Source organism: Micromonospora sp. NPDC005553 (assembly GCF_042871765.1).
Classification (GTDB): domain Bacteria; phylum Actinomycetota; class Actinomycetes; order Mycobacteriales; family Micromonosporaceae; genus Micromonospora.
Window position 1 is genome coordinate 156,535 of record NZ_JBIAJD010000001.1, and the last position, 457,064, is coordinate 613,598.

Genomic DNA, 457,064 nt, shown 5'->3' on the forward strand with positions numbered 1-457,064 from the left:
GGCGGCCCGGCGCTGTTCCTGGCCGGCCGGGCCTCGTTCGAGTACGAGGTCTTCAGCCGGGTGTCGTGGTCCCGACCCGGCGGGGTGCTGGCGCTGCTGACCATCGCCCCCGGCCTGCTGTACCTGCCGCCGGTGTTCGCCTCCCTCGGTGGGCTGCTGGTCCTGGTCGGCGTTGCCTACGCGGACTTCCGGCGTAGCCGCGGCAAGCCGCCGGAGGCCCCGTCACCGCCGCACTGAGCCGCCCGCCAGCTACACCAGCGCCCCGGCGTACCCCCGGACCTGCAGTCGTTCCCGGGCACCTCCGGCCAGGCGCACCTGCAGGCCGAGCGGCGCGGCGGCGCGGCGGACGTCGTCCACGTGCAGCGATCCGTGCCGGTCCACGGTGAGCACCGGCGGTTCTTCGAGGTCACCCTCCGGCGCGTGGAACGAGAGCAGGGTGACCGAGGTGGTGAGGTAGCCCGGGTACGCGGCGCGGGCGGCTGCCTCGTCCCGGTGGACCAGCACCACCAGATCGTCGAGGTGGGCGAAGTCGGCGGCGAGGGCGCCCGCCTTCCAGTGCGCCGGTTCCTCCGCCGCGCCGGTGAGATGCCGGGAGCGGTTCGCCGAGGTGATGTAGAGGTGATCCGTCCCGGTCTCGGCGAGCGCCCGCTCGAAGAAGGCGTTGGAGGGGCAGGTCAGCCCTGGTGCGATCACCTGGGTGGTCCTCATCCCCTGGTCGATCTGCGTGAAATGGTCGGGGAGCCGGTCGGCGGCCGGCCCACGGAAGCCGAACGGCCCGGCCCCGTAGAGGGCGTCCATCAGCGCCCGCACCCGACCGACCGGCAACCGCGGCGAGATCCGCGTCCAGTCGAACATCCCGGGGATCCGGCCGATCACCGTGGTGATGCTGCCGACCTGGTGGGCCGGTCGACCCTTGGCCAGGTTGACCCGGCGTACGGTGGCCGCGTCGGGGCGCGTCACGATGGCGTAGAAGTTGGCGAACGCCGCCGCGACGATCGCGCCGCCAGCAAGCGCGCGGGCCGCGACCGCGACGTCTTCGGGGCGGTCGATGTAGAGGGGCGGTGTCGGGGCGTCCATGAGTCCTCCTCGGCGGGGCCGTGAGGCAGTTCTACGTCCACTCACCCGGATGACGGCGAGGTCGGTCGCCGATCCGATAGCCGACAGGCGCTACCCGGTGCGGGCGGCGGATGCCCGGGCGGTACACAACGGCGGCCGGCATCGGCCGGATGGGGGATCCGGCGGGGGTCCTAGCACGCAACCGTTAGCCGCGCGACCTGATTGGGTACAACGGCTGCACCTCAGATCCACCACATACCTCAGGAGGCAGCGATGCGCGGCACCTCGATTCTCGGAGTCATCGTCGTGATCTGGTTGGTGATCGGCGCCATCGCCGGTGGCCAGCGCGGTTACTACAGCGGCGACGACACCAACTGCGCCGAGGCCGGCACCATCCTGGTCACCGTCGTGGCCGGGCCGTTGAACTACATCGGCGCCAACCCGAAGGTCGACTGCAAGCTGCCCGAGCCTTCCAAGTAGGCAACAGACGTAGACCGGCCCGTGCCCCCGCAGTGGGGCGCGGGCCGGTGCAGTTTTCGGCGAGGTCGCACCGGAGCACTAGCCCGACTCCTCCCCCGACCGTCGAACGGTCGACCGGTCGCGTCCCCAGGCGGCCAGCGGCTCGAGGGCGTCGTTGAGGCGCGTGCCGTCCTCGGTCAACGAGTACTCGACGCGGGGCGGCACCTCGTCGTGGGAGACGCGGCGTACGATGCCGTCCGCCTCCATCTCCCGCAGGTGGGAGGCCAGCACCTTCTCGGTGACCCCCGGAAGCAGTCGACGCAGCTCGCCGAAGCGACGTAGGGGGTGCTCGTGAAGCGCCCAGAGGATCAGCACCTTCCACTTGCCGCCGATCACCTCCATCGCGGTGTCGATACCGCAGGCGTGTCCGTCCGCGGTGCCCGGCCGGTTCACCGTCGCCATGCCCACCCCTCCGACCTGCTCGCTCACCCCCGGGTAACCACGCACTCCGAAGTGCGTACTTGATCACCTGGTGGGCGATGACCAGCCTAATCGGCATGGAACCGAACACTGTGGAGAAGCCGTCCGTCACGATGCTGGGACTCGGCGCGATGGGTACCGCACTGGCCCGCGCCTGGCTTGCCGCCGGCCACCCGCTCACCGTCTGGAACCGCACCCCGGCCCGCGCCGCCGCGCTCGCGCCCGAAGGGGCAAGGGTCGCGGACAGCGCTGCTCAGGCGGTCGCGGCGAGCACCCTGGTCGTCGTGTGCCTGCTGGACGACAGCTCGGTCGAGGAGGTGCTGGCCGGTGTGGACCTGACCGGCCGGGATCTGGTCAACCTGACCACCAGCACCCCGGCCCAGGCCCGCGCCCGCGCGGCCTGGGCACGCCGACACGGCGCGCGTTACCTGGACGGTGGCATCATGGCCGTCCCGCCGATGGTTGGCGTTCCGGAGGCCGGCGGCTACGTCTTCTACAGCGGCTCGCGAGCGCTCTTCGAACGGCACCGCACGACGCTGGGCGTCCCGGTCGGCACCACCTACGTGGGCGAGGACGCGGGCTTCGCGGCCCTGCACGACGTGGCTCTCCTCAGCGCCATGTACGGGATGTTCGCCGGGACCGCGCACGCCTTCGCCCTGATCCGTCGGGAGGACATCGACCCGACGGCGCTCGCCCCACTGCTCGCCGACTGGCTCGTCGCGATGATCCCGACGGTTCGGCAGACCGCCGACCAACTGCGCAGCGGGAACTACACCGACGGAGTCGTCTCCCCTCTCGCCATGCAGGTGGCGGGCACGCCGACCTTTCTGCGCACCGCCGAGCAGCAGGGCGTCAGCCCCGAACTGCTCCGCCCCTACTTCGACCTGATGCGCCGCCGCCTGGCGGAGGGAGGTGGTGCGGAGGACCTGACGGGCGTCATCGATCTGCTGGTGCGCTGACGGGGTGCGGTGGCTGGAGGCGGTGCTTGGTGCTTGCGGTCGGCCACCGCACACCGCCTATGGCATCCTAGGAGGCTGGTTTGCAGTCCTGCGGCGTTTGTCCACGCCGGGGCCGGGAACGGCCGATGCCTCAGTCAGCGAACGGGATCGGGAGTGTGGGCATGCAGATCGGCTACAAGCTGGCCGCAGAGGGGTACGGCCCGCAGGAGATCATCCGCCAGGCCGTCCTTGCCGAACGGGCGGGCTTCGACTTCGTCGAGATGAGCGACCACTTCCACCCGTGGCTGGACGCGCAGGGGCACTCGTCCTTCACCTGGAGCGTGCTCGGCGCCATCGCGGCCAGGACCAGCACCCTGCGCCTGGCCACCGGGGTCACCTGCCCGACCGTCCGCTACCACCCGGCGATCATCGCGCAGGCCGCAGCGACCATGGCGCTGATCTCCGACGGTCGGTTCACCCTCGGAGTGGGCGCCGGCGAGCGGCTCAACGAGCACGTGGTCGGGCAGGGCTTCCCCAGCGTTCGAGGGAGACACGAGCGACTACGCGAGGCGCTGGAGATCATCCGGCTGCTCTGGCAGGGCGGCTACCAGTCGTACGAGGGCCGGCACCTGCACCTGGAGGACGCCCGCATCTTCGATCTGCCGGACACCCTGCCCGTGATCGCGGTGGCGGCCAGCGGTGAGGTGTCGGCACGGCTCGCCGCCGAGTTGGGCGACGGCCTGTTCGCCACCGAGCCGGACGCGTCGATCGTCGAACACTACCGACGCGCCAAGGGTTCGGGCCCGCGCTACGCCGAGGTGCCACTGGCCTGGGCCACCGACGAGCAACAGGCGGTGCAGGCGGTGTTGCAGACGAGCCGATGGATGGTCACCGGTTGGAAGGTGATGAGCGAACTGCCGAACCCGGTCAACTTCGACGCGGCCAGCGCGTACGTCGAGGAGAAGCACATCCGGCAGCTCTTCGCCATCGGCCCGGACCCGGAACCCCACGTCACCAAGGTCCGGTCGTACGTCGAGGCCGGCTTCGACCACATCGTCCTGCAGAACGCCGGCCCCGACCCGGACGGCTTTCTCGACTTCTTCGCCGGCGACCTCTCCGGCCGCCTGCGCGCGATGGGTTGACGCGCCGTGACCCTGCGCGCGAGGGGTTAACGCCGTGACGACGCCGAACCCTCGGCGTCACGTGACGGAGCACCGCCCGTCCGGACGATCGTCCGGACGGGCGGTGCACTCGGGATGAACGCGCTCGGGATGGTGCGCGGGTCGACGCTCAGCGGAAGCAGTGGGCGATCGGCACCTGGCTGCCCTCGCAGTTGGTCGGTTCGTTCTCGACCACCACGCTCTCATCGTCGATCTTGACCTGGGCGTGCATGCCGAAGATGCCGCCGGGCTTCACCGTCGACGCGTTGTGGGTGACCTTGCTGGTGTAGATCGCCACCGAGCCCGCGTTGGCGTAGATGCCCCCGCCCTGGGACGCGGCGCCGACAGCCTCGTTACGGGTCACGTCACTGCCGCGGACCAGCAGGTTCGCCTTCTCGGCGTAGATGCCGGCTCCGAGGCCGTGGGTGGTGTTGCCTTCGATCACGCTGTCGTCGATCGGCGTGAGGCCCTTCACTGTCGAGACACCGCCCCCGTTGAGTGTGGACGTGTTGCCGCGGATGGTCATCGTGCGCATCACCAGCACCGCGTCGGAGTTGGCGGCACCGCCGCCGACCTGCGCGGTGTTGTTCAGCAGCTCGGTGTCGGAGACCTTCGTCCGGGCCGAGAAGCTGGCCAGCCCGCCACCCTGGACGGCGCTGTTCTGGGTGAAGGAGACGCTCTCCACGTCGGCGGCACCACGGTAGTTGCCCAGCCCGCCGCCGTAGGCGTTGGCGCTGTTGCGGTGGAACTCCGAGCGCTTCAGCGTCAGTACGCCGCCGTTGAGCAGGCCCCCGCCCTTGCCCGCGGCGCCGGAGGCGCTGTTGCCGACGAACGTGGAATCGGTGACCACCATGTTGCCGTCGTTGAAGATGCCGCCGCCACCCCCCTCGGGCGACAGCGAGGTGCTCTGCGTGACGGTGACCCGTTCCACCACGGCGGTGGCGCCGTGCACCACGTGCAGGCTGCCGCCCTCGATGGCCGATCGGCCGTTGTGCAGTTCCACGTCGCGCAGGGTCAGCTCGCCGCCATCACGGACGGTGAAGAAGCGGAACGCGGCGGCCTGGGCGGCCCGGGAGATGGTGGCGCCCGCGCCGTCGATCGTGATCGCCTGGTAGATCACCGGCAGGCCGGCGGTGTCGTCGGCCGGGTTGTGCGGCGGCGCGTCGGCGTCGCCGGGGGTTTCCGCGGCGTCGGCGGCCTCGCGGGCGTCCCGGATCCCGCCGTCGTACTGGTCGGTCTCGTGGAACGCCTCGGTGAGGGTGTAGCGGCACTTGGGCGCGAGGCGGAGTTCGCCGCCGCCCTCGGCGTTGGCCGTGACCAGCGCCGCCACCAGCTTCGCGGCGTCGCACGGCACCGACACCACTCCTCGCTTGCCGGTGCCGGGGGTGGTGGGACGGGCCCGCTCGGCGTCGGGGTCGGGCCGGTCGCCGGTGCGGCGGTCGTCGTCGGCTGCCGGGGTCAGCCGGGCCAGACCGGGGAGGGCGAGGGCGCGGTCGGCGGCGGCGGCCGCTCCGGCCGCTCCCACGACCAAGCTCCCCGCCAGCAAGCCGCTGGCTAAGAGCCATCGGGACCGCCGTCTGGGTTGAGTCGCGCGGTCTCCCTCTCGGTACGTGGACATCAACGGTGCCTACCTTCCTGCGTACGTGACGTGACCGCGCGCCGATTCGGGCGCGGGGGGCTCGACGAGTTCGCCGGCTACCAAACGTCACGATAGGTCCGCAATACGGACAGGAAGGTGTGAACGTGAATAGTGCCCTCTTTCATCTTTAAAACCGCCAGAGCGGCATCAGGCTCACCCGCCGACGTGGATGCCGGGTCGACGCAGCGGGTCCCGTTCGGTCCGACGGATGATCTCCCGCACCACCGGCGGGGTGTCCCCCCGGCCCAGGATGAGGTAGCGCGCCAGGTGCGCGATCGGGCTGCCCTCCGACCACTCGAAGTGCGCGTGCGGCCGGACCCCGGTGGCGTCCCGCAGGGCCAGCAGGATCGCGGCGATCGCGTTCGGCGCGGCCGGGCTGTCGGCCCGCAGCACCCGGAAGCCGCCCACCTCGATGCCGTGCACTCGCAACACCTGACTGAACTCCGACGGATCGACCACATCGATCTCCAGGAACAGCACGTCCGCGGCCCCGGGCACCGGATTCATCCCGCGCTGCGCCCGCTCCTTGAGCGTGTACTCCTTCACCGACCCCTTCTGCCGCTTGTTCGCGATCAGGTGCAGCTGCCCGTCGTGCGCCAGCGACTCGCTGATGAACCGACGGGCCGCCTCGTCGAACTCGATCCGCTCGGCGCGCAGCTCGGTGGTCCGGGTGACCCGGGAGACCAACGAGACCACGATGATGCCGAGGATGAACAGCGCGGAGATCGTGATGCCGTCCGGCTGTTCGATGACGTTCTCCAGCAGCGCGTACAGCAGCACCAGGGTCAGCACCGTGAAGCCGATCGCGGAACCCCGCCGGTGGTGACGGGCCGCGGAGATCGTCACCGCCACCGCCCCGGAGACCATCATGGCCAGGATCCCGGTGGCGTACGCCCCGGCCTGGGCGTTGACATCGGCGCGGAAAGCGATCGTGATGGCGACGCTGACGACGGTGTAGACGATCACCACGGGGCGTACCGCCCGCGCCCACTCCGGGGCCATGCCGTACGACGGCAGGTAGCGGGGCACGATGTTGATCAGCCCGGCCATCGCCGAGGCGCCGGCAAACCAGAGGATGAGCACGCTGCTCACGTCGTAGACGGTGCCGAACACCTCCCCCAGGTAGGCGTGCGCCAGGAACGCCAGCGCCCGCCCGTTCGCGCCGCCGCCCGGCCGGAACTCCTCCGCCGGAATGAGCGCCGTGGTCACAAAGGTCGTCGAGATCAGGTACACCGACATGATCAACGCGGCGGTGGTGAGCAGACGGCGCGTGTTGCGGATCCGGGCGGCGAGCCGGGCCTGCTTGTCCGGGCCGTCGGCCGCCACCAGAGGCATCATGCTGACCCCGGTCTCGAAACCGGACAACCCCAGCACCAGCAGCGGGAATGCCAACACGGCGGTGAGCAGCACCTGGCCCGGTCCGCCACCGGTCGCGGTCACCGCGGCCGTCCAGTTCGACACGATGCCCGGGTCCTCGACGATCCGACCCACAGCGACCACGACGATCACCGCGTTGAGCACCAGGAAGACCGCGACCAGCGGGATGGCCACCACCACCGCCTCGCGGAACCCGAGCAGGAACACCCCGCCGAGGATGAGCAGCAGCGCCACCGTCACCACGACCGGCACCACGGACCCGTGCAGGACGTCCGGCAGGTACGGGTTCTCCAGCAGGTGCACGGTGGCGTCGGCCGAGGAGAGGGTGATCGTGATGATCCAGGAGGTGGCCACGAAGCCGAGCAGCACGAGGACGAAGATCTTGCCCCGCCAGAACGGCAGCAACCGCTCCAACATCGCCACCGAACCCTGACCGTGCGGGCTCTCGTGGGCCACCCGCCGGTACATCGGCAGCATGCCGGACAGGGTGAGCACGACGATCAACAAGGTCGCCAGCGGGGAGAGCGCCCCGGCCGCCACCGCCGCGATGCCCGGCAGGTACGACAGCGTGGAGAAGTAGTCCACGCCGGTCAGGCACATCACCTGCCACCAGGCGTGCCTACGGTTCTGCCCCTCGGTCGCCTCAGGGCCGGGCGGCTGCACCTGGTGCTGGAAGAGCCACCGGCGCAGCGGGCTGGCCGGCGGCGCCGAGCGGGCCGGTGTGGCCACGCGTTCGGGCACCACGACGCCCTGCCGACCACCGCGATGTGGGCGGGCCGGATCGCGGGCCGCCCGCAGCGCCGGGTCCGGCCCGCTCGGCGCGTGTCGGCGCCCGCTCCACCGCCGTGGTTTTGCCCGGTGCTCGTCACCCATCGCCAGTCCCACCCTCACAGGTCCTGATCTGACGGTAGGCGGTGCCTCGGCGCCCGATCGGCGGAACCGGGTACCTGTTCGGCCTGCTCAGGACAGGTCCGCGACGGCGAGCAGCCGGGCCAGCGCGGGTGGGTCGGCGACGGTGACGGTGGCCGCCGGGTGCCGGGGCCGTCCCCCGGGCACCAGCGCCGCCACCGGTACGCCGAAGCGCAGGCAGATCCCGCCGGCCACGCTGCTGCCGAAGGTCGCGCCGCCGTCGGCCAGCGACAGGTGCGGGCCGATCGCCCGCCACCAGCGGTACGGTCCGCTCAGCTCGACGGCGGTGACGTTGCCCCGGTCGGTCCGCAGCCGCCACGGCCCGTACCGGATCATCAGATCCCGTTCGGTGACGGCGACCCAGGCCGTCGCCGGGCGGACCCCGAGCAGCGCCAGCACCGGGCGAAACGCTGGATCGAAGCGGAACGGGAACCGGGCCACGACGCCGGTCATCGGGCGCCGGGCCGAGCGGTGGGTTTCGACACCGGGCCACCCGGCCGCAGCGGGCCGGGCCGCGCGGGCCGGGGGCGGGCGGCGGGCCGACGCCGGGCCAGGACGGTCATGGCGCGGGCGTACCCGATCCGCGCCCGCCGACACCCCCGGATCCGCCGGCCGTCGACGCGACTCCCACCCGGCGTTCCCCCACCGCCGGCCGACCCCCCCGGGCCGGCCGACGGCGGCAGACGGTCGACACCCCCCGGGGCCGACCGGCTGTCCCCTGAGTGACCGACCCGACCTCGGGCGGCCACACGGGGTGGAACTGGTGGGACGCGCCTCCGCGCTCCGCCGCCCCCCACGGGGCGGAGCGCGGAGGCCCCCCGTCCCGGCTACTGCAGGAACGCCCCGAGGGGCGACAGCAGCAACCGGCCGAGCGCCGCGGCGTTGTCGTCCAGCCGTGTGCGCTCACACTCTCGGGCGTCCGGATCGTGCCGGCACCGCCAGATCTTCTGCGCGTTACGCCAGGCGACATCGCGGGTGTACTCGACCAGTTCCCCCTGGTACCAGTCGTCGATGTCGCCGTTGAGCATGTCGATGAGCAGCTGCCACCGCTCCAGGTAGCCCCGGCGCAGGCCGGGGATCTTGTCCGCGAAGATTTTGTTGATCTCGAGGTAGTCGTGGTGCTGGTCGCTGCCGTCGACCGGCTCCGACTCCAGGTGATCGAACGTGGTCACCAGGGCGAACGGCAGGTCGAAGTTGATGTGCGCGTTCACCCCGGCCGCCGCCGACGGCAGCGGCCGGGCATCCGGCCCCCGCATCCGCTCGAAGAGGCACGACCACGCCTTCGGGGTGCCGGGGCTGGAGTCGGTCCACAGCCGCATCGCGTCGAAGTACCGGGCGGCGAACTCGACGTCGAGCCGGGAGAGGAAGACCGGATCGACGAAGCGGTCGTCGTACAGCCCGTCCAGCACGCTGCTGGTGATTGTCAGATAGAGCCTGTTGAAGTCGGCCAGCGGACAACTGGCTTCCAACGGTGGCAACCGGACCAGCATGTCCTGAAGCTTGGTCAGATGATCGACCACGGCCGGCACGTCCGCGGGATGATCGGCGAGCAGGTCGACGATGTCCCGGTGCACGGGCCCCCAGACCGGTTCGATCATTTCTCCTCCATTGTGGTCGGCGGCATCCCCCGTGCCGTCGTCGACGCGGCCCAGCCTCTCAGCCGACACCCGGCCACCGGATCAGTAGAACGACGTATCCCGGCGCGCACAGGCGCCGGGATACGTACGCACTGTGGAGTCGGTCAGCCCCGTTGGTTGCGCAACTGGATCGCGCTGGCCTGCACGCGGGTACGGACCTGGAGCTTGTCGAAGATGTGCGACACGTGCACCCCGATGGTCCGCTCGCTGATGAACAGCCGCTGCCCGATCTCCCTGTTGGTCAACCCCTCGGCGACCAGGGCGAGCACTTCCCGCTCCCGGGCGGTGAGCGCTGCCAACTCGTCGTCGGACGCCTCGACCGGGACGCCGCGCGCACCGCTGATGCTGTCGCGCTCGTCCAGCGACACCCGGGCCCGCCCGGCCAACTCGCGGATCTCCGAGGTCAACGGCACCGCGCCCAACCCCTGCGCCACCCGGTACGCCTCCCGCAGGAGCTTGCCTGCGGTTGCCACCCGGCTGCGCCGAGCCAGCAGCGCCTCGGCCTGCCGCAGGCGCGAGTACGCCGCCGGATAGGGGTGGTTGCGTCGATCCCACTCGGCCGCCGACGCGGCCCACAGCTCCGGATCACTGCCGTCGAGGCGGCTGACCTCGGCGGCGCACAGCGCCAGGAAGCCCTCCACCACCGAACGCACCGGCCGGGCCGCACCGGCGCTCTTGCGGGCCACCCGCTCGGCCACGTCGCGCAGTCGGCGGACCGCCGTCGGGTCCACCTCCACAGTGCGGCTGGCGTGCGCCTCAGCCTCGGCGCGCAGGCCGTGCCAGACCAGCGCGGACAGGATCATCACGTCGTCGGAACGGCTCTCGGTCAGGCCGCGCTGCACCGCCTGCCGCGCCACGTCGTGCCGGCCCTCCCACATGGCCAGCCCGGAGCGCAGGGTGAGCAGCGGAATGACGTGTCGCGCCCCGCCGCCGGCGAGCAGGGTCGCCACCGCGTCGAGGTCCCGACCGGCGGCCTCGATGTCGCCGTAACCCACCGACAGCCGGCACCGGGCCAACAGCAGCTCGACGGCGTCCGCACCGGACGGTCGGTGTCGCAGGGCCGCGGCCACCACCTTCTCCGCCTCGGCCCACTGGCCCACCCGGAACAGCCCGTTGATGGCGATGGCCAGCAGCCGGGTGCCCCAGGTGCGGCCCAGGCCCAGCTCGGTCACCCGTTCGGCGCCCCGCCGGGCCACCACCACACCCTCTTCGAGGACGTTCAGCGGCCCGGTCAGCAGCTCAGCCAGGTGCAGGTACGCGCAGGCCACGTCCTCGGGCTGACCGGCACGCTCGGCGGTGTCGAGGGCGTCGCGCATGACCGCCAGCCCGGCGTCCGGGTCTTCCAGACAGGCGTCGCTGAAGCCCAACGCCGAACTGGCCAGCACCACCTCGGTGGCCGAGCCCACCACGTTCTCGGCCAACGCCAGCGCCTCGCGGGCCCGCTCACCGGCGTCGGCGTAGCGACCCAGGTGCAGCAGCAGCTCGGCCAGGCGGGCGGCGGCGCTGGCCCGGTCCCGAGGGGAGCAGTCCGCCGCCTTCAGCGCCCGCTGGTACTCCTCCTCGGCCAGCGCGGAGCGACCGGCGGCGGCCAGGTAGCGGGCGCGGCGGATGTGCAGCGCGCAGCTCGGTTCGCCACCCCGCAGCGCGGCCAGCTCCTCCAGCAGGGCCAACGCGCGGGCGTGCTCCCCACAGTGGTGGGCCGCCTCGGCGGCGTTCTCAAGCAACTCGACAGGGTCCACCGTCAGCGGGCCCGGCTCGGCGGCCAACTGCAACGCCGCCGACCAGTGCCGGTGTGCCTCGGCGTAACCGTGCAGCCGCTCGGCCTCCTGAGCGGCGGCCACCGCCGCCGGCAGGGCGCGCGCCGGCTCGCCGGCCAGCCGCCAGTGGTGCGCCAGCCGGGCCTGGTGCAACTCACCCGGCGCGCTGGTCAGCGCCTCGGCGTAGCGGCGGTGCAGGCCGGAGCGTTCGGCCGGCAGCAGCTCGTGCGCCAGCACCTCGGCCACGAGGCGGTGGCGCAGCCGGTAGCCCTCGTCCGCGCCGACCAGCAGCCGGTGCGCCACCGCGGCCCGGGCCGCGGCGATCAGCTCGTCCTCCGGCATCCGCAGCACCTCGGCCAGCAGCCAGTGCTGCACCGGCTCGACACCGGCGGCCACCGCGTGCACCACGGCGTGCGCGTGCTGGGGCAGCGCGTCGACCCGGTCGAGGAAGATCTCCCGCAGCGTCTCGGACAGCCCGTCGCGGCCGTCGCGCAGATCCCGGGCCAGTTCCTCGATGACGAACGGGTTGCCGCCGCTGCGCTGCCACACCTGCTCGGCCGCGTCGGCGCTCAGCGTCCGGCCGACCACCGCGACGGCGAGCGTCTCGGTGTCGGCCCGGCCCAGCGGCGCCAGGTCGAGCACCCGCACCGTGCGGAGCCGACGCAGCTCGGTGAGCACCCGGCGCAGTGGGTGGGCGCCCTGCAACGACTCGGCGCGCACCGCCGCCAGCACCGACAGCTGAAGATCACCCAGGCCGGCGAGCAGGTAGAGCAGGAGCTGCCGGGTGCTGCGGTCGACCCACTGAAGGTCGTCGAGGATCAGCACCAGCGGGCGGCCCTCGGCGATCAGGTGCAGGCCACGGGAGACCCGCTCCAGCAACGCGCCGGCGCCGTCCGGGCTGGCGGTCTCGTCGGCGAACATCTGCAACAGCCCCCGCACCGCCGAGGAGGTGCGGGCGGGCGAGGTGGAAACCTCGGCGTCGAACCGGCGCAGCGCCTGCAACAACGGGTGCAACGGAGAGGCGTCGCCGATGTCCAGGCAGCTGCCGGTGAGCACCACGGCGCCCCGCTCCCGCAGGCGGTCACCGATCTCGCCCAACAGCCGGGTCTTTCCCACACCGCTCTCGCCGGTCAGGAAGACCGCCGCGGTCTGCCCGTGCGCGGCCTCACCGAGCAACGCGGACCGAACCGTCTGCACCAGCTCGGCCCGGCCCACGAGTGGTGCGGTGTCCACATCGCTGGCCATGCCACGCAGCCTAATCACAGGGCCCCACACCGTTCTACGGCCGCCCACCGCTTCTGGTACTCCTCGCGTCGACTTTGCGACTAAAGGTTGCAGGTGGCCGACATACGTCGTTCGGCAGATCCCCCGTCGGCCCACTAATGCCAATCTCCGGAGGTGATCAGGCAACAGCGGGGAGAGAGGCCGGTGCGACACCCATGACCACCAGCATCATCGTCGACACGCAGCGGACCGTCACCCCGCTCTGGCCGGTACCCCAGGAGAGGCGCGTCGTCACCGTCCTCTTCGCGGACATCGTCGGATCCACGGCCCTGGTGGACCGGCTCGACCCCGAGGACGTCCGAGCGTTGCAACGGGCCTACTTCGACACCGTCGCCGGTGTGCTGCACCGCTGGCACGGGGTGGTGGAGAAGTACATCGGCGACGCCGTGATGGCGCTCTTCGGCGCCCGGCACTCCGACGGCTTCGACGCGTACCGGGCGGTGCGCGCCGGGCTCGAGATCCAGGCCGCGCTGGACCGACGGCCCATGGTCGACGGCATCAGGCTGCGCGTCCGGGTCGGTGTCGCCACGGGCGAGGTGGTGGTCGACCTGGGCGACGCCGTCACCGGCGGGCACGGCCTGGCCAGCGGGGCGGTGATCACCACAGCGGCCCGCCTGCAGGAGTACGCCGCGCCCGGCGCCGTCGCACTCTGCGCAGCCACCGCCCGCGCCACCGCCGGCCTGATCACCCAACGTCAGCTGACGCCGACGCCCGTCGCCGGCCGGGTGTCGCCGGTGCCGGTCTGGCACGCCCTCGGTCCGGTTCGCCCCGGTGCCGACCGGCACGACGGCCCGTTGATCGGTCGACGCCGCGAGCTGGCCACCATCCGCGACCAGCTGGGCTCGGCCATCCGAAACCGGACACCACGCTGGATCTCACTGGTCGGCCCCACCGGTAGTGGCCGCAGCCGGCTGCTGCACGAGCTGACCCGTGGGCTGACCACGGTGGACGGACTGCCGGTCCGCTGGTGCGTGGCGACCTGCCAGCCGTACCCCGACCAGGTGTTGGCGCCGGTCGCGCACCTGCTCCGCGGCCTCGCCGGGATTCGGCACAGCGACGGCCCGGCGGCGGTCCACGACCGGCTCGTCGCCGCCCTGACTCCGCTCTTTCCGCCGAGCCGGGTGGCCACCGCGGTTCCGGCGCTCCAGCGGATGCTGACCACCCCGGACGGCTCGGCCACCGCCCTCACCGGCGCGGCGATCTGCCGCGAGGTCCTGCTGCGGATGGCCGCCCACCAGCCGCTGATCGTGGCCGTCGACGACCTGGACCGGGCCGCGCCCGCGGTGAGCCGCTTCCTGCACGCGCTGTACGACGCGGCGACGGAGCGTGGGCTGCCGCTGGCCCTGCTCACAGTGCACCAGCCGCAGTGGACCGACACCCGGCCCGGTCCGGCCCGCCAGATGACGATCGGACCCCTGGCCACGGTGCAGTCCGGACGGCTGCTGCGCCACCTGCTCACCCGGGCCGGACAGCCGGTGGCCCTGGTCGACCAGCTGCTGCCGCTGGTGGGAGGCCGCCCCGGGCACTCGGCGGCGTACGTCACGTCGCTGGTGGACGGTGCCGATCCGGCGGCCCTCCCGCTGCCCGAGGCCGTACGCCGGGCAGTCGGCGCGGAGCTGGACCACCTCGACGGTGAGCGGCGGGCGGTGCTGATGGCCGCCGGCACCCTCGGTGGTCTGATCTCCGGGGCGGCCGTGGACCGGGCACTCGGCTGGACACCCGGCCGGTCCGCGCCCGCGCTCCGCGAGCTGGTCACCGCAGGACTGCTGCTCCCCCACCACGTCGACGGGTACGCGTTCGCCGCTCCCGCGCTGCGCCAGGTCGCCGTCGAACGGTTGCCCCGGGCCCTGCGGTCCGTCTTCCAACGCCGGACCGCCGCCGTGCCGCACCTCGACACGGTGCACCGGGACGCCGGCCCGCCCGACTCGCTCGCTGGTGCTGTCACCGGCTCGGCGGCGAGGAGCGCGGAGATCGAGCGCCTCGACACCGTTGGCGCTCGGAGCGGCCGCCTCGACGCCGTCTTCGCGGCGCTGGCCTCGGCCGGGCCGGGCGGTGCCACCGGCCCTACCGCGCTGAGGCGAGGCAGCCCCATCCCGACGATGGCCACCCGTCCCGCCGCGGCGGGCCCCGGCGCCAACCGTACGGCGGGCCCACGCCGGCTCCGAGCCGTCGCCTCGGCGGGCGACGTACCGCCGACGTCGGCCACAGCGGCGTCCGGACCTGCGCGCAGTGCGGGCGGTAACCCATTCCGGGACATCGGACGGCCCGCAGCGCCGAGCCGCCCCACGCGAGCGAGTTCGGCTGGGCACTGGACACTCGCCGACGCGGGCACTCCACCAGGGGTGGTGCGGGCAGTACTCCGCCCACCGTTGATCCGCCCACTGGACGGCCTGCCCGCCTCCGCCTGACTCCGATGATCACTTGATGCCCGGCAGCCAGACCGGCCCCATGCCGACTGGTCAGCAGGGCAGGTCAGGACGGTCGCCCGCCGAACTGCCAGTTGTGCACCTCGATGTCGGCATACCGGTCGGCCGTCAGGATGGCGCGCGCCGCGTCCGGGTTCGGCGCCCGGAGCAGCGCGGCGGTGCCGAGCCAGGTGACGCCGTCGTCGGCCAGCAGAGGTCCGTACGCGATCAGCTCGTCGGGGTCGGGCGGCACGGCCAGGTCGGCGGCCTGGCCGGCGCCGAGGCCGAGCACCAGATAACGGTTGCCGCCGGTCCGGCCGCCAGGGAAGTCCCACATGGTGCGGCCCAGCATGTTGTGCCACCGGCGCAGCAGCACGTCCCGGTACACGCCGGCCTGGTAGTTCGGCTCCTCGAAGGCGAAGGTTCGCGCGGCGGCCGGGTCGGGCACGTCGACGATGTGCACGCTGCCGGTGGCCGTGTCGCCGACGAGGGTCGGGCCACGGGCGATCATGCCCGCCGCGTACCGGTCCATGTAGGACCAGTGCTTGGGCAGCAACTCGTCGCGCAACGCCGCCGAGCCGGGCCGGTCACTGTGGTAACAGAGAAACTCCATGCCGCGCATTCTCGACAACCCGGCCCACTCGGTCGACCGGTTTGTCGCCTATGGCACGGACGCCGAGGCCAGCAGCGCCGCTGTGGGCAGCGCGAGCAGGCCGTCGGAGCCACGGTAGCGGGCGGTCAGCTCGTCGTACGCGGCACGAATGCGGGTGATCATGGCCGCCGGCTGGGTCTCCATCACCAGACCTGGCGTGCTGATGCCGTTGGCGGGGCCGCTCCACCAGGCCTCCGGGTCGGTGCGGTGCGCCCAGGTGATCGTGTCGCAGCGTACGTCGGTGAGCCCGGCCTGGTCGAGCAGGCCCGCCAACCCGTCGGGGGTACGGGGGAAGTCCCGGTCGGCGTCCACCGTCGGGGCGGCGGCGCGACGGTCGACCCCAGCGGCGTCGAAGACCTCACCCCAGAGGCTCTGCGCCTCGGGTGGGGGGTGCGGCCACACGGTGACCGCGACCCGACCAGCGGACCGGACGACCCGTCGCAGCTCGGTGATCGCGGCCAGCGGATCGCCCACGTGATTGATCACGAAGTTCGCCACGGCCGCGTCGAACGACCGGGAGGCGAACGGGAGGTGCGGCAGCGACGCGAGGCGGACTTCGTCGACGGACGGAACGCGGCCGCGCACCAACTTGACCATGCTGGGTTCGGCGTCGACGGCGACGACGCTGGCGTGGCGGGCGCACGCCAGCCTGGCCACCGTGCCGGAGCCGGTGCCCGCGTCGAGCACCCGCATCCCCGCCCCGACGTTGGCGGCGTCCAACAACGCTGGCGCGGGGTACGCGCAGAGCGCGGCGAGACTGCGGTCGAACGCTCCGGCGCGCCCGGCCCAGCGCGACCGTTCATATTCGTCGAAGGCCGTCGTCGTCATTGCCAGGCGCGCCCTTCGAGGATCTTGATGGTGGTGTCACGCTATCGAACGAGGCGTATTCGGCGGTGCCCCACGCGCTGCTGGGCCGCCGCCCGCACCTGCCGTGAGCTGGCGCAACGGCACGTCACCGCCCGGGAGTGGTAACTCACGGTCGAGCCGGGCGCTCAGCGGGCAGCCAGGAAGGCCAGCACGCGCGGCCAGACCGCCGCGGTGGCGTCCGGGGAGTACTCGGCCAGGTCCGGGTCGGTGAACAGGTGACCCACGCCCGGATAGCAGAAGACCGTCAGATCGGCACCGGCGTCGGTCATTCCCTGCCGCCACTCGTCGACCTCGTCCGGCGCGTCGTACGGGTCGGGGTCGGCGAGGTGCAGCTGCACCGGCAACCCGGGTGAGACCACGTCCGGGGCACCACCGGTGCCGTGCAGCAGGAGCAGACCGGCGGCGGCCGGGCGCTCGGCCAGCAGCGCCCCGGCAACCCCGGCGCCCATCGACAAGCCGGCGAGCACCGTCTCCGGTGGCAGGTCACGCAGCGCGGCGCGGGCCCGGTCCAGCACCACCTCCTGGCCGATCTTGTCGAGCAGCGCGAAGCCCTCCTCGACGGTGTCGGTGGCCGGGACGCCGTACAGGTCGGGGGTGCTGACCTGGTGCCCGGCGGCACGCAACCGGTCGGCGGCGGCGCGCACGGCGGGACGCAACCCGTACACGGAGTGGAACAGCACGACGTGTCGCATCCGGCCATCCTGCCGCAGTCGACAGTGCATCCGGGGTGGCCACGCGGGGTGGACGTCAGACCAGTGCCGCCAGCCTCGCGACCAGGTCCGTCGGCGGCGGCATCTCGGCGATCTCGCGGCTGACCTGCGCGGCAGCGGTCCGCAGGCGCTCGTCGGTGAGCAGCTGGGTCAGTGCCCGCGCGGTGATGTCCCGGGGGCGCAGCGCCAGGCCGGCCCCCCGGCGGGCCACCAGCTCGGCGTTGTGCCGCCGGTCCCCCGCACCCGTGGTGGCCAGCTGGGGCAGACCTGCGGCGAGGGCGCCGAAGGCGCTGCCCGCACCACCGTGGTGCACCAGCGCCGCGCTCGCCGGCAACGCCTCGTCGAGCGGGATCCAGTCGACCACCCGCACGTTGCCGGGCACCGAGCGGGCCGACCGCTCGTCGGGGCGGACCAGCACGATCTCGGCGTCCACCTCGGCGGCGGCGGCCACCACGGCGGGCATCGGCCCCCGGTCTCCGGGGCCGGTGAGGGTGCTGCGGGTGACCAGGATCCGGGGGCGCTCACCCGGCTCGCGCAGCCAGGCCGGCAGTTCCCCGCCGCCGACATAGGACATGTAGCGCATCGGCCAGCCGCCCTGCGTGGCAACGCTGGGCGGGGCCACGGCGAGGGCGGCGGCCGGCGCGGGCAGTTCGGTGAGGCCGTGGCGGCGCAGCGCCGCGCCGAGTCGGGCGACGGTGGCGCCGACCAGGTCCCGGCCGTCGAAGAGGGCGTTCTCCTGGCGGACGGCCGGCACGTCGAGCCTCGCGGCGGCCACCGCGCCGGCGACCGCGAACGGCTCGTACAGCACCAGATCCGGCTGCCACCGGGTGGCCAGCGCGACCACCGGGTCGACGAGCTGGTCGTTGAGCGCGCCGAACAACAGGCCGGCGCCCCGGGTGCCGGCGGTGCCGGCCAGCTCCGCCCGCGCGATCAGCGGGTGGCGGGGAAAGACCCGCAGCGCGATCCGGCCGAAGTCGAAACCGGGCGCGATGTCGTGCACCGGCAGACCCGCCTCGGCGGCGGCCAGCGCTCCGCCGCCGGTGGCCACCAGCACCTCGTGGCCGGCATCGCGGAGGGCGACCGCGAGCGGCACCAGGGGGAAGACGTGACCGACGAGCGGGGCGGAGACCACCAACACGCGCATGGACCCGATCCTATGTCGACCACAGCCACACCAGGGGCCCCTTGCTGCCCGTCGGCGTCACCGACGGGTAACCGACTCACCAGGCGTAGGACTGTGGGGCTTCTCCCGGCCCGGGCCAGATCCGGTCGAGTCGTTCCACCACCTCGTCGTCCAGCCGCACGGACAACGCGTCGAGGTCCAATCGCAGTTCGTCGATCGTCGTAGCGCCGACGATCGTGGTGGCGACGACCGGATTGCGCAGCAGCCAGGCCACAGCAACGGCCGCCGGCTGTGCGCCCAACTCTCGGCACAGCCCCTCGTAGGCACTGAGCTGGGCGCGGTGCGCCTCGACGCGTTGCCGGGCCGAGGGGTCGGTGGTGCGGCCCTGATCCAGTGCGTCGAGCGCGCCGGCGAGCAGACCGGCGTGCAGGGGGCTGTACGGGATCAGTCCGACGCCGAGGTGACGCAGGGCGGGGACGAGCTCCTGCTCGACGGCGCGTACGGCAAGGTTGTAGAGGCTCTGCTCGCTGGTCAGGCCGAGAAAGTGGCGTGCCGAGGCGGCGGCCTGGGCGAGCGCCACGTCCCAGCCGGCGAAGTTGCTGCTGCCGACGTAGGTGATCTTGCCCTCGCGGACGAGCTGCTCCATCGCCTGCCAGATCTCCTCCCACGGCGTGGCCCGGTCCACGTGGTGCATCTGGTACAGGTCGATGTGGTCGGTCTCCAGTCGCCGCAGGCTGGCCTCGCAGGCGCGGCGGATGTGGTAGGCGGACAACCGGCGGTCGTTCGGGCCGAGCCCCATCGGCTGGTACACCTTCGTCGCCAGGACGATGTCATCACGGTGCCCACTGCGCCGCAGCCACCGGCCGACGGTCTCCTCCGCGATGCCGTAGCCCTTTTGCATCTCCGGTGACTGTGGCCCGCCGTAGACGTCGGCGGTGTCGAAGATGTTGATGCCAGCGTCGACGGCGGCGTCCATGACCGCGAAACTGGTCGCCTCGTCCACCGTGTACCCGAAGTTCATGGTGCCGAGGCCGATCCGGCTGACCAGCAGACCTGAGCGGCCCAGGTGTCCGTACCTCATGGTGTCCACCAGCCGAGCGTAGGGCGAGGCCGGGCAATGCAGCCGGTGGGGATGGCCGGCGGCCTATCCGCCCGCAGCTTCCGACCCGGAACGTCGGTCAGTGGTCAGGCGGACGGTCGCTGGTCGACGATGCGGCGCATCTTGCCCATCGACCGTTCCACGGTGTCAGGGGCGAGGACGTCGACCGCGACGCTGACGCCGATGGTGTTCTTGACCAGTTGAACCAGCGCGCCGCCGGCCCGCTCGGCGGCGTCCACGTCGACGTCGGCCCGCCGCTCCACCCGCACCGTGAGGGTGTCCAGCCGGCCGTGCCGATCGAGGACGCACTGGAAGTGCGGCGAGAGCTGCGGGGTGCGCAGGATCAGCTCCTCGATCTGGGTGGGGAAGATGTTCACTCCACGCAGGATCATCATGTCGTCGGTGCGGCCGGTGATCTTCTCGATCCGGCGCATCGGGCGGGCGGTGCCGGGTAGCAGCCGGGTCAGGTCGCGGGTGCGGTAGCGCACCACCGGCATCGCCTCCTTGGTCAGGGAGGTCAACACCAGCTCACCCCGCTCGCCGTCGGGCAGCACCGCCCCGGTGACCGGGTCGATGATCTCCGGGTAGAAGTGGTCCTCCCAGAGGTGCAGGCCGTCCTTGGTCTCGACGCACTCGGTCGCCACGCCGGGGCCCATCACCTCGGAAAGTCCGTAGATGTCGACGGCGTGGATGTCCAACTGCTGCTCGATCTCGCGGCGCATGTCCTCGGTCCACGGCTCGGCGCCGAAGATGCCCACCCGCAGTGAGGTGGCCCGCGGGTCGATGCCCTGGCGGCGCATCTCGTCGACGATGGCCAGCAGGTAGCTGGGCGTGACCATGATGACCTCGGGTTCGAAGTCGCGGATCAGCATGACCTGACGCTCGGTCATGCCCCCGGAGACCGGGATGACGGTGCAGCCCAGTTCCTCGGCTCCGTAGTGCGCGCCCAGACCGCCGGTGAAGAGCCCGTAGCCGTACGCGACGTGCACCCGGTCGCCCGGGCGGCCGCCGGAGGCGCGGATCGAGCGGGCCATCAGTCGCGCCCAGGTGCGCAGGTCGTCGCGGGTGTAGCCGACGACTGTCGGCCGGCCGGTGGTGCCGGAGGAGGCGTGCAGGCGGGCCACCCGCTCCCGGGGTACGGCGAACATGCCGAACGGGTAGTTCTCCCGCAGCTCTGCCTTGCCCGTGAACGGGAAACGCGCCAGGTCGTCGAGATCCCGGCAGTCGTCGGGGTGCACCCCGGCCGCGTCGAACGCCCGCCGGTAGTGCGGCACGTTGTCGTACGCGTGCCGCAACGACCAGCGCAGTCGGTCGCGTTGCAGGGCGCGCAGCTCGTCGATGCTGGCGCGCTCGATCGGCTCCAGCTCCTCGGGACGAGGGGTGCGATCCTGCATCGGCTGCCTCCTTGGCGCGGCGGTCCCGGTGGGGCTGCGGGTACCGTACGCCCGCTGCCGCGCCGGCCGCCGGGCGGTCAGCGGGTGGCTGGCAGCCGGTGCAGGGCGTCGACGAGCGGCGCCAACTCGGGGGCGGCCTCCGCCTGAGCGAGCGCGTCGGTGAGCACCCGGTCGTGGGTGGGTCGGGTCTGGGCGAGCAGCTCGGAGCCGGCCGGGGTCAGCTCGGTGTAGATGCCGCGCCGGTCGTCGGCGCAGAGGATGCGGGTGAGCAGCCCCCGTTGTTCGAGGCGGGTGACCAGCCGGGTGGTGGCGCTCCCGGAGAGCGCGGCGGCCCGGGCGAGCTGGCTCATCCGCATGTGCCAGCCGTCCTGGCGGGAGAGCGCGTCGAGCACCGTGTATTCGACGACGGAGAGTTCGTGGTAGGCCTGCAGCGCCCGCTCCAGGGATGTCTCGATCAGCGCGTGCAGGGCGGCGAGGGTGCGCCAGCCCTGGGCGCGGATCTCGACCGCGTCGTCGGCGATGCCCATATTGGCCTCCTCGGTGTGATCTGAACGGGCCCCAGACTAGCACGCTTGCGCCGATATAAAGCGCGTGCAAGTATTTCGTTGTTGGCGCGTGTAGTTGCACGCGCCGCCTATCTGCCTCCACTCGATGGGAAGACCATGTCCGTACCCCAGAAGTCCCTGCCGCCCGGCCTGATCGCGCTGGCCATCGGTGCCTTCGGCATCGGTCTCACCGAGTTCGTGATCATGGGGCTGTTGCCCGAGGTGGCCGCCGACTTCGCGGTCACCGAGCCGGTGGCCGGCTGGTTGATCTCCGGCTACGCGCTCAGCGTGGCCGTCGGCGGGGTCGCCCTCACCGCGGCGGTCACCCGCCTGCCGCGCAAACCCGTGCTGCTCGGCCTGATGGTGCTCTTCATCATCGGCAACCTGCTGTCCGCCGTCGCCGGCGACTACGCCGTGATGATGGCCGGCCGGATCGTCGCCGCGCTCTGCCACGGCGCGTTCTTCGGCATCGGCGCCGTGGTCGCCGCCGGCCTGGTCGCACCGGCCCGACGGGCGGGCGCCATCGCCATGATGTTCGCCGGTCTGACCATCGCCAACGTGCTCGGCGTGCCGTTCGGCACCTTCCTCGGGCAGCACTTCGGCTGGCGGTCGACGTTCTGGGCGATCACCGCCATCGGGGTGGTCGCCCTGATCGGGCTGGCCCTGCTGATCCCGGTGGGCGACACCACCAACGCCGACCGGCCGGCCGGTGGGCTGCGCGGCGAGTTGCGCGCCTTCACCCACCCGCAGGTCTGGCTCTCCCTGGTGATCACCGTCCTGGGCTTCGGTGGGATGTTCGGCGCGTTCACCTACATCGCCTACACGCTGACCGAGGTCAGCGGCTTCGCCTCCAGCACCGTGCCGTGGCTGCTCGTCCTCTTCGGCGTGGGGCTCTTCGCGGGCAACCTGCTCGGCGGCCGGGCGGCGGACAGGTCACTGTCGCGCACGCTGGTCACCGTCCTGGCGGTGCTCACCGTGGTGCTCGTCGGCTTCGCGCTGACGGCCACGAATCCGGTGCTGACCATCGTCGCGCTGGTGCTGATGGGCGGGTTCGGCTTCGCCACGGTGCCGCCGCTGCAAATGCGGATCATGCGGTACGCCCACCAGGCGCCGACCCTGGCGTCCGGGGCGAACATCGCCGCGTTCAACCTCGGCAACGCGTTGGGCGCGTGGATCGGCGGGGTGACCATCGCCGCCGGACTCGGCTACACCTCGCCGATCTGGGCCGGCGCCGCACTCACCCTCATCGGTCTGGTCGTACTCCTCGGCGCGCTGCGGCTGGCCCGCCGCGACGAGCCGGCGGGAGCCGAGGCGGAGCTGGCGGGGACCGCCGTCTGACCCGCCTCGACGACAACGCCGGGCCGGGCGGATGCCCGGCCCGGCGTCGCTTCGATCATCGCCCTGCCATCTTCTCGCAATTGCAAAAGATGTGCAACAAGGTCTGGACAACGCGTCGGCGGCGTAACTAGCCTGATCGCCATGAGTCCTTACATCGCAGATCCCTGGGCCTGGCAGGAAAGCTGGGACCGCCAGCAGGAAGCGTTCATGCCGGACCGTGAGCACCGGTTCACCGCCATGCTCGACACCGTCGACGCGGTCCTCGACGACCGACCGCCACGCGTGCTCGACCTGGCCGGCGGCACCGGCACCATCTCGCTGCGGACCCTCGCTCGCTTCCCCGCCGCCGAGACCACAGTGGTCGACCTCGACCCGGCGCTGCTCGCCATCGCCGACGCCTCGCTTGCCGACCGTGCCACCATCGTCACGGCCGACCTCGGCACCCCCGAGTGGCGCTCCACGCTGCCGCACCAGGAGTACGACGCCGTGCTCACCGCCACCGCCCTGCACTGGCTGTCGGCAGACCGGCTCGGGCAGCTCTACGCCGAGCTACGCGACGTGCTGCGGCCGGGCGGCGTCTTCGTCAACGCCGATCACATGCCCGACGACTCAGTGCCCGAGCTGACCAAGCGGCTGATGGACCGGGCCCGGGACCGGCGCAACGCCCGGTACGCCGCCGGCTCGGTGCTGTCCTGGTCGGACTGGTGGCAGCGCGCCGGCGCAGACCCGTCGCTCGCCCCGCTGGTCGCCCAGCGACACGCCATCTACCCGACCGGGCACAGCCCAGAATGGAACCCACCGGTCTCGTGGCACCTGGCCGCGCTCACCGCGGCCGGATTCAGCGAGGTGGGCACGGTCTGGCGAGGCGGCTCGGACGCCGCCGTCGCGGCGGTGCGCTGACCCGGCCGTCGCCGGCGGTGCGCTGACGCCCTGTCGCGGCGGTGCGTTGACGCCCTGTCGCGGCGGTGCGCGGACGCTGCCGTCGCCGGCACTACGCTCAGGAGCCGTGCCAGAGCCGTTCGAGCCGCGTACCGACCCCGACGTCGACCTGCGCGTCCCCGCCGACCGCCGCGAGTTGACCGCGCGCCCCGCGACGATCCTCGCCGCCATCGCGGCCGGCGGGGCGCTCGGCGCGCTGGCCCGGGCCGGCCTGCAACACGCCGTTCCGCACCCACCGACCGGCTTCCCGTGGGCCACGTTCACCATCAACACGGCCGGGTGTCTGCTGATCGGCGTACTGATGGCGGTGCTCGGGCACCTCGACGGTGGGCCCCCGCTGGCTCGCCCGTTCCTCGGAGTCGGGGTGCTCGGCGGGTTCACCACCTTCTCCACCTACGCGGTCGACGTGCAGCAGGCGATCGTCGCGGGCGCGCCGGTCACGGCGCTGACGTACCTCGCCGCGACGGTGCTCGGTGCGCTCGTGGCGGTCGCCCTGGGCGACGCCGTCACCGCCGGGCTGCTGCGTCGGGTGACCCGATGACCGTCCTGCTCATCGCACTGGGCGCGGCGGTCGGCGCGCCGCTGCGCTACCTCACCGACCGGGCCGTGCAGTCCCGGCACGGCTCGGCGTTCCCCTGGGGCACGCTGCTCGTCAACGTGGCCGGGTCGCTGCTACTGGGCGTCCTGGTCGGGTGGCCGGTCGGCCCGGCGGTGAGCGCGTTGCTCGGCACCGGGTTCTGCGGCGCGCTGACCACCTACTCCACCTTCAGCTACGAGACGCTGCGGCTGACCAGTGGCGGTCATCGGCTCCTCGCGTTGGCCAACGTGCTTGGCAGCGTGGCGGCCGGGCTCGCTGCGGCCACCACCGGCTACGCAGTGGCCCGCGCCCTGATCGGCTGACCGCACACCAGCCGCGCCCATCCCCATCCCCCAGCAACGCCTGGACCAGGCGTTCCCCACGAACACCCCGAGGGTATATACGCGAGGTATACCCTCGGTGTAGTCTCCTCGGCATGAGCGTGCCACTGACTCTTCTCGGCCTCCTCGAACGGGAGCCCAGCCACGGTTACGACCTGAAGCGCGACTACGACGCCTTCTTCGGCCGGGGCAAGCCACTGCCGTTCGGCCAGGTCTACTCCACCCTCAGCCGACTGGCCCGCGACGGCAAGGTGGTGATCAGCGACGTCGCGCCGGGCTCCGGCCCCGACCGCAAGCGCTACATCATCACCGACGTCGGCGCGACCGAGGTCGAGCAGTGGCTGACCCAGCCGGTCGACCCGGAACCGCACCTGCAGACGGTGCTCTTCGCCAAGGTCGTGCTCGCGCTCATGCTGGACCGCCCGGCCGCCGAATACCTCGACACCCAGCGCAGCGCGCACCTGCACCGGATGCGTGAGCTGACCGAGATCAAGCGCGCCGGCAGCCTGGTCGACGCGCTGCTCGCCGACCACGGCCTCTACCACCTGGAGGCGGACCTCCGGTGGATCGAGATGACCGGCGCCCGACTGGACGCCCTACGCAAGGAGGTGCGGCCGTGAGCGTCGTCATCGAGGCACGCGACGTGACGTTCGCCTTCGGCCAGACGCCCGCCCTGCGTGGCGCCAGCGTCGCCGTGGAGGCGGGCGAGATCCTCGCCGTCATGGGCCCCAGCGGCTCGGGCAAGTCCACCCTGCTGCACTGCCTGGCCGGCATCCTGGTGCCCGACTCCGGCGAGATCCTCTTCGACGGCGCCCGGGTGCACGCCATGGCCGAGACCGAACGCAGCAGCCTGCGCCGGGACCGCTTCGGCTTCGTGTTCCAGTTCGGTCAACTCGTCCCCGAGCTGACCGCCGTGGAGAACGTCGCGCTGCCGCTGCTGCTCAGCGGCGTACACCGCAAGCAGGCGCTACCCAGGGCGGAAGCCTGGTTCGCGCGCCTCGGGCTGGGCGGCCTGGAGCAGCGGCGCTCGGGTGAGCTCTCCGGCGGGCAGGCGCAACGGGTCGCCCTGGCTCGCGGCCTGGTCGCCGAGCCGCAGGTGCTCTTCGCCGACGAGCCGACCGGCGCGCTCGACTCGCTCACCGGCGAGCAGGTGATGGACCTGCTGGTCGGTGCCGCCCGCGAGCAGGGCACCACCGTCATCCTGGTCACCCACGAGCCGAGGATCGCGGCGTACGCCGACCGCGAGGTCATGGTCCGCGACGGGCGCGTGAACGCGCCGGCCCGGATCGCCTCGTGATCCGCTTCGGGCTCCGCCTCGCCGTGGCCGGCGGCCGTGAGGCGCTCACCCGGCTCGTCGTCATCGCCGCCGCCGTCGCGATCGGCAGCGGTCTGCTGCTGACCACCCTCGCCGGGGTCAACGCGGTCAACTCCCAGCTCACCCGGTACGCCTCGATCTATCCCAACGCCTCGCCCGTCGGCGACGCCGATCCTCTGTGGTGGTCGACCCGGGAGGACTACTTCCACGGCGAGCAGATCATCCGGATCGACGTGGCGCCCAGCGGACAACGCGCGCCCACCCCGGTCGGCATCCCAACCATCCCTGGCCCCGGGGAGTACTACGCCTCGCCCGCGATGCGTGACCTGCTGGCCACTCACCCGGCCGACCACCTGGGCGAGCGTTACCCGGGGCGCGACCTCGGCACCGTCGGCCCAGCCGCGCTGACCTCCCCGGACACCCTGCTCGTCATCATGGGTGGCACGCCGGACCAGGTCGCCGCACTGCCCCTCGTCCGGCAGATCACCACCGTCGGCGACACTCCCGCGCTTCCCGAAACCACTGTGAACCTCATCCTGGGCGTGATCGCCGGAGGGCTGCTCTTTCCGGTGCTGATCTTCATCGGCACGGCCACCCGGCTCAACGCCGCCCGCCGGGAGCAGCGCTTCGCCGCGATGCGACTGGTCGGCGCGACACCCCGCCAGATCTCGATGGTCGCCGCCGTGGAGGCGGCCGCCGCCGCAGTCGCCGGCACCGCCGTCGGCTTCGGCCTGTTCTACGCGTCGCGCGGCTCGATGGCGGGCATACCGTTCACCGGCATGCCGTTCTTCCCCAGCGACATGTCGCTGGGCGTGCTGGACATCCTGCTCGTGGCGCTCGGCGTTCCGGCCGGCGCGGCGCTGGCGGCGCAGGTCTCGCTGCGCCGCGTACGGATCTCGCCGCTGGGCGTCACCCGGCGGGTCACTCCCCGCGCGCCGCGCGCGTACCGGCTGATCCCGATCCTGCTCGGTGTCGCCGTGCTGTTCTTCGCCATCGGCTTCCGGCCCGAGACGTCCGACGGCCAGGCGGCGGTGTTCCTGCCCGGCCTGCTGCTCATCATGGCCGGCCTGGTCTTCGCCGGCCCGTGGTTGACGATGGTCGGCGCCCGGGTGATGGCCCGGTACGCCAACCGCCCCGCCACCCTCATCGCCGCGCGTCGCCTCGCTGACAACCCGAAGGCCGGTTTCCGGGCGATCAGCGGCATCATGCTCGCGCTCTTCGTGACGAGCGTGGCCGTCGGGGTGATCACCACGATCGTCACCAACCGCGGCCCGGCACCGGTCGGCTCGACCGAGGCGGGACAGGTGTCGCTCTACCTTCCTGAGGATGCACCGGCGACGCCTGACTCGCTCCTCACCGAGCTGCGCTCGATCACCGGCGTGCAGTCCGCAGCTGCGGTGCGCGAGAACCCGGACTGGAAGAGCGCCAGCGAGCCCGGCCTGATCGCGTGCGCCGAGATCCCGAGCGCGTACGGCCGGTGCGCCGACGGCGCCATCGTCGCCGAGGTGGCGACGGGTCTCATCCCCTTCCGGGAGTCGGCGTCGTCCACCAGGGTCTGGCCCGCCGCGTCGGTTCCACTCGGCAGTCTCGAACAGCTGCCGGTGATGACGATCGTCGTCGACACGGACGGATCGGCAGCCGCCGTCGAACGCTCACGTACCGCCCTTGAGGCCGCCTTCCCTGCCTTTCGGGTGGCGCCGAACGTGCCCGGCGACTTCGAGTCGGAGTTCGCCAACACGCTGCGCGCCTGGGAACAACTGGCCAACGTCGTCATCATCGCCAGCCTCGCGCTCGGCGGTTGCAGCCTCGCGGTCAGCGTGATCGGCGGTCTCACCGAGCGCAGACGCCCGTTCAGCCTGCTGCGGCTCAGCGGCGCTCCGGTGCGGGTCCTGCGTCGGGTGGTGGCGTTGGAGAGCGCCGTGCCGATGCTCGCCGTCGCCGCCGTCGCCATCGGGATGGGTTTCCTCGCCGCCCACCTGTTCCTGCGGGCGCAGATGGGCTACACCCTGGTCGCGCCGCAGCCGGGCTTCTACGTGATCGTCGTCGTCGGGTTGGCCGCCTGCCTCGGCGTCATCGCCTCCACCCTGCCGCTGCTGGAACGGATCACCGGGCCGGAGACCGCCCGCAGCGAGTAGTGGTCACCCCGTCGGCCCGGTGGTGGTGAGAGCTACCACCGGGCCGAGGACGAAGACGGCAGGTGGGCCGACGCCCTCCCGGGCGGCGACAGCGCCGATCTCGTCCAACCGGGCGGGCACCGATCGCTGGTCGGGCAGCCCGGCGTCCTGCACGGCGAGCACCGGGGTCTCCGGGGCACGACCGTGCTCGATCAGCACGGTCGCGATCTTGGCGATGGTGTCGACGGCCATCAGCAGCACGACGGTGCCCCGGGCCCGGGCCAGCGCCGCCCAGTCGACGAGCGAGTCGGGGTGCCCGGGCGGCAGGTGCCCGGAAACGACTGTGACGTCGTGCGCCACGCCCCGGTGCGTCACCGGCACGCCGGCGAGGGCCGGTGCGGCGAGCGCGCTGCTCACCCCGGGCACCACGGTCACCGGCACGCCGGCCGCCACGCAGGCCTGCACCTCCTCGTGGCCGCGCCCGAAGACGTACGGGTCACCGCCCTTGAGCCGGACCACCCGGCGGCCGGCGCGGGCGTGCGACACCAGTGCCTCGTTGATCGCCTCCTGGGCCATCGACGGGCCACGGGGCACCTTCGCGGCGTCGACGACCAGCACGTCGGGGCGCAGCCCGGCGAGCAGCCCCTGCGGGGCGAGCCGGTCGACCACAACGACGTCAGCGGCGTCGAGCAGCGCCTTCCCGCGTACCGTGATCAGGTCGTCGGGCCCCGGCCCGCCGCCGACCACGGCGACCGAGCCGTGCCCGTGGTGGTCGTGCCCGTGGTCGTGATGGTGGTGGTGGTGGCCGACCGGGTCGTCGGGGTGGTCGTGCGGGCGTTGCGGACGACCCACCTTGTCCGCGAAGCCGGGCATCAACACCCGGTACGCGCAGGTGTCGCAGTTCATCCTGATGTCCCCGCCCAGCGCCTCAGCGTACCGCTCCAGGACGAGGTCGGCGAGGGCGTCACAGTCGCCGATCACCTCGGCGACGCGGACGTCCAGGTCGGGGTGGGCGGCGGCGAACTCCGCCGACTGGGCGACGATCCGGTCCGGCAGCACCCCGGCGAACAGGAAGTACGGTGCCACCACGATCCGCCGCGCGCCGAGGCGGCGCAGGCGCTCCAGCACGGCCGGCACCGACGGCTGCGCCAGGGAGATGAACCCCGGCTCCACGCCCGCGTAGCCGCGTCCCTCCCAGAGCAGCCGGGCGACCTTGGCGACCTCGGCGTTGGCGTCCGGGTCGGTGGACCCCCGCCCGATCAACGCCACCCACGTGTCGGCCCGGTCGGCACCAGCCGGCTCCGTGCCGGCCCGGTCGGCACCGGACAGCGCGGCGTCGATGCGGTCGGCACCGGACAGCACCGTGTCGGCCCGGTCGGCACCGGACAGCGCGGCGTCGATGCGCTGTTCGAGGGCTTCGTGCAGCAGCGGGTGGGGGCCGAGCGGGCGGCCGTAGCGGTAGCTCAGCCCGGGGTGGCGCTGCTGCTCCCGGGCCATCGCGGCGGGGATGTCGCCCTTGCCGTGACCGGCGCCGGTCAGCACCAGCGGCAGCGCCACCAGGGCGCGGTGCCCACGGGCGACGAGCGCGCCGACCGCGTCGGTCAGCGGCGGACGGGACAGCTCGATGAAGCCACCCTCGACGTCGCCGATGTCGCCCCGACGACGGACCCGCTCGACGAGAGCGGCGAACTGCTCGACCCCGGCCGCGCTGCGCGTACCGTGCCCGACGATGACCAACCCGGTCATGACTTCTCCTCGACGTAGAGCAGGGCGTTGAGGGCGGCGGCGGCGACCGCCGAGCCACCCTTCTCCCCCACGTTGGACACGGCGGGCAGGCCACTGGCCCGCAGCGCCGCCTTCGACTCGGCGGCCCCCACGAAGCCGACCGGCAGGCCCACCACGAGCGCCGGTGCGGCGTCCACTGTGAGCAGTTCGACAAGCGCGGTGGGCGCGCAGCCGACCACCCAGACCGCCCCGGTTCCGACCCGCTCCACTGCGATCCGGACGGCCGCCGCCGAGCGGGTGATCCCGGCCGAGCGGCCCAGCGCGGCGGCGGCCGGCTCGGCGACCGGGCAAACCAGTTCCAGGCCGGCCCGGGTGATGCCGGCGGCGACCATCGCCACGTCGGTGACCACGGGCGCCCCGGCGCGCAGCGCCGCCAGCCCCGCTTCCAGGGCGGCCTCGTCGCAGACCAGTTCGTCGACGTACGCGAGGTCGGCGCTGGCGTGCACCACCCGCTCGGTCACCGCGCGGGTCAGCGGCGGCAGGTGCGACAGGTCGACGCGCTCGCGCAGGATGCGGTACGACTCGGCCTCGATGGGGTGCACGACCCGGCTCATCGGGCTCCTTCACAGGGGTGGGGCTCGACGACGCGGATCGCGTCAGGGTCAGCGACGATGCGGATCGCGTCGACCGGGCAGATCTCCAGGCACTCCAGGCAGCCGGTGCACCGGTCGGCGCGGACCGTCAGGCCACCGGCGACCGGCCGGATCGCGTGCGTGGGGCAGGTGAGCAGACACGCGCCGCAGCCCTGGCAGGCGTCGATCGTCACGAACGCCACCGGTACCCCCGGGGTGTGACCATCCGGCCGGCGACCAGCCGCGTGTCGCTGCTGCCCACGACCACGACGCTGTACATGTCGACGATGGCTGGGTCGAGCGTGGCGAGGGTCGCGAGGTGCACCTGTTCGCCGGGGCGGCTGGCGTTGCGCACCACGCCCACCGGGGTGTCCGGTGACCGGTGCGCGGCGAGGATGCCGAGCGCCTTGCCGAGCTGCCAGTCGCGGGCCCGGCTGCGCGGGTTGTAGAAGAGCGTCACGAAGTCGCCCTCGGCGGCGGCGGTGACCCGCCGCTCGATGACGTCCCACGGGGTGTGCAGATCGGACAGGCTCACGTAGGCGTGGTCGTGGCCGAGGGGCGCGCCGAGCAGCGCCCCGGCAGCAAGGGCGGCGGTGACCCCGGGGACGCCCACCACCTCGATCCGCTCGTCGGCGTACTCCAGGGCGGGGCTGGCCATCGCGTACACCCCGGCGTCGCCGGAGCCGATCAGCGCGACCGCCCGGCCGGCGGCGGCCTCGGTGACGGCGGCGCGCGCCCGCGCCTCCTCCGCGCCCAGCCCACTGGAGAGCACCCGGGTGCCGGGGCGCAGCACGTCGCGGACCTGCTCCAGGTACTGGTCGAGGCCGACCACCACGGCGGCGCGCCGCAGCTCGGCCACCGCGCGGGGGGTGCGCAGGTCGGCGGCGCCCGGCCCGAGGCCGACGACGGCCAGCCGGCCGCGTGGCGCGTGCCGGGCCACCGCGACGGTGGCCATCGCCGTCGCGGTCTTGCCCACCAGCAGCGTCGCGTCGTCGGCCCGGCCGTCCGGGCCGAGCAGGGCCGCGGCCTCCGCCACGCTCGGCGTGCCGACCGCGGCCCGGACCACCTCGCTGGGGTGCGGCACGTCGACCGCCGCCAGCCGCGTCGCCGGCCAGGTCACCAGGGGTACGCCGAGCGCGTCGACCGTGCTGCGGATGCCCGCCTCGTCGGCCTTGATGTCGGCGGTGGCCAGGCAGCGCAGGCTCGCCGGGTCGAGGCCGGCCTCGGCCAGCACCCGGTGCAGCAGCTCCGCCACCTCGGCGGCGGGTACGCCCCGACTCGCGCCCACCCCGGCGACCAGCGACGGCGGCCGCAGCACGGCGGTCCGCTCGTCGGGCGACACGACCCGGTCGGTGACCAGCAGCCGGTACCCGTCGTCCGTCGGGTCCTCGTCAGCCGCGCGCACGTTCGGGGGCAGGGCGGGTAGCGGCCAGTCGGCGTCGGCGATCAGCCGGACCGGCTCGCCGTCCAGGATGGCCCGGGACACCGCGGCGACAGCGCCCTGCACGGGCCAGCCGAGGGTGTCCAGCCCCGGCAGGTCGACCGCGTCGGTGGCCGTGGTGATCACCGGTCGGGCGTCCAGCAGGGCGGCGACCTGCTCGGCGAGGGCGTTGGCCCCGCCGGCGTGCCCACCGAGCAGCGCCACCGCGTGCCGGGCGGCCTCGTCGACGACCACCACCGCCGGGTCGGTGCGCTTGTCGTCGAGCAGCGGCGCGACGATCCGTACCACCGCCCCGGTGGCCAGGAACGCGATGACCGCGTCACACCCGGCCCAGGCGGTCCGCAGCGCGTCGGCGACGGACTCCCCCTCGACCAGCCGGGCGTGCGGCCAGGCGGCGGTCACTGTGTCGGCGTGCCGGCGGCCGGCCGCGGTGGCCGCCACCAGGCCGATCCGGGCGGGCGGGTTCTGTTCGGTCACTGGCGCTCCCCGGTGAGGACGACCACCGGGTTGGTGGCCGCGAGGCGGATCGACCCGCCAGGCAGGTCGGCGAGGCGGGCGGCGGAGAGCTGGCTGCCCTCGACCGTGTAGCCGGCGGCGCGCAGCAGACCCACGGACGGTGCGACCCGGTCCAGTGCGGCCAGGGTGAGCACCACCCGCTCGGGTTGGCGGGCCGCCACGGCGGTGAGGACGTCGACACCGCCACCGCCCACGAAGACCGCGTCGGGCTCGGGGAGGCCGGCCAGTGCCGCCGGGGCACGTCCGCTGATCAGTCGGACGTGCACGGCGTGCGCCGCGGCGTTGGCCCGGATGGTGGCACCGGCGTCGGCGTCCTGTTCGACGGCGAGCACTGCCGCGCCGAGCAGCGCGCACTCGATGCCGACCGAGCCGCTGCCCGCCCCGATGTCCCAGATCAGCCGGCCCAGTCGGGGGCGTAGCCGGGCGACGACGAGGGCGCGCACCTCCGACTTCGTGATCATGGAGTCGCGGTGGGCGTACCGGTCCTCCGGCAGCGCCCAACCGCCGGCCGGCGCGGCGGCGGGCTGGTTGTCGGCGCGCATACCGGCCGTACCTCGATCTGGCGGGGCGGGCGCGGACCAGGCGGGCCCGGCGGGGGTTGACGTGGACCCGGCGGCCGCGGCGTCCGCGGGCGCGGCGTCGGCGGGTGCGGCGTCGGCGGGTGCGGACCCGGCCGGTACCGGGTCGGCGAGGCTGAGCAGGACGTGCGGGTCGGCCCAGGTCTCGGCGGCGGCCTGCTCAGGGGTCACCGCGCGGATCCGTTCGGCGGCGGTGCCCAGGTGCTCGGCGACCAACAGACGACGGGACCAGCCGATCAGGCCGGCGCCCAGCTCGGCCGCGCCGGCACCGGGCGCGGTGAGCACCGCGACCAGTGGCAGCGCCCGGCAGGCGTTCAACGCCGGGCGCGGTTCGCGGCCGTGCGCGGTGACCACGGCGGCGCCGTCCCAGGGCAGCCCGGCGCGGGCGAACGCGGCGGCCACACTGGACACCGCCGGCACCACCCGCAGCGGCAGCCCGGCCGCGCGCAGCCGCCGGACGATGCCGAACAGGCCGGGATCGCCGCTGGCCAGCACCACGGCCGGCACCCCGGCGTCGACGGCCTCGGCGAGGCGGCGCAGGGCGGGGGCGAGCGGCCCGAGGGCGATGGTGTCCGCGCCAGCCGGTACGGGCACCGCGGCCAGGTGCCGGGCGGCCCCGACCACCAGCCCGGCGGTGGCCAGCACCGGTGCGAGCGCGGGGTGCGGGGGTGCGCCCGCCGCGTCCAGGCCGACCACTGACACGGCGGTCACCGGGGCCGGTGGGGTCGCCGAGGCCATCCGCGTCATCGGTGCCACCGGCCGGACGACGCGACGACGTGCGCTCCGGCGAAGTCGACCATCGCCACGTCGACTGTCACCGTGGGCCCGGCGAAGCGCCGCAACACCGCCTGGACCCGCTGGCAGAGCAGGTCGCCGGCCGGGGCGAGCAGCCCGGCGGCCTCCCACAGCTCGTACGCGTGTCGCCCGGTGTTCGCCTCGGTCACGGCGGCGACGAGCGACGGGTCGCCGCCGGCCTCCGCGGTCACCGCGCCGAGCAGGGAGAGGTCCACCTTGGAGCGGGTGTAGTGGGTCATCAGGATGCCGGCCGCCAGTTTGGCGAGCTTGCCGGCCATGCCGACGAAGACCACACCGGTCATGGCGTCACCCACCGCAGCGGTCACCGCGGCCCCGGTGAAGTCGCCGACCTCGACGAAACAGACCTCGGGCAGGTCGGGCAGGAGCGTACGGGCGGCCCGCTCGGTACGCCCACCGGTGCAGAGCACCACTGTCGGCTCGCCCTGGGCGGCCATCACGTGCACGGCCTGCACGACGCTGGCCCGCCACGACGCGGTGGAGAAGGGGCGGACGATCCCGGTGGTGCCGAGGATCGAGATGCCACCGAGGATGCCGAGGCGACGGTTGGTGGTCTTGCGGGCCATGACCTCGCCGCGGGGCACGCTGATCACGACCCGGACTCCGACCTCGCTGAGGTCGACCACCTCGGCCACGGCGTCGCCGATCATCTGGCGGGGGGTGTCGTTGATCGCCGGGCCGCCGACCGCGAGCCCGAGACCGGGTTTGGTGACCGTGCCGACGCCGGCACCGCCGGCCAGCCGCAGGCCGGGCACGTCGGTCCAGTTCACCGTGGCGGTCAGCTCGGCGCCGTGGGTGACGTCCGGGTCGTCCCCGGCGTCCTTGATTACCACCGCCTCGGCCCGGACCGGTGGGGTGCCGGTCACCTCGCAGCGCTCGACCGGGAAACGCACCCGGCGTCCGGCCGGCAGCCCGATCTCCACCTCCTGCTGGCTGCTGCCGGTGACCAGCGCGGTGACCGCGGCCTTCGCCGCCGCCGTCGCGCACGCGCCGGTGGTCCAGCCGGTGCGCAGAGCGGTGGGCCGGACCTTCGCGGTACGCGGCAGATCCGGCTCGCGCAGCGGCGGCTCGGCGTACGTCATGGGGTTTCTGTTTCTCCGGCGCGGGCGCGGCGCAGCTCGGCGCGGGCGGCCGGCTCGGCCCGGCGGAAGGTGTGGAAGTGCCCGGGGTGGTAGAGGTGCGAGCGGGTGCCCTCGGCGGCGAGGGCCGGGCCGACCAGGAAGAGGGTGTGCTTCCACAGCTTGTGTTGCTTGACCGTCGCCTCCAGGGTGCCGACGGTGCAGCGCACCACCAGTTCGTCGGGCCAGGTCGCCTGGTACGCCACCACGGCCGGCGTGTCGTCGGGGTAGCCGCCGGCCAGCAGCTCGGCCTGCACCTGCCCGGAGCGGGCGGCGGAGAGGAACAGCGCCATCGTGGTGCCGTGCCGGGCGAAGTCCCGGACCCGCTCGCCGGGCGGCATCGGGGTCTTGCCGCCTTCGAGGCGGGTGAGGATGACCGACTGGGCCACCTCGGGCACTGTCAGCTCCCGTCCGATGATCGCCGCGACGGCGGTGAACGACGACACCCCGGGCACGATCTCGACGGCCAGTCCGAGCGCCCGGCACAGGTCCAGTTGCTCCTGCACCGCGCCCCACAGCGCCGGGTCTCCGGAGTGGATCCGGGCCACTGTCAGCCCCTGCTCGGCGGCGCGCTGGTAGAGCGGCAGCACACCCTCGATGGGCAGCTGCGACGAGTCGACGATCTCCGCGTCGGGGCGGGCGTGGTCGAGCACGTCGGCGTGCACCAGGCTGGCCGCCCAGATCACGATGTCCGCCTCGGAGATCACCCGGGCGGCCCGCAGGGTCAGCAGGTCCGCCGCCCCCGGGCCGGCTCCGACGAACCACACGGTGCCGTCGCTGGTCACAGCTTTCCTCCTCGGTGCTCGCGGCGGGCCGGAACCAGCAGCGTCGACAGGTACGGCAGGTCGTGCCCGGTGTCGTCGACCGGCCCGACGCCTTCGCCGGGGAGCCCCAGGTCGCGTCCGAGCACGGCGTCGGCGAGGCGACCCTGCCGGCGCAGCTCGGCGAGCAGTTCCGGGTGCCGCCGCCAGCCCTTGTAGACCACCACGGTGCCCGGCCCGGCGAGGGCGTCGGCGAAGAGCGCCAGGCCCGCGGTGGCCGGGAGCAGGGTGAGCGGTTCGCGTCCCTCACAGAGCGGGGTGCCGCTGCGCGCCGCCAGCTCCTGCATGGCGGTGACGCCGGGCACTGTCGCCACCCGCACCGCCGGGCGCAGCGCGCGGACACTCTGGGCCAGGTAACCGAAGGTGGAGTAGACGTTGGGGTCGCCGATGGTGGCGAACGCCAGCGACCGCGCGCCCGCATCGATCGCCTCGACCACCACCCGGGCGGCGTCGTCCCAGGCCGCCGCCCTGCGCGGGGTGACCCCACCCCGGTCGTCGAGCGCGAACGGCAGCCGGCGCAGCCGGTCGCTCGCGACGTGCTCCCGCACTGTCGCCTCGGCCCGCCCGGCGTCCGCACCCGGCGGCGTCGCGCCGGCGGTCGCGGTGGGCGTGACCCGGTCCGCCATCACGGGTACGAAGACCAGGTCGGCCTCGCGCAGCAGCCGCACCGCCTTGACGGTGAGCAGTTCCGGGTCGCCCGGGCCGACGCCGACCCCGGTGAGCGTGGCGCTCATCGGGCCGCCTCGACCAGTCGGCGGGCCGCGTCCGGGTGACCGGCCCAGTGGGTGTGCAGGTAGGAGGCGTGTACCCGGCCGGCCACGAAGCCGTGCGGGGTGTCGTTCCACTGCCACGCCGGCGCGTCGCCGTGCTCCGGGTCGGTGGTGGTGCGGTGGAACTCGTGGCCGCGTACCGGCTCGCCGGCGCGCGCCACCGGGGAGCCGGTGACGGCCACCGCCTCCCGGTAGCCGAGGGTGAGCCGGTCGGTCATCCGGGCGGTCAGGTCCAGCCGACCGCACATCGGTACGCCGTCCAGGGACCGCCCGAGGTAGAGCAGCCCGGCGCACTCGGCGACGATCGGCCCGTCGAAGTCGGCCAGCTCGGCGCGGAGCGCGGTGTTGTCGGCGAGCGCCTGCGCGTACGCCTCGGGGAAGCCCCCGCCGATCACCACAGCCCGGGTGCCGGTGGGCAGGGCCGGGTCGCGCAGCGGGTCGACGGTGACGACGTCCGCGCCGGCCGCGGTGAGCAGTTCGGCGGTCTCCGCGTACGAGAAGGTGAAGGCCGGGCCACCGGCGAGCGCGACCCGTGGCCGTTCGAGGCCGACCGGCCCGCCGACGGCGGCGACCGGGTCCCAGGCCGCTGTGGTCAGCGGCGGGGCGGTCCGGGCAAGGTCAAGCACGGCGTTGAGGTCCACTGTGGCCTCGACCAGCTCGGCGAGCGCGGTGACGATCGCGACGGACTCGGGTGCCCGCTCGGCGACCGGCACCAACCCGAGGTGCCGGGCCGGCGCGGCCACCTCGGCGGCGCGGGTCACCGCCCCGAGCACCGGTACGCCCACCTCGGCGAGGGCGTCACGCAGCAGCGTCTCGTGCCGGGGTGAGCCGACCCGGTTGAGGATCACCCCGCCGATCCGTACCGCCGGGTCGAACGCGGCCATGCCGAGGGTGAGCGCGGCGGCCGACCGGCCCTGCGCGGTGGTGTCCAGCACCAGCAGCACGGGTGCCTCGATCAGCCGGGCGACGTGCGCGGTGGAGGCGAAGTCGCGGCGGCCCACCGCGCCGTCGTGCAGGCCCATGACGCCCTCGACGACGGCGATGTCGGCGGGCGTGGGGACGCTCGCGCCGTGTCGCAGCAGAGGGGCGATCCGGTCGGCCCCGACGAGGAACGGGTCGAGGTTGCGCCCTGCCCGCCCGGCGGCGAGGGCGTGGTAGCCGGGGTCGATGTAGTCGGGCCCGACCTTGTGTGGGCTGACCGTCAGGCCCCGCCGGCGCAACGCGGCGAGGAGCCCGGTGGCCACCGTCGTCTTGCCGTGGCCGCTGGCCGGGGCGGCGACCACCACCCGGGGCAGCGCCCAGTGCGCGGTCACCACTCGATGCCCTTCTGGCCCTTCTGGCCGGCGTCCATCGGGTGCTTGACCTTGGTCAGCTCGGCGACCAGGTCGGCGGCGGCGACCAGGCGCGGGTCGGCGTCCCGGCCGGTGATCACGACGTGTTGGAAGCCGGGGCGGTCGGCCAGGGTGGCGACCACCTCGTCGACGTCCACCCAGCCCCACTTCATCGGGTAGGTGAACTCGTCCAACACGTACAGCCCGTAGCGCTCGGCGGCCAGGTCGCGCTGGATCTGCCGCCAGCCCTCCAGGGCGTCGGCGGCGTGGTCGGCGTCGCCGCCGCGCTGGATCCAGGACCAGCCCTCGCCCATCTTGTGCCAGGCCACCGGCGCGCCCTGGCCGGTGCGCTCGTGCACCTCGCCGAGCGCCCGGAAGGCGTTCTCCTCCCCCACCCGCCACTTGGCGCTCTTGACGAACTGGAACACCCCGACCGGAAGACCGGCCGTCCAGGCCCGCAACGCCAGCCCGAAGGCCGCCGTCGACTTCCCCTTCATCTGCCCGGTGTGGACGATCAGCAGTGGCCGGTGCCGCCGCTGCCGGGTCGTCAACCCGTCCTGCGGCACCGAACTCGGCTGTCCCTGCGGCATCAGACCGTCCCCCGTCCCGCGGCCACTCCCGTGCCCGCCTCTTCCGCGATCTTGCGGTTTCTGTTGGTCATATGCGCACTTCGCCCTTTATGCCGCGACAGGAAGTGCAAGATCGCGGGGGTGGGGGTGGGTGAGGGCTTCCAGGGGAGTTCGGGGGGCCTTCAGCTGGGTGGCCAGGCGGGCGGCCAGGTGCAGGCGGACCGGGCCTGTCTCGCAGTCGACGACCACGCACGGCGCGCCGGTGGCGGCCAGGACCGCTGCCGCCGCTGCCGCCCGGTCCAGCGGGCGGGTGCCAGCCGTGGCCCTCCCATCGGTGACGATGAGGACCAGTGGGCGGCGCTTCGGGTCGCGCAGGCGCTCCACCCGCAACAGGTCCGCGGCGGCGAGCAACCCCTCGGCCAGCGGCGTACGCCCGCCGGTCGGCAGCTCGGCCAGCCGGGTCGAGGCGGCCAGCACCGACGAGGTCGCCGGCAGCAGGGTCCGGGCGCCGGCACCCCGGAACGCGATCACAGCGACCTTGTCCCGCCGCTGGTACGCGTCGGTGAGCAGGGCGAGCACCGCGTCCTTCACAGTGGCCATCCGCTGCCGCGCGCCCATCGAGCCGCTCGCGTCCACCACGAACAGCACCAGGTTGCCCTCGCGCCCCTCACGAACCGCCTCGCGCAGGTCGTCCCGGCGCAGTCGCAGCGGACCGGTGAGCCGGCCCCGGGCCGCCTGGTGCGGCGCGGCGGCGCGGATCGTGGCCGGCAGGTGCAGCGCGCCGACCCGACCCGCCGGTACCCGGGCGCCGGTGGTGCGACCCCGCCCGGTGCGGGCCCGAGACCGTCGGCCCGGCACCCCGTCACCCAGGCCGGGCGCGGTGAGCACCCGCGCCCTCAACCCACCCCGGGGTACGGCCACCGGCTGGGACTTCCCGCCGCGGGTCGGGTCGTCGGCACCGGTCGCCGAATGCCCGCCACCGCGCGGGCGCGAGTCCCTGCCGTCGTCACCCCGATCGGCCTGCTGGTGCTGCGGCCAACCGTCGTCGTCGCTCCGGTCGCCCGGCTGGCGCTGCGGCCGGCCGCCGGCGCCGTCCGGCCCGTCGGTGCCAGCGCCATCACGCGCCGTCGGGTGCTCCGCCGAACCCGGTCCACCCTGGTCGACGCCATCGCCGCTGCGGTCGCCTCCCTGCGGTCCGCCGCCATGTGGTCCGCCGCCGTTCGGGCCACCGCCACCGGCCGGGCCGCCGCCCTGCGGGCCGCCGTCCGGGTCAGTGTCGTCTGGGCCGCGGTCTTCGGGGCCGGCGTCGTCCGGGTCGTCGGGGTGAGCGTCCTGGGCGCGCTGCAACGCCTCGTCGAGGCGCTTCTCGTCCAGCCCCGGGGTGTCGAACGGGTCGCGGCGGCGGCGGTGCGGCAGGGCCAACCGGGCCGCCACCCGGACGTCGTCGATGGTGACCCGGTCCCGGCCGTGCCAGGCGGCGTGGGCGAGGGCGGTACGGGCGGTGACGATGTCGGCCCGCATCCCGTCCACGTCGAACGCCGCGCACACCTCGGCGATCTGCCGCAACGCGGCGTCCGGCAGTCGTACCCCGGGAAGTCGGCGGCGGGCGGCAGCCACCTGGTCGGCGATCTCCGCGTCGGCGTCGGCCCAACGGGCGGCGAAGCCGACCGGGTCCGCGTCGGCGGCCAGCCGGCGGCGGACCACCTCGACCCGGATCTCCGGGTCCCGGCTGGCGCCCACCTCCACAGTGAGCCCGAACCGGTCGAGCAGCTGCGGGCGCAGCTCCCCCTCCTCCGGGTTCATCGTGCCGACCAGCAGGAACCGGGCCGCGTGGCTGACCGAGACGCCCTCCCGCTCGACGTGGCTGCGGCCCATCGCCGCCGCGTCGAGCAGCAGGTCGACGAGGTGGTCGTGCAGCAGGTTGACCTCGTCGACGTAGAGCACACCCCGGTGCGCGGCGGCGAGCAGGCCCGGCTCGAAGGCGCGTACCCCCTCGCCGATCGCCTTTTCCAGATCCAGCGCACCGACCACCCGGTCCTCGGCGGCGCCCACCGGCAGCTCGACGAGGCGGGCCGGACGGGTCTCGGCGGCGACGTCGGCCGGGTGCGGGCCGTCCGGGCAGGCCGGGTCGGGCTCGGCCGGGTCACAGCCGAAACGGCAGCCGGCGACCCGCCGCACCGGGGGCAGCAGCGCGGCGAGAGCCCGCACGGCGGTGGACTTGGCGGTCCCCTTCTCACCCCGGACCAGCACCCCACCGATCGCCGGGGAGACCGCGTTGAGCAGCAACGCCAGCCGCATGTCGGCCATGCCGAGCACCGCGCTGAACGGATAAATCGCCACTGCGCCTTCTTTCGTTCGCGACTGCGGGGCTCGCAAAACCGGCTCACTCCTCGCGCTCACCGGGCTTCCGATAGTTCGCGACTGCGGGGCTCGCAGAACCGGCTCACTCCTCGCGCTCACACCCGGTCCTCCAGGTCGCCCTCACTGGCCAGGTACGTGTCGCGCAGCCGGTCGAGGGTGGCCGGCTCCGGCTTGGCCCACAGCCCCCGGTCGGCGGCCTCCAACAGGCGTTCGGTGATGCCGCGCAACGCCCACGGGTTGGACGTCTCCAGGAACTCCCGGGTGGTCTCGTCGAAGAGGTACGCGGCGGCCAGGTGCTCGTACATCCAGTCGTCGACCACACCGGCGGTGGCGTCGTAACCGAACAGGTAGTCCACTGTGGCCGCCAGCTCGAACGCGCCCTTGTAGCCGTGCCGGCGCATCGCGGCGATCCACTTCGGGTTGACCACCCGGGCCCGGAACACCCGCCGGGTCTCCTCACCCAGCGTGCGGGTGCGCACGTCGTGCGGCATCGCCGAGTCACCCACGTACGCCTGTGGTGACGTTCCGGTGAGGTGGCGGACCATCGCCACCATCCCGCCGTGGTACTGGAAGTAGTCGTCGGAGTCGACGATGTCGTGCTCACGGGTGTCCTGGTTCTTCACCGCCACCGCGATCCGGGCGAACGAGCGCTCCATGTCGGCGCGCGCCTCCCGCCCGTCCAGGCCCCGGCCGTACGCGTAGCCGCCCCACACCGCGTACACCTCGGCCAGGTCGGCGTCGCTGCGCCAGGTCCGGGCGTCGATCAGGGGCAGCAGCCCAGCGCCGTACGCGCCGGGCTTGGAACCGAAGATCCGGGCGGTGGCCCGCCGCTCGTCGCCGTGCTCGGCGAGGTCGGCGGCGACGTGCGCCCGCAGGTAGTTCTCCTCGTCCGGCTCGTCCAGGGCGGCGACCCGCCGGACGGCGTCGTCGAGCAGCGCCACCACGTGCGGAAACGCGTCGCGGAAGAAACCGGAGATGCGCACTGTGACGTCGACGCGCGGGCGGCCCAGCTCGGCGGTCGGCACCACCTCGATGCCGGTCACCCGCCGGGACCTGTCGTCCCAGACCGGCCGGCAGCCCAGCAGCGCGAGCACCTCGGCGATGTCGTCGCCCTGGGTCCGCATCGCGCTGGTGCCCCAGACGGTCAACCCCACCGAGCGGGGGTACGCGCCGGTGTCGGCGAGGTGCCGGGCCAGCAGTGAGTCGGCGAGGGCCACCCCGACGTCCCAGGCGTTGCGGCTGGGGATGGCCTTCGGGTCGACAGAGTAGAAGTTGCGGCCGGTGGGCAGCACGTTGACCAGGCCCCGGGTGGGTGAGCCGGACGGGCCGGGCGGCACGAACCTGCCGTCCAGCGCCCCGAGGGTGTTGGTCAGCTCGTCGGTGGTCCCGTCCAGTCGGGGCACCAGCTCGGTGGCGGCGAAGTGCAGCACTGCGGCGACCTCCGGGATCGGCCGACCGGTCACCTCCGTCACCACGGCGTCGATGGTGTCAACCGCCCAGTCCAGGGTCTCCATGCCGACGACCAGCCGCCGGGCGAGGGCCTCGATCAGGTCGATCGCGTCGGCGGCGGTGACGGCCGGCCCGTCCACCACGTCGGTCAGCGCCGCGGGCAGTGCCAGTCGCTGTCCCGGCGACGCGAGCAGTTCCTGCTCGTCGAGGGAGTACGCGACGGCGAGGGCCTGTCGCAGGCCGGGCAGGGCGCGGGCGCCGCCCCAGATCTGCGGGGCGCGCAGCACCGCGAGGACCAGGTTGACCCGGGGCTCGCCGGTGGGCGCGTCAGCGAGGATGTGCAGCCCGTCGCGGATCTGCACGTCCTTGATCTCGCACAGGTACCCGTCGAGGTGCAGCACGAAGTCGTCGAAGTCGTCCGCGTCGGGCATCGCCTCGGCGTGCAGGTCGTGGTGCAGCTCGGCGGCGCGCACCAGGTCCCAGATCTGCGCCCGTACGGTGGGCACCTTGGCCGGGTCGAGGGCCTGCACCGTCACGTACTCGTCGAGCAGTTGTTCCAGTTTGGCCAGGTCGCCGTAGGTCTCGGCGCGGGCCATCGGCGGGACCAGGTGGTCGACGACCACTGCGTGCGCCCGCCGCTTGGCCTGGGTGCCCTCGCCGGGGTCGTTGACGATGAACGGGTACACCAGCGGCAGGTCGCCGAGGACCGCGTCGGGCGCACAGTCGGCGGCCAGGCCGAGGCCTTTGCCGGGCAGCCACTCCAGGGTGCCGTGCTTGCCCAGGTGCACCACGGCGTCCGCGCCGAAGCCGCCGTCCGCGACCGGCGCGGTCAGCCAGCGGTACGCGGCCAGGTAGTGGTGACTCGGCGGCAGGTCCGGGTCGTGGTAGATGGCGATCGGGTTCTCCCCGAAGCCCCGGGGCGGCTGGATCAGCAGCACCACGTTGCCGAAGCGCAGCCCGGCGAGCACGATGTCCCCGCCCTCGGTGTACAGCTCGCCCGGCGGCTCACCCCAGTGCTCCCGCATCCGCTCGCGCAGCTCGGCCGGCACCTGGTCGAACCACCGCTGGTACGTCGGCCCCGGTATCCGGGCCTCGGCCGCGGCCAACTGCTCCGGGGTGAGCCACTCCACGTCGTGACCACCGGCGGCGATCAGCGCGTGGATCAGCGCGTCACCGTCGTCGGGCGGCGGCGCGTCACCCAGGTCGTAGCCGGCCTCGGCCAACGCGGCGAACAGCCGGACCGCCGACGCCGGGGTGTCCAACCCGACGGCGTTGCCGACCCGGGAGTGCTTGGTGGGGTACGAGCTGAGCACCACGGCGATGCGCTTGTCGGCGTGCGGCACGTACCGCAGCCGGGCGTGGCGTACCGCGATCCCGGCGACCCTCGCGGCCCGCTCGGGATCGGCGGTGTAGACCGAGAGCCCGTCGGCGTCGATCTGCTTGAACGAGAACGGCACTGTGACGATCCGGCCGTCGAACTCGGGGATGGCCACCTGCATGGCGGCGTCCAACGGGGACAGGCCGGCGTCGCTGTCGGCCCACTGCGCGCGGGTGCTGGTGAGGCAGAGCGCCTGGATGACCGGCACGTCCAGGGCCGCCAGGGCGCCGACGTCCCAGGCGTCCTCGTCGCCGCCACCGGAGGCGTCGGCGGCGACCGCGCCGCCGGCCGCGAGCACCGTGACCAGCAGAGCGTCACAGCGGGCGAAGAGCCCGAGTGGTCCGGCGCCCGCTGTCAACCCGCGCAGCGAGCCGCAGAAGATCGGCAGGGGGTTGCCGCCGGCCTGGCGGACCGCGTCAGCGAGCACGTCGACGAATCCGGTGTTGCCGGCGAGGGCGTGCGCCCGGTAGAAGACGATTCCCACTGTGGGCCGATCCGGGTCGGCGGCGTGGTCGCCGTGCACGCCGTACGCCGGGGTGGGCGCGGGTGCGGCGAACCCCTGGCCGGTGAGCAGCACCGTGTCGGAGAGGAACCGGGCCAACTGTCCGAGGTTGTCCGGGCCGCCCTCCACGAGGTACGCCAGCGACTGGGTGACGACCCCGGACGGCACTGTGGAGATGGCCATCAGCTCCGCGTCGGGCAGCGCCTCACCGCCGAGCACGACAGTCGGCACGCCGGTGGCGAGCACCGCGGCGAGGCCGTCCGGCCACGCCTGCCGCCCGCCGAGCAGGCGTACGACGACGAGGGCGACCCCGTCGAGCAGGGCGGGCACCTCCTCGGCGGCGACTCGGGCCGGGTTGGCCAACCGGTAGTCGGCGCCGCTGGCGCGGGCGGCAAGCAGGTCGGTGTCGGCGGTGGACAGCAGCAGGATGCGCACGGCAGGCTCCGGAGAGTGACGCCCTGGGCCCTCACGAGGGCGACCTGGACGAAGCGGGTGGGTACGGCGTCAGCCGGTACGACGGCCCGGGCGAACGGCGCACCGACGCATGGGTCGGGGCCGGTCAGCGCCGGGCGATCAGCTCAGCGGTGCCGGTGGCCGGTGTCCGGTGTCCTTGCAATGCACTGCCTGCAGTGCGAGACGACGATAGTCGTCGATGAATGAGACGCCGTGCGTCATCGGGTCCTCCTCGGGTGTCCACGCCCTGGGGTACGTCCCGACGGCCGAAGTATCCTGGCTTCCGGATCGACGCTCTCCCCCGGCCTTCCAACCGCAGACACACGGCCGTGACTCACGAGGGGGGATCGCTCCCCGGTGACAGTGGCGGGACCGCGTCGGATTCGCACCGACTTCCTTCACTGCCGTCAGGCCGCGAATGCTGCCACACCGCCGCGCCGCCGGTCAACGCCGGCCCGGCCCCGCCAGGCCGACGGCATTCATCGAGCTTCAGCGATTGGTGCAGGCGCGACTCCGCGCGGCGTAATGCCCCAGATCAATGTGCGACATCCTTTGCTCTGCTTACCTATACGCACCGGGCACGGAGGGTGACCGGCGTCTATAGGTAAGCAGAGCAAAGGATGGCCGAACCAGCTCTCACCTGCGCCGATCATCCGGCAGGGCGGTGCCGGCCGAAACCCTCACCTAGGATCGGCGAACGCCACACCAGTGTCCGCGATCAATCTCGGAGGTCGATCACCATGGTCGCCCCGCAGTTCCACCACCTGGCGGGCCGGGTCTGGCTCTGTCCGGGCGATCCCGACCCGGAGGCGGTCCAGGCCGGCGTCGCCGTCGTCGCCGACGAACGCGGCAGTGTGATGATCGACGCCGGGCAGAGCCCCGCGCACGCCCGCGAGATCCAGGGCGCGCTGGCCGCCGCCGGGCTCCCGGAGCCGCGTTGGCTGGTCTACACCCACCATCACTGGGACCACGTGTGGGGCGCCTGCGCCTGGCCCGGCGTGGAAATCGTCGGGCACGAGACGGCCGTGTCGCTGCTGCGCGCCGAGGCCGCCCGACCGTGGAGCCACCGCTACCTGCAAGAGCAGGTACTCGCCGATCCCCGCCTGCGCCCGAGCTTCCAGGCCCGCGCACGCGCGATGCCGTCCTGGGAAGACTTCGCCATCCTGCCGCCGACCCGGACCTTCGCCGACGTGGACGAGCTGCCGGTCGGGGTTCGGCTACGCCACGTCGGGGGCGGGCACGCACCGGATTCGGCAGTGGTGCTGGTGCCCGACTCGGGGGTGATGCTGCTGGGCGACTGCTTCTACCCGCCGCCGGCGCACCTGCGCCGACCGGAGGACGGCCTCGACGTCGACCTGGTCCGACGACTGCTCGACAGCACCTACCACTGGTACGTCTCCAGCCACGCCGACCCGATGACGTTCGAGCAGGCCCGCTCAGCCGTCGAAGGCGCCTGATCCAGCCGGCAACGCCCTTCCAGCACCGAGTGCGGGCGCCTCAGGCCGGCACACCGTTCATCTTCAGAACGATGAAGCCCCGGCCACGAGCGTCCGGGCTGCGCCTCAGCGGGCGTGCCGTTCCGGGTGGGCCCGGCTCCAGGTCCGCATCCGTTCCGGGTAGCCGGTGCGCGCCGCCTCGTACAGCGGCACCGCGTGCTTGCGGGCGATGGCCCCGGCCGCACGGGGCGTTCCGGTACGGCGGCGGATCCACTCGCCGTCGTGGGCGATCGCCACCACCGTGGTGTCCGTCGCCGTGGTCTCCGGCTCCAGGTAGAACTCCACCCCGTGCCGGGTGGCCACGAACGCCTCCAGCGCCGCGAGGTCGTCGCGGGTCGCCTCCCGGTCCAGCTTCGTCGGGGTCGCCTCGGCACCCCGTGACCGGCGACTGAACCAGCTCATGACCAGCCCCTCTCCTCGACGTCCCTCCAGTGGAGCACCGATTCCTGGCAATACGCTGCACGGCGGATGGGAGCAACCTGACCCACGCCGGGTGGAACCCGCAGCGGGTGGGCGGTGTCATGAGTGTGATCCGAACGGAGGCTCCCCTGGACGACGAGACGCTCGTCACCCGCGCTCGGGCAGGTGACCTGGAGGCGTACGACCTCCTGGTCACCCGGCACACCGCGTCCGCGTACCGGACCGCGGTGCTGCTCGGCGCGGGCTCGGACTCCGAGGACGTCATCCAGGAGGCGTTTGTGAAGGCGCACCGGAAGCTGTCCCGTTACCGGGGTGACGCGTCCTTCCGGTCGTGGCTGCTCGCGATCGTCGCGAACGAGACCCGCAACCTGCACCGCTCCCGTGGCCGGCGCGACGGGCTCGTCCTGCGGGCGGCGGCAGCGGACCCGAGGTCTGAGATCGCCGAGGACGACGCGGTCGCCGCGGTCCTCGCCGGGGAGCGCCGGAGGTCGCTGGTGCAGGCGCTGCGGCAACTGCCAACACGGGACCGCGAGGTCATCGTCTGCCGGTTCTTCCTCGACCTCACCGAGGAGGAGACGGTGTCGGCTCTGGGCTGGCCCCGGGGCACAGTGAAGTCGCGTACGTCCCGGGCGCTGGCGAAGCTGCGCGGCCTGCTCGACAGTGCGGAGGTCCGGCATGGGTGACCTCGAACGGGAACTGCGCGACCTGTCCGCCTGGCTGGACACCCCTGATCCGCCCGACGTGACCGCCCGTGTCCGCGTACGACTGGGCACACCCGCGCCCCGGCGGCGGCGGTGGCGGTCGCTCGCCGCGGTGGCGTTCGTCGCCCTGCTGGTGGCGCTGTTGCCGCCGACGCGTGCCGCGATCGCCGACGCCGTCACGGGGCTGCTGCGCTTCGCCGGGGTCAGCATCGCCACCTCACCCGCCCCGGTGCTGCCCGGCGGCACCGCGTCGCCGTTGCCCGGGCAGCGGACCGTCGCCCTGGCCGAGGCCCAGCGGGCGGTGCGGTTTCCGATCCGCCTGCCGGCGAAGCTGGGCCCGCCCGAACAGGTACTGGTCGCCGACCCCGACGCCACTGGCCGGTACCGGGTGGCGACGCTGCTCTACGACGGAGGCGCGCTGCGCGTCGACGCGTTCGACGGTCACCTCGACCTGGCCTTCCACAAGGAGATCACCCCGCCGGGCGCGAACTGGGTCCAGGTGAACGGCGACTTCGCCGTCTGGGTCGACGGCCCACACGCGGTGTCCTACGTGGACCGGGCGGGTGGGATCCGCAGAGAGACCGCCCGACTTGCCGCCTCGACGCTGATCTGGCAGGACAACGACGTGAGCTACCGGCTTGAGGGGGCCCTCACCAAGGCCGAGGCGATCGAGGTCGCGCGCTCTGTGGGCTAGTGCGCGTTCGGGTCCCAGTCCGCTAGCTGCTCCATCGGCTTGGTGTCGCCGGTGGCTTCCAGGCCGTCGAGCGGGACGCGATCGTAGAAGTAGAGGACCATGTTGCTCGCTGCGCCTCGCATCGCCATGTCGCCCGGCTCGGCGTCGGCGGCGAGGTCGTCGCAGCGGACGCCGTCGGCGTCGAGGGTCAGGCGCCAGGAGCGGCCCTCGGTCGTGTGCAGGTCGATGGTCGCCGGCTCGAACGGCCAGGGGACGGTCGTCGCCGCGACGGTCGTCAGGAACTCATCGACGCCCTCGACCGCGACGTCCGTCGGCAGCGGCTGCGCCGCCCCCTGGGTGAGCTGCACGTCGTAGGTGTGGACGGCCAGTTCCTGGACCTGGTGCCGGGCCACGGCTCCGCTGGTCTCCGGGGCCTGCGAGCGGCCCCACCAGGTCCAGCAGCCGCGGTCCGGGCCGGCCTCGCGCATCGCGTCGAGCATCAGCTCGGTCGATTCGGCGAGCCAGGCGTCGAGGGCCTCGCGGTTGCGGGGCGCGGTCGGGGCGCCCTTCGGGTCCGTCCTCGTCGGGGGCTCGGCGCCCGGGCCCGCCGCGACGATGACGGCCTGGCGACGGCGGCCGTCGCCGAGGTGCTGCGCCAGTTCGCGCAGCGTCCAGTCGGGGCAGGTCGGGACCTGGACGTCAAGGTCGGGGGCGGACGCGATCGCGGCGCGGAACGCCGCCGAGCGGCCTTCGATCAGCCGCAGGACCTCGGGGAACTCCACAGTGTTCGGCACCACGGTTGTCTATCACCGCGCGCCGCCAGCGGATAGTGAATTCGTCGGCCCAGGACGTTCGGCCCCGCCGAGCACGAGGAACCTGGCGGGCCTGGGCGGTGTCGGAAGGGTGCGGCGAGTCGTCGACGCGTACCGGAAGGAGCGAGATGGTTTCCTGGGGCAGGTTGATGCTGGCATCCTCGGTGGTCCTGCTGGCGGGGTGCACGACCACGACCAGCGGGGCGGCGCCGACGGCGGGTGCGGCCACCACGGCGAGCACCGCGACCGCCTGCGCGGCGCGGGTCGAGACGGGGTCGCTGCCGGACTGGGCGGACGCCGGGTTCAGCGGGGGCGCGCGGGCTCCGCACGTCTTCGGCGCGAAGGGCGACATCGTGGCGGTGCTGTTCGCCCACCCGCTGCGGCAGGTCCGGACAGACGGGTCGAACAACAAGATCCTGTGGGTGGCCCGCGCCGCCACGACCTCCCCCGACCCGACCGCGCCGGCGACCCTGGAGATCACCGCGAGGTTGGACGGCACCGACACCCGGGTGATCCGGGAGGTTCCCGGTGGCCCCGGTCCGTCGATCATCGACCTGCCCGAGGCCGGCTGCTGGCGCCTCGACCTGCGCTGGTCCGGGCACGCCGACACGATGGACCTGGTCTACGCCCCCTGAGCCAGCACCGGGCCACCTAGGCTGCCTGACGTGCAGGAGGACGAACGGGTAGCGGCGGCGGCCCGCAACAACGCCGAGTGGTGCGACATCGTCTGCGGCAGCCAGGGGTTGGCCGGCCGTACCGACGCCGACGCCTGGTGGGTCCCCCACCCTTCGCCGCAGTGGTACCCGGACGCGGTCACCCTACGGCCGGGCGTCGACGCCGAGACCCTGCTGGCCCGGATCGACGCCGGGCCCGGCGCGTCGGTGAAGGACAGCTTCGCCGACCTCGACCTGTCCGGGTACGGGTTCCGGGTGCTCTTCGACGCGCAGTGGATCCACCGGCCACCGTCGGCACCACCTGTCGACACACCGCTGGCCCCGGTCACCACACCCGACGAGTTGGCGGCCTGGGCGGCGGCCCACGGCGGCGGGGATCTGTTCCGCCCCGCGCTCCTGGCTGACCCCCGCGTACGGGTGCTCGCCCGACACGACGACCGGGGTGTGGTCACCGGTGGAGCGGTGCTCAGCGGCGACGGCCCGTACGGCGTCTCCAACCTGTTCGCCCGCGTCGACACCTCCCGGGCCATCTGGCGCGCGGTGTGTGCCACAGTGCCCGACGCGCCGCTGGTCGGCTACGAGAGCACCCCGGAACTGGCGCCGGCGCTCTCCGCTGGTTTCACCACCACCGGCCCTCTCCGCATCTGGCTGCACGGCTAGCGCTCCGGCCACGGGCCCCGCGCACGGCCAGCTATGCTGAGCGGCATCGGCACCGATCCGGCCATCACCGGGGAGCCTCCGGAAGAACGGGCAGTTCGACCGCCCAAGTAGAACCGGACGTAGCGGCACGTCACGTCGTGAAATTGAGCGGCGCCTGCACCGTCGAGGCGCAAGCGGGGTGGTACCGCGGAGTCCTGGCCATACGCCCGGCGCTTCGTCCCCGCGTGGGCAGTGAGCTGATGCCCCCGCGAGCGGACGTGACGTGTAGGGAGAACTCGGTGCCGGACGGTCCGTCGAAGTCGCCATTCGTGCCACTGCCCACCAAGATCGACCTTGGCGGGATGGACCGTGCGCTCATCGAGTGGTGGCAGGCCAACAACGTGTTCAACCGGAGTCTGGAGCAGACGGCCGACGGCCCGCCGTGGGTGTTCTACGAGGGCCCGCCGACCGCCAACGGCACGCCGGGCACCCACCACATCGAGGCGAGGGTCTTCAAGGACCTCTTTCCCCGGTACCGGACGATGCGGGGCTTCTCGGTGCCGCGCCGTGCCGGGTGGGACTGCCACGGCCTGCCCGTCGAACTCGCGGTGGAAAAGGAACTGGGGCTCAGCGGCAAGGCCGACATCGAGAGGATGGGCGTCGCGGAGTTCAACGCCCTGTGCCGCACCTCGGTGCTGCGGCACGTCGACGAGTTCGTCCAGCTCAGCGAGCGTATGGGTTACTGGATCGACCTGGAGCATCCGTACCAGACCATGTCCCCGGAGTACGTGGACAGCGTCTGGTGGTCACTGAAGCAGATCCACGACGGCGGCCGGCTGGTGGAGGACTTCCGGGTCGCGCCGTACTGCACACGCGACGGCACGACCCTGTCCGACCACGAGGTGGCGCAGGGGTACGAGACCGTCACCGACCCTTCCGTGTACGTGCGGTTTCCGGTGCGCGGGGACGTGGCCGGCCACAGCGGCGTCGACCTGCTGATCTGGACCACCACCCCGTGGACCCTGGTGTCCAACACCGCCGTCGCCGTACACCCCGGGGTGACGTACGCCCTCGCCCGCACCGGGCAGGGCACGTTCGTCGTCGCCGAACCACTGGCCCGGCGGGTCCTCGGCGACGAGGCGGAGATCCTGGCGACCGTACCCGGTTCGGCCCTGGAGGGACTGCGGTACGAGCGGCCGTTCGACCTGGTGGACATCCCGGACGCGCACCTCGTGGTCCTCGCGGAGTACGTCACGACCGAGGACGGCACCGGCCTGGTGCACCAGGCGCCGGCATTCGGCGCGGACGACCTCGCCGTCTGCCGCGCGTACGGGTTGCCGCTGGTCAACCCGGTCGCCCCGAACGGGCGGTTCAACGACGGCATAGACCTGGTCGGTGGGGTGTTCTTCAAGGACGCCGACGCGTTGCTGATCGACCGTCTCAGGCAGTCTGGTCGGTTGTTCCGGCACGAACCGTTCGAGCACCCCTACCCGCACTGCTGGCGGTGCCACACACCGCTGATGTACTACGCGCAGCCGTCCTGGTACATCCGGACGACCGAGGTCCGCGACGAGCTGACGCGGGAGAACGAGAACACCAACTGGTTCCCGGAGCACATCAAGCACGGCCGCTACGGCGACTGGCTGAAGAACAACATCGACTGGGCGGTGTCCCGTTCCCGGTACTGGGGCACCCCGCTACCGCTGTGGCGATGCCCGGACAACCACGTGACCGCTGTCGGTTCCCGTACGGAGCTCGGCGAGCTGGCCGGCGCCGACCTGTCCGAGCTGGATCCGCACCGCCCGTACGTCGACGAGATCACCTTCGCCTGCCCGGACTGCGGCCGGACCGCCAGCCGGGTCCCGGAGGTGATCGACGCCTGGTACGACTCCGGTGCCATGCCGTTCGCGTCGTTGGGCTACCCCCACGTGCCGGGTAGCAGGGAGATCTTCGAGCGCACCTACCCGGCCCAGTACATCTGCGAGGCGATCGACCAGACGCGGGGGTGGTTCTACACGCTGATGGCGGTGGGCACGCTGGTCTTCGACCGGTCCCCGTACGAGAACGTCGTCTGCCTCGGGCACATCCTGGCCGAGGACGGCCGCAAGATGAGCAAACACCTGGGCAACATCCTGCTGCCGATCCCGTTGATGGACACCCACGGCGCTGACGCGGTGCGCTGGTTCATGGCCTGCTCCGGCTCACCGTGGTCGCCGCGCCGGATCGGGCCCGGCCCGCTCGACGAGATCGTCCGCAAGGTGTTGATGACGTACTGGAACACCGCTGCGTTCTTCTCCCTCTACGCGGCGAACTCGACGTGGGCGCCGCAACTGGCGCAGCCGATCGCCCAGCGGCCGGTGTTGGACCGGTGGATCGTCGGCGAGGTCCACGCCCTCGCGGCCGCCGTCGACGAACGGATGCAGAACTACGACACGGCGCGCGCCGGCCGGCTGCTCGCCGACTTCATCGACGACCTGTCGAACTGGTACGTGCGGCGGTCGCGGCAGCGTTTCTGGGAGGGCGACCCCGACGCCCTCGCCACCCTGTACGAGTGCATCGACATTCTCACGCGGCTACTGGCGCCCTTCGTTCCCTTCGTCACCGAGCAGGTGTGGCAGCAGGTCGTCCGGCCGGGTGCCGCGACGGCTGCGGAGTCGGTGCACCTGGCCACCTGGCCCACACCGGACACCACACTGATCAGTACGGAGTTGTCGGCCCAGGTGGCCACGGCGCGGGCGTTGGCCGAGGCGGGACGGTCCGCGCGTAAGGCGAGCAGCCTGCGGATCCGGCAGCCGTTGAGCCGGGCGCTCGTGGGGCTGCCGGCCGGCACCGTTCTCCCACAGGCGTTGCTGGACGACATCGGCGACGAGTTGAACGTCAAGGTCCTCCAGCCGCTCGACGCCCAGAGCGGGGTCATCGACGTGCGGGTCAAAGCGAACTTCCGGACCCTGGGCCGCCGGTTCGGCAACCGCACCCAGCACGTCGCGACGGCGATTGCCGCCGTTACCCCCCGCGACCTGGTCGACGGCGTCCGAGCGAACGGATCGTACCCGCTGTCGGTCGACGGTACGCAGGTCGAGGTGGGCCTGGACGACATCCTGATCACGGAGGTGCCGCGCACCGGTTGGGTCGTGGAGTCCCAGCGCGGCGCGACGATCGCGTTGGACACCGAGATCACCCCCGAACTGGCGGCCGAGGGCGTCGCACGCGACGTCGTCCGCATCATCCAGCAGGCCCGCCGTGACGCCGACTTCGAGGTCGCCGACCGGATCACGGTGTCGATCGCCGCCTCCGCGGATGTCGCGGCGGCGATCTCCGCGCATCAGTTGCTCATCGCGCACGAGACCCTCGCGCTCCAGCTGACGGTCACGGACGCGTTGTCGGAGGGGTTCTCCGGCACTGTGGGCGACGGTCAGGAGGTCGTCGTGCACGTCGTGCGGGCCTGAGTGGTGACGGGGTGGACGATCAGTGGAGACGGGTCAGGTCTTCCGGGGTCAGGCGTAGGGCTCCGGCGGCGATGTTCTGCGCCAGGTGCTCCGGGTCCGCAGTGCCGGGGATGGCGAGCACGTGAGGGCCCTGGTGCAGGGTCCAGGCGAGGCGTACCTGCTGCGGGGTGACGCCGTGGGCGCGGGCGACCGCCTCCACGGCCTCGCCCTGGGCGGTGCTCGCGCCCGCCTCCCGCCCGGTGCCGGCCAGCGCGAAGAACGGCACGTAGGCGATGCCCCGCTCACCGCAGAGCCGGACGAACGCGTCCTGCTCCCGGTAGGCGTCCACCCCGTAGTTGTTCTGCACGCAGACCACCGGCGCGATGCCCGTCACCTCGTCCAGCTGTTCCGGCCGGACGTTGGAGAGCCCAAGGTGCCGGATCAGCCCGGCAGCCCGCAACTCGGCGAGCGCGCCGAACCGGTCGGCCACCGGCACCGCACCCGGCCCTCGGCCGAGGCGCAGGTTCACCACGTCGAGCTGGTCGCGGCCGAGCCGGCGAAGGTTCTCCTCCACCTGGGCCCGCAACTGCGCCGGGGTGAACGCCTCGGTGAAGCCCGCCTCCGGGTCGTACCCGAAACCGACCTTGGTGGCGATCACCAGGTCCTCCGGGTACGGGGCGAGCGCCGCGCGGATCAGCTCGGTGGCGTAACGGGCCGGCCCGGTGCCGACACGTAGGGTGCCGCCGGGCGAGACGTAGAACGCGGCGGTGTCGATGTGGTTGACGCCCAGCTCCACGGCGCGGCGCAGCAGGGCGACGGCCCGGTCAGGGTCGGGGTTCGCGGTGATCCGCATGGAGCCGAAGCCCATCCGGCGCACTGTGCGGTCGCCCAGGGTCCAGGTGCCCGCCGCGGCGGCGGTGATCTCATCGGTTGGCATCGGGCGACCCTAACCAGCTCGGGTACGTGACGCAGTCGGCCACGCACCCGATACCGCCCGACGGCGGAGTGGGTTATTTTTCTATGGCAGACGAAACCGCGTGCGGCGGGCGCAGCACCGGCACCAGCAGCAGGGTCGGCAGCAGCAGCAACGGCACCGCCAGCAACGCGCGCAGGGTGCCGACCTCGTCGCCGACCAGCCCCAGCAACGGCGGGCCACCGAGGAACGCGGTGTAGCCGATCACCGCGACCACGCTCACCCGCACCGCCGCGTGCGCCTCGTCGTCGGCCGCCGCGCTCATTCCGACCGGGAAGCCCAGCGACGCACCCAGGCCCCACAGCGCGACGCCGATGACAGCCACCGCCCCGGAGCCCGCCAGCACCGCCAGGCCGGCGCCGACCACGGCGAGGCCGATGGTGCCGCTGAGCACCGGCACCCGACCCCACCGGTCCAGCGCGATGGTGCCGACGGTGCGTCCGACGGTCATGCCGACCACGAAGACCGCGAAGACCGCCGCGCCGGCGGCCTCGCTCAACTCCCGTCCATCGATGAACGCCACGGCCAGCCAGTCGTTGGCGGCACCCTCGGTGAACGCCGCCACCAGCACGAACAGCCCGATCAGCAGGGTGCGCGGCTCCCGCCAGGCAGCGAGCTGAGCCCGGCGGCGGGCAGCCGGGGTGGCGTCCGCCGGGTCGCCGGTGTGATCGCTGCCCACGGGCATGAACGTCCGGGCGGCGAGCGCGGTGCCGATCAACACGACAACTGCCACAGCGACGAGATGCGCGCCGACCGACACGTCGAACCGGGCCGCCCCGGCGCCCAGCGCCGCTCCGGCCACCGAGCCGAGGCTCCACCCGGCGTGGAACCGGGGCATGATCGTACGAGCCAGTCGCCGTTCCACCGCCGCGCCCTCGACGTTCATCGCCACGTCGCAGGCGCCGGAGCCGTAGCCGAGGGCGACGAGCCCCAGGGCGACGACGGCGAACGACCCGGTCATCGTGGCGCCCAGGCCCGCCACGGTCAGGCCGACCGCGACCACCCCGGTGGCGAGGGTGACGGTGCGGGCCGCGCCGAGACGCTGGGCGAGCAGGCCGGCCGTGGGCATGGCGAGCAACGCGCCGACGCTCATCGCCAGCAGCAGCAACCCGAGTCGGCCGGCGGAGAGGTCCAACGCCTCCCGGACCGCCGGAACGCGGGAGAACCAGCTACCCACGGCCAGCCCGTTGAGGGTGAAGGTGACAGCGACGCCGTTGCGGGCGAGTCGCACCGTCCGCAGGGTCGGCGACGCGGTTTCCGGGGCTAACGGTCGACTGGTGGGGGCGCTCACGAGGGTAAGTCCTCTTTCTCGGGGTGATCTCCTGGCACGATCGCACACCTGAGAGCGCTACCACCACAACCGGGCACCGCCCCTTACCGCTGCTGGACCGGCCGGGGCATGATGGGCAGGCGTTGGTCCCACCTGACGGGCCGCCGCAGGAGGCGACGATGACGACAGCGGCACACCGACCGGCCACTCTTGAGGACGTGGCCCGGGTCGCCGGGGTGTCCCGGTCCACGGCGTCGCGGGTGATCGCCGGCACGGGGTTCGCCTCGCCGGCTGCCCGGAAACAGGTCACGGCGGCCGTCGACCAGCTCGGCTACGTGCCCAACCCGGCCGCGCGGGCGCTGGTCCACGGCAGAGGCGGCGTACGCCTGGTCGTTGCCGTTCTGGGCACCAGCGCCGCGGTGCTGGACGACCCGTACGTGAACCAGGTGGTCGGCGCGGCCGCCCGGGTGTGCACGCCCGCCGGTGTCGGGGTGGCCCTGTGCTGGCTGCCGTTCGGCGACCCCCGCAGCCTCGACCAACTCGAGGGCGATCGCAGTGTGTACGGGGTGATCCTGGTCAACACCACCGAGGAGCTGCTGGCGGCGGTGCCCCGGTCGCTGCGCGGTCGGGTGGTCTCGATCGGCATCGGCTCGGCGACAGTGCCCTCGTTCGACGTCGACAACGCCGCCGGCTCCGAGGCGGTGCTGCGTCATCTGTACGCCTCGGGGCGCCGCCGGATCGCCATGGTGACCGGCCCCCGGTGGCTGCCCTGCGCGCAACGCCCCGTTCAGACGTACCGCCGGCTGATGGCCGAGGCCGGCCTACCGGAGCGGACACTGCCCGGGGACTTCCGGGCCCCGCGCGGCCGGACGGCGGCCGGCGAGGCGCTGCGCCGCTGGCCGGACATCGACGCCATCTACGCGATCAGCGACGACACCGCGCTCGGGGTGATCGCTGGCCTGCGCGACGCCGGCGCGCAGGTGCCCGACGACGTCGCGGTGGCCGGCTTCGACGACATTCCGTTGGCCGGGATGACGGCCCCGGCGCTGACCACGGCGAGTCATCCGGTCGGGCGGATCGCCGGCGCCGCAGCTACCGCTCTGTTGGAGGGGCGCCCGGCTGCCCCGGTGACCCTCTTCCCATCCGCACTGGTCGCACGAGCCAGCGCTTGAGTCGACGCCCGGTCGAGCACGCTCACGGTTAACCAGTGACGGGCCGGGTAACCGCGTCGGAGCTTCCGTCCACCGTGAGGAGCGCCGACCCGTGTCCGACTCCGCGCCGTCGCACTGGGACCCGGCACCGAGCCCCCGGGACGGCCGGTTGACCGCCCGCCGCCACCCTCCGGTGGCGCCGGGCCGCACCGGGCTGGTGCCGATGACCGGCCCCGACGGTGACCGGCTGGCCCTGGGGTACGCCCCGGAGCCGGCCACCGATGGTTCGGCGTACCGGTTGGTGCTGCTCCTGCACGGTGCGGGCGGCTCGGCGCGACAGGGGCTGGACCTGCTGTTGCCGGTCGCGAACGCGCATCATCTGCTGCTGGTCGCCCCGGACTCGTCAGCGGCCAGCTGGGACCTGATCGCCGGCGGCTTCGGGGCGGACGTGGGGCGCCTCGACGGGCTGTTGGCGACCGTCTTCGACACCTACCCGGTGACCGACGTGACAGTCGGTGGCTTCTCCGACGGCGCCTCGTACGCGCTGTCGCTGGGCTTGGCGAACGGGGATCTGGTCGACGCGGTGCTGGCCTTCTCCCCCGGTTTCGCCGCGCCACCGGTCACCCACGGTCGGCCACGGATCTTCATCTCGCACGGCGTCGACGACCGGGTGTTGCCCATCGACGTGTGCAGCCGCCGTCTCGTTCCCCACCTGCACGACCTCGGCTACGACGTGACCTACCAGGAGTTCCCCGGCGGCCACGCCATCCCCGCCCCGATCCGCGACGCCGCCACCACCTGGCTGACCGCCCATCCTTGAAGGTCGGGGAACCAGCGTTGAGCAGTGCGGACATCAGACCGGTGGGAGGCCCAGGGCTTCGTCGACGCGGGCGAGGACGGCGGCGTCGTCCTCCGGGTTGACGCCGCGCAGCAGGTCGATGGCAGTGGCCCGGACCTGACCGATGATCATCGCCAGGGGGAGGGTCTGCGTGGGGCCGAAGAGCTGCCCGGCGGCGTGCACCGCGGCCAGCGCCGACTCGTCGGCCCGACTGGCGTGCCCGTCGGCGGTCTCCTCCTGCCCGTCGAGGTCGGCGGCGAGGGCGGCACCGGCCTGACGGACCGCCTCGGCCAGTGACCGCAGGGCGACGCCCAGCTCGGGCGGAACAGGAGTGTGCAGCCGGCTGAGGGTCACCCCCGCACGGGCCAGCACGCGGACGTTGCGGACCGCGTAGTCAATCTGTCGGATCGACTCGTCCACCGAACGCAGCCGACCGATGTGCCGACGTCGACGGACGTTGAGCCGCAGCGCCTCACCGGCGGCCAGCACTCCGTCGCGCAGCCCGTCCACCCGGGCGTCCATCCCCCGCGCCTGCCTCAGCGCGGCGACCGCCGCCGGCTCGTCATGGTCGTTCAGCGCGTCGGCGATTCCGCCCAGCAGACCGGCCAGCTCGTCGAAGGTCCGCCGCACCTCGGCGACCAGCGGGGCCAGCGGATGCCGGGCGTCGACCAGCAGGCTGGCCGCGAGGGCCACCGCGCCGCCGACCAGCGCGTCGACGAAGCGGAACGGCACCAACGAGCCGTCCGGCGGTGCGACCACCACCAGGTAGAGCGCGGAGACGGCCGCCTGCACCAGCGTCACGCCGGTGGCGCCGAAGGCCACCGCCAGGAGGACTGTGAGCAGGATGACGGTGAACACCGTCCAGGTGCTGCCCGGCCCGAGCGCCTGCACCACCAGGTCCGCGACGAGCACCCCGGCGGCGACCCCGAGGATGACCTCGACGGCCCTGCGGATGCGCTGCCCCCGGGCCTGTCCGAGGACGATCAGCGCGGCGGCCGGCGCGAAGAAGGGCTGCGGGTGCCCGAGCAACCGGGTGGCCAGCAGCCAGGCCACTGTCGCCGCGACGGTTGCCTCCAACACCGGCCGCCAGCCGTGCCGCAGCCGGCCGCCGGCCGTCCGCAGGCCGCTGAACCGCACCATCGCCGAACCTCTCCACCCCGCTGGGCCACCCGCCGGACCGCCCCAACGCCAAGCCGCCAGACCGCCAGACCGTCAAGCCGTCAAGCCGTCAAGCCGTCAAGCCGTCAAGCCGTCAAGCCGTCAAGCCGTCAGCTCACCACATCCGCCACCAGCTCACGCCGGCACACCGCAGCACGCCGTTCACTCGCCCTTTGGAGCTGATGTCACAGACGAATCAGGCGCGATGTCGTAAACGATTCAGCTCCAAAGGGCCGGCCCACCGCACCTGGCGGCGGCCCACGGCATCCCGTGGCGATCGTCTCCCATCACGCGTCGGACCTGATCACCGGGCTGCTGTGCGACCCTCCCCGGTGCCAGCGCGTAGGCCCGGCCCGCCCGCACACCACCAGGCCCGCACACCATCGGGCCCGCACACCATCAGGCCTGCGCGCGGCCAGGCCCGGCGGCGTCCCGCTCGTTGACCGGCGTCGGTCGGGTCAGCTTCCGGTGAGGGCGCGCAGCAGCGTACGGACGGCGGCGCTCAGGTCGGCGCGGCTGGCGACCGTACCGGGCGGTGGGGCGCTGAGCGCGCCCGCGCCGGCCAGCCGGTCGAAGAGCAGCCCATCCACGAACGCCACGAACTGGTCGCCCTGCCGATCAGGGTCGGTGGCCCCGGCCCGGGTCAGCAGGTCCCGGGCCTGCACCCGCAGGCCGGTGCCGTGCTGCAGGATGCCGCGCAGCTCGGGCCGGTGCACCGCCTCCAGCAGGCACGCGTAGCGGGCGAGGCTCCGGCTGCGTCCGGTGCTCAACCAGCGGTCGAGCACCTCGGCGACGCCGGCGGCGAGCGCGTCGAGGTCGCCGCTGTCGAGCCGAGGCGCAGGAGTCGGGGGTGGCGGGCCGGTCGGCAGGTCGTACGCGGCCAGGTCGGCCCGGTCCCGCTCGGCGAGCCGTCCCACCACCGCCTCGATCAGCGCCTGCCGGGTCCGCAGGTACGCGGAGGTGGTGCCCGGCGGCATTCCGGCACGGCCGTCCACCGCCCGGTGGGTCAGGGCTCGCATGCCGCCGTCGGCGATCAATTCGATGGCCGCGTCGGTCAGCGTCGCGATCCGGTTCACCCGCGCCGTCATGGCACTCCTCCCTCCTGGTGGTCCGGAGGTAGTATCGCTCTTCTACAGGTGTAGAAGGAGGATCGACATGGACGACTCACACGCGGTGGTGGTCGGCGCCGGCATCGGCGGGTTGAGCGCGGCGCTCGCCCTGCACCGGCACGGATGGCGGGTCACCGTGCTGGAGCGCGCCCCCGAGATGCGCGAGGTCGGCGCCGGCCTGAGCCTGATGGCGAACGCGGTGCGCGCACTGGACGCCCTCGGCCTCGGCCCGGCCCTGCGCCGGGGCGGACACGGTGAGGCGCCCGGCGGAATGCGCGACCGGCACGGGCGGTGGTTGTCCCGGGTGGAGGCCGCGGAGATGATCAGACAGCTGGGCACCACGGCGCTGGGCGTGCACCGGGCCACGCTGCACCGCACCCTGCGCGAGGCCCTGCCGGCGTCGTCCCTGCACACCTCCGCTGTGGTGGAGCACGTCGAGTCGGGCCCGGACAGCGCCGAGGTGCGCTACCAGGGGCCTGACGGCCCCCACACGGTCACCGCCGATCTGGTGGTCGGCGCCGACGGCCTGCGCAGCCGGGTCCGCGCCCAACTCTGGCCGCAACACCCCGGCCCGGTGTACGCCGGATCGACGACGTGGCGGGCGGCCATCGCCTTCCCCGATCCGATCCCGGCCGCCATCACCTGGGGGCCGGGGGCCGAGTTCGGCATGGTGCCGATCGGCGACGGCCAGCTCTACTGGTACGGCGCACTGAACGCCCCGCCCGGTGGCCACGCTCCCGACGAGCTGGCGGCAGTGCGGGAGCACTTCGGCGACTGGCACGACCCCATCCCGGCGCTTCTCGCGGCAACCCCACCCGACGTCGTGCTGCGCAACGACATCCACCACCTGGCCGAGCCGCTGCCCTCGTACGTGCGGGGGCGGGTGGCCTTGCTCGGCGACGCGGCCCACCCGATGACACCCAACCTGGGGCAGGGCGCCGGACAGGCGATCGAGGACGCTGTAGTGCTCGGCGCGGTCTGCGCCGGCGGCGCAGGGCACGTGCCCGCCGCCCTGGCAGCGTACGACGAGCAGCGTCGACCACGCAGTCAGTCAGTTGCCCGTGCCTCCTACGTCGCTGGACGGTTCGGACAGCAGCTGCACAACCCGGTCGCCTTCGCGATGCGGACCGTCGCGTTGCGGCTCATCCCGAGCCGGCTGGCCCTGCGCAGCATGGCCCGCTACGCGGACTGGCGACCGCCGGCGGGCTGAGCCGGGCCAGCGATCCGGCCGGTGGCCAGGGCGGCGTACTCCGCCGAGGCGAGGAACTCGGTCAACACCTCCACGGTGCCCGGCGTCCACTGACGACCGTCGAGCACGTCGGCACCGGGGACGAAGAGCATCGCCGCGCCCTCGCCGAGCACCACGTCCTCCTGCCGGGCCCTGGTGGTGCCGAGGAAGTAGTGCTTCACCCGGGCCAGCTCGGGCAGCGACTGCACGGCGACCGGTTGCAGTGGACCGTCGGCCCGCAGGCCGGTCTCCTCCAACAACTCCCGCTCGGCTGTCTGCTCCGGCGTCTCCCCCGGCTCGCCGTGGCCGCCCGGCAGACCCCACACGTTCGGGTGGTGCGTCGCGTCGCCGTCGCGCAGTTGCAACAGCAGCTGCCCGTCGGGATCTACCAGCAGGACGCACGCGACAATTCTCATCCGGCCAGACTACGGCCGACGAGGAGCCGTCGTGGCCCCAAAGCTCCAGAATAGTCATTCGGGGCGTCGGCGGAACTAATCAAAGGCGACAGTGCGCCGGTACAATCGGCGACTTCGTTGTGACCGATCGCTGACTGCTGATGGTGAAATCGATCACACACACTGATCCCATGAACAGGAGAGTCAACCGCGGTAGGGCACTCCGCGTCGCGGTGTGCCTCCTTCTTCTCGCCGCGCTGAGCGGCTGCATGCAGCTCAACATGGGGTTGACCGTCAACGCCGACGACACTGTCGACGGGCAGCTCCTGCTGACGGCTCAGAAGTCCGTGCTGAGCAGTCGTAACAAGAATCTCCCGGTCGCCTTCGCGGAGTTGCGGCAGAACATCCCCGCCCTACCGGCGGGCGAGGAAACCCTTTACCAGGACGACACTTTCTACGGCTCCCAGATCAGTTACCGCAAGGCGCCGCTGGCCGGTTTCGACACCGAGAGCGTGAAACTGGTCAGGGACGGCGATCTTTACCGCTTCACGCTGCCGCTCGATCCCAAGAAATATGGTGGAAAGGTTGCCGAGCAGAATCCGCAGAACCAACAGGCGTTCCTCAAGCTCATGTCGTTCGAGATCTCGGTGACATTTCCCGGCCGGGTGATCGACAGCAATGGCTCCGTCAACGGCCGGTCGGTCAGCTGGAAGGTCGATCCCAACCAGGACAAGCCAGCCGAGCTGCGGGCCGTGGCCGAGGCGCCACCGCGACCGTCCACCTCGCCGGTTGCCGCCGGCGAGGAGGACGACGGCGGATTCCCCTGGCTGTTCGTCGTCGGCGGTGTCCTCCTCCTGCTGCTGCTCGCCGCGGTGGGCGTACTCCTGATTCGCCGCCGTCACCCCGCGGCGCCGGCGGCGCCCGGTCCGACCCCGCCGCCGGGCCCTCCCGCCGGCGCCCCGGGGCCCGGCTGATCCATCTGGTGGCCGGCTCGGCCGGTCACGCCCGGCCCCGGCCGCCCCCGAGACGACGGCGACCGGCCCCGGTGCTCCCCACAGGGGCACCGGACCTCACCACCACCACATCCCGGTCGCACCATCGCAGAAGGGGGATCGTCATGAACGATCTCTTCACCTGGGCAGCCCTGGGGACCATCGCCGGCGCGAGCGCCGCCACCCTGCTGGCCACCAACGTCATCGGCGGGCTGATCGGCCCGAGCGGCGACAAGCTCCGCAAGTGGATCGCCATCGCCATCGCGTTGCTGCTGTCCTACGTGACAGCGGCGTTCGCCGACGAGGCCGGCGGCGAGAAGTGGGTCATCGCGTTCTTCAACGCGCTGGTCATCTTCTCCGCCGCACTCGGCGTCAACCAGTTCCCGCCCGGCAATCGACAGGCGACGCCGACCCAGGTCGCGAGCGGTCGTGAGCCCCGAGTCTTCCGTTCCTGGGTCTGAGGGGTGCCGTCATGGTCTTCGGAATTCTCAGCGCAGCCGCTCACGTCGGCTTCGGCGCCCTGCTCGGCTTCCTCGCCGGTGGCCCCATCGGGCTGCTGATCGGCGCCGTCGTGGGCCTGGTGGTCGGCGCGGTCTTCGGCTGGTCGGTGGCCTCCGCCGGGGTGTACGGCTCGGACGCCCGCGGCATCTTCCTCTTCGTCGTCGACCACACCTGGAGTCTGCTCAACACTGTCGTCGGCGCGATCTACCTGACGGTGCACCTGATCTTCGGGCACTCACTGGACCGGCCCACATCACTGAACAGCGGCCGGGTCAGCGTCGTGGAGGGAGTCTCGCCCCGCTACGCCACCACCATCGGCACCGTCTGCGCCGGCTCCAGCTCCGGCATCCAGCGGCACGAGGACGTGCACATCTTCCAGGGTCGTCTGCTCGGGCCGCTCTACATCCCCCTCGTCCTGGCCAACTACGTCCTGTTCACCATCGCGCCGGTGTGGCTGCTCTACCACGACCACACCAACGCGCCGATCAACCGCTTCACCCGGTACTTCGAGATCGGCGTCTACCCGCACGTGTGGAACGAGGCCATCGCGTACCGGATCCAGGGGACGCCGCCGCGATGACCACCCACGGGCGCGGACCGATCGAGAGCGCCACCGCCGAGCTGGTCGCCTGGGTGACCAGCGCGGTGGGGGAACCGGTCCCGATCGGCCCGCCCCGCGCGTGCGACGACGCCGACGGGCTCACCCTCTGGCCCCTCGAACTGCGCCCGGCCCGGCAGACCCGCTCCAGCGGCGCGGTCCGCGAACCGTACCGGTTCACGGTCCGCCACCTGCTCTGCGTCACCGGTCCGGCCGGGTTGCCCCGGCTGGACCGGGTGCTCACCGCCGCGACCAGCGACGGCAGTTACCCGGTCGTACTGGAGGCCGGTGATCCACCGCTGTGGACGGCGTTCGGTACCGCGCCCCGACCGGCGCTGCTGATCGACGTGGCGGCGCAGGTGGACCACCCGACTCCGGCCGCGCCGCCGGTGCTGCAACCGCTGCGGTTGCGGCAACTCGACGTGCGCAGCCTCAGTGGGCGGGTCGTCGGCCCCCAGGAGCAGCCACTGGCCGCGATGCGGGTCGAGCTGCCCGCCACCGGCTCCGCCACCCGCACCGACACCGAGGGCCGGTTCCTGATCGTCGGTGTCCCGCACGACCCCGAGCACCCGAGCCCGGTCCGGCTGCGGCTGAGCGGACGCGGGCTCGTCCTCACCGCCGACGTCGACCCGGCCGAGGACGACATCGTCATCGTCTGCGCGCCACCGACCCACTGACACCCACAGGCACAGGAGGACCGATGCCCAGTTACTTCTCCCCCGGCATCTATGTCGAGGAGGTCCCCAGCGGCGCCCGACCGATCGGGCCGGCGAGCACCAGCATCGCCGCTTTCGTCGGCGTCGCCCCGGACCGCTCCGCCCACCTGGGCAAGGCGGTGCCGGTCAACAACTGGACGGAGTTCCTGCGGCTCTTCGCCGGTGGGGAGCGGGTGGAGAGCACCCCGTTGGCACGGGCGGTCTTCGGCTTCCTGGACAACGGGGGCGCCCGCTGCTGGGTGGTCAACGTCGGCGAGGGTGGCGCGATCACCGGCTCCGGGCAGCGGCGCGGGGGTCTGCAACTGCTGGAGGCCGTCGACGAGATCTCGATCATCGCCGCGCCCGGCTTCCACGACGTCGTGTCGCACGAGGCGCTGCTCAGCATGGCCGAGCGCACCCGCACCATGGTCGCGATCTGCGACCCGGCGCCGGACATCGACGACATCTCCGCGTTGACCCGGGTGGCCACGCCGTCCTCCGGCAAACCCCCCAAGCCCGCCGAGGGTACGGGCGGCGGTCCCGGCGGCGGCGCGGCCCAGCCGGGCGGCTCCGGCGGCCACGAGGGGGCCGCCTACCGGCCGCGCCAGTCCGAGTTCGGCGCCTTCTACTACCCCTGGCTGCGGGTGCGCGACCCGATCAGCGGCGAGTTGGAGCTCACCCCGCCGAGCGGGCACCTGGCCGGCATCTGGGCCCGCACCGACGCCCTACGCGGGGTGCACAAGGCACCGGCCAACGAGCCGGTGCGCGGCGCCGTCGACCTGGGCTACCTGGTCACCCGACCGGAACACGACGTGCTCAACCCCAAGGGTGTCAACGTGATCCGCTACTTCGCCGGCGAGGGCATCCGCGTCTGGGGCGCCCGTACGCTCGCCGCCGAGGCCAGCGAGTGGCGCTACCTCAACGTCCGACGCCTCAGCATCGCCATCGAGCAGGCCATCGCCAACGGCACCCGGTGGATGGTGTTCGAGCCCAACGACTTCACCCTCTGGCGTTCGATCCGGCGCGACATCGGGGCGTTCCTCACCAGGGTGTGGCGCGACGGCGCGCTGCTGGGGCGCAGCCCGGAGGAGGCGTTCTTCGTCAAGTGCGACGAGGAGACCAATCCGCCGGACGTCCGCGACGCGGGCATGGTGATCGCCCACATCGGCATCGCGGTCGTCAAGCCCGCCGAGTTCGTGGTGTTCAAGCTGAGCCAGTGGGCCGGTGGCACCGAGACCGAGACGATCGGAGGCTGACATGCCCACCACCGCCACCCCGCAACCCGGGGCCCCGGTCGACCCGTACCGGGCGTACAACTTCCGACTGCTCATCAACGGCGTCACCAACGGCCACTTCACCGAGATGACCGGGTTGGAGGTGAACATCCCCGGGCAGCCGTACCGGGAGCACGGCCTGGGTCGGATGCGGATGGTGCCCGGCCAGGCCGAGTACGAGCCGGTGACCCTGCACTTCGGCCTCACCGCCTCGCGCGAGTTGTGGGACTGGGTGAACGCCACCGCCCAGGGCACCCTCAACCGGCGCAACGTCTCCGTGGTGCTGCTCGACTCGGTCGGGACGGCCGAGGTGCTGCGCTGGAACCTGATCGACGCCTGGCCGACCCGGTGGCGCGGGGCACACCTCAACACCCTCAGCCACGAGATCGCCATCGCCTCGCTGACCCTGCGCTACGAGGGCCTGGAGCTGGAGACCGGCGGTGCCACCGCGCCGACGCCCGCGTAGCTGGCTGGCCGGCCGACTGCGCTCGGCGGCCGGAGCGGTGCAGCGCCTCGCCGGGCGGGTCGAGCCCGCCGGCCACCTTCCGCCGCCGTCGCAGACGCCCGAGGCGGCCCCACGCCGTTTCGGGGAACCGCCGCGGCACTGGCTGGACCTGGTCGCCGCCCACGCGCCCGGGCTGCTGCACGACCTGGACCTCGACCCGTCCCCGGCCGGCAACGCCGGGGCCGGGGTCCGGGACGGCGGGCAGGGCGACCCGGCCGGTCGGGTCGACGCCGACGGTGCGGACCCGGTCGCGAACGCCAGGTCCGGCGGGTCCGGCGGGCTCAGCGGGTCCGGCAGGCTCGGCAGGCTCGGCGGGTCCGGCAGGCTCGGCAGGCTCGGCGGGTCCGGCAGGCTCGACGGGCTCGGCAACGAGGGGGGTGTGGGCAGTCCCGGTGCGCGCGGGGACAACGGGCCGACCAGGTCGCGTGCCGAGGGCCGCACCGGCAGGGCGGGCCGTCCGTCGCGAGCCGGTGACCAGCCCGACGGTACGCGGACCGGGGCTGCCGGCCCGCCCGGCGACGGAACGCCCTCGTCCCACTCGAACCTGACCACCCCGCCGGCGGGATCCACCTGGCCGGACGCGTCGACCCCGCCAACCGGGCTGACCTGGCCGGCGGAACCGGGCGCGGCGGTGCCTCCGGTACGGCAGACGGCCCGGGTCGACGCCACTGCCCACGACACCACGGCCCACGATGCCGCGACCGTCGACAGCACGGCCCTCGACGCAAGCGGGCTGCCCCGGGCGGACGGACCCCGACAGCCGGCCCGTTCCATGGTCTTCGGGCCGCACCGTTCGCCGAGCGACCGCCCGCACCGGGTCGAGGCCACCCCAACCACCTCACATCCACACCGGGACGCACGGCGGTCCGGCGAGGTCGACCACCGGCGTTCCACCGGCGCGTTCCCCGCGCGGCCCACCACCGACCGGCTCCCGGATGGCCGCGACGGGTTCGGGGGCCACCCGGACGGTCAGCCCTGGCCCAGGGAGGACCGGAGCGGGCACCCGCGTGGCGATGCGCAGAACGCGGCATGGACCTCTCGAGGAGACGCAACGACTGTGCGGGGCAGCGACGGGAACGGGCCGATCCGGGGCGGGGTCGACGCACCCTGGACCGGGTGGACGGCGACGAGCGCCGGGAACCCGTCGGCCTCTGTGCGTGGTGACCTGGATCGCGTGGCGGACGGTGGACCGTGGCTGGCCCTGCCCGGTGAACCGGCGCCACCCGGACATCCGGCCGTACGGCGCGACGCACTGACGGACGCGGCCGGCGGCCGACGACCGACGGGCATCGACGGGTCGCCGTCCGGCGCGGCGGCCCGGAGCGTCGACCCGTGGCCGGCGCTGCCCGACGACTCCGCACTGTGGTCGGTTCCCGGCGCGGCGCTGGACACCGCCCAGCTGACCCGACTGGACCGGGAACAGGCGGGTGACTGATGGAACGCGTCGCCTTCCTCATCGACTCCTCCGGCGTTCGGGTGGACTGCCTGCTCAACCCGGAGACCGTGCAGGTGACCCGGCTCGCCGGCGTACGGCAGCGGGGTGCCGGCGGCGGGCAGCTCACCGGGGCCGGTCTGGCCGACGACCCACTGGTCTTCACCGGTGGTGGCCGTACCGAGCTGGTGCTCGACCTGCTCTTCGACGTGGACTTCGTGGAGGCGCAGCTGCGTCCGGCCGACGTTCGGGTGCTCACCCGTCCGCTGTGGATGTTGGCGGAGAATTCCACCGCCGAGCATGGCTGGCTGCGACCGCCGTTGGTCCGGTTGGTCTGGGGCAAGACCTGGAACGTGCCAGGTGTGATCGTCGCGGTGGCGGAACGGTTCGACGCGTTCACCGGCACCGGGTCGCCGCGGCGGTCCTGGCTGCGGCTGAAGCTGGTCCGCGCCGCCGAGACGGCCGATCAGGCCGAGGCCGGCTTCGCCGAGGAGTTGGCCGCCGCGAGCACCCCGACCGCCGCGCCGGGCAGCGCGGTGATCGCCGCCGGTGACGGCGCGGCCGAGCCGGGTCGCTCCGGTGTGCGTTTCGATCTGCTGGCCAACGACGCGCTGGGCTCGCCGCTGCGCTGGCGACTGCTGGCCGAACACAACCGGATCACCGATCCCCTGGCCGTGCCGGCCGGCACCACTCTCGCCGTGCCACCGAGCGCCGGCACCGCTCCGGTGACCGGGTTGGCGCGGGCGGTGGCGGGTGTGGTGGGCGCGGGAGCGTCGTACCTGGGCGCCTCGATCGCCGACGCGCCGTGGAACGCGCCGACTGGCCCGACCGCCGCCGCCCCGAGCGCGTCCGGCAGTCCCGGGGGTACGCCGTGACCAGCCTCGCGCCCCGGGCGTTGGTCGTCCTGCTGGACGGCGTCGAGCTGGTCGGCGCGGCTCGTCAGCGGGTCCGGTCGGTGCGGGTGGCGGCCCGGCTCAACCAGCCCACCCAGGCCGAGCTGGTGCTCGCCACCACCGCCGGGACCGGCGCATTCGACCCACCGGTACGCCCCGGCACGGCGCTCGACGTACGGCTGGCCGACCACGCGGACGCCCTGTTCACCGGTGAGGTCACCTGCGTGGAGGTGGAGTTCGCCGCCGACGGGGCGGCGGTGCTGCGGTTGCGGGCGTACGACCCGCTGCACCGGCTGCGCAAGCGGCAGGGGTTGCGGGTCTTCACCGCGGTGACCGCCGTCGAGCTGGCCCGGGAGTTGTGCGGCGCGGTGGGGCTGGCGGTGACCGCCGAGGTCGACGGCCCTCGGTTGGAGCGGCTGCTCCAGCACCGGCACAGCGACCTGGAGCTGCTGCGCGAGGTGGCCGGCCGGGCCGGGCTGCACCTGGCCGCCGACGGTGACGGCGTCCGGCTGGTCACGCTCGCCGGCTACGGGGAGCCGGTCACGTTGACGCTCGGCGCGGGGGTGCACAGCCTCCGGCTTTCCCTGAACACCGACCAGGCCAGCGGTGCCAGTGCGGCCTTGGGTTGGCACCCGCAGCGGGCCGAGGTGATCAGCCAGCAGGTCGACGAGGCGCGCTGCGGCCGACCCGCCGACGACCGCCCGGACCCGGCCGACGTGGGCGCCGACGGCGTTCGCACCGCTGTGGACCAGCCCGGCCGCAGCGACGACGAGTTGGCGGCGCTGGCCCAGGCCCGCCTCGACAGCCGCGCGGCGGCGCTGGCAACGGCCGAGGGGGTGGCCGAGGGCGACCCGGCGTTACGGCCGGGCCGCCGCGTCGACCTCGGCGGGGTGCCCGACCCGGTCGCCGGGACGTACGTGCTGACCGAAGTCGTGCACACGGTGGACGGCAACGGGCACCTGACCCGGTTCTCCACTGTGCCTCCGGCCACGCAGGCGACCCCGACCGGCGGCGCGGTGGTCACCCTCGGCAACGTCACTGACGTCGCCGACCCGGACGGGCTGGGCCGGGTCCGGTTGACCCTGCCGGCGTACGGGGATCTGGACGCCGGCTGGCTGGCCGTGCTCTGCCCCGGGGCCGGGCCGGGCAAGGGCCTGGTGGCGCTCCCCGATCCGGGCGACACGGTGCTCGTGGTGCTGCCCGGCGGCGAGCCGGCCTCGGGCATCGTGCTCGGCTCGCTGTTCGGCGCGGTCGAGCCGTACGACGCGGGCATCGACGACGGGAAGGCCCGCCGTTGGACGATGCGCACCTCCGGCGGGCAGTCGATCGTCGTCGACGACGTACGGCGCAGCCTGCGGCTGGGCACCGAGGGCGGCAGCTTCCTGGAGCTGACCCCCGACCTGGCCACCCTGCACGCGGCGTCCGACCTGGTGATCTCCGCACCCGGCCGGGCCATGGTGGTGCGCGCCCGCAGCGTGGACTTCCTGCACGCCGCCTCGACCGAGGACCCGACCACCGCGGCGGAGCAGGCCCGAACGCTTGCCCGCGCCCACCACGAAGGAGGCGGCTGATGCGCTGGATCCACCGGGACTCCGTGATCACCTGCGATCACGACGGTCGGGTCGAGAACCGACCCTCGCGGGAGTGGGTGACCGTCACCGGTGTGCCCGTGCTCGTCGACGACGACCCGGAGGGACGCAAGATAGTCGCCTGCCCGAACTACGGCCCGACCATCAAGCCGTGCACCACGACACTCACCGTACGCGTCGGTTACAGCGACTGGGTTCGCGTTGACGGGCACCGGGTGGTGCTGTCGCACCTGGAGGGGTTCACCAACGGCACACCGCCGGGGTTGGTCAAGCACACGGTGCGCGACCCGCGCCAGCAGTTCCTGGGGGCGGACCGATGAGGGCGTTCCGTTTCGTCGGCGCCGGCTTCGACGCCGGCCGCGCCGGCGGGTTGGCGCTCACCGCTGCCGGCGGCCTGGCGATGACCGAGGGCGACGAGAGCGTACGGCAGGCGCTGTTCCTGCTCCTGTCGACCACGCCGGGTGAGCGGCTGATGCGACCCGGGTACGGCTCCCGGCTGCACCGGTTGGTCTTCGCGCCCAACGACGACACGACTGCCGGTCTGGCCATTCACTACGTCCGGCAGGCCATCGCCCGGTGGGAGCCCCGGGTCGAGGTGATCGACGTGGACGCCGGGCCGGACCCGGACGACGCCTGGCGCCTGGTGATCCGGTTGGACTACCGGGTGCGGGCCAGCCTGACACCCGGGCAACTGGTCTTCTCCGTGGATCTGCTCCCCGTCGACGAGCCCGCTGAGGGAGGAGCGTCATGACGCTGCCCGTGCCGCACCTGGACGATCGCGGTTTCCTCGACCTGGTCACCGAGGCCCGGGAACGGATCCGGCAGTCCTGCCCGGCGTGGACCGACCTGTCGGCGCACGACCCCGGCATGGCGCTGGTGGAGACGTTCGCACACCTCACCGAGGTGATGATCTACCGGTTGAACCAGTTGCCGGAGAAGGCGTACGTCTCGTTTCTGAACCTGCTCGGGGTTACCCGGCACGCGCCGACGGCGGCCTGGGCGGACGTCCGGTTCACCCGTACCGGCACCGACCGCGGCGCGGTCCGGATCCCGGCCGGGCTGCGGGTCGCCGCGGCCCGGGGCGCGGACCCCCGGCCGGTCGTGTTCGTCACCACCGAGCCGACGCTGCTGCCCGCCGACGAGACGTCGGTGACGGTACGGATGCACCACTGCGAACCGGTCGAGGCGGAGCTGCTCGGGGTGGGCACCGGCCAGCCGGGGCAGGTGCTGCGCGCGACCCACGCGCCGCTGACACGCACCGCCGAGGCGCTGGACCTGCTGCTCGGGGTGGAGGTGGCGGCCGGCACCGTCGAGCTGGGCGCGGCGGCCCGCGAGCACGACGGCCGCACGTTCGAGATCTGGCAGCCGGTCGACAGCTTCGCCGGGCTCGGCCCGCAGGCCAAGGCGTACCTGGTCGACCGGTGCTCCGGCACTGTCATCTTCGCCCCGGCCCTCGACCTGCGACCCCCCGCCCTGACGACCCCGCACGGCGAGGCCACCGCCGACGCGGCCGCACCGACGAGCACCGCGCCGCCGGTGACCGTCGCGGCGGTGCCGCCGGCCGGACGGCAGATCCGGCTCTGGTACCGCGCCGGTGGCGGGCCGACCGGCAACGTGGCGGCGGGCACGCTGACCAGCCTGCGCGACCCACTGCCCGGGGTACGCGTGGACAACCCCGCGCCGGCGGCCGGCGGCCGGGAGATGGAGGCACTGGAGTCGGTGCTCCTGCGCGGCCCGTACGAGTTCTTCGCCCAGCAACGGGCGGTCACCGCCCGCGACTTCGAGGTCCTCGCGACCAGCTCCGGCGCGGTGGCGCGGGCGCGGGCGTTCACCCGCGCGGCGGTCTACAGCTTCGCCCGGCCGGGCGAGGTCGAGGTGGTGCTGGTGCCGTACGTGCCGGAGGCGGCCCGACCGGGCGGGCGGCTGCCGGTGGCGGTGCTGCGCGAGCACGAGGTGCCCGAGGCGCGCCACCGGGTCGAGGCGGACCTGGAGGAACGCCGGATGGTCGGCATCCGCTCCCGGGCCACCTGGGCACGGTTCAAGGCGGTGTCCGTGCGGGCCAGGGTGGTGGTCCGCCGCGAGGAGGACGTGGACGCGGTCCGCCGCCGCATCCATGACCGGCTGCACCAGACGTTGAGTCCGCTGCCCACAGCGCTCAACCCGACCGGCTGGCCGTTCGGCGAGCCACTGCGGGCGTCCAACGTGTACCGGCTGCTGGAGCACGCCGAGCCGGGGGTGCGCTACGTCGAGTCGGTGCGGTTCGTGGTCGACGAGGCCCCCGACGCCGACGTCCGCGCCCTCGCCGTGGACCAGTACCAGCCGCGCACCTGGTACGCCGGGCGCGGCCCGGTGCTGTTCCGCTCCAGCAACGGTGGCGCGGGTTGGGAACCGGCCGGTCGCTTCGACGACGAGACGGTGCTGCGGGTGGCCCCCGCGCCCGCGCCCGTACGGCCGGGCATCGTCGCGCGTCCCGGCTCGGTGGCCGTGGTGACGCTGCGCGCCTCGGGCGGCTCCCGGGTGCACCTGAGCACCGACCTGGGCGAGACATGGTCGCTGCTCACCGACCTGGATTCGCGGATCTCCGACGTGGCCTGGCTGGACCGCGACGGCGCGGGCGCGCTGCTGGTGGCCACCGACACCGGCCTGTACGAGGTGTCGCTGCTGCCCGGGGCGGTGCCGTTGCAGATCCTCGTCGACCCGTCCGACGCCGACCGGGGTTTCTACGCGGTCCGCACGTTCGTCTCCGAACGGGGCGCGCCGGGGGTGGCGGTGGCGGCGCAGGCCAGCTTCGGGGTGTACCTGTCGACAACCGGCGGCCGACCCGGCAGCTTCACCCACGTCGGTCTGGCCAACGTGGACAACCGGGTCCTCGCCGTGCAGTACGACGGCCCGGCCACCCTGTTGTGGTGCGGTGCGGGTGAGCCGGATCCGAAGAAACCCGGGCAGGGCTGCCACCGCACCCGGCTGTTCGAGTCGGACGTGAAGTGGCAGTCGATGCAGGCCGGGTGGATGGGCGGCACCTGCCGGGACCTCGCGTTCGTCGGTCAGCAGGCGGTGGCGGCCACGCAGAGCGGTGGGGTGCTGCGGCTGGACGCCCTGGCCGCCCAGCCGCAGTGGCAGGCGGTGTCGGTCAACTGCGGGTTGCCGTTGCGGGACCGGACCCGGTTCGTGCCGGTCGACGCCATCGCGGTGAGCGGTCCGACGGCCGGAAGCGCGGCGGCTGGCGGCACCGGCGCGGCGGCTGGCGGCACCGGCGCGGCGGAGCGGCTGATCCTGGCCGGCGGCGAACGCGGCGTGCACCGCAGCGCCGACGCCGTCACCTGGACGCCCAGCGCCAACCAGGCCACCGCCGACGTGGTGACAGTCCCCGATACCTGGCTGCTCTGCTCCGGCGAGCACGACATCGAGGTGGTGCGCCAGGATGCGACGTTCGGCGATTGAACGGCTGCTGCCCGCCGCCTACCAGCGGGCCTGCGTGCCGGGCAGCGTGCTCTGGGCGCTGCTGGACGTGATGGAGGGGCTGCACGCCCCGGACGAGGCGATCCTCGCCGAGGTGGACGCGCTCTTCGACCCGTACCGGGCGCCGGACGGGCTGGTCGTGCGGTTGACCCGCTGGGTGGCGATGGATCACGTGGTGGCCTCGCCCCGACCGGACACCCCGCTGCCGCTGCCGGTGGGTCGGCTGCGCGACCTGGTGGCCAACGCCGCCCTGCTGGCCCGCTGGCGCGGCACCCCGTACGGGATGCGCCGGGCCCTGGAGTTGGCCACCGGGATGTCGGGCTTCGCCATCGACGAGCCGCCCGAGCGGGCCTTCCACGTCGTGGTGCGGGTGCCGGTCGCCGCCGCCGGTCAGCTCGCCGTGATCACCCGCATCGTCGAGGCGGAGAAACCTGCCTCGGCCACTGTCGAGATCGTCCTGGAAGAGGAGTCGTCATGACCACCGAGTGGGCGGTCGTCGCCGCCGCCGAGCAGTTCACAGTCGACCCGCGCAACAGCGGCGAGCTGACCTTCACCGTCTCCAACCCGGGTAACGCGCCGGACACCGTGGTGTTCGACGTGGCACCCGGTGACGGCTCGCAGCGGGCCTGGTTCACCGTCGCCGAACCCCAACGCGTGGTACCCGGGCAGGGCTCGGTGTCGTTCCTGGTCAAGCTCGCCGTGCCGGCCGGCACGGCGCCCCGGCGCTACGACATGACCGGGTTCGCGTACTCGGCCAACACCGCGCCGGAGGAGAGTTCCCGCTCCAGCGGCCGGGTCACCTACGAGGTGCGGGCGGTCGCGCCGCCACGGCGTACCCCGTGGTTGTGGATCGCCGCCGCGGCGGCGCTGGTGCTGGTGGTGGTCGCCGTGGGGGTGGTGTTGCTGACCCGCGACGGCGAGCCGACCCCCGGCGAGCCGCGGGTGGTCACCGTCGAGGCGGAGAGCCTGGTGGAGGGCGCGCTGGTGGAGTCTCCGACGAAGAGCGCCGCGAAGGTGGAGGCGCAGCCCAACTGCTGCGGGGTGACCTGGTCCGGCGACAAGCAGTTGTTCTTCCAGGGGTTGGCCATCGGCGACAAGGTCACCGTGACGGTGCAGATCCCGGCTGACGGCACCTGGCGTTTCGCCACGGTACGCACCACCTCCCTCGACTACGCCAACACCGTCTTCGTCATCGACGGCCGCCAGGTCGGCGGGACGTTCCTCGGCTTCACCCCGACGGTGCGCAAGACGGAGTTCCTGGACGTCGGCACGGTCCAACTCACCAAGGGCCCGCACCAGGTCACGCTCCTGGTGGTCGGCAAGACGCAGGGCACGAACCGCTACTTCGCGGGCGTCGACGAGATCCGGTTCACCGAGGTCGTGGCGCAGGCCGTGGCGCGATGAGTGGACGGCAGAAGGCGCTGCTGGGGCTGTTCGCCGTCCTGCTGGTGGCGCTGTTCGTGGTAGCGGTCGGGGCGGGCCGGGACGACCGGGGTGATCCGAGGGCCCGGCACGGGTTCGTCGACCGGTTGGGCGCGCTGGGCGGCGAGCGTTCCGCTGTGGATCCGCTGACGGTCAGCGCCGACTGCGCCGACGAGACGGGCCGGCTGGCGTTCTCCGGCAGTTGCGTGGTGCGGGTGGCGGATCCCGGCGGGCTGCGCACCCTCGTGCTGCGCAGCGCGGCACGGTTCACTGTCGTCGCCCCGGCGCCCGGCGACGCCGACCTGACCATCCGCGACGAGGTCGAGCCGGCCGCGGACGGCACCGGCGCGGTGGCGAAGATCGCCGTCGACCAGGCCACCGAGGTGGGCCTGGCCTGCCCCGGCCTGGGCGGCTGCACTGTCGTCGTGGCCACGTCCTGAATCGACAGGGACCGAGAGGAAGGTGCCGCCGTGGGTGACCTGCGCAAGCCGTTCCTGCTGATGGCCATGCTCGCCATCGTCCTGGCGATCGGGGTGGAGCTCGGCGCTGGGCTGCTGCTCGGCGGCGCCGACGCCGGCGCGGCCCTCGCCGACAGCGCCGGCGCGCTGGACGTGGAGATCGACGACGTGTCCGGGGTCAGCGAACCGTCCGGTCGGGGCACCGGCTACCTGGCGCTGATCGACGCGGTGGCGGTCTGGAGCACCGGGCTGTTCTGCCTGGGGCTGCTGCTGCCCGAGCGCGTCCAGGGTCGGGTGCAGGGCGTCGCCAGCCTGATCTTCTCGATCATCCTGATCATCGTCGGGTTGGTCGCGCTGGTCGTCGCGTTCGTCGAGCTGATGATCATGGTGTCGCTGTTCCTGGCCGTCCCGTTCGGCACCCTGGCCTACCTGGCGCTGTGGGGTTTCTTCCCGGTCGGTGAGGCGGCGGTGCTGCTCGGGCTGGTGCTGCTGCTCAAGCTGGTGTGGGCCGGGATGCTGGTGCTGGCCCAACCGCGTTTCCTGCAGAACAAGGGCCTCGTCCTGCTGATCCTCACCACCCTGCTGTGCACCGTCGTGCTGGAGTTCCTGCACAACCTGGTGCCGGTGATCCTGGTCAGCATCGTCGACGACGTGGCGGCGCTGGTCTTCGCGATCATCGCGATCATCTGGGGCCTGGTGCTGTTGATCGGCTCCATCCCGGCGATCGTCAAGGCCATCCGGGTAACGGCCGCCCTTCCGAGCCGTTGACCTTTGCGGTATCGGCAGCGCCTGGGTGAATTGTCTGTGACCCTGACGGCGTGGACGAGACGCCGGGGCGCGACGCCGTGGAGCTGCGCGTGCACGGCATCTCCGGCGTCACCGCCGAGCGGATCCTCGACCACCCGATCGTGACCCGGGTCGCCGGGAACACGCATGCGGGCTTCTTCCGGCCCCGGCCTGGCAGCGGCACCGCCGGCGGGGCCACCGACGGGGTTGCCGTCGAGGCGTACCGCTGGGGTTCGCTGACCGCCGGCGCGGCGGTACGGACGGCCTCGATGTTGCTGCTGCTGCCCTTCATGTTGAGCAACCTGGCGATCTGGCTCCGGCCGGCGGGGCACGACAGGTGGGGGCTGCTCGGCCTGCTGTGCCGGGTGCTCGCCGGCACCCTCACGGCCACGTTCGTGCTGGCGGCGGTGGGCGTCACCCTCGACCTGGTCGGCTGGCAGTGCGTGCCGTACCCCGGGTGCCGGGCCAGCCGCCCCTACCTGGCCTGGCTGCACACCGTCCCGGCCGGGCCCCGGCTGGCCCTGCTGTCGCTCGTTCCCCTGCTGGCGCTGTGGGTCGTCTGGGCCATCGGCACCCGGTCGGCACGGGCCTTCGAGGGGTTCGGCCCGTTGGCGGCGCAACCCCGCTCCGACGACCGGGACCAGAGCCTCACCGACGCCGGTTTCTGGCAGGACGCGCACGTCACCGGTTGGCTACGGCAGGTCCATGTGGTGCTCGGCATCGGGACGCTGGACGTCGCACTGCTGGCCGGCGTCGCACCGGGCGGGATCGGTCACGTCGTGCTGTTCGTGATCGCCGTCGGCCTGCTCGGGGCGAGCGTGGTGCTCCTCGCCCTGCCCGTGCCGACCAGCCCCGTGCGGGCCCGACGGATCCTGCGACCCCTGTGGGCGACCACAGTGGTGGCGACCGTGTTGTGCCTCGGCTCGGCCACGCTGGCGGACGCGACACCGTCCGGCTCGGGCAAACTGCCCGGGTACGAGGGCGCCGCCGCCGGGGTGGTCGCCACGCAGGGTGTCCTGCTCGTCGTGCTCACCGTCGTCACGTACACCCGCCAGCGTGCCGCCCGCGGCGACGAGCGCCCCGTCCTGCGCGGGCTGGGCACCCCGGTCATGGCTGCGGCGGCGGTGAGCATCGGCGCCGCCTTCACCGCGACTCTGGTCTACCGCGTCGCCGACGCCCTCGACCACGGCGACATCCCCGACCCGATCCGGCCCAACCCGCCGATCGTCGGCCCGCTGGACCCGCCGGTGGCCTACTGGTGGGCAGCGCTCGCCGGGCTCGCCGCGCTGCTGATCGGGGCGGCGGTGACCTCCGTGACCCTCCTGCTGAGTCGGCGACGGCGACGGCGGTTGGCGGCACGGATCATCGAACGGGACTACCCCGACGTGCCGGCGGCGGACGCGCACCGGCTGCGCGTGATCCGGGAGACCATCGCCCGGTCCCGGGTCACCGAGGAGCTCGGCCCGGTGCTGCTCGCGTTCCTGTTGATCGCGTCGCTCGGGCTGACCACCGTCGCCTTCGACGTGATCGGGATCGGTCCCACCCAGCTCGCGGACCGGCTGGGCGGGGACGGCCGCGCGGCCGTCGTGCTCGCCTACGTCACCGACGCCGGTGTCTGGGTGATCAGCCTGCTGGTGATCTGCCTGCTGATCCTCGGGTTCCGCGCGTACCGGTCGGCGCAGACCCGGCGGGTGGTGGCGGTGCTGTGGGACCTGGGCACCTTCTGGCCCCGGACGGTCCACCCGTTCGCGCCGCCCTGCTACGCCGCCCGCGCCGTCCCGGAGCTGGCGAAACGGGTCACCGGGCTCACCGCGCGGGGCCCGGTGGTCATCTCCGGGCACAGCCACGGCTCGGTGCTCGCCGCCGCCACCATCCTGCACCTACCGCCGGCCGTGTTGACCCGGGTGTCGCTGTTGACCTACGGGTCACCGCTGCGGCGCACCTACGCGCGGCTCTACCCCGCGTACTTCGGACCGCGGACGCTGCACGACCTGGGTGGGCGGATCGGGTGGCGGTGGCGCAACCTGTGGCGGGACACCGACCCGATCGGCGGGCCGATCTTCCCGCCGGGCTCGCCCGGAACACTGCCGGACGTCGACGTCCGACTGCGTGATCCCCGCAGCCTGACCATCGACCCGGCGGACACCGTGCCGCCGCCGATCGAAGGACACTGGCCGTACCACACCCAGGCCGCGTACCAGGTCGCGATCCGTGAGCTGCTCGACCGGTCCGGCTGATCCGCACTCACGGCGTCAGCGCGACGAGGGCCGTCACCGCGTCCCGGTCGAGGGTCCCGTCGGCCACCCACACCAGGTACCGGCCGTGCCGGCTCCCACCGGCCGGCATCACCGCCGGACGGTCGAACGCGAACGCCACACAGACCCCCGGATACATCCCGGTCCGCACGAACCACCTGTCGTCGCGGCCGAGCCCCGAGAAGACCAGGGTGTACGCCCCGCCGCCCGACCGGGCGCCGGTCAGCGCGAGCCACGGCGCCGCGCTGCCGTTGACCGTCTCCTCCCCGACCGCGTCGGCGGTGAACACCGCCGGTTCACCGTCGGCGGCGGCCCGCCAGAAGAACCCGCCGTAGCCGGCCCCACCCGGGCGGCCGTTGGTGGCCGGACTGCCCAGCCGGATCTCCCGGTCGTCCGGGGCGACGAGGACGGACTCCACGTCGAGGCGCCAGGCGTCCGGTGTGACCACCGACGCGGCGAGCCACCTCCGCTCGGTCAGCAGCACCCCGCCGGTCCGGTCGCGCCACTGGAGATCGTGCGCGTACCGGCCCGGGGACCGTTCGACCTCACCGGTGTGCGCGATGACGCCGTGGTCGTCGCGCCAGGTGTAGCCGACGTCGCGGACGTAGGTGCGCCCGCCCCAGAGGTTGCTGCCGTCGACGTCCTGAACCGCGAGGGACGCGCCGAGGTGCCACACGTGGTCGGCGGGGAGCGCGTCGGTGACCACCGTTCCGCCGAGCGTGCGCACCGGGTGCAGGTACGGCCGGGGACCGTGTCGCGCGTCCAGCGCCGGGTCGAGCACGTACTCGGCCACCTCCGTGGCCCCGACCGTCAGCCGCACCGGCTCCCCGCTCACGGCAGCTCCCCAGGGCCGGCGACGGCGACGGAGACCGGCCGGCGATTGGCGACGGCGTGCAGGGCTGCCACCGTGTAGCCGGCGAGGATCGGCACCGCGACCGGGGTGACCAGGACGGTGAGCAGCCCGGCGAGTGTGACGACCCCGGTGAGCGCCGCCCAGCGGATGGGCGCGTCGAGGCAGGCGCGCGCGGCGGAGCGGGCTGAGGCCCGCCACCGCACGCCCCCGTTACCACCCACCTCGACGACGACCAGCCCGGCGTACCCGGCCAGGCCGGCCGCGACCAGCGCCGTCACCAGCAGCGCAGCCGGGCCGCCGGGCACCCGGCCGGTGGCCAGCGCCGCCAGGTCGGCGGCGAGCAGCGCGGTGGCGGCGAGCGCCAGCAGGCTGACCGGCACACCGGGCAGCACCGCGCGGCCGAACCGGCGCACTGTCGTGCGTGCCGAGGGCCAACTGCCGGTACGCGTCCAGTCGTGCACCGCCGCGCTGGCCGTGCCCGCCGCCGCGGCGGCGGTGAGCAGGGGGACCGCCGCGAGGGTCAGCAGGATGCCCAGCAGGGCCAGGTCCGCGGCGTCGCGGGCGACGTCGCGCCAGTCCCGCCGCCCGCCGGTGTCCACCGGTTCAGCCCTTGATGCCACTGGTGTTGATCCCCTCGACGAGCATCCGCTGGAACGCGACGAAGAACAGGAAGACCGGCAACAGCGACAGCACCGACATGGCGAACATCGGGCCGACCGCGCTCTGGCTGGTCGAGTCGATGAACAGGGTCAGCGCGACCGGGACGGTGTAGTCCTCCAGTTGGGACAGGAAGACCAGTTGGCGGAAGAAGTCGTTCCAGGTCCAGATGAACGAGAAGATCGCCGTGGTGACCAGCGCCGGGCGGCTCAGCGGCAGGATGATGTGCCGGAAGATGCCGAACGGGCCGGCGCCGTCGATGCGGGCCGCCTCGTCCAGCTCCCGGGGTACGCCCCGCATGAACTGCACCATGAGGAAGACGAAGAACGCCTCGGTGGCCAGGAACTGCGGGATGAGCAGCGGCAGGTACGGCCAGTCACCGCCGACCAGCCCCAACGTCCGGAACAGGATGTACTGCGGCACGATCAGCACGTGCTGCGGCAGCAGCAGCGTGCCGATCATGACGGCGAACCACATGCCGCGCAGCCGGAACCGCAGCCGGGCGAAGGCGTACGCGGCCAGCAGGCAGGAGAGGCCGTTGCCGACGACGGTGAGCAGGCTGACCATGGCGCTGTTGAGGAAGAACCGGCCGAAGCTGACGTCGAAGTTGGACCACCCGGCGGTGTAGTTGCCCGGGGTGAACCGTTCGGGCAGCAGCCCGACGTTGTTGACGATCTCCTCCTGCGACTTCAGCGAGGTGCCCACCATCCAGATCAGCGGGTAGAGCACCACGGCGACGATCGCCACCAGGATCAGCAGTCGCAGCACGGGCCGTCCGCCGGGGCGTCGGCGCACGTTAGGCGGCGCTGCGGTCGTCGGGGTCACCGCCACCATCACCGGTCCTCCCCGTCGGAGTAGTGCACCCAGAACCGTCCGGTGCTGAAGAAGATCGCGGTGATGACCGCGATGGCGAGCAGGAACACCCAGGCCATCGCCGAGGCGTAGCCCATGTTGAGGTCGGTGAAGCCGGTGATGTAGAGGTTCAGCGTGTACATCAGGGTGGAGTCGACCGGCCCGCCGGTGCCGTTGCTGAGCACGAACGCGGCGGTGAAGCCCTGGAAGCCGTTGATGGTCTCCAGCACCAGGTTGAAGAAGATGACCGGGGAGAGCATCGGCAGGGTGACGTTGCGGAACTGGCGGAACCGGCCGGCCCCGTCGACGGACGCGGCCTCGTACAGCTCGGTGGGCACCTGCTTGAGCCCGGCCAGGAAGATCACCATCGGTGCGCCGAACTGCCAGATGGCCAGCACCATCAGTGTTTCGAGGGCCCAGTCGGGGTCGTTGACCCACGGTTTGCCGGTGATGCCGAAGAGACTGAGCAGCGAGTTGAACGCGCCGTCGCGGTTGAACATGTTGACCCAGACGATGGCCAGCGCGACGCTGCCGCCGAGCAGGGACGGCAGGTAGAACAGCCCGCGGAACAACCCGACGCCGCGCCAGGCGCGGTTGAGCAGCAACGCCACGCCGAGCGCCGCGGCCAGCTTCAGCGGTACGGCGATCAGCGCGAAGGTCAGGGTGACCCGCACCGCGTGCCAGTACGACGGGTCGGCGGTGAACATCCGTTCGTAGTTGGCCAACCCCACCCACTCCACCTCGGAGAAGGGGGTGAGGATGTCGTAGTTGGTGAAGCTCAGGTAGAGCGACAGCAGCATGGGGATCGCCGTGACACCCATCAGGCCGATGAGCCACGGCGACAGGAAGACGTACCCCGCCAGACCTTCGCTGTGCCGGAAGCGTCCGGGCCCACGCCTGTCAGCATGGGCCCGGTCGGGTCCGGGGCCGCGTCGGGTCGGGTCGGGTGCCGTGGTCAACGCCACGAACAGCTCCTCTCCTCGCCTGTTCGGGCGGTCAGGCGATGGCGGACTTGCACGCCTCGATGAACTGGGCGGCGGCCTCGGCGGGGGTGGCCCGGCCGTACTGCGCGTTCTCGGCGGCCTTGATCAGCTCGGACTTCACCTTGCTGTGGCCCTTGATCGGCACCTGCGGTGACTTGCCGAACTTCTGGGTCAGCTCCGCCTCGACGGCGATGGACTGCTTCATGGCCGGGTCGGTGGTGTCGTCGCTGACCACCCGGCGCAGGTCCAGGTTGGACGGCAGACCACGGTCGGTGCCGAGCAGCTTGACCGCTTCGACGTCGTTGTTCAGGAAATTGATCACGTCGACGGCGACGTCCTTGTTCTTGCTGCCCTTGAACACCGACCAGTACATCGAGGCACGGGCCCACTGCGCGCTCGGGTCACCGGGGTAGGCGATCACGCCCAGTTCGTCCTTGGTGTTCTTCTTCAGGTCCGGCATCTGGTTGGCCCAGACCCAGGAGGTCGCCGACTTGCCGGTGACAACCAGTTGCTTGGTGACGTCGCTGGAGTTGCCCTCGTGGATGACGTCGGCGCTCGGGGTGGCCTTGCGGTCCCGGGCGCCCTTCCACAGGTCGAACCACTTGGTCACGTCCTCGGCCGTGAAGCCCAGCTCCTTGCCCTGGTAGAGGTCCTTGCCCTGTTGGCGCAGCCAGACCCAGAACGCCTTGTAGTCGGCGCTCGGGTCCTGGGTGCCGGGCACCTTGGTCTTCGCGGTGACCTGCTCGGCCCAGGCGATGTGCTGCTCCCAGCTCATCCCGGTGGTCGGCTCGGGCAGGTTGTTCTTGGTCAGCAGCGTCTTGTTGTAGACCAGGCCCTGGGTGTTCTCCCCGGCGGCCAGCCCGGCGAGCTTGCCGTCGACGACGCCGTACTGCCAGAGGCTCTCGGGGAACTTGGAGGTGTCCAGCTTCCCGGACTCCTGGTACGAGGTCAGGTCGAGCGTGGTGTTGCGGGCCGCGTACTCGGCGAGGTAGTTGTCGTCGATCTGGAACAGGTCCGGCGGATTGCCGCCGGCGGTGAGGGTGGCCAGCTTGTCGAAGTAGCCCTGGTTGGCCTGCCAGGTCTTCTCGAAGGTCACGTTCGGGTGCTTCTTGGTGTAGAGCGCCAGCGCGTCCTCGGTCAGCTTGGCCCGGGCGTCGCCGCCCCACCAGAAGATCGAGAGCTTCACCGGCGCGTTCGGGTCGGCGGCGTCGCCGCCGTCGTCTCCGCAGGCGGCAGCGCCGAACATCAGCGGTGCGGCGACCGTCACGGCAAGCAGGCCACGCAGCAGGTGCCGCCGGGGCAGCGGGGTACGGTGGGCGCGCCCGACGGACGCGTCAGTGGTGGGGGGCGTTGCGGGGTGCATGTGCGCTCACTCCTCGGCATTAGGAGGCGACGGCGTCACCGGTGGCCGCAGTCGGGATGCCCGGGTCCGCAGGGCAATGCGGGCCCGGGCCACGTGGTGCGGCCAGGGGACGTGCCGGTCGGGCGTACGGGCCCGGACCGGTCGAGTCGCGGATGACCAGGTCGGTCTGGAGCATTACCTGTGCGGTGGTACGACGGACGCCGAGCGCCGTGCCGGCACCGGACCCCCGCGCACCGCGCGGTGACTCGATGTCCTGTTGCAGCAGCATGTCGACGGCCGTCCGGCCGGCGGCCCCGGTGGGTGTGGCCACCGTCGTCAGTTTGGGGCGGGTCAGCCGGCTCAGGGTGATGTCGTCGACCCCGACGACGCTCACCTCCTGCGGCACCCGGACCCCGAGCGCGTCCAGCCCCTCGATCAGGCCGATCGCCATCAGGTCGTTGTAGGCGAGCACTGCCGACACGCCGCTGCGTCGCACCTGCTCGGCGACGGCGGAGCCGCCGACCTCGGTGGGCGCGTTGGGGCCGAGCATGGTCAGCTCCGCGCCACCGGCTCGGGCGGCCGCGCTGGCGGCACGGCGCATCTCCCGGTTGGTCCACGAGCTGCGCGGTCCACCGAGCAGCGCGATGCTGCGGTGCCCCAGGCCGACCAGGTGCTCGATCGCCGACCGGGCGCCCTGCCCGACGTCCATCAGCACGCAGGGCAGGCCGGTCACCTGGCGGTTCACCACGACCAGTGGCACCTCGCGGCTGAGCTGCTCGATCAGGCTGTTGCTCATCCGGGGGCTGCACAGCAGCACCCCGTCCACCTGCTTGGCCAGCGCGTGGACCAGCTCTTCCTCGGCGGTCGGGTCCTCGTTGGTGTCGGCCACGAAGACGTGGTAGTCGCGGTGCCGGGCCTGGCTCTCCGCCGCCTTGATCAGCGGCGGGAAGAACGGGTTCGCGATGTCCGCGATGATCAGCCCGATGTTGTGCGTCCGCCCGGTGATCAGGGCTCGGGCGGCGCGGTTGGGCCGATAGCCCAGGTCCTCCGCGCAGGCCAGCACCCGGACCCGGGTCTCCGGGTTGACCAGGTGGGGAGCGGAGAAGGTGCGGGACACGGTGGAGATGTGCACACCGGACGCTCGGGCGACGTCCCGGATGGTGACTGGCACGGCGGCCCCTTCGTCCGATGTGGTGGCGGTCACGCAGGTGTGGCCCATTAATGCAAACGGTTGCGCCAGTGTCAACGGTCAATGATTACGGCTTCGTTGCACCCACACTCCCCTTGGTCACCTGCAACCCCTCAAACGCCGACAAATGACACCGATCACGCCGTCTTCGTTGACGTGAACGCATCGATCGTGATTACTTCACTGCAAACCTTTGCAGCACTCACGGGAGGCGACCGCATGTCACCGAGAGCCGCCGGACGGGTCCGGTACGCCGTCGTGGGCACCGGGGCGCGGGCCGAGATGTTCGTCCGGGCGCTGGTGCTCGACCACGCCGACACCACCGAACTGGTCGCCTTCGCCGACGTGAACCAGGCCCGGATGGACGCGCACAACCGCTGGCTGGGCGAGCTGGGTCAACGCCCGGTGCCCACGTACCCGGCCGGTGACTTCGCGACCATGCTGGACAAGGAACGCGTCGACGTCGTCCTGGTCACCAGCGTGGACGTCACCCACGACGAGTACGTGGTGGCAGCGCTGCGCGCCGGCCGGGAGGTCGTTACCGAGAAGCCGATGACAGTGGACGCGGCCCGCTGCCGGCGGATCCTGGACACTGTCACCGAGACCGGCGGGCGGGTGACAGTCGCCTTCAACTACCGCTACAACCCGCTGCACGAACAGGTTCGCCGGCTGCTCGCCGAGGGCGCGGTCGGCGAGATCGGCTCGGTGCACTTCGAGTGGCTGCTCGACGTCCGCCACGGCGCCGACTACTTCCGCCGTTGGCACCGCGACAAGGCCACCTCCGGCGGGCTGATGGTGCACAAGGCCAGTCACCACTTCGACCTGGTCAACTGGTGGCTGGCCGCCACGCCCGTCGAGGTGTACGCGGCCGGCCGACTCTTCTTCTACGGCGAGGACGGTCGCCGGCACGGGTACGCCCGCGACTACGACCGGGCGCACGGCTCCCCCGCCGCCGCCGACGACCCGTTCGCCCTGCGGCTGGACGCGCATCCCCGGCTGCGCGAGCTGTACCTCGACGCCGAGGCCGAGGACGGCTACCAGCGCGACCGCAACGTCTTCGCGCCCGGGGTGAGCATCGAGGACGACATGGCGGTGCTGGCCCGCTACTCCACCGGCGCCACCATGACCTACCACCTCACCGCGTACGCGCCCTGGGAGGGCTACCGGGTGATGGTCAACGGCAGCCGGGGCCGACTGGAGCTGAACGTGGCCGAGAACGACTACGTCGACCGGGGCACCGCCGGCGCGGTCAAGGGCGCCGCGCTGCACGGTGCCGAGGCGCCGGCCGAGGGCGGTGGTGCGACGCTTACCCTGCGCCCGTTCTGGGCCCCGCCCCGGCAGATCCCGGTGGAGGGCCGCAGCCGGCACGGGCACGGCGGCGCGGACGCCCGGATGACCGGGGTGCTCCTCGGCGGTCAACCCGACCCGTTGGGCCGCGCCGCGACCGCCGACGACGGCGCGTTGGCCCTGCTCACCGGCCTGGCCGCCAACCGATCCTTCGAGACCGGCCAACCCGTCCGCGTCGCCGACCTGCTCACCCCCCGCTGACACAGGAGACGAGGAGCCCCACTCCGTGCCCACGTTCGACCACACCGACCTGCTCCTGCCGCCCGAGCCGGGCCAGCGCGCGCTGGCCCGGGAGCTGTACGCCCTGGCGGCGGAGCAACCCATCATCTCGCCGCACGGGCACGTCGACCCGGCCCTGCTCGCCGAGGACCGACCCTTCCCGGACCCGGCGCAGCTGCTCATCGTGCCCGATCACTACCTGACCCGGATGCTGCTCAGTCAGGGCGTACCCCCGGCGGATCTGGGGGTGCCCACCCGCGACGGCAGCCCGGTGGAGACCGACGGCCGGGTGATCTGGCGACGCTTCGCCGCGCACTGGCACCTGTTCCGGGGCACCCCGTCGCGACTGTGGCTGGAGCAGACCTTCCGCACCGTCTTCGGGGTGCACACCCCGCTCCGCCCGGGCACCGCCGACGCCATCTACGGAGAGATCGCGGCCCGGCTCGCCGAGCCGGACTTCCGACCCCGGGCGCTGTTCGAGCGGTTCAACATCGAGGTCCTCGCGACCACCGAGTCGCCGCTGGACGACCTCGCGCAGCACGCCAAACTCGCCGCCGACGGGTGGGGCGGGCCGGGCGGGCGGGTGGTCACCACGTTCCGCCCGGACGACGTGGTGGACATGGAGTTCGAGGGCTGGTCGACCAACGTGGACCGTCTGGGCGACCGGGCCGGTGAGGACACCGGCACCTACGCCGGCTACCTGGCGGCGCTGCGGGCCCGACGCGCCGCGTTCATCGCCGCCGGTGCCACCTCCTCCGACCACGGCCACCCCACCGCGCGCACCCTGGACCTGACCCCGGCCGAGGCCGAGCGGCTCTACGACCGGGGCCGGCGCGACGAGGCCGACGCCGCTGACGCGGAGGCGTTCCGGGCGCACATGCTCGTGGAGTTCGCCCGGATGTCGCTCGACGACGGCCTGGTCATGCAGCTGCACCCCGGCGCGGTGCGCAACCACAACCGGTGGCTGCACGCCCGGCACGGCCGCGACGTCGGCGGCGACATCCCGCAGGCCACCGAGTACGTGCACGCGCTCGCCCCGCTGCTGGAGCGCTACGGCAACGACCCCCGGCTGCGACTGGTGCTCTACACCCTCGACGAGGACACCTTCACCCGCGAGCTGGCGCCCCTCGCGGGCGGGTACGCCGCGCTGCTGCTCGGCGCGCCCTGGTGGTTCCTGGACTCCCCGGAGGTGCTGCGCCGGTTCCGGGAGGCGGTAACCGAGAGCGCCGGCTTCTACAACACCACCGGGTTCGTCGACGACACCCGGGCGTTCTGTTCCATCCCGGTACGCCACGACGTGGCCCGCCGGGTGGACGCCGGCTTCCTGGCCCGGCTCGTCGCCGAGCACCGGCTGCCCATGGACGAGGCCGCGGAGACCATCGTCGACCTGGCGTACCGGCTGCCCAAGCGGGTCTTCAACTTCGGAAGGGCTGACCAGTGACCGTCACCATCACCTCCGTCGAGGTGCACGACGTGCGGTTCCCCACCGCCGCCCGGGGCGACGGCTCCGACGCGATCAACCGGGGCGACTACTCGGCGACGTACGTGGAGCTGGGCACCGACGCCGGCCCGAGCGGCGCCGGGTTCACCTTCACCAACGGCCGGGGCAACGAGATCACCTGCGCGGCGGTGCGTGCCCTGGCCCACCACGTCCAGGGGCGCACCATCGAGGAGATCACTGCCGAGCCGGTGGCGTTCTGGCGCTCGCTCAGCGCCGACGTGCAGCTGCGCTGGCTGGGCCCGGAGAAGGGCGTCATCCACATGGCGACCGGCGCGCTGGTCAACGCGGTGTGGGATCTGCGGGCAACCCTGGCCGGCAAGCCGATGTGGCGCTTCCTCGCCGACCTGCCCACGGACGAGCTCGTGGCCAGCGTCGACTTCAAGCACATCACCGACGCGCTCACCCCGGACGAGGCCGCGGCCATCCTCGACAAGGGACGCGACGGGCTGACCGACCGGCTGGCCACCCTCGAACGTGACGGCTTCCCGTCGTACACCACATCGGTCGGTTGGCTCGGCTACCCCGACGACAAGGTGCGGGCGCTGACCCGGCAGGCGTACGCCGACGGCTGGCGGGCGATGAAGATGAAGGTCGGCGGCCCGCTCGCCGACGACCTGCGGCGGGCCCGGATCATCCGGGAGGAGATCGGCCCGGACGCGCTGTTGATGATGGACGCCAACCAGGTCTGGGACGTCGACGAGGCGATCACCGCGATGGCGGCGCTGGCCGAGGTGGACCCGTACTGGATCGAGGAGCCCACCCACGCCGACGACATCCTCGGGCACGCCCGGATCGCCCGCGCGGTGGGCGAGTTGACCAGCGGTCGTTGCCGGGTGGCCACCGGTGAGGTGGCCGCCAACCGGGTGATCTTCAAGCAGCTGCTCCAGGCCGAGGCGATCGGGGTGATGCAGGTCGACGCCGCCCGGGTCGGCGGCGTCAACGAGGTCCTGGCCGAGCTGCTGCTGGCGGCGAAGTTCGGCGTGCCGGTCTGCCCGCACGCCGGCGGCGTGGGCCTCTGCGAGTACGTCCAGCACCTGGCGATCTTCGACTACCTGCGGGTGGGCGCCGGTCTGGACGGTCGGATGATCGAGTACGTCGATCATCTGCACGAGCACTTCGTCGATCCGGTGCGGACCCGCGGTGGCCGATACCTGCTGCCCGAACGGCCCGGTTACAGCGCCACCATGAAACCCGCGTCGATCGCCGAGTTCCGCTTCCCGGACGGCCCGGCATGGCGGTGACCGTCGGGGCCTCCCGGCTCGGCCTGGGCATGCTGCGCCGGCTGCCCGCCGAGGCCCGCCCGCTGATCCGGCCGGGCACCGTGCCGACCGGCGTCGTACACCTGGGGTTGGGCGCGTTCCACCGGGCCCACCAGGCCGTGTTCACCGAGGCGGCGGTCGGCGCGGCCGGGGGTGACTGGGGCATCGTGGCCGTCGCGCCGCGCAGCACGGCGGTGGTCGAGGCGATCGCCGCGCAGGACAACCTGTTCAGCGTCAGCGCCCTCTCCGCCGCCGGCAGCTCCACCCGGGTGGTGGGTGCACTGAGCGGGGTCCGGCACGCGCCCAGCGACCCGGACGCCGTGGTGGCGTTGCTCGCCGACCCGGCGGTCCGCGTGGTGACCCTGACCGTCACCGAGAAGGCGTACCACCTCGACCCGGTGACCGGCCGGCTGTCCCCGGACTCGGCGCTCGCCGCGGACCTGGCCGGCGGCCGAGCGCCGACCACGGTGCCGGGGCTGCTGCTGCGCGGGCTGGCCGCCCGGGCCGCCGCGGACGCCGGGCCGGTGGCTCTGGTGAGCTGCGACAACCTGCCGGCCAACGGTCGTCGACTGCGCGGCATGCTCGACCAGGCGGTCGGCCGGGCCGGCGGGGTGCCCGCCGGGCTCGTCGAGTGGGTGGCCGGCAACGTCACCTGCCCGGGCACCATGGTGGACCGGATCGTGCCGGCCAGCACCCCGGAGACGATCGAGGCGGCCCGGCGGGCGCTCGGCGTGACCGACCTGGCCGCCGTGGCCGCCGAGCCGTACGCGCAGTGGGTGATCGAGGACGACTTCCCCGGTGGTCGGCCCGGCTGGGAGTTCGCCGGGGCGGTGCTCACCGACGACGCCGGCCCGTGGGAGCGGTTGAAGCTGCGCGCCCTCAACGGGGTGCACTCCGCCATCGCCTACCTCGGAGCGTTGGCCGGTCGGGAGACGATCGCCGACGCGCTGGAGATCCCGCACCTGCGTGACGTGCTGCGCCGGCTGATCGCCGAGGACGTGGCGGCCAGCTTCACCCCGCCGGACGGGGTGCGGGTGGTCGACTACGGCGAGCAGGCCCTCGCCCGTTTCGGTAATCCGGCAATCCACCACCGCACCCTCCAGGTGGCTATCGACGGCTCGCAGAAGCTGCCGCAGCGCGTCCTGCACACCATCGCCGACCTGCGCGCGACCGGTCGGTCCGCGCGCTGGGGCGCGCTGGTCGTGGCGTCCTGGTTGCGCTTCGCGCTGGGGTACGCCGACGACGGCCGGCCGTTGCCGTTCCAGGACCCACTGGCGGGGCCGATCCGGGCCGCCCTGGACGCCGGGTCGCAGAGCCCGGCGGGCGCTGTCGACGCGGTCTTCGCGCTGCGCGACGTCATCCCGGTCGAGGTGGCCCAGGACGACGAGGTCCGCGCCGACGTGATCGCCTGGCTGACCGCGTTGGAGCGGCACGGCGTCGAGGCCACCCTGGCCGGTGCGCGGTGAGCGGGTCCGCCCGGGCCGGTCGGCGGTGAGCGGGGCCACCCCGCCGCCCCGGGTGGCGGTGATCGGGGCGAACGGGCACGGTCGCTGGCACCGGCGGGTCATCGCGCCCCTGCACGCCGCCGGTCGGTTGCGGTTGGTCGCCCTGGTCGACGTCCGACCGGTGGAGGACGACCCGGCCGCCCCGGTGCCGCCCGGGGTGGCGGTGTTCACCGACCACCGGACGATGCTCGCCGCCACCCGACCGGAGGTGGTGGTGATCTGCACGCCTCCGCACACCCATCTGGCGATCGCCCGCGACGCCCTGGCCACCGGCGCGGATCTGCTGCTGGAGAAGCCGCCGGTGCTGTCGCTGGCCGAGCACGAGGAGCTGACCTGGGCCCTCACCGCGGCCGGTCGGGTGGCCCAGGTCGGCTTCCAGGCGCTCGGCTCGGCGGCCCTCACCGCGCTGACCGACGCGCTGGCCGCCGGCCGGCTGGGCACTGTCACCGGCATCTCCACCATCGCCGCGTGGCTTCGGCCGGACGCCTACTACGCCCGCTCCCCCTGGGCCGGTCGACGGACGTTGGACGGCCGGCCGGTGCTGGACGGCGCGCTCGTCAACCCGCTCGCGCACGCGGTGATGCAGTGCCTGGCGATCGCCGAGGCGCTCGCCGGAGCGACGCCGTGGCCGGTCGCGATCGAGGTGGAACGCTATCGGGTCCGGCCGATCGAGGTGGAGGACACCGCCGTGTTGCGGGTCCGGTTCCGCGCCGGGCCGCCGGTGCTGGTGGCGGTGACCCTGGCTGCCGAGGAGTTCGTGGCGGGCGAGGTGGTGGTGACCGGTACGACGGGGCAGGCGGTGCTGGAGTACCCGACCGACCGGCTGCGCCTGCCCGGGGACGTGGTGACCCGCCGGGTGCCGGGGCGACTGGGGCTGCTGGAGAACCTGCTCGCCCACCGGGTCGATCCGTCGGGGGTGCCACTGATCGCGCCGCTGGCCCGTACCGCGCCGTTCACCGCGCTGCTGGACGCGTTGCGGCCCGCGCCGGAGCCCCGGCTGCTCGACGGCGAGTTGGTGACCACCCTCGGCGAGGGCGGGGAGCGGGTCCGCCACCTGCGGGGCGTCGTCGACGTGTTGCGCCGGGCGGCTGAGCGGGGGGCGCTGCCGAGCGAGCTGGGGGTGCCGTGGGCGTCTGGCGCGTACCGCGCCGAGCTGGCGGGACAGACGAACAACCGACCGGTCCCATGATCAGCGAATGGAGTGAGTCGATGCGCAGAGTCCTCGGCGGCGCCACGGTTGTCGCCCTTCTTCTCGGCGCCGCCCCGGCCGCCGCCGCTGCCCGTCCGGACGTCCCGCCCGCCGACCGGCTCTCCTGGTTGGCCGACCGCCTCGGCCGGCAGACACTGCCCGAGCGCGATGGTTGGGCGGCCGACGGCCCCGGCACCACCGGCGGCTCGGCGGCCACTCCCGAGCGGACCCGGGTGGTCCACAGCCGCGCGGAACTGGTCGCCGCGCTGGGCGGCGACAACGCCGGCAACGCCGCCGACGCCACCCCGAAGCTCATCTACGTCGACGGTGCGATCGACGGCTTCGAGGGGCCCGACGGCACGCCGCTGAGCTGCGCCGACCTGGCCGACCCCGGATACCGGTTGGACGCCTACCTGGCCGCGTACGACCCGGCGGTGTGGGGACGGGTGCCACCGAGCGGGCCGCTGGAGGAGGCTCGGGTGCGTTCGGTGACCAACCAGACCCGGCAGACCCAGATCAACGTCGGGCCGAACACCACCATCGTCGGCCTGCGCGGCGCTCGACTGACCGGCCTCACCCTCATGATCGACCGGGCGTCGAACGTCATCGTCCGCAACCTGACCCTCGTCGACGCCCGGGACTGCTTCCCCGCCTGGTCGCCGACCGACGGCGACGCCGGCAATTGGAACAGCCAGTACGACCAGATCTCGGTACGCCGCAGCGAGAACGTCTGGGTCGACCACAACACCTTCACCGACGGCGACAACCCGGACAGCGCCCAGCCGGTCCACTTCGGTCGGCCGTACCAGGTGCACGACGGGTCGCTGGACGTCACGCACACCGCCAGCCTGGTCACCGCCTCCTGGAACCGCTTCACCGGTCGGGACAAGCTGCTGTTGATCGGCTCGTCCAACACGGTCGGGCCGGACGTGGGCCGGCTGAAGGTCACAGTGCACCACAACCTCTTCGACGGCGTCCTGCAACGGCTGCCCCGGGTGCGTTTCGGTCAGGTCGACGTCTACAACAACCACTACCGGCTCGGTGGGGACGACTTCCAGTACGCGCTCGGCGTGGGTGTCCAGTCGGCGATCTACGCGCAGAACAACTTCTTCACTGTGGACGCGGCGGTCGACCCGGCGGACCTGCTCCACGACTGGGGCGGCACCGCGGTGACCGAGCGAGGCTCCTGGGTCCGTCAGGGCGGCGGCGCGGCCCGACCGGTCGACCTGCTGGCGGCGTACAACGCGACACATGACCCCGACCTGGCCGCGGACGCGGGCTGGACGCCCACCCTGCGCCGCGACCCCGTGCTGCCAGCGCCGCTGGTCCCCCTCCTGGTGGGCCCGCTCGCCGGCGCCGATCGGCTGCCGATCTGACGGCTCGGCGCGCCCGCGACTCGCGGTCGGGTCGGCGACGTACGGGCTCATCGATCTGGTGAAGATCGGCTATAAGTGACGCATGGACTTCCCGCCGCACCTGGGCAGCATGCCAATGCACGCGATCACCGAGATCCACGGCGAACCGGGCCTGCTGGAACGTTTCCGGTTGGAGGTTCAGCAGTTCGACGACGCCGCCCGGGCGCGGTTGACCGCCGCGCTCGACCTCGCCGCCGAGCTGCACCGCGACGATCGACGGGTCCGCGAGCCGTACCTGAACCACCTGCTGCGGGTGGCGATCCGGCTGATGCACCACTACCAGGTGCGGGACGTGGACGTGATCGTCGCCGGTCTGCTGCACGACGCGGTGGAGGACCATCCGGTCGAGCTGGCCGATGGCGACCCGGGCACCGACCCGACCGGGGCCGCGCTGGCCGCGCTCGCCGCGCGGTTCGGGCCACGGGTGGCCACCCTGGTCGCCGCGGTCACCAATCCGGTGTACGACCCCGAGCGGGACCGCAACGCGCAGTACCGGGAGCATCTGGCGGTCAGCCTGGACCGGGAGCCCTGGGCCCGGGTGATCAAGGTGTCGGACTTCACCGACAACGGGGTGGGCGTGATCCACACGGTCGGGCCGAAGGTGATCTCGTCGGCTCGGAAGTACCGACCGCTGGTGCCGCTGTTCCGGGACCTGATCGGCCGGCCGGACACCCCGTTGTCGCCAGCGGTGAAGCGGCACATCTTCGGCCAGCTGGACCTTGCCGAGGAGCGGTTCAGCGCCATCCTGGACCAGCCCGCCCCGAACTGACCCGTCCCCGGATCACCCGACCGGGTTCCGTGACAAGTTCTCAGATCTACCCCGAAGCCTCGGGCATTACGGTTGGTTTGCGCCAGATGAGAGGAAGTGCCCCTCTCGGTTCATTTTTCGGGCGTGTCACCAATCGAGAGGATTCGGACCATGCGCGACCTTTCCCGTCGTGATCTGCTCAGGGCGACGGCCGTCGGCGCCGGAGCGGTCGCCATCCCGAGCGTGATCGTCGGCAGCTCGGCCGTCGCGGCCGACGGTCCCGGGTGGCCCTCCGACACGACGTTCCCGCCGGCACAGCTGACCGGCCGGATCGTCCGCCCGCAGAGCCCCAACTACGCGGAGGCCAGCCTCGGCTGGGACGAGCTGTTCGTGCACTATCCGCTGGTCATCGTCTTCGCTCAGGAGACCCAGGACGTGGTCAACGCCCTCACCTGGGCGCGGCAGCACGACGTCGCACTGCGGGTACGCAGTGGCCGGCACAACCTGGAAGGCTGGTCGAACGTCGACAACGGCATCGTGATCGACGTCAGCGAGCTGAAGGACGTCCACATCGACACCGCCACCCGCACGGCGAAGGTCGGCGCGGGGCTCACCCAGTCGGAGGCGGTGACCGCCCTCGGGGAACACGACCTCGCGGCGACGACGGGCACGGAGGGCACAGTGGGCCTCTCCGGCGCCACCCTCGGCGGCGGCTTCGGCTTCCTCACCCGCTACCTCGGGATGGCCTGCGACAACCTGATCGGCGCGGAGATCGTCGTGGCGGCGGGAGCCGACGGGGCGAAGGTGCTCGAGGTGGACCAGTGGAACTACCCGGACCTGCTCTGGGCGCTGCGCGGAGCGGGCAACGGCAACTTCGGGATCGTCACCTCCCTGACCTACCAGGTCGCTCCGCTCACCAGCGTCGCCTACCTGCAGGTGACCTGGCCCGGTCTCGGCGACCTGCACGAGGTCTTCGACGCCTGGCAGCGTGTCGCGCCCTTCACCGACCCGCGCCTCGGCACCCAGGTCGAGGTCCACCCGGATGAGATCCTGCTGTTCGCGGTGCTCGCGGAGGGATCCGAGGCGGAGGCCAGGAAGCTGCTGGCGCCGATCCTGTCGATCGGCAACCCCACTGTCACAGTGCAGATCGGCGGCTGGGGCGACGTCTACGCCGGCTTCCAGATCCCGAACGAGGACGAACCCGCGAAGTGGAAGTTCTTCTCCCAGTTCACTCGCGAGCCATTCCCGGAGAAGGCGGTCAGCATCGTCCGTGAGTTCATGGAGAAGGCGCCCTCGCCCGACAGCAACTTCTTCACCCAGGCCTTCGGCCGCGGGGCGCAACGGCAGGAGCCATTCGGTGGCGCTGCCTTCCCGCACCGCGACGCGCTCTTCTACTCCGAGCCAGGCGTCGGCTGGGGCAAACGCGGCGAACCCGACAGCGACGATGCCATCACGCCGATCGCCCAGACCTGGATCGCCGAGTTCAGCCAGGCGCTGCGGCCCTACGTGGACGGCGCCTACGTCAACGTGCCGAACATCGGCATGGCCGAGTGGGAGAAGGCCTACTGGGGGCGCAACTTCCCGCGGCTACGCAAGATCAAGGCGAAGTACGACCCGCACAACGTCTTCCAGTACGAGCAGAGCATCCCGCCCGCGACGCACTGACCCGAAGGACCGGCGGTGCGGGTGACACCGACCCGCACCGCCGGGCCGTCACTCATCGTGAGTCTCAGTTGCAGCTGCCGTTGCCGTTGCCGTTGCCGTTGCCGTTGCCACTGCCGTTGCCACTGCCGCTGACGGCAGGGCTGGGCAGCGGTCACGACCGCACTGCCTCGTCGAGGACGACGCGCAACGGATGCGGGGCGCTGGCGGCGAGGTCGCCGAGCACGGCGAGGAGCAGACGGTACTGATCGGACGGCTCGTCGACCAGCAGCTGGCCGGCGTCGGTGATCAGCACTGTGAGCGGACCGGTGTCGAGCCGGTCGCGGAGCACGTCGGAGAGGGCGTCCCAGGTGTTCCCCAGGTAGGTCGGCAGGGCCAGCACGGCGGCGAGGGCGGCGAACAGACCGGCCCTGGTCCGCGTCGTCGTTCCGGCGAGCACCACCGCGCCGGGCACGTCGAGGGCTCCGTCCCGGCAGACGATCAGCCAATCGGACACCCGACCCGCGTCCTCGTCGACCATGACGTTCCTCCTGATCTGACCGGGGCTACATCTGACCGGGACGACGACGCCCCGGGCGGGGCCAGCCGACCGTCGCGGCCGGCCGGCCCCAGGCCACTCAGAGCCGGTAGAAGTCGGTGTAGTGGTTGGGCGAGAACCAGGTGACGCCGGTACTGCGGTTCACCACGATCCGGTACGCGTCCCGCGCGGCGCCCTGGGTGCGCGGGTAGACGTCGTACTCGTGGTAGGTGGCGTTGGTGGGCAGTTGACCCTCGTAGTTGTAGAACTGGCCGCCGGCGAAGTTGGACTTCCCGCCGCTCCAGGAGTACCAGCCTCGGCTGGTCGGGAACCCCTTGGCCGACCAGCCCGAGCGGGCGGTACGGGCGTCCGCGCAGCGGCTCATGGTGCAGGAGCTGTAGACCGCCGCCGAGGCCGGGTCGGTCAATCGAGGCGAGACCACGGACGGGCCGACCAGCGCGGCGGCGACCATGGCGAGGAGCAGGGCGAGGGTGGTGGTACGCCGGCGGATCGCGCCGAGCGTGGCCAGCGGGGACACGAGGGTGGACACAGGCTGCCTCCAGACCATCCAATCGATCGATCCGCGTGATTGTCGGACCGGACCCAGTCTCACCGTTGCCGGTCGACGGCAACACCCCTCAGTGTCCCAACTGCTCCACAATGCTCGGTGAACCGCGGACGATCATCTGTTTCAGCGCTCGTGCGCGGTTGAGCGCCACCCGACGCGCACGGCCTGGATCGTGTCGACATGCCGTCCGCTCGGTGACGGCGTGGCGGCGGACATATCGGTCACCGGTTGTTAGCGTGAAACGCGGATCCGTGACCGTGGAGGGGTGCCATGACGGACGCCCCCGACGGGAGGCCCAGGCCCGCGGACCAGTCGCGACACCGGGGCGTACGCGGGTTGACCATCGCCCGCGACGCCGCCGTGCAAGGCTGGCGGTGGTGGGCTCGTAGCTGGGATCGGCTGGTCGCCGCGCTCCAGGACGAGGCGCCCGTCGGCTCCGCGGCCCCGCCGTCGCCGTCCGGTCCACTCGTCGAACAGCGCGACGCGCCCCGGCTGATCGCGGTCCCCGCTCGCGGATACGTGTACTCGTTCTACATCCGCGCCACCTTCGCCTGGTCGTCACCGGCGAGCCTGCGGGCCGAGGTGCTGAGCTGGTACGTGCAGTACTTCCAACCGAACGCGATCCAGCGGCTGACCCGGCTGGCCGCCGACGCCGCCAGGGACCTGCCCCCACACCGGGCCGGAGACCTGGAGGTGGCGTTGCAGCGGGCGCTCGACGAGGATCCCCTGTGGCACTACCAACGGGGCGACATCACGCTCACCTGCCGCCCCGACGCCGCCGTACGACTCGACGAGCGGATCATGCCGGCGCTTCAGCCGCACGTCGACCGCCTCGTCAAGCTGGAATACCAGTTCGACGAGCAGCTCCGGCAGGCCCGGTACGCCGAGGAGCTGAGCCGTCGGTGGACGGCCATCCTGGATGATCACACAGACGACGATGACCTGGCCGACGCCCGCGACCACATGCTCACGGCGCAACGAGAAGCCGCACGGTGGATCGCCGACCTCCTCCACCGCCACGCCAACCCCTCAAGCGACCCGACCGTCCAGGTCCCCCAACAAGCTTCTCCAAGATCACTTGATGGGGAGTAGTTGTTTGGGGCTGTCGAGAACTACTAAGCATCAAGTGATCATGGGCAGCCGTGCCGGTTGGCGAGGATGGTCAGAGTCTCCTGGCGGACCTTGGCCGGATCCGTGGTGAGACGACGGTGGCTGAAGCGGACGACGAGGATCCCAACGGTGGCGAGCAGGGCGTCGCGACGGAGGTCAATCTCGCGTTCGGCCGGATCGCCATGGCTGGTCGCGCCATCCAGCTCGATGTTGACCCGTTCCGCCTCGGCGAACATGTCGAGGTAGATCGTCCGGGCACCGACCCGTACCCGCGCCTGCCGGGTGAACCTCGGCATTCCCGGGCCGGTGAAGACGTGGTCGTGCCCCCAGACCTCCAAGGGGCTGCGGCACCCAGCGGCGAGGCGACCCACCAAGCCGCGCACCGCCGCGCGGTCGGTCAACCTCGGCACCTCGGCAAGAGCGGCGGCGAGGCGCTGCGGCGTGGTCAGCCGGTCGTTGACCGCGCGGATGAGCAGGCTGGATCGGTCGACCGACGGCAACAGGGGCCAACAGTCCACCAGGGTCCGATCAAGCCGGGTAACCGGCAACCCGCGCCGCATCACCACGTGCGGTGGCTCAATCACTAAACCCGGCCGGTGCCGCACCATGAGATGCGGCGAACTCCTCATGCCCGATTCGGTAGACAGGTCGATATGCACCGGCTCACCCGGCGGCTGACGGCGTACGCCCCACACGTCGAGCGCGCTCAGTCGACTGAGCGCCCCGCGCCCTCCCGCGTACGCCAGCGCGGCGCGACGAGCCAGCTCCGGTTCGATCCGCGCGAAAGGTGGCAGATCAGCGTGGGTATCCCGGACGAGCGCCGCATCGACGTAGACCTCCGGCAGGACCCGGACTATTCGACCGGCTCGGTACGCGCCCTGGAGTGTCCACGGCGGCGCCACGCGGAGCACGTCCCGCCGGGTAGCCAGGCCACCGCCTCGGTCGAGCAGGGATTGCAAGCGTGCGTCCACCGGCCCACCCTGCCGTCGAGCGTCGCCCTCGCGGGGGTCGCTGTGGACGGCAGAAGCACCTGTGGATGACGGCCCGAGTCCTACCCAGCTGTGGTATGCGCTGCTGAGCTCCGCACACCGACGGAACAGTTGGGCAGCCACCCACCCATGGCGAAAGGCCACCGCCAGTCGAGTCGACCCGGCGGCGGCCAATCGGGTCCGAGAGCGCCCGTCCGAGCAGGTGCGCTGGCTAGTAGGTGGAGTTCCACAGGAAGTAAAAGCCGGGGGCGTTGGGGGTGTACTGGCGGTACTCGCAGTAGTACCAGCTCCACAGGCCGGCCCGAACACCCTCACTGCCGTAACTGTTGCAGAACTGACCGTCGGAGTAGACGTTACGCAGCGTGCCGCCTGGCGGGTCCGCCGCAGCCGGAGCGGCGCCGTCCCTGACCAGCACCGGGCCCGCGGGATGGACGACAGAGGCCGCGTCGTCTCGTAGAACAGCGAGTCTGCTCTTCGCTCGACCGGTGAGGGTGACCGGTGGGTCGGCACCGAGCAGCACATCGCGCATTGCCCTGACCATTCGCCGCGTGCCGGCGCGGCGTCGACCCCGATGAGGTACGCGAGTTCCAGGCTCGGGTGGCCGACGAGCTGGCCATGCTCAACGAGACGGTACGGCTGCTCAGCCAGGAGAACGACCGGATCAAGCGGGCTTTGCGCGACTGGCAGACCATGCACGCGCGGGAGTGCTCGATCAACTGGATCAGCGCGACAAGCAGCCTGCACCAGCCGTGACTGGCCAGGCCCTTCTTGACCTCCCGGGCGGTCTGCTTGTTCTGGACGAGGTCGTCGATGCCCTCCGATATTTCGTCCCACGGGTCAACCATGATCGAATCGGCGAGGATGTTGATCCGGCCGTTGTCGAATGCCACCGCCGCTCGGTCGCCGACGTCGAAGTGACGCGGCAGCGGCGCGTCGCCCTTGGGGCGGGGGTCCGCTGACCACAGGTGGTTGGCGAGGTCCAGACGGGCGAGGTCCAGGGATTTCTGCCGGTTCTTGGCGTTGAATGCCAGTGCCCCAGTGCGGTCCTTGCCGATGTCGCTCTTGAGCGCGCTTCTCCGCTCGTCACGCACGGCTGGACGCTCGACGGCGAGCTTCGCCCACCCGTCCCAGCCATGCAGCGAGCCACCACAGCCGGAGCACGTGCAGCCCGGGTTCTGGGCGTTGGCGCAGTTCGCTCTGTGCGTGTTCCCAGCCATCCACAGTCCGCCAATCGGCTCGCCGTCGCTCAGGGTGAAGAACTGATAACCCTAAGCACCCGGCTGGTCGCTGCCAATCGGTCCTGTCGCTGAAGATCAGGCATTTTGCCGCTCCAGCGAGATTGCCTGCAGCCAGACGGGTGCGCGCCTCGCCTGCACCTATTGATGCTGTCGGATTCTGATGGACGTGGTCGCAACGTTCTGCAGGTTCGGATGGCCGACGAACTGTTCCTGCTCAACGTTATTCGGTGGGTCTAACCGCCGAAGCTCAGCGCCTGCCGCAGATCCACGTCCAGGCTCTCGTTGTACTGCGGATCGGGCTCAGCCCCGGCAGCGCTGAGGACAGTGCTGAAGAAGCATCTGGCGCCGACGGCGAGGATCACGTGGAAGATATCCGTGTCATCGAGACCGTGACCACGCAGGCTCTCGACGTCGGCCTCGGTGACGGAGTTCGCATCGACCGCGACCTTTGCTGCAAAGTCGACGACTGCGACCTCCTGCGCGGAGAGACCGGCGCTGCCAGTGTCTGACGCGATGGCGGCGACGGTTGGCGCGTCGAAGAACTTGTCGCGTAGGACCTTTCCATGCGCCAGGCCGCAGTAGGAGGATTTCAGGGCCCGGGCTGCGGCGAGCGTCACCAACTCATAGCGGCGCAACTCCATGCCGGCCTTCACCGAACCGTTGAGCTGCTGCCATGCCAGGTACACCGCTGGGCTCTGGGCGAACAACCTGGTGTAGTTGGGCAGGTAGCCCATCGCCTTCGTGTCGGCATCGAACATCCGCTCGGTGTCCAGCGACTGCTCTGCCTGCTGCAAGAAACTCATCCGGCTCCTCCCCATGCCTGACCCGGACGGTACGCCGTGGGGCCTGCGGACGCTGTCAGGAAATCGGTCGTACACGGGGTCCGACGATCGTCAGGTGACGGCTCTTCTTCACGCCCGATCCACACCTGGTCGCGGACCCGCCCGGAAATCCGCTCGTCGAGCCATCGCTGCGCCCGAGCCATGCCCGCTGCCGGATCAGCTACGTAGCCACACCTATTCCATGGCGAATGGCCGCCGCCGGCTGGTCGACCCGACGGCGGCCAATCGGCCCCGAAAGCGCCCGTCAAGACAGGTGCGCGCGCTAGTAGGTGAAGGTCCAGAGGAAGTAGAAGCCGGGGGCGCTGGGGCCGTACTGGCGGTACTCGCAGTAGTACCAGCTCCAGAGACCGGTCCGAACACCCTCACTGCCGTAGCTGTTGCAGAACTGACCGTCGGAGTAAACGTTGCGCAGCGTGCCGCCTGGTGGATCCGCCGCAGCCGGAGTGGCGCTGAACCCGACCACTCCGCCCAGTGCCAGGGCCACCGCCGTCGCCAGGGTCGCCCATCTGCGTCCGCGCATGAAGCCTCCTCATCACTGTCCACGGCGCATGGCGGCTCCGCGCTGAACCGAGACCGGGACATCGAAGTTCGTCAACGCAAAGGCTCGCATGGGCGCGTGTGGTCCGGCTCCCGACAACGGGTGGCGCCACCGCGATGATCCGCCAGCGCGATCTCCGTCGAATGGGCATCCGCCCTGAACACGGGCCAGCCACGGCGACGCCCAGCGATCCCACTTCCACCGCGACGTCGCATGGGCCGATTGTGGACGGCCCAACACCCGCCCGCATCGGGCCAACGGAACCGCCGCACTCAGGTGGTGGGTACCTCCGGCATCGCGGTGGACCGGTCGACCAACGCCTGCCGCAGCATCGCGGACTGCTCCACCGACCCCCCGCGCACCCCGAGACTTCGCCGGGCCGCCCGGTAGTACCCGTCGCGGGCCTCGTCGACGCGGGTCAGCATCCCCGCCACGTCCGATGGCGGCTCGGCGATTCCACGAGCGAGCCGTTCCACCTGCCAGATCGCGTCCCGCCAGGTGGCGGCGGCGGCGACCGTCGGCTGGTCGCCGAGCAGCAACAGGTTCTCCCAGACGATGGTCCGCCGGGCGTCCGCCTCAGCCAGCCGGACCAGCCCCTCCTCGCGGTCGATGGGGTGGCTCCGCGATCCCGGCCGATGGTCGGCTGTGAGTCGCAGCGCCACGGCGTGACTCTCCTTGAGGGCGTGCGCGTAGTCGACGTACGCGTCGAGCCGCCGCTCGTCCCAGCGGACGCTCTGGCTGCGACGCCATCGGGCGCGGTCGGCGAGGGAGGTGGCGAGGATCGTGCCCACGGTGCCAACCAGGACGCCGAGAAGCGCCGGAAGCTGCGTCAGAAGGTCGCTCACGCGCTAGAGGCTGCCAGCCCCGGGCAACTGCCGTCAGCCCCGGCCCACGCCCGCTGACTGCCTGAGCTGCCAACGATCATCGGAACGCACGTACGCGGGTCAGGAGGGGACGTCACGGTGGCGGAAGGCGGCCACGCCGACGGCGAGCAGGGCCGCGGCCACCGCCGCCAGCACCACCAGGGGAAGCGCCGCCGGGTCGACAGCGGGCACGGCCGGCACATGGGTGTACGGCGAGACGTTGAGCGCGGCCTGCGGCAGCTTCAGCACCGCGCCGAGCTGCCCGAGGAGCAGGAAGACCAGCAGCGCCGTCCAGGACAGCACCACCGACCAGCGGGGCAGCAGCCCGAAGATCGCGGTCACCACCCCGGCGATCACGAGCAGGGCGGGCAGGCGCAGCAGCGCGGCACCGCCCAGCTCGACAGCCTGACCGAGTGGGTCTCCGGTGACTATGCCGTAGCCGAGGCCGGTGGTCACGCCGGCGAGGAGCAGCAGAGCGACCGCGCCGAGCGTCGCGGCGAGCACCTGGGTGCCGAGCCAGCGGGTTCGGCTGACCGCCGTGGCGAGGGCGGCCTCCAGCATCCCGTCGGTTTCGTCGCCGCGTACGCGCAGCAGGGCCTGCACGACGTACGCGCCGATGGTCAGGGCGAAGAGGCCGAGCATCGCGGCCAGGTACGCGTTGATCAGGTTCGCTCCGCCACCCATCGCGTTGATCGCTTCGGCGGCGGCCGGATTCGCGTCGATCATGTCGTTGAACTCGTCGGCGGCGACGCCCATGGAGAGACCGAGCACTGCCACCCCGACCGCCCAGCCGAGCAGCGTGCCGCGCTGCGTCCGCCAGGCCAACCCGGTGGGGCTGAGCAGCCGTGGCGCGCCGGTTGCCGGGCCGCGTCGGGGGGCGATCAGCCCGGCGCCCTGGTCGCGTCGTTCGGCGAGGGCGTACGCCAGCGCCACCCCGGCGAGCAGCAGCGCGACGGGCAGGGCGAGCACCCACCAGCGTTCACCGTCGAAGGCTCGTACCTGGTTGCCCCAGCCGAGTGGGGAGATCCACGACGGCCAGGCGCTGCGCACGCGGGTGCCGTCGGCGCTCTGTTCGCCGAGCACGTCGCCGGCGGCGCGCAGCACGAAGGACAGCCCGACGGTGGCGGCGGCGAGCGCGTTGGCGCCGCGTGAGGTGACGGAGAGCTGGGCGGTGACGGCGGCGATCGCGGTGAAGGCGACCCCGACGCCACCGATCGCGGCCGCTGCCGCGACGGAGCCGGCGAGCGGCAGACCGGCGCCGACCAGGGCGACCGCGAGCAGCACGGCGGCCAGGGTGTTCGCCGCGCCGATGACGAGCAGCGCGGCGGTGAGCGGCGCGTACCGGCCGACCACGTTGGCGCCGAGCAGTTCGGCGCGGCCGGTTTCCTCGTTCTGACGGGTGTGCCGGGTCACCGCGAAGGTGCTCATCAGCGCGACGATCAGAGCCAACGTCACGTACGTCTCGGCGACGACCACGGCACCGAGGTCGGTGCCGTGGATGGGGCCGTTGAAGGCGCGGGCGACCAGACTGGACGCCGAGGTGGTGGCGTAGCCCAGCCGGGCCTCCTGGTCCGGGTAGATGCCGGCGACGCTGCCGGCCAGGGCGTAGCCGAGCAGGGGCGTGCCGAGGATCCAGATGGCGAGGCGGATCCGGTCGCGGCGCAGCACGAGCCGGGCCAGCCGGGTCGTGCCGGTGAGGGCGCTCATCGGGCACCGCCCTGCGGCGCGTCAGCCTGCACACCGGCGGCAGATCCATCGGCCGACGTGGCGGCGGCGCCAGGACCGTCGGCCGACCCAGCATCGGCACCGTAGCCATCGGCCGACGCGGCACCGGCGGCAGGACCAGCGCCCGACCCAGCAGCGGCGGCGGGGTCGTCGCCGTAGTGGCGGAGGAAGAGCTGCTCCAGGGTGGGTGGTGTGCTGGTCAGCGCGCGGACGCCGAAGCGGATGAGCTGGCCGAGCAGCTCGTCGAGGTGGGCGGGCTCGACCTCCAGGTGGGTGCGGCCGTCGACCTCGTGCACGTCGTGCACACCGGGCAGCGCGTCCAGGCCGGTGACCGGGCGGGCGGTCTCGACGGTCACCGCCGTGCGGGTGAGGTGGCGCAGCTCGGTGAGGGTGCCGGACTCGACGGTGCGGCCTTCGCGGATGATGCTGACCCGGTCGCAGAGCGCCTCGACCTCGGCGAGCACGTGGCTGGAGAGCAGCACCGTGGCGCCGGCCTGCTTGACCCGCCGGACCTCGTCCTGGAACACCGCCTCCATGAGGGGGTCGAGGCCGGAGGTCGGCTCGTCGAGCACGTACAGCTCCACCGGTGAGGAGAAGGCGGCGACGATGGCGACCTTCTGCCGGTTGCCCTTGGAGTAGGTGCGGCAACGGCGGGTCGGGTCCAGGTCGAAGCGGTGCAGCAGCTCGTCGCGGCGACGAGGGTCGAGGCCGCCGCGCAGCTGACCGAGCAGGTCGATGGCTTCCCCGCCGGTGAGGTTGGGCCAGAGGTTGACGTCACCCGGCACGTACGCCAGTCGGCGGTGCAGGCGGACCGCGTCGCGCCACGGGTCGGCGCCGAGCACCTGGGCGTCGCCGGAGTCGCGGCGGAGCAGCCCGAGCAGGATCCGGATGGTGGTGGACTTTCCGGAGCCGTTGGGCCCGAGGAAACCGTGCACCTCCCCCTGCTCGACGTGCAGGTCCAACCCGTCGAGTGCCCGGATGGCGCCGAACGTCTTGACCAGGTTGCCGATCGAGATGACGGGCATGGCCCCTCCTGCCGTTGGTTACGTCGACAGTCACCACTGTACTGACCAACGGTCAGTCGAATCAACGGTGATGGTGCCCACCGGTCAGGGCGTCGCTAGGCTGGCCGGCATGACCGCCGATCCCGCGGACGACACCCGCACCCGGATCCTGCGCGCCGCGCTCGACCTGTTCGCCGAACACGGCTACCAGCGCACCTCGCTGCGCCAGATCGGCGAGCGGCTGCGGCTTACCAAGACCGCGATCCTGTACCACTTCCCGGCCAAGGAGCATCTGCTCGCCGCACTGGTCGAGCCGTTGGTGGCGGACCTGGAGGCGCTGCTCGACTCGGCTCAGACACAGCCCACCGAGCAGGCCCGGTGGACGGTGCTGGAGGGCTGGCTGGACGTCATGCTCACCCACCGCCGGCCGCTCGGCATGCTCTTTCACGACATCGCATTGATCGGTCGGGGCGACACGTACCACCGCCTGATGGAGGTCGCGATGCGGGCCAACGACCTCATCGCCGGGCCGAACGCGGGGCGCCGCGAGCGGGTCCTCGCGGTGCAGGCGGTGGGCGCGTGCAGCGATCCGGTCGTCTTCTTCACCGACGTGCCCGACGAGGTGCTGCGCGCCGACATGCTCGACGGCGCACGCCGACTGCTGGCCCCGCTGCCCGCGGACCCGGCGGCGGCGCCGCACCTGGACCCTGCGACCGGGGCCCACCTGGACGCTGCGGCCGGGGCGCGAACGGACGCCGCTGTCGGGGCGCGCACGACCGCGACGGCACCGCCGCCGACGCGGGATACCCCGACGCACGTGAGCGCGCGGGACGCGGCCTCAGGGAGCGCGACCCCGACGCTGCCGGCGGGCGCGGCCGGCGGGCCGGCGAGCGGCGCGGGGAGCCGGCGTCGGCGGCCGGGGCGGCCGCCCGCGCTGGGTCGGGAGCAGGTCGAGGCGGCCCGACGGATGCACGCGGCGGGCACCCACTCGGTGGACGCCATCGCCGCCGAGCTGGGTGTCTCGCGGGCCACCGTCTACCGCCACCTGACCGTGCAATAACGAGACAGTTCCGAGACTGTTTCGAGACGGTTGTGATTCGGCGTTCAGGCCGCCAGCGTGGCGTAGCGGCCGTTGCGGTCCAGCAGGCTGTCGTGAGTGCCGGCCTCGACGATCCGACCGTGGTCGAGCACCGCGATCTGGTCGGCGTCGCGCACGGTGGAGAGTCGGTGCGCGATGGTGATCGTGGTGCGCCCCTGGGCGAGCACGTCGAAGGCCCGCTGTACGGCGCGCTCGGTCTCGGTGTCCAGCGCGCTGGTGGCCTCGTCGAGGACCAGGATGCGCGGGTTGCGCAGCAGCGTCCGGGCGATGGCGAGGCGCTGCTTCTCACCGCCGGAGAACCGGTGCCCACGTGAGCCGACCATGGTGTCGTACCCGTCGGGCAGGCCGGCGATCAGGTCGTGGATCTGCGCGGCGCGGGCGGCGTCCTCGATCTCGGTGTCGGTGGCCTCCGGGCGGGCGTAGCGCAGGTTCTCCCGGACTGTGGTGTGCAGCAGGTACGTCTCCTGGCTCACCACGCCGACGATCGCGGCCAGGTCGGCCAGGCGCAGGTCGCGCAGGTCGACGCCGTCGACGGTGATGCGGCCGGCGGTCGGGTCGTGCAGCCGGCTGACCAGCCCGGCGAGGGTGCTCTTGCCGGAGCCGGTCTCGCCGACGAGGGCGAGGCTGGTGCCGGCGGGCACGTCGAGGGTGATCCCGGCGAGGGCGGCGGTGTCGCTGCCCGGGTAGCCGAAGGTGACGTCCTCCAGGCGCAGGTGGCCGCGTACCCGGGTGGGGTCGAGGCGGACCGGCTCGGTGGGGTCGGCCACGTCGACCGGAAGGTCCAGGTATTCGAAGATCCGGGCGAAGAGCGCCAGCGAGGCGGTGAGCGAGACACCCACGTTGAGCAGGCCCATCAACGGTCGGAACAGGCCGCCCTGCAGGGCCGTGAAGGCGACCAGGGTGCCGATGCTCAGCGTGCCGGCGGTGCCGGGCAGCCCGGCGGCGAGGTAGATGACCGCCGGTACGGCGGCGAAGATGATGCTCATCGAGGCCATCCGCCAGCGGCCAGCCAGCTCACTGCGCAGCTCCAGGTCGACCAGTCGGGCCGAGGAGGCGGTGAACCGGTCGATCAGCGCCGGGCCGGTGCCGAGGGTCTTGGCCAGCTGTACGCCACTGATCGAGAGCCCTTCCTCCACTGTGACGTTGAGGTCGGCGAGTTCGCGTTGCCGTTGTGCGGTGATCTCGCGGCGCATCCGGGCGACCCGACGGGTCAGCCAGATGGCCGGCGGCAGCACCACGAGCGAGACCAGGGAGAGCTGCCAGGAGAGCGCGACCATGGCGACCGTGGTGGCGACCACGGTGGTGAGGTTGGCGGCGACGGCGGTGGCGGTGGAGGTGACCACCGACTGCATGCCGCCGATGTCGTTGGTGATCCGGGACTGCACCTCGCCGGTGCGGGTGCGGGTGAAGAAGCTCAGTGACTGGCGCTGGAGGTGGCTGAAGACGTCGGTGCGCAGCCGGTGCATGACCCGCTGGCCGACCTGGGTGGAGATCCAGGTCTGCACGACGCCGAGGGCGGAGGTCACCGCCGCGACGGCGACCATGCCGACGACCAGCCAGACCAGCAGCGTCACGTCGCCCTGCGGCAGGGCCCGGTCGATCACGGCCCGCAGCAGGAACGGGGTGGCCATCGCGATGATCGAGGAGACCACGATGATCGCGATGACGGCGGCCAGCGCGGGTCGGTGGGGGGTGAACAGGCGGCCGATGCGGCGCAGCGACACCTGACGGGCCTGCGTCTTCTCTTCGGTGCTGAGGGTGCGGTGGCCGCGGTCGCGGCCCATCGGGGTGGGTTCCAAGGGGGCACTACCCTTCGTCGGCGATATTGCTGAGGTTACCTCATCATGAGGTAGCAACCACATCTCCTGCTACCGTATTCCGGTGACCGAGCACACCGTCGACAGCGCCGACGACGAGAGCCTGGCGGAGACGTTCTGGGCGGTGGCGTCCCGTCTGCGTCGGCAGACCCGGGACTCACTGGTGCCCTGGGACGTCACCCCCAGCCAGTCCCGGGCCCTCGGCGTGCTGGCCCGGCACGGCGAGGTACGCCCCGGCACCCTCGCCGAGCACCTGCGCATCGCGCCCCGCTCGGCGACCGAAGTCGTCGACGACCTCCAGACCCGAGGGCTTGTCGAACGCCGGCCCGACCCGGCCGACCGCCGGGCGACACTGGTTGCGCTCACCGAGGAGGGCGACCGGGTCAGCACCGCCATCCGGGCCGCGCGCCGGGCCGAGGCGGACCGCTTCTTCGGCCACCTCGACGACACCGACCGCGCCGAACTGGCCCGCATCCTGCGCACCCTGCGTACCTGAGATCGGCGGGGTTTGCCCGCCCCACACCCGGGTAGCCAGCGGCCCCGTTCGCACGGCGGGGCCCCCGCCACCACCAGTCGGGGAGACGCCACAGGAGGACGCGCATGTCTGCCCTGAACCACCACCACCCCGGCTGATGTGCGGGATCAGCGGGGAGGCGCGATTCGACGGTCGCTCGCCCGACGCGGCGGCGGTCACCCGGATGACCGAGGCGATGCGCTCACGAGGGCCGGACGACGAGGGCCTGTTCGCCGAGGGCTGGGTGACCCTCGGGCACCGTCGACTGACCATCATCGACCTGTCCGACGCGGGCGGGCAGCCGATGGTCCGCGACGACCTGGGCCTGGCGCTGGTCTTCAACGGCTGCGTCTACAACTACCCGGAGCTGCGCGAGGAGTTGCGCCGGGCCGGGTACGCCTTCCACTCCACCAGCGACACCGAGGTGATCCTGGTGGCGTACGCCCACTGGGGTGAGCGTTTCGTCGACCACCTGGTCGGCATGTTCGCGATCGGGCTGGTCGACCGGGTCCGGCGGCGGCTGATCCTGGCCCGCGACCGGCTCGGCATCAAACCGCTCTACCTCGCCGAGACACCCGGCCGGCTGCGGTTCGCCTCCACCCTGCCCGCGCTGCTGGCCGCCGGCGACGTCGACACCGGCATCGACCCGGTGGCGCTGCACCACTACCTGTCCTGGCACTCCATCGTGCCCGCGCCGCGGACCGTGCTGCGCGGCGTGCACAAGCTCCCGCCGGCCACCCTGCGGGTGATCGAGGCCGACGGGACCAGCCGCGAGGAGGTCTACTGGCAACCCGACTACCTGCGGGAGCCCGCCGACGCGGGGATGGACGCCGCCGACTGGCGGGCCGCGATCGGCGACGCGCTGCGCGCGGCGGTCCGCCGACGGCTGGTCGCCGACGTGCCGGTGGGGGTGCTTCTCTCCGGCGGACTGGACTCCAGCCTCATCGTGGCGCTGCTCGCCGAGGCCGGCCAGCAACACCTGCGGACGTTCAGCATCGGCTTCGACAGCCGCGACGGCGAGTCCGGCGACGAGTTCCACTACTCCGACCTGGTGGCTCGCGCGTACGACACCGACCACCATCGGATCCGACTGGCCGACGACGACCTGGTGCCCGCCGTCCGACGGGCCGTGCTGGCGATGACCGAGCCGATGGGCAGCCACGACGTGGTCGCCTTCCACCTGCTCTCCGAGCAGGTGGCGCAGCACGTGAAGGTGGCCCAGTCGGGGCAGGGCGCCGACGAGGTGTTCGCCGGCTACGGCTACCACCAGCCACTGGTCGAGGCACCCCGGCACGGCGCCGCCGAGACGTTCGCCGCCGCGTTCTTCGACCGCGACCACGACGAGCTGCGCCGCATCGTCGGCCCGGCGTACGCGCTGGAGCACGACGCCAGCCGGGACCTGCTCACCGGACACCTCGCCGCGCCCGGGGCGCAGACCGCGCTGGACGCCGTGTTGCGCCTGGACACCCACCTGATGCTCCCCGACGACCCGGTCAAGCGGGTAGACAGCATGAGCATGGCCTGGGGTCTGGAGGTGCGCACACCCTTCCTCGACCAGGACCTGGTCACCCTGGCCGCGCACTGCCCGCCGGAGCACAAGGTCGGCCAGGGTGGCAAGGGCGTGCTCAAGGAGGTCGCCCGGGAGGTGCTGCCGGCCGAGGTGATCGACAGGCCCAAGGGCTACTTCCCGGTGCCGGCGCTGCGCAACGTGGACGGCCCGGTGCGCGAGCTGGTCGCCGAGGCGTTACAGGCGCCGGCCGCGCGCGAGCGCGGGCTCTTCCGCCCGGAGTACGTGGCACATCTGCTGGCCGAGCCGGACCGGGCGGAGGCCGCGGCCGGCAGCAACAAGCTGTGGCAACTCGGCCTGCTGGAGCTGTGGCTCCAGACCCACGACATCCGCTGACCCCGGTGGGCCTTGACGGACGGGCGGTCAGCTGGCGGCGGTGCGGGCGATCAGATCGTCGAGGACCACGTGCAGGTCTCCGGCGCGCTCCAGCACCCGCCGCTGCCGGGTGGCGCCGGTGCCGTCGCGACGCAGCCGGGCGAGCTGCGCCAACACGTACCCGAGGTCGCCGTGGCGCAGCAGGGCCGGGGCGATCACCGCCATCATCTCGTCGACGAGCGCCCAGGCGGGCCGGGTACCGCCGGCACGCAGGTCGATCAGCTCGCCGTCGAGACCGTCGTGGGCGGCCCGCCAGTGTGCCGCGGCGACCAGGCAGTCCCGGACGTTCGGCGCGTCCACCCCGGCGCGTACGTCGTCGGCGAGGGTGGCGACGAGGGACCGGACCAGCGCGGCGACCAGCACCGCGTCGTCGACCTCGGTGCAGACATCACCGACCCGCACCTCCACCGTCGGGTAGGTCGACGACGGCCGGGCGTACCAGTAGACCATCGCCGCGTCGAGCATGATCCCGGCGGCGATCAGCTCGTCGACGGTGCTGTCGTAGTCGGCGACGGAGTCGAAGTACGGCGTCGGTCCGATGCTGGGCCAGCGTTCCAACTGCATCGAGCGCCAACTGGCGTGCCCGGTGTCGTACCCGTCGTGCAGCGGCGAGTTGGTGGTGATCGCCTGCACCACGGGCAGCCACACCCGCAGGTGGTTGCAGACCTGCACGGCCAGATCCCGGTCGGGCAGGCCGACGTGCACGTGGCAGCCGCACACCGCCGGGTCGTGCGCCACCGGCCCGTACCGGCGCGACATCGCGTGGTAGCGCGGTTCGTCGGGGACCGTCCGGTGCGGCTCGGCCACCGGGGTGGCACCGACCGCCACCAGCCGTGCCCCGGCCGCCGTGGCCGCGTCGGCGGCGGAGCGGCGCAACGCCACCAGGTGCGCGCGCAGTTCGGTGAGGTCGGCGCAGACCGGGGTGACCATCTCCACCATGCTGTGCCGGAACTCCTGGCGGCTCTGCTCCCGGGCGGGGCCGCGCAGCGCGGCGAGCACCTGGTCGGCCACCGGTAGGTTCCGGCCAGTGTCCGGGTCGAGCAGCAGGAACTCCTCCTCAACGCCGAGCGTGAGGGTGGACAGGTCGGGCGCGGTGTCGACGGCGGTCCGGCGGTACGCCATGGCTCCTCCCCATCCCCTGCTGCGGCGGTGCCTCGGGTTCCCGGCCGCCCCTGCGGCAAACGCGCCCTCAGGGCGTCGCCAGGGCCGTCGCGCGTGCGGTGAGAAAGGCCCGTTCGGCCGCGTTGTCCGTAAGGGCGACAGCCATCCGGTACGCCTCGACGGCCTCCCCGCCCCGGCCGAGCCGAGCCAGCAGGTCGGCGCGGACCACGTGGTAGACGTGGTAGCCGACCAGGTCGAGGCGGTCCACCTCGGTCAGCGCGACCGCCGGTCCGGACAGCTCGGCGAGCGCGACGGCCCGGTTCAGCGCCACCACCGGGCTGGGGGCGACGACCGTCAGCTGGTCGTACAGCGCAAGGATCTGCGCCCAGTCCGTGTCGGCGGCGCGCCGCGCGGCGCTGTGCACGGCGGCGATCGCGGCCTGGATCTGGTACGGGCCCGGCCGGTCGCGGCGCAGGCAGCGGCGCACCAGCGCCTGCCCCTCGGTGATCAGCTCGGCGTCCCACCGGGCCCGGTCCTGGCTCGGCAGCGCCACCAGCTGACCCTCGGCGTTGGTCCGCGCGTCGCGGCGGGACTCGGTGAGCAGCATCAACGCGAGCAGACCGAGCGCCTCCGCCTCGTCCGGCATCAGCTCGACCAGCAGCCGGGTCAACCGGATCGCCTCGGCGCACAGCTCGGTCCGGACCAGGTGCGGGCCGGCGCTGGCCGTGTACCCCTCGTTGAAGATCAGGTAGAGCACCGCGAGAACCGCGTGCAGCCGGTCGGGCAGGTCAGCGTCGCGGGGCACCCGGTACGGGATCCCGGCGTTGCGGATCTTCGACTTGGCGCGGACCAGCCGCTGCGCCATGGTCGGCTCCGGCACCAGGAAGGCTCGGGCGATCTCGGCGGTGCTCAAGCCACCGAGCAGCCGCAGGGTGAGGGCGACCCGGGTGCTCGGGGCGAGCGCCGGATGGCAGCAGGTGAAGATCAGCCGTAGCCGGTCGTCGTGCACCGGTCCCTCCTCGACGGGACTGTCGGCGGCGAACAACAGGGCCGCCTGGGCGTGCCGGGACGCATCGCGGCGCAGGCGGTCGATCGCCCGGTTCCGGGCGGTGGTGATGATCCAGCCGGCCGGACTGGGCGGCAGGCCGGTCGTCGGCCAGCGCGCCACCGCGACCACGAAAGCCTCCTGGACGGCCTCCTCGGCGAGGTCGATGTCGCCGAGGAGGCGGACCAGGACGGCGACCGCACGGCCGTACTCGGCGCGGAACACCGCCTCCACGTCGGGCACTGTCAGTCGCCGGCCCCGCCGTGGAAGGGGCGTACCTCGATCGGCAGGGTGGTGGCCAGCGCGTAGCGGCGACCCCAGTGCAGGGCGGCGTCCAGGTCCGGCACGTCGATGATGGTGATGCCGCCCAGGTACTCCTTGCCCTCCACGAACGGTCCGTCGGTGATGAGCACCTCGCCGTCGCGGGGCCGCAGCACGGTGGCGGTCTCCGGGCCGTGCAGGCCCTGCCCGAAGACCCACGAACCGGTGGACGCCAACTCGTCGCGCAGTTCGCCGAGCTGACGCATCACCCCGGCCAGGAACTCCGGCTCCGGCGGCAGCTCACCCTGCGGCTGGTGGATGCTGAGCAGGTAGCGCGCCATGGTTCCTCCTCACGGACGGTCGGCCCGTCGCCGACCTCTCATCCTCCACACGATCGGCCGCCGCCCGAATCGACAGGCCGGCAGAAAGTTTTCGCGGCCGACCCGGCCCCGGTGTTGGCCCGCCCTTTGCTCTGCACCCGCGGAGGCGACGGTGCCCAGGCCCGGGTGGTGCGTCGGCGGGTGCAGAGCAAAGGACGGGGGGTACGGTCCGTCAGTGCCGCGACCGGGGCCGGTAGCCATGCCTGCGACGGTTCTGGGTAGACCCCGGTGTGACCGACGGCTTGCGGGTGGTCGTGGTCGGCGCCGGCTTCTCCGGGCTCGCCGCCGCGCTGGCGCTCGCCCGTGCCGGCGCCCAGGTGCGATTGTTGGAGGCCCGCGACCGGGTGGGGGGTCGGGTGCTGACCCGGTGGCTGCCCGAGCCCACGCAACTCGACCTGGGCGCGCAGTGGATCGGTCCGACCCAGGACCGGATGTACGCGCTGGTCGCCGAGCACGGGCTGGCCACCTTCGCCTCGGCATCGACCGGCGCGCCCACAGTGCTCTGGGCCGGTGCGCGTCGGGCCGAGCCGCCGGCGCGGGTGGGCCAGGTGCTGGGGCTGCTCGACGAGTACGCCGCACGACTGGACCCGGCCGAACCCTGGGCGACGCCGGAGGCCGCACTGTGGGACCGGACGACCCTCGGCGGGTGGCTCGCCGCCACAGCCGGGGACGACGAGACCGCCGACTACCTGGGGCGGGTGCTCGCCGGCGGGCTGCTCGCCACCGGCGCGGACGAGCTGTCCCTGTTGCACCTACTTTTCTACCTGCACAGTGCCGGCGGGACCGGACCGTTGCTGGGGATGGCCGGCGGGGCACAGCAGGACCGGATCGTGGGCGGGCCGCCGGCGCTGGCCGAACGGATGGCCACCGCTCTACCGCCGGGCGCGCTCACGCTGGCCGCGCCGGTGCGGGCCATCGAACAGACAGTCGACGGCGCGACGGCGTGGACCGACACCGGACGCGTCGACGGCGACGCCGTGGTGGTCGCGCTGGCCCCGGCGCTGGCCGGCCGGATCCGGTACGACCCGCCGTTGCCCCCGCTGCGTGACGGGCTCACCCAGCGCATGCCGATGGGTTCGGCGCTGAAGGTGCATGCCGTCTACCCAGAGCCGTTCTGGCGTGCCGACGGGTGCTCCGGGGTGGCCACCACCAGCGCCGGTCCGCTCACCGAGACGGTCGACAACTCCACCCCGACCTCGCCGATCGGGGTGCTGACCGGGTTCAGCTACTCCACCGATGCCGCCACGCTGCGCGGCATGTCCCCCGCGGGGCGTCGGCGATGCCTGCTGGAAGCGTTCGCCAACGTGGTCGGGCCACGAGCGGAGGACCCGGTGGATCTGGTCGAGTACGACTGGTCCGCCGACGAGTGGACCAGGGGCTGCTTCTCCGGTGCGCTCACCCCGGGCACCTGGCGGACGTACGGCCCGCACCTGCGGACGCCGGTGGGGCGGGTGTACTGGGCGGGCACCGAGACGGCCACCCGCTGGAGTGGCTATCTGGAGGGCGCGGTGCGCGCTGGTGAACGGGCGGCGGCCGAGGTGCTGGCCGGCTGAGCGGCACGACCGCGGCCGGCCCGGTCTCGGCGGGACCGGGCCGGCCACGGCCCTGGGTGCCACCCGGCCGACCCGGTCACAGCGGACCGGGCCGGCGCGGGCGCCCCGGTCAGGGGTAGGTGGTCAGGTACACCGTCTGGTTGGCCGTGTTCGCGGTGCCACCGGCGTTGTTGATCACCCGATTGATGGTGCCGACGCCACCGAGCGAGACGGTCACCATGTTGGTGAAGCGCACGTTCGGGTTGGTGGGCACCTCGAAGGACCGTTCCTCGACCACCGCCGGGTTGACGTTGAAGTAGCTGTAGCTACCCAGCCCGTACGCCTGGTGACTGGTCACCGAATCGGCGACCTTGTACGCGGCGTAACCCCGGGTCGACCCGTTCATCCAGGCCGCCTGGTTCGGCACGTCGTAGGGCAGCTCGTTCTGGTAGAAGTACGTCCGCCCGCCGTTGCCGTTCCAAACGGTCTGGTATTTCTGGTAGTGCTCGACGAAGAGGCCGTACATGGTGACGTTGTCGCCGTTGACGGTGAGCCCGGTGTCGGCGGTGTTCAGCGTCCACCCGGTCGGTACGCCGCTGGCGGCGTGGTCGGCCCGCCACAACCACATGTGGTCGCCGATCACGTTGTCGCTGTTGACCGTCAGCGTGTTGGTGGCCCTGCCGACGTGCGGCCCGCCGATGCGGAAGAACACGTCGTGCAGCGAGGTCGGGTTCGAGGCGTGGCTCGCGGACGAGCCGGACGGCCCGACCTCCATCAGCACCGGCGAGTTCGTGGTGCCTGCCTCGAACATGATGCCGGCCACCTTCACGCCGTCCACATCGGCCACCCGCATGCCCACCGTGCCGTTGTCGGCCTGGATGGTGGCCAGGCCGAGGCCGAGGATCACCGTATCGGCCCGGTTGACCTGGATCGGCTCGGTGATCCGGTGCACGCCCGGGGTGAAGAGCAGGTGCTTGCCCTGGGCGAGGGCGGTGTTGATGGTGGCGGCGCTGGTGCCGGGCTGGACGACGAAGAACTGCGACAGCGACAGGGACGAGCCGGCCGGGGTCTTGTTGTACCAGCTGGTGCCGGTGGAGTTGGTGCGCAGCGCGGGCACGAAGACCCGGTACTCACCGCTTCCGGTCACGTACAGGAACGGCTTTTCCCGTACCTGCGGGGTCTGCGGGATCACCGTGTGCGACGGGTTGGGGAAGCTCGGCGCGGGAGCGCCGTTGACGCCCTGGAAGACCATGTTCCACACCGAACCGGTCCAGCCGTTGCCGAACTCGCTGTTGCGGGAGTACCACTGCTGCTGCGAGCCGGAGACGACGAGGCCGTCGATGCGGGTGTCGGCCAACAGGCCGCCGCTGGACCAGCCGTCGCCGCCGTTCCAGAGTTGGATCTGGTTCTGCGCGCCGCGCAGGTGCATCCGCCGGTACGGCGCCGCCTGGGACACCGCCCAGCGCTCCACGGTCTGCCCGGCGGGCAGGGTGACCGACAGGTTCTCGGCGGCCCGCCAGAAGTTCTGGGTGGCGTTGCCGCCGAACCAGAACGCCTCGGTACGCACGTGGCCGTTGAGGTTGACGTCGTCGGGGCTCATGCCGAGGCCGGCGACCTGGGTGAAGAAGCCGAGGTTGACGTCGGCGGTGTAGGTGCCGGGCTTGAACAGCACCGCGTAGCGCTGCGGGCCGAACTGGTTGGTCTCCTGCTGGGTGAAGAGGGTGTTCAGTCGGCTCTGGATGGTCGACGTCGGGGTGCTCGGGTCGAAGACGAAGGTGTTCGCGCCGAGGTTCGGGTTGTACGGGTCGGTGGGCGTCACCGGGGGTTCGTTGGTGCCGCCGCCGGTCTCGCCGTAGACCTGGAACTCCCAGAGCGAGTAGCCGTAGCCGGTGCCCCGGGCGGTGCCGTACATGCGGACGTAGCGGCCGGCGCCGGAGACGGTGAGGTTCTGGGTGCCGCCGGTGCCGGTGGTGGTCGAGTAGATCGTGGTCCAGGTGGACCCGTTGTCGGAGGTCTGGAGCTGGAAGGCCCGGCCGTAGGCGCCCTCCCAGAGCAGGTTGACCTGGGTGATGGTGGCGCGGGCGCCCAGGTCGACCTGGAGCCACTGCGGGTCGCTGAACGCGCTGGACCAACGGCTGCCGGTGTTGCCGTCGACAGCGGCGGCGGCGGGGGTTCCGCCGTTCTCGGTGGACGAGGCGGTGGCCGTACGGCCCTGGGACAGCAGGACGGGGGCGGCCTGCGCGGGTGCGGTGGCTCCGGTCGGCGTGAGCGCCGCGACCAGGGCCACGGTGAGCCCGACGAGCAGGTGGCGCACGACCCGGGGACGCGGGCGTACGGATGTAGCACGAGATGTCATGACATCGCCTGTCGATAGGGGGTTACGGGTTGCCGCACGGATGGGATCGGACTCGCCCGTGACGCCGTGGATGGTGCCGCCGACGCGGTGCCGCGGGGAGGAGAGCGCTCTCGTAGGAGTGTTGCGGCGAGATTGCGGCGGCGTCAAGACATCGATCTATAACTTCGTTATTTATCCCGAGGATTCTTTTTGGGTAATTTGCCGTCGGCCTGCGGAGTCGTGCTCCGTCAGCGTCGGACGCCACCCTCGGTGAGGAAGCGGGCGATCGGGAGGGTTGCCGCGCCCAACGCCACCGCGTCCACCCCGAGCCGGCACAGCTCGATCGACGCCTGCTCGTACGGCTGGCGCAGCGCCTGCCGACCGGCAGCCTCCCGCACGGCCGGCAGCAGGTCACCGAGAGCCATCGCCGCCCAGCCGCCGAGCACCACGCGCTCCGGGTTGAACAGGTTGATCAGGTTCGCCACCCCGGCACCGAGGTAACCCGCGGTGTCCTCCAGGACCCGTCGGGCGGTGGCGGAGGTCTCGGCGGCGGCGACCAGCGCGGCGATCTGAGACTCCTCGTCCTCGCCCGGCACCTGTCGGCCCCGGCGCGCCTCGCGGTAGCGGTCGATGATCGCCTCGGCCCCCACGTACGCCTCCAGGCAACCGCGCGCGCCGCACCGGCAGACCCGTCCGCCGTACACCAGGGTGGTGTGCCCCCACTCCCCCGCGCTGCTGGACGCGCCCCGGTAGGTGGCGCCGTTGGTCACCACCGACGCGCCGACACCGGAGCCGACCAGCGCGAAGACGGCGTGCCGGGCGCCCCGGCCGGCACCGAACCACATCTCGGCCTGACCCAGGGTCTTCGCGCCGTTGTCGATGTGCAGCGGCAGGTCGGTGCCGGCGCCGATCAGCCGCTCCAGCGGCACCCGGTCCCAGCCGAGGGCCTGGGCGTGCACGACGGCCTCGGCGCCCTGCTCGACCACGCCGGAGACGCCGATGCCGACGCCGAGCACGTCGCCGGGGGTCACCCCGGCCTGGCCGGTGACCGCGTCGATGCCGGCCAGCACGTGCCCGGCCACCAGGTCGGGCTCGGTACGGGCCGGGTCGAGCGGGTACTCGATGCTGGCCAGCAGGGTCATCGCGAAGTCGAACAGCTCCACCCGGACCCGGGTCTCGCCGACGTCCACGCCGATCACGAAGGCGAAGCGGGGCGCGATGCGCAGCAACATGCTGGGCCGGCCGCCGTCGGACTCGGCGGCGCCGGCCTCGGCGACCAGCCCTTCGTCGATCATGTCGGCCACCACGTTGCTGACCGCGGGCTGGCTCAGCCCGGTGCTGCGCACCAGGTCCTGCCGGGTGAGCAGGCCGTCCAGGAAGAGCTTGGTCAGCAGGGCGGACCGGTTGCGCAACCGCACGCTGCGGTTGGTGGCACGCGCCAGCTCCACTCGTCACCTCGTTCCCGTCGGGGAGTTCGAGGCGACTGTAACCGCCTCGTGCTTGACGACCCACCTGCCAGCAACTTTAATGACGACATAAATTAAGCCGTGATGTAACTCCCGGGAAACGCCGACGGACCCCGACGGCGCACCCCCGAACCCTGTCCGCAGCCGGCCCCCCGTCGCCCGACCCCTATCGGTGACGAAGGCCGGCGGACCCCCACCACGCACCGGAAGGGCTGACCCGTGTCGAGACGACACCTCGGGATATTCACCGCCGCCGTACTGGCGGCCGCATCGCTGACCGCCTGCGGAGGCTCCGGCGACGACTCCGCCGCATCGCCCAAGACGCTCACCTACTGGGCCAGCAACCAGGGCGCCAGCCTGGAGGCCGACAAGACCATCCTCCAGCCGGAGTTGGACAAGTTCGAGAAGCAGACCGGGATCAAGGTCACCGTCGAGGTGGTCCCCTGGTCGGATCTGCTCAACCGCCTGCTGGCCGCCGCCGCCTCCGGCAAGGGCCCGGACGTCGTCAACATCGGCAACACCTGGTCGGCGTCGTTGCAGGCCACCGGCGCGCTGGTCGAGTTCGACGACGCCGCCCTGCAGGCCGTCGGCGGCAAGGACCGGATCGTGCCCGCCGCGCTCGCCGCCGCCGGCGCCCCGGGCAAGCCGCCGGCCGCCGTGCCGCTCTACAGCATGGCGTACAGCCTGTACTACAACAAGAAGTCGTTCGCCGACGCCGGCATCACCGCGCCGCCCACCACCTGGGAGCAGGTCGTCGAGTACGGCAAGAAGCTGAGCACCGGCGGCAAGTGGGGCCTGGCGATCGAGGGCGCCAACCCGTCGGAGAACGCCCACCACGCGTTCACCTTCAGCCAGCAGTACGGCGGCGAGTGGTTCGACTCGGCCGGCAAGCCGACCTTCGACACCCCGCAGAACGTGTCGGCGATCAAGCGGTACATCGACTTCATGGCCGCCGACAAGATCACCAACCCGAGCAACGCCGAGTACGCGCAGAACCAGTCGGTCTCCGACTTCGCCAACGGCAAGGCCGCCATGCTGCTGTGGCAGTCCGCCGGGTCGAACCTGAAGACGCAGAACATGCCCGCCGACGCGTACGGGGTGGCCCCGGTGCCGTTCCTGGCCAGCCCGCCGGCCGGCGGCAAGAAGGTCAACAGCATGGTCGCCGGGATCAACATGGCGGTCTTCAAGCACACCAAGAACAAGGACGGCGCGCTGAGCTTCGTCAAGTTCATGACCAGCGACGAGGAGCAGACGCTCCTCAACAAGACGTACGGCTCGCTGCCGGCGGTGAAGACCGCGGCCTCCGACCCGGCGTTCAGCGCGACGGAGCAGAAGACCATCCAGGAGACCCTGGTCACGACCGCGGCCCCGCTGCCGCAGGTGCCCGATGAGAGCACCTTCGAGACCCTGGTCGGCACCGCGATGAAGGAGTTGTTCGCCGACGCGGCCAGCGGCAAGCCGGTCACCGAGGCTTCGGTGAAGGCCAAGCTGACCGACGCGCAGCAGAAGATGCGCTGACCGAGGCGTGACCGGTGGCCGTGGTCGGGTGCTGAACCCGACCACGGCCACCGCCTCCGAGAGGACCCTGATGGCAACCAGCACCACCGCGCCGGACGCCGACCGACGCGAACCCCGGGCCGGGTCGCCGGCCCGGAAGCCGGCCCGCCGGCCCCGCGGCCCCCGCCGCTCACTTCTGCCGTACCTGCTGCTCGCACCGGCCGTCGTGCTGGAACTCGCCATCCACGTGATCCCGATGGTCGTCGGGGTCTGGATGAGCCTGCTGGAGCTGACCCAGTTCCACATCCGCGACTGGTCCACCGCGCCCTTCATCGGGCTGGAGAACTACCGGGCGACGCTCGACCTGAACAGCGCCGCCGGCAAGGAGCTGCTGCACTCGTTCTGGGTCACCCTGGCCTACAGCCTGCTCTCGGTCGGGTTCGCCTGGCTGCTCGGCATCTCGGCGGCGGTCGTCCTGCAACGGCCGTTCCGTGGACGCGCGATCCTGCGGGCGCTGTTCCTCACCCCGTACGCGCTGCCGGTCTACGCCGCCGTGATCACCTGGAGCTTCCTGCTGCAACGCGACACCGGCCTGGTCAACCACGTGCTCGTGGACCAGCTCGGGCTGATGAACGAACGGCCGTTCTGGTTGATCGGCGACAACAGCTTCTGGTCGCTGCTGGTGGTGTCGGTCTGGCGTAACTGGCCGTTCGCGTTCCTGTGCCTGATGGCCGGGTTGCAGAACGTGCCCGGTGAGCTGTACGAGGCCGCCGCGATCGACGGCGCCGGGTTCTGGCGCCGACTGCGCTCGGTCACCCTGCCGATGCTGCGGCCGGTCAACCTGGTGCTGCTGCTGGTGCTGTTCCTGTGGACGTTCAACGACTTCAACACCCCGTTCGTGCTGTTCGGCGGCTCCGCGCCGGAGCAGGCCGACCTGATCTCCATCCACATCTACCGGAGCTCCTTCAAGACCTGGGACTTCGGCTCCGGGTCGGCGATGTCGGTGGCGCTGCTGCTGTTCCTGCTGGTCGTCTCGGCCGCGTACCTGCTGATCACCAACCGTCGGAGGGACGACCATGCGTGAGACCGCCGGCGAGCGCTGGGGCCGGCGCATCGTGCTGACCCTGCTCACCCTCTTCGTCGTCATCCCGCTCTACGTGATGGTCACCTCGGCGGCGAAGCCGTTGCAGGACGTGCAGAACGGCTTCACCTGGTGGCCCAGCCGGCCCACCCTGCAACCGTTCATCGACATGTGGAGCACCGTGCCGCTGGCCCGGTACCTGGTGAACAGCCTGGTGGTGTCGAGCGTCGCGGCGGTCTGCTCGGTGGCGATCGCCATCTTCGCCGCGTTCGCGGTGAGCCGCTACCGGTTCCGCGGTCGCGGTGTCTTCTCGGTGACCGTGCTGTCCACGCAGATGTTCCCCGGCATCCTGTTCCTGCTGCCGCTGTTCCTCATCTACGTCAACCTGGGCAACGCCACCGGCATCGAGCTGTACGCCAGTCGCACCGGCCTGGTCATCACGTACCTGACCTTCTCGTTGCCGTTCTCGATCTGGATGCTGGTCGGCTACTTCGACTCGATCCCCCGGGGTCTGGACGAGGCGGCGCAGGTCGACGGCGCCGGTCCGCTGCGCACCCTGTTCCAGGTCATCCTGCCGGCCGCCGTGCCCGGCGTGGTCGCGGTCACCGTGTACGCGTTCATGACCGCGTGGGGTGAGGTGCTCTTCGCCTCGGTGATGACCGACGAGGGCAGCCGCACCCTGGCCGTCGGCCTGCAGGGCTACTCCACCCAGTTCAACGTCTACTGGAACCAGATCATGGCCGCCTCGCTGGTGGTCAGCATCCCGGTCGTCGTCGGGTTCCTGGCCCTGCAGCGCTACTTCGTCGCCGGCCTCACCGCCGGTGCGGTCAAGTGAGTCATCCAACCCCAGAGGAGAACCGACCCGTGCCCGACCTGTCCAAGCTGCCACCCGACTTCCTCTGGGGTGTCGCCACGGCGGCGTACCAGATCGAGGGGGCCGTCGACGTCGACGGCCGGGCACCGTCCATCTGGGACACCTTCTCGGCGACCCCCGGCACTGTCGACAACGGCGACACCGGCGCGGTGGCGTGCGACCACTACCACCGGTGGCCGGAGGACCTGGCGCTGCTGCGCCGGCTCGGCGTGGACGCGTACCGTTTCTCGGTGGCCTGGCCCCGGGTCATGCCCGACGGTGTCGGGCGGGTCAACGCCGCCGGGCTGGACTTCTACGACCGGCTCGTCGACACATTGCTCACCGACGGGATCCGACCGTTCGTCACGCTCTACCACTGGGACCTGCCGCAGGTTCTGCAGGACTCCGGCGGTTGGCCGGAGCGGGCCACCGCCGAGGCGTTCGCCGACTACGCGGCGGTGGTCGCCGGCCGCCTCGGTGACCGCGTGGCCGACTGGTGCACCGTCAACGAGCCGCTCTGCGTGTGCTGGATCGGGCACCTGGAGGGCAACATGGCCCCCGGCGAGCGCGACCTCACCCGCGCCGTGCACGCCTCGCACCACGTGCTGCTCGGGCACGGCCTGGCCACCCAGGCGATCCGCGCCAACGCCGCCCGGCCGGCCTCGGTGGGCCTGGTCGTCAACCTCAGCCCGATCGAGGCGGCGACCGACCGACCCGAGGACGTCGCGGCGGCCCGGCGGGCCGACGGGCACGTCAACCGGTGGTGGCTGGACCCGATCCACGGGCGCGGCTACCCCGCCGACATGATCGCCACCTACGGGGTCGAGCCGCCGGTACGCGGCGACGACCTGGCGGTGATCGCCACGCCGACGGACTTCCTCGGGGTGAACTACTACTTCCGCCAGCTGGTGGTCGACGATCCGACAGGTCCGGCGCCGTTCGCGAAGCAGGTGCCGGTGCCCGGGTCGGTGGAGACCGCGATGGGCTGGGAGATGTACCCGGCGGGCCTGGAGCGGCTGCTCGTCGACGTGCACGAGGAGTACCGGCCGGGCCGGATCATCGTCACCGAGAGCGGCTCGGCGTGGCCGGACGAGGTCACCCCGGACGGCACTGTCGAGGACAAGGAACGCACCGACCACCTGGAGCAGCACCTGGCCGCGTGCGCGTCGGCGGTGGCCCGAGGGGTCCCCCTGGACGGCTACTTCGTCTGGTCGCTGCTTGACAACTTCGAGTGGGCGTACGGCTACGACAAGCGCTTCGGGCTGGTGCACGTCGACTACGCCACCCAGCGCCGGACGGTGAAGGCCAGCGGTCTGCGCTACGCCGAGGTGATCCGCGCGCACCAGCGGCTCGACCGCACCACCGGAACCGCGACGCCGGTGGCCTGAACGGGGGCGGTGCGAGCGGCCGCCCGGGGTCTCGACCCCGGGCGGCCGTTTGCATCGATCAGATCCGGCGCAGGTCGGCCGGGGTGTCCACGTCGGCCGGGGAGCCGACGTCGTCACAGGGCACCTCCACCACCAGGTCCGGCCGGTCGCGCAGCAGGTCGCGCGCTCCCCGGTCGCCGACGGCGTACCCGCTCAACAGCGGCCAGGTCTCCCGGCCCAGCAGGATCGGGTGCCCGGGTCGGCCGGCGTAGGTGGCGACCGCGACGAGGGCGCCGCCGTCGTAGGCCGCGCGCACCCGGCGCACCGCGACCGGGCTGAGCAGTGGCTGGTCGACGAGGACCACGACGGCGGCCGGCACGGCGGCCGGCAGCGAGGCCAGACCTCGCAGCAGCGACGAGCCCAGCCCGTCCGCCCAGCGATCGTGCCGGACCGGCACCGCGCCGGGCAGGTCGGGCATCTCGTCGGCGCCCGCGCCGAGCACCACGTGCACGGGTGCGCAGCCGCCATCGCCAAGCAGCCGGATAGCGCGCCGCACCAGCGGCTCGCCGTCCAGCTCGACCAGCGCCTTCGGCCGGCCGTAGCGTCGCCCGGCGCCAGCGGCGAGCAGCAGTCCAGCGATCAGCGTCGTCACCCCCGTGCGAAGGGCTTTGCGTTATTCGCCCCGAGATATACCGACAAAGCTAGTCTGGGCCGGTGCAGGGCGGACCGGAGAACGCGACGACGATCGACGAGCGCCACTCGTCCCGGGTGACGGTCGAGGTCAACGGCGCGTCCCGTGAGGTGACCCTGGACAACCGCACCACACTGCTCGACACGCTGCGCGAGCACCTCGACCTGACCGGGGCGAAGAAGGGCTGCGACCACGGCCAGTGCGGCTCCTGCACGGTGCTGCTCGACGGCCGGCGGGTGAAGAGCTGCCTGGTCTTCGCGGTGACCGTGGACGGCCGGTCGGTGGTGACCGTCGAAGGGCTGGCCGGGCCGGACGAGCTGTCCCCGTTGCAGGCCGCCTTCGTCGCGCACGACGCCTTCCAGTGCGGCTACTGCACTCCCGGGCAGCTCTGCTCCGCCCGGGGCATGCTCGACGAGGTCTCCCGGGGTTGGCCCAGCGCGGTCACCGGCGACCTGAACACGCCCGCCGAGCTGACCGACGCGGAGATCCGCGAGCGGATGGCCGGCAACCTGTGCCGGTGCGCCGCGTACCCGCACATCGTGGCGGCCGTACGCGAGACGGCGGCGTCCTCGTGAAGGCGTTCCGCTACCACCGGCCCGCCGACGTGGCCGAGGCCGTCGCCGTGCTGGCGGCCGAACCGCAGGCCGCCTACCTGGGCGGCGGAACCAACCTGGTGGACCTCATGAAGCTCGGGGTGCAGCGCCCCGACGTGCTGGTGGACGTGACCCGGCTTCCCCTCGACACCGTCGAGGAACTGCCCGATGGTGGGCTGCGGATCGGCGCGACGGTCCGCAACAGCGACCTCGCGGCCCACCCGGTGGTACGCCGCGACTACCCGGTGCTGGCTCGCGCCCTGCTCGCCGCCGCCTCCGGACAGCTGCGCAACATGGCCACCACCGGCGGCAACCTGTTGCAGCGCACCCGCTGCGTCTACTTCCAGGACACCGGCAAGGCGTGCAACAAACGGGAACCGGGCAGCGGTTGCGCCGCTCTGCACGGCCAGAACCGCGACCTGGCGGTGCTGGACTGGTCGGAGCAGTGCGTGGCCACCCACCCGTCCGACCTGGCCGTCGCGTTGGCCGCCCTCGACACGGTGGTGGAGGTGCACGAGGCCGACGGCCCCCGTGACATCCGGATCGCCGACTTCTACCGCTCCCCCGGCAGCCACCCGGAACGGGAGACCACAGTGGCCCGGGGCGCGCTGATCACCGCCGTGCGGCTGCCGCCCCTACCGGCCGCGCGCCGCTCGACGTACCTCAAGGTGCGCGACCGGGCCTCGTTCGCCTTCGCCGCCGGCTCGGTGGCCGCGGTGCTGGACCTCGACGGGGACGTGGTCCGCGAGGTGCGGCTGGCGTACGGGGCGGTGGCGCACCGGCCGTGGCGGGCGTACCGGGCCGAGGAGGAGCTGCGCGGACGCCCGTTCAGCCCCGAGTTGGCGGCACGGGCCGCCGACGCGGAGCTGGCCGGGGCGCGCCCGCTACGGCACAACGGCTTCAAGCTGCCGCTGACCCGGGCCATCACCGTGCGGGCGCTCACCGAACTGGCGTCGTCGTGAGCACCGGGGCGGTCGGCCGGGCGTACCCCCGGCTGGAGGGCCCGGCGAAGGTCACCGGCGCGGCCCGCTACGCGGTGGAGTACCCGGTGGACGGGGTCACCTACGGCTGGGCGGTGCCGTCGACGGTGGTGCGGGGCCGGATCACCCGGATCGACACGTCGGAGGCGTTGGCCTCGCCCGGCGTGCTGGCAGTGGTGCACCACGGCAACGCGCCCCGGATGGCGCCCGGCCCACAGCCGGAGCTGCGGCTGTTGCAGGAGCCGACTGTGCACTACCGGGGGCAGTACGTCGCCGTGGTGGTGGCCACCAGCCTGGAGGCGGCCCGCGAGGGCGCCCGACTGGTCCGCATCGACTACGACACCGGCCCGCACAGCACAGTGCTCACCGACGACCATCCCGGCCTGTACAAGCCGGACCAGGTGAACCCCAGCTATCCCACGGACACCGCCGAGGGCGACTTCGACGCCGGGTACGCGGCCGCCCCGGTGCGGGTGGACGTCACCTACCGCACGCCGGCGTACCACAACAACCCGATGGAACCGCACGCCACCATCGCGCAGTGGCACGACGGGCGGCTCCTGGTGCACGACTCCACCCAGGGCGCGACCCCGGTACGCGCCACCCTCGCCGAGCTGTTCGAGCTGCCGCCGGAGTCGATCCGCGTCGTCGCCGAGCACGTCGGCGGCGGCTTCGGCAGCAAGGGGTACGCCAAGGCGTCGGTGGTGCTGGCCGCCCTCGCCGCGCGGCACGTGGACCGCCCGGTCAAGCTGGCGTTGACCCGCCAGCAACTGTTCGGGCCGCTCGGCTACCGCACGCCCACCATCCAGCGGGTCCGCCTCGCCGCCGACACCGACGGCCGGCTCACCGCCATCTGCCACGACGCGATCAGCCAGACCTCCACCATCAGGGAGTTCGCCGAGCAGACCGCCGTCTACACCCGCAGCATGTACGCCGCACCGCACCGCCGCACCACCCACCGGCTGGTCCGCCTCGACGTGCCCACTCCGTTCTGGATGCGCGCCCCGGGCGAGTGCCCCGGCGCGTACGCCCTGGAGTCCGCGGTGGACGAGCTGGCCATCGCCGTCGGCATCGACCCGGTGGAGCTGCGTATCCGCAACGACACCGCTGTCGACCCCGACCAGGGACGCCCGTTCACCAGTCGCAATCTGGTGGCCTGCCTGCGTGAGGGCGCAGAGCGGTTCGGCTGGGCCGGCCGTGATCCGTCGCCCCGGTCCCGGCGCGAGGGGCGGTGGCTGATCGGGACGGGGGTGGCCGGATCGAGCTACCCGGCCCGGGCCCGGCCTTCCTCGGCGACGGCCACCGCTCGGCCCGACGGGAGCTTCCTGGTCCAGATCAACGCCACCGACATCGGCACCGGCGCCCGGACGGCGATCTGGCAGGTGGCCGCCGACGCCCTCGCAGTGCCGCCGGAACGGGTGGAGATCCGCATCGGGGACACCGCGCTGCCGACGGCACCGCTGGCCGGCGGCTCGATGGGGACCGCCAGCTGGAGCTGGGCGGTGATACGCGCGGCCCAGGCGCTGCGCGAGAAGCTGCGCGACGGCGGGCCGCCGACCGACGAGGTGACGGCCGAGGCGGACACCACCGAGGAGGTGGGTGAGCAGCCCGCGCTCCCCCGGTACGCCTACGGGGCGCAGTTCGTCGAGGTGCGGGTCGACGCGGACACCGGCGAGGTACGGCTGAACCGGATGCTCGGGGTGTTCGCGGCGGGGCGGGTGGTGAACCCGACGACGGCCCGCAGTCAGCTCATCGGCGGCATGACGATGGGGCTGTCGATGGCGCTGCACGAGGAGGGCCTGCTCGACGAGCGCTACGGCGACTGGGTCAACCACGACCTGGCCACCTACCACATCACCGGCTGCGCCGACGTCGAGTCGATCGAGGCGTACTGGCTGGACGAGCGGGACGACGAGCTGAACCCGGCCGGGGTGAAGGGCATCGGTGAGATCGGCATCGTCGGCGCCGCGGCGGCGGTCGCCAACGCGGTGCACCACGCGACCGGCGTACGGATCCGGGAGCTGCCGATCCGGCTGGACAAGCTCATCGGAGTATCAGACCTGGCTTAAATAAGCCGTTAGTGATACAACTGTCGTCGTGCACGCCTTCGACGTGCTGGGCGATCCGGTCCGGCGCCGCATCCTGGAACTGCTCGCCGCTGGCGAGCAGACCGCCGGCGCGGTCAGCACTGTCATCCGCGAGGAGTTCGGCATCTCCCAGCCCGCCGTGTCCCAGCACCTCAAGGTGTTACGCGACAGCGGCTTCGCCACCGTGCGGCCGGAGGGCACCCGGCGGCTCTACGCGGTCGACCCACGCCCACTGCGCGAGGTCGACGGCTGGCTGGAGCACTTCCGCCGGTTCTGGACCCCGCCCCTGGCGGCACTCGCCACCGAGCTGGCCCGGGGCCGACGCGAGCGTCGGCTGCGCGGCCCCGCCGACCCACCCGACGAGAGGAACACCTGATGTTCGACGCCACCGAGCAGATCAACGCCGTCCAGCGCAAGGTCGGCAGCCGCACCCTGGAAGCCGGCGAGGCGCGGGTCACCACGATCAGCCAGACCTACCAGGCGACGGCCGAGGATCTGTGGGACGCCTGCACCAGCGCCGAGCGCATCCCGCGCTGGTTCCTGCCGATCTCCGGCGACCTGCGGCTCGGCGGCACGTACCAGCTCCAGGGCAACGCCCACGGCACCGTCGAGAGCTGCGAGCCGCCGCACCGCTTCACCGCCACCTGGGAGATGGGCGGCGAGGTGAGCTGGATCGAGGTGCGGGTCACCGCGGTCGGCGACGAGCGGGCCCGCCTCGACCTGGACCACATCGCGCACGTCGACCAGGACCGGTGGGCCCAGTTCGGGCCGGGCGCGGTCGGTGTCGGGTGGGACCTCGGGCTGCTCGGCCTCGCCTCGCACCTGGCCGCCGACGGCAGCGGGATCACGCCGGAACAGGGCGCCGAGTGGACCGCCTCCGCCGAGGGACGACGGGCCATGGAGCTGAGCAGTCAACTGTGGTGCGAAGCGAGCATCGCCGCCGGCACCGACGCCGACGAGGCGAAGGCCGCCGCCGAACGCACCACCGCCTTCTACACGGGCGACCCGAGCGCCTGAGCGCGCGGCGAGGCGGCGGCGCGGCAGCCTGAGCAGCGATCGGAGTAACGTGCTGCGGCATGACCGGCACGCCGTACTCGCACTGCTCCTACTGCGGCGCCGCCTACCCGCCGGCCGTCGGATGGCCGCGAGTCTGCGCGGTCTGCGGCGAGACCGTCTGGCGCAACCCACTGCCGGTGGCGGTAGCGGTGCTGCCGGTCCGCACCGCCGACGGCCTGGGAGTGGTGGTGGTCCGCCGGGACATCGAACCCGCCCGCGGCCTGCTCGCGCTGCCCGGCGGCTTCATCGAGTACGGCGAGGAGTGGTCAGACGCGCTCGTGCGGGAGCTTCGGGAGGAGACCGGCCTGATCGCGGCGGCCGGGGACGCCCGCCTGTTCGCGGTGCACGGCTCACCGACGGGCGGCACGATGATGGTCTTCGGAGTGCTGCCCGAGCGGGCGGCCGAGGACCTGCCACCGTCGGCGCCGACCGAGGAGGCGACCGAGTGGCTGGTGCTCACCGACCCGGTCGAGCTGGCGTTCTCCACCCACACGCGGATCCTGGCTGAGATCCTGACACCCACCTCCTGACCCCGCGCTCGGCCAGGGGACAAGGGCTTCGTCGATCCGCAGGACCATGCGGGCGCCGCCGCGCCGCTAGGCTACGGCCCCGACGCCCGTACGGCTGGTGAGGGGAGACGACCATGTCGCAGGATCGAGCTGAGCAGCCGGTGGGAGGTTCGGCCGCCAAGCTGGACACGACAGCGCCCCACTCGGCACGGGTGTGGAACTACTGGCTCGGCGGTAAGGACAACTTCGCCCCGGATCGCGAGGTCGGTGAACAGGTACGGGCGGTCTTCCCGGAAATCGTCGAGGCGGCGCGCTATTCGCGCGCGTTTCTCAGACGAGCGGTGACCTATCTCGCCGCGGAGGCGGGGATAGGCCAGTTCCTCGACGTCGGTACGGGCCTGCCCACTGCCGACAACACCCACGAGGTCGCCCAACGGATCACGCCGCGGGCGCGCGTCGTCTACGTCGACAACGACCCGATGGTTCTCGCGCACGCCCGGGTGTTGCTGAGCAGCAGCCACGAGGGTGCCACCCAGTATGTCGACGCCGATCTGCGAGACCCGGAGAAGATCGTCCAGGACGCCCGCGAAACACTCGACTTCAATGAGCCGATCGCACTGATGATGCTGGGCGTCATGGGCCACGTCGAGAAGCCGGCCGAGGCGCAGGCCATCGTCACCGCTCTGGTCTCGTCCCTACCATCGGGCAGCTTTCTGGCGATGTCCGACGGTACGGCTACCAGCGAGCGGGTCATCGAGTCGCATCGGCAGTACAACGAAAGCGGTGCTCTGCCGTACCACCTGCGTGCGGTCGCGGACTTCACCGCGTTCTTCGACGGCCTCGACCTCGTCGAGCCGGGTGTCGTGCCGCTGGGGCGTTGGCGGACTGACAGCAGGCCCGCGGCCGTGGTGGATGGCTACTGCGGGGTCGCCCGCGTGCTCTGACGCGGGGACTGCCAGGCCGATCCGCACGGCTGGGCTCCGCGCAGTCTGGTCAGCGGGTGTCGGCGGGACGGCGTCCGTCGACCCCGGTCAGGTAACCGCTGGCCTGCAGGTTGAACAGCTCGCGGTAGAGGCCACCGGCGGTCATGAGCTCGTCGTGACTGCCGTGCTGAACGAGTCGACCCCGTTCCAGCACGAAGATCCGGTCGGCATGCCGGACGTTCGCCAGCCGGTGGGTGATCAGCACGACCGCCCGGTCGGGGCGACGGCCCAGGTGCTGGAACAGGGCATGTTCGGCACGCGCGTCCAGGGCGGCCGAGGGTTCGTCGCAGATCAGCAGGGCGGCGTCCCGGTAGAGGCCGCGAGCCGCGACGAGCCGCTGCCACTGCCCGCCGGACAGCTCGTGGCCGTCCTTGAACTCCCGGTCGAGCAACGTGTCGTAGCCGTGCGGCAGGCCAACGATCATGTCGTGTGCGGCGGCCGCGCGGGCCGCCTCCTGCACACTCGGACCGGACCGGTCCGGCGGGCGGTCGTGCCGGCCGACGCGGATGTTCTGCCCGGCGGTGAACGGAAACTTCCACCACTCCTGGGTCATCACGGCCACCTGGGCGCCCAGGGCACGCGGGTCCAACTCGGCGGCGTCGACGCCGTCCCAGCGGATCACCCCGCCGGTCGGCTGGTAGAGGCCAGCGATCAGTTTGGCCAGGGTGGTCTTGCCCGAGCCGTTCTCGCCGACCAGCGCGATCACCTCGCCCCGGCGGACGGTGAGGCTGACCCGGTCCACCGCCGGCGCGTCGGTGTCGGGGTAGCGCAGGCTCACCTCGTCCACCTCGATCACGTCGACGCCGTCGGCCACCCGACTGCCTCCGACCGGCACCCGGGCCCGGGCGCGGGCCAGGAAGTCCTGGTAGTCCTGGTAGTAGAGGGCGTCCTCGTACAGTGAGTTGGTGGCGACGACCGCCACGCCCAGGCTGGTCCGCGCGGACTGCAACGCGAGCAGGGCGGTGGCCGCGGCGGCGAGGGCGACCATCCCACTGAGCAGCAGACCACCGAGGACCGCGTACACGCCGAAGGTGGCCAGGCCCGCCACCGTGGCACCGACCACCCGGGTGCCGGTCTGCGAGCGGACCAGCCGCAGCTGGGCACGGGTCTCGACGGCCATCACGCCGCGGTACTCGGCGAGCAGGAAGTCGCGCATCTGGTAGGCGCGCACCTCGGCGGCGGTGTGCCGGTTGGCCATCAGGTGGGCGAGCATCCACATCCGGCGGCGCCGGGTGATCCGGGCCAGCATCGCCAGGTACTCCCGGCGGGCCATCCGCACCGCCGTGATCGCCTGGGGCACCGCGGCGAGCAGCAGGCAGGGCAGCAGCAGCGGCTGGATGACGGTCACCGCCACGGCGGTGGCGAGCATGCCGACCACGCCGGTGACCAGGTTGACGGTGTGGTCGACGATCCACGCCGCCTCGCCCATCCCCCGGTCGCGGGCGCGGTCCATCTCCTCGGCGAAGCCGGCGTCGTCGAACGCGGCCAGGTCCACCGCCGTGGTGGCCTCGAACAGACGTAACTCCACCTGGTAGTTGATCTGGGGGGTCAGCCGGGCCTGGGCCCAACCGGCCGCGATGGTCAGGCCGCCGCGCGCCGACACCGCCGCCGCGGCCACGATCAGCGCCGGCAGGGCCGAGCGGACCCGGTCCGGGGTGGGGCCGGCGGCGAACAACTCGCGCAGCACGCTCGTCGTGGCGAGCAGGCCGAACGTGGTCATCACCCCGGCGGCGATGTTCAGGCCGATGGAGGCGACGGTGTCGCGCTGGTTTGTGGACCAGGCCAGGCCGACCGCTTCCCGGACCAGCCGGGGCAGCCGCCGGGCCACCGCCCAGAAGCTGGTGTGTGCGAACTCCTGCGCGTGGTGCAGCCAGTCCCGATCCTCCAGCTCCGGCAGCACTGAGCTGTCGCCGGGCGGGTCGATCGGCTGGTCGTCGTCCTCAGCAGCGGTGCGCTGGCGGGCCATCGACTCCACGGACCCTCCTCCGGGCGGGGATCACAAACGCCGCCCGAGACTACTGCCTGCGACCACCTGCTGTCTCTAGGTAATCGGCGCGTCGCGGGGCTCGTCCGTGATCGGCAGCAGGACCCGGAAGGTGGTGCAGCCCGGCTCGGTCTCCACCCGGATGTCGCCGTGGTGCTTGTGCACCACGATCCGGTACGAGATGTCCAGCCCCAGACCGGTGCCCGCGCCGACCGGCTTGGTGGTGAAGAACGGCTCGAAGATGCGCGGACGCACCTCTGGCGGGATGCCCGGCCCGGTGTCGGTGATCTCCACCGCCAACTGGTCACCGATCCGTCCGGTGCGGACGGTCAGCACACCCTTGTCCCCCATCGCGCCCAACGCGTTGTCGATCAGGTTGGTCCACACCTGATTCAGCTCGGCCGCGTACGCCGGGACCGGTGGGAGGTTCCGGTCGTACTCGCGGGCCAGTTTGACCTCGGCGGGGATCTTGCCCTTGAACATCACCAGCGTCGCGTCGAGCAGGTCGTGCACGTCCACCACCCGGTGCGGCGCGCGGTCCAGCTGCGAATACTGCTTGGCGGCGTCCACGAGCCCGGAGATCCGGGTGACAGCGTCGCCGATCTCCCGCATCAGCAGCTCGGTGTCGACCGTGTAGGTGAGCCAGCGCACCGCCGCCTCCAGGTCCGCGGCACCGACCGCGGCCTTCACCTGCGCCAACCAGGCAGCGTCGAGCCCACCGCCGACCAGGATCGGCGCCAGGTCCCAGGCCCCGCCGACGCCATGGTCCTTCAGCCAGTCGGTGAGGGTGTCCTCGGCGTCGGCCGTGGCCATCGGGGTCAGCTTCGGCGCGGTGGCCACCCGGGCAACCGCCTCCTCCTGCAACCCGACGAGGCCGTGCAGCGCCCTGCCGTCGAGCCGGCCGTCGGCGACCATGGCGAGCTTGTGCCGCATCCCGGCGACCCGGTCCCGCAGCACAGAGGTGGCCCGCACCGCCGCCGCGGCAGGGTTGTTCAGCTCGTGGGTCAGCCCCGCCGAGAGCGAACCGAGGGCCAGCAGCCGCTCCCGTTCGCCGACGATGGCCTGGCTGTCGCGCAGGCCGAGGAACAGCCCCTCCAACAGGTGCATGGGCATCGGGAACCAGGACCGCAGGGCGTGCGCGAAGTCTTCCGCCGGCAGCACGAAGAAGTCCGAGTCGACCACCGCCCGCATGGTGTTGCGGTAGATCTGGTCGACCTGGTCACCCAGGTAAGCCTGGACCGCCCCGCCGTACACGCCGCGCTGGTCGGTGCGGCTGACCTCGACGTCGTCGCCGCGCACCTGGCGGCTCAGCGCCACCGCGCCGCGCACCAGCACCAAGAAGCAGGTCGCGGGCTCCCCCTCGGCGTACACGAGGGTGCCGCCGGCACGCTGCTCGACCCGGCCGCGTTCGGCCAGCCACTCGAGTCGCCCCTCGTCGAGCGCCTCGAACAGGAACAGGGTGCGCAACTGCGCCGGTGTCAGCCGGTCAGACTCGATGGTCACAGGGACTCCTTCGCTCGCAAAAGCCGGCTCACTGGGCCTCCAGGTAGCGGTGCACCAACGACACCGCCATCGCGCCCTCGCCGACGGCCGAAGCGACCCGCTTGACCGACTCGGCCCGCACGTCCCCGGCGGCGAACACGCCCGGCACGCTGGTCTCCAGGTGGTACGGGTCGCGCGACAACGACCAACCGGCCGGCCGCCGCCCCCCGGCGAGCAGATCCGGACCGGTCACGATGAAACCACGGCCGTCGCGGACCAGTACCCCGTCCAGCCAGTCGGTGCGGGGCTCCGCGCCGATGAAGATGAACAGCCAGGAGGTGTCGACCGAGCGGGCCTCCCCGGTGCGGGTGTCGCACAGGGTGAGCCGCTCCAGGTGGTCCTCCCCCGCCCCACCGACCACTGCGGTGTACGGGTGCACGGTGATCCGGTCGATCCGTTCCAGCTGGTCGATCAGGTAACGCGACATCGAGGCGGTCAGGTCCGCACCACGGATGAGCAGGTGCACCCTCGACGCGTACCGGGAGAAGTGGACAGCAGCCTGGCCGGCGGAGTTGGCCCCGCCGACGATGTAGACGTCCTGCTCGACGCAGCTCGGCGCCTCGGTGGCGGCGGCGCCGTAGAACACCCCCCGCCCGGTGAAGTCGGCCAGCCCAGGGGCGTCGAGCACCCGGTACGACACGCCGGTGGCCAGCACCACGGTGTGCGCGGCGATCTCGGTGCCGTCGCCGAAACGCAGCAGTCGGGCACCGCCGGCCTCGCTGAGACCGACCACCTCCCGGGCGCTGAGCAGCTCGGCGCCGAACTTGACCGCCTGCCGTCGGGCCCGATCGGTCAACTGCGCGCCGGAGACACCGTCAGGGAAGCCCAGGTAGTTCTCGATGCGGCTGCTCTGCCCGGCCTGACCGCCGGTCGCCCGTCGCTCCACGAGCACGGTGCGCAGCCCCTCCGACGCTCCGTACACCGCGGAACCGAGACCGGCGGGGCCGCCGCCGATCACCACCAGGTCGTAGAAGTCACACGCCGGCACCACGGTCAACCCGGCCAGCGCGGCCAACTCGGCCTCGCTCGGGGCGACCAACGCCTTGCCCTCCGGCGTCACCACCAGCGGCACGTCCGCCTCGGTGGCCCCGGCCGCGTCGAGCAACCGGACGCCCTCCGGATCGTCGGACAACAGCCACCGGTACGGCACCAGGTTGCGGGCCAGGAAGTCGCGGACCTTGAACGACGGCGCCGACCAGCGGTGACCGACGACCCGGATCTCCGCGCTGGCCGCGTCCGGAGTGACCGCCCACGCCTCCAGCAGTCCGTCAACCACCGGATACAGCTTCTCCTCCGGCGGGTGCCAGGGCTTGAGCAGGTAGTGGTCCAGGTCGACCACGTTGATGGCCTCGATCGCGGCGTCGGTGTCCGCGTACGCGGTGAGCAGCACCCGGCGGGCCGCCGGGAAGATGTCCATCGCCGCTTCCAGGAACTCGACGCCGGTCATCTCCGGCATCCGGTGGTCGGCCAGCAGCAGCGCCACCTGTTCGCCGCGCAGTTTGACCTCGCGCAGCGCGTCCAGCGCCTCCGGCCCGGAGGACGCCCGCAACACCCGGTAACGGTCGCCGTAGCGACGCCGGATGTCTCGGGCCACCGCCCGGGACACCACGGGGTCGTCGTCGACGGTCAGGATCACCGGGTTCGCCATGGCGCCATGAAATCACCTGTCGAGGGTCGACCGCACCATCGCCGAGGCCCGGCCCACGGTTGACCGCCCCGCAGACGGGTAAGCCGGGGAGCCGCGCGGGTGGCCGGACATCGACGACCCGCCCGGTTGCTGCGCACACCTCGGGGGGCCCATGGCCGACGCGACACCGACCGGACCGCCGACAGCGGGCGGGATCGTGGAGCTGCGGGTGCACGGTGTCTCCGGCGCGGGCGCGGACCAGGTGTTGGACCGGCCGTACGTGCACCAGGTCGCCGGGGACCGCAGCGGAGGTTTCTACCGACCGCGCCCCGGCTATCCGGACTCCACCGGGACGGACGGGGTGACGCTGGAGGCGTACCGCTGGAGTGACCTGCCGTCCGGCACGGCCGTGCGGACGCTGTCGCTGGTCTTCCTGCTGCCGTTCATGCTCTGCAACGTGGCGCTGTGGATGCGCCCGGCGAACACCGTCTCGAAGCGCGGCTTCATGGCGCTGTGCCGGGTGCTCGCCCTCACCCTCACCATGCTCTACGTGCTCTCCATCGTCGGGGTGGCGCTGGACCTGATCGCGTGGCGCTGCATGGGCACCCCGTCGTGCCTGGCCGGTCGGACCTGGCTGTCCTGGCTCGGCGGGCGCCCGACCGGGCTGCGCCTGGGTGTGCTGGCGCTCGTGCCGGTCGCCGCCATCGGGCTCCTCTGGTGGTTGGGCGCTCGCCCGGGCCATTCGTTCGACGCGTTCCGGACGCCGTCGACGACGATGTCGAAACACCAGTTGAGCGCCGTCGGCCAGTGGGACGGTGAGCCGCTGGTGGGTCGACTGCGCTCGGTGCACGTCGCGGCGGCGTTCGCCACGCTGAGCGGCAGCCTGCTGGCCGCGCGAGCCAGCCAGCACCGCTCGTGGGTGATGGTGATCCTGCTGACCGCCACCGGGTTGGTACTGCTGAGCTGCCTGGTCCTGGTCACGGTGGTGCGGAGCATCGACCGCACCGACCCGTCGCCCCGGGTGGACGGGGTCTTCCGCGGGCTGCGCACCATCGCCTGCGGCGTGACGATGCTGGTGATCGTGCACATCGTCATCAGCCCGGCGCCGTGGCCGCAGGGCGGCGTGCTGCCCGGCTACAGCGCGATCGTGGCCTGGCTGTTCGTCAGCCAGACCGTGCTGGTGGTCGCGCTCGCCGTGCTGGTGATCTGGCGGCGGGGTGGCGGGCAGCGCGGGTCACCCATCCGCGCGTTGGGAGCGCCGGTCTTCATGACGATCTCGGCCGGGCTCGCCGTGGCGTTCTCGGCCGAGCTTGTCTACCGGGTGGCGGACCTGCTCGACCGCAACGGGACGACCGCTGACGGCCTGGAGACCAGCCCTCCGCTGGCGTACAAATGGGCGATCTTCGGGTTTTTCCTGGCCGTGGTGACCGCACTGCTGGTGGCTGCCCTGCTCACCAGGATGACCCGGCGCGGGCGGCGGCGGGCCGCGCGGGCGATCGTGGCCGCCGACTTCCCGGACGCGCCGCCGCACGCGGCGGCCCGGCTGCGGCGGGTCGAGCAGGCGGTGGCCCGCGCCCGCTTCACCGAACGACTGGAGCCGCTCTCCGTGGTGTACGCCGGCCTGGCGGCGCTCGGCCTCGCCACCAGCGTGCTCGGCCTGCTCCAACTCCTACCCGGGGACGTGGCGCAGCGCTACGTCGGAGTGCCCGAGGGCATGGTCAACTTCCTGATCGGGTCCGGTAGCTACGTGATCGCCGCGATCCTGCTCGGCCTGGTGGTGGGCGGCATCTTCGCGTACCGGACACCACAGTTCCGTCGGTACGTGGGGGTGCTCTGGGATCTGGGCACCTTCTGGCCCCGCGCGGCACACCCGTTCGCGCCGCCCTGCTACGCCGAGCGGGCCGTGCCGGAGTTGGCCAAGCGGATCACCTACCTGGTGGAACAGGGGCAGGGCGTGCTGCTGGCCGGACACAGCCACGGCTCGGTACTGCTCGCCGCCGCGGTCCTGCAACTGCCCACCCGGATCACCGACCGGGTCGCCCTGCTGACCTACGGATCACCGCTGGGCCGGCTCTACTCCCGGCTCTTCCCGGCGTACGCCGACGACCCGGCGCTGCGGGAGATCGGCGAACGGGTCGGCTGGCGCTGGATCAACCTGTGGCGCGACACCGACCCGATCGGCGGATGGATCTTCGCCTCCCACCGTCCCGGGGAGGCCGAGACGCTGACCGGTCCGCCGGCGACGGTGGACCGGCGGTTGACCGACCCGCAGGACGTGGTGCCGGCACCCAGCGACAGCGTTCCGCCGCCGATCCTCGGACACTGGCCGTGTGAGTCGCAGGAGGCGTTCGGGGACGCGGTGCGGGACCTCACCGCGCGACTACGTCCCGCGCGCCCGGCACCCGACTGAGCCGGCCGGTACGACTGCTCCGGCGGCCGGATATCGTCGCCTGGTGACCCCGTCCAAGCCACCCACCCGCCGGTTGATCGCCTCCAACAAGAAGGCCCGGCACGAGTACACCGTGCTGCGCACGTACGAGGCGGGCATCGTGCTGGTCGGCACCGAGGTCAAGTCGCTACGCGAGGGGCGGGCCTCGCTGGTGGACGCGTTCGCGCACGAGCGCGACGGCGAGATCGTGCTCTACGGCCTCCACATCGCCGAGTACGCCTACGGCACGTGGACCAACCACGCCCCGCGCCGCAACCGCAAGCTGCTGCTGCACCGCGCCGAGATCGACCGGATCCTGGACAAGGTCCGCGAGGGCGGGGTGACCCTCGTTCCGCTGTCGATGTACTTCGAGAACGGCTTCGCCAAGGTCGAGTTGGCTCTCGCCAAGGGCAAGCGCTCCTACGACAAGCGGCAGACGCTGGCCGAGCGCGACGCCAACCGGGAGATCGCCCGCGAACTGGGCCGGCACCTCAAGGGCCACCCCCGCCGGCCCTGACGCCGCCGCTCGTCCCAGGACATGGGGTGGGTCGCGGCGTGGCGCGCCGGGCCATCGTTGACGTCCTGCGAGAGACGTGGTCTGCTCAGTCGGCGCCGTTGTTGAAAACGGTAATCATTAGCCGTAACGGAGGAGAACCATGTCGCTCACTGTCCCGCCCGCACTGCTGGACGCCGCCGAACGCGGCCCTATCGACGACGAGGCGTTCATCGCCTGCGTCCGTGACTCGCTGCCGTACGCCTGGGCCACCGTCAGCCGGGTGGTCGCCGAACTGGAGGCCGGCGACGACGACCTGGCCGACAACGTCGTTCCGCCGCCCACCGACGCCGACCGGGGTCAACTGCTCCGCGCACTGGCCAGCGACGCCATCCGCAGTGGCCTGGAGCGACACTTCGGCGTACGCCTGGCCTTCCAGAACTGCCACCGCGTCGCCGCGTTCCGCCCATCGGCCGTCGACGGCGAGCGCTACCGCCGCTTCGTGTCGACCCGCGGCCAACTGCTCAACCAGTCCCCCGAACTCCGCAACTGCTGACCGCCGTGGCGGGCGGGCTCACCCGAGCCCGCCCGCCACCCGCCACCCGCCACCCGCCACCCACCGCCCGCCCGCGCCCAAGATCCGCGCAACTTTGCGGATATTGCTGCCTCATGCGCGGGAGAGGCAGCAACATCCCTGACATTGCGCGGATCTTGACGAGGGACGCCGGTGCCCGACTGACCGGGGAGCGCGGTTTTGAGCGCCCGCGTCCGCGCCTCACACCAAGATCGTGCTTCAACCAGGATGTAGTGGCCTCATCGCTCGCCGACACCACTACTTCCTGGTTCGAGCACGATCTTGCGGGCGCGGACCAGGGATCCGCAGGCGTCCTGAGACAGCACAGCAGGATGCAACTGCTGGCCTGGGCACCTACCGACCCACATTTTTGCTACGTATTTCGGGGTTTCGTGCTGGCAAATGCGGGCGTTAGGGTGAGCCTGTGACGACGTACCGGATCGGGGAGGCGGCCGACCTGCTCGGCGTCAGCGCCGACACCATTCGCCGCTGGGTGGACGCCGGGCGCCTGACGGCCGGGCGCGACGAGCACGGCCACCGGGTCGTCGACGGCGTCGACCTGGCGTCGTTCGCTCGCACCCAAGCCAACGACCCGGATGCGGGCGCCGAGTTCTCCTCGGCCCGCAACCGGTTGCGCGGCATCGTCGTCGACGTCCGTAAGGACACGGTGATGGCCCAGGTCGACATCCAGGCGGGCCCGTTCCGGGTCGTGTCACTGATGAGCCGGGAGGCCGTCGACGAGCTCGACCTGCGGGTCGGTTCGGTGGCCGTTGCGGTGATCAAGTCGACCACTGTCGTGGTGGAGCGGGCCGCACCCGCCCCGGCGCGCGGACGGTCGGCCAGATGAACGCGCGGACGGTCGGCCAGATGAACGCGCGGACGGTCGGCCAGATGAACGCGGGGACGGTCCGGCGGACGAACGCGGGAACGATCGGCCGGATGAACGCGCGGGCGGTCGCCCAGACGAAGGTGCAGACGGTCGCGACGATGCACGCGCGCACGGTTGCCCGGAGCAGGCGTACGGCGGTGGCTGTCCTGGTGGCGGGCCTGGCGCTGACCGGCTGCGGCGCGGGCGACGGCCGGGCAAACGGCGGCGGTGCTGGCGGGCGGGTGACCGGCCCGGTGACCGTGTTCGCGGCCGCCTCGCTGACCGAGTCGTTCACCCGCATCGGGAAGGACTTCGAGGCCGCCCACCCGGGCAGCCGCGTGACCCTCAACGTCGCCGGCAGTTCCGCCCTGGCCAACCAGATCGCCCAGGGCGCGCCGGCGGACGTGTTCGCCTCCGCCGCCCCGACGAACATGAGCACTGTCGTCGAGGCCGGCGACGCCGACGGCACGCCGAGCGTCTTCGCCCGCAACCAGTTGGTGATCGCGGTGCCCCGGGGCAACCCGAAGGCGGTGGCCAGCCTGGCCGACCTGAGCCGCCCGGGTGTGAAGGTGGCGCTCTGCGCCAGTCAGGTGCCCTGCGGCGCGGCGGCCCGCACCGCCCTGGACGCGGCCGGCGTCGCGCTGACGCCGGTCACCCTGGAACGGGACGTCAAGGGCGCGCTCGCCAAGGTGAAGCTCGGCGAGGTCGACGCGGCACTGGTCTACCGTACGGACACGCAGGCGGCGAGCGACGACGTGACAGGCGTGGAGTTTCCCGAGTCGGCGCGAGCGGTCAACGACTACCCGATCGTCGCGTTGAAGGACGCGCCGAATCCGAACGGCGCACGGGCCTTCGTCGCGTACGTCCGCTCGGCGCCGGCGCAGGCGGTCCTCGCCGACGCGGGGTTCCAGGCCCCGTGAGGCAGGTCCACGAGCACAACGCACCGAGCGGTCGCCCGGCCACGGCTCGACGGCGGGGTCGGATGCCGGCGGCGCTGCTGATCCCCGCCGGGCTGGGGTTGCTGTTCCTCGTTCTGCCGTTGGCGGGGCTGCTGATCCGGGCACCGTGGACGACCCTGCCGGAGCGGCTCGCCGCGCCGGGCGCGTTGACCGCCCTGCGGCTGTCGGTGCAGACCGCCACCCTGGCCACCGCGCTCTGTCTGCTGCTCGGGGTGCCGCTCGCCTGGGTGCTGGCCCGGGTCGAGTTCCCCGGCCGCCGGCTGGTACGCGCGCTGGTCACCGTGCCGCTGGTGCTGCCGCCGGTGGTGGGCGGGGTGGCGCTGTTGCTGGTCTTCGGCCGACGCGGCCTGCTCGGTGGCTGGCTCGACAGCACGTTCGGCATCACCCTGCCCTTCACGACCACGGGTGTCGTGCTGGCCGAGGCGTTCGTCGCCATGCCGTTCCTGGTGATCGCCGTGGAGGGTGCGCTGCGTGCCGCCGACCACCGCTTCGAGGAGGCCGCGGCGACGTTGGGCGCCAGCCGCTGGACCACCTTCACCCACGTCACGCTGCCGCTGGTGGCGCCCGGCCTGGCCGCCGGGGCGGTGCTCTGCTGGGCCCGGGCGCTCGGAGAGTTCGGTGCCACCATCACCTTCGCCGGCAACTACCCCGGTCGCACTCAGACCATGCCGCTCGCCGTCTACCTGGCGTTGGAGACGGACCTGGAGTCCGCGATCGTGCTCAGCCTGGTGCTGCTCGTCGTGTCGGTGGGCATCCTGGTGGCGCTGCGGGACCGCTGGATGACCACCGCATGAGCGACCCACTTCTCGACGCGCGGCTCGTCGTCGACCGGGGAGTCTTCCGGCTCGACGTGCCGCTGCGGGTTGCCCCGGGCGAGGTGGTGGCGTTGCTCGGCCCGAACGGGGCCGGGAAGACCACCGCGCTGCGGGCGCTGGCCGGGCTGCATCCCCTCACCGACGGGCACGTCACCCTCGACGACGTCGACCTGGACCGCCCGGCGACCGGGGCCTGGGTGCCCACCGAACGCCGGTCGATCGGGGTGGTCTTCCAGGACTACCTGCTGTTTCCGCACCTCAGCGCCTTGGACAATGTGGCCTTCGGACCGCGCCGGCACGGCGTCGAGCGGCGGGCCGCCCGCGCCACCGCCCGGGAGTGGCTGGGCCGGGTGGGGCTGGACGCGCAGGCGCAGCGCAAGCCGCGGCAGCTCTCCGGCGGTCAGGCGCAGCGGGTGGCGCTGGCCCGCGCGCTGGCCGTGGCACCGTCGCTGCTGCTGTTGGACGAGCCGCTCGCCGCGCTGGACGCCCGCACCCGGCTGGACACCCGCGCGGAGCTGCACCGGCACCTGTCGGCGCACGCGGGCGCGACGGTGCTGGTCACCCACGACCCGCTGGACGCGCTGGCGTTGGCCGACCGACTGGTCATCGTCGAGGGTGGCCGGGTGGTGCAGGAGGGCGACGGGCCGAGCGTCACCGCCCGCCCGCGTACCGACTACGTCGCCCGGCTGGTCGGGCTGAACCTGTACCGGGGCCGCGCCGACGGGCACGGGGTGCGGGTGTCGCCGGAACTGACGCTCACGGTCGCCGACCGGCTGGAAGGCGAAGCGTTCGTGGCGTTTCGCCCGGCCGCCGTGGCTCTGCACCCGGCCCGGCCGGACGGCAGCCCACGGAACACCTGGGCGGGCACGGTGGCCGGCGTCCAGCGCCACGGTGACAACGTGCGGGTGCAACTGGACGGACCGATCGGGGTGGCCGCCGACGTCACGCCGGCCGCCGCCGCCCAGTTACGGCTGATCCCCGGCCAGCGGGTCTGGGTGGCGGTCAAGGCGACCGAGACCCACGCGTACCCGGCCACGGGCTGACCCGACGCCGGCCACAGCGTCACCGGGTGGACCCGGCCGGCGCGTCCGTCGCCGCCGCCCGTGCCGCGCCGACCGCCGGTCGGCGCGGACGCCGACGGGCCTGCCCCGCCAACGCGGGACCCGTCAGCCGGCACGACACCGCCGCCCGCCCGGCGCGTCACCCGCCTCAGCGAAGGCGGCCAACGCGGTGCGGGCACGGACGCTGCTCAGCCGGCGAGCAGGTCGGCATGCGCGGCGCGCAGCCGGGCCAACGTCGGGTCGCTGCCCGGGACGACGCGGCTGTCCAGCTCGGCCCACGCCTCGGCCAGCGCCGCACGGACCGCGCCCAGCTCGGCGGCGTGGCGCTGTGTGCTGCGTCGGTGCTGCTCCTCGAGGCGGCGGGCCCAGCCGGCGGTGACCGTCGCGAGCCGGTCGGCGTCGGCACGGGCCTGGGCGGCACTGCGGGCGGCTGCGGCGGGGACGATCGCGGCGACCGGGCGGGGATCGCCGTCGCGGGTGACGACGGTGACCGCGTCGGTCAGCTCGGCCAGCGCGACGAGCTGGCTGAACCGGGTGCGCGCCTCACGCAGCGGCACGGAACGCGGCGGGTCGGAATGAGGGGTGAGCGCGGGGACGGCCATGGATGCATGGTGCCGCGCGGGTATGACAACTATTCGCGGTCGTCAGTGGACGGTGCGTAAAAGTCGGTCCACTCGTTCGCCAGCCCCGACCAGATTTCAATGTCGATCCGACCGTGCGGACCCGGGATGACCTGGCGCAACGTGCCGTCGAGGCGCAGGCCGAGCCGGTCGGCGAGGGCCTTGCTGCGGGTGTTGTCGGCGTTGGTACGCCACTCCACCCGATGGATGCCGCGCTCGCGCACCGCCCAGTCGACGATCCGGCGCACCGCCGGGGCGACCAGGCCCCTGCCCTGCGCCGCCGGCTCCACCCAGCAACCGACCTCGCAGACGCCCCGGGCCACGTCGAACGACACGAACATGACCCCACCGACGAGCGTGCCCCGCCACCACAGCCCCCAGATGCCACCGCTGTCGCTGGCCCAGAGGTCGGCGTACCGCTGCAACACCGCACGGGCCGACGGCAGGTCCGTGGCGACGAAGGACGGCGAGACCCAGGGTTGGATGTGCTCGCGGGCCCGTTCGAGGTGGGCGAGGAACTCCTCGGCTCGCCACGGGTTCAGCGGGCGCAGCTCGACGTCCTCGGTCAACGGCAGGGCGAACACCGGGCCTCCACTCAGTACGCTTCTCACGTCGGTAGCAGGCTCGCACAGGCACCCTGGCCGAAGCACGGCCGCCCTCCGCGCTCACCCCGGCAGGTACGTCCGCAGCGCTCACCCCGGCAGGTACGTCCGCAGCGCGGCGAACTGGGCCACGGTCAGGTAGGAGGGGTTGGCGGCCTGTGGCTGACGGAACACCTCCAGGGCGGCGAGCCGGTCATCGGCACGCAACAGCAGCCGGGAGATGCGGTCCTGTTCGGCGAGGATGGGCAGATCCAGCGGCACCGACCACGGCTGCCCCGGTGCGCCTGGCTCGGCCGCCCCGGTGACCTGCCCGACGCCCCACACCCCGTACGGCAGTCGGCCCCGGCTGCCGCTGGCCCAGAAGGCCACCGGCTGCCCGGCGCACATCAACCGCGCCCGGTAGCCGGGACGCACGCACCAGCTCGTCACCAGTGGCTTCCGGGCGAACCGGGCGGCGAGGTCGACCAGGTCCGCGTTGCCCTTGATCAGCCAGGCGCCCAGGTCGTCGAGGCGTACCCGTGGCTCGGTCATCCGCCTATCCTGCCCGGCCGCCGGCGGCCCCAATCAAATGATCATGTGGGTCCAGTAGCTGAGCCACAGCACGAACAGCGCGCCCTGCACCACCGCGAGCGTCGCGGTCAGCCACACGTCCACGCTGGCACGGCGGGCCCAGCGGGCCAGCACCAGCGCCACCGGGAAGGCGGCGAGCAGATAGCGCAGCAGGCTCTTGTACACCGGCGGGCCCATCGACAGCGGCACCAGCACCATGAGGACGCCGTACACCAGATAGGCCAGCTCCCGGCGGCGGAAACCGACGACCAGCACCGCGAGGACGGCCACGGCAAACCACACCCGAGCGGCGTCGCGCGGCTCCCCGGTCAACCCGTCGAGCAGCACCGGGAAGGGGTTCTGCACCTCGATTCCCCATCCGGTCGCTTGGGCGTGCTGGTAGGCGAGCCAGTCCCCGCCCCGCCACCGGCAGTACGCCATGAAGGTGAACCACCCGGCGGGTAACAGCAGCAACGGCCAGCCGATCCGGAGGTAGCCGAGCAGGGCGCGCGGCCCGAGCCGCCAGTCGTGCTGCCGGAGCAGCACCAGGGCCAGCGGCAGCGCCACGAGCAGGCCGACGGAACGGCTCATCGCCAGGAAGTAGCCGATCACACCGACCAGCAGCCACCGCCGTCGCTCGGCGTAGAAGAAGGTGGCCAACGCGAGGCAGACGAAGAGCGACTCGGTGAGCGCGGCCTGGAACAGGAACGCGGTCGGCAGCAGCACCAGGTACCGGATGAACCGGCGGGCCGCGTACGCGTCGCCGAGCAGCAGCTCCGCCAGCCGGTGGCCGTACCAGAGCGCCAGCAGGAACGCGACGTTGCTGATCAGCAACAGGGCCAGCGCGGTGTCGCCGCCGAGCACCGCGCCGACCGGCCGGGCCAGGAACGGGTACAGCAGCGGAAAGCCGAAGTCTCGCCACGGCCCGGTCAGCGGCAGCTCGCTCAGCCGCAGGTAGAGCAGCGAGTCCCAGGCGAACCAGAAGGAGATCCACCGGTGCCCGGAGATGTCCCGCTGCTGCGCCCACATCAACGCCTCGTCCGGCGGCGGGGCCCCGGGGACGCCGTCCCAGGCGTGCAGGACCAGGAGCCCGAGCACTGTGAGCAGCAGCTTCGCGCCGAGGAACAAGCCGATGACGTACGGCCAGGGCGCCGGCACCCGGCGGGCCAGGCGCGCTGCGCCGCGACCGGTCGCGACCGCCCGCGCGGCCAGCGTCGCCGCGCCGCTGCGCCACCGGTCCATCCGCCCGCTCCCCCGCTCCCCCGGCGCGCGGGGAGGTCGCTCTTCTCGTGGTACGCCACCGCCTGCCCCGCCGAAGCGAGGACCGGCTACCACTAAGTGTGACATTCTGCGCGTAACGGGTGGACGCCGCGCCTCAACCATGGCGGTGAACAGGGAGCGCGTCAGCATGAGCGAGCAGAACGGCACGGTGGTCATCGGTGCGGGGCCGGCCGGGCTCACCGCGGCGTACGAGCTGCTCCGGCACGGCCGGTCGGTTCAGGTCTTCGAGGCCGACGAGGTGGTCGGCGGGATCAGTCGGACCGTGGAGCGCGACGGGTGGCGGTTCGACATCGGCGGGCACCGGTTCTTCACCAAGGTGCCGCGGGTGGAGGCGTTCTGGCACGAGATCCTGCCGGACGAGGACTTCCTGACCCGGCCCCGGATGAGCCGCATCTTCTACCGGGGCGCCCTGTTCAACTACCCGCTCAGCGCCGTGAACGCGCTGCGCAACCTGGGTCTGCCCGAGGCCGTCCGCTGCCTCGGCTCGTACGCCCGCGCCCGGCTGCGGCCACCACGGGACCAGTCGCACTTCGAGGGCTGGGTGTCGGCCCGGTTCGGCTGGCGGCTGTACTCGATCTTCTTCAAGACGTACACCGAAAAGGTCTGGGGTATGCCGGCGGACCGGTTGCAGGCCGACTGGGCGGCGCAGCGGATCAAAAACCTGTCGCTGGCCACCGCGATCCGCAACGCGCTGCTGCCCCGGCGTTGGCGCACTGACGTGACCAGCCTGATCGAGGAGTTCCAGTACCCGAAGTACGGGCCCGGAATGATGTGGGAGCGCTGCGCCGAGCAGGTCCGCCAGCGGGGCGGGCACGTGTGGACGGGCAGTTGGGTCACCGCCGTGCACCGCGACCCGGCCCGTCGACGGGCGATCAGCGTGACGGTCAACGGCGCGGGCGGGCAGCGTACCGAAGCCGCCGACCACGTGATCTCGTCCATGCCGATCTCGGAGCTGGTGGCCGTGCTGCACCCGCCGGCGCCGCCGGAGGTGCTGGCCTGCGCGGCCGACCTGCGCTACCGCGACTTCCTGACTGTCGCCCTTGTCGTGCCGGCGGAGTTCTCGTTCCCTGACAACTGGATCTACGTGCACGACCCGGGGGTGCGGGTCGGTCGGATCCAGAACTTCGGCTCCTGGTCGCCGTACCTCGTCAAGGACGGTCGTACCTGCCTTGGCCTGGAGTACTTCGTGTTCGAGGACGACGAGATGTGGCGTACCCCGGATGCCGACCTGGTGGCCCTCGCCACCGCGGAGCTGGAGCGGTTGGGGTTGGTCCGACCCGGCGTGGTGGAGGCGGGCTACGTCGTGCGCATGCCCAAGGCCTACCCGGTGTACGACGAGCGCTACCAGCACAACGTGGACGTGATCAGGGCCTGGCTGACCGAGGCGGTGCCGAACGTGCACCCGGTGGGCCGCAACGGCATGCACCGCTACAACAACCAGGACCACTCGATGCTGACCGCGATGCTCACCGCCGAGAACATCGCCACCGGCAGTACGCACGACGTCTGGTCGGTGAACGTGGAGCAGGACTACCACGAGGAGTCCTGCGGCGGCGAAGGCCGACGGGGCACCGGCCGGGACGCGCCGGTGGTGCCCAGCCGGATCGTCGCGACGTCGATCAGCGCGCCCGAGGGTGTCGCTGCCGCGGGGAGCGGTGATCGGCCGACGCAGGTGCCGCTGGGCTGACGGCCTGCACCGATCGATGTGTGCGAACGACGCCGGTCTAGGCCGATTCTGTGCGCGGCAGGTGCGTGCAGTGGGCCACCGTGGCGTCGTCCGGGGCCTGAGCATCGGGGCCGCTGCCGGCCTGGGCTTCGACCTGCCGGACGCGACGGATGAGGCCGGCTGGTCCGTTGTTGGCGAGCAACTCCAGAACGCCAACCCAGTCGGTAAGGCCGTACGAGGTGACGATGCGACTCGCACCATTGCTGAGCAGCGCGACGCCGGCCAGGTCAGCGAGGAGCCGACTGCCGGTAACCGCCTCCCGCGCCGCGCGCGGATCGTCCTTGGCGAGCCAGTAGCCGCCCAGCTGGTTCCGGCGGGCCCGCAGCGTCGTGACGCACGATGCGCGGATGCGGTCGTACTCCGGCGTTCCTGACGTGACGCCCTCAAGGGGCGCTGAGCACTCGCGCCTGGCGATCACCTCGCGTCCGTCGGTGATGACCTGCGGTCCACCGTCGACCTGGTCGAGGACGAGGAAGGAGTCCGCGAGCAGGAGCCAGTCCAAGCGGCCCTGGCGGGCGCGGACCATCGCGACGGTGGCCTGCGGGCTGCTGGGGTCCGCGATGTCGCAGGTGTCGCCGTGCTCGGCGGCGATCGCACCGATGGCGGTGGCGAGGATCGCGGCGAGATCTGGTTCGTCGCCGCGCGACAGGTGGCCGAGCAGCGCGCCGCCGAGGCGGTGCGTGTACCAGGCGACGCCGTGGGAGCACAGCGACTCGGCTCCTAAAATGCCGGCGCCGTCGAGCAGGACGACAGCGCCGGGAACCGCACCGACGAAGTCCTCGTTCGGTCGATCGGTACTGCCGGCGCTCGTGGCCAGGCTGACGTCCACTCGTGGGGCTCCGATCACGTCGAGTGATGGCGGGTGATTCCGTCCAGGATGGTGGTGAGGTTGTGGTTGAAGGTTTCCTCGGCGTTGAGGTGGGCGCCGTCGATGACGAGCCGGGCCACCGTGGGGTACCTGCCGGTTTCCAACATGCGCGTGAGGTAGGGGCCGAGGCTGGCCTGGAAGGCAGCCTCATCGGTGCCGGTGGAACGTGCGGTGCGGCGTTCGGTGACCTCTCTGCGGACCGATCCGACGATGAAGGCGTTGAGGGCGCCCACGGCCCGCTGGAGATCGTCGATGTCGCGCACGGCGGGGGCCGCACTGAGCGCGGAGGCGGTCGCTTCGCCCACGGCGAGCGCGTGTGGTCCCAGGTGTGGCCGTCCGCCGAGCACGTCGGCGAACCACTCGTGGTCAAGGGCGGCGGCGCGGGTCGCGTGGGCGATGGCCAGCACCGTGTCGCGCCACCCCGATTGCCGGCCCACCTCGGCGATCCGGGCGTAGACGACGTCGACCATGAGATCGAGTAGCTCCGACTTGTTGATCACATAGTCGTAGAGCCGCATCGGACCGACACCGAGCTCTTTGGCGATCTTGCGTAGTGACAGCCCGTCGAGGCCGTGCGCGTCGGCAAGCCCGATCGCCGTAGCGGCGATCTTCTCGCGGCTCAACGGCACCGGCACCGCCCGCGGCTGAGGTTCGGGCCGCTCCCAGACAGGCAGCGGCCCACTACCGTACGGTGTATCCACAAATACAGTGTACGGTAGTGCCGTGAGAACGCGAATTGCGATCGCCGGTGGCGGACTCGGCGGTTTGACACTGGCTCGGATCCTGCACCGACACGGCATCGACGCGGTGGTGTACGACCGGGAGGCGAGCCGATCCGCGCGACCTCAGGGCGGCACCCTCGATCTACACCCGGAGTCCGGGCAACTAGCCCTGGCCGAGGCGGGTCTGGCCGACCGGTTCCGGTCGGAGGCGCGGCCCGAGGGCGAGGAACATCGCATCCTCGACCCGACCGGACGCACCCTGGTGCACCACGTGCCACAACCTGGCTCATTCTCCGGACGTCCCGAGATCGACCGGGGCGTACTACGTGATCTCCTGCTCGACTCCCTCCCCGACGACACGGTTGCCTGGCGGCACCGGCTCGTCGCGGCGACCCCACGACCCGCCGAGGGCTGGGACCTGACGTTCCACGACGGTCAACGAGCCACCTGCGACATCCTCATCGGCGCGGACGGCGCGCGCTCGGTCGTCCGGCCGCTGCTGACCGACGTCGAACTGTCCTACGTGGCAACTCTCGTGCAGCTGAGCGTCACAGACGTCGACCGGCGGCATCCCGATCTCGCCGAGCTGGTCGGCCCCGGGAACCTGTGGTGTATCGGCGTGAACCAGATCCTGGCAGCGCAACGCCTCGGCGACGGCAGCCTCCAGGTCGGGATCTCGCTGCGCGCGGAGGACCAGCCGCTCGACACGTACCGCAGCAAGCAAACCCTGCTGGATATCTTCGCCGGCTGGGCCCCCCGCCTCACCGCACTCATCGAGGCCGCGGACGGCCCGCCGACGCCACGCCGGATCGAGGCGATGCCCGCCGATACGCGCTGGACCAGCCGGCCGGACGTCACCCTCATCGGTGACGCCGCGCACCTCATGCCACCGGTCGGCGAGGGCGCCAACCAGGCAATGCTCGACGCCGCAGAACTCGCCGGCCAGTTCGCCGCCAACCCCGCCGACCCGAATGCGGCGATTCGTGCGTACGAAGAGTCGATGTTCAGCAGGATTCGCCCAATCGCCGAGATGTCCGCACGAGTCCAGGCGATGATGCTGTCCCCCACCGCGGCGGAAGACATCGTTCGCTTCTTCACCCGACCGGCGGAGCCCGCGCGCGCGGAATGACATCTCGCGATGCGGCCTGGGATCCTCACACGCACGGCGTGACCACGCACCCAGTGCGGCTCGGGCACCGTGGCACGGTCGGTCAGGGCTTGCGGGCCACCGCGCCGTAGATGGAGGCGTCGGCCAGGGGCGGACGCCGCTCCGGTGGCACCTCCGGCCGCCACTCCGTGACCGGCACGATGCCGGGCTCGGCCAGCTCCAGACCGGTGAAGAAGCGGGCGAACTCGGCGCGGTCGCGGGGTACTGCGTCCTGCTTCATCCGGCCGGAGGCGAACTCGGCGTACATCCGCTCGACGATCTCGGTGGGGATGTGGTCGGTGGTGAAGTGGGTCAGCGCGAGCCAACTGCCTGACGGCAGCGCGTCGAGCAGCCGGGCGACGTGCTCGTGTGGGCGGTCGTCGTCGGTCAGGAAGTGCGTCACGGCGATCAGCACCAGGCCCACCGGCTGGGACAGGTCCAGTGTGGTGCGCAGCTGCGGGTCGGCGAGGATCTTGTCCGGGTCACGCAGGTCGGCGTCCAGGTAGGCGGTGGCTCCGGCCGGGCCGCTGGTCAGCAGCGCTCGGGCGTGGACCAGCACCATCGGGTCGTTGTCGACGTAGACCACCCGGGAGTCGGGGGCGACGGACTGGGCAACCTCATGGGTGTTGTCAGCGCTCGGGATGCCGGTGCCCACGTCGAGGAACTGCCGGACGCCGACCTCCTCGGCGAGGAACCGGACCGCCCGGCCGAGGAAGGCCCGGTTCTCCCGGGCGAGCGTGCGGACCCCTGGGTAGACAGCCGCGATCTGGTCGCCGGACTCCCGGTCGACGGCGAAGTTGTCCTTGCCACCGAGCCAGTAGTTGTAGCGGCGAGCCGGATGCACGGTCGTGGTGTCGATCCGGTCAGCACCCCGGCCCTCGGGCAATTCCGACGTGGACGACACCGTCACGAGACCTCCCCAGGTCGACGGGACACACCGCATCCATGGCGTCACCGGACGTGCCCAGAGGGACATCGTAAGCCGTACCCATGGGCCTGCGGGGCCCTCGGTGCGCGGACGCCGCAGGGGCGGGAAACCGCTTACCAGAGGGCTATTGACGGTCGTCACTGGCTGTCAGTACCGTGATGCGGGCAGCGAGAAAGCGCTTTCCGACCCCTCACCGTCCGACAGGGAGCGCCCCCATGCCCCGACACCTCCGTGCGTTCTGCCTGATCCTGCTCGCCATCGCCACAGTGGTGAGCACCACCACCGCCCTGCCCGCCGAGGCCGCCCCGCGCTTCCGGGTGCTGGTCTTCTCCAAGATCACCAACTTCTACCACGACTCGATCCCGGCCGGCATCGCCGCGATCCAACAGCTCGGCGCCGCCCACAACTTCGAGGTCGTCGCCACCACCGACTCGGCGGCCTTCACCGATGCCAACCTCGCCACCTTCGACGCTCTCGTGTTCAACAACACCAACAGCCTGCCGACCTCGGGCGACCTGCTCAACGCCAGCCAGCGGGCCGCGTTGCAGACGTTCATCCGCAACGGCGGTGGTTGGGCCGGCCTGCACGCCGCCTCCGCCAGCGAACGCGACTGGCAGTGGTACGAGGGCCTGGTCGGCACGATCTTCGACTACCACCCCGACTTCTCGTCCACCGGCGGCACCTTCCCCGGCCGGGTCAAGGTGCTCGACCGGGCGCACCCCTCCACGCGCAACCTGCCGGAGCTCTGGGAGCAGAGCGAGGAGTGGTACAACTGGCGGACCAACCCGACCGGCAACGTGCACACCCTCGCCCAGATCAAGGTGCGCGACGGGATCAACGGCCTGGACGAGGGCGTCGACCACGCGTACTCCTGGTGTCAGCCCTACGACGGCGGCCGGTCCTGGTTCACCGCCGGTGGGCACGCCAGCTCGCAGTTCAGCAGCGCGACCTTCCTGGAGCACCTGCGCTACGGCATCGAGTGGGCGGCCGGCGCGGTCGCCGGTGACTGCTCGGCCACCAAGACCAGCAACTTCGAACGGGTGGGGCTGGTCACCGAGAACCTGGCCGACCCGTTCGAGCTGGCCGTCGGCCCGGACCGGAAGGTCTACTACATCCAACGCACCGGCGCGCTGAAGGTGGTCAACTCCGACACCCTGCAGGTCACCACGCTGCTGGACTTCGCGTACACCTCGGCGATGACCGACCAGTCCGACGGGCTGCTCGGGATGACCCTGGACCGCAACTTCGCCAGCAACGGCTGGATCTACCTGCTCTGGTCGGACAAGACCCTCAAACAGCTCAACCTGTCCCGGTTCACGGTAGCCAACAACAGCGTCGCTCTCTCCTCGGAGAAACGTCTGCTGACCGTCCCCACCTATCGGGGAGAGGGCCGGGCCAACTCGCACATGGGCGGGTCGCTGGCAATGGACACGGCCGGACGGCTCTACGCGGCGATCGGTGACAACACCGACCCCTTCGCCTCCAGCGGCTACACCCCGGTCGACGAACGCTCCGGCCGCGCCGCCTGGGACGCCCAGGGCACCGCCGGCAACACCAACGACCTACGCGGCAAGATCCTGCGGATCACCCCACAATCCGACGGTACGTACACAGTGCCCAGCGGCAACCTCTTCCCGGCCGGCACCGCGAGGACCCGGCCGGAGATCTACGCGATGGGCATGCGCAACCCGTTCCGGATCACCGTCGAGCCGCAGACCAACGCGGTGCTGGTGGCCGACTACGGTCCGGACGCCCGCGCCGCCGACCCCAACCGCGGCCCGGAGGGGACTGTCGAGTTCAACCGGATCACCAGCGCCGGCAACTTCGGTTGGCCGTACTGCGTGGGCAACAACATCCCGTTCAACGACTACAACTTCGCCACCAACACCTCGGGGGCGAAGTTCAACTGCGCCGCGCCGGTGAACAACTCACCCAACAACACCGGCCTGACCACCCTGCCGGCGGCGAAGTCCGCGCTGGTCTGGTACGCGTACTCCGCCTCGACCCAGTTCCCGGAGCTGGGCACCGGTGGTGGCGGGCCGATGAGCGGCCCGGTCTACGACTACGACCCGACCAACACCCGCACCACGAAGTTCCCCGAGTACTTCGAGGGCAAGTGGATCACCTATGAGCTGACCCGCAGGTGGTTCAAGACGCTGTCGATCCACAAGACGGCGCAGACCTTCAGCAACGCGCGCTTCGGCCCGACCGCCGTTGGTGACCTCCAGTCCATCAACGGGATCTTCGACAACATGAGCTGGATCCAGCCCTTCGAGGCGGAGTTCGGCCCGGACGGTTCGCTCTACGTCATCGACTTCGGCGAGGGCACCGGCAGCGGTCGCGGCGGCAGCAACGCCGGCGCGGGCATCTACCGGATCGACTACGTCGCCAACGGGCGGCCACCGACCGCGAAGATCGCCGCCAGCCCGGACAGCGGACGTACGCCGCTCGCTGTCAGCTTCTCCTCGGCCGGCACGACAGCGGGTGACGGCACGGCGCTCAGCTACGCCTGGGACTTCACCAACGACGGCAGCACCGACTCCACCGCCGCCAACCCGAGCCACACCTACTCGACAGCCGGAAAGCACACCGCCCGGCTGACAGTGCGCAACAGCGGCAACGGGTTGACCGCCACCGCGGTCACCGACGTGGTGGTCGGCAACACCCGGCCGACGGTGACCATCACCGTGCCCGACGGCGGGTTCTTCGACTTCGGTGACAAGATCCCGTACACGGTGACGGTCACCGACCCGGAGGAGACCACCATCGACTGCGCCAAGGTGACGGTGCAGACGCAGCTCGGCCACGACTCGCACGCCCACCCGCTGGACGTCTACACCGGCTGCTCCGGGCTGCTCGCCACCGAGGCGGACGCCGGTGACGGCCACGGGCCGGGGCAGAACCTCTACACCTTGATCACCGCGCAGTACACCGACGGCGGCGCGGCCGGCGGCGTACCGGCCCTGACCGGCTCGACCCGCGTGCAGTTGCAGCCCAAGAGCAAGGAGGCCGAGCACTTCAGCGCCCAGTCCGGCGTCACTGTCAACGACCGGGCCACCGCCCGCGCCGGCAAGCGGCTCGGCGAGGTCGACCACAACGACTGGGTGGCGTTCGGGCCGGCGGACCTGCGCAACGTCGGCTCGGTGACGCTCGGGGTGACCAACGGCGGGCTCGGCGGCACCATCGAACTGCGCACCGGCTCGCCCACCGGCACGCTGATCGGCGCGGCCACCATCGGCTCCACCGGCGGGTGGGACAACCTGGTCTCCCCCACCGTCACGCTGACCAACAAGCCCACCGGCACGACCACCCTGTACGCGAAGTTCGTCAACGCCGCCCAGGTCGGTGGCACACCGGACCTGATGGCCCTGGACTGGCTGCGGTTCAACGGCGCCGGGGTCAAACAGGAACCGGGCGGGACGTTGTCGCTGGGCGCCAGCCCGACCGGCGGCGCCGCGCCGCTGACCACCACGCTCACCGCCACGGCGACGGCGCCGTCCGGGCAGAGCATCACCGACTACGCGTGGGACTTCGGCGACAACAGCGCCATCACGCACGGAGCGACACTACGGTCGACGGCGCACAGCTACCCCCGCAAGGGGACCTTCACCGCCCGGGTGACTGTCACCTACACCAGCGGGGAGACCCGCTCGCTCAACCTGACCATCACGGTCAGCTGACCCCCGGTCGCCGGCGGGCGGGAGCGTCCCGCCCGCCGGCGCCACCAAGCAGGCCTCGCTCGCCGTGCCGGTCATCGGCCGGCCGATTCCAGGGCTGATCGCCGGTTACGCCCTCGATGGAGGTGTTTCTTGCGGACGCAGTGCGGTCAGAAGACTGTCGATTTGACCCCAGGCCCGCGCGCTGGCGATCGGGTCGATGTAATCCCTGGACTCGATGATGAGCCCGTCGCGGATACGCATCACGAAGACGCAGGGCACCGTGAACGCCTCACCCGTCTCGGCCACCTGCCCCTGATATGCGAACTCGGCGACAATCACCTCCGGGTCCACAGTCTCGTGAACTGTCACGTCGACTGGCTTACGGACCAGCGTCCGGGCGACCGGAGGCGGCGAGGTGAAGTGCTCGTGCAGCTCGTTGCGGCTCCGCAGCGGCGGCGGGTTGAGCGGGTGGAACGGATGCGTCACATGGGTCTGTTCGGCGTACAGGTCGGCCAGGTCGTCGTACGGACCGTCGCAGACACCGTTCACCAGTCGGAGGAACGTTTCACGTGGGCTACTCATGCCGGGCTTCCTTCGCAATCGGTAGCTGTCACCTGGGCCACGCCGAGACCTACCTCCGGGGCGGCTGGTACCCCAACGACGGCACCCTACTGACCTCAGCCTCGATCTGACTGTCCCGAAGCGCTTTCCTCGCCCCGTATCCACTGCATCGGCACCGACGGAGGCACGTGTCGTACCTGTGTGTGAGGCTACGAGGCATGGCGACTTTCGTTCTGATCCACGGTGGTGGGGGCAGCGCCTGGGACTGGCATCTCCTTGTCCCCGAGCTGACCAGCCGGGGCCACGACGTGGTGGTTCCGGAACTGCCGATCGAGGACACATCCGCAGGGTTCGCCGAGTTCTGCCGGACTGTCGTCGACGCGATCGGCGACCGGAGTGACCTCGTGGTCGTCGGGCACTCGTACGGTGCGTTCACCGCGCCGCTCATTGCCGACAAGCTGCCGGTACGGCTGCTCGTCCTGCTCACACCGATGGTCCCCAGACCTGGCGAGAGGCCCGGTGACTGGTGGGCAAACACCGGTTACCGCAGCGACGAAGGGCTCACTGAGGAGGAGCAGTTCTTCAACGGTGTCCCGGCCGAGATCATCGCGGAGGCAGAATCACACAGCCGGGGCCAGGTCAGCGCGGAGGGCGACGAGCCGTGGCCCCTGGACGCCTGGCCGGACGTGCCGACGACGGTGCTCCTCGCACGCGAGGACCGGTTCTTCCCGGCGGACTTCCAGCGCCGGGTTGCCGCCGACCGACTCGGCGTCGTTCCGGACGAGATTGACGGCTGCCACTGCGTTCCGCTCAGCCACCCGAAGCAACTCGCCGACCGCCTGACCGCGTACCCGCTGACCTGAAGGCGTGACGACGGTGGGGCGGTGCACGTCGGCACCGCCCCACGCCTGTTTGACGGTTACTGCCAGGAACTCTGTTGGGTGTAGACGAGGTTGCCGGGGACCACAGTGCCGTTGGTGCTGTACTCGGTGTACGCCCAGAAGTCACCCTCGGCCAGCGGCTTGTTCGGCTTCAACGTGAAGTTGAAGCCCTGACCGCGCTCCGAGGTGGAGGGCAGCGTGAGGGTGGCACCCGAATACGTGGCGTTTCGGCCGATGATGGCGTGACTCAGGTCGAAGTCGACGACCGGAGCACCGGGGTACTGTGCGAACACGTACGCGGTGTAGCGCCCCGGCTCGGGCAGGAACTTGTACGCCTGCTCAGCGCTGGTCCAGTACCTGTCACTGCTGTAGACGAGGGTGTCGCCCTTGTACAGGTAGAGATCGAGGTTCGTGTTCGGATCGGCGGTGTTGGCCTCGACGACAATGCCGGCGGTGTTCGCCGGCACCGTGAAGTCGACCTTCTTCACACCGGTGGCACTCGGGTCGAACACGCCCCCGTAGACGCCGGCCGGCATCGAGTACGACGTGCGCCGCGTCGGCGTGTAACCGGTGCTGCGACCGACGAGCGGGCCGGTGAAGCCCGGCTGGACCATGCCGAAGGCGCCGTTGGCCATCCGGGCGAACTCTTCGCCGTCGTCGGCGTACGGCCGGGCCGCGATGCCCCACGGACGGGCGGCGACCGGAATCCGGGCGCTGTGGGCCTTACCCTGCCAGGTGATCGATCCGGTCACGTACCGGTCCCACGGCGCGCTGCCTCGACGCAGCGTGATGGTGACCGTCGCGGACTTACCCGGGGCCAGGGTCACCGATGCCGGCGACACGGTGACCTTCATGCCGGGCAGACCGGACACCGACGAACGGTAGGTCTCCCGCGCCTTGCCCACATTGGTCAGGGTGCGGGTGAGGCTCATCGGGCGGGTCCCGTCGTACTCACGCAACGAGATGGCCGGCAGGTTGAGTGCCTTCCCGTCGGGTTCGGTCGTCTCGCTGAACTCGATCAGCTCGGCCGCAGTGGGCTCGATGACCAGTCCCGGGTCGGTGGCCCGGGGCAGGTTGATGAAGCCGCTGCCCTGCTCCAGGGGGCTGCTGGTGCCGACGGTGTCGGTGGCGGTGGTGCGCAGCGCGGAGGCGACCGCGCCGGGTGACCAGTCCGGGTGCGTGGCGCGCAGGATCGCCGCCGCCCCGGCCACGTACGGCGAGGCCATCGAGGTGCCGGAGTACGCGTCGTACTGTCGCCCGAAGTTGCCGGCCGGTGAGACCGCGGCGATGATGTTCGATCCGGGCGCGACCAGGTCCGGCTTGAAGACGCCGAGGGTCACCTTGTCCGGGCCGGTGGAGGAGAAGTCGGCCACGCTCGGGATGCCGGGGACGCTGGAGCCGTCGCCGCCGGTGCGCAGCGACACTGTCGCGTCGGTGGGGTGGCGCATCAGGTAGTTGAACAGCGTGCCGGCCTGCTTCTCGGTCGGCAGGTAGACCACCGGGAAGTTGAAGATGGAGTTGATCCGGTAGTTGCCGACCGGGTCGAACACCACCATCGCCGCCCCGCCCTTGGCCTTGATCTCGGCGGCGGAGCCGAACATGTCGGACAGCGCGCAGGCGACGACCTTGCCCTTGATCTTGGCGGGGTCCAGGCTTCCGGGCTCGCAGTAGACCGCGCCCAGATCCGGCGAGCCGGCCTGGTCGCCGAAGACCAGCGGCCGTGCGCCTCCGCCGGGCAGGGCGTCCAGCGAGCCGCCGACCAGCTTGGTGCCGTCGCCCAGCTTGGCGGTGGCCTCGTCGAGCTTGGTCACCGCCGCGCCGACAGTGGTCACCCAGGGCGCGGCGTTGCTGATGGCTCCACTGACGATGCCGGTGTTGCCGGCCGACGCCGCGACGAAGACCCCGGCCAGCGAGGCGTTGAGGAACGCCACGCCGATGGGGGTGTTGGCCTCCCAGTCGCCGAGGTCGGAACCGATCGAGAAGTTCAGCACCTGTACGCCGTCGGCGACGGCCGCGTCGATTCCGGCGATGATGTCGGCGTCGTAGCCCATGCCACCCCAGAGCACCTTGTAGACGGCGATCTGGGCATCCGGCGCCACCCCGGAGACGGGGCCGTAGCGGCGACCGTCGATCGTGACGTTCGCGATGGGCAGACCGGCCGCGGTGGAGGCGGTGTGGGTGCCGTGCCCGGACGCGTCGCGGGGGGACAGGAACTCGCCCTCGGGCACCGAGCCGCCGCCAGCGAGCCACGAGTCGGCGAAGTACCGGGCACCGACGATCTTGCCGTTGCAGTGCGCGGCCACGAAGGCCACACCGGTCTGGCAGGTGCCGCGCCAGTTCGCGGGAGCGGGCATCGTCTTGGCGAACGACGCGCTCTCCGGCCAGATGCCGGTGTCCAGGACGCCGATCACCATGCCGGTGCCGGTGCCGGTGCCGGTGCCGGGGCCGGGGCCGGGCTTGGCCGGCCGGCCGGAACGGTCCGTCGGCGCCGACTGGTCCGCGCCCCCGGGGGTGGCGGGCGTCGGGTTGTCGGCGGTCGCCGTGCTCGCGGTGGGCGGCGCGGAGGGGGTGCCGAGGGCCCGCGAGGCGGTGACGGCGCGGACGCGCTTGTCCGCCCGCAACGTGCTCACCTGCTGGGTGGTCAGGTTCGCCGAAAACCCGTTGAACGCGGTGGTGTAGACGGCGTTGACAGTGACCCCGGCCGCGGCGGCGACGGCGCCCCGCTGCGTGTCGAGGTGCCGGCGGTACGCCTGCGACGGCGTCGACGTCACGTCCAGCCGGCTGCCCGCCGCCGGGCGGGTCCGCGCCAGACCGGACACCCCACCGGTGTACGTGGTCAACGGGTCCTCGGCCAACTCGACGACGTACATGCCGGGGCCGGTCTCGTCGACGGCCGCCTTCGGCGTGGCCGCACGGTTGCCGCCGGGTCGGCGGTCGGCCCCGTCGGTCAGGGTGACCGACTTGTCGGACCCGGCGGTGAAGTAGCCGCCGCCCCTGCCGTTCTCCGGCGACCCCGAGGGTGCCGCCAACGCCGTTCCCGCGACACCGGTGGTACCGGTGATCAGGGCGACGACCAGCGTAGGTATCGCCAGTCTTCGCAGCCTGTTTCCGCTCGTGCCTGTAGCCACGAGGCTCCTTTCGGTTGCTCCCTTGTGGAGCTGTTCATCGATCGCGACCCGCTCATGGGAGCGCTCCCCCACCTAAGCCGCCGATGGTTAATCGATGGTTTGCGCGGTGTTACGGATCGCCGGTGCGTATAAGATCACGTTCTGCCGGCCGCGCCTAGATCATGTTTTCCGGACGCCGCGGGAGCAGGGCGTAGACAGTTCAGGGCCAGTCCGAGCAACGTTTGTGTACCGCGAATCGCTGCCCTAGTCGGACAGGCCCGCCGGCACGGGCACCTTGAGGTACGCCAGGAGGGCGGCGACTTCACGGTCGAGTTCCAGGCCCACCTCGTGGATCGCGTCCACTCCCAACGAGCCGAACGCGTGACTGGGTTGCTCGATGACGAACCGCGCTCCGCCGTCGGGTCGGTCGCTGATCAACGTGGGCAGGGGCGCGTACAGCATGACCGTCGGGTCGTACCGGAACATCCGCTCGGCCGTGGTGTGGTTGCCCATCAGGTATTCGACGCAGTGCCTGGTGTCGCCCGCGAGGTTCATCATCGGTCGCAGGTCGCCGCTGCCCCGACGACAATCCACTGTTCGACCTGACCAACCCTCAGATCGACTTCGTGGGACTGGCGAACGCGTTCGGGATGCCCGCCACCCTCGCCAGCACCGCCGAGGAACTCGCGGAGCAGTTCTCCGCAGCGCTGAACCAGCCGGGCCCGCACCTCATCGACGCCACCCTCCCGCCCGCCGCCTAAGGCCTGTTTCATAAGGGCGGTCGAGCCGAGGCGGAGTCCGGACGGCGATCCGGCAAGGCGTCCAACGACTGCCGAGCACTGGTCAGTTGCGAGGCCAGACCTGGACCGGCACCCGGGGAAAGGCCGTGGTCAGGAAGTCCTCAGTGCGGCGATCCCGGAGGAGGCAGTCCGGCCAGGCATCGAGCACCTCCGGCAGGGTGCGGTGTCCGAGGGCCAACTGCAGTAGAGCGCCCGGCGGGATGGCGGCGTGGGTTCCGGGTTCGGTGGACGGGCTGATGGCGCCGCGCAAAACGGTCACCCCACTCAGTCTGCCGTCGGTGAATTCGAGCCGGGCGGCGCGGCCGTACATGTCGATGGTCATCGTCGGCTCACGCCATTGCAGGTCGGCTGCCTGCCAGCGGGCCTGCAACAGCGGCCGCAGTCGGGCAACCAGGTCGGCCGGGTCACTGCTGCGGACGTACCAGCCTCTGGGCCGCCTCGGCACGCCGGCCGGGCCGAGCCGGACCAGTGGGTGCTCGGGGCCGAGGATGGGGCGGACCGCCGTGAACGGCCCCGGTGCCGACGCCTCGTACCGCCGTCCTACCTGGGCGAGGTGTGTGTACATGGCGACGGCGGCCTGCGGCCAGTCGGCCGATCGACCGGTCGCGGCCGCGAACACGTTCAGCTCGCCGGCTGCGGAGAGCCGGGAACCGTGCACCAGGTAGCCGGTCACATCGACGCCCTGGACCAACACCGTGACCTCCCGCCGGGCGAGATCCGCCGGACGGCGACCGGCGATCTCGTACCGCCACACCGCGGCGTCCCTCGGGCAGAGCAGGACGTCCCCGCCAGCGAGCCGTCGGTCGATGCGGGCGAGCGCGTCCGCGTCGGCGACGGTGGCCGTCCGGACCGCGAGGCCGTCAGAGCGGTCCGGCGCAATGGCCGGCAGCAGTCTGGCGGGCACCGTCGGAGCGCCGTCGTTCGCCAGGGCGTACTCGGCAACCAGGAAGTCGTCGGGCACGACGGAGGGGTGACCGTCCAGCAGGTCTTCCACCCAGGCGGCGATGCCTGGGTGCGGCCGGCCGCCGGTCACCGCCTGAAGCTGAACCGAGGCGTGCAGGCGGGCCAGTTCGACGGCGTCGCTGGCTCGGCCGGACCGAACAACGTATCGGTCGTTCTCCGGTGTCATGCCGTGTCTCCCAAGGGGTTCCGATGCGATCTCTCTCCACAATGGTTGCACGGCCGAACCATCTGGTTGTACCGTCGAACCATGCAGGCTGGTGAGCTCGACGTGGCGCAGGAAGCACTGATGCGTTTCGTCCGCAACTTCGGCCTCCATCAGCCCGACCGGACACCCTGCGGGCAGCCCCTGCCGGTCTCGGAGGCGCACGCCATGGTGGAGATCGCTCGGGAGGGGCAGATCCGGCAGGTGGAGTTGGCTCGCCGATTGCGTCTGGAGAAGAGCAGCGTCAGCCGCCTGGTCACCAACCTGGCAAACCGGGGCTGGGTGCACCGAGAGGCCGCCGAGGGTGACGGTCGTGGCGTTCTGCTTCTGCTGACCCCCGCGGGCGCCACGGCCGCCGCCCGACAGGCCGACGCCCGTCGGGCCCGGCTCACCGCCCTGCTCGATCGCGTGCCCGACGACCAGCGCGCGGCAGTGGTGCGCGCGCTCCAGACCCTCGCGGAGGCCACCGGTGAACCGTTCTGACCGCCCTCGCCCTCATCGGGCTCTCCTCCTGGCGGCCATCGCCGCCGCCGCGCTGATCGGCGGTTGCGCCGACGACTCCGCGCCGTCGACACCGACAACGACCACCTCCGAACGGCAGGCCGACGTCGCCGAACGAGGCGCTTCGGTCATGCCGTTCGACCTGGAACGCACCACGCACCGCTTCACGACGACCGACACCGGCGGCGTGCAGACCGTGGTCGCCGACGACCCCCAGGACACCACCCAGGTCACCCTGGTCCAACAGCACCTGAGCGCCGAGGTCGAGCGGTTCCGGCGCGGTGACTTCAGCGACCCCGCCCGCATCCACGGCACCGACATGCCGGGCCTGGCAGCGCTTCGGGCACACGACGGACGGATCACCATCACGTACGAAGCCGTTCCCGACGGCGCGCGCGCCACCTACGCCACGGACGACGCGGCGCTTCGCGATGCCCTGCACCACTGGTTCGACGCCCAGGTCAGCGACCACGGTTCGCACGCCACCCGCTAAGCGCCACCAACCGACTGGTCCGCGCCACCTCGGCGGCGCCAGAGCACCGTGCACGCCGCGGCCAGGGCCAGCCCGAGCAGTGGGGCGACATCCACCCCGGCGAGCGTGCAGGCCACCGCGAGCAGCGCCGGCGGCATCCAGCACCAGGCGGGCACGGTACGCGGGACACGACCGCGACGACGGGCCGCGGCTTCCACTGCCATCGGCACGACCAGCACCGGCAACGCGGCGGCCAGCAGGGTCAGCCAGGGCAGCACCAGACGGTCGAACCGCGCCACCGCCAGCATCCCGCCGAGCACCGCGACGAGCAGCATCGCCGCCCGCGCCGGCATGCGGGGAGCCAGGCCACGCAACGCCAGGGAACCGGAGTACGTGGTGGTCAGCGCCGCCGCGAAGACCGCCACCGCGACGAACAGATTCGCGTACGCGGCCAGCCCCGAGCCGGCGGCGAGCAGCGCGACCACGTCGGCCGAGCCGGTCCGCAGCCACAGGCCGGCCCCGGCCAGCACCCCGAGCAGCGCCGGCCCGACCAGCAGCCCCACGCACCAGGCCAGGTCCCGCCTTCGGGAAAGGCCCACGCTGAAGTCCGGTGCGCGCAGCGCGAACACGGCCGCGTACCCGATGAGCGCGGCGGCGTCGGCGAGCCCGCCGCCGGCGAGGCGGACCGGCGCACCGGGTGGTGGAAGCACCGTCAGGCACCAGCCGACCAGCACCACCGCGCTGAGCGTGGTGACCACCGAGACCCGGTTACCGAGCCGGGCCGGCGCCCAGGAGACGGCGAGGACCGCCACCTCCAGCAGCGCCGGCCCGGCCCAGCCGGGCAGGTGGGTCAGCGCGGCCAGCGAGGCCCCGCCGAGCCCGACGTTGAACCCGTTCCACCCGACCATCGACACGGCCAGCACCGCCGCCAGCAGCAGCCGCGAGGTGTCCCCCAGGTACGCGGGCAGCACCGCGGTCAACGTCCCGCCGTCGCCGAGCGGCCGGCGCAGCCCGATCAGGCCCTGCCCCCAGAGCAGGGCCGCCATCAGCGCCCCGCCGACCAGCAGCCCGGCCACCGGCACCGCGCCACCGTGTCGGGCGGCCATCGCCGCGCCGAGGACCAGCGTGGCGGGTGCGGTGCCGATGCCCAGCCACGCGCCGACCGCCGCCGGCCACCGCCGTTCGGGGCTGTCAGGCAACGTGGCGCAGGTAGCCGGCGATCGCGGCGTCGAGCACCTCCGCGCCCGGACGTGCCCACACCTCGGCGGAGAAGACCTCCACCTCGATCGGGCCGACGTAGCCGGCCGCGTCCACCGCCTCGCGAAGCCGACGCAGCTCGATGCAGCCGTCGCCGGGCAACGCCCGGCCGAGCAGCACCCCCTCCGGCAGCGGGGTCACCCAGTCGCACACCTGGAACGCGGCGATCCACTCGCCCGCCCGCGCGATCTGCGCGTACACCCTGTCGTCCCACCAGACGTGGTACGCGTCGACCACCACGCCGACCACCGCCGGGTCGAACCGCTCGGCGATGTCCAACGCCTGGCCGAGGGTGGCGATCACGCACCGGTCGGCGGCGAACATCGGGTGCAGCGGCTCGATGGCCAGCCGTACCCCGGCCGCCTCGGCGTGCGGTGCCAGCTCGCCGATCGCGTCAGCGACCCGACGCCGGGCGCCGTCGACGTCCCGGCTGCCGACCGGCAGCCCACCGGAGACCAGCACCAGCTCCGGGGCGCCCAGGGCGGCGGCCTCCTCGATAGCCCGCAGGTTCTCCGCGCGCCAGTCGTCGGCGGAGAAGAACCCGCCCCGGCACAGCGACGTGACGGCGAGGCCGGCGTCGCGGACCAGTTTCGCCGATCGGGCCAACCCGTACTCGGCCACCGGCTCCCGCCACAGGCCGATGCCCGGCACACCGGCCGCCACGCACCCGGCCACCACCTCGGGCAACGGCCAGCGCTGCGCGGTCGCCTGGTTGAACGAGAACCGCCGCAGCGCCTCGTCGCCACCCCACGGCCCTGCCGCACCCGCGAACCCGGCGCTCACTGGGCCACTCCCGCCACGGTGAGAAACGCTCGGGCGCGGGCGGCGGCCAGGTCGGCGTCGGGCAGCAGCCCGGCCGCGTCGGCCAGGGTGAGCAGGGTGGCCAGGTGCGCCGGGGACCGGCCGGACTGCGCGCCACCGACCATCGTGAAATGGTCCTGGTGCCCGGCCAGCCAGGCCAGGAACACGATCCCCGTCTTGTAGTGCCAGGTCGGCGCCGCGAACAGGTGCCGGGCCAGGGGCACTGTGGGCCCGAAGATCTCGTCGTACGCCGTCAGGTCCCCCCGGTCCAGGGCGGCCAACGCGGCGGCGGCGGCCGGCGCGATGGCCGCGAACACCCCGAGCAGCGCGTCGGAGTGACCCACCTCGTCACCCCGGATCAGCTCCGGGTAGTGGAAGTCGTCACCGGTGTAGAGGCGCACCCCGGCCGGCAGGCGGCGGCGCAACGCGACCTCCCGGTCGGCGTCCAGGAGGGACACCTTGATCCCATCGACAGTGGACTGGTGCGTTTTGATCAGCTCGATCACCGTGTCGGCGGCCAGGTCCAGGTCGACCGCACCCCAGTAGCCGGTCAACGCCGGGTCGAACATCGGACCCAGCCAGTGCAGCACCACCGGTTCGTCGGCGGCGCTGAGCAGCTCGTCGTACACCCGCAGGTAGTCCTCCGGGCCGCGTGCGGCGGCGGCCAGGTGCCGACTGCACATCAGCACCGGTCGGGCGCCGGCGGCGCGGACGTCGTCGAGCTGCTCAGCGTACGCGGCGGTGACCGCCGCCAGTGTGGCCGGGCCGGCGGGCAACTGGTCGGTGTTGACCCCGGCGACGATCCGACCGCTGACCGCGCGGGCCTCGGCGGCGCTGCGCCGGATCAGTTCCCGGGTCGCCGGATAGTCGAGCCCCATTCCCCGCTGGGCGGTGTCCATCGCCTCGGCGACCCCGAGCCCGTACGACCAGAGATGCCGCCGGAAGGCGAGGGTGGTGTCCCAGTCCACCGCCGCCGGGGCACCCGGCACGTTCTCCGCGCCCGGGTCGGCGACCACGTGCGCGGCGGCGTACGCGATCCGGCTGGTCGCCGGTGCGTCCGGCCGGGCGAAGCCGCCACCCCCGGTCAGCCGGTACCTCCGTCCACCGGGCAACACCACCTCGGCGGTCATGAGCGCAGCTCCGGCACCTCGACACGCACGCCCTCGCGGGCCGAGCGCAGCCCCAGCTCGGCGAGCTGCACGCCGCGCGCGCCAGCCAGGAAGTCCCACCGGAACGGCTCGCCGGCCACCACGTGCCGAAGGTACGCCTCCCACTGCACCTTGAAACCGTTGTCGAACTCCTCGTTGTCGGGCACCTCGGCCCACTGGGCGCGGAAGTCCTCGGTGGCCGGCAGGTCCGGGTTCCACACCGGCTTCGGGGTGAGGGCCCGGTGCTGCACCCGGCAGTTGCGCAGGCCGGCGATCGCGCTGCCCTCGGTGCCGTCGACCTGGAACTCCACCAGCTCGTCGCGGTACACCCGCACGGCCCAGGAGGAGTTGATCTGCGCGATCATCCCGCTGTCGAGTTCGAAGATGCCGTACGCGGCGTCGTCGGCGGTGGCCGCGTACGGGTGACCGGCCTCGTCGACCCGTTCGGGCACGTGGGTGGCGGTCACGCAGGAAACGGCGGTGACCCGGCCGAACAGCTCCTCCAGCACGTAGTGCCAGTGCGGGAACATGTCAACCACGATGCCGCCGCCGTCCTCGGTCCGGTAGTTCCACGACGGCCGCTGAGCGGGCTGCCAGTCGCCCTCGAACACCCAGTACCCGAACTCGCCGCGCACCGAGAGGATACGGCCGAAGAAGCCGCCGTCGATGAGGCGCTTGAGCTTGCGCAGACCGGGCAGGAAGAGCTTGTCCTGCACGACACCGGTGCGGACGCCGGCCGCGTCCGCCGCCCGGGCCAGGTCGAGGGCCGCCGCAGTGTCCTCGGCGAGGGGCTTCTCCGTGTAGATGTGCTTGCCGGCCTCGATGGCCTGCCGGATCGCCTTCTCCCGTTGCTGGGTGACCTGCGCGTCGAAGTAGATCTCGACGTCGTCGCGGGCCAGCGCCGAGGTCAGGTCGGTGGTCCAGTCGGTCAGCCCGTGCCGCTCGGCGAGCTCCCGGAGCTTCGTCTCGTTGCGCCCGACCAGGACCGGTTCCGGCCAGATGGTGGTGCCGTCGGCCAACGCCACACCACCGGATTCGCGGATGGCCAGCAGCGACCGGACGAGGTGCTGCCGGTAGCCCATCCTTCCGGTCACACCGTTGACGATGATGCCGATCGACCTGCGGGTCATGGTGTTCCTTCCGTCGTGCTGGTCGTGCCGATCCGCGCTCAGTGGTTGGCGGCCGCGCTGCCGAGCAACCCACGCAGGTCGGTGGCGAGCCGGTCGAAGCGGGGATCCGACATCACCTGCGCGTAGTCGCGGTGCGCCGGCAGCTCGACCGGGAAGGTGCGGATGATCCGGCCGGGCCGGGGACTCATCACCACGACCCGGGTGCCGAGGAAGACCGCCTCGGCGATGGAGTGGGTGACCAGCACCACAGTGGTCCCGGTCTCGCGCCAGATCCGGTGCAGTTCGGCGTTCATCTGCTCCCGGGTCAGCGCGTCCAGGGCGCCGAACGGTTCGTCCATAAGCAGCACCGGCGGGGAGTGCAGCAGCGCGCGGCAGAGCGCCACGCGCTGCTGCATGCCGCCGGACAGCTCGTGTGGCAACGCCTTCTCGAAACCGGTGAGACCGGTCATCTCGATCAGCTCGTCAGCTCGGCGGGCCGCCTGCGCCCGGTCCATGCCGCGCATCTCGGCCTGGAGCAGGATGTTGGCTCGGGCGCCGCGCCACTCCAGCAACGCGGCCTTCTGGAAGACGAAGCCGATCTCCTTCTGCGGGCCGCGCACCGGGCGCTCCAGCAGGGACACGTCACCGCTGGTCGGCTTGACCAACCCCGCGACGATCTTGAGGAGGGTGGACTTGCCGCAGCCGGACGGGCCGACGATCGTGACGAACTCGCCCGGCTCGATGTCCAGCGACACGTCGTCCAACGCTGTGGTCTGCGTCCGTCGGGTGGTGAACCGGACGGTCAGCCCGGACATCCCGATGGCGGTGCCGGTGGCTGCCGGCGCGGCGGTCACCGGGTCACCCCTGCGCCGCGTACGAGGAGTCCCAGTACGCGTTGGGCGCTCCGGGGTCCTTCAGCTCGGCGTAGCGGGACATCAGGTCGATGGTCTCGCTCCACTGGGCCTCGGTGTTCACACCGGGAGGGCCGTCCGCGCCGATCAGCGGCATGTTGAGCGTGAGCTGCTTGGTGAGCACCTCGGGCGCCGGCTCGTTCTCGGCCAGGGCCGTCATCGCGCTCACCGCGCCGGCCGGGTCCCGGGCGGCGTCGGCCCAGGACTTCTGGGTGGCCTTGACGAACTTGCGGACCAGCTCCGGGTCCTTCTGGAGGGTCTGGGTGTTGGCGATCAGGCCGGTGCCGAGCAGGTTCATCCCGTAGTCGGCGAAGAGCAGCACGTCGACCTTCTTGCCGGTCTTGCTCTCGATCGTGGGCGCCTGGTCGTGGAAGAAGCCCATGATGGCGTCGACCTTGCCCTCGGCGAGGGCGGCGATCTTGCCGGCGGCGTCGACGTTGACCACCTTGACGTCGTCCTTCTTGAGGCCATTCTTCTCCAGCCAGGCCGGGAAGGTCGCGTAGAGGGCGTCGCCGGGGGTGCCGCCGACGGTCTTGCCCTTGAGGTCGGCCGGGGTCTTGATGTTCTCCTCGGTGAAGAACTCCACCGAGGAGGGTCCCTTCTCCAGGTACGCCCCGAGGCTGCGCACCGGCATGCCGCTGGCCACCGACTTCAGCAGCACCGGGCTGTCGGCCCACCCGAAGTCGGTCTGCTTCTGGGCGACCTGCTTGACGGTGTTGCCCGAGCCGTTGCCGGGCAGGATCTTCAGGTCGATGCCCTCGGCGGAGTAGTAACCCTTCTGCAGTCCGTAGTAGAAGGGCGCGTGCTCGCCGTAGGGCACCCAGTTGAGGGTGAGGGTGACCTGCTTCTTGCCGTCCGCGCCGGTCTTGCCGACGGGGTCGTCCCCACCGCAGCCGGTGGCGGCGAACAGCAGGGCGGCGGTGGCCAGGATGGTGGTGGCGGTGCGTTTCATCGGTGCCTCCGTGATGGGGTCGGTCAGGAGGTGGTGAGGGACATGCCGGCCCGGCGGCTGGCGTGCCACGGAATGAGCAGTGCCTCGGCGATCTCGACCAGGACGAACAGGACGATGCCGATGGCGGACATCAGGATCAGGTCGGCGAACAGCAGTGGGGCGTCGAGGTTGCCGTTTGCCAGCAACAGGACGTAGCCGAGCCCTTCGCTGGCGCCGACGAACTCACCGACCACGGCACCGACCACGGCGAGGGTGACGGCCACCTTCAGGCCGGCCATCAGGTGCGGCAACGCGTTCGGGAAGCGGATCTTGCGGAAGGTGCGCCACGGCCCGGCGCCCATCGTGGCGGCGAGGTCGAGCAGCTCCGGGTCGGTGGAGCGCAGCCCGGCCACGCCGGAGATGACCACCGGGAAGAACGCGATGAGCACCGCCAGAATGATCTTCGGAGTGAGGCCGAGGCCGAACCAGACCACCAGCAGCGGCGCGATGGCGATCTTCGGGATGACCTGTGCGAACAGGACTATCGGGTAGAGCGCCTTGTCCAGGGTGCGGGAGTAGGCGATGGCGACCGCGGTGACCAGACCCAACGCGGCGGCGAGCACGAAGCCGAGCACTGTCTCGTAGAGGGTGACCACTGTGTGCCGGGCCAGCTCGGACCACTGGGTCGTCATCGTCTCCCAGACCTGGCCAGGGGTGGGCACCAGGTAGTTCGGGACGTACTCGCGGGCCGCCACGAACCACCAGGCGGCGACGAAGACGGCGAGCACCAGCGCCGGGCGCCAGAGCGAGTCGGCGAAGGTCACCGCCCGGCGAGCGAGCGTGGGACGCGGCGGTCGGCCGCCGCCGGGTGGCGTTTTCACAGTGGACGACATCGCGCCGTCATGAGCCTGCGGTGCATCGGTACCGCCGGGCCCGGCAGCGGCAGCTCGCGCACCGCCGGCCGGGTCGGCGGTGGCCTGCCGACCCGCCGTGTCCAAAGAGTTCTCGGTCACGCGGAACCTCCTCGGGGCCCGGCACGACGCCCACGGAACGGGCCGGTCGGCGGATCAGGCAAACGCTTTCCTGGAGCGTAGGCGGCCCCCTCACGCCGGGCAAGGCCTTTCCTCGATCTGTTTCCGCCGATGCCTGGCAGCCCCCGGCAGCCGTCCTGATGGGACGGTCAACCGGCCGCCGGGTAGGTGTCCAGTAGGCCGCACATGCCCAACCGGCCCCGCTCGACCGGCGCGTCCACCACGTACACCCCGGCGTCGCCCAGGTGTCCCGGGTCCCCCCGCTCCAGGGCGTCGAGCTGAGCGGCGGTGTCGGCGGCGGCGCGGCCCGCGCCGGCCTCCCACCGCTGCCGCCACCGCGTCAGCAACGGCTGGCGCAGGGTTGTCGCGGCGGCGTGGAACGCTGCCAACGCCGCCGGACCACCGGACCGCAGCGCCTGGAAGCCGGTCACCGCCAGATCCCGGCGGCGGTACGCGACGCGCACGTCCGCGCCCGGCGCTCCCCCGTCGGGCAACGCCGCCGCCACGGCGTACGCGGCCGGATCGGCCAGCACCTCGGGTGGGAAGGTCAGCACCGCGTCGCCCGCCTCGGGCAGGCCGCTGTTCTGCATCAGGACCACGATGCTCAGCCCGCCGGTGTTGACGAGGCGGTGCACGGTGCCCGGCTCGAACCAGACCACCACCCCCGGCCGCAGCGGCGTCTCCCGATAGCCGGCCGTGGTCAGGGTCTGCACCATGCCCTCGCCGTCGGTCACCACGTACCCCTCGGTGCAGCACAGGTGCACGTGTGGGGTGCCGCCGACCAGGCCGTCCGGGGCCACCGTGTCGTAGACGCGCAGCCGGGACACCCCGACCCCGCCGGGCAGTGGCGCCGGCCGATCACGCATCGAAGTACTCGTCAGTGTCGTCAGCGGCCGGCAGTGACACCAGCAGCACGGTGAGGTCGCCGATGGCCCGGTGCCGGCAGCCCGGCTTGATCAGGAACGCGGACATCGGCCGAGCGGGGTGACGGACGCCGTCCAGCTCGATCTCGCCCTCACCGGCGAGCACGACGTAGTACTCGGTGGCGACCCGGTGGTGGTGGGCCACCGCGTCCTGCACCTGGAGCAGATGCACGCTGGCCTGGCCCTCGCTCTCGGCGATGAAGCCCCGGCGGGTGGTCCCACACGAGCAGCGACGGGCGGTAAGTTCGTCGAGTTGAAGTACCGCGAAGCGATCGGACACGGCCGGGCCTCCCTGCGGGAAAGGGCTTTCTCTGCGGTACGGTGACGCTAGCCGGCACGACGAAACGCCGTCAACAGATCGAGGGGGCGGGCCATGGCGACCCTGTCCGATGTGGCCCGCCGAGCGGGCGTCTCACCCGCCACCGCCTCCCGCGTCATCAACGGCAGCAGCAAGCCGGTCACCGACGAGCTGCGGGAACGGGTGCTCGCCGCCGTCGCCGAGTTGCAGTACGTGCCGAACGCGCACGCCCAACTGCTGGCCCGCTCGCACCGCAGCGCTGTCGGTGTGATCGTGCACGACGTCTCCGACCCGTACTTCGCGGAGATCACGCGAGGGCTGCAACGGGTCGCCACCGACCAGGGCCGGCTGCTGATGATCTGCAACAGTTACCGGGACCCGGACCGCGAGTTGGAGTACGTGGAGCTGCTGCGCGGCCACCAGGTGGCGGCGCTGATCCTGGCCGGCTCGGGCTACCACGACGAGGCGTTCACCCGGCAGCTCAACGAGAAGCTCGCCGCGTACGAGGCCACCGGCGGGCGGGTGGCGGTGATCGGCCGGCACGAGCACTCCGGCGACGCGGTGATGCCGGACAACCGGACCGGCGGCTACCTCGCCGGGCGGGAGCTGTGCGGGTTGGGGCACCGGGCGATCGGCGTGGTCGCCGGCCCGCGCATCCTGACCACCACCACCGACCGGCTCGCCGGCCTCCGGCAGGCCCTCACCGAGCAGGGCCGCGAGCTGCCCGAACGGCGCATCCGGTACGCGGAGTTCGACCGCGACGGTGGCGCCGAGGCCACCGCCCGACTGCTCGACGCCGACCCGGAGCTGACTGCCATCGTGGCGCTCAACGACTCGATGGCCATCGGCGCGCTCGCGACCCTGCGCGCGCGTGGGATGGCGGTGCCACAGCAGATCTCGGTGCTGGGTTTCGACGACATGCCGATCGCCCGGGACGTGACCCCGGCACTGACCACAGTGCGACTGCCCCTTGTCGACATGGGTGTGCGGGCGATGTCCCTGGTGCTCGGCGTCGGAGCCCCGACGCCCCGGGTCGAGGTGCTCCCCGCCGAGTTGGTCCGCCGTGACACCGCCGGTCCCGTCCCCCGGTCCACCCGCGCCACCGCAGGTTCCGCGCCACGCACACGGCGAGGTGACAGCACGTCGTGACCGGTGTCAGCCCGACCCAGCGGCCCCTCACGCGCACCGACGTGGCGTACCTGATCGCCGCGTCGCTCGGCCCACACACCCGGGTCCGCGACGCTGGTCCGCTGGCCGGCGGCGGGTTCGCGACGGTCTGGTGGGCGCTGCTCGGCGACGAGCGTCGGGTGGTGGTGAAGCTGGCTCCGCCGGCCGGAACCCCGCTGCTGCGCTACGAGCGTGGGCTCTGCGCTGCCGAGGAGCGATACTTTCGACTCGTCGCGCAACGGGCGCCGCAGGTGCCCGTCCCCCCGGTGCTCTGGCGCGGCGCCGACCCGGCGTACGGCGAATGGTTGGTCACCACGATGCTTCCCGGCCGGTCGCTGTCCGGCCTGGCCGAGGCTGGTGTCGTTGTTGACGACGGCCCGGCGCGCCACGACCTCGGGGTGGCCCTCGCCGCGTTGCACGGGGTGACCGGTGAGCGGTTCGGGTACGACGACGACCGGGCCGGCGGGCCGACCTGGCGGGCGGCGTTCACGGCGATGCTCGACGCGCTCCTGGCCGACGCGGCCGACTGGGACGTCCGACTGCCGGTGACCCCGGAGCAGCTGCACGCGCTGGTGGGGCGGCATGCCGACGTGCTCGACGAGGTACGCCGACCGGCGCTGCTGCACTTCGACTGCTGGGACGGCAACGTGCTGGCGGCACCCGACGCGGACGGCCGGTTGCGGCTGCGCGGCCTGGTGGACGGCGAGCGTTTCCTCTACGGCGACCCGCTGCTGGACCTGGTCTCGCCGCTGCTCTTCCGACGCGTGGAGGACGAGCCGGAGCATCCCCTGATGCGCGGTTACCAGGCCGGCGCGCCCGAACCGTTGGTGCTGGACGCTTCGGCGCGCCGCCGGCTCGGTCTCTACCGGTTGCACCTGTACCTGCTGATGACAGTGGAGATGCCCAGCCGCGGGATGACCGCGCACAGCCATCCCGTCCGGTCCGCCCGGCTGGCGGCCCTGCTCGACGAGGAGCTGGCCGCGCTCGCCTCGGGCTGACATCGCGGCGCGGGTGGCGTCCGGCGCATGATCGGCCGGCGCGGGTGGCGTCCGGCGCATGATCGGCCGGCGCGGGTGGCGTCCGGCGCATGGCCGGACGCCACCCGCCCGCGGTCAGGGCAGGTCGATCGGGCGCAGCACCCGGTCCACGGCGTGTGCGATCTGCCGGTTGCCCTTGTTGACGTCGTAGGAGACGACCCGGGCGTCACGGTCGTCGGTGTCGGCGTCTACCAGCCGCACCTGGCGGAAGAAGTACAGGTAGGTGCGCACGTCGACCTCGACGGTCGAGCCGAGCGCGGTGGTCAGGTCCGTGCCGTCGGCCCGGACCGCCGTCTTGCGATCGATGGTGGCGCCCGGGACAACGTGGTAGAGCAGCACCGACTCGACGGTGTCGATGCCCAGCCCGGCCACGGCGGTGAAGGCCGCGCTCTCACTCGGCAACTTCCGGGCCTGCGTGATCTCGCGGACCAACTGCTGGAAGGCCGCGTCGGTGGGGATGAACGCGGTCAGCGCCACGGTGCCGTCGGTGAGCACCTTGACCGGAGAGTTCGGCTTGGCCTCCAGCACGGCCAGCACGGCGGCCGTCAGCACGTCGAAGTCATGCGAGTTGCGGTCGAAACCGCTGGTGTCCTTCGTGAGCACCGCGGCGAGTGAGTTCGTGCCGAGCGGCTTGGGCTTGCCGGTGGCCTGGGCGGCCGGCACAGCGATGGCCGTGGTGGCCAGCGCGGTGGCCATGGCGCCCACCGCCATCCTGGCGGCGAGTCGTGCGATCTTCATCAGCGGGCCTTTCGTCGAAGCGACGGATCCGTGACGTCTCGTCACGACCCATGCTTCGCACCGGGTAGGCCGCGTAGATGCACCTGCGGATAAACGGATTGTCCGGGGCTCCGGCCAGGGCCTAACCTCCCCCGGTGCTGATTCGGGATTTCGTGGACCGGGACTGGTCGCAGGTGTGGCCGATCATCGAGGAGGTGATCCGGGCACAGGAGACGTTCCCCTACGACCCGGCGATGACCGCCGAGCAGTCGTACGGCATGTGGGTCGAGGCGGCGCCGGCGCGGACCGTCGTGGCGGTCGACGGCGAGCGGGTGCTCGGCACCGCGAAGATGGGCGCCAACCGGCCCGGGCCGGGCGCTCACGTGTCCACCGCCAGCTTCATGGTCGCCGCCGACGCGCGGGGCCGGGGCGTCGGCACCGCGCTGTGCCGCGACGCCCTCACCTGGGCCCGTCAGCAGGGGTACGCCGGCATGCAGTTCAACGCGGTGGTGGAGAGCAACGGTTCGGCGGTGCGGTTGTATCGGCGGGAGGGCTTCGAGGTGGTCGGCACCGTGCCGGGCGCGTTCCGTCACCCCACCCTGAGCCGGGTCGGCCTGCACGTGATGTACCAGGAGTTCTGACCGCGCCCGCCCCGCTCGCGCCGATCATGGACTTGTGGTGGTGTGCAAAAGGGGCAGGCGCTTACAACCCACCCACCATAAGTCCATGATCGACCGGGAGGGCTCAGCCGCCGGCCGGGGCCGGGCGCAGTCCGGGCTGCCCGGCGGCCGGCTCCGCGCCGGCACGGCGGATCGGGGTGAAGAGGCCGCCGACAGCGACCAGCAGGCACCCCGCGCCCGCCACGAGCGTGACCGCCGGAGCCCCGTACCGGCCGGCGGCCCAGGTCAGCACGACAGCCCCGGCCGGACCGAGGGCGTAGTGCGTGCTCCAGAACGCCGACGTCACCCGACCCAGCAGGTGATCGGGGGTGATCTCCTGCCGCAGGGACATCGAACAGATCCCGCCGACGCTGAGGCAGCACAGGTACACCGCGGTCAACGTGGTGACCGCTGGCACTGTGGTGGCGATGCCGACCCCCGCCACCGCGAAACCGCAGATCGCGTGCGCGCCGATCCAGGTGGCACCGAAGCCGCGACGTCGGCGCAGCGGCGCCACCAGCAGCGCCCCGGCGACAGTGCCCAGCGCCGCCAGGCCGAGCACCGTGCCGACGGTGCCCTCGGAACCGCCGAGGTCGTGCGTGACGTGGTAGATCAACACGTCGACGAAACCGTAGGTGAGGAAGATGAAGACCGACAACAGGACGGTCAGCGCGCGCAGCACGGGCTGATGCCACAGGAACCGCGCCCCGGCCAGGAACTCGACCAGCGGGCGTTGCCGGGCCACCCCCTCGTCCAGCTGGACGGGGCGCAGTCGGATCAGCCACAGGCCGGCTGCCGAGAGCGCGAAGCTCGCCGCGTTGACGGCGATGGCGGTGGCCGGGCCGAAGCGGGCAGCCACCACACCGGCGAGCAGCGGCCCGAGGACGGCCGCCGCCGCGTACGTCGCCTGCAACCGGCCGTTGGCCTCGGTGATCCGGTCCGAGTCGACGAGGTTGCGGACCGCTGTCACCGCGGCGACCTGGAACAGCATGCCGGCCGCCTCGCAGATCGGCAGCACGACGAAGAGCAGCCAGACCTGCGGACCGACGAGCCACGCCAGCGGCACCAGCGCGTAGAGCACCAGTCGGGTCAGATCCGCCACGATCATGAGGGTGCGGCGGTCGTACCGGTCGACCAGCACCCCACCGAAGATCCCGGCGACGACGGACGCCGCGCCCGCGACGGCGGTCAGCAGACCCATCCGCGCCACCGACCCGGTCGCCTGGAGCACCAGCAGCGGCACCGCCAGGTAGGCGAACGAGTCGCCGGCCGCCGAGAGCGACTGAGCGACCCAGTACGTGCTGAAGGTCCGGTCCCGCCAGAGCGGAGCCCGACCAGCGGCGGCGGATCGACTCATCGCGCCAAGGGTAGTGAACACGCCCGCCCGGCGTCGCCCGTGGCGGGCGTCACATCGCTGCCATGTCACGAACCGACGAGCGGCACGCATCTCGTGGTCGTCAACCCGATCAGAGAGGCCGAACAATGAGCACAGGCACACACCGGGTGTTGATCCTCGGCGCGGGCTACGCGGGCATGGCCGCGGCGACCCAACTCGCCGCCCGGACCAGGCGGGCCGACGTTCAGGTCACAGTGGTCAGCGCACAGGAGCGGTTCAGCGAGCGCCTCCGGCTGCACATGACGGCGACCGGTCAGCGGCTCGCCGAGCTGAACATCCCGCACCTGCTGGCAGGAGCGGGTGCGCAGTTCGTGCGCGGCTGGGTGACGGCGGTGGACGCCGACGCGAAGACCGTCCGCGTCGACGACAGCCGAGTGCTGCGCTACGACACCCTGGTCTACGCGTTGGGCAGTGTGACGGACACGACGGCGGTCCCGGGCGTCGAGGAACACGCGTACACCCTGGACGGTCCGGGCGGCGCGAGGACGCTGGCGGACCGGCTGGGCCGGCTCGGCGCCGGCACGGTCGTCGTGGTCGGCAGCGGACTGACCGGGGTCGAGGCCGCCACGGAGATTGCCGAACGGCACCCGGAGGCCGGTGTCACGCTGGTGGGCCAGCAGGACCCGGGCGCGGGCATGAACCCGAAGGCCCGGGCGTACCTGCGGGCGGCGCTGACCCGTCTCGGCGTCGAGGTGATCACCGGAGCGGCGGTCACCAGGGTCCGGCCCGACGCTGTCGACCTGGCCGGCGCGGAGACAGTGGCCGCTGACGTCGTCCTCTGGACGGGGGGTACCCGGGTGGCGCCGCTGGCGGCCGCCGCCGGGTTGACAGTGGACGGGCGCGGTCGCGTCGTCACCGACCCCGTTCTGCGGTCGGTGTCGCACCCCGAGGTGTACGCGATCGGCGATGCGGCGGCGATCCGGCAGGGTTACGGGGTGCTGCACGGCACCTGCCAGAGCGGCATGCCGACCGGCGTGCACGCGGCGGTGTCGATCGCCCGCGCGCTGCGGGGCAGGCAACCCAGGCCGTTCCGGTTCGGTTATTACCACACGCCGGTCAGCCTGGGCCGGAACGACGCGGTCGTGCAGTTCACCCGCCCCGACGACAGCCCTCGCCGCGGGTGTCTGACCGGACGGATGGCGGTCTGGTACAAGGAAACGGTGAGCGCTTCGCCCTGGCCGACCTACCGGCGCATGTCGCGACTGCCATCCTCCGGTGCGTTCTGGCCACGCGGTGGCCGCTTCACCCGCCCACAGGACGCGCGATGACGCGCCCGCCGGACGCCGACGAGCAGGTGTTCCACAGTCATCGCAACCTGCTGTTCTCGGTGGCCTACCGCATCCTCGGCAGCGCGGCGGACGCCGAGGACGCGGTGCAGGACGCCTGGATCAGCTGGTCCTCGGCGGACCGCTCGCAGGTCGCCGACCCCCGGGCGTACCTCGCCCGCATCGTGTCGAACCTCGCGTTGCAGCGCCTGCGCTCGGCCCGACACCAGCGCGAGACCTATCCGGGGCCGTGGTTGCCCGAACCCGTTCTGACCGACGGGGACGCCGCCGACGCCGTCACCGACGCCGAGTCGGTGTCGATGGCGATGCTCGTGGTGCTGGAGACGCTCAGCCCGCTCGAACGCGCCGTGTTCGTCCTGCGGGAGGTCTTCGACTTCAGCCACGCGGAGATCGCGGCGGCGGTGGAACGCTCCGAGGCCGCGGTCCGCCAGACCGCCCACCGGGCTCGCGAGCACGTGCGGGGCCAGCGGCAACGTTTCACAGCGGACCGGTCGCAGCAGCGCGGGGTCACCGAGCGGTTCCTCGCCGCCTCGACCGGTGGCGACATCAACACCCTGCTGGAGCTGCTGTCTCCGGACGTCACCCTGTGGACCGACGGTGGCGGTAAGGTCCGTCAGGCACTGCGTCCCATCAGGGGTGCGGACACGGTCGCCGCGTGGTTCGCGGCCATCGGCACCGTCACCTACCAGGGCGTCGCGCCGCACGACATGCGCGCCGCCCTGGTCGAGATCAACGGGGGGCCGGGTCTGGTGTTCAGCGGCGCGGGTCGGGTGGTCGCCACCGTCTCCGTCGACGTCGACGCTGGCGGTCGCATCACCGCCATCCACAACGTCGCCAACCCCGACAAGCTCCGCGCCGTCGCCGACGGCACCACCCACCGCCTCGCGACGCGGTGAACCGGCCGGCTCACCGTCAGCCGGTGGTGGTGAGGTCGGTCGTCGCCGCGAGCTCCGTGACCACGTCCAGGAACCGGTGCAGCGCGGGTGCGGCGTTGCCCTCCAGCCACACCATTTCGGTGTACGCGTAGGCGCCGGCCAGCGGAACGAACGCCACGCCGGTGCGGCGAAGACTCGCCGCCGAGCAGGCGAGTCGTGTGACACCGAGCCCGGCGGCGACCAGGCCGAGGAGGCTCTGCACGCCGGCCTCCTCCTGAACGACTGTCGGCACGAAGCCCGCTTCCCGGAACTGGTCCTCGTAGGCGCGGTGCCAGGGTTCCCAGGAGCTGCGCGGGGTCATGACCCACTGTTCGTTCGCCAGGTCGGCGAGGGTCAACTCGTCGCGCCCGGCGAGCGGGTGGCCCTCGGGCAGCACCGCGCAGACAGGTTCGGTCGTCAGTCTCCTGGAGTCCAGGCCGGAAACGAGCGGGGTCCGGGTGAAGGCGACGTCGAACTGCCCGTCGAAGACGCCCTGTACCAGGGGCGCGATGCTGGTGGACTCGGTGGCCAGGTGCAGGTCGGGGAGGTGGTGGCGGACCGCCCGGACCACCGGGGGCAGCAGGTGGTTGGCGACGGTGGTCAGGAAGGCGAGCCGGAGGGTGCCCACCTCACCCCGCAGGGCCCGCCCCACGACGGCGACGGCCTGCTCGGCGCGATCGGTCACGGCGCGCGCCTCGGGCACGAACAGGGCGCCGACGGCGGTGAGGGTGGTGCCGCGGCTGTCGCGGTCGAACAGCTTAGCCCCGAGGGCGCGTTCCAGGGCGGTGATCTGTTGCGACAGCGACTGCTGGGCGATCATCAGGCGGGCGGCGGCCCGGGTGAAGCTCAGCTCCTCCGCGAGGACCAGGAAGTACCGCAGTTGTCGCAGCTCAGGCGTGGCCACAGGAACAGACTGTAGCCACGCCAGGAAGAGCGTGTTGGCCGTCCGCTCAGACCTCCGCGCACGATCGGTGCGAAGGGCAGCACCGGCACACCGTTCGCCGATACAGCGAGCCGGCACGGCCACGTGAGGACATTCACCGGAGGAAGACGATCATGTCGGGAACACGAGTCAGCACGCCGTTCAACGCCCATTCCACCGCCGCCGACGTCGTAGCAGGTGTCGACCTGACCGGGCGGCGCGCCATCGTCACCGGCGCCTCGTCGGGCATCGGGGTGGAGACCGCCCGGGCGCTCGCCATGGCGGGCGCCGAGGTGACCCTGGCGGTACGGGACGTGGGGGCCGGAGAGCGGACCGCGCGGGAGATCGGCGCCGGGAGCGCGAACCGGCTGCTCCGGGTCGCGCCGCTGGACCTGTCCGACCAGCTGTCGGTCGCCGCGTTCGTGGCCGCCTGGGACGGGCCCCTGCACATCCTGGTCAACAACGCCGGGGTGTCGGCGACCCCGGAGATGCGCACGGCGGAGGGTTGGGAGTTGCAGTTGGCCACCAACCACCTCGGCCACTTCGCACTCGCCAACGGGCTGCACGGGGCACTCGCCGGGGCCGGTCGGGCGCGGGTGGTGTCGCTGAGTTCCATCGCCCACGTTCAGGCGCCGATGGTCTTCGAGGACGTCAACTTCCGGGAACGCCCCTATGACCGTCTCCTCGCCTACGGCGAGTCGAAGACCGCCACAGCGCTGTTCGCGGTCGAGGCGAACCGGCGCTGGGCCGGCGACGGCATCACCGTCAACGTGGCCAACCCGGGGGCGGTCGCCACCAACCTGGGACGGCACCTCACCGAGGAGGACTACGCACAGCTTCCGGCGTTCGACTTCAAGACCCCGCAGCAGGGGGCCGCGACCTCCGTGCTGCTCGCTGCGGGGCCGCAGCTGGAGGGCATCGGCGGCCGGTACTTCGAGGACTGCCAGCAGGCGGTGCGCCACGACCCGGCGAACCCGTTGAGCGGCGTCGCCGACCACGCGATCGACCCCGCGACGGCGGCGCGACTGTGGCAGCTCTCGCTGGATCTGCTCGCCGGCGCAGAGCGTGCCTGAACGTCCGGAAACGGCCGTGGGATCCCCCGCGGCCGTTTCCGGACGACGCGAAACGCTCAGCCCTTGCGCAGCGGAGCGAGCGCCGTGCTCCAGGCGACCACCTGGTCGAGCGTGGCGGTCAGCGAGTCCTGGTGGAACTGGTTGGGCTTGAAGACGCTGAAGTTCTCGAAATCGGTGAAGAGCGACAACGCGACCTGTGAACGCACGTCGGCCATCTGGAGCTCACCGGAGATCAGACGGAGGTGCTCCACGGCGCGCGTCCCGCCGACCGAGCCGTAGCTGACGAAGCCGACGGCCTTGTTGTTCCACTCGGCGTAGAGAAAGTCGATCGCGTTCTTCAGGGCACCCGAGGTCGAGTGGTTGTACTCGGGGGTGACGATGATGAACCCGTCGAACGACGCGATCGTCTCGGCCCACCGCTTGGTGTGCGGCTGGGTGTACTGGCCCATCGAGGGCGGGTACGCCTCGTCGAGGTGCGGCAGCTGGTAGTCCAGCAGGTCGATCAGCTCGTACTCCGCGTCGGAGCGCTGCTTGGCGATCTCGAGCACCCAGCGGGCGACGGCCTCGCCGTTACGCCCCGGGCGGGTGCTTCCGAGGATGATCCCGATCCTGGTCATGTGTGGCGCCTTTCAGAGGTTCTTGCCTGACGACGGGAAACGCTATCGCTGCTTGATTAGTCAAGCAAATACTTGGCGTATGGGCGTAGTCACACGGAGGGTGAGCACTTGCTGAGTCAAGCAAGTATGATAGGAGGATGTCCAACCCCTCCACAGCAACTCCGCAACCCCTCACCCCTGACGAGGAATCCCTGGTCCGCGCCCTGGGTCAGGTGATGCACGTCCTGCCCCGCGCCATCGACGCGGACATGGTCGGTGACCGTCAGCTGCCGCTCACCGAGTACACCGCGCTGATGAACCTCTCCGAGACACCCGAGCGGCGGATGCGCATGAACGAACTCGCCGCGCTCTGCTACCTCTCCCTCAGCGGCATGACCCGCACGATCATCCGGCTGGAGACGCAGGGCCTGGTCCGGCGGGAACGCTGCGAGGAGGACGCGCGCGGCTGGAACGCCGTCCTCACCGACGCGGGCTACGCCCGCCTGGAGGAAGCCTGGCCCAGTCACCTGGCCGCCGTACGCCGCCGGTTCCTCCAGCACTTCGAGGGCTTCGACCTCGCCGAGCTGGCCCGCGCGTTCCAGCAGGCCGGCACGGCAGAGCCGACCAACTGAGGCAACCGCCGGCCCGGCCGGTCGCCCATCCGGCCTCAGCCGAGCAGCCGGCCCTCGGCCACCAGCGCCCACGCCAGCAACCCGAAAGCGCCGGTCGACGCGACGGCCCGAACCACGTTGCCGCGTACCCAGGTGCTCAGAAATCCCATCCGTCTATTGCGCCCGTTGCCGTGCGCGCTGATCAAACGCGATCGCGGTCACCGGGCCGGAGCGTGGGCGGCGAGCGGGTTGGTGAGGGTGCCGACGAACTGGAGCGCCGCCGACGGGTCGGCCAGGTCGATCATCTGCTGGTTGTTGCGCAGTTGCAGCCGGTTGAGGCAGGAGAGCGTGAACTCCGGGGCGAACAGGTCGTAGTGGCGGACCCGCTCGGCCAGGTGCGGCACCCGGTCGAAGTAGTCGGCGGCGCAGGCCGCGACTGTGCGCCAGAAGTCGTCCTCGGCGAGAACACCGGCCTCGACCAGGACCGCGTTGAGGTGCCGCAGGAAGCAGTCCACCACGTCGGTGAAGATGCTCAGCAGCTTGGTGTCGTCGGGCACCTCGACGCGGATCCGCTCCACCGCCGCCGGCAGCTCGACCCTGTCGCTCATCACCGCGATCTCCTCGGCGATGTCCTTGAAAATCACCCGCTGGACGGTGTCCTGCTCGTCGAGGACCAGGATGACGTTCTCGCCGTGCGGCATGAAAGCCAGGTCGTGGGCGTAGAAGCTGTGCAGCAGCGGGGTCAGGTAGGCGTCCAGGTAGCGGCGCAGCCACACCTCGGGCGCCAGGCCGGACCGGGCGATCAGCGCCGCCGCCAGTGAGCCGCCCTCGTCGTCGACGTGCAGCAGCGCGGCCATCGTGGACAGTCGCTGCCCCGGCGCCAGCTCGGGCACCGGGCTCTCCCGCCACAGGGCGGCCAGCATCTTGCGGTACGGCGAGGTGCGCTCGGTCGCCGCCTCGTACTGCCGGTGCCGGTAACCCACGGCGGCCCGCTCCCGGATGACGGTCAGGCCGGTGCCGGTCAGCACCTCGTCGGCGGCGATCAGGTCGGCCAGCCAGTCGTTGATCGCCGGGGTGGCCTCCATGTACGCGGCCGACAACCCGCGCATGAAGCCCATGTTCAGCACCGACAGCGCGGTCTTGACGTAGTGCCGCCCCGGCTCGCTGACGTTGAAGAAGGTGCGGATGGACTGCTGGGCGAGGTACACGTCCGGCCCGGGGCCGAGGTGCACCAGTCGCCGCTCGGCCAGCTCACCGGCGAAGGTGACCGCCAGCTTGTTCCACCACTGCCACGGGTGCGCCGGGATCAGGTGGTAGTCGGCGAGGTCCAGCCCGAGATCGGCCATCGTGGCCGCGAACCGGGCCCGGGTCTCGGCGTCCAACTCGCTCTCAATGAGCGTGTCGTAGTCGAGGTCGGCGGCGCTGCTGAACGTGGAGTGGTCCCGGTGTGCGGCCAGCCACTCCAGCCGCACCGGCGCGGCGGCCTCCGGGGCGTACCGGTGGTACTCGTCGACGCCGAAGCCGAGCCGGCCGTTGTTCGCCACGAAGCAGGGGTGGCCCTCGGTCATCGAGGTCTCGATGGTCTGGAAGTCCGCCTCGGCCAGCTCGGCGGCGTTCGGCGCGGCCTGGGCCAGCTTGTACGCCGTACCCGCCAGCGTCGAGGTGATCTCCTCCAGGTAGACCGGGAGCACCCGCGCGGAGAGCCCGAGGGTGTCGCGCAGTTCGACGATGAGGTCCACCGCGTCCGGGGTCAGCGAGGTGCCGTCGCGGTGTCGGGTGATGCTGTCCGCGTCGATCTGCCAGTGCGCCAGGGCGAGCACCCGCGCCGCGAACCGGTAGGTGACGGTGCCGTCGTCGCTGGGGATCTCGTACCACTGCCGGTCGTCGGGGCCGGCCACGGCCTGCGGGGTGAGCAGCCGCTCGTGGGTGAACTCGGCGAGCGCCTTGCGGACCAGCAGCCGGTTGGCCCGCGCCCAGCGCTGCGGGGTGAGGTGCCCGACCGGGTCGCCGGAAATGTGGTGCGCGGTGGCGACGGGCGGATGGGTGGGGACGGCGGTGGTGGTCACGCCGGGGCTCCTTCGGTTCGGTCGGCGGCGGCGCGGTCGGCGGCGGCCTGGAACTGGGCTCGGGTGCAGACGCTGAGCAGCGCGTCCTTCTCCGGCTTGGCGATCGGGCCGACGACGGTGAAGCCGACGGCGGCGTTCAGCGCGTGCACGGCGGTGTTGCGCACGTCCGGTTCGACCACCACCCGCCGGGTCGTCGGGTCGTCGAAGAGCCACGCCATGACGGTGCCGATCACCGCCCGGGTGAAGCCGTGCACTGGCGCGTCGACCGGCGCGCAGAGGAAGTGCATGCCCACGTCACCGGGCTGGTGGTCGTAGAGGCCGACCAGCTCGACGTGGGCCGGGTCGTAGCGCTCCGCAAGGAAGGCGGGACTCCCCCGCCACAGACCGAGGTACGCGTCGTGGTGCCGGTGCCCGGCGATCCGCTGGTACTCCTCGGTGACCTGGGCCAGATCGGCGTCCTGCATCATCCAGAACGCCGCCTTCGGGTGGGTCACCCAGGTGTGCAGGAGCGCCGCGTCGGCGTCCGGATCGAGCGGCCGCAGCGCGAACTCACCGAGACTGTCGTCGGCCCGGGTGAAGACGGTGGTCACGACGACACCCCGAACTCCTGGAAGGTGATGCTCTTCTCGATCGGGTAGTGCTCCCGGCCGAGCAGCTCGCGGATGATCCAGGAGTTGCGGTAGGCGCCCATGCCCAGGTCCGGTGAGGTGATGCTGTGCGTGTGGGTGCCCGCGTTCTGCAGGAAGATGCCCCGCCCGCCGTGGTCGATGCTGTAGTTGCGGGCCACGTCGAAGCGGCCCTGCGCGTCCCAGCGGATCCGGTCCCGCACCGGCGCGAGGAACTCCGGCACCCGGTAGTGGTAGCCGGTGGCCAGCACCAGACCCTCGGTACGCAGGGCGAAGTCGCGTTCCTGCTCCACCTGACGCAACCCCAGCGTGTACTGCCCGTCCTGGTGCTCGGCGCTGACCAGCTCGGTGTTGGTGAGCAGGCGGGTGTTCACCGGCCCGTCGACGCTGTGCGCGTAGAGCAGGTCGAAGATGTCGTTGATCAGGTCGGCGTTGATCCCCTTGAACAGGCCCTTCTGCTCGGACTCCAGCCGGTAGCGGGTCGCCTCGGGCAGCGCGTGGAAGTAGTCCACGTAGTCCGGTGAGGTCATCTCCAGCGTCAACTTCGTGTATTCGAGCGGGAAGAACCGCGGCGAACGGGTCACCCAGTTGAGCTGGTAGCCGTACCGGTCGATGTCGCCGAGCAGGTCGTGGTAGATCTCGGCGGCGCTCTGCCCGCTGCCCACCACCGTGATGCTGCGCTTCGTGCGCAACGCCGAGCGGTGCTCCAGGTAGTGGGAGTTGTGCACGGCATCGCCCGGCAGGTCGGCCACGGCCGGGGGCAGGTGCGGCGGGGTGCCGGTGCCGAGCACCAGGTGCCGGGCCCGGTACTCGACGGTCTCGCCCGTGCCCGTGCTGGCCCGCACCACGTACCGCTCGTCGGCGGGGTCGTACTCCACGGTTGTCACGCTCTGACCGAAGCGCAGGTTCGGCAGTTTCGCCGCCGCCCACCGGCAGTACGCGTCGTACTCGCTGCGCAGCGGGTAGAAGCTCTCCCGGATGTAGAACGGGTAGAGCCGGCCGATCTCCTTGAGGTAGTTGAGGAAGGAGTACGGCGACGTCGGGTCGGCGAGGCTGACCAGGTCGGCGATGAACGGGGTCTGCAACCGGGCCGACTCCAGCAGCATGCCGGGGTGCCAGGCGAGGCTCGGTCGGGCCTCCAGGAACACGCCGTCGAGCTCGTCGATCGGCGCGGTGAGGCAGGCCAGGCCCAGGTTGTACGGGCCCAACCCGATGGCGATGAAGTCGTGGGTGGACATCGGGGTCTCCAGGCGCGGGTTCGAGGTCACCGGCGTCAGCCGACGTGGCAGGTCAGGCTGGCGTCGGCGTGGTCGTGCACGTACTGGCCGGCGTGGGTGGCGATCAGGTCGAGCACGTACCCGACGTCGTCGACTGTGGTTTCCGGGTTGAGCAGTGTGAACTTCAGGAAGTGCAGGCCGTCCACCCGGGTCCCAGCGACCACGGCGAGACCGGACGCCGCGATGGCCTCCCGGGCGTGCAGATTGGCGGCGTCGGCCAACTCGCGGCCGGGGCCGGTGGGCAGGTAGCGGAACACCACGGTGCTCAGCTCCGAGCGGGTCACCACCTCGAAGCGCGGGTCCTCGCTAACCAGTCGCCAGGCGTCGGCGGCCCGGTCGACGACCTCGTCGAAGAGCCCGCCGAGCGCGTCCGGGCCCATCACCCGCAGGGTGAGCCAGAGCTTCAGCGCGTCGAAACGGCGGGTGGTCTGCAAGCTCTTGTCGACCTGGTTGGGGATGCGCTGCTCCACCATCCGGGCCGGGTTGAGGTAGTCGGCGTGGTAGGTGACGTGCCGCAGCGTCCGCCGGTCGCGGACCAGCAGCGCGCTGGAGCTGACCGGCTGGAAGAACGACTTGTGGAAGTCAACGGTGACCGAGTCGGCCCGCTCGATGCCGTCGAGCAGCTGCCGGCGCGTCGGCGAGACGAGCAGACCGCAGCCGTACGCGGCGTCCACGTGCAGCCACACGCCGGCTGCCGCGCAGATCCCGGCCAGGTCGGTGAGCGGGTCGATCGAGCCGAAGTCGGTGGTACCGGCGGTGCCGACGACGGCCATCACCACCAGCCCGGCCTGGCGGCACCGGGCGATCTCCTCGCGGACGGCGGCCGGCCGGATCCGTCGCCGGGCGTCGGTGGGCACCGCGATCACCGCGTCCGGGGCGAGGCCGAGCAGTTTTGCCGACTTCTGCACGCTGAAGTGACCGGCGGCGGAGGTGAGCACGCGCAGTCGGGGCAGCAGGTCGGCGCGCGCTGCGGGGCCGATGGCGTCGGCGCACGCCTCCTCCCGGGCCAGCAGCAGAGCCTGGAGGTTGGACTGGCTGCCGCCGCTGGTGAAGATGCCGTCGGCGCGGGGACCGAGGCCGATCCGCTCGGCCGTCCAGTCGATCAGCCGGCGCTCGATGAGGGTGGCCCCGGCGCTCTGGTCCCAGGTGTCCAGCGAGGAGTTCACGGCGGTGAGCACCGCCTCACCGAGCAGTGCCGGGATGGCCACCGGGCAGTTGAGGTGGGCCAGGTAGCGGGGGTGGTGGAACCAGACGGCGTCGCGCAGGTAGACGTCCTCCAGCTCGTCGAGGGCGGCGCCGGCGTCGCCCAGCGGCCGGTCCAGGTCCACCTGGTCGACCAGGGGGGCCAGCTCGACCGGCGTGATTCCGGTGCCGGGACGGTCCACCGTGGCCACCCGCCGGGCGACCCGGTCGACGCCGTCGGCGATCGTCCGGCGGTACTGCTCGACCGAGCCACCGTGCAGCAGCTGGGCCCGCGCGGCGGTTGACGCCGGTGGCGGCGTGGTGGTCTCGACGGGGTACGTCGGCACGGTCACTGGTGGTCCTTCCACGTTCTGGACGAGGGCAGCCGGAACCCACCCCGGGCGCGGCGGTGCGCCCGGGGATGTGGTGTTCGTCAGCTGACCTTCTTCGCGTTCCGGATGGCGGTGGCGAGGTTCTCCAGCAGCGGTGCGGAGCCGGCGTACGAGAAGCGGGGCACCGCGTCCCACGGGCTCACCTGGTTGGCCTTGACCGCCGGCAGTTGCTGCCAGGTCGGCTTGGCCGTGAGGTCCTTGGCCTGCAGCGCGGTGCCGCGGTTGTCCAGCAGGATCAGGTCTGCCGGGAACTTGCCGGCGCTCTCCCAGCTCAGCGCCTCGAAGTAGTCGCCGGATTCGAGCTTGGTGGGGACCACGATGTCGACGCCCAACTCGGCGAAGTACATCAGGTCGGTGCTGACCTTCGGGTTGGAGACGTAGAAGAGGTCGGGGCTGCCGGAGCAGGCCATCACCTTGATCCCGGGGTTGGCCTTCACCGCCTGCCGGACCGCCTCGGCGGCGGCGTCGAAGCGGGCCTTTCCGTCGGTGACCTTCTTCGCGGACAGGTCCGCGCCGAGCGACTCGGCCAGCGCCGCGTACCGCTCGATGGGCTTGGTCATCGGCACCCGGGCGGTGGTGATCGCCACGCTGGGCGCCAGCGGGAGGATCTTGGCCTTGCTCTCGTCCGGCACGTACCAGAGCGCGTCCGGGTCGTACATGTGGGTGACCAGCAGTTCGGGGCGCAGCGCTGCGTACTTCTCCAGGCTGAACTCGCCCCACACGTTGCCGAGGATCTCGACGCCCTCGACATCAAGGTCGCCGGCCTGCGGCTCGGCCGTACCGTCGGCACGCTTGGTCTCACCGAAGACGCCCACGAGCTGCTTGTCGAGACCGAAATCGATCAGGGCCGCCGCCACCCCGGTGAAGGCCACCACACGGGCCGGACGGGCTGCGGCCTCCACCTTCGTGCCGCGGTCGTCGGTGAACGACCAAGGACCACTTCCGTTGCCGGCGGCGGGTTTCGCGGCGTCGTCAGTGCCACAGGCGGCGAGCAGGGTGGCCAGCGTGGCGGCGCCACCGGCGGCCAGCAGGCCACGGCGGGAGAGGCGGCGGGCGGACAGGGCATCGGGCATGGTGTTGTCTTTCGATCAAGGGTTGGCCGGGGTCGACCGGGGCAGCGGGGTTAGGTTAGCCTAACCTCGGTCATTGTCAACAGCGGTACGCCGTGTCGCCACCACCCCGGAGCCCACACTGGACGCCACACCCACCGTCACCCGACCGGCACCGCGCGTGCCAGCCAGGGCGACGGCCGCACCCCCGAGCCGGCGTGGCCGTCGGGCAGCCCGCGCCGCCGGCCTGGTCACCGCCGTGGCACTGCTCGCGGTGATCGTGGTGCTCAGCATCGCGGTCGGCGCGAAGGCCATGCCGCTCGCCGACGTCTGGTCCGGGTTGCTGCACCGCGACGCCACCGAGTACGCGGTGGTGCACCGGATGCGCCTGCCCCGCACCCTGCTCGGGCTGCTCGCCGGCACCGCCCTCGGTGTGGCGGGCGCTGTCATGCAGGCCCTCACCCGCAACCCACTCGCCGACCCCGGACTGCTCGGCATCAACGCTGGCGCGTCCGCGGCCGTCGCCACCGCCGCCGCGTTCCTGGGCGTCACCGCCGTCGGCGGGTACGTCTGGTTCGCGCTGCTCGGCGCGGCGGCGGTGACCGCGCTCGTCTACACCGTCGGCGGCGGACGCGGCGCGACCCCGGCCCGACTCGCGCTGGCCGGGGCGGCGCTCAACGCCACCCTCTACTCCTACGTGAGCGCGGTGATGCTGCTGGACACCGCGTCGCTGGAGCGGCTGCGTTTCTGGACTGTCGGCTCACTGGCCAGCGCGGACTCCGCGACAGTGACCCGGGTGCTGCCGTTCATCATCGTCGGGCTGCTGGTCGCGCTCGGTGCCGCCCGTCCGCTGAACGCGCTGGCGCTCGGCGACGACGCGGCGCGAGCCCTCGGCGCTCGACCCGCGCTGATCCGCGCCGCCGTGATCGTCGCCGTCACCCTGCTCTGCGGCGCGGCGACCGCCGCGTGCGGACCGATCGTCTTCGTCGGGCTTCTCGTGCCACACCTGGTCCGCGCCCTGACCGGCCCGGACCTGCGCTGGCTGCTGCCGTACTGCGCGGTGCTCGCACCCGCGTTGCTGCTCGGCGCCGACGTGCTCGGCCGGGTGCTGGGCCGCCCCGGAGAACTCCAGGTCGGCATGGTGACCGCCGTACTGGGCGGCCCGCTCTTCCTGTGGCTGGTCACCCGCCGAAGGGTGGCCCAACCGTGACTGTCATTCGTACTTCATGGGGGTTGTCGCTGCGGTTTCGGCCCCGCGCGTTGGGTGTCGGGGCCGGCGCGGCGGTGCTCGCGGCCGGGTTCGGTGTGGTGGCCCTGGGCAGTGGTGACTACCCGATGGGTCCGGCGGACGTGGTGCGCACGCTGACCGGCGGTGGCACTGTGGCGGAGCAGTTCATCGTGCTTGAGCTGCGCCTGCCCCGGCTGGTCACCGCCCTGTTGGTCGGTGCGGCGCTGGCTCTCGCCGGCACGGTGTTCCAGTCGCTGGTCCGCAACCCGTTGGGCAGCCCGGACATCCTGGGCTTCACCCAGGGCGCGTCGACCGGGGCGCTGGTGGTGGTCGTCCTCGGTGGCAGCAGCCTGGCGTTGGCCGGCGCGGCGGTCGTCGGTGGTCTCGGCACCGGCCTGGTGATCTACGCGCTCGCCTGGCGGCGCGGGGTGCACGGCTACCGACTCATCCTGGTGGGCATCGGCGTGTCCGCGATCCTGACCGGCGTCAACGGCTACCTGCTGACCCGGGCGCCCCTGATGGAAGCCGCCCGCGCGGTCCTCTGGCTCACCGGCAGCCTGGACGGGCGAGGCTGGGCCAGCGCCGGTCCGCTGCTCGCCGTCCTGGCCGTGTTGGCGCCGCTGGTGCTCGTCGGCTGCGCCCCGGCGCTGCGGATGATGGAGTTGGGCGACGACGCCGCCAGCGCCCTGGGCGTGCCGGTACGCCGACTGCGCCTGGTGCTGCTCGCCGCCGCCGTGCTGCTGGTCTCGTTCGCGGCGGCCGCCGCCGGGCCGGTGTCCTTCGTGGCGCTCGTCGCCCCGCACGTGGCGAAACGACTGACCCGGGCCCCGGGTCCGAACCTGCTGCCGTCGATGGCCGTCGGCGCGGCGCTGCTGGTCGGGGCCGACCTGGTGGCGCAACGCGCGTTCGCCGGGCACCAACTCCCGGTCGGCGTGGTGACCGGCGTGATCGGCGGCGGTTACCTGGTCTGGCTGCTGGCGATGGAACGTCGGGCGGGCCGGCTGTGAACACCAGTGACGCCCTTGAAGGAGCACCCATGCGACCCGGCGATTCCCGACTCGGGGGCACCTCGCTGACCCTCGCCTACGACCAGCGCACCATTGCCGAGAACCTGACCGTGGCAGTGCCCGACCGGTCCTTCACCGTCATCATCGGCCCGAACGCGTGCGGCAAGTCCACGCTGCTGCGCGCCCTGTCCCGGATGCTGCGCCCCAGCGCCGGCGCGGTACTGCTGGACGGACGGGACATTCACGACATGCCGGCCCGCAAGGTTGCCCGTACGCTCGGCCTGCTGCCGCAGTCGTCGATCGCACCGGACGGCATCAGCGTCGCCGAACTGGTCGCCCGGGGCCGCTACCCCCATCAGGGGCTGCTGCGGCAGTGGTCCCGCGAGGACGAGCGGGTGGTCGAGGAGTCGATGGCCGCGACCGGGGTCGACGACCTCGCCGACCGGGCCGTGGACGAGTTGTCCGGCGGGCAGCGGCAGAGGGTCTGGATCGCCATGGCGCTGGCCCAGCAGACACCCCTGCTGCTGCTCGACGAGCCGACCACGTACCTCGACATCGCCCACCAGATCGAGATCCTGGACCTCTGCGCCCGCTTGCACGAGGAGCAGGGCCGCACCCTTGTCGCGGTGCTGCACGACCTGAACCACGCGGCCCGCTACGCCACCCACCTGATCGCCATGCGCGACGGACGCGTGGTGGCCGCCGGGGAGCCGGCGTCGGTGGTCACCGCCGACCTGGTGGCGGAGGTGTTCGGGCTCCCCTGCCGGGTGATCGACGACCCGGAGACCGGCACCCCGCTGGTCGTCCCAGCGGCCCGACGCCGCGCCACCACGCTGGCCCCGGAGCCGGCATGAGGACGGGACGCTTCCGGGACCGCTGGGGAGTGCCGCACCTGCGGGCCGCCGACCCGCTCGCGCTGGCGGTGGCGCAGGGCCGGGTGACAGCGTACGACCGGGCCTGGCAAATCGAGGTGGAGCGGCACCGCGCCCGGGGCACCAGCGCGGCGTTCCTCGGGCCCGACGCGCTCGGCTGGGACCGGTTCGTCCGCCAGGTCCGGCTCGACGACACCGCACGCCGATGCCACGCCTCGCTGGACCCGGCGACCGCCGAGTGGGTGGGCGCCTACGTGGACGGCGTCAACGCCGCTCTCGACGCCGGGGCGGCCCGGTCACCGGAGTTCGCCGCCACCGAGCTGAGCCCGGGTCGGTGGGAGCCGTGGACGCCGCTCGCGGTCTGGCTGGGCCACCACATCCTGTTCGCCGGGTTCCCCGGCAAGCTCTGGCGCGAGCACGTGGCGCAGCGGCTCGGGCCGGACGCGATCGACCTGTTCGCCACCGACGGGCCGGCCGTGGCCGGCAGCAACGGGTGGCTGCTCGCCGCCGAGCGCACCGGCACCGGGGCCGCGCTGCTCGCCGGCGATCCGCACCGGTTCATCGAGGATCCCGGCGTCTACCAGCAGATCCGGCTGGCCTGCCCGGAGTACGACGTGGTCGGGTTGGCGGTGCCGGGCGTGCCGGGCATCGCGCACTTCGGGCACACCGGTCCGGTGGCCTGGGCGATCACCAACGCGATGGCCGACTACCAGGACGTGTACGCGGAGCGGCTGCGCCGCGACGGCCCCCGGGTCCAGGCGCTCGGCCCGGACGGCTGGTGCCCTGCGCACCGCCACGTCGAGATGATCGAGGTGGCCGGGGCGGACCCGGTCGAGGTCGAGGTGGTGGAGACCGACCGTGGTCCGGTGATCGCCGGTGGGCCGGACGATGAGAGTGCCGTCAGCCTGCGCTACCCGCCCCGGGTCCGGGGTGACCTCGGCTTCGCGACGCTGCCGGAGCTGCTGCGCGCCCGCACCGTGGCCGACGTGGACCACGCGCTGCGGCACTGGGTGGAGCCGGTCAACGTGGTGCAGGCCGCGGACACCGCCGGAGGGCTGTTGCACCGGGTGGCCGGGGCGGTGCCGGTACGGCACCCGGAAAACGGCCGGCGGGTGGTCCCCGGATGGGACGCCGCGTACGCCTGGCAGGGCTGGCACGCGCCGATGCCCCGTGCCGAGGTGCACGGTCGGGCGGTGATGGCCAACGAGCGCGGGCTGGCGGCGCCGCTCGGGGTGGAGTTCGCCCCACCGCACCGGGCGCGTCGCATCGCCGAGCTGCTCGACGCCCGTCCGGCCTGGACTGCCGACGAGATGGCAGCGGTGCACACCGACACGTACCTTGGCGCGGCCGGGCCGTTGCTGGCGGTCCTCGCGGAGTCGACGGGGCTCGGTCCGGCCGCGGCCGCGCTGCGGGAACGACTGCTGCGCTGGGATCGCCGGATGGCCGCCGACAGCACCGATGCGGCGGCCTACGCCATCCTGCGGGCGGCTGTCGTACGCCGGATCGCCGCCCACCCGGCGCTGGCTGCGTTGGCCGAGCTGCCCGCGTACCCCGAGGTGTTCGCGCCCTGGCTGGCGCTGACGCCGCGGGTCGGTCACGCGCTGGAGCACCTGCTCGGCGCGAGCCCGTTGCCCGGTGTGGACATCGCCGCGCTCGTGGGCGCGGCGGCCGAGGAGGTCGCCGACGCGGCGGCCGAGCCGGTGCTCTGGGGGGACCTGCACCGACTGGCGGCGTGGCGGGCCCTGCCTGGCCCGGACACCGGGCCCGGCCCCCGGCTCGACGGGGACCACGACTGCGTGTTGGCCACCTCCAGCGTGCCCGGGGTCACCCACTGGTGCTTCCGGGGGCCGGCGGCGCGCTTCGTCTGGGACCTGGCCCGCCGCTCGGACAGCCGCTGGGTGGTGCCCCTGGGCGCCTGCGGGGTGCCCGGCGACCCGCACCACGACGACCAGAGCGCCGCCTGGCTGGCCGGCGACCTGCTGCCGGTCAGCACGGACTGGGACCAGCTCGTCGAGGAACTCCACTGACGGCACCGGCCGCCGCTCGGGGTGATTCACGCACCCCGACCGGCGGCCGGTCACCACGCTGTCAGCGCAGGCCGAACGCCCGGCTGATGCTCTGGCTCACGGTGTTGCCGGCGCTGTCACGCGCCGTGGTGCGCAGGCTCACGAAGCCGACCTTCGCCGGTGCGGCCAGCGAGGTGCGCCAGCCGTCGCCGTGCCGGGTCAGCCGCTGCTTCTGCCAGGTCGCCCCGTCGTCGTAGGACACCTCGACGGTCACCGCACCGATCCTGTTGGTGACACCGGGCAGGTGGGAGGCGACAACGGTCAGCGGTGCACGTCGCGACGCCCTGCCGGCAGAGTCGATGGCCACCTGGTAGTCCAGCTGGATCATCGGCAGCACCTCGGCCGACTCCTCCCCGGTGACCGCCGAGTGGAAGCCCCACTCGGTGCGGGTCTGCCGGGAGTACGGGTTGGTCCACGCGGCCCTGTCGTTCTCCACCACGAGCCGGTACGGCAGTCGCTGCTGGGCCAGCCCGGGGACCTGGAGGTACTCGGCGTTCCCCCAGTCCAGCTCCTTGTCGCCCTGGTAGAGGGTGGTCCGGTTGACCATCTTGTAGTTCGCGTACGCCTCACCGATGTGGCCGCCCCCGTCGCCCCACCCGGGCGCGGGCAGGTAGACGGTGTCCAGGTAGCGGACCGGCACGTAGCTGCCGCCCATCCGGGGTCGCTGGATCGGCCCGAACCAGGTGACGGCGCTCGGCTTGCCGGCCGGGTACGTGGTCGTCGCCATCAGGTGCTGACCGGTCTCGCCGGCGATGAACGCGTCGTCGACCCACCGCTGGTCGGCGCTCACCCAGTCGGTGCGGCGGCCCTGCGCCGGTGCCGGCTCCTGGTTGCTCGACGCCCAGCCGCGCCAGATGTCGGTGCGGAACTCCAGCGCCTTGCCCTGCCGGTAGTTGCGGAACTCCACGTCGACCCGGGCCAACTGCCGCTTCGTGGGCCGGTAGGTGAGGTCGGCCGGCACGTTACCGGTCCAGTGGTGCGCCACGTCGTACAGGTAGGTGGTCTCCGGGTGCGACTCGACGGTGAGCCGCACCGCGCCCCGCTCCAGCGCTGCGATGAGCTGCCCACCCTCGTCGGCGCCGAGGGTCGCCACGGTCACCGGGGCCGGGCTCTCCGGGCTCCACGGCGCCTCGTCCCACGGCTGGAGCCGACCGATGCCGTCGTTCACCACGAGCAGCAGCTTCGCCCCGGCCGCGGCGGCGGCCTGCGCCTGGGTGGCGATGTCCACACTGTCACTGCGGCGAAACACCACGGCCCGGTCCCGGACCGGCCGCTTGGCCAGCCCCGTCGCCGACGCGTCGGCGACGTAGACCGCGTCCAGCTGACGCCGGCCGGCCGGCAGCGCCGGGGTCGCCCGCTTCACCAGCAGATCGTCGTACGAGCGACCGCCGGCCGAAATGGTAAGGGCCGGCTGCTCCAGCCGCCACCGGGCACCGAACTCGAACTCGCCGTCGGTCACCGGACGGCTCGTCGGCAACGCCCACATGCTGTCGTACGAGTCGTCGGGCAGCACCTGGCTCTCGGTGAGACCGTTCTTGGTGGACCGGTGGATGTCCATCCGCAGCGCGCTGGCGGTGGCCTCCTGCGGCACCCGGGCCTGCACCTGTCGGGCGGCGCGCGCGTCCAGGGTTACGGTGCGGTCACGGTCCAGGAACACGTCGGTGAAGCTGAGCATCGCCATGCCCTTGGAGTGCGGCCCGTGCACACCCCGCACGTCCGCGGAGATCCAACCGTTCCAGCTTCCCACCGGCAGCCGCAGCGTGGCGGTGCCGCTCTCGGGCAGGTCCACGGCCGTGAAGAGGGTGTCGGCGGTGAGGATGACCTTGCCGACGAGCGGCTTGCCGTCGCGGTCCTTGGCAACCAGCGTCAGGTTCTGCCGCTGACCCTCCTTGCCGGCGCCGATCAGGGTGCGCCCACGCACCGCACCGGTCTCGTCGGTGGCGACGATCATGCCGCTGACCTGCTTTTCCACCGGCAGCTTGTCGTACGCGGCGGTCACCGTCACGGTGGCGGTGCCGCCCGCGGGCACTGTCACCCGGTCGGCGGAGAGCGCGAACAGCCCGGCCGGCGCGGTGGCCGCGTCGAGGGCCAGGTTCAGGTCGACCGACGCGCTGCCGAGGTTGGTGTAGGTGACCGTACGGTCGACGGTCGCGCCCGGCTGCTGCGGCCACGCCTGGAAACCGGAGTAGGCGCTCGGGGTGGCGAAGACGGTGGCGTGCGCGGCGGCGACGGCGTCGACCCGGCCGGCACCCGCCTGGTACGGGGTGTAATCGGGGGTGGCCTTCACCGAGCTGACCAGCGCTTCCTTGATCCGCTGACCGGTCCAGTCCGGGTGCGCGGCGGCGACCAGCGCGGCCGTGCCGGCCACGTGCGGGGTGGCCATCGACGTGCCGCTCATCAGCGTGTAGTCGCCGGAGCCGCCCCGCACGAGGTGCGAGCGGGCCGCCAGGATGTCCACGCCGGGGGCGGTGATCTCGGGCTTGAGCCCGCCGTCGCCGGCGCGTGGCCCCTGGCTGGAGAAGTCGGCGAGGTGGTCGGTGTCGTCCACGGCGCCCACTGTGAGCGCGGAGTTGGCGGCACCCGGGCTGCCGATGCTGGCCGGGCCGCTGTTGCCGGCGGCGATCACGAAGAGGGCGCCGGTCTCGGCACTGAGCCGGTCGACCGCCTGGCTCATCGGGTCGCTGCCGTCGGTGGCCTCACCGCCCAGGCTCATGCTGACCACCCGGGCCTTCTGCTCACGGGCCGCCCACTCCATGCCGGCGATGATCCACGAGTCCTGTCCGCTGCCCTCGCTGTTGAGCACCTTGCCGATGTGCAACCGGGCACCCGGGGCGACGCCGCGCTCGGTGCCACCGGACGCGGCGCCGGTGCCGGCGATCGTCGAGGCGACGTGCGTGCCGTGGCCCTTGTAGTCGAGGATGTCGGGCTCGCTCGGCACGAAGCTGCTGGACTCGGCGATCTGACCGACGAGATCCGGGTGTTCGGCATCCGCACCCGAGTCGAGCACCGCGACGTCGACACCGGTCGCGGTGTTGCCCTCGGCCCACAGCTTTGGCGCGCCGATCTGCGCGGTGGACTCGGCCAGGTCCGCGTGCACCCGGCCGTCCAACCAGACCTTGGCGATGCCGTTCGCCAGGGTCGGGGCGTCACCCGTACGCCGGGTCGAACCGGCGGTCAACGCGGTCCAGAACCGGTCGGCGGTGGCGCGCTGGCGGGTCAGCGCCGCGCCCTGCACGCTGTCCAACTGGCGGACCAGCGTGGCGCCGTCGACTGTGGGGCGGGTGCGGTTGCGGGCCGCCGCGTCGGTCATCGTGACGATCAACGGAAGCGCGTCGGTGTGCGCGTCGTCGTAACCGTCGGCGATGAGGTCGGTGACGTTGAACAGTTGCCGGTCCAGCACGCCGCTCGTCACATAGGACAGCGCGGCGTCCGGGTAGACGTAGGTGTCGCCGTCGCGCACGGTGCGGTGGAAACTCGGGGTGCTGCCGTCCGGCCGGCGCACTGTCGACACCGTGCTGCCGTCCGCCGCGGTGGTGACGGTGACCGTGTCACCGGTGATCAGGGTGACGGTGGACGCGCGTCCGGCGGCGGCCGGGGGTATGCCCGCCGGGCGGTCGGGGTTGTTCGGCGGGGCGGCGGCCGCTCCCGCGCCGGGTGGGGTGAACCCGGCCGCCAGGGTGAGGGCGGCGCCGAGGGCGATCAGCCCGGATCGGCGGCGCCGGTGAGACAGAGCCACGATGACCTCTTTGTGTCGAGAAGTGGTACGCACCACAGCATCGACGCAGATCCCACCGGCACCGCGCCCCCAACCCCGACGCACCTACGCCATGGCACAACCCCGCCACCCCCGGGCTCCCCCGCCCTCCCCGCCCTCCCTGCCCCCGCGCACCCTGCCCCCGCCCACACGCCCCGACCCCCTCCCTTCTTCGTCGATCATGGAGTTGTGGTGCCAGACGTCAGATGAAACGCGGCTTTTGCACCCCACCACAACTCCTTGATCGACGAGGCGTGGTGGGCGGGTCGGGGTGGGGTGGGGTGGGGGTGGGGTGGGGTGGGGGTGGGGTGGGGTGGGGGTGGGGTGGGGTGGGGTGGGCGGGATTAGGAGGCGGGGCGGGTCAGTTTGGCCAGGGCGTCCAACTGGGTGGGGTCGGAGAGGGCGGAGCCGACGGCCACCACGCGTACGCCCGCTTGCAGGAACGCGCCGGCGTTGCTGGCGTCCAGGCCGCCGGTAGCGACGAAGCGCAACTGCGGCAGCGGGCCGGCGACGGCCTTGAACCAGGCCGGCCCGAGGGCGATCGCGGGGAACGCCTTGAGCCAGGTGAGGCCGTGCCGCAGTGCCTGCTGGGCCTCGGTCGGGGTGGCCACGCCGGGCAGGTGCGGCAGGCCACGTGCGGCCGCGGCGTCGGCGACCGCGAGGTCCAGGCCGGGCGCGACGGTGAACCGGGCGCCCGCGTCGGCCGCCGCGGCGACCTGTTCGACGTCGAGCACGGTGCCGGCACCGACGATCCGGTCGCGCTCGGCCCCCGCCTCGACGGCGGCCCGCAGCGCCGGCACCGCGTCGGCGGTGGCCACCGGAACCTCCACCACGTCGATGCCGAGGTCCCAGGCGCGCTCGGCGAGCCGAACGGTCTCGGCGACCGGCAGGCCGCGCAGGATCGCCATCACCCGGGCGCCGCCGAAGATGTGATCGAAGTCCGGTGTGGTCATGGTGCACTCCATCCGATGTCGCGGTGGGACTGTTGCTGCTGGTCGGGTCGCAACCCGGCGGCCCGGCTCAGGTCGTCGCCCCCGGCTGGGTCAGGTCGAGCGGCGACCAGGCGTCGGCGGGGGCGTCGACGAGTTTCTCGAACCAGGTCCACGGCGGTACGGGGGCGTTGTCGCCGCTGCTCGTCAACGCCTGGGCCGCGACGAGGTGGCCGAGGCGCAGCCGCCGCACCGGGTCGAGGTCGCGTAGCAGCCCGGCGAGGTAACCGGCGGCGAACGCGTCTCCGGCGCCGACCGGCTCCACCACTGTCACCCGGGGCGCGGACACGAAGACCGGTTCGGCGTCGCGGACCAGTGCGGTGGCGCCCACCGCGCCGTCCTTGACCACCACCGTCTGCGGATCGGGCAACAACTCGCGTACGGCGGTCGGGTCGGTGGTGCCCCAGAGGGTCTCCGCCTCGTCCTGCCCGACGAAGACGAGGTCGCAGCGGTTGGCGAGGTCGCGTAGCACCGGTGCGGCCTGCTCGGCGGACCACAGTCGGGCCCGGTGGTTGACGTCGAAGCTGACCAACGCCTGCGCCAGCGGCCGGTCGGTCACCGCGTGCTCGACAAGCGCCCGGCAGGACGCGGAGAGCGCCGGGGTGATTCCGGACAGGTGCAGCACCCGGGCACCGGCCAGCGCCGGGTCGGCCAGCGTGGCAGGGTCCATCCGGGCAGCCGCCGAACCGGCCCGGTAGTAGTGCACGGCGGTCCCCTGCGGACCGGGGTCCTTGACGTACAGGCCGGTGGGGGCGGTCGGGTCCACGCAGACCTGGTCGACGCGGACGCCGGCGGCGGCGACGTGCCGGACGACGGCCCGACCGAAAGGGTCGTCGCCGACCCGGCTCACCCAGGTCGTCACGTGTCCCAGGCGGGCCAGGTAACCGGCCACGTTGGACTCGGCCCCACCGACCGAGACGGCGACCCGCTCGGCGCGCTCCAGCGGCTCTCCCGGCGCGGGGCAGAGCACCACCATCGTCTCCCCCACGGCGACCACCTCGATCGATGGAAGGCCGGCCGGAACAGTCGGCTGGTCAGGTCGGGGGGCGGTCGGCATCGGGCACACGTCCTCGCGGCGGGGTGCTGGGCGTCGCCGAGCCTAGGTGTCCCGCGCGGGACGGGCAACCCGTCATACGTCACACCGGTCAGGGCAACGTCAACCCGTACGCGGCCAACACCTCCGCGATCGGCTGGTAGTAGGTGGTGCCGCCGGCAGTGCAGTTGCCGGTGCCGCCGGAGAGGATGCCGAGGATTTTGCCGGTGGAGGCCACGTAGAGCGGTCCGCCGCTGTCCCCCGGTTCGGCGCAGATGTTGGTGCGGATCAGGCCGTAGATCACGCCGGTGGCGTAGTTGACGGTCTGGTTGAGACCGGTGACGGTGCCGCAGCGCACGCCGGTGGTGCTGCCGCTGCGGCACACCGCCTGACCGATGTACGCGCTGCCGGGGCCATTGATGGTCACCAGGCCGGGGTAGGTGTAGACCGCGCTCGGGTGGGCGATCCGGCCGGTGTAGCGGATCAGCCCGTAGTCGTTGGTGGGGTAGCTGGTTGCGGTGCGGGTGCCGAGCACCGTGGTCTGGGCGCTGTCGGTGTACCAGGTGGCGGCGGTGGTGGTGCAGTGCCCGGCGGTGATCACGTAGTAGGTGCTGCCGCTGCGCGCGTTCGCGCCGAGCGAGCAGCGCGCGCCACCGCCGCCGTAGATGCCCTGCCCGCCGGCAATCAGCGGGCGCAGGGTTCCGGGTTCGCGGCGCAGCAGCACGCCGGCCCGGTCGGTCACCAACCGCAGCGCGGCCACCTCGCTGGGGGCCACTGTGTCGTCGACGGTGAGGGTCATCCGACCGGTGGCGGGGTCGAGACCCCAGGCGGTGCCCGCGGTGCGTACCCCGGTCAGCGTGGCCGTCGGATCGGCGGCGGGCGCGGCGGCCCGCTCGGGGACGGCGGCCTGCGCCGCGCCAGGAGCGACGAGCAGCAGGGCGGTCAGGACGAGGGCGACCAGCGGGGAGCGGCGCATCCGAACCTCCGAAGAGATCGAGACTATTGGATGCGGTCAAGCATCGCCCGGCCTCCGACGCCCTGGCAACCTCCGGCCGCCCGCTTCCTCGACCGGCGGGAATCGTCGATCCGGGGACGGGCCGCGCCGGCACCGCCGATAATCCTCGAAGACACGGCGGGAGGCCGGGCATGAGCACCGGAGGCACCGCGGCACTGGTACGCCGGCCGGACGGGTCGACCCGGGCCACGTTGCTGGAGTTGCTCTTCGACGTGGTCTTCGTGGCGGCCCTCGCGCTGACCTCGACGCTGTTGACCGAGAACCTTTCCTGGTCCGGCGGCGCGAAGGTGCTGCTGATGTTGACGGCCATCTGGTGGACCTGGTCGGTCACCTCCACCACCACCGAGTTCTACGACCCGCAGCAACGCCCCATCCAGGCCATCCTGATGATCGCCATGGTCGGCTCGGTGGGGATGGCGGCGTCCCTGCCGATGATCACCGACGGGCACGCGATGATCTTCGCGGTCGCGTACGTCGGTACGCACATCTCTCGCGGGATCATCCTGATCACGACGTTGCTCCGGCAGCGCCACCGGGCGGCCACGATCCGGGCCACCCGGTTCCTGTTCTGGTTCGTGGTGTCCGGCGTCTTCTGGATCACCGGCGGGGTGACCGGCGACGTGAACTGGCCGCTCTGGACCATCGCCATCGCGATCGACCTGCTCTCCGCGGCGGCCCGCTACCCGACACCCCGGCTGGGCCGGGTGCCGATCGACCAGTACGAGCGGACCACCGGGCACCTGGGCGAGCGGTACCAGCAGTTCGTGATCCTGGCCCTCGGCGACATCATCCTGGTGCCCACCATGCGGGTCAGCCGCACCGATCTCGACGGCGTCCGGGTCACCGCGTTGTTCTGCGCCTTCGGCCTCATGCTGCTGATGTGGCAGGTCTACGTCTTCCGGGCCGGCGAGTTGCTGGAAGCCGGGGCGAGGGCGGGCCGGCCGGCGCGGGTGGCCCCGTACACCCATCTGGTGATGCTGGCCGGCGTGGTCGGCACGGCGGCGGCGTTCGACCTGGTCGTCTCGCAGCCGACCGGGACGACACCGGCGCGGTGGCTCCTGCTGATCATCGGCGGTCCGATCCTGTTCGTGGTCGGCCGCGCGCTGTTCACCCTGCTGGTGTCGACGAAGGTGCCGTGGTGGCGGATGAGCTGCCTGATCGCGCCGCTGCTGGTGCTGCCCTGGGCCGGCCACTGGCCACCGGTGCTGGTCACCGTGGTCGTGGCGCTGGGGCTGACGGCTCACGTCCTGCTCCCCGGAGCGGCCCGGGAGACCACGCCGGGCCTACGGTTTCGACAATCCGGCGACTGACCCTGCTCACTCAGGCGACGTGTCGGGCGGCCCACTCGGCGAGGTCCCGGGCGCACGCGTCCACCGACTCCTGCCAGCTCCGGGCCGCGCCGTCGCCCGCCTCGTCGCTGACCTGCTTGACCAGCCGGCACGGCACGCCGGCCTGCGCCGCGGCCCACGCCACCGCGTACCCCTCCATGTCGACCAGGTCGGCGCGCTGCGCCAACCGGTCCCGCTCCGCGTCATCGGCCACGAAGGTGTCACCGGTCGCGAGCACCGCGCCCTCGGCGGCCAACGACAGCGGCGCCCCGTAGGTCTCGCCGGTGAGCGTGCGCAGCAGGTCGGTGTCCAGGTCGTGCTGGAGCACTGTGGCGACCTCGTGGATGCCGGCCAACCCGGGGCGCAACGCACCCGCCGTACCCAGGTTGAGCACCAGGGCGGGGCGCGGCCCGGCGGCCAGCACCGCGGCCACCGCGCTGGCGGCGTTCACCTTGCCCATGCCGGTGAGCAGGACCGGCAGCTCGGGCGGCAGGTAGCGGGCCTCCTCCCCCACGGCAAGAACCACCAGCGGACGATCGGCGCGGACCGTACCTCGAAGATTCACCGGAGCATCGTACGAGCCGACCGGTGGGCCGTCGACGTCAGTCGTCGGTGAAGCGGTACAGCACGAAGTCCTTCTCCGCGCCGCAGGCGATCACGCGGGTGTTCCACGAGCAGGAGGAGCTGCGCACGTCCTTCAGCTCACCCAACTCGTCGACCTCCCCGGACTCGGCCCATACCCCGGCCAGCACCCGGTTGTCCGCGACCACGCTGGGCGCCTTGGCGAAGACCAGCAGGTTGCCCGCGTCCAGGCGGACCGCCACCCCGCCCCGGTCCCGCAGCACCGGCTTGCCGGCGGCGTCGAAGACGGTGACGGTCGGCTCCGGCAGCTCCCGTTGGGCGAGCACCTGCTCACCCAACGGGACCAGACCGGTCACGCCCGGCGCCGGCCAGCGGATCATGCGCTCACCCTCGGTGACCGCCACCACCTCGGTGCGCGCGACGTCATTGTTCGGCACCTGCAACAGGCAGGCTCGCCGCTCACCGCAGGCCACCAGTTCCTTCGGGCGGTACTCGTCGTTGCCGGAGCGGTGCAGCACCACCGGCTCGGCGTCGGAGTTCAGGTCGTACGCGAGCAGCTGGTAACCACCCTCGTTGGCGGCCACGTACAGGCGGTCCTCGTGGGCGACCACCAGGTCGTCGAGGTCGGCGACGCTGCCCCACTGGCGCAGCACGGCGCCGGATGCCATGTCGAGCAGCCGCACCGACCGGTCCGCACCCACCTGGACGAGTCGCCGCCCCTTGCTCGTCCACGGGTTGCGGGGCGTGCCGTCGAGGAAGGCCGGCCCGCCCGCCGCCGCGTCGGTGCCGACCGGTCGGACCACGGTACGGCCACCGGCGTACTGGCCGCGGGGGTTGGGCTCGGTCCACTTCGCCGAGCCGTTGGTCAGGCGCAGACCGACCAGTTCGTCGGCGGTCCGGTCCACCAGCACCGCCGTGTCGTCGGCGAAGTAGACGTCGTCGTCACCACGCAGAACGCGCTGCCAGCGCTGCTCGCCGGTGCGGCCGTCGAGAACGGCCAGCGGTCGGGGGGTGCTGTCGCCCGGCGCGTCGGCGAGGACCGCGACCGCCCCGGGAACGGCAATGATCGCCTCCCAGTCGTTGGCCCGCACGTCGGTCTGCTCGCGCCACAACTCGCGGCCGTTGCCCGCGTCGACGGCCACCACCTCCAGCCGGTCGTCCGGCAGCGCAAACGCCAGGTAGGCCCGGTCGTCGAGCACCGCCGTCCACATGTCGAGCGGCCGTTCGGTGCCGGCTGACACTCGGGGCAGCTCGCGCAGCGAGGCGAACTCCAGATCCGGGTAGCGGTCCCAGGTCAGGTAGAGCGTCGCCGCGGTGGCCACCCCGGCCAGGGCCAGCACCGCGCCGAACACCACCCAGCGCGCCCGAGGCCAGCGGGTCGCGCCGGCCGGCGGGGTCGGGGTGGCGCCGGCCAGGCCCGACCCCGCCGGCGGGGTGGATCCCGGCCAGGGCTGCGACGGTACGACCGGCGCGGGGGCTCCGGCCGGGGCGGGCGGGCTGACGGGGCTCGGCATCGGCGGGCTGACGGGACGTGGCGCGGGCGGGCTCACCGGGGCCGGCGCGGGTGGCGCGAGCGGCGGTCCCGCGTACGCCGGGGCGGGGAGCGACTTGCGCAGCGGCAGGTCGGTCAGGGCACCCTCGGCCACCGGCAACTCGGGCTGGTCCAGCACCGTCGGCGCGATCCCCAGCTCGGCGTGGAGCATGCGGGCCACCAGCGGGATCCGTGACGACCCGCCCACGAGGAACAGCCCGTCGAGCTGATCGGGTCGCAGCCCGGCGGCGGCGATGACCTCCCGGGCCCGCTGCACCGCCCGGCGCAGCAGCGGCGTGGCCACCCGCTCGACGTCCGCCCGGGTCAGCTGGATCGTCTCGGCCACTCCCGGCACCGCGATCGGGGCCACAGAAGACCGGGACAGGGTTTCCTTCGCCCCACGTACCTCGTCTGTGAGCCGGACCTGGTCGCGGCGCTGCGCCGGATCCGCCGGTCGGGTGAGCCGGTCCCACTGCCCGGCGTGCCGCTCACCGACCAACTCGCCGACCCGCCGTACCAGCGCGGCGTCGAGGTCCAGACCGCCCAGGTCGGGCAGGCCACCGTCGGCGACCACGCTGAAGCCTGAGTCGCCCCAGGGGTCCGCGCCCTCGTTGCGCAGCACGGCGACGTCGAGCGTCCCGCCACCGAAGTCGAACACCGCGATCGCCCCGCCGACCGGCACCGGACGGTGCAGAACCTGCGTGTAGTACCGGGCGGCGGCCACCGGCTCCCGCAGCAGCCGGGTGCCGGGCGGCGTCGGACCGGCGAGGGTGTGCTCTGCCGCCTGCGGCCAGCCCGCCCGCAGCAGCGCGTCGGCGAGGACCTGCCGCCGCGTCGCGTCCCAGGCGGCCGGGCAGGTGACCACTGCTGGCGGCAGGAAACCCACAGCGTTCACCGCCGCCCGGCCGACCGCCGCCAGCACCGCGGCGAGCAGCTCGGCCGGCGGGTACGCGCGGTCGCCGAGCTGCACTGTCGGCTCGTCCACCCGACGCTTGGGGTTCGCCTCGAACCGGGCCGGGTCGGCCTGCGCCAACCGGCGGGCGTCCCAGCCGGTGTGCAGGGTGCCGTCCGGGTCGGCGTAGACGGCGGACGGACTGAGCGGTTGACCGTCCATCAGCAGCGGACGGGTCCGCCCATCCGGCCAGCGCAGCACCGCCACAGTGTTGGACGTGCCGAGGTCGATGCCGAGGGCGAAACCCTCGTGCTGGCCTGCCATTGCCCGATACCTCCGCCGCGACGAGGGGAACTCGACCCCGCATCGTACGCAGGCCCCGCCGCACCGCTGATCACTCGGTCCGGGGTGGTCGACGGCGTCCGGTCAGTGGGTGGAGTGGACGCCCACCACCTCGTCCTCGCTGGTCTCCCCAGTGAGCTGGAACCCGAGTTTCAGGTAGAACTGCTCCGGGCCGTCCGGCCCCGGCTTCCACGTCGTGTAGACGCGGTCGTGCCCACGTCGGCGGGCCTCGTCGCGGACGGCCTGTACCGCGAAGCGGCCGTACCCCCGGCCCTGGTGCTCGGCGGCGATGTTCAGCCGCCACAGCCCAGAGCGCCTGTCGTCCGACTGGGCCGGATCCCACACGACGTCGAAGAAGCCCATCAGGAAGCCGACGGTCTCGTCATCCTCGACGATCAGACGCGGCCACGCGATCTCGGGCCGCACGTACGCCTCGGCGAGGGACCAGGCGACCGGAGACGAGAACTTCTCCTGGTCGGGCCGCACGCTCACCCGGCACGCGGCCTCCACATTGTCCTGAGTGATCGTCTCCAGTCGCGGCACGCCGGTCAGCCTACCGAGCGGGGCTGAGCAGCAGGCCGTCGAGCAGACCGCGCAGACCGAACTGGAACCAGGTGTCCAGGTCGGTGTCGGGTCTGGTCTGCCCGGCCGCGGCCAGCCACTGTCGGTCCCGGGTACGGCCGGTCCGCTCCAGCCGGGTGCGGGTCGCCGACCACCAGGCGTGGTAGGTGGTGTCCCCGGGGTCACGCCGAATGAGCAGGGCCATGCCCTGGACGTAGCCGCTGAGCGCCAGGTAGGCGCGGAACGCCTCGGCCGGTGCATATCCGGCGCTGGTGAACGCCGCCACCACCCGGTCGACCATGGCGAGTACCGCCGGCCCGGTCGGCGGCCGGTCGGTGGCGAGGATGGCCAGCAGCCAGGGATGGCGGCGGTACATCGCCCACTCGTCCCCGGCCAACCGTTCGAGCCGTTGGCGCGGATCGCGCGGTAGTGGCGCGGTGCCGGGCGGGTGAGTGGCGGTGATCTGCTCGGCCATCGCGGCGAGGAGGTCGGCCCGGTTCCGGACGTGCCGGTACACGCCGTGGGCGGGCAGGCCGGCGCGTTGGGCGAGGACCCGCAGCGAGACGGCGTCCAGGCCGCCGGCGTCCGCCAGCTCGACCGCGAGGGCGACCAACCGGTGGCGCGGGTCGCCGCCCGTCGGCGCGGGCAGGTCCCGAATCCGACGCGGGCCGCTGGTGGGGCCGTGCTCGCGACGTCTCCGGTACGCGCGGGCCTGACAGCTCCGGGAGCAGTAGCGGCGCGGGCGCCCCCGGCCGGGGGCGACGGGCAGTTCGGCCTCGCACTCGACACACCGGTCACCGAGCACGCCGCCTCCCATCTCGCGCAACGCGCTACGAGGTTAGCTCGTCGGCGCGGCCCGCCGGGTCGATCATGAGGTTGGCGGGTGCTGCGGAGATCGGATCAGCCGCCAACCTCATGATCAACCGGCAGGGCGGGTGGTGGGTTGGTGGGGCAGCGGTCGGAGAGGGCGTAGCGGAGCAGCACCACGTCGCCGATCTGACGGGCCTCGGCCAGGCGGGCACGTCGACCCGGGTGCCAGGGAAAGCTGCCCTCCCCCACGAACCGGGGCGCCCGACCGTCACCGACGAAGAACGGGGCGACCACCAGGTGCAGTTCGTCGGCGAGACCGGCGGCGAGGAACTGGGCGTGCACCGTCCCACCGCCCTCCACCATCAACCGCTTCACGCCCCGCGCGGCCAGGTCGGTCAGCAGCCACCCCGGGTCGACAGGCTCACCCGCGTCGATCACGGTGGCCAGCCGGCCGACCCGCTCATCGGTCTTCTCCAGCGCGCCCGTGGCGCAGTAGACGAGCCGGGCCGAATCACCGGCGGTGAAGAAGCGGGCGGTCGGGTCGAGGTCACCCTGCGCGGTCAGGGTGACCTTGGTGGGTGAGGCGGGCCGACCGGCCGCCACCCGCTCGTCGCGGCGGCTTGGCGAGCGCACCAGCAGTCGAGGGTCGTCTCGTCGGACGGTGCCGGCGCCGACCAGAATGGCGTCGCAGCTGGCCCGAACCGCGTCGACGCGGTCCAGGTCCTCCTCGTTGGACAGCAGTAACCGCTGCTCGGAGGCATCATCGATGTACCCGTCGATGGAGGCGGCACAACTCAACAGCACGTACGGCCGCGTGGGCCCCGGCCGCCAACTCATCGGGAGACGGGCCGCTCAGGAGTACGACCCGCGAGCACATCCGCCGCCTCGGCCGCCTCGGCCGCCTCGACCTCCGCCGCCTTCGCGGCCTTGGCCGCCAGGTAGCCCGCGTTGGCCGGCGAGAGGAAGACGCTGGTGAGCACCCGTTCGGCGACGTCCACGCCCAACCGGGTCAACTGCTCGGCCTTGTCCGGGTTGCTACTGAGCAGTCGGACCCGCGGCACGCCCAACGTGGCAAGCATCTGCGCGGCGACGGTGTAGTCCCGCTCGTCCTCGCCCCGGCCCAGCGCGACGTTGGCCTGGTAGGTGTCCAACCCGGCGTCCTGCAACGCGTACGCGTCGAGCTTGGCGTACAGGCCGATGCCCCGGCCCTCCTGACGGAGGTAGAGCAGGAAACCGCCGGTCTCGGCGATCCGCTGCACCGCCTCGCGCAGTTGCGGCCCGCAGTCGCAGCGTTGGCTGCCGAACACGTCGCCGGTCAGGCACTCGCTGTGCGGGCGGACCAGTGGGGCTGCTCCCCCGGTGGCGAGCCGGTCCAGGGCGCCCGCCCAGTCGCCGAGGCCGAGGGCCAGGTGCTCCCGACCGTCCACAAGGCCTTTGAAGGTGAACACCCGGGCCGTCGTGGTGTAGCCGTCCGGGAACGCCAGCGGCACCGTGACCTGCGTGCGGATCGTGGCAACGGGCAATGCTTCGGGCATGGGACTCCTTTGTCCGGCGCCACCGTCCTCCGGCGACGCGTACCGTCTCACAACCGACTCAACATCCGCCGCCGGAGGCGGCTTCCCGGGCGGCGACCGGAATTCGACGTCGACGGGCCAGCAACACCGCAGCCCCGGGCAGACTGGCCACCAGGATCAGCGCGCCGTAGACGGTGGCGGTGGCGACGCCCTCGGCCGCGCTGAGGCCGGCCGCGCCGAACACCCATGCCGCCACCCCCTCTCGCGGCCCGAAACCGGCCACGTTCAAAGGTAGGCCCATCGCGAGCAGGGCGAGCAACGTCAACGGCAGCAGGCGGGACAGCGGGGCGTCCGATCCGGCGGTGCGCGCCGCCACCAGGAAGGTGGCCAGGTGACCGGCGACCATCACGGCCGAGGCGACCAGCACACCGAACCAGGTGCGCCGCGCCAGCAGCCCCGACCGTACGTCCGCCACGGCGGTGCGCAGTGCCGTCGCCCAGCGCGACCCGCCACCGTTCGGGAGGAGCCGGGCCAACAGCACGACGGCCAGCCCACCGGCGACGAGCAACGCGGCGGCGACCGGCAGGTACGCGCGGACCGGGGACGGAAAGGCGGCGAGCACCACCAAAGCAACCCCGACCAGGACCACCTGCCCGGCGGCACGTTCCCAGACCACCGCGCGGATGCCCCGGCTGACGTCACCGGCGTCGCGGCCGTGGCGTACCGCGCGGTGCACGTCGCCGAGCACCCCGCCGGGCAGTGTGGCGTTGAGGAAGACGGCCCGGTAGCAGTGCGCCACAGCGGTCGCCAGTGGCAGGCGTACGCCGAGACCGCCGGCGACCAGACTCCATCGCCACGCCGCGCAGACCGTGGTGAGCACCCCGATGACCAGCGCCGCAGCCAACGCTGGCGCGTCGATCAGTCGTACCCCGGCGAGGAACGGGCCGCTGCCCACCTGCCACAGCAGGACGGCGAGCAGACCCACCCCGCCGACCACTCGTGCCCAGGCCCAGAACATCGGCGCCGGCCTCCCCTTTGAAGATCGTCCACTTGCCCTAGTGCACGTACCCAGGGTGTGAACGGTTCATCCACCCACGAGGAGGTCAGTGTGTTCGACGAGCACCGTGAGCCGGCCGGCCGCGGCGTCGGCCAGCCGACGGCGGGCGTACGCCTGGGCGGGTCCGGCCAGGTCGGGGCGCTGCTCGCAGGCGGCCGCGAGCCATCCTCGGAACCATTCGGCGATCAGGTCGGCCTGCTCCGGGCCGAGACGCCACGGGCTGGGCCGTTCCCGCACGTCGACGCCGCGCCGGGCGAACGCGGCGGCGGTGGCGGCGACGGCATCGGGGCCGAGCAGCCGCCGGCCCTCGACGGTACGCCGCTGGTGGTCGTTGAAGGCGGCCTCGACCACCTCGTCCAGCGGGTCGGCCGGGGTGAACCGGACCTGCCCGGTCACCGAGATCGCGAACAGGGCTGGTCGGCCGACGCAGGCGGCCGCCACCCGCTCGACCTCCTCGGCGGTGAGCATGTCCAGCAGCGCGGAGGCGGTGACCAGGGAACCGTCGGCGAGGTCGGCGGCGGTCAGCCGGGTGAGGTCGCCGCAGCGGGTGTGGACGGTTACCGGGGCACCGTCGGCGGCGGTCACGCCGGTCATGCCCTCGGCGGCGCGGGCCAGCAGGTCGGCGTCCCGGTCATGCAGGATCCAGTGCTGCCGGCCGGACAACCGGGCGGCCAGCCAGCGGCTCATCGAGCCGGTGCCACTGCCCAGGTCGTGGATCACCGTGGGACCGTCACCGGTCAGCCGGGCCCGGACGGCATCCAGCAGGTCCTCGGCGCGCGCCGCCGCGTCGGCCGGTTCACGCAACCGCAGCCAGTCGGCGAACGGCAGGGTCTCCTCGGCGGTCATTCCGCCACCTCCTTCAGCACCTCGGCCAGCAGCGCGGTCGTCACCGGCCAGTCAGTCAGGGTGTCGCGCCGGGCGAGAGCGGCGCGCCGCAGCCGGGCGCGCAGCGCGTCGTCGCCCAGCCACCAGCTCAGCGCGCCGGCCAGCGCGGCCGGATCGTCCGCCGGGACCAGCAGCCCCGGCAGGTCGCCGTCGGGGGCACGGCCGAGTGCCTCCGGTAGGCCGCCCACCTGGGTGCCCAGCACCGGCAGGCCACGGGCCAGCGCCTCGGTGACGACCATGCCGTACGTCTCGCCCCGCGACGGCAGCACCAGCAGGTCGGCGTCGGCATACGCGGCGTCGAGCGCCGCCCCGGTCAGCGGGCCGGTCAGCCGGACCCGGTCGGCGAGGCCCGCGCCGACGAGCCGGTCGCGCAGCCGGTGCACCAGCTCGGGCTCCCGGGTCAGCGTGCCGGCGCAGACCAGCGTCCAGGGCGTCTCGGCCAGGACGCACAGGGCGTCGACCAGCACGTCGTGGCCCTTGTGGCGGGTGACCGCGGCCACGCAGAGCAGCCGGTCACCGGTGGCCGAGGGGGGCACCGGCGGCGCCGGCGTCACCCCCGGCGGCGCGACCCGAACGCGGTCGGCGGGCAGCGGATGGCGGAGCAGCAGGCGGCGACGGGTCCACTCGCTGGTGGCGACGACGGCCCGCGCGGTGGCCAGCGCTCGCGCCTCGGCCTCGTCGTCGAGCGGCATGTGCACGAGGACGACCAGGCGCAGCCGGCGGGCGTGCGGGGCGAGCAGGTCCGGCACGGCCGAGGCGATCAGGCCGTCGAGCAGCACCACGGCGTCGTCAGGCGCGGCGGCCAGCAGAGCCGCCAGCGCCGCCCGGTCGACCGGATCGGGGTGCGGCCACGCCCCGGGCACCGCGTGCTCACGCACCGCCCAGCCGCGCTCGCCGAGCCCCGCACAGATCCGCCGGTCGTAGGTGTTGCCCCCGCTGGGCGTGGCCGGGTCGTCGATGTCACCGGGCAGGACGACGTGGACCGTGCGGCGGCGCTGGCCGAGGTCCGGGGCGCCACCGGGCCCTCCGGGCCGGTCGAGCGGCTGCGCCCGGCCCGCGTCGGTCACAGCGACCGTTCGTAGCTGGCCCAGGCGATGTGCGACTCGTGCAGGGTGATCGTGATACCGGTCAGGTCGCGTGCCCCCGCGCCCAGCTCACCGGCGTGCACCCGATCGACCAGCCGGTCCGCGACGGTACGGGCCAGCACCTCCGTTGTGGTGTTCACCCCGGCGAAGGCCGCCTCGTCGTCGAGGTTGCGGTAGGTCAGCTCGGCCAGCACGGCCCGCAGCTGCTCGGTGGCCAGGCCGATGTCCACCACGATGCCGTCGGCGTCCAGGTCCGGCCGGCGGAATGTCGCGTCCACCACGAACGTCGCGCCGTGCAGGCGTTGGGCCGGTCCGAACACCTCGCCTCGGAAACTGTGGGCAATCATCATGTGATCCCGAACGGTCACGCTGAACACGGTCACTCTCCGTCTTCGTAGGTGATGAGGTGGCAGAGCGCGGGCAGGTCGCCCGAGGTCAGTCTGGCGAGCACGTCGGGCAGCTCCGCGAAGCGCGACGCGCCGGTGATCAACGCGTCGAAGGCCGGGTCGTCGAGCAGGTCCAGGGCGAGCGCCAGCCGGTCGGCGTAACTGCGCCGTCCTCGTCGGGCGGGTGCCACCATGCCGACCTGACTGCTGCGCACGCTGAGTCGACCGGAGTGGAACGAGCCGCCCAGTGACACCTGCACCGGGCGGTCGCCGTACCAGCTCAACTCGATGACGGTGCCCTCCGGCGCGAGCAGGTCCAGCGACTGTTGCAGGCCGGCGGCGGTGGCGCTGGCGTGCACGACCAGGTCCCGGTCACCGCGGGCGTCGGACGGGTTGGCGAAGTCGACGCCGAGCGCCCCGGCCACGCCGGCCCGGCGCGCGTCGGTGTCGACCAACTCGACCTGCACGCCGGGGAACCGGGCCAGCAGCGCCGCGACGCAGCAGCCCACCATGCCCGCGCCGATCACGGTGACCCGGTCGCCGACCAACGGCGCCGCGTCCCACAGCGCATTGACAGCGGTCTCCACAGTGCCGGCGAGCACCGCTCGGGCGGCCGGCACCCCCTCCGGCACCGGCACCACGGCACTCACCGGCACGACGTACGCGCTCTGGTGCGGGTGCAGGCAGAACACCGTCCGCCCGAGCAGTTCCGGCGGGCCCTGCTCGACCACGCCGACGCTGAGGTAGCCGTACTTCACCGGGCCGGGGAACTCGCCCTCCTGAAACGGCGCGCGCATCGAGGCGTACTGGTCGGCGGGCACCCGGCCGGCGAATACCAGCGTCTCGGTGCCCCGGCTGACCCCGGAGTAGCGGGCCCTAACCAGCACCTCGTCGGGGCCCGGGGCGGTCAGCGACACCGGCTGGATCTCGGCCACGCCGGGTTCGCGCACCCAGCAGGCGTACGCCTCGCGGATCACCGTCGCGCACCTCAGCTCTGCTCCGGGGCCGAATCGATCGGCCGTGTCGGGGTCCCCGGTCGGGGGTTGTCGATCATAAACACGGAACTTCGGTACGCACAGTTCGAAGCTCGCCCACCGCATCTGCCATTCGGACAAAAGCGGCATAGCGGTGTTTTTGTCCCTATAAGCTCCCCTGGCACATTCGAACCAACGGGGGCGTGATGAGGATTTCGTGGTGGGGTAGCCGCAGGTCACGGGCGGCGGCGCTGACAGCTGTCGCGGGTGTGTTGGCGCTCAACAGTCTGCTGGTGCCGGCCGGCCCCGACCGGATCAACCCGGTGCTGGCCGCCGTCGACGAGGCAATCGGGCCGGTCGACCCGGTCGCCGAGGCGCTGAGCTTCGGTGTGATGACCGAGGGCAACGCCACTGTGAACAACGACGAGAACGAGGGAACCCTCGCCGTCGGCGGTGACCTCACCTTCGGCAACTACCAGCTCGCCGGGGCGACAGCCGGATCGTTCGTGGTGCCCGGCGACGCCAACCCCAGCGCCCTGGTCGTGGGTGGACGGGTCAACTTCGCCGGCAGCGTCGGCGGCAGCCGTCTGCAGGTGCTCTCCAACGGCTACGCCAAGGTCGGCAACCTGACCGGCACCGTCGTCCGAAACACCGACAACAACGGCGCCCAGGTCAACACCCGGATCCTGCCGACGAACGACTACGACGCCTCGCCCCGGGTGGAGCTGGTCACCCGGCAGCCGGTCCCCAGCGTCGGGCCGACCTCGCCGATCAACTTCGCCGGCGCGTTCACCGCCTTCCGGAGCACCACGGCCGGCCTCGCCACCTGCGACAACACGGTCGTGCTGCGGACGCCGAACGGTGACGTGCTGCCCCGACCGATCCCGCCGGGCAGCAACGCCGTCGTCACGTTGACCCCGGGCGTGACGAACGTGCTCAACCTGAGCGCCGCCGACCTGGCCAACATCCAGATCCTGACCTTCGCGAGCCAGCCGACCGCCGCCACGCCACTGCTGGTCAACGTGGACACCAGCGGCGTCGGCAACACCTTCGCCTGGACCGCCCCGAACTTCGCCGGGATTGGCGGGCCGCAGGCGCGCTACGTCCTGTTCAACTTCCCGACCGCCACCGCGCTCACCCTCACCCCGAACGCCGCCACCGTCGAAGGCACCATCTACGCCCCCAACGCCAGCCTCACCGACCTCTCCTCCAGCAACACCGAGGGCAGCGTCATCACCCGTACGCTGGACCACCGCGGCGGCGAGATCCACTACTTCCCGTTCAGCACCACGCTCGCCTGCGAGGGCGCCACCCCGGCCGACATCGCCCTGATCAAGTCGTCGACCACCACGCTGATCACCAGCGTCGGCCAGCAGGTGCCGTACTCCTTCCACGTGGTCAACACCGGCGGCGTCCCGCTGACCACCATCTCCGTCACCGACGTGCAGACACCACCGTCGTCGAACACCAACCTCGGCCCGATCACCTGCGCCGCCACCACACTGGCGCCCGGAGCGCAGACCGCCTGCACAGCCACCTACACCGTCACCCAGGCCGACCTGGACAACGGCGGGGTCACCAACGTCGCCACCGCACAGGGCAGCCCACCCACCGGTCCGCCGGTCGTCTCCGACCCGAACTCCCTGACCATCCCGGCGCAGGCGCTCACCGCCGCCGTCACAGTGGTCAAGTCGTCCACCACCACGTCGATCACCACGGTCGGGCAGCAGGTGCAGTACCGGTTCCTGGTCGCCAACACCGGCGGACTGACCCTTACCAACGTCGCCGTCACCGACGTGCAGACCCCGCCGTCGTCGAACGCCAACCTCGGCCCCATCACCTGCCCGGTCACCACCCTCGCCCCCGGCACGAGCACCACCTGCACCGCCACCTACACCGTCACCCAGGCCGACCTCGACAACGACGGGGTAACCAACGTCGCCACCGCGCGGGGCACCCCGCCCGGTGGCGGTACGCCGGTCACGTCGCCGCCCTCGACGCTGACCATCCCCGAGGCCGGCCTGCTCGCGTCGATCGCCATCATGAAGACCTCGACCACCACGTCAATCACTGCTGTCGGCCAACAGGTGCCGTACCAGTTCCACGTGCTGAACACCGGCGGGTTCACCCTCACCGGCGTCAACGTGACCGACGTGCAGACCCCGCCGTCGTCGAACGCCAACCTCGGCCCCATCACCTGCGCCGCCACCACTCTCGCTCCCGGCGCGCAGACCCTGTGCACAGCCACCTACATCGTCACCCAGGCCGACCTGGACAACGACGGCGTCACCAACGTCGCCACCGCGCACGGCACACCGCCCAGTGGCGCCCCTGTCGACTCGACGCCAGCGACGCTGACCATTCCGGAAAGCGGTCTGGTCGCCTCCATCGCGATCCTGAAGTCGTCCACCACCACGTCGATCACCGCTGTCGGGCAGCAGGTCCCGTACCGGTTCGACGTGGTCAACACCGGCGGGTTCACCCTCACCGGCGTGACCGTGACAGATGTGCAGACCCCGCCGTCGTCGAACGCCAACCTCGGCCCCATCACCTGCGCCGCCACCACCCTCGCGCCCGGCGCCACCACCACCTGCACCGCCTCCTACACCGTCACCCAGGCCGACCTGGACTTCGGCTCGGTCCGGGACAGCGCGACAGCGCAGGGAACACCGCCCGGCGGTCGGCCGCCCGTGCAGTCGCCGCCCGCGACGCTGACGATTCCGAGCGACGTGGTCGTCCCCGGCATCTCACTGGTGAAGTCGTCCACCACCACGCAGATCAGCAGCGTCGGCCAGCAGGTGCCCTACCGGTTCCTGGTCGCCAACACCGGCGGCGTGACGCTCAACGGCGTGAACGTGACAGACGTGCAGACCCCGCCGTCGTCGAACGCCAACCTCGGCCCGATCACCTGCGCCGCCACCACCCTGGCACCGGGCGCGAACACCACCTGCACCGCCACCTACACCGTCACCCAGGCCGACCTCGACAACGACGAGGTCACCAACGTCGCCACCGCACACGGCACACCGGCCGGCGGTGACAACCCGATCGACTCGGCACCCTCGACGCTGACCATCCCGGCGGCAGACGTGATCCAGTCGATCTCGCTGCTGAAGTCGTCCACCACCGTCTCGATCACCACGGTCGGGCAGCAGGTGCCCTACCGGTTCCTGGTGGCCAACACCGGCACCGTGACGCTGTCCGACGTGAACGTGACAGACGTGCAGACCCCGCCGTCGTCGAACGCCGACCTGGGGCCGATCACCTGCGCCGCCACCACCCTCGCTCCCGGCGCCAACACCACCTGCACCGCCACCTACACCGTCACCCAGGCCGACCTCGACAACAACGGGGTCACCGACGTCGCCACCGCACACGGCACACCGCCCGGCAGTGAGACGCCCATCGACTCCGCGCCGGCGACACTGACCATCCCGGACGCGGGGATCGTCGCCAGCATCCAGGTGGTGAAGACCTCCACCACCGTGTTGATCAATACCGCGGGGCAGCAGGTTCCGTACCGGTTCCACGTGGTCAACAACGGTGGGCTGACGCTGACCAACGTCAACGTGACCGACGTGCAGACCCCGCCGTCGTCGAACGCCAACCTCGGCCCGATCACCTGCGCCGCCACCACCCTCGCCCCTGGGGCGAGCACCACCTGCACCGCCACCTACACGGTCACCCAGGCCGACCTCGACAACGACGGCGTCACGAACGTCGCCTCCGCGCACGGCACACCGCCGGGCGGGGGTACGCCTGTCGACTCGCCGCCGTCGTCACTGACCATCCCGCAGTCCGGGCTCGTCGCCAACATCGAGGTGATCAAGTCGACCACCACGGTGGCGATCACCGCGCCGGGTCAGCAGGTGCCGTACACCTTCCTGGTCGTCAACACGGGCGGCTTCACCCTCACCAACGTCACAGTCAACGACACTGTGCTGCCGCCGTCCGAGCGCGGTGTCCTCGGGCCGATCACCTGTGGTCCAGAGAACATTCCGAACGGCGCGGTGACGTTGTCGCCGGGCGCCTCCATCCAGTGCCGGACGACCTACACGGTGACCGCGGAGGACTTCACCGGCTCGTCGCTGCGCAACGCCGCCACTGCCACCGGTACGCCGCCGTTCGGGCCGCCGCCGGTCTCCCCGCCATCGCCGGTGGACATCCCGATCCCCCACCCGGCGATCGCCATCACCAAGTCGGTGACGCCCACTGTGGTGTCCGCGGCCGGTGACGTGGTCACGTACCGGTTCGTGGTGAGCAACACCGGCACCACGTCGCTCAGCGCGGTGACGGTCGACGAGACGGACTTCTCCGGCACCGGGACGCCCGGGGCCATCACCTGCGGCACGCCGCCGGTCGCCAACGGCACGGTCACCCTGGCCGCCGGGGAAAGCACCACCTGCACGTCGACCTACGCGGTCACCGCCGCGGACATCGAGACCGGCCGAATCACCAACACCGCGGTCGCGGCTGGCACGCCCCCGACCATTCCCGGTCAGGACCCACCCGCACCGGTACGCTCCGCGCCGGCCTCGGCCGAGGTCACGGCCACCCGGGGCGCGGCGATCACTGTGGTGAAGTCGAGCAGCACCGACAAGATCGTCCGGCCGCGGCAGCACGTGCCGTTCCAGTTCGTGGTCACCAACACCGGTCAGGTGCCGCTGACCGGCGTGACGATCACCGACGCCCTGACCGCACCGGCCTCGGCGGCCAACCTCGGCCCGATCACCTGCGGTCCGGAACGGGCGCCGAACGGCGCCGTCACCCTTGCCGCTGGTGCGGCGGTGACCTGCACGGCGACGTACACGGTCAGCAAGGCTGACTACCACCACGGGTCGCTGCGCAACACCGCGACGGCGACCGGCACTCCGCCGGACGGACCGGCGCCGATCTCACCAGAGTCCACGATCACCATTCCGGTGAAGGGCAAGCTCCCGGTTACCGGAACGTCGTTCCCGGCCGGGCTCTGGATGGGTGCCGGGGTGCTGGCGGTGCTCCTCGGCGCGGCGCTGCTGCTGGTCGTCCGGCAGCGCAGACTCCGCGCCTGACGCGGACCTGATCGCGGGGGTCGGACCGGAGGGGAACCGGTCCGGCCCTCGCGGCACGTCGCCACCACCGCACGGCAGGGGGCTCGCTCCAACGCGCGATCAACGAACTGGCCCGACGCCTTCTCGGGTGCACAGGCTTATCAGGTCACGAGCCTGACCGGCACAAGCCGTGGTGCTGACTGTTGTCAACAGTTGATCCAGCGCACCGGGCGTAGTCGGGAGCCGTTGATGGAGCCAACGACGACGCCGTTGTCGGCGATCCCCCAGCCGATGGGGATTTGGACACCCGGGATGGCACCGCCCAGGGCGACGAGCCGGTCGCCGTGGTCGACGACTCGGTCGCCGAGCACCGAGCCCCGACTGTTGACGTCCTGCGTCGATACCAGTGCCGGGTTCACGGCGGACGCCACGCCAGTACGCAGGTCCCAGCGCACCAGGGCGCTGTCCCCGTCCTCACTGCCCGTGCCGATGCTACCGACTGCCCAGGTCCCCCGGGCCGCGACGATCCCCGACCACCGGGCCCCAGGGGCGGTGAGCCGGTCGGTCCTTGCGTCGGGATGGCGTACCCAGCCGAAGCCGCCGGCGGTGCCGATGATGGTGCCGTCGTCGAGGATCTCCCTCGCGCTGGCGTTGGACGGGGCGTCGATCACCTCGACGGTGCCCGGCCGGTCGGCGGGCCAGAGCAGCGGCAGGGTCGTCTCGGTCTGCTCGACGGCACCCAGGCCAACGATGTCGCCGCGTGAGTTGATTCCCAGCGCCAAGGTGTTGGAGACCGTCGGCAGGACGGGTAACCACTCCAGGCGCCCGTTGCGGTAGCGCCACGGGCGGTAGACGTTGTCGACGAAGGCACTGCCGACGGCAACGCCGTACCGATTGATGTTCTCGACCTGATGCAGGGCTCCTATGGTGACGACGGTGAGGCGGGGTTCGTCCCCCACGCCGGGCCCAGGTCGGCGCGGCGGCCCGGCCCAGAGCAGCAGGAGCGGCTGCGTATCGTCGTCATCGATTCGGTAGCCGATGCCGGCGATGAACCGACCAGTTGGGTCGACCGTCAGAGCTCGACCAGTCATGTCCGCTGGTAAGGGCAGTTTTCGTAGCGCGCAGACCGGGACGGGCCAGCGCTTCGGCTCGGCAGTGGCAACGCCGGGCAGGCCCAGCGTTGCGGTGAGGGCGCCAGCGGTCAGACTGACGAGAAAGCCGTTCCGAACAGTCCGGGTCATCTCTACTCCCAGTGACGTGTTGTGGTGGCGCACTCACCGAATCACGTCGATGTCAACGTCGGAAGTGCTGCCTACGGCTAGGCGACGCTGATTTCCGACACCGCACAGCCGCGACGTCGCGGAGGCCGAGGCAGGGGGTCACATGTCGGCTTCGAGAGCGCAGGTGTTGCCGTCCGGGTCCTGGAACCACGCGATACGTCCACCCCCGGCCCGCGCGGTGATCCCCTTGGCGTCGTGCTCGAACTGCTCGTAGCGAACGAACTCGACGCCGGACGAGGAGAGCTCCTCGACGATCTGGTCGATGTCGTCGACGTACCACGTCGCCAGCGTCGCCGAGGTCTTCCCGGCAGTGACCGACTGGTACACGTTCAACGCCGGCCCGCCACCGGAGCCATAGACGCGGCTGCCGTCGACGATGGTGGCGCTGGGGCCGGACCGCAACGCCCGCAGGCCCAGCGCGCCCTCGTAGAAGGCCACGGCCCGCTGAATGTCGGACACGGCGACCGAGGTTCTGAGGTGGTACGCGCTCAAGGGCATGAACCACTCTGGCAGGTACCCTCCGAATCTTGGCGCCGAACCGACGACCTGTTCCGGTGCCCGTCGATCACGGCTGCGTGTATCACCGAGCCGGCGGCATGGCAACCGCGACCCGGCGATGCGGGCTCAGGCCACTAAGCGCTAAGGACTCGGCTGAAGAACGCCAGAGTGTCGCGGATCAGCGGCTCCAGCGGCACCCCGGCGAAGCAGTGGTCGGCGCCCCGCACCACCGACAACTCGACCTCTGCTCCCACCTCGGTCAACGCTGCGGCAAGTTCTCTGCTCTGCCCCACCGGCACGACCAGGTCCTGGTCGCCGTGGATCAGCAGCATCGACGGGGCCTGATCGGAGACGTAGGTGATCGGACTCGCGGCCCGGCCCAGATGCGGGTTGTCTGGCAACGGGGCACCGATCAGAAGTGACTCGGGTGAGTCGGCCGCGTCGTGGTCGATAGTCCCGGACGGGTGTGCCTGTGACTGCATGGTCAACAGGTTCGACGGCGCGTACCAGCAGACCGCTGCCAGAACGCGGCTGTCGTCCTGGTCGTCCCCCGTCAGCGCGACCATCGAGGCCAGATGACCACCGGCCGACTCGCCCCACACGCCGATCCGCTCGCCGTCCACGCCGACCTTGTCGCCGTGTCGGCGCAGCCAACGCACCGCCGCCTTGACGTCGTCGAGCTGGGCGGGAAAGTGCGCCTCGCCGCTGAGCCGGTACTGCACGGAGGCGACAGCGAATCCGGCCCGGATGGCGGCGGTGAACGGATCCACAGTCATCAGCCAGTCCGGCGGCTGCTTGGGCGAGCCGAACAGCCACGCCCCGCCGTGGATCCACACCAGGACCGGGGCCGGTCGGGGTGCCGTCACCGGCACGACGAGGTCCAACGTCAGCGGGCGGAAGCCCGGGACTTCGTGCACGACGATGTCGCGGTGCTCAATCCGGTCGTTCCGGCGCGGGGGTTCCGACTCGGTCATCGCGCCATGGTCGCACCGACGGCCAGAGCGTGCCGACCAGCCGACCAGCCCCGGACCGGAACCACCAGCGTCGGTACGCTCCGCGCCGGCCTCCCCGAGGTCACGGCGACCCCGACGGACAGACAGCCCATTGATACCGTGGGTTACGAGGGGTGTCTGTTGCGTTCGGGGCCAGGACCGGGCCGAGATGAGAAGGATGGAGCAGCACATGATCGTTCCGCAGGGGTTCCGCGCGGTGGTCGCGAACGCCGGGCTCAAGGACGACGAGGACGACTTCACCGCCCTGGTCTCCGAGGTGCCTGCGGTCAGCGCGGCGGTGTTCACCCGCTCCCGGTTCGCCGGCCCCAGCGTCGTGCTCAGCCGTTCGGCGGCGACGACGTCGTCTGCCCGCGGCGTCGTGGTGCTCTCCCGCAACGCGAACGTGGCCACCGGCAAGGAAGGGCTGGAGAACGCCCGAGAGGTGCGGTCCACAGTGGCTCGCGCCGCCGGTCTGGACGACGACGAGCTGCTCATCGCGTCAACCGGGGTGATCGGGAAGCAGTATCCGATGCCGAGGGTCCGACAGCGCCTGGCCGAGCTTCGGTGGCCCTTTCCGCCTGCCGATTTCGACCGGGTCGCGCGGGCGATCATGACCACCGACACCACGCCCAAGGTGGTGCGGGCCAGTTGCGGAGCGGCGAGCATCGTCGGCGTCGCGAAGGGCGTCGGCATGATCGAGCCGAACATGGCGACCCTGTTGACGTTCTTCTGCACGGACGCCCGCATCGAGCCGGCCGACCTGGACCGGGTGTTCCGGGCGGTCATCGCTCGCACCTTCAACGCGGTCAGCATCGACACCGACACCTCCACCAGCGACACCGCGGCCATCTTCGCCAACGGCCTGGCCGGGCCGGTCGCTCTGGACGAGTTCGAGCAGGCGTTGTATTCCGTCGCACTGGACCTGGTGCGGATGGTCGCCCGCGACGGTGAGGGTGCCAGCAAGCTCATCGAGGTCCGGGTCAGCGGTGCCCGGGACGGCGAGCAGGCCAAGCGGGTGGGCAAGGCCATCGTCAACTCGCCCCTGGTCAAGACGGCCGTGCACGGCGCGGACCCGAACTGGGGTCGGGTAGCCATGGCCATCGGCAAGTGCGAGGACGACGAGGACATCGACCAGCAACGGGTACGGATCGGTTTCGGCGGTATCGAGGTCTATCCGGCGCAGGCCACTGAGGAGACCCTGGTTCGGCTGCGGCGCCACCTCGAAGGTGACGACGTCGTGATCGAGGTCGATCTGGGGATCGGCGCCGGCGCTTTCACCGTGTACGGGTGCGACCTCACTGACGGATACATCCGGATCAACGCTGACTACACCACCTGAGCGACGATGCATCCGGGCGGTACCCGACGAGGTACCGCCCGGACGGTCGTGGCCTAACCGCGCGGGTCAGCGGGATGCCAGCAGGAACACCCCGACCAGCGCCAGGACGACACCTGCCCACTGCACCCGGGTGGCGCGTTCGCGCAACACGACCCGCGCGAGCAGGAGCGTGCTGACCGGGTAGAGCGATGCCAGCAGGCCCACCACGGACAGGTAGCCCTCACGGACCGCCAGCAGATACAGCACGCTCGACAGCATGTCCAGGCCACCGGAGAGCAGGGCCAGCAGCACCGTGTTGCGGGGAGCTCTGATCGGCCAACGACCGATCGGCCAGGCGAGCACGAGCAGTGTCAACGAGGCGCATCTGGCGGCCACCAGTGGCCACAGCCCCGACCCGTCCCCGGTACGGGACAGCAGCACGAAGAACAGGCCGAAGCCGGCACCGGCGGCCAACGCACCGGCCACGGTCCGCAGGTGCGATTGTCGACCCGGCCGGTCGCCGCCCGACGTGACCGAGACGCAGGGGATGGCGATCAGTCCGCAGGCCAGTCCGGCCGCCCCGATCACCGACACGGTGTCCCCGCCGGCCAGGCCGACGAGGACGGGCAGGATCGCGGCCATGGCGGCGGTGGTCGGAGCGACCACGCTCATCACTCCGTGGGCGAGGGCGTGATAGAGCAGCATGGCGCCGACGCTGCCGGCCAACCCGGCCAGTGCCCCCCAGCCGGCGTCGGCGGCCCGGAGGTTTCCGCCGCCAACGGTCCCGACGAACACCACGGCGGTCGCCAGCCCTGCCATGTTCGACCAGAGCACGACGGTCACCGCCGCGGCGCGCTTGGTGGCGAAGCCGCCGACGAAGTCGGCGGCTCCCAGAACCGTTGCCGACGCCAGCGACATCAGAATGCTGAACATGTTCCGCCTTGGGTTGTCGGTGGCCGGATCAGTGAGATGTCAGATAGCCCCCCATGGACGTGAAGTAGGCGCGCGCCGGCAGCTCCGTGCCATCGTCCGTGCGCACCTGGAGGATCCTCAACCCCTGCTCGCGTCCGGTGTGGGCATCCGGCCCGCACACCACGACCACGCCGTCTCCCTCGGGGCAGAAGATCCGGCCCGGCGTCCCTCCGTAGCGCTTGGACGACACAGCCGCTGCGGTAACTCGCAGCCGGACACCGTTGTGGTAGGCAAAAGCGTTCGGGTAGGGGTCGCTCTGCGCCCGGATCAGATTGGCCAACCGGTCGGCCGGCCACGTCCAGTGGATCCGGCTGTCCTCCACCGATCGCTTGTGGAAGAACGTCGCCTGGGCCGGGTCCTGGCTGATCCACTGCCCGGTGCCGCTCTCGATGAGGTCCAGCGCCGACAGGGTGATCTCCGGGAAAATCTCGATGGTGCGCTCGAACAGGTTGGTCACAGTGTCCTTGTCGCTCACCTGGACCCGGCGCTGCAACACGATCTCGCCGAGGTCGAAATCATCGTTCATGAAGTGCACGGTGACCCCGACCTCGCGTTCACCGTTGATCATCGCCCAGTTGAGTGGGGCGAAGCCGCCGTAGCGAGGCAGCAGGGCGTCGTGGACGTTGATCGCCCCGTGCCGCGCCAGGCCGTACACGGCCGGCGACAGCCAGGTCCGCCAGTCCGACGACACGATGATGTCCGGGGCCAACTCCCGCAGCCGTGCGGCGACCTCGTCGTCATTGGCGTACTGACGGACCAGGATCGGCAGGTCGTGCTTTTCGGCCAGGTCGACCACCGAGTCGTTCCAGATGGTTTCGTACTCGTGCCCGCTGTCGGGATGGGTGATGACCTGCACCACCTCATGGCGGGAGTCCATCAGCGCCTGCAGCACTCGATGCCCCCACGTCTGGTAGCCCATGAACACTACTCGCACGGGTGTCGCTCCTCTCTGCTTCTCAGGCCCGGTGACCGGCGGTCAGCGGCAGTGACCACACGTAGGCGAAGCCGGCACCCGCCTGGTGATCGAACTGGTCGCCGGCTTCGTAGGTGGCCATCGCCCGGCTGTAGCGGGAGTTCGGCGACGACCGACTGACCACCGTGCAGTTCCCCTTGAACATGTCCACGGCGATCTCGCCGGTCACCGCGGGCTGAAGGGTCGCCACGAATCCGTCGAGGGCCCGACGCAGATCGCTGAACCAGTACCCGTAGTAGACGAGTTCGGCGTATCGCAGGGCGATGGACTGCTTGTGGTGCAGTGTTTCGCGGTCCAGCACCAGCGACTCCAACTCCGCGTGCGCGGCCATCAGCACCGTTGCCGCCGGCGCCTCGTAGATGCCCCGGGTCTTGAAACCGACGATCCGGCTCTCGGTGATGTCGATCCGACCGATGCCATGCGGTGCCGCGAGCGCGTTGAGGCGGCCGACCAGAGTGCTCAGACCCAGCGACTCACCGTCGAGGCTCACCGGAACACCCCCGGCGAAGCCGATCCGTACCCGGGTCGGCTCGTCCGGGGCCTGGCGAGGATCACCGGTCAGCTGCCACGCGTCGGCCGGCGGCGGCTGGGCGACGTCGTCGAGCTCGCCACACTCGATACTGGTCCCCCAGACGTTCGTGTCGATGCTGTAGGGCTTTTCCTTGCCGACAGGCACCGGGATGCCGTGCTTGTCGGCGTACGCCAGCTCGTCCTCGCGGGTCTTCAACTCCCAGTCGATCACCGGTGCCAGCACCCTCAGCGACGGGTCGAGCGCCGCCACACTGGTGAAGAAGCGGACCTGGTCATTGCCCTTGCCCGTGGCGCCGTGCGCCACCGCGTCCGCGCCGACGGCGTGCGCGATCTCGACCATCCGCTGTGCGATCAGGGGTCGGGACAGCGGCGCGGCCAGCAGGTACTTGTTCTCGTACCGGGCGTGTGCCTGCAGGGCGGGCAACGCGAAGTCGGTCAGGAACCGATCGGTCAGTGGCTCCGCCCGCACCTCGGACGCGCCGGTCCGCAGGGCGCGCTCGCGCACGTCCGGTACGGATTCGAGCTGCCCGATGTCGGCGCAGAAGGCGATCACCTCGGCGTCGTACCGGTCGCGCAGCCAGTGCAGCGCCACCGAGGTGTCCAGGCCACCGGAGTAGGCGAGAACGATCTTCATGACTGCTCCTGATCAGGGTGGTCGTGCGCGAGTTCGTCGAGGACAGCGGCGAGTGTCTTGTCGATCGGGGCGCCGCCCGCCACGTCGTCGGCGCCGCGCAGCGTGCCGGCGCGGGCCGCGGCCAGGCCGTCGCGACGGGTACGGCTCCAGCTACGGTGTGCGGTGGAACTGGTACGCAGCTCCGCCGCGACGTCCATCACGCTGGCGGTGGAGGTGCCACCACCACTGGTGTAGCCGTTCATGGCGTTCAGTGGCGCGAGCAGCTCACGGAGCACGTCCACGGCGACCGGATGGCCCTCGTCGGCCAGCATCGACGACACCAGCTCGAGGTCGCGCAGCGTCGCCTGCCGGCTGATCAGCTGACCGACCACCTTGCCGACGATGTGATGCGACTGGCGGAACGACACCCCGGCCGCCGACACGAGATAGTTGGCCAGCTCGGTGGCGGTCGAGAAGTTGTCCCAGCACAGCTCCTCGCCGCGCTGCGGGTCGAAGCGAAGAGTACGGGTCTGGCTCTCCACCACGCGCAGGGTGGACAGGTACGAGTCGATGCTCTGCCACAGGAACGGCTTGTCCTCCTGCAGGTCGCAGCTGTACCCGAGCGTGACACCCTTGACCGCTGTCAGCAGTTGCACCAGTACTCCGGTGGCCCGGCCGGACCGTCCGCGTACCAGCTCGGCGACCACCGGGTTCTTCTTCTGCGGCATGATGGAGCTGCCCGTGGTGAAGGCGTCCCCCACCTCGCAGAGCCGGTACTCGTGACCGCTCCACATGACGATCTCCTCCGCCATGCGTGACAGGTTGTTGCTGCCGAGGGCGAAGGCCGCAGCCGCTTCGATCATGTGGTCGCGGGCGCTGGTGGCGTCCAGGGCGTGGCTGAGCACCCGGTCGAAGCCCAGGAGCTGTGCAGTCGCCTCGCGGTCGAGCGGGAATGAGGTGCCGGCGAGCGCGCAGGCTCCGAGCGGTGACTCGTTGACCCGACCGAAGGCGTCCCGCAGACGGCGCACATCACGCAGCAGCGCGCTGGCGTGTGCCGTCCGCCAGAAGGCGACGCTGATCGGCTGGGCGGCCTGGCTGTGGGTGTACCCCGGCAGCACGGTGCGGAAATCCTGATCGGTGAGCTGCGTCAGCCGGTCGATCAGGTCGAGGTTGGCGTCGATCGCCTCGAGGAGGACGTCGCGGAGGTACATCCGGGCATCGGTGGACACCTGATCGTTGCGGGACCGGGCCGTGTGCATCCGGCCACCGACGTCCAGCCCCAGCTCCTCGATGACCATCTGCTCGACGTTGAGGTGGACGTCCTCGTACTCGGCTCGCAGCGTGAGCGCGCCGTCTCGATGTTGCTGGTCCAGCTTGACCAACGTCGCGACGATGGATCGCGCCGCGTCCTGCGGGACGATGCCCTGACGAGCCAGCAGCAGCACGTGTGCGATGTTCTGCCACAGGTCGTGTGGGATCAGCCGGACGTCGATGTCAACAGTGAGCGTGTAGTCGAGTACCTCGGGTGTGATGTCTTCCTCGAAGCGACCGCCCCAGAGCTTCTGGGTCATCGGACACGCCTTTCCGGGCCCGTCGGGACCTCATGTCGCAACGCCATGGCCTTTGTTTTTGCGCAGGCGTCATCCATTCTGCAGCCAATTGAGCGCAGAATTGTCGAACAATTGTCTTCTATTGAGGCGGTGCAGCCCGGCTCACCGGCCAGTGCGGATTGGGGCAGCGATTACCACAGGTCGACCACAAAGGCGACCGGTAGATGCCCCCGAATTTCGGGATGAGGTCGCGTCGGATGCTCGTGGCTTTATGGCGACCGCCTATTTCCGTTTGTCACAACCCCGACATCCGGCGGGCCAACCCTCCATGCAGTCGACCAACACCCCCGGACCGAGTGGGAACCGGTACGGGCAATGGCGTCGACGAAAGCAGCGCTTCCGTCGAGCTGATCACTCTTTGTCTGATTTCAAACACCCCGCGTGTTGTTCGCGTCTCTGACCTGCCGATATGCCCATGCCCCAGCCTGCACTGACCGTCCACGTGCGACCACACTATGTCAGGGGGCGTTGGGGCGGGTGCCCCTTCTCGCCATCTGGGAGCGATTCTCGATGTGGTGGAGACAACACCCCCGACGGGGAGTAGAAATTGACCGAAACATGCGCCGATCGCCAGCGGGGCCCGGCTTTGGTCGAACAACGAAGCTTCGAAATTGCGGCTATTGACATTGAGCGCGATGATGCCCAAAATGAGGGTTATCTGAGCAAGGTCGGCGTAGTAATGGCCCGCCATTGCCACCAGCCGCGCTCCTGTCGTACCGTGCTTGACGATCCCGCCGCTCTTCGCCGTACGCCGGCGTGTCTTGAGCTGCCCGGCCGGTCTTGCGGCACCGATACGCCGGGAGCGACACCAACCAGTCGGAAGAGCGGAAGCGAATGTCAGCGGAATTGAGCACGCAGACCTATTTCAGCCTCGACGTCTCCGAGGGCGTGGCCGTGGTGGAGTTCTCCGAGGGCCACCGGCACAACATGTGGTCGATGCCCCGGATGCGGGCGCTGACCGAGACGGTTCGCGAGCTCGACGCCCCGGACGTCCGTGCGGTCGTGCTGTTCAGCGGCGTCGACAGGTCCTTCGGCGTGGGGGGCGACTTCCACGAGACGTCGACGTTCCGAGGCGGCGACGAGGTTGATGAGTGGATCGATCACATCACCGACCTGTACGTCGCCTGTCTACAGCTCAACCGCCCACTGGTGGTGGCGATCGACGGCTTCGCGATCGGCATCGGCCTGCAGATCGCGCTCACCGCGGACTACCGGGTGGGCAGCGACCGGTGCGTGCTGAAGATGCCGGAGTTCCAGGTGGGCATCGCCTGCACCTTCGGTGGATACATGCTCGAACGGTCCGTGGGCCGCAGCGTCATGCAGCAGATGCTGATGTCCAGCGGGGACTGGTCGGCGGAGCGGAGCCTGCAGGACAAGTTGCTCCACGACGTGGTCCCGGTGGATCGGCTGTTGTCCGTCGCCGTGCAGCGGGCCCGGTCCTTCGCGGCCTACCCGACGGCCGGTTTCCGGAGCACCAAACCGTACCTCAACAGGGAATTCGTCGACGGGCTCGAACAGCTTCGAGTCATCGGCAAGCAGGCGCACCGCGCGGCATTCGCCGCCGGCGAGGCGCAGCGCAACATGCGACAGGTCATCGACAGCGGTCGGTGACGTCGCAGACCATCGACGCGGAAGGAACACCATCATGGCGGCCAGCAGGTGGGCGGCGGTCGGAAACTGCGATCTGACCCCTCTGGAACGGATAAGTCCCGCTGTCCACGTCGGTGACCTGAGAGTTCACACCAGCGGGTTGGCGGGTGACAGCCCACGCACCACGCCGTTGGAGATCGATGTGCGGACGATGTCGGTCCGGTCCCCGAACGGCGGCGCCACACCCGCCACGACCGAGCCCGACAGGGCGCGGATCCTCGTCGACGAGGACCGCGTCGTCGTACGGACCACAGCGCTGAACGAGGATGCCATCTACCTGGCGTTCAACCGGTCTCATGGCAAGCTCGCCTACTTCACCGACCTGTTCCTGGCCCCGCTGATCCTGCCCGCGCTCGGTCTGCCCGTCGAGGTCCGCCCGGAGGGACCTCAGCCGCGCAGCGACGAGACCGCACTGCTGCACGTCAGCCGGGTACCGTTCGGCGCGGTACAGGAGGGCAGGCGGCTGCGCGACGGGTGGACCCTACGCACCGCACTGGCCGACGATCCCCTGCGGCATCTGCGTCGTCCCGGGCGTACCGACGCGCTGCAAGCCGGAGAGGATCAGGTCAGTGCCCTGCAGGAGCAGATTCGGTCGATAGCCCGAGACCGACCGCTCGACCGGTTCGCGACCCTCCTGTCCGGCGGCATCGACTCCGGCACTGTCACAGTGCTCGCCGCCTCGGAGGGGCTCGCCTTGACGCCGTACAGCGCCGGCACTCCCTGGGGTGACGAGTTCGACGACGCCGCGGAGCTGGGCGATCACCTGGGTCTCTCCGTGCGCCGGGTCGAGCTGTCCGAGGAACGCATCCTGGCTGCTGTCCCGCAGGCCATCCGAGGGCTGGGTGTCACGGAGCCCGAGGTGGTGGAGGTCGCGCTGACCGCGACGGCGCTCTACGACGGGACCGAGATCCCGCGCGACGAGGTGCTGCTGACCGGATATGGGAGCGACCTCATCAACGCCGGCATCTACCGTCCGTTCAGCACGCCGGAGGAGCTGATCGATCAGACGATCGCTGCGATCCACCAGACCCGGTTCACCAACGAGTTGTCCAGCCGGCTGCCGTTGGCGTACGGCCGGGAAGTCCACCACCCGTTCTGGGCGTGGTCGGTGATCCAGGTGGCCCTGGACACGGCGCCGGACTGCAAGGTGCGCGACGGGAGGGAGAAGTTCCACCTTCGCCAGGCCATGAGCCGACGGGTGTCGCATGACATCGCCTGGCGTCGCAAGATCGCCGTTCATCACGGCGGCGGTCTGCAGCGAGGAGTCGTGAAGCGACTCGAGACGGATGCCCCCGGCGTCGACCGGGCCGCGATCTACCTTGCCTGTTTCCGCGAACTGGTGAATCTGGCGCAGGAAGGCTCGATCGACGACTGGGACCCACTTCAGGTGTACGAGCGCGGCATCGCCGACGCCCGGCGCTGACCACCCCGAAGCCCGCTCACCGCGGCCGCGTCACCCATCCCAATGCCACACCTCAGGAGATGACCTTGAGCCTCACCCCGTCAGGTCTCGGGCTGGTACTCGACCCCTCCCCCACGAACAATCTGGCGAGCGCCTGCCGCAGTGCCGCGACCCGGACCGGTGCGGCCCTCGTACGAGGGCTCGATCTCGACGAACCGGCCTTTCAACGCCTGGTGCATGAGCTCGGCGACACCGTTGAGCACAAGTTCGGCGAGGGCCGCGCCGACCTGCTCAAGTTGAACGCCTCAGCAGACGAGGGGAAAGTGGTCACCGGGCGCGGCCCACTCCCGCTGCACACCGACGGCATCCTGGTAGGAGAGCAGACGGATCTGATCGTCCTCTACGCCAGCGAGTTCCGCGACGAGCCGGGATCCGGCGAGACGACGGTCTGTGACCAGCTGGCGGCGTGGGCCGAGATGCCGGACGACCTGCGGCAGACGATCGAGACCGTAGGGCTGGAGTATCTGGTCGAGGACCGGGGTTACTTCCCGACGGTCCCTGACGACTGGTACGAGATCCCCACCGTCCGCGACTACGGTCGGGTTCGGTCGCTGAACCTGACGTTGCCGTTCCCCGCCGGCGCCAACCATGGCTGGCAGGTACGGGTCAAAGGCGGCGACCAGACCACCACCGACAACTTCTTCACCCAGCTCAGCGACTTCCTGCACCGCCCCCGATTCCTCTACCAGCACCGCTGGCAGGTGGGCGACCTTCTCGTGATCGACAACCAGCGCACCCTGCACGGGCGCACCGCGATCGGTGCCGACGGGGTGCGGCTGCTTCTGCGCGGTCAGGTCACTCTGAACACGGCACGTCGGGATGATCTGCATGCTGCATGAGGCGTTCCAGGAGGTGGTTCGGACCCACCCGGACGGGGTGGCCGTGCAGGCAGTCGACGGCGAGGAGCTCACGTACGCCCAGCTGAGCGACCTCGTCGACCGGGCGTCCGTCGGCCTGCTCGGCGTCGGGGTGCAGCCCGGTCACCACGTCGCCACCCGTCTGCACAACGGCCCCGCGTACGTCGCGACCATTCTCGCCCTGGCTCGGCTCGGCGCGGTGCACCTGCCGATCAGTGTGCAGTCGGACCGGGATCGGCTCCGCTGGTCGCTGGGCCAGGTCCCGGTCCGATTCCTGATCCACGAGCAGCATGACGACCTGTTCGAGACCCCGGTCGACACCCTCGCCGTCAACACGCTCCTCGCCGAGCCCGCCCCGCGCACCGTCGAGGCGCTGCCGGTCGAGTCTCGGGCCGGCGTCTTCCGGTTGCTGGAGACCACCGGCTCCACCGGGGTCCCCAAGCTCGTCGCCTGGCGTCAGGAAGACCTACTGGCCGACCGGCGGCAGTGGCTGTCCTATCTCCAGGTGACCGCTGAGGACGTCTTCCTGACCATGCATCCGTTGGATGTGGCCCATGGTGTCGATGTGCACATGTTTCCGGCGCTCCTGGCCGGCGCCCGGCTCGTGTTCTCCGACCCTGCCGCGCCGCCGGACCGGCTACTGAATGCTCTCGCCGAATCGGGCACGACGATCTTCAGCGCCCTGCCACGCCACTATCAGCTGCTTGCCGACAGCAGCTCAACAGCTCTGCCGTCGCTGCGGCTCCCGCTCTGCGGCGGGGCCTATCTCAGCCCGGAGGTGATCACGCGGGCACGCCGACACCTCGGGATCCGGATCCGTCGCATCTACGGGTCGACCGAGTTCGGCATCGTCCTGGGCAACATGGACGACGTCGCGCAGGAGTCCCGCGGCATGTATCCGCTACCAGGGGTCGAGGTGGCGCTGGAACCGCTCTCGGCGCAGACGCCGGCGCTCGGTGAGATCCTGGCCCGTTCGCCGCACACCAGCATCGGATACGAGGGCAACCCGGTCGAGACGGCACGTGCCTTCCGTGGCGGTTGGTACCGGACCGGCGACGTGGGCGAGCAGACGGAATCCGGCGAGTACCGCGTGCTGGGCCGGGTCGCCGACGTCCTGGCCACCACGTCGGGACGACCGATCTTCGCACCTCAGCTCGAAGGCGCGCTGGAGGCCGACGCGGCGGTGCGTGAGGCGGCGGTCGTGCCGTCGGCGGCGGCGGATGACGGGGCGGCTCCGCTGGTGGTGGTGACGCCGGCAGACGGAGCCCCGGCGTCGGACGTCGCCGCCGCGGCGCGCCGCCTCCTGCGCGAGCACGGTGTGGCTGACCGGGTACGGGTGGTCGACGAGCTTCCGCACACGCCGGTCGGAAAGCTCGACAAACCAACCATCCTGCGACGGTGGGGCTGAGCAGCTCCTGGAAACTCCACCGCCGACGGGGTCGGGCTCGACTACTGCTGCTTGTCGGGCGTGGCCGGGCGGGCGCGGACGTGCAACCGCTCCCCCTGCGGGCCGAAGAGACTGAGGGCTTCGGCGGTGCCGGGGCCGGGGTTGAAGAACAGGTGCGGGACGCGGGTGTCGAACTCGGCCACCTCCCCCGGGGTCAGCGTCAGATCACGATCACCGAGCAGCAGGCGTAGCCGGCCGGAGAGCACGTAGAGCCACTCGTACCCCTCGTGGGCCTGCGGGATTCGGCCCCCGGCGGACGGGTCGGGCGGGAAGATCTGCTTGAACGCCTGGACGCCGCCCGGCCGGCGGGTCAGCGGCAGGTACGTCACGCCGTGGATGACGATCGGTTTGGGGCGTACCCGGGGGTCGCTGGTGGCGGGGGCGTCGACCAGTTCGTCCAGCGCCACCTGGTAGGCCCTCGCCAGCGGAAGCAGTAACTCCAGGGTGGCGCGACGGCTACCGGACTCCAGCCGGGACAGGGTGCTCACCGAGATGCCGGTCAGCTCGGCGAGCTGGGTCAGCGTGGTCCCACGTTGGTGACGCAGGGCACGCAGCCGGGGGCCGACGGCCGCCAGTGCGGCGTTGTCCTCGTTTGCCATAACGGCAAGGATAGTTGCCACCTTGCCGACGGCGACGGATGGTGGGCGCAGCCGACAGAGCAAGAGGGAGATACCGGTGGACGAGACATACGACGTGGTGGTGGTGGGCGGCGGTGCCGCAGGGCTCAGCGGAGCCCTGGCGCTGAGCCGGGCCCGACGGTCGGTGCTGGTGATCGACTCCGGTGAGCCGCGCAACGCGCCGGCCGACCGGGTGCACAACTACCTGGGCCGGGAGGGGACGCCGCCGGGCGAGCTGCTCGCCATCGGACGGGCCGAGGTGTCCGGGTACGGCGGACAGTTCCGCACCGGACGGGTGCAGGCCGCGACCCGGGACGACGACGGGTTCCGGCTGAGCCTGGACGGCGGGGATTCGGTACGGGCCCGCCGGCTGCTGGTGACCACCGGTCTGACCGACGAACTGCCCGACGTGCCCGGCCTCGCCCAGCGATGGGGTCGCGACGTGCTGCACTGCCCGTACTGCCACGGCTGGGAGGTTCGGGACCGCCGGATCGGCGTCCTGGCGACCAGCCCGTTGAGCGTGCACCAGGCCGAGATGTGGCGACAGTGGAGCCCCAGCGTGCTGCTCCTCCTGCACGACGCGCCGGTGCCCGACGCGGAGACCGCCGAGCGGCTCGCCGCCCGCAGCATCGCGGTGGTGCCCGGCCCGGTCGCCGCCGTGGAGGTGACCGACGACGCGCTGACCGGTGTACGGCTCGCCGACGGCCGGGTGGTGGCGCTCGACGCGATCGTGGTGGCGACGCGGCTGACTCCCCGCTCCGATGTGCTGGTGGGGTTGGGTCTGGCCCCGGAGGAGGTGACGATGGGCGAGCACGTCATCGGCGCCCAGATCCCAACCGACGCCACCGGCGCGACGACTGTCCCGGGCGTCTGGGTGGCGGGCAACGTGGCCGACATCCGCGGTCAGGTGATCACGTCTGCCGGGGCTGGCCTGACCGCGGCGGCGGCGATCAACGCCGATCTCATCGCCGAGGAGACCCGCGACGCGGTGGCCGCGTACCGGCAGTTGGTGGCCACGACGTTCGAGGAACCGGCGTGGGAGGAGCGCTACCAGTCCCGCCCCTCGGTCTGGAGTGGCCGGCCGAACCCGCAACTGGTCGCCGAGGTCACCGACCTGGCCCCGGGGCGCGCCCTGGACGTGGGCAGCGGCGAGGGTGCCGACGCGGTGTGGTTGGCCGGGCGCGGCTGGCAGGTGACGGCGGTGGACATCTCCACCACGGCGTTGAGCCGGGCCGCCGCGCACGCCGAGACCGCGGGCGTGCGCGACCGGATCGAGTTCACCCACGCCGACCTACGGGACAAGCCGCCCACCGAGGAGGCGTACGACCTGGTGTCCGCACAGTTCATGCACCTGCCGCCGGAAGAGCGGCGGGAGTTGTTCGGCCGGCTGGCCGCCGCGGTGGCACCCGGCGGGGTCCTGCTGATCGTCGGGCACCACCCCTCGGATCTGTGGGGGTCGGCGCACCGGATGCACATGCCGGACATGATGTACACCGCGCACGACGTGGCCGCCGATCTGGAACCGGCCCACTGGGAGGTACTGGCGGCCGAGGAACGCTCCCGCCTCGCCACCAACCAGAACGGTGAGGACATCACCCTCCACGACGCGGTCCTGGTCGCCCGCCGACGCTGACCCCACGCGCGCGTCGCCGTGCGGTCACCACGTCGACCTGCGTCGATCATGGAGTGATGCGGGATGACAAAGGGTGGTGGAGCATCACCTTCCCGGCAGCATGAGTCCATGGTCGGCGCGGGAACGGGGCAACGCGGGACGGCAACGTGAGAGGTGGTGGGGCAGGACTTCGCATGAGGTCCGGTCAGCGGTAGCGTTGCGCCACACTGACGGCCCGTGGGGCAGGCGATCGCCGACCCTGACGCCCCGATCGTACGGAGGATGGTGCATGTCCATCGGCGCTGAGCCGCACGCAGCACGCGACGATGCGGCCTCCCGGCCGAGCTTCGAGCTCGCCCTTCGCGGATACGACAAACGCCAGGTGGACCGGCACCTGGAGCAGCTCGACGGCCAGATCGCGATGCTGAGCGGAGAGCACGGGCGCTCCGCCGTCCGCGTCCGTGAACTGACCGCCGAGGTGCAGCGACTGCGCGCCGAACTGGCCGAGCTTCAGGAGCAACCTGTGCAGGTGGACCGCGCCTCGTTCCACGATCTGGGCCCGATGGTCGGCGAGATCATGGCGCTCGCCGAGAAGCAGGCCGGCATCATCACCGAGTCGGCCACCGACCGGGCCAACGAGCTGCGCAGCGAGTCCGAACGGATCCTCGCCGACACCCGTGAGCGGGCCGCGCAGGCACGTCAGGAGCTGTCGGAGGAGTTGGCCGCGCGGCGGGCCGAGCAGGAGCAGGCGCACGAGGAGCGGCGCGCCCACGCCGAGGCCGAGTTGACAGCGATCCGCGAGCACGCCGAGCAGTTGCGGGCCGACGGTGAGGCCGCGCACGAGCGCGCCCAGCACGAGGCCAAGCGGATCACCGAGCAGAGCGCGCAGCAGCTCAACCAGACCAGGGTCGCCGCCGACGCGCTAATGAAGTCGGCCCGTACCCAGATCCAGCAGGAACTCCAGTCGGCCCGCTCCAAGCACCAGCAGGAGATGGCCCAGTGGCAGGCCAGCGTGGAGCGAGAGGTCAACGAACGGCGTACCGCCGCCGAGCAGGACATCGCCGAACAGCAGGCCGCCGCCGAGCAGGAGCTGGCCGAGCAGCGCAGCGCGACCGAGCAGCAGATAGCCGCGCTGCTCGCCGAGGCGCAGCAGCACGTGACCGAGCTGCGCAACCGCGCCGACGAGCAGGCCGCCAGCCATCAGCAGCAGCTCGCCGCCCTGCAGAAGGAGCTTGAGGAGCGCCGGCAGGAGGCCGCCGACCTGAACGCGGAGCTGGACACCGGCCGTCAGCAGCTCGCCGAGATCCGCCAGGAGGGCGAGACGCTGGAGAACGAGCTGTCCCGGATGCAGCAGCGACTCGGTGAGGTCCGTCGGGACCTGACCGCCGAAAGCGCCCGGTTGGACGAGGCCCGGCGGGCCGGCGACTCCGCCGAGCGGCACGCCAAGGAGGTCCGCGCCCGCGTACAGCGGGAGGCGAAGCGGGTGGCCGACCTCGCCGCCGCCGCGGTCATGGCCGCGGCAGCCGGCGGTACGGAGACCGCCGAGTACCCGATGGTGGGCTCCCGCTCCAGCGCCGACCGACCCGCCCCGGAGCGCGTCGAGCGGCTCACCGTCGACCGCGTCGACCGGTACTCCGCGGAGCGCCCGACAGTGGACGATGCGGACACCGATCGCGCCACTGCCGACCGCGCCCCGCTCAACGCCACACCTGCCGATCGGGGCTCTGCAGAGAACGGCTACGCCGACCTGACCCCGGTGGAACAGGCCAGTGGCGACCAGGCCCCGGCCGAGCACGCGAACGGCGACCGGGCACCGGTGGAGCAGGCAGACGACGCGCATGCTGCGGCGGTCGCGGAGGAGTCGACGACGTCCGACCGTACGGCGGCCCGGGAGGTCAGCGCCGACGACGCCGAGCGGACCTTCCCTCGGCACATCGGCACTGACGCACCGACGCCCGTGCCGTTCCTGGCCTTCGGGCAGCCGGTCAGCGAAAACGGCGCCGCCCGGCACTGACCTCAGCAGCGGTTGCACCCGGGCCCGGAGCGGATCCGCACGGGCCCGGGCCGAGCGTCCGGCCGATCAGCCACTCACGAGGGAGACGGGGCGGACCGAGCGAGGTACCTCCGCAGCTCGGCGACCTCCTCGTCGGTGACGGTGGGGGCGAAGTCGAGGTATTCGCTGGGATAGATGGCGGTGCCGGAGCCGGTCACCATGACGAACCAGGCGCCCTCGTGGCCGAACCAGTGCGCCTGTCCGACCTTGCCGAGGTCGACCAGGTCGTCCGGCGCGGCGGATTCGCCTGCCGAGATGATGCGCACCCACTGCCCGTCGCGCCCATACGGAGGCTGAGGGATCACCATGTCCAGGTACTCCTCGTCGACCCGCTCCGCCGTCACCCCGTACAGCCGAGCGGCACCCTCGCGTGCCACAGTGCGCACCTTCCTCAGACTGCCGGTGGCGCCGACCAGCACCTCCCCGTCAGGTCCGTCGACCAGCACCGCGTACGAGCGATCCGGCTCGTGGCGAACCCGTGCACGGAACCGCGGCGGGATGTCAGGCATCCAGCAATGATCCCCCACCGGGCTCGCCACGTGGGTACGCCGACGAAGCTCATGGACGATGGCTGACCAGCGGTGATCAAGCGATGAAAAGTAGCTCGTAGGAGGTTCGGAGACCTACTTTTCATCACCTGATCAAGGAACGGGTGATGGCTCGGGCGGATTCTGCGAGGAACCGGGTCGCCTCGCAGGTCGGACCTGGCAGGCTGGGCTGGCCGCCGCGCACCAGCGGTGGCCGCCGGCCCGACCGGTGACCGAGAGGAGCGCCCGGTGACCGACCAACCGGAGGAGTTCGACCTGCTCGTCATCGGTGGCGGCAAGGCCGGCAAGACGTTGAGCATGGACGTGGCCCGATCCGGCCAGCGGGTCGCCATGGTGGAACGCGGCATGATCGGCGGCAGTTGCATCAACGTCGCGTGCATCCCGACGAAGGCGCTGGTGACCAGCGCGCGGGCCGCCCGTCAGCTGCGGGACGCGTCGGCGCTCGGCCTGACTGTGGAGGGCGGCCGGGTCGACATCGACCTGTTGCGCGCGCACAAGCAGGACGTGGTGGAGGGGATGGTCGCCGCCAACCGGCAGCAGTTCCTCGACTCCGGTCTGCACCTGGTGATCGGCGAGGCCCGGTTCGTCGGCCCACGAACCGTACGGGTGGCACTCGCCGACGGCGGCGAACGACTGCTGCGCGGCAGCGACGTGGTGATCAACACGGGCACCCGCCCCCATCTGCCGTCGGTGCCCGGGATGGCCGAGGCCGGGGTGCTCACCAGCGACGAGTTGCTGCGCCTGGACCGGCTGCCGGCCCGGCTGGTGGTGCTCGGCGGCGGCACCGTCGGGGTGGAGTTCGCGCAGATGTTCGCGTTGTTCGGCAGCACGGTGACACTGGTCGAGGGTGGTCCACGGCTGCTCACCCGCGAGGACCCCGACGTCAGCGACGCGGTGATGCGCGTCTTCCTCGATGATGGCATCGACGTACGGGTGGGTGTGGCTGTCGCGCGCGTCGACCGGGAGGCCGACGGCTCGCTCCGGGTGACGCTCGACGACGGCAGCGTGGTGATCGGGGACGACGTGCTGGTGGCGGCCGGGCGGGAACCGGTCACCGACGGGCTCGGCCTGGACGTGGCCGGCGTACGGCTCAGCGAGCGGGGCTTCGTGGACGTCGACGAGCACCTGCGTACCAGCGCCGAGCGCACCTGGGCGGCCGGGGACGTCGCCGGGAGCCCGCAGTTCACCCACGTCTCGTTGGACGACTACCGGATCATCCGGGCGAACCTCGCGGGAGGCCAACGCAGCACCGCCGACCGGCTGATCCCGTACACCGTCTTCACCACCCCGGAGCTGGCGCGGGTCGGTCTGACCGAGACCGAGGCGCGCCGCGCCGGGTACGACATCCAGGTCGCCCACCTGCCGGTCGCCGCCATCCCCCGGGCACGCACCCTGCGACAGACCCAGGGCATGTGGAAGGCGGTCATCGACACCAGCAGCGACCGGATCCTCGGTGCGTCGTTACTCGGTGCCGAGGCCGGTGAGGTGATCACCTCGGTGCAGCTGGCCATGCTCGCCGGAATGCCGTGGACCGCCCTGCGGGACGCGGTCATCACCCACCCGACCATGACCGAGGGTCTCAACCTGCTCTTCGCCTCGCTGGTGTCCAGCCCGGTCCGCTGAGCGCCGCAGGGCCCGCCCAGGCGACCGCTACCCGGCGATCTCGTCGCGTACCCGTTGTTGGAAGGCGCGGGCCTGCGCCCCGGTGGGCGGTGGCCCGCCGTGGCGTGCGGCGACCGCCTGACGGATCACCTCGGCCCGGTCGTCGGCGTCGATCAGCCGTTGGCCGGCGGCCACCTTCGCCAACCAGACGCCGTCGCGGTGGCGCACCAGTGAGCGGCAGGCGCCGAGTACGGCGTCCTCAGTGCCGGGCGCGGGTTGGTCGGCCGGCGGGGTGGGCAGGGCGAGCCACCAGGACAGCGCCTCGATGAGCAGCCGGCGCAGGTCGGCCGGGGCGAGGTCGGCGAAGGCCTCCCCCGCCGGTGGCCCGAGCAGTGGGAGTCCACTCTGGTGCAGGATGCTGCGGTCGAGGCCGTACCAGAATCGGCCGTCGGTGACCGGGCGGTCGGCGGGGTCGAGGGTGCGGCGGAACGGCATGGCGGCCCCGGTGTTCAGTTCGACCTCGAAACCCGGGTCGGGGGTGCCGGAGGCGGCCACCGCGCGGTCGTAGACGACCAACTCCAGCCCGCGTGCGGGGCAGGGCAGCGCGTCGTGCCGCAGCCGGGCGACCAACGTCTGCTTGACGGTGCGGGTGAGCGGCCCGGCGCTGAGCAGCGCCACGTCCACGTCGCTGCGGCCGGGCTGGTACGCCCCGAGCCCCACCGAGCCGGCCGCGTACGCGCCGACCAGGTCGGCGCCGAGCACGTCCCGGGCGGTGCTGACGAGGTCGTCGAGGTAGCGCTGAAGATCGGAGTCCACGGGGCATGATGGCGCACGGGTCGGAGCCGGGTGGGATCACCCCGCGTAGAGCAGCAGCAGACCGGCGACGGTGTACGCGACCATCAGTGCCAGCAGGGGTAGTTGGCCGGCCACCGCCCGGGCCCGGGGGAACAGGTACAGCGCGCGGTCGTGGGCGAGCAGCGTGCCGAGCAGGTGCCCGAGGATGATGACGGTGATCTGGACGCTCGCCACCCCGGAGGGCGTGATCAGCGCGGTCTGCGGCTCCCAGCCGGCGGTGCCGAGCCAGTTGGCGCCGGTGCCCAGGGGGTCGGAGAGTAACGCGACGGTGCGCTGGCCCTCCAGGATCAGCAGCGAGTAGTAGTGCGCCACCACGTACCCCACCGCGATCGGAACGATGGAGTGGGCGATCTCGCCCGGCACCTGACGGGCATCGGTCGCTGCGGCGCGACCGATCCGCGCCGCGGCGCCGGTCGCGGCGAGGTACGCCACCGCGACGGCGGCGATGACGAGGCTCAGACCGGCGCTGCCGGTGACCGCCGGGTGCAGGCCGTTCTCCTGGCTGAAGCGCAACCAGCCCGGCGCGTTGGAGAGGCTGTCGTACATGGTCGAGCCGAGCAGCACGATCACCACGGCGACCAGCCCGGGACGGGGTCGCAGGCCGGCGATCCCGTCGAGCGGGTTACGCCAGACCAGCACGCCGTCGGCGGCCCGGCCGAGCGGGGCGAGGTGACCGATCACTGTGCTGTACGCCTCGAACGGGTCGGCGTGGTCGAACCAGCCGGCGCCGAACAGCACGGCACCGGCCAGCAGGACCACCGCGTACCCGGTCAGCCAGGCGGTGATGACCGGCAGGGTGGCCCGGTCGGGGGCGACCAGTTCCAGCCAGACGAACCCGAACACTGTGGCGGCTGCCGGCCACCACCCGACGCTGTCGGGCAGCTCACGGAGCCCACGGTTGGGGTCGCGCCGCGCCGCCAGCGCCGCGAGCAGGTGCACGGTGCGCAGCGGGTTGACCGCCCGCCAGATCGGGCCGAGCAGCAGCGACAGCGGGGCCAGCCCGACCCAGAGCAGCACGTAGAGCGCGCCGGCGGTCGGGTTGTCAGCGGTGTCGGGCCCGCCCAGCAGACCGAGGCAGAACCAGGCGGCGGCAAGCAGGCCGAGGCCGCGCAGCGCCCACCGGAACGCGGGCGCGTCGACGAGTCGGGCGAGCCGGCGCGGCACCGGGCGACCGCCGGTGGCGTCCCGGTCGAGCCGGGGTTCGCGCCAGAGCAGGCCCAGCGCCACGAACGTGACGACGAGGGTCAGCGCGGCGGCGACGACGAGCTGCGGCAGGGTGATCGGTAGGTCCTGACGACCACCGACGCCGTGTGCCAGCAGCGTGGGAGCGGCCGTCATGTCGTTCAGCGGACGACGAGCTGGAAGAGCACCAGCTCGGACTCGTGCGTCTCCACCTCGAACAGCCCGGTCTTGTCGGCGCGGAACTCCACCGAGCCGGGCGTGCCGGCCGGCAGCCGGGCGCCCAGGTCGTAGCCGTGCACGTGCAGCTCGTCGGCGACGTCGGAGGTGACGGTGATCCGGACCGACTGCCCCTTACCTACGGTGACCCGTCCGGTCGGCGGGTCGACCCGCTTCTTCGCGATCGTGACGGTGATCTGTTGGTCCACCGCGGCGGCGCTGGCGGAGGCGCTGGGCGTGCTGGCCGCCGTCGGGGTCGGCCCGGTGGGGGTGGCGCTCGACGGGGCCACGGACGTGGGTGCCGCCGAGGGGGCGGCCACGGAGGGGTCGTCGTCCTGCCCGCAACCGGCGAGGAGCAGGGCGCCGAGGGCGGCGGCGGCGAGGGCGGCGGCGGTCCGGGCAGCGGGGGTACGGACGAACACGGGCGGACTCCGAACGACGCGAGGGGGACGGGTGTCGGGTTGATCGTCGGGGAGGAGAACTCTACGTCTTGTTCGGTGCCGGCGAAATGACCATGATGAACGAATGCGATCGAAGCTGGTCACTGTGCGTAAGGCCCTGAGCCGTGTCGTGGCGGCGCTGGCGGCGACCCTGGTGGTGTCGCTGCTGCTGCCGGTCGCCCCGGCGTCCGCGCACGGCCAGCTGGCGACCTCCACGCCTCTGAAGGGCACCGTCGTCCGCAAGCCACTGACCCAGTTGGCGTTGTACTTCACCGAGAAGCCGGCGTCCAACGCGCACTTCGCCATCAGCGGTCCGGACGGGTCGCGAGTGGACAACGGGTGGTCCTACGGCGAGCCGAAGCGCCTGGACAAGCCGGTCACCGAGTACTTCATGGTCAACGGCGTGTTCGAGCCACGGCTCTACCACACCGGCTTCCCGGCCATGGTCACCGTTGCGCACTGGCCGGCGAAGGGCCGCTACACCGCGAGCTACCTCTCGGTCGCCTCGGACGGTGAGGCGGTGCGGGGCGAGGTGACCTTCGACTACCAGGGCCCGGGCACTGCGGCCCCGGCCGGCTGGTCGGCGCCCACGGCGGGGCCGGATCCGACGCTGCTCGCCCAGGCCGAGGGCGAGGGCTCGACCAGTTCCGGGGCCACCGGCAGCCCGATCGCCCCCACCGGCGCTCCGGCGAGCCCACCGGCCGGTGCCGCCGAGGAGCAGCGGGACGGCGGGTTCCCGGCCTGGCTGATCCCGGCCCTGATCGTCGTCACGGTCGCCGTGCTCGTGCTGGTGGCGGCCCGCCGTCGGCCCGCCACACGCGCAGCCACCACGCCGAGCCGTCGGCCGGCCGGCTCGGCAGGCAAGGGCAGCACCCCAGGCCGCAGCGCCGCCATGCCGGCCGGCAAGTCCGGCAAGCGGTCCAGCGGGCCGGTTCGACGTGGACGGCGATAGGCCGGTCCGACGCGGCCGGCACGGGGCAGGGTGTCAGGATCGAGCCGTCTCCCAGTGCGCCGGGCGGCCGCCCGCCCCGCCCAACCACGTCGACAGCGGCCCCTGGTGCCGTCCCACGGATCGGCGCATGGCATTGACCAGGGCCAGTTGCGCCCGGGTCGGGGCCACCATCGCCTGCTCGAACTGATCCTGCGCCAGCGGCGCGGTTGTCGTGTCCACTCCCGTGGCGACGTCCAGGAGTCGCTGCACCGCGTGGCCGAAGGCGTCGATCTCGGCGGTGACCGCGCTCGGGGCGACGAGGCTGGCTGACATCAGCGCGGCGCTCCACACCCCCCAGTCGTAGTCCCACCCCGTGCGTCCCAGGTGCGCGCGCCGCAGGATCATCGTGAACGTGGCGTACTCCCGCAGCAGGTCCTGGTAGGCCACGAGTTGCCGGTCCCGTAGCCAGTGCCGGTCCTGCGCACTGCGGGTGAGCATCCCGCCGACGACAACGCCGACGGTCGCCGAGAGCGCGCCGCCGAGCGTCGTGACAGCGACTTCCAGCAACGCCATGACACCTCCGTGGTGACCGTCGAGTCCGAGCATCGATGATCGCCGGCCTCGTCGTCAACGGAGGAGAAGGGCGTGGACCGCTTTGTCGACGGCCAGTGGCGGGCCGTCGGCGGCACCGTCGACTGGCCGGCGGCAGGCCGATCGGTCAGACATTCTTCGCGTAACATGGCGAACTTTCGCATGGACATCGGTAACTTTTGATGCATCGGAGCGAAGCCATGGACAGTCCAATCGAAACCCCTTAATGTTCCGAGCCATCCACCCGGTGTTTCCGCAACGTCACTCGTCGGCGTCGAGGACGTTACGGAGCCGGGCCGACGGTCATCCTCACCGCTGATCCACGCCGACCGTCGGACACTCCACTGCCTCCTGGAGGAACGATGGGCACACGCCTGCTACGCCGACTCCACCATCCCGTCCTGGGTGCGCTGGCACTCGTCCTCACCGCCGGCCTCTGGGCCGCCCCCGCCAACGCCGCCCCCGCACAGGAACCTGGCGTCACGCTGCGCGTCTTCGACGTGCAGGTGCCGCTGTCCGAGTTGTGCACCCTCAAGCCCGCCCAGACCCCGAACGTGGACAAGCTGATGTCCACCATCAACTGGACCTCGGCGGCCGACTTCGGCTTCGAGGACAACTTCGTCTCGCAGGTGCTCGGCAACATCACCACCGCCCAGGCCGGCAGCTACACCTTCCGGCTCAGCAGCGACGACGGCTCCAAGCTGTCGATCGACAACGCCGTCGTGATCAACCACGACGGCCTGCACGGCGCGACCCCGCCCAAGGAGGGCACTGTCACCCTCACCGCCGGCCTGCACCCGCTGCGCATCGACCACTTCGAGCGTGGCGGCGGGCAGCAGATCACCCTGGAGTGGAAGACGCCCGGTTCGTCGACCTTCGTTGTCGTACCGAACTCGGCGCTGAGCACCGACGCCGGTGTGGTCCGGGTGACCGCACCCGGACGCAAGGAGTGCGAGGGCGTCTCCGACACCCCCGGTGACGGCCTGCCGCTCACCGGCGTGCACCCCGGCTACACGCTGACCAACCTGCGGCCCAGCGGCTTCCAGCCGAAGGTCACCGGCATGGACTGGCTGGCCGACGGCCGACTGGTCATCAGCACCTGGGGCGGCAGCGACCAGTCCGGCACCTCCCAGGACGGCGAGGTCTGGATCCTCGGTAACACCGGCGGATCGACGAGCCCGGGCAACGTGACCACCAAGAAGATCGCCGGCGGCCTCAAGGAACCGATGGGGCTCAAGGTCGTCGACGGGGTGGTCTACGTGACCGAGAAGCAGCGGTTGACCCGGCTGGTGAACACCGGCGGCGACGAGGCGGCCGAGCGCCTGGAGACCGTCGCCACCTGGCCGTACGGCGGCAATTTCCACGAGTTCGCGTTCGGCCTGCTCTACCAGGACGGGTTCTTCTATCTGAACCTGTCGGTGTCGATCAACTCCGGCGGCGCCACCACCAACCCGCAACCCGCCACCAACCGCGGCACCACCCTCAAGGTCAACAAGGACACCGGCGCGGTCAGTTACGTCGCCGGCGGCCTGCGTACGCCACACGGCATCGGCTGGGGCCCGGAGGGCGGCATCTTCGTCACCGACAACCAGGGTGGCTGGCTGCCCTCGTCGAAGCTGGTGCACGTCAAGCAGGGCCGGTTCTTCAACCACTTCACGACCCCGGCGGGTCCGTTCGACACCGCACCGGTCACGCAGCCGGTGCTCTGGATGCCGCAGAACGAGATCGCCAACTCGCCCAGCACGCCGCTCTACCTGACCAGCGGTCGCTACGCCGGCCAGTTCGTCATCGGTGACGTGACCTACGGCGGCCTGCAACGGGCGAACGTGGAGAAGGTCAACGGCGAGTACCAGGGCGCGTTGTTCCGGCTCACCCAGGGCCTGGAGGCGGGCGTCTCCGAGGTCAACGTCGGCCCGGACGGCGCGATCTACGTCGGCGGGCTCGGCGCGGGCGGCAACTGGGGCCAGACCGGCAAGCTCTCGTACGGCCTGCAGAAGCTCACCCCGAACACCGCCACCACGTTCGAGATGCTCGCGATGCGCGCCACCACGACCGGCTTCGAGGTGGAGTACACCGAGCCGGTGTCGACGGCGACCGCCGCCGAGCTGGCCGCGCGCTACAAGCTCAAGCAGTGGCGGTACGTGGCGACGTCGAGCTACGGCGGTCCGAAGATCGACGAGGAGACCCTGACCGTCACCTCGGCGACCCTCTCGGCGGACGGCAAGAAGGTCAGTCTCACGGTGCCCGGTCGCAAGGCCGGCCGGGTGGTGCACCTGCGTTCCCCGCGCCCGTTCACCTCGACCAGCGGCCAGTCACTGTGGAGCACCGAGGCCTGGTACACGCTCAACTCCATCCCGGGCAGTCCCCCGCCGCCGACCGGCGGCACCATCACCGGCGTCGGCGGCAAGTGCCTGGACGTCGACAACGCGGGCACCGCCGACGGCACGAAGATCCAGCTCTGGACCTGCAACGGCACCACAGCGCAGTCGTGGACGAAGGTCGGCGACACGTACCGGGTGCTGGGCAAGTGCCTGGACGTGGACAACGGCGGCACCGCCAACGGCACGAAGGTTCAGCTCTGGACCTGCAACGGCACCGCCGCGCAGGTCTGGCAGCCACAGGCCGACGGGTCGATCCGCAACCCGCAGTCGGGCAAGGTCCTGGAGGCCGCCGGCGGTAGCAGCGCCGACCGCACCCAGATCCAGCTCGGCACGTACGCGGGCGGCGCACACCAGAAGTGGGTGGTCAGTAGCGGGGTAACCGGCTGACCTCGGACGAAGGGGCGCGGTCTGACCGGCGGGTCAGGCCGCGCCCTGCCCGTCCACCGGCGCGAAGATCTCCGCTCAGCGGAACAGCACCGGCCGGTTCCCCCGGGCGCCGACGAGGTGGCCCCTGATGTTGATGTCCTCGATCGAGTCGGTCTCCCACACGCCCCGGGTGGTCAGGTCTGTCATCGACCCGTTGCGCCAGAGGAACGGGTGCCACGCAGCGGTGGTGGTGCTCTGGCCCACCACCTCACCCCGGTCGTTGATCGCGGTGGCGCGGCTCCAGTCGCCACCGAGCGTGCCGAGGTCGGTCAGTGTCCCGTTCTGCCAGCGGAACGCCCGGCCGTTCGCCGCGCCCACCACCTGGCCCCGGTTGTTGACCCCGAGGGCCTCGCTGCCGATCTGCGTGAACACCCCGTCGCGCAGCCGGCCACCGACGCAGGTGCACGGGTAGTCCTGCGGCGGCACGTTGAACCCGCCCACCACGTCGCCCGCGTTGTTGAAGTCGGCGGTGAACTCGTAGAAGTACTCCCGACCCAGGTCGGCGAAGACCCCGTCGCGCCACAGGAAGCGGTGCGGCATGTCTCCGGCCGGTTCGCTGGTGCCGAGCACCTGCCGTCGGTCGTTGACGCCGATTGCCACACTGTTCTCCCCGCCCAGGGTGCCCAGGTCGTGGAGCTGACCGTCGCGCCAGAGCACAGCGCGGGTCAGGTAGTCCGAGCCGAACGAGGTGATCGCCACGTCACCGAACTCGTTGACGTCCACGGCGCTGGAATCCGTGTCACCCGGTAGCACGCCCAGGTCGGTGATGACACCGTGACGCCACAGCACGGCGTGCCGGGCGCCGCTGGCGACCGTGCTCCAGCCGACGATGTCGCCGCGATCGTTCATCGCCGTCGCAGCGCCGTCACCCCCGTTCAGGGTGCCGAGGTCGACGACGCGATAGCTGTGCGGGCGTGACGGCGCTGCGACGGCGGGAGCGGGAGCGAGGGTGATCATCGCGACGGCGGTCGTCGCTGCGGTCAGCAGGGGACGCGGGGACACCATGGACGCCAAGGGGGACGCTCCTCGGATCGGAGCGGCGACGACCCGGCGGACGGGCGCGGGGCAACCGCCACTGCGCGTTCGATCGGTAACGCACAGTAGATCCGGTGTCGTGGCGGCACGCCAGGGACCGAACGGTCACCGACGCATGCGGCGCGCGTCGGTCAGGGGCCGTGCGGCAGCGGCTGCGCCAGTGCCCGCAGGTCCGCCGGGAGTTGGGCCAGGGCGTCCTCGAACTCCCGGTGCCCGACCACCCGGTGCATCGTCTGGAGCACCGCCCGGGTGCCCCGCTCTGCGGCCGGACGGTCGATCCCGGCGCGGTCGGCGACCCGGCTCAGGAACTCGTCGTAGCCGAAGGTCTCCGGCGGCTCGGCGGCCTTGACCAGCAGTGGGCTCAGCTCGTCGGCCAGGTGGGGGGCCAACGCGCCCGCCTCCCCGCCGCTGAGCCGCTCGGTGAGGGTCCGCAGGACCGCCTCGGTGAGCGGGCGTGCCTGCTCCGGCGGGAGACCCGCCCGTGCCGCAACCTTGTCGACGAACGCCAGCTCGGCCATGCCCCCGCCCTTCGCTCTCGGAAACGCGTGGCTACCCGGGCCCACCGGCAGCAAACCCGGCAGCCACAGCGGGGCTGGTTCTGCTGGTTGCTGCGCGCGGTGCCGTCGGCTTCTCGTACGGTGAGGTCGGACCGGGAACCCGACGGCTGCCCGACGGCGGCCCGTGCCGCAGGAGGAGCAGATGGCCCTCGACCTGCCCGACGTGATCGACCGGTATTTCCGGGCCGTCAACGACCGGGATCTGGACGCCTTCGTCGCCTGCTTCGCGGACACCGCGAGCGTCGCCGACGAGGACCGCCTGTACGACGGACGGGCCTCAATCCGCGCCTGGCGGCAGAAGACGATGGACGCCTACTCGTACACCGCGGAGCCGGTCCGGGTCACGTCGCAGGCGGGCGACTCGTACCTGGCTGCCACCCGGGTGTCCGGTGACTTCCCCGGCAGCCCGATCGAGCTGCGGTACCGGTTCACGCTGCGCGACGGGCTGATCGGCGCCCTGGACATCCGTCCCTGACGGCGAGTGGGCCCACTGACACGAGAGGATGCCGTGCCGCGAGTCTGGCTCATCACCGGCTGCTCGCGGGGCCTCGGCCGAGCCCTCGCCGAGGCCGTCCTGGCCGACGGCGATCACCTGGTGGCCACCGCCCGCAACCCGGCACAGCTCGCGGACCTGGTCGACCGGCACGGTGACCGGGTCCGCGCTGTGGCCCTCGACGTCAACAACGCCGGGTACGCCGATGTCGCCGCGTCGGACGCGCGATGGCGGGAGTTGAGCGAATCGATAGCCTTCGACGCGGCACCCTGACCCGACTGCCCTACCGGACCGGCGAGGCCGGTCAGGCCGGCCCGTAGGTGATCAACCGCCGAACGGACGAGACAGTCAAGAGGGCGGTAAGTGACATGATGTGGCGGCAACAGCTACGAGAAGGGTTCCGCTGCCCGATGGCGCACTTTGAGGCTCGCACGCCCACGACACCCGCGCGGAACGCGGTGCCGCTGGTCGGGCAGCCGCATCGGGCGGGCTGATGCCGGGCGAGCGACGGGAGACCGTGGCCGAGCAGAATGTCCCCACCCACGCCGCGGACACCATGGCGTATCAGGTCGCGACGGATATACGGGCGCTGCGCGCGTTCGTCAGCGCCGGGGCGCTGGCCCGTGGCCTGTCGGACGAGGGGGCGGAGCTGTTGACGCTGGCCGTCAGCGAGTTGGCCACCAACACGTTGCAGCACACCACCGGCGGTGGCTGGGTGCGACTCTGGGCCGAGCCGGGTCAGCTGATCTGCGACGTCGTCGACCACGGGCCGACGCGGGCGTTCGGCCGAAGCATGCCGGCCACCGACTCGGTACGGGGTCGCGGGCTGGCGATCGTGGAGCAGATCTGTGACGAGGTCGCAGTGCTCACCAGTCCCGGGGAGACCGTCGTACGGATTCGCCTGAGTCTGTGAACCTCGGCGGCGATCCCCACCCGCCCGAGCCAGGTTGGCTGCCACAATGCGGACAGCTCGGGCCGACGGTGGCACCGGGTCGGACCCGAACGGGAGGACGCCACGATGCCGGACAGCGCACGCGAGGCCGAGCTGCTCGACGCCGAGCGCACCCTGCAGGCCGCCCAACGGGCCGGTGACGTCGCCGCCCTCGATCAGCTGCTGGTCGACCAGCTGATCGCCGTCGGCCCGGACGGGCGTACCCACAGCAAGCAGGATGACCTGGCCGCTCACCGGGACCGCCGCTCGGTCGTCGAGGAGTTGGTGGAGGAGGAGCTGGACCTGCTCGTGGTCGGAGCGACGGGGGTGACGTTCTTTCTGGGCCGCGTGTCCGGCGTCCTCGAGGGAACGCCGTTCGCCGCGCGGCTGCGCTACACCCGGACGTGGGTCCACGACGACCCGCACGGCTGGCGGGTCCTGGCCGCACACATCAGCCCGGCCTGACTCAGGCTGGCGTCCTCAGTTCACTGTGGCGTCGATCGCGCCGAGGCGCAGGGTGCCGTCGTTGAGGGGCGTGCAGCGGATGCCGCCGGTGGTGCGCAGCGCTTTCCACGCCCCCGGTCCGACAGTGACGTCCATCCAGGCACACGGTCGGGCCGCCCGGTTGACCCGCAGGCTGACGGGGCCGTCGCCGGAGTCCAGCACCAGCACTCTGCCGATCAGCTCGTCCACGGCGATCCCTGTGGTGAGGATGTTTCGCCGCACCTCGGTCAGGCCGATGCCGACCGGCAGCGACTCCCGGGCGATGACAGTGACGCTGGCGTCGCGGTGTGCCTGCTGACCGAAGTACCTGTCGCCGACGATGCCGAGGCCGGCCCGGATCCGGACGGCGTCGACCAGCTCGCCGGGTGGGGCCGGGGCCGGGCCGTCGGCGGGCCGGCCCAGGAAGCGGTGCACGGGCGAGGCCAGCAACTCGACGATCTCCGGCATGGCAGGAATTCTACGAACCGGACAGGGCCGCCGGGGCAGGTCACCGGATGCGCGGTGCCGCCTCTCTTGCCAGGCGACCTTCGCTGTTCTATAACTGTTGTATGAGTTCTATAACAGTGCGGTCGGCAGGCGTTCCGGGGCGATACGGGAGTTACGGCGGGCGGTACGTGCCGGAGTCTCTGATCCCCGCCTGCGAGGCGGTCGCCGAGGCCTTCTCGCAGGCGTGGGCCGACCCCGGGTTCCGCGGCAGTCTCGCCGCGCTGCTGTCGGCCCACGTGGGACGGCCGACACCGCTGACGCCGGCCGTGCGACTGTCGACCGAACTCGGTGTGACGGTGCTGCTCAAGCGGGAAGATCTGACGCACACCGGATCACACAAGATCAACAATGTGCTAGGGCAGGCGTTGCTGGCCCGACGCATGGGGCGTACGCGTCTGATTGCCGAGACCGGGGCGGGCATGCACGGCGTCGCGACGGCGACGGTCGGCGCCCTGCTGGGCCTACCGGTGAAGGTGTTCATGGGCGAACGCGACGTGGAACGCCAGGCGCACAACGTCTTCCGTATGCGGCTGCTGGGTGCCGAGGTCGTTCCGGTGACCACCGGCAGTCGGACGCTGAAGGACGCCACCAGCGAGGCCATGCGCCACTGGGTGACAGACGTCGACGAGGCGTACTACTGCGTGGGCTCCGTCATCGGTCCGCACCCCTATCCGATGATGGTCCGCGAGTTCCAGCGCGTCATCGGTGACGAGGCCCGGCGGCAGTGCGCTGCCGAGCTGCCCGCTGCCACCCCTGACTACGTGGTCGCCTGCGTCGGCGGGGGCAGCAACGCGGCGGGCACGTTCGCCGGGTTCGTCGAGACCTCGGCGAAGCTCGTCGGGGTGGAAGCCGAGGGCGGCTCCGGCGCGACGAACGGGGAGATCGGCGTCCTGCACGGCTTCCAGTCGCTGTTCCTTCAGGACGAACACGGGCAGATCAAGGAGGCGCACTCGATCGCCGCCGGGCTGGACTACCCGGGCGTCGGCCCCGAGCACGCGTACCTGCGCGATCTGGGGCGCGCCCGGTATGTCACCGTCTCCGACGGGGAGGCGATCGCGGCCGCGGTCCGGCTCGCGCGGTCGGAGGGCGTGCTGCCCGCCATCGAGTCGGCCCACGCGCTCGCCTGGGTCGTCCGCGCCGCCGGCACGCCGGAGCTGCCCCGAGGATCGACAGTGCTCGTCACCCTGTCGGGGCGCGGCGACAAGGACATCACCACCCTGATCGCGGAAGCGGAGCTCGCATGAAGCTACTGATGCCCTACATCACGGGCGGGATCGTGCCCGGCTGGACGGCGTACCTGAACGCCTTCGAGGACGCCGGAGCCGAAATGGTCGAGGTCGGGCTCCCGTTCTCCGACCCGACGGTGGACGGCCGCACCATTCAGGAGGCCTCGGACGCGGCGCTCGCCCGAGGCGCGACGCCCGCCTCGGTCCTGGAAGACCTCGCCACGGCGCGGACAGGCATCCCCCTCGTGGCCAGCACGTACGCCAATATCGCGCTACGACCCGGGTTCGGCGACGCGCTGACGGCGGCCGGGGTGACCGGGCTGATCGTGCCCGACCTGCCCCTCGACGAGCTGGCCGGGCTGGACGTGCCGGGCGTCCAGGTGAGCCTGCTCGCCTCCCCCGCCACGCCTGACGACCGGCTCGCCGAGATCGGCCGACGCAGTCAGGGTTTCGTGTACGCCATCTCGATCATGGGCACGACCGGCGAACGCGACCGGCTCGCACCGTCGGCCGTCACTCTGGCCGCCCGGCTCAAGCGGGTCACTGATCTACCCGTGCTGCTGGGCTTCGGCATCTCCACCCCGGAACAGGCGGGCGAGGCGGCGGCGGTCGCCGACGGAGTCATCGTCGGCGCGGCCGTCATGCGGCGCATCCTCGACGGGGCGGGTCCCACCGAGGTCGGCGCCTTCGTGGCGTCGCTGCGGGCCGCGTTGTCTCAGGTGGCTACCGTGCGATGATCGGCGGTGGCCGTCGATGACGGGAGCGGACAGTCGACGCATCGGGAGACAGAACAGTGGCACGCTACCGGGCCATCGCCGCCGACCTCGCCGCCAAGATCCGCGACGGTCGCTACGTGCCGGGTGAGGCGTTGCCCGCGCAGCGCGAGCTCAGCACGGCGTACGGCGTCACCCTGATGACGCTGCGGCAGGCCCTGCGCGAGCTGAGCGCCGAGGGCCTGATCGTCCAGCGGCCGGGCAAGGGCACCTATGTCGCACCTGCTCATGCCGCGTACCAGCTCGGATCGTTGCGGAGCTTCGGCGACGACCTGCGCGAGCAGGGCCACGAGGTCCACACGACGGTGATCTCCCGCGCGCAGCGCCGCCTGCCCTCGCGCGTCGCGGCCCGGCTGCGGGTCCGCGAGGCCGAGACGGGCCTGCGCCTGGAGCGGGTCCGCGCGTTCGCCGGCCGCCGCGCCATTCATCAGATTTCCTGGGTACGCGAGCCGCACGCGAGCCGGTTGCAGGACGTGGACTTCACCGGCACCTCGTTGTACGCGGCCCTGGCCGACCTGGGGGTGGTGGTGGCCCGGGCGGCGGAGACCATCCGACCGGAGGTGCTGAACGCGGACGTGGCCCGGCATCTGGACGAGGCCGAGGGGGCGCCGGTGCTGGTCAGTGACCGGATCACGTACGCGCCCGACGGGACGGCCCTGGTGACCGACCGGGCCACGATGCTGGGCAGCATGATGCAGATCACCGCCGACCGGGCCGCCACCGGGTTGTCCCTCCACTACGGAGCGGTCTAGCCGGCCTGGCGCGCTCCTTGCCGTTGATCTCGCACGGCGTGACGGTCGCCCGGTGGGGACGGCGGCGTGAGTCGTCACCGCCCCCACCGTGACCCGGTTCAGGCCGGCGCGCCGGTGACGGTCAGGTTGCGCATTCGGCCCACGTTGTCGAACGAGCCGAAGCCGACCCGCCCCGAGCCGAAGGTGGTGTCCTTCGCGGTCAGCAGCGGGTCCCGGTGCCCGTCGACGTAGACGGCGATCTCGCCGGTGGCCGGCAGGTGCACCACCCGCACGCGGTGCCACCTGGCGTCGGTGATCGCCGGGTTGGCGCCCCGCGAGCGGCCGTTCCACTGGTGGTCGATGCGCTCCCGGTCGGCGTTGTCCACCTTGAAGATGCCGTTGTGCGGATAGATCGTGTTGTCGGTGGAGAGGTGGGCGTAGTAGAACTCGGTGTCCGAGCGCCAGCCGAAGACGATGATCACGTCCCGGTTGGTGACCTCCACCGGAGTGTCGAGTCGTACCTGGGCGTCGACCCGCACCGACGACCACGCCGGTCCGTTGGTCAGCACGGCGTACTCGAAGGGCCGGCGCGGGCCCGGCCGGCTCTCCCCGGCCTCGGCCAGGACGACCTGGTCGCCTGTGAACTGCCACTTAGCCGGCGTCACCGGTGCCCAGTTGGTGGCTCCGGTGGTACGGCGGACTGTGACGTCACCGACGTCACCGCTGGCGAACTCCCGGGTGCCGGTCACCTTCCAGACCTTTCCGTTGGCCTTCGCGACGACGTAGAGCTCACCGGCGGCGTCGGTGCCGAAGCGCAGGTCGACCCGGTTGGGGTCACCGGGCGCGCCCGGTGCGGAGAGGTCGCGCATCCGGACCGGGGTGCCCGCCTCGTCGAAGAGCGCGAGCTGGTGGATCGTGGCCAGCTCCCGGCCCCGGCGCATCTCGTTGGCCTCGGTGTAGAGCACCCGACCGTCGACCAGGTCGCCGAAGACGTACTTGCCGCGCAGCGCTGGCAGCGCCCGCCCCCGGTAGACGAAGCCGCCGGCCACCGCGACACCGACGTCGTCGGTGCAGTTCCAACCGGCGGCGGGGTCGTGGTCGTACGCGGCGACCGGGTAGGTGTAGCCGTAGCTGTCGTCGTCGGCGGGCAGCGGGAGCAGCCGGTTGCAGGGGTTCGTGGCCGCCTTGTCGAAGACGAAGGAGCCTTCGCGCTCGCTCCAGCCGAAGTTGTCCCCGGCACGGACTTCGTAGATCGCCTCGACTGCGTGTTCGCCGATGTGCCCGAGGTACATCCGGCCGGTCGCCCGGTCCCAGCTGAACCGGTGCGGGTCCCGGAAACCCACCGCGTAGAGCTCGCCGAGCGCGCCGGCCCGGCCGACGAACGGGTTCCCGGCCGGGATGCCGTAGCGCCCGTTCGCGGAGTTGGTGCCGCGGGGGTCGATCCGGAGCAGCTTGCCGTGCGGCAGGGCCAGGTTCTGCGGATCGGTGTTGCGAGCACCCTGGCCACCGTCGCCGACGGCCAGGTACAGCAGCCCGTAGTCGCGGTCGTGGCGCTTGGCCGTGGGGTTGAAGTTGATCTCCTGGATGCCGTGCACCTGGCCGCCGAAGCCGATGCGCAGCACCTCCCGGTGCGTACCGGCGAAGGTGGCAGCGGCGGGATCCGTCGCCGTCCACTCGGTGATGACGCCGTGGAAGAGCGTGTTGGGCTGGGCGTAGTCCGCAGTGGCGGTCGTCGTCGACGCCAACTCGGTGTGGATGGTGTAGAACCGGCCGTTCACCCCGAACTCCGGGTGGAACGCGACGTACCCGAAGCCCTGGCCGAGCCCACGACCGGAGAAGAACCGCGGCGCGAACGTCGCGGCCACGTCCAGGTAGACGTGCGGCACGCCGCCCTCGACCAGGTAGAGGCTGCCGTTGAGGTCGGGCACCGCCCGCCGGCCGGAGCCGTCGGGCACCTCCATGATGGTGTTGATCCGCGCGGTACGCATGAGCCGCGCGTCGGTCGGCGCCGGTGTCGGGTACGACTGCGGGAAGCTGGCGTACTCGCTGAGGACCAGCCCGAGTCGGGACTGGATCGGCATGTCGGGGATCGGGTCGTCGACCGCGTCGGCGGCTCGCGCGGGGGCGGCGACCAGTGTGGACAGGATCAGCACGAGGGCGGTGAGGCCGGCCCTCACTGTGGGCCGGCGGACGGCGCCGGCGCGGCGGTGCAGGGTGCGCACGCGTGTCTCCTTCTCGGTGGGACGGTGCCGAGGGTGGTCAGCGGGCAAGGTGGCGGTACTGCCTCCGTACGTCGTTCGCGGAGACCACACTGTCGAGGAACATCAGGCCGTCCATCCGGCAGTCGCACGGGTTGCGTTCCAGGTTGTCCTGGGGGAAGCTGCCGCCGATCTTGATGCCCCGGGGGTCGGACGCCGTGGTCACGTGCGGGCCCGGCCCGGAGACCAGCCACGGGTCGTCGGCGCGGGTGTAGAAGCCGTCCACCGGTTCACCGTTGCGGTAGAGGGCGAGCGCGCCGGTGGCGAAGTCGAAGGTGGCGGCCAGGTGCACCCACTCCCCCATGGGCAGCAGCTCACGCCAGTCCCGGGTGGCGGCGAACGTCTGTGAGTTGCCGCCGTCGAGCCGCCGGCCGAGCGCGACGAGACGCAACTCCCCGTCGACGTCGATCAGCTCCAGCAGCGCGCGAACGCCGTGGCCGTCGGAGTCGCCGGTCAGCACTCCGGCCAGCCCGATCGCGTTGTACCTGTCGTCCGGGTCGGCGGTGGTCGAGTTGGGTAGCGGGCGGTCCATGTTCAGCTTGAACCAGCCCATGACCGTGGTGCCGGCGGTGGCGCTGAAGGCACGTAGTGTCCGCACCCCGCTGGCCGACCAGGTGCCGGCCTTCCAGTCGTCGTTGCCGGCGACGGCGGGGTCGATCTGCCGGGTCTGCACCGCGTTGCGGCTGCCCCGGTAGGCGCCCTCCGGCACCCGCATGGCGGCACCGCCGTTGATCAGCTCGATCTCGGTGCCGGAACGCCCCTGGTCGCGTTCCAGTGCGGGGTCGCCGGGCACCGGGTGGTCGAAGTCGTACGCGGCGACCAGGTGCGCGCGCAGCGCCGGGTGGACGGCGGAGGGGATGCTGCGATCCGCCTGCGCTGGTGGCGCGCTGGCACCGGTCAGTGCGCCGATCGCCAGGAGGGAGACGGCGGCTCGTCGGGCCCTGGACATGGCTGTCACCTCGTTTCGCGGCATGACGGATGCCGGTCACGTAAGCGCTTACGAAAGCGCTTACGTACCCTAGGCTTCGATCGGTGCCGATCGCAACAGATCGGGTGACATGGATGTCTTCGGAGGGTTGCCGATGCCCAGGGCCAGCCAACGGCCGCGCCTCGTGGACGTCGCCGAACACGCTGCCGTCTCGCTGGCGACGGCCTCCCGAGCGCTCGCCGGCCGCGAGGGGGTCAGCGCCGAGGTCGCCGACCGGATCCGGCAGATCGCCGGTGAGCTGGGCTATGTCGCCAACCCGTACGCCCGCACCCTGGCCAGCGGGGCCACCTCCACGGTGGGGTTGATCGTCCACCAGATCGACGACCCGTACTTCTCCGAGATCGCCGCCGGAGTCATCCAACTCGCCGCCGAGCAGGGGCTGCTGGTGCAGATCTGCCAGTCCGGCCGCGACCCCGGCTACGAGCTGCAACAGCTGCGCCACCTGATCGCCCAGCGGGTCGGCATCGTCCTGATCAGTGGTTCCGGCTACGACGACCCCAGGATGGAGAGCGCGGCCCGCGCCGAGTTGGCCGCGTTCCAGGACCACGGCGGACGGGCCGCTGCCATCGGACGGCACACCCTCGGCGTCGACGCCGTCCTACCGGACAACGAGGCCGGCGGTCACGCCCTCGCCCAGCACCTGATGGATCTCGGTCACCGGCGGATCGCTGTCGCTGCGGGCAGCGCCGGCCTCACCACGGTCGCCGACCGGCTGGCCGGTGTGTCGTCGGCCCTGCGGCAGCGCGGACGCTCCCCCGCCGACCTCGCCGTCGTGCACAGCGACTTCACCCGCGGCGGGGGGCGCGCCGCCGCCGAGCAGATCCTCAACGAGCATCCCGAAACGACGGCGATCATCGCGCTCAACGACGCGATGGCCATGGGTGTGCTGTCGACGCTACGGTCCCGCCGCGTGCCGGTGCCCGCGCGGATGTCCGTGGTCGGCTTCGACGACGTCTCCGTGGCGGCCGACCTGGCACCCAGCCTGACCACCATCCGCCTGCCGATGACCGAGATGGGTCGCACGGCACTCACCCTCGCACTCAAGCCGCGCACGACACGCCCGCGCCGCCGCCCCACCGGGCACCTGCTGGTCGTCCGCGACTCGACCGGGCCCGCGCCGGGAAGCTGACCGACGCCACCCCGATCAGACGGCCAGGGCCGCCCGGACGTCCCGCTCGGCCGTGACACCCCCGTCGCCCGACGAGGTGACCCGACCGGACTCCAGCACGTGGTAGCGGTCCGCCACCCGCAGGGCGAAACCCAGGTGCTGCTCGACGAGGAGCACACTGAACCCGGACTGCCGGGTCAACTCGACGATCCGCTCCTGGATCTCCGCGACCACCGACGGCTGGATGCCCTCGGTCGGCTCGTCGAGCATCAGCAGCCGCGGCCGGGTGATCAGGGCGCGGGCGATGGCCAACTGCTGGCGCTGACCACCGGAGAGCAACCCGGCCCGCCGCCGCAGCAGCGGGCGCAACGCCGGAAACAGATCCAGCACCTCCGCCGTCGCCACCGCGCCGTCGCGCCGGCCGTCGGCGACCAGCCGCAGGTTCTCCGCCGCGGTCAGGTGCGGAAAGCACTGCTGACCCTGCGGGACGTACGCCATTCCCCGCGCCACCCGCTCGTGCGGCCCGGCGCGGGTGACGTCCTCGCCGTCCAACTCCACGGTGCCGGCACTCGGCCGCAGCAGCCCCGCCGCGACCCGCAGCAGGGTGCTCTTGCCGGCACCGTTGTGCCCGAGCACGGAGGCGACCCCGTCGGGCGGGACCGCCAGGTCGACCCCGTGCAGCACCCGGGAACGCCCGTACCCGGCGTGCACCCCACGCAGCGTCAGCATCATGCCTCCCGGCCGGTGCGGGCCGACCCGGCGTCGACCGGGTGGCCAAGGTAGACCTCCTGCACGCGCGGGTCCGCCTGGACCTGCGCGACCGTACCCTCGCTGAGCACCCGGCCGGCGTGCAGCACTGTGACGCTGCGCGCGAACCGACGCAGGAAGTCCATGTCGTGCTCGATCACGACGACAGTGCGATCCCGGCTCACCCTCTCCAACAGCACGCCGGTGGCGTCGCGTTCCTCATGGCTCATCCCGGCGACCGGCTCGTCGAGCAGCAGCAGCCGCGCGTCCTGCACCAGCAGCATGCCGATCTCCAGCCACTGCTTCTGGCCGTGCGCGAGCGTCCCGGCGAGGTCCGCGGTCCGCTCGGCCAGCCCGATCGTCTCCAGCGCCGCGGCGATCTCGTCAGGCACGCCCCGTCGGCGGCGGGCCAGGGTCGCCCAGCTGCGCCGCGCGCCCGCCGCGATGTCGAGGTTCTGCAACACCGACAGCTCCTCGAAGACCGTCGAGGTCTGGAAGGTCCGCCCGATGCCGAGCCGGCTGATCCGGTGCACCGGCCGGCCGAGCAGTTCCTGGTCACCGAACCGGACCGAGCCGCTGGCCCTGACCAGGCCGGTGATCGCGTCGACCAGTGTGGTCTTGCCGGCGCCGTTCGGCCCGATCAGGAACCGGATGTCGCCGGCGGGCACCTCCAACGAGACGCCGTCCACGGCGGTGAAGCCGTCGAAACTGACCCGCACGTCACGGACGGACAGTCCGTCCAACCGCTCGCCGCTCATGCTGTGCTGGCTGGGCATGCGCTCACGGCCCTCGCTGCGCTCGGTGCGTTCGCTCATGCCGCAGGCACCTCCGTCCGTTCGGCGCGTCGTCGACGCAGCGACAGCCAGCCGGGCCGCAGCGGCCGCGCGGCGACGTCACGGCGGCGGGCCAACGCCCACAGCGACGCCAGGCCGCCGGGGAGGAACGCCACCACGACCACGAAGAGCAATCCCTGAAGGTACGTCCAGGTGCCCGGAAAACGCTCGGAGAGGGCGGTACGCGCCCAGGCCACCGCCACCGCGCCGAGCACCGGCCCGAGCACCGTCGCCCGGCCGCCCACCGCGACGCCGATGACGAACTCGATCGACGGGACGATGCCGATCAGCGCGGGCGAGATGATGCCCACCGCCGGCACGAAAAGCGCCCCGGCCAGCCCGGCCATGCCCGCCGCCACCACGTACGCCACAAGCTTGACCGACGCCGGGTCGTAGCCCAGGAAGCGGACCCGTTCCTCACCGTCGCGGACCGCCACCAGCAGCTCGCCGTAACGGCTCTGGATCAGCTGACGGGTCAGCGCGAGCAACGCCAGCAGCGTTCCGGCGATGATGAAGTACACCATCCGCTGGTTGACCGGGTCGTCCAGGTCGTAGCCGAAGAAGCCCTTGATGTCGGTGAGCCCGTTGGTGCCACCCGTGGTGCCCTGTTGGCCGATCAGCAGGATCACCATCGCGGCGGCGAGCGCCTGGCTGAGGATGGCGAAGTACGCGCCGCGGACGCGGCGGCGAAAGACCAGCGAGCCGAGCCCGAAGGCGACAGCCATCGGCAGCAGCACCGTGGCGGGCAGCGCGAACCACGGACTGGCGAACGGCCGCCACCACAGCGGCAGCTCGTCGAGTTGCCCGTACAGCTGCATGAAGTCGGGCATCCCACCCGGGCCCGCGTCGGCGAGCTTGAGGTGCATGGCCATCGCGTAGCCGCCGAGGCCGAAGAAGACACCCTGGCCCAGGGTGAGCATCCCGCCCCGGCCCCAGGCGATCCCGATGCCGACCGCGACCATGGCGACGCAGAGGTACTTGGCGAGCAGTGCCAGCCGGAAGTCCGACAACACCAGCGGGGCGACGGCGAACAGCAGCGCCGCGCCGAAGGCGAAGCCGGCCAGGGTCCGTAGCCGCGAGCGACCGGCGGGGTGGCCCGGTGGTACGGCGCCCGCAGGCGCCGGGCGGACGGCGGTGCTGGGTGGCGCGGGGGTGACGGCGGTCATGCGAGGCTCCTGGTCCGCAGGGTGAACAGGCCCTGTGGCCGCCACTGGAGGAACGCGACGATCGCCACGAACACGATCACCTTGGCGACGCTGAGGGTGGTCAGGTATTCCCCGGTGGCCTGGAGCACGCCGAGGGCGAAGGCGACGATCACACTGCCCTTGAGCTGGCCGATCCCGCCGACCACGACGACCAGGAAGGCGTCGATGATCAGGTTGGTGCCCATGGTCGGGCCGATCGGACCGAGCAGGGTGAGGGCCACCCCGGCGAGCCCGGCCAGGCCGGAGCCGAGGAAGAAGGTCGTCCGGTCGACCCGGGAGGTGGCGACGCCGGAAACGGCGGCGAGGTCGCGGTTCTGCACCACCGCGCGGATACGGCGTCCGAGCGGGGTGAGTCGCAGCGCCAGGGTGAGCGCCGCGACGGCGGCCAACGCCAGGGCCAGGATGAACAGCCGGTTGTTGGCGATGGTCACCCCGCCGGGCAGCGCCACGTTGCCGGTGAGCAGCTCGGGCGCACGGGTCTGCACGTTCGGGCTGCCGAAGATGTCCCGGGCCAGTTGTTGCAGGATCAGTGACACACCCCAGGTGACCAGCAGGGTGTCCAGTGGGCGGGCGTAGAGCCGGCGGATGAGCAGCACCTCCAGCAGGACACCCATGGTGCCGGCGACCACGAACGCCACCGGCAGCGCGACCGCCAGTGACAGGCCGGCGCCGGTGATGCTCTGCTGCAGAACGTAGGTGGTGTACGCGCCAGCCATGATGAACTCACCGTGCGCCATGTTGATCACGTTCATCTGGCCGAAGGTCAGCGCGAGGCCGAGCGCGATGAGCAGCAGCACCGCGCCGATGCTGATGCCGGTGAAGAGTTGACCGAAGAGGACTGTCACGGTGGGTACTCCGAACTGCTGGTCGGGTGGCCCGGGCGGAGCGCGCGGCAACGCGTTCCGCCCGGGCCGGCGTCGTCAGCTCAGGCCGCTCGCCCACGGGTAGGTCTTGAGGTACGGATCCGGTGCGACCGGCTTGCCGGAGTTCCACACCTCGGTGATCAGGCCGTCCGCGCCGATCTTGCCGATCCGGGCGGTCTTCGCGATGTGCTGGGTCTTGCCGTCGACGGTGACCAGGCCCTCCGGAGCGTCGAAGGTGATCCCGTCCGAGGCGGCGCGGACCTTCTCCACGTCGAAGGCGCCGGCCTTCTCGACCATCGCCTTCCACAGGTGCACGCCGACGTAAGCGGCCTCCATCGGGTCGCTGGTCGGCTTGTCCGCGCCGTACTTCGCCTTGTACGCGGCCACGAACTTCGAGTTCGCCGCGCCCGGGGTGGTCTGGTAGTAGTTCCAGGCCGTCAGCTGGCCCTCCAGGTACTGGGTGCCGATGCCCTTGACCTCTTCCTCGGCGATCGACACCGACACCACAGGCATCGCGGCGGCGCTCAGGCCCGCCGACTTGTACTCCTTGAAGAAGGCCACGTTGCTGTCACCGTTGAGCGTGTTGAACACCGCATCCGCGCCGGATGATTTGACCTTGTTCACGATGGTGCCGAACTCGGTGGAGCCCAGCGGCGCGTAATCCTCACCCAGCACGGTCATCCCGTTCGCGGCCGCGTACGCCTTGATGATTTTGTTTGCGGTCCGCGGAAACACGTAGTCACTGCCGACCAGATAGACCGACTTCGCGCCCTGCGACTTGAGATAGTCCAGCCCGGGAACGATCTGCTGGTTGGTCGTCGCTCCGGTGTAGAAGATGTAGGGCGACTGCTCAAGTCCCTCGTACTGCACCGGGTAGAACAGCAACGCCTTGTTCTTCTCGAACACCGGCTTGACCGCCTTGCGGCTGGCCGACGTCCAACAGCCGAAGACAGCCGCCACCCGGTCCTCGGAGATGAGCTTCTCGGCCTTCTCCGCGAAGGTGGGCCAGTCCGAGGCGCCATCCTCACCGACCGGCTGGATCTTCTTGCCGAGGACACCGCCGGCCGCGTTGATCTCGTCGACGGCGAGCATGATGGAGTCGCGGACGGTGACCTCGCTGATCGCCATGGTCCCGGAGAGCGAGTTGAGCAGGCCCACCTTGACGGTGTCGCCGGAGACGTCGGCGGTGACGCCGGTCGCGCCACCCTCGTCGGTGGTCTTGCTGCCGCACGCGGTCATCGCGGCCGCGGCGACCAGGGTCATGGCACCCGCCAGGATGCGGCGGCCCCGGAATAATGACATCTACTCTCCCTGCGGTGCAGTCAAGTGGCGAAAGGACGGTCGGTGCGGTCCGATGGAGCTGACGTGGGCGGTGCCGAGATCGACGGGTGGACGCCGCGCAGGGCACCGGCTCGGATATGGGCAGGGAAAGCGTTGACCGGCACGATTGCGCGCGTGTTTCCCGGTCCTTAATTGACTGTTTCCGGGGGACCGTCGAGTCGCACACGAAAAAGCGGCCGACACCGTTGGGGAGGAAACGGTGCCGGCCGTTCGGAAAGACGCAGAGATAAGTGCCACCACATTGGTCGACGGCGAATCCGCCAACGGTGGGCACGCAATGGTGAGACCTGACTCCTCGGCCAGATACTTCACGCAGGAAGCATCTTAGGACGGGATCGGGTGGCGCTGTCAAGAGTCGGGTGGGCCGACTGCCGTGCCCGGTTCAGAGCTGAGCGAGCACAGTGAAGTCGAGCCCGTCGGCCTCGGCCAGGTAGATGCGCTGCCGGACGTGCCGCTGACGCAGCCGTAACCGCCCACGCGGCCCGTGGTAGGCGACCGTGTCCGCGGCCGTCTCGATCGCCCGTACGTCGAGGGTGCGGGCCTGGCCGATCAGCGCGGCGAGCAGCATGACGCCCTCGTAGCAGGACTCCCCCAGACTGCCCAGCGGCGGCGCTTCCACGCCGAAGCGCCGCGCGAACTCGCCGTGGAAGTCGAGGTTCTCCTGCGTGACAAGACCGGCGAAGAAGCCGGCGGTGCTGTAAAGCCTTCGAGTCGCGCCGGCACCACTGGCCAACAGCATGTTCTCGTCCATCAGGGTGCTCAGCCGCAGGCAGCGCTGATCCAGGCCGGATCGGGCGAACGCCCTGTTGAACCGCACCGCGTCGGCACCGACCAGCAGCATCAACACCGCGTCCGCGTCACTGTGCTCGATGCGGCGTAACACCTCGGTGAAGTCGTGCGCGTCCAACGGCAGGAAGTGCCGGCCCACCAACTGCCCGCCGCCGCGCAGCGCGTACCGCTGGGCGGCCCACGACGTACGGCGCGGCCACACGTAGTCGTTGCCCACCACGAACCAGCGGCGCACCCCCTGTTCCGCGGCGAGCATCCGCATCGCGGGCCACAACTGGGCATCGGGCGTCTCGCTGGTCAGGAAGACACCTTCGGTGCGTTCGCCGCCCTCGTAGAGTGCGGTGTAGACGTAGGGCACCCGGTGCGCGACGCGGGGCGCCAACGCCTGGCGCACCGAGGAGATGTGCCACCCCGTCACCCCCTGCACCGCCCCCACCGACACCAACGCCTCGACCTCGGCGGCCACCTCGGCCGGCGGTGCGCCACCGTCGACAGGCACCAGGCGGACCTCCCGGCCCAGCACGCCACCGCACCTATTGATCTCCTCGACCGCGAGCTGCGCGCAGAGCTCACAGGTGGGGCCGAACATGCCGGCCGGCCCGCGCATCGGATAGACAAGCGCGATGCTGACCACGGCAGGGTCGACGGTCAGCCACGGCGGTGCCGGCGCGGACATGAGCACATGATTGCCCGGCCTACGACGGAAGACCAGCGCTCACCACTGACCGGGACGACTCGCTACCATGACAGGGCCACCGGACCAGGGAGTTTCATGTCAGACGTGCCCGGGGCGCCAGCCGACCTGCTGCGCTCGCTCACCCGCGCCGAACGGCTGCTCTCCCGCCGGCTGGGCGCCGTTCTGGCCGACGACGCGATCAGCATCGAGGCGTGGAGGGTGCTCTGCCTGCTCGCCGACGGCCAGGGTCACCCGATGAGCGAGGTGTCCATCGAGGCGTCGCTGCCGCCGGGCACCCTCACCAAGCTGGTCGACCAACTCGTCGACCGCAACCTCGTCTTCCGCCGGATCGATCCGATCGACCGCCGACGGATTCGGGCGTACCTGACCGCTCGGGGCCGCCGCGAGCACGCCCGCCTGGACGAGCGGGTCCGAGCCAGCATCGCCGAACTGGGCGTGCCGCACGCCGCTGACCTGGTGAGCCAGATCGACGATTTGGTCGGCCGTCTCGACCCGGCCCGGCCACGGGAACACGCCGACGCGTCCGGCCCCCACCGCTGAGCCGCCTCCGGCTCACCGACCGAACTTCTGGGCGAGCCGCAGTCTCACCCTGCTCCCGACGCGACACCCCACTCAGCCGCGAACGCTGCCCGGCCACACGCGGCACCCGCCCGAGAGCGTGATGTCTGTGAGTCATCGTGATGACTCACAGACATCACGCTCTCCGCAGTGTCCGCCTCCAGAACGGCCCCGGGGGGCAGGCGGACCGACTGGGCTTCCTAGCCGGCGAGGTGGGCGCGCAGGGTGTGCGCGTCGGGAGCGGTGGCCGTCCACAGGGTCGCCGGGCCGCCGGCCAACGGCAGCCGGGCGACACTGCCCTCGGCCGATGGAGGTTCGGCGGGCCGCGACGGGTCGACCACCAGCAGCGATCCCGTGGCCGGGGCGCCGCCGAGCACCGCCGGGCCGGCCCAGCCCGGCGCGTGCGGTCCCACCGCGAGGGACTGCCGCAGCAGTGGTCGACCCGCGTAGTCGACCTGGGTGTGCACGACGGCGCTGCCGGGCGCCTCGCCGTGCCGGCCGCAGATCAGCTCGTCGCGCCACCGCAGGCCGGCACCGGCGGCCAACTCGATCCGGGACTCGGCGAGGTGCGCGCAGCCAGCCGCCGCTACCAACTGTTCCGGGAGCCAGTGCAGCGTGGCCCCGGCGTGCACCACCGCCCGCACCGCCATCCGGGAGACGGCACCCACGCGGCCCGGTAGGGCGATCGACGCGGCGACGCTGTGCACCCGCACGGCCGCGCCCGGCCCGACCTCGATCTCCAGGCGCAGATCGTCGCCGGCCAGTGGCCCAGCCGCCCCGCCGACGAGGTGCACAGTGGCGACATCACCGTCGGCCGGGGTCTGGCGCAGCAGCAACGGCGTTTCGCCGTGCAGCTCGACAAGGGCCGTGCCGCCCCGCCCGTCGGCCCGGGCGACCAGCCGGGCGAGCGCTCGCATCAGGCCGTTTCCGCCGGTACGGCGAGCGGGTGCAGGGCGGCGTGGTGGGCCAACTCGTGCCGGATCCAGTCCGCGACCGACGTGGCGGTGGGGTCTCCCACGATGGACAGGAAGAGAGTCGGGAGGTCGCCGCGCCGGGCCCGCGCGTCACGATCCATGACGGCGAGGTCGGCACCCACCATCGGGGCCAGGTCGGTCTTGTTGATCACGAGAAGGTCGGCGGCGGTGACCCCCGGGCCGCCCTTGCGGGGGACCTTGTCCCCGCCCGCCACGTCGACAACGAAGATCTGCCGGTCGACCAGCCCTCGACTGAAGGTCGCCGTCAGGTTGTCCCCACCACTCTCGACGAGGACGAGGTCCAACGGGCCGACCGTATCGGCCAGTTCGTCGACGGCGTCGAGGTTGGCGCCGATGTCGTCGCGGATCGCCGTGTGCGGGCAGCAGCCGGTCTCCACCGCGCGGATCCGCGCCGGGTCCAGCACGCCGGCCCGCCGGAGGAAGTCGGCGTCCTCGGTCGTGTAGATGTCGTTGGTCACCACGCCGAGCCGCAACTCGTCGGCGAAGGCACGGCAGAGCGCGGCCACCAGGGCCGTCTTGCCGGAGCCGACCGGGCCGCCGATGCCGACCCGCAGGGCACGGCCGGCACGCGCCAACGGCGGATGGGGGTCCACCCCCGGCTCCGGATGGGTGTGCGGAACGGTCTCGTCGTGGGGTGGGATGGCCGCCGTCGGCGTGCCCGGCGGCGGCGTGATCGGTTCGACGGCGGGCACAGCGCTCGGCACAACGGTGTCAGGACGCAAAGAGACGCACCTCCCAGGTGGCATGGATCTCGGCATGGATGTCGGCGAGTGGGGCGGCGGCGGCTGGCAGCCGCTCCGGTGGATCATCGGCGGCCCGCGCCGCGTCGGCGGCCGTGCCGTCGCAGGCGTCGGCCAGGCCGACCAGCAGCGCCTGGACCTGGTACGGGTCGAGTCCGAGCAGACGTACGCCGGCGCTGGCCGCCCCGGTCAGCGTCCCGTACGCGGCGATCGTTGCGGTCTCGACGCGGGACAGCCCGGCCGCGGCACACAGCAGCCCGAGCACCAGCGGCTGGTGTGCGCCACCGGGCGTCGCGGGCAGGTCGGCGAACGGGGCGTCCGACCAGATGGCCCGCCCGGCCCGCAGCAGCGCCCGGCCCTGTCGGCGCGAGACCGCCCGCAACGCCGGGGCGGCGGTACGCGCGTCCAGCTCCGCGTCGAGCCGAGCCAGCGCGCCCGACCGGGCGGCGGACTCAGCCGGCGCCCCCGCCCGGTGTGCGGCTGCCGCGAACGCCGCGCCGACCAGACCGGCGGTGGCCAATCGTCCGGCCAGGAACGCCTCCAACGAGGCCAGGTCGGTGACCCGGCCGGCGGCGACGGCCGCCTCCAGACCACCGGAGTGCGCGTGCGCCCCGGCCGGGAAGCGTCCGTCGGCCAACAGCAACAGCAGGCTCGGCGTTGCCATCAGAACAGGAAGTACCGCTGGGCCATCGGCAGCCGGGTCACCGGGTCCGGCTCCACCACCTGCCCGTCGATCCGCACCGTGAAGGTGTCCGGGTCCACCTCGATGTGCGGCATCGCGTTGTTCTCCGGCAGGTCGGCCTTGCCCCGCGACCGTACGTCGCTCACCGGCACCACCCGGCGACGCACGTCCAGTCGGAGCCCGGCGTCCAGGGCTGCCGGGGCCACGAAGGCCAGGCTGGTGGCGGCCGCCGCCGCGCCGTACGCCCCGAACATCGGCCTCGGCAGCATCGGCTGCGGTGTCGGGATCGAGGCGTTGGCGTCGCCCATCTGGGCGTACGCGATCATGCCGCCCTTGAGTACCAGGTGCGGCCGGACCCCGAAGAACGCCGGGTCCCAGAGCACCAGGTCGGCGAGCTTGCCCGGTTCGACCGAGCCGACCTCCCGTTCCAGGCCGTTGGCCATCGCGGCGCAGATGGTGTACTTCGCCACGTACCGTCGGGCCCGGTGGTTGTCGGCGGGCCCGTCACCCGGTAGTGCGCCGACCCGGTCCTTCATCACGTGGGCGCTCTGCCAGGTCCGCATGATCACCTCGCCGACCCGGCCCATGGCCTGCGCGTCGGAGCCGATGATCGAGATGGCGCCGAGGTCGTGCAGCAGGTCCTCGGCAGCCATCGTGGACGGTCGAATCCGACTCTCGGCGAAGGCGAGGTCCTCCGGCACGGACGGGTTGAGATGGTGGCAGACCATCAGCATGTCCAGGTGCTCGGCCAGGGTGTTCGCGGTGTACGGCCGGGTCGGGTTGGTCGACGACGGCAGCACGTTCGGTTCACTGGCCACGGTGATGATGTCCGGTGCGTGCCCGCCACCGGCTCCCTCGGTGTGGTACGAGTGGATCGCCCGTCCACCGATCGCGCGCAGGGTGTCCGCGACGAATCCGGCCTCGTTGAGCGTGTCGGTGTGGATCGACACCTGGACCCCGGACGCGTCCGCCACCCGCAGGCAGGCATCGATCGCCGCCGGTGTGGTGCCCCAGTCCTCGTGCAGCTTGAAACCGCCCGCACCGGCCCGCAACTGTTCCCACAGCGCTTCGCTGGAGACGGTGTTGCCCTTGCCGAGCAGCAGCACGTTGACCGGCATGGTGTCCAGGGCCTCGTGCATCCGGGCCAGGTGCCAGGCATTCGGGGTGACAGTTGTCGCGCGGGTCCCCTCGGCCGGCCCGGTGCCGCCGCCGACCATCGTGGTGATGCCACTGGCCAGCGCTTCGGTGACGATCTGCGGGCAGATGAAGTGCACGTGGGTGTCGACCGCGCCGGCGGTGAGGATCCGCCCGTTGCCCGCGATCACCTCCGTCGACGGGCCGATGACCAGGTCGGGGTGCACACCGGGCATGGTGTCCGGGTTGCCGGCCCGGCCGAGCGCCACGATGCGCCCGTCGCGCAGCCCCACGTCGGCCTTGACCACGCCCCAGTGGTCGAGCACCACCGCGCCGGTGATGACGGTGTCCAGTGCCCCCTCGGCGCGGGTGGCACGGGACTGCCCCATCGACTCGCGGATCACCTTCCCGCCGCCGAAGACCGCCTCGTCGCCGCCCACGCAGTGGTCGGTCTCCACCTCGATCAGCAGGTTCGTGTCGGCCAGTCTGATCCGGTCACCGGTCGTCGGACCGTACAGGTCGATGTAGCGGTCCCGCCGCACGGCGCTCACCGCGGCGACCCGTCGGCGGTGACCGCGTGCGGCGAGGGGTCCAGCGGTCCCGCGCACTCTGCGCGCAGGCCCGGCACGACACGTGCGCCGCCAAGTGGTACGAGCTCGACGCTGCGGTCGATGCCCGGCTCGAACCGGACGGAGGTGCCGGCCGGGACGGCGAGCCGCTGCCCCCAGGCCGCCCTGCGGTCGAACGACAGCGCCGGGTTGGCTTCGGCGAAGTGGTAGTGCGAGCCGACCTGCACCGGGCGGTCGGCGGTGTTGACCACGAGCACCGTAGTCACCGGACGACCCACGTTGATCTCGACCGGGTCGGCCGCCGGCAGGATCTCCCCGGGGATCACGGGATCGGGTGGTGCACCGTCACGAGCTTGGTGCCGTCCGGGAACGTCGCCTCCACCTGCACCTCCCTCAGCAGCTCGGGGATGCCGTCCTGGACGTCGTCGCGGCCCAGCACCGCCCGGCCGGCCGACATCAGGTCGACCACCGACCGCCCGTCGCGGGCCCCTTCGAGGAGGAACGCGGTGATCACCGCGACGGCTTCGGGGTAGTTGAGGCGCAGGCCGCGTTCGCGGCGGGCGCGGGCGACATCGGCCGCGACGTGGACGAGCAGGCGATCCTGCTCGTGCGGGCTGAGGAACACGGGGCTCTCCCGGTGGGTCGGCGTGCCCCGGCTCGCCGTCGGCTCCACGCGGAGCCACCCGGGCACCAGGACCCGAGGGGACGAGCTGGGAGTCACACGACCGCCGGGCCACCGCCGACGGGGCGACCCGGGACTCCACCATCCCGGCCCGCACGACGGGCATCCGGCGGTGTCGGGTCGGATGCGGACCGCACCGCCCACCGCTGAGCAGACCGTAGAGGATCGCCACCGACCGAGGCAACAGTCCATTGGGGATCGGCCTGGCACACGGCCCGGTACGGGTACGTGTTCCCGTGCGGCAGCAGGCAGGGGATGATCACCGGATGACGGCGACGAGGGGTACGCGCGCACTGCTCGGTGTTCTGTTCCTGGCTGCGGCCACGGTCGGGACGTGGCTCCTCTGGCTGGGCTGGGACACCCGGTACACGGTCGACGCGCAGACCGGCGCGAGCAGCGGCCCGTACGAGCCGTGGCAGGTGATCGGCTGTGTGTTGACGCTCGTGCTGCTGGCCGCGCTCGCCGGGACGCGGCTCAGCCCGTGGCTGGTGGTGCCGGTGATGACCGTGGCGTTCACGGCGGTCTGGTCGTGGCGGGCCGCCGGGACCGACGACAGCGGGCTGTGGGTGGTCGGGGGGATTCTGGTGCTGGTCGGGATGGCGGCCGGCAGCACCGTGGTGAGCCTCGCGGCGCGGCGGGTCGGCCAGCGGTTCGCCGGACGACCCGCCGCGAGATAACCGATCGCCTCGTGCGCGGCGGCATGCTAGAAGGGAGCGTGCCTGACCTGACGAGCCCTCTCGACGCCACGTCCCTCAGGACCGCGCGGCTGCTGTTGCGCCGCATGCGCAGCGATGATCTGGACGGGTTCGCAGCGGTCAACGCGCAGCCCGAGGTGATGCGCTACATCCATCACGGCCGCACCCTGGACCGGGCCGCGACAGCGGAGCGTGTGGCCACCTATCAGCGACACTGGGACGAGCACGGCTTCGGCCTGTACGCGGTCGAGATCAGCGAGACCGGGGAGCTGGCCGGCTTCACCGGACTGGCGGTGCCGAGCTTCCTGCCCGAGATCATGCCGGCTGTGGAGATCGGCTGGCGGCTCGGCCGCGCGTACTGGGGTCGGGGCCTGGCCACCGAGGCTGCCCAGGCCGTTGTCGCCCACACTCGTGCCACGCTCGACCTGCGGCGGTTGGTCAGCATCCACGTCGTCGGCAACGAGGCGTCCGCGCGGGTGATGGTCAAGCTGGGCATGTCGCTGGAGCGGGAGACCGTGCAACCGGACACGGGCCGCCAGGTCCGGGTCTACGCGATGGACCTGTAGGCGGTGGTGGCGCCGGTTGCGGCGGACCGCCGGTCAGCGGGCCACGGCGGGTTGCGGCGCTGGCACGCCGGCGAAGGGGATGTCGACGTGGTCGCCGGTCCCTGGCTGGCCGTCGGGGTGCCGCCACAGCCCACGCTCGCGCAGGATCGGCAGCACGCCCTCCCCGAACCAGTACGCCTCCTCCAGGTGCGGATAGCCGGAGAGGATGAACTCGTCGATGCCGAGCGCGTGGTATTCAGCGATCCGGTCGGCGATTTCGGCGTGGCTGCCCACCAGCGCGGTGCCGGCCCCACCGCGGACCAGCCCGACCCCCGCCCACAGGTTGGGGGCGACCTCCAGGCCGTCGCGGGAGCCACCGTTCAGGTCGAGCATGCGGCGCTGCCCCTCGGACTCGCTGCGGCGCAGTCCCTCCTGCACGGCCCGGATGTCGGCCTCGGACACCCCGTCGAGCAGGCGCTGGGCCTGCGCCCAGGCCTGCTCGGCGGTGTCACGCACGATGACGTGCAACCGGATGCCGAAGCGCAACTCCCGCCCGGCGCGGGCGGCCAGCGCCCGGACCCGCTCCAGCTTCTCGGCGACCAGGGCCGGCGGCTCGCCCCAGGTGAGGTAGACGTCGCTGTGCCGCACCGCCACCGGAAGCGCGGCGGCGGAGGACCCACCGAAGTAGACCGGCGGCACCGGGTCAGGCGGCCGGTGCAGCCGTGCCTGTTCGACGCGGACGTGGGTGCCGTCGTGGTCGACGGTCTCGCCGCGCCACAGCGCACGCACCACGTGCAGGAACTCGTCGGCCCGCGCGTACCGGGCGTCCTTGTCCAGGAAGTCGCCGTAGGCCCGCTGCTCCTGTGACTCGCCGCCGGTGACCACGTTGAGCAGCAGCCGGCCCCGGGACAGCCGCTGGAAGGTCGAGGCCATCTGGGCGGCCAGCGTGGGGGCCAGCAGCCCGGGCCGGAAGGCGACCAGGAACTTGAGTCGCTCGGTCACCTCGGTGAGCATCGCGGTGCTGAGCCAGGCGTCCTCGCACCAGGCGCCGGTGGGGGTGAGGGCGCCGACGAAGCCGAGCTGCTCGGCGCTGCGGGCGATCTGCCCGAGGTACGCCACGCTGGCCGGGCGGGCGCCTCCCGCGGCACCGGTCGGTACGCCGTGGCCGCCGCTGACGATGTCCCGGCTGTCGCCGTTGGTGGGCAGGAACCAGTGGAAGGTGAGGGTCATGGGGCTCTTTCCTCCAGCGGGGGCGGTCGGCGCACGCGGCGAGGCGGGCACCTCCTGAGGGGTGGGACGATCCCGCCGACAGCCTACCCATAAAACCTATCGGGTTAGTAGGCTACTGCCGGCGCCGACACCTGTCGATGCGCCGCTGTCCGCCTGCCCCGACCCGAGGAGCCGCCATGCCCACCCCGTCGACGAGCCGTCCTCCGCACCGCCGCCTGCTGACGGCGGCGCTCAGCACAGTGGCGCTGCTCGCCACTGTCGCGGTGAGCGCGTGCGGCGGATCCGCCGACGCGGACGGCGGCAGCGCGCAGAAGCTCCGGATCGGCTACCAGCGCTTCGGCGGGCTGAGCCTGGTCAAGGCGCGCGGCGCCGCACCGGATGTGGAGTGGTCGCTGTTCGAGAGCGGACCCGCGCTCACCGAGGCGCTCAAGGCCGGTTCCATCGACATCGGACAGGTCGGTGAGGCACCGCCCGTCTTCGCCGCAGCCGGGAAGATCCCGTTCTCCGTCATCGGCACCTCGGCACCGATTCCGCAGGGGGAGGCCGTGCTGGTCAAGGCCGACCGGGGCTACCGCAGCTTCGCCGACCTCAAGGGCCGAACGGTGGCCCTCAACAAGGGGTCCAACGTGCACTGGCTGCTGGTGCGGCTGCTGGAGGCGAACAACATGACGTTGAAGGACATCCAGGTCAAGTACCTCAAGCCCGCCGAGGGGCGGCCCGCGTTCGACGCCGGGCAGATCGACGCCTGGGTGATCTGGGACCCGTACTTCGCCCTGGCCGAGCAACCGGGGGTCCAGGTGCTCGCCGACGCGACCGGTCTGGCCAGCAACCGCGAGTACCTCCTGGCCTCGCCCCGAGCGGTGGACAAGCGGACGGACGAGATCCGCGCTTTCCTGCAGCGCTACCGCGAGGTGACCGACTGGGGCATCGCCCACCCCGAGGAGCGAGCCAGCACCCTCGCGCCGGAGCTGAAGATCCCCCAGGACGTCACCAGCCGCGCCCTGGCCCGCAGCGCCAAGCCCCTCGCCCCGGTCACCCCGGCCATCGGCGACGAACTTCAGGCGATCACCGACAGCTTCATCGCCCTGGGACTCATCCCCGGGCCGGTCGACCTCCGATCCCGGGTCGACGGCCGGTTCAACGAGGTGTTCCAGTGAGTCGTACGACGCTCGTCGAGGCGCCCGAAGAGGTCACCGCGGCGGCGCCTGTCGTACCCCGTCGCCAGCGGTCGACCCGGCGCTGGCGGCGGGTGGTGAGCCCGGTGGTGCTGGTCCTGGGGTGGGAGTTGGCCGCGCGGACCGGGCTGCTGGCGGCCGAGAAGCTGCCCGCGCCCAGCGACGTCCTGGCCACCGGCGCGCGGCTGAGCCGGGACGGGACGCTCGGAATCCACCTGCTGGACTCCCTCACCCGGGCCGGGGCCGGCCTGCTGATCGGCGGTCTCCTGGCCCTGGTCCTGGGCACCGTGGCCGGGCTGCTGCGGCTCGGTGACGACCTGGTCGACCCGCCGGTGCAGATGGCCCGGATGCTGCCGCACCTCGGGCTGGTCCCGTTGCTGATCATCTGGGTGGGCATCGGTGAATCACTCAAGATCAGCCTGGTGGCTCTGGGCGCGTTCTTCCCCATCTACTTCAACACCTACGCCGGCATCCGGGACATCGACGAGCGGCTGGTGGAGGCGGCGCGCACCTGTGGTCTGGGGCTGGCCGCCCGACTGCGGCACGTGGTGCTGCCCGGCGCGTTGCCGTCGCTGTTCCTCGGTCTACGGCTGGCGATCGGGGCGGCCTGGCTCAGCCTGGTCGTCGGCGAGCAGGTCAACGCCCAGACCGGGATCGGCTTTCTGATGATGGAGGCGCGAGAGTTCAGCCAGACCGACGTGGTGGTGCTCGGCCTGCTCGTCTACGCGCTGCTCGGGCTGATATCCGACCTTGCGTTGCGCGTCCTGGAGAGGAGGATGTTGACATGGCGTCGCGGACTGCGGGCCACCTGAACGGCGCCGAGCCGGTGCTCACCGCCCACGCGGTGCGCCGAGCCTTCGGGCCGACAGTCGTGCTGGCCGGGGTCGACCTGACCATCGCCCGCGGCGAGGTGGTGGCCCTGCTGGGCGGCAGCGGTTCCGGCAAGAGCACGCTGCTGAGGATTCTCGCCGGGTTGGACGGCGAGGCCAGCGGGACGAGCGTCGTGCACGGCACCGCCGCGGTGGTCTTCCAGGAGCACCGGTTGCTGCCATGGAAACGCGTGGCGGACAACGTGGGGCTCGGGCTGTCCGGCGCGGACGGCCCGGAGCGGATCCGGCAAGCGCTGGCCGAGGTCGGTCTCGCCGAGCGGGACCGCGCCTGGCCGGCGGAGTTGTCCGGTGGGCAAGCGCAGCGGGTCGCAGTGGCGCGGGCCCTGGTCCGCGAGCCGGACCTGCTGCTGCTCGACGAGCCGTTCGGTGCCCTGGACGCGCTGACCCGCCTGCGGATGCAGATCCTGCTGCGCCGGCTGCGCGCCGAGCACGGCTTCGCCGCCCTGCTGGTCACCCACGACGTGGAGGAGGCGCTGCTGCTCGCCGACCGGATCCTGCTCCTCGACGAGGGCCGCATCGCCGCGGAACTGCCCGTCGACCTCGGCCCCACCCGCACGCCGGACGACCCGGCCTTCGGCGCGCTGCGCCGCCACCTGCTCGACCGACTCGGCGTTCCCACCACCTGACGAGCGGAGCTGCGATGACCCGCTGGACCCCCGACCCCACGTTCTACCCCTCGCCCCGCGAGGCGGTGACCGCGCCCGCGGAGAAGCTCGCCTACGTGGCGGCCTTCGACCGGACGGCCAGCCGTCCGGACGCCATCGTGGTGCTGGACACCGACCCCGACTCCCCCGACTACGGCCGGGTCGTCGGCTGGACCGACCTGCCGTACGTCGGTGACGAGCTGCACCACTTCGGCTGGAACGCCTGCAGCAGCGCGCTCTGCCCGACCGCCCCGCACCCGCACGTCGAGCGGCGCTACCTGATCGTCCCCGGCCTGCGGTCATCGCGCATCCACGTGCTCGACACCCAGCCGGATCCGCGCCAGCCGCAGATCGTCAAGGTGATCGGGGCCGACGAGCTGGCGAAGCGGGCCGGCTACTCACGGCCGCACACAGTGCACTGTGGCCCGGACGGCATCTACCTCTCCGCACTCGGCGGCGCGGACGGCGCGGACGGCCCGGGTGGCATCGCCATCCTCGACCACACCACGTTCGAGGTCCGCGGGGCGTGGGAGGCCGACCGGGGGCCGCAGTTCCTGGCGTACGACGTGTGGTGGCACCTGACCCAGGACGTGCTGGTCACCAGCGAGTGGGGCACCCCGCCGATGATCGAGGACGGCATCATCGGTGAGCTGCTGCTGGGTCGACGCTACGGGCACGCCATCCACTTCTGGGATCTGGCGAAACGCCGGCACGTCCAACGGGTCGATCTCGGCGACCAGTACCAGATGCCGCTGGAGCTGCGGCCGGCACACGATCCGACGAAGTCGTACGGGTTCGTCGGCGTGGTGATCAGCGTCGAGGACCTGTCCGCCTCGATCTGGCTCTGGCACCGCGACGGGGACGCCTGGGCGGTCACCAAGGTCATCGACATCCCGGCCGAGCCGGCCGACCCGGCGAACCTGCCCGACCTGCTCAAGCCGTTCGGGGCCGTGCCGCCGCTGGTGACCGACATCGACCTGTCAGTCGACGACAGGTTCCTCTACGTCTCCTGCTGGGGCACCGGGGAGCTACGCCAGTACGACGTCAGCGACCCGCTACACCCGGTCCAGACGGGCTCGGTGCACCTCGGCGGCATCGTCCGCCGCACCGCGCACCCGTCCGCACCCGCCGAGGCGTTGGCCGGTGGCCCGCAGATGGTGGAGGTCAGCCGGGACGGCCGGCGGGTCTACGTCAGCAACTCGCTCTACGGCGCGTGGGACGACCAGTTCTACCCCGACGGGGTGGGTGCCTGGCTGGCCAAGCTCGACGTCGACGTGGACGCCGGCGGGCTCACCCCGGATGAGCGGTTCTTTCCGCACGGGGATGAGTTCCGGGGCCTGCGGGTGCACCAGACCCGGTTGCAGGGCGGGGACGCCTCCTCCGACTCGTACTGCTATCCATGACCGTCACCACCCTCGCGACGCTCGCCGCGCTCGGCGCGTTCCATGGTCTGAACCCGGCGATGGGTTGGCTGTTCGCCGTGGCGCGAGGCCTCCAGGAGCGCAGTCGGCTGGCGCTGCTGCGCGCCCTGCCGCCGATCGCGGCGGGGCATCTCGCCTCGGTGGCCATCGTCGCCGCGTTGGTCACCGCCACCCGGTCGGTGACGGCGAGCAGCACCCTCGCGGTGGTCGGCGGTGTGGTACTGGTGGCCTTCGGGCTGTGGCGGCTGCTCTCCGAGCGGCACTTCCGCTGGGCAGGGATGCGGCTGTCCGCAGCGCAGCTCGCCGCCTGGTCGTTCCTCATGTCGTCGGCGCACGGGGCAGGGCTCATGCTGGTGCCGGTGCTGGTGGCCGAGCCGGTGCCCGGGGGTCACTCCGGGCACCTGGCCGCCGCGCCGATCGGTGCGCTGTCCGGCCTCGCGGCGGCCGGGGTGCACACAGTGGCCATGCTCGGCGTCGCCCTCGCCGTGGCGCTGCTGGTCTACCAGGTGCTCGGGGTCGGTGTGCTGCGTCGGGCCTGGTTCAACGTGGACCGGCTCTGGGCCGGGGTGCTGGTGGCCGCGGGGTTGGTGACGCTGATCCGGGCATGACCGACCATCGTGGACGGCGGCGAATCGTGATCTGATGTCGGGGTGATCACTCCCACTCCCCTCATGCGCCTGGTGGCCGGTGTGTGGGGGTTCAAGACCCTCGCGGCCGGCGTCGAGCTCGGTCTGTTCACCCGGTTGGCCGGCGGGCGGACAATGACCGTCGAGCAGGCCGCCGCCGAGTTCGGGCTGCCCGACCGGCCCGCGGACCTGCTGCTGGCCGCCAGCGCGTCGCTCGGCCTGTTGGAGAAGGCGGGCGACGGTTACCGCAACTCGGAGTTGGCCGAGCAGTTCCTGGTCGAGGGTCGGCCGTACTACTTCGGGGCGCAGGTTCGTTACTCGGACCTGCGCACCTACCTGCCCTGGCACCGCATCGGCGAGGCCCTGCGCACGGATCGGCCGTTGACCTGGGACCCGGAGGCCCAACAGTCGATGTTCGACACCGCCGACCCGGAGATGCTGGCGCAGTTCTGGGACGCGATGTTCTCCACGTCCAGCTTCACCGCCAGCGCGCTGGCCGACGCGTACGACTTCTCGGCGCACCGCCGGCTGCTCGACGTGGGCGGCGGCGCCGGCGCGTTCCCGATCGAGTTCTGCCGCCGCCTGCCCGAACTGCGGGCCACCGTCCTGGATCTGCCGCACGTCTGCGTACGGGCCCGGGAGCGGATAGCGGAGGCCGGCCTGACCGGGCGGATCGACGCGGTGGGCGGTGACTTCCTCGCCGACCCGGCGCTACCCGACGGGCACGACGTCATCCTGCTCAGCATGATCCTGCACGACTGGGATGAGCCGACCAACCGGGCGTTGCTGGCCCGGTGCCACGCGGCGCTGCCGCCCGGTGGAGCGATCGTGGTCTGCGAACTGCTGCTCAACGATGAGCGCACCGGGCCGCCGGAAGCGGCCCTGATGGGGATGAACATGCTGGTCGAGACCGAGGGTGGCCGGAACTACTCGGGCGCCGAGTACGCTGCCTGGCTCACCGACGCCGGCTTCGTCGACGTGCGTACGGTGCCGTTCGACGCGCCGGGCGCCAACGGCGCGGTGGTGGCCCGCCGGGCCTGAACGCGGACGACACCCGGCCCCGGGTGCGAAACCGTGGGCCGGGTGTCGCAGCGCCGTGGTGGCGCTGGCGTCCGATCGGCTACCGGTACGGGTCAGGCGCGAGCCTTGGCCGGCTGCTTCATGAAGTCCATGATCGCCTTGTTGACCTCGTCGGCGTGGGTCCACGGGATGCCGTGCGGCGCGCCCTTGAGCGTGACGAGCTGGGCGGTCGGCATCATCGGCCCGAGCCGCTGACCGGTCACCGGGTAGGGCAGCACCCGGTCCTGGTCACCCTGGACGATCAACACCGGAATCTTGATCTTCGGCAGATCCGGGCGGAAGTCTTCCTGCCAGGCGTCCACGCTGTCGTGGGTGGCCTTGCCGGAGGCCATCGCACCGATCTGCCAGTGCGCCCGGTACGCCTCCTCGCTGACCCGCTTACCCATGTTCTGGTCCGGGTTGAAGAACGCGTCGCAGAAGGACGTCAGGTAGGCGAAGCGGTCCTTGATGATGGCGTCCTGGAAGCCCTTGAAGAGGCTCCGGTCGACGCCCTCCGGGTTGTCGCTCGCCTTGGCCAGCATCGGTTGCAGCGGGCTGAGCAGCACCGCCCGGCTCACCCGTTGCGAGCCGTAGTTACCCAGGTAGCGGACCACCTCGCCGGTGCCCATCGAGTGACCGATCAGGGTCGCCTCCTTGAGGTCCAGCTCGGTCATCAACACGTCCAGGTCAGCCGCGAACGTGTTGTAGTCGTACCCGAACGCCGGCTGGGCGGAGTTGCCGTAACCGCGCCGATCAATGGTGATCGTCCGGTATCCGGCGTTGAGCAGCGCGGTGGTCTCCTTCTCCCAGGTCGCGCCGTTGAACGGGAAGCCGTGGATGAGCACCACCGGCTTACCGGAACCGTGGTCCTCGTAGTACAGGTCGATGGGCGCGGAGTTTTCCGTCCCCACGGTAATGAAAGGCATGTTTTACTCCTGCTCCGGTCTGGGCTGTCGGACGCCCCGCGCTTTCCCGCCCGGTCGACGGATATGCGGGCCGTCAGATCGGCCCGAACAGCAGGAACAGGGGTTCCCCGACCCTCCCCCGCCGCCCTAACCTCGGAGGGTGAAACTTCCGCCCCGGCTGCGGGCCGTCAGTGACCTGCACATCGGGCACCCGCAGAACCGCGCGTTCGTCCAGGAGCTGCACCCGGAGAATGCCGGCGACTGGCTGCTCGTCGCCGGGGACGTCGCCGACCGGTTCGCCGACATCGAGTGGGCGCTCGGGCTGCTGAGCAGCCGGTTCGCCCGGGTCGTCTGGGCGCCGGGCAACCACGAGCTGTGGACGCCACCACGGGACCCGGTCACGCTGCGCGGCGAGGAGCGATACCGCGAGCTGGTGCGGATGTGCCAGCGGTTGGGGGTGAACACCCCGGAGGATCCGTACCCGGTGTGGGACGGCGACGGCGGCCCGGCCACCATCGCCCCGCTCTTCGTGCTCTACGACTACACGTTCCGGGTGCCGCAGGCGCGCACCCAGCAGGAGTCACTGGCCCTGGCGTACCAGGCCGGGGTGGTGTGCACCGACGAGGCACTGCTGCACCCCGACCCGTACCCGAGCCGGGAGGCGTGGTGCGCGGCACGGGTCGCCGAGACCGAACGCCGGCTGGCCGAACGCGACACGGCGCTGCCGACGGTGCTCGTCAACCACTACCCGCTGGTGCGGGACCCCACCGACGTCCTGCGTTTCCCGGTCTTCGCCCAGTGGTGCGGCACCGTCCGCACCAGCGACTGGCACCTGCGCTTCGGCGCGTCCACCGTCGTGTACGGGCACCTGCACATCCCCCGCACCACGTTCTACGACGGAGTGCGTTTCGAGGAGGTCTCCCTCGGCTACCCCCGCGAATGGCAGCCCCGGGGGTCGGTGCCCGACCCGGTGCGCACCATCAACCCGGCGGACGACGTGCGCCGGCGCTCGTCCGTCAGCGGGTGAGGCCGACCACCGTGGCCAGTCGCGCCACGCCGGCCGGCGCCGGCTGCGCACGGGCGACATCGGCGATGAGGGTACGCGCCAACGGCCGGCACCGAACCTCAGCCGGCGCGATGCTGTCCGCGTCGACAAGAGCGCGAGCCGCCCCGCGCAAATCCCCCACCTGGAGATACGCCCGCGCGACGTCGACCAGGTACGCGCCCCGATACTCGGCCGGCAACCGCCGCCACCCCTCCCGCCGCACGATTGTCGAGTGCCGTCGCAGCGACTCGTCGGCGTCACCCCGCTGCGCCGCCACCAGCACCCGCGCCAGCTCAACGACGACCGCCCCAAAGCTGGTGCGGTGCGTGTCGTGGTACCCCCTCAGGCTGGTGGCAACGCCAGTGGCCCGCTCGGTCAGCTCATCGGCAAGGCGGTGCTCGCCGCAACCAGCGGCGGCGAGAGCCGCCTGCACCAGCAACGTCCCACCCACCGCCCACTCCCGGCGCTCGCCCCGAGCCCGGTGATTGCCCTGACCTTGGTGATCAAGAGGTTTGAGGTCCGTTTGATCTCCATCTCCAAAAGTGACGCAAACCTCTTGATCACCGGAGTGGGATGAGGGCGAGAGGATGCGGTTGGTGGCTGGGAGCAGCGCGGCCAGGGCCAGTCGGTCTCGATCTTGGATGCGGAGCGCCTGGCCTACCGATATGGCTGCTGTCGCCGCCAGGATCGGATCGTTGCCGGCTGCGGACATCGCCCGGTCGGCAGCTAGCCAGGCGAGGTCGGTCTCGCCGAGCTTCACCAGCAGCGACGACGTGATGCGGTACGCCTGTACCCGCAACTCCGGTGTCTGCGCGGCCTGGGCTGCCTCGAGCAGACTCGGCAGGACCCTTACCAACTGGCCATAGTGCGCATGCTGGTAGCTCAACCAGGCGTACCCGACCTGCCTTCTCAGCTCGTCCGTCTGCTCTGGGGCCTGCGGGGTGTCGTAGCGGGCGAGAGCGCCCCGGATGTCGTCCACCCCGTCCGGCGTGTCCGCCGGAGCGCTGCGCTGCTGGCCGAGCAGCACCTGCGGGTCGACCCGCAGGACGTGGGCCAACTCCTGGATCACCGAGTACCGGTCCAGGGTGCGCACGCCCCGCTCCACCTTGTCCACCCAACTCTTCGACCTGCGCAGCCGGTCGGCGAGCATCTGCTGCGTCATCGACCGCCGCACCCGCCAGCGAGCGACGCGGCGGCCGATCGGCACGTCATCGCTGCTCACGCCGCCACCGCCGGTCCGGGACCGCCCGGGTCGTGTCCTCCACGGGTACGCGCTCCGCCTCAGCCTGAGCCAGGAGCCGCTGCTTGGCAGCCTCCCGCTCGGCCGCTTCGGACTGCTCGGCTCTGCTCGTCGGCTCGTCGCCTTGCATCCCCACCTCCGTCAACCGGCGCGACGAAGGACATCGCCGGCACCCAGGACTTCTGCAATCACCGAAGTCGTTTGCCGATTGAGGGACCAGATGGCAAGCAATGCGTGCCGTTGCGCTGCTCAGGACGTGAGTTGCGCGGGGTTGCGCCGGTCTCCGGAAAACCAAATCAACCCATAGGCTCGTCACTAGTTGTAGTTGGCTGATGCCTGGAGGCGGAACCATGGCAAGACCGGTGATGAACGCAGCGTTCGAAGGGCTGCTGCTTGCTGCCGGCTACGGCAACGCCCACGCCACTTTCGCTCGCCAGCTCAATCACGCCGGCCGTGATCAGGGCACCTGGCGGTACGACGCCGCCAGCGTCTACTGGTGGTTGCGCGGTCGCCGGCCTGGCGAGCACGTCCAGGCCGCGATGGCCGAGACCCTAACCCGCAAGCTCGGTCGCTCCGTCGCCGTCACGGAACTGGGCTTCGGCACGGTCGACAGCATCGGAACGTGCGTCTACCCCGCGTCGGTCGATGGGGCGATCGATACCGCCGAGCAGATCTGGACGAGGCTGGCCAAGCACCTCACCCCCCCGGTCAGCGGGGCGTTCGACAGCGGCAAAGCCCTACAGGCCGCACTCGGTTGGCGGTATGACCTGCCCGACGAGACGGCCAGCAGGAGCGGCCGGCAGCAAGTCACGCCGACCGACGTTCAGTCGCTGTACGCGCTGGCGGACCACTTCACCGACCTGGACCGACGCCACGGCAGCGGCTCTCTGCACACCCGTGCCGTCATGGCCGACTTCCTTCTGCGTCAGGTCGCGCCCATGCTGCACGGCACCTACACCGAAGCCGTGGGACGCGACCTAATGCGCGCAGCAGCGACATTGTGCGGGCAACTCGCCTTCATGTCCTACGACGCGGGCGACAATGCCATTGCCCAACAACACGTGGCCATCGCCTTGCGGCTCGCCAAGGCCGCCGACGACCGCCTATACGGCGCTCACCTGCTGGCCAACCTCGCCACCCAGGCCGTGCACCTGGGCCACTCCCGGGACGCCGCCCGGCTCGCCGAAGCGGCCATCGACGGGGCAGGGCGAGCGCCGGCCGCCGTGCTTGCTCGGCTGCACGCCACCGCCGCCACCGCGTACGCGCAGTCAGGCGAGCGGCGTGGCTGCCAGCTCGCGCTTGCCAGAGCTGAGCGTGCTCTCGACCGCGCTGGCGCCGTCACCGGCCCACGCTGGGTCACCTACTTCAGCCCGGCCCACCTCGCGGGAGCCGCACTAAGGTGTCATGGCGACCTACAGCTGTATTCGCAGGCCCTTGACTACGCGACCGACGCTCTCACCCTCGCCAGCGAGAACACTCGGACGCGTGCACTACACACCGCTCTCGTCGCCGTAACTCATGCCCGCGCTGGGGACACCGACGCCGCCTGCAACTGGGGCCGGAACTTGGCACAGTACGCCTCGGGCATTCATTCGGCGCGTGTTCAACAGCGCGTCCGCGAACTGACGGCAACGCTCAGCCCTCAGCAGGCGTCGCCCCAGGTCAACGAGGTCCTGCACAGCCTCGCGACCATGCCGACAGCCGCATAGCGCGGAAGCCGCACCTGGGACCCGTCCGCTACCGTCACCGAGGTGACCTGGACGGAGCCCGCCACATGGTATGCAAACCTGGCTTCCTTCTACGCCGCAGCCGCCGCATTCATCACCGACCCGGCCGGCAAGGTACTGCTCGTCAAACCCACGTACCGCGACCACTGGGCCTTCCCCGGCGGCTACGTTGACGAGGGCGAATACCCACATGATGCCTGCGCCCGTGAGATCCGAGAGGAGTTGGGGATCTCCGTGGTGGCGGGTGACCTTCTCGTAGTGGACTGGGCACCGCCCGCCGGGCAGCGGCCACGGGCCATTGTCAGCTTCACGTTCGACTGCGGGTCGATCTCCAACCTCGATGGTCTCGTCCTACCGAGACAGGAGTTGGAAAACGCGGCCTTCTTCTCACCCCGGGACGCCGAGCAGTGTCTTCCCGACAACGTCGCCACCCGAGTTCATGCGGCGATGAGCGCCCGTGGCCGACGCGCTCCGCTGTACCTAGCTGGCGGCTCGATCGTCGCACCGGCCTCCGTTGGTGGGGCAGAACACGAAGGAGTGCCTCGGTCGCAGACTGCGTGAGCACCCGAAGGACCTCGGCGCAGGTTTGCAGGCTCCCAAGCACGAGGGCAGTGGCTGGGAGACCTGCTTGTACGCAAAGGCGACGGCGATCCGGCCCGGAGATATCAACCTGCACCGGCACAAGACGCAGCACCAGGTGTGCACTGTCGTTGCCGACTCTCTCGAGCGGTTGACGTCCTACGATGATGAATCCGGAGTTGCAGTGAAACCGCCGTCTCAGGCGGTCATCGTCGCAGCGCCCGATGATCTTCGGCCCGGCCCTTCACCGGCTGCGCCCCTCAGCCAGCCCGTCGGCTTTCGTCCGCATACCGGAGTCGGCAACGCTGCCCGGTCAAGGTGGATTGAGCAGCCAACCGTTTGAACGACCTTGACCGGGCAGGCCCTACCCACTCAGCCCTGCCCGGACGGAGGTTGGTGGGATGGCGCCAACCATCCCAGAGCACCCGAGCGCCCCACCGAAGGCTCGTCGCTTCGGTCGAACAATCGAGCGTTACGCGCCGGCAACGCGGCTCGTCCGGTGAGTGCACCTCGACCTCAATGTCGCTACGGTGAGGAGTCACTCAGACGGAGGATCAATGGCAGACCCCACGAACTTCGGTCACGACCGGCTGGCACACTTGCTCTCGGACCGCTTACTGAAGGTCCCGAGGTTCCAGCGTAGCTACTCCTGGGATGACGCGAATGTGCGCGAGTTCCTCGATGACCTCGAGAACGCCCGGTCGAGTAAACAGCCGTATTTCATGGGAACCGTAGTCCTTGCCTTCGACACCGAGGACTCAAGTCGACAGCTCATCGTCGATGGCCAGCAGAGGCTGACGACAACAGCGATTCTCCTAGTCGCGATCAGGGATCGACTGGCACAGCTCGGGAAGCAGGATCACGCAAATTCGGTGGACGAAACATATCTGCGCCGCTTTGAACTACTCCAGGAACAGCGAGTCACTCGCCTCATCCTGAATCCTGTTGACTCACCCGCCTACGAACAAATGCTTGCCGGCGAGCCGACGCTACCCAACTATCCCTTAGGGCGCTGTTACCAGGCATGCGCGAAGCACCTAGCGGAGCTTACTCCCGATAGCAGTGACTACAAGATATTGGTCGACATGGTTGATCAGCTTGAAAGGCGCGTACAAGTACTACTTGCCCTTGCCAGTGAACTCTCTGAAGCGTATGTCATCTTCGAGACGCTAAACGACAGGGGCGCCGAGCTTACCACAGCAGACCTACTCAAAAACTATCTCTTCAGTCAAGCAGGGCGCGACTACCTGGGACTCGTAGAGCGAACTTGGACGTCAATTTCTTCTAGATTTGACAAAGCTGACGACTTGGTCAAATTCATACGCTACGAGCACATGTCGAGGCATGGCAAGGTGACCATGCGGAACCTTTACAAGGCACTCCAGGGATCAATTGAGAAGACGCCATCTGGTATCCGAGAGTACCTACTCCGGCTTGACCATGCCCTAAAGTTTTACACAGCTCTGCGCGAACCAGACAACATTCTCTGGTCGGGTGTTAATACTGACGTCCGCGATTCCCTGCTCGCAAATCGGCGATTCGGCTTCGAATCCAGCAACCCGCTCCTACTTGCGGCCTTCCGCTCCTGGGATACGGAAAGAGCCGCCAGGCTTGTGAACAAGGTGACCGGGTGGTCAATCCGGTCTGTGGTCGGTGGAAAAATCGGCGGCGGACAGTCAGAGGAAGCCTTTTGTGCCGCCGCGAGCGCGGTGGCTGGCGAAAGGGCCATCAACCAAGACCAAGTGCGGGCACAACTCAGCCACATCGTTCCGAATGACGATGACTTCGTTCAGGCCATCCAGGCCTACGGACCACTTTCTTTGGGGCGAGCAAAATATCTACTCGCGCGGCTGGAAAGGCAGATGGTTCTCTCTCGTGGCGGAAACGCCGAGGGCTTGCCAGACTGGAGCAGCACAGCCGTCTCTGTGGAACACATCCTGGCGGATTCGATGACACGTTCAGATTTCGCCTCCGAGGACGATTTCAGCGATTTCTCCACGATGCGCGACAGGATCCACAATCTGACCCTCCTCGAGAAGACTCTCAACAGGGGCCTGTCGAATAAGCCATTTGAAGAGAAGCGTGACACTTACGGGAAGTCAAAGTTCACGATGACACGTGACGCCGGAGAGGCTAGGGCTATGCATATCAGCGACATACGAGACCGAGGGAGACGGCTTGCAAGACATGCGCCGGCCGCTTGGCCCCTGTGACCCGTAGGAGTTCTTGGTGCGCCCGTCAACATTTTCACGCTTTCTGTGCCCTACCAATGGTCGACCATCCAGCTTGCCCGCTGTCGTACTAGATGAGACCGCTCTAGCCTTCAACCCCAGCACCGGATCCGCCAACACTCATGGCGATTCTGGGATTTTTGGCATGTCGCGCCGTCGGCGGACTGCAACAGATGCGCTTGCGGCCGAAGGCCAGAGGCACAGCGGCGGACCTCCGGTCCCACCCTGGTTCGACGGATGCGGTCCTAGGCAGCGGATCGCCTTGATCCCGTACTGAAGGTCCTCACATGAGGGCCCACAAAGTCATGAGGACCTACAGAGCCAAAACAGACGGCCTTCACCGTTCTCCCCCTCACGTTCTTTGGATGGTCATGAGCCGAAACTCGCTTCTCACATACCGCGGAGCCCTCAGGATCCTTGGGCGGTACGAACCTCCGATCGTTGAAAAGCTCGACCAAGCAGCTGGTGGCCTAGTTCTCGGAGCTGGAATCGTAGCTGGCGCTATCGCGATAGCGGGTAACCCTGCACCGGCAATCGCTCTGGCGGTCTGGAGTTGGGTGGACCAGAAGAACGAAGCTAGCAAGTTGCTGCGGAGCTTGGTGAAGAAGCTCCCCGGACGGATCCGCTCTATGTCGGGATACCCCCGCACTCAGTTAATTACTGCAGCCCACACTGCCATAGTGGTCGATTCGTTTTTCAGCGCTCTGCGGGACGAGGTCGGGGACCTCGAATACGGTGCGTTAGAATTGAGCGAGGACGACGTCGCGCGTCTAGCAAGCGGCGGCGCGGCGCGGGCAGAGAATGTCGCCAGTTTCGTCTACGCATCAGAGGTGCCAGCACCGGGAGCCGCTCTCGGGTTCGAGGAGAACAGCGTCCTCGTGCAGCGATGGCTGCAGGATCTTGCGAATCGCAGTTTCCATTTCTTCGCCGGCCTTTCAGCCTGGAAAGAGAAGGACCTGGAGTTTGCGGGGCGCCTAGAAGCAGCAGCGGTTGAGAAATACCGGCAAAACTACGCAGACCTCGCACGGGATGTACCGGAGTTCATGATTTGGGCAATACTGGGCGAGCATTCAGCGACGAGAGTTGCCATTAGCGATGGCAATGCAGAACTAGCGGAGCTCCTCAAAACTGTCACTAACGAGGCATTACTCCGTCTTGAGAAGGCCTTGGAAGTAGGACGACCTCTTGCCGCCATCGCCTTGACACCATCCCGGTCCGTCGTATATCGGGCGAACAGAGGAGCCTTAGCGGAGCAGATAATTGCGCCCGGCTCGATTGAGGGGATTCCTGCTCTCAAATTTCCGCGTGTTGAGGAGATCTACATCGAGCCAAGATATCGATACTGCAGGAACGACGAGGACTCGCTGATTGCCGACGAAAATTGGTGGAAAAGCCGGAGAGTTTATAGTGATATATCAGTTTTCCTTGCGGCTCACATTACGTCCGCAGAGGCTACTTCTGTCCCACTGCTAGTGCTCGGCCATCCTGGGTCCGGTAAGTCACTATTAACTAAAGTCATGGCTGCCCGATTGCCGGATTCGGGATACACGGTAGTCCGCGTCCCGCTGAGGCGAGTCAGGGCCGACCGCCCGCTATACGAACAGATCCAAGAAGCATTGGACGGCGTAACCCACGGCCGCGTCAAATGGGCTGATCTGGCCGAAGAGAGCCGAGATACTATACGCGTCATTCTGCTAGATGGTTTAGATGAGCTACTGCAAGCTTCGCCAGGGGCTCATAGGAAGTTCTTCAGAGATATCGCCGATTTTCAGCTAAGTGAGGCTAATCAGGAACTGCCTGCCGTCGTTATCGTGACCTCACGAACTTTGGTTGCCGACCAAGTAGAACTCCCGCTCAACGCCCCGGTCCTCAAGCTTGAGGACTTTAATAAGGATCAAGTTCTGCGGTGGCTTAGCGTCTGGGAAAAGGCGAACTCTTCCGGAATTTCCACGGGATCGATTAAGCGGCTGGGAGCCAATGTCGCACTTCAACAGGACGAGCTGTCGTCGCAGCCGCTCCTCCTTTTGATGCTTGCTGTTTACGCAGCGGATCCACAATCAGAGCCCTTAACGAACAAACTTTCCAAAGCCGCTCTATATCGTCAGCTACTAACTACTTTCACAACGCGAGAGGTGTCGAAGAAGGCTTCTCCGCTAGAAGGCGCAAGACTACAAGAGGCGGCACGAGAACATCTTTGGGCCCTGACCGTCGCGGCATTCGCCATGTTTAATCGTGGTCGGCAACATGTTTCCGATTACCAACTAGGTGCAGACTTGACAGCGCTCGATCACGACTATCTCGATGGGGAGATGAGAGAGGCCGACCTAGGCAGACAGGTTGCAGCTCAGTTCTTCTTCATACACTCGGCCGAAGCACGAATCGCGGGCCAACCAGAGCCGATCCGCTCCTACGAGTTCCTTCACGCGACATTCGGTGAGTACCTTGTCGCCCAGCAGATCATGGCAATGATTAGTGACTTGAGGAATCAAGACCGAAAGCGGGGTGCTCAGGACATCGATGCGTTACCCTTCGCATTATTGTCATGTCAGCCCTTGGTTGGAAGAATGTCGATCCTCCATCTTGTTAACCAACTGTCATCCGAACTAGACGACGGAGAGCGCGCGGAGATACTATCTGCCGTAGATGACTTGATTCGCACATACCGGCGTCGCCACAATTTCGACACTTTCAGCGGATACAAAGCCACGCCAGGCGACCGAATTCTAGCCCTCGCCTTTTATTCACTGAACCTCGTATCGCTACGAATCGCCCTAAGTAGGGACTGGCGGCTGCGCCTTGAGCAAGTTTGGGTAGAAGGCGACCATGACGCGCTCCAACAGTGGCAAACTACTGTGAAGCTCTGGGAGTCAGCTCTCGATCCCGGCTCGTGGCAATCCGTAATCAACTCTCTGGAGTACTGGCGCAAAACAGTTCGCTTCATGCCGACTGGAAGACTTTTGGTGGGCAGCAACTTCCGATATTCAATGAATGCCAGATTGTTGGGCGACACTGACCTCGAAGAACGACTACGTGCTGGCACCGCAATCACTCACAAGTCCTACTACTACGTGGGCGGTGACGATTGGGAAGCGTCCATGGTTAGCTCCCTGCGCGGCTACCTGCATGCGCGCGGATACTCCGGCCCTCCGCTCATCGCCCGTCCGCCGCGCCGAACCACTCGAGCTTCGGTAGGACGGGTCGCCATCGAGATTGCGCGAGTACTGAAACTCGCGAGTCGACCTGAACACAAACGGTTTGCCGCAGAACTTGTAAACTTCCTGCTCTCCCTGCCTAATGTTAGGCCTGATCCGGTTGCACTGGCCTCTGCACTACTCAGATTTCCTTCGCTAGGGCGGACAATTCCTGAACTGATGAGGCCCGAGCGCTATATCGATGGCGGGTGGGCCGTCTGGCTGATTTTTGCCGCGAACGAAAGTAATAATCCGGCAGTGAGAGAGCTTCGAGACGCTGTCCTCGCAGGTGTTCAAGGCGCCCCGGCCACGAACACCATTCCCGTCAAAGAAGCAGCACATATGCTTAAGGAAGTTCTGAGAAGTTATGAGATTCAGGCCAACGTGTCGGAGGGGGGATCGCATGTGTTCGCCCATCAATCGAAGAGCCTCACACTGATTCATTCTGATGGGACGTCCTATCAGGACACACCTCCCTATGTGTCGGGCAAAGGAAGTATTGCGAGGACTAATATTCCGACGCCTCGTCGCAGGAAGAACTAGCTACCGTCACCTTTGGCCACTCGGCCAGGTTGCCACACCGGCCACTCCGAGCCAATCAACCTGCCAGCCGCTCCCCTGCCCATCTCGATGGCTCCCACGGAGGTCCAAGTGGTGAGGGTCTGCGAAGTCGGCGCGTAGGGCGGCTTGCGCCCGCTCGATTCGATGGGCGGCCGCCGGTCGACGTCCGGCGGCCGCCCCACCCCTAGTCAGCTGGCGTAGACCTCGACTGTCGACAACTGGCCGGCCGGCCAGCCGGTGTTGCCGGTGACGGTGATGCGTACGAAGCGGGTCTGCGCGGCGGAGAATGTCAGCGTCACCTGGTTGCCGCTGGCCGGGTCGAAGACCCGCCCCGCCGACCCGACGAGCGTGCCGAAGCTGCTCCCGTCGGTGCTGCCCTGCACGGACAGTGTCTGCGTCCGAGCACCCCACGCCGACGACTGCGGCAGCTTCAGCACCACCCGCCCGACCGTGCGCGTCGACCCCAGATCGACCTGCACCCACTGCGGGAACGCGTTGTTGTTGCTCTCCCAGTAGCTGTTGGCGTCACCGTCGACCACGTTGCCCGACCCGTAACTCTGAACGTGGCTGCTCTCGCTGGTGGATCGGCCCCGAGCCAGGTCCGAGTTGGCCGCGGCGTCCGTCGTGACGGTGACCGCGTTGGACGCGCTGGAGGTGTTGCCGGCGGCGTCGCGGGCGACGACGGTGAAGGTGTACGCGGTAGAGGCGCTGAGCCCGCTCACCGTCGCCGTGGTGCCCGTGACGGTGGCGACGACGGTGCCGCCCTGGCGCACCTGGTAACCCGTGACCCCGATGTCGTCGGTGGAGGCCGTCCAGGAAAGGGACACACTTGTCGACGTCTTGCCGGTGACAGCGAGGCCGCTCGGGGCGGTCGGTGGGTTGTCCGGGGTGGTGCTGCCGGCGTACACCTCGACCTTGGCGAGCTGGCCCGCCGGCCAGCCGGTGTTGCCGGCGATGCTCAGCCGGACGTAGCGGGCCGCGGTGGTCGTCAGCGTGCGGGTGACGGTGTTGCCGGTCGCCGGGTCGAAGGCGAACGCGGAGGCCGCGGCGATGGTCGAGAAGGTGCTGCCGTCGACGCTGCCCTGCACGGTGATGGTCTGGGTGCGCGCGCCCCAGCCGGCGGGCAGCCGCACCACGAGCTTGTTGACCTGTTGGCTGGCGCCGAGGTCGACCTGCCACCAGTGTGGGAAGGCGCCGCCGCCGCTCTCCCAGTAGCTGCCGGCGTCGGAATCCACCGCGTTCGACGCCGGGAACGGACCGTTCTGGCTGCTGGCCGAGGTGGACCGGCCGGCCGCGAGGTCGCCGCTGGTCGGGGGCGGGGTGCCGACCATCGGTGGGGTGGGGCGGACCGGGGTGAGGGCGAGTTGCCCCTTGAGCATCCGGCCGCCGTCGGCGGTGATCCGCAGGTAGTAGTCGGCGGAGCAGGCTACGCCGTCCTCGTCGAGGGCCCGGATGTTCGCGCCGGCCGGGGTGGTGGCCTGGGTCTCGGACGTCTTGGCGATCTGGTTGCCCTCGTTGTACTCGTCGAACATGGACACGTAGAGGCCCTGGGAGCCGAGCCGGACCATGTTGTAGATGTGCCGCCAGTAGAAGTCGCCGTGCTTGCGGTGGCCTCCGGCGAGGTCGCCGGGCATCACGCAGGGCAGGTAGTCGATGCCGAGCGCCGCGCAGTCGGCCATGTCGCCGACGTTGACGTTGTTGTAGTAGGAGTCCAGCTCTTCCACCGTCCTGGCCCGGTAGACCATCCACGGCGAGATCGCGTGGAACGCGTGGTAGACGTCGAGGAAGCCGGGGCGGGAGTCCTCGATGCCCTGCCGCCACCAGGTGGGCACGCCACCGATGACGTAGCAGCCCTGGGCCTTGAACCAGTTGATGACCTCCAGGCAGGGCCCGGGGGTGAAGGGTCGGCTGGGCTCGCTGAAGCCGAAGCCCCAGATGCAGACGACCGGTTTGCCGTTCTGTCGGGCGTACGCCGACGACGCGGTGTACGCGGCCATCTTCGTCGTCCAGTCGGTCTTGATCTCCGATTGGAAGGTCAGCCAGTCGGTGACGTCGTACATGATGTAGAACTTGCGGTTGTAGCGCTCGGCGGCGGAGCGCACCTTCTGGGTCATCGCGTCGCGGGTCGGGCCCTCGTCGCCCATCGGGTTGAACCGTTGCAGCGCTGCGGTGTCGCAGCCGTTCTCCTGCATCCAGCGGAAGTGGGTGTCCACCGTCTGCTGGTCGTAGGAGGAGAAGAGGGTGGCCGGCTGGCCGTTGCCCAGGTTGGGGTACGCGGTGGGGTAGGTGCGGGTGTACTCGCGCATGTCCGGCCAGGACACGATCGTGGTGTTGGCGGGTGAGGGCGGCTGGAACCGGTCGCGGCCCCAGTGCCACCAGCCGCCGATCGGTGCCCCGTCGCCGGGTGCGCTGAACCAGCCCTGGTAGCCGACGGTCACCTTGCCGACCACGTCCCCGGGGGGACTGGCGGCCTGCGCGGGGCTGGACAGGCTGGTGAGCAGCTCGGTGGTGGAGGCGGTGGCGAGGGCGGACCCGGCCAGCACCGATGTGACGAACCTGCGGCGGGAGACCGCCATGACGACCACTCCTTCGGGACGGAAGGCATTGACGGCCATCGTGGCAGCAGTGGATGCCGACCCGCAAGAGTTAGACTGATCGATGAAAATCCCGATCAGATGACGGGAATTACGCGCTGAGTCCTCAGTGGCTGACGGCGCGCTCCAGCGCCCGCACCGGGGACAGGATCTGGCCGCCGGCCTGGCGGCGACGGGCGTCACGCACCGTCATCCGTACGCCCTCGGTAAAGCCGATCTTCGGGTACCACCCGAGCAGCTCGCGCGCCTTCCTGGTGTCCAGCGCCATGTTGCGTACCTCGCCCGGCCAGGGCAGCGGCTCGTACCGGGCCGCGCTGCCGACGCCGGACGCCTCCCGGACCGTGTCGTAGACCTCGTTGACGCTCGTCTGTCGACCCGAGGCGATGTTGACCAGACCTATGCCGGGGTGATGACAGGCGACGGCGATCGCCTCGGCGACGTCGCTGACATGGATGAAGTCCCGGGTCTGCGTACCGTCGTCGTAGATCACCACCTGCCGACCACCGAGCAGCGCGTCGGCCATCAGGGACACCACGCCGCAGTCGCTGCCCTCCTGCCGGGGTCCGTAGACATTGCCGAACACCATCGAGGTGTACGGCAGCCCGTGCTGACGCCCGTACCAGTCGAGGTAGTGCACGCCGGCAGCCTTGCTGACGCCGTACGGGCTGACCGGGGCGATCGGATGGTCCTCCCGGACCGGCAGGTCGTGGGCGGCGACGCTGCCGAAGATGGCGCTGCTGGCCGCGTTGATCACCAGCCGTACGCCGCCACGGGCGCAGGCGTCCAGCACGTTGACGGTGCCGAAGACGTTCACGTCGGCGTCGTACAGGGGTGACCGACGGGCCGCGGGAACGCTGGGCTGCGCGGCGAGGTGCACCACCACGTCCGGCTGCCACTGATGGATGGCCTCGACACCCTCCGGCGTACGGATGTCTCCCGAGACGACGTCGGCCTCGGTCAGTCCGCCGTACGCGGCATCGGCCAGGTTCTCGATACGACCGGTGGAGAAGTTGTCGAGCACCCGGACCTGACTGCCCATCAACATCAGCCGGGCGACCACGTGGCTGCCGATGAAGCCGGCGCCTCCGGTCACCAGCACGCGTCCGGGGATCAGGTCCTTCGGCGGGTCGACACCGACGGCAACAACTGGCTGGTCCATGTGGAACTCCTTGGAACGACTGGGTTGTCGGCCCTCAGCGGCAACCGGACGGCCGGCACGACCGTAACCCACCGAATACCCACCAAAGGGATGTTTCGCGCAATGATTTAGGCCGGTATGTGAGGTTGAGGACGAGAAGTCCTCTTTTTGCCTATCCGGGAGTATTGGGGCATTTGTGACTAGTAGCTTACTTCCGGGGTGCTCGTCCGCATGCCCTCAAACCACCTGACGGAGAAGGAGGTCGGCGCGTTGAGAAAGACCCCGGGACCCGTGACCGCGGACTCAGCTCCGTTGCCGGGCAACGACAGCGCGACCTCCTACGACCTCGCCGGGGCACCAGGGTCCGAGACGCGACAACGCCCGGAGATCCCGCTGCAGCTTCAGGAGTTGTTCACCCGCTACGAGCAGGCCACCCGCTCCGACCAGCACAGACGGCGGGCCCGCGTGGTGGTGCTCGAGGCGAACGACGCGGCCACCACGCCCGACCGCCTCGACGAGGAGTTCGACGTGGCCGTCCGACTCCCGGTGCCGGTCTGCGCCGAGGAACTCGCCGAAGTGCTGGCCAGCGTCCGCCCTCGACTCCTGTTGCTCAAGCACTCCCTGGAGAGCATCGACGACCGCATCATCACCAGTTGCATGAGTGCCGGCGTCGAGATCATGGTGCTGGCCCGTCCCGTCTACGGTCTGCTGCGGGCACCCGCGATGGCGCGCTTCGGTGGGCTGCCCTGGATCCGGCTGGGTTCGGGCGGCGCCGGCCGACCCCGAGGCGAGCGGCTCAAGCGGTTCTTCGACCTCGGCGTGATCCTGCTCAGTGCCGTCGTGGTGATCCCACTGATCGCGGTGATCGCCGGCGTGGTGTCGTTCACCGGCCCACCGTTCTACCTCCAGCAACGCGTCGGCACGGGTGGCCGGCCGTTCCGGGTGGTCAAGTTCCGGACCATGCGGGTCGGCGCCGAGCAGACCACCGGCCCGGTCCTGGCCCTGCCGGACGACGTCCGGATCACTCGATTGGGTCGCTGGCTTCGACGGTCCCGGCTGGACGAGTTGCCCCAGCTCTGGAACGTGCTGCGCGGCGAGATGAGCCTCGTCGGGCCTCGCCCGGAACGACCGGAGTTCATCGCCGGCTTCGCCCGGTTGCCCGACTACGACCTGCGGCACCTGATCCGGCCGGGGCTGACCGGCATCGCGCAGCTCACCGGCGGATACGCGGCCACAGTGGAGGAGAAGCTCCGCTGTGACCTGCTCTACCTCAATTGCCGCTCGATGCGGGTCGACCTGACCCTGCTCCTGCTGACCGTCGTCGAGCTGTTCCGCGGGTTCCCCCGTGGCTAGCGCGACCCACGCGGTGGAAAGCCGCGTCACCCGCAACACGGCCAGCATGCTGGCCGCGCGGGTGGTCACGGCGGTGGCCGGACTGGTCTCGGTGCCGGTCATCTACCAGCAGCTCGGGCCACGGGAGTTCGGGATCTGGGTGGTGCTCACCGGCCTGCTGGCGATGGCCGCCCTGATCGACCTCGGACTCGGCTCCGCACTGGTCCGCGAGGTGGCGCGGGCCGAGAGCCCGGCGGACCGCGACCTGGTACGTCGGCTGCTCGGGCTGGGGCTGGGCTGGGCCGTGCTGCTGGGCCTGCTCACCCTGGGAGCGCTCGGTGCCTGCTGGCCGTGGCTCGTCGGGCCGCTGCGCCTCGCTGACCTGGCCGACGAGGCGTGGCAGGCCACCCTCTGGCTGGTCGTCAGCCTGGTGGCCGGCGCCGTGGAACTGCCGTGGCGGGCCGTACTCGAAGGCGGCCAACGGTACGGGTCACTCGCCGCGATCAGCGCCGGCACCGCCATCCTCGGGGCAGCCCTCGCCATCCTGGTGGTACGCCTCGGCGGCGGCCTGGTGGCGTTGGCCGCCTCGGCCGCCGCGACCGGGGCGATCCGTACCCTCCTGCTCACCGCGACGACCCACCGCCAGTGCCCGGACCTGTCCCCACGATGGGGACGGACCTGCGTCGCCGACATCCGGCGGATCGGCGGCTACGGCCTGCGGGTGCAGGTCTCCAGCGGCGCAGGAATCGTCAATGTGGAACTCGATCGCCTCATCCTCGCTGGTGCCTTCGGCCCCGCCGTGGCCGGCGGATTCGACCTGGGCAGTCGCCTGCTCAACCTGCTCCGCCTGCCCCCGGGTTTCGCCCTCATCGCGCTGTTCCCCGCGGCGGTCGCCCGCACGGTGTCCCAGGGCACCGGCTGGCTGGACCGGTTCCACCTGACCGCCACCCGGTACCTCGCGCTGTTCCTGGCCCCGGCCACCGCCGCGCTGATGGTCAGCGCCGATCCACTGGTCCGGCTCTGGCTGGGCCACCAGGTCCCCTGGGCCGCGGCGAACATCATCGTCCTCGCGCCCGCGTACGCCCTCAACCTGATCGCCGGGGCGGCGACGATCGCCGCCCGCGCCGAGGGCCGGCCCGGGTTGGAGACGCGGTACGTACTGCTCTCCGTCGTCCTCAACCTGGTCCTGACCGTGCCGCTGCTGCTGCTGTGCGGGCCGCTCGGCGTACCGCTGTCGACAGCGCTGGCGGTGGTGCTCAGCACCGGGTACTTCCTTGTCTACTTCCACAGCGCCACGGCCCGGCCGCTCGCCCCGCTGGCGCGGGCGATCTGGCCGCCGCTCGCCGCGGCTGCCGCGGCCGGGTTGGTCACGACGGCGGCCAGCCAGTTCCTGCCGGACGGTCCGGGACGCCTCGACGCCGCCCTCGCCGTGTCGTCCCGGGCGGGTCTGACAGTGCTCGTCGCTGGCGCGCTGCTGATCGCCGGCGGGCACCTGGGCGCGAGCGACCGGCTGCGACTGCACCGGCTGCTGCGCGCGCCGACGGCGGTGCTGTCGCCGAGCACGGGCGGTCCGCGATGAGCGTCGACCACCGCACCGCGCGGTGCGTGCTGTGTGGGCCACGGCAGGCCCACCTGCCGCGACTCGGCGGGCTGCTGCGCCGCTGTGAAGGCTGCGGCTTCAGCTGGACCGCGCAGGAGCAGGCCACCGAGGACGGACGATACGACGAGGACTACTTCGCCGAGGGTGGTTACGACGACTACTTCCGGGCCGCGCCACGCCGGTTCGAGGCACGGCGGCGGTTGCGCTGGCTGCTCTCCACAGTCCGCCCCACAGTCCTTCTCGAAGCCGGTCCCGCTGGCGGCTACTTCCTCGAAGCCGCCCACCAGGCCGGAATCACCGCCAGCGGGATCGAAGTCAGCCACGCCGCCGCCAGCTTCGCCCGCGACCACCTCCACATGCCCGTACGCCAGGGCTACTTCGAAACCATCGCACCCACCCTCACCGCCGACGTCGTCTGCGCCTTCCACGTCCTCGAACACGTCGAAGACCCCCGCGCCTTCCTGCACGCCGCACACACCGCCCTCACCCCCGGCGGCTGGCTCGCCCTCGAAGTACCCAACATCGCCTCCGCCGCCGCCAACCGACTCGGCACCGACTGGCCGGGCCTGCAACCGCGCTACCACCGCTGGCACTTCACCCCCGACACCCTGGTCCGGCTGGTGACCGACCTCGGCTTCGAGGTGGTCCGGCAGGACACCACAGTCTTCCGCTACTACATGCCGCTCGCCTACCGGCTGCGGCACGCCCGACATCTACTCCCCGCCGACGTGCTCGGGCTCCGCTCACCGCGGTTGACCCACCCACGCCTCGGCGACCTGCTCCGGGTGATCGCCCGGGCGCCACGAACCGGACGGAGCACCTGATGAAACTCGATGGGATCGAGCTGGTCCGCTGCCAGCTCTGCGGCCGCGCCGGTGGGCACTCGCCGACCCTCGGCGAGCTGCTGTGGAGCTGCCCGGACTGCGGCTTCGTCTGGACCGCGGGCAGCGCCCCGGCTCCCGAGGAGCTGTACGACGAGGCCTACTACACGACGGACGGGTACCAGGACTACTTCGCCTCGGCCGGTCAGCGCCGGTTCGAGGCGAGCCGACGGTTGCGCTGGCTGCTCTCCACAGTCCGCCCCACAGTCCTTCTCGAAGCCGGGTGCGCGGGGGGTTACTTCCTCGAAGCCGCCCACCAGGCCGGAATCACCGCCAGCGGGATCGAAGTCAGCCACGCCGCCGCCAGCTTCGCCCGCGACCACCTCCACATGCCCGTACGCCAGGGCTACTTCGAAACCATCGCACCCACCCTCACCGCCGACGTCGTCTGCGCCTTCCACGTCCTCGAACACGTCGAAGACCCCCGCGCCTTCCTGCACGCCGCACACACCGCCCTCACTCCCGGCGGCTGGCTCGCCCTCGAAGTACCCAACATCGCCTCCGCCGCCGCCAACCGACTCGGCACCGACTGGCCCGCCATCGCTCCCGCGTACCACCGCTGGCACTTCACCCCGGACACGCTGAGCCGGATGCTCGTGGAGTCCGGGTTCCGGGTGATCTCCCACGACACGGTCTTCTCGCGGTTCTACTGGCAACCGGCGGCACGGCTGCGCAACGCCCGCGATCTGCTGGTCGCCGACGTCGCCGCCAGCCGGTCGCCCCGGGTGACGCACCCACAACTCGGCGACCTGCTGCGGATCTTCGCCCGCCGCGACGACCGGGCGGTGTCCTGATGGCCGCCCCGCTGCTGTCGGTGCTCCTGATCAGCTGGAACACCCGCGAGCAGACCCGACAGTGCCTGGAGTCGCTGGCCTCGACCGTCGACCCCGACCTGGACTACGAGGTGATTGCCGTCGACAACGGCTCATCCGACGGCTCCGCCGAGATGCTCAGCGACCAACCCCGGGTCCGGCTGATCCGCAACAACCACAACACCGGGTTCGCCGCCGCCGTGAACCAGGCGTACCGCCGGGCGAACGGGCAGTTGATCCTGCTGCTCAACAGCGACATCCGGTTCCACCCCGGCGCGCTGTCGCGGATGATCGACCACCTGCGGGAGCGGCCGGACGTGGCGGGGGTCAGCCCGCTCTACCTCAACCCGGACGGCACCTTCCAGCAGCACTACGTCCAACAGCCCAGCTTCACCGCCACCATCGCGCTGGTGACCGCGCTGCGCCGGCTGCCCGGGTTCCGCCAGGCACTGCACCGGTTCCAGATGCGCGGCGAGGACTTCAGCCGCCCCCGGCAGCTCGCCTCGGGCAGCTGCATGCTGCTGCGCCGCTCGGTGCTCGGACAACAGACCATCTTCGACGAGGCGTTCCCCGTCTACTGGAACGACGCGGTCCTCGCGCGGCAGCTCGACCAGGCCGGACACCAGCTGTGGATGCTCCCGGACGCCGTGGTGACGCACAGCCGCGGCGCGTCTTGCCGGCTGCTCGGGCCGACCATCCGCTTCCGACACCTGCTGGGCAGCCTGGTCGGGTACCTGCGGCTGACCCAGCCCCGGTACCGGTTGCCGGTGTTCCGGGCCGCGCTGCTCGCCGACCATCTGGTCAAGCGGCTCTTCGGTCGATCCGTACAGCTGGGCCTGGGCGACCTGCTCGCCGCGCTGCGCGGCGACGTCGGTCCGCTGCCCGACGGTGACACCCGCGACTGGGTGGTGCTGTTCAGCCGGATTCGATGGTCCGTCGACGGGCATTCGGCGGTGCTGGGGCAGTTGGCCCCCGGGCAACGGTTGCTCTTCGTCGACCCGCCGGGACGCCGGCCGCGCTGGCGGTGCGAGGTGACCCCGATCGGTGCGGAGGCCTGGCACGCCGTCGCACCGACAGCGCTGCCGCTGGGTGATGCGGTGCCGCTTCTCAACTGGATCAACCGGCGGATCGCGGCCGGCGCGCTGCGTGGCTGGCTGGACCGGCACGCGGGCGCCCGACTGCTGCGACTCGACGACGAGCGCGCCCGCCCGGTGCTCGGCCGCCTCGGCGAGGACGAGTTGCTGCCCGCCGGAGCGCCACGGCCGATGGAACGGTCCGGCCGTGGCTGAACAGACCAGCACCCTGCAACCGGCGGCCGCGGCGGTCGTGCCGCCCGCCGACGGCGACCGCGACTGGGTGGTCATCTTCAGCGGCACGCCGTGGGCGAACGGCGCCCACCGGCAGCACGCGCTGGCCCGCGAGCTGACCGTCGACCACCGGGTGCTCTTCGTCGACCCGGCCGGGCACCTCCCGCGCTGGCGGGTCCAGGTCCGGGAGGTGGCCGACGGCCTGTGGCAGTGCGCCGGGCCGGCGCTGCTGCCGTTCGGTAGGCACCTGCCTCCGGTCAACCGGGTCAACCGCTGGCTCGCCGCGCGGGTGCTGCGCCGCTGGTTCCGGCGGCGGGAGGCATCCGTACGACTGCTCTGGCTGGACGAGGACCTGGCCGCGCCGGTCGCCGCCCGGCTGGACGCGTCCGCCGTCGTCTACGACGCCACCGACCTGGACTGGACGTTCACCCGCCCCTGGAACCGTTGGCATCTGCGCCGCGCGCTGCGCTCCGCGGTCGGCGCCGCCGACCTTGTCCTCGCCTCGTCCACCGCGCTACCCGACCGGATGCCCACCTCCGACCCGGCACCGGTGGTCCTGGCGAACGGATGCGACCCGGACCGCTTCTCGCCGGACGGCCCGTTCGCGCCCTGGTTGCTCAGCCTGCGCCGACCCCTGATCGGCTACAGCGGGGCGGTCGACACCCGGGCCTTCGACGCGGACCTGGTCGCCTCGGTGGCGCGCGCCCACCCGGAGTGGACGTTCGTGTTGGTCGGCCCGTCCACCCGGGCCGGCCGTGCCCCGCTCGCCGGACTGTCCAACGTGGTGCTTGTCGACGCCGTCCGCTTCGCGGACGTGCCGGGCATCCTGCGGGCCTGCGACGTCACCATGATCCCCTACCGGGTTGGTGGGCTGATCGACTACGTGCACCCGAAGAAGTGCTACGAATACCTGGCCCTCGGCAAGCCCGTCGTCGCGACGCCGCTGCCGGCGCTGCGGTCCCTGGGCGACACCATCACCCTCGCCGGCGACCCGGCGAGCTTCGCCGCGGCGCTGGCCGATGCGCTGGACCGCGCCGGCGCGCCCGACGACGCCGCCCGACGCCGAGAGGTCGCCACCCGCAACAGCTGGTCGGCGCGGGGCGTCCAGCTGCGTTCCCTGTTGGCGGGGTTGCCGCGATGAGAGTGCCCATCGTCGCGCCCGGTGTGGTGCTCGCCGGCGCCGCGCTGGGCGGTGTGGTGACAGTGGTCACCCTGCTGCCCGGGCCGGTCGGCCTGGCCGCCGCCGTCGGAGTGCTGTGTTTCGGCGCCTTCCTGCTCTGGCCCTGGGCCGTGCTGCCGGTCGGCATCATCGGCGGCGCCGTGGTCGGTGCTGTGCTCAGCGGCGGCGACGTGCGCGGCTACATCGCGGTGAAGGTACTGCTGCTGGCCGCCGGCGGCGCCGCGCTGGCCACCCGCCACTGGCTCGGGGCGGAGCGGGGCATCCGGCGTACCGCCGCCGACGTGGGCATGCTGGTCCTGGTCGGGTTGACCGTCGTGGCGGCCACCTACGGCCTGGCCGTCGGCAACCTGCCGGCGGAGGTACTGGTCGCCGCGTACCAGGTGGCCACGATCCCGGTGTACTTCTTCGTCGCCACCCACACCCTCACCACGCCCCGTCGGATCCTGGCCGCCGGCATCCTGTACGTGGTGCTGGCGGGGGCCTTCACCGCCATCTCGGTGACGGCACCGGGGCGCCACGGCGGGCTCATCACCCTCATGGCCATCCCCGCGCTGATCTGGATCGCCGGTCGGGTGCGGGGTTGGCGTCGAGCCGGCGCCCTCCTGCTCGGCGGGTTCTTCGCCGTCGACGTGCTCCTCGCGTCGTACCGGGGGATCTGGCTCGCCGCGGCACTGACCGGGCTGATCATGCTGGTTCGCGGTGGTCGCACGGTCCGCACCGGCCTGGCCGCCACCGCCGCGGCGGCGGTCGCGGTGGCCGCGATCCTGGCCCTGCAACCAGGGGTACGAGAGCGCGCCACGGAGATCACCAAGGGGTTCGAGCAGTCCGCCGGTTACCGGGGGGTGGAGTCCGAGGTCGGCCTGGGCGTCTTCGCCGACCAGCCGTTGGTCGGGGCCGGCCTCGGACAGACCACGCCGGACATCTACCTGTCCGGCTTCACCTTCACCGACGTCGGTCCGGTGTACCACGCCTTCTACGTCACGGTGCTGGCCAACCTCGGGCTGGTCGGCCTCCTGCTGGTCCTCTGGCCGATCCTGCGCAGCATCCGCGTCGGCCTGCGCAGTCGGGACGGGATCGCGCTGCCGTTCGCGGCGCTGTGCTGCGGTTTCCTGGCCGCCGCCCTCTTCGCGGCGCCGACCGACGGGCACTGGGAGCTGGGCCTGTTGCCGGCGCTGACCCTCCTCACGGCACACCGCGAGGGGGCGCGGCTGCGGCGAACCGCCCGACCGCCGCTGCTGCGCGGCGTCCTGACCCGAACGGGTGTGGCGGCATGAGCGCGGCCGACGCCACGGCGGTGGTGGTCACCCACAACTCGGCGGGACAGATCGTCGCCGCCCTGAGCGCGCTGCGGCAGGCGCAGGTGCCGGTGCGGTTGGTGGACAACGCCTCCACCGATGGCACCGTCGACCTCGTCCGACGCCGCTTCCCGGAGGTGACGGTCCTCGCCAGCCCCACCAACACCGGGTTCGCCACCGCCGTGAACCGGGCCGCGGCCGGGGTCGACACCGACGTCGTGCTCCTGGTCAACCCGGACTGCGTGGTCACCCCCGGCGCGGTGGCGGAGCTGGTCCGGGTGCTGCGCGACCGACCGTCGGTGGGCATCGCGGGGCCACGGCTCACCGACGCGCACGGCCGGGTCGCGATCAGCGCCCACCGCTTCGAATCCCTCGGCACGGTGCTGGCCAGCCGGTTCGGTGGGTCGCTGGTGCCGGTCTCACTGCGACGGTTGCTCAGCGGGCGGCAGCGCCGGGCCGCGTACGACGCCTGTGTACGCGGGGCGCAGCCAGTGGCTGTGGACTGGCTCTCCGGTGCCTGCCTGGCGGTGCGTCGTGATTTGTTCGTGGCGATCGGCGGCCTTGACGAGGGCTACTTCCTGTACTACGAGGACGAGGAGTTGTGCCTCCAGGCGGCCCGGCGCGGCGCCCAGGTGCTGTACGTGCCCTCGGTGACCGCCGTACACGTCGGCGGGGCGAGCAGCTCCGACCCGGCCTGGATCTGGCCCCACCTGTACCGCAGCATGCTGCGGTTCTTCGCCCGCCACCGCGCCGGCACCCTGCGCGCGGTACGCGGCGTGGTGCTGCTGCGCGCGCTGATCGGCATCGGACTGGCCGGCGCGCGGATGCCAGTGCAACCCCGGGCCGGGACGGCCCGGCTGCGCGCCTGGACCCGCGTCGGCCGCATCGCTGTCACCCGACCTGAAACGAGAGGAGGAGCGTGATGCACGTCCTGACAACGGTCGTCGGCAAGCGCACCGAACACTGGACGGACCTGTTCGACGTCCTGTGCGAACAGTCGGACGTCACCCTCACGGTGCTCGCCGCGGACGTGTCCCCGGCGACCCGACACGAACTGGCCCGGCTGGCCCGTCGACACCACCGGCTGCGGTACCACGTCGTTCCGCACCTGCTCGGCGAGTCGCTGACCGGGCACATGGCCTCGGTGCTGTTCCGGCTGCCCGGCCAGCACGACGTGACCACCGCCCGACCGGACATCCTGCACGTCATCGGCGAGGCCGCGTACCTCACCACCTGGCAGGCGCTGCGGCTGCGTCAACGCTGCTGGGCCGGAGTGCCCACCACCTTGTACGCCGCGCAGAACGTGGTCACCCGCTTTCCGGTGCCGTTCCCCCGGATCGAGCGACAGTCCTACCTCTCCGTCGACCACGCCTTCCCGATCACACCCGCGGCGTTGAATGTGCTGCGCATCAAGGGTTACCGGGGCCCGGCCACGATCGTGCCGCTCGGCGTGGACACCCGGATGTTCCGGCCGCTGCCCACCGACCCGGTCGCACGCCCGTTCACTGTCGGGTTCGTCGGGCGGTTCGAGCCACACAAGGGCGTGGTCGACCTGCTACGAGCCGCCGAGCTGATCGACTGCGACGTGTCGCTGGTCGGCGAGGGCAGCCTCGGCGCCGAGATCGAACGGGCCGCCGCGCGCCGACCCGGCCGGGTGCACCGGCACGGCTGGGCCGGGCACGCCGAGCTGCCCACGCTGCTGAACGACATGGACGTGTTGGCGATGCCATCGGTCGAGGTGGTGCAGCGCAATACCCTGCCGTGGATCGGTATCCCGCTGCGCGAGCAGTTCGGCCGGGTGCTGGTCGAGGCGATGGCCTGTGGCGTACCCGTCGTGGGCAGCGACGTCGGCGAGATCCCCTACGTGGTGGGCGACGCCGGTCTGGTCTTTCCCTCCGGCGACGTCTCCGCGCTCGCCGCCCGCCTCGCGCGGCTGCGCGACGACCCGGCGCTCTCCGGCCAGTTGGCCAACCGTGGGTTGGCCCGCGCCGGCGCCGAGTTCGGCTGGGACCGGATCGCCGAGACACTCTGCACGACCTGGCGCGGACTGCGGTCCCCGGCCCGGTCGCTGCGCACATCGCCCGCCGAGGCCGGGCACCCAACCAGAGAGGCGATCGCCTGATGAGCGCGTCGATAGATGTCAAAGGTCTGCTCGGTGCCTCCTGGCGCCGGGTGGGCGTACCGCTGCTCGGCCTGTGCGCGGGCCTGGCCGCCGCCCAGGGAGTGACCCAGCTCCTCCCGGCGCGCTACGAGGCGGAGGCCTCGGTGCTGGTCAGCGCCGAGCAGACCGACGAGGACAGACCGGCGGACCTGGCCCTCGCGCAGAACCTCACGCCCACCATCGCCCGACTGGTCGGGTCCCGGGAGGTCGCGCTGGAAGCGGCGCGTTCACTGCAACTTCCCGAGCGGGCCGTGCTCGGTCACGTCAGCGGCGAGTACGAGCTGGGTCTCCAGATCATCACCGTGCACGCGAGCGCCGGCACCGGCACGCAGGCCGCCGCGATCGCGAACGCCGCCTCCCGCGCCGTCAGTCAACAACTGGGCCGGCTGGACATGGGCGGTTCCACCAGCATCAACGCACGGGTTCTCGACACCGCCAGCCCGCCGGCCCGGCCGGCCTTCCCGAGGCCGCTGCTGAACGGCGTGCTCGGAGCCCTGGCCGGGCTGCTGGCCGGTTGGGGCGCGACGATGCTGCGCGACCGGTTCGACAGCCGGCTGCGCGACATCGGCCAGATCGAGGCGCGCCTGGGCCTGCCGGTGGTCGGGGTGCTGCCGAAGCTGCCGCGCCGCTTCGCCCGCCATCACGCCGCCGCGCTGTACGCCCGCACCAACGTCGCCGACGCGGTGCGCGCCACGATCTCGACCCTCAGCGTGCTCACCGCTCCCCTGCCCCGTCGTCGGCTGCTGGTGACCAGCGCGCACGACGACGACGGCAAGGCCCTGGTGACCGCCCTGCTCGGTCTCGGCATGGCCGATGAGCACTGTCGGGCCACGCTGGTGGACGGTGCGGTGCGGGACCCGGTGCTGTCGGGACACTTCCCGGAGGCGCCGCACACCTGGCAGCAGGTGCTGGCCCAGAAGTGCCCGCCGGTGCGCCTGGTCGACTTCCCCACCCTGACCGTGCTGCCGGCCGAGCCCCGCGAGGGCGCCGACACGGAGGCCCTGCACGAGCTGGGCGGCCTGCTCAACGCGCTGGGCGAGGACGAGGACTGCGTGATCGTCCACGCGCCGCCGATCCTGGCCGGACGGGAGATCTCGGCGTTCGCCCAGCACGCGGACGGCGTGCTGCTGGTCGTCCGCGCCGGTCGGACGAACCTGGACGACAGCACCCGGGCGGCCCGGCTCGTGCAACAGCTCGGGCTGCCGCTGGCGGGTGTCGTGGTGATCGGAGCGGTGCCCCGACCGGACCACCGGTCCAGCAGCGAGCAACCGGCCCTGGCGCCGGGCGCGACCCAGGATGCCCTGGCGCTGCCGGCGACGAAGGCGGGCGCTCAGGGCGCGGTCATCCGTGAGCTGGTCAGCGCCCTGGTCGAGGACAAGTCCGGGCCGCCCGGACGGCACCGCCGACAGAGCTCGGGTGAGTCGGCCCCGGCCGGCCGGACCGTCGAGGGCAGGACGGTCGAGGGCACGACGGTCGAGCGCACGCCCGTCGACCGCAAGCCGGTCGCAGGCGCGACGGCTGGCAGCGTGCCGGTCGAGCGTCAACCCGTCGAGCGTCAACCGGTCGAGAGCACCGGGGGCGGCGTCGTGGCGCCCCCGGAGGCGCAGGCCGAGCCGACCCGGATCGAGGATGCCATCACCCAGCAGAACCCGGTGGTGACGGATGACCTGGACCGGCCCGAGCAGGTGCCGACGCCCACCGCCCAGCCCGAGCCAGCGGCTCCGGCCTGGGGTGGCTCCCCCGCCGTGGCGGGTGTTCTCGGCCGACCGTTGGCCCGGCCCGAGACGGTCTGGCGGTCACCGGTGGTGGAGGCAGCGCTGCCGGAGCCTTCCCCGAACGCCCCGGTGGCCAACCGGACGGACCACTGGCCGGCCTTCGGGCAGGAGTTGCTGGCCGCCGGGCGGCCGAGCGCGGAACGACCCTCCACCGGGCCCATCGTGCTGCGACGGGCGGTAGCCGTCGGCGACGCCGATCGCCGGGGCTGACACGGCCGGAGCAACGGTCGGCGGCCCGCCCACGACAGGCGGCCCGCCCATCTGGCTACAAACGACACTGAGAAGGAGACAGGCCGATGAGTGAGATGTTGATACCCACACAGGCGTCCGAGCCGTCGCTGGACGACCCCCGCGCCCTCTACTGCGATCTGCTCAAGAAGGCGCTGACCCGCTATGTCTTCCGCGAGACGTGGATGCCCTACCACCCACGTCAGGGCTCCCTGCACGGCCGGATCCTCCAGCACGGCCGGCACCTGCTGCGACGTAAGGGCCTGGAGCTGGTGCTCCAGTTCCCGTTCGACGCGGAGGCGCGGGCCACCGGCCGCGACTGGCCGCCGGAGGCCGAGACCATGATCGGGCTGCGGCGGCTGGACAACCTGGAGCGATGCGTCAAGGACGTGTTGGAACGGGGCGTGCCCGGTGACCTGATCGAGACCGGTGTGTGGCGGGGCGGAGCGGTCATCTTCATGCGCGGGATGCTGCGCGCCTACGGCGACCGGGACCGGACGGTGTGGGTCGCAGACTCGTTCCGCGGCCTGCCGAAGCCGGCTCCCCACCGGGTCGAGGACGTCGAGGACGCGCTCTGGCAGGTGCCCTTCCTGGCGGTGTCGTTGGAGCAGGTGAAGGCGAACTTCGAACGGTACGGGCTACTCGACGGCCAGGTCCGGTTCCTCAAGGGCTGGTTCTCGGACACCCTGCCGACCGCGCCGGTGGAGCAGATCTCGGTGATGCGTCTCGACGGGGACCTCTACGACTCGACGATGGTCGCGCTGCGCTCGCTCTACCCGAAGCTCTCCGTCGGAGGCTACGTGATCATCGACGACTACCACGCGGTACGCGGCTGCAAGCAGGCCGTCGACGACTTCCGCGCCGAACACGGCATCGAGGACGAGCTGCACCAGGTGGACTGGACCTGCCGCTACTGGCGGCGGTCGCGCTAGACCTGGCCGGACAGAAGTCGGCGGGTGGGAGGTCCTGGGACCTCCCACCCGCCGTCTTGCTACTCGTGCTCAGTTGGCCGGCGGAGTCTGCGGGTTGGCCGCGACCCACTGCGCCACCCGGTCCTCGCGCAGGGCGGCGAAGAGCGCCGGGGCCCGGACCTCGTCCAGCCGCACCGCGGACCCGGCCGGGGTCTGCAGGTTCGCGTCGCTGAACGGGACGGTGACGAACTGGACGGTCTCCGGCTTCACCCTGCGCAGCACGAGGGCGAGGTCGGTGAGGTTCAGGTCGCGGTCGACGACAAGTGATTCGGCCGCGGTGGTGAGCACCCGGTCGAGTCGGGTCGGGCTGGTGAGCAGATCTGTCGCGGTGACCCGCTCGGCCAGGGCACGTACCACGAGCTGCTGGTCGTGGATGCGGCCGAAGTCTCCGCCGGGCACGCCGTGCCGCTGCCGCATCAGGTCGTCGGCCGCCTTGCCGTCCAGGTCGTGGCAGCCGGCGGGCCAGGTGGTGCCGGTGTCCGAGGACTTCACGGTGTACGGCAGGCACACGTTGATCCCCTCCACCGCGTCCACCAGCTTGCGGACGGCGGCGAAGTTGGCCACCAGCACGCCGTCGAGTGGTAGCCCGGTGAGCTTGGCGACCGTCTCGGCGGCCAGGGCGGCCCCGCCGAACGCGAACGCGGCGTTGATCTTGTTGGGACCGCCGGCCCAGGTGGGCCCCGCCGCGGGCACGTCGACGTAACTGTCCCGGGGGATGGAGACGACGGTGGCCGCCTCTCGCGCGGCGTTGACGTGCACCAGCATGATGGTGTCCGACCGCTGCCCGGGGTAGAGGGCCTGGTCCGGCTCGCCGTCGCGGGAGTCCGACCCGAGCAGCAGGAGATTGAGCGGCCCCGACTCCCACCGGCGGTCGTCGTGGGTGCCCTGGCCGAGGATGTCCTCGCGCTGGACCCGGCCCTCGTACCGGTGCTTCAAACCGAAGCCGACGGTGACGAGGCCCGCGCAGAGCACTCCGAGCATCAGGAGCAGGGCGATGCCCGCCTTCTTCCACCCGGCCATCGCCCGCCACCTCGACGGCGCTGGCGTGGCCGTGCGTCCGGGGATACCGGTCACCATGTTGACCACCTCTGCACGAACTCTCGGGACGCTGAACCTGTTGTGTGGCAAGGGATGCAACCGCTCGCGTCACCCGCCTGCCACACTCATGAAGCATTTAATCACTCTTTAGGGTCTCTATGCCGCTTTATCCTCTTTGCCCGATTTCGCGGTGCCATTCTGGCCTTCGAGTTACGGAGGGAGTTGGCATGTACGGAGTACCCACCAAGGGGCCACACATCGGAGGTGGCCTTGCCGCCACCGGGGTTGCTGTTCAGTCCTGGTTGCTGGTCGGCGTCGGGCTGGTAGTGCTGGGTCTGGCACTGTGGCTCGTCGCCATGTTGGGCCGCGAGCGATGACAGGTCCCCGACGCGGGTCGTGGCTGCGCGCCAGCGCGGGTGGCCTGATCGGAGTCGCCGCCGCCGTCGCCATGCTCTGGCGGTGGCACGACATCGCCAGCGCGGAGGCGTGGCTGAACGCCCATCTCGTCGACGCCGTCGGGTTGGCGGACACCAAATCCATCGGCGCGGCCGTGATCTTCCCACTGGACGAGCGCTGGGTCGGCTTCATGGTTTCCAGCGGCTGCTCGGTCGCCATGTTGCTGATCCCGCCGATCGTGCTCGCGTCGACGTTGATCGGGTTCCGCCGCATCTCACTGACGCGGGGACTCAACGCCCTGGCGATGGCCGTCGTGCTGCTGGTCACCGTGAACCAGGTCCGACTCGGCGCGGTGGTGGTCTCGATGCAGACCTGGGGCTTCAAACTGGGCTACGAACGCAGCCACGTGCTGATCGGCTCGGTGATCACGACCGCCGGTCTGATCGCCGTCACGATCCTCTTCGTGGTCCTGGTCAGCCGGACCAAGCGGATCTCCGGGACGGTCGCCGGTGTCCACTGAGACGCAGTCGCTCGCCCTGCTCAACACCGCGGCGTTCCTGCTGTGCGTCAGCTTCTGCGCGTACGTGCTGAGCATCCTGGTGTTCCACCTGAAGAGCGGACGTAGCCGGGGCGGCAGCCCGGACGGCTTCGACTGGCACATCATCGTGCCGTGCCGCAACGAGGCGTCGGTCATCCGCGACACAGTGCGGCGTCTGCTCTGCGACTTTCCGCAGGCGACGGTCTGGTGCGTCGACGACGCCTCCGAGGACGGCACGCTGGCCGAACTGGCCGCGTTCACCGACCAACCGCGGGTGCACGTGGTCCAGCGTCAACTGCCGGACGCGCGACAGGGCAAGGGCGCCGCGCTCAACGCCGCCTGGCGACGCATCGATCAGTCGTTGCCCGCCAACGCGGACCGTACCCGGGTGATCGTCGGGGTCCTGGACGCGGACAGCCGACTCGACCCCCAGGGTCCGGTGGCCCTGTCCGGCCGTCAGTACTTCGGTTCGGAGCAGGTCGGCGCGGTACAGGTGGAGGTGCGGATGCTCCAGTGCGCGCCGCGCCGGTACGCGCAGCCGACCGAGGTCGGCGCCTGGGGACGGCTGCTGATCCGGCTGCAGGACATGGAGTTCCGCGCCCCGATCGCCGCCATGCAGTCGCTGCGGCGACGCACCGGCAGCGTGGCGATGGGCGGCAACGGGCAGTTCACCCGGCTGTCCCTGCTCAACGAGATCGCCGACCAGCACGGCACACCGTGGCACGGCGCCCTCCTGGAGGACTTCGAGCTCGGCCTGCACATCCTGCTGGCCGGGGGTCGCACCGAGTACTGCCCGGAGAGCTGGGTGGCCCAGGAGGCGCTGACCCGGATCCGCCCGCTGGTGCGGCAGCGCACCCGCTGGGCCCAGGGGTCGATGCAGTGTGGCCGCTACCTCGGTAGGGTGCTGCGCTCGCCGCGAATCCGCAACTCGGCCACCCTGGAGATCGCCCACTTCCTGGCCGCACCGTGGACCCAACTGCTCGGCACACCGATCTACGTCGCCTGCCTGGTGGTGATGTCCTACTACATCGACAACACAATGGGTGGACTGCGCGGCTGGTGGAGCAGTGGCGGCTGGGGCGTACCCCCGTTGGTGCTCGTCTTCGGCATCGGGCCCTTCGCCCTGTGGGGCATCGTCTACCGGATCCGTTGTGAGCCGCAGCTGTCGATTCCCAAGGCCCTGCTGCTCGGCGTCTGCCACTGGCTGTACAGCTACGCCCAGTCACTGGCGGTCTGGCTGGCCTTCGCCCGCATGGTGACGGCCCGCACGGACTGGCAGAAGACCGCCCGTGCCGCCGATCCGCAGCCCCAACCGGCCCCGGCTCGGGCCGTGGGTCGAGTGGCCGTCGGCCAGGCGGCCGTGGGTCGGGCCGCCGTGCCGGCCCAGCCCCGCCGGACCCAACCGGCACGCCGGTCGGGTCGCAACGACGGGCCACGGTCGATCCGACCGCCCCGGCACCTCAGTCACCTCTCGCACCTCACCACCCCCACCACAGACCGCCCCGCAATCGCCCACACCAGAAAGTAGACATCTATGCCACGAGTTAGATCCGGTCTCGCCCGCACCGCCGCGGTGCTGGCCGGTGGTCTCGCCATGGTCGTCCTGGCGGCCTCTCCGGCGATGGCCGACACCTCCCAGTCCTCCGCCTCGGCGCTTCAGATCAGCCTGTTCGGTGGTGGCCTCGCCAGCTCCGGCACGGCGTCGGCCACCAACGACGGCACCACCGAGTCGATCTCCGGTAACCAGAATCCGCCGCTGGGCGTGCTCGGCGGGCAGACCGTCATCACCGCGGGCGTGCTGGGCCAGAGTGTCCGGGCGTTCAACGACGGCACGTCGGCGGCCTGCGCCGGTGTGCTCGGCACCGGCGGCTCGATCACCATCGGTCCCGGCGGGTCGTGCCTCGTCACGCCGGGTGCCGGGGTGACGCTGACCCTCGGCACCAGCGGCCTCGCCTCGATCTCACTGGTCGCCGACGCCATCTACTCGTCGTGCCAGGCCACCAGCAGCCCCTCTGCGACGGGCACCGCGAGTCTGGTCAACGCCCGGATCGTCTCGACGATCCTGGGCGTCGACACGACCCTGCTCGCCCTGCCGGTCAACCCGGCGCCGAACACCGGCCTGAGCATCCCGGGTCTGATCGACCTGACCCTCAATGGCCAGACCACCTCCGGCGTGGGTCAGCTCACCGTCACGGCGCTGAACCTGACGGCGCTCGGCGGCGCGTTGGCGGGGGTGACCATCGGCACGTCGAGCTGCGGGGCCAACGCGGTCGCGCCCCCCATTCCGGTGATCCCGCTCGCCGGGGCGCCGCTCGCGCTCGGTCTCGGCGCGCTCGTGGCCGGCACCACCGGCGGGTTCTCGCTCTACCGGCGTCGCCGCGCGGCTGCCAGGAGCTGACCCGACATGTGTGCGAGCAGCTCGACACCGCGAGAGGTCCTGATCCTCGCCGGCACCAGGCCGGAAGGAGTGAAGACCGCGCCTCTGATCCACCGTCTCCTCGATGATCCGAGGTTCACGGTACGGGTGGCGGATACCGGTCAACAGCCGGGACGCGTCGCCGAGGCACTCGCCCCGTTCGGTCTCCGCCCGGAGGTGAGCCTGCGCCCGCAACGGCGTACCGGCTCGCTCGCCGAACTGGCGGCGGCACTGATCACGGGCATCGACGAGCTGCTCACACACCACCGTCCAGCGGCGGTCGTGGTGCAAGGGGACACCACGACCGCCCTGGCCGGCGGGACTGCCGCGTTCTGGCGGCACGTCCCGGTCGTCCACCTGGAGGCCGGACTGCGGACCAACGACCTGGACCGGCCGTTCCCGGAGGAGGCCAACCGGGCCATGCTCGCCCGTATCGCCGCGCTCCACCTGGCGCCGACCGAGGCGGCCCGGACGAACCTCATCGGTGAGGGCATTCGCTCCAGCGCGATCGTGGTGACCGGCAACACCGTTGTGGACGCCCTGCACGACCTGGTCGAGCGCGGCATGGCCCAGGCACCGGACTGGGTCGACGCGGCCCGCAAGCTGGTGGTGGCCACTGTGCACCGACGGGAGAACTGGGGTCACGGGGTCACGGCCACTGTGGATGGTCTCCGCCGCCTGGCGCGAGCGTGCCCCGACGCCCAGATCGTGATGGTCGCCCACCCCAACCCACAGCTCAGCGCGGAGGTCACCGCGGGCCTCGCGGGCGTGACCAACGCCCGGGTCACGCCACCACTGCCCTATCCACAGATGGTCGGGCTGCTCCGGGCGGCCGACCTGGTCGTCACCGACTCCGGCGGGCTCCAAGAGGAGGCCGCCACCCTGGGGGTGCCGTTGTTGGTCACCAGGGAGACCACGGAACGCCCGGAGGCCCTGACACCGGGACGCGGCGAGTTGGTGGGCACCGATCCCGAACGGCTCCTGTCGGCCGGGCTCCGCCACCTCGCCAGCGGGCGGACCGCCGTCGTGGGGTCGCCGTTCGGTGACGGGCGGGCGAGTGACCGCTCCGTCGTTGCCCTGGCGGGGCTGCTGAACGTACCGGCCCGTCGGGTCGTGCAGCGTCGCCGCACCGCCGCCGCCGCCAGCTGACATCGGCCGATCCGGACAATCATCCAAAATTCCGGACAAACCTCCTCTATCCACTGATAATTGGCACATCGATCGGCAGCGCTCCGATCCGTCGGTCCAACAGTTCAGTGATCAGAGGAGTCGTCAGGTGCAGGCGAAGTTGAACGGGCAGCGTTCCGCGACGCTGCAGGGCAGATACTCCGCCCAGCACAACGCCTTCGGCGTCCTTCGCCTGGCGATGGCGTGTGGCGTGATCATCGCGCACGCCGGCCCGCTCGGCTTCGGCCAGCACAACCTCGGCGCGGCCACCTTCGGCCGACAGAGCGACCTCGGCACCCTGTGCCTGTACGGATTCTTCCTGATCTCGGGGTTCCTCATCACCGACAGCGCGCTGCGTTCCACGCTGCGCCAGTACGTCCGTGCCCGCCTGCTGCGGGTCTTCCCCGGGTTGTGGGCCTGCCTGCTGGTCACCGCGTTCGTCTTCGCGCCGCTGGCCGCGCTGTACGAGAACGGCAACCTCGACGGGTTCTGGGGGCACCCGGAGGGGCCCTTCGACTACGTCACGACGAACTTCCTCGCCTCAATGGAGCAGTTCCCCATCTCCGGGTTGCTGGCCGACACCCCGTACGGCCTGATCGCCGGCGGACCGAGCGCGTTCGACGGTTCACTGTGGACGCTGCGGTACGACCTGGCCTTCTACGGGATCGTCGGCATCCTGGTGGTGACCTCGGTGCTGCACCGGGCACCTCGCGCGGTGCTCGTCCTCACCGCCGTCTCTTACGCCCTGGTCCTGCGCGACTTCTTCACGGCGCCGACCTGGAGCTCGCGTCCGCCGCAACACGGCGCGATCGGGCCGTTTCCGCTGCTCGGCGCGTTCGCCGCCGACTGGACGCTGATGCTCGGCTTCCTGTTCCTGCTCGGTGCCGCCGCCCGCCTGTACGCGCACCGGATCCCGATGACCAGGGAGCTGGCCGTGCTGGCCGGCGTCGCGTTGGTCGGCTCGTTGTGGCTGGGCGGGTTCTTCGCGGTGGGCCTGCCGGCGTTCGCCTACCTGGTGCTTTTCGCCGCCGTCGCGCTGCCAAAGCGGCTGTCCGGGGTCAGCCGCCGGCACGACTACACCTACGGCATCTACATCTACGGCTTCCCGGTGCAGCAGATGATCGCCCTGCTCGGCGGGGCCCGGTTCGGGATGCTCGGCTACATCGTGCTGAGCCTGCTCGGTGCCCTCCTGTTCGCCGTCCTCTCCTGGCACCTGGTGGAACGGCCCGCCCTCGGGTTCAAGACCGGCAGCGGACGCGCACGGCACCGGCGCGCGGGCCGCACCGCCAGCCCTCACGCGGTGCTGATCCCCAGCCCGGTGAGCGTCAAGGGCGCCGAGGCGCGCGCCGGCCGGCACAAGGCGGGCGCCCGGCACAGCAGGTCGTCGAAGAACGCCCCCGCCACGGCGGGCACCCCGCGCCGCGCGAATCGACTCACCGGAACGGCGGCGTCGTTCCTGGCGGTACCCGTACGGACCAGGAAGGACCTTCCGTTCGACCCGGTGAAGACGCCCACCTCGCATGCCCGGTCGGGTCGGTCACACCGTGCGCCGACCACCACGACGACACCGCCCCGCTGATCACGATGGGGCCGGAGCCAGGCTGGCTCCGGCCCCAGCACCGTCCGCAGGGGCAACCGGCTGACTCAGGCCGAGAAGTTCCGGAACAGCAGGGACGCCAGGGCGAGCGCCAACGCCAGATTGAACACTGTGGCACTGGCGAACACCGCCACCGGTCGCCAACCCGCCTCCCGCAGCGACGCGACCCGGACCTCCAGGCCGATGCTGACGAAGGCCAGGATCAGGAACCACACGCGCAGGTCGTTGACGATGGCGATGGTGGCCTTGCCGTCCGCGCCAGCGGCATCGAGGTACCAGGTGGCGATGACCGAGGCCGCGATGAAGCCGAGGACGAACTTCGGGAACCGCGTCCACAGCTCACCGAGGCCCGGCCGGGCCGCGCCGGGCCGTCGTTCCACCCGCAGTGTGAAGTACGCGGTGAGCGCGACCGCCACCACACCCATCAGGGCATTCTGGGTGACCTTGACGATGCTGGCGATCTGGAGCGCCTCCTCACCGGCGAGCGCTCCCGCCGCGGTGACCGCCGCCGTGGTGTCGATGTTGCCACCGATCCAGGCGCCGGCCACGGCGTCGGAGAGCCCGAACACGTCGGCCAACCAGGGCAGGACGAAGATGGACGGCAACGCGAAGACGATGACCAGACTCGCCGTGTAGGCCAACTGCTCGCGGCGCGCCCGCACCGCGCCGGCGGCGGCGATCGCCGCGCTGACTCCGCAGATCGACACCGCCGACGCGAGCAGCGCCCGCAGCTTGTCGTCGAGGCCGAACCTGCCGGCCAACCACCAGGTGAACAGGAACACCCCACTGATCAGCAGAATCGCCTGGGCGATCGCCGGGCCGGCGGCGCTGGCGATGACGGCCAGGTTGATCGACGCCCCGAGCAGCACCAGACCGGTCTTGATGAAGAACTCGGTCCGGAACGCGGCGGCGATCCGGTCCCGCCACCCGAGCAGCGTGACGGCGACGTTGCCGAGCAGGCCGAGCAGGATCGCGTACACCGGGTACTCGATCGCCGCTCCGATGTCCTCGACGGCGGTGCCCTCGGCCCAGGCCGGGACGTTCTGCTCCAGATAGCGGGTTAGCCCGGCGAGACCGACCACGATCAGCACGCCGAGCACTGTCCACGCCCAGAACGCCCCGTCACGCGCCACATTTGTCGGCTCGACGGAATCGACCGTGGTCGACGACGTGTCGCGCTCGCTCTCGGTGGGTGCGTCGTCGGCGGAGGTGCCGGGCTCGTTTCCGGTGCGGGTCGCGTCGGCGGTCATCAGGGCACCAGCCCGGCGGGGATGGCACCGAGCAGGACCAGGGCAAGCAGGCCCAGGCCGAGGATGGTGGCCGCCCAGTCCTCGTTGAACGCGAGCCGGGAATCTCCGGCGGTCTCCGGATTGGGCGGTGACGGATCGGTGGTCATGACGTACCTCCAGGAATGGCCCGATCCGGCCGTGGCGGGATCGGTTGAGGGGCGAGCAGGCAAGACGGGGCCTCGGTGACCGCACGAAGGCCGCCGGGCCGGTTGGACCACGGGGCGGCGCGTGATTCGGCAGCGGGGCCAGAGGAAGGGTGCGGGTGGTGCCAGCCGGTCGGTGGTCAGCGACCCGGACAGAGCTCGGAGGCGACCCGCATCAGGTCAACGGCCCGACGCGAGGTGAGGAACGGACCATCCGGCATTGGCCCATTTTCCTATCGACTCGATAGGAATTCAAGACCGTGAGCGAGACTCCTCGCCAGCCGTCGACGGCAGGCGGAGGCCTGAGCCGGCGGGATCAGGCCCTGCCCCTCTGCGGACGGAGCCCGTCCATGATCACCGACACGTAGCTCTCGGACAGCGCTCGTGATGCCGAATCCGACTTCGCGATCGCGTAGGTCACCTCACTGATCAACACGGTGACGACGGCGATGTCGATGTCGGTACGGATCGCACCGCCGTCGCGGGCCCTGGTGATCAGGTCGAGCCCGACCTCGTTCAGGGCGGCTCGCTGCGCCGCCGTGCGCGGAAGCTCCATTCCCCCGAGCCGCTCGCCCGAGATCCAGTGCGCGGACTGGAAGGCCATCACCTCGGTGAGGAAGCTTCGAAGAGCCAGTTCGGCATCCGGCTCGCGCAGCGCGTCCCGGCCGCGCTGAATGAGCGGCTCGAGCAACTCGGCCACTGCCGCGTCGATGAGAGCGTCCTTGCCGCCGAAGGTACGCACGACAGTGGCCGCTCCCACGCCCGCCCGCTGCGAGATCGCGTCGACGGTGATGTCGACGCGCCCCGCGGCGAAGAGGGCCTTCGTCGCCGCCAGCACGCGTTGGCGATTGCGGACGGCGTCCACCCTGCGTCGGGTCACTCCATCGGCGGCAGGGGTTGACATCTGAAACGCCCATTCCATATCGTGAAGTGGAACATCTATTTCATTTAGCTTACGCAAGCCTCACTGGACCGCGCAAGCGGTGAACATGCCACCGGCGTGCTCCTCGCTGCGCCGGCAAGGAGACGTCGATGAACCAGCGGATTCTCATCTCCGGAGCCGGCATCGCGGGGCCGACCCTGGCGTTCTGGCTGGCCCGGCACGGCTTTGCGCCCACAGTGGTCGAGCGTGCGCCCGGCCTGCGTGCGGGCGGCAACGGTGTCGACGTACGCGGGCGGGCTGTTGACGTCGCCGAGCGGATGGGGATCATGCCGCGGGTCCGGGCGGCGGCAGCGGACGTCATCGGCATGTCCTTCGTGGACGGGGACGACCGGAGTGTGGCCCGCATCGACATGCGGGCAATCCAGGGCAGGGCCGCCAGCACCGAGGTCGAGATCATGCGCGGCGATCTCGCGGCGATTCTGCACGAGACGACACAGGACGATGTCGAATACATCTTCGATGATTCGATCCGCACCTTGAACCAGGACGACGATGGCGTGACGGTCACCTTCGAGCGCGCTCCGACCCGCCGGTTCGACCTGGTCGTTGGCGCCGACGGCACACACTCCACGGTGCGGGATCTGGCCTTCGGCCCAGAGTCGCAGTTCCTCAGACACCTGGGGCACTACTTCGCATCCGCCAACGCGGACCCGGGCCTGGGTGAGCAGCGGTGGGTGACGCTCTACAACCGGCCGGGCCGGGCTGCGGGAATCTATCGCTCGGGCAACCACTCCTCGGCGAAAGTGAACTTCCTGTTCCGCAGCAAGCCCCTGAGGTACGACCACCGCAACGTCGAGCAGCAGAAGCGACTGCTGAGAGAGGCGTTCGCGGACATGTCATGGCACGTCCCGGAACTGCTGGCGGGCGCACTCACCGACCCCGACTTCTACTTCGACGCACTGAGCCAGGTGCGGATGACGTCGTGGTCGTCGGGGCGCGTGGCGCTAGCCGGGGACGCCGCGCACTGTGCCTCACCGGCTGCGGGTGCCGGGGCGACGCTGTCTCTCATCGGCGCCTACCGACTCGCGGGAGAACTCGCAACCGCTGGCAGGGACCATCGGACCGCCTTTCGCCGGTACGAACAGGGCCACCGAAGGATGGTCCAGCGGAGTCAGTCGAACCTCTTCATCGGCATGATCGCGCCGAAGAGCCGGGCCGGCATCTGGGCTCGAAACACGATGGCCCGACTCCCCCTGCTCGTGGCCATGGCGGGAGTGGAACGACGCCTACAACCGAGGCTCCTGCCGCTGCCGCACTATGGGTCGGCCGCCGGGTCTCAGTCGAGCTAGGCAACCACCCGCAGTAGGCCGGGGCCCCGACGAACCAACCCAGAGGGGCCGGAGCCATCGCCGGCTCCGGCCCCGTCGGTACGCCCGATCCCCGCTACGGGGTCGGGTACTGGGTCAGATAGATCGGAGCGCCGACCTTCGTCATGTCGGCGGCATCCCCGACGCCGTTGACCACATGGTCGATCGTGCCGGCGCTGAGGTTGACGGTCATGATGTGGTGCAGCCGCACCCCGGGCCGGTTCGGGACCTCGAAGCCGTTCTCGGTGTGGATCGAGGGGTTGTTCTGGTTGAACACATACACCCCGCCGCCGTACAGGGTGTGGTGACGCACCCGGTCACCAACCTTGTACCCGGCCCAGCCCTCGACCGCGCCGTTCATCCAGTCGGCCTGCGTCGGCGGGTCGTACGGCAGCTCGTTCTGGTAGAGGATCGTGGTGCCGTGCTCGCCGTTCCAGACCGTGTTGTAGCGCTGGAAGTGCTCGACGAAGAGGCCCGTCGCTGTCACGTGGTCGCCGTTGATGACGGCCCCGTAGCGGCCGGTGTTCGTACGCCAGCGGTCGGTGTCACCGTTGACGCCCTCGGTGAAGCCCTCGACGCCGTGATCACCACGCCACACCCAGGTGTGGTCGATGAGCACGTTGTCGCTGTTGACCTCCAGCGCGGTGTTCGTCCGCCCGATGTGCGGGCCGCCGACCCGGAAGTACACGTCGGAGAGCGTGGTCGGGTTGTGCGGGCTGCTCGCGTTGCGGCCGTGCTCGCGGCCGACCCGCAGCAGGACCGGCGACTCGACGAGGCCGGCGTCGATCGTGACACCGGCGACGATCACCCCGGGCACACCGGCCACGTCCAGCGGGATCGCGCCGTTCACGGCGGTCAGCGTGGCGTGCCCGATCCCCAGCACCACGGTGTTCGGACGCCGAACCTCGATGCTGCGCGCGATGTCGTACGTGCCGGGCGTGAGCAGCAGGTGCTTGCCGCGCGCCAACTGGCTGTTGATGACGCGTACCGAGTCCGACGGCTTGGCGATGAAGAAGTCGCCGATGCCGATGGTGCGCCCCGGCGTGATGCCGTCAGCCCAGGAGACGCCCCGGCTGTCGCGCTGCGCGGCGGGCACCCGCACCTGGTAGCGACCCTTGCCGTCGACGAAGAGGTAGGGCTTCTCCCGGCTCAGCGGGGTGGTCTCCACTGTGGTGTACGGCGGGTCGGGGAACGTGGCGTCGTCCGGCGCGCCCTCGACTCCCGCGAACACCTGGTTCCACACCGCGTTGGACCAACTGCCGACCTCGCTGTTGCGGGTCAGCCACTGTTGCTGTGAACCGTTCGTCGTGGCCGGCAGCCGGGAGTCGGCGATGAACCCGCCGCTGGCGTACTGCGGGCCGGCCGTGCAGTAGTCCATCAGCGACAGACCGCCGCCGCCGATGTTCAGGCGGCGCATCGACACCGCCTGGGAGACCGCCCAGAAGTTCGCCGACGACCGGCAGTCGTCCTGGCCGGCCGCGTTGATGGTGAGCGAGAGGTTGGACAGGGTGCGCCAGAAGTTGACCAGCGCGAGGCAGTTGCCGGTGCCGCCGTCGGCGAGGCAGCGGTTGTAGACCTCCAGCTTGCCGTTGACGGTGACGTCGGTGGGCGAGGCGCCCAGGCCGGACACCTCGGTGTAGTAGCCGACCTTGGCCTGCAACGGCTGCGCGGCCGTGCCGTACGTGCCGGGCTTGAACAGGTAGGCGTGCCGCTCGGTGCCCATCTCGTTGTCGACCTGCCGGGCGTGCGCCGCGTCGAGGGTCTGCTGGATCTCGCCGACCGGCATGGACGGGTCGAAGATCGTCACGTTCGGGCCGAAGTCGGGTGCGCCGTGCGTCGGGCGGCCGGCGCTGGCCACCGTGCTGGTCATCGTGGTGGCGGTGGTCAACACCAGGGCGAGCAGGAGGGTACGACCGGATCTCCGGCGTACGCGTCGGGACAGGGTTGTCACGTGGTTCGTCCTCTCCGCTGGCCGGCGTACTTCCGGCGCAGCTGGGGGCGGTGAGAGCGCTCTCTGATTCCTACGGCCGACGGTGGGGTCGCACCGAGGGGTTGACATGTTTCTACCCCCTGAGCCGGCCGCGCGCCATGACCAGGGACGGGCGAACTTCGTCATGCGGTGATGCGGGCTGGCTCGTTGTCAGCCACGCAGCACCGACGCAAGCATGCCCAGGAGGGCCTCGTTGCGGCGGCCGGTGCTGAGCGGCACAGTTCCGTTCCCACCGAGACGTGGATCAGGCCGGGGCGCATTCATCAGCGCACGGCAGACGGGTCGCCGGCCCGCCCATTCGAACGCTGACGCAGCGCCGGCCCACCCTCCTGCGGAGGGCGGGCCGGAGCGATGGTGCGAGAGACGCGATGGTGCGAGAGGCGCGACGGCGCGACGGCGCGGGAGGTCAGCGCACCCGACGGCGGCCGTGGGTACCGGCGACGATCGCCACGCCGACTGCGGCGAAGGCGACCTGCAGCATCAGCTCGATCCAGTCGATTCCGCTGGTCTCGTCGACGCCGAGGGCACCGGCGACGAGTGTGCCGAGGATCGCCGCGACCACACCGATGAGCAGTGTCAGCCAGATGGGGATGTTCTGCTTGCCCGGTACGACCAGCCGACCCAGCGCGCCGATGACCAGGCCGATGATGATGGCGGCGAAAAAGCCGGAAATTTCCACGGGAAGCCGTCCTTCAAGAGAGAGATGTAGTCGCCGGCTTGATTGCCCCAAGCAACCAACCCCAAAACATCCCCCAGCCCCGCCCCGCCCACGCACCCCCCAGCCCACGCGATCTTGCACTTTGTGCTGCCGTAATGCGGCTTGCGCCACGTATGTCAATGCAGAAAGTGCAAGATCGCGGGAGAGTGGGTCTCCCGGACGGCGGCACCCCCCTACGCCGTCGATCATGGAGTTGTGGTGGTGCACAGAACGGTTGTTAGGGGCTGAAGCGGCCACCATAAGTCCATGATCGACGGAGTGGGGGGGTGCGGGGTGCGGGGCGGGGCGGGGGGTCGGCGTTGGTGGGTCCCTCTGTTGGGGCGGGAGCGGGTCGGTGGTCTCCGTCTGTCGTGGTCTGCTTTGGGTCGCCTTACCGGCGCTAGGATGACCGCCGTGCAGTTCGGGGTGCTCGGGCCGCTCGCCGTGACCACGGACGTCGGCGAGCCGGTGGTGGTGCCCGGCACCAAGGTGCGGGCGTTGCTGGCCGATCTGTTGGCCAACCGCAACCAGGTGGTCTCGGCGGACCGCCTCATCGACGATCTGTGGGGTGACGACGCACCCGCCAATCCGACCGGGGCCCTCCAGGTGCGGGTGTCGCAGCTGCGCAAGGCGCTCAACGATGCCGAGCCCGGCGCCCGCGAGCTGGTCGAGTCCCGGCCACCCGGCTACCTGCTGCGGGTCGACGCGGTCGACGTCGACCGCTTCGACGAGCTCGCCCGCTGCGCCGACGTCGACCGGCTGACCGAGGCCCTCGCCTTGTGGCGCGGCGAGGCGTACGCCGACGTGGCCGACGCCGAGTTCGTGCGGGCCGAGGCGGCCCGCCTCGCCGAGCAGCGCCTCGTCGTTCAGGAGCGGTTGGCGCAGGCCCGGCTGGCCCGGGGTGAGCATGACCTGGTGGCCGGTGACCTGGCTGAGCTGGTCGCGAGGCATCCGCTGCGCGAGGGCCTGCGGGCGGTGCAGTTACGGGCGTTGTACGCGGCCGGCCGCCAGTCCGAGGCGTTGGAGAGCTATGCCGAGCTGCGGGCCCGACTCGCCGAGGAGTTGGGCCTCGACCCCGGCCCGGAGCTGGTCGCCCTGCACCGCAGGATCCTCGAACAGGACGCCAGCCTGAACGCCCCGCCGAAGGCCGCGATCGTCCGGGGCAACCTGCCGGCCCCGCTCGACGAGTTGATCGGGCGGGACGAGGCGCTGGCCGAACTGCGGGCGCTGCTGCCCCGGCAGCGGCTCGTCACGCTGGTCGGCCCGGGCGGCGTCGGCAAGACCCGGCTGGCCACCGAGACGGCCCGCGCGGCGTCCTACCCGGACGGCGTCCGACTGGTCGAGCTGGCCCCGCTCCCGGCCGGTGACGCCCGTGTCGCCGAACAGGTCCTCGGCGCTCTGGGCGCACACGAGGCCGTCGGAACAACCCAGTCCCCCGCCGACCGGTTGGTCACGGCCCTGCGGCACCGGCAGTTGCTGCTCGTGCTGGACAACTGCGAACACGTCATCGAACCGGTCGCCGAACTGGTCGCCCGGCTGCTGCGCGACGTACCCGGGGTGAGCGTGCTGGCCACCAGCCGGGAGCCACTCGGGCTGACCGGTGAGCTGCTCTGGGAGGTACCCCCACTGCCGGTGCCCGACGACGGTGACCTGGACGCGGTCCGGCGCTCGGCGGCGGCCCGGTTGTTCGTCGCCCGGGCGGCCGCGCAGCAGCGCGGTTTCCGCCTCGACGGGCCGACCGCGGCGGCGGTGGCCCAGCTGTGCCGCCGCCTCGACGGGCTGCCGCTGGCATTGGAACTGGCCGCGACCCGGGTCCGCGCGCTGGGCGTACGCGGGGTGGTGGACCGACTCGACGACCGGTTCCGGCTGCTCACCTCCGCGCAGCGGGACGTGCCACAGCGGCAGCGGACGCTCACCGCGGTGATCGGTTGGAGCTGGGACCTCCTGGACGAGTCCGACCGGGTGGTGCTCGCCCAACTGGCGGTGTTTCCGGACGGCTGCACCCCGGAGGCCGCCGAGGAGGTCTGCCGAACCGACCTGGACGCCCTCGCCCGGCTGGTGGACCGATCGCTGGTGGTGCTCGACGATTCCGGCGCGGCCCCCCGCTACCGGCTGCTCGAATCGGTGGCCGCGTTCTGCCTGGAACGCCTCGCCGACGCCGACGAGGTACGTGGGCGGCACGCCTCCTACTACACCGAGCTGGCCGAACGCGCCGACCCCGGGCTGCGCGGGGCCGACCAGCAGCGGTGGCTGGCGCTGCTCGACACCGAGCTGGCGAACCTGCGGTCGGCGCTGGCGCACGGTGGCGGGCTGCGCCTGGCGGTCGCGCTGAGCTGGTTCTGGTTCCTGCGCGGCCGGCTCACCGAGGCACGGCGGGCGCTGGCCGTGCCCGGCGACGCGGAGCAGGAGGCCCGCGCGGCACCCTGGCGGGTCGGCTTCGCGCTGTCGCAGGGCGAGGTGATCGCACCGGACGACGTGCGCGCCGCCGTGGCCGCCGACCCGGACAGCCACGCCGCGTGGTTCGCTGCCAACGCGGTGATCGAACACGGCGACCTGGCCCTGGTCTCGGAGCTGCTACCCACCGCCGCCACCGACCCGTGGACCGAGGCGGCGGTGCTCACCTCCCTGGCCCACATCGCCCACGCCAGCGGTGACCAGGCCACCCTGGAGCGCACCGCGACCCGCAGCGCCGCGCTCTTCGCCGACCTCGGTGACCGGTGGGGTCGGCTCCGGGCGACGGAGTGGGTGGGTGGGCTGGCGGACATGCGCGGCGAGCACGAGCGCGCCGCCGCGCTGCACCGGGAGGGGCTGCGCTGGGCCGAGGAGTTGGCGCTGTGGCCGCAGGTCTGCGCCGAGCTGTCCTGGCTGGCCTGGCTCGCCGTGCAGACCCGCGACTACGCCCAGGGTCGGGAACTGGCCGAGCGAGCCTACGACCTGGCGGTGGAGCAGGGCTCGCCCGGCGCCCTGATCTTCGCGGAGATGAGCCTCGGGCTGGCCGCCCGCCGCGACGGCAAGCTCGACCTGGCCGTCACTCACCTCAGCCGCCTCGCCGACCTGGGCCGGGGAGAGAGCCAACCCGCGCTCTACCTGCCGATGGTGCTGGTGGAGCTGGGCTACGCGGTCGAGCAGGGCGGCGATCCGGACGCCGCGTTGGCCCTGCACGTCGAGGCGTTCGAGGTCGCCGAGGCGATGGCGACGATGCGCGACGCGGTCGGCCCGCTGGAGGGGATGGCGGCGGCGGTGCGCTCCCCCGAGGTTGCCGCCCGGCTGCTGGGCGCCGCGGCCGCCGCCCGGATCGCCACGCAGTCCCCCGCCGCCCCGGCCGAACGCGACGACACCGACCGGGTGACCGCACGCCTGCGGGCCGAACTCGGGCCGGAACGCTTCGACGCGCTGCTCGCCGAGGGCGCGCGGCTGAGCCCGGGCGAGGCCCGGGCCCAGCTCTGATTGGCGCTCAGGAGGTCACCTTCGGCTGGTACGAGGCGACGATCACGCCGCTCTTGTGCACCCGGGTGTCGACCAGGTCGAACGACGCCTTGACGTCGGCCAGCGGCGTGGTGAGGCTGGGGCCGCCCTCCAGCACCGGGTGGATCCAAAACCGGACCTCGTCCACCAGGCCCGCCCGGATCAGCTGGGCGGTGACCGAGCCGAAGCCGTACTGGATGATGTTCTTGCCCGGCTGGGCCTTGAGCGTGGTGACCGCCTCGACCAGATCGCCCTGGAGCACCTCCGTGTTGTTCCAGGTGGGGTTGGTCAGGGTGGTCGAGGCGACGTACTTCTTGACGTTGTTGAAGTACGCGGCGCCCGTGGTCGGGTCGCTCTCGTCCCTGGTCGGCCAGGCGGCGGACATGCCGTCGTAGGTGGCCCGGCCCATCAGCATCGCGTCGGCCTCCTCGGTCTGCGCCCCGGCGAGGCCGGCGGCCTCCTCGTCGAAGTACGGCATGGTCCACATCGGGTTCTCGATGACGCCGTCGAGGGTGATGTAGGTCGAGTTGACGAGCTTGCGCATCGGGATCTCCTGGGTCTCGGTCGTGCTCTCCGGTGACACCCAGAACTCTGCCGGAGCCCGCTTACGATTCGCTTCAGGTGCGCTTACCGGCGTCGTCGACCGGGCCCTGCTCCGGGCCGGTCGACGGGATCGGCAGCGCCTGCGGGGTCACCGTGCCGCCGCCGGTCGAGTGGGCCGGGGCGGGGCGGTCACCGCCGCGGCTGTGCAACCGTCCGCGCCCGGCCGGACCGGGCCGCCGGGTCACCTCGACGGTCACCATCCGCACCGGCGGTGGCGGCGCGGTGAAGCGCCCGACGCCCCACCGCACCCAGATCGGGATCCGGCCGGCGTCCGCCTCCGCGCGCAGCTTCTGCACCGTACGGGCCCGGTCGGTGTGGTCGACCTCCACCACGACGGGCGGACCGTCCGGACGGGCACACGCCACGTCGAGCACCGAGTGCCGCTGCTCCAGCGGCGGTGGCAGCGGCAGCACGCTGGGCGCGCGCCGGTAGACCCGCCAGCCCTGGGCCTCGGCCCACCGCACCACCGAGTCGATCAGCCGCGCGGTGACCTCGTCGGTGTCCAGGTCGACGAAGGTGACTTCGGCCAGCCAGCGACCCAGGTCCGCGGCCAACCGCTCGTCCTGCGCCGCGACCTCCACCGGCGCAGGATAACGCCTCAGCCGACGACGGTCGCGGTCGCGGCGAGGTGCCGGGTGAGCCAGCCGGTGGTGGCCGTACGGGCCGCCTCGGCGTTGGCCCGCGACAGGAAGTCGTGCCCCTCCCCAGCGAGCACCAGGTGCCCGTGCGGCACACCCCGGTCGCCGAGGGCCTGGGCGACCTGGGCCGACTCGCCCGCCGGCACGTTGGTGTCGTTGGCGCCGTGGATCAGCAGCACCGGCACGTCCAGCCGGTCGATGTGGGTCAGCGGGGAGAGGTCGCGCAGCAGGTCGGCGTCCCGGTGCGGGTCGCCGTACTTGCTGACCGCGGCGGCGGCGATCCACGGCTCGGTGCCGGCGAAGAAGGTCCGGAAGTCGGAGATGCCGCACTCGGCGACCCCGGCGGCGAACAGACCGGGGAAGTTCACCAGCACCGCGAGGACCAGGTAACCGCCGTAGGAGCGGCCCAGGACGCCGAGCTGGCCGGGCCGGGCGACGCCTGCGTCGACGAGGAAGTCGGCGCAGGCCGCCACGTCGGCGATCGCGCCGTAGCGCCCGGCGAGGTTGTCGGCGGCGACGAACGAACGGCCGAACCCGGACGACCCACGGACGTTTGGCGCGAAGACCGCGATGCCCTGCGCCACCAGGGCCTGGAACAGCGGGTTGTACCCCGGACGCTCCTGCGCCTCCGGGCCACCGTGCAGGCTGATCGCCGTCGGCCAGGGGCCCGGCCCGGCCGGGCGGTAGAGCCAGCCGGAGAGCGGCAACCCGTCGCGGGCCCGCAGGTCGACCAGTTGCGGCGCGACACCCGCGTTGTCCGTACGCGGGACGCCCGTGTCCGGCCGCAGCGGGCGCGGCGCCCCGGTCGACGGATCGACCAGCCACACCTCCCGGGGCTGCACCGGCCCCTGTGCGGTGAGGCAGAGCAGGCCGCCGTCGGCGGCGAAGACGGCGTCGCCGAGAACCTCGCCGGGGGCGGCGACGGCCCGCTGCACACCGCTGGCGAAGTCGAGCAGGCTCAGCTCGCTGCGCCCGCCGTAGGTGTTCCACAGCAACGCGCCTTGCTGCCCGTCCGCGCTGGGCGTGACGTGTTCCAGCTCGGCGTCCGGTCGTCCGGCGAGCCGGGTCGGCGGCTGCTCCGGTCGGGTCAGGTCGACCCGTACCAGCGCGGCGAGTTCGGAGTACGCGTCGGTGCGGGCCAGCACGCTCGTTCCGTCCGGGCCGAACCAACCCTGGTCGGTGCTGCCCCGCCCGGTGTCCGGGATCAGCCGCCTGCGGACGCCGGTGGCCACGTCGAGCACCTCCAGCCAGCGGGCGTTACGGGGGCCGCGGCGCAGCAGCGCGGTGCCCGCGTCCGGGGTCACGTCCAGGAGGGTGAGCAGGTCTCCCTGGGCGAGCACCCGCCGGTGCCCGGTGGCCGCGTCGACAAGCAGGGCCTGCCCGTGCTCGTCGGTTTCGGTGACCGCCAGCACCGCGCCGTTCGGCAGCCAGCCGGCCAGCGCGGCGCTGCGGCGGCCGAACCCGGCAACCTGGTGGCGTCGCGTGCCGTCAGGGCGCAGCACCCACAGCTCGGTGCGGGGCGCGCCACCGGGGGCGACGACACAGGCCAACCACTGGCCGTCCGGGGACCAGCTCAGCGCGAGAACCGGTTCGTCGCCGACGGGCAGCGCGACGGGCGCACCCGCGTCGACCTCGCAGACCCAGACGCCGGGCGTGCCGGCCCGGTCGGAGAGGAACGCCACCCGGCGGCCGTCGGGGGACGGCGCGGGGGCGAAGTCCTCGCTGATCGGCACCGGTGGTGACACCGGCCGGTGGCTCGCGGGTCGGGGCCGCCGGGTGGTGCGCGGCGGCTCAATCCGTACGCTCATCTAAACCCCGATCCGCTGCAACCAGAGCTCCAGCAGCCCCAGCTGCCAGAGCGCGTTGGAGCCCAGCGTGGTCCGCCGGGCGTTCGGCGCGTCCAGTAACTCCTCCAGGTAGTCCTTGCGGAACAGGCCCCGCTCGCGCGCCGGCCGCGCGGTCAGCGCGTCCCGCACGTCGTCGAGCAGTGGACCGGAGAGGTGCCGGATGGCGGGCACCGGGAAGTAGCCCTTCGGCCGGTCGATCACCTCGTCCGGGACGATGCCCCGACTCGCGGCCTTCAGCACCCCCTTGCCGCCCTGCGCCAGCTTCATGCTCGGTGGGCAGGCGGCGGCCAGCTCGACCACCTCGTGGTCGAGGAACGGCACGCGGGCCTCCAGCCCCCAGGCCATCGTCATGTTGTCGACCCGCTTGACCGGGTCGTCGACAAGCATCACCAGGCTGTCCAGGCGCAGCGCCGCGTCCAGCGCGGTGTCCGCGCCGGGCGCGCCGAAGTGCGCGGCGACGAACTCCAGGCTGGCGTCCTGGTCAAGCATCCACTCGGGCGCCAGGTGCCCGCCGAGCGCGTCGTGGCGACGATCGAAGAACACCCGGGCGTACGCCTCGACGGCGTCCGCGCGGGCCACGTTGGCCATCGGCGGGTACCAGTCGTAGCCGGCGAGGATCTCGTCGGCGCCCTGTCCGGACTGCACCACCGTGATGCGCTGCGAGACCTCCTCGGAGAGCAGGTGGAACGCGACGCAGTCGTGGCTGACCATCGGCTCGCTCATCGCCGCGATGGCCTCGTGCACGGCGGGCACGAACCGCTTCGCGCCGATGCGGATCTGCTGGTGGTCGGTGCCGAAGTGGCGGGCCATCAGGTCGGAGTAGCGGAACTCGTCGCCGCTCTCCCCCGCCGCCGCCTCGAAGCCGATGCTGAAGGTGGCCAGGCCGGTCTGGCCCTGCTCGGCCAGCAGGGCGACGATCAGACTGGAGTCGAGACCGCCGGAGAGCAGCACGCCGACCGGCACGTCGGCGACCATCCGCCGTCGTACGGCGGTGCGCAACGCCGCCATGAGCCGTTCCTGCCACTCCTCGGCGGACATGGTGGGGGCGGCGGCCCGGTTGAACTGCGGCCGCCAGTAGGTGGTGTCGGTGCTCCGGCCGTCCGCGGTGATCACCCGGACGGTGGCCGGCGGCAGCTTGCGGACCCCGGCGAGGATCGTGCGCGGTGCCGGCACCACCGAGTGGAAGCTCATGTAGTGGTGCAGCGCCACCGGGTCGAGGTCGGTGTCCACGTCACCGGCGGCGAGCAACGCCGGCAGGGTCGAGGCGAAGCGCAGCCGGCCCGGCCCCTCGGCCAGATAGAGCGGTTTGATGCCGAGCCGGTCCCGGGCCAGCACCAGGGTGTGCGTGGCCAGCTCGACCAGGGCGAACGCGAACATCCCGTAGAACCGTTCGACGCAGGCCGTCCCCCACCGGTGGTACGCCTTGAGGATCACCTCGGTGTCCGAGGTGGACCGGAAGGAGTAGCCGGCGGCGGTCAGCTCGTCGCGCAGCTCCCGGTAGTTGTAGACGCAGCCGTTGAAGACCACCGCCAGACCCAGCTCGTGGTCGACCATCGGCTGGGCGCCCGCGTCGGACAGGTCGATGATGCGCAGCCGGCGGTGAACCAGGGCCACCGGTCCCTGCTGCCACCGACCCTCGCCGTCCGGGCCCCGGGAGGCCAGGGCGGGGAGCATCCGCTCGACGGCGGCCAGGTCCGGTGACGCCCCGTCGAGGCGGAACTCGCCTCCGATACCGCACATGGCTCACACCTCTCATCGGCTGGATCCGCTGGGTGCGCTGACCGGTCCAGGCTTGGCGGACCGGGTTGCGTCCCGATGACGGGTGGGTCAAGCGTCGGTTACGCCGACGGTTCGTCGGCTCCACCGAGCAGCCAGGTGTCCTTCGAACCGCCGCCGCGCGACGAGTTGACGATCATGCTGCCGGCCGGCGCCACCCGGGTCAGCGCCACCGGCGCGACCTCTGCGGTGTCGCCGAGGAACACGAACGCCCGCAGGTCGACGTGGCGGGGAGCCAGCGCGGTGCCGTCGAAGACCGGGTGGGTGGTCAGCGCGATCATCTCCTGGGCGATCCACCGGTGCGGGGCCGCGAGGATCTGCTCCCGGACGGCGTCCAACTCCTCCGCCTCGGCGCGGGGGCCGATCACCACCCGGTCACCGCCGTACCCGTCGACCGGCTTGAGGACCAGCTCGTCGAGCCGGCCCAGCACCTCGGCCCGCTGCTCGGGCAGCCCACACAGGTACGTCGGCACGTCCCCGAGCAGCGGCTTCTCGCCCAGGTAGTACTCGATCAGCCGGGGCACGTACGCGTACAGCGCCTTGTCGTCACCGACGCCGTTGCCCAGCGCGTTGGCCAGTGTGAGCCGCCCGGCGTGCACGGCGGCGAGCAGCGGCCAGCCCAGCGGCACCCCGTCCGCGCCGGGCGCGTGCAGCAGCGCCTCCTCGTCCATCCGCAGGTAGATCACGTCGACCTCGCGGCGGCAGCCCTCGCGGACCAGCCGGACCCGGCCCTCCTCCACCAGCAGGTCGCTGGTCTCGGTCAGCGGCACGCCCATCTCGTCGGCGAGCAGCCGGTGCTCGAACCACGCCGGGTCACCGGGGCCGCTGCTGAGCACCACCACGGCGGGGTCGTCGGCCGCGGCCGGCGCGGCGGCGACCAGCGCCCGGTACAGCATCGCCGGCGTCTCGTCGGCGGGCAGCAGATCCGCCGGCACCGGCAGCTCCGGCAACACCGCCTGGGTCAGCCGACGGTTCTGCACCGCGTAGCCGATCCCGGAGGGCACCCGCAGGTTGTCCTCCAGCACGTACCAGCCGCCGTCCGGGTCCCGGACGAGGTCGGTGCCGGACACCTGGGCGCGGGTGCCCCGCCGGCCCATCAGCGCCCCGGTCGGGCGCAGCCCGGGTGAGGACTCCACCACCCACGCCGGCACCACGCCGTCGGCCACCACCGCCCGGTCGGCGTAGACGTCGCGCAGGAAGGCGTCGAGGGCGCGGGCGCGTTGCACCAGGCCGGTACGCAGGGTCCGCCAGTCGGCGGCGGGCACCACCCGGGGCACCAGGTCGACCGGGAAGAGCCGGGTGCTCGCCTCGCCGGCCACGCTGAACGTCACGCCCCGGGCCCGCTGCTCCTCGTCCCGGTCGTGTTCGCGTCGACGCAGGGCCCCGGCGCCGAGTTGGCGCAGGGCCGCGAGCATCGGGGCGTACGCCGGTTGCGGTCCGGCCGGTCCGAAGACCTCGTCGCCGGCGTCGGCGTACGTGGGCAGCGCCGGCGGCGTCGGCGTACCCGGCAGCGGCCCGCGGACCCGGCCCCGGGTCTCGTCGAGCAGCAGGTCGACCACGTCGGCCAACCGGCCCCGTCGTTCGTACGCCCGCCGCTGCCGGGCGGCGGAGCTGCCGCGTTCCAGCGCGTACCGGGTCAGCTCGCTGACCTGCTCCCAGTCCCCGGTCGCCTCCAACTGTGGGCGCAGGTCGGTCACCAGGCGGCGGACCGCCTGGGCGGCCGGCACCGGTCGGGCCGACCGGGGCAGGTCCAGCAGGTCACCTTCCAACCCGGAGCGGGCGGCCCGCCACACGGCGGCGCGCAGCACCGGTGGTCGCACGGCCGTACGCTCCACCCCGGCGCGCAGGGCGGCGACCTCCCGTCGGACGAGCGCCCGGAACAGACCGGTGAGCAGGACGATGGTCTCCACGTCGGCGTTGGCGTCGGTGATCCGCAACTCCACTGTGGGCACGTGCGCCGACGGCCGGACGTCGAAATAGATCATGGCGGGGTCGGTGATGGTCTCGGAGGAGATCAGCTCGGCGACCAGCGCCTCGTGGTCCGCGGCGCTGGTCACCTCGCCCGGGTCACCGGCGGTGGGCCACCGCTGCCAGACCAGGGACCGCACGCTGGCGTAGCCGCTGTCCTGGCCCATCCAGTACGGCGAGCTGGTGGAGAGGGCGAGCAGCACCGGCAGCCACGGCTGGACCCGGCGGGTGACCGCCACCGCCAGGTCCCGGTCGGAGACGCCGACGTGCACCTGCGCTCCGCAGATCAACTGCTCCCGGGCGAGCATCTGGTACTCGTCGAGCATCCGCCGGTAGCGGGAGGTGGGGGTGACGCTGGGGTCGCCGTCGGCGCGCAGCGGCACCGTACCGGCTGCCACGATGCCCAGACCGGCCCGGTCGGCGACGTGGACGGACGCCTGACGCAGCCCGGTCAGCTCGGCGCGGATCTCGTCCAGGGTGCGGCAGACCGCAGTGTTGGTCTCCACCACGCTGCGGTGCAACTCGGCGGTGAACGAGGCCGCCGGCAACCGGTCGAGCAACTCCCCGGCGCGGGGCACCAACTCCCGGGTGTGCAGATCGACGACGTGGAACTCCTCCTCCACCCCGAGCGTGGCCAGGTCCGCCGGGTCGCCGTCGTCCAGCGACAGGACCGGATTCGTACGGGGGGCGGGCAGCGTCCGGCCGTTGCCGGACCGGCTGACCGGCTCGTCGTACGTCGGCGCGTTCGTGGTGTTGTCGGCCATGGTCACCCCGGTTCGCGTGTCGGTGGTCTGGCTGTCCGACGAGCGTTCCCAGGGTTGGTACCGGGGGTGTTTCCGGCGCGTTAAGGTGACGCGCCCGTTCTGTCCGCGCTGCTCAGCGCTGCGCGGCCGGGTACTCGATGGTCGCGGCGACCCGGTTGGCGGTGGCGGCGCCCAGTTCCCGTTCGGTGAGCCACAGCCCCAGATCGAGGCCGGCCGACAGCGCGCCAGCGGTGACCCGGTCACCGTCGTCGACCACCCGCTCGTCGAGGACGGTGACGTCGTGGGCGCGCAACTCGTCGTACGCGTTGCGGTTGGTGGTCGCCCGCCGGCCGGTCAGCAGGCCGGCGGCGGCGAGCAACAGCGCACCGGTGCACACCGACGCCATCCACTGCGCCGATGCCGCCACCGCGGCCAGCTTCGCCGGCAGCACACCCCGCTGCGCCTGCGCCCAGGCACCCTCGGGTGCCCGGTTCAGCCATCCGCCACCCGGGACGATCACGCCGTCTGCCTGACCCAGCACCTCGGGCACCTGGAGTTGGACACCACGCATGCTGGTGACCAGCCCCGATCGTTCGACCGCGACCAGCGCCACGTCGAAGCCAGCCATCGACAACACCTCGAACGGTCCGAAGACGTCCAGTTCGTCGAAGCCGTCGAACACCACGATCTCGATCCGCATACGGCCCAGGATCTCCTGCCGGCCGGGCGGCGGCGAGTGGCATCCTTGCCACCATGCGTAAGCATCCTGCCAAGCATCGGGTCGTCGTCCTCGCCCTACCCCGGGTTGTCGCCTTCGATCTGACCATCGCGACGCAGGTGTTCGGCCATGAGGGCCACGGCCGGTACGCGATGACGGTGTGCGCAGTGGACGGTGGTTCGGTCTCCACCACCACCGCGGGCCTGGAGCTGACCGTCGCCGCGACGCTCGGCGCGCTCGACGACGCCGACACGGTGATCGTGCCCGGATTCCGCCGTGGCCCGGCACCGCCGCGTGCCCTCGAGGCGTTGCGGCACGCACACCGCCGTGGCGTCCGCATCGCGTCGATCTGCACCGGCGCCTTCGCGCTGGCCCAGGCCGGTCTGCTCGACGGCCGGCGCGCGACGACCCACTGGGCGCACGCCGATGCGCTCGCCCAGGAGCATCCAGGGATCGTCGTGGACGCGAGTGCGCTGTACATCGACGAGGGTGAGGTGATCACCAGCGCCGGACTCGCCGCCGGTCTGGACATGTGCCTCTATCTCGTCGGCCGCGACCACGGTCAGGCTGCCGCCATCCAACGGGCTCGCCACATGGTCACACCGCTGCACCGAGCCGGTGGTCAGGCCCAGTTCATCCCGGTCGGCGTTCCGGGTGAGGACGACGAGTTGGCCGAGGTCATCACGTGGGCGAGCAGCAACCTGCACCGCCCGATCACCGTCGCGGACCTTGCCCGGCAGGGTGTGATGTCCAGCCGTACGCTGCACCGCAGTTTCCGGACCCGGTTCCGGATGAGCCCACGAGCGTGGCTGATCCAGCAACGGCTGCGGGCCGCCTGCGCCCTGCTGGAGAACGGCGGGATCACCATCGACGAGGTCGCACGGCGTACCGGCCTGGGCACGGCGACAAACCTCCGCGCGCATTTCCAGCGGGCTTTCGCCACCACCCCTACCGCGTACCGGCGGGCCTTCACACAGTGACCGTCCGACGGTGGCCGTGGCGCGGTGGTGGTGACAGCCGGTGATGTCGGGGTGTCCCACCGGCCTGGACACCCCGACACCAGCAGTCTCGATTCGATCAATCCCGGTCAAGGAGCGGCCGGGGTCACCTCATGTTGGCCACCACGAATGGCGCGTGGCCGTGCAGGTAGTTGGTCCACCCACCGGTCACCGGCGCTCCCGGGCTGAGCAGGTTGGTGGTGTCGGTGCCGACGTCGAGCTTCCAGGCCGTCCAGGAGACGCCGTTCGCCTTCATCCAGTCGATCCAGGACTGCGCCTCCGGCAGGCAGGCCCGGCCGTCGAGACCGCCATCGGCGTTGCTGGCCCCCCACTCCGTGACGAACAGCGCCAGACCCGCACGGATCGCCGCGTCGCCCTTGGCGCGCAGCGACGCCCCGTGCGTGCAGGAGTAGAAGTGCAGGGTGTACATCAGGTTGGTGCCGGTGACCGGGCTGGCCGCCGCGACGTCCACGTCCTGTGACCAGGTCGGGGTGCCGAGCACGACGATGTTGTCCGGGTCGGCGGCGCGGATCGCGGACACCACGGCCTGGTGGTACGGCTTGATGACGTTGGTCCAGCTGACCTGGAGTGGCTCGTTGTAGGGCTCCCAGATGACGTTGGGCAGGTGGCCGTACCGGCGGGCCAGGTCACCGAAGAACGCCACCGCCTGGGACTGGTTGTTCTGCGCCTCGTGCGCGTGCCAGTCGACGATCACGTAGACCCCGGCGGTGACCGCGTTGTTGATGATGGTCTCCACCTGCACGCGGGCCTTGTTCGGGTCGCTGAGGTACGCCCCCGCCGGCTCCACCCCCATGGCCGCGCGGATCACCTGGAGGTTCCAGTTGTCCCGCATCCAGCGCAGCGCGGAGGGGTTCTCGGCGTACGGGGCGGTTTCCCAGTTGAGCCACATGCTGCTGATGCCCCGTAGCTGCACCCGCGCGCCGTTCTTGTCGCACATCGTCGTGCCGCAGACCCGCAGTTGCCCGTGCCGCTCGACCGGCGTGCCGGTGGTCGGCGGCGGCGTGGTGGGTGGCGGGGTGGTCGGGGGCGGCGTGGTGGGCGGCGTGGTGGTCGGGGGCGTGCCACCGCCGCAGGACGCGCCGTTCACAGTGCAGTTGAGCGGGGTGCCGGTGCCGTTGGCAAGGAAGCCGAACGACGTCGACGCGCCGGCACCCAGAGTGCCGTTCCACACCACGTTCGTGAAGGTGTGGTGGCTGCCTGAGGTCGTCTGCTCGGCGTTCCACGACTGGTTGATGCTCGTGCCGGCCGGCAGGTCGAACTCGACCCGCCAACTGGTGATCTGGGCGGAGGTGTTGTTGGTGACGGTGACCTGCCCCTGGTAGCCGTTGCCCCATTTGTTGGTCACGGAGAACACGGCGCTCGCCGCGCTGGCCGGGGTGGCGACCATCGCCACCGCCCCGGCGAGCAGGCCGGCGATGGCCAGAGTCGTGACAAGTCTCAGTGCGCGCATGCTGAACCCGCTTCGGATCGACGGTGGTGGTCTGAGGCGGGGCGGCGCCTGGGCGCACAATATCGATCAATGACTATGGGAGCAAGGTGGGAGCAGTGGCCGGAGGGATCAGCACCGGCGTCCCACACCAGGCCCGGCCCCGATCAGGCCGGTCCCCGCAGCGCTCAGGAGGCTCGACGTACCCGGTAGGCCAGGTGGGTGACGCCGTCGCCCTCGACGACGCTGAACGGTCCGTCCAGCTGAAGTGGGGCGATCTTCAGGTCGGCGAAGAGCGGGACGCCGGCACCGAGCAGGACCGGGACAAGGTCGACGTGCACCTCGTCGAGCAGGCCGGCCTCGACGACCTGGGCGGCGATAGTGCCGGGCGATGTCGAAGAGCCGCCGGCCGACGACGAGCGCCCCGGTGCGCTCGGTGAGGGCCCGCAGGTGCCGGGCGCTCGTGGCGGAAGTCCGAAAGGTCAGCTCGGGGTCGGCCGTCGGCGTCTCGACGTCGCCGTTTCGCATACCACTGGAAGAGGTACTCGAAGCCACCGTGGGACGCGTCCGCGATGTAGCCGTCCAACGACGCCGTCAGGGGCGCAGGGCGTTGAGCACGAGGTCGGCGTACCGGCGCCACACCGCCGGGTCGCGCTCGTCGAGCACGATGAGCTGCCGGACCGCTCCGCAGAGGATCACCCGGATGTCCTGCTCGCCGGCGTCCGGGCGGATCCTGCCGGACGCTCGGGCTGCCGCCACCAGCTGCCCGATCAGGGCCAGGATGCGCGCGGCGGGCACCAGCCTGCCCTCGAAGAACGCGTCGGCGAGGACCCGGTCGCGGGCGAGGCGTCCGAACAGGTCGGGCACGAAGGAACACCACTCCCGGTACGCGTCGGCGCCGTCGAGCGCCGCCCGGATGCGCTGCTCCAACTCCTGGAACTGCCGCTGGACGACCGCGACGATCAGGTCATCCTTGCTGGGGTAGCTGCGGTAGACCGTCGCGCGTCCCACTCCGGCCCGCTCAGCCACCTGCGGCACCGTCACCTGGAGGCCCTGCTCGGTGAAGAGCTCCCGGGCGGCGGTGATGACCCGCTCCTGGTTGCGACGGGCGTCCAGACGCCGATGGGGAGTCTCCGGGTCGCTCGGCGTCGGCGGGGTCATGGCCTCAGTCTGCCCGCTCGGTCTCGTCGGTCAGCAGCGGCTCGTCGCCGTACACGGTGGTGAGTTCGACGTTGAGCACCGTGGCCACCCGGCCGAACGACCAGTAGTAGCCGATCACCTGGAGCACCTCCACGATCTCGCGCTCGCTGAGGATGTGCCGCACCTGGTCGAAGAGGTCATCGGAAACGCGTGGTGACCGCACCACCTCGGCGGCGAACCGGATAAGCGTCCGGTCGTACGCCGGCAGGTCCGGGTTGTCGGTGTCCCGGCTGCTGATGATCTCGCGAGTGCGCTGGTCGACGCCGGCCGCCTCGGACATCGGGCCGTGCTGGGCTGCCACGAACTCGCACCCCGCGTACTCGGCCACCGTCAGGATGACCAACTCCCGCGAGCGGGCGGGCAGCTCCAACGAGGTGAACTGCGCCCTCGCGAGCTGGATGAAGAGCTTCACGGTGCCGACCGAGTGGGTCATCATCTTGACCATCGGATCGGGCGGCAGGGCGGACAGGAAGTCGCGGACGTCGGCGGGAATCGCGTTCGGGTCGGGGTCGGTGAGGCGGGGCATGGCTCTCTCCTGTTTCTGGTCGTCGAGGTGGGTCAGGCGGGCAGGTCGAAGCCCGTTTCGCTGAGGTGGCGGAACCGACCGTCCTCGGCGTACGACCCGAAGATGGCGATCTCCCGCTTGGCGGTCGACCCGTCGACCATGGTGATCTCGAAGACGTGTCGTTCGGCGTAGCGGAGACCGTCGCGCAGCTCGTCGAGGACCCGCACGGTGCCGCTGACGATCTGACCCCGCACCTGGGTCACCATCTCGACGAATCCGGCCCGGTCGAGGGTCTCGCCGTCGCTGCGGTGGGTGTAGTCGGGGGCGTAGAACTCGTCGAGCGCCTCGGTCAGGTCGCGCGTCGGCTCGAAGACCACCGCGCGCAGGGCGTCGCTGATCAGTACCGGTTTCATGGGGCTCCTCGTGGGTCACTGTCGATCACATCCGGACTCGTGGGTCCGCTTAACGTCCACCGTACCGGACTCCCGAGTCCACTTCCGGTGAGTGTCGTCACGTACCCCGGGGAGCGGCTGTGCCCGCCACGGCGGGTGCGGGTCCGCCGCTCCGGTCGTAGCGTGGGCGCATGCGAACCACCACGCTGGGCAGCACCGGACCCGAGGTCGGCGTCATCGGCCTCGGCTGCATGGGCATGAGCCACGGCTACGACATCACCGGCCCTCGCGACGACGACACGTCGATCTCCGTCATCCGACAGGCACTGGACCTGGGCGCGACGCTGATCGACACGTCGGACGTGTACGGGCCGTACACCAACGAGGAGCTGGTCGGGCGAGCGCTGGCCGGCGGGCACCGGGAGCGGGCCGTGCTGGCCACGAAGGTCGGCCTGGTGGCCACCTCACCCACCGGCGGCCCCGGCAACTCACCGAAGATCGGCAACAACGGCCGCCCGGAGCACATCCGCGAGGCGATCGACGAGAGCCTGCGCCGGCTCGGCACCGACCACGTCGACCTCTACCAGCTGCACCGGGTCGACCCGGAGGTGCCCATCGAGGAGTCCTGGGGTGCGATGGCCGAGGTCGTCGCGGCGGGCAAGGCCCGGCAGATCGGGCTGTCCGAGGTGACTGTCGCGCAGATCGTGCGGGCCCAGGCGGTGCACCCGGTGGCCTCGGTGCAGTCCGAGCTGTCACTGTGGACGCGAGACCCGTTGACCGAGGTGTTGCCGTACTGCGCCGAGCAGAGCATCGCCTTCCTGCCGTTCTCCCCACTCGGTCGCGGTTTTCTCGCCGGGCGGTTCACCTCGTTCGACGACCTGCCCGCCGACGACTTCCGGCGCGGCCTGCCGCGCTTCCAGCAGGACGCGCTGCGCGCCAACCTCGCCATCGTGGCCCGGGTCCGAGAGATCGCCGACCGGGCCGGCTTCAGCCCCGCGCAGGTCGCCCTCGCGTGGGTGGTCGCCCAGGGTGACCAGGTCATCCCGATCCCCGGCACCAAGACCCCGAAGTACCTGGTGGACAACTGCGCGGCCGCCGACGTGCGGCTCAGCGCCGAGGACCTGGCCGACCTGGACGCGCTGCCCGCACCCGAGGGTGGCCGCTACTGAGACTCCGGCGGCCCGGCACCACGCGGCCGGGCCGCCACCGGCGGGCCGAACCGGACCCCGACACCTGGCGAGTAGAGCACGCTGACCGGCGGCCCGACCGGTGCCGGCAGCCCGGCGGCGGCGACCAACTCGTCATCCAGGTGCAGCACCTCGGCCCGGTGCAGTGGCCAGCTCGGATGCCAGTTCGGCAGGTGCAGTGTGCGCCCGTACGCCCGGGTGTGCAGCCCCCAGCGGGCGGTGACGAAGTGTTCGAGCGGGGTCGGCTCGACGACCCGCTCCCCCACCCGCACCACCATCCGGCTCGTCGCGCCCGCCGGCCCCGGCCAACGCCGCCGGCAACGGTAGGAGCGACGGTCGCCGTCGCGATCCAACCGCATCGACGACCAGAGGTACGGCAGGCGCAGCGTCGCCCGCGCCACCAGCACCGGCACCAGGCGGGACGCGTCGAGCGACCGGAACACGACCGCTCGTCGGCCGGCGTCGTCGACGGAGTAGAGGCGGACGTTGGTCTCTGCGAAGGTGCCGAAGTACGGCACCCCCGGGCCACGGCCGAAGCCCAGCCCGACCATCCGAAAACCGATCAGGCCCACGTAGCTGACCCCGTCCACGATGTCCGGACGGGTGCCGGCGGGCAGCAACGGCGCGACGAGGGCCGGAGCGACGGCCCAGTGCAGGAAGGTGAGGTCCTCCCAGCGCTGCCGCAGGACCGCCCAGGGGAACGCCTGCCGGGGCGCGTGGTCGACCGGTTCGGGATGCACGCTCTCATCCTGGCCCAGGCGGCAGGCCGGCGTGGTCTCAGGCGTGCGGACCAACGCTGACGGTGCCGATGGTCAGCGACGCCTTACCCTCCAGGATCTCGCCGACCCGGTCGACCTCCTCCCCCAGCGCGCGCTGCCGGGCGGCGCCGAGCGTCCGCAGCGGCTCGACTGTGACGTGGATCAAGCGCCCGGATCGGCGTTGATGCCACACACCGGCGACCACGCCGTCCATCAGCAGCACCGGGTAGTTGCCGGCCTGGCCACCGTTGAGCGCCCGCTCGGCAGCAGCGCAGGGGTAGAGCCGTTCGCGGGGGTGGCAGCCGACCGCGTACGCGTCGAAGTACGGCAGCAGCCGCAACCCGGACGGCCCGTCGTCGGGGAAGACGGTGTCGTCGGCGGCCACCCAGGCCCGGGTGCCCTCCACCGTCACCTCGGTCAGGTCCAGCGAGTCGAACAGCGACGTCGCCCACCCCGGCGCCACTGCCAGCCACCGGGCGAACTGCGCCGGGGTGGCCGGCCCGTACGCGTAGAGGTAGCTGCGGACGAGGGCGGCAAGTGCGGCGGGACCGGGCATCGGCGCGAAGTCGGGCAGCCACCGGGTCGGGCTGGTGTACGTGCTGGCCCGACCGCGATTCGGGCCGAAGCAGACCACTCCGCCCCGGGTGGCGGCGGTCATCGCGGCGATCCACCTGGGCCATTTGTCCTGGAACGCCTCCATCACCAGGTCGCCCGCCCACGGGCCGGTACGGGCGACGATCTCCTCGGTCAGCTCGGCGGTGGTCAGGTCGGCCTCGGCGACCGCGTCGGCGATGGCCGCGAGGACCTGCTCGGTCTGCCGGGGCGTCAGCAGGGACACATTCTGATCCCAGGACGGTGCCGGCAACGCGGTCAGCGCCCCGACCCACATCGGCAGGTCCGCCGCGGCGAGCAGGTGTACGGTCCCGCGTGGCCCACGGGTCTTGACCAGTGTGCGGTCCGTCCACAGTGCCCGTCGTACCAGGGCACGGGTCGCGCCCGGCACCCGCAGCCCGATGGACAGCTCGGCGGCCGACGCGATCTGGGCGTGCGCGCCGCACATCGCCGACACCACGTCGGCGACGCCTCCGGCGTCCGGTGCCGCGTCCGCCGCCGGCGCGCAGAGCCGGTGCCGCGCCAGTCGTCGGGCGGACACCTGCGCCCAGCTCAGCTCGATCATCGCAGGCCCTCGAAGAACGCGCGGATGTCCGCCGCGTGCGCCAGCGGTTCGTCCATCGCCACGAAGTGGCTGCCCGGGTTGCCCTCCGGCCAGTGGACGATCGTGTTGTCTCGCTCGGCGAGGCGGCGCATCAGCGCGGAGCCGCCGCCGTACACACCGGACGGCACCCGTCGCTGGCCCGTCGGCCAGGCGAAACCGCCATCGTCGGCGACGGTGAGTCGCTCGTACATGGGCCACGACGACGTTCCCGACGTGCCGGTGAACCAGTAGAGGCTCACATTGGTGAGCAGATGGTCCAGGTCGATGGCCTGCTCCGGCGTCGGCACCGTCATGGTGAACTCCTTGAACTTCTGCATCATCCAGGCCAGCAGCCCGACCGGCGAGTCGTTCCAGGCGTACGAGAGGGTCTGCGGCGCTGCCCGCAGCAGCGCGTGATGGTCGACGCCACCGCCCATCCACTGCTGCATCTGCTCCCACTCGGCACGTTCCGCCGCGCTCATGTCCGGCACGTCGGCGGCGGTCGGGAAGCCGAACCCGCCGTCGATGTGCACGCCGACGACCTGCTCCGGCGCCACCGCTGCCACCCGTGGCGCGATGTACGCACCGAGGTCGCCGCCCTGGGTGCCGTAACGGTGGTAGCCGAGGCGGGCCATCAGCTCGACCCACATCCGGGCGAGTCGGTCGATGGTGAACCCGGCCGGCGGCGCCTGCGAGAAACCGTAGCCGGGCACCGACGGCACGACCACGTGGAACGCCTGCGCGGGATCCCCGCCGTGAGCGCGTGGGTCGGACAGCGGGCCAATCAGCTCGGTGAACTCGACCACGGAGTTCGGCCAGCCATGTGTCAGCAACAACGGCAGCGCGTCCGGCTCCGGCGAGCGGACGTGCAGCACATGCACCTCCAAGCCGTCGATCTCGGTGACGAGCTGGGGGAAGTCGTTCAGGCGCGCCTCGTGGGCCCGCCAGTCGTATCCATTCGCCCAGTACTCGGTCAGCTCGCGCAGGTACGTCACCGGCACCCCACGGCTCCAGCCGGTGCCGGGCAACGAGCGGGGCCACCGGGTTCGGGAGAGCCGGTCACGCAGGTCGTCGAGGTCCGCCTGCGGAATGTCGATGCGAAAGGGCGTCATGCCGGGAACGCTACGGCTCATATAGGACAGCTTCTGGCACACATCGCTGGCATTCTGGAATCATGTCCGACACCCCCGCCCGACTGCTGGGCCTGCTGTCGCTGTTGCAGACGCCCCGCGAGTGGCCCGGCAGCGAGTTGGCCACCCGCCTCGGCGTCAGCCTGCGCACCATCCGCCGCGACGTGGAGCGATTGCGCGACCTCGGCTACCCGGTGCAGGCGACGATGGGCGCGATCGGCGGGTACCGCCTGGTCGCCGGCAAGGCGATGCCGCCGCTGCTGCTCGACGACGACGAGGCCGTGGCAATAGCTGTCGGTCTGCGCACCGCCGCCGGTCACGCGGTGGCCGGCATCGAGGAGGCCTCGGTACGGGCGCTGGCGAAGCTCGAACAGGTGCTGCCGTCCCGGCTGCGGCACCGCGTCAGCGCCCTGGGAGCGGCCACCGAACCGCTGCTCACCTGGGACCGACCGACTGTCGACCCGGACCACCTGAGCGCGCTGGCCGCCGCCGTCAACAATCGTGAGCAGCTGCGGTTCACCTACCGCAGTCGCGACGGCGTGGACACCCAACGGCTCGTCGAGCCGTACAAGCTGGTGTCGGCGGGTCGGCGCTGGTATCTGGTGGGCTACGACAACGACCGCGACGACTGGCGGATCTTCCGGCTCGACCGGATCACCGACCTGCGGCCCACCGGGATCCGGGTCACCGCCCGGCCACTGCCGGCCTCCGACGCCGCCTCGTTCATGACGGAGAAGCTGCTTGAGCTGACGCCCGTCTACCGGGCGGTGGTCACGCTGCACGCGCCGATCGAACGGATGGCGGGCCCGCTCGGCGGCACCGGCGTCGATCTGGAGCCGATCGACGCGACCTCGTGCCGGTTACGCAGCGACGCCGACACCCTGGAGTGGCTGGCGTGGCGTCTGCTGACTCTCGGTTGCGACATGGAGGTGCACGAGCCTCCCGAGCTGCTCGCGCACCTGCGGCAGATCGGCTCGCGGGCGACCCGCGCCGCCAGATCGCCCGCAGCGTAGGACGGCCGGCGGCCCGGGGCAACGGCACGCCGGTCCGCCGTACGCTTGATGGAGCACAAGCGTTCAGAACAGGTGTTTCGGGGAGGAACTGGGCGTGACGCAGAGCGACGGGGAGCTTGTCGTACTCGCGCAGGCGGGAGACGCGGCTGCGCTGGGGGCGCTGCTGGCCCGGCACGAGGCCGGGATGCGGGCCGTCGCGCTGAGCGTCCTCGGTTACGGGCCGGACGCCGAGGACGCGGTGCAGGACACGATGGTCGTCGCCCTGCGTCGCATCGGCGAGGTCCGCGACCCGAGCGCTGTCGGCCCCTGGTTGCGAGCCATCGTCCGCAACAACAGCAGGATGGCGTTGCGCGGGCCCAGAGCCCTCCCGGTCGCCGAACCCGAGTGGTTCACCCGCCCCGCCGACACACCCACCCCGGAGGAGGCGCTGGACCGGGCCGCGATGCGCGACTGGGTGTGGCACTCCATCGGGCAACTGTCCGAACCTGACCGGCTCGTCACCCTGCTGCGGTACTTCAGCGACGCGTCCTCGTACGAGCAGATCGCGGCCGTGTGTGGCGTGCCGGTCGGCACCGTCCGCAGCCGCCTCAGCCACGCCCGCCGGGCGCTCGCCGGCGGCCTGCGGACGGCGGCGGACGCCGCGCACACGGACGTCGCCGCCTCGAACGACTCGCGGTGGCGGGCGGGCCGCGACATGATCACCACGGCGATGGGCGGCGACTTCGAGCGGGTGGTCCGCGAGAGCTGGTGGCCGGACGCCGAGATGATCGTGCCTGGCGGCCCACGCGGTGGCCGTGACCTGGCGATCAACGGCATGGACCGCGACCTGGCCGCCGGGGTACGTCAGCGGCTGCGCAGCGTGGTGGGCAGCGGCGACGTGCTGATCTGGGAAACCGACCTGATCAGCCCACCCGACGACCCGGAACACTGCCCACCCGCGGCACTGTGGTTGCAGGTGCTGCGCGAGGGCCGCGTACGCCAACTCACCCTCTTCCACCCCCTCCCCGCGCTGGCCTGAAAACTTCCTCCGACCGAGCGAACTTTCCCCGCGACCCGCGCATCTGGTCTGCGTCATGCACCAGTTGCCGTGTCGGCGGACGCCGCGCGGGTCTCGGATCGGGAGATAGTTCATGGGTTTCACCAGCCACGACGTCAGCGCCCTCGCACCCGGTGCCCACACGTTCACAGTGGATGGCGTTCGGCAGGTCTACCACGTCGCCGGCACCGGTCCGGTCTGCGTGGCGCACTCCGGCGGCCCGGGCATCGAATGGGCGTACCTGCGGACGCCCAGCCTTGAGACGCACTTCACGATGGTCTACGTCGAGCCGGTGGGCACTGGCGCGTCGGGGCAGCTCGACAACGCCGACGATTACCGTCTCGACACGTATGTCCGGTTCCTGCACGCCGTCGTCGAGCACCTCGGCGAAGACCGGGTGTACCTCCTCGGTCACTCGCACGGTGGCTTCGTCGTCCAGCGCTACGCGCTCGCCCACCCGGACCGGATCGCCGGCCTCGCCCTGTACGACACCTCACCCGTCACCGGCGCCGAGTTCTGGGGCGAGGCCATGGCCGGCCTCGCCGCCTACCCGCAGCGGCACCCGGACCGGCCGGAGGCGGCGGCGGTCCCGGCCGCCTTCGCGCAGATCGGCGGCGCGACGGACGACGAGTCGTTGGGGGCCGCACTGCGGGCCGCCCTGCCGGTGTACTTCGCGGACTTCTGGGACCGACAGGACGAGTTCGCCCCGTTTCAGGCGGCTGTCCGGATCTGGGCGACGCCGGCCGGCGCGCAGGACCCCACGCCCTTCGACGTGCGGGAAAACCTCGGTGAGATCACAGTGCCCGTCGTGGTGATCGTCGGGGCGTACGACTTCATCTGTGGCCCTCGCTGGGCCGAGCAGTTGCACGCAGGGCTTCCGGACTCGCGACTGGTGACGCTGGAGCGAAGCGGACACTTCGCGCACATCGAGCAGCCGGCGGAGTTCACCGACGCCGTGGCGGAGCTGCTGAAGCGTTGACCCACAGCGGTGCCGCCCGTCCCGAGGTCCGTTCGTCACAGCGGGCAGACCTCGGGGTGCGGGTGCGTTGCACGGTCATAAGCTGATCGCTTTGCTGCACCGTGACGAAGAGGAGACCGCCGTGAGCCAGACCGAACGGATGGATTCCGTCGACGAGTGGAACGTGGCCGAGGACGACGGGGTGCTGGACGCCTCCGACACCCTCGACGACGACCGGGTCGGCGACCCCCTCGACACCGGCATCATCGCCGAGGACCACTGGACGGCGGCAAACCGGTTCGGCACCACGCCGGCCGAGGCGCGGGCGGGTGAGTCCCTGGAGCAGCACCTCGCCCAGGAGGTGCCGGATGTGGACCCGTACGCCGAGGGTGGCGACGACGAGGACGAGCTGACCCGCCGGGGGTACGAGGCGGAGGCACGCGCCGGCCGTCTCGTCGCCTACGACGAGGGCGTTCGAGAAGACGACGAGGCCGAGTCGGTGGCGTGGGACGCCGGCATCGACGCGGGTGCCGCCAGCGCGGAGGAAGCGGCGATCCACCTGGTCGAGGACCCGGACGGGCCCGGCGACGGTCCGTTGCGCTGACGCCGTACCGCCGCGCTCGGCACCGGAGTGGGGTGACGAGCGCGGCGGGGTCGGTCAGTGGATGACGACGGGCGTCCTGACCTGCTCGCCCTGCGGGTCGTCGAGCTGCGCCGGCTGACGTCGGCGCGGCAGGAACGCCGCCGGGATGATCGTGAGCACTACCAGCGCGAAGGCGACCCAGAACGTGCTGGCGAACGACTTGGCGGCGAAGTCGAGCCCGCGCTCGATGAGCGACGGGTCCACCGGCATCTGCTGAAGCAGCTCCGGCCGCTGCTGGGAGGCGATGGCCAGCCCGGCCTCGGTGACCGGCTTGCCGCTCTCGTCCACCAGGCCGGGGATCGGCCGGGAACCGTTCAACTCGTTGGTGAGGATCACCGACATCACGGCGGCACCGACCGAGCCGCCGATCTGCTGGAGGATGTTGACCAGCGTCGAGCCGCGCGCCACGTCGTTGGCCGACAATGTCCGCAGTGCCGACGTCATGATCGGCATCATCGTGCCGCCCATGCCCAGACCCATCACGAACAGCGAACCGCCGAGCAGCCAGTACGAGGTCTGCGGGTCGACCTGGGTGAAGCCGAAGAACCCGACGACGATGAGCCCCAGCGCGAACGGGACGGTACGCCCGATCGGCACCCGGTCGGCCAACGTGCCGGCGATCGGCATGGTGATCATCGCGCCGATGCCCTGCGGGGCCATCAGCAGGCCGGCGGCCAGCGTCGATTCACCGCGCACCTGCAGGAAGTAGCTCGGGAACAGCAGGCCGGCGCCCATGAACGCGATGATGAACACGAACATCGTCACCGACGCGATGGTCAGACTGCGGTTGCGGAACAGCCGCAGGTCGAGCAGCGGGTGCCGGGGCTTGAACGAGTAGAGCACGAACGCCACCACCAGCGCGCCGCCGACCAGCATCGGGGCCCAGACCTTGGCCTCGGCGAAGGTGCCCGCCTCCGGCAGGGACGAGACGCCGTAGAGGAACAGCGCGAGACCCGGCGAGAGCATGAGCATGCCGACGAAGTCGAACGACTCGGACGGCTCGGGCGCGTCCTTCGGCAGCGCGAACTGCGCGTAGATAAGGGCGATCAGGCCGATCGGCAGGTTGATCAAGAAGATCCAGTGCCAGCTCGCGGTGTCGATCAGCCAACCACCGAGGATCGGGCCGCCGATCGGCCCCAGAAGCATCGGGATGCCGAGGACGGCCATCAACCGACCGATCCGGTGCGGACCGGCCGCCCGGGTCATGATGGTCATGCCCAACGGCATGAGCATGCCGCCACCGAGGCCCTGCAGGACCCGGTAACCGATCAGCTCGCCGATCGTGTCGGCCATGGCGCAGAGCCCCGACCCGATCGTGAACAGGGTCAGCGCCACCATGTAGAGCCGCTTGGTGCCGAACCGGTCCGCCGCCCACCCGCTGAGCGGGATCACGGTGGCGAGAGCCAGGGTGTAGGCGGTCATGGTCCAGGCGACGCGGGCGTAGGACGCGTCGAACTCGCTCTGGAATTTGGGCAGCGCCACGCTGACCACCGTCACGTCGAGGATCGACATGATCGCGCCAAGGACCACGACGCCGGCCACCTTGAGTACCGCGGCGTCGAGTTTGTCCGATGTCGCGAGAGATTGCTGTGTCACTAACTCTCCTGAAGTCGATTGAGCCGGCCGACGGTGGGCGGTGGCGGCGATGCCGCGCCAACCGGGCGCGGGGCGCGACGTGCCAGGACGACGACGCGCGGAGGAAGACTAACCGCCCTCTGTGACGATTCGCCGCCGGATTTCGTGACGGACCGGCCGCGTATCCGATCGGCCGTCGGGACTGTGGCCGGACGTCGGGGTGGCAATCAGCCGGCACGGCCGCGAGATGGTGCCCCTGCGTAGCCGGCGATGCCGCCCTCTTCGCGTCGGTGGCCGCGCGGGATCGGGGCGGCGGGCGGCCGAGATGCTGCGGCGAGCTGACCGCCCCAGACGGCCCCGACCCACGCCTGTCGGTCGACATCGGGACCCGAACACCCGCCCCGCCCCGCACCGCCCCGCACCGCACCGCACCGCACCGAGATCGTGCTGGATCGTGGATGTAGTGGCCTCGATCGCCCCGCACACCACTACAACCAGGATTTAGTGCGATCTTGGGCGCAGGCGCGGGCGCAGGGCGCGGGCGGGAGTGCGATCTTGGGGTGGGGCGGAACACCGGGGCGGGGCTGGTCTGTTGCACTCGATGTGCCTGTCGATTCGCCGGCACCCACCGATCGGAGACACCCGTGGACCGCGCCCAACTCGCGAGCTTCCTGCGTACCCGCCGGGAGGCCCTGCAGCCCGAGGACGTGGGGTTGCCCCGGGGCCCTCGTCGGCGCACCGGAGGGCTGCGGCGTGAGGAAGTCGCCACGTTGAGCGGGATGTCCACCGACTACTACAGCCGGTTGGAGCAGCAGCGCGGGCCGCACCCCTCGGAGCAGATGCTCGCCGCCCTGGCCCGGGGCCTGCGGCTCTCCCTCGCCGAACGGGATCACCTGTTCCAGCTCGCCGGTCACGCCGTTCCGCGCCGGGCGGTGCGGGCCGACCACGTGAACCCGGGAATGATGCGCATCCTCGACCGGATGCACGACACCCCGGCCCAGGTGGTGAACCACCTCGGCGAGACCCTGGCGCAGACCGCGCCGGCCGTCGCCCTGCTCGGTGACGAGACCAGGTACACCGGTTTGGCGCGCAGCGCGCACCACCGCTGGTTCACCGACCCGACGGCACGGCAGCTGCACCCGGCGCAGGATCACCAGACACAGAGTCGCCTGCTCGTGGCGCACCTGCACGCGGCGTACACCCGTGACGGGCGCGGCTCACGGGCCGCCGCGCTCGTCGACGACCTGTTGGCCAGGAGCCCGGAGTTCGCGCAGCTCTGGCGGGAGCACCCGGTGCCCGCCGGCTACTGCCCGCCCAAGCACTTCGTGCACCCGGAGGTCGGGGCGTTGGAGCTGCACTGCCAGACGCTGGTGGATCCCGACCAGTCACAGACACTGTTGGTCTTCACCGCCGTACCCGGGTCGCCGAGCGACGAGAAGCTGCGCCTGCTCGCCGTCATCGGCGGCCAGCTCGTCTGAACGCGATCGGCGCGGGCGGGGGTAGCGGGCTGGGCTGACCCCCAGGTAGCGCCGAAAGTGGCGGGTCAGGTGCGCCTGGTCGAAGAACCCGGCCGCGACGGCGGTCTCGACGGGCCGCTGCCCGGCGAGGAGCAGGCGACGGGCCAGCTCGACCCGGCGGCCGGTCAGGTACGTGTGCGGTGGCACGCCGTGCGCCTGGGTGAACGCCCGGACCAGGTGGGTCGGGTGGGCGTGCAGCAGTTCCGCGGCCTCCCGAAGGGTGACGCCCTCGACGGTCCGGGCGTCCAGCAGCTCTCGTAGGCGCACCGCGAGGCCGTGTCCGGCCGGCTGGACACCGACCGGGCAGCGCTGGCGGAGCTGGCGGCGGAGCCGGTCCAGGATGAACGCGAGCCGGCTCTCGGCCTCGAACTCGTCGCCGGGTGTGGCGAGCGCCTGGTGCAGGTGGTGGACCTGGTCGCGCAGCCGCGGATCGGCCAGGTCCGGCTCGTCGACGGCCCGCCCGATCAGCTCGGCGTCGAGCGCCGAGGTGTCGAGGTACAGGACCCGCTTGCGGAAGCCGTCGGGTGTGGCGGATCTGCCGTCGTGCGGCACGTACGGCGGCAGGAGGGTGACCGACGTGCGCAGCGCGCCGTGCCGGTGCCGGTCCAGGTCGAAGCGGACCGCGCCGTCGTCGACGATCAACAGCGTCCACACCTCGTGGATGTGCCGGGGGTAGGCGTGGTCGACGAAATGGGCGTGGAAGACCTCGGCGACCCCGGCTACCGCGGGTCGCCACGCGCTGACGTGCGAGCCCGCCGGGCGGGTGGTCACGCTAAGAACGTACAAGACCGGTAGGTGTTCGGGCGGGCAGGCTCGACGCCATGACCGAACCGATCCGCTTTCCCACCAAGATCGCCGTGCTGCTCCGCAACGACCTGGCGGGCTGGCAACGGCTGAACGTCACCGCCTTCCTGGTCAGCGGCATCGCGAGCACGCTGCCGGAGCTGGTCGGCGAGGAGTACCGCGACGCGGACGGCACCGGCTACCTGCCGATGTTCGGTCAGCCGGTGCTGGTCTTCGCCGGGGACCGGGCGACGTTGGTCGGCGCGCACTCGCGCGGCCTCGCTCGTGGCCTGCGGCTGGCGATCTTCACCTCCGAGCTGTTCGCCACGGGCAACGACCGGGACAACCGGGCCGCCGTCCAGGCGGTCGGACGGGAGAAGCTCGACCTGGTGGGCCTGGCGCTGCACGCGCCGCGCAACGTGGTGGACAAGGTGCTCAAGGGTGCGTCCATGCACCCGTAACGGCATCCGGGGCGACGAAGACATTGATATCGGCCTGTATGACTGTAATGATTAACACACTTTACAGTTGTTTCGCCGCCCCGGAAGGACCCCCACATGGCGCGACGATCGGCCGGGCTCACGCCCCGCCACCCCCGCATCAGACTGATCTCCGCGCTCGCCGCGGCCCTGCTCGCCGTACCGACCGGTCTGGTCGTCGGCGCATCGCCCGCCGTGGCGGCCGCGACGGGCACCATCACCGGGTACGGCGGCAAGTGCGTCGACGTGGCCGCCGCGAGCTCGGCCAACAACACCGCAGTCCAGCTCTTCACCTGCAACGGCTCCACCGCGCAACAGTGGACGGTCGGCGACGACGGCACGATCCGGGCGCTGGGCAAGTGCCTGGACATCGCCGCCGCCAGCACCGCCAACGGCGCCCGGGTGCAGATCTACGACTGCAACGGCACCGGGGCGCAGCAGTGGTCGCCCAACGCCGGGCAACTGGTCAACCCGACCTCGGGCAAGTGCCTAGACGCGACCGGCCAGAGTTCCGCCGATGGCACCCCGCTGCAGATCTGGAGCTGCACCGGCACCGCCAACCAGACCTGGACGCTGCCCACCGGCGGCGGCACCACACCGCCCCCGTCCGGCGGTTTCACGCACCCCGGTGTGCTGGTCAGCCGGGGTCAGCTCGACTTCGTCCGCGGCCGGGTGCAGGCCGGCGCGCAGCCGTGGGCGTCGGCCTACAGCCAGATGATGGGCAGCCGGTACGCCTCCCTGTCGCGCACCCCGGCGCCCCGTTCGGTGGTCGAGTGTGGTTCCTACTCGAACCCGAACAACGGCTGCACCGACGAGCGGGAGGACGCGATCGCGGCGTACACCGACGCGCTCGCCTGGTACGTCACCGGGGACGCCCGGTACGCGCAGAAGTCGATCCAGATCATGGATGCCTGGTCGGCGACGATCACCGCACACACCGGCAGCAACGGCCCGTTGCAGACCGGCTGGGCCGCCTCGGTCTGGCCCCGGGCGGCCGAGATCATCAAGTACACGTACACGAGTTGGCCCAACGCCAACCGCTTCGCCACCATGCTGCGCAACGTCTACCTGCCGGTGGTGCGCAACGGCTCGAACAGCAACGGCAACTGGGAACTGACCATGATGGAGGCCGCAGTCGGCATCGCCGTCTTCCTGGACGACCGGAGCGCCTACGACGCGGCGGTCACCCGCTTCCTCAACCGCACCCGGGCCTTCATCTACCTGCCCAGCGACGGCGCGTTGCCGTACACGATGCCCGGCAGCGGCCTGGACACCAGCGCGGAGATCATCGGCTACTGGCAGGGCCAGTCCACCTTCGTCGCCGGCCTCGCCCAGGAGACCTGCCGCGACTTCGTCCACACCGGGTACGGGATCTCCGCCATCTCGCACGTCGCGGAGACCTCCCGGATCCAGGGACGGGACCTGTACCCGCAGGTGGGTGAGCGGCTGCGCCAGGCGCTGGGCTTCCACTCGCGCTACCAGCTCGGCGAGGCGCCACCCTCCTGGCTCTGCGGTGGCAGCCTCACCCGGGGCCTCGGGCCGATCACCGAGGTCGGCTTCAACGCGATGAGCACCCGGTTGGGCAACGTCATGACCAACACCCAGACCCTCACGCTCCAACAACGTCCGGCCGGGACGAACAACCTCTTCGTCGCCTGGGAGACGCTGACCCACGCCAACAACCCCAACTGACCAGGCCGTCGTCGGGTGGCGCCGAAGGCTCGGCGCCACCCGACGACGGTGCTCAGTTCTCGGCCCCCAGCGCCTCCACCGGGCTGACCCGCGACGCCCGACGGGCCGGCAGCACCCCGGCCAGCGCGGTCAGCCCGACCAGCACCACGAAGAGCCCGGCCAGCGGCAGCAGCGGCGCGGTCAGCGGCGCCTCGATCCCGAGGGTCTGGACGGCCAACCAGGCGTACGGAATGCCGAGCACCAGGCCGATGGTCGCGCCGATCACCCCGTACAGGCCCGACTCGACGGTCAGCATGGTGCGCAGACCGGTCCGGGACAGCCCGATCGCCCTGAGCAGACCGGACTCGCGAACCCGCTCCACCACCGACAGCGCGGTCGTGGAGCCCACGCCGACCACAGCGATCAGCACGGTCAGGCTGACCAGACCGACCGCGATCCAGACCAGGGTGCGCACCAACGCGTCGTTGCGGTCCCGTTCGTCGGCGAGCACCGCGAGGCCCACCCCGTCACTGCCGCCGATCGCCTGCCGCAGCGCCCGCACCCCGGCGGTGCGACCGTCCTCGCCGGCCCCGGCCGCGTCGGCCAGCAGACCGGTGTACGCGGCCGGCACACCGAGCCGGTCCAGGTCCGCCGGATCGGCGAGGATGCCCGCGTGCAGCGGCCCGTCACCGGGCAGGACCGCTGCCACCCGCACGTCGACCCGGCCGGTGGCGACGGCGAGCGTGACCGTGTCGCCGGCCCGCAGACCCGCGTCCCGCGCGACCCAGCTGTTGACCACGATCCGGCCGGGGCCACGATCGGTCAGGGTGCCCTGGGCCACGTCCAGGGCCTTGGTGCTCGGCAACGCGGCCAGGTCCAGGTCGCTGGTCGGATAACCGGCCTCGACGTCGCCGAGCTTGTCCGCGCCGCGCAGCAGCCGGGCGTCGTCGACCCTCCGGTACGGCACCACCCGGGCCAGCGCACCGCGCGCCGCCTCGGCCCGGGTCACCACGGCCGGCGGCAGGGTCCCACCGTTGGTCGTGACCTCGAAGTCGGTCGGAGCCGACAGCGCCATCTCGCGGTCGGCGAGGATCTGCAACGACGCGCCGCCGATGACCACCCCGGAGATCAGGGTCACGCCGAGGGCGACCACGACGGAGACCGCAGCGGCGCGGCGTGGGGCACCGCCGATCCCGCCGACCGACATCCGCCCGATCGGCCCGAGCTGGCGCAGCGGCCAACCCACCACGGCCAGCACCGGGCGCACCAGCAGCGGGCCGAGGGCCACCAGCGCGAAGAACGCCAACGTGCCGGACCCGATCAGCAGGAGCAGTGGCATCGACGCGTCGTAGTTCGACTGCTCCGGCTTCGGCAACCGGCTGATCGTCCCGACCGCCGCCAGGATCGCGCCGACGGCCAGGAGCAGCCCGAAGGCCAGACGCAGCACGCCGATGCCGCGGCGGCCGGCGGTGGTGCTCGCCGACCGTAGGGCCTCCAGCGGGGAGACCCGGGCGGCGGAGAGCGCCGGCGCCAGCACGGCCAGCACGGTGATCACGACAGCGCCGATCACGACCGTGACCGCCGCCGCCAGCGGCAGGCCCGGCGTGGAGACCTGGCGGCCAGCGGCGCGCAGGACCGGCGGCAGCGCGTACCCGAGGGTGAGGGCGCTGGCGACCCCGACGACGCCGGCGACCAGCCCGGTCAGGGCGCCCTCGGCGGTGAGGGCCCCCACCAGGGTGGCACGACTCGCGCCGACCGCCCGCAGCAGCGCGAGCTGCCGCATCCGCTGGGCGAAGACGATGCGGAAGGTCGAGGTGACCACCAGCGCGGCGGCGGCGACCGCGATGGAGACGAACATGCCGACCAGGATGAAGAGTTTCCCGACCTGCTCGGCCACCGCGTTGGCCTCGGCGTCGCGTACCTCGACACCGGAGCGGATCGGCTGGGCGGCGACCACGGCGGTCACCCGTTGGCGGACCGCGTCGGCTTCGGTGCCGGGCGTCACCAGCACGTCCACGCGATCCACGGCCGTCAGTCGCGCCCAGCCGATCACGGCGCTCTCCGGGGCGTACGCGTCGTAGCCGGCGTCGGCGGTGGTCTGCACCATGGCGGTCACGGTGAGCGGAGCGGGCGCGCTGAGTTCGCCGCCGGTACCGCTGGTGGTGGTGCCGACCGACAGCCCGAGCCGCTCGGCGGTGCGCGGGGTGATCGCGATCTGGCCCGGGGCGTCGGGGTACCTGCCCTCGACGACCCGGACCGTGCTCAGCGGGCCGGCGCCCGGATCGGACTGCAGGTTGAGGTATCCCTCGCCGATGGAGACCCCGGTCGAGACCCGGGCGACCGCCTCGGCAACCCCGGGCACGGCCCGGATCTGCTGCACGTCGCGCACTGTGGGTGGCGGCACGTCGACGCTGCCGATCACCAGGTCGGTGACGGCCGGAGTGCCGCTGAGGTTGTCCCGCACGGTCCGTTCGGTGATCTGTTGCACCAGCACGGTGCCGAAGACGACGAACGACGCGACCAGGATCGCCAGGCCGGTCAGGATCAGCCGGCCGGGCCGTCGGGCCGCGGCGGTCGTCTGGGTACGCAGCACTGCCGCCCTCATCGGCGGGCCGCCAGGTCACGCAGGGCGTCGGTGACCGACACCTGGTTCGGCTTGTCGATCTCACCGGCCAGCCGCCCGTCGGCGAGCAGCACCACCCGGTCGGCGTACGCGGCGGCGATCGGGTCGTGGGTGACCATGACGACAGTCTGGCCGAGGTCGCGTACCGAGTCGCGCAGGATGGTGAGCACCTCCGCGCCGGAGCGGGAGTCGAGGTTGCCGGTCGGTTCGTCGGCGAAGACCACCTCGGGGCGCGCCACGAGCGCCCGGGCGAGCGCGACCCGCTGCTGCTGACCGCCGGACAGCTCGCTGGGCCGGTGGTTCAGGCGGTCGCCGAGGCCCAGCATCCGCACCAGGTGCGCAAGGAGTTCGGCGTCGGGCTGCCGACCGGCGAGGTCCAGCGGCAGGGTGATGTTCTGCGCGGCGGTGAGCTGTGGCAGCAGGTTGAAGGACTGGAAGACGAACCCGATCCGTTCCCGGCGTACCCGGGTCAGCGTCCGGTCCGACTGGCCGGTCAGCTCCGTGCCGCCGAGCAGGACGCGACCGGAGGTGGCCGTGTCGAGGCCGGCGAGGCAGTGCATCAGTGTCGACTTGCCGGATCCGGACGCGCCCATGATGGCGGTGAACTCGGCCCGGCCGAAGCCGACCGAGACCCCGTCCAGGGCACGGACGGCCGTGTCGCCGCTGCCGTACACCTTCACCAGGTCGACCGCGGCTACCGCGGCGTGGCTGGTCTCCGGCGGGGCGTGGGTTGTCATCGTTCCTCCAGTGGCTGCGTGGTGACCGGGAAAGCCTCGCCGCGACCGGCGGGCGGGCGCATCGGCCCGGGGCCGGGTATCGCCGGTGCGGGGTCTGCCTTTTGGCCGATCCGACACCTCCGTCCGGCTGGCTACGCTGGGTCACCATGAGCACGCCGGATCTTCGACGATGGTGGGTACGCCTGGCCCAGACCGCCGGGCTGGTGGCCATGGGGCTGCTCGCCCTCTTCGACCTGCGGTACAGCTCGCCCACGAGCCTGGCCGCCCTGCTGCTCCTGCTGGTACGGGTGGGGCTGGCGGTGGCGACGGTCCCGCTCTGGCTGCCGGTGCACCGACCAGGCTCCCGCCGGCTGCCGTTGGCCGCGCTGATACTCGCCTCGGCGTCACTGGTCGTGACCGCGGCGATCGTGATCATTCCCGACGGCCGCTACGGGCTCGGTGGCGGCAGCTGGGGGCTCGCCGAGTCGGCCGGGCTGATCGGGGTGGTCTTCGTGGTGACGCGCTGGGGCGCGCCCCGACTCGCCCCGGCGGCGGCGGTGGTCGCCGGGCTCGCCGTCGCCGCGCTGCCGCTGCGTTCCGGCGCCGACAGCCTCCTGGTGATCTTCGGTCTGCTTCAGGTGATCGCCGCTGCCGGCGCCGCCGGGGTGGGGCTCTACCTCCGCGTCGTGGCCGCCGGCCGGGAGCGGGCCATCGCCCTGGTACGGGCCGAGCAGCGTGCGGAGTTCGCCCGGGACCTGCACGACTTCATCGCCCACCACGTTACCGGCATCGTGGTGCAGGCACAGGGCGCCCGGTTCGTCGCCGAGCAGGACCCGCAGCGGGTGATCGTCGCCCTGGGGCAGATCGAGCGGGCCGGCGCGGAGACGATGGCCTCGATGCGGCGGATGGTCGGCATCCTGCGCAACCCCGACGCCCCGCCGGACGCGCCGCTGGCGCCACTGGCCGGGGTGACCGAGCTGGAACCGCTGCTGACCGGGTTCAACGGCGCGGCGAACGCGCCGGCACGACTGCACGTCGACGGCGACCTGAACGGACTGCCCGTGGAGGTCTCGACGTCGGCGTACCGCGTGGTGATGGAGGGGCTGACCAACACCCGCCAGCACGCGCCGGACGCGCGGTCCGTGGCCGTGGCCGTGCGGCGTACCCCGGACTGGTTGCTGGTCCGGGTCGCCGACGACGGCGCGTCGCCGCGAACCGCGCCGGCCCGGGGGCACGGCTTCGGCCTGATCGGCCTCACCGAGCGGGTACGCGCCCTCGGCGGCACGATCACCGCCGGGCCCGGCGTCGCCGGTGGCTGGGTGCTCGACGCGGCGTTCCCGCTCCACGTGGCGGTGGCCCGGTGATCCGGGTGCTGATCGCCGATGACCAGGCCATGGTCCGGACCGGCTTCGGCATGATCATTGGCGCCCAGTCGGACATGGAGGTGGTCGGCGAGGCCGCAGACGGCGTCCAGGCCGTCGAGCTGGCCCGACGACTGCGCCCGGACGTGGTGCTGCTGGACATCCGGATGCCCCGCCTCGACGGTCTGGAGGCACTGCGGCTGCTCGCGGGGCCGGGCGTCGCCGACCCGATCCGGGTGGTCGTCGTGACGACCTTCGACCTCGACGAGTACGTGCACACGGCGCTCTCCAACGGCGCGTGCGGCTTCCTGCTCAAGGACTCCGGCCCGGCCCTGCTGGTGGAGGCCGTCCGCGCGGCCGTGTCCGGAGACGCGCTGATCAGCCCCTCGATCACGGTACGGCTGTTGGAGCACCTCAGCTCGCCGGCCCCGGCGCGCGACGACGGCGGCCTGTCGCCACGGGAACTCGACGTCGTGAAGCTCGTCGCCCGGGGCCTGACCAACGCCGAGATCGCCACCCAGCTCTTCATCGCCGTGGGCACGGTCAAGACCCACCTGGCGAGCGTGCAGATGAAACTCACTGCCCGCAACCGGGTCGAGATCGCCGCCTGGGCCTGGGAACGCCGCCTCGTCGGCTAAGGCCGGGTTGTCGTGGCCGTGGCCGGGCCGGCGATGTCGCAAACGATTCAGCTCCAAAGGCCGCGACCGGCACACCCTCCACCTGCCGCAGTCGAATCCTCGCGCCGATGTCGGCGTCCGAACCCGTCGGGGCGTCCGCCACAACACGCTGAACGGCGGCCTGCGCACGGTGGCAGACGAATAACGCTCGCCTCCGGGGTCTGGCGTGCGCCGCGACATCTTGCGACGCTAACGCCTGTGTATGACTACGACCTGTTGGTGCTGGGCTCCGGGCCCAGCGGTCAGAAGGCCGCGATCGCCGCCGCCAAGCTCGGCAGGCGGGTCGCCATCGTGGACCGCCGCGACATGATCGGTGGGGTGTGCATCAACACCGGCACCGTGCCCTCCAAGACCCTGCGCGAGGCCGTGCTCTACCTGACCGGCCTGAGCCAGCGCGACCTGTACGGCAGCAGCTACCGGGTCAAGGAGGACATCACCGTCAGCGACCTGGCGGCCCGGACCCAGCACGTCATCACCCGGCAGACCGACGTCATCCGCAACCAACTGTCCCGCAACCGCGTCACGATGATCACCGGCACCGGGCGTTTCGCCGACGCGCACTCGATCTGGGTCGACGGCGGCTCCGGCCGCGAGTCCAAGGTGACCTTCGACAAGAGCGTCATCGCCGCGGGCACCCGCCCGGCCCGCCCGGACAGCGTCGACTTCGACGACCGGACGATCGTGGACTCCGACGGCGTCATCAACCTCCAGGCCGTACCCCGCAGCATGGTCGTGGTCGGCGCCGGCGTGATCGGCATGGAGTACGCCTCGATGTTCGCGGCGCTCGGCACCAAGGTGACGGTGGTGGAACGCCGCGACCGGATGCTGGATTTCTGCGACGACGAGATCATCGAGTCACTCAAGTACCACCTGCGCGACCTGTCCGTGGCGTTCCGCTTCGGCGAGGAGGTCGCCGCCGTGGAGAAGCACCAGACGGCGGCGCTGTGCATCCTCAAGAGCGGCAAGAAGATCGTCGCCGACACGGTGATGTACTCGGCCGGCCGGCAGGGCCAGACCGACGACCTGGCGCTGGAGGCGGCCGGGCTGGAGGCGGACCGACGCGGCCGGATCACCGTCGACGCCAACTACCGCACCGCAGTGGAGAACATCTACGCCGTCGGCGACGTGATCGGCTTTCCCGCGCTCGCGTCCACCTCGATGGAGCAGGGTCGGCTGGCCGCGCAGCACGCCTGCGGCGAGCCGATCCGGGAGATGCACGGCCTGCAACCGATCGGCATCTACACGATTCCGGAAATCAGCTTCGTCGGGCAGACCGAGGCGCAGCTCACCGAAAGCTCGACACCGTTCGAGGTGGGCATCGCCCGGTACCGGGAGTTGGCGCGGGGTCAGATCGTGGGCGACTCGTACGGCATGCTGAAGCTGCTCGTCTCCCCCGACGACGGTCGACTGCTCGGGGTGCACGTGTTCGGCACCGCCGCCACCGAGATCGTCCACATCGGTCAGGCGGTGATGGGCTGCGGGGGCACGATCAACTATCTCGTCGACGCGGTGTTCAACTACCCGACGCTGGCCGAGGCGTACAAGGTCGCCGCCCTGGACGCGTCCAACAAGATCCGCAACATCACCCGCATCGACGGCTAGCCACCACCGCCGACCTCGACCAGCTCCGCCAGCTGAGTGCGGTAGTCAGGGCAGGTCGAGATGTCCTCGTGCGAGCAGTTCAGCCCGGCCGCGAGCAGGTCGAGCGCCGAGCGCAGCGCCGCCATCCTGGCCTGCACCGCGTCGTGGTTACGGCGCAGTACGTCCTTTCGGGTGGCCGGGTCACCTGCGGCGAGGAACGCCCGGATGTCCGACAGCGACAGGCCGGCCTGCTTCGCGCGCAGAATCGAGGCCACCCTGAACAGGTCGTCGCGGGTGTAGCGGCGACGACCGCCGGTGACCCGGACCGGGCGGAGCAGGCCCACCGACTCCCAGTGCCGCAAGACGTGCGCTGGCAGGCCGAAGTGGTCGGCCACCTCGCCGATCGTCATCGGGCTTGACTTCATGTCGACATTAAGTCCCAGGCTGGCAGGCATGTCCAGTCTTCTAGCTGCCCTCGATGCCATTGAGAGCGAACCCACGGCCGTCGCACTGCGCGCCCGTTCCTACGAGTTGCTCGGCGACCTCACCGGCCGAACCGTCGTCGACGTTGGTTGTGGCAGTGGCCGTGCCGTCGGCGAGCTGGCCGGGCGCGGAGCCCACGCGGTCGGGGTCGACGTCGATCCCGAGATGATCGCCGTGGCCCGCGCGCGCTGGCCTGCCGGCGAGTTCCACGTCGGCGACGCCACCGAGCTGCCGATCGAGACCGGATCGGCCACGTACTACCGGGCGGACAAGGTGTTGCACGTGCTCGACGATCCGGCGCGGGCCGTGGCCGAGGCACGGCGCGTGCTCACACCGGGAGGTCGAGCCGTACTGCTGGGCCAGGACTGGGACCTGATCGCCATCGACTCGGACCAGCCGGAGACCACTCGCCGACTGGTCCACGCGCGGGCAGACTCGCTCCCGTCGCCGCGCGTTGCCCGCAGGTATCGCAACCTGCTTCTCGATGCCGGCTTCACCGACCCGGTCGTCGAGGTGCACAGCGCGGTGTTCACCGAGGACACCGCGCTCAAGCTGTTGCAACGGATCACCGACGAGGAGATCTGGCTCGCCGAGCAGGCCGAGCGCGCCCGGACGAACCGAATCCTCGTCGTCGTCCCGATGTTCCTCGTCGCCGCCCAAACCTGACACCAGCATCTCGACGACGGTAAAGCCCCTACCCACCTCATCCCCTACCGCCTCTCCTGGTGATCAAGAGGTTTCCGTCATCCGAGCTGGCGTGTCGTGACGGAAACCTCTTGATCAACGAGGGCAGGGGTGGGTGGGGCCGGTGCGGGGCCCTGCCCCCCGCACCGGCCGGTGGGTGCGTCAGCCTGCGGAGCAGGTGGGGCTCAGGCTGCCGGCGGTGCCGTTGGCCTGGAACCCGAACTCGGTGGACTGCCCGGCACCGACCTGACCGTTGTAGGCGACGTTGGTCCAGTTCGTCGTGCCGGTGTTACCACTGCGGTTGGCGCTCCAGGCGTTGGTGACTGTGGCACCGGACGGCAGTCCGATCGACACCGTCCACCCGTTGAGCGCCGACGAGCCCGCGGTCACCCGTACGTTCGCCACGAAGCCACCGTTCCACTGGTTCACCGACACCGTGGCGGTGCAGCCACCCGTGCCCGGCGGCGGCGTGGTGGGCGGGTCGGTCGGCGGGTCGGTGGGCGGGTCGGTCGGCGGGTCCGTGGGCGTGGTGCCGTTGTTCAGCGCGGCGAGAACAGCGTCGTACGCGGGCTTCTTCGAGCCGTTGCTGTTGAACAGCAGCGGGGTCTGCGAAGCGCGCCACGAGTCACTGTCGCGGATGCCCCACACCGTGATGCCGTTGCAGCGGGCAACGGCCAGGCAGTCCTCGACGACGCTGCGGTACGTGTTCGCCGAAGCGCCCTGGATGTCCAGCTCGGTGATCTGCACGTCCACACCGAGCGCCGCGAAGCTCGACAGGGTGGTGCGGTAGTTGCTCACGTACGGTGAGTCGTTGTTGAAGTGCGACTGGAACCCGACGCAGTCGATCGGCACGCCACGGGCCTTGAAGTCGCGCACCATGTTGTAGACGCCCTGGGTCTTGGCGTGCGTCCAGTTGTCGGTGTTGTAGTCGTTGTAGCAGAGCTTTGCGCCCGGGTCTGCGGCACGCGCCGCCCGGAACGCCGCCTCGATCCAGTCGTTGCCGGTGCGCTGGAGGTTGGAGTCGCGACGGCCCCCGGAGCTGCCGTCGGCGAACGCCTCGTTCACCACGTCCCACGCCACGACCTTGCCGCGGAAGTGGGTGGCCACCTGCGTGACGTGGTTGAGCATCGCCTGTCGCAGCGCGCTGCCGCTCATGCTCTCCATCCAGCCGGGCTGCTGCGAATGCCACGCCAGGGTGTGACCCCGCACGTTCATCCCGCGGCTGCGGGCGTGGTTGACGATTTGGTCCGCCGCCCCGTAGCTGAACTGGTTCTGCTGCGGCTCGGTGGCGTTCATCTTCATTTCGTTCTCGGCGGTCACCATGTTGAACTCACGGTTCAAAATCGTGGTGTACGCGCTGTCGGAGAGCTTGAAGCCGGCCACCGCCGTACCGAAGTAGCGACCCTTCTCGGCGGCGGACGCGCCGAGCGTCGTTCCGGCGGAGGCGGGCGCCGTCGCGAACAGCGCCATGCCGGCGGCGAGGGCACCCGCGCCGGCCAGCGCGACTGCGGCTCTGGATGCCGCCTTCCATCTCGGACTTCTCATCGTGTGACTCCTTTGAGGGTGGTGGGGTGGGAGGGGAAATCAGGACACCGAACAGGCGGCACCGTTGAGCGCGAACGAGGTGGGCTTGCCGGTGCCGCCCTCGTGCGTGGCCTGGAAGCCGATCTCGACCGACGCGTTCGGGGCGATGGTGTTGTTGTAGGAGACGTTGCGGGCGGTCACCGCGCCGCTCACCGGGGCGTACTGGGCGTTCCAGCCGCTGGTGATGCGCTGTCCGCTGGGCAGCGTGAAGGTCAGCGCCCAGCCGTTCACGGCGGTGGCACCGGTGTTGGTGATGACCACGCTCGCGGTGAAGCCGCTGTTCCAGGCGTTGACCGTGTAGCCGACCCGACAGGCGCCGTCGGTCGGCGGCGGAGTCGTCGGCGGCGGAGTCGTCGGCGGCGGGGTCGTCGGCGGCGGGGTGGTCGGCGGCGCGGTGCCGTCCAGCCCGAAGAAGCGGATCACCTGCGCGGCGTCGACCGGCAGGTTGTGCGTGACACCCTGCATGCTGATCGCCTCGACCGGCGCCATCGGGCCGCTGCTGCCGTAGCGGGTGCGGGTGTGGCCGGACTGCGGGGAGTCGGTGTACGTCGGGGTCTGGCTCAGCCCGTGCACGTTGGTCCACTGCTTGACCTGCTCGCCGAAGTTCGGATAGCGCAGCGTCTCGTCGTTGGTGCCGTGCCAGATCTGCATCCGGGGTCGCTGGCCGGTGTAGCCGGGGTACGCCTCCCGGACCAGGTCACCCCACTGCTGCGCGGTCCGGATGAGTTGCCCGTTGGCGCACTGGCTGTTCCACTCCGAGGTGCCGCCGGTGGCGAAGCAGGCGAACGGCACCCCGGCGAACGAGGAGCCTGCCGCGAACACGTCCGGGTAGACGCCCAGCATGACGTTGGTCATCATCGCGCCGGACGAGGTGCCGGTGGCGAAGATCCGCGCGGGGTCGGCGGAGTAGCGCTGCTTCACGTAGTCGACCATCGACATGAGCCCGACCGGGTCGCTGCCGCCGCCACGGCGCAACGCCTGCGGTGAGTAGACGTCCCAGCACTTGCTGCTGCGGGTTGCCGACGGGTAGATCACGATGAACCCGTACCGGTCCGCGAGGGAGGCGTACTGGGTGCCCGAGTGGAACGCGGGGCCCGTCCCGGTGCAGTAATGCATGGCCAGGAGGATCGCCGGTCGGGTCGCCACCCGGTCCGGGACGTACAGGTGCATTTGTAGGTTGGTGGGGTTGGTGCCGAAGTTGGTCACCTGCGTGAGCGTCGCCGCCGACGCGGGAGCGGCGAACGTCAACGCGGCGGCGGCCAGTGTCACGGCCGCCATGACGACGCCAAGCATTCTCGTCTTCAGTGTCATCGTCGCGATCCCTTGCGGAAAAAAGGCGCGTGGAAGGGGACTTAAGTCGAGGACTGCCCTTCGCCCGACCTTGACCGCGGCTCGCGTGACCATGTCAGCTTCAATCGAGCACACTCGATTGTCAAGACTTCCGGAAACCTTTCGCCGCAACGGTTCTGGCGGCTACCTGCGCGGCAATGGGCATCGACGGGCGTCTTCAGCGGCGCTGGGTGGCGATGAATTATCGGCACGTTTTCGGAACCTGCCAGGCCGCCGCTGGGCACACGGCACAACGGCGGCCCGACCGGATGACCCGGCCGTCCGCACCGCCGCTCAGTAGATGTCCCGCCCTCGCTCGTCCGGCACCCCGGACTTGCGGTAGAAGTACGTGTTGATCTGGTCGCGCCACTCGGTGGCGCAGCGCACCTGCTCGTCGAGGCGTTCGGCGACCCGCTCGTACACGCTCGGGTCGATCATCCCGGTCAGCGTCTGCCACCTGCGTCGCATCGCCATCACCTCCTCGACCCCGGCGAAGTGGGTGTCGTAGATGTGCTGGATGACCGTCGAGCCGCTGTGCAGCACGTGCCCGTACGGCACGTGGTGGAAGAAGAGCAGCAGCTCGTCGGGGCAGCTCTCGGGTGACTCGTACACCTGCGCCCAGTACGGCGGGTACTGGCCGGCGAAGCCGGTGCCCGACGCTCGGCTGCGGTCCACGCCGACGCCGTCGCGGTCGGCGAAGTGGTAGGTGCCCCACCGGGTGTACTCGTACCCGTCGACGCCGGGACCGTAGTGGTCGCCGGGGTTGACCATGAAACCGACACCCAGCGGGGCGGTGTAGCGCTCGTACGTGCGCCACGAGTCGTCCATGATCTCGTGCAGGATCCGCCGCACCAGCTCCGCGTCGGCGGTCGCCGACGGCGGAAAGGTCAACGTGATCCACTCGTCGAGGATCGCCGTCGGGTCCCGCCGAGGGTCCCAGGCCAGCCGGCCGAACGCGTACAGGTTGGCCTGCGCCAACGGATGCCCGGTCCAGAAGAGGTCGTCGCCGACGTTGGCGACGGCGACCATCCCGCCGCCCGCCGCCGACTCCCCCGTGACCACGTCGGCGATCGTCCGCCCGTCCGGCCCCCAGGGAGCGAAGCCGAGCACCTCACTCCACCACGGGCCGAGGTGGCAGACGTGCCGCTGTTGGCCCGTGTACTCCTGAGTGACCTGCAACTCCACCGCCAGCCGGGTCGCCGGCATCGCGGCGAACACCGGTGACACCGGCTCGCGCGGCTGGAAGTCCACCGGGCCGAACTTCACCTGGACGACCACGTTGGTACGGAACCGCCCGTCGAGCGGGGCGAAGTGGTCGTACGCGGCCCGAGCCCGGTCGGTGGACCGGTCCCGCCAGTCCTGGTGGTGGTTGTAGACGAACGCCCGCCAGTGCACCACTCCCCCGTGCGGGGCGAGGGCCTCGGCCAGCAGGTTCGCCCCGTCGGCGTGGTCACGGCCGTACGTGAACGGGCCGGGTTGCCCCTCCGAGTCGGCCTTTACCAGGTAGCCGCCGAAGTCCGGGATCCGGTCGTACACCCGTCTGGTGGTTCCGGCCCACCAGACGCGTACGTTCTCGTCCAGCGGGTCGGCGGTCGGCAGGCCACCGAGGAGCACCGGCGCGGCGAAGCTGACCGACAGGTGCACCCGGATGCCGTACGGGCGCAGCGCGTCCGCGATCTCGGCCACATCCCCGATCCGTTCGGTGAGCAGCAGCGCCTCGGTACGGGCCACATTGACGTTGTTCACCGATATCGCGTTGATCCCACAGGACGCCAGCAGCCGCCCGTACTCCCGTACCCGGGCCAGGTCGCCGCGCGGACGGCCGTCCTGCCAGAAGATCGAGCCGCCCGCGTACCCCCGTTCGACCTGGCCCATCACCGGGTGCACTGCCACGTTGTCCCAGTGGTTCAACATCCGTCGGCGCAGCGCCGGCTGGTGCCGCTCCGGGGGTCGGGCCGGGTCGAAGGCCGCCGCGCAGAGCCGGACCACGTGGAAGAGCCCGTACAGCAGGCCGGCGGGCGCGTCGGCCAGCACCGCCGTCACGTCGCCGGCCCTCGCCAACACGAAACCCTCGTCGCCGAGCGTCCCGCCGTCGCCCAGCTCGACCAGCGCCGCCTCGCCGGCGGCGCGGGCCGCCTCCACCGCCGGATTGGGCAGCTCGGCGGCGTCGCGCAGGGCGAGCACCAGGTCGACGTCGACGTCCCAGGACGGGGAGTGCCACACCCGTCCGCCGTAACGGGCGCAGGCGCGCGAGACCTCGTTGAGGACGGTGTCGACGAGCAGCCCCTCGCCGTGCAGGAGGATGCGACGCGCGCCGAGCGACCGGAACGCCTCCGGCGGCAGCCAGGCCGGGTGGACGCGCGGTTCGTCACCGTCCATCGACTCCTCGACGAACATCAGCTGCTCCAACTCCACCGACTCTTCGGCGTTCACCGGTCCTCCTCCAGCACGACAACCCCGTACGCCGGCAGCCGCAGGGCGCCGCCGGCCGCCGTACGGTCGCCGGTGAGCAGGTCGACGCCGCCGGTCCGGGCAGTCACCTCGACCGGCTCGGCGCGGTGGTTCAGCAGAAACAGCAGCCGCGACCCGTCCGCCGCGACCCGCACGGCGGGTTCCAGGTCCGGCACGTCCGGGTAGGGCCCGAGCAGATCGTGCCGGGCGAGCACCTGCCGAACCACCCAGGACACTCCGGACTGGTCCAGCCCGGTGGCCACGTACCATCCGTCGCCGGCGCCGAAGGAGTTACGGGTCACCGCGGGGGTGCCCGCGTAGAAGTCGGCCTGGTACGTGCCGACGACCTGCGCGCCCTGCGGGATCACCAGCTCGAACAGCAGGCTCGCGTCGACGTCGACCTGATCCGCGCCGTCGCCGAGGCGGACCGTGTTGACCACCTCCGGGCCGCGGGCGTCCCACTCGTCGACCCGGACGCCCATGAGCTGACCGAGCGGGCCCGGCACGTCCATCAGGAACGCCTGGTCGTTCTCGTCCACCCGGCCCGACAGGTAGGTGGTCAGCACCGACCCTCCGCGCGTCGCCACCGCCTCCAGCCGCTGCGGCAGGTCACCCTTGAGCAGGTGCAGGGCCGGGGCCACGACCACGTCGTAGCCGGACAGGTCGGCGGTCACCGCGACGACGTCCAGGTCCACACCGGCGTCCCAGAGGGCCCGGTGGTACGCGAGCACGACCTGCTGGTAGCGGACCAGCCGGGACGGGCCGTCGGACAGCTCCAACGCCCACCAGCTGTCCCAGTCGAACAGCAGCGCCACCCGGGCCGGGGTCCGCGCGCCCAGTGACGCCGGGCCGAGCCGTTCCAGTTCGGCGCCCAGCTCGGCGACCTCCCGGAACACCCGGGTGTCGGAGCGACCGGCGTGCCCGATGACGGCGCCGTGGTACTTCTCGCTGGCCCCACGGGAGGCACGCAGCTGGAAGAAGAGGACCGCGTCGGCGCCGTGCGCCACCGCCTGCCAGCTCCACAGCCGCATCAGACCGGGGCGCTTCAACGGGTTGACGTCACGGCACGCGGTGAAGCTCGGGGTCTGTTCCATCAGCCAGAACGGCTGGCCGTCCTTGAGCCCGCGCATCAGGTCGTGGGTCAGCGCCATCCGGGCCGCCGACGCGTCGTCGGGCGGGTAGTTGTCCCAGGAGACGAAGTCCAGATGAGGGGCCCAGCGGTGGTAGTCGATCGGGCGGTACATGCCCATGAAGTTCGTGGTCACCGGCAGTGCCGGGCTGGACTCCCGGATGGCCGCCTTCTCGTCGCGGAAGTTCGTCAGCATCGCGTCGGAGGTGAACCGCAGGTAGTCCAGCGTGATGCCCGGGAACGCCGTGTGATCCGGACCGCGCCAGTGCTCGGTCAGCGCCGAGGGTGGCTCGATCTCGTCCCAGTCGGTGAAGGTGTGCGACCAGAAGGTGGTGTACCAGGCCTCGTTCAGCTCGTCGAGGGTGCCGTAGCGGTGGCGCAGCCAGTTCCGGAAGCCGGCCGCGCACAGGGCGCAGTAACAGGCGCCGCCGTACTCGTTGCCGACGTGCCAGGCGAGCACCGCCGGGGTGTCGGCGTAGCGACGGGCGACCCGGCGGGCCAGCTCCGTCGAGAGCCGGCGGAAGATCGGCGAGCTGGGGCAGGAGTTGTGTCGCTGGCCGAAGCGGTGCTTGCGGCCCTCGAAGTCGGTCCGGGTCACCTCGGGGTACGCCTTCGCCAACCACGGTGGGTGGGCTCCGGTGCCGGTGGCCAGGCAGATCCCGCGTCCCTCGGCACTGGCCCGCTCGACGATCCTGTCCAGCAGCGCGAAGTCGTAGGTGCCCTCGGCGGGTTGGGTGAGCGCCCAGTCGAACACCCCGAGGGTGACCAGGTCGATCCGTGCCGTGTCGAAGAGACGGTAGTCCTGCTTCCACACGTCCTCGGGCCACTGTTCCGGGTTGTAGTCGCCCCCGAAGGGCACCTTGGCGCTGAGGGGCAGGCTCATCTGGTGAACTCCTCCCGGATCAGGTGGATCATCGGGTCGCCGACGCGCAGGTACGCCAGCACCGCGATCGACGCCAGCAGCATCAGCACCGCCTCGGAGAAGACCGCGGTGATCCCGGCCGCAGCGGCCAGCAGCAGGGCGCTGCCGACGGGAACACCGGGGGTACGCACGAGGAAGTGCACGGCCAGCCGGAGCACGTCACGGGTGCGGAAGTCGAACAGCGAGGTGATCACCAGGGCGTTGGCCGCGCAGAGCGTCACGCCCACTCCGATCAGCACCAGCGGCACCGCCCACCAGCTCGACAGGCCGACAGCGTCGCGGTAGGCGAGGTTCACGGCGAGCACTGTCAGCCACAGCAGCGTCGGCACCCAGACGCGCAGCACACCGAGCACGTTGGCCCGGTAGCCGTGCCAGAACAGGGTGGCCGGGCGCAGGTCGGTCAGGTCGGTTCGCTGGTGGCGCAGGGCGTACAGGGCGGCGGAGATCGCCGGGCCGACCGGTACCAGCAGGAGCGCGGCCAGCGGCAGGTTGCTCGGATCGCGGCCCAGCACCAGCAGCGGAAGCAGGGCGGGCAACGTGGTGAGCAGCAGGAGCAGCTCGACCACGAGCAGGATGTAGACGCGCGAGGTGATGCGCGACAGTGGCCCGTCGCCGAACTGTCGCCGGGTCTGAGTCGCGCCACTCACGCTCGCTCCCTCCGGTCGACTCAGCTGATCCGTGGTCGCCGGGGTCCGGCCGGGCCGCACCAGGCGACCCGACCGGACTCCCGCCGATCAGCCGTTGTTCTTCTGGAACCGCTCGTACGCCTTGTTGACCAGGTCGATGTACTGGTCGGAGTTCTTGGCCTTCAGCTCGGCCACGTACGCGTCCCACTCACTGAGCGGACGCTGACCCAGGGCGAACTTCAGCGTGTTCTGGGTGACGAAGTCCTTCAGCGGCGTCTCCCAGAGCGACACCTGCTCGCGCTCCTCGTCGCTCAACGGGGCCGGCGGGGGCACCACCCTCGGCTTGCGGGCGTCCATCACCTTCTGGAACTCCAGCTCCTCCGGCGAGAAGAACCCGCGAACCAGGTCGGGAGTGCCGCCGTAGGCGAAGACGCCGTTGTGGAAGCCGAAGTCCTTCTGCAGGTGCTTGGGCGCCTCCGGGTTGAGCCCGAGGAAGTCGACCCCGGGGTTGAGCGTGCGCTTGCCGGACGCGTCCTTGGTGAAGGTCGTGCCCTCGACGCCCCAGCGGGCAAACTCCAGGCCTGCGTCCGAATACCACAACCAGTCGATGAACTGCATCATGGCCACGAAATTCTTGCTCTCCCGAGCCTTCGTGGAGATCATGATGCCGTTCTCCAACCGGGGGAACGGGTTGATCTCGCCAGCCGGGCCGATCGGCAGCGGGATCTTGGCCATCTTGGCGTTCGGCAGGGTCTTGGCCAGGTCGGGGCGGTGGTTGTTGACCAGGGTCTGCGCGTTGCCGGTGACCACGAAGGACTTGCCGTTGGCGAGCTTCTGGCGGGCCTGGTCGTCGGTCTGGGTGAAGCTTTCCGGGTCGAGCAGGCCCTCGGCGACGAGCTTGTGCAGGTAGGTGACCATCTGCTTGTACTGCTCGGACGCGCCGGTGTAGCTGAACTTCTTCGCCGCCGGGTCCCAGGTCGCGTGCTGGTAGTCCCAGCCCGCCTGGGTGCCGTGGGCCGAGCCGAGGATGTTCAGCAGCGCGCCGGTCGGGTTGGGCTTGCTGAAGAGGTCGGAGTACGGGTAGACGTTCGGGTACTTCGCCTTCATCGCCTTGAGCACCGTGTACAGCTCGTCCCAGGTCTTCGGGACCGCCAGGTTGAGCTCCTGCATGATGTCGGTGCGCACCAGCACCGTGTAGTCCTGCGTGGGCTTCTCGTGGAGGCCGGGGAGCAGGTAGAACTTACCGTCGGACTGCCGCAGGTTGTCGATCTCCGGCTGGAGGTTCCACTTGGTGATCTTGTCCTTGAGGTTGGGCATCAGGTCCAGGTAGTCGCTCACCGGGAGGATCGCCCCGGAGGACACGAAGGCGTTCTCCTGCGGGTGGTACGTCTTCGGAATGATCAGCGGGGCGTCACCGGCGCCGATCAGCAGGCTGCGCTTCTGCTCGTAGTCGCTCAGCGGCACGGCCACCGGATCGATCTTGACATTGGTCCGCTTGGTGAGCTCCGACCAGAACAGCCAGTCTTCCTTGAGCGGGTAGAACGTGTGGTTGTTGTAGAGGGTGGAGAACGAGAGAGCCTCGGTGGCCTTGAACTGGTCGCCGATGCCGTAGTTGGCCATCGCGCCGACCCGGTTCTCGGAGAGGTCGGTCGACTCACCGGGGTCCTCGGAACAGGCGGTGGCAAGGGAGAGCGCGAGCAGACCCGCGGTGGCCAAGGCCAGGCGGCGCCCCGTCTTGTGGAGCATGGCTCGTCCTTTCGGTGGTGGGGTTTCGGTGGGGAAGCGGTGCGGCGCCGGCGTCATCCCTTGACCGCGCCGAGCATCACGCCGCGGACGAAGTACCGCTGGACGAAGGGGTAGACCGCCAGGATCGGCAGGGTGGTGAGCACGATCGTCACGGCCTGGAGTGTGGCCGCGGCCTGCACGACGTCGGCCTCGGCCGCGCCTGACTGCTGTGCGTCGGTGGCACCCGCGATCAGGTTGCGCAGGTACACGGTGACCGGCAGCAGATCCTGCCGGTCGATGTAGAGGAACGCGGTGAACCACGAGTTCCAGAAGGACACCGCGTAGAAGAGCACCATCGTCGCGATGATCGCCTTCGACAGCGGCAGCACGATCCGCAGCAGGATGCCGTACGTGTTCAGCCCGTCGACGGCCGCGGCCTCCTCCAGCTCGCTCGGCAGACTCTCGAAGAACGCCTTCATGACCAGCAGGTTGAACACGCTGATGGCATTGGGGATCACCACGGCCCAGATGGTGTTCTTCATGCCCAGGCTGGTGACCAGCACGTAGTTGGGAATCAGGCCACCGGAGAAGAACATGGTGAACAGCGCGACACCGACGAGCACTCCGCGTCCCTTGAGCTGCGGCTTCGACAGCACGTACGCGTAACAGGTGGTCAGCACGATCGAGATGAGCGTCGCGACCACCGTGTACACCACAGTGTTGCGGTAGTTCGTCCAGAACATCGAGTCGGACATCACCAGCTTGTACGCGGTCAGGTCGAACCCGCGCGGGAAGAAGGTGACCTTGCCGGCGATGATGTACGCCTCTTCGCTGAGCGAGCGGGCCACGATGTTGAGGAACGGGTACAGCGTCACGACCACGACGCCGAGCAGGACGACGGTGTTGACGACGCGGAAGATCCGGTAACCCCGGCTGTCGTCCGGCCCGCGCGTCTTCGGGGCGTCGATCTTCGTACCGAAGGTCACCACAGGCTCGTCCCCACAGTGCGACGGGAGATGATGTTCGCCGACAGGACGAGGATCAGCCCGATCACCGCCTCGAAGAGGCCGATGGCCGCCGCGTAGCTGAAGTTGCTCGACTGGAAGCCCATCCGGAACAGATAGGTGGAGACCACGTCGGCCGTCGGGTACGTCAACGGGTTGTAGAGCAGCAGGATCTTCTCGAACCCGACGGCCAGGAAGCTGCCGATGTTGAGGATCAGCAAAGTCATCATCGTCGGGCGGATGCCGGGCAACGTGATGTGCCAGGTCTGGCGCAGCCGGCCGGCGCCGTCGATCCGGGCGGCCTCGTACAGGTCCTCGTCGATGGTGGTGAGGGCGGCGAGGTAGAGGATCGTGCCCCAGCCGACCGTCTGCCAGACCTCGGACGAGACGTAGATGGTGCGGAACCACTCCGGTCTCTGCAGGAACGCCACCGGGTCGCCGCCGAACAGGCTGACGAGTTGGTTGGCCGTGCCCTCGATCGAGGTCAACTGCATGACCATCGCCGCCACGATCACGATCGACAAGAAGTGCGGCAGGTAGGACACGGACTGGACGAACCGCTTGAAGCGGCGGGCCCGGACCTCGTTGAGCAGCAACGCCAGCACGATGGGCAGCGGGAAGCAGAACAGCAGGGTCAGCGCCCCGAGCACCAGGGTGTTGGTGAACACCTCCCAGAACGTCGGGTCGCTGAGGAACATCCGGAAGTAGCGCAGCCCGACCCAGTACTCACCGAAGATGCTGCCGCCCGGCTTGAACCGACGGAACGCGATGATGTTGCCGATCATCGGCAGATATCGGAACACCAGGAAGAACAGCAGCGGCAGGATGGCGAGTGAGTAGAGCTGCCAGTCCCGGCGCAGTGCCTGCCGCCAACTGCGACGGCGTCGTGGCGAGCGCGGGGCAGGGCTCTGCGTCCGCTGCGGAGGACTCGGCGGCGCCGGCGGCGGTGGCCGCAGGGTGGATGTCATCCGTGGCCTCCTATGCCGACTGCGCAACGGCCACGAGCGGCTCGACCCGCACCGAGGTGAGCAGTTCCCGCTCGAAACCGACCTGGCGTTCGGTGCCGACCAGTCGCAGCGGCAGGGCCGCCGCCACCTCGCCGCTGGAGGGGCCGAACCGCAGCTCGACGTCGCCGGGCTCGACGATCCGTCTGCCGGTCAGCCCGGTGAACGACGCCACGTCGGCAGGTACGCCGAACGTCACGTGCGCCACCTCGCCGGGTGCCAGCGGCAGCCGGGTGTAACCGATCAGCCGGACCACCGGACGGGTGGTCTGCGCGACCGGGTCGTGCAGGTAGAGCTGCACGACCTCGGTGCCGGCCCGCTCACCGGTGTTGGCGACGGTGATCCGCACCCGTACCTCGCCGTCGACCGGCCAGGCGGTCGGATCTTCACGCGGTTCGACCACAGTGGCGTCGGACCACTCGAAGGTGGTGTAGCTCAGCCCGTGGCCGAACGGGTACGCCGGGGTCGGGTCGATCGAGGAGACCTTGTTGCGCCGGCCGAGCGGTGGCGCGAGGTAGGTGCTCGGCAGCCCGCCGGCGTCGCGGGGCACGCTGACCGGCAACCGTCCGGAGGGGTTGACCGCGCCGGTGAGCACCTCGGCGAGTGCCTGCCCACCGAGCTGGCCGAGGAAGAACGCCTGCACCACGGCCGCCGCGTCGTCGAACTCCGGGCCGAGCGCGTACGGGCGGCCGGTCATCAGGACCAGGACGACAGGGGTGCCGGTGGCGAGAACGGCGCGGACGAGGTCGCTCTGCACGCCAGGTAGTCGCAGGTCGACAGCGTCGCAGCCCTCACCGGAGGTGCCCCGGCCGAACATTCCCGCCCGGTCGCCGACGGCCAGCACGCACACGTCGGCGGCGGCGGCAGCGGCGACCGCTGCCGGGATGCCCGAGGTGTCGTCACCGGTGACGGTGCACCCCGGCTCGTGGGTGAGCATCGGGACGCGCCGGGCCAACTCGTCGCGCAGTGTGGGGATGGCCAGGCCGAGCCCGAAGTCGCTGTGGTTGACGCCCACGTGGTTGGGGAACGAATAGCAGCCGAGCATGCCCATCGGGTCGTCGGCGACCGGGCCGACCAGGGCGACCCGGCTTGCCACGGCCAGCGGGAGGACGCCGGTGTTGCGCACCAGGACGACTGACTCCCGGGCCAGGCGAAGGGCAATCTCCTGGCTGGCCTCGTCGTCGAAGCGCAGGGATGCCACGTCGTCGGGCAGCTCCTGCCAGCCCTCGTCGAGCAGACCGAGCTCGATCTTCTGGATCAGCACCCGCCGCAGCGCGCAGTCGATCAGCGCCTCGTCGACCTCGCCGCGGCGAGCCGCCTCGACCAACGGTTCGCCGAAGGCGTCCACGGTGGGCAACTCGACGTCGATCCCGGCCCGCAGGGCGAGCCGGGCCGCGTCCGCGGCATCCCCGGCGACTCCGTGCAGGGTCTGCAGGAACCGTACGGCGAAGTAGTCGGCCACCACTGTGCCGGTGAAGCCCCACTCGTCCCGCAACAACCCGGTCAGCAGCCCACGGTCAGCCGCGACGGGCAGGCCGTCGATCTCGGCGTAGGAGTTCATCACCGAGCGGGCGCCGCCGAGGCGCAGCGCCATCTCGAACGGCGGCAGGATGACGTCGGCCAGCTCGCGGCGGCCCATCGGCACCGGCGCGAGGTTGCGTCCGCCTCGGGAGGCGGAGTAGCCGGCGAAGTGTTTCAGCGTGGCCACCACACCGGCCCGCTCCAGGCCCCGCACGTAGGCGGCACCTGTCGTCCCGACCAGGTAGGGGTCCTCGCCGATCGTCTCCTCGGTACGACCCCAGCGGTAGTCCCGGGTGACGTCCAGCACCGGGGCGAGGCCCTGGTGCACACCGGCGGCCCGCATCGACCGTCCGATCCGGTCGGCCATCGCCTCGACCAGTTCGGGGTCGAAGGACGCGCCCCAGCTCAGCGGAGTCGGATAGACGGTGGCCCGCCACGCCGCGAACCCGGTGAGGCACTCCTCGTGCACCTGCGCCGGGATGCCGAACCGACTGGCGGCCACGATCTGCGCCTGCGAGGCCGCCAGTGACCGGGCGCCGAGCACCGGGTCGACCGGGGCGGTGCCGAACGGACGGGTCAGCTGGCCTAACCCGTACCGGATGACAGTGCTCCACGGCGGCAACTCGCTGATCATGTCCGACTGGTGCGGTGCGACGCCCTCGCCGCTGGCGTCGGCGCCGACCCAGACCCCGACGAGCTGGGCGATCTTCTCTTCGAGGGACATCTTCGGCAGGAGCGCGTCGGCCCGCTCGGTCGGCGACAGCCGCTGATCACGCCACGGCGCGGCGCCGCCGTCGGAGAGCGACTGACTTCTCATGCCCTGACCCCTTAGCTCCGGCCACATCCCCGTGCCCTGGTGGAACCAGTTCCGTGGCGGACGTTTCTCACGATCCGAAACTTTCCGGAAACCTGCGTAACCTTTTCGGCAACCTAAGTGTCCCATCGATGCCTGTCAAGTGTCCCAATCGGACTACCAGGGGATGTTTCCTGCACACGGTGAGCCCGCGATCGGCGTTCCGTTGCCAACGAGCCGCGCGATGTCCGGCCAATGCGCAGTCCGAGTGCGGCAACTACTGGCGTGAATGTCCCATCATGTTAAGGTCGCCCGAAACTTTCGGATGTTGTATGAGGCCGCGATGACAGAGCACCGCCCGCTCGACCCACCCGCCTCCACCACCATCGCAACCATCGCCAACGATGTCGGCGTCTCGGTCGCGACCGTGTCCAAGGTCCTCAACGGCCGCGGTGATGTCGCCCCCGGCACCAGAGCCCGGGTGGAGGCGAGCCTCGACCGCCACCAGTACCAGCGCCGCGCCCGGCGACAGGCGACCAGCGGCGGCCGGGTGGACCTCGTGTTCCACGAGTTCGACACGGGTTGGGCCATGGAGATCCTGCGGGGCGTCGAGGCGGTGACCTCAGCGGCCGGCATCGGGCTGTCGATCGCCCAGCTCGACGGCGCGCACCGCCCGCCGGCACGATGGTTGGAGGCGTTACTCGCCGACCGCCCCCTGGGCGTGGTGTTCGTCCTCTCCCACCTGGCCGAGGCCCAACAGCAGCACCTGCGCCGGCAGGGCATTCCGTTCGTCGTCGTCGACACCGACAGCGCCACCTCGGCCTCAGTGCCGACCGTCGGGTCGAACAACTGGAACGGCGGCCTGCTCGCCGCCCGGCACCTGCTGGAGCTGGGGCACCGACGGATCGCCATCATCTCCGGGCCACCCGACGTGCTGTGCAGTCGAGCCCGCGCGGCCGGCTTCCAGTCGGCCCACGACGAAGCCGGAATCGTGGTCGATCGCGAGCTGATCCGCTACGGCAGTTTCTCCGCCGGAGCGGGGCACGCCCACGGGCTGCAACTGCTCCAGCGGCCGGACCGACCCACGGCGATCTTCGCCGGGTCGGACATCCAGGCCATGGGGGTGCTCCGGGCCGCCCGTCAGTGCGGCCTGCGAGTGCCCGAGGACCTCTCGGTGATCGGGTACGACAACCTGCCGGTCTCCGCCTGGACCGACCCGGCGCTCACCACGATCAACCAGCCGTTGCGCGACATGGCCGGCATCGCCACCCAGATGTTGCTCGACCTGACCAGGGGGAACGAGCCGGCGACCAGCCGGATCGACCTGGTGACCGAGTTGGTCCTCCGGGAGAGCACCGCGCCCCCCGCCCATCCGCACTGACCCCGGCCCCTGCGAGGACCCGTGCCCCACACCGCCTCCACCTTCGACGACCTCCAGCGGTACGCACCCGAGGTCGCCGAACCCGACGACTTCGACGAGTTCTGGCGGGACACGCTCACCGGGGCGGCAGCCGTACCGGTGCTCGTCGACGTCCGCCCCGAACCCACCGACCTGCGGCTGCTCGACTCCTGGGACGTCACGTTCGCCGGCTTCGGTGGTGACCCGGTCCGCGCCTGGTACACCCGCCCGGCCGGGGTCAGCGAACCGCTGCCGGCCGTGGTCGAGTACGCCGGCTACGGGCGCGGGCGCGGTCTGCCCCACGAACGCCCGACCTGGGCGGTGGCCGGGTACGCGCACCTGCTGATGGACAACCGGGGACAGGCGGGGCAGCACGGCGCCGGGGACACCCCCGACCCGCACGGCGCGCCCGGCGGGCCCTGGCCGGCCACCTGGGGGATCCTCGATCCGCGCACCTACCACTACCGCCGCCTGATAACCGACGCGGTGCGGGCGGTCGAGGCGGTCCGCGCGCTGCCGGGGGTCGAGGGTGACCGGGTCACCGTGGTCGGCAACAGCCAGGGTGGCGGCATCGCCCTGGCGGTGGCGGGTCTCGTCGAGGATCTCAGCGCGGTGCTGACCACCGCCCCGTTCCTGTGCGACATGCGCCGGGCCGTCGCGCTCACCGACCTCGCGCCGTACGGCGAGATCGCCCGGTACCTGGCGGTGAACCGGGAGGCCCAGGAGGCGGTGTGGCGCACGCTGTCCTATGTCGACGGGGTGAACTTCGCGCGTCGGGCGACTGCGCCGGCGCACTTCGGCATCGGCGGACGCGACACCGTCTGCCCGCCGCGAACCGCCTTCGCCGCCTACAACCACTACGGCGCCGCGAACGGGAGGCCGGTCCCGCCCGAGCGGGAGATGCACGTCTACCCGTTCAACGGCCATGAGGGCGGCGAGGCCGTGCACGTGCGGCGTCAGCTGCGCTGGCTGGGCTCGGTCCTCCATCCAGCGCGGGCCTGAACGCCCGAGGCATCGTCGGGTGCTGATGCGTTGCCGGTGTTAGCGATAACACGCTATGGTGCGTCAGGCGAGGTGCAGGGCACACCTCCGCCACGGCTTCCCGGTCCGTCCCGCCAGATCCTCGACGGCCGGTGCCCGACGTACACCGCCACGACCACCAGTGCAGACGTCCGGGTTGTTGGTCGTGCCGCGCACCCCACCTCCGCGTACCGCGTCATGACGGCAGCCGTCTCCCCGGTGGCCGCTGATGTCGCGCACCCCCACCAGAGGAAGTCCCATGCGCAGTCCAACGCTCGTGCAACCCGTCCCTCTCGCACCGACCGGCAACGCACCGACGTCGAGGCCCCGGCGGGCTCGTCGATGGTGGACGGCCCTGGCCGCCGTCGCCGCCATTGTCGCCGCCGTGCCGATCGCGACCACTCCCGCCAGCGCGGAGTCCAACGGCGGCGTCCGCGTGATGCCGCTCGGCGACTCGATCACCGACGGATTCAACGTCCCCGGTGGTTACCGGATCGAGTTGTGGCAGCGGTTCACGTCCGGTGGTTACCGGATCGACTTCGTCGGCTCCCAGTTCAACGGGCCAGCCAGCCTCGGCGACCACGACCACCAGGGCCACTCCGGCTGGACCATCGCCCAGATCGACGCCAACGTGGTGAACTGGTTGCGGGCCACGAATCCGCGGACCGTGCTGCTGCACATCGGCACCAACGACATGTACGGCGACACGTCAGGGGCCCCGTCCCGGCTGGCCACTCTCGTCGACCGGATCACCAACACCGCCCCGAACGCCGACGTGTTCGTCGCGACGATCATCCCGAAGTCCGGCGCGGACAACCAGGTCCGGGGCTACAACGCCGCGATCCCCGGGATCGTGCAGAGCCGGGCCGCCGCCGGCAAACGCGTACACCTGGTCGACATGTACCGCGCCCTGACGCTCAGCGACCTGGCCGACGGGGTGCACCCGAACGCCACCGGCTACCGCAAGATGGCCGCCGCCTGGTACGACGCCCTCCGTGCGGTGCCCGGCAGCATCGGGGGCGACACCCCTCCGACCACTCCCCCTCCGACCACTCCCCCGCCCACCACGCCCCCGCCGACCACGCCCCCGCCGTCCGGTGACTGCCGCGTCTCGTACACGATCAACGCCTGGAACAGCGGTCTCACCGCGTCGGTCTCGGTGACCAACACCAGCAGCACGCCGGTGAACGGTTGGAGCCTGGCGTTCACGCTGCCCGGTGGGCAGAGCATCACCAGTGGGTGGAACGCCACCTACTCCCCGTCCAGCGGAGCGGTGACCGCCCGAAACGTGTCCTACAACGCGACGATCGCGCCGAACACCTCGGTCGACATCGGCTTCCAGGCAACCCACACGGGTGGCACCGGTCGGCCGGCCGCATTCACCCTCAACGGCACCGCCTGCACGCTCGCCTGACACCAACCGTCGCGGTGCCGGGTCACACCGGCTCGGCACCGCGCCGACGACCGTCGACGCGGGGTCGAGCGGTCACTGCTGCGCAGGGCCGTAGAGCCGGCTCACGGTCTCGGCCACGCAGACGGGCTTGCCGCCGCTGTCGCTCTCCACGGTGACCGTCACGACCAGCTGCACACCGCCGCTGACCGGCGACACGTCGGCGATGGTGGCGGTGGCCCGTACGGCGGCGCCGACCCGCAGCGGCGCGGGGAAGCGCACCCGGTTCAACCCGTAGTTGACGCCCATCGCCACCCCCTCGACCCGGTAGAGCCCGCCCGCCAACGCCGGCAACAGCGACAGGGTGAGGTACCCGTGGGCGATCGTCCCGCCGAACGGCCCCGCCGCGGCTCGGACCGGGTCGAGATGGATCCACTGGTGGTCGCCGGTGGCGTCGGCGAAGAGGTCGACGCGGCTCTGCTCGACGCGCTGCCACGGACCGGGCCCGAGGCTCTCGCCGGTCGCGGCGGCCAGCTCCTCGAACGAGGTGAACACTCTCATGCCGGATCTCCCTACAGGTACTAGAAGGCGTTGACGCCGGTGAGCGCGCGTCCGATGAGGAGTTGCTGAATCTGACTGGTGCCCTCGTAGAGCGTGGCGACCCGGGCGTCGCGCAGATACTTGCCGACCGGATACTCGTCGATGTAGCCGTACCCACCGAAGACCTGGACCGCGTTGTTGGCCGCGCGGACGGCGGCCTCACTGGCGAAGAGCTTGGCCATCGACGCCTCGGTGGCGAACGGCTGGTCACTGTCGATCAGGTCGGCCACCTGCCACACCAGCAGCCGGGCGGCGGCGGTGTCCACAGCGATGGCGGCGAGCAGTTGTTGGACGAGCTGGTGCCCCGCGATCGGCTTGCCGAACTGGGTGCGCTGCCCGGCGTAACCGACCGCCGCGTCGAGGCAGCCCTGCGCGATGCCGACGCACCCGGCGGCCACCGACATCCGGCCCTTGGCGAGGGTGGCCAGGGCCAGCCGGAATCCGGCGCCTTCGGCGCCGAGACGGGCCGTGTCGGGCACACGCACCTCGTCGAAGCCCAGCTCGCCGGTGGCCTGACCGCGCAGACCGAGCTTGCCGTGGATTTCCCGCCGGGTCAGCCCCGGGCTGTCGGTGGGCACCAGGAACGCGGTGATTCCTCGGTGCCCGGGGCCGCCGGTGCGGGCGAAGACCAGCGCGACGTCGGCGGTGGTGCCGTTGGTGATGAACATCTTCGTGCCGGTGAGCAACCAGTCGGTGCCGTCGCGGACCGCACGGGTGCGCAGTGCGGCCGCGTCCGAGCCGCTGTCCGGCTCGGTCAGCGCGAAGCAGCCGAGTGCGGTGCCGGCGCAGAGCCCTGGTAACCACTCGGCCCGCTGCTCCGCGCTCCCGTGCGCGGCGATCGACTTCGCGACCAGGCCGAGGGAGACCGAGACGATGCCACGCACCGCCGAGTCTCCCCGGCCCAGTTCCTCCAGGACCAGGCAGTACGCGAGGTGGTCGCCGCCGGAACCGCCGTCGGCCTCGGCGATGGTCAGCCCCAGGAAGCCCAGGTCACCGAGCATGCCGACGATGGCGGGGTCGACCGATTCGCGGCGGTCCCAGGCGGCTGCGTGCGGTAGCAGCTCGCGGTCGGCGAACTCGGCGGCCAACTGGCGGACCGCCGCCTGCTCGGCGGAGAGGGTGAGGTCCATGACGCACAAACTAGCGGTGATAGTTAAACGCGTCCAGACCGGGCGTTCACCGGTCGGAGCTCAGACCGGCGTGCCGTTCGGCCGTGAACGCGCGGGCCAGCTCGGTCCGCGAACGGATACCCAGCCGGTGGAACACGTTGCGCAGGTGGTGGTCGACCGTACGGGTGGAGAGGAACATCCGGGCGGCGATCTCCCGGTTGGTGGCGCCCTCGGCGACCAACTCGGCGATCCGCAGTTGCTGGCCGGTCAACAACCGCGCCGCGGGCAGGTCCGGCGGACCGATCGACTCCCCGGCCGCCCGCAGCTCCGTGGTGGCCTGCTCGGCCCAGCACTCCACCCCGAGCAGGCTGAACATCTCGCGGGCCTGGTGCAGGTGCGTCCGCGCGTCGCGAGGGCGTCGACTGCGGCGCAACTCCTGACCGAAGAGCAGTTCGGTGCGGGCCCGCTCGAACGTGCCGGCCTCGGTGGGGTGCAGGCGCAGCGCCGCCTCGAAGTCCCGTTCCGCGTCGGTGCCGCCCCGAGGGGCGAGCAGTGCGTGGCACCGCGCGGACAGGGCCCGGCGCAACGGGCTCGCGGTGCTGCTGGCCCACCTGTCGAACGCGGCGAGCGCGGCCGTCGCCGCCGGCCGGTGCGCCAGGTACGCCGCCGCCTCCACCAGGTACGGAGTGGCCATCACCTGCACGAGGATCTGACCTCGGCGCGTGCCGAGCCGGGACAGCGACGCCAACCGGTCCGCCGCCTCGGCATGCCGGCCGTCCACCAGGTCGAGCACCGCCAGGGCCCACGCGGCGAGCGCGTGCGGGCGGCTGCCCGGCGTCGGCGACTCGCCGATCTCACGGATCCGCCGCAGGCTGGTCTCCCGATCGGCCCGGATCGCGGCGAGGACGGCCAGCATGCCCAGGTGGACGTTGGCGCAGTTGACCTGCCCGGTCGCCCGGGCGACGCGCAGCCCGTCGCGGGAGGTCTCCGCCGCCGCCTCGTGTCGGCCCAACCAGTACTCGGCGACCGCCCGCAGCTCCAACGCCCGCGACAGCATGGACAGCTCACCCCGTTCCCGGGCCAGCTCGACCGCGCGTTCGGCGAGCCGGTGGGCCGCGCCGTCCACGGCCACCAGCAGTCCGGCCGCCGCGGCGCAGCTGAGCGCGGTGGGGGTCAACGCCGAACCGGTCAGCCGGTCACCCAGCACCACGGCGCGGCGCAGCGCGGGCCCGGCCCGCTCGTGGTCGCCCCGCAGGGTCGCCGCCACCCCGGCGATCAGACAGCCCATGACCTCCAGAGCCGGCGGGTCGCCCGGGCGCCGTAACGCCAGCGCCCGCCGTCCGACCTCGGCGTAGCGGTACTGGTCGCCGGTGAAGCAGACCGTCTCGCCGGCGCGTACCAGCCCGGTCAACGCCAGGGCACGGTCGGTGCCGGCCACCGCCGCGGTGGCGGCCAGCAGTGTGGCCGACGCACTCGAGGCGGTGCCGCAGCGCAGTTCCAGCTCGCCGCGGAGCAGATCGGCGCGGCCCCGAACGACCGGGTCGACGCCCACCGCGCGGAGGCGGTCGAGCAGCAGCCGGGCCTCGTCGGGTTGTCCCCCGGCCCAGGCGTACCGGGCTGCGGCCAACAGACGGGTGGCGGTCAGCCTCGGCTGGTCGCTCAGTTCGGCGGCCCACCGCAGGGCCACCGAGGCGGCGGCCCAGCCGTCGGATCCGCCGACCGCCGCCTGTTCCAACTCGGCGGCGAGGGCCGGATCGGCACCCGCGGTCGCGGCGGCGAGGTGCATCGCCCGGCGGAGCCGTTGCCCGTCCGCGACCAGCACCTCGGCGAGCAGTCGGTGCGCCGCGCGGCGCTCCGCGAGCGGCGCACTGGCCGCGATCATCGTGCGCACCAGCGGCTGCGGGAAGGTGACGCCGCGTTGCTCGACGCGGACCAGGCCGGCGACCTCCGCCGGGGCGAGCGCCTCGACCTCGGCGCCCGCGGCCGCCGCGGCCCGGATCAGGGTGCCCGGCTCGCCGTCCTCATCGAGCGCGGCGAGCAACAGCACCCGCCGGGTCTCCGGGGGCAGCCGGTCCAGTCGGGCACGGTACGCGCGACCCAGCGCTCCGTCCGCCGGTGGCGCGGCGGGCAGCGACTCCTCGCCCCGCCACTGCCCGGCGGTGAGCACCTCGGCGAGGTCCACCAGTGCCTGCGGGTTGCCGCCTCCGACCGTGGCCAACGCGGTCAGTGCCGACGCGGCCGGCCGGTCGGGAAGCCGGTCGACGCTCTCGCGCCCGGCCAGCCGATCGAGTCGATCGGTGAGGACGGCGCGGCTCTCGTGCTCGGTCAGCGCGCGAAGTCGGTGTGCCGGTATCCCGTCGAGGTTGGCGGTGACGTCGGCGGTGAGCAGGACGGCGAGCGGCAGGTGCCGCAGTCGGCGGGCCACGAACGCCAGCGCCTGCGCGGTCTGCGGGTCACCTCGGTCGATGTCGTCCATCGTGGCGAGCAACGGCCGGTCCCGGGCGGCGGCGGTGAGCAGCCCGAGCACCGCCATCGACAGGGTCAACTGCCGGTCGGCCGGGCAGCTCTCCCCGGCCAGCGCGCGCCGCAGCAGATGGCGCTGCTCGTAAGGGAGCGCGGCGGCCCGGTCGAGCACCGGGTCGACCAGACGTTGCAGGCCGGCGTACGGCAGGGCGGCCTCCTCGGCGAGCCCGCTGCCGGCGAGCACTGTGCAGCCACCCTCGGCGTGTCGATGGGCGTAGCCGAGAAGCGCGGTCCGGCCCGATCCGGGCTCTCCGCGCAACAGCAGGGCACCGCCGGCGTTGGTCATGCCGTCGAGCAGGCTCCGGACAGCCCGGCACTCGTCGTCCCGGCCACGCAGCACGGTTAGTTGCACTCTTGATGCAGTAACCATGCCTGCCAGTGTTACCCATCGGAAACCGAATGGAAAGAGGGGGCGATATCGGGCCGGGCCGGAATCAGTCGGGCGCGACCTCGGCCAGCAGAGCGCCCACGGTCCGGGCCATCACCGCGCGGGCCTGGTCCACGCCGAGACCGAGCCCGTAGCGCAGCATCGACCAGGCCTGCCAGGTGCTCGCCACGACCAGGGCGTTGAGCAACTGCTCCCGTCCCGCCCCGGCTTCGGCCAACTCGACGGCGAAGAGTTCCTCGACCTCGTCGCGGACCCGTTCGATGTGCTTGAGACGGTTGCGGTGCAGCTGTTCGGAGACCGGCTCACGCATCTGGGCGGCCCGCGCCGACGGCGCGATGAGCTGGAGCAGCCGAGCCCGCTGTCGGCAGTACGCGTCGACCCGCTTCGCCAACGGCAGCCCGGGTGAGATCGGCCGGTGGGCGGCGTCCTGCTGGCGGAGCACCTCCGCGCCGCTGGCCTCGAAGAGCGTCTCCATGTCCTTGAAGTTGGTCCAGAGGGTGCGCAGCGAGATGCCGGCCCGCTCGGAGATGCGCTCCCCGGTCGGGCGGAGGTCGCCCTCGGAGATGAGCGCGAGATGCGCCTCGACGATGGCGGCGCGGGTGCGCTCGGCGCGGGCGGTACGCCCGTCGACCCGACCCGCCACATCGACTGCGTCCATCCGCCCTCGCCCCCTCACCGCCACGGCGTCCCCCGACGCACCGCCGAGTCTAGACAGCCGTTGATCAGCGGCTCCGGACGCTCCACCGACGCCGTCATCCGGCCCGGCCGGTCAGCGAGACGCCGCCGTCGCAGACGATGGTCTGCCCGGTGATCCAACTGGCGTCGTCGGAGGCCAGGAAGGCGACCGCGCCGGCCACGTCAGACGGCAGACCGAGGCGCCCGAGCGGGTACCGCGCGGCGACCTCGGCCTCCCGTCCGTCGTAGAGGGCGGCGGCGAAGCGGGTCTTCACCACGCCGGGAGCGACCGCGTTGACCCTGACCGTCGGGCCCAGCTCCACGGCAAGGCTGGCGGTGAGGTGGTTGAGCGCGGCCTTGCTGACCCCGTAGCAGGCGATGCCGGGTGACGGACCGAGCCCGGCGATCGACGAGACGTTGACGACGCAGCCGCCGTGCTCGCTCATGCCGGCGGCGCAGACCTCCTGCACCCAGCCGAGCGCGGCGACCACGTTCACGTCGAGGATCTTGCGGGCCGCGGTCAGGTCCAGCTCAACCAGCGGGCCGTGCACCGGGTTGATGCCGGTGTTGTTGACCAGCAGATCCACCGGCCCGAACGCCGCGGTCACCGCACGCACCGCATCGGCCCGATGCTCCGGATCGTCGGCCCGGCCCGGCACCGCGAGGGCGTGTGCCGAACCGCCAAGGGTGGCGACCGCCTCGGCCAGCCCTTCGGGGCGGCGGGCGGTCAGGCCCACCCGGGCGCCTTCGGCGACGAGGCGTTGGGCGATGGCCAGACCGATCCCGCGACTGGCGCCGGTGACGATGGCGACCCGGCCCGCGAGCCGGCCCGAATATGCATTCACGGTGCAGATAGTAGGAGCATCGATCGGTATCGGTCAACGCCTTCGACGGTCGGCCGGCAGGCCGCGCCGGCAGCACGCGCGCAGCCGTCCGACCGGGCGTGGTCAGGCGGGACCACGCCCGGTCGGGCGTCGGGGCTGCGGGGCCTCAGGAGACGGTCGGCACCCCGTTCGCCGGGGGCGCAGCCGGAGTGACGGTGTACTCGTTGACCGCCCCGTCCGCCTCGTCCGTCTCGTACGCCGGCCCGAAGTAGCTCTGCACTCCCCCGGTCACCCGGCTCAACCGCTGGCCGCCGTACCCGGAGTGGTCAGTGGCGGAGAAGCGCAGCGGCACCAGCCCGGGGCCCTGGAAGCCGCCCTTCTGCACGGCGTCGAGGACCTTCTCCCGGGTGAGGTCCTTGCCGGCGGCGAGCAGCGTCTGCACGAAGAGATAGCCGACCGACATCCCGTAGACGGTGTTGCCGTCGAACGGCGCGTCCCCGTTGTGCTCCTTGTTGATCTTCGTGAAGAGCTGGACCCACGGGTTGGCGGTGTCGTTCTGCATCGGCAGGTAGTTGGTGCCGACCATGCCCTCCAGCAGTGGCGCCGCGGCGCCGAGCTGCTTGGCCAGGGTCGGGTGGTCGGCGCCGACGTTGGAGACCAGCCACTGCGGCTTGAAGCCCAGCCGCGCCGCCGTGCCGACGGAGAGCGCGGTGAAGCCGGGCACCGTGGCGAGCACGACGACCTGGCAGCCGGCCGCCTTGAACGCGCCGATCTGCGGCGCCACGTTGGTGTTGCTGGTGACGTACGTCTGCTTTGCCACCACGGCACCGGCGCCGAGCACCTTCTCCACGCCGGCCAGGCTGTCCCGGCCGAAGTCGTCGTCCTGCCCGAGGAAGCAGACCTTCTGGCCGGCCAGGTTCGCCTTCGCGTAGTTGGCCAGGATCTTGCCCTCGACCGTGTAGTCCGGGTTGAACCCGAACGTGCCCGGATACTTGTCCGGTTGGTCCCAGCTGCGGCTGCCGGAGGCGACGAAGAGGTCGGGCACCCGGTTGCTCTTGAGGAAGTCGAGCACACCGGTGTGCGTCGGCGTGCCCAGACCGTTGAGGATGGCGAAGACCTTGTCCTGGAGGACGAGCTGGCGGACCACCTGCTGGGTGTTCGCCGGGTTGTAGCCGTCGTCCATGATCTTGTACGTGATCTTGCGGCCGTGCACGCCACCGTTGGCGTTGACGTAGTCGAAGTACGCCTTCGTCGCCGGGGCGATCTTCGAGTAGCCGGCCGAGGCCGGCCCGGTCAGCGGCATGTGGGTGCCGACGACGATCTCGGTGCCGGTGACGCCTGGCACCGACGCCCCGCCGGAGCCGGGGCCGTCGTCGCCGCTACAGCCGGCAGCGGTGATGAGCAGGGCAAGGGTGCTGGCGATCGCGAGGCCGCGATGCGCTTTACGGTGCATGGGAGACACCGACCTTTCTCGGTCCGGTTTTCTGAGGAACGGTGTGGTGGTGGGGCGCCCGGCCGAGGCCGGACCGAGGACAGCTCAGGAACGCCGGGTCGGCCGCCTGGCCAGCAACGCCCGGCCGAGACGCGACAGCAGACCCTGCACACCGCCGGGGGCGGCGATCATGACGACGATCAGGGTGAGTCCGAAGATCGCCAGGGGGAGATTGCCCTCCATCCGCTGCGCCACCGCGGGCGAGAGCGTGAGCATCCCGGTCAGCGAGTGGGTGAGATCGGGCAGGGCGACCAGCAGGACCGCCCCCCAGAGCGCGCCGGTCAGTCGACCCAGGCCACCGATCACCACGGCCATCAGCAGGAACAGCGACAGGGTCAGCGAGAACGCGCCGGGTGAGACGCTCTGCGCGAGCACCGCCAGCAGCGCGCCGCCGAGCCCGGCGGTGGCGGCGCTGACCACGAAGGCGAGAACCTGGGTGCGGGCCACGTGGATGCCGGCGAGGCGGGCCGCCACCTCGTCGTCGCGGACCGCCCGGAAGGTCCGCCCGTACCGGCTGCGGATCAGGTTCGCCAGCAGCAGCAACGCGAGCAGGGTGGCCGCGCCGGTGACCCAGAGCTGCCACCGCTCGTACGGGAAGTACGGGCCGAGCGACAGCGGCGGCGGCTCGACCGGCACCGACAGCCCCTGCTCGCCGTTGAACACGCCGTCGAAGGTGACCGCCAGCGCCGGCACCACCACGGCCACCGCGAGGGTGAGCCCGGCCAGATAGGGGCCGCGCAGCCGGGCCGCTGCCACACCGACCACCGCGCCGACCGCGACCGTGCTGACGATCGCCGCGGCCAGCGACAGCGGCAACAGCCAGCCGCCGGTCATTCCCCGGTCGGCGAACGCGGTCTGGCACAGCGCCACCGTGTACGCCCCGGTGGCCATCAGCGCGCCGTGCCCGAGCGACAGTTGACCGTTGAGCCCGGTGAGGACTGTCAGCCCGGCGGTCGCGCACAGGTAGGCGGCCACTGTGGCGAGCTGGAAGTTGCGGAACGGCTCGACGGAGTAGCTGACCGCCACCAGTAGCAACCCGGCGGCCAGCACCACCGCGAGGTGGCGCAGCAGGGTGGAGCCCCGTCGCCGGTCGACAGGCCGACCGGCCGGGTCGTCGAGCTGCTCTTTCGGCGGCACAGCCGCCTTCGTGGCGCTCACACCCGCCTCGCCACGACCGGGGCGAACAGCCCACCGGGCCGGACCAGCAGCACCGCCAGCAGCAGGACCAGCACCGCGAGCGGGGTGAGGTCACTGCCGGCGTAGCCGCTCACGTAGGAGAGCAGCAACCCCACCACCAGCCCACCGACCACCGCCCCCGGTGGACTGTCCAGCCCGCCGACCACCGCCGCGGTGAACGCCGAGACGAACACCAGGTCCATCGCGTGCGGGTGCAGGCCCAGCTCGGTCGGCAGGACCAGCATGGCGGCCAGCGCGCCCACCCCGGAGGCGAGCGCCCAACCGAGGGTCAGCATCCCACCGACGTTTACCCCGAGCAGCCGGGAGACCTCCGGAGCGAAGGCCGCCGCGCGCATCCGCAACCCCACCGGGGTACGCGCGAACATCCAGGCCAGACCACTGACGACCACGCCGATCGTGGCGAAGACGAACAGGTCGTACGGGGACAGCACGGCGACGCCGCCCACGGTGAGGGCGGACCGGCTGAACGGGGCCTCGGCGGGGCGGAACTCACTGCCGTACACCATTCCCAGCACGGCCTGGATCAGCAGCACCAGCCCGAGCGCGACGATCACCGGGTTGAGCGGTGAGGCGTGATCGACGTGCCGCATCACCACCCGGTCCACCAGCGCGCCGAGCAGCAGGCCGGCGACGATCGCGACCACGAAGCCCAGCCAGTAGGAACCGGTAGCGGTGCTGACGGTGTAGGCGACGTAAGCGGCGGCGACGGCCATCGCCCCCTGGGCGAAGTTGACGACCCGCGCCGCCCGCCAGATGAGCACCAGGGCCAGCGCGAACGCGGCGTACACCGCGCCGCGGGACAGGCCGTCGACGGTGAGGAAGACGAAGCGGTCCAACAGTCCTCCCTCCGGGGGACGAGATGGTGGTCAGAAACCGAGGTAGGCGTGGCGCAGGTCGACGTCGTCGCGGAGCCGCGCCGCCGGGGCGGCGATCACCACCCGACCGAGGGACATCACGACGCCCTGGTCGGCGACGGCGAGCGCGCTGCGCACGTTCTGCTCGACCAGCAGGACGGTCAGGCCGGTACGGTCGCGTAGTTGGCGGAGCAGGGCCATGGTCCGGGCGACGACCCGGGGCGCCAGGCCGAGCGACGGCTCGTCCAGCAGCAGCAGGCGGGGTCGGCCGACCAGGGCCCGACCGAGCGCCAGCATCTGCCGCTCGCCGCCGGAGAGCTGGTGACCGAGGTGCCGGCGACGTCGGGCGAGCGGCTCGAAGAGCTGGTAGACCTCGTCGAGGGCCCGCCCGGCGTCGGCCCGGTCGCGCCGCCACAGCCCGCCCAGCCGCAGGTTCTCGTCGACGGTCAGCTCGCTGATCACGCCTCGACCCTCCGGGACGTGCGCCATGCCGCGTCGGACGAGCTGCTCCACCGGCGTGCCGCGAAGGTCCTCGCCGGCCAGCAGGACCTGGCCGGCGGCCGGGCGGATCATGCCGGAGAGCGCCCGCAGGAGAGTGGTCTTGCCGGCGCCGTTGGCGCCGACGACAGCGGCGATGGTGCCGGCCGGGACGGTGAGGTCGATGGCCCGCAACACGGGCGCGGCGCCGTAACCGGCGACCAGCCCTCGCACGACGAGCAGATCGGTGCCGCTCACACGGCACCTCCTTTCGTTCGCGATTGCGGGGCTCGAAAACCCGGCTCACTCCTCGCGCTCACGGTGAGACCTCTTCCTCGACGGTGGCACCGAGGTACGCGTCGGTGACCGCGGGGTCGTCGCGGATCTCGTCCGGGGTGCCGGCGGCGATGACCCGGCCGAAGTCGAGCACCACGAGTTCGTCGCAGACGGCCATCACCAGGTCCATGTGGTGCTCGACCAGGAGCACGGCGCAGGGGTCGGTGTCCCGCCGGGGCAGTTGGCGGACCAGCTCCCCCAGCTCGGCGATGTCGTCCGCCCCGAGGCCACCGGCCGGCTCGTCGAGCAGGAGCAGCCGGGGGCGGGCGGCGAGCGCGCGGGCCAGGGCGACCCGCTGGCGTACGGCGAAGGGCAGGGTGGTCGGTGCGGCCCCGGCATGCTCGGCGATGCCCAGCTCGTCGAGGATGGCCAGGGCGTCCGCGCGCAGCCGGCGTTCGTCGCGGTCGCTGGCCGGCAGCCCGAGCAGTGCCGGGACGAAGCCGGCACGGGCGGTGTGCGAAGCGCCGGTCATCACGTTCTCCAGCACGCTCAGCCCGGCGAAGAGCCCGGTGCCCTGGAGGGTCCGGGCGATGCCGAGCCGGGTCAGCCGGTGCGGCCGTGGTCGCAGCGGCCGGCCGTCGAGGGTGAGTGAGCCCGTCTCCGGTGCGACGAAGCCGCAGATCACGTTGAACAGCGTCGTCTTGCCGGCGCCGTTGGGCCCGATGACGCCCACCACCCGGTTGGGTGGCACCCGCAGGGACACGTCGTCGAGGGCGGTGAGGCCGCCGAAACGGACGCCGATGTGGTGCAGTTCAAGGCCGCGCTCCATCACCCATCCCTCTGTCGTGGCGGGTGTTTATTTACACTCGCAGTGTACGTTTCTCGGGTTAGGCGTCAAGACCTTCAATGCCCCCTTCACGCACGTGGACGGGGCGGCCGCCAGCGGCGACCGCCCCGTGACCGCCGTCAGGCGCTGGGACAGGTGTTGCGGTACTCCTGGATCGCCGAGCCGCTCGGGCCGGGGCAGAGGAACTGCTCGTAGCGGGTGTCGTCGTCGACGAACCTCTTCAACCAGGCCACCATCTGCCGCGCGGTCGGCGTGTTCGTGGTCTGTGGGAAGAAGTGGCTCGCCCCGTTCAGCTCCAGGTACGCCTTCTCGGAGGAGGACGGGATGCTGTTGTAGAACGGCACCGAGTGCGTCGCGACCGGCGCGACGCTGTCGCTCTCGCCGCCGATGATCAGCGTGGGCACCCGCAGCTCGGACCAGCTCTTGTCCGTGTTCCACGGCGCCAGCGGCACCGCCGCCTGCAACGACGGCCGCGACGAGGCCGCCTCCAGGCTGCCCCCGCCACCCATCGAGTGACCGGCCACCGCGAGTCGACTGCTGTCGATCCGGGTGCGCACCGAGCTGCGCTGGGTCAGGTAGTCCAGCGCGGCGAGCAGCTGACGGCCCCGACTGTCCGGCTGGTCCAGCCGGGTGTTCGTCTCGATGCCGATCACGACGAAGCCGTGCGAGGCGATACGCGGTCCGAGCCAGCTGATGCTGGACCAGGCCGCTGTGTAGCCGGGCGAGATGGCGATGGCGCCGAAGGTGCCCTCGCTGGTGCTTGTCGGGTAGTAGATGACGCCGCCGCCGAAGCCGGTGACGCTCAGCGAGGACACGCTCTGCGACGCCGTGGCGAACGGTCCGCGACTGGCCTCCAGGATCGAGGTGGTCGGGGCGGGGCCGCGCTCGTACGGGCCGGCGGCCTGGGCGGCGCTGGACGACCCGGCCAGGGCGCCGCCGGCGGCCAGGACGGCGGCCAACGCGAGCCGGGTGGCACGGGCTGTGACGGAACGGGGACGGGTGGTGGTTGGTGAGGACACGTCGGGCACTCCCTAGAGTCGAGGGATATCGACGTGTGTCAGTTTTGGCTGCTCCGCCGATCCCGGCATCGGCGAAATCACCAGTCCGGACGTGAAATGCCGAGATCAGTCGTGTTTCGACCCTCTGACCAGGGGTAGCAGGGCAGGCGCCGGCCCGCCCACGTGCCATGGAGAGGTTCATTCAGTGGATTCCAGCAAGCCCGCCGAGGCGGTCAAGAACGCCGTGAAGACCGCCTCAGGAAAGATCGCCGACGCCCTCAGCCCGGATGTCCCCGGTGCGCCGGGGAGCGCGCCACCGACCGTCGAGGAGCCGACGACGCCGCACGACCCGCTGCCGCCGAAGCCGGAACAGGGGGCACCGCAGACGCGCACGCCGACCGGCGCGGAGACCGGCGCGCCGACGACCGCGAACGGTCAGCAGGGGGCCTACCTCACGACCGCGAACGGGGCGCGGCTGCGCGACACCGACCACTCGCTCAAGGCCGGCCCCCGCGGCCCGGTGCTCCTCCAGGACCACCACCTACGCGAGAAGATCACGCACTTCGACCACGAGCGCATTCCGGAGCGTGTGGTGCACGCCCGCGGCGCCGGCGCGCACGGGGTGTTCACCGCGTACGGCGCCGCCGAGGCGGTCACCCGTGCCGGCTTCCTCAAGAAGGGCCGGGAGACCGACGTCTTCGTCAGGTTCTCCACTGTGCTCGGTTCCCGGGGTTCGGCGGACACGGTCCGCGACACCCGTGGCTTCGCCACGAAGTTCTACACCGACGAGGGCACCTTCGACCTGGTCGGCAACAACATGCCGGTCTTCTTCATCCAGGACGCGATCAAGTTCCCGGACATCATCCACGCCGGCAAGCCGCACCCCGACCGGGAGATCCCGCAGGCGCAGAGCGCCCACGACACCTTCTGGGACTTCGTGTCGCTGCACACCGAGGCGCAGCACCACACCATGTGGAACATGTCCGACCGGGGCATTCCGCGTTCGTACCGGACGATGGAGGGCTTCGGCGTGCACACCTTCCGCCTCGTCAACGAGGCCGGAGAGACGGTGCTGGCCAAGTTCCACTGGAAGCCGAAGCTGGGCGTGCACTCGCTGACCTGGGAGGAGGCCCAGCTGCTCGGCGGCATCGACCCGGACTTCCACCGACGCGACCTCTACGACGCCATCGAGGCCGGCGCGTATCCCGAGTGGGAGCTGGGCATCCAGGTCTTCCCGGACACTCCCGAGGAGACCTTCGCCGACATCGACCTGCTCGACCCGACGAAGATCGTGCCGGAGGAACTGGCCGAGGTGCAGCCCATTGGGCGGCTGGTGCTCAACCGGACGCCGACGAACTTCTTCGCCGAGACCGAACAGGTCGCCTTCCACCTCGGTCACCTGCCTCCGGGCATCGACGTCACCAACGACCCGCTGTTGCAGGGCCGGCTCTTCTCGTACCTCGACACGCAGCTCACCCGGCTGGGCGGGCCGAACTTCACGCAGATCCCGATCAACCGCCCGCACGCCGCCGTGAACGACATGCTGCGCGACGGCTTCCACCAGCACGCCGTGCACGCCGGCGTCGCACCGTACCGGCCGAACTCGCTCGACGGCGGCAACCCGTTCCCCGCCGGGGACGCCGAGCACGCCTTCGTCGACGTGCCGGTCACCGTCGCGCAGGCACCGAAGGTACGCGCGAATCCGGCCTCGTTCGACGACCACTACAGCCAGGTCCGCCTGTTCTGGCTGAGCATGTCGCCGGTCGAGAAGGAACACATCATCCGGGCGTACACCTTCGAGCTGGGCAAGTGCTACCACCAGGCGATCAAGGAGCGCCAGCTCCAGAGCCTCGCCAACATCGACGCGGTGCTGTGCGAGCAGGTCGCCACCGGCCTGGGCCTACCCGCACCCCAGCCGACCGTCGCCCTCCCCGACGTCACGCCCAGCCCGGCGCTGTCGCAGGTCGGCCGGGAGTGGCCGAGCGACGGCCGCACGGTCGGGATCGTCGTCGACCCCGCCGGCGACCTGGACAGCGTCGACGAGGTCCGCCGGGCGGTGTTCAGCGCCGGCATGGTGCCGCTGCTGATCGCCCCGCACGGCGGCATGGTGGGCGACCTGCCGGTGCAGCGCACCTTCGCCACCGGCCGGTCGGTCGAGTTCGACGCGGTCCTGCTGGCCGGAGCGCCGACACCCGCACCGGATGCCCTGCCCGCCCGCGACGCCAAGGCGGGCAGGCCCGCCCCGGCCACCGTGGACCCCCGCGTGCTGCTGCTCGTGGAGGAGTGCTGGCGGCACGCCAAGGCGATCGGCGCCTGGGGTGCCGGCGTCACAGTGCTGGAGCAGGCCGGCGTCGCCGGCACCCCGGGCGTCGTGGCGGCAGGCTCGGGCGCCGAGGCGCTGACCGCGGTGCAGCAGTTGATGGCCGCGCACCGGGTCTGGGAGCGGTTCCCCGCAGCGGTCGCCTGACCCCACCACCGACGAGGGCCGTCCTCCGCAGCACCGGGAGGACGGCCCTCGTCGCTCGGCGAGGCGGAATCAGCCGATGTCGGCCAACCGGGGCAGCACCTCGTCGCCGAGCCGCCGGGCGAACTCGACCGGGTCCCGATCCGGCGTCACCTGCACCTCGCTCACCCCGAGCGCCGCGTACGCGGACACCTCGGCGAGGAACGCGTCGGTGTCGTCCAGCGGCGCCTGGGAGGCGACCACCGTCTTCTCGATGCTGTCGTAGTCGCGGCCCTCGGCGGCGCAGTGCCCGCGCAGCACGTCCAGCTTGCGCGCGATGTCGTCGATGCCGCCGCGGCCGAACAGGTTGCAGGCGTCGGCGTACCGGGCCACCAGCAGCAGGGTCTTCTTCTCGCCGCCACCACCGATCATGATGGGCGGGCGCGGGCGGCTCAACGGCTGCGGCGAGTTGATGGTCTCGGCGAGCTGGTAGTGCTGCCCGTTGAACGGGCCGTCGTCGGCACTCCACATCTGAAGGCAGATGCGCAGCGTCTCCTCCAACCGCTCGAACCGCTCGGCCACCGGGACGACCGGCACGCCCAGCCCGAGCTGCTCCCGCTCGTACCAGGAGGCGCCGATGCCGAGGCGGGCCCGGCCGCCGGAGAGCACGTCGAGGGTCGTCACGGTCTTGGCGAGCAACCCCGGATAGCGGTACATCACCCCGGTTACCAGCACGCCCAGCGTCATCCGTTGCGTCATGGCCGCGACGTATCCCAGCGTGGTGTACGCCTCCAGCATCGGCTCCTCGGCCGCGAACACCGCGTCCATCTGGAAGAAGTGGTCCATCACCGTGAACGACGCGACCCCGGCCTGCTCCGCGACTGTCGCCGCCTGCGCCAGGGTCGGCGCGATCGCCGCCGGGTCGGCCGGGATCGAGTAGTTCCAGTAGTGCAGTCCGAGCTTCATGTTCGGCACCTCCGCAACGAGCCTAGTGCCGTCCGACGTCCGCCGGGGGCGGCTCGGAACCGCCCTCGAATCGGGTCCTGCGCCGTCCATTACCGGATCATGACAATTCGTGGATCACGTGCGGATATCCGGCTGGCAGCTTTCGGTGCGTGATCCCACAGCCCACCAGGTCCCGGCCCGCCGAACTGGAGCCCGACGCGACGCGCGTCCGGTCTCGCCACCGCCAACGGACCGGACCCGCCAGTGCCTCCGCGCCCGCCGCCGCCGGATCACACCGGGCGCAGTGGGCGGACGCGGCGAAGGGCGTCTGCATCGTCCTCGTCGTCCTGTGGCACGTCGTCGTGAAGGACTACCTCCAGATCGACTGGCACGTCGGCGTACCGGTGCCGGGCGTCTGGGGAACGTTGGGTGAGCAGTTCCTGCCACTGCGGATGCCGCTGTTCTTCACCATCTCGGGCGTCTTCGCGGCGAACGCCGCCCAGCGGCCGTGGCGGGTCGTCGCCCGCAGCCGGATCGCCGGTTTCCTCTACCTGTACGCCGTCTGGCTGCTGATCCACACCGTGGTCCTCGCCGCCGCGCCGGAACTGCCGACCGACCGCGCCACTTCGGCGCTCGGCCTGCTGGAGCAGCTCACCGTCACGCCGTCCAACCTCTGGTACCTGTACGCCCTGGCGCTGTACTTCACGATCGCCAAGGTGACCCGCCGGGTGCCGCGGGCGCTGGTCCTGGTGCCCGCCGCCGCGTTGTCCGCCGTCGCCGCCGCCGGCCTGCTCGACACCCCGGGCAACCGCGCCGGCCTCTACCAGAACCTGGTCTTCTTCCTCGCCGGCCTGTACCTGCGGCCGCAGATCCAGCAGTGGGCCGCCACCGCCAGCCGCCGCCGGCTGGTGCTGACCTCGGGTGGCTACGTCCTGACGCTCGCCGCGATGGCGGTGACCGGCGCCCAGCAGTGGTTCGGAGTATGGCCGGCGGTCTCGGTGGTGGCAGTGATCTTCGGCATAACCGCCGCTGCCCGGCTGTCGCGATGGTCGGTGCTCAGCGAACCGCTGGCTAGGCTCGGCCGCATCACCCTGCCGATCTACGTCATCCACATGCCGGTCCTGGCCCTGCTGCACCGGCTGTTGCTCGTACCGGTTTCCGGGCTGGGTGGGTCCGCTCAGGGCCTGATCGTGCTCGGTTATCCGATTCTGCTGAGCGGGTTGGTGATCGGTCTGAGCCTGGCCGTTCACCGCGGGCTGCTGGCGGTTCGCGCGGGCTGGCTGTTCGCGCTGCCCGGCAGGCGCACGGTGGGGGCGGCCGGATGAGCGCCCTCGCCGAAGCCCTGGTCGACCTCGACGCGATCGCCAGCAACGTACGGACGATCGCGTCGGTCGCCGGCACCGGACTGATGGCGGTGGTGAAGGCCGACGGGTTCGGCCACGGGGCGGTGCAGGTGGCCCGGGCCGCGCTGCGCGCCGGCGCCTCCTGGCTGGGAGTGACCTCGACGGCCGAGGCGCTGACCCTGCGCGAGGCGGGTGTGACAGCGCCCACGTTGAGCTGGCTGCACGGTCCGGATGACGACTTCGGTATGTTGATCAAGATTGGCGTCGACGTCGGCGTGTCCACGACGACGCACCTGCACGCCGTCGCCGACGCGGCCCGCCTGCTCGGCGCACCGGCGATGGTGCAGCTCAAGGCGGACACCGGGTTGTCCCGCAACGGGGCCGCCGGGGACGACTGGCCCGAGTTGGTCGGTTGGGCCCGCAAGTACGAACGAGAGGGCGGGATCCGGGTGCGCGGGGTGTGGTCCCATCTCGCCGACGCCGACCTGCCGGGCGCCCCGGCGCTCACCCGTCAGGTGGCGATCTTCGAGGAGGCGCTGCGGACCGCACGGTCGGCCGGCCTGGACCCTGATCTCGTCCACCTGGCCAACTCGGCCGCCGCGCTCTCCGCACCGCGGACCCGATTCGACCTCTGCCGGATCGGGATCGCCCTCTACGGCGTGGACCCGTTCGGCGTGAGCGGTCCGGGTGAGTTCGGGCTGCACCCCGCGATGACTCTGCGGACGAGCGTGGTCAACGTCAAGCGGGTGCCGGCCGGCACGGGCGTCTCCTACGGACCCGACCACGTGACCGGCACACCGACCACGCTGGCGCTGCTGCCGCTCGGCTACGCCGACGGGCTGCCCCGTGCCGCGGGTGGCAGCGCCTCGGTGTGGCTCGCCGGCCGGCGGTGCCCGATCGTCGGGCGCATCGCCATGGACCAGTGCGTGGTCGACGCCGGGGATCTTCCCGTGACGATCGGCGACCCGGTCGTGGTGTTCGGCCCGGCCGAGGGCGACCAGCACCCTCCGACGGTCGTCGAGTGGGCCCGCTGGGCCGACACCAACCCACACGAGATCTTGACCGGCATCGGGGCCCGGGTGGCTCGCGAGCACCTCCACGGAAGGGCACGGAACTCATGACAACCCGACTGGCAGTGCTGTACGGCGGGCAGAGCGGCGAGCACGACGTGTCCTGCCGTTCGGCGGCGAGCATCCTCGCCCACCTGGACCGTGAGCGGTACCAGGTCACCGAGGTGCTCATCGACCGCGACGGCGGTTGGCACGTCGGCGGTCGACCCACGCCCCTGCCCGCGGCGTTGCGTGTCCTGCGCGCCCAGGACGTGGTGTTCCCGGCCCTGCACGGCCCGTACGGCGAGGACGGCACCGTGTCGTCGCTGCTGGAGTGGCTCGGCGTGCCGTACGTCGGCAACGGCGTCTTCGCCAGCGCCGCCGGCATGGACAAGGGGGTCACCAAGCGGCTCCTCGCGGCGGAGGGTCTGCGGGTCAGCCCGGGGGTGACACTGCGTGCCGGCGAGGCCCTGTCGGCCGAGGACCAGCGTCGGCTGGAGCTGCCGGTCTTTGTCAAGCCGGCCCGTGCCGGGTCCAGCCTGGGCGTCGCCAGGGTGGACGACTGGGCGGGGGTTCCCGCCGCGCTGGAGCAGGCCCGCCAGGTCGACCCGAAGGTGCTTGTCGAGCAGGGGGCGCGGGGACGCGAGATCGACGTGGCCGTCCTCCAGCACCCGGATGGTCGGGTGCAGGCCGGTCCGCCGCTGGAGATCCGGGTGACCGGCGCAGGCTTCTTCGACTACGACGCGAAGTACGACGGCGGGGCGACCTTCCAGATTCCCGCCCCGCTCGACGCGGCGACCACCGAGGTGCTTCAGGACCGGGCGATTCGCGCCTTCCAGGCCCTCGACTGCCGTGGGCTGCTGCGGGTCGACTTCTTCCTGCCCACCGAGGGGTCACCCGAGCCCATCGTGAACGAGGTCAACACGTTCCCCGGTTTCACGGCCGCGTCCCAGTTCCCGCAGATCTGGCAGCAGGCCGGCATCGGCTTCGCCGCCCTGATCGACATCCTGATCGCCGGCGCGCTGGCCGACCAGGACCACGGCCACCACAGCGGATTGCCCCGGCCGCAACGCGCGGTCGACCACCTGGTGTGAGTCGACGCCCGGTCACCTGATCGGGCACGCCCGAGGCCCTCGGGCACCGTCCGACCCGACGACGGTGACGGCGGTGTTGGTGGTCACCGCGCTGACCTGCGCCGCGGCGGCGACCGTCGTGCAGATGATCTGGTCGACCGCCTGCTCTGACAACGCCCGCGCGGCGATGTCCGCCCGCACCGTGAGGTCACCGGTCCGACCGGTTCCCGCCGTCACCGTGACCGGGTCCAGGCCCGCCGGAACGTCGCTGGTGAAACCCTGGGCACGTTCGTTCGCCTGGGGACCGGCCGCGAGCAGCGATAGCGCGGCGGCGGGCGACGGGGCCGTGTTGACCGGGCGGAGGACCAGCACCAGTTCGCCCCGCGCGAGCAGGTAGAGCCAGGCACCCTGGGCGGAGCCGCTGACCGGCGGGCGACCGGTGATGACAGTGCTGGGTCGTACCCCGCAGCCCGCCGCGACCAGCGTCAGAAGCAGTCCGCCGGCGAGCAGCGCGCGGCCCGTCCGTCGGCCGGTCACCCGGCACCTCCGGTGTCGGCCGTTTCGCGGGGCAGGCGGAGGGTGAACACCGCGCCGCCGTGGGTGCCGTTGCCTGCGACGAGACTCCCCCGTCGCTCCCCGTGGCGGTGCAGGCGCGCGTTCTCCCAGGAGATGGCGAGACCGAGGCCGCTGCCCTCGGAGCGGGTTCGCGCGGTGTCGGCCTTGTAGAGGCGGTCGAAGACGTGTGGCAGCACCTCCGGGTCCAGTCCGGGCCCCCGGTCGGCCACCTCGATGGTGACCCAGTCCGGGTCGGCGCCGAGTCGCACCGACACCGGCTCGGCACCGTGCCGGAAGGCGTTGCCGACCAGATTGGCGACGATGACGTCCAGTCGGCGGGGGTCCAGTCGGGCCACGATGCCGGGTGGCAACTCCGTTCGTACCCGGTCCAGCCAGCCGCGGATCCGCAGGGTCGCGGTGACCGCCGCGGCCACGTCCACGTCGTCCAGGGCGAGCCGCGCGGTGCCGGAGTCGAACCTGCTGATCTCGATGAGGTCGTTGACCAGTTGGGTGAGGTTCTGCGTTTCCTGGCTGACCAGCCGGGCGGCCCGGCCCGCGTCCCCGGGAAGGTGTTCCGCCTCCTCGTCGAGCACGTCGGTGACCGCCGTCATCGCGGCCAGCGGCGTCCGGAGTTCGTGCGAGACGTCGGCCACGAAGCGGCGGGCGTCGGATTCCAACCGCCGCAGCTCGCCGACCTGCCGCTCCAGCGTGCCGGCGGTGTCGTTGAAGGTCCGTGCCACATCCGCCAGTTCGTCGGCGCCCCGGACCGTCAACCGGGTGCTCAGGTCGCCCTCACCGAGGCGGCGCGCCGCTCGGCTGAGGTCGCGGACGGGTCGCAGGACTCCACGGGCGGACAGCAGGGCCAGCAGGACGGCGAGGACCAGGGACAACCCGCCGGTCAGCCATGCCCCGCTGGCGAGCTGGTCGATGCTCTGCTGCTCGGGCACGAGATTGCGCACCGAGTAGACCTCCAGCCCAGACGGGCGGGACGTGCCGTCCGAGCGGTCGAGTGCCAGCTGGGTACCGATGAGCAGCGCGGGCTCTCCGTCGAGTGAGACCCGCTGCCAGGCGATGCGACCGTCATGGACCTTCTGCCGCAGCTCGGGGGTGAGCGGGTCGGCGAGGTCGGGGCCGCCCTGCGCCCGCATGTCCCGGTAGACGACCACCGCGAAGCTCTCCCGGTCGCTGAGGCGCTGGGCCAACTGTTCGAGGTCGTCCTGGGTCGGCGGCAGCTGGACGATCGGGTAGACCTTGGTGATCTGGTCGGTCAGCGACATCACTGCGGCGTCCTGCGCCTGCTGCAGGATGACGGTCCGAGCCTGGAAGTAGCTGCCACCGGCCACCGCCACCGTCGTGGTCACGCCCAGCAGCGCGAACGCCAGGAGGAGCCGGACCCGTAGACCCGAGACCCATGCGCCGGCCCGGCGCCACAGCGTCACAGCGGCCCGAACCGGTATCCGAAACCACGCACCGTCTGGATGAAGACCGGCGCCGACGAGTCGGCCTCGATCTTGGCGCGTACCCGCTGGACGCACGCGTCCACGAGTCGCGAGTCGCCGAGATACCCGTGCTCCCAGACGGCCTCCAGCAGCTGCTGGCGGCTGAGCACCTGGCCCGGCGTGTGCGAGAGTTCGAGCAGCAGCCGCAGCTCCGTCGGCGCGAGGCTGACCGGCGTTCCGTCCTTGCTGACCACCAGCGCGGCCCGGTCGATGGTCAACTCACCGTGCTGTTCCGGGCCGGTCCGGTCGCCGCCACGCCGCGAGTCGCCACCGGTCCGTCGCAGCACCGCGCGGATGCGCGCCTCCAGCACCCGGGCCTGCACGGGCTTGACCACGTAGTCGTCGGCGCCGGCCTCCAGGCCCGCGACCACGTCCATGTCGTCGTTGCGGGCGGTGAGCATGATGATCGGCAGGTCGCCGAGCTGCCGGATCCGGCGGCAGACCTCGAACCCGTCCATCCCGGGCAGCATGAGATCGAGGACCACGACGTCGGACGAGGTCGTGCGCAGCCGCTCCAACCCCTGCTCACCGGTGCCCACCGCGTGCACGGTGTGGCCCTGTCGGGTGAGCGCCAACTGCAGTCCGTCGCGCACCGTCTGGTGGTCTTCGATCAACAGCACCTGGGACATGTCGGTAAGTATCCCATCATGAGATCTTTCGGGTTTCGGTCGTCGACGATGGCTGCGGAGGGCTCCGCGGAGAGAGCGGCACCGCGAAACCCGTCGAACGCACCAGGAACACCACCGCCCCCACCAGCGCCATCGTCGACGCGGCCGCGACCACGATGGCGATCAACAAGCCACGCTGCACCGAGGCGGCCAGACCGGGCACGACCACCAGCAGCGCCCAGACCAACACGACCAGCCCGACTGCCGCCTCGGCCACCCTGCGCCAGAGGCTGCCACCGTCCGAACCGCCTGTCGTGTCGCGGTCGCCGGACCAGGTCGCCAACGCTGCCGAGGCCAGGCAGAACACTGTCACCCCCAGCAGTACGCCACCGAGCACATCGCTGAACCGGTGCCAGCCCGCGATCATCGTGGCGGCGGCGATCACCGAGACCCCGGCCGCGCCCGGCGCCGCCAGCCAGCGCCGGGCCCACCCGGGCAGAACCAGCATGAACGCCAGCAGCAGGGCGGTCGCCGCCGCGACATGGCCGCTGGGAAAGCTGTTGTGGGTCGTGGAGCTCAGGACCTCCAGATCCGGGCGGGGCAGCTCCGATTTCACCGCGCCGGCCAGCAGCACCGCGCAGACGACGATGCCCACACCGACGACACCCGCCACCAGCCGCCGGCGGAGCACACCCACCAGCAGCACCACACCGAGCAGTGCCGCGATGAGGGTCGGGCTGCCGAAGGTGGCCAGCACGGTCTTGGCCGGGCCCACCAGCACGGTCTGCTGCTCGTAGCCTCCGCCCCGCTCGGCGCGCGGCAGGAGAACCCCGTCCAGCCACTGCCCGGGGTACGTCCGCACGAAGACGGCGGCGGTGAGGGTCAGGGCAACCAGACCGGACAGCGCCGCCGCGAGCAGCCGAAGCCCCAGAGGCACCGCGGCGCGGGCGTGGGGCAGCGGTCGCGCCGGACCGGGCGTCGACCGCCCGACGGAGTACAACGATCCGATGGACATGGCGACCATGCTTGCTTCGGCAGGTCCGTACCCCGTCCTCGAATTGTCTTGGTTCTGTCACAACCACCCCCACCGCTTCCGGAAAGCGGATCGTCGGCGGTGCGGCCGGGCGGGCCTGGACGGCTCGATGGGATTCACATGCTTACATGCAACTATGTTTTACCCAGCCGAGATCAGCCACCACTAGGGTCAGGGCGCCGATCGATGTTTCGGTCGGCGGTGCGAAAAATCCATCCGGAGTGAGTTGGGGAACCGGAAGGTGTTGGCAAATGCAGGGAACTCCAGCGGCCAGCCTGGTCATCGGCATCGCATCCTCGCCGGCCGAGCGGCGACATCTGGCCCGGCTGCTCGGCGGCAGTGACGCCTTCCTTATCGTCTCGACAGTCGACCAGGCACGAGACTTCCTCGGGGTGGTCGAGGCGCCTGCCGCCCCGGCTCCCCCGACCACCGCGGCGCTCGCCGAGGTGACGCCGAGCCCACAGCCACCGCCACCGGATCTGGCCGTCGACTCCGACCGCCGGGTGTTGCGCTGGCGCGACCAGGAGATCGACCTGACCCGGCTGGAGCACGACGTCCTGCTCTGCCTGGTGCACGCGCCCGGTCAGGTCTGGACCTACGAGCGCCTGCACCTCGAGGTCTGGGGCAACCGGCACCTCGGCCGGGGCTCCGACATCCACTCGGTGGTCCGCCGGGTGCGCGGCAAGCTCGCCAGTCTCAACGCCGCGGCGACGATCCACTCGGTACGCGGCGTCGGCTTCCGGCTCGCGCCCGTCTGATCACCCCGGGCGCGGTCCGGCCCGCCTGGTCGGGGACCAGGCGGGCCGGACTTCTTCGGCTAGTGCTCAGGCGTCAGCACCTGATGGGCGCCAACCCGAAGTTCTCCACCGTCGGGGTGGCGGTGTCGATCCTGGTCTGACGGGTCTGCGGCTTCCAGCCGTCCTTGGCCACGATCATCGTGAGCGGGTTGTTGCGGCGGTCCACCCAGTAGGCGTACTTGCCCTCGGCGTCGGTGGCGAAGGTGTACGACGCCGCCCACGAGTCGACCTGCACGACCGCGCCGGTGAGCGGCGAGGTCGCACCCTGGCAGCTGGTGCCGGTGACCGTACCCATGAGCTTGCCCCAGGTCTTCGGGGGGTTCGCGGTCATGGTCACCGCGACCGGTGCCACCGAGTACGGGGTGTTCTCGGAGATCGCGACCGCGCCGGAGTAGGTGCCCGGCTGGTCCACGTTCGCCGTCAGACCGACGGTGACGGTGACCTTCGCACCCGGTGCGAGGGTGACCGCCGACTTGTCGATGGTCATCCAGCTGACGTCGGCCGCCGACTCGGAGCATCCCTCGAAGCCCGGGAGCACCTCGCTGTCCGGGGCCGCGTTGAAGCTGCCGGACGAGCCGCCGATCTTGTAGAAGCCGCACGCCGCGCCGCCGCGGTACCGCGCGGTGTTCGAGTTGGGCAGGTTGGACCACGAACCGGCGGCCGGGTCGAAGGCGAAGCCGGCGTTGCTGATGGCCCCGCCCTGCGAGCCGCCGACGACGAGGAGCTTGCCGCTGGCGACGGCGTACGAGCTGGCCCAGTTGTCGGCCGGCGCGTCGGCGACGGCGGTCCAGGTGTTGGCACCCGGGTCGAAGGCGTAGCTGGACTTCTGCGCGGCAGATCCGTCGTTGCCGCCGGTGCAGTAGAGGACGCCGTCGATCCCGCCGCAGGAGGCGAAGGCCACCGACTTCGGGTAGTTGGCCATCGTCTCCCACGTGTCACCGGTCGGGTCGTACCGGACGACGCTGTTCGACATCGGCAGACAGGCCGCCGTCGTGCAGCCACCGACCGCGTACAGCTTGCCGTCGACGACGGCCTGACCGGCTGCGGCCCGCGGTGCCGGGTTGTCGGCCAGTTCCGTCCAGGTGTTGGCCCCCGGGTCGTACGACCAGGTGGCGGAGTCCGGGCCGGAGTCGCCCCAGCCACCGCTGACGATGATCTTGCCGTTCACCACGCCCGCGGTCACCGCGTTACGCGCGCCGGGAAGGTCGGCGATCGCCGTCCAGGTCTGCGCGGCCGGGTCGTAGGCGTAGTTCTTGGTGGTGGAGGCCTCACCGTCACCACCACCGATCGAATACACCTTGCCGTCCAGGTTCACCACCCGGTTGTCCATGATCGTGGCCGGGTAGTTGGCGATGTCGGTCCACGGCGCCGCCTGCGGGCCGGCCGCCGCGGCAGCCGCCTTGGCCGCCTTGCCGGACGCCTTGGCGGCGAACGACGTCGGTACGGTGAGCCGCTGCTCCGGCGCGCCGCTGGACCCGAGCACCTGCTGCCGGGTGACAGTGGAGCCGTCCGCCCGCAGGAGTTCGAACCCGTTGTCCCGCTCACCGAACTTGACCTCGACCGGCGCGCCGCCGGTGTTCGTCACAGTGAACGACTTGCTGGTCTTGCCGTTGGGCATCTGGAGCGTCGCGCTCAACTGCGTCGGCGTCACCGCCAGTCGACCGGCCGCGAGCTGGAAGTTCGCGGTGGTCGCCCAGTCGGCCTCGACGTCGACCTGCTTGGTCTGGCTGACGTAGTTGCCGGCGGTCGCCGTGAACGGGTGCTCGCCGGTGAGCGACGAGTAGATCCAGTAGAAGCCGTCGGCCAGCCCCGGGTCGTCCGGGGTCGCCACGGTGACGGCCTTCTCGGCGGGCCGGTCCTTGCTGGTGACGGTCGCGCCGTTGACGTAGCTGTCGTCGTTCTTGTCGCGGACGTTGCCGACGACCAGACCGCCGTCGACCGGCACGCAGAGGACCTGGCTGCCGATCAGGACGTTGTCGACCTCCCACCACCACTCGTACGAGGCGTCGTAGTAGTGGAACCGCACCTGCACCTGCGCCTTACCGGCCGCCTGCGGGATCGGGATCTCGGTCAGCTTCGGCCCCCGGACGTCCGTCTCCTGCCGGAGCACGTTGGTCCAGGTGGCACCGCCGTCGATGCTCAGGTCCACGTCGGCGGTGTCGTCGTTGAGCTGGTTGAAGTCCTGGTTGAACCGGATGACCGGGGCCGTGACGCTGGTCAGGTCGACCACCGGGCTGACCAGCGAGGTGTCCTGGGTGGTGCCCGCCCCGTACGCGTCGCTGTCGATCATCGCGAAGTTGCCGCTGCCGCCGGTCAGGTTGCCCCGGTCGCCGTCGTCGGTGAACTTCCAGACCTGACCGCTGCCCGCGTTGTCGACGACGGTCCAGCCGGCCGGCGTGGTCGTGGCGTCGAAGGTCTCGTACTCGCCGTCGGAGCCGTTCGTGTACCCGGGGGCGGTGGTGCAGGCGTTGCTGTCCACCGGCACGGCGACGTTGGCGGTGACGTTGCCCGAGCCGACCACGACCTGCTTGGTGACGGTCTGGTAGCCCGGGTACTGCGGCTCGTACTTCAGGGTGTACGTCTGCCCGGCCGGCAGCTTGATGCTGTAGCGGCCGTTCGACGGGGTGGTGTGGTCGTAGACGCCGGACACCCCCGTCACGGTCACCTTGGCGTACAACGGCCAGCCGTGGCCGGATCCGTCGGTGACCGCTCCGGTGACGTTGACGCTCGGCACCGCCGTGAGGGCGACGTTGAGCGTCGTGGTCGCGCCCTTGGCGACCGTCGCCGTCTTGGTGGTGCTGCCGTACCCGAACGCCGCGACGGCGACCTGGTAGTCGCCGGCCGGAAGCTGGGTGGAGAACTTGCCGTCGGCACCGGTGGTCAGCTCACGCTCGGACGCGCCGGTGAGCGTCAGCGTCGCCCCGGCGATCGGGGCGCCGGAGGTCGCGTCGGTGACCGTGCCGGCCAGCGTGCCGATGTCGCCGGTCGGGGCGGCGTTGAGCAGGGCGAGGGCGTCCAGTCGGCCTTCGCCGTAGACGTTGTTGTCGGCGGCGGTGCCGCCACACTGGTCGTCGGCCTTGTCGATCGCGGCGCCGTTGAGCAGCGCGCGGGTCGCGTTGACGTCGCCGACCAGCGACGGCGCCGCCGAGTACAGCAGCGCGATCGCGCCCGCGAGGTGCGGTGCGGCCATCGAGGTGCCGCTGATGGTGCCGTAGGCGCTGCCCGGGATGCTCGACCGGACGTTCACGCCCGGCGCGGAGATGTTGGGCTTGATCTCGCCGTTCTGACCGACGCCGCGGGCGGAGAAGCCGGCGACGTTGTTGTTGACGTCGTACGCGCCGGTCGAGTAGTTGCTGGCGAGGCTGCCCGGCGAGCCACTGGTCTCGCAGGCCGGCCCGCTGTTGCCGTTGGACCAGGTGCCGAAGATCCCGGAAGCGGTCCAGGCGTCCGTCACGTCCTCCATGAACGGCTCGTTGGACGGGTCCCGGGTGCCCCACGAGTTGTTGATGATGTTCGGGCGCTTGCTCGCGTCCGCGTTCTGACCGTTGAGGTCCAGCGGTTCGAGCATCCACTGACCAGAATTGATCAGAGCGGCGTCACTGGGGCAGCAACCGTTCGCCGCGATCCACTTGACCCCGGGGGCGACACCGATCTGGTTCGCGCCGTCGGAGCCGGCCATGGTGCCCATGGTGTGCGTACCGTGGCCGTCGCCGTCACAGGGGGCGGTGGCGCAGGCCCCGGTCGCGTTGGCGGCGTTGAACCAGTTGTAGTTGTGGTCGAACGTCCCGTCGCCGTTGTTGCCGCGGTAGGAGTTCACCAGCGCCGGGTGGTTGAACTGCACACCGGTGTCGATGTTCGCGATGGTGATGCCCTCGCCCTTGACGCCGTATTGGGACCAGACGTCGTCGGCGTTGATGTTGGCGATGCCCCACTCCAGGGCGTTCACCGTCTTCTCGTCGGTGCCCTTGGTCGTCTCCGGCACCTTGTACGAGACCGGGGCGTAGAGGCCCTCGACCTCCGAGTGCCCGGCGAACTTCTGGGCCATCGCCAGCGAGCCGCTGTTCACCTTGATGGCGTTCGTCGCCCAGAAGGTCTGGTATTTGGTGCCCGAGCTGTCGAGGTCGGCCCGGATCTTGCCCTGGCTCGCGGCGGCCGTCTTGCGCAGCGCGTCCGCCACCGCCGTGCCACGCTTCGACCAGTCCTTGATGGCGCTGGCCTTGCTCAGGTCGGCCCGGTCCTTGAACCGGATCCAGAAGTCCCCTTCACTCTTGGCCTGGAGCTGCTTGGCGAGCTCCGGTCGGATCTTGTCCCCGGTCTGGGCGCCCGCCCCCATCGCACCGCCCGGCGCGGCCTGCGCGCCCGAGCTGATCGTCGCCAAGCATGTCGCGGCGAGGATTGTCGCCGCGCCGGCGCTCACCAGTGATCTGGCCGCGCGCCGCCATTGTGGACGTCTGAACATCGGTGCTGCCTCCCTCAGAACGACCCAGGGTGTAATGGGCCATGGTGGACCTCCCCCATGCACCGCGCGGGTCACGCCGGTTGCCCGAGTGGACACTATGATCGAGAAGAACGGACGATCAAGAACTTGCCGTGAGCAACTTGTCGCTAAGAGTTGCCCTGGCTGGCGGCGTGCTTGCCAATCATTGTCAGAACCATGACGAGAGCTGGGCAGGGATGCCCATCGATCCCGGGCGGTGCGGTGGCCGAGGACGACGAGGCAACGGTGAACAGGGGCGATCCGGCCGACGAGCCGTTCCCACTGCTCATCGCGGTGACCCCGTCGCCGGCCGAGCGCATCCGGCTCGCGGAGCTTCTCGACGGCATCGCACCGCTGCTGCTGGTCGCCGACCTCGACGAGCTGCGCCGGCTGATCGCCGCCCCGCAGCAGGCAGCCGCCCCGTCCGAACCGACGCCGGCCGCCGCCCTGGTGATCGACTCGGCCCGCTCAAGCGCCCGCTGCGGTGACCGTGAGATCGACCTCACCCGCCTGGAACACGACCTGCTGACCTGCCTGATCACCGAGCCGGCCCGGGTCTGGAGTTACGCCGAGCTGCACCGGTCGGTCTGGGGTGACGAGGGGCGCGAACGCAAGGCGGACGTACAGTCGCTGGTCAAGCGGTTGCGGCGCAAGCTGCACGACCTGGGCACCAAAGCCACCATCGATGTGGTGCGCGGTGTGGGGCTGCGGCTGACCGATCACCAGCAGGCGCGGGTCGAACGGGCCTGACCAGGACGTCGGGTCAGATCAGCCCGGCCCGGGCCCACAGCAGACGCCCCGGCCCAGCGACCAGGCCGACGTCCGCCAGGTTGGCGTGCACCCGCGCCGCGGACCAGCGCAGGGTGGCACGCCAGTGCGGGTTGGCGCGGGCAGCGGCCCGGCCGACCGCCGGTGGAATGCCCACGGCCGCGTACACGTCGGGATGGACCAGGCGGTTGGCGATCGTGTGGGCTGCGCGGCCGACCAGCAGTCGGGCGTACGCCATGCCCACCGGACCGGTGGCCGCGACCGCGGCGGCCAGCTCCTCGCGGGCGAACCGGACGTGTCGCGCCTCCTCCACCACATGGATGCGGGACACCATCCGGATGAGCGGCTGGAGTGACTCGTCCGCCATGATCTCGCGCTGGAACGCGTCGAGGATCTCCTCCGCGATGAGGATCGCGGCGTACATCCGAGGGCCGCTGGCGGTGGCCTTGAGAAACCGCCCGAGGTGGTGGTCGACAGTGCTCGCGCGGTAGACCGGACAACCCAACGCCTCGATCAGCCGGCCGAACATGATGGAGTGTCGGCACTCGTCGGCGACCTCGGTCAACGCGTACTGGGCCTGCCGGCTGGTCGGGTCGGCGCGGTAGTACTCCCGGATCAGCATCTGCATGAGGATCGTCTCGAACCACAGCCCGGCGCTGGCCGCGCTGGCCACCTCGTGCCTGGTCAGCTCGACGCGCTGCTCCTCGCTGAGCTGGTCCCACAGCGGCGTGCCGTAGAGGCTGCTGCGCTGCGGCGGAAGCCAGTAGGCGCCGGGGGTGTGCGGGGCGTCCCAGTCGATCTCGACGGTGGGGTCGTAGCTGGTCCGCAGTGAGGACGTGAGCAGGCGCTCGGCGACTGCCGCACGCCCGGTTTCCGCCGCCTCCATGGCTCCTCCATATTGACGTGACGACCAGTAACTGTTACGAGTAGTAGCATGCAACCGCCGATCACCGGTGTCAATGCGTCCGACCCGCCTGCCACGCCCCCCGACGGCAGCCCGAAAGCGAAGGGCAACGGCCGCCGGGACCGCTGGGCAGACCATCGTGAGCAACGACGGCAGCAGCTGGTCGGTGCCGCCGTGCAGGCGCTGCTGCGGCACGGGCCGGAGGTCGACATGGAACAGGTGGCCGCCGCCGCGGGCGTCAGCAAACCGGTCCTGTACCGCTACTTCGCCGACAAGTCGCAGCTCTGGGTCGCTGTCAGCGAGGTGGTGGCGGCCCGGGTGGTCGACGCCATCGCGCCTGCCGTCGAACAGGTCCGCGAGGAACGTGACCTGGTCGAAGCGACGATCGACGCCTACCTGGGCGTGATCGAGTCGGAGCCGAGGCTCTACCGGTTCCTCATGCACCAGTCCGGCGACCCCGGCATCCACCAGGTGATCGCCGGCACCAGCCGGCAGGTGGCCGCCGGGCTCGCCCGGGTGATCGGCGACCGACTACGCACGCTGGGCCTGGACGCCGGTCCCGCCGAGCCCTGGGCGTACGGCCTGGTGGGTTTCGTGCAGGCGGTCGGCGACTGGTGGACCACGCACGGCCAGCCGATCAGCCGGGCCGCCCTCACCGACTACCTGACCGCCCTGCTGTGGAGCGGCATCGAGGGGGTACGGGCCAGCGCTGACCTGCCGCACGAGCTGACCCGCGCCCACGAGCGGATCGTGCCGTGAGCTACCACGGCCCGGCGGGTGTCGAGGGCACCACGGTGCGGGTGCACCTCAGCGGGCGGTGGGAGCCGGTCGACGGCCGCTTCCACTGGGGCGGACGGATCGAGCCCGAGCCACGGGTGGCCCATCTGCTGCGCTCCGGCCGGCGCGACGTCGAGGTGCGCATCGCCGACCGCGTCCGGGCGGCCCGACTGGCCGAGGTCGATCCGTGGGGCGGCGTACGAATCACCGGCGTGGGCGATCCGCCCTGGCCACCGGTGGCCGACCCGACAGCGCCAGAGCTCACGGAGGAGTGAATGGAGACAGACGTTGCCATCATCGGCGCCGGCTTCGGTGGCCTGGGCGCCGCCATCCGCCTACAGCGGGCCGGGTTCACCGATTTTGTCGTCTTCGACCGGGGCGAGGACGTCGGCGGCACCTGGCGTGACAACAGCTACCCGGGCTGCGCCTGCGATGTCCCGTCGCACCTCTACTCGTTCTCCTTCGCCCCCAACCCCGGGTGGTCGAACACCTTCTCCAGCCAGCCGGAGATCTGGGACTACCTGCGCGGCTGCGTCGACCGCTTCGGTATTCGTCCGAGGTTGCGGTTGCGCCACGAGGTACTGGAGGCGAGGTGGAACGACCAACGCCAACGCTGGCTGCTGCGCACCTCGGGTGGCGACCACAGCGCCCGGGTCCTGATCTGTGCCGCCGGCCCGCTCAGCGACCCGGCCATCCCCGACCTGCCCGGAATCGAGGAGTTCGCCGGCACCGTGTTCCACTCAGCCCGTTGGCGGCACGACCACGACCTGACCGGCCGTCGCGTCGCCGTGATCGGCACCGGCGCCTCGGCCATCCAGTTCGTGCCACAGATCCAGCCGACGGTCGAGAAGCTGACGCTCTTCCAGCGCACTCCCGCCTGGATCATGCCGAGGCTGTCGCGCCGGATCAGCGGGGTCGAGCAGGCCGCGTTCCGCACCGTGCCCGGTGCGCAGCGGGCCGCCCGGGCAGGGCTCTATCTGCTACGCGAGAGCATGGGCCTGGGCTTCCTGCACCCGGCGGTCAACCGCGTCGCCTCGCGCCGGTCCCTGCGTACGCTGCGGCGTCAGGTTCCCGATCCGATCCTGCGGGACAAGCTCACCCCCCGCTACGCGATGGGCTGCAAGCGAGTGTTGATCTCCAACGACTACTGGCCGTCGCTCACCCGGCCGAACGTCGACGTGGTCACCGCCGGCATCGCCCGGATCGTGCCGGACGGTCTCGTCACCGACGACGGCGTCCACCACCGGGCGGACACCATCATCCTCGGGACCGGCTTCCACGTCACCGACTCCCCCGTCGTACGGCGCATCCACGGCCGGGCCGGGCAGAGCCTGGGCGACGCGTGGACCCCCAGCATGCACGCGTACCGGGGCACGGCCATCGCCGGCTTCCCCAACCTGTTCTTCCTGCTCGGCCCGAACACCGGGCTCGGTCACACCTCGGTGGTGCTGATGATCGAGGCGCAGCTGCGCCTGGTGCTCGCGGCCCTGCGTCACATGCGGGCCAGGGGCATCCAGGCCATCGAGCCCACGGCGCAGGCGCAACGACGCTGGACCGAGCGGGTCGACCAGAAGATGACCGGCACCGTGTGGGCGACCGGCTGTCAGAGCTGGTATCTCGACAGCACCGGCCGGAACACCACCATCTGGCCAGGCTTCGCCACCAGCTTCCGGATGCGGCTGCGCCGGTTCCGGCCGGCCGACTACCAGGTCGCCACGGCCGGGAACACCCCCAACGACACGGAACGGGAGCACGCCGATGCGGTATGACCTGGCGGGCAGGACGGTGCTCATCACCGGTGCGGCGCGCGGCATCGGGGCGCAGATGGCCCGCGAGGCCGTCGCCCGGGGCGCCCAGGTCGCCGTCGTCGGTCTGGAGGGCGAGCTGCTCAAGCAGCTCAGCGCCGACCTCGACGCGCACTGGTACGAGTGTGACGTCACCGATCAGGCGGCGTTGGACGCCGCGGTGGCATCCACGGTGGACCGCTTCGGTGGCATCGACGTCGTCGTGGCCAACGCGGGCATCGCGAACCTCGGCACCGTCGCCGTCGGACCGGTCGACGCGCTGGTCCGTACCGTCGAGGTGAACCTCTGCGGCGCGATCCGCACGGTCAGCGCGGCGCTGCCGCACGTCACCGCCGCTCGTGGCCACGTCCTGATCATCTCGTCTGCCGCCGCCTTCACGGCGATGCCCGGGATGGCCGCCTACTGCGCGTCCAAGGCGGGCGTGGAGCAGTTCGCCAACGTGCTACGCCTGGAGACCCGCTCACGCGGCGTCACCGTCGGCACGGCGCATCCGATCTGGATCGACACCGACCTGGTCCGCGACATCCAAGACGACCTGGCGTCCTTCCGCGCCACGCTGCGCCGGCTGCCGTGGCCGCTGTCCACCGTCGTACCCGTCGAGCAGTGCGTCGAGGCCCTGCTCCGCGGCATCGAGCGCCGCAAACGCAAGGTGTACGTGCCACGGTCGCTCGCCCTGGTGCAGGCGCTGCGGCCGGTGGTGCTGAGCGGCCTCTCGGACGCGTTGATCACCCGGTTCGGCGGCCGGACGATGGTCGGCCAGATGGAGGACGAGGTACGCCAGCTCGGGCGTTCCTTCGGCAGGACGTCGGTGGGAGGGCAGTCATGAGCATCCACTTCCGGCGCGCCGGCAGCGGAGAGCCGCTCGTGCTCATCCACGGCATCGGTCACCGCCATCAGGCGTGGGAGCCGGTGTTCGACCGGCTCACCGCCCACCACGAGGTGATCGCGCTCGACCTGCCCGGATTCGGGAACTCTCCGGTGCCGGGCACCGGCATGCCCGCTGACATGGCCGCCACCGTGGCCGGGGTCCTGCCGGTCCTGACCGAGTGGGGGCTGGAGCGTCCGCACGTCGCCGGCTACAGCCTCGGTGGGGCGATCGCCCTGGAGCTTGCGGCGACGGGGGCGGCCGCCTCGGCCACCGCCTTCTCCCCCGCCGGCTTTTTCACCCCGGCGGAGCGCCGACGGGCGCTGGCCATCCTCCGGATGCTGCGGGCCAACTCGTACCTGCCCACCCCGATCATGCGGGTCGCGTTGCGCTCGGCGTACCTGCGGGCGTTGTGCTTCGCGCCGCTGATGGCCCGGCCGACCCTGCTGGACGTCGAACGGGCGCTGGGTGACGCGCTCGCCCTGCGCCGAGGGCTCGGCTTCAACGCCGTGGCCCGAGCCGCCCGCGACTATCGCTTCGACTGCCTTCGGCTGTCCGACCCGACGGTGCCGGTGACCATCGGCTGGGGTGACCGCGACCGGATCTTCGGCGTCCACCAGGCCGAGCGCGTCCGAGCGGGCCTGCCGGCGGCACGGGTGGTGACGCTGCCCAGTTGCGGGCACGTCCCGATGAGCGACGACCCGGACCTGGTCGCCGGGCTCATCCTGGAGACCACCGGCGCCGCGCCCCGCACCGAGCGGACGATCCGTCCGGCCCCGACCAGCCCTGCGAGTCAGGAAGATCACTTCACACTCTAAAAACTTGCAGGCTGTGCAAATTCGCTCCTAATCTCGCTCGCGTGACGGACACCGACCAAGCCGCGCCCGGGCGTCGCGACCGCAAGAAGGCGCAGACGCGGGCCGCGCTGACCGCCGCCGCGCTGCGGCTGGTCGCCGAACGCGGCCTGGAGCACGTGACGGTGGAGGAGATCAGCGAGGCCGCGGACGTGTCCTCGCGGACCTTCTTCAACTACTTCACCTGCAAGGACGAGGCACTCACCGACGATCCGGCGCTCGACGGCAACCCGGTCGTGGCGCGTCTGGCGGCCACACCTGCGCAGGTGCCAACGTTGCAGGCCGTCCGGCTGGCCCTCGACGAGGCGATCGACACGATCCAGGCCGACCGGGAGTTGTGGCGGCTGCGGCTGGCGGTCATCACCCAGAACCCCGCGCTGCTGCCCCGGCTGGTGCCCGGCAACATCGCGACGGAGCGAGCCATGGTCTCGGTCATCGCCACCCGCCTCGGCGTAGGTCCCGACCACGGCCTCCCGCCGCTCATCGCCGCTGTCACCAGTGCTGCCTTCCACACCGCGATGCTGCGCTGGTCCGCCGGCGACGACACCCGCCCCCTGCGCGACTTCGTGGACGAAGCCTTCTCCGCGGTGGCCGCCGGGCTGCCGGATCCGCCGTCCCCCTCCTGACCCGCCACTCCCCGCCCCGCCGCATCAGCTCCGGGGCCAGTCACCCCGCCACAAACCCGCCAAGGGAGCGTCAATGACCACCACCGTCCCGCCCGCCGACACCGCCGAGGTCGGCACGCGCATGTCGCGTCGGGAGGTTCTCCAGGCCCTTTCCGGCCTGATGGTCGGCATGTTCGTGTCCATCCTCGCCTCCACGGTGGTGGCGAACGCGCTGCCGCGGATCATCGCGGACCTGAACGGCAGCCAGACCGTCTACACGTGGATCGTCACCAGCGAACTGCTCGCCATGACGGCGACGGTGCCGCTGTGGGGCAAGATGGCCGACCTGTACAGCAAGAAGCTGCTGATCCAGTTGTCGCTGGGACTGTTCGTGGTGGGTTCGCTCATCGCGGGCTTCACGCCGAACGTCGAGGTACTGCTGCTCAGCCGTGTCGTCCAGGGCATCGGCGCCGGCGGCATGACGGCGCTGGCCACGATCGTCATGGCGGCGATGATCCCGCCGCGTGAGCTGGGCCGCTACGCCGGCATCTTCGGCGCGGTCTTCGGTGTGGGCACCATCGCCGGTCCGCTGATCGGCGGACTGCTCGTCGACACGTCGTGGCTCGGCTGGCGCTGGTGCTTCCTGATCGGCGTCCCGTTCAGCATCATCTCCATCGCCCTGCTCCAGCGCACCCTGCACCTGCCGGTCGTCCGCCGCAAGGCGAAGATCGACTGGCTGGGCGCCCTGCTCATCACCTCTGGTGTCTCCACGCTGCTGATCTGGTCGTCCCTGGCCGGCAACAAGTTCGAGTGGGCCTCCGGCTGGACGGCCCTGATGGTCGCCGGTGGTCTGGTCCTGCTGGCGCTGGCCGTGCTCGTCGAATCGCGCGCCGCCGAGCCGATCGTCCCGCTGGGCATCTTCCGCAACCGCACGGTCTCGCTGGCCACGGTCGCCAGCGTGCTGGTCGGTGTCGCGCTGTTCGGCGGCACCGTCTTCCTGTCCCAGTACTTCCAGATCTCGCTCGGCAAGTCGCCCACCGTCGCCGGCCTGATGAGCCTTCCGATGATCTTCGGCCTGCTCGTCTCGTCGACGATCGCCGGACAGCTCATCACGAAGTACGGCCGGTGGAAGGCCTACCTGGTGGCAGGCGCCGCGGTGATGAGCGTCGGGATGCTACTTCTGGGCACCATCGACGCCGACACCAGCGTCGTCGTGCTGTCGATCTACATGGCCGTGCTGGGCATCGGCGTCGGCATGCTCATGCAGAACCTCGTGCTCGCCGCGCAGAACGACGTACCGGCCCACGAACTCGGCGTCACCACCTCCGTGCTGACGTTCTTCCGCAGCATGGGCGGCGCGATCGGAGTCAGCGCCCTCGGCGCGGTCCTGGCGAGTCGGGTGACCTCGCTGACGACCGAGCGGCTCGGCCCGGCGGCGACCGCCGGCGGCGGCTCCGCCGAGGTGCCCGACCTGTCCACGCTGCCCGAGCCGGTGCTGCGCATCGTGCAGGACGTGTACGGCATCGCCACCGCGGACCTCTTCCTGGTCGGCGCGCCGTTCGCGCTGCTCGCGCTGGTCGTCGTGCTGTTCATCAAGGAAAAGCCGCTGCACACCCTCAGCGGGGACGAACGACGCGTCCAGGAGGAGGCGGCGGCAAAGGTCGCGATTCACTGAGTCGTACGCCAGCAGAACGGGGGCGGGCCGGTTGGCCCGCCCCCGTTTCGCGTTTCTCGGTAACGACATGATGTGAACGCGCTGCCACGTAACGTGAGATTGAGCCGGTCAACGGCTGACGCCAGACGTGCGCCGGGCCGCCACTGCGGCGGCGCCGCTCGGCCAACTGCCGGGTCGGACAGCTCGGCAACGTCGCGGCCTGTTCGGCCGCAGGAGGTGTGGACGATGCCCATGCTGTCGGTGTTCGATCCTCGGCACACTGTCGCTCCCCCGGGATACAGCCGCTGGCTCATCCCGACCGCGGCACTGGCCGTGCACGTGTGCATCGGCCAGGTCTACGCGACAAGTGTCTACAAGAACTCCCTCATCGCGCACTTCGACGTCAGCCAGACGGCGATCGGGGCGATCTTCAGTATCGCCATCGTCATGCTGGGCTCGTCGGCGGCGGTGGGTGGCCGTTGGGTGGAGAAGAACGGACCGCGCCGGGCGATGTTCGTCTCCGCCTGCTTCTGGGCCGTCGGGTTCCTGGTCGGCGCGCTCGGCATCGCGACCCAACAACTCTGGCTCCTCTACCTCGGATACGGCGTCATCGGTGGCATCGGGCTCGGCATCGGCTACATCTCGCCGGTCTCCACACTGATCAAGTGGTTCCCGGACCGCCCCGGCCTCGCCACCGGGCTGGCCATCATGGGGTTCGGCGGCGGCGCCCTGGTCGCCGGTCCGCTCGCGCGCCAACTGCTCTCCCTCTACGACTCCGGCTACAACCCGAACAACCCGGCCGCCGTGGCGTCGGGCAGCGCCCTCGTGGCGCTGTTCGTCACGTTCGGCATCGGCTATTTCGTGATCATGATGTTCGGCCCGTTCAACGTCCGGGTTCCGGCGCCGGACTGGCGGCCCGCCGGGTTCGACCCCGCGAGCGTCGCCACCAAACCTCTGGTGACGACGGCGAGCGTGTCCGCGTCGAACGCCGTGCGTACCCGGTCGTTCTGGTTGCTGTGGATCGTGCTGTTCTGCAACGTCACAGCAGGCATCGGCATCCTGGAGCAGGCAAGCCCGATGATCCAGGACTTCTTCCGGGACAACGGGACCGCCACCACGGTCTCGGTGACGGCGGCAGCCGGTTTCGTGGGGGTGCTGTCGCTGTTCAACATGGCGGGGCGGTTCGTCTGGTCGACAACGTCCGACCTCATCGGCCGCAAGCCCATCTACATGGTCTACCTCGGCGTCGGCATGGTGCTGTACCTGCTGCTCGCCGTCGCTGGCCACTCCGCTACCGCGGTCTTCGTCCTGATCGCCGCCGCGATCATCTCCTTCTACGGCGGTGGCTTCGCCACCATGCCCGCCTACCTGCGTGACCTGTTCGGCACCTTCCAGGTCGGGGCCATCCACGGCCGGATCCTCACCGCCTGGTCGGCAGCGGGCGTCGCCGGCCCGCTGATCGTCAACGGGATCCTCGACACGCAGGGCAAGCCCGGCACGCTCACCGCGGCGGCGTACCGGCCCGCGCTGTTCACCATGGTCGGCATCCTCGCCATCGGGTTCATCGCGAACCTGCTGGTGCGTTCCGTGCCCGAACGGTTCCACGAACCGGACCGAGGACCGACCTCGCCCGTGGCGAAGGCCACCGTCACCGAGCCGGTCGCGCTCGGGCCGGACAGCCAACCGCCCGCGCCGCCGCACGTCGGTAACCAGACCGGGCGGCTCTGGTTGTCGTGGCTGCTGGTCGCGGTGCTCCTCGGGTACGGCATCATCCAGACCGCGATCACCGCCGCGAAGCTGTTCACCGGCTGACGCGTGGCGGTCCGTCGCGGGCCGGACCTTCTGCAATCGCTACGGAAAGGCACCCCGTTGAAGGGGCGCCTTTCCGTTGCGCTGGTCCGCTCAGGGCCGGGTCGCCGACCGCTTCTCGGCGAGCCGCTCCCGTTGTGGCACGACCGTGTACTTCGGATCGCGCGCCGACACCCGTCCCGCCTCGAAGACGCCGAACCGGGTGGCCACCGACGAGGCCACGAGGGCGGCGCCGGAGATCGCCGCCAGCACCCGGCTGCGTCGGCTGAACAGCGCGGCGACGGTGCCCACGCCGAGCAGCACGTCACCCGCACGGACCAGACGACCGCTGCGACCCTGCCGGTAGGGCTCACCGGTCAGGCCCAACCGCTCCATCCGGCGACCGCCGAGGTACTTGATGGTCGCCGCGACGACAGCGAGTCGCCGCAGCGGAGCGGTCTGGGCGGCGGGCGCCGCGATGAGGCCGACCCCGGTGGCGGCGGCGAGCGCGCTGCCACCGAAGACGAACGGCAGATAGGGGTACGCCTCGTGCCAGGCAGGTACGGCGGTGTCGGCGAGCAGCACCCCGGTGTACGTGGCCAGCGCCGGGGCGGTGGCAGCCGCGGCCAGCCCGGCGATGTCGCCGACGGGTGGCGCCAGCCGGCGGGCGAGGCCGAGGACACCGTGCTCGGGGAGCAGCGGCGCCAGCTCGGCGACCGCGGCCACACCGGCGGCCGGGCCGAACGCGGCGAGGATCCAGGTGCCGACCGACATCGGCGAGGTCACCTTGACCACCCGGAGCATGTGATGGAACCGAGCCGGCCGGCCCAGGTCGTGGACCAGCAGATACGTACTGGCGGCGACACCGCCGAGGGCCGTCCAACGGCCCACAGTGCGCAGCCCCGGCCGTCCGGTCAGTTGGGCGGCACCGCCGATCAGTGCGCCCCCGGCAGCGAGACCTCCGGTGAACAGGTAACCGGCGATGTCGTACTTCCACACCGGCGGCTTCAACACCGGCCGGCCGTAGTAGGAGGCGAAGTTGGCCGGCGGCACCGTGAGCTGCTCACCGCCGCGGGTCATGACCGCCTGCCCAGGAATGCGACAACAGTGGCGGCGGTCATCGCCAGGGCGGCCAGGCCGGCACGCTTCCACATGGCCGGCAGGTCGCGGGTGGTCACGATCGGGTCGGGTGGCAACCCGTACACCTCAGGCTCGTCCAACAGGAGGAAGAACGCGCCGTCACCACCGACACCGTCGTTCGGGTCGTGCCCGTACAACCTCGCCTCCGGCACGCCCCGCTCATGCAGGTTCGCCACCCGCGCGGCGGCCCGCTCCCGCAACTCGTCCAGAGCGCCGTACTGGATCGACTCCGTCGGACACGCCTGCGCACACGCAGGGGTCATGCCCGCGCCCAAGCGGTCGTAGCACAGCGTGCACTTCCACGCCCGGCCATCGACCTTGCGTTGATCGATGACGCCGTACGGGCAGGCGGAGATGCAGTAGCCGCAGCCGTTGCAGATGTCCTCCTGCACCACCACCGTGCCGAACTCCGTCCGGAACAGGGAACCGGTCGGGCAGACATCCAGGCAGGCCGCGTGGGTGCAGTGCTTGCACACGTCCGACATCATCAACCAGCGGAAATCGGTCCGTCCCTCCGCACCCGAACCCCTCCCCGGCGGCTGCGCACCCGGCATCCCCAGAAACTCCGGCCCGCCCGACATGCGGGCCGCCGCCGCCGGCGAGCCGGGCGGAAGGCCCGGATCGGTTCCGGTGTCGGTGCTGGTACGCGCGCCGACGGCCGCCGTGAGCGGGCTGACCGACGGCCCGTCCGGGTCCCCCGCGAACGCTGGAGTCGCCCAGCCGGCCGTGCGGGGCTGCTCCACGAACGCGACGTGCCGCCACGAGTTCGCGGTCAGGGCGCCCGTGTTGTCGTACGACATGCCCAGCAGGTCGAGCCCACTTTCGGGGACGCCGTTCCACTCCTTGCAGGCCACCTCGCACGCTTTGCAGCCGATGCAGACGCTGGTGTCGGTGAAGAACCCCATCCGCGGCGGCGGGTTCTCGTAGCCGGCGTCCGGTGCGGGGTCCAGCGGCCCGTACAGGGCGTTGGCGTGGGGCATCGGTCAGGCCTCCTGGTCGCTGCTGCTGTCGGCGACGTCGGTCGTGACCAGCGGTGGGTAGTGGTGGGCGAGGTCTCCCGACCGCCGCCGGTAGTCGACGACGAGGTCCAACAGATCCTGTCCTCTGGGGCGTCGTCCGGGCCGGACGTCGCACGTGCCGACCTTGCTCTCCTGAATCAGGACGTTGGGGTCGAGGGTGATGCCGAACAGGTCGTTGGCCGAGTCGCCGGTCACCAGGCCCTCGTAGCCGAAGTGGTACGGCAGCCAGACCTGGTGGATGACCCGGCCATCCACGCGCAGCGGCGTCACGCGGTCGGTCACCAGCACCTTCGCCTCGACGGCCGCGCGGCTGGTGACCAGGTGGGCCCAGCCCAGGTGACTCAAGCCTCGCAGGGCCGCCAACTCCGGCGACACCTCGACGAACATCTCCGGTTGCAGCTCCGCGAGGGGTGACACCGTCCGGCTCATCCCTCCGGCGGTGTGGTGCTCGGTGAGCCGGCTGACGGTGAACACGTACGGGAACACCTGGCTGTGCGGTTCCGGCGGGCTCGGGTTGAGCGTGTTGATCGGATGGGTGTAGACCTTGCGGGTCGGGTTGGCCTGCTGCCGGTAGAGCGGGTTGCGCACCGGCGACTCGATCGGCTCGTAGTGGGTGGGCATCGGCCCGTCGAGCACGCCGGTGGGCGCGTACAACCAGCCTTTGCCGTCTCCCTGAAGGATGAACGGGTCGTCGCCGGCGATGCCCGCCACACCCGACGCGTCGTGCTCCGGTCGGTAGGACGGCGGTTTGGTCTTCTCGAAGTCCGGCACGTCATAGCCGGTCCACTCGCTCTTGTCCGCGTCCCACCAGACGTAGCGTTTGCGCTCGGACCACGGGTTGCCGTCCGGGTCGGCGGAGGCCCGGTTGTAGAGGATGCGCCGGTTCGCCGGCCAGGCCCAACCCCACTCGGGTGCCACCAGGGACTGCTCCGAGCCGGGTTTGCGGCGGGCCGCCTGGTTGACGCCGTCGGCGTACACCCCGGTGTAGATCCAGCAGCCGCCGACGGTGGAGCCGTCGTCCTTCATCTCGGTGAACGACGCCAGCGGCCGGCCGGTGGCCACGTCGTACCCGTTGATCTCGCGCAGCACCGCCTCGGCGCTGGGCTCCGCGTTCGGGCCGTGCGTGGGGTAGTCCCAGGCGAGGTCGAGCAGCGCACGGTCACGCGGCTTCGGCGACGTCGCCAGCCGTTCCCGGATGACGCGACCGAGGTGGTAGAAGAACCACAGCTCGGAGCGGGCGTCGCCTGGCGGTTCGACGGCCTTCTCCCGCCACTGCAACAGGCGCTGCGTCTGAGTGAACGTGCCCTCCTTCTCCACGTGGGAGGCGGCCGGTAGGAAGAACACCTCGGTGCGGCACCCCTCAGGGGTGATCTCGCCGGTTTCGATCTCCGGCGCGTTCTGCCAGAACGTGGCGCTCTCGATCTCGAACAGGTCCCGGACCACGAGCCAGTCGAGGTTGGCCATGCCGAGCCGCTGCGCCCGGCCGTGCGCCGACCCGACCGCGGGGTTCTGCCCGAGCAGGAAGTACCCCTTGATCTTCCCGTCGATCATGTCGAGCACCTGCTGGTACGTGCCGTGGTCACCGGTCATCCGCGGCAGGTAGCCGTAGCAGTAGTCGTTGTCGGCGGTGGCGGCGTCACCCCAGTACGCCTTGAGCAGGTTGACGCCGTAGGTGCGGGCGTTGCCCCAGAAGCCCTTCTGCCCGGGGTGCGCAATGCTGTCCACCCACTTGTCCAGGGTCGGGTGCTCCGTGTGGTGGGGCATCGGCAGGTAACCGGGCAGCAGGTTGAACAGCGTCGGGATGTCGGTGGACCCCTGGATGCTGGCGTGTCCGCGCAGGGCCATCACCCCGCCGCCCGGGCGGCCCATGTTGCCCAGCAGGAGCTGGATGATCGCGCCGGTCCGGATGTACTGCACGCCGACGCTGTGCTGCGTCCAGCCCACCGAGTAGACGAGCATGCCGGTCCGGTCCCGGCCGGAGTTCTCCGTCCACGCCTGGGCCAGTTCGAGGAACTTCTCCTGCGGGATGCCGCAGACCCGTTCCACCATCTCCGGGGTGTAACGGGAGAAGTGCCGCTTGAGGATCTGGTAGACGCAGCGCGGGTGCTGCAACGTCTCGTCACGTTCGGTCTGACCGCCGACCGGTGCGCCGTGCGACTCGTGTTCCAGCCCGGCGCCGGTCTCCCGCTGCGTCTCGCTGTCCCGGGTCGTCTGGTCCTGCGGGTGGCCCTCGTAGCGCCAACTGGCCTGGTCGTAGGTGGCGTTCTCCTCGTTGAAGCCGGAGAAGAGACCGTGCAGGTCCTCGGTGTCGGCGTACTCCTCGGTCACGATCGTCGCGGCGTTGGTGTACGCGACGACGTACTCCCGGAAGTCCAGCTCGTTGTCGAGGATGTAGCGCACCACCCCACCGAGCAGCGCGATGTCGCTGCCCGCCCGGATCGGCAGGTACGAGTCAGCCAGCGCGCTGGTGCGGGTGAACCGCGGGTCGACGTGGAAGACCTTCGCGCCTCGACGCTTGGCCTCCATCACCCACTGGAAACCCACCGGGTGTGCTTCGGCCATGTTCGAACCCTGGATGACGATGACGTCGGAGTTCGACAGGTCCTGCTGGTACTGGGTGGCGCCGCCACGACCGAAGCTGGTCCCCAGACCGGGGACGGTGGACGAGTGTCAAATACGGGCCTGGTTCTCGATCTGCAACGCCCCCATCGCGGTGAACAACTTCTTGATGAGGTAGTTCTCCTCGTTGTCCAACGTCGCCCCACCCAGACTGGAGATACCCAGCGTCCGGTTGAGCGGCCGACCCTCGGCGTCGACGTCCTCCCAAGTCTCGTCCCGGGCGGCCAGGACCCGATCGGCGATCATGTTCAGCGCCGTGTCGAGGTCGAGGTCCTCCCACTCGGTGCCGTACGGCCGGCGGTAGCGGACCTTGGTCTGCCGCAGCGGACTGGTCACCAGGCTCTTGCTGGCCGCACCCTTCGGACAGAGCCGACCCCGCGAGATCGGGCTGTCCGGATCACCCTCGATCTGACTGACCCGCCCGTCCTTCACGAACACCCGCTGACCACACCCCACAGCGCAGTACGGGCAGACAGACCGAGCCACCGAATCGGCGTCACCGGTACGGGCGGTCAGCGCGCGGGACCCGTCGGACTTCGCCGCGGTGCCCCGGCCCAGCGGGTCCGTGCCGGTGAGCTGGCGATAGACCGGCCAGCCCTCGAACCAGCTGCGCACCCCCATCGCTGCACCTTCCCGACCAATCCCACCAAATATGAACACTCTGACGTTAGTTGAGGTGCCGGCCCGGCCGCAGCGACATCACCAACAGTGATGCCTCCCCCAGCCCTTCGGTACGGGCCGGGAGAGGCATGGGGTACGGCGCTGGTCAGTGCGGCTGCGGCTGGCCGACGTGTTGATCGCTGAAGGTCCGGTAGCGGCGCAGCTCCCAGAACAACCAGCCGATGCTGATGATCGCCAACACGACGAAGACCAGCGAACCGGAGAACGTGTCCCAGAGGGTGTGCAGGACGACGACACCCAGGAACGTGCCGATGAACCCGAAGAGCCGGGCGACGCTCGGGCTCGCCAGCAACGCCCAGAGCGCGCCGGCGGTCAGCCCGGTCCAGGCGGTGTGACCGGCGGGCGCCGTCAGACCCCGGATGAAGAGCGTCTGCTCCACCGCGCCGATGTTGCCCTGCGAACTCAGCAGCGCGCTGAACGCATAGCCCATCGTCTCCAGCGCGGCGAACCCCATGCCGGCGGCGATGCCGATGATCAGCCCGTCGGAGGGCACCCGGCGACGACGCTGGGCCACCACCGTGAACAGCAGCACCACCGGGACGATCAGCTTCGCCGACTCCTCGATCAACGCGACGAACAGCATCGGCAGGGTGCCAAGGCCGCGCAGGGTGTCGTACTCCAGGGTGCCGGCGACGACGGTGCCGATCACACCGCCGAAGAACGCCGACGTCACCAACACCGAAGCCGGCACCTGCCAGCGCCCGGTCCGGGCCTGCGCGAACGTCAGGAACGTCAACGGCACCAACGTCGCCCCGAGCAGGATCAACGCCGGTACGAAGTTCGGATTCTTGGTGCTGACCAGGGTCCGCAGCACCGCCAGATAAAGGATCAGCCCGATGACGAGCACCCCGACCCACGCCCACCGGCGCCAACGATCAGCCATACCGCGCAGTCTGGCGGACCAAGGTTACGAAGACCAACCCAGCACCGAGGTCCTGACGACTCCCCAGCGGCGGCGAAGTCCGCTGTTAAGGGGCGGCGATGCGCGCCAGTGATGGTTACTATCTCCGCCCATGCGCCGCAAAACACCCTTACTGTCACTCGTCGTCCTGCTGGCCCTTCCCGCCTGCACCTCGACACCCGAGGAACCCGGGGACGTGGCGTTGACCGTCTTCCTCGACAACGACGTGACGGTGGCGCAGAAGGGCAGCGTGGAGCAGCAGCTCCGGTCGATGCCCAGCGTCAGGGAGGTGTCCCTCGAAACCCGCGAGCAGGCGTACGAACGCCAGAAGGCGGAGCTGAAGGATCAGCCCGACCTGCTGGCGGCCCTCAAGCCGGAGTACATGCCGGAGCTTCTCCACGCCACCGTCACCGATGCGTCGATCGCCGAGGCGGTCGAACTGGTGGTGGCCGAGGCCGACGGCGTGGAGGATGTGGCGCTCAGGATCGCGGACGTCGACCCTCGGCCGTCGCGGATCGGCGTCATCGTCCGGCTCAAGTCGTCGGCCACCAACGAACAACGAGCCGCCGTGGAGAAGGCCGTCCGGGCACTCCCAACGGCGAAGTCGATCGAATTCGAGGACCGCGACGCCGCGTACGAGCGCCTGCGCAAGCTGTGCCGGGGCAAGGGCGACCTGTCCTCGCAGCTCCAACCCCAGATGACGCACGAGTCGTGGCGGTTCGAGATGCCCCTGAACGGACAAGGATCTGGAGTGGGTGAGCTGCTGAGGCTCGACGGCGTCGACGGCATACCCCTGGCTCCTCTGGCGATGCTGTAGCGCTGCGCAGTGAGCCGGCTCTTCCTCCGCACCGTCGGCCACCTCGGGAGGACGTCACCCGGCCCGAGATCCGGCATGGTCGGCAAGCCATTCTGTCGGCAGGGTGATCGTGTGGAACCACTCACGCGGCACCTGATCGAAATACGGCCCCTTGAGCACCGGCGTTCCGCCGCCGAAATGGTCGGCGGCTGCGGCGGCTCGCCTGACGTTGAACCACCAGCCACCAATCGCCCGGGATTGGACGATCCTGCCACCCTGGACGATACCTACGTTACGGTTCGGTCTGCCGCGAGTGCTGGTCGTCCAGATCAGGCCCTTGAAGTGGATGATGAAGTCGATGTTCGACCAGGATTCGCGCGTCGCCGGCCGGCCGAAGTCATCCGGACCCAGGTAGACGCCCTGCTCATCAATGGCGAAGAGCAGTTCCCGCCGCAACGCGCTGAGCACGTGACGACGCGACATGGCGAGGAAGGTGACCTCGAACCCCAGGCCGATGATGAAGAACATGAAGCGCTCAGTCAGGTCCTGCAGACCGATCACGATGGCCGTCACCGGCAACAGGCTGTACAGCACCACCGTGAGCCCGGCCCGGACCCGGCTCCGTCGGACCACGTACGAAGCTGTATTCACTCTCACGACTACAAGATAGCGAGCACCGCCGCCGCTCCTCGCTCTGCGTAGGCTCACGGCTGTGCGCCCGATGCTGATCGCCGAGACAGTCTTGACGCCGTCATCCTATGTGGAGCGTTCGAGCGGCGCGGGTTTGCTGGTGTGGAGCGATCGCTCGCTGCGCGTGTTGGACGCGGACCTGACCGTCGCGCTGGCGTGGGAGCCCTCCGACGAGGACCCGATCCTGGCCGTCGGCGTGGCTCCGGACCGGTCACGGTTCGCACTCTTGGGACCACGACAGGTGCAGGTCCGCAGCGCCGACGGCCGCGTCCGGTGGGCGGTCGAGCACGGCAGGGCCTTGTCGACAGGTTGGCCCCGGCCAACCTGTCACCTGAGCGGGGACAACCTGCTCTGGCTGTTCCTGCCCGACGGGTCCGGCGACCAACTCGTCGTGCTGGACGCGTCCGGCGGCGGTACGGAGGTCGACCGGCGCCTGCTTCAGACCGTTGACGGCTCCGCCACATTCGTCCTGGGGGCCAACCGACAACACGTCGGGCTGCACATCTCGGTAGGACCGGAGACCTGTCTCAGTCACCGCTGGACGACGGACGATCGGCGGCTGCTCGCCGGGCACACCTTGAACGGCTGCCTGGCCGACATGAACGCCAGCGGGAGCTTCTATCTCTCCATGCCGCACGGCAGCGGCTGGATCGCGATACGCGATGGTGCCGACGACAGTGCCCGGGTGGAGCGCCGCTACGACGACATCCCCGAGTTCGGAGACTCCGACGACTACCGGATGCACGAGGCCGCAGCGGTCGTATCCGACGACTGGGTGCTGGTCGGCGTTGCCACCGACCAGGGCGACGCCGAGCAGCATCTCCTACTCTCAACCCGCACGCTGCGCCCGCAGACCGTCATGGACTACGGCATGGACGTCCCCCAGAACTCGATCCGGTCCTCCGGTGGGCAGGGCCACTGGTTGACGTACGACGCCCGCCTCGGGGTGCTCCGCCGCTGGCAACTCCGGGAGCCACACACGGACGAGGTCGAGGGCCAGCTCGCGCTGCTGTAGAGCCGTGGATCAGGGGCTGCCCGGTTGCGGTCGGCGATCCCACAGCACCAGGCCGGTGAGCAGCATCGCGACGCCCAGACCGACCATCGCCAACCCCACCGCCGTGTGCGCGCTCCCGCTCAGGTGACCGGCCACGATCCACCCGCTGTCGATTCCGAACGCCAGCGGCATGAGCCCCTGCGGGATCACCGGGATCCACCCGAGCGTCAGCAACCCCAGCGCCCACGCTGTCGACGTGTTCTCCCGATACCACTGCACGTCCCAGGTCAGCGGGAGCGCCGCCTCCGGGGGCCGGCTCCGCTGACCGGCCGCGGCGAGCACCGTCGTGCCGCGCTGGGCGAGCCGCTCGTCGGCCAGCCACAAGCCACCCCACCAGGTCGCCACGCCGGAGAGCAGCCCGACCACCGGTAGCAGCGGTGCCGTCTCCGGCGGACCCCAGATCATCAGGGCGAGCACCGGCGCGGCGGCGAGCAGCCCGGCAGCGGTGGCGACCAGCACGCTGACGATGTCGGTCGGGTTGTCAGCCGCAGTGGGGTGCCGCGGGTCGGCCACCGGGCGTACGCGCAGCAGCGACACCCACACCGGCACCGACGCGCCCGCGCCGAGCAGGGCCGGCAGGGTGGAGAGCGCGGCCAGCGGGTCGACGTCGGGGGCGAGGATGATGCCGACGACGGTGAGCAGCACGCCGATCGGAGTGACCAGCACCAGCCAGGCCAGGGCACGTCCCCGGACCTCGGCCCGTTCACCGCCCGGTGTGGTGAACGGCAGCCACAGCGCGGTGCCGTCCAGCCCGACCAGCCCGGCGGACATCGCCGCCGCGCCGAGCACGGCGAGCGTTCCGGCCCACGGCAACAGCAGGTCCACGTCCGACAGCAGCGGCAGCCCGGCGAGCAACGCCCCGTACACCACAGCGAACGCCAGATACTGCAACCGCAACGGGTGCCGCATCCAGGACCGCAACTCGCGGCCGACGACCGCCCGCGTCGCGGCCGGGACCCATCCCGGCCACTCCCGCTCCGCCGTGGCCGGTGACGCCGCCGTGGTCCGGCGCGGCCGGAACGGCACGCCGGTGGCGATCACCCTTCGGACGAGCATGATGTACGCGGCGGCGCAGAGCGCCACGATGCCCACCAGGGCTGCCATCAGGCGCACCCCTTGCCCGGTTGGTCCGGTCACGGCGGTGACCGGCCAGCCGCTCGGCACGTACGCCATGGCCCGGACCACGTCCTGCGGCGCTGCCACGAGCAGTACCGACACCCATGGGAAGACGGCCCAGAGCGACCCGGCGACACCCATCGCCGTACCGGTGAAGACGCCAGTGAGCAGCGCCCCGGCCGGACCACCGGCGTGGCCGACGACCTCCAGCGCGATGGCCGAGCCGATCAGCCCGAACAGCCAGAGCAGCACCGCACCGAAGGCGGTGACGAGGACCGCGACGGTGCCGTACCGCGCGGCGTGCACCGGCAGGGCGGCGAGTGCCACCAGCGAGACGGCCGGGCCGACCCCGATCGCCGACGCGGCGAGCAGGCCGATCGCGGCCGGGACACCGCCGATCGGCTCCAACCGCAGGTGGGCCGGGCGGACCCGGCCACGCCCGCCGCCGAGCAGCAGCGGCAGGACGATCCAGCCGAGAACCCACGCCCCGGCGAGCAGGCCGAGAGTGTGCTGGTCACCGTTGAGCGCGTACCGGATCAACCAGGCGGCGGCGAGCAGACCGACCAGGCCGGCCACCGTGGGGCCAGGGTGTTCGCGCAGCGAGCGACGGAACATCGTCGCGCGCATCCGGGCCGGTACCGTGATCGCGCCGAGGGTGCCGCTCCGCCCTCCGGGGACGGTGGACTGCGCGCTCATCGTGCCCCGGTCAGCCAGTCCAGACCGGCGCTGCCGGAGGCTTCGGCGCCGACCAACTCGACGAACCGGTCCTCCAGGCTGCTGCCGGCGGCGACCTCGGCGACCGACCCGGCGGCGACCACCCGGCCCTGATGGATCACGGTGACCTCGTCGCACATCTGCTCGACGAGCAGCATCGAGTGGGTGGACAGCACGCAGGTGCCGCCACCGGCCACGAACCGGCGCAGCACCCGGCGAATGGTGGCCGCGGAGACCGGGTCGACCGCCTCGAACGGTTCGTCGAGCACGAGCAGTCGCGGCGCGTGCAGCAGCGCCTGGGCGAGGCCGAGCTTCTTGCGGGTGCCGGTGGAGCAGTCGGCCAACGGGGTGCCGGCGCCCTTGACCAGGCCGAGCACGTCGATCAGTTCGGCTGCCCGCTCGGCGGCCTCCGCCCGGGGCAGCCCTCGCAGCCCGGCGCTGTAGCGGAGCAGTTCGGCGCCGGTGAGGCGCTCCGGGAAGTCGAGGCCGTCGGGCAGCACGCCGGTCAGCGCGCGGGTCAGGCCGCGCTCGCGCAGCGCGTCGTGGCCGAGGATCCGGATCTCCCCGGAGTCCGGAGTGACCAGGCCGACGGCCATTCGGATGGTGGTGGACTTGCCGGCGCCGTTGGGCCCGACGATGCCGTGGAAGGTGCCGGAACGCACGGTCAGATCGATGCCGTCCACCGCGCGATGCGCCGCGAAGGTCTTGACCAGGCCACGGATCTCGAGTGCCGGGGGGATCACGCGCCGAGCATAGGTGACCTTCGACGATCGCGTCGTCCGCTGATCAACCGTCCACGGTGGCGACAACAGATCAGGCGACGTGCACCAGCCGGAAGCGTTCGGTCACCACCAGGGTGTCATCGTCCACTGTGAAGTCGGGATCGCCCAACTCGGCGCGTACCTCGGCGCTGTGCCAGAACGTCTCGTGCCCCGCACGCCACTGCGCCACCGACTCGTCGCCCTCCCCCTCGGCCAGGGCGTGTGGCAGGTCGACGTCGGCGAGCCGGACCACCCGTACGTCGGTCAGCTCGATGGCCGCAACCCGGCGACCGGCGGAGTCCACCACGGCCGACAGTTGACCCACCTCGGGCAGTGGCTCGTTCGCGCACTCGTACCCGATCAGCAGGCCCGTCGTCGAGGTCTTGGCCCCGGACAGGATCGCGCCCACGAGCTTGTCCCGCAGTGGCCCCGGAAACGCGAACTCGGCAAGCGGAAGATCATCGAGGTCCATCCGCGGAGCGTACGCGACCCGGCGCGCCGGGCCGGACCGTCGTCGACATGCCCACGGCGACGTGGCACGGTCTGATCATGGCCACCTACGATGTCGCCCTCGTGCTGCTCGTCGATCAATCGGGTGCGGTGTTGCTGCAGCACCGCGACGAGGATGCGGTCGTCTCGCCGGGCCAGTGGAGCCTGCCCGGTGGCCACGTCGAGCCCGGCGAGTCACCGGAGGAGGCGGCCCGCCGCGAGTTGCTGGAGGAGACGGGTCTGACCGCGGGTGAGCTGCATCCGCTGTGGAGCGGTCCGCGTCCGTACGAGGCCGGCTTTCCCCACACCGTTACCGTCCACGTGTTCCGTGGCACCACCACGGCTCGACAGGAGGACGTCGTCCTCGGTGAGGGGCAGGCCATGGTGTTCGTCCCCCGGGACGAGGTGCTCGACCGCGAGTTGGCGGTCTCCGCCGCGCTGGTCCTGCGCCTGATCTAGACCGGTCAGGTGTGGTGGATCGGGGTCGCCAGGTCGCTGAGCGGGCGTCCCGTGCCGCCCCAGGTCTGGGCGGTGATCTCGGCGGCGATCGCCACGGCCGTCTCCTCCGGTGTCCGCGCGCCCAGGTCCAGCCCGATCGGTGAGCGGAGTCGGGCCAGCGCGCTCTCCGGGACGCCGGCCTCGCGCAACCGGCGTATCCGATCGTCGTGGGCACGTCGGCTGCCCATCGCGCCGATGTAACGGGCCGGTGTGGCGAGGGCGACCTGGAGCAGCGGCACGTCGAACTTGGGGTCGTGGGTCAGGACGCAGAGCACCGTGCGGTCGTCGACGGTCGTCGACTCCAGGTACGCGTGCGGCCAGCGGACGACGAGGTCGTCGACGTCCGGGAAGCGCGCACGGGTGGCGAACACCGGGCGGGCGTCGCAGACCGTCACGTGGTAGCCGAGGAACTTGCCGATCCGGGCCATCGCGGCGGCGAAGTCGATCGCGCCGAAGACGATCATCCGGGGTGGCGGCACGTACGACTGGACGAACACGGCCACCTCGTCGCCACGCTGCTGCCCCTGCCGGCCCAGGTGGATCGTGCCGGTGACGCCGAGCGCGAGCATCCCGGTCGCCTGCCGGGCCGCCGCGTCGTCCAGATCGGGTGCGCCGAGGCTGCCCGCGACCCGATCCGGCCAGATCACCAGCTGGGCGTTCTCGACCGATGCGGTGGCGACCGGACGGCCGTCGCGGATCGCGGCGAGGACCTCGTCGAACTCGGCCATCGCCACGCTCGGTTGCACCAGGACCTGGATGGTGCCGCCGCAGGTCAGCCCGACGTCCAACGCGTCGTCGTCGCTGACGCCGAAGGTCTGGGTGCGCGCCGTGCCGGTCTGGATCGCGGCCCGGCAGAGTTCGTAGACGGCACCCTCGACGCAGCCGCCCGAGATGCTGCCCACCACGTCGCCGTTCGCCGAGACGGCCATCGCCGCGCCAGGTTGCCGGGGCGCGGACTGCCAGGTCCGGGCGACGGTCGCGACGGCGAACGCGACGCCCTCCGCACGCCAGCCGGCCAGCCCGTCGACGATGTCCCGCATGGCCGCACGATCCGCGAGCCCCGGCGGCACCGTCAACGGTGACCTAAGCAACTGCTTAGGTCACCGTTGACTTTGACCCCCGCCGGGCAGAGATTCTGCCGGACTACGGAGGTGCGACATGCAGGTGCCGGCACCGTTCGAGTACGAGCGAGCCACCAGTGTGGACCATGCGATCAGCCTGCTGGAGCGGTTGGGCGGGACAGCCCGCCTGATCGCCGGCGGGCACAGCCTGTTGCCGATGATGAAGCTCCGGCTGGCCAACTTCGACTATCTGATCGACATCAACGACCTGCACGGCGAGTTGGGCTACGTCGAGGCGGGCCCCGATGAGGTCCGCATCGGTGCGCTGACCCGGCATCGGGAGCTCCTCGAATCCCCCGTGCTGGCGACGGCGTTCCCGATCTTCGCCGACGCCGAACGGGTGATCGCCGACCCGGTGGTGCGCAACCGGGGCACGCTGGGCGGCTCGCTGTGCCAGGCCGACCCGTCCGAGGACCTGTCGGCGGTCTGCACGACGCTGGACGCGCGGTGCGTGATCCGTGGCCCGGGCGGCACGGAGCGGGTCGTGTCGATGGAGGAGTTCCACGTCGGGCCGTACGAGACGGCCGTCGCCGACGACGAGATCCTGGTCGAGATCCGGCTACCGGTACGGCCCGGCTGTGGCAGCGCGTACGCCAAGGTCGAGCGCCGGGCCGGCGACTGGGCCGTGGTGTCGGCCGGCGCGGCGGTGTGGCTCGACGGCGGCGCGATCGTCGACGCCCGGGTCGGGCTCGCGGCGGTCGGCCCCAACACCACCGGCATCCCGGCGATCTCGGCGACGCTGCGCGGGCAGGAACCCTCGGAGAGCCTCTACGAGCAGGCCGGGGCGATCGCCGCGGACAGTTGCGACCCGGTGACCGACCAGCGCGGCAGCGCGGACTACAAGCGGCATCTGGCCGCCGAGCTGACCCGGCGGACCCTGCGCCGGGCCGTCGAACGGGCGAGGAGCTGAGCATGCAGGTCACCATGACCGTCAACGACGTCGAGGTCACCCGGGAGATCGAGGGCCGGCTGCTGCTGGTGCACTTCCTGCGCGACGTGCTGGGTCTGACCGGCACGCACTGGGGCTGCGACACCAGCAACTGCGGCACCTGCGTGGTCTGGCTCGACGGCGAGCCGGTGAAGTCGTGCACTGTGCTCGCCGCGATGGCCGGCGGCCATCAGGTGCGTACCGTCGAGGGCCTCGCCAAGGGCGCCGAGCTGGACCCGATCCAGCAGGGGTTCATGCAGTGCCACGGTCTACAGTGCGGTTTCTGCACCCCGGGGATGATGATGACCGCGCGGGCGCTGCTCGACCGCAACCCCGACCCGAGCGAGACGGAGATCCGGGAGGCGATCTCGGGTCAGATCTGTCGGTGCACGGGTTACGCCACCATCGTGCGCTCGGTCCGCTGGGCCGCCGTGGCCGAGGCGCAGGCTGCGGCCCAGGTCACCGAGACCACCGAATCGACCGAGGCTGGCGAGATCGACAACGCCGGCCAGCCCGCGGAGGCCGTCGCATGACCACTGTGCACGAGCGCGTGGACACGTTCCACGACAACGACCAGAAGCCCGTCGGGTACGGCCGGATGCTGCGCAAGGAGGACCCGCGCTTCCTGCGTGGGCGCGGCCGGTACGTCGACGACGTCCAACTGCCCGGCATGCTGCACCTCGCGATCCTCCGGTCGCCGGTGGCGCACGCCCGGATCGTCAGCATCGACACCAGTGCCGCCGAGGCGTCGCCCGGGGTGAGGGCGGTGGTGACCGGTGCGATGCTGGCGCAGCAGAACCTGGCCTGGATGCCGACGCTCTCCAACGACGTGCAGGCCGTGCTCGCCACCGACAAGGTGCGGTTCCAGGGCCAGGAGGTGGCGTTCGTCGTCGCCGACGACCGCTACGCGGCACGTGACGCGCTGGAGCTGATCGACGTCGAGTACGACGTCCTCGACCCGGTGATCGACGCGCGCCGGGCGTTGGAGTCGGACGCACCGCTGATCCGCGACGATCTGGACGGCAAGACGAACAACCACTGCTTCGACTGGGAGACCGGCGACGAGGCGGCCACCGAAGCGGTCTTCGCCCGCGCGGACGTCGTGGTCAGCCAGGATCTCGTCTACCCCCGGGTGCACCCGGCGCCGATGGAGACGTGTGGGGCGGTCGCCGACTACGACGCGGTCGACGGCAAGCTGCGACTCTGGTCGACCACCCAGGCCCCGCACGCGCACCGCACCCTCTACGCCATCGTGGCGGGCCTGCCCGAGCACAAGATCCAGGTGATCTCGCCGGACATCGGCGGCGGGTTCGGCAACAAGGTGCCGATCTACCCCGGGTACGTCTGCGCGATCGTCGCCTCGATCGTGACCGGCAAGCCGGTGAAGTGGATGGAGGACCGCTCGGAGAACCTGATCAGCACCGGTTTCGCCCGCGACTACATCATGCGCGGGGAGATCGCCGCTACCCGCGACGGCCGGATCCTCGGCATCCGCACCAACGTGCTGGCCGACCACGGCGCGTTCAACGGCACCGCCGCCCCGGTGAAGTACCCGGCGGGCTTCTTCGGGGTCTTCACCGGCAGCTACGACATCGAGGCCGCGTACTGCAAGATGACAGCGGTCTACACCAACAAGGCACCCGGTGGCGTCGCGTACGCCTGCTCGTTCCGGATCACCGAGGCGGTCTACCTGGTCGAGCGGATCGTCGACTGCCTCGCCGACGAACTCGGCATGGACCCGGCCGAGCTGCGGCTGAAGAACTTCATCCAGCCGGAGCAGTTCCCGTACACGACGAAGACCGGCTGGGTGTACGACTCGGGCAACTACGAGCCGACGATGCGGCTGGCGATGGAGATGGCCGGCTACGACGAGCTGCGCCGCGAGCAGGCCGAGAAACGCGCCCGGGGCGAGCTGATGGGCATCGGCATCGCGTTCTTCACCGAGGCCGTCGGCGCCGGGCCGCGCAAGGACATGGACATCCTCGGGCTGGGCATGGCCGACGGCTGCGAGCTGCGCGTCCACCCGACCGGGAAGGCAGTGGTACGCCTCAGCGTGCAGTCGCAGGGTCAGGGCCACGAGACGACGTTCGCGCAGATCGTCGCCGAGGAGATCGGGATCCCACCGGCGGACATCGAGGTGCTGCACGGCGACACCGACAACACCCCGTTCGGCCTCGGCACGTACGGCAGCCGTTCGACGCCCGTCTCGGGCGCGGCGGCGGCCCTGGTGGCCCGGAAGGTTCGCGACAAGGCCCGGATCATCGCCTCGGGGATGCTCGAGGTGTCGGTCGCCGACCTGGAGTGGGAGAAGGGCGCGTTCCACGTCGCCGGTGACCCGGGCAGGTCCGTCACGATCCAGGACATCGCCCTGCGCGCGCACGGTGCGGGTGACCTGCCCGAGGGCATCGAGGGTGGCCTGGAGGCGCAGATCTGCTACAACCCGTCGAACCTGACCTATCCGCACGGCGCGTACATCTGCGTGGTGGACATCGACCCCGGCACCGCGCAGGTGAAGGTCCGACGGTTCATCGCGGTCGACGACTGCGGCACTCGGATCAACCCGATGATCATCGAGGGGCAGGTACACGGCGGCCTGACCGACGGGGTCGGCATGGCGCTGATGGAGATGATCGCGTTCGACGAGGACGGCAACTGCCTCGGCGCGTCCCTGATGGACTACCTGATCCCGACGTCCCTCGAAGTGCCCGACTGGGAGACCGGTTTCACCGTCACGCCGTCGCCGCACCACCCGATCGGCGCGAAGGGCGTGGGCGAGTCCGCCACCGTGGGGTCGCCGCCCGCGATCGTCAACGCGGTCATCGACGCCCTGAAGCCCTTCGGCGTCCGCCACGCCGACATGCCGCTGACGCCGTCGCGGGTCTGGGACGCGATGCGCGGCCAGGCCCGGCCGCCGATCTGAGGAGCCGAGGATGACCACCATCGCCGAACGCGCCCGGGAGCTGACCGACACCCGGGAGCCGTTCGTCCACGCCACAGTGGTCCGCGCGCAGGATCCGACGTCGGCGCGGCCGGGCGACGACGCGGTGATCCGGTCCGACGGCTCGATCGAGGGCTTCGTGGGCGGCGTGTGCGCGGAGAGTTCGGTGCGGGCGGCAGCCCTCGACGCCCTGCGCGACGGCACCGCCCTGCTGCTGCGGGTGCTGCCGGAGGGCGCGACCCCGTTCCCGGAGACGCCGGGGGCTCGGGTGGTGGTGAACCCGTGCCACTCCGGTGGGGCGATCGAGGTCTTCCTCCGGCCGATGCTGCCGGCGCCGGCGCTGCGCGTGGTCGGTGACACCCCGATCAGCGCCGCCGTGAAGACAGTGGCCGCGTTCCTCGACTTCGACGTCGTCACCGCCGACGACAGCACCGGCTGCACCGCTGTGGTGGTGGCCGGGTTGGGCAAGGGCGAGCCGGAGGCGATCCGGGCCGCGCTCGACGCCGGCGTCGGGTTCATCGCGTTGGTCGCCAGTGGCAGACGCGGCGTGGCCCTGCTCGACGAGCTGCGCCTCACCGACGCGGAACGCGCCCGCGTCCACACCCCGGCCGGGCTGGAGATCGGCGCGCGTACGCCAGCGGAGATCGCCCTGGCGATCATGGGTGAGGTGGTCCGGGCCATCCGGGTGGACGGGTTGGCCCCGGCCTCCGGCGCGCCGGCCGCCCGGCCGCAGCAGGCCGTCGACCCGGTGTGTGGCATGACGGTGCTGGTCGGGGCGGAGACGCCGCACACGCGCGTCGACGGGCAGGACTTCTGGTTCTGCTGCGCCGGTTGCCTCGCGAGTTTCACGGCGGCGTGACAGGTGTTCCTGACCGGCGTGGTGCTCGCCGCTGGAGCGTCGGTGCGGCTCGGCGAGGCCAAGCAACTGCTCCCGTACCGGGGGCGGACGCTGCTCGACGCCACAGTCGACCTGGCCCGCGCGTGCGGCTTCGACCAGTTGCTCGTCACCCTGGGCGGCGCTGCGGGCGACATCCGCGACCGGGTGGACCTGACCGGCTGCCAGGTCGTGCGGAACCCGGCGTTCAGCACCGGCTGCGGGTCGTCGGTGCGCACCGCCGCGCGTGCGGTGGACCCGCGCGCCGACGCCCTCGTGCTGCTCCTCGGTGACCAGCCCGGCGTCCGCGTCGCGGACGTCCGCCGGGTCGCCGCGGCGGGCACCCCGCTGGCCGTGTGCCGGTACGCGGACGGCCTGGGCCATCCCTTCCGCTTCGGCCGTGAAGTCCTGCCCGAGCTGTACGACCTGCACGGCGACAAGGCCGTCTGGAAGCTCCTGCACGCAGGGCGTCACCCGGTGACCGAGGTGACAGTCGACGGGCCGGTGCCGATCGACGTGGACACCCGGGCCGACTACGAGCGCCTGCTGGCGGGCGAGGCATGAAGGACGCCCAGGCCGTCCGGCACCGCCTCGACGCCGTCGACTACCTGGTCGACGACGGCATGGCGATGGCCCTGTTCCTGGCCTTGCGCCTCGGTCGGCCGCTGCTGCTGGAGGGCGAGCCGGGGGTCGGCAAGACCACCGCCGCGAAGGCGTTGGCCCGCGCGCTGGAGACACCGCTGATCCGGTTGCAGTGCTACGAGGGGCTCACCGCGGGCGAGGCGCTCTACGAGTGGAACTACCAGCGGCAACTGTTGGCGATCCGGCTCGCCGAGGCGCACCACACCCGGCTCACCGACGCGGACCTGTTCAGCGCCGAGTACCTCCAGGAACGACCGATCCTGCGGGCCGTACGCCACCAGGGGCCGGTCCCGCCGGTGCTGCTGATCGACGAGATCGACCGGGCCGACGACGAGTTCGAGGCGCTGCTGTTCGAGTTCCTCGGCGAGGCCGGCATCACGATCCCCGAACTCGGCACCTTCACCGCCCGGACGCCACCGGTCGTGGTGCTCACCTCCAACCGCAGCCGGGAGTTGCACGACGCGCTGCGCCGCCGCTGCCTCTACCACTGGATCGACTTTCCCGAACCGGCCCGCGCCGTGGAGATCGTCCGCCGGGCCGTACCGGGCGCGGCCGGGCCGCTGATCCAGACGGCAGTGCAGTTCGTCGGCGGCGTACGCCACCGGGAGTTGGAGAAGGCGCCCGGCATGGCGGAGACCATCGACTGGGTGGGCGCGCTGTCCGTGCTGGGTGTCACCGACCTGGCCGCCGACGGTGTCGCGCAGACCATCGGCACCATCGCCAAGACCCCCGACGACCGCGCCGTGGTCGCCGCCGCGCTCGGCGCCTACCAGGAGAGTCCGCCATGAAGATCACCAACGAGTTCGCGGTCACCGTCCCGATCGACCGGGCCTGGGCGGTGCTCACCGACCTGGAAGGGCTCGCGCCGTGCCTGCCGGGCGCCCAGCTGACCGACGTCGACGGCGACGTCTACCAGGGCCGGGTGCGGGTCAAGGTCGGACCGGTCGTCTCGGAGTTCGCGGGCACCGCCCGCTTCGTCGAGAAGGACGACGCCGCCTACCGCGGGGTGATCGACGCGAAGGGCCGCGACGCCCGGTCGACGGGGAACGCGTCCGCGCTGGTCACCGCCCACCTGCGGCCGGACGGCGACCGGACGCTGGTCAGTGTGGACACCGACCTGAAGATCTCCGGCAAGCTGGCCCAGTTCGGCAGCGGCATGATCAAGGAGGTGTCGGGCAAGCTGCTGGCCCAGTTCGTCGCGAACCTGGAGGCCAAGCTCGCCGCCGAACCACCGGCCCCGCATCCGCACGCCCAACCCGTTGCGGCCACGTCCGCCGTGCCGCCCGCGCCCACCCCGGCGGCGTCCGAGTCAACCCCGGCGGCGTCCACCGCGCCGATCGAGCCGACTCCGGCCGCGTCCGCCACGGCGGTCGCCACCACGCCCAGCACCGCCGCCGTGGCACCCTCACCCGTCGAGCCGTCACCGGTCGCGCCGTCACCCGCCGGCCCGTCGCCGGTCTCGTCACGGCCAGGTTCGCCGCCGCCGGACGCGTCGTCGCCGGTCGCGTCGTCGGGCAACGCGCCGTCGGGCATCGCGCCGTCGGGCGATGCCGTACGTGTCGCGCCAACCGCCGAGCCGGAGGCGCTCGACCTGCTCAGCATCGCCGGCGGGTCGGTCACCAAGCGTCTCGTACCGGTGGTCGTCGGTCTGGTCGCGGTCGGCGCGGTGATCGCCTGGCTGGTCGCGCGCCGGTGAGCCAGGGCGTGCTGCGCGGCGTCGACCGAGCCGCGTTCGCGGTGGCTCTCGCCAGCCGGCTGCGCCGGGCCGGGGTTCCGGCCGGGCTGACCGCCGTCGACGACTTCGTCCGTGCGCTCGCCGCCAGCCCGCCCGACTCGATGTCGTCGCTCTACTGGACCGCCCGGATCAGCCTGGTGCGACGGCACACCGACGTGCCCGCGTTCGACCGGGTCTTCGCGGCGGTCTTCGCGGACCCGCCCCCGCTGCCCCGCCCGTCGCGGTCCGCGTCGGCACCTGACGCTCACGACGACGTGTACGTGCGGGTGCCGGCCGACACCGACGACTCGGATTCCGGCGGTGGCCTGCCGTGGGCGACGCTGCCGCCGGCCGTCACGGAGACACCGGCACACGACACCGCGCTGCTGCTGCCCGAACGGCGACCCAGCGCCCTGAGCGGGCTCGCCGACCGTCCGTTCGACGAACTCGACAGCGCGCAGGTGGCACAACTCGGCGACGCCCTGCGCGCGGCCGTCGCCGGCTGGCCGACCCGGCGTACCCGGCGGTTCGCCATCGGCGCGGCCGGTGCCCGGGTCGCGCTGCGGCCCACCATCGCCCGGGCCCGCCGCACCGGATGGGAACCCGTCGAGGTCGTCCGCGAGCGACCGGTGCGACGACCACGCCGGGTCGTGCTGCTCTGCGACGTCAGCGAGTCGATGCGGGCGCAGGCCACCGCGTACCTGCATCTGATGCGGGCGTTCGCGGTGGTCGCCGACGCGGAGGTGTTCGCGTTCGCCACGACGCTGACCCGGCTCACAGTGGTGCTCCGGCACACCTCGGCGGCAGAGGCGGTCGCACAGGCCAGCGCCGCCGTGACCGACCGGTACGGGGGCACCCGGATCGCCACCAACCTGCGCGCCCTGCTCACCTCCCACCACGCGGACGCCGTACGCGGGGCGGTGGTGGTGATCGGGTCGGACGGCTGGGACAGCGACCCGCCGGACGACCTGGCGGCCGTGATGGCCCGGTTGAGCCGCCGCGCGTACCGGATCCTCTGGTTGAATCCCCGCGCCGGCGCGCCCGGCTTCGCCCCTCGCGTCGGCGGGATGGCCGCCGCACTCCCCTACTGCGACCGGATGCTGCCGGCCGGCACCTTCCAGGACCTGCTTGTCGTCGCCCGTCAGCTCCAGAGCGTCACGTGCACCGACGGCCGGAAATGGCCGACGCTGACGCCCGCGCCGCGCATCATCGCCTGAATCGCCCTCGGCGTCGACGAGAAGCGCGACAGCTCCTCGGCGGCCGACATCGAGCCGGGGGTGGCGAGCACCTGCGCATGCCACACCGCCTCCATCGTCGCGTGCGGCCCCAGCACCTGCCCGAGCTGGCCCTGACGGATGTCCGGCGCGACGGTGAACGCGAGGGCCGGCGCCACCCCCCTGCCCCGCTTGGCCTCCCCCAGCGCGGCCGCGTGGCTCTGGAACAACTGCTGCCGCTCGTCCGGCACGGCGAGCCGGCGCAGCAGCGCCGGGACCGCGCCCCACTCGGTGGCGGCCGACGGCCCGAGCAGCCAGGTCTGCTCCCGCAGCTGCCCCGGTGACGCCGCCATGCCGGCCAGTGGATGCTCCGGACCGACGGCGATCACGAGCCGGTAGTTCATCATCGGCCGGCAGTCGATCGCGCTGTCGACGACCGACGGTTGCGGCCCGATCGCGATGTCCGCGGCGCGGGTCAACAGCAGCGACTCGAACGCCCCCGGGTTGCGCACGCTCAACTCGACGTCGAGGTCGGCGGCGCGCTTCGCGAAGAGTTCGATCAGGCCCGGCGCGGCGAACTCCGCGAACAGGCTCGACGCCGCGACCCGCAGCATCCGTCGGCCGCGCGTCGCGGCGCTGACCTCCAGGATGGTGCGGTCCTGCAGGCCCAGCAGTTCCGCCGCCCGACTGGCCAGCCGCAGCCCACCCGCTGTGAACGCGAGGCCCGCCGCCGTCCGGGCGAAGAGCTTGTCGCCGAACTCCTTGCGCAGTTGGGCGATGTGCAGCGACACCGCCGACTCGGAGACCTGAAGCTCCGCGGCGGCCTGTTTGACCGAGCCCAGCCGGACCACGGCGACGTACGCGCGCAGCTGTGTCGGGGTCATCGGCCCTCTCCCCGGCGATCCGTGGCTCGGCTCGGCGTCGAGACGAACGTCGATCATCCCGCGCTGGCCCGCGCCACCGCCAGCACCCGATCAGTCGGTGGTGACCGCCTGGTTTCCGGACACGCAGTACACGTCGCCGGAGTTCGCGGCGTGCGGCAGGTCGTGCAGGTGCGTCGCCAGGTCGGTCGCGGACGTCCACCGTTGGAAGGTCATCGACTTGTCGTCGCCCACCGCGATGTCGAAGCCGTCGAAACCCAGCGCGGTCAGGCGATCGAGACACCGGTCGGCGACCGCACGCGCGATGGTGGTGAACTCGAACGACAGCGCGGGCAGCGGGCGGGTCAGGCCGGCCAGCACCTCGTCCTCGAAGCCCTCAACGTCGATCTTGGTGAAGGCCGGCACGCCGTACGTCTCGATCAGCGCGTCGACGGTGACCACCGCCACCTCGATGTCGGTGTCCCACACCTGGCCCTCCCACCCGCCCGCGCCCTCGGCCGCGAGGACGAAATCCGGTGAGGCGGTGGACACTGTGGGGTTGGCGGAGTTGACGTGCAACCGGGTACGCCCGGGTAGCGCGCCACACGCCGCGTCGATCACCGTCACCTGGTCGTCGTCGGCATAGATCGCCCGCAGGGCGCGCAGACACAACGGCTGCGGTTCCACAGCGACGACCCGGGCACCGAGGCGACGGAAGCTGGCGATGTGATCGCCCACGTGGGAGCCGATGTCGAAGACGAGGTCCCCGCCGTTGACGAAGCGGGAGTAGAAGGCGTCCATCCTCGCGTCCCGCTCGGGATCGCCGTAGTAGACGTCCAGCGACCGGTGCAGCAGGGACAGGGCCGGGTCGCTCCGGAGCGCGGCGATCCTGGTGGCGGTGCTAGCCGTCATCTGTCTGGGTCCAGTCCGTGAGAGAGGTGGCCGGGTCACGGCCCGAAGGCGGTCAGGAACCGGTCTCGGAAGGCGTCCATCCGCCAGACCGGCGCCTGCGGCCCGGGCTTCAGCCCGTCCTGCCAGCCCCACCCGGAGATCCGGTCCAGCACGGCCCGGTCCCGGGTGATGATCGAGATCGGCACGTCGTGGCTGGCGTTCTCGCCGGTGACGACCGCGGCGGGCTGGTGGTCACCGAGGACGATGAACACAAGGTCGTCGTCTCCGTAGGTCCGCACGTAGGAGATGAGCGCGCCGAGGGTGTACTCGATGGACTTCCGGTAGTCCGCCCGGATCTGGGCGGTGTTGCGGCGCTTGTCGTCCGACCTGCCCGCGCCGGCACCACGGTAGACCGCGCCGTCGCCGACGTCGGCCCAGTCGAGCAGCGGCGGGACGGGCGTCCAGGGCGCGTGACTCGACACCAACGCAAGCTCGGTCATCACGTTGCCGTCGCGCTTTGCCTGCTCCAGGCGCTGCCAGCTGGCCAGGGTGTACTGGTCGGGCGGGGTGCCGAAGCTGAACTTCGGGCCTCGGTACGCGAGCGTCCTGGCGTCGTAGAACCGGTCGTAGCCGAAGAAGGAGCCCTCCGGCCACGGCTTGGTGACGGCGGGCATCACGCCCACGGTCTGCCAGTTCGCGCGTTGGAAGGCGCGGTTGAGGGTCATCCGGTCACTGGCCAGCAGGGTGCGGTGGCGCTGATCGTTGTCGATCCAGAGTCCGGAGAGCAGCGTGTCGTGCGCGAGCCAACTGCCGCCACCGAAGGTCGGCGAGGTGAGGAAGCCGCTCTGCGCGGCGAAACCCGTCGCGCTCAGCTGACTGGTGCCGCGGTCGAGGACCGCACCTACCCACGGCGCGAACTCCGGGTCCTCGACGGCGTCCCGGCCGTAGCTCTCCACGAAGGCGACGACCACGTTCTTGCCGCGCAGCGCGGTCAGTAGCTGGTCGCCCGGGGTGTCGCCGAACGCGTCGGCCTCGATCAGGGCGCCGAACGTCTCGCGGTCGTCGAGGCGCAGGCGCACCTGGAAGCCGTGACCGTTGGCCAGGGTGGTCGCGGACGTGTCGGCGACCGGTACGCCTTCGACCACCCGCACGTTGAACGCGGCGCAGGCCACCCAGACGACCACCAACGCGGCCACGATCCGGGTGGTCGCGGTGCGGTGTCGGACCACCAGTCGCCGCAGTCGCCGCATCGACAACGTGACCAGTGTGGGCAGGCCCACGAACACCACCGCCAGGGTGATGGCGACGCCGGTGGCTGCGGGCCGGCCGTACGACTCGCTGAGGAAGGCGAACCCTTCGTCGAGGAGCGCCCAGTCGAGCACCGGGTCGAACGCCCGGCTCAGCGATGCGGTGAATCCCAGGTCGAGCAGCTTCAACAGGCCGAGCAGGCCGAGAGCCACGCCGGCCAGCGTCGCGACCATCCGGCTGCCACGAGACGGCAGGGCGAGCAGGAGGGCCACGACCAGCAGCGCCTCCAGGGGGATCCGCGCGAACGCCGCCGGGTTGAGCCGGCCGTAGTCGTACGGCACGGTGAGGACGAGCAGCACGAGCAGTGCGGCCAGCACGGTCGTCAGCCGGGCGGCGATGGAGCGTTTCGGCTGCTCCTCGACGTCGGCGCCGTCGGCGGTGCCGTCCGAGACCTCTACCTCCATGGCCCTCCGTCCCTGGTTCGGCAGCCGACGTACGCGCGTCAAGAGCGACAACCCGGGCATCCTTCCATGATCTTTGTTGGTCGCGGCGTCCGGGAGGCTCAGACGCGAGCGGTCCCGCGTCGGGCGACGGTGACCGTGGGACGGTCCGACCAGGGCAGCCCGTCCGGCCGGCCCGAGCCCAGCGCCGTCGCGGCGCTCGGGGCACTGTGGCTCGCCGAGTTGCCCGCGTGGACCGTCGCGGCCGGGGTGGCGTGGGTGACGGCGCGGCGGCGGTGCCGGGTCGTCCAGAGCCAGGTCACGTCCCGCCCGAACGACTCGACCAGCAGCGCCACCGACACCACCAGCACCATTGTCGTCAGCGGCGCGGGCAGCACGTCGGCCATCGCCACCGTCAACACGACGCCCTGGATCGCGGCGACGACCTTGCTCCAGTAACGCGGCGGCGCGGATCCCCGCATCCACTCCAACACCCAGGTCGCGGCGCCGTAGAGGTAGCGCATCGCGCCGATCACGAGCACCCAGCCACCCACCGCGGGGGCCACGTGCAGGCAGAGCACCAGGACCAGGACGGAGTCGATCTCCATGTCGAAGCGCGCGCCGAGCTCGCTGGTGGTTCCGGTACGGCGGGCCGTGTACCCGTCGACGGCGTCGAGGGCCAACGCCACGCTGGTGAGGACGACCATCAGGGTGACCGGCGCCGACCGGCCGAACGAGTCGGCGGCCAGGGCCGTCACGCCGCCGACGAGGATCGCCCGACTCAGTGTCACCCGGTCGGCCGGGCTGAGCGCACCCGCGCCCGAGCGGGACATCCCGCGGCTCAGCAGGGCGCACAGGACCACCCCGTACGCCAGCCCCGCCAGCCAGCCCGCCGCGCCCAGACCGACCGTCTCCGCCAGCAGGGCCAGCAGGCCGATCTGCACGAGCAGTCCGATGACCGGACCAGTTCGAACCGTTGACATCGTGCCTCCGCGACTCTGGTGGGTGACCCTGACCGTCATCACGGAAAATATGACCGATCGGTTCATTCTGAACGCGACCCGCAGGGGTCCCACACAGAGACCTGCCCCTCGGCCGGCCGGTTAATCGTCCACCGTGGGTGCGGGTCGACAGCCGGTCCGTCGGTCAGGGCGCCGGCCGGGTCAGCACCTCGGCACCGTCGTCGGTGATCGCGATGGTGTGCTCGCTGTGCGCCGTCCGGCAACCCGTCGCGCTACGGAGGGTCCAGCCGTCGGCATCGGTGACCAGCGTGGCGGTGTCCGCCATCACCCAGGGCTCCAGCGCCAGCAGCAGCCCCGGGCGTAGCCGGTAACCGCGACCGGGGCGCCCGGTGTTGGAGACGTGCGGGTCCTGGTGCATCGTCGATCCGACGCCGTGACCGCCGAACTCCGTGTTGACCGAGTATCCCGCCGCCGTGAGAACCGAGCCGATCGCGTGGGAGATGTCACCGATGGGAACGCCGGGGCCGGCGGCGCTGATCCCCGCCTGCAACGCGCGCTCGGTCGCGTCGATCAGCGCGACGCTCTCCGGGGGCCGCACGTCGCCCACGATGAAGCTGATGGCCGAGTCCGCGACGACTCCACGGTGGGAGACGGCGAGGTCGAGCGAGAGCAGGTCCCCGTCGGCGAGTGGGTAGTCATACGGCAACCCGTGCAGTACGGCGTCATTCACCGACGTGCAGATGTAGTGGCCGAACGGCCCACGCCCGAAGGACGGCTCATAGTCGACGTAGCAGGATTGCGCCCCGGCCTCGGTGATCATGGCCTGCGCCCACCGGTCGATGTCCAGGAGGTTGGTGCCGACCACGCAGCGGCTCTTCAGCGTCTGCAGGATGCTGGCGACCAACGCGCCGGTGTCCTTCGCTCGCAGCACGTCGGTGGGGCTCAGGATCTCGATCATGCAGCGCCTTCCTCTGGCAACCAATAAGTATCCCGGCCATATTATCCCGGTACTAGAATCGGGGCATGGTCAGGTTGCCGCTCACTCCCGAAGAGCTCGAACGCGGACAGCGCCTCGGCGCGCTCCTGCGTCGGGCCCGTGGAGAGCGTTCGATGCTCCTCACCGCGCTGGACGCGGGCGTCTCGCCAGAGACCCTTCGAAAGATCGAGTCCGGCCGGATAGCCACCCCGGCCTTCCCGACCATCGCGGCGATCGCCGACGTCCTCGGACTCTCCCTCGACGCCGTCTGGTCGGAGATCAACACGTCGGACGGCAGCGCCGAACTCCCCCGGCCGACACGCGGCGCCCGCGAGCGGTTGGCGTCCTAGTCTCGACCCGCTGGCGCAGCACGACGCCGCGACCCACCAGACGAAGCTGGTCCCGGTCGACGGACGACCGGGACCAGCGGGTGGTGCGCTCAGGAGGCGGCGATGCCCTCCATGCCGATGCCGTCGGCGAACGTGGGCAGACCCTCCACAGTGGTGACGAGATTCAGGGACCCGTCCTCGTGCACCTTGTAGCCCTGCACGTTGCCAGCGGTGGCGTTCTGCACGTACAGGAAGCCGTCGCTGGTGGTCATGTCGATCGACCCACCGTTGGTGTCGGCTGCGACGTTCTTGACGAGTTCCAGCTTGCCGTCGTCGTCGACCCGGTAGGAACTGATGGTGGAGCTGCCGGCGTTGGCGACGAAGAAGTAGTCGCCGACACGCTGGATCCAGCACGTCGCCTGCTGCCCGTTGGGCACCGACGGGCCGACCTGGTCGAGCGCGCCGTCGTCCTCCAGCTCGAACCGGCTGACCGCGTTCGCGCCCGACTCGGTGACCAGCAACGAGTCATCGGTGTCGAAGGTGAAGCCGAACGGGGCGTTGCCCGCGTCGCTGACGACGGGGTTGCGGGACAGCTTGCCGTTGCGACCGATCTCGTAGCTGAACATGACGTTGGCGGCCTTCGTCGACACCAGGACGAACTCGCTGTCCGGGTCGATCTTGACCTGGGCCGGGGCGGTCCCGAACGCGGGCGGGTTGCCGTTGTGCAGCCCGAGCGACCGGTTGGCGTCCTCGATCCGTGACAGGCGCCCCTTGTGCAGCTCGAAGCCCTGCACCGAGCCCTCGCCGCCGGCGTTGAGGACGTAGACGAGGTCGCCACGGGCCGCGACGCTGACCGGCAGCAGACCGCCGGACCAGATGACCTGGAGCTTGTGCAGCCTGGTGCCCTCGACGCGGAAGACCGTCACGGTGTTGCTGCCGGCGTTCACGGCGAACAGCAGCCCGCGGTGGTAGGTCAGGGAGCCCTGCGAGGCCAGCGCGTCGAGCGGCGCGCCGATGGTGAAGCCGCCCAGCCCTCCGGTCTCGTACTCGCCCGCCTTGGTGAGACGGCCGTCCTCGTCGCGGTCGTACACCTTGATGGTGTTGCCCTCGGCCTTGTTGGTCTGGACGAAGACAGCGCCCTCGTCGCCGTCGTGGTGATCACCCCCCTTGCGGTCGTCGTGGTACCCGGGGCCACCGCCATCGGCGAAGGCGGCCCCGGGGATCGATCCGATGCTGGTCAGACCTGCGAGGAGGGCTGCCGCGAGCGCGACACTGCGCTTCATCACTGACTCCTTGTGCACCCGAAGGGAGGAATACGAGTTTTCCTCTCCTTCGAAAGCTATCGGAGCAGCTAGGCGGGTTGGTCGCAGTTACCCTAAAGCGGTAATTCCATGTCGATTTGCGAAATGACGAGACGAACGGGCGACTGTGGCGCTCGTCCGCCACAGCCCACGGGGCGCACGGTCCGCAAACCGACGGTGATGGCGTGTCAGAACCACCGGATGGGATGCTGCACTGGTGATTCGCTACCACGCCGTCTGGGTCGGTCTGGCGATCGGGCTGCTCACCGGCTGTTCCGAGCCGCCGTACGCACTCCCCGACCGGGACGCGGCTGAGGTGCAGGCTGAGGAGGCGCGTCTCGCGACGCTCCTCCCCGTAGAGTTGCTGGGCGGGCCAGGCACCTGCCAGGTTCGGCTGCTGGGGCGAGACGGTTCTTCGTCGTTCGCCTGGGCGCACTGCGAAGCAGCACCGGGGGTCGGGGAGGGCTCGGGAGTCTCCGTACCTGTGCGGGTGGACGGCGATCGCGTCACGCAGCCCGGCGATGGGAGCGAATACTCCGCGAGCGTGCGTCGCATGTTCCCGGAGCGGCTGGCGGAGAAGGTCCTCGACGACGACACCGACGTGCGGCCCTGACTGATTCGGGCGACAACGACATCGCTGAGGCTGGACGCGGGGAGGTCCGGGGTCAGCGCGGGTCGGGCCACCACGGTTCGAGGAGGGTGGGGTCGGCCACGTACTGCCCTACCTGTGTCCGCTGCTCCGGAGTCAGCGACAGCGCCTGGAGTCGGGCGCCCCACTCGGGCACCCGGTCTGCCTTGTCCAACGCGGTGGCCAACTCGATGAGGCCGGCCAGCGCCATTGCCTGCTCGACCACCGGGGTGTCCTCGGCGCGACGGCGCATCCCCGAGTCGAGGGCCCGGTAGGCCGCCCGGTCGTCCATCTTGAACTCGCGCAGAATCCGCGCGTTGTCGAGCACCCGGGCCAGCCCGTCAAGCTCCGTCGACCCGCCGTACTCCACGTCGTCCGGTTCGTCGCGCTGAATGAAGACGATGGTGTTGCCGGACGGGTCGACGACGCTGAACCGCGACGCCCCGGCCCGGTAGCGGGTCATCCGAGGCAGGCCCTTGACCAGCACCTTGCCGTAGCTGCGGCGCATCGCCTCGGTGAACGCCGCGTGGTACGGCCCCACCGCGTCCACCATCACCAGGCACCCGCCGGACTGCTCCTTCGCCGGGTCGAGATTCTTCGGTGCCGGCCCGTAGTGCAGCTGGAACCCACTCCAGGTGAACGCCAGGTACACGTATGGCCTGAGTTGCTCATAAGCCACCTCGAACCCGAGGGCCCGCCAGAACGCCAGGGTCTCCTCCGGGGCTGGGCAGTGCAGCAGCGGCACCGTGGTCTCGTTCGGCTGGACACGGTCCATGTTGGTCGTCATCGTCACTCCCGGTCCGGTCGACAGGCCGGCCATTGTGCCAGCACCACCGAGCGGCTTCGACGGGTTTTGTCTCCTACCAGGGGAGGAGGACCGCTCCGACCACCGGCCGCGACCGGGGCTCGAGGTCGGACGCGATCGGCGTACGCGGCCACGAGCATCTACAGACATGACAACAGTTCTGCGCCGGGCGACGCGCTGGAACCGCCCACTGATGTTCCTGGTATCCGTGATGGCGGTGCTCGGCGTCGTCGCCGTCGTCGGCATCCTCGTCGACCCGCGCGTCCTCACCGGGGCGCCGATCTGGCTCAAGCCGTTCAAGTTCGCGGTGTCGTTCGTGCTGTACGGCGCGACGCTCGCCTGGATGCTCTCCCTGCTGCCGCGACGCAGCCGGGCCGTCGAAACGGCGGTCGTCATCATCGTCGCGGTGGCGGTCGTCGAAAACGCGTGGATAGTCGGTCAGGTGATACGCGGACAGGCCAGCCACTTCAACGACAGCACCCCCCTGAACACCGCGCTGTTCGCGGTGATGGGCGCGGCCATCATGGTGCTCTTCTTCGCGCACCTCGTCATCGGGATCGTGGTCCTGATCCAGCGGATTCCCGATCGGGTGGCCGCGACCGCCGTCGGCTGGGGGCTCGGCCTGTCCCTGCTGGGCATGCTCGCGGCGGTGCCGATGGCGCTGCCGATGCAGGACCCGGGGATCGAGGGGATCGGTGGGGCGCACAGCGTCGGCGTGCCCGACGGAGGGCCGGGGTTGCCGATCGTGGGCTGGAGCACCACCGGCGGCGACCTGCGGATCGGGCACTTCGTGGGGCTGCACGCCCTCCAGGCGTTGCCGATCCTGGCGATCCTGCTGAGCCGGTTCGCGACGCGATTGGACGAGCGCACCCGGGTCCGGCTGCTTGTCGTCGCGGGTGGCGCGTACGGCGTACTCACCGTGTTGTTGACGTGGCAGGCGCTGCGCGGACAGCCGCTGCTGCGGCCGGACGCCGGCACGCTCGCCGCGGTCGCGGCACTGGTGGTCGCGACCGCGGCGAGCGTGACCGGCGTGGTGCTGGCCCGCCGACGTCGCCCGGAACTGGCGCTGGCCGCGTGACCGGGACGCTGTTCTCCCTGACGTTCGCGGTGGCCGCGCCGTTCTGGGCGCTGATGATCCTGCTGCCGCGCTGGTCGTGGACCGCTCGGATCATCGCCTCGCCGCTGATCGTGCTGCCGGTCGTGGTGATCTACGCGCTGCTGGTGCTCCCGGCGTTCGGCGAGGTGCTGCCGGCCGTGGCGTCGCCGACCCTGGCCGGGGTGCGTGACCTGCTCGGCACCTCCGACGGTGCGGCGGCGGGCTGGGCGCACATGATCGCGTTCGATCTCTTCGTCGGGCGGTGGGCGTGGTTGGACAGCCGGGAACGGGGGGTACCGGCGCTGGTGATGGCGCCGGTGCTGCTGCTGACCATCCTGCTCGGACCGCTCGGCCTGGCCGCGTACCTCGCGGTCCGGACCCGGTGGCGGCGGTCGGCGGCCGCCGCCGCCGGCTCACAGCACCTAGGCTGACGACCGTGAGCTGGCCGGGGCGACTGTTCGACATGCGGGACGCGCTCGTGCGAATGGTGCTGCTCGACCTCGCCGGGGTGTGTTACCTGTTCGTCGTCCCGCACTCCAACAGCACGCCCACCACGGCACAGTGGATCCTCGCACTGCTCGCGTTCGCCGTGGCGCTGGTGGCGCACCGGTTGCCGGTGCTGAACCTGGTGGCACAGGCCGCCCTGCTGGCGGTCGCGATCAGCCTGGTCGACGACTTCACCATCAACCAGGTTGGTGCCAGCTGGGCGCTGCTCGAGGTCACCATGCGTGCGCGCCACGCGCGGCCCATCTGGCTGGCCGCCGTGCTGCTTGCCGTGGTCGACCTGACCGACTCGATCGGCGACCCGCCGCGCCGGTTCGCCTCCGGGGTCGTCGGGCTCGCCGTGGAGGTCGGCGTGCCGGTCCTGCTCGGCCTGGTCATCCGCACCAACCGGGAGTTGGGCCGGCAGGCCGTGGAGCGGGCCCTGGCCGAGCAACGCCAGCACGAGTCCGAGAGCCGCGCGGCTCGCGCCGACGAACGCAGCGCCATCGCCCGCGAGCTGCACGACGTCGTGGCGCACCATGTGGCGTCGATGGTCCTGCGGGTCGGCGTGGCCCGGCACGTGCTCACCGACCTCGACCCCCGGGTGGGCGAGGTCTTCGACGACGTGCACGGCACCGGCACCTCGGCCCTCGCGGAGCTGCGCCGGCTGGTCGCGGTGCTGCGCAACCCCGACGGGGTACGCGGCGACGCGGCGCTGACCGCTATCGAACCGTCCGCGCTGCCGGCGGCGATCGGCGCGTCAATGGATCGGGCCCGGCAGGCGGGTGTCATTGTGGAGGCGGACCTCGACCCGGCGATCGGTTCACTCGACGCGGTGCGCGGCATGGCGGTGCTGCGACTCACGCAGGAGGCGCTGACGAACGTGGCCAAACACGCGGGGGCCTCAGCGATCGCGCATCTCGTGGTCGCCGTCCGGGACGGCTCCGTGCACTGGGAGGTCACCGACAACGGGCGCGGCGGGGGGCCGGCGGCCGTGCCGGCCGGTGGCGGGCACGGCATCACCGGGATGCGCGAGCGTGTCGAGGTCCTCGGTGGCCGGCTGGAGGCGGGCCGGACCGGCACCGGGTGGCGGGTGCGTACCGTCCTTCCGGCAGTGGCCGCCGCGTCCACCGACGCGCCGGTCGGGTCGGTGCCCCGCGAGCGGGAGGCCCCGGCCGGGTCGCCCGCGCCGGAGCCGGCGTGATCCGGGTGCTGCTGGTCGACGACCAGCACCTCATCCGGGCCGGGCTGCGCATGCTCTGCGATGCTCAACCCGACATCGAGGTCGTCGGGGAGGCCGACAACGGCCGCGAGGCGATCCCGCTGGCCGGGCGGCTCCTCCCCGACGTCGTCGTGATGGACCTGCGGATGCCCGGCGTCGACGGGATCACCGCGACCAGCCGGATCCTCGCCGAACGCCCCGCCACCCGCATCCTGGTGCTGACCACGTTCGGCGACGACGAGCACCTCTACCCCGCGCTGACCGCCGGAGCGTGCGGCTTCCTGCTCAAGGACGCGCCCCCGACCGAGTTGCTGGACGGCATCCGCCGGGCCGCCGTCGGTGACAGCCCGTTCAGCCCTGAGGTGCTGCGCCGCCTCGTGCAGCGCGCGGTGCACGCCCGCCCGGGGTCGCCACCGGCTCTGCCGGGCCTGACCGCCCGGGAACGGGACGTGCTCGACCTGGTCGCCGAGGGATTGTCCAACACCGAGATCGCCGACCAGCTCCACATCGGTGTCACCACTGTCAAGACCCACATCACCAGCCTGATGACCAAGACCGACAGCCCCAACCGGGTACGCCTGGCCCTGTTCGCTCGCGGCGTCTGACGCTCAGGCCCGCACGCACGGCGTCTGCGGCTCAGGCCCGCATCCGCGCTGACACGGCGATGACGACCACCAGCGGCACGATCAGCAGGGCCGGGGCGACGACCGGCAGGTGCAGAGCGACAAGGGCGCCGACCGCCGCGCCGACCATGAGGGCCAGCAGCACCTGGGCCTTGGGACGCAGGCTGGTCCACGGGCTGCGCGCGGCGACCCCGGCGATCAGGCTGGTGAGCGTGCCGGTCAGGTACGTGGAGGACAGGCCGGACACCCCGAAGCGTTGGATCGCACTGCTCTGCACGCCCAGCGCGACAGCGGACAGCATCAGCAGCGCCAGGTGGACACCCGCGTCGGGGGTGTGCAGGGTGACCTCCCAGACGACGGCGAACACCACGAACACCGACAGCTCCAGGACCAGCGCCCAGGTGACCCGCCGGGGCCAGACCGGATCGTCGGGCTGCACCGAGCCGACGACGCGGGCGCCGGCGAGGACACCGACGATGAAGCTGACGATGGCGCAGCCCGACGTCAGAGCCAGGTCGGCTTCACCTCTGCCGGCCGAGAGCCCGAGCAGGACCATGTTGCCTGTCATCACGCTGGCGAAGGCGCCGCCGAGGGCGAGGAAGCCAAGAGCGTCGGCGCTCCCGGTGAGGAAGGTGAGGACGACGACGAGCGCGTGCCGTCGCCGCAGCAGGCGCTCGTCCCGGGGCGGGGTGACGTGAGGGCGGGTGACGCGGGGCGCTGTGCTCGACACTGTCGGCCGCCTTCCGATAATTGTTCTTCGTATACACTTTGTGCGGACACGTTCACGGAGAGGCGACAAGGTGGCTGAAGACCTACGGGACAAGCTCGGCGCACAACACCTGCCGCTCCGCGATCAGGTCCTCGCCGCGCTGCGGACCGCCATCATCGACGGCGACTACCTGCCCGGGGAACGGCTGACCGAGGACCGGCTCGCCGAGGACTTCGGCGTCTCCCGCAACCCCGTCCGGGAGGCGCTGCGCGTCGCCGAGGCGGAGGGATTCGTCGTGATCCTCCCCCGCCGGGGAGCGGTCGTCGCCTCACCGAGCAGCGGGACCATCACCGACATGTTCGCCGTGCGCGAGCGACTGGAAGCGCTGGCCGCCCGGCTGGCCGCCGAGCGGGCCACAGCAGCCGACGTGGCCTCCCTACGTGCCCTGCTCGACCAGGGCCGCGAGGCGACGCAACGCCACGACCTGGCCCGGGTCGCCGAGCTGAACAGCACGCTGCACCTGCGCATCCTCCAGATCAGCGGAAACCCCTGGCTGTCGTCGATCGCCAAGTCGCTCTACCTCCATGTCCAGTGGGTCTTCCGGCTCGGAGCGGCCGAACGAGCTCCACACTCCTGGGCCGAGCACATCCAACTCGTCGACGCCATCGAGTCGGGCGACGGTGACCGCGCCGAGCGGGCCGCGCTCGACCACCTCGAAGCGGCATCCGCCGCCGCGTACGAGAACGCCGAAGGCGGCTACGGCACCCGCTGACGGGCACGCGGCTGCGGCACCCGCTACCGGCCGCACGCGTAGCCCTGCATCCCCCGCGGGTTCGCACCGGCCGCCAGCACTCCCGTCGCCGGGTCACGGGTCACCGCGCAGAGCCGACCGAGGCTCCACCCGTCGGTGACCCGCACCTCGTGCCCGTACGCCCGCAGCGCCGCCAGCACACCCTCGTCGAGCCGGTCCTCCACCACCAGGACACCGGGCTCCATGTCGCGGGGATAGAACGAGCCGGGCAGGCTGACCGTGTGCCAAGCCGGCGCGTCGATGGCCTCCTGAAGGCTCTGCCCACCGACGAGGTGCCGCACCAGGAATGGCAACTGCCACTGGTCCTGCTGGTCGCCACCGGGGGTGCCGCAGGCCAGCACCGGCTCACCGTCGCGGTGCACCATCGTCGGGCTCAGCGTCGTACGCGGGCGGCGGCCCGGCGCCAGCGACGAGGCGAGCCCCTCCTCCAGCCAGAACATCTGCAACCTGCTGCCCAGCGGAAAGCCCAGCTCCGGAATCGTCGGCGAACTCTGCAACCAGCCGCCACTGGGGGTAGCCGAGATCATGTTGCCCCATCGGTCGACCACGTCCACGTGACAGGTGTCGCCCCGGGTCACCCCGTCCGACTGCACTGTCGGCTCTCCCGTCGTGGCGTCCGTCGGGTCGCCTCGCCGCCCGGCACCCGGTCGGACGTGGGCGGGCAGGCGCGGCTGCGCCCCGTCCGGGCGGCCCGGCCGCAACTCCGCCGACGCGCGATCGCCGATCAGGGCGGCCCGCTCCCGCGCGTACTGCGGTGAGAGCAGCGCCTTGGCGGGCACGTCGGCCCCGTCGCCGTACCATGCCTCCCGGTCGGCGAAGGCGAGCTTGAGCGCCTCGACCTGGGCGTGCACACCCGCGGCGGTCGCCGAGTCGTACGCGCCCGGGTCGTCGAGCGCGTCCAGGGTGGCCAGCGACTCCAACAGCACCGGGCCCTGGCCCCAGAAACCGGTCTTCGCCACCGAGTAGCCCTGCCAGTCGAGGGTGGCGGGCGGCTCCCAACTCGCCGAGTACGCGGCCAGGTCGTCGCCGGTGACCAGCCCGGCGTGCGGGCGTCCGCTGGAGTCCTGGAACGGTCGCCGGCTGAACGCGTCGATCGCCTCGGCGACGAAACCCGTGCTCCAGGCCCGGCGGGCGGCCTCGATCTGGGCCTCCCGGTCGGCACCGGCCGCCCGTCCCGCCTCGACGAGTCGGCGCAGGGTGTCCGCGTACGCCGGGTTGGTGACCAACTCCCCCGCGGCGGGCGGTCGGCCACCGCGCAGCCAGAGCGCGGCGGAGGTGGGCCAGTGTTCCTCGAACAACGACCGGACGGCGGCCACCGTGTCACCGACCCGGCCCACCAGCGGGTGCCCGGCGCCGGCGTAGCCGATCGCCGGCTCCAGCACCTCGGCGAGGGTGAGCGTGCCGTGCTCGCGCAGCAGCAGGAGCCAGGCGTCCACCGCACCGGGTACTGCCGCCGCGAGCGGCCCGGCACCCGGGATGAGGTCCATGCCGAGGGACCGGAAGTGCGCGATGGTGGCGCCGGCCGGGGCTGGCCCCTGCCCGCACAGCACCTTCGGTCGGGGGTCCCGCGCGGTGGCCACGATGGCCGGCACCTCGCCGCCCGGCCCGTTCAGGTGCGGCTCGACCACGTGCAGCACGAATCCGGCGGTGACCGCCGCGTCGAAGGCGTTGCCCCCGCGTTCCAGGATGCCCATCGCCGACTGGCTGGCGAGCCAGTGGGTGGAGGACACCATGCCGAAGGTGCCCTGCAACGTGGGTCGGGTGGTGAACGTCATGACAGCACCTCACTGGGATCTGCGGTACGAACGTCGGGACCGGTGCCGTCCGGCCGGACCAGGTGGCAGGCGGCCATGCCGTCGCCGATGGCGGTCTGCGCCGGCACCTCCGTCGCGCACCTGTCGAAGGCGAGCGGGCACCGGGTCCGGAACCGGCAGCCGGACGGCGGGTCGAGCGCGGACGGCAGGTCGTCGCCGAGCAGCACCGGCTGACGGTGGCGCTGACGCACCGGGTCGGCCACCGGCGCGGCGGAGAGCAGCGCCTGCGTGTACGGGTGTGCAGGCCGGGCGAAGATCCGCTCGCGGCTGCCGGTCTCGACGAGTTGACCCAGGTACATGACAGCGATGTCGTCGGCCAGGTACTCGACAGCGGAGAGGTCGTGGGTGATGAAGAGGCAGGCGAACCCGATGTCGCGTTGCAGGTCGGCGAGGAGGTTGAGCACCGACGCCTGCACTGACACGTCGAGCGCGCTGGTGGGTTCGTCCGCGATGAGCAGCATGGGCTCGGAGATCAGGGCCCGCGCGATGCTGACCCGTTGGCGTTGCCCGCCGGACAGTTCGTGGGGATAGCGACGGGCCACCTCGGCGCGCAGGCCGACCCGTTCGAGTTGGGGGGCGACGCGGGCGTCCCGCTCGCGCCGGGAGATCCGCTTGCCGGCCAGCCGCAGCGGTTCGGCCACGATCTCGCCCACCAGCATGCGCGGGTCCAGTGACGCGGCCGGGTCCTGGAAGACGATCGACACCGCGCCGCGATGGGGACGCAGTCGCCGTCGGGACAGGTGGGTGACGTCGGTGCCCGCGATCCGGACCGTTCCCGCTGTCGGTTCGACGAGCCGCACCACGCATCGGCCCACTGTCGACTTCCCGGAGCCGCTCTCCCCCACCAGGGCCGTGACCTTGCCCCGCGGGATGGTCAGGGACACCCCGTCCACGGCACGCACCGGGCCGAAGTGCATCACCAGGTCCGCTATCTCCAGGGCGTTCGGCTGCGGCGTCATCGGTTCGCCTCCTGAGGGGCCATCTCGCAGGGGTGCCAGCAGGCCGCGACATGGTCGGTGTCACCGACATCCTCCAACGGCGGGGCTGCCGCCCGGCACCGCTCGTCGGCGGCCGGGCAGCGATCCGCGAAGGTACAGGCATCGGGTTGGCTGGCCAGCACGGGCACCAGCCCGGGGATCTCGGTCAACCGGTCGGTGCCGGCGTGCCGGCCCGGCTGCGGTGACGCCGACAGGAGCCCGGCCGTGTACCGGTGCCGGGGGTGGGCGAACAGGTCGTCCACCGACGCCCGTTCCACCACCCGGCCCGCGTACATGACGACGACGCGGTCCGCGATGTCGGCGATCACGCCGAGGTCGTGGGTGATGATGAGGACGCTCGTGCCGAGCCGGTCGCGCAGGTCCCGCAGCACCTGGAGGATGCCGGCCTGGACGGTGACGTCCAGCGCTGTGGTCGGCTCGTCGGCCACCAGCACCTTCGGGCCGCAGGCCACCGCCATCGCGATCATCACCCGCTGCCGCATGCCGCCGGAGAGTTGGTGCGGGTAGCTGTCGACCCGCTGGGCGGCGGACGGGATACCGACGAGCGTCAACAGCTCGACGGCGCGGGCCCGCGCCGCCCGTCGGGACATCCGCTCGTGGACCTGGAGCACCTCCCCGATCTGCCGCCCCACGGTGAGCACCGGGTTCAACGACGTCATCGGTTCCTGGAAGATGTAGGCGATCTCCCGGCCACGGACCCGACGCAGGGCAGACTCGCGGGCGCCGACCAGCTGGGTGCCGTCCAGGCGCACCGACCCGGTGACCCGGGCGCTGCCCGGGAGCAGCCCGGCGAGGCTCATCGCGGTGACGCTCTTTCCGCACCCCGACTCGCCCACCATCCCGACGATCTCCCCGGCTGCGAGGTCCAGGCTGACCCCGTCGACCGCCGAGACGGTGCCGGTCTCGGTCGGGAACGACACCGACAGGTCGCGGATCTCCAGCACGGGCGCGGGGGCGGTGGTCATCGCCGGTCTCCCTTCGGGTCGAGGGCGTCGCGCAGGGCGTCACCGAAGACGTTGAACGCCAGCGCCAGACCCATGATCACCACGCCGGGGAAGACGGCTGCCCACGGTGCGCGGGCGGCGAACTGCTGGGCGGTGGCGAGCATGGTGCCGAGGCTGGGCGCCGGGGGTTGGATGCCGAGACCGAGGAAGGACAGCACCGCCTCGCCGAGGATCGCGGCCGGGATGGCGACGGTGGCCTGCACCAGGATCACCGAGGTCGCGTTCGGCAGGATGTGCCGGGCCAGCACCCACAGGTCGCTCGCGCCGTCCACGACGGCCGCCGCGACGAAGTCCAGCGACTTGAGGCGCAGCGTGTCCGAGCGGACGACCCGGATCACGCCGGGAATCTGGGCGATGCCGATGGCCACCGCGGCGTTGCCGAGGCTGGCGCCCCGGATGGCCGCCAACCCCACCGCCATGATCAGAAACGGGAACGCCAGCAGCAGGTCGGTGAAGCGCGAGATGACCGCGTCCCAGGCCCGGAAGTAGCCGGCGGCGAGCCCGAGCGGCACCCCGATGACCAGCGACGTGGCCACCGCCAGGAGCCCGACCTGCAACGACGCCCGCGCACCGAGCATGATGCGGGACAGGACGTCCCGACCCAGGTCGTCGGTGCCCAGCAGGTGCCCGGCGGTGCCGGGAGGCGCGAACGTACGGGCGAAGTCGGTCTGGTCGACCGAGTAGGGCGCGAGCCAGGGCGAGAGCAGCGCGATGACCCCCGCCAGCGCGAGCACGACGAAGCTCACCACGGCGAGCGGGTTGCGCCGCAGCCGCCGCAGCACCCGCGTACGCCGGGTGACGCTGACGGTGCCGGTCTCCGCGATCGGTACGGTGAGGACGGTCATGCCGGATCTCCCGTCACCCGGATGCGTGGATCGATGACCGAGTAGAGCAGGTCCACGAAGAAGTTGATCACGATGTAGGCCGCCGCGGTGAGCAGGACGACGGCCTGGATCACCGGGTAGTCCCGTTGGAACACCGCGTCGATGGTCATCTTGCCGAAGCCCGGCAGCCCGAAGATCTGTTCGGTGACGACCGCGCCCGAGATCAGCCCGCCGAGTTGGAGACCCACGACTGTCACCACCACGATGAGGCTGTTGCGCAGGGCGTGCCGGGTGATGACGGCGCGAGGTCGCAGGCCCTTCGCCTTGGCCGTGCGCACGTAGTCGGAGGAGAGCGAGTCGAGCATCGCCGACCGGGTCTGCCGCATGATGATGGCGGCCAGGCCGGTGCCGAGGATCACGGCCGGCAGGACGATGTGGTGCAGGTTGTCCACGGGGTCCTCCAGGATCGGCACGAAGCCGGAGGCGGGGAAGAGCCCGGTCGCCACGGACAGGTAGAGGATCGCCAGCAGGCCCAGCCAGAAGTGCGGCACCGACAGGCCAATCAAGGCCAGGCCGTTGGCAAGCCACTCTGCCGGGCGTCCACGACGGACCGCCGCGAGCACCCCGGCGCCGACGCCGAGCGCCGCCGCGATGAGGATCGCCAGGACGGACAGCTCGACGGTCACCGGCAGGGCGGTCGTGAGCATCGACGAGACCGGCGTGCCGGTGCGGATCGACACCCCGAAGTCGCCCTGCGCCATGCGCTCCACGTACTGGGCGAACTGCACGGGCAGCGGCTGGTCCAGCCCGTAGTGCCGACGGATGGCCTCCAGAGCCTCCGGCGACCGGTCCTCGCCGGCCAGGGCGAGGGCCGGGTCGCCGGGCAGCGCCCGTACTCCGACGAAGACCACGATCGTCGACAACAGCAGGGTCAGCGCCGACTGCCAGGCGCGGGTGAGCAGATATCGGGCCACGACGGCCTACTTGCCGAAGCCGGCGAAGGCCGCCCGGATCACGCCGTCGGGGTAGACCTGGAGGCCCTGGATCTGCTTGCTGACGGCGGTCAGGTTGCGCTGCCGGTAGAGGTAGATCAGGGCGTCGTCCTGCTGGAGCAGCGTGACCGCCTGCCCGTACAGCTTCCTGCGCTCCTCGACGTCACCGGCCTGGCGGGCCTGGGTCAGCAGGGTGTCGAGCTGCGGGTTGCTGTAGCCGGCGACGTTCTGGCTGGCGCCGGTGCCGACGAAGTTCGTGATGTTGGCGTCCGGGTCGATCCGGCCGCTCCACCCCAGTTGCAGCAGCTCGAAGTTGCCGCGGTCCTGCTCGTCGAGGAGCGACGAGTACTCCACCGGGTTGATCTTCAGGTCGAATCCGCCGTCCTTGACCATGGACTGCAACGCCTGCGCGAGACGCAGCGTGTCGGGGGTGTTCGAGGCGAGCATCGTGACCGCGTACGGCGTCTGCACGCCGGCCTCGGCCAGCAACTGCTTGGCCTTGGCCGGGTCGTGCGCCGGGCAGGTCTGCGCCTCGGGTGACGAGAACGTGCTCGCGGGCGAGATCGGGGAGCAGGCGGCGGCGTGCAAACCGTTGAAGACCGCGTCGACCAGGGCCTTGCGGTCGATGGCGTGCTCGAAGGCCTGCCGCACCTTGGCGTTCTGGGCGAGGGGGCGGTTGATGGGCTTGGTTGCGGTGCCGACGCCGTCGACGTTGCCGACGTTGATGGTCAGGCCCTGGTAGCCGAGGGACTGCGACTGGAGGACGGAGACCGCCGCGTCCTGCCGGAGCGAGGCGACGTCCTGGGTGGAGACCGAGTCGGCGACCTGCGCGTCGCCGGAGCGCAGGTTGGCGGCGCGGATGCTGGCGTCGGTGAGGATCCGCCACGAGATGGAGTCCAGGTGCACCTTGCTCGCGTCGTAGTAGTTCGGGTCCCGCACCACCTCGATGGAGTTCTGCGGCACCCGCTTGGCGAACTTGAAGGGGCCGACGCAGACCGGCGCGGAGGCGAAGTCGTCACCCTTGGTCCGCAGCGCCTGGGCACTCATGATCATGCCGGCCCGGTCGGCGAGGGCCCCGAGCAGCGGCGCGAACGGCTGCTTCAGCCGCAGAACGACGGTCTGCGCGTCCGGGGTGTCGACGCCGTCGATGGGGCCGAGTTCGCTCTTGCGCGCAGACCGGGCGTTGGTGAGGTGGCGTTGCAGGGTGGCCTTCACCGCGGCCGAGTCGAACGCCGTGCCGTCCGCGAAGCGCACGCCGGGCCGCAGCGGAATGGTCACCGTCCGGCCGTCGCCGCTCGTGGTGGGCAGGGCCGTCGCGAGCTGCGGTACGACCTGCGCCTGCTCGTTGACGTCGTAGAGCTTCTGGCACATGGCTTGGAAGACGTAGCGGGAGTAGAGGCTTCTCGACAGCGTCGGGTCCAGCGCGTCGGGCTCGGCGGAGAGGGCGATGACCAGCTTCCCGCCCTGCTTCACGGCGGCGGGGTCGGCGGGCGTACCGAACGAATCCTGGCCGGCCGCCTGGTCGCCGCCGGACGGGTCGCCGCCTTCGTTCTTCGACACCGGTGAGCAGGCGACGACCGTGCAGACGACGGCGGCCGCCGCCACGGCGGCCCGGAGTGCCCGGCTGGTTTCGCGGAGGGAGAGGTTCGTCATGGAGAGCTCCTCAAGTGGGCGATTCGGGGAGCGTATGTTGTATACGATGACCGCCGCAAGACCTCAGTGAATGGCTGACCAGGCACCCCTGGCACCCGGAACGAGCCGGCCGGCGATCAGCTCGCGGGCCGGGTCCGGCCGCCCCGAAACAGGCTGAGCAGGACGACCAGCGCGAGCACCGCCACCACCGCGCTGAAGACCTCGCCGGCCGGGCGCAGACCGATCGTCTGGATCAGCAGACCGACCGCGACCGCCGGCACACCGAGCATGGCGAACAGGATGGCGAAGAAGGTCGACACCGCCTCGGCCCGGTGCTGCGGCTCGGTCTTCATCGTGATCGTCGCGATGCCGTCACCGACCGCCACCCCGGACGCGACCCCGATGATCGCCGCGCTGATGAGCAACGTCGCCAGCAACGCCATCCACATGCTGAACGCCAGCAGGCCCGCCCCCACCACCAGGCCGGCGCAGGCGCTGGCCAGTGCGGCACGCGAGGAGAGCACGCGGGTCAGCAGTTGGCCGAACGCCGCACCGGTGAACGCCACGAAGACCACCAGCGCGGCCAGGGTGTGTGAGGTCATGTGCAGGACCATGCCGAGGAACAGCCCGCTCACCGACGTGAGCACCCCGAGGGCGGCGAAGCCCGCGCCGGCGGTGATCGCCGAGCGGATGAAGGCGCCGCGGATGGTCGCCGGCACGTGCAACCGCTGCACCCGCAGGGTCACCGGCGAACGTTCCCGGACCGTCTCCGGCACCCCGCGCAGCGCGATGATCGCGATCACCGCCAGGACCAGCACGATCACCCAGGGCAGCCGGAGCGGTTCGGGTGCCACGTCCGACACGATCCCGGACAGCAGGGTGCCGGTGGCCAGGCCACCCAGGTTCGCGAAGATCGACACGGTGGCGGCACGCTTCGGGTGCCGAGGGTCGATCAGCTCCGCCAACGCCGCTGTCGCCGTACCGATGATCAGTGCGGCGGACAGCCCGGCGAGAATCCGACCCACGATGATCATCGCCAGGTCCACGGCGGCGAGGAAGACGGCGTCAGCGGCGACCGAGAGCAGCAGCGCGATGAGGATGACCGGGCGTCGGCCGATCTGGTCGGAGAGCCGACCGAAGACCAGCAGCCCGACCACGACTCCCAGCGCGTACAGCGCGTAGACCACTGTCACTGTCAACGACGAGAACCCGAACTCCAGCTCGTAGAGCGGGTAGAGCGGCGTCGGCACCGTGGTGCCCACGAGCGTGATCCAGAACGCGAACGCGACCCGTACCGCCCCGGAGGTGAAACCGGACCGTGTCACCCGTCCAGCATGAATCTCGGTCCCGAGTCGAGGTGCGGTAACGGACCTAAACACCCGCATCAGGTGGCCGCGCACGGGCTGACGGTGGGAAGCGGAGCCGCACGGCACCGCTTCCCACCGCGTACCCCTAGGAGTTGTACGCCTGCGCGGTCACAGTGACCTGGCGGGCGAGGCCCGACCGGGCCGGCCAGGAGATCCGCACCTCACGGGTCTCCCCCCGGCAGGAGCCAGAAGTAGTTGTCGTCGTAGCGGGCCGGCAGGACCCGCTCACCGCTCTTGTCGCGCACGGCGAGGCGCACCAGGGCGGCGACCGTACGACCCTGGTTGCGGACCGTCGTGGTGACGGTGTTGCGCCCGTCCACGACGCGTACGGTACTCGACGACGTCGACAGGCGGGTGCTCGGCAGGTCGTTGAGCGCCCGCAACTGCTCGGCCTTGTCGTAGCGCCAGTAGGTGTTCTCCGCCAGCCCGGCGCGGGGGTGCGGGCTATTTGGGCCTGCCTCTGGAGCTGATGCCGCAAACGATTCCGCTCCAAAGGCGCCGACCAACACCTCCTCACCCCGCGACGCTCCCCGCAGGGCGGGGCGGATCGGAGGTCACGGCGGCAGATCCCATTGGTGCGGCGACGCCGCGACTCCCGGAAGGTCAGCGAGGCGTCGACCCGTACCCGGGATCGTGGCGGCACCGCCGACGGCCGGCAGGTGACCACGGCGCCCGTCGACCACCTGGCCCGGGACGACCGCGCGCCCGACGGTCAGCTCGCCGGGCCGGTCTCCCGGCGGTCGGGGTCCCGAGGGTGGTACTCGGGGCGGAGCTTCGCGCTCGCGAACGCCGCCTTCACCGCCGCCGAGAGCGCGGCCATGTCGTACGCGCCGTGGTGCCGCTGGCCGTTGATGAAGAAGGTCGGGGTGCCGGTGACACCGCTGAGGTCGGCCGAGTCGACGTCCTCGGCGATCCGGTCCACGCCCATCCGCTTCACCATGTGCTCCCGGAACCCGTCCAGGTCCAGGCCGAGCTGTTCGGCGTAACCGAGCACCTCCACGGGATCGAGAGCGTCCTGGTGGGCGAGCAGCAGGTCGTGCATCTCCCAGAACGCACCCTGCTCCCCCGCCGCCTCGGCGGCCTCGGCGGCGAGTTGGGCATGCGGGTGGACGTCGGTGAGCGGCAGGTGCCGCCAGACGTACCGGACGTTGGCGAAGTCCGCCAACAGCTCCCGGACCACCGGCTCGGCCTGCCCGCAGTAGGGGCACTCGAAGTCGCCGTACTCCACCACCGTCACCGGCGCGTCGAGCGCCCCCCGCATGTGGTCGCGGTCCTCGTCGACCGGCAGCATCAGGTCGATGATCCCCTCGGTGACGCCCAGCAGCGCGCGGGTCCGCCGCGCCGGCGAGAGTCGTCCGACGGACCGGAACACCAGCCAGGTGACGACTGACGCGCCGAGGGTCGCCACGAGGATGCCGAACTTCGCCTCGTCCAGGGCCGGGCCGCTCAGGGCGTGGGTGGCGATGAGGAGGGCGACGGTGAACCCGATGCCGGAGATCGTGCCGACGCCCGCGACCGCGACCCACCCGACGGGTGGCCGGAACCGGTTGCCGCTGAGCCGGGTCACCAACCACGCGGTGGTCACGATCCCGGCCGGTTTGCCGACGACGTACGCGACCACGACCCCAAGCGTGACCGGGGAGGTCACCGCCCTGGCCAGCAGGTCGCCGTCG

At 71.4% G+C, this 457,064-nt stretch carries 405 protein-coding genes, 4 pseudogenes and 1 riboswitch (2 of these 410 only partly in view); of the genes and pseudogenes, 192 read left to right on the top strand and 217 right to left on the bottom strand.

The window, feature by feature from the left end; all coding sequences use genetic code 11:
• A protein-coding gene (locus tag ACFYPG_RS00855; protein ID WP_355007447.1) for a low temperature requirement protein A crosses the window boundary here: on the top strand, positions 1–237 show its 3' portion. 921 nt of this gene lie to the left of the window's left edge; only the last 237 of its 1,158 coding nucleotides appear in the window; its start codon lies off the left edge, out of view; the stop codon is at positions 235–237.
• A gap of 12 nt (positions 238–249) precedes the next feature.
• Here the strand turns inward: ACFYPG_RS00855 and ACFYPG_RS00860 are convergent, their stop codons facing one another.
• Positions 250–1,077: a hypothetical protein gene (locus ACFYPG_RS00860; RefSeq protein ID WP_355007446.1), complete on the bottom strand. Its 828-nt coding sequence runs from the start codon at positions 1,075–1,077 to the stop codon at positions 250–252.
• A 252-nt stretch (positions 1,078–1,329) separates the two neighbouring features.
• On the opposite strand from ACFYPG_RS00860, the gene ACFYPG_RS00865 reads away from it, so the two are divergent.
• A complete protein-coding gene (locus ACFYPG_RS00865; protein WP_387349336.1) occupies positions 1,330–1,536 on the top strand; it encodes a hypothetical protein in 207 nt (68 codons plus the stop codon).
• 78 nt (positions 1,537–1,614) lie between these two features.
• Here the strand turns inward: ACFYPG_RS00865 and ACFYPG_RS00870 are convergent, their stop codons facing one another.
• Positions 1,615–2,004, bottom strand: coding sequence for a helix-turn-helix domain-containing protein (locus ACFYPG_RS00870; protein WP_355007445.1), 390 nt, complete (start codon positions 2,002–2,004; stop codon positions 1,615–1,617).
• Positions 2,005–2,072: 68 nt separating this feature from the next.
• Between ACFYPG_RS00870 and ACFYPG_RS00875 the strand changes: the two genes are divergently transcribed.
• A complete protein-coding gene (locus ACFYPG_RS00875; RefSeq protein WP_387349338.1) occupies positions 2,073–2,954 on the top strand; it encodes an NAD(P)-dependent oxidoreductase in 882 nt (293 codons plus the stop codon).
• Between the two features lie 161 nt (positions 2,955–3,115).
• Positions 3,116–4,075: a TIGR03557 family F420-dependent LLM class oxidoreductase gene (locus ACFYPG_RS00880; RefSeq protein WP_387350857.1), complete on the top strand. Its 960-nt coding sequence runs from the start codon at positions 3,116–3,118 to the stop codon at positions 4,073–4,075.
• 148 nt (positions 4,076–4,223) lie between these two features.
• Here the strand turns inward: ACFYPG_RS00880 and ACFYPG_RS00885 are convergent, their stop codons facing one another.
• The 5 genes from ACFYPG_RS00885 to ACFYPG_RS00905 all read right to left on the bottom strand — a co-directional run bounded on the left by ACFYPG_RS00885 (position 4,224) and on the right by ACFYPG_RS00905 (position 12,657).
• Positions 4,224–5,711, bottom strand: a complete 1,488-nt coding sequence (locus ACFYPG_RS00885) for a hypothetical protein (protein WP_355007442.1) — start codon at positions 5,709–5,711, stop codon at positions 4,224–4,226.
• Between the two features lie 174 nt (positions 5,712–5,885).
• Complete coding sequence (locus tag ACFYPG_RS00890; RefSeq protein WP_355007441.1) at positions 5,886–7,982, bottom strand: amino acid transporter; 2,097 nt, start codon at positions 7,980–7,982, stop codon at positions 5,886–5,888.
• A gap of 87 nt (positions 7,983–8,069) precedes the next feature.
• Positions 8,070–8,471: a hypothetical protein gene (locus ACFYPG_RS00895; RefSeq protein WP_355007440.1), complete on the bottom strand. Its 402-nt coding sequence runs from the start codon at positions 8,469–8,471 to the stop codon at positions 8,070–8,072.
• Between the two features lie 374 nt (positions 8,472–8,845).
• Positions 8,846–9,616, bottom strand: coding sequence for a DUF5995 family protein (locus tag ACFYPG_RS00900; RefSeq protein ID WP_355007439.1), 771 nt, complete (start codon positions 9,614–9,616; stop codon positions 8,846–8,848).
• Between the two features lie 143 nt (positions 9,617–9,759).
• On the bottom strand, positions 9,760–12,657 hold the full coding sequence (locus ACFYPG_RS00905) for an AAA family ATPase (protein WP_387349340.1): 2,898 nt from the start codon (positions 12,655–12,657) through the stop codon (positions 9,760–9,762).
• Between the two features lie 194 nt (positions 12,658–12,851).
• On the opposite strand from ACFYPG_RS00905, the gene ACFYPG_RS00910 reads away from it, so the two are divergent.
• Positions 12,852–15,104 (top strand): AAA family ATPase, encoded by a 2,253-nt coding sequence (locus tag ACFYPG_RS00910; RefSeq protein WP_387349342.1) that lies wholly within the window; start codon positions 12,852–12,854, stop codon positions 15,102–15,104.
• Between the two features lie 64 nt (positions 15,105–15,168).
• Here the strand turns inward: ACFYPG_RS00910 and ACFYPG_RS00915 are convergent, their stop codons facing one another.
• The 7 genes from ACFYPG_RS00915 to ACFYPG_RS00945 all read right to left on the bottom strand — a co-directional run bounded on the left by ACFYPG_RS00915 (position 15,169) and on the right by ACFYPG_RS00945 (position 21,473).
• Positions 15,169–15,714, bottom strand: coding sequence for a YciI family protein (locus ACFYPG_RS00915; protein ID WP_355007436.1), 546 nt, complete (start codon positions 15,712–15,714; stop codon positions 15,169–15,171).
• Positions 15,715–15,762: 48 nt separating this feature from the next.
• The gene (locus ACFYPG_RS00920) at positions 15,763–16,581 is read right to left on the bottom strand and encodes a class I SAM-dependent methyltransferase (RefSeq protein ID WP_387349344.1); all 819 of its coding nucleotides are present in this window, start codon (positions 16,579–16,581) and stop codon (positions 15,763–15,765) included.
• A gap of 164 nt (positions 16,582–16,745) precedes the next feature.
• Positions 16,746–17,312: a dienelactone hydrolase family protein gene (locus tag ACFYPG_RS00925; protein ID WP_387349346.1), complete on the bottom strand. Its 567-nt coding sequence runs from the start codon at positions 17,310–17,312 to the stop codon at positions 16,746–16,748.
• 55 nt (positions 17,313–17,367) lie between these two features.
• Positions 17,368–18,474, bottom strand: a complete 1,107-nt coding sequence (locus tag ACFYPG_RS00930) for a nucleotide disphospho-sugar-binding domain-containing protein (protein ID WP_355007433.1) — start codon at positions 18,472–18,474, stop codon at positions 17,368–17,370.
• Between the two features lie 76 nt (positions 18,475–18,550).
• Entirely contained in the window at positions 18,551–19,534 is a 984-nt protein-coding gene (locus ACFYPG_RS00935; RefSeq protein WP_355007579.1) for an aldo/keto reductase, read from the bottom strand.
• A 104-nt stretch (positions 19,535–19,638) separates the two neighbouring features.
• On the bottom strand, positions 19,639–20,946 hold the full coding sequence (gene paaK, locus ACFYPG_RS00940; RefSeq protein ID WP_387349348.1) for a phenylacetate--CoA ligase PaaK: 1,308 nt from the start codon (positions 20,944–20,946) through the stop codon (positions 19,639–19,641).
• Between the two features lie 77 nt (positions 20,947–21,023).
• Positions 21,024–21,473 (bottom strand): MarR family transcriptional regulator, encoded by a 450-nt coding sequence (locus ACFYPG_RS00945; RefSeq protein WP_355007431.1) that lies wholly within the window; start codon positions 21,471–21,473, stop codon positions 21,024–21,026.
• 135 nt (positions 21,474–21,608) lie between these two features.
• Between ACFYPG_RS00945 and ACFYPG_RS00950 the strand changes: the two genes are divergently transcribed.
• From ACFYPG_RS00950 to ACFYPG_RS00980, 7 genes are all read left to right on the top strand, one after another.
• Complete coding sequence (locus ACFYPG_RS00950; RefSeq protein ID WP_387349350.1) at positions 21,609–22,829, top strand: MFS transporter; 1,221 nt, start codon at positions 21,609–21,611, stop codon at positions 22,827–22,829.
• 141 nt (positions 22,830–22,970) lie between these two features.
• On the top strand, positions 22,971–23,729 hold the full coding sequence (locus ACFYPG_RS00955) for a class I SAM-dependent methyltransferase (protein ID WP_387349352.1): 759 nt from the start codon (positions 22,971–22,973) through the stop codon (positions 23,727–23,729).
• A gap of 106 nt (positions 23,730–23,835) precedes the next feature.
• Entirely contained in the window at positions 23,836–24,309 is a 474-nt protein-coding gene (locus ACFYPG_RS00960) for a fluoride efflux transporter FluC (protein WP_387349354.1), read from the top strand.
• The gene (gene crcB / locus ACFYPG_RS00965; protein WP_387349356.1) at positions 24,306–24,668 is read left to right on the top strand and encodes a fluoride efflux transporter CrcB; all 363 of its coding nucleotides are present in this window, start codon (positions 24,306–24,308) and stop codon (positions 24,666–24,668) included. The genes ACFYPG_RS00960 and crcB overlap by 4 nt, the downstream gene beginning before the upstream one ends.
• Before the next feature lie 113 nt (positions 24,669–24,781).
• Positions 24,782–25,306, top strand: a complete 525-nt coding sequence (locus ACFYPG_RS00970; protein WP_091398392.1) for a PadR family transcriptional regulator — start codon at positions 24,782–24,784, stop codon at positions 25,304–25,306.
• Positions 25,303–25,983: an ABC transporter ATP-binding protein gene (locus ACFYPG_RS00975; protein ID WP_387349358.1), complete on the top strand. Its 681-nt coding sequence runs from the start codon at positions 25,303–25,305 to the stop codon at positions 25,981–25,983. Before ACFYPG_RS00970 ends, ACFYPG_RS00975 begins: the two co-directional genes overlap by 4 nt.
• Positions 25,980–28,136, top strand: coding sequence for an FtsX-like permease family protein (locus ACFYPG_RS00980; protein WP_355007425.1), 2,157 nt, complete (start codon positions 25,980–25,982; stop codon positions 28,134–28,136). Before ACFYPG_RS00975 ends, ACFYPG_RS00980 begins: the two co-directional genes overlap by 4 nt.
• Before the next feature lie 3 nt (positions 28,137–28,139).
• Here ACFYPG_RS00980 and cobA read toward each other — a convergent pair whose 3' ends face one another.
• The 12 genes from cobA to cobN all read right to left on the bottom strand — a co-directional run bounded on the left by cobA (position 28,140) and on the right by cobN (position 44,554).
• A complete protein-coding gene (gene cobA / locus ACFYPG_RS00985) occupies positions 28,140–29,861 on the bottom strand; it encodes a uroporphyrinogen-III C-methyltransferase (RefSeq protein ID WP_387349360.1) in 1,722 nt (573 codons plus the stop codon).
• Positions 29,858–30,454, bottom strand: coding sequence for a precorrin-8X methylmutase (locus ACFYPG_RS00990; protein ID WP_387349361.1), 597 nt, complete (start codon positions 30,452–30,454; stop codon positions 29,858–29,860). The genes cobA and ACFYPG_RS00990 overlap by 4 nt, the downstream gene beginning before the upstream one ends.
• Positions 30,451–30,675, bottom strand: coding sequence for a DUF362 domain-containing protein (locus ACFYPG_RS00995; protein ID WP_387349364.1), 225 nt, complete (start codon positions 30,673–30,675; stop codon positions 30,451–30,453). The genes ACFYPG_RS00990 and ACFYPG_RS00995 overlap by 4 nt, the downstream gene beginning before the upstream one ends.
• Positions 30,663–32,390, bottom strand: a complete 1,728-nt coding sequence (gene cobJ, locus ACFYPG_RS01000) for a precorrin-3B C(17)-methyltransferase (RefSeq protein ID WP_387349366.1) — start codon at positions 32,388–32,390, stop codon at positions 30,663–30,665. The genes ACFYPG_RS00995 and cobJ overlap by 13 nt, the downstream gene beginning before the upstream one ends.
• Positions 32,387–33,754: a precorrin-6y C5,15-methyltransferase (decarboxylating) subunit CbiE gene (gene cbiE / locus ACFYPG_RS01005; protein ID WP_387349367.1), complete on the bottom strand. Its 1,368-nt coding sequence runs from the start codon at positions 33,752–33,754 to the stop codon at positions 32,387–32,389. The genes cobJ and cbiE overlap by 4 nt, the downstream gene beginning before the upstream one ends.
• On the bottom strand, positions 33,751–34,902 hold the full coding sequence (locus ACFYPG_RS01010) for a cobalt-precorrin-5B (C(1))-methyltransferase (RefSeq protein WP_387349369.1): 1,152 nt from the start codon (positions 34,900–34,902) through the stop codon (positions 33,751–33,753). Before ACFYPG_RS01010 ends, cbiE begins: the two co-directional genes overlap by 4 nt.
• On the bottom strand, positions 34,899–35,723 hold the full coding sequence (cobM, locus tag ACFYPG_RS01015) for a precorrin-4 C(11)-methyltransferase (RefSeq protein WP_355007418.1): 825 nt from the start codon (positions 35,721–35,723) through the stop codon (positions 34,899–34,901). Before cobM ends, ACFYPG_RS01010 begins: the two co-directional genes overlap by 4 nt.
• Positions 35,720–36,493: a precorrin-2 C(20)-methyltransferase gene (gene cobI, locus ACFYPG_RS01020; RefSeq protein WP_355007417.1), complete on the bottom strand. Its 774-nt coding sequence runs from the start codon at positions 36,491–36,493 to the stop codon at positions 35,720–35,722. Before cobI ends, cobM begins: the two co-directional genes overlap by 4 nt.
• A complete protein-coding gene (locus tag ACFYPG_RS01025) occupies positions 36,490–37,845 on the bottom strand; it encodes a cobyrinate a,c-diamide synthase (protein WP_387349371.1) in 1,356 nt (451 codons plus the stop codon). The genes cobI and ACFYPG_RS01025 overlap by 4 nt, the downstream gene beginning before the upstream one ends.
• Positions 37,839–38,450, bottom strand: coding sequence for a cob(I)yrinic acid a,c-diamide adenosyltransferase (cobO, locus tag ACFYPG_RS01030; RefSeq protein ID WP_355007415.1), 612 nt, complete (start codon positions 38,448–38,450; stop codon positions 37,839–37,841). Before cobO ends, ACFYPG_RS01025 begins: the two co-directional genes overlap by 7 nt.
• A gap of 87 nt (positions 38,451–38,537) precedes the next feature.
• Positions 38,538–40,829, bottom strand: a complete 2,292-nt coding sequence (locus ACFYPG_RS01035) for a magnesium chelatase subunit D family protein (RefSeq protein WP_387349374.1) — start codon at positions 40,827–40,829, stop codon at positions 38,538–38,540.
• Between the two features lie 56 nt (positions 40,830–40,885).
• Positions 40,886–44,554 carry a cobaltochelatase subunit CobN gene (cobN, locus tag ACFYPG_RS01040; protein WP_387349377.1) on the bottom strand — a complete coding sequence of 1,223 codons (3,669 nt, stop codon included), beginning with the start codon at positions 44,552–44,554 and terminating at the stop codon, positions 40,886–40,888.
• Between the two features lie 287 nt (positions 44,555–44,841).
• Positions 44,842–44,971, bottom strand: a riboswitch (cobalamin riboswitch).
• Positions 44,972–45,312: 341 nt separating this feature from the next.
• Here cobN and ACFYPG_RS01045 point away from each other — a divergent pair.
• On the top strand, positions 45,313–46,029 hold the full coding sequence (locus ACFYPG_RS01045; protein ID WP_387349378.1) for an MBL fold metallo-hydrolase: 717 nt from the start codon (positions 45,313–45,315) through the stop codon (positions 46,027–46,029).
• Positions 46,030–46,134: 105 nt separating this feature from the next.
• On the opposite strand, the gene ACFYPG_RS01050 is transcribed toward ACFYPG_RS01045, so the two are convergent.
• Positions 46,135–46,470, bottom strand: coding sequence for a hypothetical protein (locus tag ACFYPG_RS01050; protein ID WP_387349380.1), 336 nt, complete (start codon positions 46,468–46,470; stop codon positions 46,135–46,137).
• A 119-nt stretch (positions 46,471–46,589) separates the two neighbouring features.
• Here ACFYPG_RS01050 and ACFYPG_RS01055 point away from each other — a divergent pair, with 119 nt between their 5' ends.
• Together ACFYPG_RS01055 and ACFYPG_RS01060 are read left to right on the top strand one after the other, a co-directional pair.
• On the top strand, positions 46,590–47,171 hold the full coding sequence (locus ACFYPG_RS01055) for an RNA polymerase sigma factor (RefSeq protein WP_387349382.1): 582 nt from the start codon (positions 46,590–46,592) through the stop codon (positions 47,169–47,171).
• Complete coding sequence (locus ACFYPG_RS01060) at positions 47,164–47,883, top strand: hypothetical protein (RefSeq protein WP_387349383.1); 720 nt, start codon at positions 47,164–47,166, stop codon at positions 47,881–47,883. The genes ACFYPG_RS01055 and ACFYPG_RS01060 overlap by 8 nt, the downstream gene beginning before the upstream one ends.
• Here the strand turns inward: ACFYPG_RS01060 and ACFYPG_RS01065 are convergent.
• Entirely contained in the window at positions 47,880–48,656 is a 777-nt protein-coding gene (locus tag ACFYPG_RS01065) for a maleylpyruvate isomerase family mycothiol-dependent enzyme (RefSeq protein WP_387349385.1), read from the bottom strand. The two genes, ACFYPG_RS01060 and ACFYPG_RS01065, sit on opposite strands and share 4 nt — an antisense overlap.
• 146 nt (positions 48,657–48,802) lie before the next feature.
• Between ACFYPG_RS01065 and ACFYPG_RS01070 the strand changes: the two genes are divergently transcribed.
• The 3 genes from ACFYPG_RS01070 (at position 48,803) to ileS (ending at position 53,433) form a co-directional block, all read left to right on the top strand.
• The gene (locus tag ACFYPG_RS01070) at positions 48,803–49,309 is read left to right on the top strand and encodes a hypothetical protein (protein WP_387349386.1); all 507 of its coding nucleotides are present in this window, start codon (positions 48,803–48,805) and stop codon (positions 49,307–49,309) included.
• Between the two features lie 30 nt (positions 49,310–49,339).
• Entirely contained in the window at positions 49,340–50,008 is a 669-nt protein-coding gene (locus ACFYPG_RS01075) for a hypothetical protein (RefSeq protein WP_387349388.1), read from the top strand.
• 278 nt (positions 50,009–50,286) lie between these two features.
• Positions 50,287–53,433, top strand: coding sequence for an isoleucine--tRNA ligase (gene ileS / locus ACFYPG_RS01080; RefSeq protein ID WP_387349390.1), 3,147 nt, complete (start codon positions 50,287–50,289; stop codon positions 53,431–53,433).
• Between the two features lie 19 nt (positions 53,434–53,452).
• Here ileS and ACFYPG_RS01085 read toward each other — a convergent pair whose 3' ends face one another.
• Both ACFYPG_RS01085 and ACFYPG_RS01090 read right to left on the bottom strand, forming a co-directional pair.
• Positions 53,453–54,349 carry an aldo/keto reductase gene (locus ACFYPG_RS01085; protein WP_387349391.1) on the bottom strand — a complete coding sequence of 299 codons (897 nt, stop codon included), beginning with the start codon at positions 54,347–54,349 and terminating at the stop codon, positions 53,453–53,455.
• A gap of 73 nt (positions 54,350–54,422) precedes the next feature.
• The gene (locus ACFYPG_RS01090; protein ID WP_387349393.1) at positions 54,423–55,676 is read right to left on the bottom strand and encodes an MFS transporter; all 1,254 of its coding nucleotides are present in this window, start codon (positions 55,674–55,676) and stop codon (positions 54,423–54,425) included.
• Between the two features lie 158 nt (positions 55,677–55,834).
• Between ACFYPG_RS01090 and ACFYPG_RS01095 the strand changes: the two genes are divergently transcribed.
• Both ACFYPG_RS01095 and ACFYPG_RS01100 read left to right on the top strand, forming a co-directional pair.
• Entirely contained in the window at positions 55,835–56,827 is a 993-nt protein-coding gene (locus ACFYPG_RS01095) for a LacI family DNA-binding transcriptional regulator (RefSeq protein WP_387349395.1), read from the top strand.
• Between the two features lie 91 nt (positions 56,828–56,918).
• Positions 56,919–57,626, top strand: coding sequence for an alpha/beta hydrolase (locus tag ACFYPG_RS01100; RefSeq protein ID WP_387349396.1), 708 nt, complete (start codon positions 56,919–56,921; stop codon positions 57,624–57,626).
• A 33-nt stretch (positions 57,627–57,659) separates the two neighbouring features.
• On the opposite strand, the gene ACFYPG_RS01105 is transcribed toward ACFYPG_RS01100, so the two are convergent.
• Positions 57,660–58,784 (bottom strand): aromatic acid exporter family protein, encoded by a 1,125-nt coding sequence (locus ACFYPG_RS01105; protein ID WP_387349398.1) that lies wholly within the window; start codon positions 58,782–58,784, stop codon positions 57,660–57,662.
• 476 nt (positions 58,785–59,260) lie between these two features.
• The gene (locus ACFYPG_RS01110; protein WP_387349400.1) at positions 59,261–59,890 is read right to left on the bottom strand and encodes a TetR/AcrR family transcriptional regulator; all 630 of its coding nucleotides are present in this window, start codon (positions 59,888–59,890) and stop codon (positions 59,261–59,263) included.
• Positions 59,891–59,957: 67 nt separating this feature from the next.
• On the opposite strand from ACFYPG_RS01110, the gene ACFYPG_RS01115 reads away from it, so the two are divergent.
• A complete protein-coding gene (locus ACFYPG_RS01115) occupies positions 59,958–61,121 on the top strand; it encodes an FAD-dependent oxidoreductase (protein ID WP_387349401.1) in 1,164 nt (387 codons plus the stop codon).
• Here ACFYPG_RS01115 and ACFYPG_RS01120 read toward each other — a convergent pair.
• On the bottom strand, positions 61,091–61,555 hold the full coding sequence (locus ACFYPG_RS01120; protein WP_387349403.1) for an NUDIX domain-containing protein: 465 nt from the start codon (positions 61,553–61,555) through the stop codon (positions 61,091–61,093). The two genes, ACFYPG_RS01115 and ACFYPG_RS01120, sit on opposite strands and share 31 nt — an antisense overlap.
• 170 nt (positions 61,556–61,725) lie before the next feature.
• On the opposite strand from ACFYPG_RS01120, the gene ACFYPG_RS01125 reads away from it, so the two are divergent.
• The 17 genes from ACFYPG_RS01125 (at position 61,726) to ACFYPG_RS01205 (ending at position 78,375) form a co-directional block, all read left to right on the top strand.
• Positions 61,726–62,508, top strand: a complete 783-nt coding sequence (locus tag ACFYPG_RS01125; RefSeq protein WP_357199233.1) for an LppM family (lipo)protein — start codon at positions 61,726–61,728, stop codon at positions 62,506–62,508.
• Between the two features lie 143 nt (positions 62,509–62,651).
• Positions 62,652–62,987 carry a hypothetical protein gene (locus ACFYPG_RS01130; RefSeq protein WP_355007395.1) on the top strand — a complete coding sequence of 112 codons (336 nt, stop codon included), beginning with the start codon at positions 62,652–62,654 and terminating at the stop codon, positions 62,985–62,987.
• Between the two features lie 11 nt (positions 62,988–62,998).
• Positions 62,999–63,607 carry a glycine zipper family protein gene (locus ACFYPG_RS01135; protein ID WP_355007394.1) on the top strand — a complete coding sequence of 203 codons (609 nt, stop codon included), beginning with the start codon at positions 62,999–63,001 and terminating at the stop codon, positions 63,605–63,607.
• Positions 63,604–64,302: a carboxypeptidase regulatory-like domain-containing protein gene (locus tag ACFYPG_RS01140; RefSeq protein ID WP_355007393.1), complete on the top strand. Its 699-nt coding sequence runs from the start codon at positions 63,604–63,606 to the stop codon at positions 64,300–64,302. The genes ACFYPG_RS01135 and ACFYPG_RS01140 overlap by 4 nt, the downstream gene beginning before the upstream one ends.
• 23 nt (positions 64,303–64,325) lie before the next feature.
• Complete coding sequence (locus ACFYPG_RS01145; RefSeq protein WP_387349405.1) at positions 64,326–65,576, top strand: phage tail sheath family protein; 1,251 nt, start codon at positions 64,326–64,328, stop codon at positions 65,574–65,576.
• Between the two features lies 1 nt (position 65,577).
• Complete coding sequence (locus tag ACFYPG_RS01150) at positions 65,578–66,060, top strand: phage tail protein (RefSeq protein WP_030327509.1); 483 nt, start codon at positions 65,578–65,580, stop codon at positions 66,058–66,060.
• The gene (locus tag ACFYPG_RS01155; RefSeq protein ID WP_387349407.1) at positions 66,035–67,534 is read left to right on the top strand and encodes a hypothetical protein; all 1,500 of its coding nucleotides are present in this window, start codon (positions 66,035–66,037) and stop codon (positions 67,532–67,534) included. The genes ACFYPG_RS01150 and ACFYPG_RS01155 overlap by 26 nt, the downstream gene beginning before the upstream one ends.
• The gene (locus tag ACFYPG_RS01160) at positions 67,534–68,406 is read left to right on the top strand and encodes a hypothetical protein (RefSeq protein ID WP_355007390.1); all 873 of its coding nucleotides are present in this window, start codon (positions 67,534–67,536) and stop codon (positions 68,404–68,406) included. The genes ACFYPG_RS01155 and ACFYPG_RS01160 overlap by 1 nt, the downstream gene beginning before the upstream one ends.
• The gene (locus ACFYPG_RS01165; RefSeq protein WP_355007389.1) at positions 68,403–69,995 is read left to right on the top strand and encodes a contractile injection system protein, VgrG/Pvc8 family; all 1,593 of its coding nucleotides are present in this window, start codon (positions 68,403–68,405) and stop codon (positions 69,993–69,995) included. Before ACFYPG_RS01160 ends, ACFYPG_RS01165 begins: the two co-directional genes overlap by 4 nt.
• Positions 69,995–70,333 (top strand): hypothetical protein, encoded by a 339-nt coding sequence (locus tag ACFYPG_RS01170; RefSeq protein WP_355007388.1) that lies wholly within the window; start codon positions 69,995–69,997, stop codon positions 70,331–70,333. Before ACFYPG_RS01165 ends, ACFYPG_RS01170 begins: the two co-directional genes overlap by 1 nt.
• On the top strand, positions 70,330–70,764 hold the full coding sequence (locus ACFYPG_RS01175; protein ID WP_355007387.1) for a GPW/gp25 family protein: 435 nt from the start codon (positions 70,330–70,332) through the stop codon (positions 70,762–70,764). The genes ACFYPG_RS01170 and ACFYPG_RS01175 overlap by 4 nt, the downstream gene beginning before the upstream one ends.
• Positions 70,761–73,454 carry a putative baseplate assembly protein gene (locus ACFYPG_RS01180; RefSeq protein WP_387349410.1) on the top strand — a complete coding sequence of 898 codons (2,694 nt, stop codon included), beginning with the start codon at positions 70,761–70,763 and terminating at the stop codon, positions 73,452–73,454. The genes ACFYPG_RS01175 and ACFYPG_RS01180 overlap by 4 nt, the downstream gene beginning before the upstream one ends.
• Entirely contained in the window at positions 73,435–73,950 is a 516-nt protein-coding gene (locus ACFYPG_RS01185) for a phage tail protein (RefSeq protein WP_328654054.1), read from the top strand. Before ACFYPG_RS01180 ends, ACFYPG_RS01185 begins: the two co-directional genes overlap by 20 nt.
• On the top strand, positions 73,947–74,876 hold the full coding sequence (locus tag ACFYPG_RS01190) for a hypothetical protein (protein ID WP_387349412.1): 930 nt from the start codon (positions 73,947–73,949) through the stop codon (positions 74,874–74,876). Before ACFYPG_RS01185 ends, ACFYPG_RS01190 begins: the two co-directional genes overlap by 4 nt.
• Positions 74,873–75,334 carry a hypothetical protein gene (locus tag ACFYPG_RS01195; protein WP_355007384.1) on the top strand — a complete coding sequence of 154 codons (462 nt, stop codon included), beginning with the start codon at positions 74,873–74,875 and terminating at the stop codon, positions 75,332–75,334. The genes ACFYPG_RS01190 and ACFYPG_RS01195 overlap by 4 nt, the downstream gene beginning before the upstream one ends.
• A 30-nt stretch (positions 75,335–75,364) precedes the next feature.
• Positions 75,365–76,120, top strand: a complete 756-nt coding sequence (locus tag ACFYPG_RS01200) for a hypothetical protein (protein ID WP_355007383.1) — start codon at positions 75,365–75,367, stop codon at positions 76,118–76,120.
• A gap of 50 nt (positions 76,121–76,170) precedes the next feature.
• The gene (locus tag ACFYPG_RS01205; protein ID WP_387349414.1) at positions 76,171–78,375 is read left to right on the top strand and encodes a hypothetical protein; all 2,205 of its coding nucleotides are present in this window, start codon (positions 76,171–76,173) and stop codon (positions 78,373–78,375) included.
• Between the two features lie 7 nt (positions 78,376–78,382).
• Here the strand turns inward: ACFYPG_RS01205 and ACFYPG_RS01210 are convergent, their stop codons facing one another.
• From ACFYPG_RS01210 to ACFYPG_RS01235, 6 genes are read right to left on the bottom strand one after another with little or no spacing between them, the layout of a single operon-like run.
• A complete protein-coding gene (locus tag ACFYPG_RS01210; protein ID WP_387349416.1) occupies positions 78,383–79,228 on the bottom strand; it encodes a PmoA family protein in 846 nt (281 codons plus the stop codon).
• The gene (locus ACFYPG_RS01215; protein WP_387349417.1) at positions 79,225–79,866 is read right to left on the bottom strand and encodes a hypothetical protein; all 642 of its coding nucleotides are present in this window, start codon (positions 79,864–79,866) and stop codon (positions 79,225–79,227) included. Before ACFYPG_RS01215 ends, ACFYPG_RS01210 begins: the two co-directional genes overlap by 4 nt.
• Positions 79,850–80,737: a carbohydrate ABC transporter permease gene (locus tag ACFYPG_RS01220; protein WP_355007379.1), complete on the bottom strand. Its 888-nt coding sequence runs from the start codon at positions 80,735–80,737 to the stop codon at positions 79,850–79,852. The genes ACFYPG_RS01215 and ACFYPG_RS01220 overlap by 17 nt, the downstream gene beginning before the upstream one ends.
• On the bottom strand, positions 80,737–81,720 hold the full coding sequence (locus tag ACFYPG_RS01225) for a sugar ABC transporter permease (protein WP_355007378.1): 984 nt from the start codon (positions 81,718–81,720) through the stop codon (positions 80,737–80,739). Before ACFYPG_RS01225 ends, ACFYPG_RS01220 begins: the two co-directional genes overlap by 1 nt.
• A gap of 31 nt (positions 81,721–81,751) precedes the next feature.
• Positions 81,752–83,101, bottom strand: coding sequence for an extracellular solute-binding protein (locus ACFYPG_RS01230; RefSeq protein ID WP_355007377.1), 1,350 nt, complete (start codon positions 83,099–83,101; stop codon positions 81,752–81,754).
• A gap of 19 nt (positions 83,102–83,120) precedes the next feature.
• Positions 83,121–84,251: a LacI family DNA-binding transcriptional regulator gene (locus tag ACFYPG_RS01235; protein ID WP_387349420.1), complete on the bottom strand. Its 1,131-nt coding sequence runs from the start codon at positions 84,249–84,251 to the stop codon at positions 83,121–83,123.
• A 237-nt stretch (positions 84,252–84,488) separates the two neighbouring features.
• Here ACFYPG_RS01235 and ACFYPG_RS01240 point away from each other — a divergent pair, with 237 nt between their 5' ends.
• The 8 genes from ACFYPG_RS01240 to ACFYPG_RS01275 all read left to right on the top strand — a co-directional run bounded on the left by ACFYPG_RS01240 (position 84,489) and on the right by ACFYPG_RS01275 (position 95,117).
• On the top strand, positions 84,489–85,817 hold the full coding sequence (locus tag ACFYPG_RS01240; protein ID WP_387349421.1) for a Gfo/Idh/MocA family protein: 1,329 nt from the start codon (positions 84,489–84,491) through the stop codon (positions 85,815–85,817).
• Between the two features lie 25 nt (positions 85,818–85,842).
• Complete coding sequence (gene uxaC / locus ACFYPG_RS01245) at positions 85,843–87,276, top strand: glucuronate isomerase (RefSeq protein WP_387349423.1); 1,434 nt, start codon at positions 85,843–85,845, stop codon at positions 87,274–87,276.
• The gene (locus ACFYPG_RS01250) at positions 87,273–88,577 is read left to right on the top strand and encodes an enolase C-terminal domain-like protein (RefSeq protein WP_355007373.1); all 1,305 of its coding nucleotides are present in this window, start codon (positions 87,273–87,275) and stop codon (positions 88,575–88,577) included. The genes uxaC and ACFYPG_RS01250 overlap by 4 nt, the downstream gene beginning before the upstream one ends.
• Positions 88,568–90,061, top strand: a complete 1,494-nt coding sequence (locus ACFYPG_RS01255; protein WP_387349424.1) for a mannitol dehydrogenase family protein — start codon at positions 88,568–88,570, stop codon at positions 90,059–90,061. The genes ACFYPG_RS01250 and ACFYPG_RS01255 overlap by 10 nt, the downstream gene beginning before the upstream one ends.
• Complete coding sequence (locus ACFYPG_RS01260) at positions 90,051–91,289, top strand: Gfo/Idh/MocA family protein (protein WP_387349426.1); 1,239 nt, start codon at positions 90,051–90,053, stop codon at positions 91,287–91,289. The genes ACFYPG_RS01255 and ACFYPG_RS01260 overlap by 11 nt, the downstream gene beginning before the upstream one ends.
• 20 nt (positions 91,290–91,309) lie before the next feature.
• Positions 91,310–92,665: a polysaccharide lyase family 1 protein gene (locus ACFYPG_RS01265; protein WP_387349428.1), complete on the top strand. Its 1,356-nt coding sequence runs from the start codon at positions 91,310–91,312 to the stop codon at positions 92,663–92,665.
• A gap of 82 nt (positions 92,666–92,747) precedes the next feature.
• Positions 92,748–93,473: an HD domain-containing protein gene (locus tag ACFYPG_RS01270; protein ID WP_091398550.1), complete on the top strand. Its 726-nt coding sequence runs from the start codon at positions 92,748–92,750 to the stop codon at positions 93,471–93,473.
• Between the two features lie 150 nt (positions 93,474–93,623).
• The gene (locus ACFYPG_RS01275) at positions 93,624–95,117 is read left to right on the top strand and encodes an FAD-binding oxidoreductase (RefSeq protein WP_387349430.1); all 1,494 of its coding nucleotides are present in this window, start codon (positions 93,624–93,626) and stop codon (positions 95,115–95,117) included.
• 151 nt (positions 95,118–95,268) lie between these two features.
• On the opposite strand, the gene ACFYPG_RS01280 is transcribed toward ACFYPG_RS01275, so the two are convergent.
• Positions 95,269–95,634, bottom strand: coding sequence for a barstar family protein (locus tag ACFYPG_RS01280; RefSeq protein ID WP_387349432.1), 366 nt, complete (start codon positions 95,632–95,634; stop codon positions 95,269–95,271).
• A 97-nt stretch (positions 95,635–95,731) separates the two neighbouring features.
• Positions 95,732–96,181 (bottom strand): ribonuclease domain-containing protein, encoded by a 450-nt coding sequence (locus ACFYPG_RS01285; RefSeq protein ID WP_357188211.1) that lies wholly within the window; start codon positions 96,179–96,181, stop codon positions 95,732–95,734.
• Between the two features lie 288 nt (positions 96,182–96,469).
• Between ACFYPG_RS01285 and ACFYPG_RS01290 the strand changes: the two genes are divergently transcribed.
• Positions 96,470–97,291 carry a hypothetical protein gene (locus ACFYPG_RS01290; RefSeq protein ID WP_387349434.1) on the top strand — a complete coding sequence of 274 codons (822 nt, stop codon included), beginning with the start codon at positions 96,470–96,472 and terminating at the stop codon, positions 97,289–97,291.
• A gap of 38 nt (positions 97,292–97,329) precedes the next feature.
• Here ACFYPG_RS01290 and ACFYPG_RS01295 read toward each other — a convergent pair whose 3' ends face one another.
• On the bottom strand, positions 97,330–98,280 hold the full coding sequence (locus ACFYPG_RS01295) for a DUF559 domain-containing protein (protein WP_355007365.1): 951 nt from the start codon (positions 98,278–98,280) through the stop codon (positions 97,330–97,332).
• A gap of 229 nt (positions 98,281–98,509) precedes the next feature.
• On the bottom strand, positions 98,510–98,827 hold the full coding sequence (locus ACFYPG_RS01300; protein WP_355007364.1) for a hypothetical protein: 318 nt from the start codon (positions 98,825–98,827) through the stop codon (positions 98,510–98,512).
• A 23-nt stretch (positions 98,828–98,850) separates the two neighbouring features.
• On the opposite strand from ACFYPG_RS01300, the pseudogene ACFYPG_RS01305 reads away from it, so the two are divergent.
• Together ACFYPG_RS01305 and ACFYPG_RS01310 are read left to right on the top strand one after the other, a co-directional pair.
• Positions 98,851–99,051 (top strand): annotated as a pseudogene (locus ACFYPG_RS01305) (hypothetical protein); the annotation flags it as partial.
• Positions 99,003–99,257, top strand: coding sequence for a hypothetical protein (locus tag ACFYPG_RS01310; RefSeq protein WP_355007363.1), 255 nt, complete (start codon positions 99,003–99,005; stop codon positions 99,255–99,257). The pseudogene ACFYPG_RS01305 and the gene ACFYPG_RS01310, both read left to right, overlap by 49 nt.
• 512 nt (positions 99,258–99,769) lie before the next feature.
• On the opposite strand, the gene ACFYPG_RS01315 is transcribed toward ACFYPG_RS01310, so the two are convergent.
• From ACFYPG_RS01315 to ACFYPG_RS01335, 5 genes and pseudogenes are all read right to left on the bottom strand, one after another.
• On the bottom strand, positions 99,770–100,339 hold the full coding sequence (locus ACFYPG_RS01315) for a carboxymuconolactone decarboxylase family protein (protein ID WP_387349436.1): 570 nt from the start codon (positions 100,337–100,339) through the stop codon (positions 99,770–99,772).
• A 301-nt stretch (positions 100,340–100,640) separates the two neighbouring features.
• Complete coding sequence (locus tag ACFYPG_RS01320; protein WP_355007361.1) at positions 100,641–100,898, bottom strand: hypothetical protein; 258 nt, start codon at positions 100,896–100,898, stop codon at positions 100,641–100,643.
• A 290-nt stretch (positions 100,899–101,188) separates the two neighbouring features.
• Entirely contained in the window at positions 101,189–101,761 is a 573-nt protein-coding gene (locus tag ACFYPG_RS01325) for a hypothetical protein (protein WP_387349438.1), read from the bottom strand.
• Between the two features lie 99 nt (positions 101,762–101,860).
• Positions 101,861–103,486, bottom strand: coding sequence for an ABC transporter permease (locus ACFYPG_RS01330; protein ID WP_387349440.1), 1,626 nt, complete (start codon positions 103,484–103,486; stop codon positions 101,861–101,863).
• 128 nt (positions 103,487–103,614) lie between these two features.
• Positions 103,615–104,529, bottom strand: a pseudogene (locus tag ACFYPG_RS01335) (ATP-binding cassette domain-containing protein); the annotation flags it as partial.
• A gap of 109 nt (positions 104,530–104,638) precedes the next feature.
• Between ACFYPG_RS01335 and ACFYPG_RS01340 the strand changes: the two are divergent.
• Positions 104,639–105,568, top strand: a complete 930-nt coding sequence (locus ACFYPG_RS01340; protein WP_387349442.1) for a TetR family transcriptional regulator — start codon at positions 104,639–104,641, stop codon at positions 105,566–105,568.
• A gap of 44 nt (positions 105,569–105,612) precedes the next feature.
• Here ACFYPG_RS01340 and ACFYPG_RS01345 read toward each other — a convergent pair whose 3' ends face one another.
• Positions 105,613–107,391 carry an ABC transporter ATP-binding protein gene (locus ACFYPG_RS01345; protein ID WP_387349443.1) on the bottom strand — a complete coding sequence of 593 codons (1,779 nt, stop codon included), beginning with the start codon at positions 107,389–107,391 and terminating at the stop codon, positions 105,613–105,615.
• 97 nt (positions 107,392–107,488) lie between these two features.
• Here ACFYPG_RS01345 and ACFYPG_RS01350 point away from each other — a divergent pair, with 97 nt between their 5' ends.
• Positions 107,489–107,920 (top strand): MarR family winged helix-turn-helix transcriptional regulator, encoded by a 432-nt coding sequence (locus tag ACFYPG_RS01350; protein WP_355007356.1) that lies wholly within the window; start codon positions 107,489–107,491, stop codon positions 107,918–107,920.
• Between the two features lie 136 nt (positions 107,921–108,056).
• Complete coding sequence (locus ACFYPG_RS01355) at positions 108,057–109,841, top strand: N-acetylglutaminylglutamine amidotransferase (protein ID WP_387349445.1); 1,785 nt, start codon at positions 108,057–108,059, stop codon at positions 109,839–109,841.
• A gap of 27 nt (positions 109,842–109,868) precedes the next feature.
• Here ACFYPG_RS01355 and ACFYPG_RS01360 read toward each other — a convergent pair whose 3' ends face one another.
• The 3 genes from ACFYPG_RS01360 to ACFYPG_RS01370 all read right to left on the bottom strand — a co-directional run bounded on the left by ACFYPG_RS01360 (position 109,869) and on the right by ACFYPG_RS01370 (position 112,628).
• The gene (locus tag ACFYPG_RS01360; RefSeq protein WP_387349447.1) at positions 109,869–111,002 is read right to left on the bottom strand and encodes a glutamate--cysteine ligase; all 1,134 of its coding nucleotides are present in this window, start codon (positions 111,000–111,002) and stop codon (positions 109,869–109,871) included.
• Between the two features lie 67 nt (positions 111,003–111,069).
• A complete protein-coding gene (locus ACFYPG_RS01365) occupies positions 111,070–112,269 on the bottom strand; it encodes an RNA polymerase sigma factor (protein WP_387349449.1) in 1,200 nt (399 codons plus the stop codon).
• 2 nt (positions 112,270–112,271) lie between these two features.
• Positions 112,272–112,628, bottom strand: coding sequence for a YciI family protein (locus tag ACFYPG_RS01370; protein WP_387349451.1), 357 nt, complete (start codon positions 112,626–112,628; stop codon positions 112,272–112,274).
• A 269-nt stretch (positions 112,629–112,897) separates the two neighbouring features.
• On the opposite strand from ACFYPG_RS01370, the gene ACFYPG_RS01375 reads away from it, so the two are divergent.
• Positions 112,898–114,220, top strand: coding sequence for an FAD-dependent oxidoreductase (locus ACFYPG_RS01375; protein ID WP_355007351.1), 1,323 nt, complete (start codon positions 112,898–112,900; stop codon positions 114,218–114,220).
• 109 nt (positions 114,221–114,329) lie between these two features.
• Here ACFYPG_RS01375 and ACFYPG_RS01380 read toward each other — a convergent pair whose 3' ends face one another.
• Together ACFYPG_RS01380 and ACFYPG_RS01385 are read right to left on the bottom strand one after the other, a co-directional pair.
• Positions 114,330–116,555, bottom strand: coding sequence for a discoidin domain-containing protein (locus ACFYPG_RS01380; protein WP_387349453.1), 2,226 nt, complete (start codon positions 116,553–116,555; stop codon positions 114,330–114,332).
• A gap of 227 nt (positions 116,556–116,782) precedes the next feature.
• Complete coding sequence (locus ACFYPG_RS01385) at positions 116,783–117,982, bottom strand: ROK family transcriptional regulator (RefSeq protein WP_355007349.1); 1,200 nt, start codon at positions 117,980–117,982, stop codon at positions 116,783–116,785.
• A 237-nt stretch (positions 117,983–118,219) separates the two neighbouring features.
• Here ACFYPG_RS01385 and ACFYPG_RS01390 point away from each other — a divergent pair, with 237 nt between their 5' ends.
• The 4 genes from ACFYPG_RS01390 (at position 118,220) to ACFYPG_RS01405 (ending at position 122,819) form a co-directional block, all read left to right on the top strand.
• The gene (locus ACFYPG_RS01390; RefSeq protein WP_355007348.1) at positions 118,220–119,518 is read left to right on the top strand and encodes a sugar ABC transporter substrate-binding protein; all 1,299 of its coding nucleotides are present in this window, start codon (positions 118,220–118,222) and stop codon (positions 119,516–119,518) included.
• A gap of 70 nt (positions 119,519–119,588) precedes the next feature.
• On the top strand, positions 119,589–120,581 hold the full coding sequence (locus ACFYPG_RS01395) for a sugar ABC transporter permease (protein WP_355007347.1): 993 nt from the start codon (positions 119,589–119,591) through the stop codon (positions 120,579–120,581).
• Positions 120,574–121,413 (top strand): carbohydrate ABC transporter permease, encoded by an 840-nt coding sequence (locus tag ACFYPG_RS01400; RefSeq protein WP_355007346.1) that lies wholly within the window; start codon positions 120,574–120,576, stop codon positions 121,411–121,413. The genes ACFYPG_RS01395 and ACFYPG_RS01400 overlap by 8 nt, the downstream gene beginning before the upstream one ends.
• A gap of 29 nt (positions 121,414–121,442) precedes the next feature.
• Positions 121,443–122,819, top strand: a complete 1,377-nt coding sequence (locus ACFYPG_RS01405; RefSeq protein ID WP_387349456.1) for a GH1 family beta-glucosidase — start codon at positions 121,443–121,445, stop codon at positions 122,817–122,819.
• Between the two features lie 58 nt (positions 122,820–122,877).
• Here ACFYPG_RS01405 and ACFYPG_RS01410 read toward each other — a convergent pair whose 3' ends face one another.
• Complete coding sequence (locus ACFYPG_RS01410; protein WP_387349458.1) at positions 122,878–123,450, bottom strand: NTP transferase domain-containing protein; 573 nt, start codon at positions 123,448–123,450, stop codon at positions 122,878–122,880.
• Between the two features lie 116 nt (positions 123,451–123,566).
• Between ACFYPG_RS01410 and ACFYPG_RS01415 the strand changes: the two genes are divergently transcribed.
• The 7 genes from ACFYPG_RS01415 (at position 123,567) to ACFYPG_RS01445 (ending at position 129,658) form a co-directional block, all read left to right on the top strand.
• Positions 123,567–124,064 carry a 2Fe-2S iron-sulfur cluster-binding protein gene (locus ACFYPG_RS01415; protein WP_355007577.1) on the top strand — a complete coding sequence of 166 codons (498 nt, stop codon included), beginning with the start codon at positions 123,567–123,569 and terminating at the stop codon, positions 124,062–124,064.
• Positions 124,007–125,044 carry an FAD binding domain-containing protein gene (locus ACFYPG_RS01420; RefSeq protein WP_387349459.1) on the top strand — a complete coding sequence of 346 codons (1,038 nt, stop codon included), beginning with the start codon at positions 124,007–124,009 and terminating at the stop codon, positions 125,042–125,044. Before ACFYPG_RS01415 ends, ACFYPG_RS01420 begins: the two co-directional genes overlap by 58 nt.
• Complete coding sequence (locus tag ACFYPG_RS01425) at positions 125,041–127,131, top strand: xanthine dehydrogenase family protein molybdopterin-binding subunit (protein ID WP_387349460.1); 2,091 nt, start codon at positions 125,041–125,043, stop codon at positions 127,129–127,131. Before ACFYPG_RS01420 ends, ACFYPG_RS01425 begins: the two co-directional genes overlap by 4 nt.
• Positions 127,132–127,159: 28 nt before the next feature.
• A complete protein-coding gene (locus tag ACFYPG_RS01430; protein ID WP_355007341.1) occupies positions 127,160–127,525 on the top strand; it encodes a metalloregulator ArsR/SmtB family transcription factor in 366 nt (121 codons plus the stop codon).
• On the top strand, positions 127,525–128,166 hold the full coding sequence (locus ACFYPG_RS01435) for an SRPBCC family protein (RefSeq protein WP_387349462.1): 642 nt from the start codon (positions 127,525–127,527) through the stop codon (positions 128,164–128,166). The genes ACFYPG_RS01430 and ACFYPG_RS01435 overlap by 1 nt, the downstream gene beginning before the upstream one ends.
• Before the next feature lie 59 nt (positions 128,167–128,225).
• Complete coding sequence (locus tag ACFYPG_RS01440) at positions 128,226–128,735, top strand: NUDIX domain-containing protein (protein ID WP_387349464.1); 510 nt, start codon at positions 128,226–128,228, stop codon at positions 128,733–128,735.
• Between the two features lie 113 nt (positions 128,736–128,848).
• Positions 128,849–129,658, top strand: coding sequence for an SAM-dependent methyltransferase (locus ACFYPG_RS01445; RefSeq protein ID WP_387349466.1), 810 nt, complete (start codon positions 128,849–128,851; stop codon positions 129,656–129,658).
• A 49-nt stretch (positions 129,659–129,707) separates the two neighbouring features.
• Here the strand turns inward: ACFYPG_RS01445 and ACFYPG_RS01450 are convergent, their stop codons facing one another.
• The 3 genes from ACFYPG_RS01450 to ACFYPG_RS01460 form a co-directional block, all read right to left on the bottom strand.
• Positions 129,708–131,663: an ABC transporter ATP-binding protein gene (locus tag ACFYPG_RS01450; RefSeq protein ID WP_387350860.1), complete on the bottom strand. Its 1,956-nt coding sequence runs from the start codon at positions 131,661–131,663 to the stop codon at positions 129,708–129,710.
• Positions 131,664–131,738: 75 nt separating this feature from the next.
• Positions 131,739–133,184, bottom strand: coding sequence for an ATP-binding protein (locus ACFYPG_RS01455; RefSeq protein ID WP_387349468.1), 1,446 nt, complete (start codon positions 133,182–133,184; stop codon positions 131,739–131,741).
• A 28-nt stretch (positions 133,185–133,212) separates the two neighbouring features.
• Positions 133,213–134,871: an FAD-dependent oxidoreductase gene (locus tag ACFYPG_RS01460; RefSeq protein WP_355007336.1), complete on the bottom strand. Its 1,659-nt coding sequence runs from the start codon at positions 134,869–134,871 to the stop codon at positions 133,213–133,215.
• 151 nt (positions 134,872–135,022) lie between these two features.
• On the opposite strand from ACFYPG_RS01460, the gene ACFYPG_RS01465 reads away from it, so the two are divergent.
• From ACFYPG_RS01465 to ACFYPG_RS01495, 7 genes are all read left to right on the top strand, one after another.
• Entirely contained in the window at positions 135,023–137,260 is a 2,238-nt protein-coding gene (locus ACFYPG_RS01465) for a hypothetical protein (protein ID WP_387349470.1), read from the top strand.
• Positions 137,261–137,303: 43 nt separating this feature from the next.
• Positions 137,304–137,795: an SsrA-binding protein SmpB gene (gene smpB, locus ACFYPG_RS01470; RefSeq protein ID WP_355007334.1), complete on the top strand. Its 492-nt coding sequence runs from the start codon at positions 137,304–137,306 to the stop codon at positions 137,793–137,795.
• Positions 137,796–137,934: 139 nt separating this feature from the next.
• A complete protein-coding gene (locus ACFYPG_RS01475; protein ID WP_355007333.1) occupies positions 137,935–138,327 on the top strand; it encodes an SCO5389 family protein in 393 nt (130 codons plus the stop codon).
• 442 nt (positions 138,328–138,769) lie between these two features.
• The gene (locus ACFYPG_RS01480; RefSeq protein ID WP_387349473.1) at positions 138,770–139,192 is read left to right on the top strand and encodes a molybdopterin-binding protein; all 423 of its coding nucleotides are present in this window, start codon (positions 138,770–138,772) and stop codon (positions 139,190–139,192) included.
• Between the two features lie 140 nt (positions 139,193–139,332).
• On the top strand, positions 139,333–140,133 hold the full coding sequence (modA, locus tag ACFYPG_RS01485; protein ID WP_387350862.1) for a molybdate ABC transporter substrate-binding protein: 801 nt from the start codon (positions 139,333–139,335) through the stop codon (positions 140,131–140,133).
• 62 nt (positions 140,134–140,195) lie between these two features.
• Positions 140,196–140,966, top strand: a complete 771-nt coding sequence (modB, locus tag ACFYPG_RS01490) for a molybdate ABC transporter permease subunit (RefSeq protein ID WP_387350864.1) — start codon at positions 140,196–140,198, stop codon at positions 140,964–140,966.
• Positions 140,963–142,030, top strand: coding sequence for an ABC transporter ATP-binding protein (locus ACFYPG_RS01495; RefSeq protein ID WP_387349475.1), 1,068 nt, complete (start codon positions 140,963–140,965; stop codon positions 142,028–142,030). Before modB ends, ACFYPG_RS01495 begins: the two co-directional genes overlap by 4 nt.
• A 206-nt stretch (positions 142,031–142,236) precedes the next feature.
• Here ACFYPG_RS01495 and ACFYPG_RS01500 read toward each other — a convergent pair whose 3' ends face one another.
• The 4 genes from ACFYPG_RS01500 to ACFYPG_RS01515 all read right to left on the bottom strand — a co-directional run bounded on the left by ACFYPG_RS01500 (position 142,237) and on the right by ACFYPG_RS01515 (position 145,061).
• Complete coding sequence (locus ACFYPG_RS01500) at positions 142,237–142,650, bottom strand: type II toxin-antitoxin system prevent-host-death family antitoxin (RefSeq protein WP_355006775.1); 414 nt, start codon at positions 142,648–142,650, stop codon at positions 142,237–142,239.
• A 29-nt stretch (positions 142,651–142,679) separates the two neighbouring features.
• Positions 142,680–143,252, bottom strand: coding sequence for a GNAT family N-acetyltransferase (locus ACFYPG_RS01505; RefSeq protein ID WP_387350865.1), 573 nt, complete (start codon positions 143,250–143,252; stop codon positions 142,680–142,682).
• A 108-nt stretch (positions 143,253–143,360) separates the two neighbouring features.
• Positions 143,361–143,801, bottom strand: a complete 441-nt coding sequence (locus ACFYPG_RS01510) for a hypothetical protein (RefSeq protein WP_387349477.1) — start codon at positions 143,799–143,801, stop codon at positions 143,361–143,363.
• A 33-nt stretch (positions 143,802–143,834) separates the two neighbouring features.
• Entirely contained in the window at positions 143,835–145,061 is a 1,227-nt protein-coding gene (locus ACFYPG_RS01515) for a hypothetical protein (protein WP_387349478.1), read from the bottom strand.
• A gap of 166 nt (positions 145,062–145,227) precedes the next feature.
• Between ACFYPG_RS01515 and ACFYPG_RS01520 the strand changes: the two genes are divergently transcribed.
• Positions 145,228–146,787 (top strand): NAD(P)/FAD-dependent oxidoreductase, encoded by a 1,560-nt coding sequence (locus ACFYPG_RS01520; RefSeq protein ID WP_387349480.1) that lies wholly within the window; start codon positions 145,228–145,230, stop codon positions 146,785–146,787.
• 37 nt (positions 146,788–146,824) lie between these two features.
• On the opposite strand, the gene ACFYPG_RS01525 is transcribed toward ACFYPG_RS01520, so the two are convergent.
• Together ACFYPG_RS01525 and ACFYPG_RS01530 are read right to left on the bottom strand one after the other, a co-directional pair.
• Positions 146,825–147,655, bottom strand: coding sequence for a hypothetical protein (locus tag ACFYPG_RS01525; protein ID WP_387349482.1), 831 nt, complete (start codon positions 147,653–147,655; stop codon positions 146,825–146,827).
• 14 nt (positions 147,656–147,669) lie between these two features.
• The gene (locus tag ACFYPG_RS01530; protein ID WP_387349483.1) at positions 147,670–148,395 is read right to left on the bottom strand and encodes a TetR/AcrR family transcriptional regulator; all 726 of its coding nucleotides are present in this window, start codon (positions 148,393–148,395) and stop codon (positions 147,670–147,672) included.
• 22 nt (positions 148,396–148,417) lie between these two features.
• On the opposite strand from ACFYPG_RS01530, the gene ACFYPG_RS01535 reads away from it, so the two are divergent.
• Complete coding sequence (locus ACFYPG_RS01535) at positions 148,418–149,545, top strand: FAD-dependent oxidoreductase (protein WP_387349485.1); 1,128 nt, start codon at positions 148,418–148,420, stop codon at positions 149,543–149,545.
• Between the two features lie 82 nt (positions 149,546–149,627).
• Here the strand turns inward: ACFYPG_RS01535 and ACFYPG_RS01540 are convergent, their stop codons facing one another.
• Complete coding sequence (locus ACFYPG_RS01540) at positions 149,628–150,473, bottom strand: SAM-dependent methyltransferase (protein WP_355006768.1); 846 nt, start codon at positions 150,471–150,473, stop codon at positions 149,628–149,630.
• A gap of 233 nt (positions 150,474–150,706) precedes the next feature.
• Here ACFYPG_RS01540 and ACFYPG_RS01545 point away from each other — a divergent pair, with 233 nt between their 5' ends.
• Positions 150,707–154,171, top strand: a complete 3,465-nt coding sequence (locus ACFYPG_RS01545) for a ThuA domain-containing protein (RefSeq protein WP_387349487.1) — start codon at positions 150,707–150,709, stop codon at positions 154,169–154,171.
• Between the two features lie 105 nt (positions 154,172–154,276).
• Here the strand turns inward: ACFYPG_RS01545 and ACFYPG_RS01550 are convergent, their stop codons facing one another.
• Entirely contained in the window at positions 154,277–154,732 is a 456-nt protein-coding gene (locus ACFYPG_RS01550; RefSeq protein WP_355006766.1) for a nuclear transport factor 2 family protein, read from the bottom strand.
• Positions 154,733–154,929: 197 nt separating this feature from the next.
• Between ACFYPG_RS01550 and ACFYPG_RS01555 the strand changes: the two genes are divergently transcribed.
• Positions 154,930–155,574: an alpha/beta hydrolase gene (locus tag ACFYPG_RS01555; protein ID WP_355006765.1), complete on the top strand. Its 645-nt coding sequence runs from the start codon at positions 154,930–154,932 to the stop codon at positions 155,572–155,574.
• A 56-nt stretch (positions 155,575–155,630) separates the two neighbouring features.
• Here ACFYPG_RS01555 and ACFYPG_RS01560 read toward each other — a convergent pair whose 3' ends face one another.
• Together ACFYPG_RS01560 and ACFYPG_RS01565 are read right to left on the bottom strand one after the other, a co-directional pair.
• The gene (locus ACFYPG_RS01560; protein ID WP_387349489.1) at positions 155,631–158,720 is read right to left on the bottom strand and encodes a S8 family serine peptidase; all 3,090 of its coding nucleotides are present in this window, start codon (positions 158,718–158,720) and stop codon (positions 155,631–155,633) included.
• A gap of 243 nt (positions 158,721–158,963) precedes the next feature.
• On the bottom strand, positions 158,964–159,257 hold the full coding sequence (locus ACFYPG_RS01565) for a hypothetical protein (protein ID WP_387349491.1): 294 nt from the start codon (positions 159,255–159,257) through the stop codon (positions 158,964–158,966).
• A gap of 59 nt (positions 159,258–159,316) precedes the next feature.
• Between ACFYPG_RS01565 and ACFYPG_RS01570 the strand changes: the two genes are divergently transcribed.
• A complete protein-coding gene (locus ACFYPG_RS01570) occupies positions 159,317–159,460 on the top strand; it encodes a thiamine pyrophosphate-dependent enzyme (protein ID WP_387350867.1) in 144 nt (47 codons plus the stop codon).
• Between the two features lie 82 nt (positions 159,461–159,542).
• Here ACFYPG_RS01570 and ACFYPG_RS01575 read toward each other — a convergent pair whose 3' ends face one another.
• Complete coding sequence (locus tag ACFYPG_RS01575; protein ID WP_355006762.1) at positions 159,543–160,628, bottom strand: GNAT family N-acetyltransferase; 1,086 nt, start codon at positions 160,626–160,628, stop codon at positions 159,543–159,545.
• A gap of 81 nt (positions 160,629–160,709) precedes the next feature.
• Here ACFYPG_RS01575 and ACFYPG_RS01580 point away from each other — a divergent pair, with 81 nt between their 5' ends.
• Both ACFYPG_RS01580 and ACFYPG_RS01585 read left to right on the top strand, forming a co-directional pair.
• Positions 160,710–161,147, top strand: coding sequence for a MarR family winged helix-turn-helix transcriptional regulator (locus ACFYPG_RS01580; protein WP_387349492.1), 438 nt, complete (start codon positions 160,710–160,712; stop codon positions 161,145–161,147).
• Complete coding sequence (locus ACFYPG_RS01585) at positions 161,134–161,658, top strand: hypothetical protein (protein WP_387349493.1); 525 nt, start codon at positions 161,134–161,136, stop codon at positions 161,656–161,658. Before ACFYPG_RS01580 ends, ACFYPG_RS01585 begins: the two co-directional genes overlap by 14 nt.
• Here ACFYPG_RS01585 and ACFYPG_RS01590 read toward each other — a convergent pair.
• The 9 genes from ACFYPG_RS01590 to ACFYPG_RS01630 form a co-directional block, all read right to left on the bottom strand.
• Positions 161,655–162,836 (bottom strand): hypothetical protein, encoded by a 1,182-nt coding sequence (locus ACFYPG_RS01590; RefSeq protein ID WP_387349495.1) that lies wholly within the window; start codon positions 162,834–162,836, stop codon positions 161,655–161,657. The two genes, ACFYPG_RS01585 and ACFYPG_RS01590, sit on opposite strands and share 4 nt — an antisense overlap.
• Positions 162,829–163,677 (bottom strand): sugar phosphate isomerase/epimerase family protein, encoded by an 849-nt coding sequence (locus ACFYPG_RS01595; RefSeq protein ID WP_387349497.1) that lies wholly within the window; start codon positions 163,675–163,677, stop codon positions 162,829–162,831. The genes ACFYPG_RS01590 and ACFYPG_RS01595 overlap by 8 nt, the downstream gene beginning before the upstream one ends.
• Entirely contained in the window at positions 163,674–164,825 is a 1,152-nt protein-coding gene (locus tag ACFYPG_RS01600; RefSeq protein ID WP_387349499.1) for a dihydrodipicolinate synthase family protein, read from the bottom strand. Before ACFYPG_RS01600 ends, ACFYPG_RS01595 begins: the two co-directional genes overlap by 4 nt.
• Entirely contained in the window at positions 164,822–165,973 is a 1,152-nt protein-coding gene (locus tag ACFYPG_RS01605; protein WP_387349501.1) for a Gfo/Idh/MocA family protein, read from the bottom strand. The genes ACFYPG_RS01600 and ACFYPG_RS01605 overlap by 4 nt, the downstream gene beginning before the upstream one ends.
• Positions 165,974–166,011: 38 nt before the next feature.
• The gene (locus tag ACFYPG_RS01610; protein WP_387350869.1) at positions 166,012–166,767 is read right to left on the bottom strand and encodes an ABC transporter ATP-binding protein; all 756 of its coding nucleotides are present in this window, start codon (positions 166,765–166,767) and stop codon (positions 166,012–166,014) included.
• Between the two features lie 43 nt (positions 166,768–166,810).
• Complete coding sequence (locus ACFYPG_RS01615; protein WP_355006754.1) at positions 166,811–167,815, bottom strand: ABC transporter substrate-binding protein; 1,005 nt, start codon at positions 167,813–167,815, stop codon at positions 166,811–166,813.
• Positions 167,816–167,838: 23 nt separating this feature from the next.
• Complete coding sequence (locus ACFYPG_RS01620; protein ID WP_387349503.1) at positions 167,839–168,807, bottom strand: ABC transporter permease; 969 nt, start codon at positions 168,805–168,807, stop codon at positions 167,839–167,841.
• A gap of 167 nt (positions 168,808–168,974) precedes the next feature.
• Complete coding sequence (locus tag ACFYPG_RS01625; protein WP_387349504.1) at positions 168,975–169,691, bottom strand: cupin domain-containing protein; 717 nt, start codon at positions 169,689–169,691, stop codon at positions 168,975–168,977.
• A complete protein-coding gene (locus ACFYPG_RS01630) occupies positions 169,684–170,028 on the bottom strand; it encodes a cupin domain-containing protein (protein ID WP_387349505.1) in 345 nt (114 codons plus the stop codon). The genes ACFYPG_RS01625 and ACFYPG_RS01630 overlap by 8 nt, the downstream gene beginning before the upstream one ends.
• A gap of 93 nt (positions 170,029–170,121) precedes the next feature.
• On the opposite strand from ACFYPG_RS01630, the gene ACFYPG_RS01635 reads away from it, so the two are divergent.
• Positions 170,122–171,195 carry a LacI family DNA-binding transcriptional regulator gene (locus ACFYPG_RS01635; RefSeq protein WP_355006750.1) on the top strand — a complete coding sequence of 358 codons (1,074 nt, stop codon included), beginning with the start codon at positions 170,122–170,124 and terminating at the stop codon, positions 171,193–171,195.
• Positions 171,192–172,211, top strand: coding sequence for a phosphotransferase family protein (locus tag ACFYPG_RS01640; protein WP_387349506.1), 1,020 nt, complete (start codon positions 171,192–171,194; stop codon positions 172,209–172,211). Before ACFYPG_RS01635 ends, ACFYPG_RS01640 begins: the two co-directional genes overlap by 4 nt.
• Positions 172,212–172,325: 114 nt before the next feature.
• Here ACFYPG_RS01640 and ACFYPG_RS01645 read toward each other — a convergent pair whose 3' ends face one another.
• Positions 172,326–172,988 (bottom strand): fasciclin domain-containing protein, encoded by a 663-nt coding sequence (locus tag ACFYPG_RS01645; protein ID WP_387349507.1) that lies wholly within the window; start codon positions 172,986–172,988, stop codon positions 172,326–172,328.
• A 134-nt stretch (positions 172,989–173,122) separates the two neighbouring features.
• Here ACFYPG_RS01645 and ACFYPG_RS01650 point away from each other — a divergent pair, with 134 nt between their 5' ends.
• Positions 173,123–173,608 carry a GNAT family N-acetyltransferase gene (locus ACFYPG_RS01650; RefSeq protein ID WP_387349508.1) on the top strand — a complete coding sequence of 162 codons (486 nt, stop codon included), beginning with the start codon at positions 173,123–173,125 and terminating at the stop codon, positions 173,606–173,608.
• 103 nt (positions 173,609–173,711) lie between these two features.
• Here the strand turns inward: ACFYPG_RS01650 and ACFYPG_RS01655 are convergent, their stop codons facing one another.
• Positions 173,712–174,983, bottom strand: coding sequence for an MFS transporter (locus tag ACFYPG_RS01655; RefSeq protein ID WP_387349509.1), 1,272 nt, complete (start codon positions 174,981–174,983; stop codon positions 173,712–173,714).
• Positions 174,984–175,108: 125 nt separating this feature from the next.
• On the opposite strand from ACFYPG_RS01655, the gene ACFYPG_RS01660 reads away from it, so the two are divergent.
• Together ACFYPG_RS01660 and ACFYPG_RS01665 are read left to right on the top strand one after the other, a co-directional pair.
• Positions 175,109–176,290, top strand: a complete 1,182-nt coding sequence (locus ACFYPG_RS01660; protein ID WP_387349510.1) for an NAD(P)/FAD-dependent oxidoreductase — start codon at positions 175,109–175,111, stop codon at positions 176,288–176,290.
• Positions 176,287–177,204, top strand: a complete 918-nt coding sequence (locus tag ACFYPG_RS01665) for an RNA polymerase sigma-70 factor (protein WP_387349511.1) — start codon at positions 176,287–176,289, stop codon at positions 177,202–177,204. Before ACFYPG_RS01660 ends, ACFYPG_RS01665 begins: the two co-directional genes overlap by 4 nt.
• Before the next feature lie 16 nt (positions 177,205–177,220).
• On the opposite strand, the gene ACFYPG_RS01670 is transcribed toward ACFYPG_RS01665, so the two are convergent.
• Positions 177,221–178,126, bottom strand: a complete 906-nt coding sequence (locus ACFYPG_RS01670; protein ID WP_387349512.1) for a LysR family transcriptional regulator — start codon at positions 178,124–178,126, stop codon at positions 177,221–177,223.
• Between the two features lie 152 nt (positions 178,127–178,278).
• Here ACFYPG_RS01670 and ACFYPG_RS01675 point away from each other — a divergent pair, with 152 nt between their 5' ends.
• Positions 178,279–179,217, top strand: coding sequence for an SDR family NAD(P)-dependent oxidoreductase (locus tag ACFYPG_RS01675; RefSeq protein ID WP_387349513.1), 939 nt, complete (start codon positions 178,279–178,281; stop codon positions 179,215–179,217).
• 56 nt (positions 179,218–179,273) lie between these two features.
• Here the strand turns inward: ACFYPG_RS01675 and ACFYPG_RS01680 are convergent, their stop codons facing one another.
• Positions 179,274–179,834, bottom strand: coding sequence for an NADPH-dependent FMN reductase (locus ACFYPG_RS01680; RefSeq protein ID WP_112589991.1), 561 nt, complete (start codon positions 179,832–179,834; stop codon positions 179,274–179,276).
• Between the two features lie 137 nt (positions 179,835–179,971).
• Between ACFYPG_RS01680 and ACFYPG_RS01685 the strand changes: the two genes are divergently transcribed.
• On the top strand, positions 179,972–180,445 hold the full coding sequence (locus tag ACFYPG_RS01685) for a MarR family winged helix-turn-helix transcriptional regulator (RefSeq protein ID WP_387349515.1): 474 nt from the start codon (positions 179,972–179,974) through the stop codon (positions 180,443–180,445).
• A gap of 197 nt (positions 180,446–180,642) precedes the next feature.
• Here ACFYPG_RS01685 and ACFYPG_RS01690 read toward each other — a convergent pair whose 3' ends face one another.
• The 5 genes from ACFYPG_RS01690 to ACFYPG_RS01710 all read right to left on the bottom strand — a co-directional run bounded on the left by ACFYPG_RS01690 (position 180,643) and on the right by ACFYPG_RS01710 (position 187,040).
• Entirely contained in the window at positions 180,643–182,439 is a 1,797-nt protein-coding gene (locus ACFYPG_RS01690) for an IucA/IucC family protein (protein ID WP_387350871.1), read from the bottom strand.
• 47 nt (positions 182,440–182,486) lie between these two features.
• Positions 182,487–183,080, bottom strand: a complete 594-nt coding sequence (locus ACFYPG_RS01695) for a GNAT family N-acetyltransferase (protein ID WP_355006744.1) — start codon at positions 183,078–183,080, stop codon at positions 182,487–182,489.
• Entirely contained in the window at positions 183,077–184,354 is a 1,278-nt protein-coding gene (locus tag ACFYPG_RS01700; protein ID WP_387350872.1) for a lysine N(6)-hydroxylase/L-ornithine N(5)-oxygenase family protein, read from the bottom strand. Before ACFYPG_RS01700 ends, ACFYPG_RS01695 begins: the two co-directional genes overlap by 4 nt.
• A 35-nt stretch (positions 184,355–184,389) precedes the next feature.
• On the bottom strand, positions 184,390–185,928 hold the full coding sequence (locus ACFYPG_RS01705; protein WP_387349517.1) for a pyridoxal phosphate-dependent decarboxylase family protein: 1,539 nt from the start codon (positions 185,926–185,928) through the stop codon (positions 184,390–184,392).
• An 80-nt stretch (positions 185,929–186,008) separates the two neighbouring features.
• The gene (locus ACFYPG_RS01710) at positions 186,009–187,040 is read right to left on the bottom strand and encodes an ABC transporter substrate-binding protein (RefSeq protein ID WP_355006742.1); all 1,032 of its coding nucleotides are present in this window, start codon (positions 187,038–187,040) and stop codon (positions 186,009–186,011) included.
• Between the two features lie 73 nt (positions 187,041–187,113).
• On the opposite strand from ACFYPG_RS01710, the gene ACFYPG_RS01715 reads away from it, so the two are divergent.
• From ACFYPG_RS01715 to ACFYPG_RS01730, 4 genes are read left to right on the top strand one after another with little or no spacing between them, the layout of a single operon-like run.
• Positions 187,114–188,226, top strand: coding sequence for a FecCD family ABC transporter permease (locus tag ACFYPG_RS01715; RefSeq protein ID WP_387349519.1), 1,113 nt, complete (start codon positions 187,114–187,116; stop codon positions 188,224–188,226).
• Positions 188,223–189,251 (top strand): FecCD family ABC transporter permease, encoded by a 1,029-nt coding sequence (locus ACFYPG_RS01720; RefSeq protein WP_387349521.1) that lies wholly within the window; start codon positions 188,223–188,225, stop codon positions 189,249–189,251. Before ACFYPG_RS01715 ends, ACFYPG_RS01720 begins: the two co-directional genes overlap by 4 nt.
• Before the next feature lie 29 nt (positions 189,252–189,280).
• Positions 189,281–190,105, top strand: coding sequence for an ABC transporter ATP-binding protein (locus tag ACFYPG_RS01725; protein WP_355006740.1), 825 nt, complete (start codon positions 189,281–189,283; stop codon positions 190,103–190,105).
• A complete protein-coding gene (locus tag ACFYPG_RS01730; protein ID WP_387349523.1) occupies positions 190,102–192,150 on the top strand; it encodes a penicillin acylase family protein in 2,049 nt (682 codons plus the stop codon). Before ACFYPG_RS01725 ends, ACFYPG_RS01730 begins: the two co-directional genes overlap by 4 nt.
• Positions 192,151–192,211: 61 nt before the next feature.
• On the opposite strand, the gene ACFYPG_RS01735 is transcribed toward ACFYPG_RS01730, so the two are convergent.
• From ACFYPG_RS01735 to ACFYPG_RS01750, 4 genes are all read right to left on the bottom strand, one after another.
• Positions 192,212–195,925 carry a S8 family serine peptidase gene (locus ACFYPG_RS01735; RefSeq protein WP_387349525.1) on the bottom strand — a complete coding sequence of 1,238 codons (3,714 nt, stop codon included), beginning with the start codon at positions 195,923–195,925 and terminating at the stop codon, positions 192,212–192,214.
• A gap of 362 nt (positions 195,926–196,287) precedes the next feature.
• Positions 196,288–196,896 carry a bifunctional 4-hydroxy-2-oxoglutarate aldolase/2-dehydro-3-deoxy-phosphogluconate aldolase gene (locus ACFYPG_RS01740; protein WP_387349526.1) on the bottom strand — a complete coding sequence of 203 codons (609 nt, stop codon included), beginning with the start codon at positions 196,894–196,896 and terminating at the stop codon, positions 196,288–196,290.
• Between the two features lie 67 nt (positions 196,897–196,963).
• The gene (locus ACFYPG_RS01745; protein ID WP_387349528.1) at positions 196,964–197,920 is read right to left on the bottom strand and encodes a sugar kinase; all 957 of its coding nucleotides are present in this window, start codon (positions 197,918–197,920) and stop codon (positions 196,964–196,966) included.
• A gap of 157 nt (positions 197,921–198,077) precedes the next feature.
• Positions 198,078–198,941, bottom strand: a complete 864-nt coding sequence (locus ACFYPG_RS01750; RefSeq protein ID WP_387349530.1) for a S1 family peptidase — start codon at positions 198,939–198,941, stop codon at positions 198,078–198,080.
• Positions 198,942–199,111: 170 nt separating this feature from the next.
• On the opposite strand from ACFYPG_RS01750, the gene ACFYPG_RS01755 reads away from it, so the two are divergent.
• A complete protein-coding gene (locus tag ACFYPG_RS01755) occupies positions 199,112–200,290 on the top strand; it encodes a low temperature requirement protein A (protein WP_387349532.1) in 1,179 nt (392 codons plus the stop codon).
• A gap of 10 nt (positions 200,291–200,300) precedes the next feature.
• Here the strand turns inward: ACFYPG_RS01755 and ACFYPG_RS01760 are convergent, their stop codons facing one another.
• From ACFYPG_RS01760 to ACFYPG_RS01810, 11 genes are all read right to left on the bottom strand, one after another.
• Entirely contained in the window at positions 200,301–200,873 is a 573-nt protein-coding gene (locus ACFYPG_RS01760) for a nucleosidase (protein ID WP_387349534.1), read from the bottom strand.
• Positions 200,874–200,910: 37 nt separating this feature from the next.
• Entirely contained in the window at positions 200,911–203,637 is a 2,727-nt protein-coding gene (locus tag ACFYPG_RS01765) for an Hsp70 family protein (RefSeq protein ID WP_387349537.1), read from the bottom strand.
• 102 nt (positions 203,638–203,739) lie between these two features.
• Positions 203,740–204,198, bottom strand: a complete 459-nt coding sequence (locus ACFYPG_RS01770) for a GNAT family N-acetyltransferase (RefSeq protein ID WP_355006731.1) — start codon at positions 204,196–204,198, stop codon at positions 203,740–203,742.
• 10 nt (positions 204,199–204,208) lie between these two features.
• Positions 204,209–205,033, bottom strand: coding sequence for a TetR/AcrR family transcriptional regulator (locus ACFYPG_RS01775; protein WP_387350874.1), 825 nt, complete (start codon positions 205,031–205,033; stop codon positions 204,209–204,211).
• Between the two features lie 83 nt (positions 205,034–205,116).
• Positions 205,117–205,863, bottom strand: a complete 747-nt coding sequence (locus ACFYPG_RS01780) for a RibD family protein (protein WP_387349539.1) — start codon at positions 205,861–205,863, stop codon at positions 205,117–205,119.
• The gene (ribA, locus tag ACFYPG_RS01785) at positions 205,860–206,561 is read right to left on the bottom strand and encodes a GTP cyclohydrolase II (RefSeq protein WP_387349541.1); all 702 of its coding nucleotides are present in this window, start codon (positions 206,559–206,561) and stop codon (positions 205,860–205,862) included. Before ribA ends, ACFYPG_RS01780 begins: the two co-directional genes overlap by 4 nt.
• 58 nt (positions 206,562–206,619) lie before the next feature.
• Positions 206,620–207,558, bottom strand: a complete 939-nt coding sequence (locus ACFYPG_RS01790) for a lysylphosphatidylglycerol synthase transmembrane domain-containing protein (protein ID WP_355006728.1) — start codon at positions 207,556–207,558, stop codon at positions 206,620–206,622.
• Between the two features lie 66 nt (positions 207,559–207,624).
• Positions 207,625–208,443 carry a class I SAM-dependent methyltransferase gene (locus tag ACFYPG_RS01795; protein WP_387349542.1) on the bottom strand — a complete coding sequence of 273 codons (819 nt, stop codon included), beginning with the start codon at positions 208,441–208,443 and terminating at the stop codon, positions 207,625–207,627.
• On the bottom strand, positions 208,440–209,549 hold the full coding sequence (locus tag ACFYPG_RS01800) for a glycosyltransferase family 4 protein (protein WP_387349544.1): 1,110 nt from the start codon (positions 209,547–209,549) through the stop codon (positions 208,440–208,442). The genes ACFYPG_RS01795 and ACFYPG_RS01800 overlap by 4 nt, the downstream gene beginning before the upstream one ends.
• Positions 209,546–209,944, bottom strand: a complete 399-nt coding sequence (locus ACFYPG_RS01805; RefSeq protein WP_355006725.1) for a 6-carboxytetrahydropterin synthase — start codon at positions 209,942–209,944, stop codon at positions 209,546–209,548. The genes ACFYPG_RS01800 and ACFYPG_RS01805 overlap by 4 nt, the downstream gene beginning before the upstream one ends.
• A gap of 2 nt (positions 209,945–209,946) precedes the next feature.
• Complete coding sequence (locus tag ACFYPG_RS01810; RefSeq protein ID WP_355006724.1) at positions 209,947–210,930, bottom strand: zinc-binding alcohol dehydrogenase; 984 nt, start codon at positions 210,928–210,930, stop codon at positions 209,947–209,949.
• A gap of 203 nt (positions 210,931–211,133) precedes the next feature.
• On the opposite strand from ACFYPG_RS01810, the pseudogene ACFYPG_RS01815 reads away from it, so the two are divergent.
• Together ACFYPG_RS01815 and ACFYPG_RS01820 are read left to right on the top strand one after the other, a co-directional pair.
• Positions 211,134–212,465, top strand: a pseudogene (locus ACFYPG_RS01815) (choice-of-anchor A family protein); the annotation flags it as partial.
• Positions 212,466–212,969: 504 nt separating this feature from the next.
• Positions 212,970–215,978, top strand: a complete 3,009-nt coding sequence (locus ACFYPG_RS01820; RefSeq protein ID WP_355006784.1) for a hypothetical protein — start codon at positions 212,970–212,972, stop codon at positions 215,976–215,978.
• Positions 215,979–216,163: 185 nt separating this feature from the next.
• On the opposite strand, the gene ACFYPG_RS01825 is transcribed toward ACFYPG_RS01820, so the two are convergent.
• The 3 genes from ACFYPG_RS01825 to ACFYPG_RS01835 form a co-directional block, all read right to left on the bottom strand.
• Positions 216,164–217,048 carry a hypothetical protein gene (locus tag ACFYPG_RS01825; RefSeq protein WP_355006723.1) on the bottom strand — a complete coding sequence of 295 codons (885 nt, stop codon included), beginning with the start codon at positions 217,046–217,048 and terminating at the stop codon, positions 216,164–216,166.
• Between the two features lie 288 nt (positions 217,049–217,336).
• Positions 217,337–217,696, bottom strand: a complete 360-nt coding sequence (locus ACFYPG_RS01830) for a VOC family protein (protein WP_387349547.1) — start codon at positions 217,694–217,696, stop codon at positions 217,337–217,339.
• A gap of 173 nt (positions 217,697–217,869) precedes the next feature.
• Positions 217,870–218,709 carry an alpha/beta hydrolase fold domain-containing protein gene (locus tag ACFYPG_RS01835; RefSeq protein WP_387349549.1) on the bottom strand — a complete coding sequence of 280 codons (840 nt, stop codon included), beginning with the start codon at positions 218,707–218,709 and terminating at the stop codon, positions 217,870–217,872.
• 208 nt (positions 218,710–218,917) lie between these two features.
• Here ACFYPG_RS01835 and argJ point away from each other — a divergent pair, with 208 nt between their 5' ends.
• Positions 218,918–220,066 carry a bifunctional glutamate N-acetyltransferase/amino-acid acetyltransferase ArgJ gene (gene argJ / locus ACFYPG_RS01840; RefSeq protein ID WP_387349550.1) on the top strand — a complete coding sequence of 383 codons (1,149 nt, stop codon included), beginning with the start codon at positions 218,918–218,920 and terminating at the stop codon, positions 220,064–220,066.
• A 66-nt stretch (positions 220,067–220,132) separates the two neighbouring features.
• Here argJ and ACFYPG_RS01845 read toward each other — a convergent pair whose 3' ends face one another.
• From ACFYPG_RS01845 to argH, 4 genes are read right to left on the bottom strand one after another with little or no spacing between them, the layout of a single operon-like run.
• Positions 220,133–220,978, bottom strand: coding sequence for an EamA family transporter (locus ACFYPG_RS01845; protein ID WP_387349551.1), 846 nt, complete (start codon positions 220,976–220,978; stop codon positions 220,133–220,135).
• Positions 220,979–221,006: 28 nt separating this feature from the next.
• On the bottom strand, positions 221,007–221,951 hold the full coding sequence (locus ACFYPG_RS01850) for a methionyl-tRNA formyltransferase (protein WP_387349552.1): 945 nt from the start codon (positions 221,949–221,951) through the stop codon (positions 221,007–221,009).
• Between the two features lie 22 nt (positions 221,952–221,973).
• A complete protein-coding gene (locus ACFYPG_RS01855; RefSeq protein ID WP_387349554.1) occupies positions 221,974–223,155 on the bottom strand; it encodes an argininosuccinate synthase in 1,182 nt (393 codons plus the stop codon).
• Complete coding sequence (gene argH / locus ACFYPG_RS01860) at positions 223,152–224,705, bottom strand: argininosuccinate lyase (protein ID WP_387349556.1); 1,554 nt, start codon at positions 224,703–224,705, stop codon at positions 223,152–223,154. The genes ACFYPG_RS01855 and argH overlap by 4 nt, the downstream gene beginning before the upstream one ends.
• Before the next feature lie 873 nt (positions 224,706–225,578).
• On the opposite strand from argH, the gene ACFYPG_RS01865 reads away from it, so the two are divergent.
• From ACFYPG_RS01865 to ACFYPG_RS01880, 4 genes are read left to right on the top strand one after another with little or no spacing between them, the layout of a single operon-like run.
• Positions 225,579–226,355, top strand: a complete 777-nt coding sequence (locus ACFYPG_RS01865; RefSeq protein WP_387349558.1) for an enoyl-CoA hydratase/isomerase family protein — start codon at positions 225,579–225,581, stop codon at positions 226,353–226,355.
• A 34-nt stretch (positions 226,356–226,389) separates the two neighbouring features.
• On the top strand, positions 226,390–227,817 hold the full coding sequence (locus ACFYPG_RS01870; protein ID WP_387349559.1) for an asparagine synthase C-terminal domain-containing protein: 1,428 nt from the start codon (positions 226,390–226,392) through the stop codon (positions 227,815–227,817).
• A gap of 59 nt (positions 227,818–227,876) precedes the next feature.
• Positions 227,877–228,695, top strand: a complete 819-nt coding sequence (locus tag ACFYPG_RS01875; protein WP_387349562.1) for a TauD/TfdA family dioxygenase — start codon at positions 227,877–227,879, stop codon at positions 228,693–228,695.
• Entirely contained in the window at positions 228,685–230,121 is a 1,437-nt protein-coding gene (locus tag ACFYPG_RS01880) for a class I adenylate-forming enzyme family protein (RefSeq protein ID WP_387349564.1), read from the top strand. The genes ACFYPG_RS01875 and ACFYPG_RS01880 overlap by 11 nt, the downstream gene beginning before the upstream one ends.
• Positions 230,122–230,162: 41 nt before the next feature.
• On the opposite strand, the gene ACFYPG_RS01885 is transcribed toward ACFYPG_RS01880, so the two are convergent.
• Entirely contained in the window at positions 230,163–230,759 is a 597-nt protein-coding gene (locus tag ACFYPG_RS01885; RefSeq protein WP_355006711.1) for a helix-turn-helix domain-containing protein, read from the bottom strand.
• 76 nt (positions 230,760–230,835) lie between these two features.
• Between ACFYPG_RS01885 and ACFYPG_RS01890 the strand changes: the two genes are divergently transcribed.
• A complete protein-coding gene (locus ACFYPG_RS01890) occupies positions 230,836–232,410 on the top strand; it encodes an FAD-dependent oxidoreductase (protein WP_387349566.1) in 1,575 nt (524 codons plus the stop codon).
• 268 nt (positions 232,411–232,678) lie between these two features.
• Positions 232,679–234,403 carry a hypothetical protein gene (locus ACFYPG_RS01895; protein ID WP_387349568.1) on the top strand — a complete coding sequence of 575 codons (1,725 nt, stop codon included), beginning with the start codon at positions 232,679–232,681 and terminating at the stop codon, positions 234,401–234,403.
• A gap of 74 nt (positions 234,404–234,477) precedes the next feature.
• On the opposite strand, the gene ACFYPG_RS01900 is transcribed toward ACFYPG_RS01895, so the two are convergent.
• Positions 234,478–234,951, bottom strand: coding sequence for a hypothetical protein (locus ACFYPG_RS01900; protein WP_387349569.1), 474 nt, complete (start codon positions 234,949–234,951; stop codon positions 234,478–234,480).
• Between the two features lie 267 nt (positions 234,952–235,218).
• On the opposite strand from ACFYPG_RS01900, the gene ACFYPG_RS01905 reads away from it, so the two are divergent.
• Positions 235,219–236,613 (top strand): dihydrolipoyl dehydrogenase family protein, encoded by a 1,395-nt coding sequence (locus ACFYPG_RS01905; protein ID WP_387349571.1) that lies wholly within the window; start codon positions 235,219–235,221, stop codon positions 236,611–236,613.
• A gap of 27 nt (positions 236,614–236,640) precedes the next feature.
• On the opposite strand, the gene ACFYPG_RS01910 is transcribed toward ACFYPG_RS01905, so the two are convergent.
• From ACFYPG_RS01910 to ACFYPG_RS01920, 3 genes are read right to left on the bottom strand one after another with little or no spacing between them, the layout of a single operon-like run.
• On the bottom strand, positions 236,641–237,408 hold the full coding sequence (locus ACFYPG_RS01910) for a nucleotidyltransferase domain-containing protein (RefSeq protein ID WP_387349572.1): 768 nt from the start codon (positions 237,406–237,408) through the stop codon (positions 236,641–236,643).
• A 36-nt stretch (positions 237,409–237,444) separates the two neighbouring features.
• A complete protein-coding gene (locus ACFYPG_RS01915) occupies positions 237,445–238,785 on the bottom strand; it encodes a hypothetical protein (RefSeq protein WP_387349574.1) in 1,341 nt (446 codons plus the stop codon).
• A gap of 5 nt (positions 238,786–238,790) precedes the next feature.
• The gene (locus tag ACFYPG_RS01920) at positions 238,791–239,267 is read right to left on the bottom strand and encodes a hypothetical protein (RefSeq protein WP_387349576.1); all 477 of its coding nucleotides are present in this window, start codon (positions 239,265–239,267) and stop codon (positions 238,791–238,793) included.
• A 103-nt stretch (positions 239,268–239,370) separates the two neighbouring features.
• On the opposite strand from ACFYPG_RS01920, the gene ACFYPG_RS01925 reads away from it, so the two are divergent.
• Entirely contained in the window at positions 239,371–240,237 is an 867-nt protein-coding gene (locus tag ACFYPG_RS01925) for a copper resistance protein CopC (RefSeq protein ID WP_387349578.1), read from the top strand.
• 33 nt (positions 240,238–240,270) lie between these two features.
• Here ACFYPG_RS01925 and ACFYPG_RS01930 read toward each other — a convergent pair whose 3' ends face one another.
• Complete coding sequence (locus ACFYPG_RS01930) at positions 240,271–240,789, bottom strand: hypothetical protein (protein ID WP_387349580.1); 519 nt, start codon at positions 240,787–240,789, stop codon at positions 240,271–240,273.
• 72 nt (positions 240,790–240,861) lie between these two features.
• Between ACFYPG_RS01930 and ACFYPG_RS01935 the strand changes: the two genes are divergently transcribed.
• Both ACFYPG_RS01935 and ACFYPG_RS01940 read left to right on the top strand, forming a co-directional pair.
• Positions 240,862–240,990: a hypothetical protein gene (locus ACFYPG_RS01935; RefSeq protein ID WP_387349582.1), complete on the top strand. Its 129-nt coding sequence runs from the start codon at positions 240,862–240,864 to the stop codon at positions 240,988–240,990.
• Positions 240,991–241,169: 179 nt separating this feature from the next.
• Positions 241,170–243,575 (top strand): ricin-type beta-trefoil lectin domain protein, encoded by a 2,406-nt coding sequence (locus tag ACFYPG_RS01940; protein WP_387349583.1) that lies wholly within the window; start codon positions 241,170–241,172, stop codon positions 243,573–243,575.
• 75 nt (positions 243,576–243,650) lie between these two features.
• On the opposite strand, the gene ACFYPG_RS01945 is transcribed toward ACFYPG_RS01940, so the two are convergent.
• Positions 243,651–244,619: a hypothetical protein gene (locus ACFYPG_RS01945; protein ID WP_387350876.1), complete on the bottom strand. Its 969-nt coding sequence runs from the start codon at positions 244,617–244,619 to the stop codon at positions 243,651–243,653.
• A 161-nt stretch (positions 244,620–244,780) separates the two neighbouring features.
• Positions 244,781–245,167 carry a DUF2267 domain-containing protein gene (locus tag ACFYPG_RS01950; RefSeq protein ID WP_088989254.1) on the bottom strand — a complete coding sequence of 129 codons (387 nt, stop codon included), beginning with the start codon at positions 245,165–245,167 and terminating at the stop codon, positions 244,781–244,783.
• Between the two features lie 181 nt (positions 245,168–245,348).
• Between ACFYPG_RS01950 and ACFYPG_RS01955 the strand changes: the two genes are divergently transcribed.
• The 4 genes from ACFYPG_RS01955 (at position 245,349) to ACFYPG_RS01970 (ending at position 247,095) form a co-directional block, all read left to right on the top strand.
• The gene (locus ACFYPG_RS01955; protein ID WP_387349585.1) at positions 245,349–245,681 is read left to right on the top strand and encodes a nuclear transport factor 2 family protein; all 333 of its coding nucleotides are present in this window, start codon (positions 245,349–245,351) and stop codon (positions 245,679–245,681) included.
• 33 nt (positions 245,682–245,714) lie between these two features.
• A complete protein-coding gene (locus tag ACFYPG_RS01960; RefSeq protein WP_387349587.1) occupies positions 245,715–245,972 on the top strand; it encodes an SDR family NAD(P)-dependent oxidoreductase in 258 nt (85 codons plus the stop codon).
• 220 nt (positions 245,973–246,192) lie between these two features.
• Positions 246,193–246,612 carry an ATP-binding protein gene (locus ACFYPG_RS01965; RefSeq protein ID WP_355006697.1) on the top strand — a complete coding sequence of 140 codons (420 nt, stop codon included), beginning with the start codon at positions 246,193–246,195 and terminating at the stop codon, positions 246,610–246,612.
• 105 nt (positions 246,613–246,717) lie between these two features.
• Positions 246,718–247,095, top strand: coding sequence for a nuclear transport factor 2 family protein (locus ACFYPG_RS01970; protein WP_387349588.1), 378 nt, complete (start codon positions 246,718–246,720; stop codon positions 247,093–247,095).
• 15 nt (positions 247,096–247,110) lie between these two features.
• Here ACFYPG_RS01970 and ACFYPG_RS01975 read toward each other — a convergent pair whose 3' ends face one another.
• Complete coding sequence (locus ACFYPG_RS01975; RefSeq protein ID WP_355006695.1) at positions 247,111–247,581, bottom strand: molybdenum cofactor biosysynthesis protein; 471 nt, start codon at positions 247,579–247,581, stop codon at positions 247,111–247,113.
• A gap of 101 nt (positions 247,582–247,682) precedes the next feature.
• Between ACFYPG_RS01975 and trpB the strand changes: the two genes are divergently transcribed.
• From trpB to ACFYPG_RS01990, 3 genes are read left to right on the top strand one after another with little or no spacing between them, the layout of a single operon-like run.
• Positions 247,683–248,864, top strand: coding sequence for a tryptophan synthase subunit beta (gene trpB / locus ACFYPG_RS01980; protein WP_387349590.1), 1,182 nt, complete (start codon positions 247,683–247,685; stop codon positions 248,862–248,864).
• Positions 248,861–249,583 (top strand): tryptophan synthase subunit alpha, encoded by a 723-nt coding sequence (trpA, locus tag ACFYPG_RS01985; RefSeq protein WP_387349591.1) that lies wholly within the window; start codon positions 248,861–248,863, stop codon positions 249,581–249,583. Before trpB ends, trpA begins: the two co-directional genes overlap by 4 nt.
• Before the next feature lie 56 nt (positions 249,584–249,639).
• Positions 249,640–250,371 (top strand): GntR family transcriptional regulator, encoded by a 732-nt coding sequence (locus tag ACFYPG_RS01990; protein WP_387349593.1) that lies wholly within the window; start codon positions 249,640–249,642, stop codon positions 250,369–250,371.
• Positions 250,372–250,469: 98 nt separating this feature from the next.
• Here ACFYPG_RS01990 and ACFYPG_RS01995 read toward each other — a convergent pair whose 3' ends face one another.
• Together ACFYPG_RS01995 and ACFYPG_RS02000 are read right to left on the bottom strand one after the other, a co-directional pair.
• On the bottom strand, positions 250,470–252,572 hold the full coding sequence (locus ACFYPG_RS01995; protein WP_387349595.1) for a PQQ-dependent sugar dehydrogenase: 2,103 nt from the start codon (positions 252,570–252,572) through the stop codon (positions 250,470–250,472).
• 37 nt (positions 252,573–252,609) lie between these two features.
• Positions 252,610–253,557: a LamG-like jellyroll fold domain-containing protein gene (locus tag ACFYPG_RS02000; protein WP_355006690.1), complete on the bottom strand. Its 948-nt coding sequence runs from the start codon at positions 253,555–253,557 to the stop codon at positions 252,610–252,612.
• A gap of 133 nt (positions 253,558–253,690) precedes the next feature.
• On the opposite strand from ACFYPG_RS02000, the gene ACFYPG_RS02005 reads away from it, so the two are divergent.
• Complete coding sequence (locus ACFYPG_RS02005; RefSeq protein WP_355006689.1) at positions 253,691–254,725, top strand: LacI family DNA-binding transcriptional regulator; 1,035 nt, start codon at positions 253,691–253,693, stop codon at positions 254,723–254,725.
• 15 nt (positions 254,726–254,740) lie between these two features.
• Here the strand turns inward: ACFYPG_RS02005 and urtE are convergent, their stop codons facing one another.
• The 6 genes from urtE to ACFYPG_RS02035 all read right to left on the bottom strand — a co-directional run bounded on the left by urtE (position 254,741) and on the right by ACFYPG_RS02035 (position 261,158).
• On the bottom strand, positions 254,741–255,433 hold the full coding sequence (gene urtE, locus ACFYPG_RS02010; RefSeq protein WP_355006688.1) for an urea ABC transporter ATP-binding subunit UrtE: 693 nt from the start codon (positions 255,431–255,433) through the stop codon (positions 254,741–254,743).
• Positions 255,433–256,266 (bottom strand): urea ABC transporter ATP-binding protein UrtD, encoded by an 834-nt coding sequence (urtD, locus tag ACFYPG_RS02015; protein WP_357196270.1) that lies wholly within the window; start codon positions 256,264–256,266, stop codon positions 255,433–255,435. The genes urtE and urtD overlap by 1 nt, the downstream gene beginning before the upstream one ends.
• On the bottom strand, positions 256,263–257,450 hold the full coding sequence (gene urtC, locus ACFYPG_RS02020; protein ID WP_355006686.1) for an urea ABC transporter permease subunit UrtC: 1,188 nt from the start codon (positions 257,448–257,450) through the stop codon (positions 256,263–256,265). Before urtC ends, urtD begins: the two co-directional genes overlap by 4 nt.
• The gene (gene urtB / locus ACFYPG_RS02025) at positions 257,447–258,334 is read right to left on the bottom strand and encodes an urea ABC transporter permease subunit UrtB (protein ID WP_355006685.1); all 888 of its coding nucleotides are present in this window, start codon (positions 258,332–258,334) and stop codon (positions 257,447–257,449) included. The genes urtC and urtB overlap by 4 nt, the downstream gene beginning before the upstream one ends.
• Before the next feature lie 75 nt (positions 258,335–258,409).
• The gene (gene urtA / locus ACFYPG_RS02030) at positions 258,410–259,654 is read right to left on the bottom strand and encodes an urea ABC transporter substrate-binding protein (RefSeq protein ID WP_355006684.1); all 1,245 of its coding nucleotides are present in this window, start codon (positions 259,652–259,654) and stop codon (positions 258,410–258,412) included.
• A 421-nt stretch (positions 259,655–260,075) separates the two neighbouring features.
• Entirely contained in the window at positions 260,076–261,158 is a 1,083-nt protein-coding gene (locus ACFYPG_RS02035) for a substrate-binding domain-containing protein (RefSeq protein WP_387349597.1), read from the bottom strand.
• Positions 261,159–261,254: 96 nt separating this feature from the next.
• On the opposite strand from ACFYPG_RS02035, the gene ACFYPG_RS02040 reads away from it, so the two are divergent.
• The gene (locus ACFYPG_RS02040) at positions 261,255–261,719 is read left to right on the top strand and encodes a MarR family winged helix-turn-helix transcriptional regulator (protein ID WP_355006682.1); all 465 of its coding nucleotides are present in this window, start codon (positions 261,255–261,257) and stop codon (positions 261,717–261,719) included.
• A 218-nt stretch (positions 261,720–261,937) separates the two neighbouring features.
• On the opposite strand, the gene ACFYPG_RS02045 is transcribed toward ACFYPG_RS02040, so the two are convergent.
• The 6 genes from ACFYPG_RS02045 to ACFYPG_RS02070 are packed head-to-tail and all read right to left on the bottom strand — an operon-like array spanning position 261,938 to position 266,482.
• Positions 261,938–262,654 carry an urease accessory protein UreD gene (locus tag ACFYPG_RS02045; protein WP_387349599.1) on the bottom strand — a complete coding sequence of 239 codons (717 nt, stop codon included), beginning with the start codon at positions 262,652–262,654 and terminating at the stop codon, positions 261,938–261,940.
• Positions 262,654–263,454, bottom strand: a complete 801-nt coding sequence (ureG, locus tag ACFYPG_RS02050) for an urease accessory protein UreG (protein WP_387349600.1) — start codon at positions 263,452–263,454, stop codon at positions 262,654–262,656. Before ureG ends, ACFYPG_RS02045 begins: the two co-directional genes overlap by 1 nt.
• Positions 263,444–264,136: an urease accessory protein UreF gene (locus ACFYPG_RS02055; protein ID WP_387349602.1), complete on the bottom strand. Its 693-nt coding sequence runs from the start codon at positions 264,134–264,136 to the stop codon at positions 263,444–263,446. The genes ureG and ACFYPG_RS02055 overlap by 11 nt, the downstream gene beginning before the upstream one ends.
• The gene (locus ACFYPG_RS02060; protein ID WP_387349604.1) at positions 264,136–265,839 is read right to left on the bottom strand and encodes an urease subunit alpha; all 1,704 of its coding nucleotides are present in this window, start codon (positions 265,837–265,839) and stop codon (positions 264,136–264,138) included. Before ACFYPG_RS02060 ends, ACFYPG_RS02055 begins: the two co-directional genes overlap by 1 nt.
• Positions 265,836–266,183, bottom strand: coding sequence for an urease subunit beta (locus ACFYPG_RS02065; protein ID WP_355006677.1), 348 nt, complete (start codon positions 266,181–266,183; stop codon positions 265,836–265,838). The genes ACFYPG_RS02060 and ACFYPG_RS02065 overlap by 4 nt, the downstream gene beginning before the upstream one ends.
• Positions 266,180–266,482: an urease subunit gamma gene (locus ACFYPG_RS02070; protein WP_030335444.1), complete on the bottom strand. Its 303-nt coding sequence runs from the start codon at positions 266,480–266,482 to the stop codon at positions 266,180–266,182. The genes ACFYPG_RS02065 and ACFYPG_RS02070 overlap by 4 nt, the downstream gene beginning before the upstream one ends.
• A 323-nt stretch (positions 266,483–266,805) precedes the next feature.
• Between ACFYPG_RS02070 and ACFYPG_RS02075 the strand changes: the two genes are divergently transcribed.
• Both ACFYPG_RS02075 and ACFYPG_RS02080 read left to right on the top strand, forming a co-directional pair.
• A complete protein-coding gene (locus ACFYPG_RS02075) occupies positions 266,806–267,216 on the top strand; it encodes a hypothetical protein (protein WP_355006676.1) in 411 nt (136 codons plus the stop codon).
• 38 nt (positions 267,217–267,254) lie between these two features.
• Positions 267,255–267,800, top strand: coding sequence for a GNAT family N-acetyltransferase (locus ACFYPG_RS02080; protein ID WP_355006675.1), 546 nt, complete (start codon positions 267,255–267,257; stop codon positions 267,798–267,800).
• A gap of 33 nt (positions 267,801–267,833) precedes the next feature.
• Here ACFYPG_RS02080 and ACFYPG_RS02085 read toward each other — a convergent pair whose 3' ends face one another.
• Positions 267,834–269,009 carry an LLM class flavin-dependent oxidoreductase gene (locus ACFYPG_RS02085; RefSeq protein ID WP_387349606.1) on the bottom strand — a complete coding sequence of 392 codons (1,176 nt, stop codon included), beginning with the start codon at positions 269,007–269,009 and terminating at the stop codon, positions 267,834–267,836.
• Between the two features lie 176 nt (positions 269,010–269,185).
• On the opposite strand from ACFYPG_RS02085, the gene ACFYPG_RS02090 reads away from it, so the two are divergent.
• From ACFYPG_RS02090 to ACFYPG_RS02115, 6 genes are read left to right on the top strand one after another with little or no spacing between them, the layout of a single operon-like run.
• The gene (locus tag ACFYPG_RS02090) at positions 269,186–270,166 is read left to right on the top strand and encodes an aliphatic sulfonate ABC transporter substrate-binding protein (protein WP_387349608.1); all 981 of its coding nucleotides are present in this window, start codon (positions 269,186–269,188) and stop codon (positions 270,164–270,166) included.
• Positions 270,163–270,996 (top strand): ABC transporter permease, encoded by an 834-nt coding sequence (locus tag ACFYPG_RS02095; protein ID WP_387349610.1) that lies wholly within the window; start codon positions 270,163–270,165, stop codon positions 270,994–270,996. The genes ACFYPG_RS02090 and ACFYPG_RS02095 overlap by 4 nt, the downstream gene beginning before the upstream one ends.
• Complete coding sequence (locus tag ACFYPG_RS02100; protein ID WP_387349611.1) at positions 270,969–271,700, top strand: ABC transporter ATP-binding protein; 732 nt, start codon at positions 270,969–270,971, stop codon at positions 271,698–271,700. Before ACFYPG_RS02095 ends, ACFYPG_RS02100 begins: the two co-directional genes overlap by 28 nt.
• A gap of 14 nt (positions 271,701–271,714) precedes the next feature.
• Positions 271,715–273,121 carry a selenium-binding protein SBP56-related protein gene (locus ACFYPG_RS02105; protein ID WP_387349613.1) on the top strand — a complete coding sequence of 469 codons (1,407 nt, stop codon included), beginning with the start codon at positions 271,715–271,717 and terminating at the stop codon, positions 273,119–273,121.
• Entirely contained in the window at positions 273,118–273,747 is a 630-nt protein-coding gene (locus tag ACFYPG_RS02110) for a hypothetical protein (protein WP_387349614.1), read from the top strand. The genes ACFYPG_RS02105 and ACFYPG_RS02110 overlap by 4 nt, the downstream gene beginning before the upstream one ends.
• A 42-nt stretch (positions 273,748–273,789) precedes the next feature.
• Positions 273,790–274,806 carry a methyltransferase gene (locus ACFYPG_RS02115; protein WP_355006668.1) on the top strand — a complete coding sequence of 339 codons (1,017 nt, stop codon included), beginning with the start codon at positions 273,790–273,792 and terminating at the stop codon, positions 274,804–274,806.
• Positions 274,807–274,898: 92 nt separating this feature from the next.
• On the opposite strand, the gene ACFYPG_RS02120 is transcribed toward ACFYPG_RS02115, so the two are convergent.
• Positions 274,899–275,750, bottom strand: coding sequence for an alpha/beta hydrolase (locus ACFYPG_RS02120; protein WP_355006667.1), 852 nt, complete (start codon positions 275,748–275,750; stop codon positions 274,899–274,901).
• Positions 275,751–275,889: 139 nt separating this feature from the next.
• Between ACFYPG_RS02120 and ACFYPG_RS02125 the strand changes: the two genes are divergently transcribed.
• Positions 275,890–276,756, top strand: a complete 867-nt coding sequence (locus ACFYPG_RS02125) for a metallophosphoesterase family protein (RefSeq protein WP_387349616.1) — start codon at positions 275,890–275,892, stop codon at positions 276,754–276,756.
• Here the strand turns inward: ACFYPG_RS02125 and ACFYPG_RS02130 are convergent.
• Positions 276,746–277,996 carry a helix-turn-helix domain-containing protein gene (locus ACFYPG_RS02130; protein WP_387349619.1) on the bottom strand — a complete coding sequence of 417 codons (1,251 nt, stop codon included), beginning with the start codon at positions 277,994–277,996 and terminating at the stop codon, positions 276,746–276,748. The genes ACFYPG_RS02125 and ACFYPG_RS02130 overlap by 11 nt on opposite strands.
• Positions 277,983–278,144, bottom strand: coding sequence for a hypothetical protein (locus ACFYPG_RS02135; RefSeq protein WP_387349620.1), 162 nt, complete (start codon positions 278,142–278,144; stop codon positions 277,983–277,985). The genes ACFYPG_RS02130 and ACFYPG_RS02135 overlap by 14 nt, the downstream gene beginning before the upstream one ends.
• A 220-nt stretch (positions 278,145–278,364) precedes the next feature.
• On the opposite strand from ACFYPG_RS02135, the gene ACFYPG_RS02140 reads away from it, so the two are divergent.
• The 4 genes from ACFYPG_RS02140 (at position 278,365) to ACFYPG_RS02155 (ending at position 286,285) form a co-directional block, all read left to right on the top strand.
• Positions 278,365–279,723: a hypothetical protein gene (locus ACFYPG_RS02140; RefSeq protein ID WP_387349621.1), complete on the top strand. Its 1,359-nt coding sequence runs from the start codon at positions 278,365–278,367 to the stop codon at positions 279,721–279,723.
• Positions 279,724–279,765: 42 nt separating this feature from the next.
• Positions 279,766–280,302 (top strand): NUDIX domain-containing protein, encoded by a 537-nt coding sequence (locus ACFYPG_RS02145; RefSeq protein ID WP_387349623.1) that lies wholly within the window; start codon positions 279,766–279,768, stop codon positions 280,300–280,302.
• Positions 280,303–280,877: 575 nt separating this feature from the next.
• On the top strand, positions 280,878–282,533 hold the full coding sequence (locus ACFYPG_RS02150; RefSeq protein ID WP_387349625.1) for a DUF262 domain-containing protein: 1,656 nt from the start codon (positions 280,878–280,880) through the stop codon (positions 282,531–282,533).
• A 383-nt stretch (positions 282,534–282,916) separates the two neighbouring features.
• Positions 282,917–286,285 carry an NACHT domain-containing protein gene (locus ACFYPG_RS02155; RefSeq protein ID WP_387349628.1) on the top strand — a complete coding sequence of 1,123 codons (3,369 nt, stop codon included), beginning with the start codon at positions 282,917–282,919 and terminating at the stop codon, positions 286,283–286,285.
• A 206-nt stretch (positions 286,286–286,491) separates the two neighbouring features.
• On the opposite strand, the gene ACFYPG_RS02160 is transcribed toward ACFYPG_RS02155, so the two are convergent.
• Together ACFYPG_RS02160 and ACFYPG_RS02165 are read right to left on the bottom strand one after the other, a co-directional pair.
• The gene (locus tag ACFYPG_RS02160) at positions 286,492–288,879 is read right to left on the bottom strand and encodes a discoidin domain-containing protein (protein ID WP_387349630.1); all 2,388 of its coding nucleotides are present in this window, start codon (positions 288,877–288,879) and stop codon (positions 286,492–286,494) included.
• Between the two features lie 124 nt (positions 288,880–289,003).
• A complete protein-coding gene (locus ACFYPG_RS02165) occupies positions 289,004–290,056 on the bottom strand; it encodes a GDP-mannose 4,6-dehydratase (protein ID WP_387349631.1) in 1,053 nt (350 codons plus the stop codon).
• 270 nt (positions 290,057–290,326) lie between these two features.
• On the opposite strand from ACFYPG_RS02165, the gene ACFYPG_RS02170 reads away from it, so the two are divergent.
• The 11 genes from ACFYPG_RS02170 (at position 290,327) to ACFYPG_RS02220 (ending at position 303,538) form a co-directional block, all read left to right on the top strand.
• Positions 290,327–291,388 carry a sugar transferase gene (locus tag ACFYPG_RS02170; protein ID WP_387349633.1) on the top strand — a complete coding sequence of 354 codons (1,062 nt, stop codon included), beginning with the start codon at positions 290,327–290,329 and terminating at the stop codon, positions 291,386–291,388.
• On the top strand, positions 291,381–292,946 hold the full coding sequence (locus tag ACFYPG_RS02175) for a lipopolysaccharide biosynthesis protein (RefSeq protein WP_387349635.1): 1,566 nt from the start codon (positions 291,381–291,383) through the stop codon (positions 292,944–292,946). Before ACFYPG_RS02170 ends, ACFYPG_RS02175 begins: the two co-directional genes overlap by 8 nt.
• The gene (locus tag ACFYPG_RS02180) at positions 292,943–293,791 is read left to right on the top strand and encodes a class I SAM-dependent methyltransferase (protein WP_387349637.1); all 849 of its coding nucleotides are present in this window, start codon (positions 292,943–292,945) and stop codon (positions 293,789–293,791) included. Before ACFYPG_RS02175 ends, ACFYPG_RS02180 begins: the two co-directional genes overlap by 4 nt.
• Positions 293,791–294,642: a class I SAM-dependent methyltransferase gene (locus tag ACFYPG_RS02185; protein ID WP_387349639.1), complete on the top strand. Its 852-nt coding sequence runs from the start codon at positions 293,791–293,793 to the stop codon at positions 294,640–294,642. Before ACFYPG_RS02180 ends, ACFYPG_RS02185 begins: the two co-directional genes overlap by 1 nt.
• Complete coding sequence (locus tag ACFYPG_RS02190) at positions 294,642–295,949, top strand: glycosyltransferase family 2 protein (protein ID WP_387349640.1); 1,308 nt, start codon at positions 294,642–294,644, stop codon at positions 295,947–295,949. The genes ACFYPG_RS02185 and ACFYPG_RS02190 overlap by 1 nt, the downstream gene beginning before the upstream one ends.
• Positions 295,942–297,108, top strand: coding sequence for a glycosyltransferase (locus tag ACFYPG_RS02195; RefSeq protein WP_387349641.1), 1,167 nt, complete (start codon positions 295,942–295,944; stop codon positions 297,106–297,108). Before ACFYPG_RS02190 ends, ACFYPG_RS02195 begins: the two co-directional genes overlap by 8 nt.
• Complete coding sequence (locus ACFYPG_RS02200) at positions 297,105–298,421, top strand: hypothetical protein (RefSeq protein ID WP_387349643.1); 1,317 nt, start codon at positions 297,105–297,107, stop codon at positions 298,419–298,421. Before ACFYPG_RS02195 ends, ACFYPG_RS02200 begins: the two co-directional genes overlap by 4 nt.
• A complete protein-coding gene (locus ACFYPG_RS02205; RefSeq protein WP_387349644.1) occupies positions 298,418–299,365 on the top strand; it encodes a glycosyltransferase family 2 protein in 948 nt (315 codons plus the stop codon). The genes ACFYPG_RS02200 and ACFYPG_RS02205 overlap by 4 nt, the downstream gene beginning before the upstream one ends.
• A complete protein-coding gene (locus ACFYPG_RS02210; protein WP_387349646.1) occupies positions 299,365–300,564 on the top strand; it encodes a glycosyltransferase family 4 protein in 1,200 nt (399 codons plus the stop codon). The genes ACFYPG_RS02205 and ACFYPG_RS02210 overlap by 1 nt, the downstream gene beginning before the upstream one ends.
• Entirely contained in the window at positions 300,564–302,588 is a 2,025-nt protein-coding gene (locus tag ACFYPG_RS02215; RefSeq protein WP_387349649.1) for a hypothetical protein, read from the top strand. The genes ACFYPG_RS02210 and ACFYPG_RS02215 overlap by 1 nt, the downstream gene beginning before the upstream one ends.
• A gap of 86 nt (positions 302,589–302,674) precedes the next feature.
• Positions 302,675–303,538: a TylF/MycF family methyltransferase gene (locus tag ACFYPG_RS02220; protein WP_355006647.1), complete on the top strand. Its 864-nt coding sequence runs from the start codon at positions 302,675–302,677 to the stop codon at positions 303,536–303,538.
• A 69-nt stretch (positions 303,539–303,607) separates the two neighbouring features.
• Here the strand turns inward: ACFYPG_RS02220 and ACFYPG_RS02225 are convergent, their stop codons facing one another.
• Positions 303,608–304,654, bottom strand: a complete 1,047-nt coding sequence (locus ACFYPG_RS02225) for an LCP family protein (protein ID WP_387349650.1) — start codon at positions 304,652–304,654, stop codon at positions 303,608–303,610.
• 188 nt (positions 304,655–304,842) lie between these two features.
• Between ACFYPG_RS02225 and ACFYPG_RS02230 the strand changes: the two genes are divergently transcribed.
• The 6 genes from ACFYPG_RS02230 to ACFYPG_RS02255 all read left to right on the top strand — a co-directional run bounded on the left by ACFYPG_RS02230 (position 304,843) and on the right by ACFYPG_RS02255 (position 310,711).
• Positions 304,843–304,992: a peptidase gene (locus ACFYPG_RS02230; RefSeq protein WP_088989215.1), complete on the top strand. Its 150-nt coding sequence runs from the start codon at positions 304,843–304,845 to the stop codon at positions 304,990–304,992.
• Positions 304,989–305,531 carry a hypothetical protein gene (locus tag ACFYPG_RS02235; protein WP_387349652.1) on the top strand — a complete coding sequence of 181 codons (543 nt, stop codon included), beginning with the start codon at positions 304,989–304,991 and terminating at the stop codon, positions 305,529–305,531. The genes ACFYPG_RS02230 and ACFYPG_RS02235 overlap by 4 nt, the downstream gene beginning before the upstream one ends.
• Positions 305,521–307,077 carry a glycosyltransferase gene (locus tag ACFYPG_RS02240; RefSeq protein ID WP_387349654.1) on the top strand — a complete coding sequence of 519 codons (1,557 nt, stop codon included), beginning with the start codon at positions 305,521–305,523 and terminating at the stop codon, positions 307,075–307,077. The genes ACFYPG_RS02235 and ACFYPG_RS02240 overlap by 11 nt, the downstream gene beginning before the upstream one ends.
• A gap of 6 nt (positions 307,078–307,083) precedes the next feature.
• Positions 307,084–307,947: a choice-of-anchor P family protein gene (locus ACFYPG_RS02245; RefSeq protein WP_387349656.1), complete on the top strand. Its 864-nt coding sequence runs from the start codon at positions 307,084–307,086 to the stop codon at positions 307,945–307,947.
• Positions 307,948–307,953: 6 nt separating this feature from the next.
• Positions 307,954–309,114: a non-hydrolyzing UDP-N-acetylglucosamine 2-epimerase gene (gene wecB / locus ACFYPG_RS02250; protein WP_387349657.1), complete on the top strand. Its 1,161-nt coding sequence runs from the start codon at positions 307,954–307,956 to the stop codon at positions 309,112–309,114.
• 127 nt (positions 309,115–309,241) lie between these two features.
• Positions 309,242–310,711 carry an acyltransferase family protein gene (locus ACFYPG_RS02255; protein WP_387349659.1) on the top strand — a complete coding sequence of 490 codons (1,470 nt, stop codon included), beginning with the start codon at positions 309,242–309,244 and terminating at the stop codon, positions 310,709–310,711.
• A gap of 65 nt (positions 310,712–310,776) precedes the next feature.
• Here ACFYPG_RS02255 and ACFYPG_RS02260 read toward each other — a convergent pair whose 3' ends face one another.
• From ACFYPG_RS02260 to ACFYPG_RS02275, 4 genes are all read right to left on the bottom strand, one after another.
• The gene (locus tag ACFYPG_RS02260) at positions 310,777–311,979 is read right to left on the bottom strand and encodes a YeiH family protein (protein WP_387349661.1); all 1,203 of its coding nucleotides are present in this window, start codon (positions 311,977–311,979) and stop codon (positions 310,777–310,779) included.
• Positions 311,979–312,125, bottom strand: coding sequence for a hypothetical protein (locus ACFYPG_RS02265; protein WP_355006639.1), 147 nt, complete (start codon positions 312,123–312,125; stop codon positions 311,979–311,981). The genes ACFYPG_RS02260 and ACFYPG_RS02265 overlap by 1 nt, the downstream gene beginning before the upstream one ends.
• 176 nt (positions 312,126–312,301) lie before the next feature.
• Positions 312,302–312,382, bottom strand: coding sequence for a putative leader peptide (locus ACFYPG_RS02270; RefSeq protein ID WP_355006783.1), 81 nt, complete (start codon positions 312,380–312,382; stop codon positions 312,302–312,304).
• 95 nt (positions 312,383–312,477) lie between these two features.
• Entirely contained in the window at positions 312,478–313,065 is a 588-nt protein-coding gene (locus ACFYPG_RS02275) for a TetR/AcrR family transcriptional regulator (protein ID WP_387349663.1), read from the bottom strand.
• A gap of 128 nt (positions 313,066–313,193) precedes the next feature.
• On the opposite strand from ACFYPG_RS02275, the gene ACFYPG_RS02280 reads away from it, so the two are divergent.
• On the top strand, positions 313,194–314,393 hold the full coding sequence (locus tag ACFYPG_RS02280) for an FAD-dependent monooxygenase (protein WP_387349665.1): 1,200 nt from the start codon (positions 313,194–313,196) through the stop codon (positions 314,391–314,393).
• Between the two features lie 94 nt (positions 314,394–314,487).
• Here the strand turns inward: ACFYPG_RS02280 and ACFYPG_RS02285 are convergent, their stop codons facing one another.
• Positions 314,488–316,281 (bottom strand): adenylyl cyclase, encoded by a 1,794-nt coding sequence (locus tag ACFYPG_RS02285; protein ID WP_387350878.1) that lies wholly within the window; start codon positions 316,279–316,281, stop codon positions 314,488–314,490.
• 526 nt (positions 316,282–316,807) lie between these two features.
• Positions 316,808–317,080, bottom strand: a complete 273-nt coding sequence (locus ACFYPG_RS02290) for a GlsB/YeaQ/YmgE family stress response membrane protein (protein WP_355006636.1) — start codon at positions 317,078–317,080, stop codon at positions 316,808–316,810.
• 423 nt (positions 317,081–317,503) lie between these two features.
• On the opposite strand from ACFYPG_RS02290, the gene ACFYPG_RS02295 reads away from it, so the two are divergent.
• A complete protein-coding gene (locus ACFYPG_RS02295) occupies positions 317,504–320,545 on the top strand; it encodes a BTAD domain-containing putative transcriptional regulator (RefSeq protein WP_387349666.1) in 3,042 nt (1,013 codons plus the stop codon).
• A 7-nt stretch (positions 320,546–320,552) separates the two neighbouring features.
• Here the strand turns inward: ACFYPG_RS02295 and ACFYPG_RS02300 are convergent, their stop codons facing one another.
• The 6 genes from ACFYPG_RS02300 to ACFYPG_RS02325 all read right to left on the bottom strand — a co-directional run bounded on the left by ACFYPG_RS02300 (position 320,553) and on the right by ACFYPG_RS02325 (position 328,838).
• Positions 320,553–321,107 carry a dihydrofolate reductase family protein gene (locus ACFYPG_RS02300; protein WP_387349667.1) on the bottom strand — a complete coding sequence of 185 codons (555 nt, stop codon included), beginning with the start codon at positions 321,105–321,107 and terminating at the stop codon, positions 320,553–320,555.
• A 73-nt stretch (positions 321,108–321,180) separates the two neighbouring features.
• Positions 321,181–321,747 (bottom strand): hypothetical protein, encoded by a 567-nt coding sequence (locus ACFYPG_RS02305; protein WP_355006633.1) that lies wholly within the window; start codon positions 321,745–321,747, stop codon positions 321,181–321,183.
• A gap of 17 nt (positions 321,748–321,764) precedes the next feature.
• Positions 321,765–323,612, bottom strand: coding sequence for a S9 family peptidase (locus ACFYPG_RS02310; protein ID WP_387349670.1), 1,848 nt, complete (start codon positions 323,610–323,612; stop codon positions 321,765–321,767).
• Positions 323,613–325,391, bottom strand: a complete 1,779-nt coding sequence (locus ACFYPG_RS02315; RefSeq protein WP_387349671.1) for an N-acetylglutaminylglutamine amidotransferase — start codon at positions 325,389–325,391, stop codon at positions 323,613–323,615.
• 98 nt (positions 325,392–325,489) lie between these two features.
• Positions 325,490–328,159 (bottom strand): glutamate--cysteine ligase, encoded by a 2,670-nt coding sequence (locus ACFYPG_RS02320; RefSeq protein WP_387350880.1) that lies wholly within the window; start codon positions 328,157–328,159, stop codon positions 325,490–325,492.
• Between the two features lie 112 nt (positions 328,160–328,271).
• A complete protein-coding gene (locus ACFYPG_RS02325) occupies positions 328,272–328,838 on the bottom strand; it encodes a DJ-1/PfpI family protein (RefSeq protein ID WP_387349673.1) in 567 nt (188 codons plus the stop codon).
• 53 nt (positions 328,839–328,891) lie between these two features.
• Here ACFYPG_RS02325 and ACFYPG_RS02330 point away from each other — a divergent pair, with 53 nt between their 5' ends.
• On the top strand, positions 328,892–329,836 hold the full coding sequence (locus ACFYPG_RS02330; protein ID WP_387349675.1) for a GlxA family transcriptional regulator: 945 nt from the start codon (positions 328,892–328,894) through the stop codon (positions 329,834–329,836).
• A gap of 124 nt (positions 329,837–329,960) precedes the next feature.
• Here ACFYPG_RS02330 and ACFYPG_RS02335 read toward each other — a convergent pair whose 3' ends face one another.
• From ACFYPG_RS02335 to ACFYPG_RS02355, 5 genes are all read right to left on the bottom strand, one after another.
• Entirely contained in the window at positions 329,961–331,325 is a 1,365-nt protein-coding gene (locus tag ACFYPG_RS02335; protein WP_387349676.1) for a cellulase family glycosylhydrolase, read from the bottom strand.
• Positions 331,326–331,489: 164 nt separating this feature from the next.
• Positions 331,490–331,642, bottom strand: a complete 153-nt coding sequence (locus tag ACFYPG_RS02340) for a hypothetical protein (protein WP_387349678.1) — start codon at positions 331,640–331,642, stop codon at positions 331,490–331,492.
• 253 nt (positions 331,643–331,895) lie between these two features.
• Positions 331,896–332,462 (bottom strand): TetR/AcrR family transcriptional regulator, encoded by a 567-nt coding sequence (locus ACFYPG_RS02345; RefSeq protein ID WP_387349680.1) that lies wholly within the window; start codon positions 332,460–332,462, stop codon positions 331,896–331,898.
• Between the two features lie 4 nt (positions 332,463–332,466).
• Complete coding sequence (locus ACFYPG_RS02350) at positions 332,467–333,027, bottom strand: carboxymuconolactone decarboxylase family protein (protein ID WP_387349681.1); 561 nt, start codon at positions 333,025–333,027, stop codon at positions 332,467–332,469.
• Between the two features lie 32 nt (positions 333,028–333,059).
• Positions 333,060–333,419 carry a hypothetical protein gene (locus tag ACFYPG_RS02355; RefSeq protein ID WP_387349683.1) on the bottom strand — a complete coding sequence of 120 codons (360 nt, stop codon included), beginning with the start codon at positions 333,417–333,419 and terminating at the stop codon, positions 333,060–333,062.
• Between the two features lie 170 nt (positions 333,420–333,589).
• On the opposite strand from ACFYPG_RS02355, the gene ACFYPG_RS02360 reads away from it, so the two are divergent.
• Entirely contained in the window at positions 333,590–334,567 is a 978-nt protein-coding gene (locus ACFYPG_RS02360; RefSeq protein ID WP_387349685.1) for an aldo/keto reductase, read from the top strand.
• On the opposite strand, the gene ACFYPG_RS02365 is transcribed toward ACFYPG_RS02360, so the two are convergent.
• The 3 genes from ACFYPG_RS02365 to ACFYPG_RS02375 are packed head-to-tail and all read right to left on the bottom strand — an operon-like array spanning position 334,561 to position 337,650.
• Complete coding sequence (locus ACFYPG_RS02365) at positions 334,561–335,325, bottom strand: YqjF family protein (RefSeq protein WP_387349687.1); 765 nt, start codon at positions 335,323–335,325, stop codon at positions 334,561–334,563. The genes ACFYPG_RS02360 and ACFYPG_RS02365 overlap by 7 nt on opposite strands.
• A 37-nt stretch (positions 335,326–335,362) precedes the next feature.
• Positions 335,363–336,520: a winged helix DNA-binding domain-containing protein gene (locus tag ACFYPG_RS02370; RefSeq protein ID WP_387349689.1), complete on the bottom strand. Its 1,158-nt coding sequence runs from the start codon at positions 336,518–336,520 to the stop codon at positions 335,363–335,365.
• Positions 336,517–337,650 carry an epoxide hydrolase family protein gene (locus tag ACFYPG_RS02375; protein WP_387349690.1) on the bottom strand — a complete coding sequence of 378 codons (1,134 nt, stop codon included), beginning with the start codon at positions 337,648–337,650 and terminating at the stop codon, positions 336,517–336,519. Before ACFYPG_RS02375 ends, ACFYPG_RS02370 begins: the two co-directional genes overlap by 4 nt.
• Before the next feature lie 62 nt (positions 337,651–337,712).
• Here ACFYPG_RS02375 and ACFYPG_RS02380 point away from each other — a divergent pair, with 62 nt between their 5' ends.
• From ACFYPG_RS02380 to ACFYPG_RS02395, 4 genes are all read left to right on the top strand, one after another.
• The gene (locus ACFYPG_RS02380; RefSeq protein WP_387349691.1) at positions 337,713–338,681 is read left to right on the top strand and encodes a helix-turn-helix transcriptional regulator; all 969 of its coding nucleotides are present in this window, start codon (positions 337,713–337,715) and stop codon (positions 338,679–338,681) included.
• Between the two features lie 94 nt (positions 338,682–338,775).
• Positions 338,776–339,699: a sigma-70 family RNA polymerase sigma factor gene (locus ACFYPG_RS02385; RefSeq protein WP_355006619.1), complete on the top strand. Its 924-nt coding sequence runs from the start codon at positions 338,776–338,778 to the stop codon at positions 339,697–339,699.
• 112 nt (positions 339,700–339,811) lie between these two features.
• Complete coding sequence (locus ACFYPG_RS02390; RefSeq protein WP_387349692.1) at positions 339,812–340,696, top strand: alpha/beta fold hydrolase; 885 nt, start codon at positions 339,812–339,814, stop codon at positions 340,694–340,696.
• A gap of 121 nt (positions 340,697–340,817) precedes the next feature.
• A complete protein-coding gene (locus ACFYPG_RS02395) occupies positions 340,818–341,279 on the top strand; it encodes a DUF5709 domain-containing protein (RefSeq protein WP_355006617.1) in 462 nt (153 codons plus the stop codon).
• A gap of 54 nt (positions 341,280–341,333) precedes the next feature.
• Here ACFYPG_RS02395 and ACFYPG_RS02400 read toward each other — a convergent pair whose 3' ends face one another.
• A complete protein-coding gene (locus ACFYPG_RS02400) occupies positions 341,334–342,914 on the bottom strand; it encodes a DHA2 family efflux MFS transporter permease subunit (RefSeq protein WP_387349694.1) in 1,581 nt (526 codons plus the stop codon).
• Positions 342,915–343,537: 623 nt separating this feature from the next.
• Between ACFYPG_RS02400 and ACFYPG_RS02405 the strand changes: the two genes are divergently transcribed.
• Positions 343,538–344,371: a helix-turn-helix transcriptional regulator gene (locus ACFYPG_RS02405; RefSeq protein WP_355006615.1), complete on the top strand. Its 834-nt coding sequence runs from the start codon at positions 343,538–343,540 to the stop codon at positions 344,369–344,371.
• On the opposite strand, the gene ACFYPG_RS02410 is transcribed toward ACFYPG_RS02405, so the two are convergent.
• Complete coding sequence (locus tag ACFYPG_RS02410) at positions 344,279–345,181, bottom strand: AraC family transcriptional regulator (protein ID WP_387349696.1); 903 nt, start codon at positions 345,179–345,181, stop codon at positions 344,279–344,281. The genes ACFYPG_RS02405 and ACFYPG_RS02410 overlap by 93 nt on opposite strands.
• A 50-nt stretch (positions 345,182–345,231) precedes the next feature.
• Between ACFYPG_RS02410 and ACFYPG_RS02415 the strand changes: the two genes are divergently transcribed.
• Both ACFYPG_RS02415 and ACFYPG_RS02420 read left to right on the top strand, forming a co-directional pair.
• The gene (locus ACFYPG_RS02415) at positions 345,232–345,654 is read left to right on the top strand and encodes a DUF2000 domain-containing protein (RefSeq protein WP_357207495.1); all 423 of its coding nucleotides are present in this window, start codon (positions 345,232–345,234) and stop codon (positions 345,652–345,654) included.
• Between the two features lie 96 nt (positions 345,655–345,750).
• Complete coding sequence (locus tag ACFYPG_RS02420) at positions 345,751–347,364, top strand: ricin-type beta-trefoil lectin domain protein (RefSeq protein WP_387349700.1); 1,614 nt, start codon at positions 345,751–345,753, stop codon at positions 347,362–347,364.
• Between the two features lie 52 nt (positions 347,365–347,416).
• Here ACFYPG_RS02420 and ACFYPG_RS02425 read toward each other — a convergent pair whose 3' ends face one another.
• Positions 347,417–349,936, bottom strand: a complete 2,520-nt coding sequence (locus ACFYPG_RS02425; RefSeq protein WP_387349702.1) for an ABC transporter permease — start codon at positions 349,934–349,936, stop codon at positions 347,417–347,419.
• Between the two features lie 8 nt (positions 349,937–349,944).
• Complete coding sequence (locus ACFYPG_RS02430) at positions 349,945–350,703, bottom strand: ABC transporter ATP-binding protein (protein ID WP_357207221.1); 759 nt, start codon at positions 350,701–350,703, stop codon at positions 349,945–349,947.
• Positions 350,704–350,849: 146 nt separating this feature from the next.
• Here ACFYPG_RS02430 and ACFYPG_RS02435 point away from each other — a divergent pair, with 146 nt between their 5' ends.
• The 3 genes from ACFYPG_RS02435 (at position 350,850) to sthA (ending at position 354,322) form a co-directional block, all read left to right on the top strand.
• Complete coding sequence (locus ACFYPG_RS02435; protein ID WP_387349705.1) at positions 350,850–352,046, top strand: sensor histidine kinase; 1,197 nt, start codon at positions 350,850–350,852, stop codon at positions 352,044–352,046.
• Positions 352,043–352,681 carry a response regulator transcription factor gene (locus ACFYPG_RS02440; protein WP_355006608.1) on the top strand — a complete coding sequence of 213 codons (639 nt, stop codon included), beginning with the start codon at positions 352,043–352,045 and terminating at the stop codon, positions 352,679–352,681. The genes ACFYPG_RS02435 and ACFYPG_RS02440 overlap by 4 nt, the downstream gene beginning before the upstream one ends.
• A gap of 237 nt (positions 352,682–352,918) precedes the next feature.
• On the top strand, positions 352,919–354,322 hold the full coding sequence (sthA, locus tag ACFYPG_RS02445) for a Si-specific NAD(P)(+) transhydrogenase (RefSeq protein WP_355006606.1): 1,404 nt from the start codon (positions 352,919–352,921) through the stop codon (positions 354,320–354,322).
• On the opposite strand, the gene ACFYPG_RS02450 is transcribed toward sthA, so the two are convergent.
• Entirely contained in the window at positions 354,319–354,726 is a 408-nt protein-coding gene (locus ACFYPG_RS02450) for a MerR family transcriptional regulator (RefSeq protein WP_387349708.1), read from the bottom strand. The two genes, sthA and ACFYPG_RS02450, sit on opposite strands and share 4 nt — an antisense overlap.
• A gap of 28 nt (positions 354,727–354,754) precedes the next feature.
• Here ACFYPG_RS02450 and ACFYPG_RS02455 point away from each other — a divergent pair, with 28 nt between their 5' ends.
• Positions 354,755–355,450, top strand: a complete 696-nt coding sequence (locus ACFYPG_RS02455; protein ID WP_387349710.1) for a methyltransferase domain-containing protein — start codon at positions 354,755–354,757, stop codon at positions 355,448–355,450.
• A 180-nt stretch (positions 355,451–355,630) separates the two neighbouring features.
• Here the strand turns inward: ACFYPG_RS02455 and ACFYPG_RS02460 are convergent, their stop codons facing one another.
• The 9 genes from ACFYPG_RS02460 to ACFYPG_RS02500 form a co-directional block, all read right to left on the bottom strand.
• On the bottom strand, positions 355,631–357,013 hold the full coding sequence (locus ACFYPG_RS02460) for an endo-1,4-beta-xylanase (RefSeq protein ID WP_387349712.1): 1,383 nt from the start codon (positions 357,011–357,013) through the stop codon (positions 355,631–355,633).
• 39 nt (positions 357,014–357,052) lie between these two features.
• Positions 357,053–358,363 (bottom strand): PHB depolymerase family esterase, encoded by a 1,311-nt coding sequence (locus ACFYPG_RS02465; RefSeq protein ID WP_355006603.1) that lies wholly within the window; start codon positions 358,361–358,363, stop codon positions 357,053–357,055.
• Between the two features lie 312 nt (positions 358,364–358,675).
• Positions 358,676–360,814, bottom strand: a complete 2,139-nt coding sequence (locus ACFYPG_RS02470; protein ID WP_387349715.1) for an alpha-glucuronidase — start codon at positions 360,812–360,814, stop codon at positions 358,676–358,678.
• Entirely contained in the window at positions 360,811–362,844 is a 2,034-nt protein-coding gene (locus tag ACFYPG_RS02475; RefSeq protein ID WP_387349717.1) for a beta-galactosidase, read from the bottom strand. The genes ACFYPG_RS02470 and ACFYPG_RS02475 overlap by 4 nt, the downstream gene beginning before the upstream one ends.
• Entirely contained in the window at positions 362,841–363,530 is a 690-nt protein-coding gene (locus tag ACFYPG_RS02480; protein WP_355006600.1) for a DUF624 domain-containing protein, read from the bottom strand. Before ACFYPG_RS02480 ends, ACFYPG_RS02475 begins: the two co-directional genes overlap by 4 nt.
• Before the next feature lie 87 nt (positions 363,531–363,617).
• On the bottom strand, positions 363,618–365,255 hold the full coding sequence (locus ACFYPG_RS02485) for an extracellular solute-binding protein (protein WP_355006599.1): 1,638 nt from the start codon (positions 365,253–365,255) through the stop codon (positions 363,618–363,620).
• Between the two features lie 53 nt (positions 365,256–365,308).
• Positions 365,309–366,220, bottom strand: coding sequence for a carbohydrate ABC transporter permease (locus tag ACFYPG_RS02490; RefSeq protein ID WP_355006598.1), 912 nt, complete (start codon positions 366,218–366,220; stop codon positions 365,309–365,311).
• Positions 366,217–367,206, bottom strand: a complete 990-nt coding sequence (locus tag ACFYPG_RS02495) for an ABC transporter permease (RefSeq protein ID WP_387349719.1) — start codon at positions 367,204–367,206, stop codon at positions 366,217–366,219. The genes ACFYPG_RS02490 and ACFYPG_RS02495 overlap by 4 nt, the downstream gene beginning before the upstream one ends.
• A gap of 10 nt (positions 367,207–367,216) precedes the next feature.
• A complete protein-coding gene (locus tag ACFYPG_RS02500; protein WP_387349721.1) occupies positions 367,217–369,580 on the bottom strand; it encodes a glycoside hydrolase family 3 N-terminal domain-containing protein in 2,364 nt (787 codons plus the stop codon).
• 319 nt (positions 369,581–369,899) lie between these two features.
• Between ACFYPG_RS02500 and ACFYPG_RS02505 the strand changes: the two genes are divergently transcribed.
• The 3 genes from ACFYPG_RS02505 (at position 369,900) to ACFYPG_RS02515 (ending at position 373,389) form a co-directional block, all read left to right on the top strand.
• Complete coding sequence (locus ACFYPG_RS02505; protein ID WP_355006595.1) at positions 369,900–370,937, top strand: LacI family DNA-binding transcriptional regulator; 1,038 nt, start codon at positions 369,900–369,902, stop codon at positions 370,935–370,937.
• A 21-nt stretch (positions 370,938–370,958) separates the two neighbouring features.
• Positions 370,959–371,957 carry an acetylxylan esterase gene (locus ACFYPG_RS02510; RefSeq protein WP_387349723.1) on the top strand — a complete coding sequence of 333 codons (999 nt, stop codon included), beginning with the start codon at positions 370,959–370,961 and terminating at the stop codon, positions 371,955–371,957.
• A gap of 277 nt (positions 371,958–372,234) precedes the next feature.
• Positions 372,235–373,389 (top strand): cellulose binding domain-containing protein, encoded by a 1,155-nt coding sequence (locus tag ACFYPG_RS02515; RefSeq protein ID WP_355006593.1) that lies wholly within the window; start codon positions 372,235–372,237, stop codon positions 373,387–373,389.
• A gap of 72 nt (positions 373,390–373,461) precedes the next feature.
• Here the strand turns inward: ACFYPG_RS02515 and ACFYPG_RS02520 are convergent, their stop codons facing one another.
• The 11 genes from ACFYPG_RS02520 to ACFYPG_RS02570 form a co-directional block, all read right to left on the bottom strand.
• Positions 373,462–373,926: a MaoC family dehydratase gene (locus ACFYPG_RS02520; protein WP_387349726.1), complete on the bottom strand. Its 465-nt coding sequence runs from the start codon at positions 373,924–373,926 to the stop codon at positions 373,462–373,464.
• 20 nt (positions 373,927–373,946) lie between these two features.
• Positions 373,947–375,095, bottom strand: a complete 1,149-nt coding sequence (locus ACFYPG_RS02525) for an acyl-CoA dehydrogenase family protein (protein WP_355006591.1) — start codon at positions 375,093–375,095, stop codon at positions 373,947–373,949.
• Between the two features lie 46 nt (positions 375,096–375,141).
• On the bottom strand, positions 375,142–377,967 hold the full coding sequence (locus tag ACFYPG_RS02530; protein ID WP_387349727.1) for an AAA family ATPase: 2,826 nt from the start codon (positions 377,965–377,967) through the stop codon (positions 375,142–375,144).
• A 64-nt stretch (positions 377,968–378,031) separates the two neighbouring features.
• Positions 378,032–378,643, bottom strand: coding sequence for a TetR/AcrR family transcriptional regulator (locus tag ACFYPG_RS02535; protein WP_357203488.1), 612 nt, complete (start codon positions 378,641–378,643; stop codon positions 378,032–378,034).
• Positions 378,644–378,737: 94 nt separating this feature from the next.
• Entirely contained in the window at positions 378,738–379,505 is a 768-nt protein-coding gene (locus ACFYPG_RS02540) for an SDR family oxidoreductase (protein ID WP_387349729.1), read from the bottom strand.
• Between the two features lie 145 nt (positions 379,506–379,650).
• Complete coding sequence (locus ACFYPG_RS02545) at positions 379,651–380,937, bottom strand: ABC transporter substrate-binding protein (protein WP_387349731.1); 1,287 nt, start codon at positions 380,935–380,937, stop codon at positions 379,651–379,653.
• A gap of 84 nt (positions 380,938–381,021) precedes the next feature.
• Complete coding sequence (locus ACFYPG_RS02550) at positions 381,022–382,134, bottom strand: branched-chain amino acid ABC transporter permease (RefSeq protein ID WP_387349733.1); 1,113 nt, start codon at positions 382,132–382,134, stop codon at positions 381,022–381,024.
• Entirely contained in the window at positions 382,131–383,009 is an 879-nt protein-coding gene (locus tag ACFYPG_RS02555) for a branched-chain amino acid ABC transporter permease (RefSeq protein WP_355006585.1), read from the bottom strand. The genes ACFYPG_RS02550 and ACFYPG_RS02555 overlap by 4 nt, the downstream gene beginning before the upstream one ends.
• Before the next feature lie 30 nt (positions 383,010–383,039).
• Positions 383,040–383,762, bottom strand: coding sequence for an ABC transporter ATP-binding protein (locus ACFYPG_RS02560; RefSeq protein WP_355006584.1), 723 nt, complete (start codon positions 383,760–383,762; stop codon positions 383,040–383,042).
• A gap of 58 nt (positions 383,763–383,820) precedes the next feature.
• Positions 383,821–384,609 (bottom strand): ATP-binding cassette domain-containing protein, encoded by a 789-nt coding sequence (locus ACFYPG_RS02565; protein WP_355006583.1) that lies wholly within the window; start codon positions 384,607–384,609, stop codon positions 383,821–383,823.
• Between the two features lie 137 nt (positions 384,610–384,746).
• Positions 384,747–385,646 (bottom strand): alpha/beta hydrolase family protein, encoded by a 900-nt coding sequence (locus ACFYPG_RS02570; protein ID WP_387349736.1) that lies wholly within the window; start codon positions 385,644–385,646, stop codon positions 384,747–384,749.
• A 184-nt stretch (positions 385,647–385,830) separates the two neighbouring features.
• On the opposite strand from ACFYPG_RS02570, the gene ACFYPG_RS02575 reads away from it, so the two are divergent.
• Positions 385,831–388,092, top strand: coding sequence for a catalase (locus tag ACFYPG_RS02575; protein WP_387349738.1), 2,262 nt, complete (start codon positions 385,831–385,833; stop codon positions 388,090–388,092).
• Between the two features lie 69 nt (positions 388,093–388,161).
• Here the strand turns inward: ACFYPG_RS02575 and ACFYPG_RS02580 are convergent, their stop codons facing one another.
• Positions 388,162–389,034 carry an LLM class F420-dependent oxidoreductase gene (locus tag ACFYPG_RS02580; RefSeq protein ID WP_387349740.1) on the bottom strand — a complete coding sequence of 291 codons (873 nt, stop codon included), beginning with the start codon at positions 389,032–389,034 and terminating at the stop codon, positions 388,162–388,164.
• Positions 389,035–389,183: 149 nt separating this feature from the next.
• On the opposite strand from ACFYPG_RS02580, the gene ACFYPG_RS02585 reads away from it, so the two are divergent.
• The 3 genes from ACFYPG_RS02585 to ACFYPG_RS02595 are packed head-to-tail and all read left to right on the top strand — an operon-like array spanning position 389,184 to position 392,499.
• Positions 389,184–390,338, top strand: coding sequence for an acyltransferase family protein (locus ACFYPG_RS02585; RefSeq protein ID WP_387349742.1), 1,155 nt, complete (start codon positions 389,184–389,186; stop codon positions 390,336–390,338).
• Positions 390,335–391,477: an alanine racemase gene (gene alr / locus ACFYPG_RS02590; RefSeq protein ID WP_387349744.1), complete on the top strand. Its 1,143-nt coding sequence runs from the start codon at positions 390,335–390,337 to the stop codon at positions 391,475–391,477. Before ACFYPG_RS02585 ends, alr begins: the two co-directional genes overlap by 4 nt.
• The gene (locus ACFYPG_RS02595) at positions 391,474–392,499 is read left to right on the top strand and encodes a D-alanine--D-alanine ligase family protein (RefSeq protein WP_355006577.1); all 1,026 of its coding nucleotides are present in this window, start codon (positions 391,474–391,476) and stop codon (positions 392,497–392,499) included. The genes alr and ACFYPG_RS02595 overlap by 4 nt, the downstream gene beginning before the upstream one ends.
• A gap of 12 nt (positions 392,500–392,511) precedes the next feature.
• Here ACFYPG_RS02595 and ACFYPG_RS02600 read toward each other — a convergent pair whose 3' ends face one another.
• From ACFYPG_RS02600 to ACFYPG_RS02615, 4 genes are read right to left on the bottom strand one after another with little or no spacing between them, the layout of a single operon-like run.
• Complete coding sequence (locus tag ACFYPG_RS02600; protein ID WP_387349746.1) at positions 392,512–393,015, bottom strand: hypothetical protein; 504 nt, start codon at positions 393,013–393,015, stop codon at positions 392,512–392,514.
• Complete coding sequence (locus ACFYPG_RS02605) at positions 393,012–394,472, bottom strand: HAMP domain-containing sensor histidine kinase (RefSeq protein WP_355006575.1); 1,461 nt, start codon at positions 394,470–394,472, stop codon at positions 393,012–393,014. The genes ACFYPG_RS02600 and ACFYPG_RS02605 overlap by 4 nt, the downstream gene beginning before the upstream one ends.
• On the bottom strand, positions 394,469–395,161 hold the full coding sequence (locus ACFYPG_RS02610; protein WP_355006574.1) for a response regulator transcription factor: 693 nt from the start codon (positions 395,159–395,161) through the stop codon (positions 394,469–394,471). The genes ACFYPG_RS02605 and ACFYPG_RS02610 overlap by 4 nt, the downstream gene beginning before the upstream one ends.
• 16 nt (positions 395,162–395,177) lie before the next feature.
• Entirely contained in the window at positions 395,178–396,155 is a 978-nt protein-coding gene (locus ACFYPG_RS02615; RefSeq protein ID WP_387349749.1) for a phosphatase PAP2 family protein, read from the bottom strand.
• A gap of 269 nt (positions 396,156–396,424) precedes the next feature.
• Here ACFYPG_RS02615 and ACFYPG_RS02620 point away from each other — a divergent pair, with 269 nt between their 5' ends.
• Complete coding sequence (locus ACFYPG_RS02620; RefSeq protein WP_355006572.1) at positions 396,425–396,931, top strand: winged helix-turn-helix domain-containing protein; 507 nt, start codon at positions 396,425–396,427, stop codon at positions 396,929–396,931.
• A gap of 73 nt (positions 396,932–397,004) precedes the next feature.
• On the opposite strand, the gene ACFYPG_RS02625 is transcribed toward ACFYPG_RS02620, so the two are convergent.
• Positions 397,005–401,429 carry a S8 family serine peptidase gene (locus ACFYPG_RS02625; protein ID WP_387349752.1) on the bottom strand — a complete coding sequence of 1,475 codons (4,425 nt, stop codon included), beginning with the start codon at positions 401,427–401,429 and terminating at the stop codon, positions 397,005–397,007.
• A 195-nt stretch (positions 401,430–401,624) separates the two neighbouring features.
• Between ACFYPG_RS02625 and ACFYPG_RS02630 the strand changes: the two genes are divergently transcribed.
• Entirely contained in the window at positions 401,625–402,197 is a 573-nt protein-coding gene (locus ACFYPG_RS02630; RefSeq protein ID WP_355006570.1) for a winged helix-turn-helix domain-containing protein, read from the top strand.
• A gap of 13 nt (positions 402,198–402,210) precedes the next feature.
• On the opposite strand, the gene ACFYPG_RS02635 is transcribed toward ACFYPG_RS02630, so the two are convergent.
• On the bottom strand, positions 402,211–403,101 hold the full coding sequence (locus tag ACFYPG_RS02635; protein ID WP_387349755.1) for a diiron oxygenase: 891 nt from the start codon (positions 403,099–403,101) through the stop codon (positions 402,211–402,213).
• A 48-nt stretch (positions 403,102–403,149) separates the two neighbouring features.
• Here ACFYPG_RS02635 and ACFYPG_RS02640 point away from each other — a divergent pair, with 48 nt between their 5' ends.
• The 8 genes from ACFYPG_RS02640 to ACFYPG_RS02675 all read left to right on the top strand — a co-directional run bounded on the left by ACFYPG_RS02640 (position 403,150) and on the right by ACFYPG_RS02675 (position 411,491).
• Positions 403,150–403,878, top strand: coding sequence for a TetR family transcriptional regulator (locus ACFYPG_RS02640; protein ID WP_387349756.1), 729 nt, complete (start codon positions 403,150–403,152; stop codon positions 403,876–403,878).
• Complete coding sequence (locus ACFYPG_RS02645) at positions 403,875–404,171, top strand: DUF4873 domain-containing protein (protein ID WP_357195905.1); 297 nt, start codon at positions 403,875–403,877, stop codon at positions 404,169–404,171. The genes ACFYPG_RS02640 and ACFYPG_RS02645 overlap by 4 nt, the downstream gene beginning before the upstream one ends.
• Positions 404,172–405,665 (top strand): flavin-containing monooxygenase, encoded by a 1,494-nt coding sequence (locus ACFYPG_RS02650; RefSeq protein ID WP_387349759.1) that lies wholly within the window; start codon positions 404,172–404,174, stop codon positions 405,663–405,665. It abuts the gene before it with no gap.
• On the top strand, positions 405,655–406,527 hold the full coding sequence (locus tag ACFYPG_RS02655) for an SDR family oxidoreductase (protein WP_387349762.1): 873 nt from the start codon (positions 405,655–405,657) through the stop codon (positions 406,525–406,527). The genes ACFYPG_RS02650 and ACFYPG_RS02655 overlap by 11 nt, the downstream gene beginning before the upstream one ends.
• The gene (locus tag ACFYPG_RS02660; protein ID WP_387349764.1) at positions 406,524–407,384 is read left to right on the top strand and encodes an alpha/beta fold hydrolase; all 861 of its coding nucleotides are present in this window, start codon (positions 406,524–406,526) and stop codon (positions 407,382–407,384) included. The genes ACFYPG_RS02655 and ACFYPG_RS02660 overlap by 4 nt, the downstream gene beginning before the upstream one ends.
• A 41-nt stretch (positions 407,385–407,425) precedes the next feature.
• Positions 407,426–408,046, top strand: coding sequence for a TetR family transcriptional regulator (locus tag ACFYPG_RS02665; RefSeq protein ID WP_355006563.1), 621 nt, complete (start codon positions 407,426–407,428; stop codon positions 408,044–408,046).
• Positions 408,047–408,119: 73 nt separating this feature from the next.
• The gene (locus ACFYPG_RS02670; protein ID WP_355584413.1) at positions 408,120–409,700 is read left to right on the top strand and encodes an MDR family MFS transporter; all 1,581 of its coding nucleotides are present in this window, start codon (positions 408,120–408,122) and stop codon (positions 409,698–409,700) included.
• A gap of 231 nt (positions 409,701–409,931) precedes the next feature.
• On the top strand, positions 409,932–411,491 hold the full coding sequence (locus tag ACFYPG_RS02675) for an OFA family MFS transporter (RefSeq protein WP_387350881.1): 1,560 nt from the start codon (positions 409,932–409,934) through the stop codon (positions 411,489–411,491).
• Positions 411,492–411,581: 90 nt separating this feature from the next.
• Here the strand turns inward: ACFYPG_RS02675 and nrfD are convergent, their stop codons facing one another.
• The 4 genes from nrfD to ACFYPG_RS02695 form a co-directional block, all read right to left on the bottom strand.
• Positions 411,582–412,547 carry an NrfD/PsrC family molybdoenzyme membrane anchor subunit gene (nrfD, locus tag ACFYPG_RS02680; protein WP_387349767.1) on the bottom strand — a complete coding sequence of 322 codons (966 nt, stop codon included), beginning with the start codon at positions 412,545–412,547 and terminating at the stop codon, positions 411,582–411,584.
• Entirely contained in the window at positions 412,544–413,587 is a 1,044-nt protein-coding gene (locus ACFYPG_RS02685; RefSeq protein ID WP_387349769.1) for a 4Fe-4S dicluster domain-containing protein, read from the bottom strand. The genes nrfD and ACFYPG_RS02685 overlap by 4 nt, the downstream gene beginning before the upstream one ends.
• Before the next feature lie 3 nt (positions 413,588–413,590).
• A complete protein-coding gene (fdh, locus tag ACFYPG_RS02690) occupies positions 413,591–416,866 on the bottom strand; it encodes a formate dehydrogenase (RefSeq protein ID WP_387349771.1) in 3,276 nt (1,091 codons plus the stop codon).
• A 145-nt stretch (positions 416,867–417,011) separates the two neighbouring features.
• Complete coding sequence (locus ACFYPG_RS02695; protein WP_355006558.1) at positions 417,012–417,809, bottom strand: PrsW family intramembrane metalloprotease; 798 nt, start codon at positions 417,807–417,809, stop codon at positions 417,012–417,014.
• A 130-nt stretch (positions 417,810–417,939) separates the two neighbouring features.
• On the opposite strand from ACFYPG_RS02695, the gene ACFYPG_RS02700 reads away from it, so the two are divergent.
• Positions 417,940–418,644: a permease-like cell division protein FtsX gene (locus tag ACFYPG_RS02700; RefSeq protein ID WP_387349774.1), complete on the top strand. Its 705-nt coding sequence runs from the start codon at positions 417,940–417,942 to the stop codon at positions 418,642–418,644.
• A 54-nt stretch (positions 418,645–418,698) separates the two neighbouring features.
• Here ACFYPG_RS02700 and ACFYPG_RS02705 read toward each other — a convergent pair whose 3' ends face one another.
• Positions 418,699–419,196 carry a hypothetical protein gene (locus ACFYPG_RS02705; RefSeq protein WP_355006555.1) on the bottom strand — a complete coding sequence of 166 codons (498 nt, stop codon included), beginning with the start codon at positions 419,194–419,196 and terminating at the stop codon, positions 418,699–418,701.
• A gap of 217 nt (positions 419,197–419,413) precedes the next feature.
• On the opposite strand from ACFYPG_RS02705, the gene ACFYPG_RS02710 reads away from it, so the two are divergent.
• Positions 419,414–420,328, top strand: coding sequence for a hypothetical protein (locus tag ACFYPG_RS02710; protein ID WP_387349777.1), 915 nt, complete (start codon positions 419,414–419,416; stop codon positions 420,326–420,328).
• Positions 420,329–420,337: 9 nt separating this feature from the next.
• On the opposite strand, the gene ACFYPG_RS02715 is transcribed toward ACFYPG_RS02710, so the two are convergent.
• From ACFYPG_RS02715 to ACFYPG_RS02725, 3 genes are all read right to left on the bottom strand, one after another.
• Positions 420,338–422,179, bottom strand: coding sequence for a hypothetical protein (locus tag ACFYPG_RS02715; RefSeq protein WP_387349780.1), 1,842 nt, complete (start codon positions 422,177–422,179; stop codon positions 420,338–420,340).
• Positions 422,176–422,940 (bottom strand): ABC transporter ATP-binding protein, encoded by a 765-nt coding sequence (locus ACFYPG_RS02720; protein WP_387349782.1) that lies wholly within the window; start codon positions 422,938–422,940, stop codon positions 422,176–422,178. Before ACFYPG_RS02720 ends, ACFYPG_RS02715 begins: the two co-directional genes overlap by 4 nt.
• 70 nt (positions 422,941–423,010) lie before the next feature.
• On the bottom strand, positions 423,011–423,430 hold the full coding sequence (locus ACFYPG_RS02725) for an ASCH domain-containing protein (protein WP_355006551.1): 420 nt from the start codon (positions 423,428–423,430) through the stop codon (positions 423,011–423,013).
• A 77-nt stretch (positions 423,431–423,507) separates the two neighbouring features.
• Between ACFYPG_RS02725 and ACFYPG_RS02730 the strand changes: the two genes are divergently transcribed.
• A complete protein-coding gene (locus ACFYPG_RS02730) occupies positions 423,508–423,906 on the top strand; it encodes an NUDIX domain-containing protein (protein WP_355006550.1) in 399 nt (132 codons plus the stop codon).
• 5 nt (positions 423,907–423,911) lie between these two features.
• On the opposite strand, the gene ACFYPG_RS02735 is transcribed toward ACFYPG_RS02730, so the two are convergent.
• Complete coding sequence (locus ACFYPG_RS02735) at positions 423,912–424,985, bottom strand: XdhC/CoxI family protein (RefSeq protein WP_355006549.1); 1,074 nt, start codon at positions 424,983–424,985, stop codon at positions 423,912–423,914.
• A gap of 118 nt (positions 424,986–425,103) precedes the next feature.
• Between ACFYPG_RS02735 and ACFYPG_RS02740 the strand changes: the two genes are divergently transcribed.
• The 8 genes from ACFYPG_RS02740 to ACFYPG_RS02775 are packed head-to-tail and all read left to right on the top strand — an operon-like array spanning position 425,104 to position 433,379.
• The gene (locus tag ACFYPG_RS02740) at positions 425,104–425,976 is read left to right on the top strand and encodes a xanthine dehydrogenase family protein subunit M (RefSeq protein WP_355006548.1); all 873 of its coding nucleotides are present in this window, start codon (positions 425,104–425,106) and stop codon (positions 425,974–425,976) included.
• Between the two features lie 2 nt (positions 425,977–425,978).
• The gene (locus ACFYPG_RS02745) at positions 425,979–426,527 is read left to right on the top strand and encodes a (2Fe-2S)-binding protein (protein ID WP_357195947.1); all 549 of its coding nucleotides are present in this window, start codon (positions 425,979–425,981) and stop codon (positions 426,525–426,527) included.
• Entirely contained in the window at positions 426,524–428,914 is a 2,391-nt protein-coding gene (locus ACFYPG_RS02750) for an aerobic carbon-monoxide dehydrogenase large subunit (RefSeq protein ID WP_355006546.1), read from the top strand. Before ACFYPG_RS02745 ends, ACFYPG_RS02750 begins: the two co-directional genes overlap by 4 nt.
• Before the next feature lie 10 nt (positions 428,915–428,924).
• Entirely contained in the window at positions 428,925–429,791 is an 867-nt protein-coding gene (locus ACFYPG_RS02755) for an XdhC family protein (RefSeq protein WP_387349787.1), read from the top strand.
• A 3-nt stretch (positions 429,792–429,794) separates the two neighbouring features.
• Positions 429,795–430,370 (top strand): NTP transferase domain-containing protein, encoded by a 576-nt coding sequence (locus ACFYPG_RS02760; RefSeq protein WP_387349789.1) that lies wholly within the window; start codon positions 429,795–429,797, stop codon positions 430,368–430,370.
• The gene (locus ACFYPG_RS02765; RefSeq protein ID WP_387349792.1) at positions 430,367–431,236 is read left to right on the top strand and encodes an AAA family ATPase; all 870 of its coding nucleotides are present in this window, start codon (positions 430,367–430,369) and stop codon (positions 431,234–431,236) included. Before ACFYPG_RS02760 ends, ACFYPG_RS02765 begins: the two co-directional genes overlap by 4 nt.
• On the top strand, positions 431,233–432,144 hold the full coding sequence (locus ACFYPG_RS02770; protein WP_387349795.1) for an SRPBCC domain-containing protein: 912 nt from the start codon (positions 431,233–431,235) through the stop codon (positions 432,142–432,144). Before ACFYPG_RS02765 ends, ACFYPG_RS02770 begins: the two co-directional genes overlap by 4 nt.
• The gene (locus tag ACFYPG_RS02775; protein WP_387349797.1) at positions 432,141–433,379 is read left to right on the top strand and encodes a VWA domain-containing protein; all 1,239 of its coding nucleotides are present in this window, start codon (positions 432,141–432,143) and stop codon (positions 433,377–433,379) included. The genes ACFYPG_RS02770 and ACFYPG_RS02775 overlap by 4 nt, the downstream gene beginning before the upstream one ends.
• Here ACFYPG_RS02775 and ACFYPG_RS02780 read toward each other — a convergent pair.
• From ACFYPG_RS02780 to map, 5 genes and pseudogenes are all read right to left on the bottom strand, one after another.
• Positions 433,304–434,260 (bottom strand): LysR family transcriptional regulator, encoded by a 957-nt coding sequence (locus ACFYPG_RS02780; protein WP_387349800.1) that lies wholly within the window; start codon positions 434,258–434,260, stop codon positions 433,304–433,306. The genes ACFYPG_RS02775 and ACFYPG_RS02780 overlap by 76 nt on opposite strands.
• A 90-nt stretch (positions 434,261–434,350) precedes the next feature.
• The gene (locus tag ACFYPG_RS02785) at positions 434,351–435,148 is read right to left on the bottom strand and encodes an FkbM family methyltransferase (protein WP_387349802.1); all 798 of its coding nucleotides are present in this window, start codon (positions 435,146–435,148) and stop codon (positions 434,351–434,353) included.
• Positions 435,149–435,183: 35 nt separating this feature from the next.
• Positions 435,184–436,839 (bottom strand): sulfatase-like hydrolase/transferase, encoded by a 1,656-nt coding sequence (locus ACFYPG_RS02790; RefSeq protein ID WP_387349804.1) that lies wholly within the window; start codon positions 436,837–436,839, stop codon positions 435,184–435,186.
• 254 nt (positions 436,840–437,093) lie between these two features.
• Positions 437,094–437,798 (bottom strand): annotated as a pseudogene (locus ACFYPG_RS02795) (CDP-alcohol phosphatidyltransferase family protein); the annotation flags it as partial.
• A 163-nt stretch (positions 437,799–437,961) separates the two neighbouring features.
• Positions 437,962–438,735, bottom strand: a complete 774-nt coding sequence (map, locus tag ACFYPG_RS02800) for a type I methionyl aminopeptidase (RefSeq protein ID WP_387349807.1) — start codon at positions 438,733–438,735, stop codon at positions 437,962–437,964.
• A 65-nt stretch (positions 438,736–438,800) separates the two neighbouring features.
• Here map and ACFYPG_RS02805 point away from each other — a divergent pair, with 65 nt between their 5' ends.
• Positions 438,801–439,103, top strand: a complete 303-nt coding sequence (locus ACFYPG_RS02805) for a helix-turn-helix domain-containing protein (protein WP_387349810.1) — start codon at positions 438,801–438,803, stop codon at positions 439,101–439,103.
• Between the two features lie 89 nt (positions 439,104–439,192).
• Here ACFYPG_RS02805 and ACFYPG_RS02810 read toward each other — a convergent pair whose 3' ends face one another.
• On the bottom strand, positions 439,193–440,365 hold the full coding sequence (locus tag ACFYPG_RS02810) for a lactonase family protein (RefSeq protein ID WP_387349812.1): 1,173 nt from the start codon (positions 440,363–440,365) through the stop codon (positions 439,193–439,195).
• 235 nt (positions 440,366–440,600) lie between these two features.
• On the opposite strand from ACFYPG_RS02810, the gene ACFYPG_RS02815 reads away from it, so the two are divergent.
• On the top strand, positions 440,601–440,996 hold the full coding sequence (locus tag ACFYPG_RS02815) for a hypothetical protein (RefSeq protein ID WP_387349815.1): 396 nt from the start codon (positions 440,601–440,603) through the stop codon (positions 440,994–440,996).
• Between the two features lie 52 nt (positions 440,997–441,048).
• On the opposite strand, the gene ACFYPG_RS02820 is transcribed toward ACFYPG_RS02815, so the two are convergent.
• The gene (locus ACFYPG_RS02820) at positions 441,049–441,798 is read right to left on the bottom strand and encodes a glyoxalase (RefSeq protein WP_387349818.1); all 750 of its coding nucleotides are present in this window, start codon (positions 441,796–441,798) and stop codon (positions 441,049–441,051) included.
• 166 nt (positions 441,799–441,964) lie between these two features.
• Here ACFYPG_RS02820 and ACFYPG_RS02825 point away from each other — a divergent pair, with 166 nt between their 5' ends.
• The 4 genes from ACFYPG_RS02825 to ACFYPG_RS02840 are packed head-to-tail and all read left to right on the top strand — an operon-like array spanning position 441,965 to position 445,222.
• On the top strand, positions 441,965–442,894 hold the full coding sequence (locus ACFYPG_RS02825; protein ID WP_387349819.1) for a hypothetical protein: 930 nt from the start codon (positions 441,965–441,967) through the stop codon (positions 442,892–442,894).
• Positions 442,891–443,343 (top strand): ABA4-like family protein, encoded by a 453-nt coding sequence (locus ACFYPG_RS02830; protein WP_387349822.1) that lies wholly within the window; start codon positions 442,891–442,893, stop codon positions 443,341–443,343. The genes ACFYPG_RS02825 and ACFYPG_RS02830 overlap by 4 nt, the downstream gene beginning before the upstream one ends.
• A 5-nt stretch (positions 443,344–443,348) precedes the next feature.
• Positions 443,349–444,599: a sensor histidine kinase gene (locus ACFYPG_RS02835; RefSeq protein WP_387349824.1), complete on the top strand. Its 1,251-nt coding sequence runs from the start codon at positions 443,349–443,351 to the stop codon at positions 444,597–444,599.
• A complete protein-coding gene (locus tag ACFYPG_RS02840) occupies positions 444,596–445,222 on the top strand; it encodes a response regulator transcription factor (RefSeq protein WP_355006527.1) in 627 nt (208 codons plus the stop codon). Before ACFYPG_RS02835 ends, ACFYPG_RS02840 begins: the two co-directional genes overlap by 4 nt.
• 31 nt (positions 445,223–445,253) lie before the next feature.
• On the opposite strand, the gene ACFYPG_RS02845 is transcribed toward ACFYPG_RS02840, so the two are convergent.
• Complete coding sequence (locus ACFYPG_RS02845; RefSeq protein WP_387349827.1) at positions 445,254–445,970, bottom strand: YoaK family protein; 717 nt, start codon at positions 445,968–445,970, stop codon at positions 445,254–445,256.
• A gap of 70 nt (positions 445,971–446,040) precedes the next feature.
• On the opposite strand from ACFYPG_RS02845, the gene ACFYPG_RS02850 reads away from it, so the two are divergent.
• Positions 446,041–446,721, top strand: coding sequence for a GntR family transcriptional regulator (locus ACFYPG_RS02850; RefSeq protein WP_355006525.1), 681 nt, complete (start codon positions 446,041–446,043; stop codon positions 446,719–446,721).
• A gap of 23 nt (positions 446,722–446,744) precedes the next feature.
• On the opposite strand, the gene ACFYPG_RS02855 is transcribed toward ACFYPG_RS02850, so the two are convergent.
• From ACFYPG_RS02855 to nhaA, 9 genes are all read right to left on the bottom strand, one after another.
• The gene (locus tag ACFYPG_RS02855; protein WP_387349830.1) at positions 446,745–448,535 is read right to left on the bottom strand and encodes a gamma-glutamyltransferase family protein; all 1,791 of its coding nucleotides are present in this window, start codon (positions 448,533–448,535) and stop codon (positions 446,745–446,747) included.
• Complete coding sequence (locus ACFYPG_RS02860) at positions 448,532–449,533, bottom strand: ABC transporter ATP-binding protein (RefSeq protein WP_387349833.1); 1,002 nt, start codon at positions 449,531–449,533, stop codon at positions 448,532–448,534. The genes ACFYPG_RS02855 and ACFYPG_RS02860 overlap by 4 nt, the downstream gene beginning before the upstream one ends.
• A complete protein-coding gene (locus tag ACFYPG_RS02865) occupies positions 449,530–450,537 on the bottom strand; it encodes an ABC transporter ATP-binding protein (RefSeq protein WP_355006522.1) in 1,008 nt (335 codons plus the stop codon). Before ACFYPG_RS02865 ends, ACFYPG_RS02860 begins: the two co-directional genes overlap by 4 nt.
• Positions 450,534–451,421, bottom strand: coding sequence for an ABC transporter permease (locus ACFYPG_RS02870; RefSeq protein ID WP_387349836.1), 888 nt, complete (start codon positions 451,419–451,421; stop codon positions 450,534–450,536). Before ACFYPG_RS02870 ends, ACFYPG_RS02865 begins: the two co-directional genes overlap by 4 nt.
• Complete coding sequence (locus ACFYPG_RS02875) at positions 451,418–452,374, bottom strand: ABC transporter permease (protein ID WP_091399352.1); 957 nt, start codon at positions 452,372–452,374, stop codon at positions 451,418–451,420. The genes ACFYPG_RS02870 and ACFYPG_RS02875 overlap by 4 nt, the downstream gene beginning before the upstream one ends.
• A 6-nt stretch (positions 452,375–452,380) precedes the next feature.
• Positions 452,381–454,045, bottom strand: coding sequence for an ABC transporter substrate-binding protein (locus tag ACFYPG_RS02880; RefSeq protein WP_387349839.1), 1,665 nt, complete (start codon positions 454,043–454,045; stop codon positions 452,381–452,383).
• Between the two features lie 116 nt (positions 454,046–454,161).
• Positions 454,162–455,349 (bottom strand): MFS transporter, encoded by a 1,188-nt coding sequence (locus ACFYPG_RS02885; RefSeq protein ID WP_355006519.1) that lies wholly within the window; start codon positions 455,347–455,349, stop codon positions 454,162–454,164.
• A 203-nt stretch (positions 455,350–455,552) separates the two neighbouring features.
• Positions 455,553–455,900 carry a hypothetical protein gene (locus ACFYPG_RS02890; protein WP_387349843.1) on the bottom strand — a complete coding sequence of 116 codons (348 nt, stop codon included), beginning with the start codon at positions 455,898–455,900 and terminating at the stop codon, positions 455,553–455,555.
• A gap of 203 nt (positions 455,901–456,103) precedes the next feature.
• Positions 456,104–457,064 carry the 3' end of a Na+/H+ antiporter NhaA gene (nhaA, locus tag ACFYPG_RS02895; protein ID WP_387349845.1) on the bottom strand. 974 nt of this gene lie beyond the right edge of the window, so only the last 961 of its 1,935 coding nucleotides appear in the window; the start codon falls outside the window, past its right edge; the stop codon is at positions 456,104–456,106.

Bases quoted from the DNA above. Each gene is read 5' to 3' on its own strand.
- ACFYPG_RS00860 (WP_355007446.1), bottom strand. From the start codon at position 1,077: ATGGACGCCCCGACACCGCCCCTCTACATCGACCGCCCCGAAGACGTC.
- ACFYPG_RS00865 (WP_387349336.1), top strand. From the start codon at position 1,330: ATGCGCGGCACCTCGATTCTCGGAGTCATCGTCGTGATCTGGTTGGTG.
- ACFYPG_RS00875 (WP_387349338.1), top strand. From the start codon at position 2,073: ATGGAACCGAACACTGTGGAGAAGCCGTCCGTCACGATGCTGGGACTC.
- ACFYPG_RS00880 (WP_387350857.1), top strand. From the start codon at position 3,116: ATGCAGATCGGCTACAAGCTGGCCGCAGAGGGGTACGGCCCGCAGGAG.
- ACFYPG_RS00885 (WP_355007442.1), bottom strand. From the start codon at position 5,711: ATGTCCACGTACCGAGAGGGAGACCGCGCGACTCAACCCAGACGGCGG.
- ACFYPG_RS00890 (WP_355007441.1), bottom strand. From the start codon at position 7,982: ATGGGTGACGAGCACCGGGCAAAACCACGGCGGTGGAGCGGGCGCCGA.
- ACFYPG_RS00895 (WP_355007440.1), bottom strand. From the start codon at position 8,471: ATGACCGGCGTCGTGGCCCGGTTCCCGTTCCGCTTCGATCCAGCGTTT.
- ACFYPG_RS00900 (WP_355007439.1), bottom strand. From the start codon at position 9,616: ATGATCGAACCGGTCTGGGGGCCCGTGCACCGGGACATCGTCGACCTG.
- ACFYPG_RS00905 (WP_387349340.1), bottom strand. From the start codon at position 12,657: ATGGCCAGCGATGTGGACACCGCACCACTCGTGGGCCGGGCCGAGCTG.
- ACFYPG_RS00910 (WP_387349342.1), top strand. From the start codon at position 12,852: ATGACCACCAGCATCATCGTCGACACGCAGCGGACCGTCACCCCGCTC.
- ACFYPG_RS00915 (WP_355007436.1), bottom strand. From the start codon at position 15,714: ATGGAGTTTCTCTGTTACCACAGTGACCGGCCCGGCTCGGCGGCGTTG.
- ACFYPG_RS00920 (WP_387349344.1), bottom strand. From the start codon at position 16,581: ATGACGACGACGGCCTTCGACGAATATGAACGGTCGCGCTGGGCCGGG.
- ACFYPG_RS00925 (WP_387349346.1), bottom strand. From the start codon at position 17,312: ATGCGACACGTCGTGCTGTTCCACTCCGTGTACGGGTTGCGTCCCGCC.
- ACFYPG_RS00930 (WP_355007433.1), bottom strand. From the start codon at position 18,474: ATGCGCGTGTTGGTGGTCTCCGCCCCGCTCGTCGGTCACGTCTTCCCC.
- ACFYPG_RS00935 (WP_355007579.1), bottom strand. From the start codon at position 19,534: ATGAGGTACGGACACCTGGGCCGCTCAGGTCTGCTGGTCAGCCGGATC.
- paaK (WP_387349348.1), bottom strand. From the start codon at position 20,946: ATGCAGGATCGCACCCCTCGTCCCGAGGAGCTGGAGCCGATCGAGCGC.
- ACFYPG_RS00945 (WP_355007431.1), bottom strand. From the start codon at position 21,473: ATGGGCATCGCCGACGACGCGGTCGAGATCCGCGCCCAGGGCTGGCGC.
- ACFYPG_RS00950 (WP_387349350.1), top strand. From the start codon at position 21,609: ATGTCCGTACCCCAGAAGTCCCTGCCGCCCGGCCTGATCGCGCTGGCC.
- ACFYPG_RS00955 (WP_387349352.1), top strand. From the start codon at position 22,971: ATGAGTCCTTACATCGCAGATCCCTGGGCCTGGCAGGAAAGCTGGGAC.
- crcB (WP_387349356.1), top strand. From the start codon at position 24,306: ATGACCGTCCTGCTCATCGCACTGGGCGCGGCGGTCGGCGCGCCGCTG.
- ACFYPG_RS00970 (WP_091398392.1), top strand. From the start codon at position 24,782: ATGAGCGTGCCACTGACTCTTCTCGGCCTCCTCGAACGGGAGCCCAGC.
- cobA (WP_387349360.1), bottom strand. From the start codon at position 29,861: ATGACCGGGTTGGTCATCGTCGGGCACGGTACGCGCAGCGCGGCCGGG.
- ACFYPG_RS00990 (WP_387349361.1), bottom strand. From the start codon at position 30,454: ATGAGCCGGGTCGTGCACCCCATCGAGGCCGAGTCGTACCGCATCCTG.
- cbiE (WP_387349367.1), bottom strand. From the start codon at position 33,754: ATGACGCGGATGGCCTCGGCGACCCCACCGGCCCCGGTGACCGCCGTG.
- ACFYPG_RS01010 (WP_387349369.1), bottom strand. From the start codon at position 34,902: ATGACGTACGCCGAGCCGCCGCTGCGCGAGCCGGATCTGCCGCGTACC.
- cobI (WP_355007417.1), bottom strand. From the start codon at position 36,493: ATGAGCGCCACGCTCACCGGGGTCGGCGTCGGCCCGGGCGACCCGGAA.
- cobO (WP_355007415.1), bottom strand. From the start codon at position 38,450: ATGCCGCAGGGACAGCCGAGTTCGGTGCCGCAGGACGGGTTGACGACC.
- ACFYPG_RS01045 (WP_387349378.1), top strand. From the start codon at position 45,313: ATGGTCGCCCCGCAGTTCCACCACCTGGCGGGCCGGGTCTGGCTCTGT.
- ACFYPG_RS01050 (WP_387349380.1), bottom strand. From the start codon at position 46,470: ATGAGCTGGTTCAGTCGCCGGTCACGGGGTGCCGAGGCGACCCCGACG.
- ACFYPG_RS01055 (WP_387349382.1), top strand. From the start codon at position 46,590: ATGAGTGTGATCCGAACGGAGGCTCCCCTGGACGACGAGACGCTCGTC.
- ACFYPG_RS01060 (WP_387349383.1), top strand. From the start codon at position 47,164: ATGGGTGACCTCGAACGGGAACTGCGCGACCTGTCCGCCTGGCTGGAC.
- ACFYPG_RS01070 (WP_387349386.1), top strand. From the start codon at position 48,803: ATGGTTTCCTGGGGCAGGTTGATGCTGGCATCCTCGGTGGTCCTGCTG.
- ACFYPG_RS01085 (WP_387349391.1), bottom strand. From the start codon at position 54,349: ATGCCAACCGATGAGATCACCGCCGCCGCGGCGGGCACCTGGACCCTG.
- ACFYPG_RS01095 (WP_387349395.1), top strand. From the start codon at position 55,835: ATGACGACAGCGGCACACCGACCGGCCACTCTTGAGGACGTGGCCCGG.
- ACFYPG_RS01105 (WP_387349398.1), bottom strand. From the start codon at position 58,784: ATGGTGCGGTTCAGCGGCCTGCGGACGGCCGGCGGCCGGCTGCGGCAC.
- ACFYPG_RS01110 (WP_387349400.1), bottom strand. From the start codon at position 59,890: ATGACGGCGCGGGTGAACCGGATCGCGACGCTGACCGACGCGGCCATC.
- ACFYPG_RS01115 (WP_387349401.1), top strand. From the start codon at position 59,958: ATGGACGACTCACACGCGGTGGTGGTCGGCGCCGGCATCGGCGGGTTG.
- ACFYPG_RS01120 (WP_387349403.1), bottom strand. From the start codon at position 61,555: ATGAGAATTGTCGCGTGCGTCCTGCTGGTAGATCCCGACGGGCAGCTG.
- ACFYPG_RS01125 (WP_357199233.1), top strand. From the start codon at position 61,726: ATGAACAGGAGAGTCAACCGCGGTAGGGCACTCCGCGTCGCGGTGTGC.
- ACFYPG_RS01130 (WP_355007395.1), top strand. From the start codon at position 62,652: ATGAACGATCTCTTCACCTGGGCAGCCCTGGGGACCATCGCCGGCGCG.
- ACFYPG_RS01135 (WP_355007394.1), top strand. From the start codon at position 62,999: ATGGTCTTCGGAATTCTCAGCGCAGCCGCTCACGTCGGCTTCGGCGCC.
- ACFYPG_RS01140 (WP_355007393.1), top strand. From the start codon at position 63,604: ATGACCACCCACGGGCGCGGACCGATCGAGAGCGCCACCGCCGAGCTG.
- ACFYPG_RS01145 (WP_387349405.1), top strand. From the start codon at position 64,326: ATGCCCAGTTACTTCTCCCCCGGCATCTATGTCGAGGAGGTCCCCAGC.
- ACFYPG_RS01150 (WP_030327509.1), top strand. From the start codon at position 65,578: ATGCCCACCACCGCCACCCCGCAACCCGGGGCCCCGGTCGACCCGTAC.
- ACFYPG_RS01160 (WP_355007390.1), top strand. From the start codon at position 67,534: ATGGAACGCGTCGCCTTCCTCATCGACTCCTCCGGCGTTCGGGTGGAC.
- ACFYPG_RS01170 (WP_355007388.1), top strand. From the start codon at position 69,995: ATGCGCTGGATCCACCGGGACTCCGTGATCACCTGCGATCACGACGGT.
- ACFYPG_RS01175 (WP_355007387.1), top strand. From the start codon at position 70,330: ATGAGGGCGTTCCGTTTCGTCGGCGCCGGCTTCGACGCCGGCCGCGCC.
- ACFYPG_RS01180 (WP_387349410.1), top strand. From the start codon at position 70,761: ATGACGCTGCCCGTGCCGCACCTGGACGATCGCGGTTTCCTCGACCTG.
- ACFYPG_RS01185 (WP_328654054.1), top strand. From the start codon at position 73,435: ATGCGACGTTCGGCGATTGAACGGCTGCTGCCCGCCGCCTACCAGCGG.
- ACFYPG_RS01190 (WP_387349412.1), top strand. From the start codon at position 73,947: ATGACCACCGAGTGGGCGGTCGTCGCCGCCGCCGAGCAGTTCACAGTC.
- ACFYPG_RS01195 (WP_355007384.1), top strand. From the start codon at position 74,873: ATGAGTGGACGGCAGAAGGCGCTGCTGGGGCTGTTCGCCGTCCTGCTG.
- ACFYPG_RS01220 (WP_355007379.1), bottom strand. From the start codon at position 80,737: ATGGTGGCGGTGACCCCGACGACCGCAGCGCCGCCTAACGTGCGCCGA.
- ACFYPG_RS01230 (WP_355007377.1), bottom strand. From the start codon at position 83,101: ATGCACCCCGCAACGCCCCCCACCACTGACGCGTCCGTCGGGCGCGCC.
- ACFYPG_RS01240 (WP_387349421.1), top strand. From the start codon at position 84,489: ATGTCACCGAGAGCCGCCGGACGGGTCCGGTACGCCGTCGTGGGCACC.
- ACFYPG_RS01255 (WP_387349424.1), top strand. From the start codon at position 88,568: ATGGCGGTGACCGTCGGGGCCTCCCGGCTCGGCCTGGGCATGCTGCGC.
- ACFYPG_RS01265 (WP_387349428.1), top strand. From the start codon at position 91,310: ATGCGCAGAGTCCTCGGCGGCGCCACGGTTGTCGCCCTTCTTCTCGGC.
- ACFYPG_RS01270 (WP_091398550.1), top strand. From the start codon at position 92,748: ATGGACTTCCCGCCGCACCTGGGCAGCATGCCAATGCACGCGATCACC.
- ACFYPG_RS01275 (WP_387349430.1), top strand. From the start codon at position 93,624: ATGCGCGACCTTTCCCGTCGTGATCTGCTCAGGGCGACGGCCGTCGGC.
- ACFYPG_RS01280 (WP_387349432.1), bottom strand. From the start codon at position 95,634: ATGGTCGACGAGGACGCGGGTCGGGTGTCCGATTGGCTGATCGTCTGC.
- ACFYPG_RS01290 (WP_387349434.1), top strand. From the start codon at position 96,470: ATGACGGACGCCCCCGACGGGAGGCCCAGGCCCGCGGACCAGTCGCGA.
- ACFYPG_RS01300 (WP_355007364.1), bottom strand. From the start codon at position 98,827: ATGCGCGATGTGCTGCTCGGTGCCGACCCACCGGTCACCCTCACCGGT.
- ACFYPG_RS01315 (WP_387349436.1), bottom strand. From the start codon at position 100,339: ATGAGTTTCTTGCAGCAGGCAGAGCAGTCGCTGGACACCGAGCGGATG.
- ACFYPG_RS01320 (WP_355007361.1), bottom strand. From the start codon at position 100,898: ATGCGCGGACGCAGATGGGCGACCCTGGCGACGGCGGTGGCCCTGGCA.
- ACFYPG_RS01330 (WP_387349440.1), bottom strand. From the start codon at position 103,486: ATGAGCGCCCTCACCGGCACGACCCGGCTGGCCCGGCTCGTGCTGCGC.
- ACFYPG_RS01340 (WP_387349442.1), top strand. From the start codon at position 104,639: ATGACCGCCGATCCCGCGGACGACACCCGCACCCGGATCCTGCGCGCC.
- ACFYPG_RS01345 (WP_387349443.1), bottom strand. From the start codon at position 107,391: ATGGGCCGCGACCGCGGCCACCGCACCCTCAGCACCGAAGAGAAGACG.
- ACFYPG_RS01355 (WP_387349445.1), top strand. From the start codon at position 108,057: ATGTGCGGGATCAGCGGGGAGGCGCGATTCGACGGTCGCTCGCCCGAC.
- ACFYPG_RS01360 (WP_387349447.1), bottom strand. From the start codon at position 111,002: ATGGCGTACCGCCGGACCGCCGTCGACACCGCGCCCGACCTGTCCACC.
- ACFYPG_RS01370 (WP_387349451.1), bottom strand. From the start codon at position 112,628: ATGGCGCGCTACCTGCTCAGCATCCACCAGCCGCAGGGTGAGCTGCCG.
- ACFYPG_RS01380 (WP_387349453.1), bottom strand. From the start codon at position 116,555: ATGACATCTCGTGCTACATCCGTACGCCCGCGTCCCCGGGTCGTGCGC.
- ACFYPG_RS01395 (WP_355007347.1), top strand. From the start codon at position 119,589: ATGGCAACCAGCACCACCGCGCCGGACGCCGACCGACGCGAACCCCGG.
- ACFYPG_RS01400 (WP_355007346.1), top strand. From the start codon at position 120,574: ATGCGTGAGACCGCCGGCGAGCGCTGGGGCCGGCGCATCGTGCTGACC.
- ACFYPG_RS01435 (WP_387349462.1), top strand. From the start codon at position 127,525: ATGTTCGACGCCACCGAGCAGATCAACGCCGTCCAGCGCAAGGTCGGC.
- ACFYPG_RS01440 (WP_387349464.1), top strand. From the start codon at position 128,226: ATGACCGGCACGCCGTACTCGCACTGCTCCTACTGCGGCGCCGCCTAC.
- ACFYPG_RS01445 (WP_387349466.1), top strand. From the start codon at position 128,849: ATGTCGCAGGATCGAGCTGAGCAGCCGGTGGGAGGTTCGGCCGCCAAG.
- ACFYPG_RS01450 (WP_387350860.1), bottom strand. From the start codon at position 131,663: ATGGCCCGCCAGCGCACCGCTGCTGAGGACGACGACCAGCCGATCGAC.
- ACFYPG_RS01460 (WP_355007336.1), bottom strand. From the start codon at position 134,871: ATGGCGAACCCGGTGATCCTGACCGTCGACGACGACCCCGTGGTGTCC.
- ACFYPG_RS01465 (WP_387349470.1), top strand. From the start codon at position 135,023: ATGGCCGACGCGACACCGACCGGACCGCCGACAGCGGGCGGGATCGTG.
- ACFYPG_RS01475 (WP_355007333.1), top strand. From the start codon at position 137,935: ATGTCGCTCACTGTCCCGCCCGCACTGCTGGACGCCGCCGAACGCGGC.
- modA (WP_387350862.1), top strand. From the start codon at position 139,333: ATGCACGCGCGCACGGTTGCCCGGAGCAGGCGTACGGCGGTGGCTGTC.
- modB (WP_387350864.1), top strand. From the start codon at position 140,196: ATGCCGGCGGCGCTGCTGATCCCCGCCGGGCTGGGGTTGCTGTTCCTC.
- ACFYPG_RS01495 (WP_387349475.1), top strand. From the start codon at position 140,963: ATGAGCGACCCACTTCTCGACGCGCGGCTCGTCGTCGACCGGGGAGTC.
- ACFYPG_RS01500 (WP_355006775.1), bottom strand. From the start codon at position 142,650: ATGGCCGTCCCCGCGCTCACCCCTCATTCCGACCCGCCGCGTTCCGTG.
- ACFYPG_RS01510 (WP_387349477.1), bottom strand. From the start codon at position 143,801: ATGACCGAGCCACGGGTACGCCTCGACGACCTGGGCGCCTGGCTGATC.
- ACFYPG_RS01515 (WP_387349478.1), bottom strand. From the start codon at position 145,061: ATGGACCGGTGGCGCAGCGGCGCGGCGACGCTGGCCGCGCGGGCGGTC.
- ACFYPG_RS01520 (WP_387349480.1), top strand. From the start codon at position 145,228: ATGAGCGAGCAGAACGGCACGGTGGTCATCGGTGCGGGGCCGGCCGGG.
- ACFYPG_RS01545 (WP_387349487.1), top strand. From the start codon at position 150,707: ATGCCCCGACACCTCCGTGCGTTCTGCCTGATCCTGCTCGCCATCGCC.
- ACFYPG_RS01550 (WP_355006766.1), bottom strand. From the start codon at position 154,732: ATGAGTAGCCCACGTGAAACGTTCCTCCGACTGGTGAACGGTGTCTGC.
- ACFYPG_RS01555 (WP_355006765.1), top strand. From the start codon at position 154,930: ATGGCGACTTTCGTTCTGATCCACGGTGGTGGGGGCAGCGCCTGGGAC.
- ACFYPG_RS01565 (WP_387349491.1), bottom strand. From the start codon at position 159,257: ATGATGAACCTCGCGGGCGACACCAGGCACTGCGTCGAATACCTGATG.
- ACFYPG_RS01575 (WP_355006762.1), bottom strand. From the start codon at position 160,628: ATGACACCGGAGAACGACCGATACGTTGTTCGGTCCGGCCGAGCCAGC.
- ACFYPG_RS01580 (WP_387349492.1), top strand. From the start codon at position 160,710: ATGCAGGCTGGTGAGCTCGACGTGGCGCAGGAAGCACTGATGCGTTTC.
- ACFYPG_RS01600 (WP_387349499.1), bottom strand. From the start codon at position 164,825: ATGACCGCCGAGGTGGTGTTGCCCGGTGGACGGAGGTACCGGCTGACC.
- ACFYPG_RS01605 (WP_387349501.1), bottom strand. From the start codon at position 165,973: ATGACCCGCAGGTCGATCGGCATCATCGTCAACGGTGTGACCGGAAGG.
- ACFYPG_RS01610 (WP_387350869.1), bottom strand. From the start codon at position 166,767: ATGTCCGGGCTGACCGTCCGGTTCACCACCCGACGGACGCAGACCACA.
- ACFYPG_RS01615 (WP_355006754.1), bottom strand. From the start codon at position 167,815: ATGAAACGCACCGCCACCACCATCCTGGCCACCGCCGCCCTGCTGTTC.
- ACFYPG_RS01625 (WP_387349504.1), bottom strand. From the start codon at position 169,691: ATGCGTGATCGGCCGGCGCCACTGCCCGGCGGGGTCGGGGTGTCCCGG.
- ACFYPG_RS01635 (WP_355006750.1), top strand. From the start codon at position 170,122: ATGGCGACCCTGTCCGATGTGGCCCGCCGAGCGGGCGTCTCACCCGCC.
- ACFYPG_RS01645 (WP_387349507.1), bottom strand. From the start codon at position 172,988: ATGAAGATCGCACGACTCGCCGCCAGGATGGCGGTGGGCGCCATGGCC.
- ACFYPG_RS01655 (WP_387349509.1), bottom strand. From the start codon at position 174,983: ATGAGTCGATCCGCCGCCGCTGGTCGGGCTCCGCTCTGGCGGGACCGG.
- ACFYPG_RS01660 (WP_387349510.1), top strand. From the start codon at position 175,109: ATGAGCACAGGCACACACCGGGTGTTGATCCTCGGCGCGGGCTACGCG.
- ACFYPG_RS01665 (WP_387349511.1), top strand. From the start codon at position 176,287: ATGACGCGCCCGCCGGACGCCGACGAGCAGGTGTTCCACAGTCATCGC.
- ACFYPG_RS01675 (WP_387349513.1), top strand. From the start codon at position 178,279: ATGTCGGGAACACGAGTCAGCACGCCGTTCAACGCCCATTCCACCGCC.
- ACFYPG_RS01680 (WP_112589991.1), bottom strand. From the start codon at position 179,834: ATGACCAGGATCGGGATCATCCTCGGAAGCACCCGCCCGGGGCGTAAC.
- ACFYPG_RS01685 (WP_387349515.1), top strand. From the start codon at position 179,972: ATGTCCAACCCCTCCACAGCAACTCCGCAACCCCTCACCCCTGACGAG.
- ACFYPG_RS01700 (WP_387350872.1), bottom strand. From the start codon at position 184,354: ATGTCCACCCACGACTTCATCGCCATCGGGTTGGGCCCGTACAACCTG.
- ACFYPG_RS01710 (WP_355006742.1), bottom strand. From the start codon at position 187,040: ATGCCCGATGCCCTGTCCGCCCGCCGCCTCTCCCGCCGTGGCCTGCTG.
- ACFYPG_RS01725 (WP_355006740.1), top strand. From the start codon at position 189,281: ATGCGACCCGGCGATTCCCGACTCGGGGGCACCTCGCTGACCCTCGCC.
- ACFYPG_RS01730 (WP_387349523.1), top strand. From the start codon at position 190,102: ATGAGGACGGGACGCTTCCGGGACCGCTGGGGAGTGCCGCACCTGCGG.
- ACFYPG_RS01740 (WP_387349526.1), bottom strand. From the start codon at position 196,896: ATGACCACACCGGACTTCGATCACATCTTCGGCGGCGCCCGGGTGATG.
- ACFYPG_RS01750 (WP_387349530.1), bottom strand. From the start codon at position 198,941: ATGCGCCGCTCCCCGCTGGTCGCCCTCGTCCTGACCGCCCTGCTGCTC.
- ACFYPG_RS01755 (WP_387349532.1), top strand. From the start codon at position 199,112: ATGAGCACCGGAGGCACCGCGGCACTGGTACGCCGGCCGGACGGGTCG.
- ACFYPG_RS01765 (WP_387349537.1), bottom strand. From the start codon at position 203,637: ATGGCAGGCCAGCACGAGGGTTTCGCCCTCGGCATCGACCTCGGCACG.
- ACFYPG_RS01775 (WP_387350874.1), bottom strand. From the start codon at position 205,033: ATGGGAGGCGGCGTGCTCGGTGACCGGTGTGTCGAGTGCGAGGCCGAA.
- ACFYPG_RS01780 (WP_387349539.1), bottom strand. From the start codon at position 205,863: ATGAGTTGGCGGCCGGGGCCCACGCGGCCGTACGTGCTGTTGAGTTGT.
- ribA (WP_387349541.1), bottom strand. From the start codon at position 206,561: ATGCCCGAAGCATTGCCCGTTGCCACGATCCGCACGCAGGTCACGGTG.
- ACFYPG_RS01790 (WP_355006728.1), bottom strand. From the start codon at position 207,558: ATGTTCTGGGCCTGGGCACGAGTGGTCGGCGGGGTGGGTCTGCTCGCC.
- ACFYPG_RS01795 (WP_387349542.1), bottom strand. From the start codon at position 208,443: ATGACCGCCGAGGAGACCCTGCCGTTCGCCGACTGGCTGCGGTTGCGT.
- ACFYPG_RS01820 (WP_355006784.1), top strand. From the start codon at position 212,970: ATGAAGACCTCGACCACCACGTCAATCACTGCTGTCGGCCAACAGGTG.
- ACFYPG_RS01825 (WP_355006723.1), bottom strand. From the start codon at position 217,048: ATGACTGGTCGAGCTCTGACGGTCGACCCAACTGGTCGGTTCATCGCC.
- ACFYPG_RS01835 (WP_387349549.1), bottom strand. From the start codon at position 218,709: ATGACCGAGTCGGAACCCCCGCGCCGGAACGACCGGATTGAGCACCGC.
- argJ (WP_387349550.1), top strand. From the start codon at position 218,918: ATGATCGTTCCGCAGGGGTTCCGCGCGGTGGTCGCGAACGCCGGGCTC.
- ACFYPG_RS01845 (WP_387349551.1), bottom strand. From the start codon at position 220,978: ATGTTCAGCATTCTGATGTCGCTGGCGTCGGCAACGGTTCTGGGAGCC.
- ACFYPG_RS01855 (WP_387349554.1), bottom strand. From the start codon at position 223,155: ATGAAGATCGTTCTCGCCTACTCCGGTGGCCTGGACACCTCGGTGGCG.
- argH (WP_387349556.1), bottom strand. From the start codon at position 224,705: ATGACCCAGAAGCTCTGGGGCGGTCGCTTCGAGGAAGACATCACACCC.
- ACFYPG_RS01865 (WP_387349558.1), top strand. From the start codon at position 225,579: ATGTCAGCGGAATTGAGCACGCAGACCTATTTCAGCCTCGACGTCTCC.
- ACFYPG_RS01870 (WP_387349559.1), top strand. From the start codon at position 226,390: ATGGCGGCCAGCAGGTGGGCGGCGGTCGGAAACTGCGATCTGACCCCT.
- ACFYPG_RS01875 (WP_387349562.1), top strand. From the start codon at position 227,877: ATGACCTTGAGCCTCACCCCGTCAGGTCTCGGGCTGGTACTCGACCCC.
- ACFYPG_RS01880 (WP_387349564.1), top strand. From the start codon at position 228,685: ATGCTGCATGAGGCGTTCCAGGAGGTGGTTCGGACCCACCCGGACGGG.
- ACFYPG_RS01885 (WP_355006711.1), bottom strand. From the start codon at position 230,759: ATGGCAAACGAGGACAACGCCGCACTGGCGGCCGTCGGCCCCCGGCTG.
- ACFYPG_RS01895 (WP_387349568.1), top strand. From the start codon at position 232,679: ATGTCCATCGGCGCTGAGCCGCACGCAGCACGCGACGATGCGGCCTCC.
- ACFYPG_RS01900 (WP_387349569.1), bottom strand. From the start codon at position 234,951: ATGCCTGACATCCCGCCGCGGTTCCGTGCACGGGTTCGCCACGAGCCG.
- ACFYPG_RS01915 (WP_387349574.1), bottom strand. From the start codon at position 238,785: ATGACGGCCGCTCCCACGCTGCTGGCACACGGCGTCGGTGGTCGTCAG.
- ACFYPG_RS01925 (WP_387349578.1), top strand. From the start codon at position 239,371: ATGCGATCGAAGCTGGTCACTGTGCGTAAGGCCCTGAGCCGTGTCGTG.
- ACFYPG_RS01930 (WP_387349580.1), bottom strand. From the start codon at position 240,789: ATGGCGTTGCTGGAAGTCGCTGTCACGACGCTCGGCGGCGCGCTCTCG.
- ACFYPG_RS01940 (WP_387349583.1), top strand. From the start codon at position 241,170: ATGGGCACACGCCTGCTACGCCGACTCCACCATCCCGTCCTGGGTGCG.
- ACFYPG_RS01945 (WP_387350876.1), bottom strand. From the start codon at position 244,619: ATGGTGTCCCCGCGTCCCCTGCTGACCGCAGCGACGACCGCCGTCGCG.
- ACFYPG_RS01950 (WP_088989254.1), bottom strand. From the start codon at position 245,167: ATGGCCGAGCTGGCGTTCGTCGACAAGGTTGCGGCACGGGCGGGTCTC.
- ACFYPG_RS01955 (WP_387349585.1), top strand. From the start codon at position 245,349: ATGGCCCTCGACCTGCCCGACGTGATCGACCGGTATTTCCGGGCCGTC.
- ACFYPG_RS01965 (WP_355006697.1), top strand. From the start codon at position 246,193: ATGCCGGGCGAGCGACGGGAGACCGTGGCCGAGCAGAATGTCCCCACC.
- ACFYPG_RS01970 (WP_387349588.1), top strand. From the start codon at position 246,718: ATGCCGGACAGCGCACGCGAGGCCGAGCTGCTCGACGCCGAGCGCACC.
- ACFYPG_RS01975 (WP_355006695.1), bottom strand. From the start codon at position 247,581: ATGCCGGAGATCGTCGAGTTGCTGGCCTCGCCCGTGCACCGCTTCCTG.
- trpB (WP_387349590.1), top strand. From the start codon at position 247,683: ATGAGTTCTATAACAGTGCGGTCGGCAGGCGTTCCGGGGCGATACGGG.
- trpA (WP_387349591.1), top strand. From the start codon at position 248,861: ATGAAGCTACTGATGCCCTACATCACGGGCGGGATCGTGCCCGGCTGG.
- ACFYPG_RS02000 (WP_355006690.1), bottom strand. From the start codon at position 253,557: ATGTCCAGGGCCCGACGAGCCGCCGTCTCCCTCCTGGCGATCGGCGCA.
- ACFYPG_RS02005 (WP_355006689.1), top strand. From the start codon at position 253,691: ATGCCCAGGGCCAGCCAACGGCCGCGCCTCGTGGACGTCGCCGAACAC.
- urtE (WP_355006688.1), bottom strand. From the start codon at position 255,433: ATGCTGACGCTGCGTGGGGTGCACGCCGGGTACGGGCGTTCCCGGGTG.
- urtD (WP_357196270.1), bottom strand. From the start codon at position 256,266: ATGAGCGAACGCACCGAGCGCAGCGAGGGCCGTGAGCGCATGCCCAGC.
- urtC (WP_355006686.1), bottom strand. From the start codon at position 257,450: ATGACCGCCGTCACCCCCGCGCCACCCAGCACCGCCGTCCGCCCGGCG.
- urtA (WP_355006684.1), bottom strand. From the start codon at position 259,654: ATGTCATTATTCCGGGGCCGCCGCATCCTGGCGGGTGCCATGACCCTG.
- ACFYPG_RS02035 (WP_387349597.1), bottom strand. From the start codon at position 261,158: ATGTCCGCGCCGGCACCGCCGTGGCTGACCGTCGACCCTGCCGTGGTC.
- ACFYPG_RS02040 (WP_355006682.1), top strand. From the start codon at position 261,255: ATGTCAGACGTGCCCGGGGCGCCAGCCGACCTGCTGCGCTCGCTCACC.
- ACFYPG_RS02045 (WP_387349599.1), bottom strand. From the start codon at position 262,654: ATGCGAGCGCTCGCCCGGCTGGTCGCCCGGGCCGACGGGCGGGGCGGC.
- ACFYPG_RS02055 (WP_387349602.1), bottom strand. From the start codon at position 264,136: ATGGCAACGCCGAGCCTGCTGTTGCTGTTGGCCGACGGACGCTTCCCG.
- ACFYPG_RS02075 (WP_355006676.1), top strand. From the start codon at position 266,806: ATGACGGCGACGAGGGGTACGCGCGCACTGCTCGGTGTTCTGTTCCTG.
- ACFYPG_RS02085 (WP_387349606.1), bottom strand. From the start codon at position 269,009: ATGACCCTCACCTTCCACTGGTTCCTGCCCACCAACGGCGACAGCCGG.
- ACFYPG_RS02090 (WP_387349608.1), top strand. From the start codon at position 269,186: ATGCCCACCCCGTCGACGAGCCGTCCTCCGCACCGCCGCCTGCTGACG.
- ACFYPG_RS02100 (WP_387349611.1), top strand. From the start codon at position 270,969: ATGGCGTCGCGGACTGCGGGCCACCTGAACGGCGCCGAGCCGGTGCTC.
- ACFYPG_RS02105 (WP_387349613.1), top strand. From the start codon at position 271,715: ATGACCCGCTGGACCCCCGACCCCACGTTCTACCCCTCGCCCCGCGAG.
- ACFYPG_RS02110 (WP_387349614.1), top strand. From the start codon at position 273,118: ATGACCGTCACCACCCTCGCGACGCTCGCCGCGCTCGGCGCGTTCCAT.
- ACFYPG_RS02120 (WP_355006667.1), bottom strand. From the start codon at position 275,750: ATGCCTTTCATTACCGTGGGGACGGAAAACTCCGCGCCCATCGACCTG.
- ACFYPG_RS02135 (WP_387349620.1), bottom strand. From the start codon at position 278,144: ATGCAAGGCGACGAGCCGACGAGCAGAGCCGAGCAGTCCGAAGCGGCC.
- ACFYPG_RS02140 (WP_387349621.1), top strand. From the start codon at position 278,365: ATGGCAAGACCGGTGATGAACGCAGCGTTCGAAGGGCTGCTGCTTGCT.
- ACFYPG_RS02150 (WP_387349625.1), top strand. From the start codon at position 280,878: ATGGCAGACCCCACGAACTTCGGTCACGACCGGCTGGCACACTTGCTC.
- ACFYPG_RS02155 (WP_387349628.1), top strand. From the start codon at position 282,917: ATGGTCATGAGCCGAAACTCGCTTCTCACATACCGCGGAGCCCTCAGG.
- ACFYPG_RS02160 (WP_387349630.1), bottom strand. From the start codon at position 288,879: ATGGCGGTCTCCCGCCGCAGGTTCGTCACATCGGTGCTGGCCGGGTCC.
- ACFYPG_RS02165 (WP_387349631.1), bottom strand. From the start codon at position 290,056: ATGGACCAGCCAGTTGTTGCCGTCGGTGTCGACCCGCCGAAGGACCTG.
- ACFYPG_RS02180 (WP_387349637.1), top strand. From the start codon at position 292,943: ATGAGCGTCGACCACCGCACCGCGCGGTGCGTGCTGTGTGGGCCACGG.
- ACFYPG_RS02185 (WP_387349639.1), top strand. From the start codon at position 293,791: ATGAAACTCGATGGGATCGAGCTGGTCCGCTGCCAGCTCTGCGGCCGC.
- ACFYPG_RS02190 (WP_387349640.1), top strand. From the start codon at position 294,642: ATGGCCGCCCCGCTGCTGTCGGTGCTCCTGATCAGCTGGAACACCCGC.
- ACFYPG_RS02200 (WP_387349643.1), top strand. From the start codon at position 297,105: ATGAGAGTGCCCATCGTCGCGCCCGGTGTGGTGCTCGCCGGCGCCGCG.
- ACFYPG_RS02205 (WP_387349644.1), top strand. From the start codon at position 298,418: ATGAGCGCGGCCGACGCCACGGCGGTGGTGGTCACCCACAACTCGGCG.
- ACFYPG_RS02210 (WP_387349646.1), top strand. From the start codon at position 299,365: ATGCACGTCCTGACAACGGTCGTCGGCAAGCGCACCGAACACTGGACG.
- ACFYPG_RS02215 (WP_387349649.1), top strand. From the start codon at position 300,564: ATGAGCGCGTCGATAGATGTCAAAGGTCTGCTCGGTGCCTCCTGGCGC.
- ACFYPG_RS02220 (WP_355006647.1), top strand. From the start codon at position 302,675: ATGAGTGAGATGTTGATACCCACACAGGCGTCCGAGCCGTCGCTGGAC.
- ACFYPG_RS02225 (WP_387349650.1), bottom strand. From the start codon at position 304,654: ATGGTGACCGGTATCCCCGGACGCACGGCCACGCCAGCGCCGTCGAGG.
- ACFYPG_RS02230 (WP_088989215.1), top strand. From the start codon at position 304,843: ATGTACGGAGTACCCACCAAGGGGCCACACATCGGAGGTGGCCTTGCC.
- ACFYPG_RS02235 (WP_387349652.1), top strand. From the start codon at position 304,989: ATGACAGGTCCCCGACGCGGGTCGTGGCTGCGCGCCAGCGCGGGTGGC.
- ACFYPG_RS02245 (WP_387349656.1), top strand. From the start codon at position 307,084: ATGCCACGAGTTAGATCCGGTCTCGCCCGCACCGCCGCGGTGCTGGCC.
- wecB (WP_387349657.1), top strand. From the start codon at position 307,954: ATGTGTGCGAGCAGCTCGACACCGCGAGAGGTCCTGATCCTCGCCGGC.
- ACFYPG_RS02260 (WP_387349661.1), bottom strand. From the start codon at position 311,979: ATGACCGCCGACGCGACCCGCACCGGAAACGAGCCCGGCACCTCCGCC.
- ACFYPG_RS02265 (WP_355006639.1), bottom strand. From the start codon at position 312,125: ATGACCACCGATCCGTCACCGCCCAATCCGGAGACCGCCGGAGATTCC.
- ACFYPG_RS02270 (WP_355006783.1), bottom strand. From the start codon at position 312,382: ATGCCGGATGGTCCGTTCCTCACCTCGCGTCGGGCCGTTGACCTGATG.
- ACFYPG_RS02275 (WP_387349663.1), bottom strand. From the start codon at position 313,065: ATGTCAACCCCTGCCGCCGATGGAGTGACCCGACGCAGGGTGGACGCC.
- ACFYPG_RS02280 (WP_387349665.1), top strand. From the start codon at position 313,194: ATGAACCAGCGGATTCTCATCTCCGGAGCCGGCATCGCGGGGCCGACC.
- ACFYPG_RS02285 (WP_387350878.1), bottom strand. From the start codon at position 316,281: ATGACCAGCACGGTGGCCAGCGCCGGCCGCCCGACGCACGGCGCACCC.
- ACFYPG_RS02295 (WP_387349666.1), top strand. From the start codon at position 317,504: ATGACCGCCGTGCAGTTCGGGGTGCTCGGGCCGCTCGCCGTGACCACG.
- ACFYPG_RS02300 (WP_387349667.1), bottom strand. From the start codon at position 321,107: ATGCGCAAGCTCGTCAACTCGACCTACATCACCCTCGACGGCGTCATC.
- ACFYPG_RS02310 (WP_387349670.1), bottom strand. From the start codon at position 323,612: ATGAGCGTACGGATTGAGCCGCCGCGCACCACCCGGCGGCCCCGACCC.
- ACFYPG_RS02315 (WP_387349671.1), bottom strand. From the start codon at position 325,391: ATGTGCGGTATCGGAGGCGAGTTCCGCCTCGACGGGGCGTCACCGGAC.
- ACFYPG_RS02320 (WP_387350880.1), bottom strand. From the start codon at position 328,159: ATGGCCGACAACACCACGAACGCGCCGACGTACGACGAGCCGGTCAGC.
- ACFYPG_RS02325 (WP_387349673.1), bottom strand. From the start codon at position 328,838: ATGCGGATCGAGATCGTGGTGTTCGACGGCTTCGACGAACTGGACGTC.
- ACFYPG_RS02330 (WP_387349675.1), top strand. From the start codon at position 328,892: ATGCGTAAGCATCCTGCCAAGCATCGGGTCGTCGTCCTCGCCCTACCC.
- ACFYPG_RS02335 (WP_387349676.1), bottom strand. From the start codon at position 331,325: ATGCGCGCACTGAGACTTGTCACGACTCTGGCCATCGCCGGCCTGCTC.
- ACFYPG_RS02345 (WP_387349680.1), bottom strand. From the start codon at position 332,462: ATGACCCCGCCGACGCCGAGCGACCCGGAGACTCCCCATCGGCGTCTG.
- ACFYPG_RS02350 (WP_387349681.1), bottom strand. From the start codon at position 333,027: ATGCCCCGCCTCACCGACCCCGACCCGAACGCGATTCCCGCCGACGTC.
- ACFYPG_RS02355 (WP_387349683.1), bottom strand. From the start codon at position 333,419: ATGAAACCGGTACTGATCAGCGACGCCCTGCGCGCGGTGGTCTTCGAG.
- ACFYPG_RS02360 (WP_387349685.1), top strand. From the start codon at position 333,590: ATGCGAACCACCACGCTGGGCAGCACCGGACCCGAGGTCGGCGTCATC.
- ACFYPG_RS02370 (WP_387349689.1), bottom strand. From the start codon at position 336,520: ATGATCGAGCTGAGCTGGGCGCAGGTGTCCGCCCGACGACTGGCGCGG.
- ACFYPG_RS02375 (WP_387349690.1), bottom strand. From the start codon at position 337,650: ATGACGCCCTTTCGCATCGACATTCCGCAGGCGGACCTCGACGACCTG.
- ACFYPG_RS02380 (WP_387349691.1), top strand. From the start codon at position 337,713: ATGTCCGACACCCCCGCCCGACTGCTGGGCCTGCTGTCGCTGTTGCAG.
- ACFYPG_RS02390 (WP_387349692.1), top strand. From the start codon at position 339,812: ATGGGTTTCACCAGCCACGACGTCAGCGCCCTCGCACCCGGTGCCCAC.
- ACFYPG_RS02415 (WP_357207495.1), top strand. From the start codon at position 345,232: ATGACCGAACCGATCCGCTTTCCCACCAAGATCGCCGTGCTGCTCCGC.
- ACFYPG_RS02420 (WP_387349700.1), top strand. From the start codon at position 345,751: ATGGCGCGACGATCGGCCGGGCTCACGCCCCGCCACCCCCGCATCAGA.
- ACFYPG_RS02430 (WP_357207221.1), bottom strand. From the start codon at position 350,703: ATGACAACCCACGCCCCGCCGGAGACCAGCCACGCCGCGGTAGCCGCG.
- ACFYPG_RS02435 (WP_387349705.1), top strand. From the start codon at position 350,850: ATGAGCACGCCGGATCTTCGACGATGGTGGGTACGCCTGGCCCAGACC.
- ACFYPG_RS02450 (WP_387349708.1), bottom strand. From the start codon at position 354,726: ATGAAGTCAAGCCCGATGACGATCGGCGAGGTGGCCGACCACTTCGGC.
- ACFYPG_RS02455 (WP_387349710.1), top strand. From the start codon at position 354,755: ATGTCCAGTCTTCTAGCTGCCCTCGATGCCATTGAGAGCGAACCCACG.
- ACFYPG_RS02460 (WP_387349712.1), bottom strand. From the start codon at position 357,013: ATGAGAAGTCCGAGATGGAAGGCGGCATCCAGAGCCGCAGTCGCGCTG.
- ACFYPG_RS02465 (WP_355006603.1), bottom strand. From the start codon at position 358,363: ATGACACTGAAGACGAGAATGCTTGGCGTCGTCATGGCGGCCGTGACA.
- ACFYPG_RS02475 (WP_387349717.1), bottom strand. From the start codon at position 362,844: ATGAGCCTGCCCCTCAGCGCCAAGGTGCCCTTCGGGGGCGACTACAAC.
- ACFYPG_RS02485 (WP_355006599.1), bottom strand. From the start codon at position 365,255: ATGCTCCACAAGACGGGGCGCCGCCTGGCCTTGGCCACCGCGGGTCTG.
- ACFYPG_RS02495 (WP_387349719.1), bottom strand. From the start codon at position 367,206: ATGACATCCACCCTGCGGCCACCGCCGCCGGCGCCGCCGAGTCCTCCG.
- ACFYPG_RS02500 (WP_387349721.1), bottom strand. From the start codon at position 369,580: ATGAGAAGTCAGTCGCTCTCCGACGGCGGCGCCGCGCCGTGGCGTGAT.
- ACFYPG_RS02505 (WP_355006595.1), top strand. From the start codon at position 369,900: ATGACAGAGCACCGCCCGCTCGACCCACCCGCCTCCACCACCATCGCA.
- ACFYPG_RS02515 (WP_355006593.1), top strand. From the start codon at position 372,235: ATGCGCAGTCCAACGCTCGTGCAACCCGTCCCTCTCGCACCGACCGGC.
- ACFYPG_RS02520 (WP_387349726.1), bottom strand. From the start codon at position 373,926: ATGAGAGTGTTCACCTCGTTCGAGGAGCTGGCCGCCGCGACCGGCGAG.
- ACFYPG_RS02525 (WP_355006591.1), bottom strand. From the start codon at position 375,095: ATGGACCTCACCCTCTCCGCCGAGCAGGCGGCGGTCCGCCAGTTGGCC.
- ACFYPG_RS02530 (WP_387349727.1), bottom strand. From the start codon at position 377,967: ATGGTTACTGCATCAAGAGTGCAACTAACCGTGCTGCGTGGCCGGGAC.
- ACFYPG_RS02535 (WP_357203488.1), bottom strand. From the start codon at position 378,643: ATGGACGCAGTCGATGTGGCGGGTCGGGTCGACGGGCGTACCGCCCGC.
- ACFYPG_RS02545 (WP_387349731.1), bottom strand. From the start codon at position 380,937: ATGCACCGTAAAGCGCATCGCGGCCTCGCGATCGCCAGCACCCTTGCC.
- ACFYPG_RS02565 (WP_355006583.1), bottom strand. From the start codon at position 384,609: ATGGAGCGCGGCCTTGAACTGCACCACATCGGCGTCCGTTTCGGCGGC.
- ACFYPG_RS02580 (WP_387349740.1), bottom strand. From the start codon at position 389,034: ATGAAGCTCGGACTGCACTACTGGAACTACTCGATCCCGGCCGACCCG.
- alr (WP_387349744.1), top strand. From the start codon at position 390,335: ATGAGCGCCCTCGCCGAAGCCCTGGTCGACCTCGACGCGATCGCCAGC.
- ACFYPG_RS02595 (WP_355006577.1), top strand. From the start codon at position 391,474: ATGACAACCCGACTGGCAGTGCTGTACGGCGGGCAGAGCGGCGAGCAC.
- ACFYPG_RS02610 (WP_355006574.1), bottom strand. From the start codon at position 395,161: ATGTCCCAGGTGCTGTTGATCGAAGACCACCAGACGGTGCGCGACGGA.
- ACFYPG_RS02615 (WP_387349749.1), bottom strand. From the start codon at position 396,155: ATGTCCATCGGATCGTTGTACTCCGTCGGGCGGTCGACGCCCGGTCCG.
- ACFYPG_RS02620 (WP_355006572.1), top strand. From the start codon at position 396,425: ATGCAGGGAACTCCAGCGGCCAGCCTGGTCATCGGCATCGCATCCTCG.
- ACFYPG_RS02625 (WP_387349752.1), bottom strand. From the start codon at position 401,429: ATGTTCAGACGTCCACAATGGCGGCGCGCGGCCAGATCACTGGTGAGC.
- ACFYPG_RS02630 (WP_355006570.1), top strand. From the start codon at position 401,625: ATGACGAGAGCTGGGCAGGGATGCCCATCGATCCCGGGCGGTGCGGTG.
- ACFYPG_RS02635 (WP_387349755.1), bottom strand. From the start codon at position 403,101: ATGGAGGCGGCGGAAACCGGGCGTGCGGCAGTCGCCGAGCGCCTGCTC.
- ACFYPG_RS02640 (WP_387349756.1), top strand. From the start codon at position 403,150: ATGCAACCGCCGATCACCGGTGTCAATGCGTCCGACCCGCCTGCCACG.
- ACFYPG_RS02650 (WP_387349759.1), top strand. From the start codon at position 404,172: ATGGAGACAGACGTTGCCATCATCGGCGCCGGCTTCGGTGGCCTGGGC.
- ACFYPG_RS02655 (WP_387349762.1), top strand. From the start codon at position 405,655: ATGCGGTATGACCTGGCGGGCAGGACGGTGCTCATCACCGGTGCGGCG.
- ACFYPG_RS02660 (WP_387349764.1), top strand. From the start codon at position 406,524: ATGAGCATCCACTTCCGGCGCGCCGGCAGCGGAGAGCCGCTCGTGCTC.
- ACFYPG_RS02670 (WP_355584413.1), top strand. From the start codon at position 408,120: ATGACCACCACCGTCCCGCCCGCCGACACCGCCGAGGTCGGCACGCGC.
- ACFYPG_RS02675 (WP_387350881.1), top strand. From the start codon at position 409,932: ATGCTGTCGGTGTTCGATCCTCGGCACACTGTCGCTCCCCCGGGATAC.
- nrfD (WP_387349767.1), bottom strand. From the start codon at position 412,547: ATGACCCGCGGCGGTGAGCAGCTCACGGTGCCGCCGGCCAACTTCGCC.
- ACFYPG_RS02685 (WP_387349769.1), bottom strand. From the start codon at position 413,587: ATGCCCCACGCCAACGCCCTGTACGGGCCGCTGGACCCCGCACCGGAC.
- ACFYPG_RS02695 (WP_355006558.1), bottom strand. From the start codon at position 417,809: ATGGCTGATCGTTGGCGCCGGTGGGCGTGGGTCGGGGTGCTCGTCATC.
- ACFYPG_RS02700 (WP_387349774.1), top strand. From the start codon at position 417,940: ATGCGCCGCAAAACACCCTTACTGTCACTCGTCGTCCTGCTGGCCCTT.
- ACFYPG_RS02715 (WP_387349780.1), bottom strand. From the start codon at position 422,179: ATGAGCGCGCAGTCCACCGTCCCCGGAGGGCGGAGCGGCACCCTCGGC.
- ACFYPG_RS02725 (WP_355006551.1), bottom strand. From the start codon at position 423,430: ATGGACCTCGATGATCTTCCGCTTGCCGAGTTCGCGTTTCCGGGGCCA.
- ACFYPG_RS02730 (WP_355006550.1), top strand. From the start codon at position 423,508: ATGGCCACCTACGATGTCGCCCTCGTGCTGCTCGTCGATCAATCGGGT.
- ACFYPG_RS02735 (WP_355006549.1), bottom strand. From the start codon at position 424,985: ATGCGGGACATCGTCGACGGGCTGGCCGGCTGGCGTGCGGAGGGCGTC.
- ACFYPG_RS02740 (WP_355006548.1), top strand. From the start codon at position 425,104: ATGCAGGTGCCGGCACCGTTCGAGTACGAGCGAGCCACCAGTGTGGAC.
- ACFYPG_RS02745 (WP_357195947.1), top strand. From the start codon at position 425,979: ATGCAGGTCACCATGACCGTCAACGACGTCGAGGTCACCCGGGAGATC.
- ACFYPG_RS02750 (WP_355006546.1), top strand. From the start codon at position 426,524: ATGACCACTGTGCACGAGCGCGTGGACACGTTCCACGACAACGACCAG.
- ACFYPG_RS02755 (WP_387349787.1), top strand. From the start codon at position 428,925: ATGACCACCATCGCCGAACGCGCCCGGGAGCTGACCGACACCCGGGAG.
- ACFYPG_RS02765 (WP_387349792.1), top strand. From the start codon at position 430,367: ATGAAGGACGCCCAGGCCGTCCGGCACCGCCTCGACGCCGTCGACTAC.
- ACFYPG_RS02770 (WP_387349795.1), top strand. From the start codon at position 431,233: ATGAAGATCACCAACGAGTTCGCGGTCACCGTCCCGATCGACCGGGCC.
- ACFYPG_RS02780 (WP_387349800.1), bottom strand. From the start codon at position 434,260: ATGACCCCGACACAGCTGCGCGCGTACGTCGCCGTGGTCCGGCTGGGC.
- ACFYPG_RS02785 (WP_387349802.1), bottom strand. From the start codon at position 435,148: ATGACGGCTAGCACCGCCACCAGGATCGCCGCGCTCCGGAGCGACCCG.
- ACFYPG_RS02790 (WP_387349804.1), bottom strand. From the start codon at position 436,839: ATGGAGGTAGAGGTCTCGGACGGCACCGCCGACGGCGCCGACGTCGAG.
- map (WP_387349807.1), bottom strand. From the start codon at position 438,735: ATGATCGAGATCCTGAGCCCCACCGACGTGCTGCGAGCGAAGGACACC.
- ACFYPG_RS02805 (WP_387349810.1), top strand. From the start codon at position 438,801: ATGGTCAGGTTGCCGCTCACTCCCGAAGAGCTCGAACGCGGACAGCGC.
- ACFYPG_RS02810 (WP_387349812.1), bottom strand. From the start codon at position 440,365: ATGAAGCGCAGTGTCGCGCTCGCGGCAGCCCTCCTCGCAGGTCTGACC.
- ACFYPG_RS02820 (WP_387349818.1), bottom strand. From the start codon at position 441,798: ATGACGACCAACATGGACCGTGTCCAGCCGAACGAGACCACGGTGCCG.
- ACFYPG_RS02825 (WP_387349819.1), top strand. From the start codon at position 441,965: ATGACAACAGTTCTGCGCCGGGCGACGCGCTGGAACCGCCCACTGATG.
- ACFYPG_RS02855 (WP_387349830.1), bottom strand. From the start codon at position 448,535: ATGACGTTCACCACCCGACCCACGTTGCAGGGCACCTTCGGCATGGTG.
- ACFYPG_RS02860 (WP_387349833.1), bottom strand. From the start codon at position 449,533: ATGACGCCGCAGCCGAACGCCCTGGAGATAGCGGACCTGGTGATGCAC.
- ACFYPG_RS02865 (WP_355006522.1), bottom strand. From the start codon at position 450,537: ATGACCACCGCCCCCGCGCCCGTGCTGGAGATCCGCGACCTGTCGGTG.
- ACFYPG_RS02870 (WP_387349836.1), bottom strand. From the start codon at position 451,421: ATGACCGTCCTCACCGTACCGATCGCGGAGACCGGCACCGTCAGCGTC.
- ACFYPG_RS02880 (WP_387349839.1), bottom strand. From the start codon at position 454,045: ATGACGAACCTCTCCCTCCGCGAAACCAGCCGGGCACTCCGGGCCGCC.